Source organism: Microbacterium sp. J1-1, from assembly GCF_024498615.1.
Taxonomy (GTDB): domain Bacteria; phylum Actinomycetota; class Actinomycetes; order Actinomycetales; family Microbacteriaceae; genus Microbacterium; species Microbacterium aurugineum.
On record NZ_CP089590.1, the window covers coordinates 168,772 to 623,076 of the forward strand.

Here is a 454,305-nt window from a genome sequence, read left to right on the forward strand (position 1 = left end):
ACGCTGCACATGTTCGAGAACGTCGACCGCGAGATGGCGACCGCCTACTTCCACTGGTTCTTTCTCGCGCGCGCTGACGGGCTGCCCGAAGCGCTCATCTCCGCCGACCGCGAGACCTGGCTGCGCAGCCGCTTCACCGGACGCCGACATGACGGTGATCGGCTGCCCGATGCTTACGCGGAGTACCTCCGCTGTTTCGACGTCGACACCGTCCACGCATCCGGCGCCGACTACCGCGCGGCAGCGGGCATCGACCTCGACCACGACCGCGCAGACCGCACGGCAGGGCGCAGAGTGGATGTGCCCGTGCTCGCGCTGTGGGGAGAGCACAGCTACGTGGGGCGCAACTTCGATGTGCGCGCGGCGTGGGCTCCCTACGCGCCCGCAGTAACCGGCGCTCCGATCGACGCGGATCACTACCTCGCCGAAGAGGCGCCGCGGGCCACGGCGGCCGCGCTCCGGGTCTTCCTCGCCGAGGCGGTCGCGGCATGAACGTCCGCACCCAGGCGATCGAACGCCTCGACGCACTCGTGTCCATCGAGACGCCGACCGGGGATGCCGCTGCGCTCGCCGAGGCGCAGGCTCTGGTGCGCTCCTGGATCGAACCCGTGCTGGGGGTGCGCGGCGAGATCGAGAGCGTCGACGGGGTCGAGCATCTGCTGTGGCGAGGGGGGTCCGCGCCGTCGGTGCTGTTGCTCGGGCACCTCGACACCGTGTTCCCCCGGGGCACCATCCGGCACCGGCCGTTCCGGCTCGAGGGCGACCGCGCGACCGGCCCGGGGGTCTTCGACATGAAGGCCGGCATCGTGATCATGGCCGCGGCGCTCGAACGCGTCGCTCATCCCAGTGAGGTCGCGGTGCTGCTCACCAGTGACGAGGAGGTCGGCTCGCTCACCTCGCGCGCCCTCATCGAACGCGAAGCCGCTCGCGCAGGCACCGTGCTGGTGCTGGAGCCGAGCCTCGACGGGGCGCTGAAGATCGCCCGCCGCGGCGGAAGCATCTACCGCGTCGCGCTCACCGGGCGCGCGGCACATGCCGGACTCGAGCCGTGGAAGGGGCGCAGTGCCCTCATCGAGCTGGCGCACCACGTGCTCGCGCTGCCCGAGCTCGCCGACGAGGAGCGCGGCACCACGGTCAGCCCCACGGTCGCCCACGCGGGAACCGCGACGAACGTCATCCCGGAGCACGCGGAGGTGCGCGTCGACGTCCGGGCCTGGACGCTCGACGAGCTCGAGCGGGTGGATGCCGCGATGCAGGGCCTCGACCCGCATACCGAGGGAGTGGGGGTCGAGGTCAGCGGCGGGATCAACCGTCCGCCGATGGAGGAGCGTTCATCGGTCGACCTGCTGGCCTGCGCGCGGCTCGTCGCCGAACGGCTCGGTCATCCGGAGGTCGAGGCGGTGTCGGCCGGCGGTGCTTCCGACGGCAACTTCACGGCAGCCGTCGGTGCTCGCACCCTCGATGGTCTCGGACCCCGCGGTGCCGGGGCGCACGCCGACCACGAGTGGGTCTCGATCGACTCCATGATCGAGCGGATCGACCTGCTCGCCGGCATGCTCGACGAGCTGTCATCCGCTCGCACCCCCGCATCCTGAAGGAGATCTCTCGCTATGAAAGAGACTGCTCGCGCCGAAGGGCTCTCTCATCCTGAAGGAGACTGCTCGCGCCGAAGGAGACTGCTCGCGCCGAAGGAGACTGCTCGCGCCGAAGGGCTCTCTCATCCTGAAGGAGATCTCTCGCTATGAAGGATTCCTAGCCCAGAACGCTCCTTCAGGACGTGTGTTCTCCTTCAGGACGTGTCTTCTCCTTCGGGACGTGTTTTCTCCTTCAGGACGTGTCTTCTCCTTCGGGATGTGTGTTCTCCTTCAGGGCGTGTGTTCTCCTTCAGGGCGTGTGTTCTCCTTCAGGACGTGTTTTCTCCTTCGGGGCGCGTGTCTCCTTCAGGGCGTGTGTCCCTCCAGGCGCGCACACGGGCTCGGGTGTCAGGTCCCGGGAGCGTGCCGTTCGATGCTCTCCAGCAGCAGGTCGAGGGCGGTCTCCCAGGCACGCGGATCGCGCACGGCGGGAAGGGTGTCTCCGGCCCAGGTGATCGCGGGGAACTCTTCCGGGTCGAGCCGGCGGAAGTCCATCTGCCAGGTGAGCTCGTCGGAGTCCTGGACATCGGCGGGAAGAGCGGTCAGGGCGGCCTGGATGCTGGACGCCGAGCGGATCAGCTGCCCGAGCGCGCGAGCGTACAGCGCAGCCTGCTCACGGTCGTACCCGCCGCGGCGGAGAGCCCCGATCGAGAACTCCATCGACGAGAAGTCGGTCGGGCGGCGCAGTGCCATCTGCAACGCGAACTCCGGGTAGCGCATGTAGTGGTCGTGGATCAGGTGCGCCTGCCGTCGCAGGTCGTCGAGCCAGTCGTCGGTCGCCACCAGGCCGCCGCTGTAGGAGCGGGCGCGGAGGGTGTCGATCAGGGCGAGGAGCAGCTCGTCCTTGTCGCGGAAGTGCCGGTAGATCGAGGTCGGGTGGGCGCCGAGCTCCTCGCCGATCGCCTGGAAGGTGAGCCGGTCGAGCCCCTCCCGTTCGACCACCCGGTCGGCGGCGGCGACGATGATGTCGCGGCTCAGGGAATCGCGGGCGCGGCGTGGGCGGGTGGTCGAGCTCGTGGCGCGTGTCGGCGTCTTCGCCGGTTCCGCGGCCTTCCGTGTCGCCATCGGGGCACTCCGTTCGTCGTCGCGTATCGGTCACGCAGAGATCACGGTACCTCACCGTCGTCACGGTGTCTGTCAGTGGCATCGACAAGGTGGCGGGGCACTACCCGTAGCGACTAGCCAGTGTTATAGTCAACGTCATTGACCAGGTGAGAAGGAGCAAGGATGCTGCAGAGCCCGGAAGAGCCGACGACGGATGCGGTCGAGGAGCGCTTCGCCGTGCCGTACCTCATGACCGTGCGCCCCGCCTCGGGCGCGGAAGACCTCGCCCTGGTCATCGAGAATCATCCGGACGGTGCTCGCGGATGCCTCTGGCATGCACCCGACGCCCCGGGGGAGCCGTTGCCCTTCGAAGTCAGCACGGGCGCGATCGTCACGAACGACGGACGGTGGATCGTCGACCTCGACGACGGCGGCGGCTCCGAGGTCGGGACCCTCGTCGCCACCTCGCTCGACGGTCGTGAGCGCGTCGCACTGACCCCCGGCCGCGAGCCCTACGTCCTGCGCGGCCTCACGATGTCGCACGACGGCTCCGCCCTGGTGGCCACCGTCGTCGATGAAGACGGCTTCCACGTGCTGGTGATCCCGGCGGCTCCGTGGGGTGAGCCGAAGGTCGTCTACTCCCACCCCGTCGAGGCCTGGTTCGGTCTGCCGTCGGCCGACGCCTCGCTGGTCTCGATCGACACGACCGCCCACAACCCCGGTATCCGTCGTCCGCTGATCACGGTGGTCGACGCCGTGAGCGGCACGCCCGTCGCCACGCTCGACGACCTGCCGGCCGGGCCGGTCCGTGCCGTCGGCTTCTCCTCGGAGGCCGAGGATGAACGCCTGCTCCTCAACACCGAGCGCAGCGGTTTCTCGCGTCCGGCCATCTGGCATGTCCGCACGGGTGAGCGGCACGACTTCGACCTGCCCCACCTCGCCGGAGAGGTGATCGCCCTCGACTGGAACGCCGCTGCCGGGCGGGTGCTCGCGCTGCACGTCGACGGCGGCATCCATCGGCTGCTGGAGCTCGACGAAGCCGACGGCACGGCACGGACCGTGCTCGAAGGAGGGAGTTTCGCGGAGCCGGACGTCGCGAGCCTGCATCCGTACTACTGGACGTCGTACTACGCACCGGGGGGCACCGTGCGAGCGCTGCGCTCGAGTTGGGACGTGCCGCTGCGAGTGACCGAGGTCTCCGCCGACGGGCACGAGGCGACCCTCATCGCATCCGCGAAGGTCCCTCCCGGGCAGCCGCTCACGTCGACCCTCGTCACGAGCGCCGACGGTACCGCGGTGCAGTTGTGGTCGGGGCGTCCGGCAGGACGTGCACCGATCGGCACCGTTCTCGAGATCCACGGCGGACCCAACTTGGTCGCCGTCGATCACTACAACCCGTCCGCTCAGGCCTGGATGGATGCCGGCTTCGCCTACGCGTCGCTGAACTACCGCGGCTCGGTGACGTTCGGGCGTGCGTTCCGCGAAGGCTTCTGGAATGTCGGGGGCGACCGGGAGATCGAGGATGTCGCTGCGGCGATCGACTGGTTGCGCGGGCAGGGCCTCGCGGACCCGGCTTCCACGTTCATCACCGGGGCGTCCTACGGCGGGCACATGACGCTGCTCAGTGTCGGACGTCTCCCCGAGCTGTTCGCCGGTGGCTTCGCCCACGTGGCGGTCGCCGACTGGTCGGTGACGATCGAGGCCATGAACCCCGCGGTGCGCACGGTGTGGAGTTCATGGGTCCCGCCCGAGCTCGTCGAACGCTTCTCGGCCATCACCTACCTCGACGACGTCACGGCCTCCGTCTGGGTCAATCAGGGCTCCGTCGACACTCGCACCCCGGTCATCGGAGTGCAGGGCTACGTCGATCGCCTGCGCGCCCGCGGCGGTGACGCCGTGCTCGAGATCTTCGAGGGCGGGCATGAGCCCACGGGTCTGAAGGGTGCCGCGCACGACCAGCGTCGCATGCACGAACTCGCCCTGCGGACCCTCGCCGGCGAGCGTTGGGATAACGAATCTCGCCGCTAGTCACGAACATTGACTAAAAGGCTTGCTATCTTTTCCGGTCAGTCCTAGAGTCGGACCAATACCCGCACGACAGCACGTTCGCACTGTCCCTCAGTCGCACGATCACTGGAGATCCGTCCATGTCGAAATCACTGCTTCGCACCGCTGTACCCGCATCCCGCCGCGTGCTCATCGCCGCGCTGACCGTCACCGCGCTGGTCGGTTCCCTCGCCGCCTGCGCACCGTCGTCCGCGACGCCCGAACCCAGCGAGGTCGCCGTCGTCGACGGTGGCGAGCTCGTGATCGGCGCCGAACAGGAGCCCGACTGCACCGACTGGATCGCCACGTGCGCCGGGTCGATCTGGGGAACCTACGTCATGCAGGTGCCGACCATGCCCGCCGTCTTTCAGACCCGCCAGGTCGATGAGGAATGGGTGCCCGTCCCCTCCGACCTCGTCACCGAGGAGCCGGTGGCCGAGGTCGCTGCCGACGGCACGCAGACCATCACCTACTCGATCAACCCCGAAGCGGTGTGGTCGGACGGCGAGCCCATCACCTCGGCAGACTTCGCCTACACCGCGCTGCAGATCCGTGACGGCGACGACATCTTCGACAAGACCGGCTACGACCGCATCACCGCCGTCGACACGAGTGATCCGCAGACCGCGGTCGTCACGCTCGACTCCGCGTATGCCGGATGGCGCACACTGTTCAGCGTCTACGGCATCATGCCGTCGCACCTGCTCGAAGGGCAGGACCGCGCCGCACTCATGACCGACGGCTACGACTTCAGCGGCGGCCCCTGGAAGATCGAGAAGTGGACCCGCGGCACCTCGGTCACCCTCGTGCCGAACGAGAACTACTGGGGTGAGAAGCCGCACCTCGACAGGGTGACCTTCCTGTTCCTGCCCGACACCACCGCGGCGTTCCAGGCGCTCAAGAGCGGTCAGGTCAGCGCGCTCTACCCCTCGCCGCAGCTCGACGCGCTCACCCAGATCGAGGCGGGTCTGCCCGGCATCCGGTCCCAGGTCGATGCGCGCAGCGGCAACCTCGAGGCGATCTGGCTGAACAACGCCGCCGCCCCCTTCGACTCGGTCGCGGTGCGTCAGGCGCTCGCGTACTCGATCGACCGCGACGCGATCGTGAAGCGCCTGTTCGGAAGCCTCGGCATCGAGGAAGCCCAGCAGAGCTTCAACTCCCCGATGGTCGCGCCGTTCGCCGCCGACGACTTCTCGCGGTACACGCTCGACCTCGACAAGGTCGACGAGCTGATGGAAGGCGACGGGTGGTCGAAGAACTCCGACGACGTGTGGGCGAAGGACGGCGAGACGGCCACCTTCGCGGTCAAGACCCTCGCCGGCAACAAGCGCCGCGACCTGACCGTGCAGGTGTTGCAGTCGCAGCTCGCGGATGCCGGGTTCGAGATGACGATCGACCAGGTGACGCCCGCCGACCTGTTCGGCACGACCGCGCCGCAGGGTGACTTCCAGGCCGGCCTGTGGGCTCTCGTGGACACGTTCCCGGACCCCACGCTCAGCTCGACGTTCTCCTCGGTCAACATCCCGAGTGAGGCGAACGGCTACTCCGGCATCAACTTCTACCGCGTCGACATCCCGGGTCTCGATGACCTGCTCGGCCAGGTCGACAGCGAGATCGACACGGATGCCCGCATCGCGGCGTCGCACGAGGGGGACGCGTTGATCGCGGAGAACGTGCCGTCGCTGCCGCTGGACACGGTGCCGAACGTGCTGCTGTGGAGCGAGACGGTCGGCGGCCCCCTGCAGATCAACCCGGTCGAGGGTCCGTTCTGGAACCTCGCCGAATGGGGTCTGGCCGGCTGACGCCGACCGGGTTCGAGAGCCAGGACAGGGACGGGGCGACGACGTGATCACCTTCATCACACGGCGAGTGCTGTACTCGGTGCCGGTGATCCTCGTCGCCTCGTTCATCCTGTTCTGGGCCGTGCGCTCGACGTTCGATCCGCTCGCGAAGCTCCGGCAGGCGCAGGATCCGACGGCGATCGCCCGGGAGATCGAGCGGTTGGGGCTCGACCGTTCCATCCCCGAGCAGTACTTCCTCTGGCTGCGTGCGATGGTGACGGGCGACTGGGGGGTGAGCACCCGCACCGGCACTCCCGTGCTGCCCTTGATCGGCGAAGCGTTGTGGCCGACGCTCCAGCTCGCGTTCTGGGGGCTCGTCGTGGCCGTGCTGATCGCCGGAGGCGTGAGCGTCTATTCGGCCGTGCGGCAGTACTCGCTCGGCGACAACCTGCTCACCGGAGCCTCGTACATCGGTATCGCGATGCCGGCGTTCTGGTTCGGGCTGATCCTCATCCAGACCTTCGCGGTGTGGCCGAAGGAGCAGTTCGGGCTCAGCGAGCCGCCCCTGTTCTTTATCGGGTTGCACTCCCCGGGGCAGACCGGAGCGCTCGACTACATCCGCCATCTGGTGCTGCCGGTCGCCGCGCTGATGATCGCGCTCGTCGCGTCGTGGAGCCGGTTCGGGCGCGCGGCCATGCTCGATGCGCTGTCGAGCGACTACGTGCGCACCGCACGAGCCAAGGGCGTCCCGCGACGACAGGTCATCTGGCGGCATGCGGTGCGCAACTCCCTCGCGCCGTTCGTGACGGTCGTGGCGCTGGATGCCGCGATCCTGATCGGCGGACTCGTCGTGACCGAGCAGATCTTCGCGATCCCCGGCATGGGGCGGCTGTTCCTGCAGTCGCTGGTCGCCGGCGACGTGTTCGTGCTGCTGCCGTGGATGCTCGTGGTCGCGGTCGCGGTGGTCCTCAGCAACCTGATCGCCGACATCGCCTACGCGGTGCTCGACCCGAGAGTGAGGCTGTCATGAGTGGTGCAGGCATCGCCGGAAGCGAGGAGCTGCTCACCGAGCAGGACCCGCAGAAGGCTCCCACCCGCCAGCTGCTGAAGGGCTTCCTGCGGCACCGGCTCGGCGTCGTGAGCCTGGTCGTCCTCGTGGTCCTGGTGATCGCGTGCTTCGGCGCCGGTCTGATCGCGCCGTATGCGCAGGGACAGCAGGACCTGCTCCTCGGACCCACGCCGCCGTCGGCGGAGCACTGGCTCGGAACCGACGAGCTCGGGCGCGACTACTTCAGCGAGATCCTCTTCGCCGGTCAGGTGTCCCTCGCGATCGGGCTTGCGGTGGCGTTGCTCGCCACGCTCGTCGGCACGGCGGTCGGCGCGATCGCCGGCTACGTCGGCGGCTGGATCGGCGAACTGCTCATGCGCATCACCGACCTGTTCCTGATCGTCCCGGCGATCGCGCTGCTCGCCGTGATCCTGCAGGGGCTCGGGCCGTCACCCACGACGATCGTGTTCGCGCTCACGGCGCTGGGGTGGACGTACATCGCCCGCGTCGTCCGCGCGCAGGTGCTCTCGCTGCGGGAGAAGGACTTCATCGACGCGGCCAGGGGCATCGGCGCGTCGGGCCCGCGCATCGTCATCTCGCACCTGCTTCCGAACCTCGCGGGCGTGATCGCCGTCGCGATGAGTCTGGCCGTGGCCTCCTCGATCATCGCCGAGTCGACGCTCAGCTTCCTCGGCTTCGGGGTGCAGCCGCCGCAGACCAGCTGGGGTTCGATGCTGAGCCAGGCCGCCGGCTACGTCGGAACCCCCCAGGTGTACCTGCTGTACTTCCCCGGACTGTTCATCCTCGTGACGGTGCTGTGCGTGAACTTCATCGGCGACGGACTGCGCGATGCGCTCGACCCGCAGGGGAAGAACCTGTGAGCGGGCGGGAGGTGCTCCTCGCGGTCGAGGACGTGTCGATCAGCTTCCCGACCGATGCGGGGCTCGCCAAAGCGGTCGAAGGAGTCTCCTTCGTGCTGCACGAGGGCGAAACGGTCGGCATCGTGGGGGAGTCGGGCTCAGGCAAGTCGATGACCGCGATGGCGATCATGGGCCTGCTGCCGAAGAAGGCCGTCGTCACCGGGTCGATCCGTTTCCGCGGACAGGAGCTCGTCGGGCTCTCGGATGAGGAGTTCAGGGAGATCCGCGGCAACGACATCGCGATCGTGTTCCAGGACGCCCTGACCGCGCTCAACCCCGTCATGCGCGTCGGGGACCAGCTGATCGAGGCCGTGCGCGTGCACCGGCCGGAGTCGACGGCGGCCGAGCGCAGGACCAGGGCGGTCGAGCTGCTCGACCTGGTCGGCATCCCCTCGCCCGACCTGCGCGTCGACCGCTATCCGCACGAGTTCTCCGGCGGCATGCGGCAGCGCGTCATGATCGCGATGAGCATCGCGAACGAACCCGACCTGCTGATCGCGGACGAGCCCACGACCGCGCTCGATGTGACGGTGCAGGCGCAGGTGCTCGAGGTGCTGCGCGAGGTCCAGCGCCGGACCGGCACCACGGTGCTGCTCATCACGCACGACCTCGGGGTCGTCGCCGGCACCGCCGACCGCGTGCTCGTGATGTACGCGGGCGGGCTGGTCGAGACGGCCGACGTCGACCCGCTGTTCTACGAGACCGCGCACCCGTACACCGCGGGACTGCTCGCCTCGCTGCCGCGCATCGACCGGCGGGCGTCGCGGGACGAACGGCTTTATCAGATCGCCGGGCAACCCCCGGTGGCGACGGCCTGGCCGGTCGGATGCCGCTTCGCACCGCGCTGCGCCCACGCCGTGGTCGGCCTCTGCGACGTGGCCGTGCCCGAACCGGTCGCGGTCGGTGAAGAGCACACGGCCGCCTGCGTGCGGGTCGGCGAGTGGCAGAAGGAGATCGTCACATGAGCACTGGCCTGGTCGTTCAGGACCTCGTGAAGGAGTACCGCGTCGGCGGTGGTCTGTTCGGTCGGACCCGTGATGTGGTGCAGGCCGTGTCGGAGGTGAGTCTGTCGATCGCGGGCGGGCAGACGTTCGGCCTCGTGGGCGAGTCCGGATGCGGCAAGTCGTCCCTCGGACGCAGCGTCGCCCGTCTGCAGTCCAGCGACGGCGGGTCGATCCGTCTCGGCGAGGACGACATCACCCGGGTCGAGGGGACGCGCCTGCGGGCTCTGCGTCGCCGCGTGCAGTTCGTGTTCCAAGACCCGTACGCCTCGCTGAACCCGCGCAAGTCGGTGCGGGCGACCCTCACCGAACCGCTCGTGATCCACGGGCTGCACCGTGGGGACCACGACCGCCGCGTCGAAGAACTCCTCGCGCAGGTCGGGCTGGACCCCGCGCACGCCGACCGGTTCCCGCATGAGTTCTCGGGCGGACAACGGCAGCGGATCGGCATCGCCAGGGCGCTCGCCGTGGAACCCGAGGTGATCGTGCTCGACGAGCCGGTCAGTGCGCTCGACGTCAGCGTGCAGGCGGGCGTGCTCAACCTGCTCGACGATCTGCAGCGCGACCTCGGGCTCACGTACCTCTTCATCGCGCACGACCTCTCCGTGGTGCGGCACCTGAGCGACCGGGTCGGGGTCATGTACCTCGGCCGACTCGTCGAGGAAGGACCCGTCGACGAGCTGTACGAGCGGCCGCTGCATCCGTACACCCAGGCATTGCTTTCGGCCATCCCGGTGCCCGATCCCCGAGCCGAGCGGGGGCGAGAGCGCATCGTGCTCACCGGTGACGTGCCGAGCCCGGTGTCGCCCCCGAGCGGATGCCGCTTCCGCACCCGCTGTTGGAAGGCCACCGAGATCTGCGCTGAGGTCGTGCCCGTTCTCGAAGCGCCGACGGTTCTGACCTCCGCCCCCACCCATCGCGTCGCCTGCCACCACCCCGCCGAGCGCGACGTCCTCTGACCCCGCCCCCACCTCTCACCCCCCCTCCCCGTGTGTTCCGGTCGCGATATGTCACCCAAGAAGCCCGAATCAGGTGACATATCGCGCCCGGAGCAGGGGGGATGTCCCGGAAGGAACCACCCATGACGACCACACACCGCATCGCCGTGATCGCCGGAGACGGCATCGGCCCCGAGGTCATGCCCGAGGGGCTGCGGGTGCTGCGAACCGCGGCCGCCCGCTTCGACATCGCCCTCGAGTTCGAGGAGTTCGACTTCGCGAGTGCCGCGTACTGGCAACAGCACGGGCAGATGCTGCCGGACGACTGGTTCGAGACTCTGCGCGGATTCGACGCGATCTTCTTCGGCGCGGTCGGCTGGCCCGATGTGGTGCCCGACCATGTGTCGCTGTGGGGGAGCCTGATCCAGTTCCGCCGGGCGTTCGATCAGTACGTGAACCTGCGCCCGGTCCGGCTCATGCCCGGGGTGGTCTCCCCGCTCGCCGGACGCGCCCCCGGAGACATCGACTTCTACGTCGTGCGCGAGAACACCGAGGGTGAGTACTCCTCGATCGGCGGACGCATGTTCGAGGGCACCGACCGTGAGTTCGTGCTGCAGGAGACCGTGATGACCCGCACCGGCGTCGACCGGGTGCTGCGCTACGCGTACGACCTGGCGCAGCGCCGCGAGGCGAAGCACCTGACCTCGGCGACCAAGAGCAACGGCATCTCGATCTCGATGCCGTACTGGGACGAGCGGGTGGCCGCGGTAGGTGCCGACTACCCCGACGTGCGCCGCGACCAGTTCCACATCGACATCCTCACCGCGAACTTCGTGCTGCACCCCGACTGGTTCGACGTGGTCGTGGCCAGCAACCTGTTCGGCGACATCCTGTCCGACCTCGGACCCGCCTGCACCGGCACGATCGGCATCGCCCCGAGCGCCAACATCAACCCTGAAGGGGTCTTCCCCAGCCTCTTCGAACCGGTGCACGGCTCCGCGCCCGACATCGCGGGCCAGGGCATCGCCAACCCGATCGGCCAGATCTGGTGCGGCGCGATGATGCTCGACCACCTCGGATATCCGGAGGCCGGAGCCGCCGTGCTCGCCGGAATCGAAGACGTGCTGGCTCGTGGCGCGGATGCGGCACCGTTCACGCCGGACCTCGGCGGCACGGCCACGACGACGGAGTTGGGTGCGGCGATCGCGGAGGCCGTCGCCACCGTCTGAGCGGATCGCTGCACGCCGACCGGCCGACACCAGCCGTTCACGAATCGTTCCTTTCGGAGTACGGCGGTCTCGTAATTGCCCGTCACCTTCGGGAGTTGGAATACCGATGTTCTCGGAATTCCGAGGCATCTCCCTCCCGAAAGGTCATCATGCGCCGCTTCACCCTGCCCGTCGTCGGCCTCCTGGGCGTGGCCGCCCTCACCCTCACCGCCTGCCAGGGCTCGACCGCCGAGGCCGCACCCGCCGATCCCGACGCCCCTCTCACGATCGCCACGATCCCGGTCGGAGACGACCCCACCGCCGAGAACCCGATCGAGGTGTTCGCCGAGCTGCTGGAAGAGGCCACCGGTCGCACGGTCGAGATCACCGACGTGCCCGACTACCTCAGCGTCGTCGAGGCCATCCGCGCCGACCACGTCGACATCGGCATCATGAGCGGATTCCCGTCCGCACTCGCCGTGAACACGGGTGAGGTGGATGCGCTGGTCGCGTTCGAGGGCGACGGCAAGCCGGTCTCGACCTGCGTGGTGCGGGAGGACTCGCCCATCCAGACCGTCGAGGACCTCGAGGGTGCGACCGTCGCCTTCGCCGACCAGGCCTCCAGCTCCGGCTACTTCATGCCCGTGTACATGCTGCACGAAGCGGGACTCGAGCAGGGCACCGACTACGCGGCGATCTTCGCGGGCGGACATGAGGGCAGCTTCGCCGCGCTCGAGCAGGGGCAGGTGGATGCCGCGTGCACCGCCATCATGCTCACCGAACTCGGTGCGCCGATGTTCCCCTTCGCGGATGGTGAGTGGCGCGCGGTCGGCGAGAGCCCTGCGATGGACATCCAGGGAGCCGTTCTGGGTCGTCCGTCCCTGGACGCCGAGACGCGCAAGGTCATCCAGGACGGCATCGCCGAGGTGTTCTCGCCCGCCAACGCCGAGCGTCTGGGCGCGTACGGAGCCTTCGCCGCTGCCCCGCAGACCGTCGACCCGAAGGCCTCCGCCTTCACCTCGTTCGCCGAGATCGCCGCGGTTGCGGGTGTCGAGCTCGAGGACCTGAAGTGACGGTGGCCGCCCCGGCCGCGCGGCTGCGCGGCGCAAACGGAGAGGGTTCCGCCGCCGACGGGCGTGTTGCAGATCGACACGCCCAGGCGCGCGCAACTGATCTGCGTTTCGGCACCGACGTCCGCGCCGAAGGGCCCGTGGTCACGGTGCGCGGCCTGCGGGTCGCGTATGACACGACGACGGTGCTCCGCGGAGTCGACCTCGACCTGTTCCCCGGCGAGATGGTCGCCCTGCTCGGTGCGTCGGGTTCGGGCAAGTCGACCCTCATGCGCAGCCTCACCGGGTTCGCCCCGATCTCGGCCGGCACAGTGCGGGTCGCGGGCCATGACGTCACGAACCTCGCTCGCGGCGAACTGCGCACCCTCCGCTCGGGGGTCGGCCAGGTGTTCCAGCAGTTCAACCTGATCCCGCGACTCAGCGTGATGACGAACGTGCTCACGGGGGCACTGCACGGCGCGGGACCGATCAATCTCGCCGGCGGTTTCACCGGGGCCCATCGCCGACGGGCGCTCGAACTCCTCGATCGGGTCGGCATCGCCCACAAGGCGTCCGCTCCCGCGCGCTCGCTCTCAGGCGGGCAACAGCAGCGCGTCGCGATCGCCCGAGCGCTCATGCAGCAGCCCACGGTGATCCTGGCCGATGAACCGGTCGCCTCGCTCGACCCCCGGCTCGCCGGCTCGGTGCTCGACCTGCTGCGGGAGATCGCGACGCAGGACGGCATCCCGGTGCTGGTGAGCCTGCACGTGCTGCCCCTCGCCCTCGCGCACAGCGACCGGATCGTGGGACTGCGCCACGGCGAGATGCTCGTATCCGGGGCGACCTCGGGGCTGCATGCCACGGCGTTGGAGGCCCTGTACGACGACGAGGAGCACGGCGATGACGACGACCACTGAGCCCCGCACGCCCGGTACACCCCGCACCGACCGCACCGACCGTCCGCACCTCGACCCGGCGGAGCGCGCCCGCCTCGAAGCGGCGTTCCGGGTGCCGCGCGCCCGCTTCCTGATCGGGCTGCCGGTCGCCGTCCTGCTGCTGATCTGGTCGTTCAACGGCGCCCAGTTCAACTTCGTGAAACTCGGTGAGGGCGCGGTCAACATGGGCGAGTTCCTGTCGCGCCTGTTCCCGCCCGACTTCTCGAAGATCGGCACCATCCTCGCCCTCCTGCTGGAGACGTTCCAGATGGCCGTGGTCGGCACGGTCCTCGGTGCGGTCCTCTCGCTGATCGTCGCGTTCGGAGCCACGTCGACCCTCGCGCCCAGGTGGCTGTACTACCCCACACGCTGGGTGATGAACATCATCCGCTCGGTCCCCGACCTGGTGTTCGCGCTCATGTTCGTCTCGGCTGTCGGGCTGGGTCCGTTCGCGGGCATCCTGGCCATGACGCTCGGTTCCATCGGGTCGATCGGCAAGATCTTCGCCGAGGCGATGGAGCAGGTCGACCGCGGACCGGTGGTCGCCATGCAAGCGGTCGGCGCCTCGAAGCGGCAGGTCATCCAGTACGGCGTCCTGCCGCAGGCCGCGCCCCTGCTCACCTCCTACACGCTGCTGCTGTTCGAGGGCAACGTGCGCGGCGCGACCATCCTCGGACTCGTCGGCGCCGGAGGCATCGGGCTCGAACTGACCACGGCCATGCGCATGTACGACTACGGCCACCTCAGCGCCATCATCATCTGCATCATCGTGCTCGTCACGGTGATCGACCAGGGCAGCGCCCTCATCCGAAGGAGAATCACATGACCCTCATCGACACCGACCTCGTCCTCAGCGCCCCGGTCAACCTGCGCGATCTCGGAGGCATCGCGATCGACGGCGGTGTGCTCCGTGAGGGGGTCGCCATCCGCGCCGACGACCTCGCCTACGTGACCCCGCAGGCCGCGGACCAGCTCATCGATCGTGGGCTCACCGCGATCATCGATCTGCGCTCGCCGCGGGAGGCTTCCCTCACCGGCCGTGGCCCGCTCGGCGCGCATCCGGTCGCGTACCACCACCTGCCGCTCATCGCGGATGTGGGGGAGACGATGGATCGCGAGCAGCCGGCGCTCACGCACGAGGCGATGGGACTCATGTATCAGCACATGGCCGAGAGCGCGGCGCCTCAGCTGGTGATCGCGCTCAACGTGATCGCGCACACGCCCGGTGCGGTCGCCTTCCACTGCGCCGCCGGCCGAGACCGCACCGGTGTGCTCGCGGCCATGCTGCTGCTCGTGCTCGGCGCGGCCGACGACGACATCGTCGCGGACTACGCGCGCACCGGCGACAACATGGTCGCGATCATGGCGCGCACGGCCCCGGTGATGGGGGCGATGTGGAAGGCACTCGGCTTCGACGCCGATGCCCTCGAGAAGACGTCGTCGTTGTTGGAGGGCTCGATGGACGTGTCGATGCGCAGTCTGCTGGACACCCTCCGCGCGCAGCACGGTGACCCGCTGACGCCGCTGCGCGCCGCGGGACTCTCCGATGCCACGATCGCCCGACTCCGTGCCAAGGCCCTGGCCACGTGACCGTCTTGGAGAGGGAAGCCGGGGCTGCGGTCCGCCGCCGCCCCGGTCGACCGCGTGACGAGGAGATCGATGGGCAGATCGTCACGGCGACGCTCGAGATCATCGATGCGGGCGAGGAGGTCACGGTGTCGCGTGTGGTCGCCCGCAGCGGAGTGAGTCGGGCGGCGCTGTACCGACGCTGGCCCTCTCTGACGCTGCTGATCGCCGCCGCACTCGACGTCGGGCGCGAGGTGCCGCCGGAGTACCCGGTCGATGCCGATCTGCACGAGATCCTGCTCGCGGGGCTCGGGCTCGGGGCCGACGGCGTGGCGCCCTCGGCCCCCGGCTACTCCGAGGCGCGATTCCGGCAGCGCATCCGTCTGGTGATGGCCGATCGTGCGCTGCAGAAGACGTATTGGCAGTCGCATGTCTCGCGGCGCCGGGTACCGCTGCAGAACGCGCTACGGACGGGCATCGCGCGGGGCGAGCTGCGGGCCGACCTCGATGTGGAGGCCTGCTTCGACGCCATCGCCGGTGTCGCGTACTACCAGCTCGTCGTGCGCGGCGACCGGGTCAGCGATCCTGCGGTGGTCGAGCGAATGCGCGCCGCGATCGAGGTGATCTGGCGCGGGATGGTCGCTGCCTGACGTGAGTGCCTCGTTGCGGGATCGAAAACGCGCCTCCGCCGGGGGTTTCCGGTGCGGTTTTGATCCCGCAACGGCCGCGCTCAGCTCTTCGTGAGGTCTTGCGCGAACATCACGAGGATGCCGCTCGGGCCGCGCAGGTACGTGAGCTTGTAGAGGTCCTGATATGTCGCGACGCCGCGGAGCGGGTGGAATCCGTGGCGGGCGGCGATGGCGAGGGACTCGTCGATGTCGTCGACGGAGAACGCGATACGGTGCATCCCGATCTCGTTCGGAAGCGTCGGGTTCGTGTCGATCGCATCGGGGTGGATGTACTCGAACAGCTCGATCTGGCCGCGTCCGTCCGGTGTCTGCAGTACCGCGATCTTGGCGTGGTTGCCGTCGAGCCCGACGGCGGTCGCCGCCCACTCTCCGCTGACTTCGTCGCGGCCGAGCACGGTGAGACCGAGGTCGGTGAAGAAGGAGATGGTGGCTTCCAGGTCGCGGACCGCGATGCCGACGTTCTCGAGGGTGATGGGCATGACGGGATGCTACTCGGGATCGCCGCGCACGTCAGGGCTAACCTCCGAGTTTCTCGGCGCAGGCGACGCAGTACTCGGCGAACGGTCGTGCCTCCAGGCGGCCGGCGGGGATGGGGCGTCCGCAGTTCGCGCAGAGGCCGTAGGTTCCGGCATCCACCCGGGCCAGCGCATCGTCGACCTGCCGGAGTTCGGATGACGCGGCCTCGGCGAGTCCGGTCAGGCGCGACCACTCCGACGACAGGGTGACGCCCTCGGGGTCGTGCTCGTCGTCGTCGTTCGAGCTCTCACGGTCGTGCGTGAGCTCGTCGAGCGTCGCAGCGGTGGCCTGCACGCGCGCCTCGGCCCGAGCGCGCAGTGCGAGCAGGCGATCACGGGCGTCGGCGGTCATGCGACCACTCTAGGCACCGGGGGCTGCCCTCGGCTCGAATCGCGCAACGGGCTCGATACTGCGCCGGGATCGAACCATTCACGCGATTCGAACGGCGGGAGAAGCTACACCGTCGGGGTTCGCGTCGGTACCGAGTCGGTCGTGGTCGGCACGGCCACCGCCTTCATGCCGGGGTGGTCGCGTTCGAGCGCGGCACCTTCCATGTCGACGTTCGGCAGCAGGCGGTCGAGCCAGCGCGGCAGCCACCACGCCGAGCGTCCGAGCAGGTGCATGAGGGCGGGCATGAGCAGCATCCGCACCACGAAGGCGTCGAGCAGCACGCCGAACGCCAACCCGAATCCGATCGAGCGGATGATCGTCGACTCCGAGAAGATGAACCCGCCGAACACCGACACCATGATGAGCGCGGCGGCGATCACGACCGAGCGGCCGGCGCGGAAGCCCTGGGCGACGGCATCCCGCGCCGAGGCCCCGTGCACATACGCCTCGCGCATGCCGGAAGCGAGGAACAGCTGATAGTCCATGGCGAGCCCGAACAGGATGCCGACGAGGATCACGGGCAGGAAGCTCAGGATCGGTCCGGTGCTGTGCAGCCCGATGATCTCGGCGCCCCAGCCGAACTGGAACACGGCCACGATCAGCCCGTAGGTCGCGAACAGGGAGAGGACGAACCCGCCCGTGGCGATGATCGGCACGAGCAGCGACCGGAACACCACGATCATGATGAGCAGGGAGAGCCCGACCACGACCACGAGGTACAGAGGCAGGACTCCCGCCAGGGCTTCCGAGATGTCGATGTTGATCGCGGCCTGACCTGCCACACCGAGGGTGATCCCGTCGTCGATCGCCGGCATCGAGCGCAGGTCCTGCACGAGTGTCTCGGTCGACGCGCTGTTCGGTCCCTCCTCCGGCACGACCTGGAACGCGAGCAGGGTGTTGTCGTCGGAGGTCGCGATCGGTGCGACGGCGACCACGTCATCCTGGTCGGCGATGGCCTGCGCGATCGTGACCTGCGTGGCGAGCAGGTCGTCGTCGCTGACCGCATCGTCCAGGGTCGCGGTGACGAGCAGAGGGCCGTTCGCGCCCGCGCCGAACTGTTCGTCGACGGTCTGGAAGGCGCGGTAGCTGGTGGAGTCGCTCGGCTCGCTCGAACCGTCCGGCAGTCCGAGTCGCATCGACATCGCGGGGATCGCGATGATCAGCAGGGCGACGACACTCACCACGGCCGTGACCACGGCGCGGAGCGTCGACATGCGCTTCACCGGCTTGCCCGCGGCGTGCTCCTCGCCGATCGTGCCGCGCGCGCGGCGGCTGAGCAGGCGCGGACCGACGAGGCCGAGGATGGCGGGGGCGAGGGTGATCGCGACGAGCACGGCCACCGCGACGCACACCGCGCCGACCGTTCCCATGAGGCCGAGGAAGGGGACGCCGGTGACGTTGAGGGCGAGGAGGGCGACGATCACGGTCGTGCCGGCGAAGACGACGGCCGTGCCGGAGGTGCCCGTCGCGAGCCCGATCGACTCGCGCACCGGGACACCGGCGAACAGTTGCTTGCGGTGTCGGTTCACGATGAACAGGGAGTAGTCGATGCCCACCGCGAGGCCGAGCATGACACCGAGGACCGGGGTCACCGAGGCCATGTTCACCACGCCCGAGAACGCGAGGGATGCCGTCACGCCGACGCCCACACCGACGATGGCCGTGACGATCGGGAGGGCGGCGGCGAGGAGCGAGCCCAGCATCACGATGAGGACGATCGCGGCGAACGCGAGACCGACAGCCTCTCCGACGCCGAAGATCTCCGGGACGCCCTGTGCGATGTCGGTGCCGAAGTCGACCTCGACGCCGTCGATCGGTGCGGACTCGAGGTGGTCGATCGCGCCCTGCTTCACCTCTTCGGAGAGCTCGAGACGCGGGTCGACGAAGGAGATGTTGACGATGGCGGTCGATCCGTCTTCGGAGACCACGCCGATGCCGTCCGAGAGGTCGAGGAGGGTCGTGCCCAGCTCGACCTGATCGGAGTTCTCGTCCAGTTCGATTCTCTTCGACGCGAGAGTCGCCTGCTGGGCCTCGAGTTCGGCCACCTGTGCGTTCAGCGCGGCCAGCTGCGCATCGAGGGCGGCCAGCTGCTCGGGGCCGGCTCCGGACTGCTCCGCCTGGGCGCGGGCGGCGGTGAGCTGCGCGATCCCGGCATCGAGCTGAGCCCTGCCGTCATCGAGCTGGGTCTGGGCCGCATCCAGCTGCGTGCGGCCGTCGGTGATCTGCGCCTGACCGTCGGCGAGCTTCTGCGCCTGCTCGTCCTGCTGCTGCTGCGCGTCGAAGGGGTCGATCACCCGGGCGACGCCGTCGAGGTCCTCCGCGCTCACGGCGAGGTCGGAGATCTCCTGCTTCTGCTCGTCGGTGAACGGCGATCCGTCTTCGGTCCGGTAGACGACGGTGCCCGTGCCGCCGGCGGTGTCGGGGAGCTTGTCGGCGAGCTCGTCGGTCACGGCGCCGGAGGCGGTGCCGGGGATGTCGAAGCTGTTGCTCAGCGTGCCGCCGAGGGTGAGGAAGGCACCGACGCCGAGGCCGAGGATCACGACCCACGAGACGATCACCGTCCAGGCCTTGCGCGCAGCGAACGAACCCAGACGGTACAGCAGTGATGCCACAGTGGTCTCCTTCAGACTCAAAGATCATACGGCACGTCTCGTCTAGAGATCTGTGGCTATCCTGAGTCCATGGTCAACGAGCATCGCAGCGGGCCCGTGCGCAGCACCGCGGCGCGCGAAGCGATCCTCGACGCGACCTCCCGCCTGTTCCACGCCCAGGGGTACGACCGGCTCACGATCGAGGGCATCGCCAAGGAAGCCGGGGTGGGCAAGCAGACCATCTACCGCTGGTGGCCGTCGCGGGGTGCGCTGATCGCGGACTGCCTGGTCGACGGGCGCCTCATCCCCGTCGATTTCGTCGTGCCCGACACGGGTGACCTGTTCGCCGACGTCGAGGCCTGGCTGCAGTCGGTCTTCCGAATCCTCGAGACGACGCAGGGCCAGGCGTTGCTGCAGTCGCTGGTCGCCGCCGCCGCGGAGGATGCCGCGGTCGGCGCTCACCTCGGAGGAAGCCTCGGCGTCGAGCAGCATCTCTCCGAGCGTCTGCGCGGCGGGATCCGCGACGGCGAGCTGCCGGAAGACGCGCCCGTCACCCAGATCGGTCGGGCGATCCTCGGGGCGATCATCGTGGAGTCGCTCGGCCGCGAGAGCCACGGACCCGGCGGGATCATCGAGCTGATCCGGTACCTCTTCACGCGCTGAGTCGCGCGCGTGCCGTGCGGATGTGATTGCCGACCACCCTGTGACGACCCGAGCCGAGGATTCGGCCTGTCAAGATCTCACAAACTGACGACCGATTGTCTCCCAAACTGACGACTGATAGCCTCTCAAACTGACGACTCGTTTGCTATCGCATCGTCGATGAAGAGCTGGATGCCGCGCTGTCGCGCGCGGGTGCTGTTCTCATCGAAGGCCCGAAAGCGTGTGGGAAGACAGCTACGGCAAAGCGCCGGGCGAACAGCGTCGTTCATATAGATGCAGACCCCGCCGTCTCCGCACAGATGGCGGTGGATCCCTCGCTGGTTCTCGAAGGCGAAGTTCCTCGTCTCCTGGATGAATGGCAATTGCAACCGAGGCTCTGGGACGCCGTACGGAGAGAAGTCGACGAGAGATCGCGACGAGGACAATTCATCCTGACCGGCTCGACCGCCCCGGCGTCGGACGCACGCAGGCATTCAGGGGCCGGCCGTTTCGCTCGACTGCGGATGAGGACGATGACGCTCGCGGAAAGCGCCGACGGCGACGCTGCTGTGTCCCTCCGTCGTCTTCTTTCTGGGGAGGCCCCGCGGCAGGGTGCGGCACCTCTCGACTTCGACGGTCTTCTGACCCGTATGGCCGTCGGTGGATGGCCGGCTGCGGTCGGCTTGCCGGTCAAGGACGCCCTGGCGAGCAACCGCGACTATGTCGATACCGTGATCGACGTCGACATTGATTCCGCCGGGCGCACCAGAGATCCCCTGAGGGTTCGCAGGCTCATGCAGGCGCTGGCACGATCCACGGGAACAGAAGCGTCGATCTCCACTCTCGCGCGTGATGAGGCGACGTTGTCGCGCGATGCGGTCCGCGAATACATGGATGCGCTGAGCCGGATCTTCGTCGTCGAAGATCAACCTGCGTGGTCCGCTCATCTCCGATCGTCCGCGACTCTTCGAAAGGAGCCGAAGCGGCACTTCTGCGATCCGTCCGTCGCGGTTGCTCTCCTCGGTGCTGACGCCACCGCCCTGCGTAGAGACCTCAGCTTCACGGGACAACTCTTCGAGTCCCAGGTGGTGCATGACCTTCGTATCCTGGCGCAACCTCTCGGGGGAGAGGTCTACCACGCCCGCGACTCGGCGGGCCGCGAAGTGGATGCCGTCATTCAGCTGCCCGATGGGCACTGGGCGGGATTCGAAGTGAAGCTCGGTGCCGCAGCAGAGACCGTGGATGCAGCCGCAGCGTCGCTGCGGGAGTTCGCCGCGAACGTCGACGGAACGCGAGCAGATTCGCCGGTGCTCACGGTCATCACCGGCACAGGTCCGTCCTACCGGCGTGTGGACGGAGTCAACGTCGTAGCTCTGCCATCGCTGGGCATGTGACAGTCGGGCTCGTCCTCAGCCGAGGAGCAGCGTCAGCACCGTCGCGCCGCCACCGGCGAGGATCAGCGCGATGATGACCGTCCACGCGACGATGCGGATGCGCCGGTTGCGCTTCTCGCCGAGGTCGCCGTAATCCTCGCTCAGGTTGTCGCTCATGCGCTGACCTCCGTGACGGTCGGACCGAAGTAGGACGGGAGCGTGGCCTGCGAGCGCTCGCGGAGCTCGGCGACCGAGACGGTGAAGACGCCCTGGACCTCGAGCTTCGCGCCCTCGTCGTCCGTCACGCCGATGCGCATCACCGGGTAGTCGCGTCCCTCGCAGAGGCCGCGGAACTTCACGTCGTCCTCACGGGGCACGGTCACCAGCACGCGGCCGGTCGACTCGGAGAACAGCGCGGATGCGGCATCCACCCCATCGCGCTCGATGATCTCGTTCAGCCAGACGCGGGCGCCGACGCCGAAACGCATGACGCCCTCGGCGAGGGCCTGCGCGAGGCCACCCTCGGAGAGGTCGTGCGCCGAGGAGATCAGCCACTCGTCGCGAGCTGCGGAGAGCAGACCGGCGAGGCGCTTCTCCGCCGCGAGGTCGACCGCAGGCGGCAGACCGCCGAGGTGCTGGTGAACCACGTCCGCCCACGCGGAACCCGAGAGCTCGGTCGAGGTGGTGCCGAGCAGGTAGATGTTCTGGCCCTCGTCCTGCCAGCCGGAGGGGATGCGGCGCGAGACGTCGTCGATGATGCCGAGCACGCCGACCAGCGGGGTCGGGTGGATCGGCACGTCGCCGGTCTGGTTGTAGAACGAGACGTTGCCGCCGGTGACCGGGGTTCCCAGCTCGTAGCATCCGTCGGCCAGGCCGTCGACCGTCTGGCCGAACTGCCACATGACCTCGGGGTTCTCGGGCGAGCCGAAGTTGAGGCAGTCGGTGATCGCGGTCGGCACAGCACCGGTGACGGCGACGTTGCGGTACGCCTCGGCGAGGGCCAACTGCGCTCCTGCGTACGGGTCGAGCTGGCAGTAGCGGCCGTTGGCGTCGGTCGAGACCGCGAAGCCGAGGCCGGACTCCTCGTCGACGCGGATCATGCCGGCGTCGTCGGGGAAGCTCAGTGCGGTGTTGCCGAGCACGTAGTAGTCGTACTGGTTGGTGATCCAGCTCGTGTCGGCGAGGTTCGGCGAGGCGACGATGTCGAGGAACTGCTCGCGCAGCGTCTCCGGGTCGTTCGAGCGGGGGAGGTTCTCGGCGGCGTCCGCCTGGAGGGCGTCGATCCATGTCGGGTACGCGACCGGGCGGTCGTAGACGGGGCCGTCGACCGCGACCGTCGAGGGGTCGACGTCGACGATGCGCTCGCCCTGCCAGTCGATGATGAGGCGTCCGTCACCGGTGACCTCGCCGAGCACGGAGGTTTCGACCTCCCACTTGTTCACGACCTCGAGGAACGCGTCGAGCTTCTCGGGCGCGACGATCGCCATCATGCGCTCCTGCGACTCCGACATGAGGATCTCCTCAGCCGTGAGCGTGGGGTCGCGCAGCAGGACGTTGTCGAGCGAGACCTTCATGCCGCTGTTGCCGTTGGCCGCCAGCTCGCTGGTCGCGCAGGAGATGCCGGCGGCGCCCAGGTCCTGGATCGCCTCGACGAGCTCGCCGCGGTACAGCTCGAGGCAGCACTCGATCAGCACCTTCTCGGCGAAGGGGTCGCCCACCTGCACCGCGGGGCGCTTGGTCGGCCCGGTGGAGTCGAAGGAGTCGGAGGCGAGGATGCTCGCGCCGCCGATGCCGTCGCCACCCGTGCGGGCACCGAACAGGACGACCTTGTTGCCGACGCCGGTCGCGTTGGCGAGCTTGAGGTCCTCGTGACGCAGGACGCCCACCGCGAGCGCGTTCACGAGCGGGTTGGCCTGGTAGACGGCGTCGAAGACCGTCTCGCCGCCGATGTTCGGGAGGCCCAGGCAGTTGCCGTAGAAGCTGATGCCGCTGGTCACACCATGCACGACGCGGGCGGTGTCAGGATGGTCGACCGCACCGAAGCGCAGGGCGTCCATGACCGCGACCGGGCGGGCGCCCATCGAGATGATGTCGCGGACGATGCCGCCGACGCCGGTCGCCGCACCCTGGAAGGGCTCGATGAACGACGGGTGGTTGTGCGACTCGGCCTTGAAGGTGACGGCCCAGCCCTCGCCGACGTCAACGACGCCCGCGTTCTGGCCCATGCCGACCATGAGGCGTTCCTTCATCTCGTCGGAGACCTTCTGGCCGAAGCGGCGCAGGTAGTTCTTCGACGACTTGTAGGAGCAGTGCTCCGACCACATCACGGAGTACATCGCCAGCTCGCCCGAAGTGGGCCGGCGGCCGAGGATCTCCTTGATGCGCTCGTACTCATCGGGCTTGAGTCCGAGGGCCCCGTAGGGCTGCTCCTTCTCGGGCGTCGCGATCGCGTTCTCGACGGAGTCGGGGACGTGCTGGTGGGAAGGTGCAGGGGCGGTGGTCACGCGCACTCCAAGGGAAGGGGCCGGCGGGGCATGTCCAGTCTACCGGCGCGGGTTCGGCGTGCATTGCGGGTGCAATAACGCTCCGGGGAAGGCCGTGTCCGGAGCGTTTTCGATCCCGCCACGGGTCGACGGATCCCCCGCTCGATACCCGACTCAAAACCTAACACCCGAACGGCTTTGCAGCGGTCGCCCGATGCCGCGGTTCACAACTCAGGAAAGGTCGCGCCGATTTAGCCCGCGTGGGTCGATCCGGGCAGGAGGGCGACGCTCTTCCTGAGTTGTGAACGGCTGTCGCGGTGCACAACTCCTCAAATGCGGGGTCGCTTCGGTCTGCAGTCGGCCATCCGGCGTCGAACACGCACGTTTTTGAGGAGTTATGCACGCGGCCGCGCGGAGACCGTCACGCGGGCGGCCACTGCGGATGCCGGGCCACGGCCACGCGTGCGGCGAGGTCCGTGCGGACGGGCGAGGACGCGTCGTCGAACCCGAGGGCATCGGCCCACCCGAGCGCCAGGAGTGCGTGTCCGGCCGCGTTCGGGTGGAACGCGTCGTCGAGCAGCCCCCACGCCATGTCGTCGTTGCCGGGGCCGGTCCCCTCGGAGAAGGCGGTGAACGCGGCGTGCTGGTCGACCAGGATCACCCCTTCGCGCGCGGCCACGTCACGGACCGCCTGCGCGAACTCGCCGATGCGGGCACGGTCGGGTGCGTGATGCAGGTCCACGGTCGGCGGGGTCTGCAGCACGGGGATCCCGCCGTCGTCCCGGACGCGCCGGACGACCTCCGTGATCGCGGCCGCGAACGCCGTCACCTCGATCACGGGGTCGAGCCATTGTGTGGTGCAGTCGTTCGTGCCGATCATGAGCGTGACGACGTCGGGCCGCCAGTGCGTCACACGGCGCGGGAAGTCGCCGAGGATCAGGTCGGCCCGCCATCCCGTGATCGCCGTGTTGAGCACCGTGTCCTGCACCCGACCGGCATCACCGCGGATCAGCTCGTGCAGGTGGTCGACGTAGTTGCGGGCGCCGCGGGTGTGGATGAGGCCGTGCGTGATCGAGTCGCCCGTGAACACCCAGGTGAGCGGTGCTCCGGAGGCGAGCAGCCCCCGGAGCACCGGAAGGTCATCGGTCATCCGGTGACCTTCAGCTGCACGTCGATGAACCGCGGACGGTAGATCGAGGCGTCGTCGTACACGTCGCCGACGTTGTCGAAGGTGTTCACGTTGTACGACACGAGGATGCGGTTGCCGTGTCGCAGGTTCGGGTGCTCGTGCGCGTTGTAGGTGAACACGTCGGGGTCTGCGTAGCTGCCGAGCGCGCCGGTCTCCGGGGTGCGGTACAGCTCGACCGGATCGGTGAACGGCCCGGTCGGCGAGCACGAGGTGCGTGCGACGATGCGGGTGCTGAACAGCTCGGAGGTGTCCTGCGTGACGAGCAGGTAGCCGTCGCGGAACGGCGCCACGCTGAACTCGTTCGCCACATACGGCACCACGGGCACGGCATCGACCTCGGACGCCGACCAGGTCGTGCCGTTCCAGTAGGTCCACGTGCCCTTGAGGCCGTCTCCGCCCTGCACCTTGGCGACGTAGGCCGAGCGCACCCCGCCGGGGTCGGCGATGCCGTAGATGTAGGTCGTGCCGCGTTCCTCGAGCGTCCACGATCCCCAGTTGATGCCGGTCGCCGAGGGCAGATCCACGATGCTGTCGAGCTGCAGCGTCCGCCCGTCGAGCGTCGCGAGCCGGTTCGCGGTCCACGCGAAGTCCCATTGGCCGGTGCCGGTGCGCGCGAACTGCAGCAGCGGAACTTGCACGGTGCCGTGACGGCCGGGCGTCGGGTCGCCGATCCAGTACCACTTGCCGTCGGGCTCGGGCGGGATGATGCCGGCTGGGTCCTCCGGCGTGCCGCCCGTGATGGTCGTGAGGTCGCCGCGGCGGTCCTGCACCACGACGGAGTTGTTCACGAAGGGCGAGTCGGTGGGACGTGATCCGTCGGGGTTCACCGTGCCGAGGAAGGTGTCCGAGAAGAACCAGCCGGTCTTCCCCTTGCCGAGGGGCAGCGAGTAGGTGCTGTCACCGCCGGTCCACTCCCCACCGGTGTTCCCGTAGGTCGTGAACGTCTCGGTCAGATCCTGGTTCACGCTCGCCGTCGCCGTGAGCGTCTTGTCGACCAGCGAGCACTGCCCGTTCCCGGTGCCGTGTCCGTGCCCGTTGCCGTGCCCTCCGCCGGCGGGGACAGCCGCGCTCGCCGGGGCGGCGAACAGGGCTCCCGCGCACAGGGAGGCGACGGCCAGGCCGGCCGCGATCATGCGTCTTCTCATCTCGATCACTCCTTCGTGTTCGTGTGGGTACTGCGTGGTGGTCGGGGCTCAGCCGGCGGTCTCGGTGATACCTCCGGAGGCGTGGATGTCGTAGTGGCGCTCGCCGACGCGCAACCCGCGCAGCACCGCCTGCGGGTCGAGCGCGGCGACGCAGCCCGCGGCGCGCACCGTCCCGTCCGCGGCGACCGAGACGCCGAACAGGGCCTCGATCACGAGCTCGATCCAGGCGCCGGATGAGGAGCACGACCAGTCGATGATGTACGGCAGCTGCGGCGGGGCTTTGCGGGCACCGCCGTTGATCCCGGGCACGGCCTCTTCGACGAAGTGCGCCTGCCCCATCGGGCCCTGATTCGCGGTGCGCGACAAGCCCTCGACCCAGGAGGTGAGCACCTCGGGAGCACCGAGGGCGGCGAGCGCGCGACCGGCATCCGCAGGCCAGGCGGGGTAGGCGCCGTTCCACTGGTGGTCGGGGCGCGGACTGTAGCTGGCATCGGCATCCCACGGGGAGAGGGCGCGCATCCAGTTGTCGGTCTGCAGCTCGCGCTGGAAGAACGAGACCATGTCGTCGCGCACACCGGGGGTCAGGTCGTCGGCGATCGTGGTCCCGACCACGCTGAAGTCGTAGCAGTGCCGGACCGGGAGCTGCGTGCCGTCGGGCTGTCCGGCGGTGAAGATGCCCTCGCCGGGGACGTAGCGCGCGATCACCGCGGGCAGCAGGGCATCGGCCTCGGCGCGCAGGTCGGCCGCGGAGGCGCCATCGCCCTGGAGCTCCGCGAGCGAGGCCGCCGTGCGCATGCTCCACACGTTCGCGGCGTTGAGGCTCGCGACCTCGTGCGTGTACGAACTCACGCACTCGAGCAGGTTGTCGATCTCTCCGTAGTCGGCCAGGGGTGTCCCTCGGCGCAGGTCCTTCCAGGCGGTCGCCCATTCCCGGACGGATTCGGCGACGGTCTGGCCGCCGACGACCTCGTCGAGGAACGCCGTGTCCCCGGTGAAGCGCACATAGTCGTGCACGAGCCGCGTCATCGCGTAGTCGTTGACGGAGTACCACCGGCCGACCGGTCCGCCGGTGAGGGACGAGGTGCCGAAGTGCGAGTGGATGTCGAGGGAGATCCAGTGCCGCAGCTGGGAGCGCATCTCGCCCGGGTCGAGCAGTGCGTGGCTCACGGAGCTCAGGCTGTAGTCCCAGATGAACGTGGTGGTGCCCCAGTAGTTGGGCATCAGGGTGTCGTACGAGCGCCCGAGCACGTTGCCCGCGAAGTCCCGGCGGAACCAGATCACGCCCAGAGCGGCCCACCAGTACAGGCGCCGCAGCGGAGCGGAGGTCGTCTCGAGCACGGGCAGCGCGCCGGTGAACTCTGCGTCGTCGGGGTCGAAAGCGGCGTGCAGCTGGCGATTCCAGAACTCCTCGGCGTCGGTCACCGCGCCGGGGACGTCGGCCGTGACGAGGTCGAAGGTGCGGGTGGCGTCGGCCGCGGAGGTCCCGATCGCCTGCACGTATCCGGTGCGGCTGCTTCCTCCGGCCGGCACGGCGAGCGACACCGTGAGCTCGCCGCCGCGGCCGTTGCCTCCGATGCCGGCGTCGAAGGCATCCGGCAGCTCGGCGACACCGCTCAGGGCAGCGGATCCGCCCACGATCCCCTGCACGCTCCACGCCGTGCCATCCGCCGAGGAGAACACGAGGCGCTCGCCGTCGACGGTCGCGGTGTCGCGCTCCGAGGGGGACTCGGCGTCGAGCCAGGCTGTGTCCGAGCGCGTCGCCCGAGCGGCGGCCGAGAGTCCGAGTCGCACCACCCTGTCCATCGCCCCGGTGTTGTGTACGACGATGTCGATCGCGACCGCCGTCCTCCCCGGCACGCACACGGTGGTGGTCTCGACCTCCAGGTCGCCGACGGTCGCACGCCGCACCACCCGGTCCGGACGCCACTCGTGCGTGACGGGTGCTCCGTAGGAGGCGAACAGTCGCCCGTCCACGAACAGCACCGCCGTCTGGGTGAGTCCCTGCGACACGGGTGGGAACTGCACGGCGCTCACCGCGGTCAGATCGTGGTCCACGCGCACCGTGCCGAGCATGTTGGTGAGGCCGGTCGGCGCGATCATGTCGTCGAAGTGGTGGGTCACCGCATCGGCGGCGAGGTCATCGACGGTGGGGATGAGGGGATGCATGATGCCTTTCGAGGGGCGGGAAGCGTGTGGGGTCAGTACTGCCCGAGTGCGAGGCCCTTGGCGAAGAAGCGCTGCGTGCACAGGAACAGCACCACGGTGGGGAGCGAGACGAGCACGGCCGCGGCGAGCACGACCGACATCTGCGCACCGCCGTAGGTGCTCTGCATGCCGGACAGGGTCGTGATGATGGGGCGGATGTTGTCGGACTGGCTGAGAGTGAGGCCGAGCAGCAGGTCGTTCCACACGAAGGTCGCCTGCAGGATGAAGATCGCCACGAGGGCGCTCGACGCCATCGGCAGGTACATGCGCGTGAAGATGCGCCAGGTGGTGGCACCGTCGAGCACCGCGGCCTCGAACACGTTGTGCGCGACGCCGGTGAAGAAGTTGCGCATCACGAACGCCGAGAACGGGATCGAGATCACGGTGTAGATCATGATCATCCCCAGGCGGGTGTCGAACAGGCCGGTGCGGGAGTACGCGTCGAACAGCGGCAGCAGCACCATCTGCAGCGGGAACACGGTTCCGCCGAAGATCACGACGAACCAGAGGAAGCCGCGCTTGAGCCGCAGGGCCACGATCGCGAACCCGGCGGCGGCACCGACGAGCACCGCGATGGTCGGCGAGACGATCGAGTAGATGAGGGTGCTCACGATGCTGTCGCCGATGCCCGAGAGCTCCAGCGCCTGGCCGAAGTTCTCGAACAGGTGGAAGTCGGTCGGGATCCAGGACTCCTTCGACGTGAAGGTCAGCGGGTCCTTCATCGCATTCACCACGAGGAGGTACGCCGGCAGCAGCCACACGATCCCCAGGAGGACGAGCACGGCCGTTCTGATGATCTTCGACATCACATCTCCTTCTTCGGGGAGAGCTGCTGGCGCAGGTACAGCACCGAGGCGATCAGGGTGATGACCGTCAGGAACACGGCGATCGCGGATCCGAGTCCGTAGTCGCTGTTCACGAAGGTCTCCTTGTACATGGTCAGCGCCAGGGTCTCCGAGACCGTGCCCGGTCCGCCCTTGGTCATGCCCCACACGATGTCGAAGGTCTTCAGGCTCGCGACGATCGAGAGTCCGACGACCACCGCCGTGAGCGGACGCAGCATCGGCCACAGGATGCTGGTGAACAGGCGCGGGCCGCCCGCGCCGTCGATGCGTGCGGCCTCCAACGGCTCCTTCGGGATCGCCTGCAGTCCGATGGTGAACAGCAGTGCGTTCACGCCGACCCCCTGCCACGAGGAGGCGATGATCATGACGATCGTGTTGAGCGGAGCATCCAGCAGCCATCGGGGCGGGTCCGTGATGCCGAACGCCGCGAGCGCCTGGTCGAGCGCGCCGCCCGAGGAGAGGATGAACGACCACACCACGCCGACACCGATTCCGGAGAGGGCGTAGGGGATGAGGAAGGGGAGGCGCAGCCAGATGCCGCCACCGAGGTTCCAGGTGAGCAGAGCGATCGCGAGACCGATGCCGACCGGGATGATCAGGGTGCCGATCACCCAGAGCACGGTGTTCAGGGCCGAGCCCACGAAGTCGCCGTCGGTGAACATCTCGACATAGTTGTCGAGGCCGATCCAGGTCGGGCTGCCGAGCCCGTTGTACTTCGTGAAGCTGAGGAACACCGTCCACAGCAGCGGGAGGTAGAGCAGGACTGCGACCAGGATCACGCCCGGGGCGACGAAGCCCCGGGCGGACCACTGGTACGGCGTCTTCTGGTGCGCCATCCGCTCGCTTACTCCTGCTCTGCCCAGTACTTGTCCGCCGTGGCCTGGATCTTCTCCAGGAACGGCATCGGGTCACCGGGGTTGGCGTTGAAGGCGCCGAACTGCTCGATCGCGGTGGTCACGATCTCGGTGGGCATGGCTTCGAAGAACCGGTCGTAGAGCGAATAGCCGTCGCCGGCGATCTGCTCCCCGATCTCGGCCAGGGCGGGGTCGGACACCGTGGCCTTCGGGTTGAACGCGACGTCGCCGTGCGCATCGTTCCAGGCCGTCTGGGCATCGGGCGACATCCACCACTCGGCGTAGGCGAGACCGAGGTCGCGCTGCTTCGAGTTCTCGGCCGTGCAGATCGGACCGGACTCGACCGCCACCGGAGTGGTGTCGAGGCTGTCGTTGACGGCCGGGATCGCGAACATCCCGTAGTCATCGGTTGTCATGCCGGCGCCCTCGAGGTTGCCTGCGAAGAACGTGCCGAAGTTGATCATGGCGTAGTCGCCCTGCTTGAGGCCGACCGCGGGGTCGGTCGTGCTCCCCGCGTCGCTGAACCAGCCGGCCTTCTGCTCGTCGAGCCACACGTTCATGATGTCGACGATCTCGGGGTCGGTGTACTTGACGTCGCCCGTGGTGAGCCCGGCGTACAGGTCGGGATCGGTGGAGGCGACCAGGTGCTGGAACCACTGGAAGGTGAACAGCACGCTGGTCTGGTAGTACGGGGTGACCCCGCCCTCCTTCAGCGTCTCGGCGGCGGTGTTCAGCTCGTCCCAGGTGGTGGGCACCTCGACGCCGTTGTCGGCGAAGGCGGCCTTGTTGTAGAACATGATCCAGTAGGCGATGTTCATCGGCACGCAGTACTGCTTGCCGTCGAAGGTGTAGCTGTCGCGCAGGTCTTCGCTCACCCAGCCCTCGTCGACGGCCTGGGACCAGATGTCGGTGGTCTCGGCGACCAGTCCCTCGTCGACCAGCTGCTTGAGCGAGTCACCGGTGTGCCAGGTGAACAGGCCGGGCGACTTGTCGGTGCGGAACGACTGCTTGATGAAGGCGTCGTACTGGTTGGCGTCGGAGTACCCGGTGGTCTTCAGCGTGATGTCGACGGCGTCGCCGCTGACCTCGTTGAGCGACTCGAAGTCGGGCTTCCACGCTGCCTTGTCGGTGTAGAAGTTGAGCGTGCCGGTCACCTCTCCGGCCTCTCCGGAACCGGAGTCGCCGGCGCACCCGGCGAGCGCCAGGGTGCCGAGGAGGAGACCGGCCGCGGCTGCGGCGATCGTGCGTCGCGAAATCATTCAGAACTCCCTTGTTCGTTTGGTATCGTTACCAGAAATCTGGATTCACGCTACCAAGGTGATGGATGCGGTGCAAGGGATTCCTGTGGTGGGAGTCCCCGGCGATGGATGCTGCATGGTGCGCGGTGTTCAGTTGTCACTCGTGCGCGAGCCGCGCACGTAGGCCTTGACGGTCGCGAAGCGGGCGCTGCGCGAGTTCTCGGTCCGTTCGATCCGGTACGCCCCCACCGCGGCCGGGACGATGAACGTCTCGGCGTAGTGGATCACGAAGGGCGCGAAGGCGTCGGTCGGGCTCACCACGCGCACCTCGTCCCCCTCGACCAGGTTGAGCACGTTGACCGTGCCCTCGGTGTCGTGGTCGGCGCCCTGTTCGAACCAGTGCCGGCGCACCTCGATGAACTCCAGTTCGTGCAGGCCGGTGCTCTCCTCGATGACGTCACCGTCGGTGCGGATGGTCTCGACCTGGTCGATGAGGTTGTCGCCGACCCACGTCGTGTCGCGGTCCCATTGGATGTTGCGGGCGCCGTGGTCGAGGTGCACGGGACGAGGCACGCCGTCGAGGCCGACACGGCCCCAGTCCCAGAGCTTGAAGGTGAAGATGAACGGCGTCGCCGAGATCTCGAGAACCATCGAGTTCGCGCCCGAGCAGTGGATGGTGCCCGCCGGGATCGCGAAGTGGTCGTGCTTGCGGGCCGGGAACGAGTTGACGTACTTCTCCGCCGGGAAGGGGTGCTCGCCGTCCTGCGCGGTGGCCAGGTCCTGCAGCATCTCGGCGCGGTCGATGCCCTCCTTCGTGCCCAGGTAGACCACGGCGTCGTCGCCAACGTCGAGCATGTAGTAGCTCTCGTCCTGCGTGTAGTGCATGCCGAACGTGTTCTGGATGTAGTCGGTCAGCGGATGCACCTGCAGGCTGAGGTTGCCGCCGTCCATCGTGTCGAGGAAGTCGAAGCGGATCGGGAACTCCGCGCCGAAGCGGGAGAAGGTCTTCGCGCCGAGCAGATCGGCCGGGCGGCTGAACACCAGGTCGAGCGCGGGGATCTCGACCACTCCGCCCTCGCCTTCGAGCAGCAGCGAGTTCTCCTCGGGGACGCAGTCGAAGCACCACGCGTAGTTGTCCTTCGAGGGGTCGAGTCCGATGAGGTTCTTCATCCACTGCCCACCCCAGACGCCGGGGTCGAAGAACGGCACGACGCGGAACGGCCGGGACGCGGCATCCTTCAGCGCCTGCCGGAAGGCGGTGCCCGTGATCATGCCCGCCTCCGGGGAATCCGGATGCGGCTCGGCCGGGGCGATCGCGTTGCCGTCGAGCACGAAGTCGAGTGTCTCGAAGAGGCTGCGCTTGTGACGGTCGGCGACGCGCCACTCCACGAAGAAGCCGCGCTTGTACTTGCGCAGGTTGTCTTCCGCCGCGTTGTCGGCGCGCCAGTTGGTGGCACCCTTGCGCTGGCGCAGCTGGATCTCCCAGCGGGCCATGTCGACGAGCACCGTCGCGGCGGAGCCGTCCAGGCGCGGCGCCAGGAGAGCGGCGCCCCAGCCGATCACGACGGTCGGGGTCTGCGTGATGCCGGCGGCGAGGGCGTCGAGCTGCGCGGCGTCGTAGAAGTCGGCGAGGGTGAAGTGGCTCATGACGCCGAAGACCCGGTCGTCGGTGAGGTTCGGCGCGATCAGCTGCTCGACCTCGGCGACCGGGCGAGCGGCGGTCTCGACATCCTGCACGGTCCACTCCGGCAGGGCGGATCGCACCTGTGCCGTCAGGGTCGGGAGGTCGACGCCCGGGTACGTGTCGACGAGGAGCACGGGAGCGGTGCCGGTCACGCGTGCACAGGCTTCGGCGAGCTCGGCCGCTGCTTCCCAGCCGTCGGCGCCGCGGAGGATGCGCTCGCCCTCCGGCAGGGCCACGGTGGGCTGGGTGTCGTAGCGACCTCGGGTCGTGTGCCCTTCGTGCATGTCGCTGATCGGGGTGGTCACTTTTCCTCCTGCGGTGTTGCGGTGTGGGTGGTCGTCGAACGGGCCAGGACGCTGAGTCCGCGGGCTACCGAGAGCTCGGGCTCCGGCGGGACGACGAAGCGCGGGGGCGTCATCGAGGGCCAGAGGTGTGTGCGGACGTGGGTTTCGATCGGCGCACGGACCGCGTCTCCTGCCCGGAGGATTCCGCCGGAGAGGATCACCACGGCCGGGTCGTAGGAATGCACGAGCGACGTGACGACCGCGCCCCACACGTGCAGGAACCTCGCCCGGAGTGCCGCATGCGCGTCGGCGGTGAAGACCTCGGTCATCGTGACGGCCTCCGGGAGGGCACGTGTGCTCGCGAGGGCTTCTCCGCAGCCGACGTTGCCGCAGGGACAGAGGGGCCCGTCGAGGTCGACCGTGAGGTGTCCGCCGAGGATGCCGGCGTGCCCGGTGCGTCCACGCAGAGGTGTGCCGTCGATCATGGCCGCCGTGCCGATCCCGGTGCCGAGGGTGACGAGCACCGCATCGCGTTCTCCGGGTGCGCTGCCCGACGACGTCTCGCCGATGAGGGCGGCCCTGGCGTCGTTCTCGACCGTGGCGGGGAGCCCGAACTCGGTCAGGGACCAGGCGCTCAGGTCGAAGTCGCGGAGGAAGTCGTATTTCGCGTTGGCGTGCAGCATCCGTCCGGAGTGCGGGTCGACGACGCCGGGGACCGCGATGCCGACGGCCTCTGCGGGGCGGTGCGCGTCGTCGAGGAGACGGTGGGCTTCCGCGGCGGCTACGGAGAGGTCGGCGGTCGTTCCTTCGATGCGGACGCTGCGTGCTGCGACGATACGGCTGCCGTCGATCAGGGCGAGTTTGATCTCGGTGCCCCCGAAGTCGATGCACAGCTCCATCGGTCCTCCTCGTCGATGATTGGTAACGTTATCAATGCGGTGGAGGGGTGTCAACACCTCGGTACCGGTGTTGGTGTCGGTGCGGGGGCGGGTGCGGGTGCGGGTGCGGTGGCGGTGGTGGCGCTGGTGTCGGTGGTTCGGTGCCGGATGCATGACTCGCGGACGCGTGCATGACGCGGTGTGAGCGCACGCTCATGCATCCGGTGCGGGATCATGCATCCGGAAGGGGCGAGGTGCGAGGTGCGAGGCGCGCGGAGGGAGTCAGCGCACGCCGCGGAGTGAGACCGGCAGCTCGATCTCGCGGGTCGAGGCGTCGAGCTTCCCCCCGTCGAGACGGTCGAGCAGCAGACGCGTGGCGGCTCGGCCCAGTTCGCGTGGATCGTGGTCGATCACGCTGATCGGCACCGGAGAGAGCTCGGCGAGCTCGAAGTCATCGAAGCTCACGATCTCCGGCAAGTCGGTGGCACGGCGCGATCCGGCGTTCAACTGGGCGCTGATCTCCTTCAAGGCACCGATCGCGTTGCGGTTGTTGGCGCAGAAGATCGCGGTGGGGGGATGCGCGGCGTCGAGGAGGGCGCGGGTGGCGTCGCGGGCCTGGTCGACGGTCTGCTGGTTCGTGGCGACGATGTCCGGGTCGACGGTCAGACCGTGTTCCGACAGGGCGCGGACGAAGCCGGCGTAGCGGCGCTCACCGGTGAAGATCGAGAGCGCGTTGCCGAGGTAGCCGATGCGGGTGTGGCCGTGCTCGATGAGCGCGCTGGTTCCGCGGTGGGCGCCGTCGTCGTCTGCGAGCACGACGCTGTCGGCGGCGAGCCCCTCGATGCGGCGGGAGGCGAGGACCACGGGGACACCCTGACTCTGGGAATGGGCGAGGTGCGCGGACGAGGTGCCGGCGGGGACCACGATGAGCCCGTCGACGCGGCGACCGAGGAAGTCACCCACAAGGTCGGCCTCGCGTGCGACGTCCTCGGACGTGTTCCCGAGGAGGATGCGACGGCCCGTCAGTGCGGCTTCCTCCTCGACGCCCAGCGCGAAGGTGCTGTAGTACGGGTTGGCGATGTTCGTGATCGCGACGCCGATGAGTCCGCTGCTGTGGCCGGGGCGGATGCTGCGGGCGTTCTCGTTGCGGTGGTAGCCGAGCTCGGCGACGGCCTCCATGACGCGCTGCTGCACGTCGGGCTTCACGTTGAGTCCGCCGGAGAGGGTGCGCGACACGGTCATGGGGCTCACGCCCGCTCGGGTCGCGACTTCCTTGACGGTCGGGCGGCGCGCTCGTTCGCTCATCACTGCCCTCCGAGGTGTGGTGTCGCCGATCAAGGGAACGTTACCAGCGGGGCAGCCGCGGCGCGTCGCGTTCACAACTCAGGAGAAATCTTGCTGATGAGTCCTCCGGACCCGGTTGAGCGCCAGCGGAGCGCAATCTTCCGGAGTTGTGAACGCTGCAGACCCGAGCCCCACGCCCCCGGCGTCGTCACGCACCGAAATCTGACCTGCACCGGCGCGCGGCCGTCCGTAGATTGGTCGGATCCTGCCCGGGAGGAGACCATGCCTGACGACTGTCCGTCGCATCCGTTCGATGCGCGCACTCGAGTGCACCTCGATCGTCCGCAGAGCCGCAAGTGGAGCCTGCATCCCGGTCGGATCGGCGCGTGGGTGGCAGAGATGGACTTCGGGATCGCGCCCGATATCGCCGACGCGCTGCACCGCGCGATCGATGACGAGAACCTCGGCTACCTGTCGCCCCCGCAGGCTGCAGAACTCGGAGAGGCCACCGCCGCGTGGATGCAGGACGAGTACGGCTGGGCGGTCGACCCGGAGCGCGTGCACCCGGTGTCGGATGTGATGGCGGCTCTCGGCGTCGCGGTGCGGGAGTATGCGCCCGCGGGGTCGCCCGTGATCGTGCCCACTCCGGCGTACATGCCCTTCCTGACATATCTTCCGGCGATCGGCCATCCGGTCATCGAGGTCCCGGGTGTCGAGGTCGACGGGCGGTGGCAGCACGACCTGCAGCGCATCGACGAGGCCTTCGCTGCAGGAGCGCGCACGCTCGTGCTGTGCAATCCGCACAATCCCACCGGCACGCTCCTCGGTCGCAAAGAACTCGAGGCGATCGCGGAGGTGGTGGAGCGGCACGGCGGACGGGTCTTCGCGGACGAGATCCACGCCCCGCTCCGCTATGACGGCGCCCCGTTCGTGCCGTATGCCTCGATCTCGGATGCCACCGCCGCGCACACCGTCACGGGGACGAGTGCCTCGAAGGCGTGGAACATCCCCGGACTGAAGTCGGCGCAGCTGATCACCTCGAACGACGCCGACCAGGCGCGGTATCGGCGGTTCGGCTTCGCGGTGCAGCACGGTGCGTCTACCCCGGGGGTTGTGGCCTCGACCGCCGCATACCGTCACGGCGGGCCATGGCTGTCGGAGGTGACCTCGTACCTCGACGGGTCGCGGCATGCGCTCGCGGCGCTGGTGGACGAACACCTGCCGGGTGCGGTGTACCGCATTCCCGAGGCGACATACATCGGCTGGATCGATACCGCTGCCCTGCGGATCCCGGGGCCGCCCGCCGAGTTCTTCCGCGAGCGGGCGGGAGTCGTACTCACCGAGGGGCGGCTGTTGGGTCGCGGTGCGGAGAGCCATGTGCGAGTCGTGTTCGCGACGCCCCGTCCCATCCTCGCGCAGGCTGTCACGGCGATGGGTGCGGCGGTCCGGGAAGCCGGTCTCCTGCGCTGACGGCGTCGGCCTCGAGCTCCTGTCAAGAGGGTGTCAAGGGGCTCTGCCGGTGTCAGTGGTCTGGCGTAGAAAGGAATGCGAGAGAAGGGATTCCGCATGGCCGCCGGCGATATCGAGACGTTCCACCGCAACGGCATCTGGTTCAACCGCATCGAGGGTGAATCGCAGACGTTGGGCAGCAGCTTCGAAGATGAGGCCGAGGCGGTGAAGGTCGGTCGCAGCGCGGCGGTCGCGCGCCAAGTCGCGCACACCGTGCGCACGGAGGAGGGGCCCTCGCCGGAGGCGCACATCTACGATCTCCACCCGCGTGAGCTGATCGGGTGATCGGGGCGCCCTCCGATCCGCCTTCGCGGCAGGGTCCTGAAGAAGGGATGCTGCTGCAGGCATGTGTCAACGGTGCCCGCGATCCGGTCGAGCATCCGTGGTTGAGCGCGGATGCGAGCGTTGTCGCCGAGGATGCGGCGCGGGCTGTGGATGCGGGCGCCCAAGAGGTGCATGTGCACCCGAAGAACGCGCGCGGGCAGGACAGCCTCGCAGCGCCGGACGTCTCGCGGTGGGTCGCAGCCGTCCGCGCGGCGCAGCCCGGTGTCCCGGTGGGGGTCACGACCGGGGCGTGGGCGGAACCCGATGTCGAACGTCGTCTGGCTGCGATCGCGTCTTGGACGGAGGCGCCCGATCATGCCTCCGTGAACTGGCATGAGGTCGGTGCTGACGAGGTGGCGGCTTCGCTGCTGCGCCGTGGCATCGCGGTGGAAGCGGGGCTGTGGGATGCGTCCGGATTCGAGGTGTGGAAGCGTTCGCCCGTCCGGGGCGAGTGCTTGCGGGTGCTGATCGAGTTGCCGGATGAGCGGGCAGAGACCGTGCGCGCGCATGCCGAGGCGATGATCGCGCACGTCCGGCTGGAGGAACCTGGCATGCCGATCCTGCTCCACGGCGAGGAGAGGTCGACATGGCCCGTGTTCGATCTGGCGGTCGAACTCGGCCTGGCCGCACGGATCGGGCTGGAAGACACGCTCCTCCTTCCCGACGGCAGCACGGCGCCCGGCAATGCGGCGCTGGTTCGGGTGGCTATCGAGCGGATGCGGGGAGTCTGACCGACCCGGCAGCGCCTCGGGGGCATCCTGGGGTCATGTTCGGTGAAAACGTGCTTCTCTTCATCCTGTTCTGGGCGGCCGTGTTCCTCAGCGGCATCCTCATCTCGTGGCTGGTGATCTACTCGGCCGTGCGTGCGGCTCTCTCCTCGCATCGGCAGGCGATGGCGCGTGACGGGCGTCCGGGTCAGGTCTGATCTCCGGGCTCCTCGGCTGAACTGCACGGTCGCCACCCGGGCGGACTTGGTCGTGTCTTCCCGGGAGCCCGGCCCGCGTGTGACACGTTCTTCTCTATGACTGAATCGCCCGTCGTCGCTGCCGATCCGATCGAGCGGTCGCGCGCTCTGCCGCTCTTCCTCGGCATCGGTGGTGCTGCGCTGGGCCTCTTGCCGTGGGTGATTGTCGGCACGTTGCCGTTGCAGAACTTGTGGGCGTCGCCGACGATGCCGGAGGACATGCCGTTCGTGCTGCTGCCGCTGAGTCAATATCAGGCGACGCTGCTCTTCTCTCTGGTGCTGCTCGGCGGGGTGTTCGCCGGCATCGCGGTGCACGTGGTCGCGCGGCGCCGCGACGTCGCTGTCTGGCCGGCGGCTCTCGGTATCGCGGTCGTGCATCTGGTCGCGATCATGCAGAGCTTCGGCGTGTTGGCCGGAGGGCTCGGGCTCGGCCGTGGGGGTGACTCGCGCGCGATGCTCTACTTCGCCGGCATCCTGGGCGGCGTGATCGTGGCCGCCCTCCTGGCGCAGCTCAGCGTGTGGATGACGTCGCGCCGCTCGGTCGGTGTCGCTGCGCTCGGTGTCGCGCTTGCGGCCGTTCCGTTCGGAAGCTGGGTCGGCCGATGGTTCCTGGCTTTCACCGGCGAGGTGTTTCCGCCCGTGTTCCTGCCCGAACTGCTGCGGTGGATCCCGGCGATCGTGGTCGGCGCTGCACTCGTCTGGTGCGGGGTGCGGCCGGCGTCGCGGATCGTGGTGTGGGTGGTGGCGCTGCTCTCGCTGTGGCTAGTGCCCGCGCTGTTCACGGCGATCCAGTACGGGCTCGGGATGCGGGTGCTCGACGGTGATGTCGCTGAGATGGCACGGGTCTCGGTGCAATTGTTCCCGATGGTGCTCGCGGAGGTGTGGCTGCCGGTGGTCGTGGCTCTCGTGATCGCGGTGGTCGGGACGGTGGTTCGGATGGTGGTGGAGCGCGACCGTCCGCGTGAGGTCGCCCGCGAGGTGGCGCTCTGACCGGCCCGGGAACTGGTACTCGCCCGGGGTCTGCTAGCGTCGCAGACGTCGCTCGACTCCCTCCCAGAAAGAAGCCATGAACGCTGCTGCTGCCAAGACCGTGTCTGCTCTCGCCCTCCTCGCGCTGCTGGGTGTGGGCGCTGTGGGGTGTGCCGGCGACCCGGCATCGAACGGGACAGCAGGCGACACGAAGTCATCGACCGCGGAGGAGAAGCAAGAGGCTCCTGAGCCCGTCGACCTGACTGGTGAGTGGAAGCAGACCAACTCCAACGACCCGGAGAGCTTCCAGACGGCGACCATCACCGACGACACGATCGAGGTCTTCTGGAACGCGCCGGATACGAAGTCGCTCTACTGGGCGGGCACGGTCGCGGTTCCGGAAGACGGTTCGACGTCTTTCACGTGGGAATCGGCCAATGACAAGAGCAAGACCGATTCGGCGATTCTCGCCTCGGGTGATGACACCAAGACGTTCACGTTCGACAACGGTGAGCTGTCTTACGACGTCACGGCTATGGGGACGACGATGACGGTGCGACTCACGCAGGAGTGACGTCGCGCGAGGGTTCCCATTCGGTCCAGTCGGCGCGGTCGACGATGCAGAAGCGGTTGCCTTCCGGGTCTTCCATGATTATGTAGTCGGCGTCGGCGGGGCGACCATCCCAATGCACCTCACGGGCGCCGAGTCCGGTGAGCAGCTGGACCTCGGCGGACTGGTCGTCGGCGTAGATGTCGAGATGGATACGCGGCGGCAGCGCCCGTTCGGAGTGGTGCGCGTCGAGGGAGATGCACGGAGTCTCGGCATCGCGAGGCTTGAGCACTACCCAGTCATCCTCCGCCGGGTCGCGCTCGATGTAGTCGAGCGCTTCTTTCCAGAAGTGCATCTGTGCGGGGAGGTCTTCGACGCGGATCACGATCGACGTGAGCTTCAGCATGGGTCGAGTGTAGGGCGGGCCTGCCCTGGTCACATCGGCGAAATCGCGCCTCGCCCCCGATAGGGTGCAGGCATGGAAGCGACACAGGGTGATGCGGCGACCGTCTCAGCGGAGGAAGCGCAGCGGACGATCATCCGTCGCTGGTCGTGGACGGTTGCTGTTGGCCTTCCGCTGATCGCGACGATCGTCGGCATCGCGCTCACGAGCACCGGGACGATCGAGCAGTGGAACTCGCTCGGCGATGACGCGTACGACGTCGTGATGCTCGCCGTCTGGCCCGCCGGCCTCGTGCTGCTCAGCGTCGGACTGCTCGGTCTGACCGCAACGGTTCTCACTGCCGCGGTGCTCACGACGAAGCGCTCCTCCTAACCCAGACGCGAAACGCCCCCGCCGTTCGGGTCGGCGGGGGCGTCGGTCTCGCGGGTGCGGCTTACTGCACCGACCATCCGCCGTCCGAGGCGAGGATCGCGCCGTTGATGTTCACGGCGTCGTCCGACAGCAGGAAAGTGATGGATGCCGCGAGGTGCTCGGCCGTCGCCACGGTCGGGATGGCCTGCTGGAACGGGGCGAGGCGGCCGGAGCCGTACTCCGACATGTGCGGCGGCATCGGGATGCCGGTCGCGACTCCGCCCGGGGCCACGGAGTTCACGCGGATGCCCTTCGGCCCGTACATGAAGGCTGCGGACTTGGTGACGCCGATGATGCCGTGCTTGCTGGCCGTGTAGGCGTTGCCCGAGGCGTTGCCGCGCAGGCCGGCCTCGCTCGAGACGTTGAGGATCGCGCCGCGACCGGCCGCCTCCATGACGGGGATGACCGCGCGCATGAGCTTGAATGGAGCGGTCAGGTTGATCGCGATCACGCGGTCCCAGACGGCGTCGGGGGTCTCTCCCGCGGGGGAGAAGTCGTCGTTGATGCCGGCGACGTTGGCGAGGCCGTCGATGCGGTCGCCGGCGGCGGCGAGGACGGCGTCGATCGCGTCCTGTTTCGTGAGGTCGCCCGCGACCGTGACGATGTCGGCCTCCGGAAGTTCGGTCTTGAGGGCGTCGAGCTTCTCGGCGGCGATGTCGCTGGCGATCACGCGTCCGCCTTCGCGGGCGATGCGCGCGGCGGTGGCCTTGCCGATCCCGGAGGCGGCGCCGGTGACGATCACGGTCTTGCCGGCGAAGCGACCGGAGGTGGGCTTCTCGGTCCAGCCCTCGGAGGCGTCGTCTTCGGGGATCTCGCCGCCGTTGGCCGCGCGGACGAGGTCGTCGACGACCGACTGGGGGAGCTGGCCCTGGCTCATTGCGACGAGCTGCTGAAGGGGGAGCCCGAGCACCGGGGTGAGGAGCTCGGGATCGGCGCCCGTCTTCTCGAAGAGTCCGCGGATCAGGGGGCCGCCGGTCGGGTCGTTCATCCAGTCGCCGATGGTGGAGTGTGCGGTGAGGGCCATGCTCGTTCTCCTTGTTCGGGTTACGCAACGGTGCGTCTACTTATGTTCCAGTGTACGCCTGAGTACGCTCGGATGGTGCCTCGTCCTCGTAGTGAGAAAGCCCGCCAGTCAGTGCTGGAGGCGATGCGGCGCGCGCTCGCCGCGGGTGGCTACGACGCCGTGACCATCGAGGGGCTCGCGGAGGCCGCGGAGGTCTCGAAGCAGACGATCTACCGGTGGTGGCCGTCGAAGGCCGCGATCCTTGGTGAGGCGCTGCTCGAGGGCGGATTGCCCGGTGCTGAGGTGTCGGTCCCGATGACGGCCGATCTCGGGGCGGACCTGCGGGCGTGGTTCTCGGCGATGAGTGCCGCGCTGGCGGATCCGGAGGGCGTCGCGGTTGCTCGCGCGTTGATCGTGGTGACCGCGTCGGATCCCGACCTCGGGCTGGCGTTGAACGAGAAACTAGCGGCGCCGATCCGCGAGTGGGTCGCGGCACGGGTCGCACGGGCGGTCGAAGCCGGAGACGTGCGGGCCGACGCGGATGCGGCGGCCATCGCGGATCAGTTCATCGCGATGGCCAGCTATGCCGCTCTGCTGGGGCGACCGCTGAGCGACGGACGGGTGGACGCGACGGTGGCGGTGTTGCTGCGGGGGATCGGCGCGTAAGCGGGACTAGATCTCGTGCCGGTGGAGCAGCAGGAGAGCGGCGGCGGCGACGCGGATGGAGGCGTCGTCGACGTATCTTCCGCTGATGATGGCGAGCAGCAACCCTTCGATGGAGCGGAGGATGGCATCCACCTGGCGCGCGTGTGAGGGGTCGCGGCGGATCCCCTCCCACCGGGGCCGGAACGAGCGGAGCAGTTCCAGGATGAGTCCGATGAACGCGGCGGTCCGGCTGTCGATCCCCAGCTCGGCGGTGGCCGGCCACCATTGCTCGCCCATCGATTCGTCGAGGTTCGCCAGGGCGCGCTCGAGGGTGTCCTGACCGAAGAGGTCTTCGCACGTGCGCATGAGGCTCTCGCGGTCGAAGCTGTCCCAGTGCGGGGCGGGCGGCAGGGCGACGGTGTCGGCGGGGAAGGGCACGGCTTCCGAATACGGAGGTGCCGAGTCGCGCTCGGCCTCGCGGGCATTCAACGAGGTCAGGTCGGACTGGATGAGGGAGAGGCGTTCGCTGATGTCCCCGCCCTGGGTGGTGACGGTGGCTTGCAGATCTTCCAGGCGTGACCGGGTGGCGGTGGTCGTGTCGTCGATGTGGGTGGTCTTGTCACGGGTCTCGGTGACCTTCTCCTCGACCTTCTCGACCAGCTTCTTGAGCGTGACGCCGAACGCGCTGAACTCCGAGAGGTCGGGCCAGAGCAGCAGGAGAACGAAGATCACCGCGGCGAGCACACCCGCGCTCGTCAGATTCGGGCCGGAGCAGGTGCGGGTGATGCCGTCCTTCTCGGAGTCGACGACCTCGCACACCTGGAACCATCCGGTGAGCGACAGGTAGACGGCCAGCCCGACGATGACGAGGACGAGGAGGTAGCGGAGGACCCGTCCGCCGGGGCTCTTCAGCGCGTCGTGGAGCTTCTCCAACCGGCCCGGCGTGGGTTTGGGGTCCTTTTTGCGGGTGTCCGCCGTCATGGGGCTCATGGTGGCAGAACTCCGGGTGCTCCGGAAGGGGTGCTGCGGAAGGGAGCTGCGTCAGGACTCGGCGGCGATGGCAGTGCCCGCGACCGCAGGTCGGTTCCGCTGGCACGGCGAATGCCGAGGTCACAGGAGCAGTAGCCTGCATGCAGATGGACTGCAAGTCCTTCGTCTGCACGAGCTCCGGCTCGTTCGCTCTGTCGTAAGGAGAATGAGTCTTGGAAGCATCGCTTTTCAGCTGGTGGGGGCTCATCATCAGCGTCGCGGTCGTCGTCGCCATCCTCGCGATCGCCTTCCTTCTCGTGCGGGCGGTCGTCCGTTGGTTCAGGCGGCGAACGCGTGGGGGTGCCGCCCGCGGCTCGGGTGGGGCGACGGATTAGCTCCCGACGTTCGCTTGCGGTGTCGTCGTCGTCACCGTGCGTCCGTCCGCGAATCGCGCCTGGGCTCGGTCGTGCCGCTTGCCGACGGGGACCAGCTCCGTGGCCTTCGGCAGGCCCATCGGCTTGGTCGAGACGTACACGCTCTCGGCGGTGTCGACGCGGAAGGTCTCGTGCCAGACACCCACGGCTCCCGGCGCCTTGCGGGCGGCGCGGTTGAAGGCGGTCCAGGCAGGGCGGTGCTCCTGGTTGGGGTTGGACGCGTAAGCGTAGAGCTTGTCGACCGAGGACCAGTACTGCACGACGTAGGGTCCGCCCGAGCCGAGGAGCAGGTGGTAGCCGAGCAGGCCCGAGTCGGGTTCGGTGCTGAGTTCGCGCAGCATCCGAGGCATGGCGACGAAGGCCGGCATCCACAGGTCGGGGCGCCACCAGCGGTTGATCTGCATCCCGATGTGGAACACGACGAGCTCGCCCTCGTGGCGGTGGGTCATGCGACCCGTGATGACTTTCGACATGGATTCTCCTCGATTAGATAGCGTCACTATCCATACTGGATAGCGCTACTATCGATGTCAAGAGGTGGCCATGAGAATTTCCGAACTGTCAGCCGAGGCCGGCGTGACCGTACCGACGATCAAGTACTACCTGCGCGAAGGGCTGCTGCCCGAGGGCGAGCGGACGTCGCCGACGCAGGCCGCCTATGGCGACAGGCACGTGGAGCGGCTGCGGGTGATCCGGGCACTGCTCGACGCCGGGGTGAGTATCGCGGAGACGCGGCGGGTGCTCGGGGCGCTGGACGATCCGCCGGCGAATGCCCATGACCTGCTCGGAACGGCGCACGCGGCGATCACTCTGCCCGTGGATGAGGCGTTGGATCTTGCTGCGGCGGAGGACCTTGTCGCGGGGCTCGGGTGGAAGCCGGGGATGTGCGATCAGGCGGTGCTGCACGCGGTCGCGCGCGCGATGCAGGGGCTGGAGCGTGTCGGGTTCACCGTGCCGGACGCGGTGATGGCGGAGTACCTCGCGAGCATGCGGCGGATTGCGGATGCCGAGATCGCCGGGGTGCCCGAGGAGTCTGCGGAAGCTGCGGTTCGATACGTGGTGCTCGGGTCGGTGCTGGTGGAGCCGTTGTTGTTGGCCCTGCGGCGGGTGGCGCAGCAGGTGAGTTCGGGGGAGCGGTTTGGGGGTTCTTAGAACGCTCCGCCGCCTGGTTCGTGGGCGACGATTCCCCGGCGGGATGCGGCCAGCTGGGCTACCTGCGGAGTCAACTCTCGTCGAAGGTTGCCGAGATAGACCGCGTAGTGGTCGGGGTAGGCGGCGCTGAGTTCGAGATACCGGTTACAGGAGCGAGTCATCTCCGAAAGCGGAGCCTGAAGTGAGTCCAGCTGCCGAACGCGGTCGCGGGTCGCACGGATCTCTGTGCGCATCGACGCTACGCTCGCGTTGGCCCTGGCGAAGTCGGCTGACTGCTCGGCCCCAGGAATCACCGGTTCGGGCCCCTCGGCTATCGCTCGTCGACGATGAAGCTCGCTGATGAGCGACTGAATCGCTCGCTTCTCATCAAGGCGAACCTTCAGCACATACGTGATTAGTGCGATCAACACCGTGAACACTGCGCCGATAATCGCAACCACGACGTCTGGAATAAACGATTCCCACATGACGACACTTTGGCAGGCGATCCGACAGGTTGCAGCTATTGAGTCAGGACGCGGTTCCGGTGGCATCTGGCGACCGAGGGCCTCTATCGTCTGCCCGACGTGCGACCCGTTGCATTCTCTTGCTTGGGGCAGGCCTGACGGTTGATCCGTTCCGCGCCGGTAGAGGTCACCAACTGCTGCTCCCCGCGCGCGATCGAGCAGGTAATCGTCTTCCTGATCCGGCGACAACCGCTAGATAGGATGGACGGACGCGGGCACCGCATCGTTGGAGAGGCGGCAAGGCTGCGTGATGTGCTGGCTCCCAACTTGGCGTGCGTGAGAGTAGGACTTCCATATGGCGAGACTCAGCCTCAAAGCTGTCGAGGAGCGCGTCGCGCCGCTGGCTGGTCGCGACGAGTACGACCGAGAGTTCATCTTCGACCTCCTACTCGCCTACGGAAAGCCCCAGGGCAACGTGACGAGGTTGCGTAACGGGTCGCTGAACGTAGCAATTGATTCGTCGACCGAGGTCGCGCAGAAGAATGTCGTCTACTTCAAAGAGACGACCAGCGACCCGCTGGAGGTCATCGAGGAGCTCAAGTCGACTCCCGCGGTCGTTCGCTTCAGCACGCGGTTTGTCATCGTCACGGACTACGTCGAACTGGTCGCTCACGACATTAAGACGAACGAGACCATCGGCTTCGCGATCCGCGAGATCGACCAGCACTTCACGTTCTTTCTCCCGTGGGCCGGCATGGAGAAGGCGCAGTACGTCGCTGAGTCCCATGCCGACGTCAAGGCTGCCGAGCGCATGGGCAAGCTCTTCGACGAGCTCTTGCAGGCCAACCCGGGGATCTTCGACGACGAGCGAGGCCGCCACTCGCTGAACATCTTCTTCACTCGACTGCTGTTCTGCTTCTTCGCGGAGGACACGGGCATCTTAGGGGACAACCAGTTCACGAACGCGATCGGATCCCAGACGCAGTCCGATGGATCGGACCTCGCTGAGTTCCTGGCCGACTTGTTCAAGGCGCTCGACACAGAGAACGCGGCTGACAAGCCGAAGCATCTCGCCGATTTCCCCTACGTCAATGGCCGGCTGTTCACGGTCAAGGACGATCAGGTCGTGCCGCGCTTCACGAAGCAGGCACGAGAGGAGCTCATCGCCTCAGGCACGCTCATCTGGCGCGACATCAATCCCGACATCTTCGGCTCGATGTTCCAGGCGATCGTCACACCGGGCAAGCGCAGCGACCTGGGGCAGCACTACACCTCGGTGCCGAACATCCTGAAGACGATCGAGCCGCTCTTCCTCGATGCGTTGAGGGATGAGATCAACGATGCGCAGGACAGTGAGCGGCGGCTCATCCGACTGCTTGACCGCATTGCAGAGATCAAGGTGTTCGACCCTGCCTGTGGGTCGGGAAACTTCCTCGTTATCGCGTACAAGGAGCTACGCAAGCTCGAGCACGCGATCCTCGAGCGGCTCGCTGAGCTGAGTTCCTCGCACCAGGTTCTCTGGGCCGACTCGAAGATCAGCATCGAGAACTTCTACGGCATCGAAATCGACGATTTCGCCGTGGAGGTCGCGATCCTCTCCCTCTGGATCGCGAAGCACCAGATGAACCGGGAGTTCCGGGAGAAGTTTCGCGTCGAGATCCCTCTGATCCCGCTGAAGGAGATGGGGCAGATCAAGGCAGGCAACGCGATTCTTGTTGACTGGCAAGATGCTTGTCCGCGGTCGGAGGATACAGAAGTATACGTTTTGGGAAATCCGCCGTACCTCGGGAGTCGTAACCAATCTGCAGCTCAGAAACGCGATCTCGCCACAGTTGCGGACAAATTCCGAAGTTTGGACTATGTTTCTGCCTGGGTGATCAAAGGTGCGGAATACATCCGAGGGTCATCCGCGCGTCTGGCGTTTGTTACAACCAACTCCATAACTCAAGGTGAACAAGTGGGGATTCTCTGGCCTCAGGTACTTGGTTCCGACCTGGAAATTGGCTATGCTTACACATCCTTCAAGTGGTCGAATCATGCGAAGAATGCTGCGGGCGTTACCTGTGTTGTGCTGGGGTTACGCAACATCACTTCGCAAGAAAAATACATCTTCACAGGTGACATTAGGATCAGCGCCGCACGAATCAATCCTTATCTTGCAGATGGGCCCGACATATGGATAGGTCGGCGAAGTTCCCCATTGGCATCTTCGTTGCCAAAGCTTGGGTTCGGTTCCATGCCCAACGACGGCGGCAACCTGATCTTGAGCACCTCAGAGAAGGATGAGCTCCTCGCGACGGCACCATGGGCGAGCAAGTATATTCGCGGGTTCAGTGGCTCTTCGGAATCAAGGGTGTAGCGAGGGTCTGAAACCTCCGGCCTCGAGCAGGCTCCTGGCTGTGTAGTTCGCGAGGTTGCGGAAGCCGAGCGCGGAGCCGCGGAGATGCTCGAGTCGGCCGTTGATCGCCTCTGTCGGACCGTTGCTCGTGCCGGCCAGGTCGAAGAACGCGAGGACGTCCGCGGCGCGCTGCTTCAACGTCCGACCGAGCCGGCGAATCTCGGCCAGCATCGCGGGGACGCCACTGCTGACGGAATCGATCACCGACCGCATCATCTCCTTCGCCTTCTTCTTGTCGGGTTCGCGGTAGGCGGCGACGATGCGCTGGTAGATGCCCCAGGTCGCTTCGACCTCGACGTGCTCCTCGACCGCGAACACCGCGTCCAGCCGTGCAGTCTGCTTCTCGGTGAGGAAGCTCACGCCGGTGTGGAGGGTGCGGCGGACCCCGTAGAGCGGGTCGCCGGCGTGACCGCGGTGCCCGAGAGTGTCCTGCTGAACCCTCTGCCGGGTCCGGTCCAGGGCGTCACCGGCGAGCCGGACGACATGGAACGGATCCATCACCGGGACCGCGTCGGGGAGTTCCTCGGACGCGGCGGTCTTGAACCCACTGAACCCATCCATCGCGACCACTTCGATCTGCTTCGACCACTCCTTGGGCCGGGCGGCGAGCCACTGCTTGAACACCGCCTTCGACCGACCCTCGACCATGTCCAGCAGCCGTGCGGGACCTGTCTTGTTGCGGGCGGGCGTGAGGTCGATGATCACGGTCACGTACTTGTCACCGAACCGGGTGTGACGCCAGACGTGCTCGTCGACGCCGATCGTGGTGACGCCGTCAAACCTGGCCGGATCGTCGATCAGCCGCCGCTTGCCCTCGGCGAGGATCGCGGTGTTCGCGGTGTGCCACGACACCCCCAGGCCTGCCGCGGCGCGGGAGACGGTGAGGTGGTCGACCACGATCGCCTTCAGCGCCCACCCGACCCCGCCGCGGGAGATCTTCGCCCGCGGCGCCGCCGCGTTCGTCGTGTCCTGCCGCCAGGTGCGGCGGCAGTGGCCGCACCGGTAGCGGCGCACCCGCACCAGCAGCGTCGTGGGCCGGTGACCGAACGGCTCGTGCGCGAGCGGACGCGTCACGGTGTCGCGCGGCACGCCCTCGGCGCCACACTTCCGACACCACGGGTCATCGTCAACGACGCGGCACTCGAGTACCGCCCGGTCGGGCTCGATCAACTGGCCGATGGCTTCGAGGCCGAGCTCATCGAGACGGCAGAACGTGGTGAGGTCAGGGGTCGCGAACGTAGGGTGGTGCAAGTCGAGGTCTTCCGGCAGATGGGCAGTGTGAGAACTTCCATCCTGGAAGACCTCGACGTCTATCCGCGAACCAGCCGCCGACCCTCGACTACACCCTCAACTGCGAAGAGCCGGTTCAGTGGTTCGGACGAATTCATCAATGGAAAGACACGATGGTGCTTGGTAGTGCCAGACGAGGACGTGGTTACAGCTTCGCGTAACCCTGAAATCGAACGACGTCTGAACGCCGTGCGTGCGCACCGCTTGAAGAGTAGCGAGAAGTCAACTCGAGAGATGGCGAGCGTGCCAAATCGCTTCTATTTCTGGGCACATCAGGATGTCGAGTCTGTCATTGTTCCTGCCACCTCCTCGGAGCGTCGAGACTATGTACCTATCGGGTACTTGGATCCTTCGACGGTTATTTCCAACTCGGCGAACGCCGCATACGGCGTAGAGCCGTGGACGTTTGCCCTGCTCACTTCTCGAGCCCACATGAGCTGGGTGCGAGCAGTCGGCGGCAAGATGAAGACGGACTACCGCTACTCGGGCACAATCATTTACAACAACTTCCCGGTTCCGCCACTATCGGAAGCGGTGAAGGAGAAACTGACTGTCGCCGCTCTGCGTGTGCTGGACGTCCGTGAATATCACTGCGAGCAGACACTGGCCGAGCTCTACGATCCGGACAAGATGCCGCAGGATCTGCGTGACGCGCACGCGGCGGTCGATGCGCTGGTCGACTCGATCTACTCGAAGAAGCCGTACGAGACGGACGAGCAACGTCTCTCGGACCTGTTTGCGCTGTACGAGCGTATGACTGCTGAGGAGGCCGCGAAGGCCCCGGCGAAGACGACCCGGAGGACTGCGAAGTGAACGCGATCAACAAGCCTGTGAACATCGTCGATGTCACGTATGCGCAGACGAAGGCGTCGGTGAACACGGACGCGCTGGGCATGCGCGAGATGCAGCAGCGCGTGTTCGAGCAGCGCGACGCCCAGCACCTGCTGGTGAAGGCCCCACCGGCGTCGGGCAAGTCCCGCGCGCTGATGTTCGTGGCGCTGGACAAGCTCTACAACCAGGACCGCAAGAAGGTCATCGTCGCCGTGCCGGAGCGGTCCATCGGCGCGTCATTCGCCTCGACAGCGCTGACGAAGCACGGCTTCTGGGCGGACTGGGAGATCAAAGACGAGCACAACCTGTGCGACGCAGGATCATCGGCGGGCAAGGTCGACGCGTTCGTAAAGTTCCTCGAGGGCCCCGATGCCGTGCTCGTGTGCACGCATGCGACCCTGCGGTTCGCGTTCGAGAAGCTGGCCCCGGAATCGTTCAACGGCGCGGTGCTGGCGATCGACGAGTTCCACCACGTCTCCGCCGACACCGAGTCGTCGCGGCTGGGCGCGCTGCTCCGGGACGTGATGAACGGCTCGGACGTCCACATCGTCGCCATGACGGGGTCGTACTTCCGCGGAGACTCCGTGCCGGTGCTCTCGCCCGAGGACGAGGCGAAGTTCACACCGGTCACGTTCAACTACTACGACCAGCTCAATGGCTACGAGCACCTACGGTCGCTGGGCATCGGGCACCACTTCTACCAGGGCCGTTACACGGACGCGATCCATGAGGTGCTCAAACTCGACAAGAAGACGATCGTGCACATCCCGAGCGTGAACTCCGGCGAGTCCACGAAGGACAAAATCGAGGAGGTCGGCCGGATCATCGACGCAATCGGCCAGGTCGAGTCGACGGACCCCGACACGGGGATCATCAGCGTGCGTCGCGAGGACACGGGTGAGGTCGTGCGAGTCGCGGACCTCGTCGACGACACCGATCAGAAAAAGCGCGGCGACACGCTGCACTACCTGTCACATACCGCGTCGAAGGAGCGCGATGGGGTCGACATTATCATCGCGCTGGGCATGGCGAAGGAGGGCTTCGACTGGCCGTTCGCAGAGCATGCGCTGACGGTGGGCTACCGAGCGTCGCTCACCGAAGTCATCCAGATCATCGGTCGAGTCACCCGTGACAGCCCAGGCAAGTCGCACGCGCAGTTTACGAACCTCATCGCGGAGCCGGATGCCTCACAAGGCGAGGTCAAGGTGTCGGTGAACAACATGCTGAAGGCCATCACGGCCTCGCTGCTCATGGAGCAGGTGCTCGCGCCGAACTTCAACTTCAAGACGAAGAAGTTCGACGATGACGAGCCAGCAAAGAAGGGCGAGCTCAAGATCAAGGGCTTCAAGGAGCCTTCCAGCGACCGTGTGAGGCAGATCGTCGCGACGGACCTGAACGACCTGAAGGCGACAATTCTGCAGGATGACACCTTCGCTCGGGCAGCCGCAGGATCGATTGATGCCGAGACGACGAACAAAGTGCTGATCCCGAAGATCATCCGGGAGAAGTACCCCGACCTCACCGAAGATCAGGTCGAAGAGGTGCGTCAACAGGTCATCGTGGACTCGGTGATCAAGAACGGCGAGGTTCGCGAAGTCGGCGACAAGCGCTTCATCAAGATGGCTGAGAAGTTCGTGAACATCGACGAGCTGAACATCAACCTCATCGACTCGGTGAACCCGTTCCAGCGGGCGTTCGAGGTGCTGTCGAAGTCGGTCACGCCCTCGGTGCTGCGTCTGATCCAGGACACGATCACATCGACAAAGATCGAGTTCTCGGAAGAGGAGGCGCTGGCGCTGTACCCGAAGATCAAGACCTGGGTGCAGGTCAACGGCAAGCGCCCCGACCTGCGCTCGGATGACGCCGTGGAAAAGCACATGGCGGCGGCGCTGTTGTTCCTACAGAAGCTGAAGCAGAAGCGCGAGGCCGAGAAGGCGGCGACCGAGACGGGGGAGCCGTCGTGACCCCGATCGATTTCACGTTCAACGAGAACGTGGTCCTCACAATCGACGACATCCTCGACGACGAGCTGCTAAACGCGCCGGAGAAGCCGAAGAAGATCACGTCATCCGACCGCCTGGAGCGCGCTTTCCTCGAGATCGTCGAGTTCCGGCGTAGCGAAGGGCGGGCACCCAGCGCGCAGACGCGTGAGATCGCCGAGCGTAAGCTCGGTGCACGGCTGGATGGCTTTCTCGCCAACGAGGCGAAAGCTGAAGCGGTGAAGCATCTCGACGAGTTCGGTCTGCTCGAAGCGCCTGCAGCGCCAGCGTCGCTCGATGAGTTGCTCGAGAGCGAAGATCTCGACGATCTGCTGGGCGATGACGCCGGGATACTTGATGTGTCTGGCTTGCCTGCAATCAAGCGGCCAGAGTCCGCAGAGTCAGTCGCACAGCGCGTGAAGGCGAAGGACTTCGAACGTTTCGAGCCGCTGTTCAAAGCGAAGCACGCAGAGCTCGCCGACGGCACTTTCACGCTGAAGTCATTCACCGGCATGGACCTGATCCGAGAGGGTGTGTTCTTCGTCCTCAACGGCGTGATGTGTTTCGTGGCGGAGGTCGGTGACGACGTTGACCTCGTCGTAGGTGGCAAGCGCACCCAGAAGCAGCGCCTGCGAGTGGTGTTTGAGAACGGTACCGAGTCAGCAATGTACAAGCAGAGTCTGATGACGCGGATGTATGAGGCACAAGGGCAGGTTCTGGCTCGCACCGGTCACGACGCGGATGAGATCCTGGACGCAGACATCGAAAGCGGCCACATATATGTGCTGCAGTCACTCACTACGGACCCGCTGATCGCGAATCTCAAGCACCTGCACAAGATTGGCTTCTCGACCACGAGTGTCGAACAGCGCGTGAAGGGTGCATCCACGTCCCCGACCTATCTGATGGCTCCCGTCAAGATTGTCGCGGACTACAGGGTCTACAACTTCAAGGCCTCGGCGTTGGAGAGTCTTCTGCACCGCGTCTTCGCGGACGTTCGCCTCGACCTGACGCAGATCGACCGGAAGGGACACGACTACGGTCCGTCCGAGTGGTTCGTCGTTCCGCTCGATGCTATAAACCAGGCCGTGGCGATGATTATGTCCGGAGAAATCGTCGACTACTGCTACGACAAGGTGCAGCAAAAGTTGGTGCGACTTGTCGAGTGAGTCCAGCGCCTCTTCCCCGTCGTTCAGACGAGGTCTTGCCGCGCCATCGCTGTGAATCTCAAACGTGCCTGGTGGGTGGGCGCAGATTGATCGCACCAACCGCCAGGTCTCGGCCCATTTCGCCTTGCCGCATCAACCGCACCACGTCCTCCTGTCGGGGTTGCCCGAGGGTGAGGCGGTACAGGGTCAGGGCGTCGAGCAATCGCTCGCACTTCCCGTGATCCCTGCTCAACGTGAACGAGGCAATTCGCCGCTGGATCCGGGCGTCCCCCTCGTACACCCACCATGGCGCGAACTGGTCCAAATCACTTGGTTTCGGGCGACGCGAGAGCAGCAGCGAACGCCGCGTCTCATACCTCCTCCGAGCCGAGCAGACCGTCCGCATCCGGCGAGAACCGCAGGGTCTCGATCAGCTCCAGCTCGGTCGCATCGGGTTGGCGCGTGCCGCCCTTCACGCGTCACCTCGACTGTGCGGCGTACTGGAAGCACCACGGCACGAACAGCAGATAGCGCACGCGGGTGTGCAGGATTGACGCGCCAGGGAACATGGCGTCGCTGATGCCGTCGCGGAGCTGCCCGATGCCCAGCTCGTTTCGGCTGTCTCGTTGCGTGAACATCGCCGCGAGTTCTCGCATCCGTAGCTGCTCGTCTGCCGACACGTCGAGCCAGGTGATCACGGACGTCATCAGGTCACCGCGTGTCTCTTGGCCTCATGGGCTTCCCGCACGCGGGCTCTGATCTCCTGCGCGTCCTGATCGGCCGCGCGCATCAGCTCCAGCAGGTGCTTGTGGTGCGCCCAGTGCTGCTGCCACAGGTCGGGCCCGACCGCCGCTTCAAAGTCGACACGAGTCGGGGATGCCTGGCGCTCGTACTCCTGTAGGCGAGCGATGCGATCTTCGATGTCAGGAACACCGCGAGATTTCGGAGAGAGCGGGGCCGAGCTGCACATCCAGGTCAGCCAGTCCTTGTTGCCCTTGCTCTGGTTGCACTTGCCGCAGGCGGGTACGAGGTTGTGTATCTCGGAGATGTATCCCGTCGGTCGCTGGTTGCTCACCAGAGGACGAAGGTGGTCCCATTCCGTGCTGGTGTCGCCGCAGTAGCTGCAGCTCACACGATCGAGCATGCCGAGAATCTCGAGGGCTGCCCGGACCTCTGCCTCGGTCGGTACGACCACGGGGATGATGCCGTTCACGAACGAGTTCGTGATGCTCGAACTCCGACCCATGATTCGCACGGGCTTCGGCATCGCGAACAAGCTGAGGTAGATCGGGGACTTCATGCCTCGATCATGGCGGAATCCGCGGCGAGAGCGTCAGAACAAGTGCCTACGGTCGCCGATACAGTGGCGGCATGACCTCGATTCCCGTGCCCTCCTCCGGTTTCGCGACCATCGATTTTGAGACCACGGGTTTCTACGCCGAGGGGACCGATCGGGCGATCGAGATTTCCGTGGTCCACTCTGAGCCGGATGGCACGATCACCGGCCAGTGGGAGACGCTCATTAACCCGGGTAGGGACCTCGGGCGTCAGGACATCCACGGCATCAGCGCTCGGGAGATCTTGCGAGCGCCGCAGTTCCCGGGCATCACTGCCGACCTGGTCGATCTGCTCTCACAGCGCGTAGTCGTGGCGCACAACGCATCCTTCGACATGAGATTCCTCGAAGCTGAGCTCGGGCGCGCGGCCTATTGGGCAGGCGTGCCGTTCGTTAGCCTCTGCACGATGCGACTGGCGCGCACCCACCTCGGTGGAAGCAGCACGCTCGCTGATTGCTGTGCTGCCTTCGACATCGAGCTCAGTGGGGCACACCGCGCAGCGGTTGATGCGCGCGCGACGGCGGAACTCCTTGGCGCTTTCGTGGCGAGCACGGGACAGTCTTCTTGGCGCGACCTGCTCGGACAGGCCGAGCGTCTCGCCCCGTACTCGGGGGAGCGCGGCAAGTGGCTCGCTCGCTCGGGCGTCGAGGAATACTCGCCCAGCTTCCTGGAGAGAATTATTGACCGCGTTCCGGACCTTAGCGACTCCGATGAGCAAGCGGAGTATGTCGCCCTCGTCGAGCGGTGCCTCCTCGATCGCTACCTGTCGGAGCACGAGAAGGATGCTCTTGTCGCGTTCGCGGAGCGAGCCGGCTTGCGACGCACAACGGTCGAGCGGCTGCACCGTGATTACCTCGCGGCCCTCGTCAGAATCGCCTGGGCGGATGGCATGGTCACCGACGATGAGCGCGCCGATCTGATCTCCGTTGCGGAGCTTCTCGAAGTCCCCGTCGAGATCGTGCTGGATGCCGTGGCTCATCCCGTTGAGATCGTGGAACCTCCGTCGATGTCTGCTTTCGTGCTGACCCCTGGAGACATTGTCGTTCTCACGGGGGAGATGACGCGAGCACGCTCCGATTGGGAGCAACGTCTCCGCGAACACGGGATCATTGTGAAGCCCGCCGTGACCAAAGCAGCGCGCCTCGTGATCGCGGCCGATCCCGACTCTCTCTCCGGCAAGGCCCGAAAAGCTCGCGACTACGGCATCCCCATCGTCGGCGAGTCTTGGCTCGCCGAACGCTACGCCTGATCTACCCAGGTAGATCAGGTCACTGACGATGCTTCAGATCTGGGCAGTGCTTCGCGACCCTCGCGCGAGTGGGCCTCGGGATCTCTTCAATCAGCTAGCTCAAGACCGCGGCGAGCTCCGGTCCCTCGCCGTCGCACAGTCGCGTCATCGCGCGCGCCACAGCTTCCGCGCGCAGCTCGATGAAGTTCGCGAAGCCCGGCCCGACCTGCGCCAGAAGCTCGGCGCCGACCACCGCGTCCGGATATGGCCCTGCATCTCGAAGAGCCGTGACGGGGATCACGTGACTCCGCAATCGAGCCTCGACCGACTCCGTGCTGGGTACGGCTTCGGCGCGCGCAGCCAAATAGGCGATCGGGTCGAGTCGACCGATCGTACGATTCGTCCGCCAAGTAATGAGAGCGCAGTTCAGTGCGGATCGATTCCGGCGTCGCTCAGCAGCTTTGCAGGGAAGAGGTGGCGGTACAGATCTGGACAAGAACCACATAGTTGAGTGTTCTGTGCACGGATTGCATCCCCGAAGGAGCTGGATGAGTCGCTCCTGTCGGGTTCACGACGTGAGGAATCCTGTCCTTCGTCTCCATGGATTAGCTCCCGCGCAGCCCGTTCACCACATAGCCGGTCGGATCCCGATCGAGTCGCCCTGATTCGAGTCCGTAGGCAAGCCCAGCTTCGAGGCGTTCCCTGATCGCGGCGGTGAGGCGCTTGCCACCGAACATGCCTAACGCGTCGCGCTTGATTTCTTCGTCGGTCATGCCGCCCGAAAGGTCGGCGCTGACACGCATCGCGTTCGCGATCTCGACCAGCGAAACATGTTCGACATCGCGAGAGGCGCCCGCTTCAACACACTTGACCCCCATCCACGTGTCGGGCTCGATTTGTTCCGGCCAGAGGAAGGGGTGTTCTCCGTTGGCCCGGATCAGCTCGCTCGGTACACAGCGGAGGATGGCGGCCGCACGCACCTGCGCGACTCGGTCGAGCCCGAAGGCGGAAGCGACAAGCTTCACGACACGCGCGCGGTGGACCGGGCCTTCTGACCGGACCACTTCCCGGATCGCGTCACGCACCTGGGTGGCGCTTCGACCGCTCGGGAGTGAGTCGAGGACGGCCACCGTTCCCAGTCGAACAGGAATCCATGGGGAGAAGTCTGCGACGTCAGGGTGTCTACGAGGCGTGAAAGGCGCGGGCTCTGTGGGAGTGATCGGCGCTGCGCGGATCAGCCCCGTCGCGCGGTCGAGCTCGACCCGTGCGCTGCTGAGGTCTTCTTTGGCCGAGATGGCCACACAAGACTCAGTGATCGAAGGCTCGGGCCCGCCCCCAGATACACCCGCGGCAACGGTCGCTTCAGATGCGTGCTCGCGTGCCGTCGCGAGGAAGTCCTTCGCATCTTCGACAGCCTCCGCCAGACGCTTCAGGGAACCCTCGTGATCGTGCAGCCACTCTGGGAGCCATACTCGCACGACGCTTGGCCAGCGCATCAGCCCCTTCAAGACATCTACCGGAAGCCCGTCGCGGTCGGCAACGGTCTGTCGTGCTCGCCAGTTCTCGCCGTCGAGGAGCACCGCGACGAGCGGCTGATCGGGCGCATCAGCATCGGCGATGCTGATGTCGACCCGAAACTCGGAGAGTCCGACATCGGTGAGCACCGCGTATCCAGCGGAGCGGAGCTCGGCGGCGATTTCATCGCGGTGTCGATCGATACGAGGCATCCGACGCGTTTCATCAGTGACCGCTTCGACACCGCGCGCGGCGAGCTCGAGGTAGGCCTTGAGGTGCTTGATACCGACCGACCCGGTCTGTTCCGCCCGAAGTTGGTCGGGGTCGAAGCTTGCGAACAGCACCACCTGACGGCGGGCGCGAGTGATCGCCACGTTGAGTCGACGTTCTCCACCGGCGCGTGACAACGGCCCGAAATTCAGGGGGAGCACCCCTCGATCGTTCACGCTGAACGCGACCGAGAACAGGATGGTGTCCCGCTCGTCGCCCTGCACGTTCTCGAGGTTCTTCACGAAAACGCCGTCGCGGGCATCCAGAGCGGCGAGGATGCGGTCATCTCCGGTGTCGCGCAGCATGTTGTCGACGAGGTCGCGCTGCTGAGCGTTGAAGGTGATGATGCCGAGCGACGGAATCTCGTCAGGTGACGCGGTGAATCGGCGACGCACCTCATCGACGATCGCCTCTGCCTCGACTCGGTTCGTGCGAAGCGCCTTCCCTCGCCCGGACCGTTCAAAGTGCCCGTGCACGCGCGCGAAGGCGATGCCGTGCCCGTCGATGCCGTCGTCTGCGGCAGTCGACATTGGAGCCGGGAATGACGAGAGCCGGTTCTCGTAGTAGTGGTGGTTGCTGAACGCGATCAGTGATTCGTCTTGGCTGCGGTAGTGCCAGGACAGCCACTTCCGGGGGACCTGGGCTTGGACGCTTTCCGAGAGAATGGACTCCTCGTCGACGACAGTCTCCGGCGTGTAGTCGGTGTCATCGTCGATCGAGGTGCCGGCGTCCGCGAACGACGTCGGCGGCATCTGCTTGCTATCGCCGACCACGACGACGGCGCGGCCTCGTCCCATCGCTCCGACGGCGTCGGCCACGCGAATCTGGGACGCCTCGTCGAACACCACGATGTCGAACAGGTCGGCTTGCGCGGGGAAGAATCGAGCGACCGACTCGGGGCTCATCAGCGTGCAAGGCATGACCTCGACGATGAGATCACCGAAGTTCTCGAGCATCGTGCGCACCGACATGCCGCCTCGCTGCCGGTCGAGTTGGCGCCGGAGGGCTCCCATCTTTCCGCCTGCCGCAGATGAGACTCGCCTGTCAGCCAACAGTTCAGCCGGGATGGATCGGGGGAGCTCGGAGCGTACCGCGTGCGTCGCGTTCGTAAACCTGCTGATGGTGCGGTTGTGTGCTTGGAGATCGAATCCGGTGAGCGCAGTCGCGTCCTGTCGTTCGAGCATCGAGGCCTTTGCGACGCCCTTGTCGAATGCGATCGCCGCGTACTCGGCCGGCACCTCACCGATCAAGAGCGCGCGCCGCGCAGATTCGAGGCCCGCCGCCCGGAGCGGTTCGAGTGCTCTGGCGAAGTCGAGCCAACGCGCGAGTCCGATGTGCCCGGTCTCCGTGATGCGACGTTCCCCACGGGTAGTCCACCACTTCGTGAGGAAGTCCGAATCACCGACCCAGTCGAGTGCGGCCTCGGAATCGGTTCGGGCGGCCGCTTGCAACTCTCGCCAGGCGGACTGGAAGCGGTCCAGCTCTCCAGCGGATGCCCCGACCGGTGTGCTCGCGAAGTACGCGCGTAAGGCGCCGACGAACGGGTCATCGCTGTTCCCGAGAGCCGTACAGAGCCACGTGGTCCAGTTGAGCCGGGACAAGACGCCCTCGGCGTCGGCCGGAATGAGCGGGTTGAATGAGGCATCCACGAGTGGGATCGGGACTTTGCCGAGTCGTTCGCGGAGCGTGTCAACTGCGGTCGCCGTCGTATCCATTTCGCCGGTCAACGACGACAGATCCTTCAATCGGATGGTCTTCGGCTCGACCGTGAGTTCGTCGGTGAAGCGGGCCAGAACTTCACGTCTGCGCTTCTTGCGCCCGAAGAAACCCGAAGCGTCAGCAGCGACGGCGTCGCGGTGAATTCCGTGGATGTCACGGGCAAGAACGCTCGCTCCAACCCGTGCGAGCCATGCCGGCTTCGGGAAGTTCGACACTTCAGCGCGAAGGCTCACCAGGAATGCGGTCCACGCCGGGTCTGAGAGGGCGTCGATCGTTGCGAGCGGGTGGCGTGGCGCGCGACTCACTTCGGTCCACGTTGTGATGCCTGCGGGCGAGCCTTTGAGGGCGAGTTGGTTGAGCGGAATCCCACTCTCGACCACAGCACCGAGGGCTGAATCGAACGCTGCTGCCACGGCATGCAGCTGGGAGCTCTCGACACGAGTGCCTGGGCGTTCATCAACGAAGCCCCACGGGTGGTTCAGGCTCGGTCGGGCCAAGTCCGCGGTTTCGGGGAGCTGACGAAGTGCTTGGCGGAGCGAGTCGAGGGTCGGCGTATCGGCATTCGCGACCAGCGACGAGGGAATCGTGAGCGTGGGTGCATCTGGGTCTAAGGCCAAGTCGGTCGTTCGGGCGGAGTAGAGCGAGAGGCCCGCGGCGTTCGGCTCGTGCAACCGATCTGCGTACCTAGCGAGTGAACGCCTGCTCGACTGGGCGGCTTCACTGTCGGCGTGAAGCTTCGTGCTGTCGGCCCGAACGTTGAGGTCGAGCGCGCGTTTGATCTGAGCTCGCACTGCGGCAGGGCGTGCCGACTTATCGTGCAGATCCAACGAGAGATCGCCGAGGCCGACGGATTCGAGTCGGGTCTTCACCACGTCGAGCGCCGCCCGCTTCTCGGCGACGAACAGCACTCGCTTTCCAGCCGCCAGGGAGCGCGCGAGCAGATTGGTGATCGTCTGCGATTTACCCGTGCCTGGAGGGCCTTCAATGACGAAGGTTCGACCGGCGACCGCTTCGGCAACCGCATCGAGCTGGGAGGCGTCGGCGGCCACGGGCACGGATTCGCCGAGCTCGTCGAGGTCCACTCCGGCGGCAGGCGCGATCGGGTCGGAGAAGGGCTCGAGCGGAGTCTGGATGAGGTGCGAGACTAGCGAGTTCTTGGCGAGTACTTCCCAGTTCTCGTCGAGATCTTTCCAGAGACGGAACTTCGCGAACTGCAGGATCGAGAGATCGACAGACTCCTCGACCCGGAAGGGCAGACCGGCCGCCGCGATCGCGGTGCGCGCAGCGTGGAACGCGGCGGGGAGATCGATGCCCGAGGCATCCTCGACTGGGTTCGCAAGCCCGGCAATCTCCAGTCCGAACGAGAGCCGAAGCTTTTCGAGAAGGCAGTAGTTCGGGGTAGAGGTGCCGGCTTCGTCGAGGACGAGGCGGTACTCCTGACCACGATTCGCCGTGGTCAGGTTCACCGGCACCAAGACAAGCGGCGACCGGAGCTCCCGATCGCCGAACTTCCAATGCAGCATCCCGAAGGCGAGGTAGAGGTTGTTCGCGCCGCTCTCTTCAACAACGGTCTTGGCCTTGTATGCGAGGTAGCGAAGCTTGCTCGTGTAGCTGGCGCCTGTGATGTCGATGTACGCGCGGCGCTTCGTGGTGAGTGCTTCCTCGCGATTCGATTCAGGGAGGTCCTTCGCCCAACGAACGCCGCGCACCTTATCGACGGTCGGAATGTCGTCGGACGCGTTGAGGGCAACTGCCTGGCCAGCGTTGATCGTGTCTTCGAGTCGAGCGACCGACGAGGGTGGAACCTCCAGGCGATAGCCGGCACGGTCGGTGTAATTGATCAACTTGTTCCGAAGGCTGAGGTCGAGCAGCGCGTTCTTCCACAACTGCACGCGACGTGGAACCGTCGACCCGCCAGGAGTGGAGCCCGCGGCCCCACTCGGCGCAAAGTACGGCTCGGGAGCCACCGGCTTCGGCGCCTCGTACGCGGTGATGACGACAGTTCCGTCGGTCGCGACTGCGCGACTCGGGAGCGGGAAGATCTGATGCTCGCGGGCCTCGCGCACGTCGGTGACCCCGAGCAACTCGTTCCACTCGGCGTCGGGGCGAAGGTACCTCGCCCGGGGTGCGCGATTCGCGTCGCCGAACGAACGGGACTCAGCGCCGCCAGTGAGCATCGTTGTTTCGATGAGCCCGATATGGCCGAGATCGACGAGATTGGCAAGCTCCATCGCGTCGGTTGTGGCGACGGTACCGAGCGAGTGGTCGGAGCGCCAGTATCCGAGGAAGATGTGCCCGTTTGCGAGCCACATGGTCGAGTTAACTCCGGCGAGCTCGAGCGCCGATGCCATCGTGATCGTGGTGTCGAGGCACGTGCCGAGACGCTCTTCGAGGACCTCGCGCGGGGTTCGAACTCGCTGGCCACGCTGTCCCCAGGTCGCGGGCGGCTCGGCATATCGTATGTCCCGACCTCGAATCGCATCGTAGATCGCAGCTGCGATCGCATCGACCCGCTCGGGACTCTCGGACTGGTATCCGTCGATCTCGGTGTTCCCTGTTGCAACACCGAGAAGATCGCTTGCTTCGACGAGCAGGGACGGAAGTGCGGAGGAATTGGGTTGCACGTGGGCTGCCAGCAGTTCGAGGCCGAGTTGAAGCGGAGTGCCGATCCACTGATCCGCCGCGAGCACCCGGACATCCTTCGATGACAGCGCGAGCACGGTTCCTGCCGCGTCGCGAAGCGTGACGCGCAGCACGCCTTGCTGTTCCACGTCGATCTCAAGCATGCGCTGCGGGTCGAGTTGCAGTCCGATGTCGCGGATGGTCGTCGACTGTCCGACCTCCAAGTCGACAAACTGTACCTTCGGGTCGCCGAGGGAGCCGGTTGCGGAGAGTACATCGATTTCGAGGGATGCCCCGCGGTGATCTTCGAGGACATCGACGATAGTGACCTCGTCGAGCACCGGAATTTGGTTCATCGCCATCGGATAGCTGAGGTACGTGATCGCGTTCGTCTCGATGCGCGCGACGGCTCGCTGAGTGATCGATCCGGGCGTCGCGACGGCACCAGCCGCATCGTTGGGAATCCGGGCGCGAGTGCCAGGGTCGAGCGGAGCAGTCGACTCGGCGGCCGGCTGACCGGAGTTGGCCATCGCGGGAGCAGGAAGTATGGGGGTCTTCAACCTCGCGACTTCGGCGGCCTCGTCGTCGGCGGCAATCAGACGAAGGAGCAGCTCCATCGAATCCATAGCGCGGTATGCCTGGGCGGCAGAGAACGATTGATTGTGTGCCCAGCCATTGCGGACCTGCCGAAGCTCGCTCGCATACAGCTTGCCCTGACGCGACAACGCACGTTCGAACGGGTAGCCGAGCTCGCCGAGATGTTCGGTCATGGCGCGTAGCATCAAGGAGAGGTCACCGCGCGAGTACTGGGTGACGTTGCGACCACCGCGACGGTCCTTCTGCTGAAGGATCGTGGTCCAATCACTGATGTCAGGTGCAGCCTCGGCGAGCACGCGGTCTACGAACGGGCGCAAGCCGTCGATCAGTACTCCGAGCGCATCGCCGACGTCGGAATGATGGTTGCTGTCTCGCACGGGTCTCCTCCTGCTGGACCTTTCGATGCCGAGTCGATCGACGATAGGGGTGACCGACGACATCGCAGGGAGTAAGGCGAGGGTATCGGACGGCTCTCCGTCGACGGAACATGTGCGAACGGCGTCTCATACCCAGTTCCTAGCTCAAGACCGCGGCGAGCTCCGGCCCTTCGCCCTCGCACAGTCGCGTCATTGCGCGAGCCACGGCTTCGGCGCGCAACTCGATGAAGCTCGCGAAGTCCGGCCCGACCTGCGCCAGAAGTTCGGCGCCGACCACCGCGTCCGGATATGGCCCTGCATCTCGAAGAGCCGTGACGGGGATCACGTGACTCCGCAGCCGAGCCTCAACGGAGTCCACGCTCGGAGCAGCCTCGGCGCGCGCTGCCAGGTAGGCGATCGGGTCGAGTCGACCGATCGTGCGATTCGTCCGCCACGTGATGAGGGCGCAGTTCAGTGCCAGGTTCGGATCGATTCCGGCGTCGCTCAGCAGCTTCGCCGGGAAGAGGTGGTGGTACTCGCGTTTCCGGACGTTGGATGCGCTGAGCGGTGAGTCATCCGCGAAATCACGCGCACCGAAGTAGTTGGTCGCGGCGAGTATCGCGCGCGCGAGGCTGCTCCGCCCACTCGGCCACCCCGCGGCCTGGAGCGCCCGAGTACTGGGAAGCGGGTACACCTCGCGGTTGAGGACGGGCACGGTCGAGTCGAGCATCGTGAGCGCACCGGGAGTCGGCGCGGACGCAAAGGTGAGGAGCGGCTTGGCGTCCGCATGCGCACGAGTCGCCGCTGCGCCGTCGTAGCGGCCGGTGAAGAACGAGGTCCACAGGTACTTCCTGCCGATGTGTTCGACGAGCCCTCGGGCATCTCCGAGCTTGGGGGCACGAACGAACATCGCAGCCACGACAGGCACCGCTACGGCCGTGGGCAGTCGCTCGGCATCCCAGATTCGCATCTGTCCCAGAAGCTCGATCGCGTCAAGGAGTCCTTGTAGCGTGAGGTCCCATTCCTTGACGAGTCGATCGGCATCGAGGCTGAAGAAGCCAGACTTGTTCGGCGAGAGATCCTGGTGCAGCGCGATCGTCTGAAGGAGGAGATCGGACACGGAACCGAAAGGGCCGACGTGCGGATGCTGCGCGACGAACGTGTCGATCATCTCCTGCAGCCGAGCTCCGGTCGCGTTCTCCACCTCTGCGACGACGATGTCGAACGGGCGAAGCGGCTTTGCATTGGTGTTCATATTGATGAACACCTCGAGAGCGACCGACTTGGGTGTGCTGGCGGGAAGATTCAAGTACGGGAGTCGATAGTGCTTGACCGTCTCACGGAGTGGAGAAACGACGTCGTCCTTGAGGAACCGTCGCCGCGCGTCGTAGGCCTCCATGGCGGCGAAGATCTGTGTCGCATCGGATTCGGCGTGGAGCGCGGGCTTGAGGTGCGAAGTCGCCTTCTCGATCCACGCGCCTACCTCATCATCCGACGCGGGGTCCAGAAGGTGCACGGGAATCAGGCCTCGCTGTGCGCATTGAGCGGGGTCTTCTGTCCAGCGCGGCATCAACTGCCCGTTCTTGTTCTTCCACGTCGTGTACGACCAGACGTCGACGCCGTCATCATCGTTCTGCGGGTCCTCGTCGAGCAGTGGGTGGTGGACGAAGAACTTGCGATCCTCGTAGTTGCCTTTGAGTGAGCGCCAAAGCGCGGTGAGTCGTTGCTGCCCGTCGAGAAGGTGCTCCGTGACCTTCGCATGCGTCTGCGGAGCGGTCACCAGCGGCCGCGAATGGAACTGCTCTTCCTCGCCGACGTCGAGGACAAGAGTGATCCCCAGCGGAAGATCACGGATGATCGTGCGCAGCATTGATTCGATTCGGCGTCGGTCCCAGGCCTCACCGCGCTGAAAACTTGGAAGGTGAAGCCTGCCGGCAGCGATATCGGAGAGCCACTGGTGGACGGGCCGATCGAGGGCTTTGCTCCCGGTGCTCATTACTCGCCCACCTCGCCCTTCGCGCTGCGGCGTCTGAATGTGCGTCCGGCGAAGTCGGCGAACGATCCAGCGATCTCCTTGGCCTTGTCCACGCCCTCAGCGCCGATGCGTGTCGCCGCCTCGATGCCTTCGGTGCCGAGGCGGAGCGCCGTGTCTACGCCGTCGCTGCCGGCTCGGAGCAAGTCATCGCGGGTGTCCGCAACTGCGGCCGACCAACGCCGGGACTCAAGCTCGTCTGGGGCCGCTTCGACGCCGAGGTGATCGTGGAAAGTTCCGACAGAGTCATTGACTGCGTTCCTCGACCGAACAATCGCCGGAGACTCGAGCGGATTGAAGAGCACCTTCGAGTTCGCAAGCGACGCAGCCACGTCCATGCGATTGAGGAGCTGCCGCGTGGCTTGTGTGATCACCTCCGCGCGGTTGGCGCGAGCCGTCCGGAGCGCGATTCGGTGACGGTCGAGTTCCTCGGGAGATGTCTGGAGGACGCGGTCGAGTTCGATGACCCCTGTCGCCTCCTGCAGGTAGAAGCAGTGTGCGAGCACAGCGAGCCAATCCTGCACGTGACGGTCGACGTTCTTCGACAGGTCGGCGAGTTCATTGACGGACTTGCTTTCTAGCTTTTCCGCAAGGGCATCGATCTGGCGCAAGGCGTATGCCTGGGTGCGCGCGATCGTCATCGCCGATCCCTGCACCTTTGACCAAGTCACGTCTGAAACGCCACCGACTTCCTTTCGGATGGTCAGCGCCTCTTCGAGCATCATGTCCACGCCGATCATGTCCGCGAGCACAGCATCTTTCTGCGCTCGGAGCACGTCATCGACCTTCTCGTCTATGACGGCGAGATAGTCGGTGATCTCTTCCATGGTCTGCTGCATCGCGACCTGGGCCATGATTCCCGCGACGCCCGCCAGCATGGCTGGGTTAGTCAGCATCGATCCCGGTGTCTTGAGAAACTGCAAATTCTTCGCGAACTGCCCATTGGGAGCACGGAGAGTTGCGTGCAGGTTTCCGCTTGAGGAGTTCGTCACTTTGGGCAGCTTCTGAGCAGCAGCCCACGACTCCTCAGTCAGCTTCATCCAGCGCCCGGAGTTCGCTGTGAGCTCGGAGCCTGCCTTGAGAGCAGCGGCGCCACCTCCGAAGGCGCTCCCAAGCCGCGGAAGTTCAAGATCGCGAGACTCGAGGCGATTGGATGTCAAGAACTGTTCCACGCTGGACGCTGGGCCGATCAGGGCGAGCCCATCCCCGTCGGTGATCAGCTCGATCTCGGAGAGATCTACGTCGTCCATACGTGATGCCCTTTCGTGCGAAACCCCATGCGCGCCTATGAAGATCATGGCGTATGCGCACGACAACGCGACACTGCGCACCTCCTGCCGCCCTTCCCCCGCCCCCGGTTCCTCCGACATGATGAAGAGGACCGACCTCGAAGGAGTCCGCCGTGTCACTCATATCGCCCCCGGCGCCGCAGTCCGACACCACTGCCGCCGGGCTCCCCGGAGCTGTGGTGATCATAGGCATCCGACGGCTCCTGATCTGGGCCCTCGTCGCGGGAGTCCTCTACTCCGTCTTCATGAGCGGCAGCAAGGGATTCTGCCCGGGAGGAATCGATGCTGAGGGCGGGTTCATCGACGCGGAGGGCCGATCGGTCGAGCAGGCTCCGATGTGCGTCTCGTTGGCACTCCGTCCCAGCGTGTTCGTCTATGTCGGCATCGCGCTGATCGTCCTGATCGCGATTGGGCGCGTCACCAAGGCATCGGATGAGCGGGCCGCCCTGAGGACACTGGAACGCGCGATCCGAGGAGCCGGTCTGCTCGTCGCCATAGCGCTCGTGGTCTCGCACGTGTGGTTCCAGCTGATTCCGCTCGAGCAGTTCTCATCCAGCTCCTGGTCCGTCTTCAGCCCCTTCCCGCTCGGGGTCATCGACGTCGTGATCGAGCCGATGACGGGGCCCTGACGCCCGGACGGCAGGTGTTCTACCTCTAGATCGGATCTTCGGGCACTCGAAAGCCCGCCATCACGATTGCGGCACGTTCACGCCTCGGGCGCACGCGTCAGGTTAGCGTGCCTTCATGAAACGTCGGCGCGGTATTGCGATCCTGCTCCTTGCGCCGATGCTGGCATTGACGGCGTGCACGCCTGCCGCCACCGGAACCCTGGGCCTACTCCGGCAGCGGGACGGCTCACTCGAAGTCCTCGTGCGCCTGTGCCACGGCTCGGTCGATTTCCTCGAGCTCCGTGCCGTCAACTCCTTCCCTCCCAACCAAGACGGCGATCCCGATGGGTGGACCAACGTCAAGACGAAGGAGTTCACAACCTGTCGGAGCCGATCAGCGGCGAGGGCGAGGTGGCGATGCCGTTCCGCGAGCAGACACTTGGGAAAGACGTCCTCTTCGCAGTGAAGGCGTTCGGCGACAACGGCGAGAACGCGGAGTCCGGCCTCTTCAGCGCGAGCGAGCTGGCGGCCGTGAAACCTGGCGAGGTGCTCACGCCCATCGGGATGTTCGCGTCCGACATCTACGACTCTTCGGATGACCCCGTCGTGAGTCCCGAGGAATTCGAGCGGTTCGCAGAAGACTTCTGCTCGTGATGCTCGGGTGCCGACCTCGCTACCGCACCGCTCGCACCCGCAGTCCGAACGCGATCCCCGCGAGCGCGATCACCACGATCCCGTACCCGACGCACACCGCTTCGAGCCCGAACACCCCGACCAGCGCACCGGCGATCACGGCCGGCACTCCGAAGGCCAGATACGCCAGCACATACAGGACGGCGAAGGTGTCGGCCCGCTGCGTCGCCGGGATCCGCGGAGCCAACGACGCGACGACTCCTGAGAACGCGGTTCCGAAGCCCATGCCGGTGACCGCCGCCGCGACGAGGTAGAACGGCAGCGACCCCACCCCCAGCGCGATCAGCGACAGCAGCGTCCCGACCCCGAGCGCCGACGTGCCGAACAGCACCATCGATCGCGCGGAGATCCGCCGCAGCACGAAGGCCGTCACCGCACCGACACCGGCGAGCAGCACGACGCCGAGCCCCTGCCACACGTGCGCCTCCCCGCCGAGCTCGCCCCGCACGATGTTCGCGCCGAGCGACAGGAAGAGTCCACCCGTCGCCCACCCCGCGATCACGGCCGGAGCTCCACGCCAGAAGTCGGCCCGAATCGCCGGAGGGATCGACAGTCGGAAGCTCAGCGACGCCCACACTCCGGGCGTGCGCGGCGCGGTCTCCGGCACCAGCAGGAACAGCGCCGCCAGCACGAGGTAGACCGAGCTCAAGGGCGCGAACACGTCGAGCAGGGCCTCGCCGCTCACGTCGAGCATCACCCCGGACGCAAGCGCCCCGAGCGCGAGTCCGATCCCGGGGCTCAGTGCGTTCCACAGCGCCGCGACCCCGGCGCGCCCACCCGGTGCGAAGTCGAGCACCGTCGCCGACAGGGCCGAGATCAGCAGACCACTCGCCACGCCCTGCAGGATGCGCGCGAGGAACAGCACCGCGACGGCATCGGCGTGCCAGAAGAGGAACATGCTCCCGGCCAGCAGCAGGAACCCGGCGATCGCGACAGGACGACGACCCACGTGATCCGAGACCGAACCGGCGGTGAGGAGTGTGAGCAGCAGCGCCACCGCGTACACCGCGAACACGGCGCTGATCACCACAGCCGGGAACCCGATGTCCTGCGCGAGCACCGGATAGAACGGCGACGGCGCACTCGCCCCGACCATCATCAGGATCTGCGCCACGATCGCCAGCACGAATCCGAGCCGCGCCCGGGGGACTGCGCCGGGCGAGGTGCTGTCCGCCATCGATGGACGGATGATCGGCGCGGTGCTGGTCATGGCGACTCCTCATAAGGTTCGAGAATCATCGAACTATCGGAGCGTACTCGCCATCCTGTGATTGTTCAACTATTCTCGAACCATGCCTGGCGATCTCCCTCACCCGGAGCGCTCCGAGATCCAGCTCACGGACGTGCTCTTCGCGCTCAGTGACCCCGAGCGCCTCGCCATCGCGCGCCAGCTCGCCGACGGACCCCTCGACATGGCCGCCTGCCACGCCACCGATCCGAACCTCCCGAAGTCGACCAAGTCGCACTTCATGAAGGTGCTGCGCGAAGCCGGAGTCATCCGCAACGAGCCCAACGGGCGCCGGCGGATGCTGACGCTCCGACGCGACGACCTCGACGCGCTCTTCCCGGGGCTGTTGGATTCGGTGCTGCGCGCTCCGTGATCGCCCGCCGGTCGTCGAGCCGGGATTCCTTGCCCACCCGAAAGAGTGAGTGTATAGTCACTCATATGTCCAGCACGCGCAGTTCCATCCTCTCGACAGCCGACGCCCGTCGGCCCCTCGTGGCCGCGGCAGCGCTGGCGGCGTTCGCGCGCGGCGGCTATCACGGCACGACCGTCGCCGACGTGGCTCGCGAGGCCAAGATCTCGCCGGCCTACGTCTTCAAGCTGTACTCCGGCAAGGAGGCGTTGTTCGTCGTGGCGCTCGAAGCTTGCTTCGACGCGATCCTCGCCGCCCTCGAGGAAGGGGCGGATGCCGCCGCCGACACCTCGCCGGAAGGCGTGCTCGACGCGATGGGTGACGCCTACGCGCACCTCATCTCCGACCGGACGCTGTTGATGTTGCAGGTGCACGCGCAATCGGTCGCCGAGATCCCCGCCGTCGGTGGGGCGCTGCGGCAAGGGCTCGAACGCGTCACGACGTTCGCGAAGACCCGTTCTCGGGCGAGCGACGACGACGTGCAGCGCTTCATCGCGTACGGGCAGCTCTGTCACCTGATCGTCACGACGCAGCTCGACGGGCGCCCGGGGGACTGGGTCGCCCTGCTGACCAAGGGGATCACGCACCCCGACTGATGCTTCTGTCGGAGGCGGGTCCTTTTCCGCGTCCTCTAGAGTGAGTGAGCAATCACTCAGCACCTCCTCCACCCACAAGAATCCAGAACGGAGCACGTCATGACCACCCTCACTTCCCTCCCCGCGGTCGCCGCACCGCGCGGCACGCGTCGCTGGCTCGCCCTCAGCGTCCTCGCCCTCGCCCAGTTCCTCGTGGTGCTCGACGCTTCGATCGTGAACATCGCCCTCCCCGTCATCGGGCGGCAGCTGGGCATGGATACCGCCACCCTCTCGTGGGTGATCACCGCCTACGTGCTCGCGTTCGGTGGCCTGCTCCTCCTCGGTGGACGCCTTGCCGACCGATACGGGCACCGCCGGGTGTTCCTCCTCGGAGCCGTCGGGTTCGTGGCAGCATCCGCGCTCGCCGGTTTCTCCTTCTCGAGCGAGATGCTCCTCTCCGCCCGCGCCCTGCAGGGGGTGTCGGCCGCGCTCCTCGCCCCGGCGGCCCTCGCGCTGCTGACCCAGCTGTTCCCGGACGACGCCGAACGCACCAAGGCGCTGGGCGTGTGGGGAGCGGTCGCCGGCGCCGGATCCGCCGCAGGGGTGCTGCTCGGTGGCGTGCTCACGGCGACCCTCGGCTGGCAGTCGGTGTTCTTCGTGAACGTGCCGATCGGTGCGCTCGTGCTCATCGCGATCCCGCTGCTCATCACCCGCGACGGCCTCCGTGTCTCCGGTCGACTGGACGTTGCCGGCGCCGTGACCGTCACTGCCGCACTGGTGTCGCTCGTCGGTGCCCTGAGCGCGGTCGAGCAGGTCGGGTTCGTGCATCCGTTGCCGCTGGGTCTGCTCGCCCTCGCGCTGGTGCTCGGCGGGGTCTTCGTGGCGATCGAGCGCCGCGCCGCCGCTCCTCTCGTCCCGCTCCGCGTGTTCCGGAACCGCAACCTCGCGCTCGGCAACATCGTCATGCTGCTGGGCGGGGCCACCATGGTCGCCCTCTTCTTCGCCCTCTCGGTCTACATGCAGGCCGTGCTCGGCTATGACGCCCTGACCGCAGGCCTCACGCAGCTGCCCCTCGCCGGTGTGCTCGTGCTCGTCGCCGGCGTGGTCCCTGCCGTGATCGCCCGCGTCGGCACACGGCCGGTGCTGATCGGGGCGCTGCTCCTCCTCGCGGCAGGGCTCGTGTGGCTCTCCGCATCTCCGGCGGATGCCGCGTTCCTCACGCACCTGCTCGGTCCGACTCTCCTGATCGGCGTCGGACTCGGCGGCGCGGTCGTCGCGACCACCCAGCTCGCCGTGGACGGCGTCGAGGGCGGAGAGGCCGGACTCGCGGGTGGACTCGTCAACACCAGTCAGCAGTTCGGTGGCGCGATCGGGCTCGCGGTGCTCGGCACGGTCGCCGGGCTCCGCACCGCGGCACTCTCGGCGGAAGGGTCCTCCCACGCCGAGGCCCTCACGGGCGGGTTCTCCTGGCTCTTCCTCGGCGCGGCAGGACTGGCGGTCGTCGGCGCGGCGATCGTCGCGGTCTGGCGCCGCGACTGAGGGTGTCGGAGCGAGCCCGTGGAAGACAGCGCAGAGCACATTCTCCACGGGCTCGTTCGCGTGGGTGGGATCGAAATGACCTTCTGAGATCGCTGAGGTTCACGGTAATGACAAGTGTTCGTTGCGGTGTGTTTGTCATTCTGGCCTCAGATTTGGAACGGATGCCGAGATGGGCGGATACTTCTGGCATCCCGGCCGTCGTGAATCGGCTGGGGGAATCGACATGCAGACCTCCACCGCACTCGCGCCAGGAACGACCATCGCCATCGTCGGCGCCGGTCGTGTCGGACGTGTGCTCGCCGGGGCTCTGCGCGCGGCCGGGTTCGACGTCCTCGGACCCCTCCGGCGCGACCAATCGATGCCGAAAGCGGAGATCGCGCTGCTCTGCGTGCCGGACCGAGCCATCCCGGCGGTCGCGTTCGTCGCACGACCGCATGTGCGGTTCGTCGGACACGTCTCGGGTGCCACCTCGCTCGACGACGTCGACTTCCGTTTCCACCCCCTGCAGACCTTCACGGGGACCGAGCCGCCCGACGTGTTCCACGGCATCGGCGCCGCAGTCGCCGGCCGCACCGACGAAGCCCGCTCTGTCGCCGAGCAGCTGGCCCGCGTGCTCGGGGCTCGTCCGTTCACGGTCGACGACGAGCACCGCGTGAGCTATCACGCGGCCGCATCGTTCGCCTCGAACTTCGTGCTGACGGTGCTCGATGCGGCCGAGCAACTCGCCGTCGCCGCCGGTATCCCCGAGGGTGAGGCCCGCGAACTCCTCACCCCGCTCGTCGGTCGCACCATCGAGAACTGGGCACGCGTCGGAGCGCAGGACGCTCTCACCGGACCGATCGCCCGAGGGGATGAAGCCACGGTCGTGCGTCAGAGGTCGGCTGCGGAGGAACACGAGCTACAGGCACTGTTCGACGCCCTCGCCGTGGCCACGCGAACGATCGCCTCGCGGGAGGCGGGGTCGCCAGGGGTGCTGCCGCGGGAGGCGGTGTCGCGGGAGGGGGTGCGGGAGAACCCGTTGCGAGATGTTGCCGGCGAAGAGAAGGAGTCTTCTGTATGAGGATCCTCCGCACGATCACCGAGGTTCGGGCGGCCGTCCGCGACGCTCGGCGCACAGACGCGTCGGTCGGGCTCGTCCCCACGATGGGGGCGTTCCATGACGGGCACCTCTCGCTCATGCGTGCGGCCCGAGCGGCTTCTGATCTCGTCGTCGTCTCGCTCTTCGTCAACCCGACGCAGTTCGGCGCGAACGAAGACCTCAGCACCTACCCGCGCGACGAGGCGCGAGACGCCGCGCTCGCCGAAGCCGAGGGCGTGGATATCCTCTTCGCCCCCGCGGCATCCGAGATCTACCCCGACGGGTTCGCGACGAACATCCACGTCGCCGGCCTCACCGATGTTCTCGACGGTGCGAGTCGCGGCGCACATCACTTCGACGGCGTCGCCACGGTCGTCACGAAGCTGTTCGGGATCGTCCGCCCTGATGCCGCCTACTTCGGACAGAAGGATGCGCAGCAGGTGCTGGTCGTCCGCCGCGTCGTAAGCGACCTCGACCTGGACGTGCGGATCGTCGCCTGTCCGATCGTGCGCGAGGCCGACGGGCTCGCGATGAGCTCGCGCAACGTCTACCTCGATGCGGACGCCCGTACTCAGGCGACTGCGCTCAACCGTGCCCTCGACGAAGCGACCGCGGTTTTCGACGGCGGTGCCCGTGACGCCGGCAGCATCCTGTCGACCGCTCGTCGCGTGCTGGACGAGGCCGACATCGATCCGGAGTACCTCGAGCTCCGCGATGCCGAGACGCTGCGCCCTCTCGCGCGCGTCGACCGTGACGCCCTCCTCGCCGTGGCTGCGCGCATCGGGGCCGCTCGGCTCATCGACAACCACATCCTCTCCGGGGGCGACGTCGCTGCCGGCCCCACCGCGACGGAGGTCCGCGCATGAGTGCCCAAGCTGCTCCCCACCCCCGTGTCACCCTCGCTGCCCTCGCCGCGAAGAAGGACGCCGGCGAAGCGCTCGTCATGGTCACCGCGTATGACCACCCCAGCGCGCAGATCGTGGAAGCTGCCGGGGTCGACATCGTTCTCGTGGGCGACTCGGCCGCGATGACCGTGCTCGGCTACGACAGCACGGTGCCGGTCACAGTCGACGAGATGCTCATGCTCACCAAGGCTGTTCGCCGCGGATTGACCTCCCCGCTGCTCATCGGCGACCTGCCCTTCGGGTCGTATGAAGCCTCTGACGAACTCGCCCTCGCGACGGCACAGCGCTTCATCAAGGAGGCCGGCTGCGACCTCGTGAAGATCGAGCGCGGCGGCACGACCGTCGACCGCGCTCGGGCCCTGGTGCGAGCCGGCATTCCCGTGGTCGGGCACGTCGGACTCACCCCGCAGACCGCGACGGCTCTCGGCGGCTACCGCGCGCAGGGCCGCACCGCCGAAGCCGCGCTCGCCGTGATCGATGATGCCCTCGCCCTGCAGGATGCGGGGTGCGCGATGCTCGTGATCGAAGCAGTGCCCTCCGAAGTGACCGCAGCCCTCATGCCGCGCCTCGACATCCCCGTGATCGGTATCGGCGCCGGAGCGGGTGCCGACGGGCAGGTGCTCGTCTTCCACGACCTCCTCGGGCTCTATGACGGCGGGGCAGCAAAGTTCGTCAAGCGCTACGCCGATCTGCGCAGTGCAGCCATCGACGGCGTCGAGGCGTACGCGCGGGAGGTGCGCAGCGGTGCGTATCCCTCGGCGGAGCACGGCTACACGATGGCACGCGGTGAGGCGGCGCGCCTGGAGGAGATGCTCGTGACGCGCTGATCCAGCCGGCGCATGGCCGATCGCCGACCCCATCGAGAGCATCGCGGGCGTGCGACTCGGATCCGGGGTCACTGTGTGAGGTCATGCTCGCATAGTACATAGTTTCGAATACCGCTAGCGCGCAATCCCGCACTTGTGGATAGCTTGCATGGAGGCCTGGCAACATTCCGGCATACAATCGAATAAAGATTCGAATGTAGAACCATTTCGGGTTAGGGTGAAGCATGTCCACTTTGACCGGGTTGCACGAGGCGATGGCTCGCCTCGATGACGCGTGGTCGCGCGCTGAGGAGACCGACGATCTGTCTCGAGCGCAGCTGATCGCCGTCAACGATGCGATCGGTCTGTTGCAGCGGCGTCTGGATGCTGTGCACGTGGAGGTGGCGGCTGGTATCTCACGCGAGTCGCGCCCCGAGTTGGGAGCAGAGAGCCTCGCGAAGCAACAGGGCTTTCGGAGTCCGGCGAAGCTGATCGCAGCGACGTCGGGGGTATCGACGGGTGATGCGCAGCGTCTCGTCAAGGTCGGCGAGGCGACGGCGCCGCGTATGGACCTGATCGGAGCGCGCTTGCCGGCGAGGTATCCGCTCGTACGCGAGGCGCTGGCCACCGGGGCTCTCAGTGCGCAGGCGGCGGCGATGATCGTCGGGCTGCTTGATCGGTGTCGAGTGGCTGCCGGCCCGGAACGCATCGCCGAGGGGGAGCGGGTGCTTGCCGAGAAGGCTCAGGGCCTCGCGCTCGACGACGTCCGCAAGCTCGTGGTCCGCGCGGAGGCGTGGCTCGACCCGCACGGGGTCGAGCCGAAGGAGGAAGAGCGCCGCGGAAAGCGTGCGTTGACGCTGTTCGAGCGTGATGGCATGGTGCATCTGAGCGCGGTGCTGGATGCGGAATCGGCGGCTCCGGTCGTGACGGCGATCCGGGGGTATGTCTCAGCGGCGTTCGCGGCGCGGAAGGATGCGCCGGATCCCGATGCAGTCGATGCGGATCGTCGTTCGGTGCCGATGCTGCAGGCGGATGCGCTGGCCGTGTTCGCCGCGCATGTTCTCGGGTGTGCGCAGCGGGTGCCGTTGGCGGGTGCGACGGTCGTGGTGCGGATGCGGCTGGAGGATCTGGAGTCCGGATCGGGAGCCGCAGAGGTCGACGGGATCGAACAGCCGGTCAGTGTCGGTGCGGCGCGGCGGATGGCCGCGGGAGGGGGCGTGATCCCGTGCGTGCTCGGCGGTGCGAGCGAGGTTTTGGACTGGGGGCGGGAGAGACGCCTGTTCACCCGGGCGCAACGGCTGGCTCTGGTGGAGCGGGACGGTGGGTGCGCGATGTGCGGGTTGCCGCCGGAGATGACGAAAGCGCATCACATCCGCTGGTGGAGGCGAGATCGCGGGCCGACGGATCTGTCCAATGGTGTGCTGCTGTGTGAGACCTGTCACCATCGCATTCACGACAACGAGTGGGAGATCCGTATCGATGGGGCTGGCGCGGTAGGACGGGTGTGGTTCATTCCACCCGGATACGTCGACCCCGCCCGCACGCCGCGCCTGGGGGGACGAGCGCGCTTCGACATCGCGGCCTGAGCGCGACACCGTGCGAGGTTCCCGGCTGTCGGCGAGTGGTTGTCAGAGGGCGGTTGTCAGGGAGCGGTTGTCAGAGGGTGGTTGTCAGAGGGTGGTTGTCGGGGAGTGGTTATCAGAGCGAGTGGCTGTCGGCGAGCGGTTGTCAGAGAGCGGCCCTCAGAGAGCGGACATCAGAGGGCGGTTGTCAGAGATCGGCCCTCGGAGGGCGGTGATCAGCGCGGTCTTCGTGCCCTGAACCGGGAGGGGCGGCACCCGAGACCTTGTCGCCGACCGAGAACTCCCACCCAACCCACAGCCTGAACGATATATCGTTGAGTATCGTTCACCACAGCAGGAGGTCATCATGAACAACGCATTCCCCTCCAACCCGTTCGGCGGCAACGGCGGCTCCGGGAACAACGGCGGCTCCGGCGGACCGGGCGGAATCTTCGGCGGCTCCGGGTTCGGATCCGGCTCCGGGTTCGGATCTGGTTCCGGGTTCGGCGCAGGCCCCGGCGGGCCCGCCGCCGCGATCTTCGAAGCAATGGACCAGCTCCGCAAGTCGTTCGAGTCCCGCCCGTCCGGCGGCTCGCGCATGGCCCGCGGCGACGTCCGCGCCGCCGTGCTCTCACTCCTCGCCGAGAAGCCCATGCACGGCTACCAGATCATCAACGAGATCGCCGAGCGCAGCGGCGGCACCTGGAAGCCGAGCGCCGGCTCCGTGTACCCCACTCTGCAGCTGCTCGCCGACGAAGGACTCATCGAGGCCGAGGAGCAGAACGGCCGCAAGACCTACTCGCTCACCGAGGCCGGCCGCGCCGTCGCCGACGAGAGCTCCGAGACCCCGGCCCCGTGGGAGTCGTCGTCCGGCAAGGACGGACACCGCGACAGCGCCCGGTTCAACGCACTCCCGAAGGCGGGCGTCGACCTCGCCGCCGCTGCCGCCCAGGTCGGACGAAGCGGCTCGCCCGAGCAGGTGCAGCAGACGATCGAGGTCCTCGACGAAGCCCGCCGTAGGCTGTACTCGATCCTCGCGCAGGACTGACCGCGCAGTGCGGCGGCATCGAGTGAGGACCTGCGAAAGGGCCACACGATGACGGATGCTGCGGCACGGGGTGCCCACCGCGCCCGGTACCGCCGCATCCTGTCGTTCGCCGGCCGGGAGTTCCTCAAGATCTGGTGGTTCGAGCTCGTCCTCCCGCGCCTCGGCATGAGCAGGGTCGCCGAGCGCACACGCGGGCCACGGATGCAGACGTTCGCGCGCCGCTTCCACACGCTCGCCGTGGAACTCGGCGGACTCATGATCAAGGTCGGACAGTTCATGTCGTCGCGCCTCGACGTGCTCCCTCCGGAGATCACCAAGGAGCTCGAAGGGCTGCAGGACGAAGTCCCCGCCGTCCCCACCCCGGCGATCCGCGCGCTCGCCGAGGCCGAACTCGGCGTCCCGCTCGAACGCGCCTACGCCTGGTTCGACGACATCCCGGTCGCGGCAGCCTCACTCGGCCAGGTGCACCGTGCCCGACTCTCCGCACTCGACGCCGCCGACACCGGCCTCGAAGACGTCGTGGTCAAGGTGCAGCGCCCCGGGATCGACGAGATCGTCGCCGTCGACCTCGCGGCGCTCCGTCGGGTCGCACGCTGGCTGACCCGCGTGCGCCTCGTCGCCGACCGCGTCGACGCGCCCGCGCTCGTCGAGGAGTTCGCCGAGACCAGCCGCGAGGAGATCGACTACCTGCACGAAGCCGCGAGCGCCGAACGGTTCCGCGAGAACTTCGCCGACGACCCCCGGGTCGGCATGCCGGAGATCGTGTGGGAGCGATCGACCCGCCGCGTGCTCACGCTGTCCGACGTCACCGCCATCAAGATCAACGACACGGATGCGCTGCGGGCCGCCGGCATCGACCCCGCCCAGGTCGCCGAGGTGTTCGCCGAGGTCATGTTCGACCAGGTCTTCACGCACAGCTTCGTGCACGCCGATCCGCACCCCGGCAACATCTTCGTCACGCCGACCTCTCCGACCCCGTCGACCACGCCGACGGCGGATACGACAGATGCGACGCCCGGCGGCTTCCGGCTCACGTTCATCGACTTCGGCATGATGGCCGAGATCCCGGCGAGCCTCCGCGACGGCCTGCGCACCCTCCTGATCGCGGTCACCGGCCGCGACAGCCGGGGCCTCGTCGCCGCGGCGCAGGAGATCGGGGTCCTGTTGCCCTCCGCCGACACCCGCGAACTCGAACGCGCCCTCACCGCCCTGTTCGCCCGGTTCGGGGGCATGGGTTTCGCCGAGCTCAGCAAGGTCGACCCCCGCGAGTTCCGTGACTTCGCGGAGGAGTTCGGCGACATGGTGCGCTCGCTCCCGCTGCAACTGCCCGAGAACATGCTGCTGCTGATCCGCGCCGTCTCGCTGACCTCGGGCATGTGCAGCAGCCTCGACCCCGCGTTCAACGTCTGGGACGCCGCCGAACCCTACGCCGGCCGTCTGCTGCGCGACGAGAGCGGCAACATCGTGCAGGCGTTCGCGAGCCAGGCGATGGACACGATGAACACGACCTGGCGCCTGCCGAAGCGCATCGACGACATCATCACCCGCGTCGACGACGGCACCGTCTCGTTCGACACTTCGCGCCTGGAACGCCGCCTCGATCGGCTCGAGGGCATCGCCCGGCGGATCGCCTCGGGCGTGCTCTTCGCGGCGATGCTCATCGGCGGTGCACTGCTCGTGCCGGCGGTGCCCCCGCTGGGCATCACACTGATCTGCGTCTCGGCGCTCCCCCTGCTGCACTCCCTGTTCGCCGGCGTCGGCCGACGGGGCCCGCGGTAGGCGCGGCACGCCCGAGAAACCCGCACCGTCGAGCATGCACTCGCGCCCCCGGAGGCCCGGCGCGCCGGGGATCGGGCGGACGTTCCGGCATATCGCACGATGAGGGGGCGGCGCCACGCGTGACAGGATGGGATGCCATGGAGACCCCTGACGAGAAGCCCGATGAACGCTCCGCAGGAAAGACCCCTCCGAGCACCCGGACAGGCGCCGTCGGCACGGGCGTGAACCGACTGCCGGCCAAAGCCACCGAGACCGCCAAGAAGATCGTCCGCGACATCGCGGCGGTCCCCCCGCGCAGCGTCCATCCGGCGCTCGTCCCGGGCGTCTCGGTCGAGGAGACCGGTCGCACGTACCGCACCGACCCGCTCGTGTTCGGCGTGGCGGCGACCCTGACCCTCGCCTTCATCGCCTGGGGCGTGTTCGCGGGCGACAACCTCGCAGGCACCACCCGCACGGTCCTCGACTGGGTCGTCCAGTACTTCGGATTCTTCTTCACCACCATCGCCACCGTCATCCTGGTGTTCATGCTGTTCATCGGCTTCAGCCGCTACGGACGCATCCCGCTCGGGCGCGACGACGAAGAGCCCGAGTACTCGATGTTCTCCTGGATCTCGATGCTCTTCGCCGCCGGGATGGGCATCGGCCTCGTGTTCTGGGGTGCCGCCGAGCCGCTCACCTTCTTCGAGAGCCCGCCGCCGGGCACGGTCGAGGCGAATACCCTCGACGCCATGCACACCGCGCAGACGCAGGTGCTGTATCACTGGGGCCCGCAGGCCTGGGCGTTCTATGCGCTCGTCGGTGGGGCGATCGCCTACGGTGCCTATCGCCGCGGCCGCACGCCCCTCATCTCCTCGATCTTCGCGCCGCTGCTCGGCGAGGGGCGCACGACCGGTCCGCTCGGCCGCACCATCGACGTCTTCTCGATCATCGTCACGCTGTTCGGCACGGCGGCGTCGCTGGGGCTGGGCGCTCTGCAGATCGGCCACGGCGTCGAGATCGTCAGCGGCGCAGGTCCGCTCGGCAACGGGGTCCTGATCGCCGTGATCGCCGTGCTCACGGCCTGCTTCATTGCGTCGGCCGTCTCGGGAGTCTCAAAAGGCATCCGCGCCCTATCGAACATCAATGCGGTCGTCGCGCTCCTGCTCGCCTTCTTCGTGTTCTTCGTGGGTCCGACGCTGCTCATCCTCAACGTGATCCCGTCGGTCGCCGTGCAGTTCATCGGCGACCTCCCGCAGATGATCGGCCGCTCGGCATCGCAGGGCGAAGCGGCCGAGACGTTCCTGTCGGGCTGGACGATCTTCTACTGGGCGTGGTGGATCTCCTGGTCGCCGTTCGTCGGCATGTTCATCGCCAAGATCTCGCGCGGGCGCAGCCTTCGTCAGTTCGTCTCCGTCGTGATCGTGGTGCCTTCGGCCATCTCTCTCGTCTGGTTCGCGATCTTCGGCACCACGGCGATCCAGCAGCAGATGGACGGCGCGAACCTCACGGTCGACCCGCCGGAGGAAGTCCTGTTCGGCGTGCTTGAGAACCTGCCGTTCTCGCTCATCACGAGCATCATCCTCATCGTGCTGATCGCCATCTTCTTCGTCACGGGAGCGGATTCGGCCTCCCTCGTCATGGGCACGCTGTCTCAGCAGGGCAGGCCGGAGCCGTCGCGCTGGGTCGCCGTCGTGTGGGGTGTGCTGGTCGGAGCGATCGCCGCCGTGCTGCTCGTCATCGGCGAGGAGGGCAGTGGTCTGCGATCGCTGCAGAACGTCACGATCATCGCCGCGCTGCCCTTCGCGATCATCATGGGGTTCATGATGATCGCCTTCATGAAGGATCTCCGACGCGATCCGCTGATCCTTCGTGAGCGTTATGCCCGCGCGGCCGTCCGGCACAGCGTCATGGCCGGTCTCGAGGAGTACGGCGACGACTTCGCGCTCGTGCCGGTCGAGTACGACCACTCCGAGGACGACCTCGACTGGATCGACGAGTCGACCGTCGACGAGACGCTCGCCGAGGTGTACGAGGCCGCGACCGAGGCGATCGACATCATCCCGCCCGCCGAGGTGGATGCGGTCGTCGATGCGTCGATCACGGACCCGCCGACCGCCCCGGACCCGACGGCCGCCCCGGACCAGCCCCGCACGGACTGATCCGCTAGGACGCCTCCTCGGCGGCAGCGGTGATGCGGGCGGCCATCCCGGCGAAGATCAGCCCGTGGAAGGGCAGCACGGCGAGCCAGTACAGGCGTCCGCTCAGTCCGCGGGGGAAGAAGATCGCGCGCTGCTCGTAGCGCGCGCCTTCGCCGTCCGGCACCGCACGCAGCTCGAGCCAGGCCTCGCCGGGCACCTTCATCTCGGCGCGGAGGCGCAGCAGGGATTCGGCCTCGGTCCTCTCGACCGCTTCGACGCGCCAGAAGTCGATCGCGTCGCCGACCCTCGCCGCGGTGCGGCTCCGGCGGCCGCGACGCAGGCCCACGCCACCCACGATCCGGTCCATGAACCCCCGCACGGCCCACAGCAGCGGGGAGGAGTACCAGCCGTTCTCCCCGCCGATGCCCAGGATCACGCGCCACAGCTCTGCCGCGGAGGCGCGGGTGGCGACGGACCGCGAATCCGTGAACACCGTGCGTCCGGCCCAGTCCGGGTCGCTCGGCAGCGGGTCACTGGGCGCGCCCGACACTTCCGAGTCCTGCCAGCTGGTCTCGATGCTGTCACCGCGCACCCGTCCGAGCGCGAGGTCGACCGCACGCCGATACGGGGTCAAGCCGTCTTCGGGCCGCGGGATGAGCTCGTCGACCGCGTGGTCCTTCATGATGCACTCGTTCTGCAGCGATGCCACGAGCGGACGGGCGATCGAGCGCGGCACCGGCGTCACCAGGTTCACCCAGTGCGAAGCGAGCCCCGGCGTGAGCACGGGGAGGGCGGCGATGGCGCGCTGCCGGAGCCCGGCTTCGACGGCGTAGCCGTTCATCATCTGCCCGTAGCGCAGCACGTCCGGCCCGCCGATGTCGACGGCGCGGTTCACATCGGCGTCGACGCGCGCCGCCCCGAGCAGGTAGTGCAGCACATCGCGGACGGCGATCGGCTGGATGCGGTTTCGCACCCACTTCGGCGCCGGCATGTACGGCAGCACATCGGTGAGGTGGCGGATCATCTCGAACGACGCCGACCCCGAGCCGATCACGACGCCCGCCTGCAGTACGAGCGTCGGCACGCCGGACCGCAGGAAGATCTCCCCCACGCGCACACGCGAGCGCAGGTGCGGCGACAGCTTCGCGTCGTCGGGATGCAGTCCGCCGAGGTACACGATCCGTCGCACGCCTGCCCGCGCCGCGGCCTCGGCCACCGTCGTCGCCGCCCGCTCGTCGCTCTCCTCGAAGCCCTTGCCTGCGGACATCGAGTGGATCAGGTAGTACACGACGTCGACGTCGTCCATGGCCGTGGCCACGGCATCCGCATCATCCGCGGAGCCTTCGACGATCTCGCAGTCGCCGCCCCAGGGGAAGGAGGCCGCGCGCGCGGCGTCACGCGCCAGGACCCGCACCCGGTAGCCGGCGTTCAGCAGCCGCGGGGTCAGGCGTCCGCCGATGTATCCGGTCGCCCCGAGCACGAGGGCGCGCGGGGCGGAGCCGTCGTCGCGGGGCGCGGCGCGCAACGCCTCTTCACGGCCGGTGGGGTGGGTGAGTTCGGGCATAGGTCGAGCGTAGGTCGCCCCCGCGTCCGGTGGAACGGGGTTGCGGGGCGTCGTGGCGACCGGTACGGGCACAAGCCCCTATTGCAACGTAATGGTTGCTTTTCCGCCCGCAACGTGCAACTCTGAAGTTGCAGTCGGCCGACCGGTCGACGGAACCTGCAGGAAACGCCGAAAGGAACCATCATGGTGAACATGACCCACAACGAGGCATCCGTCGTCGACGAGGAGACCTTCTCCGTTCGGCGGACCATCCTGATCGCAGCACCCGCCGACAAGGTCTGGCGGGCTGTGGCCGAGCCAGAGCACATCTCCCGGTGGTTCGGGCGCACCGTGCTCGACGGCACCGGGGTCGGCGCGACCGGCACGATGACCTTCCCCGACTACGACGTGATCCCCCTGCGGATCGAGGAGTACGACGAGCCGCGGCGCATCACCTACCGCTGGAACAACGACGACGCCCTCGGTGCATTGCCCGACAGCATCGACGAGACCACCTCGACGGTCTTCACCTTCACGCTCGAAGAGGCCGAGGGTGGCACGCGCCTCACGGTCGTCGAGAGCGGCTTCGAGCGCACGTCCGACCCGCGCGCCAACCTGGAGTCGCACCGCACGGGCTGGGACCTGGAGCTGGACAAGATGGTCACCCTGGTGGAAGGCGAAGCATGACCGCAGCAACCCTCCTGCCCATGCTCTCGGCGCTCGCGGACGAGACGCGCTGGCGCATCCTGACGGAGCTCGGGGAGGCGGAGGCGTCGGCATCCGCTCTCGCCGGGCGCCTTCCGGTGTCCCGTCAGGCGATCGCGAAGCATCTCGCCGTCTTGCAGGAGGTCGGTCTCGTCGAGCCCGTGCGGGTCGGCCGCGAGGTGCGCTTCCGCGTCGTCGGCGCCGAGCTCTCCGCCACCGCTGCGAAGCTCGACGTGATCGGGCGCGAGTGGGACCGCCGCCTCGCCGCGATCAAGGAGATCGCGGAGGGGCTGTAGGCGCTCGGGGTGTCGGGCTGTCGGGCTGTCGGGCTGTCGGGCTGTCGGGCCACCTTCCCCGCGGACGAAACGCCACATGTCGGATGCTTCGGGCAGGCGCGTCCGACATCTGGCGTGTCGGCGGGGTTGGGTGTCGGGCGGGCGGCGACGGCGGGTCAGCGCGCGGGGCCCGTGTCCTTCTCGTCGCGGATGGCGTCGCGCAGCTCCTGGTCGAGGTCGGAGGCCTCTTCGATCGCCGCCGTCATGCCGGCGAGGAACCGCGTGACCACCGCACGTTCGTCGTCGGACAGCTCGTCGACCAGGGCGAGCATGCGTCGATGCATGGCACCGAGGGTCGCGCGGACCTCTTCGTCGCTGCTCACGGTCGGCACCACGACTCCCGCGCGGCGGTCGGTGGGGTGGGGCTCGCGACGGACGTGTCCGCCCTTCTCGAGCCGGTCGATGAGAGTGGTCGTCGACGCCGTGGAGATGTCGAGCATCTTCGCGATGTCGATCGGGCGGACGATGCGCCCCGCCCGCTGCTCCCGGAGCAGGAAGCGCAGTGCCATCAGGTCGGTCTCGTTCATTCCCATCGATGCGCGGGTGCGTGCGCGCATCGCGGTCTCGGCCGCCCGGTAGCGCCGCAGCATGTTCAGCACGTCGACGGTGCTGACGTTCCCGCCGTCGGGGTACCAGTATCCGGAGCGCGTGTACTCCTGGGGCTCGCTCATGACGCCACCACCTCTCCGTCGGCCTCGGGGAGGGACTCCCGTTCGAGCATCTCCACCGCTCCTGCGGCGACGCCGACGGGGACCACGAGCAGGAACCCGCCGGTGATCGCGTCGTTCTCCGCCACGATGATCTGCTCGATCCTGTCGCGAGGAATCCCGGGGAACCGGCTCTGCAGGTGCTCGAGCAGGCTCGCATAGCCGATGAACTTCTCGTCCTCGAGGGTGACCGGGTCGACCATGGGTTCCTTTCGCGCGGTGAGTCAATCCTCTCATCGTGGGAGGGTGCCGGCGACGACCGAATTCCCTAGTTCGTCAGGTAATAAGGCTGTCGAGGTAACATGGGCACCTGGGCCGCGGGGGAGGTGCGTAATGGGGAATGGTCTGGACGTCGTGGCATCGGAGCTCGCCCGCGATGTCGAAGAGTTCCGGCGGGCCGAGGCGCAGCTGCGTCGACGGCTGGCGGCAGCGCGTCAACCCAATGAGACGGATCGCTCTGCCATGCGCATCATCGCGTCGGCTCCGGTCGATACCCCGGTCACGCCCGGCGAGCTGGCCGCTCAGCTCGGGGTGAGCACGGCGGCCGTCACCTCCGTCGTGCGCCGGCTCGCCGAGCGCGGTCAGGTGGTCGTGGCCGTCCATCCGGACGACGCGCGGTCGAAGATCATCCGTCCGTCTCTTCGCGATCTGCACTCTCCTGCCGACGAGATCTCTCGCCGCATCGAGCGGGTGGAGAGGGAGTTCGCACCGGAGCAGCTCGCCGCGATCTCGCTGTTCCTGCGGCGCCTCGCCCGCGAGCTCGAAGGCATCGAATAGGCCCGACTTCCATTTAGCTAGTTAAACTAGTAATCTAATTCCTGTACGAAATACGGGAAGGGGACGTCATGGGTCTGCTCAGCTACGCCGGAGAATCGAAGGTCATCGAGATCGACGACCCGCTGCTCGCGCATCTCCGACTCGTCGCCGTGACGAAGCTCCGCCGGGGCGAGTCCTTCCCGCTCACGCTGCGTACGACGGAATCGACCATCGAGACCCTGTGGATGCACGCGTCGATTCCGGTGCGCTTCGTGGTGGACGACGAGCGTGAGCTCCAGCGGCCGTTGCTGGTGAAGATGATGGCCGCCGCGAGTTCGGCGAACGGGCTGGACCTCACGGATCCCGACTTCGCCGCGTCGTTGCCGTCTGCGGCACCGATGCACGCGGTCGCCTGAAAGCTCGCCTCCGTCGTCTTCGCGCTCCTGGGCAAAGCAGCGCGAAGACCGGACGGAGGTGTGTGGCGGTGTCACCGGGGGGTGACGACATCGCTGCTCTTGGCATCCGGCCGCCCGGAATCGGGTCCTGGCGGCCGGATGCCCTTCGCTCAGAGGGCGGTGTATCCGCCGTCGACGAGGTGGTAGCTGCCGGTGATGAAGCTCGCGGCGTCACTGGCGAGGAATGCGATGAGGTTCGCGACCTCGTCGGCCTGGCCCAGTCGGCCGATCGGGTGCTTGCTCACGAGGAACTCCTTCGCCTCGTCGCCCATGTTCGCGAGCAGCGGGGTGTCGATGAAGCCGGGGCCCACCGAGTTCACGCGCACCCCCTTCGCCGAGTACTCGAGCGCTGCCGACTTGGTCATGCCGACCACGCCGTGCTTGGCGGTGACGTAGGCGGGCGAGCCGGCGAACCCGACGCTTCCCAGGATCGAGGCGATGTTCACGACCGATCCACCGCCGTTCGCGAGGATCGACGGGATCTGCGCCTTCATGTTCCGGAACACGGCGTTGAGGTTGATCGCGATGACCTTGTCCCAGGCGTCGTCCTCGTACTCCGCGGTCGGGGCGGTCGCGCCGCCGATGCCGGCGTTGTTGACCCCGATGCGCAGCGGAGCCAGGGCGTTGGCGGTCTCGATGGAGGAGGCGATCCAGGCGGCGTCCGTCGCATCGCCCACGGAGGCCTCCGCCGTGCCACCGGCCGCGCGGATCTCCTCGACGACCGCGTTCGCGTGCTCGGCATTCAGGTCGTTGACCACGACCGCTGCCCCGTTCTTCGCCAGCAGGAGAGCGGTCGAGCGTCCGATTCCGCTGCCTGCTCCCGTCACGATCGCCGAGCGGTTCGAGACGTCGTACTGAGCCACGAGAGACTCCACTTCCGGGCGGGCACGGTGCCGGGAGATCTTCTCGGACGGTCCGTCCTTCCTTCCACCCTACGCCTTCACGACCGGTGTGGATTCACGTGAATGGAAATTTCTCCCTGCGGAAGGTGCCGGTCAGGCGTCGGCCACGTCGATCCTGCTGAGCGTGGGCGGTGCCAGGATCGCACCCGTCTCCACGGTCTCGACATCGCGCCGGCCCGTGAGGCGCGCGACCGCATCGTCGAACTGCTCGTCGAGCGCGGCCAGCGCGCCCGGTGCGTCGTGGTGCGACAGTGCGTCGATCAACGCCTGATAGGTGGGCGAGACGGAGGCGGGCACCGCATAACCTTCGTCGGCACTGAAGCTCGCGATCCGCGTCTGGAGCGCGAGCGTCATCATCGCGCGGGAGAGTCGAGGGCTCTGCGCGGCGTTCACGAGGGCCTGATGGAACGCGATGTCCGCGTCGCCGATGCCGAGTGCGTCCGCGCGGGTGCTCGCCTCCCTCAGCTCGGCCAGCGCGCTCTCGAGTTGCTCCGCCACGGGAAGCCGGTCCCTCACGATGAGGCGCACGGCTTCGCGCTCCACGGCCCGACGCTCGGTGTAGAGGTCGGCGATGCCGTCGACCGGGATCACGCTCACGCGCAGGCCCCGACCCGGAAGTGCTGTCAGTGCACCCTCCTGCACGAGTCGCTGCGCCGCCTCGCGCAGGGGACCGCGGCTCACGCCGAGCTTCGCGGCGATGTCCACCTCGCCCAGGGGGCTGCCGACGGGCAGCGCGCCGGAGAAGATCGCCGACCGGAGTTCGGCCGTGATCAGGTCGACCGTCGAAGGCCGTGCCATGCGGAAGACCGCGCCGGGCATCCCGTTCGGGGCGGGCGTGAGTGGCATGAGCGCTCCTGAGTCGATCGTCGGTGACTCCATTCTGCATCCGACGCGTGTCGGCGCCCGACACGTGTCCGCACGGGCCGGGCACCCCACCATAACGAGTTTGTATAAATGTAGACAATCCGACAGTCTGAATGTGCACAAACGGTCGATCCGGCATAACGTGGCCGTCGGCCCGGGACCGGAGAACGGTCTCGCCCGCCCAACCGCACGCCCGATATCGAAAGAGGAACCGTATGCCCTCCACCCGAATTCATCTGCGCGCCGGCGCCGTCGCGGCCTCCGCCGCGCTCGTCGTGACTCTGGCCGCCTGCTCGTCGTCCGGCACGGACGAGGAGAGCGGCTCGACGCTCGAGCAGCTGCAGAACGACGGGAAGATCACCGTCGCGATCGCCGACGAGCGTCCGTACTCGTGGGTCGAGGGCGGCGAGCCCACCGGCGCGACCATCGCCATGCACCGCGAGATCTTCTCGAACATGGGGATCGACGACGTCGAGGTGGTCGAGGTCGACTGGAACTCGCTGATCCCCGGACTCAAGGCCGGCCGCTTCGACGCGATCAGCGCCGGGATGTCGATCCTGCCCGAGCGCTGCGAGGAGGCGGCGTTCAGCGATCCCGAGATCATGTACACCACCACGCTGATGGTGCCCGAGGGCAACCCGCGCGGTCTCACCGACCTCGACTCGGTCGTCGACGACCCCGACGTCACGCTCGCCGTGCTCGGTGGAGGGATCGAGAGCGGATACGCCGAGAAGCTCGGCATCTCGAACACGGTGTCGGTGGACAACGCGCAGTCCGGCATGGACCTCGTCGCCAACGGGCGCGCCGACGCCTTCGCGATGACGGCGATCTCGCTGAACTGGATGGCGGACAACAACCCGGACGCCGGCGTCGAGACGACCGAGGCGTTCGTCCAGGAGATCGACGGCGTGCCGCAGATCGGTGCCGGGTCGACCGTGTTCCGCACCGGCGACACGGAGCTCCTCGACGCGTACAACGAGCAGCTCGCCTCCATCACGGGTGATGAGCAGGCCTACCTCGACCTCGTCGGGGAGTACGGCTTCACCGCGGAGAACCTCCCGCCGTCCGACCTGACGACCGCCCAGCTCTGCGCGGGCGAGCTCGGCTGAGGCCACCGGCGAATGGACAATCTGTCCGCGTTGTGGGCGGCTCTGCCCGCGATCGGCGGCGGCGTGCTCGTCACGCTCACGCTGACCGTGGGCGGGGCCCTCCTCGCGCTCATCGTCGCGGTGGTGCTCGGCCTCTCGGTCCGTGCCGAGAACATCGTCATCCGGGGCACCTCGCGGGTGATCATCGAGTTCTTCCGAGGCACTTCCCTGGTCGTGCAGCTGTTCTTCCTCTTCTTCGTGCTGCCCCAGCTCGGCGTCTCGATCTCCCCGATCGCGTGCGGCATCCTCGGCCTCGGTCTCAACTACGGTGCCTACGGTGCGGAGGTCATCCGCGGCTCGATCAACTCCGTCCCGACCGGGCAGTGGGAGGCGACCACCGCCCTCAGCATGACCCCTGCACACCGGATGCGCCGGGTCATCTTCCCGCAGGCCTGGGCCCTCATGATCCCCTCTCTGACGAATCTGCTCATCCAGTTGCTCAAGGGCACCGCGATCGTCGGGTTCATCACGCTCATCGACCTGACCGTGGCGCTGGACCGCCTCCGCATCCAGACCGACACCTTCTTCTACGGCGTCGTCGGCATGGTGCTCTACTTCGTGATCGCCTACGCGCTGACCCTCGTGATGAACGCCCTGGAGGTGCGCGCGAAGCACAAGCTCGGGCGCGGGGAGTCGCTGGCCGAGACCCTGCGCTTCCGCTCGCCCGTCACCCGAGGGGAGACCGCCGCATGAACGGACCCGTCTGGAGCTGGGACACCGCCTGGGCGGCGCTCCCGCACCTGCTCGAGGGCTTCTTCACGGTCACCCTCGTCGTCACCCTGGCCGGGAGCGCGATCGCCGCCGTGCTCGGCCTCGTGATCGCCGTCGTGCGCCGCAGCGCCCCTCGACCCGTCGCTGCGAGCGTCGGCTTCCTGGTGAACTTCATCCGGATGACCCCGATCGTCATCCAGCTGCTCTTCGCGTACTTCGCGCTGGTGACCGTGGATCCGCTGACCATCGGCATCGCGGTGTTCGGCATCCACTACGCGACCTACATGGCCGAGGTCTACCGTGCTGGCATCGAGTCCGTCCCGCGCGGGCAGTGGGAGGCTGCCACCGCCCTGAGCATGTCTCGCCCGCGCACCTGGACCGCCGTGGTGCTCCCGCAGGCGATCAGGGCGACCGTCCCCTCCCTGGGCAACTACGTGATCTCGATGCTGAAGGACACCCCGTTCCTCATCGCCATCACCGTGGCAGACATGGTCAGCAACGCCCTGGAGTTCGGCGGGAACAGCTTCCGCTACCTCGAGCCCATCACGCTCGCCGGTGTGATCTTCTTCCTCGCCAGCTACCCCGCATCCGTCCTCGTCCGCAGATTGGAGAAGCGCCTTGAATACGCCTCCTGAGAACTCCCGTCCCGCCATCCGCTTCGACGCGGTACACAAGCGCTACGGCGACCACGTCGTGCTCGACGGCCTCACCTTCGACGTGCAGCAGGGCGACCGGGTCACGCTCATCGGACCGAGCGGTTCGGGCAAGACCACGATCCTCCGTCTGGTCATGACGCTGGAAGAGGCCGACGGCGGATACATCTTCATCGACGGCGAGCCGCTCACGCACGTCGAACGCGGCGGCAAGCGCGTGCCGTTGCGGGAGAAGCACCGCAACGAGGTGCGCAAGCGCATCGGCATGGTCTTCCAGCAGTTCAACCTGTTCCCGAACATGACCGTGATGGAGAACCTCATCGAGGCCCCCGTGCACGTGCTCGGCATGTCGAAGGCGGCGGCCACCGCGAAGGCCACCGACCTGCTGCAGAAGGTCGGCCTCGCGGACAAGGCCGACGCCCATCCGCTGCAGCTCTCGGGTGGCCAGCAGCAGCGGGTCGCCATCGCCCGTGCGCTCGCGATGGACCCGGAGATCCTGCTGCTGGACGAGGTCACCAGCGCTCTGGATCCCGAGATCGTGGGGGAGGTGCTCGGCGTGCTGCGCGACGTCGCCGAGACGACCGACATCACCATGCTCATCGTCACCCACGAGATGCAGTTCGCCCGGGACGTCTCGAACCGCGTGCTGATGTTCGATCAGGGCAGCATCGTCGAGGAGGCCGACCCCGAGACGATGTTCTCCGCGCCGCGCGAGCAGCGCACGAGGGACTTCCTCTCCGCAGTGCTGAGCGACTGAGCCTCGAGCGCGCTTCCCCCTCCCGCTCCTCGCGTCGTCGACGCGAGGAGCGCTCTCCCGGTGGGTGACGAGGAGGCGGCGATCCGAAGATCCTGTGAGCGCCCCGTGAGGGTCGCCGGGATCGTCGTATGGGTTCCGTAAGTGCGGTCAAAGCAGGGGCACCGAGGGGTGTTGTATCGGGTGTTGCGTCCTCGAGACGCGCGGTCGCCGCCCGGCGATCGCCGCAGCCTGAATGGAGCTCTCTGTGCTTGACCTCGTCTACGTGCTGGGCGTGATCGTCCTGTTCGTGACCGTCGGCCTCGTCGGGAAGGCGGTGGAGAAGCTGTGATCGTGTTCGAGCTTCTCGCGACCGTGCTCGGCGTCGCTGCTGTCGTCTACCTGGTGTTCGCCCTCGTGAAGCCGGAGCGTTTCTGATGGAGTGGGGCTTCCTCATCGCGAGCGTCGCCACCCTCGCCCTCGCCCTCGCCCTCGTCTACAGGCCCGTCGGCGACTACATGGCCTGGACCTTCACGACGACGAAGGACTGGGGTGTCGAGCGCGGCATCTACAAAGTCATCGGCGTCGACCCGAAGCGCGAGCAGTCCTGGCAGGCATATCTGCGTTCGGTTCTCTCCTTCTCGATCGTGGGCGTCCTGCTGCTCTTCGCGCTCCAGCGCACGCAGCAGTGGTTGCCGTACGCCCTCGGCAACGAGAACGTCGAGTCGGGGGTGGCGTTCAACACCGCGATCTCCTTCGTGACCAACACGAACTGGCAGGCCTATTCGGGTGAGGCGTTGTCGTACACCGTGCAGTTCGCCGGTCTCGCAGTGCAGAACTTCGTGTCGGCAGCGACCGGAATCGCCGTCGCGATCGCGCTCGTGCGCGGCTTCGCATACCGTCGATCCGGCGTCATCGGCAACTTCTGGGTCGACCTCGTCCGCGGTACCTTCCGCATCCTGCTCCCGCTGTCGATCGTCGCGGCCATCGTCCTGATCGCCGGCGGCGTCGTGCAGAACTTCAACGGCTACGTCGATGTGAGCACGGTCTCCGGTGGCACGCAGACGATCCCCGGCGGTCCCGTCGCCTCTCAGGAGGCGATCAAGGAGATCGGCACGAACGGCGGCGGCTTCTACAACGCGAACGCATCCCACCCCTTCGAGAACCCCGCGGCGTGGACGAGCCTGCTGCAGTGCTTCCTGATCCTGCTGATCCCCTTCTCCCTGCCGCGGACGTTCGGCAGGATCGTCGGCGACAACCGTCAGGGATACGCGATCCTCTCCGTCATGGGAACGCTGTTCCTCGCGTCGACCTTCGCTCTCGCGGCGTTCGAGTTCGCGGGCCGCGGTTCGGCTCCGGAACTCGCCGGCGCCGCGATGGAAGGCAAGGAGGCGCGGTTCGGGCTCGTGCAGTCGGTGCTCTACGCGTCGACCACCACGCTCACCTCGACGGGGTCCGTGAACTCGATGCACGACTCCTATACGGCTCTCGGCGGGATGATGCCGATGGTCAACATGTTGCTCGGCGAGATCGCGCCCGGTGGTGTGGGCGCCGGCCTGTACGGGATGCTCATCATCGCCGTGATCGCCGTCTTCGTCGCCGGCTTGCTCGTCGGCCGCACACCGGAGTACCTCGGGAAGAAGATCGGGCCGCGCGAGATGAAGCTCGCCAGCATGTACATCCTCGTGATGCCGATCCTCGTGCTCGGGGGCGTCGCCCTCAGCTTCGCGATTCCCGCGCTCCGCGGCAGCATCATCGACGAATCGCTCGCGAACAGCGGTTCGCACGGCCTCTCCGAGGTGATCTACGCGTTCGCCTCCGCAGCGAACAACAACGGATCCGCCTTCGCAGGCCTGACCGCGAGCACTCCGTGGCTGACGGCGGCACTCGGTGTCGCGATGCTCCTCGGACGGTTTCTGCCGATCGCCCTCGTCCTGGCCCTGGCCGGTTCGCTGGCCGCGCAGGACAAGGTCCCCGCCACGGCCGGCACGCTGCCGACGCATCGACCGCTCTTCATCGGTCTCACCGTCGGCACCGCGGTCCTGGTGACCGCACTCGTCTTCTTCCCCGTTCTCACGCTGGGTCCCCTGGCGGAAGGGCTGCTGTAACCATGTCCACCATCACGCACACCCCGTCGCCCGAGACATCGGAGGCGACCCCAGCCGCACCGCGCAAGACGCTCACCTGGGCGCAAGTGCGAGCCGCTCTCCCGGGCGCGCTGCGCAAGGTCGACCCGCGCGCGCAGTGGCGCAATCCCGTCATGTTCATCGTGTGGGTCGGCGCCGCCCTCACCACGCTGCTCGCCGTCGCCGAGCCCTTTCTGGGCGGCCCCGCCACGTCGGGTGGCAGCAGCGTCCCGTGGTCCTTCACCTGGATCATCGCGGTGTGGCTGTGGCTCACGGTCGTCTTCGCCAATCTGGCCGAGTCGATCGCCGAAGGACGCGGCAAGGCGCAGGCTGACACGCTGCGCAAGACCCGTACCAGCACCACCGCCCACCGCGTCGACGACTATGACCCGGCGAACGACGGTTCTGCGGAGGCCGCGCGCATCTCCGACGTCTCCTCCGCGGATCTCCGCCTGGGGGACACGGTCGTCGTGTCCGCCGGTGAGCTGATCCCCGGCGACGGTGACATCGTGTGGGGCATCGCGAGCGTCGACGAGTCCGCGATCACCGGCGAGTCCGCCCCCGTCGTGCGCGAATCCGGGGGAGATCGGTCAGCGGTCACCGGCGGCACGCGCGTGCTCTCGGATCGCATCGTCGTGCGCATCACCTCGAAACCGGGGGAGACGTTCGTCGATCGGATGATCGCTCTCGTCGAGGGGGCCGCGCGCCAGCGCACCCCCAACGAGATCGCGTTGAACATCCTTCTCGCGTCGTTGTCGATCGTGTTCGTGGTGGTCGCGCTCACACTGAACCCGATCGCCTCCTACCCGGCGAGCCCCGCGAGCATCACCGTTCTCATCGCGCTGCTCGTCTGCCTCATCCCGACCACGATCGGTGCCCTCCTGTCCGCCATCGGCATCGCCGGCATGGATCGCCTGGTGCAGCGCAACGTCCTCGCGATGTCCGGTCGCGCGGTCGAGGCAGCGGGCGACGTCACGACACTGCTGCTCGACAAGACGGGCACGATCACGTACGGAAACCGCCGTGCGAGCGCGTTCGTCCGCATCGACGGCGTCCAGGAGCGAGAGCTCATCGAGGCGGCCGCGAAGTCGTCGCTCGCCGACCCGACGCCCGAGGGCAAGTCGATCGTCGACCTGGCACGTGCCGAAGGCGTCGACGTCGAGGCGGATGCCGGCGGTGAGATCGTTCCGTTCACGGCTCAGACCCGCATGTCGGGACTGGACCTCGACGACGGGACGCAGATCCGCAAGGGCGCGGGCAGCGCCATCACCGCCTGGCTGGAGGAGGACGGCGCGCGTCTGCCGAGCAGCGAACTCGCCGAGCTGGACGAGCACGTCCAGCACATTTCGCAGTCCGGTGGGACGCCTCTGGTCGTCGCCGTGAAGGCGGCCGACGGCCGTCGCCGGGTGCTCGGCGTCATCCACCTGAAGGACATCGTCAAGGAGGGGCTGACCGAGCGATTCGCCGAACTCCGCGCGATGGGCATCCGCACCGTCATGGTCACCGGTGACAATCCGCTGACGGCCGCGGCGATCGCCACGGAGGCGGGAGTCGACGACTTCCTCGCCGAGGCGACGCCTGAGCAGAAGCTGGCGTACATCCGCAAGGAGCAGGACGGCGGCAACCTGGTGGCGATGACCGGCGACGGCACCAACGATGCGCCCGCGCTCGCGCAGGCCGACGTGGGTGTGGCGATGAACACGGGAACGTCGGCCGCTAAAGAAGCCGGCAACATGGTCGACCTCGATTCCGACCCGACGAAGCTCATCGACATCGTCGCGATCGGGAAGCAGCTGCTCATCACGCGCGGCGCACTGACCACGTTCTCGATCGCGAACGACATCGCGAAGTACTTCGCCATCATCCCGGCCATCTTCATGGGCGTCTTCCCGCAGCTCGCGGTGCTGAACGTCATGGGGTTGCACTCTCCGGCATCGGCGGTGCTGTCCGCGGTGATCTTCAACGCCATCGTGATCGTCTTCCTCGTGCCGCTCGCCCTGCGAGGAGTGAAGTACCGCCCCCTCAACGCCTCGAAGATCCTCGGACGCAACCTCGCCGTATACGGACTCGGCGGCATCATCACACCCTTCATCGGCATCTGGCTCATCGACCTGTTCGTGCGCCTGATCCCCGGCTTCTGAACTGACAAGGAGATCGCACACTCATGAACGCTGGAACACGCAGCGGCGGCCGCACACTGTGGGTCGCGGTTCGCGCGATGCTCATGTTCACCGTGGTCCTCGGCATCGGCTACACCCTGCTCATCACCGGCATCGGGCAGCTCGCATTCCCCGCACAGGCGAACGGCTCAGCCCTCGTCTCGAAGGGCGGGGACGTCGTCGGATCCTCGCTGCTCGGTCAGTCGTTCACCGACGAGGAGGGCAACCCGCTTCCGGAGTACTTCCAGAGCAGGCCGTCGGCGGCCGGCGACGGCTATGACGGCACGGCGTCGTCCGGCACCAACCAGGGGCCGGAGAACGAGGACCTCGTCGCGGCGATCGCCGAACGCAAGGTGCAGATCGCCGAGTTCAACGGGGTCGACGAGTCCGCGGTACCCGCAGACGCGGTGACCTCGTCGAGTTCCGGCCTCGACCCCCACATCAGCCCGGCCTACGCGCAGATCCAGATCGCCCGTGTCGCCGACGCGCGCGGGATATCGGAGGACGAGGTCGCCGCGGCGGTGGAGGCCGCCACGAGCGCTCCCAACCTCGGGTACCTCGGGGAGTCGGTCGTCAACGTCGCCGAGCTCAACCTCGCACTCGACGAGTCGGCAGGCTGAGCATGACTCGGGGGCGGCTTCGTGTGCTGCTCGGCGCCGCCCCCGGCGTCGGCAAAACCTACACCATGCTCGAAGAGGGGCGCCGGCTCCTCGCTGAGGGCAAGGACGTCGTCATCGGCATCGTCGAGACGCACGGCCGTGCGGCCACCGCGACCATGACCGACGGGCTCCCGGCGATCCCTCGGATGAACGTGGGTCACCGTGGCGTCGAACTCGAGGAGATGGATCTCGCTGCGCTCTTGACCCGAGCGCCCTCCGTCGCGCTCGTCGATGAGCTCGCGCACACCAACGCACCCGGCTCCCGCAACGAGAAACGCTGGGAGGACGTCGAGGAACTCCTCGCCGCGGGGATCGACGTGATCTCCACGCTCAACATCCAGCACATCGAATCCCTCAACGACGTCGTCGAACAGATCACCGGCGTGCCGCAACGCGAAACCGTACCCGACAACGTGCTGCGCAGCGCCGATCAGATAGAGGTCATCGACCTCGCCCCGCAGGCGCTTCGCGACCGTCTCTCCGGCGGATTCGTCTACCCGGCCGAACGCATCGACGCCGCGCTGTCGAACTACTTCCGCCTGGGCAACCTCACCGCGCTTCGCGAGCTCGCCCTCATCTGGCTGGCCGATGAGGTCGACCAGGCGCTCAAGGGGTATCGCGCTGAGCACGGCATCGACAGCACCTGGGAGGCGCGGGAGCGCGTCGTCGTCGCCCTCACCGGAGGAGCGGAGGGGGAGACCCTTCTGCGGCGCGGGTCCCGGATCGCGGCGCGGTCGGCCGGCGGCGAGCTGATGGCCGTGCACATCACCAGCCAAGACGGCCTGCGCGCGGCGAACCCGGTCGTGCTGACGGAGCAGCGCGCCCTCGTCGAGAAGCTCAACGGCACCTACCATCAGGTCGTCGGCGAGGACATCCCGACCGCCCTGGTCGAGTTCGCACGATCCGTCAACGCCACCCAACTCGTGCTCGGTGCCAGTCGGCGCGGACGCTTCACGGCGGCGTTCACCGGCCCGGGCATCGGCGCGACCGTCGTGCGCGAGTCCGGTGACATCGACGTGCACATGGTCAATCACTCCGCCGCAGGTCGTCGCTTCGCGCTGCCGCCGCTCACCGGGGCGCTGACCCGCAAGCGCCGCGTACTCGGCTTCCTCGTCGCGCTCCTCGGCGGCCCGCTGCTGACGTTCTTCCTCAGCTTCTTCCGCAGCCCCGAATCGATCACGACCGATGTGCTGAGCTACCAGCTGCTCGTCGTGATCGTCGCGCTGGTCGGCGGTATCTGGCCGGCGCTGTTCGCCGCGGTCCTGTCCGGGCTCACCCTGGATTTCCTCTTCGTCGAGCCCCTCTACACGATCCACATCCACGAGCCGCACCACCTGCTGGCGCTCGTCCTGTACGTCATCATCGCGAGCATGGTCAGCTTCATCGTCGATCGCGCCGCCCGATACACGCGCGCCGCGCGGCGGTCTGCCGCAGAGTCCGAGCTGATCCAGACGATCGCCGGGAGCGTGCTCCGCGGCGAGAACGCGATACAGGCGCTCATCGACCGCACGCGGGAGGCGTTCCACCTCGCGGGAGTCCGTCTGATGCGTGGCGACGAGGTCATCGCGCGCGCCGGGGAACCCCTGGCGGACAACCGCCACACCGACATCCGCATCGGTGACCACGCTGTGCTCGAACTCCACGGGGGCGATGTGGCAGCGTCCGAGCGTCGACTGCTGGCGGTCATGACCGCTCAGCTCGCCGCGGCGCTCGAGCACCAGCGCCTCGAGAGAACCGCGAAGGAGATCGAGCCGATCGCGGCCTCGGACCGTGTGCGCGGAGCTCTGCTCTCGGCGCTGAGCCATGACCTGCGTCGCCCGCTCGCCGCTGCTGCCGCCGCCGTCGGCGGCTTGCGCGCTGCGGGACCCGATCTGGACCGGCGCGACAAGCAGGAGCTGCTCGACACCGCGGACGAGAGCCTCACCGCGCTCGCGACGCTGGTGACGGATCTGCTCGATGTCAGCCGCCTCCAGACCGGGGTGCTCGCGATCGCCGACATCCCGACCGATCCGGCCGAGGTGATCGCCCCCGCTCTCGACGAACTCCAGCTCGGTCCCACCGACGTCACGCTCGCGCTCCATCACGGGGACGCGCTGGCGCAGGCGGATCCGGTGCTGCTGCAGCGTGTGGTCGTCAACCTGCTCACCAACGCCCACCGGTACTCCCCTCCGGACGTGCCCGTGCACGTCAGCACCAGCACCTTCGGTGATCACCTCGAGATCCGCATCATCGACCGCGGGCCCGGTGTCCCGGCCGAGAAGCGCGACGACATTTTCGTCCCGTTCCAGCGCCTCGGTGACACCGACAACTCGTCCGGTCTCGGGCTCGGCCTCGCGCTCTCCCGCGGCTTCGTCGAAGCCATGCACGGGACGCTCACCCCGGAGGACACCCCCGGCGGCGGACTGACCATGGTCATCGCGCTGCCCGCCACCATTCCCGCACCCGGCACATCGGAGGAGACCGAGTGAAGATCCTCATCGCAGACGACGACCCGCAGATCCTGCGCGCGCTCCGCATCACCCTCACGGCCAAGGGATACGACGTGGTCACGGCATCGGATGGCGCCGCGGCCATCGCCGCGGCCATCGATCACCACGCAGACCTGTTCCTCCTCGATCTGGGTATGCCGAAGCTCGACGGGATCGAGGTGATCCACGGAATTCGCGGATGGTCCGCGGCACCGATCCTCGTCGTCTCGGGGCGGGCGGGTGCCTCCGACAAGGTCGAGGCGCTCGACGCCGGCGCCGACGACTACATCACCAAGCCTTTCGCCGTCGACGAGCTCCTCGCCCGGATCAGAGCCCTGACCCGCCGGGTGCCCCAGGAAGAAGCACTTCCCCTCGTCCGGCTCGGCGACATCACCATCGATCTCGCCGCACGCAGCGTCTCCCGCGAGTCGTCCGACGGCAACCGGCAGATCCGGCTCACCCCGACGGAGTGGCAGATGATCGACATCCTCATCCGCAACGCCGGCAAGCTCGTCACCCGGCAGACACTCCTCACGGCCATCTGGGGCAACGAGCACATCGAAGACACCGGGTACCTGCGTCTGTACGTGTCGCAGCTCCGCAAGAAGCTCGAGGACACGCCGTCGGAGCCGGTGCACATCATCACCGAGCCGGGGATGGGGTACCGCCTGCTGGGTCTGACGGTCGACTGACCCTTGACATGGTCTTCGCGCAGGTCTAACGTACAACCAAATGGTTGCACAAACGGAGTTGAGCGAAGCGGAGGTCGACCGTGTGTTCCACGCACTGGCGACGTCGACCCGGCGCGACATCCTGCGTCGGACGATCGAGCGGGAGCAGTCCGTCTCGACTCTCGCCACTGAATACGAGATGTCGTTCGCTGCGGTGCAGAAGCACGTCGCCGTGCTCGAGGCCGCGAACCTCATCGTCAAGCGCGCCGAGGGACGCGAGCGGCTCGTCCGCGCGAACCCCGAGATGATCGCCCGCGCCAGGGCGCTCCTCGCCCGATACGAAGAGCTGTGGCGATCGCGCATCGCCCGACTCGACGACCTGCTGGCCGAGACGCCTCGGTCAGGCCCCGCCGACACCACCGCCACCACGAACCCGCAACAAGGAGACTGAAATGCCCGTCACCGATGTCACCACCGACACCGAGAACCTCACGATGACCGTCGTCGCCGACTTCGCCGCCCCCATCGAGCGGGTGTGGAGCGCATACTCCGACCCGCGTCAGCTCGAGCGCTTCTGGGGCCCTCCCGGGTGGCCGGCCACGTTCACCGCCTGGGACCACACCGTCGGCGGCCGTGCCGTCTACTCGATGAACGGCCCGCGCGGCGAGAAGTCTTCCGGATCGTGGGAGTTCGTATCGATCGACGAGCCCCACGGCTTCGAGGTCATCGACTCCTTCGTCGATGAAGACGGCACACCGCTCGACGGGTTCCCGGCGCAGCGCATGTCGTTCGCCTTCGAGTCCACCGCCGACGGCACACGCATGGTCACGACGAGTCACTTCGACTCGGTCGATGCGCTCGAGCAGGTCGTCGAGATGGGCCAGGTCGAGGGCATCACAATGGCGATGGCGCAGCTCGACGCCGTTCTGCAGGACCTCCGCGCCTACGCGCAGGGCAAGGGCACCCGTGTGGAGCTGCTCGACGACACGCACGTGCGCATCACCCGCCTCGTCGAGGGGCCGCGCGAGCTCGTCTGGCGCGCGCACTTCGAGCCCGAGCTCATCCGCCAGTGGATGCTCGGCCCCGATGGCTGGGAGATGACGGAGTGCGTCGCCGCCACCGAGGTGGGCCAGTCGTACCGGAACTCCTGGGCACCGGTGGGCGACACCGAGGGGCAGCCGTTCGGCTTCGAGGGCGAGGCGCTGCTGATCGACGCCCCCCCGCCGCGCGGTCAGCACCGAGCGGATGCAGGGCATGCCGACCGAGACCCTCAACGACCTGAACCTGTACGAGGAGGACGGCGCGACCCTCGTCACGCTCCTCATCGAGTATCCGGACAAGGAGACGCGCGACATGATCCTCGCCACCGGCATGGCCGACGGCATGGAGCAGTCGTTCGCCCGCCTGGAGCGCGAGCTGCTCGCCGTCTGAGCGTTCACAACTCAGGAAGAACCGGCCGGATCCGACAAGATCCGGCCGGTTTCCGCGTCGGCGGGCGCGCTTTTCCTGAATTGTGCGCACCCGGCCGGCGGGCGTCGACGGACAGAACCCACCCGCGCGGGATAAAGTGGCGACACGATGAGGATCACGCGCCGCACTCTGCTCCTCGGCGCCGGAGCCGGCGTCGCCTCGGTGCTTCTCGCATCCTGCACCCCGGAACCCGCGCCGACCCCCACGCCCACCCGGACGCGCGAGCCTGAGCCGCCGCCCGGTGTCCCCGCGCCGGCCGGCAGCATCCGCAGCACCTGGACGAGTGACCCGTTCTCGCTCGGCGCCGCCAGCTTCACGCCCGTCGGCGTCCTCGCCGGCACCCGTCTCGCGCTGGCGAAGCCCGTCGACGATCGGCTGTTCTTCGCCGGCGAGGCGACCGACGAAGACGCCCCGGGAACGGTGCGTGGTGCCATCGCCTCGGGCACGCGTGCCGCGGAGGAACTCCTGATCCCGGCGACATCGGGCGAACGCGTCGCCGTGGTCGGTGCAGGCCTCGCCGGAGCGACCGCTGCCGCCCTGCTCGCGGGCGGCGGGATGCAGGTGACGGTCTTCGAGGCGAGGGACCGCGTCGGTGGACGGGTGTCCTCCCGCGTCGACGACTCCTGGCCGGTGCCCGTGCAGCTCGGTGCCTGGCTGTTCGGCGCGGACGACGCCGAGGTGCTCGACCGGCTGAGCGGCGGTGAGGTCGGCATCGTCGATCTGGCCGGTGATCTCTGGCGCACCCCCGACGGCGACATCGACCCGGTCGACCCGGCGCCGTTCGAGGCCGCCATGGCGGCGTCGCAGGCTGCTCCGGAGGACTCGTCGGTGGCCGATGCCCTGACCGCGGCGGGCATCGACCCCGCCGATCCTGGCACCGCCGCTCTCCTCGCGCTCCTCGCCTCGCGCAGTGGTGCCGGTGCCGATGAGCTCTCCAGCTGGTTCGCCCCGCCGCTGCCCACCGGGGATCTGACCGCGGCGCGCGACGACCTCACCCCGTTCGTCGAACAGGCGCTCGACGGCGTGCGGGTGGGGCTCAACTCCCCGGTCGCCCGCCTCGCCTACGACGACACGGGCGTGAGCGTGCGCCTCGGAACGGGGGAGGCGCTGTCCTTCGACCGGGTGCTCGTGACGGTGCCGCTCGGGGTGCTGCAGGACCGCAGCATCGAGTTCGATCCCCCGCTGCCGTTCTCCAACCGAGGCGCGGTCTCCGCCCTCGGCATGGGGGCGATCGAGACCGTGTGGCTGCGATGGGACGAGCCCTTCTGGGACAACGACGAGGCGATCTGGCACGCCGTGGGCGCTGACGTCGCGATCCCGACCTGGATCAATCTGCGTGCGGCGACCGGCGAGAACGTGCTCGTCGGGATCGTCGGAGGTCCGGCCGCCGTGGAGTTCGCGGAGCTCGACGAAGACGCCGCCCTCGACGCGGCTCTCGCCTCGCTCGCGCTCTACACCTGAGCGACCTTCTCGCCGGCGGGTTCCGGCTCGGACAGCGGTGCGGCGGAGGCGTCCTCCTCGCCCGCGCGCAGCCGGTGGGGCAGAGGCATGCGGCTGATCAGCACGAGCACGGTGGCGACTGCCGCGAACGAACCCAGCGCGATCGCCGAGGAGATCACGAACTCGGCCGGTCCGCTCACCTGTCGCGGGTCGAGGAAGTAATACGGATACCACCCGATCAGCGGTCCGCGGATCAATGTCGCGACGCCCCACACCACCGGATAGGCGAGTGACACCGGGATGACCCGCCACGGCACGGTCCGGTGTCCGGGAGCCAGCGCCCAGGCCGCCACGGTCACCGCCGGAAGCCAGAAGTGCAGCACCTGATCGGACCACGGCACATCAATGCGGATCCCGCGGACGCCCGCCTGCCACACGAGGATCGCGAACACCAGCCCCGCCGTGATCGTCCAGGTCAGTACGAGGGCGAGCGCGACCGTGAGCCACCGGGGGTCCTTCGCACGGCGCAACGCGAGGATGCCGGCGACGGTGAGCAGCACCACGAACGCGATGTTCGACTGGTTGGTCAGGTACGCGAAGAAGTTCTGGCTCGCGACGGTGTTCGACGCCAACCCCCAGCTCAGCCGGTGGATGAGCGCCACGAGGCAGATGGCGGCGGCACTGAGGCGGAGCAGCCCGAAGGCGGTACGCGCCTTCACCGCTGCGTCACCCGCCATTCCTTCATCCGCTGAGTCTACGGACCGGCTCACCGGATCATCGAGAGGAGGAGCCTTCCTGCCTCCTCGCGCGGGAGCGTGGCGAACATCGGCAGCTCCAGCACGTACCGTCCGAAGAGGAAGCCGACGATCGCCACGGCCATCCGCCGTGCGTGCTCGCGCCCGAAGTCGGCCACGAGAGGTTCGAACACCGCCACCTGGATGTAGCCGCTGATCGACGCGGCGGAATCATCCGCGGCGGCGAGACGCCGTGCGAGACCGACGAGCTGCACCCCGTGCTCCGGATGCTCCCAGACCGCGAGGATGCCGTGCGCCAGGCGCGAGAGGTCGACGGGACCGTGACCGTCTCGTCCGCGGGCGAGCGCGATCACATCATGCGGTGCTGCGCGCAGGGCGATCGCCGCGGCGACGAGGCCGTCCCGCGATCCGAAATGATAATTGACCAGGGTGTGGCTGACGCCGACTTCCGCGGCCAGTCGACGGGACGAGATGGCCGCCAGATCACCTCGAAGAACGTGCTTCTGCGCTGCCTCGAGCAGCCGAGCCCGTGCCGTCGACGATCCGCGCGGACGGCCCGGCGATTTATTGACCATTCTCGCATCGTCGCACGCGGAGCGGGACGCTGTCTGCATGGACACGAGAACCGACACCGATACCGACACCGTCATCGTCGGAGGTGGGCCCGCCGGGCTCATGCTCGGACTGCTGCTCGCGCGTCGCGGGCTCCGGGTCACCGTGATCGAGAAGCATGCCGACTTCCTCCGCGACTTCCGGGGCGACACGATCCACCCCTCCACCCAGGAGCTGTTGGGCGAGCTCGGACTGCTCGACGACTTCCTCGCGCGCCCCCACGCCGATATGTCGGAGGTCACGCTCAGCTGGCACGGCACCGAACTGACCCTGGCCGACTTCTCGCACCTGCCGACGGTGAGGAAGGTGATGACGTTCATGCCGCAGTGGGACTTCCTCGACCTGCTGGCCTCGTCGGCGGAAGAGTTCCCGGGGTTCCGCCTGCTGCGTTCGACCCGCATCCAGGACGTCGTGCGCGAGGAGGGGCGGATCGTCGGGGTCACCGGAACCGGGCCGGACGGACCGGTCGAGATCCGTGCACACCTCGTCGTCGATGCGTCGGGACGTGACTCCGAGCTCCGTGCCGCCGCCGGGCTCTCACCGGTCGGGGTGGCCGCGTCGATGGATGTCCTGTGGTTCCGGCTGCCGAAGGACGGCGACGAGATGTACCCGTTCATCCAGGCCGGCGCGGGCATGGTCATCACGATCGACCGCAGGGACTTCTTCCAGATCGCGCACGTGATCCCCGCCGGTGCCTGGACGGGCTCCGAAGACGACCTGCATCGGATGAACGAGCGTCTGCGCCGCATCTCGCCTCGCCTCGGCGCCGCGGCCGCGCACCTCCGTCCGGCCGACGTGCACCTTCTGCGTGTGCGCCTGGAGCGGCTGCGTCGGTGGCACGTCGACGGGCTCCTGTGCATCGGCGACTCTGCGCACGCCATGTCTCCCGCGGGAGGCGTGGGGATCAACCTGGCCATCCAGGACGCGGTGGCCGCCGATCGCATCCTCGGGCCGGTGCTGGGTACGCGTGCGCCGCAGCGTGCGGACCTCCGCCGGGTCGAGCGTCGTCGCGTCTGGCCGGTGATCGTGACCCAGGCGATCCAGCGACGGCTGCAGGGGCCTCTCCTCGCGTCGGGCGCCGCGGACGCACCTCTGCCCTTCCCGTTGCGGATGCTGCGGGATCACCCTCGCCTGTCTCGGATCACCGGGCGCTTCGTCGGGATCGGAGCCCGCCCCGAATACCTCCGGTGACGCCGGCGGCGCGCGTCAGATCAGCCGACGGAGAGCCTCTTCGAGCGAGACGCCCTGCGCGTCCGCGCGGTCGCGCAACCGGGCGTGCTCGTCCGAGGTGAGCGGGATGCGCAGTTCGATCGGGTCGTCCTCGGGCGCGTTCGTGGAGCCCGGATCGTCGAGTCCGTCGAGCAGGTCCGAGGTCTCGGCCCACAACGGCTCCGCGAGCGTGGTCGATGGCGCGGCGGCCACCGGGGCGGAGCCCGTCGCAGGAACGGAGGCCGCCACAGGAGCGGATGCGGCCACGGCGGCACCGGCACCGGTGGCCCGCGTGAAGCCCGGACCTCGACGCGGCTCCTCTCCGGCCTGGTACGCCTTCGCGGCCGCGTTCGCACGCTCGTCGGCTGCCTCGTTCAGAGGGTGTCCGGCGTGGCCTTTGACCCAGGAGAACTCGACGTCACGCCCACGGATCGCCTCGTCGATGCCCTCCAGGAGGTCGCGGTTGAGCACGGGCCCGCCGTCGGACTTCCGCCAGCCCTTGCGCTTCCACCCCGGCATCCACTTGGTCACGGAGTCGATCACGTAGCGGCTGTCGCATTCGATCATCAGCTTCTCGTCGGTGCCGGCCGTCGCACGCAGCAGCTCCAGCACCGCCCGCAGCTCGCCCTGGTTGTTGGTGCCGTGCGGGGAGCCGCCCGCCGCCCAGTTCGCGTCGTCGATGTACCAGGCCCAGCCGTTGGGGCCGGGGTTGCCCAGGGCGGAGCCGTCTGCGGCGGCGGTGATCGTCATCCCTCCACCGTAATGCGGTCACCGGGTGCGCGATCGACGCGCACTCGCGTCCTCCGTGCGCGCCGCCTAGGGTGGACGGATGTCTTCCGGCACCGAATGGGAATCCTTGGTCGGCACGGCCGTGGTGATCGCGATCGCGGTCCTCGCCACCGTCGCCGTTCTCGTACTGCTGCGTCTGGTGGCCGCGCTCGTGAGCCGTCGTCTGCCGTGGGTGCGTGATTTCGCGCGCAGGGTGCGCAACGCCACGACGGCCACGGCGCTGGTCGTCGCGGTGTGGATCGCGATGTCGCTCACGGCGCCGGCCGAGCAGGGATGGTGGCCGGCGGTCTCGCGACTGTTCCTGATCTCCACCATCCTGTTCGGGTCGTGGTTGTTCGCCGCGGCGATCTCCTTCGGTTTCGAACGGCTCATCGAGCGCGAGGAGACCGTCCTGGTCGGTCCGGAGGCACGACGTCGACGCACGCAGCTGCTCGTCATCCATCGGCTCGTGCTGGTGTCGATCGCCGTCCTGGCCCTGGGTACCGTGCTGTTCACCTTCCCCGAGATGCGGGCCGTGGGCACGAGCCTCCTCGCGTCGGCGGGTATCGCGAGCATCATCGCCGGCCTCGCGGCGCAGTCGATCCTCGGCAACCTCATCGCCGGGATACAGGTGGCCTTCACGGACGCGATCCGCGTGGGCGACGTCGTCGTGGTCGAAGGCGAGTGGGGACGGGTCGGCGAGATCAACCTGTCGTACGTGGTCGTCTACATCTGGGATGAGCGACGCCTCGTCGTGCCGTGCAGCTACTTCACCTCGACGCCGATCGAGACGTGGACGCGCAGGTCGGACAAGATCCTCGGCACCGTCTACCTGGATCTGGACTGGCGCGTGCCGATGGACGCACTGCGCGCGGAGTTCACCCGCATCGTCGAAGCCTCGCCCGCCTGGGACGGGCGCTCGTCGAGCGCACTGGTGACGGACGCACAGGGCGGGTACGTCACCGTCCGGTTGGTGATGTCGGCGAAGGACTCCGACGACCAGTGGACGATCCGCTGCGAGGTGCGGGAGAAGATGATGAGCTGGTTGCAGCGGGAGTACCCGGACGCCCTCCCGCGCACCCGGGTGGAGTTCGGACCTCAGTCGGACTCGGCGTCCGCGTCGTCGACGGGCTCCTCCGCCTCGTAGTCGCCCACGGTCTCCGCCGCCGGCTCCGCGATCGGGAAGACGATCGAGCTGACCTCGGTCGTCGCCCCGAAGCCGAGGCCGAGCGAGAGGGGGTCGACGGCGGGTTCTTCGCCGAGCACCTCGGCCTCGGAGCGCTTCACGGGCTCGGAGGGCAGTGCCCAGGGGCTCTGTTCTTCTTCCGGCTTCTGCTGGAACATTCCCATGGGTCCATTGTGAACCCGCGCCTCGACGCAGAGGCCGGATTCACATGGAATTGATCGGACGCCGGGGCCGGTGCGCCGGGACTGGTTCGCCGGGGGTCAGCCCTTCGCGGCCGCCGCCTGCCGGACCGCCTCGACGAGCGCGCGCCAGGGTCCGTCGAGCGCGGAGTCGGGCAGCTCACGCTCGCGGCGTTCGACCGGAGTCCGGGCGCGGATGCTCCATACGAAGCGGTCGGCACCGGTGTCGGTCGGCGCCTCCTGATCCCAGGGGCATCGATCGATCAGGTCGATCCATTCGCCGGCGTCGTCGGGTCCTGCTTCCACCTGCCACCGGCGACGGATGCCGGCGATGCCGCCCGTGCGCACGACGGCGATCACGATCGGTGCGTCAGTCGCGGGAGGAGGCTCGCTCATCTGCATAGACTCCCACGACGGTCCACGCGCGTCGAGCCGCCGTGGCGGTGGCCTCGTCGATCGCGGTGGCCGCGGCGACCGTCGCATCGGCGAACTCGAGGAACGACGCCGTGCTCGACAGGCCGCCGGTGAGGGCCCGATACCAGACGGTCCCTGCGCGCTCCCAGGCCTTGCCGCCGAGGTCGAGCGCGAACAGGGCGAACGCGCGGTTGGGGATGCCCGAGTTGATGTGCACCCCGCCGTTGTCCTCGGTGGTGCGCACGAAGCCGCTCATGTGATCGGGCTGCGGATCCTTGCCGAGCTCGTCGTCGTCGTAGGCGGTGCCCGGGGCGATCATCGACCGCAGGGCCGCGCCCTCGACGGCATCCGTGAAGATCTCGGCACCGATGAGCCACGTGGTGCTGTCGGCCGTCTGCCCGAGTGCATACTGCTCGGTCAGGGCACCGAAGACGTCGGCGATCGACTCGTTCAGCGCGCCCGGCTGGCCCTGGTATTCGAGGTTCGCGGTGTGCTGCACGACGCCGTGCGCGAGCTCGTGGCCGATCACCGTGAGCGAGCCGGTGAAGTGCTGGAACACCTCGCCGTCGCCGTCGCCGAACACCATGCGCTCACCGTCCCAGAACGCGTTGTCGTAGTCGACGCCGTAGTGCACGGTGGCGTCCAGTGGGGCTCCGGCGTCATCGAGGGAATTGCGCCCGAAGGCGGACAGCAGCATCTCGAAGGTCGCTCCGAGGCCGTCGAAGGCTTCGTTCACGGCGGTGTCGGCCACGGGGGCGTCGTCTTCGCCGCGCACCACCGCGCCGGGGAGGCGCTGGGTGTTGCCGGCGTCGCTGATGGTGCGGTTCGGAGCATCCGACAGCTGGGCGACCAGGTCGCCGTTCTCGTCGATCGACAGGTCGATGCGGGCGCGGAACGGCGGTCGTCCGGCCGTCAGCGTCTGCCGCGCCGCAGCCGCGGCCTTCGGGAAGCGCCCCGATTCGGCCAGGCGTGCGAGCAGGTACGACGGGACGACTCCAGGACACTGTGTCGATGGTGTGCTGCTCATGGATCGACCCTACGCCGGGTGTCCGACGTCCGCGGGAACGGGCCGGGCAACCGCGCGGATCGTGAAGGAGATCTCACGGTGTGAAGGAGGGGTTCGCGCGGACTCCCCTTCGGAACGCGAGATCTCCTTCACAACATGCGTGCCCGCCGGATACGTCTCACTCGTGCTCGATGCTCAACACAGTCGTGCGGATGCCGTCCGACTCGTACTGCACCGGCATCCCGGGGTGTGCGGACGAGAACCAGAAGATCCCGTCGGCGGTGTCGTATCGACGGCAGGTGAGCTCGCCCAGAGGGGAGGACAGCGGCACGGTCGACATGCTCGTCGTCTCGGCGTCGAACGCCGCGTGGCCCTGGAGCTCGGTCCAGGTCACCCGGCTCGAGACGACGGCGTTCGGGTCGGCTGCGGCCCACCGATCGAGGGTCGCGCCCTCCTCATCCGTGTGGTGGAAGCGGTTGACGTGTTCGCCCAGCGGCCCGTCCGGGCCTTCGAGGAGGAGGCGGATGCGTTTCCCCCTGCCGGTGGCGTCTCTGATCTCTTCGGCGGTGAACGGCGTCGGCAGGAGGCCAGGGCCGAGCAGGTGCGGGTCGGGATCGGTCATGCACCCAGTCTGCGTCACCGGTGACCGGTACGTCACGGGATGGTCTCGATGTCCGTCACCCGAGGGAAATCCTTGACAGAATTGCGTTCTGTATACAGAATACGAGTGCGCCGGAAAGGCGCTCCCGACACGATCTTCCAATGATGAAAGAGGTAGCGAGATGGCACGTGCGAACGTGACGCGGTATCTGGCATTGGGTGCCGCCGGCGCTCTGGCCCTGGGGCTCGCCGCGTGCAGCGGCGGCGGAGGAGGCGGTGGCGTCGACGCCGACGGCAACGCGACGGTCATCTGGTCCACCTGGGGCACGGCGGACGAGCTGACCCGCTACGAGGAGTTCAACAAGGACTTCATGAAGCGCCACCCCGACATCACCGTCAAGCTCCAGCCCGTCGCCGGGTACGGTGACTACCACTCCAAGCTGCTCGCACAGCTCACCAGCAACACGGCTCCCGATGTCTTCTACGTCGGTGACGACATGATCGGCCAGTTCGTCGATTCCGACAGGCTGATGCCGCTCAGCGACCTGATGGAATCGGACGCGAGCAAGACCACGAAGGACGACTTCTTCCCCGGCCTCTTCGGCGCGGCGGAGGAGGACGGCGAGGTCTACGCGGCCCCGAACGACTCCAACCCCGACGTCTTCTGGTATGACAAGCAGGCGCTGGAAGCCGCCGGGATCACCGAGGACCCCGCGACGCTGGCCGAGAACGGCGAGTGGACGACCGACAAGTTCCTCGAGATGAACGCCAAGCTCCACGACGCGGGGCTCACGGGGACGATGTACTGGAACTACTGGGCCACCCACTGGAGTTGGCTGTCGTCCCAGGGCCTTCCCGCGCCGTACGACGAGACGGGAGCGTTCGTCGCGAACCAGGACGACGCCACCGTCGCTTCCGTGCAGGAGCTCGGCGACCTCTTCCAGGACGGCACCTTCGTCGTCGCCGACACGCTTCCCGACGGCGCCGGAGCCGACAGCATCTTCGTCACGCACAAGGCCGGTTTCTTCGTGCAGGGCCGCTACACGATCGGCACGGTCAAGGCCACGGGCGAAGAGGACAGCTACGACATCGTCCGCTGGCCGACGCCCGACGGTGAGGCCGCTCCCACCGGCGTCGCGACCAGTTTCCTCGCGATCAACGGCAAGACCAAGGTGAAGGACGCCGCGTTCACGTTCTGGACGGAGTTCCTCTCCGCCGAGGGGCAGACCTTCCGCCTCGAAGGGGGCGGGAACGCGGTCCCGTCGATCAAGGGTGCCGACGACGTGGTGCTCGAGGGGGACTACCCCGTGCACGCGCAGACGTTCCTCGACATGCGCGACATCGGGTTCACGAACTACCCCGCTGAGGCCAGGGTCCCGGGGCTGCCGGTCGCCATCTCCGAGGAGTTCCAGAAGCTCTACGAAGGCAAGACCGACGCGCAGGAGACGCTCGACACGATCGCCGGCGTGGTCGAGGATCGGTCGGAGAAGTAGGAGTGACCACGCTCACCGAGAACGGACGGATGCCGCAGGCCACGCCTGCGGCATCCGTCCCGCCCCTGCGTCGGGAGGCCGCCTGGCGTCGGCGGGATCGGGCCTGGGGCTACGTCTTCGTCGCTCCGCAGCTGCTCGGCATGGCGCTGTTCGTCGTGCTGCCGTTCGCCGCCAGCCTGGTGCTGGCCTTCGCCGAGTGGGACGGCCTGGGCGAGCTCACCTGGGTGGGGCTGGCCAACTTCGCCGATCAGCTGCAGGATCCGCTGCTCGCCCGTGCGATCATCAACACCCTGCTGATCGCGATCATCACCGTGCCGATCGGCCTCACGCTCGCGGTCATCGTCGCCGTCGCACTCGAGAAGCTCAAGACCCGCACGCTCTACCTGATCCTGTTCTTCGCCCCGGTGGTCACCTCGACCGTCGCCGTCGCCATGATCTGGCAGCAGATGTTCCGTGCGGACGGCCTGCTCTCGACCACGATCTCGAAGGTGTTCGGAATCACGCCCCCGGATTGGCTGCAGGATCCGAAGCTCGCGCTCCTCGCCGTCTGCATCGTGACGATCTGGTCGTCGATGGGCCTGAACGTCGTGATCTTCCTGGCCGGTCTGCAGAACATCTCGCCGTCGGTGATCGAGGCCGCCCGCATCGACGGCGCCGGTGCCGTGCGCCTGTTCACCAGCATCCGGCTCCCGCTGCTCTCGCCGATCGTGTTCTTCTCCTCGGTGATCGCGTTCATCTCGTCGCTGCAGACCTTCGACACGGTCTACGTGCTGGTCTCCGGCGGCGGACCCGACAACGCGACCCGCACCATCGTCTACCACATCTTCGACCTCGGCTTCGGGCGATTCGAGTTCGGGCTGTCCAGTGCGGCCAGCATCATCCTGCTCGTGCTCACCCTCGTCATCACGGCGATCCAGTTCGGTGCGCAGAAGAAGTTCGTCCACTACGAGGATGACCCGGCATGACCCTCCAGACCACATCCCTCAGCGACCCCGCCGCCCCCGCGACCGATTCGACCGTCGCCCTCACCGCTCCCGGATACCGTCAGCGGGGCCGAGGGGGACCAGGGGCCGGACGCGCCCGCCGACGTCTCGGCTCCACCGTGCTGCACGTGCTCCTCGTGGTCGGCGGCATCTCGATGGTGTTCCCGTTCATCTGGATGCTGCTGACGTCGTTCAAGACCCTCCCGCAGTTGTTGAAGAACCCGCTGGAGTTCCTGCCGAACCCCTGGACCGTCGACAACTACGTGAACGCGTGGAACGCCGTTCCGTTCGGGCAGGCCTACCTGAACAGTGCGTACATCGCCGTGCTGGTGGTGGTCGGCACCCTGATCACCGCGTCGATGGCCGGGTACGCGTTCGCCCGTATCCGGTTCCGGGGCAGCAAGGTGATCTTCATCGTGTTCCTCGCAACGCAGATGATCCCGGCGCAGGTCACCCTCATCCCCTTCTACCTCCTGATGTCGCAGCTCGGCTGGGTGGATTCGCATCTCGCGCTGATCGTGCCCGGGATGATCGCGAACCCCTTCGCCGTGTTCCTGATGCGGCAGTTCGTCCTCGCTCTGCCGCGCGAGCTGGAGGAAGCCGCGCTGGTGGACGGCGCCGGGCGCTGGCGCATCTTCTGGAGCATCGTGCTGCCGAACCTGAAGCCCGGCCTCGCTGCGCTCAGCATCATCACCGCCCTCAGCGTCTGGAACGCGTTCCTGTTCCCGTTGGTGCTGTTGAACACGCCGGACCTGTTCACGGTCCCGCTGCTGCTGACCTCGTTCCAGGGACAGTTCGGCTCCATCAACTATGGGCTCGTGATGGCGGCGTCCGCGATCGCCACGGTGCCGATGCTCATCGTGTTCGTGATCGGTCAGCGCAAGATCCTCAACAGCATGGCCGCATCGGGACTCGGAGGACGTTGATGACGGATCTCGCCGCCCTCGCCGGGCGTCACCTCGACCTGGTGTCCGCTCCCTTCACGCTCCCGCGCTCGCGCGTGCTCGTGTTCCGTTCCGACGACGGGGAGGGCGTGCGCGTGCACACCTCGGAGTACGAGCGGCGGCTGTCGGAGTGCCGGGTGCTCGATGCGCTGATCGTGATCGGTGCCGGGGGCGAGGTGCTCCCGGTGACCGGCGTGCATCCCGCGCGGGTGAGCTTCGGCGGCGGTGCGGTGACCCTGACCTTCGCCGATCCCTCCACACTTAGCCTCGGCGGCGCTTCGGGATCGCGGGTGCGGCTCCGGCGTCCGGACGGCGGCCTCGAGGAGCATCCGCTCGATCGGGGCCTCGGGCTGCACGTCGCCGCAGATCGCACCGTCGCGGTCGTGCACGGCGACCACTCGGCTGCCCTGGCCGCGACCGCGGCGATCTGGACCGAGTGGTTCGCGAAGTGCCCGCGCGTGCGCGACGATCTGCAGGAGATGGCCGCCTTGTGCTGGTGGGTGCTCGGAGCGAACATCGTCGAGCTGCCGTCGCTGGGCGATGCCAGGGCCATCGTGCCGTCGAAGATCGGCTACGTCGGTCTCTGGCAATGGGATGCGTACTTCATCGCGGTCGGTCTGCGCCACGGCGACCCCGAGCTCGCTCGCGAGCAGCTCGACATCGCCTTCCGGTTCCCGCAGCCCGACGGGCAGCTGCCCGACGTCGTGCACGAGCTCGGGGTGCTGGCGACCAGCGACGATCTGCCCGAGAGCGACCGCGCCAACCTGCGCCGTGCCGGGTCGCAGATCGCCGACCCGAGCGCACCCGTGCCGCTGACGAAGCCTCCGCTCGCCGCCTGGGCGCTGCGCAAGGTGCTCGACGTCGAGGATGCGCCCGACTACGCGCGCCGGCAACTGGCCCGGATCGTCCGCTCGCAGGACTGGTGGTTCGCCGGCAGCGACCTCGACCACGACGGGATGCCGGAGTACGGGCATCCCTACTCCTCCGGCCTCGATGACAGCCCGATCTTCGATGGGCCGTTGCCGACTGCCGCGCCCGACCTCGGGGCGTATCTGGTGCGGCAGGATCGGGAGATCGCCGACCTCCTGCGCCGGTACGAGCCCGGGGCCGACGTGTCGCGATTCGAGCAGCGGGCCGAGACCACACAGGGGCTGCTGCTGCGCATGTGGGATCCCGAGCGGGGACGCTTCCTCGCGTTCGGCGGTGGGGAGCCGCAGCTCAGCGACACAGTCGTGGGGCTGATGCCGCTGCTCACGGGCACGTTGCCGCCTCCCGTCGCCGAGGCACTGCGAGCGGCCATCGACGACCCCGAACGCTTCGCCCTGCCGTGGGGGCTGCCCACGGTCGCGGCCTCCGACCCCGACTTCTCGGACGAGCGCATGTGGCGCGGACCGGTCTGGGTGAACACGAGCATGCTCGTCGCCGAGGGGCTGGAGGCATCCGGGTACCCGGAGAGAGCGCGGGAACTGCGGGAGCAGACCGTGGCGCTGGTGATCCACGGCGGGGGCCCGCACGAGTACTTCAATCCGCACACGGGCAAGAAGGCCCGCACGGCCACGACCGCCTTCGGCTGGTCGGCCGCGCTGTTCGTCGACCTCGCGGTGCGGCTCTCGCGGTGAGCACGCGCAGCATCCGTTCGGGTCGCACTTTCTCCCGCTATTCGGCCCTCTTGCCGGCAGAAAGTGCGACCGGAGCGGGTTCAGGCGGTGAAGTACGAGCTCGTGGCGTTGTCGAGGATGCGCTGCATGCCGTGCATCCAGTTGAGCTTGAGGGCGTCGACGGCGCCGGAGATGTCGCCGTCGGCGAGGTGGCGGGCGATCTCGGCGTGCTCGGCGGCGACGCGTTCGACCTTGACGTCTTCGGGGACCAGCAGGGACTCGTAGCGGTGGAACGAACTGCGCACGTTGTCGATCACGGCCAGGAGCCGGGTGTTCGGGCAGGCGGACAGCATCACGCTATGCCACTCGTCGTCCTTGGTGATGACCAGCTGGTGCTCCACGAGCTCGTCGGCGAAGGCTTCGGCCATCTCCTTGAGTCGGATCCCGATCACGCGCAGTTCCTCGGGCGGGCTCAGCTCGAGCGCCAGGCTCTCGAGTGCAGCCATGACCGGCGCGAGGTCGCGGAACTCGGACGCGCTGAGCGGGACGAAGCGGAAGCCCTTGCCGTTCTCGCTCTCGATCTGGCCCTCGGACTCGAGGGCGATGAGCGCTTCACGCAGGGGGGTGCGGCTCACGCCGAGTTCGGTGGCGAGCTGGACCTCGTTGATGCCTTCGCCGGGCTGCACGAGTCCGGCGCGCATGCGGGTCAGCAACTCCTGCCGAACCTGCGAGCGCAGGTTCTTGCGTTCGATCGCCATGCGTCCCCTCTTCTGCCGCCTGCCCGTCAGCCTATGGGTTGACGGGCCTCGGGCGACGTCCTAGTGTGTTGTATACAGAATACAGCTGATCGCGGATTCGCACCAGTGCACCGCCGGATCAGCCGGTCATGACTCAGAGAGGAGGCTTCGTGCCCGCACCCGGTGGCGACCAGCCCGCCCGACGCGTCCGCCTCGACGCCCTCGCGTACGGCGGCGACTACAACCCCGACCAGTGGTCGGAGGAGACGTGGCACGAAGACATCCGCCTCATGCGCGAGGCCGGCGTGAACATGGTGAGCCTGCCGATCTTCAGTTGGCCCCAGCTCGAACCCGAGCCCGGCGTCTACGACTGGGCGTGGCTCGACCGCATCCTCGATCTGCTGTGGGACGCCGGCATCGCGATCGACCTCGCCACCGCCACCGCGACCCCGCCGTCCTGGCTGCTGCGGGCCCACCCCGAGATGGTGCCGTGGGATTCCGACGGGCACCGGCTCGAGTTCGGCTCCCGTCAGACCTACTGCCCCTCGTCGCCGATCTGGCGTGAGAACGTCGCCCGCATGGCCCGCGCGATGGCGGAGCGCTACGGGGAGCACCCCGGCCTCGCGATGTGGCACATCTCGAACGAGTACGGCGATCACACCTCACGCTGCTGGTGCCCCGAGTCGGCCAGGCATTTCCGCCGCTGGCTGCAGGATCGCTATGGAGACCTCGACGGGCTGAACGAGGCCTGGGGCGTGAACGTCTGGGGTCAGCGCTACACCTCCTGGGAGCACATCGAGACGCCGAAGAAGGCGCCGGGCCCGATCAACCCGACCCAGCTGTTGGACTTCGAGCGGTTCTCGTCCGACGCCCTGCGGGAGCTGTTCCAGGTGGAGATCGACGTGCTGCGGGAGGTCACGCCCGACATCGCGGTCACCACGAACTTCATGAGCATGTTCCGCGACCTCGACTACTGGGACTTCGCCGCGATCGAAGATGTCGTGACCGACGACGCCTATCCGGAACCCGCCGACCCGACCTCGCATGTCGGAGCCGCCCTCAACTACGGCCTCATGCGCTCGCTCAAGGGCGGACAGCCCTGGCTGCTGCTGGAATCCTCGGCGAGCGCGACCAGCTGGCGCGACGTGAACGTGCCCAAGGCGCCGGGCAAGATCCGCATCGAGAGCCTGCAGGCGGTCGCCCACGGCTCGGACGCCGTCATGTTCTTCCAGTGGCGCCAGGCCAAGTACGGCCAGGAGAAGTTCCACTCCTCGATGCTCGGTCACCGGGGGGAGCGCTCGCGCAGCTTCCGGGAGACCAAGGAGCTGGGCAACGAGCTGAAGAGGCTCGAGCAGGTGCGCGGCACCCGGGTGCGCTCGCGCGTGGCGCTGGTCGTGGACTGGGACTCGTGGTGGGGGACCAGCGCCGTGGAGTCGCTGCCCTCGCAGAGACTGCAGTGGGCGCAGCAGGCCCGGGCCTGGCACCGCGCGCTGTACACCCTCGGCCAGCCGGTGGATGCGGTTCGCGCCACGGGGCCGTTCGACGCGTACGACGTGATCGTGGTGCCGAACCTCTACATCGTCGAACAGCCGCAGGCCGACGCGTTGCGCTCCTTCGTGGAGCGCGGAGGACACCTCGTCGTCGGACCGTTCTCGGGAGTGGTGGATGCGACCGAGAAGGTGCACGACGGCGGAGCACCCGGGCCGCTGCGCGATCTTCTGGGCATCGAGGTCGACGAGCAGTGGCCGATCGCCGACGGGCTGACCGAGAGCATCGACTATGCCGGCGAGATCCTGACGGTTCCGTCGTGGAGCGAGTGGCTCGAAACGGCGGACGACGTGGAGGTGCGCGGCCGCTATGCCGGTGGCGAGCTCGACGGTCTGCCCGCCGTGACCCGTCGCGCGGAAGGCCGGGGATCCGCCTGGTACGTCAGCGCGATGTTCGACGCCGCAGGTCTGCTCCCGGTGTTCCGCGACGTGCTGCGCACGGCCGGCGTCCCCGCCAGGGAGCACACCGATGTCGAGGTCGAAGCGGTCACCCGTGCCGACGACACCACCGACTACACCTTCTACCTCAACCACGGACGCGCACCCGTGACGTTCGAGATCCCGACCCCGGGAGTCGACCTGCTCACCGGTCTGCGCCATACGGACCGACTGGAGCTCGATCGGTACGGCGTCGCCGTGCTCGCCGCGCCCCGCGCCGAATCCATCCCCTTTGCCACCCTGATCCCTATGAAGGAGGACGCATGACCGCCCCGTTCGTGCATCCGTACATCCCCAACACCGCGCCCGAGTCCCGTGCGGCGATGCTCGCCGCCGTGGGCGCCGCGTCGGTCGACGAGTTCTACGCCGACATCCCGGCCGACCTCCGGCTCGGGCGGCCGCTCGATCTGCCCGCCCCGTTCGTCGCGGAACAGGACCTCGCGCGGCACGTGCGCGCACTGCTCGCCAGGAACCGCTCGACGCAGGAGCGGCTGAGCTTTCTCGGTGCCGGCACCTACCACCACTACGTACCGGCGGTCGTCGACGAGGTCATCGGACGCAGCGAGTTCCTGACCGCCTACGCGGGCGAGCCCTATGAGGACCACGGCCGCTTCCAGGCGCTGTTCCAGTACCAATCGCTGATGGCCGAGCTGCTCGAGATGGACGTCGTGAACGTGCCGACCTACGACGGCTACCAGGCGACCGCGACCGGCCTCACGATGTCAGGACGCCTGACCGGCCGCGGTCGGGTGCTGATCGCGAGCGATGTGCTCCCCGCGAAGCTCGCGAAGGTGCACGACTACGTCCGCGCCCACCTCACGCTCGAGCACCTGCCGACCGTCGGCGGCACCGCCGACGTCGATGCGATCCGCGCCGCGCTGGGCGATGACGTGGCCGCGGTCTGGGTCGAGACCCCCAGCGCCACCGGTGCCGTGGAAGCCGCGCTGCAGGACATCGCGGATGCCGCCCACGCGGTGGGGGCCGTGCTCGTGGTCGGCACCGACCCCATCGGCTACGGCGTCCTCACCCCGCCCGCTGTCTCGGGAGCGGACATCGTCACCGGCGACATCCAGTCCCTCGGCCTGCACCAGTGGTTCGGCGGCGCCCACGGCGGCTTCATCGCCGTCCACGACGATCCGCGGTTCGTGATGGAGATGCCGTCGCGACTGTTCGGGCTCGCGACCACCGACGTTCCCGGCGAGTACGGCTTCGGTGACGTCGCCTACGACCGCACCTCCTTCGCGCACCGCGAGGAGGGGAAGGAATGGGTCGGCACGGCCGCGGCCCTCTGGGGCATCGCCGCCGGGGTCTACCTGGCGCTGATGGGTCCCGCCGGCATGGCGGAGCTCGGCGAGGTGCTGCTCGCCCGCACCCGCTACGCCCAGCAGGCGCTCGCCGCGGTGCAGGGCGTCTCGCTCGACGACGATGCCGTGCACCTCCGTGAATTCACCGTGACGTTCAGCGAGGTCAGGGCGGACGCGGTCGTCGCGACGCTCCGCGCCCGCGGCATCGAACCCGGCGTGGTCGTGGGCGAGCACCGCCTGCTCGTCTGCGTCACCGAACTCACCTCCCAGGCCGACATCGACACTCTGGCGGGCGCGCTCGCTGAGGTCACGGCCTCCGATCTCGCTGCGAAGGAGCAGAACCGATGAGCCTCCCCGTCGCCCCGAAGCCCGCGCTGCGCCGCTTCCAACAGGCTCGCTGGGACGAGCCGATCATCTTCGAACTGACCACTCCCGGCGAACGCGGTGTGCTGGTCTCGCAGGTCGAGCCCGGCGTGCGCGCGGCGGTGGGGGATGTGGTAGCCGCGCTGCCGTCCTCCCTGCGTCGGGCCGCGAAGCCGAAGCTCCCCGAGATGGGCCAGATGCGTGTGCTCAAGCACTACCTGCGCCTGTCGCAGGAGAACCTCGGCGCCGACTTCAACGTCGACATCGGCCAGGGGACGTGCACCATGAAGTACGCGCCGAAGATCAACGACCTACTTGCGAACACGCCGCAGCTCACCGCGATGCACCCTCATCAGGACCCGGCAGACGCGCAGGGCGTGCTCGAGATCGTCTGGCAGCTGGAGCGGATGCTCGCCGAGATCTCCGGCATGGACGAGGTCTCCCTCCACACGCAGGGCGGATCGGCGGCGATCTGGGCGAACATCGCGATGATCCGCGCTTTCCACGAGGCGAACGGAGAGGGCGAGCAGCGCCGCGAAGTCATCACCACGATCTTCAGCCACCCCTCGAACGCGGCCGCAGCGAAGGCCGCCGGGTACGAGGTCATCACCGTGTACCCCGACGCCGAGGGATACCCCTCGCTCGATGCGCTGAAGGCAGCGCTCTCGCCGCGCACCGCGGCCATCATGGTCACCAACCCCGAAGACACCGGCATCTACAACCCGGCGATCCGCGAGTGGGTGGATGCCGCGCACGCCGTGGGCGCCCTCGCCTCTTACGACCAGGCCAACGCCAACGGGATCCTCGGCATCACACGTGCCCGCGACGCCGGGTTCGACGTGTGCCATTTCAACCTGCACAAGACGTTCGGCACTCCGCACGGCAGCGGGGGCCCCGGCTCGGGCGCGAACGCCGTGAGCGCGGCGCTCGCCCCGTTCCTCCCGGGGCCGCGGGTGGTGCGTGCGGATGACGGGACCTTCGCGGTGGCCGAGGCGGGTGAGCTGTCGATCGGCGCGGTCGGCCCCTTCTTCGGGGTGATCCCCGCGCTCGTGAAGGCCTACTCGTGGATCATGGCGCTCGGAGCCGAAGGTCTACTGGCCGCCGCCGAGACCGCCGTGCTGAACAACAACTACCTGATGGCGAAGGTGCTCGCGATCCCCGGAGCCTCGGCCCCCTACGCGACCGGGCGTCGGCGGATCGAGCAGGTGCGCTACTCGTGGGAGGAGCTCTCCCGGGAGACCGGGATCTCATCCGAGGAGATCGGTGTGCGCATGACCGACTTCGGCATGCACTACTGGACCAGCCACCACCCCTACGTGGTGCCCCAGCCGTTCACGCTCGAACCCACGGAGTCATACTCCCTCGCCGAGCTCGACGAGTATGCGGCGACCCTCGCCGAGGTCGCACGCGAAGCACGGGAGACCCCCGAGGTGGTGCGCACCGCCCCGCACAACCAGACCGTGCACCACACGCACCACGACGATCTGGACGACCCCGAGCGCTGGGCGGTCACGTGGCGCGCGTATCAGCGGAAGTACTTCCCCGCGGAGTCCGACGCGTCGTGATCGGACTCGTCGTCAATCCTGTCGCCGGAGTCGGCGGGCCCGCGGGCCTCGCCGGCTCCGACGGTGCGGACGTGCAGCACCTCGCCCTCGCGCGCGGTGCCCGCTCCCGCGTGCAGGAGCGGGCGGTCCTGGCTCTGACGGAACTCGCCGCACGGCATCCGGGACTCGTGGTCGCGACCGCAGACGGAGCGATGGGAGCCGATGCCGTCCGTGCGGCGGGGCTCGTGCCCCGGGCGGTGTGGGCTCCCGGTCGCGCGACCGCCGGTGCCGACACGACCGCCGCGGTGGGTGCGCTCGCCGCCGCCGGTGCTGACCTGATCCTCGTGGTCGGTGGAGACGGGACCCTGCGGGATGCGTGCGCCGGGCTCGATGCGGTCGCCTCCTTCGACCCGATGCATGACGACACGCCAGATGCAGGACGATCCGCCGGTGAAGGCTCCGACATCTGGCGTGTCGTCCTGCAAGTGGAGTCGGCCGCGGCTGCGGCTGCGGCTGCGGCTGCGGCTGCGGCGGCGGCGGAGTCGGCCGCGGGGGAGGCGGGTGCGGTGGTGCCCGCCGTGCTCGGGGTTCCGGCGGGCGTGAAGATGTACTCGCCCGTGTTCGCGGTCAGCCCGCGGGCGGCCGGGGCGATCGCGGCCGACTGGATCGACCGGGCCGGACTCCCCACCGATGGCCGCGAGGTGCTCGACATCGACGAGGCTGCGATGCGGCGGGCTCGTGTCGACCCGACGCTGTACGGGATGCTCCGGGTGCCCTACCGCGCCGGACGGACGCAAGCGCGCAAGGCCGCGACGCCGGTCACCGAGGCCGCCGCCGTCGAAGCGGCCGCGCGGGGAGCCGTCGCGCGCATGCTCCCAGGTGTCCGCTATCTGCTCGGTCCCGGCGGCACGACGGCCGAGATCGCGAGGCAGCTCGGCGTCGAAGGATCCCCTCTCGGCGTCGACGTCGTCCTCGACGGTGCCGTGCGCGTGCGGGGAGCCAGCGAACAGGAGCTCCTCGCCCAGATCGCGCAGGGCCCCGCCCAGGCCGTGATCACCGTGATCGGCGGCCAAGGATTCCTGCTCGGGCGGGGCAACCAGCAGCTCTCGGCCGCGGTCCTGCGCGCCATCGGCCCCGATCCGCTCCTGGTCGTCGCACCGGAGCAGAAGCTCATCGACCTGCACGGCAGGCCCCTTCTCGTCGACACCGGCGACCCTGATCTGGATGCGAGACTCGCCGGACACGTCCGCATCATCACCGGTGTCGGCACCCGCAGCCTCTACGCCGTGACCGCCCCCGAACTGACCCCCGCCTGACCGATTCGGCGGAACGAACCCGAAAGGACACCCCATGCGTCTCGAGAACAAGAAGGCCATCGTCACCGGCGGCGCCGGAGGCATCGGTCGTGCCACGTCGCTCGCGCTCGCTGCGGAGGGCGCTGCCGTCGCCGTCGTCGACCTGAACGCGGAGGCGGCCGAAGGCGTCGCCGCGGAGATCCGTGCGGCGGGTGGCTCGGCCATCGCGATCGCCGCCGACGTCGCGAGCGAGGCCGATATCGAGCGGGTCATCGCGACCGCGGTGGCCGAGCTGGGCGGCGTGAACGTCGTCTTCAACAATGCGGGCATCATCCGCCGCACCACGGCCGTGGAGACGACCGTCGAGGAGTGGGACCGGGTGTTCGGCGTGAACGTGCGGTCGATCTTCCTGATGTGCAAGCACATCGTGCCGATCATGGAAGCGGCCGGCGGCGGCTCGATCATCAACACGGGATCGGGGTGGGGCCTCAAGGGCGGAGGTCAGGCGATCTCGTACTGCGCGTCGAAGGGCGCCGTGGTGAACATGACCCGCGCGCTCGCGATCGACCACGGGCCCGCCGGCATCCGCGTGAACTCCATCAACCCCGGAGACGTGAACACCGGGATGCTGCGCGACGAGGCGCGTCAGCTCGCGCAGGACACGAACGCCTTCCTCGCCGAGGCCGCCGACCGTCCGCTGCGCCGGATGGGAGAGCCGAGCGAGGTCGCACAGGCCGTGGTGTGGCTCGCGAGCGACGACTCCTCGTACGTGACCGGCTCGGCCCTGGTGGTGGACGGCGGCGGCATCGCGTAGTCGCGGTCATGCCTCCTTCATCTGGACGACCTGGATGAGGTTGCCGCAGGTGTCGTCGAGCACGGCGACGAGAGCGCTGCCGATGTCGGTCGGTGGTTGCGTGAAGACGACGCCGAGCCCGGTCAGGCGCGCGTGCTCGGCGGCGAGGTCGTCGACGGCGAACTGGGCGAGGGGGATGCCGTCTTCGACGAGGGCGTCGCGATAGGGCTTGACCGCGGGGTGTCCCGAGGGCTCGAGCAGGAGCTCCGGTCCTTCCGGGGTTTCGGGTGACCTCACCGTGAGCCAGGCGGCATCGCCGAGGGGGATGTCGTGGTGTTTCGTGAAGCCGAGCACGTCGGTGTAGAAGGCCAGGGCCGCGCGCTGGTCATCGACGAAGATGCTGGTCAGTTCGATTCTCATGGGGTGCTCCGTGTGTCTGGCCAGCGCTCGGCGATACGGGCGATGGGCTCCGGGTGGAAGTAGTGGAACTTTGAGCGGCCGCGCCGTTCTGTGGAGACGAGCTCGGCCGACTCAAGCACGGCGAGGTGCTGGGAGACGGCCTGCCGGGTCAGCGTCACACCATGGCGCATCGCCAGCGTCGTGCAGATCTCGAAGAGCGTCTGTCCGTCCCGCCTCGACAGCTCGTCGAGGATGCGTCGCCTCGTCTCGTCGTCGAGGGCGTGGAACAGATCGGCCATGTCGCCCATAATAGGCAAGTGAAACCTTGCCTATCAAGTGAACCCCAGGACACTGGCGTAAAATCGGCACAATGACCGACGCCCCCTCCGACGCTGCACCCGACCTCGGACCGGGCATCGACCCCGACGACCTCGCCACGACGTTGCGCGTGCTCGCCGAACTGCACACGATCGACAACGAGCACCCGGACTTCGTCGCGGTGCGCCACGCGACCGCGGCCATGTTCAAGGCCGTCAAGCGCGTGCGTCGCAAGGAGATCCGCGACGCGATCGCCGAGGCCGACAAGGCCGTGGTCGCCCGCACCGCCACCGGTGCCCCCGACCGCATCGACGACGAGACCCGGGGCCACGACCTCGCCACCAGCGTCGTGGACGCCCCGATCGCGGGCGAGCTCCTCAAGCCGCGCAACTGCTACATCTGCAAGCAGCCGTACACGCAGGTCGACGCGTTCTACCACCAGCTGTGCCCCGACTGCGCCCGCTTCAGCCACGGAAAGCGCAACGCCCGCACCGACCTCACCGGCAAGCGCGCCCTGCTCACGGGCGGCCGCGCCAAGATCGGCATGCACATCGCGCTGCGCCTGCTCCGAGACGGGGCGCACACCACGATCACGACGCGTTTCCCGCGCGATGCTGTGCGCCGGTTCTCCGCGCTGCCCGATTCCGCCGACTGGCTGCACCGTCTGAGGGTGGTGGGCATCGACCTGCGTGACCCGGCACAGGTCATCGGGCTCGCGGACTCGGTCGCCGCTCAGGGGCCGCTCGACATCCTGATCAACAACGCCGCCCAGACCGTACGGCGCTCGCCGGGGGCGTACTCGCTGCTCGCGGATGCCGAGCTGCAGCCGCTCCCCGACGGACCGCTGCCCGAGATGGAGACGTTCGGGCACACGGTCGATCCGCATCCGCAGGCGCTGCAGGCCTCGGTCGACTCGCATCCGCTGCTGTCGGTGGCGGCGCTCGGCGGCACCGTCGCGGAGCAGGGCGGGCAGGCGTTCACGGCCGAAGACCTGGCTCGCCTCGCGATGGCCCCCGGGTCCTCCTCCCTCGAGAAGCACGCGGACGGCACCGCGATCGACGCCGGCGGGCTCGTGCCCGATGTGAACCGCGTCAACAGCTGGGTGCAGTCGATCGAGCAGGTCGACCCGCTCGAGATGCTCGAGGTGCAGCTCGCGAACACGACCGCCCCGTTCCTGCTGATCAGCCGGCTGCGGGCCTCCATGGCCGCGTCCGAGGCGCGCCGCACCTACGTCGTGAACGTCTCGGCGATGGAGGGGCAGTTCTCCCGCCGCTACAAGGGGCCGGGCCACCCGCACACGAACATGGCGAAGGCCGCGCTCAACATGCTCACCCGCACCAGCGCCGGCGAGATGCTCGAGAAGGACGGCATCCTGATGACCGCGGTCGACACGGGCTGGATCACCGACGAGCGCCCGCACTACACGAAGGTCCGGCTGGCGGAAGAGGGCTTCCACGCGCCGCTCGATCTGGTCGACGGTGCCGCCCGTGTGTACGACCCGATCGTGCGCGGCGAGGCCGGGGAGGACATCCACGGCGTGTTCCTGAAGGACTACGAGCCCAGCCCCTGGTGAAGCCGCGGGTCAGAGCGCGTCGAGAGCGGCACGCGCCGTCCCTTCATCGGTGATCAGGGTGGTGACGAGTCCGGATCGCAGGGCGGCGAGCACGGCGCGCTGCTTGCCCGCACCCCCGCCGAGGGCGATGCGCGTCGGGGTGCGCTCCAGCTGCGCGGTGGTGATCCCGATCAGGCGTCGGTGGAGGCCGTCGACCTCGTTGCCGTCGATGTCGAGCAGGGTCGTGCCCAGTTCGGCGACCACCCCTCGGCGCAGGAGGGGAGCGAGTTCGTCGAGTTCGTCGAGCTGGGAAGCCAGCAGTGAGCTGCCCGGCCAACCACCGACCGTGAGCGCTGCCATGTCGATGTGGTCGATGCGCGCCAGGGCCTGTTGCACGGCGGGCTCCCGGGTCACCGCGTCCCACGAGTGGGCACTCCGGGTGACGAACGAGGCGGGGAGGGCGAACATCCTCCCCTTGGCGACGCCGCTGAGCTGACTGATCGCTTCGAGGTGCGTCCCCGCGTCGACCGAGGCGAAGCCGGTGAGCTGGACCACGTCGCAGGTGGCCACCTCCCGGATGCGGCCGCACGTGTCGAGGATCGTCCGCCCGGGGCCGAGACCCACGATGGCGTCTTCGCCGATGGTCTCGCTCAGGAAGCGTGCACCGATGCTCGCGATCGTCGTGCGGGTGCGTGTCTCGTCCTTCGAGGGGGTGAGGGCCACGAGTGCCGATTCGAGACCGTAGGCGCGGCTGAGTGCTTTCGAGAGCTCGGGAGCGATGGGCTCCGGCAAACGGGTGCGGACCTCGATGAGACCGTCCTCGCGCGCTCGCCGGATCATCCGCCCCACGAGGAATCGCGAGATGCCGAGTTCTTCGGCGATCTCGATGGTCGATCGTCCGTGCTGGAGATTCTGGACGGCAGCGTACGCATACTGCACAGATTCGGTTGTTGAAAGAGTTGTGCACATATGAGCACTCTAGTGACTCACATGAGGACAGTCCCTGTACTCTCGAACGCAAGTCACACGGAACCCGTCGCAGTTCGAAGGAGTATCGATGAACAACAGCCGAAAGCGTGCGCGCGCCCACAGCATCACCGCCGCCGTCGTCGTCCTCACCACCGCCGGCCTCCTGGCCGGCTGCGCGCCGAGCGACAGCACGACGTCCTCGACCGACGTCTCGTCGTTCGACTGGACGAACTACAGCGGCGAGAAGCTGAGCATCCTCATGAGCGAGCATCCCCTCTCCGACGCCGTCCTTGACCACGTGTCCGACTTCGAGGAGAAGACCGGCATCGACGTCGACATCGAGACGCTGACCGAGTCCGACTACATGGTGAAGATCCTCACCGAGCTCCAGTCCGGCGCGGCCGGCTACGACGTCTTCATGACGTCCCAGCCGATGAACTACCAGTACGCCGCGGCCGGCTGGATGGAAGACCTGCAGCCGTGGGTCGACGACGACACGCAGACAGCTCCGGACTACGACTTCGACGACTTCTTCCCGTCGCTCATCGAAGCGGAGCGGTGGGACACCACGGAGTTCGACGGTGCGGGCGAAGGAGGTCTCTGGGCGATTCCCGCGAACGAGGAAGGCTACGCCCTCTTCTATCGAAAGGACATCCTCGAGGCAAACGGCGTCGCGGTGCCACAGAGGATCGACGAGCTCATCGCCGCCGCGCAGAAGCTCGACGGCACCGAGTTCGACGGCAAGACCATCTCCGGGTTCGTCAGTCGTGGCGACAAGACCTACCCCACCCTGAACCCGTTCTCCACGTTCGCCGGGGCCTACGGCGTCCAGGACATCACCGACGGCAAAGCCACCGTGAACTCGAAGGCGGGCAACGAGGCCGTCACCAAGTGGATCGAACTCATGCGCACCGCGCCGGAAGCGGCGAGCACGTACACGTGGTACGAGGCGCAGCAGGACTTCCTCGCCGGGAACTCCGCGTTCTACATTGACGCCGACCACATGGCCCCCGACTTCGAGAAGGAGGGCAGTGGGATCGCGGGCAAGGTCGGCTACGCGCTGCCGCCCGAGGGGCCGAAGGGGCGCGCGTCGAGCATGTGGGTCTGGTCGCTCGGCATGAACGCGGCGTCCACGCACAAGGGTGCTGCCTGGCAGTTCATCCAGTGGGCGACGTCGAAGGAGCTGCTGACGGATTCCATCGCGAACGGCAACCTCAACCCGACGCGCGTCTCCGTCGCCGAGAGCCCTGAACTCTCGGCCGCGACCGAAGGCTGGGGGGACTACAACGAGGTCTGGAAGAAGACCCTGACCGACTATGCGGAGTGGCCGTACGCGCCGTCTGCGAGCTGGACGACGGTCGGCGACATCTGGGCGACCGCGATCCAGTCGGCGCTGCTCGACAAGGCATCCGTCAAGGACGCTCTGGATGACGCGGCAACGAAGATCGACGCGGCGATCGAGTGACCTCGGCGGACCGGAGATGACGATCGGAGTGGACAGAGAGTCATGAAGCCCAAACCTCATTTGCCGTACCTGCTCGTCCTGCCGGCACTCGCTGTTCTCGTGGCGGTGCTCTACCCCTTCCTCACCGGCGTCTGGTGGTCGTTCACGTCCTACCGACTGAACCGGGGTGCGCCGACATTCAACGGTGGCGCGAACTACCTCAATCTGTTCGTCACCGGGGAGGGGCTGCACGCGATCGGCATCACGCTGCTGTACGCCGTCGTCGTCGTGAGCGTGGAGTGCGTTCTCGGCATCGGACTCGCGATGCTGCTGAACTACGGTTCGTACGGCAGCACGTTCCGCCTGCTGATCGTCCTGCCGCTCCTGCTGCCCCCGGTGATCGCCGCGCTGATGTGGAAGGTGATGCTGACCGAGAACGGTGTCGTGAACTGGATTCTCGAAGCCGTCGGCCAGCCCGGGCTGCTCTGGCTCAACGGCCTCGACAGCGCCCTGTGGTCGGTGATGATCATCGACATCTGGATCTTCACCCCGTTCGTCGTGCTCCTCGCACAGGCCGGCCTCCGCAGCGTTCCGCAGGAGCTTCGCGAGGCCTCAGCGGTCGACGGTGCGGGTCCGGTCCGGAACTTCTTCTCCATCACGCTGCCGATGCTGGTGCCCGTGCTCATCGTGATCATCGCGTTCCGCGGCATCGACTCCTTGAAGATGTTCGACATCATCTACACGACGACCAAGGGCGGGCCCGTGGACGCGACGACCAACCTCCATGTGCTCGCCTACCTGGACGGCATCCGCAACATGAACTTCGGCGCGGCGATGGCGGCCCTCGTGGTGCTGTGGGTGCTGTGCAACCTGCTGTCGTCCGTGCTGCTCCGGGCGCGTCGGGCGGAGGCGGGAGCATGAACGTCTCTCCGAGCGGTTCCGTCGCCCGGTCCCGTCGTCGCAAGAAGCTCCTGCGGCACGGTGCGGTGATCGCGTCGCTGAGCGTGTGGAGCGTCTTCGCGCTCGCGCCCCTCGTGTGGATCGTGATGATGTCGTTCAAGAAGGCCGAAGACATCGTCGCCTACCCGCCCACCTTCGTCTTCACTCCGACGTTGACGAACTACGTCGAGGTGCTGAGCAGTGCGAAGTTCATGGCCCCGTTCGTGAACTCGCTCATCGTGACGGTGGGGTCGCTGCTCGTGACGGTCGTGATCGGCCTTCCGACCGCGTACGCACTCGCGCGCTTCTCGTTCCGGGGACGCGAGAACATCGCGTTCGGGATCCTGTCCCTGCGATTCGCTCCCGAATTGCTGATCATCCTGCCGCTGTATCTGCTGTTCCAGAAGACGGGCCTGTACGACTCTCATCTGGGGTTGATCCTGGCGTATCAACTCGTCACGCTGCCCATGCTGGTGTGGATGCTCCGCTCCTTCATCGAAGATCTGCCCGGCGAGCTGGAGGAAGCGGTGGCCATGGATGGGGGCACGCGCTGGACTGCTTTCCGTCACGTGCTCCTGCGACTGATCGCACCGGGCCTCGGCGCGAGTCTGATGCTCTCCTTCGTCTGGGCGTGGAACAGCTACACGCTGCCGCTGGTGCTGGCGGGGAAGAACACGCAGGTCATCACGACCGGGATCCAGCAGTACATCTCCGCGCAATCCATCGACTGGGGACCCATGGCAGCGGCCACGGTCGTCTCCCTCATCCCCGGGATTCTCTTCGCGGTGTTCTCACTGCGCTGGATCGTCGGCGGTCTCACCGCCGGCACTGTCAAAGGCTGAAAGCCCGCACGACCGAAAGGTGCCACCCATGTCCGTTCCTTCCACCATGTACGCCAGCGTGCTCACCGGGCCGAAGCGCGTAGAGCTCGAGAGTCGCCCGGTCCCCTCCCCGGGTGCGGGCGGCGTCCTCATCAAGGTCACCGCGGTCGGCGTCTGCGGCTCGGACACCCACTTCTTCGAATCGGGTGCCGTCGGAGACATCGTCGTCCGGGACCATGTCGTGCTCGGGCACGAGACCGCGGGGGAGATCGTCGCCGTGGGTGCGGGCGTCGATGCGAGCCGCGTGGGGACGCGGGTCGCTGTGGAGCCGCAGACGCCGTGTCGCGCCTGCCGCTTCTGCAAGCGCGGCGCCTATCACCTGTGCCCGAGCATCCGCTTCTTCGGTGCCTGGCCGGTCGACGGCTCCTTCGCGGAGTTCGTGATCGTCGACGCCGACTTCGCGCACGAGATCCCCTCGGCCATGACCGACGAGCAGGCCGCGCTCGCCGAACCCGTCTCGGTGGCCATCCACGCAGCCCGTCGTGCAGGTGTCACGGCGGGCGCGAGGGTGCTCATCACCGGCGCCGGCCCGATCGGCGTCCTGACCGCGCAGGTCGCGAAGTCGTTCGGTGCCGTCGAGGTCGTCATCAGTGATCCGATTGCGAAACGGCGGGATTTCGCCCGCGCGCGAGGGGCGGACGAGGTCATCGATTCCGCAGGCGACGGCCTCGCTCGCTTCGACCAGTACTTCGACATCTACATCGATGCATCGGGCAGCGCCCAGGCGATCCGTGCCGCGCTGCCGACGATCGTCCGTGGAGGCATCGCGGTCCTCGTCGGCATGGGTGGCAATCAGCTCGACGTTCCTGTCGCGATGCTGCAGCACCGAGAGATCACGCTCACCGGTACCTTCCGGTACGTCAACACATGGCCGACGGCGATCGACCTGATCTCCCGTGGCATCGTCGACACCTCGGGGATCGTGACCGGACGATACGGCTTGGACGGCGTCGAGGATGCACTGATGAAGGCGAAGACGGATCCGGAAGCGATCAAGACCATGATCATCCCCGCTCTCACTGCCGCGTGAGCCGAGGCGCCTTTCGAATCGCGCATATGGCTCGATCCGACGGCGGGATGCGACCATATGCGCGATTCGAAAGCGGCAGTGTCGTCAGTGAGTGGGCGGATACGGATGCGGCAGCCACACCGTCACGATCAGGCCGCCGTCCGTGCGAGGCGTGAGCACCAGAGTTCCGCCGTGGGCCTGCGTGATGCGGTCGACGATCGCGAGGCCGAGCCCGGCACCGGCATGGTCCTCTCCGCGGGTGCGGTCGGCGCCGCGCTGGAACGGCTCGACGAGGGTGGCCACGCGATCGGGGGGCAGCAACGCTCCGGTGTTCTCGACGACGAGTGCAACGGCGTGGGGCATCGCGTGCGTGCGCACGGCGACGGATCCGCCGGACGGCAGATTGTGCACGATCGCGTTCAGCACGAGGTTCGTCACCAGTTGCGGCAGCAGCGCGGCGGAACCCAGCACCGGCGCGGGCGCCCCGCCCACCTCCACCGCGACCCCGCGGCGGTCGGCGAGCGGCAGCAGCGCCTCCACCGCCTCTTCCGCGAGGAGCGAGAGGTCGACGATCTCACGGGGGAACGTCCGCTGATCCGCGCGGCTGAGCAGCAGGAGCGCCTCGGTCAGGTCGATCGCGCGGGTGTTCACCTCGCGCAGACGGGTGATCAGCGCATCGACATCCCGGTCGGGATCGTCTCTGGCGACCTCGAGCAGGGTCTGCGATATCGCGAGGGGCGTCCGCAGTTCGTGCGAGGCGTTCGCCGCGAACCGCTGCTGTTCCGCGACATGCGCCTCGAGCTGCTCGAGCATCGAGTCGAAGACATCGGCGAGGTCGCGGAACTCGTCGCGCGGGCCGGGCAGCGCGATCCGATGGGAGAGTGAGCCCTGCGCCGCCAGCCGGGCAGCGTCGCCGATCCGGGTGAGCGGCGCCAGCATCCGTCCCGCGAGCAGCCACCCTCCGCCCAGTCCCAGCGCCAGCAGGACGACCATGACGATCGACGCGACCGGGACGAACGCCCGGATCAGGTCGGAGCGGTTCGGCACGAAGAACTCGATATACGGGATCTGCACATCCGGCACGTACCGCAGCAGGTACAGCGCCACCGCGGCGAGCAGCAGACCTCCCGACACGACCACGACGGCGGCATAACTCAGCGTGAGCTTGAGCCGGGCACTCATCCCGCGCCGCCTAGGCATCGGCGTCCGTCCCGATCCGGTATCCGACGCCGGGCACCGTCAAGATCAGCCACGGCTCACCCAAACGCTTGCGCAGCGAGGACACGGTGATGCGCACGGCGTTGGTGAACGGGTCGGCGTTCTCGTCCCAGGCCCGCTCCAGCAGCTGCTCGGCGCTGACCACCCCTCCCTCGGCGTCGACGAGCACCTCCAGCACGGCGAACTGCTTGCGGGTGAGGGCGACGTAGCGGTCGTCGCGGTACACCTCGCGACGGAACGGATCCAGGCGCAGCCCCGCGACCTCGAGCACGGGCGGCCGGGATCGTTGTCTGCGTCGGTCCAGGGCACGCAGACGCAGCACGAGCTCGCGCAGCTCGAAGGGCTTGGTCAGGTAGTCGTCGGCACCGATCTCGAATCCGGTGGCCTTGTCGTCGAGACGGTCGGCCGCCGTGAGCATCAGGATCGGGATGCCGGTGCCGGAGGCCACGATCCACCGCGCGATGTCGTCGCCGGACGGGCCCGGAACGTCGCGATCGAGCACGGCGATGTCGTAGGAGTTGATGCTCAGAAGCTCCAGCGCGGTGTCGCCGTCGTTCGCGATGTCGGCCGCGATCGCTTCCAGGCGCAGCCCATCCCGCACCGCCTCGGCGAGGTAGGGCTCGTCCTCGACGATCAGTACACGCATGGCTGCGATCCTACGCAGTGGGGCATATCGGGAGCATATGGAAAAGCGCATACGTCCTCGCAACGCGCGTCCTCCTTCACTGGGAGCATGAACACCCGCACCACTTCTCTCACACCGCGAGCGCGCCGCCGCCGGAGCGCTTCGGTCCTCATCGGCCTCGCGCTGGCCGTGATCGTCGCCTTCGTCGTCCAGCAGTCGCTGTCCGCGGCCTTCGCCGATGCCGAGCTCACCGGTCCGCTGCCCTCTTCCACGCCCCGGCCGAGTGGGCAGAGCGAAGGGTCGGTCATCGCCCCGAGCGAGGCCGACGGGGTGATCCGCGACGGCGACCAGCCGACCGTCTTCGACGTCGATCGGGCCGCCGTGGGCAACCTCGACGCGTCGCTGCTCGCGGCGCTGCAGCGTGCCGCATCGGATGCGGAGGCCGACGGGGTCACGTTCCGGGTGAACAGTGGATGGCGCACCCCCGCGCTGCAGGAACGGATGCTGCAGGACGCGATCGCGCAGTACGGCTCCGAGGCGGAAGCGCGGCGATGGGTGGCGACGCCGGAGACATCGGAGCATGTGACCGGCGACGCCGTCGACCTCGGTCCGCTGCCCGCCTTGGACTGGCTCGTCCAGCGGGGATGGCGCTACGGGCTCTGCCAGATCTACGCCAATGAGTCGTGGCACTACGAGCTGCGCCCGGAGGCGGTCGACCAGGGCTGCCCCGAGATGCTGCCCGACCCCACCGCCGACCCGAGGACGAAGCGATGACCACCCTCCTGCCCGCCCCGCGGGTGACTCTCTCCCGCCTTCATGCCCCGACGCTGCAGACCATCCCGGAGGCCGTCGCCGAGAACGTACGGCGGGTGCGGGCCACGTGCTCCGCGCGCATCATGGCCGTGGTGAAGGCCGACGGCTACGGGCACGGCGCCGTCACGGTCGCCAAGGCCGCGGTCGCCGCCGGCGCCGAATGGCTCGGGGTCACCGATGTCGCCGACGCCGTCGCCCTGCGCGATGCCGGGTTCACCGTGCCGATCCTCTCGTGGCTGAACCCCTCGGGGGCCGATGCGGAGACGGCCGCGGCGCTTCGCATCGACGTCGCGGTCGGCTCTGTGGAGGAGCTGCGCCAGTTGATCGCCGACGCCGTGGATCCGGTCCGCGTGCACCTGCACCTCGATACGGGGATGGCCCGGGGCGGGTGTCCGCTCGACGACTGGGAGGAGCTGTTCCGCACCGCACGCGCCGGGCGGGGCAGGGTCGAGGTGGTGGGTGTGATGGGACATCTGCCTCGCGCCGACGAAGCCGACCCCCGGGCGAACGCGGCGGCCGTGCTGCGCTTTCGGCAGGGCAGGGACGCCGTGCTCCGGGCCGGCTTCGGGCCGGTGCTCGTGCATCTCGCGGCGACGTCCGGCGCGCTCACCGATCCGGGGACGCACTTCGACATGGTGCGCATCGGTGCGGGGCTGGTGGGTATCGACCCCTCCGGGGCGACGACGCTGGCCGGTGCCGCGCGGTGGACCGCCCCGGTCGTGCACAGCGCGCTCGTCCCGGCCGGGACGGCGGTCGGCTACGGGGGCGCGCACATCACGGAACGGGAGACGCACCTGAGCGTCGTGGGCGTCGGATACGCGGACGGGATCCCGCGGGAGCTCGCGGCGGAGGCGGCCGTGGCGATCGACGGGGCGCGGTATCCGGTCGTGGGGAGGGTGTCGATGGATCAGATCGTGATCGATACCGGCGCCGTGCCGGTTCCGCGCGGCGCGGTCGCAACGGTGTTCGGACCCGAGGGGGGCGTCGTGCCGTCGGTGCAGGAGTGGGCGCGGTGGGCGGGCAGCATCCCGCACACCGTCGTCACCGGCATCGGAGCACGAGTGCAGAGGAGTGTGGCATGACCACGAGGGTCCTGGTCATCGGTGGAGGGCAGAACGCCGAGCACGAGGTGTCGTTGGCCTCCGCGGCTGCGGTCGCCGCCGCGCTGCGCATGGGCGATCACGAGGTCACGAGTGCGACGATCGATCGCGAGGGGGTGTGGAGGGCTGACGGCATCCCGACCGGGGTCTCGGCGGCGGAGTCGCTGGCGCTCGCGCTTCCCCTGCTCGCCCGCACCGACGTGGTCTTCCCGGCGGTGCACGGCGCGCTCGGGGAGGATGGCGCGCTCGCGGCCCTGTGCGGACTCGCCGGAGTGCGCGTGGTCGGGTCGGGCCTGCGGGCGGGCGCGATCGGCATGGACAAGTGGACCACCAAGCTGGTCGCGGAAGCAGTGGGCCTCGGTACCGCCCGCGGTCGTCTGGTCGCCGCCGAGGATATCGGGGACGTGGAGTTCGAGGGGGAGGTCGTCGTCAAGCCGGTGTCGGCCGGATCCAGCCACGGCGTGAGTCTGGTGAGCGAGGAGGGTGGGCTGCTCGCGGCGCTGCGGGAGGCGGCGCGCTTCGACCGGCGGATCCTGGTCGAGGAGGTCGTTCGGGCCCGCGAGATCGACGTGGCGGTGCTGCGCGAGAAGGGTGGCATCCGTTGGGCGGCCCCGCCCCTCGAGATCCACGCGACCGGGCTGTTCGACACCGCCACGAAGTACGACGGCAGCGCGCGGTTCACGGTCCCGGCTCAGCTCGACGCGGCCGAGGTGGCGGCGCTCAAGCGGGCGGCGATCGCGGTCTTCGACGCCCTCGGCTGTGACGGGGTCGCGCGGATGGACTTCTTCCTCACCGATCGGGGTCCGCTGCTGAACGAGGTCAACACCATGCCGGGGCTGACGGCCGCCTCGCAGGTGCCGCGGATGTTCGCGGCGGCGGGCGTGACCTACGTCGACCTGGTGGCGCGGCTCGTGCGTGCGGCGTCGTGACCGGCGCGCGTGCGCCGCGGGTCGGTTGGCCGGATGTCGCGAAGGGCATCTGCATCATCCTCGTGGTGCTGTGGCACGTGGTGACGAAGGTCGCGGTCGAGATGCCCGGCGCGGGACCCGTGACAGACGTCTGGGTGATGCTGAACGCGCAGCTGCTCCCGCTGCGGATCCCGCTGTTCTTCCTGGTATCCGGAGTGTTCGCCGCGCGGGCAGTGCTCGACGTGGGCGCACGCTCCTGGCGTCGTCGAGCGGGGCGCCTCGCCCTGCTCTACGTCGTGTGGGTGCTCATCCAGACGTTCGTGCTCGCCCTGACGCCCGACTTCGACACGGCACGGGCGAACGACGGATGGGAATTGCTCGCGCAGCTGACCCTCAGCCCGACGAACCTCTGGTACCTGCTCGCGCTCGCGGTCTACCTGACGATCGGTCGACTCACGCGCGGCCTCCCGACGGCTGTCGTGCTGTCGGTGGCCTTCGTGATCGCGGCGGTCGCCGGTGCCGGGGTCATCCCCGACCTCGGCAACCTCTGGCAGTTGGTGCAGAATCTGTTCTTCTTCCTCCTCGGGCTTCGAGGGCGTGCGGTCGTCGAGCGGTTCGCGCAGAGCGTCGGGGTGTGGCGCACGCTCGCGCTCGCCGCCGTCTACGTCGCGGCGCTGGCGCTCGTGGCAGGCCTGACCCTCCGTCTGCTGCCAGGGGCGTGGCCCGCGCTCGCCCTGATCGCCGTGGCGTGCGGGGTGTCGCTCAGCGTGCTCCTGGACCGGCACCTCGAGGTGGTCGCCCGAGCGCTGCGCTGGATCGGCCGGCGGACCCTGCCCATCTACGTGCTGCACATGATGCCCCTCGCCCTGATCGATGCGGGGCTGGATGCTGCGGACTGGAGGACGACGCCGGTGCTCGAAGCCATCGGCCCTCCCGTGCTGACGGCGTCGGTGATCGCGATCTGTCTGGGAGTACATGCGCTGCTCGTGCGCGGCGGACTCGGCGCGCTGTTCGACCCCCTGCAGGCGATCGACCGCCTGGTGCCGCACCCGCGGCGATGAAGGCCTCGACAATCGGCGGCGGACGGCGGATCCTGGAGTCATGGCGGCCTTCACAGCGGACAACGCGTTCAGCGGATTCAGCGTCGACGACATCGATGCGGCGAAAGAGTTCTACGGCACGACCCTCGGCCTCGACGTCGAGGTCAACGCGATGGGGTTCCTCGACCTGCGGCTGCCGAGCGGCGGGTCGATCCTCGTGTACGCGAAGCCGAACCACACACCGGCGAGCTTCACGATCCTGAACTTCCCGGTGGCGGATGTCGACGCCGCCGTGGACGAGCTCATCGCGCGCGGGGTGCAGACCAAGATCTACAGCGACGAGGAGTTCCCCTCCGATTCGCGCGGCATCGTGCGTGGCAACGGTCAGGGCCCGGACATCGCGTGGTTCCGCGACCCTGCGGGCAACGTGCTCGCCGTCCTGCAGGCCTGACGACCGGACGCCGCTACAGCCGGTCGACTCCGGTCACCGTGACCACGGCCTGACCGGCGTCGTCGGACTCGGCGAGGTCGATCGTCGCGGTGATGCCCCAGTCGTGGTCGCCGGCGGGATCGTCGAGGATCTGCCGCGCGGTCCAGGTGGTCGGCCCTTCGGTGAGGATCAGCAGCTTCGAACTACGGGCGTCCGCGCCGGTCAGGATCTCGTCGTGGTCGGCGAAGTACCCGTCGAGGGCGTCGGACCAGGCGTCGGCTCCGAAACCGGGGTCGAGCTCGGCGAGCCCGTCGACGTCGTCCCGCGCGGCGAGCTGCACACGGCGGAACAGCTCGTTCCGGACCAGGATGCGGAAAGCGCGGATGTTGCTCGTGAGGCGCTTCGGGGCGGGTGGGACGATCGGTTCGTCGGGCGCGTGAGGATCGAAGCGCCCGTTGTCGACGCCCGCGACCAGTTCCTCCCACTCATCGAGCAGGCTCGAGTCGACCTGGCGGACCAACTCGCCCAGCCACTCGATGAGGTCGCGCAGATCCTCATCCTTGAACTCCTCGGGGATGGTCTGCGAGGCCGCACGGTAGGCATCGGAGAGGTAGCGCAGCACCACGCCCTCGGACCGCGCGATCTTGTAGTACGCGACATATTCCCCGAACGACATGGCTCGCTCGTACATGTCGCGCACCACGGACTTGGGGTGCAGTTCGAAGTCGCGGATCCACGGCTGCGCCGCGCTGAACGTCTCGAACGCGGCTGACAGCAGCTCATCGAGCGGCTTCGGGTAGGTGATCTGCTCGAGCAGCTCCATCCGCTCGTCGTACTCGATGCCCTCGGACTTCATCGCGGCGACCGCCTCGCCGCGGGCCAGGAACTCCTGCTGGCTCAGCACGGCGCGCGGATCGTCGAGCGTCGACTCCACGATCGAGATCATGTCGAGAGCGTAGGAGCCGGTGCCCGTGCCCGCGGTCGGGTCGGGGTCCAGCAGCTCGAACGCGGCGAGGGCGAAGGGTGACAGCGGCTGGTTGAGCGCGAAGTTCGGCTGCAGGTCGACCGTGAGCCGGATGTCGCCGTCAGGGGTCTTCTCGACGATGCCCGATTCGCGGAGGGTGCGGTAGATGCCGATGGCCCGGAGCGCCAACTCGCGCTGGCGCTTCCGCGGCTCGTGGTTGTCATATACCAGCGCGCGCATATTGGCGAAGACGTCGCCGCCACGGGCGATCACGTTGAGCATCATCGCGCTCGTGATCTGCATGTGCGAGGTCAGTGTCTCCGGCACCGCGTCGATGAGCTTGCGGAACGACGGCTCACCCCACGACACGAAACCGTCCGGGGCCTTCTTGCGGACGATCTTGCGCTTCTTCTTCGGGTCGTCGCCGGCCTTCTTCACGGCCGCGACGTTCTCGCTCTCGTGCTCGGGGGCCTGCGCGACGACCGTGCCCGCGGTGTCGTAGCCCGCACGGCCCGCGCGGCCGGCGATCTGGTGGAACTCGCGGGCGTTGAGCTGCCGCATCCGGGAGCCGTCGAACTTCGTGAGCGCAGTGAGCAGCACGGTCCGGATCGGGACGTTGATGCCGACGCCGAGCGTGTCGGTGCCGCAGATCACGCGCAGCAGTCCGCGCTGGGCGAGCTGTTCGACCAGGCGGCGGTACTTCGGCAGCATCCCCGCGTGATGCACCCCGATCCCTGCGCGCAGGAAGCGGGAGAGGGTCTTGCCGAACGCGGTCGTGAAACGGAACTGGGCGATCAGCGCCGCGATCTCGTCGCGCTGCTCGCGGGTGGCAACCTTGGTGCTCGACAGCGCCTGGGCCCGCTCCATCGCGGCCGCCTGCGAGAAGTGCACGATGTAGATCGGCGCCTGCCCGGTGCTCAGCAGATCGTCGATCGTCTCGTGGATCGGGGTCGTCTCGTAGAAGAAGTGCAGGGGCACAGGGCGCTCGACGCCGGTGACCGTCGCCGTCTCGCGGCCCGTGCGGCGGGTGAGGTCCGCCGCGAGTTCGGTGACATCGCCGAGGGTCGCCGACATCAGGACGAACTGCGCCTGCGGCAGCTCGAGCAGCGGCACCTGCCACGCCCACCCGCGGTCGGGGTCGGCGTAGAAGTGGAACTCGTCCATCACGACCTGGCCGACGTCGGCATCGGCGCCCTGGCGCAGCGAGAGGTTCGCGAGGATCTCGGCCGTGCAGCAGATGATGGGCGCGTCGGCGTTGACCGCGGAGTCGCCCGTGACCATCCCGACGTTCTCGGCCCCGAACACGTCGACCAGCGCGAAGAACTTCTCGCTCACGAGTGCCTTGATCGGTGCCGTGTAGTAGCTGCGCCGTCCGGCGACCAGTGCGCTGAAGTGCGCGCCGATCGCGACGAGCGACTTCCCGGTGCCGGTGGGGGTGGACAGGATCAGGTTGTTGCCGGAGACGATCTCGATGACCGCCTCGTCCTGCGCGGGATACAGCCGGATGCCGGTCGACTCCGCCCATTCGACGAATGCGAGGTAGACGGCGTCCGGGTCCGCGGCGTCCGGAACGATGGCGGGGTCGAGCCGCGGCGAGGAAGTCATGGTCCCTCGATCATCCCATCCGTTCGTCCCGTCCGTTCGTCCCGCCGCTCTGCCGCCCTGCCGCCCTGCCGCCCTGCCGCCTGTTGTGTAGGAGATCTCGCGATTCGAAGGGCTCGTCCGGGGAATCGCTCCTTCGAATCGCGAGTTCTCCTTCGTAGCGTGGGGTCTCCGTCGCTGCGTGGTGGTCAGACCGTGGTCGCTGCGCGCAGCGCGATGCGGATCATGTCTCCGAAGGTCTGCTCGCGCTCCTGCGCGGTCGTCTGCTCGCCGGTGACGATGTGGTCGCTCACGGTGCAGATCGCGAGGGCACGCCGACCGTAGTACGCCGCGAGCGTGTAGAGACCGGCGGCCTCCATCTCGACGCCGAGGATGCCGTGCCGCACGAAGGGTTCCGTGAGCTCGGGTCGGGTGCTGTAGAACTGGTCGCTCGAGAAGAGCTGCCCCACGTGCACGGTCGACTCGAGGGTCTCGGCCTCACTCGCCTCGACCGCGGCGCGCAGCAGGGAGAAGTCGGCCACGGGCGCGTAGTCGAGTCCGTGGAAGCGCACCCGGTTGATGCCGGAGTCCGTGCTGGCACCGTTGGCGATGATGATGTCGCGGATCCGCACATCCTCGGTCAGCGCTCCGCACGAGCCGACCCGCACGATCGTCTGCACGTCGTAGGAGTCGAACAGTTCGTTCGCATAGATCGCCATCGAGGGCTGACCCATCCCCGAACCCTGGACCGAGACGCGGTGCCCTTCCCAGGTGCCCGTGAAGCCCAGCATTCCGCGCGTCTCGGAGTACAGTTCTGCATCCTCGAGGAACGTCTCGGCGATCCACTTCGCCCGCAGCGGATCGCCGGGGAACAGGACGATGGGGGCGATCTGACCGGGCTCTGCCGCGATGTGGGTGCTCATGACCTCAGCGTATCCAGCGCCCACACGTATCCGTCCGGACGAACGCGGCTCGTGAAGGAGAACTCACGGAATGAAGGAGCGGATCCCGGATGCGGACCTTCAGGCTGTGAGTTCTCCTTCAGGAAGTGAGTTCTCCTTCACAACGGGAGTTCTCCTTCAGGGTGTGGGTTCTCCTTCACGATGTGAGCGCCTCAGCCCTCGCGGCGTCGGACGAGTTCGTCGATCCAGAGTGGGGCGAAGGGCGAGGTGCAGCCCGGGGCGGTCGGGTAGTCGGCGAGGACCTGCAGACGCTCACCGATGTCCCGAGCCCTCGCGCGGTGCTCCGGATGGAAGATGCCGATGTTGGCGAGGGCCTCGTTCATGGCCCACTGCAGCCGTGGCGGTGCATCCTTCAGGTCGCGCTCGATCAGGTCCAGCAGGTGCGGCAGGTCGAGTCCGTCCGCGTCCTTCATCACCCGCACGGTCATGAGCGACCAGGCGGCGGCGGCCACGGTCGGGTCGGCGTCGTCGAACCAGCGCAGCCGCAGTTCCTCGGCCAGCGGTGTCTTCTTGGCGACGTAGTTCACGAACCAGTCGTTGACCTTCGGCGGGCGGGTCTCGCGCAGCATGGCGTCGAGCTCATCGGCGGTGAAGTCGCGCGGGCGGCAGATCAGCAGGGCCAGCAGCCGTGCCGAGGTCTCGCCGGTCGCCCACAGCTCCTGCGCGAGGGGCTGGTCCGTCTTGATCTTCTTGGCCAACGCGCGCATCCGGCTGAGGTTGATCCCGTGGTCGTCGCCGCGCTTCTCGTTGGCGGCGCGCATCTTCGGATCCTCGAGCGCGGCGAGTTCGTCGAGGGCTTCGGCAACGGTGACGTCGGACATGCCTCCAGGGTAAGCGGCTTTCGAATCGCGTGAATGGTCCGAAATCGGCGTCGGATGCAGCACTTTGCGCGATTCGAAAGGCCGACGGGTCAGTCCTCGTCGAGCAGCTCTCCCCTGATCCGGCGCAGATCCTCCATGAGTGAGCCGATCAGGATCCAGTGCTGGGAGGACGGCGGGCGCAGCACGAGCGGGGCGGTGAGCGCGGGGATCGTGGAGGTCAACGTCTCGGGTTCCGGCGACGCCTCGGCGACCTGCACCGCGAGGCGGACGTCGTGGCCGGCCCGCCGCAGCTGCTCGGCGATCGCGACCACGGCCGGCTCCTCGCCGATCGTGTCGTCGTAGTGGTCGAAGTAGGCCCGGGTCATGCCGATCGTCTGGGTCACGATCGGGGACAGCCGCTCGAGGAGCTCCCGCATCTCCCGCAGCTCCGCGCGGTGGGTGGAGCGCCGCGGGTTCAGCGTGAGCGACTCCTCTCCGGCGGCGATCGAGGCGTCTGCAGCGTCCTTCATCGGCCGCAGCAGGCGTACTTCGAGCATCAGTTCCTGCAGCTGTGCGGGCGTCTGCGGTTCCGGGAGCGCGACGGCGAGTCGGTCGAGGCTCGCGGCGAGTTCGCGCCCGAGGAGACTGACATCCCGCAGAGCCGGGGCGACCAGCACGGGAGGGACGATGAGGGCGTTCACCACGATGCCGATGGCCACGCCGATCAGCGTCTCCACGATGCGTGCGAACGCGTACTCAGGACTCGACGAGCCCAGCGCCAGCACCAGCATCGCCGAGATCGCGACCTGGTTGCCCGTTCCCGGTGAGGCCCGGAAGACCCACGCGACCAGCATCGCCACGACGATCGCGAGCAGCACGATCCAGGTCGGCGATCCGAACAGCAGACCCAGGGCGACGGCGATCACGACTCCCGCGATCACCCCGATGCTGCGTTCGAGCGCCTTTGACAGCGACTGGTTCACGCTGGGCTGCACGACCAGGAGGGCGGCGATCGCGGCGAAGACGGGCAGCTGCGCGGGGAAGACCCATCCGGCGATGAGCCACGCGGCGATCGTCGCTGCGGCCGACTTCACGACCTGCAGCAGCGGAGAACGCTGGGAGGCGCGGATCGCGGCGGGGATGCGCATGCCTCCACGGTAGTCGTGCCGCCCTGTGCGCCGGGGAGCGCCGCTGCGGAGGATCGTGTTGCGGCTGGATATCGGGAAGCCTGCAGCAGATGTCAACCCCGTCGCCGAACCTCGCGGTGTGCGGCTGAATGGGATGACGCGAACGAAGAACAGTGAGGAGCATCACATGGTGCAGATCATCGAGACCATGGACGTCGACGTTCCTGTCCGCACGGCATACAACCAGTGGACGCAGTTCGAGAGCTTCCCGAAGTTCCTCCAAGAGGTGGAGTCGATCACGCAGATCGACGACACGCACACGCACTGGAAGGTGAAGGTGGGCGGTGCCGTACGCGAGTTCGACGCCGAGATCACCGAGCAGCATCCCGACGAGCGTGTCGCCTGGAACAGCACGGGTGGCGAGACCGAGCACGCGGGCGCGGTGACTTTCCACAAGCTCACCGACAACTCGACCCGTGTGACGGTGCAGTTGGATTGGGCCCCCGAGGGTCTGCTCGAGAAGGTGGGCTCGCTGGTCGGCGTGGGGGGTCATGCCGTGAAGAAGGACCTCGAGAACTTCAAGGAGTTCATCGAGGGCCGCGAGGTCGAGACCGGCTCGTGGCGCGGTGACGTGGAAGCCTGACCGGAGATCAGATGCAGAGAAGGCCCGACGGTTCCACCGTCGGGCCTTCTCCATGCCGGCGTCTGACGAGGTGGGCCTTGCGAACAGCGGAGATGCGGGGTTACGCTCTGCCTAACTAATAGTCGTTAGGTAAATGATGACCAGAGCAACGATCCTCACGGAGGCCCGCACGATCTTCGCGCGCCAGGGGTACGCCGAGACGAGCCTGCGCGAGATCGCCGAGGCCGTCGGGATCAAGACGCCCTCCCTCTACGCACACTTCCCCAGCAAGGAAGCGCTGTACGCCGAGGTCTACGCCGGGGTCTCGGTCGATCACACCGCGTTCTTCGACGAGCTCCTCCAGCGCAGCTCGGCGTTGGAGCCGCTCGCACGCCTGCACCACATCCTCGGCGGTATCGAGGCGTACTACCGCGACCGACCCGACCTCGCGGAGTTCAGCCTCAGGGCGGCGGTCACCGAGTACGGACCCGCTGGCGAGCAGCTGCGACAGATCTTCCTCGACTCGGAGTCGACCCTCGCGGCTGCCGTGCGCCAGACCTATGACGACGGTGTCGCGGCAGGAACCTTCGCCGCCGGCGACGCCGAGGGCTTCACGGCGCTGGTGTTCGTGGTCATGGACGGCCTCTTCCTCCAGCTCACCCACTACTCGCCTGAGATCTACCGCGAGCGCTTCGATCAAGCCTGGCGACACCTCTCCACGATCCTGTCCCGATGAACCCCGCCGCAGCGATGCGGCTGACACCACCACCCCTCGCCGGCGCGGAGCCACGAACTCCGACCCGGCATCGCACGACCCGGCCGCACAGACAGGCCGCCCCCGACCCGCCCTGCGAGTCGTCCGCATTCCGGGAACCCGAATCCCCGCCGACGGACTCGCAGGGCCACTTCTCAAGGAAAAGATGATGACCACCACCGACTATGAGCACGGTGTCGTGCCGCAGGACCAGCGCAAGAGCTGGCTGTCGATCGCCATCGTGTGGATCGCGATCGGCATCGACCTCTCCGGGGCGTTCCTCGGCGTCTCTCTCGCTTCCGGTATGGCCTTCTGGCCGGCGATCGGTGCCACGATGCTCGGATCCCTCCTGCTCGGACTGCTCGCGATGGCCTGCGCCTACGTCGGCGCCGCCACCGGGCTCTCCACCGCGATGATCTCCCGAGCCGTGTTCGGCCGCATCGGCGGCGCGATCCTCGCCCTGGCGATCGCCGTGAGTCTGGTCGGCTGGTATGCCGTGCAGGCCGGATTCTTCGGTGCGAACGCGCAGATCGCGTTCGCCGAGTTCACCGGCGTCGACGTGCCGGTGCAGGTGTTCACCGCGATCGGCGGCGTGCTGATGGCGATCACCGCGTTCTGGGGGTACCGCTCCATCAACCGACTCAGCACCCTTGCGGTGCCGCTGCTGCTTCTGCTGCTGGTCGTCGGCGTCATCGTCGCATTCACGGTGAACGGGGCGGCGGGTCTCCGGGCTCCGGTCGAGGCGACCTTCACCTTCGGCGGGGCGGTGTCGCTCGTCATGGGCATCTTCATCCTCGGCGTCGTGCTCGCCCCCGACATGGCGCGGTGGGCGAAGACCCCGAAGCAGGCCATGATCGCCGGCTTCGTGGGGTTCTTCTTCGGCAACTCGATCATCCTGGTCGTCGCGATCCTGCTCGCCCGCATCATGGACGGCACCGAGCTGATGGCGATCTTCTTCGCGCTCGGCCTCGGCGGTGTCGCCGTGATCGTGCTGATCCTGGCGCAGTGGACCACGAACACCACCAACCTCTACTCGGCCGGACTCTCGTTCGCGTCGATCAGCGAGCGGCTGAGTCGTCGCACCGTCACGATCGTGCTCGGCGCCATCGGCATCGTCGTCGGCGTGATCGGCGCTGCCGACTACTTCGTGCAGTTCATCCTCGTCATCGGCACGATCATCGCCCCCTACGGCGGTGTGTACCTGGCGTCGTTCTTCACGGGCCGCAAGACGGCGCGCTGGGCGCACGGCGCCACCGTGCCGCTGGTCGACGGCTGGTCGATCGCAGCCTGGGTGGTCGGGATCTTCGTCGCCGTCGCGACGACGAATCCGGCGGACGGCCCGGGCTTCGGCTGGTTCACCCTCACGTCTATCTCGGCTCTCGACGGTCTCCTCGTGGGTTTCGTCGCGTATCTCGTGCTGCTGCCGCTGCGCCGCCGCGTGACGTCGGCGTCGGCCCCCGTCGCGGACGAGGTGAGCGCATGAGCGCTGTCGTCACGACGCCCGTGATCACGGAGGCCGACATCGACGAGATCGCCCTCGGTGCCGCCGTGCTCGGCACCGGAGGGGGTGGCGACCCGCACGTCGGCTCGCTGATCGCCAAGCGCCTCATCCGCCTCCACGGGCCGGTCCCGCTGATCGCCGTCGAAGACCTGAGCGATGACGACTTCGTCATCCCGATCGGAGGGATCGGCGCGCCCTCCGTGAGCGTGGAGCGCATCCAGGCCGAGTCCGAGCTGCTCGCGGCCCTGCACGCGATCGAGCGCGCCGTGGGTCGCAAGGCGACAGCGGTGATGCCGATCGAAGTCGGTGGCGGCAACTCGATGATCCCGATCGCGGCCGCAGCCCTCGCTGACCTCCCGGTGGTCGACGGCGATGCGATGGGTCGGGCGTTCCCCGAAGCGCAGATGGTCACCTTCCACCTGGCCGGCTACGGACCCGGCACGACCGTGCTGGTCGACCATCACGGCAATGAAGTGGTGAGCCGCCCGATCGATGGCGGATGGTCGGAGCGCATCGCTCGGGCGGTCACCGTCGAGATGGGCGGAGGGGCGACCATGATCGACTACGCGTACGGCGGCGACGTCGTGCGCGAGTGCGCGATCCCCGGCACTCTCGGACTCGCTCAGCGCATCGGGCGCATCCTGCGGGGGAGGGATGCTGCCGGACGCGAGCTTCGAGACGACGAGCGCATCGACGCGCTGTGCGCCGACCTCGACGCCGTGCGCCTGTTCGACGGCAAGGTGGCAGACCTGCAGCGTGCCGTGGACGGTGGATTCACGCGCGGCGCGGCCGAGCTGGTCGGTGTCGGCGCCGACCGGGGGAGTGCGTTCCGGCTCGATTTCCAGAACGAGATGCTGCTCGGACGCCGCGATGGCGTGCTCGCGGCCGTGACCCCCGATCTGATCGCCGTGCTCGATCTGGCGACGGGCATGCCGATCACGACGGAGTCCCTCCGGTACGGCGCGCGGGTCGCGGTGGTCGCGATCCCCTGCCACGACAAGTGGCGTACGCCCATCGGTCTGGAGACCGCCGGACCCGCCCACTTCGGGTACGACGTGGAGTGGGTCCCGGTCGAAGACATCGCGCAGCGCTCCGGTGCGCGCACGGCGGACGAGGACGCCGCGTGATGGCCGGCACGTATCGCCTCGGCATCGACGTCGGCGGCACGAACACCGACGCCGTCATCCTCGACGAGCGGCTCGACGTCGTCGCGTCGGTCAAGCGGCCGACCACGGCCGACACCGGCGACGGCGTGGCCGCGGCCATCGACGCGGTGCTCGCGGCCTCCGGCGTCGATGCCGCGCTGATCGGGCACGCCATGCTCGGCACCACCCACTGCACCAACGCGATCGTGGAGCGCCGCGGGCTCGGCCGTGTGGGCATCCTCCGACTCGGTGCACCGGCCACCACCGCGGTTCCTCCGCTGGAGGGGTGGCCGGACGATCTGCGGGCGTCGATCGGTGAGCACGCGCACCTGCTGGCCGGCGGTTTCGAGGTCGACGGCCGAGTGCTCTCCCCGATCGATGAAGATGCCGTGCGCGAGGCCTGTGCACGGATGCGCGGCGAGGTCGACGCGGTCGCCGTCGTGGGAGTGTTCGCCCCGATCGACGAAAGCCAGGAGGAGCGGGTCGCCACCATCGTGACGGAGGAGCTGGGTGTTCCCGTGTCGCGGTCGGCGCGCATCGGCTCGCTCGGACTGCTCGAGCGCGAGAACGCGACCGTGCTGAACGCGGCGCTGATGCAGACACTCCGGCAGATGGCCGCAGGCTTCGTGGCGGCCCTGCGCGAGCGCGGCATCCCCGCCACGCCCTACTTCGGCCAGAACGACGGCACCCTCATGCAGCTCGAGTACGCGCTCGAGTTCCCGGTGCTGACGATCGGGTGCGGACCCACGAACTCCATCCGCGGCGCCGCGCACCTCTCCGGGGCGACGGATGCCCTGGTGGTCGACATCGGTGGCACCACGACCGACATCGGCGTGCTGGTCGACGGGTTCCCCCGCCAATCGGCCCACGCGGTCGAGATCGGCGGCATCCGCACCAACTTCCGCATGCCCGACGTGCTGTCGGTCGGACTCGGCGGCGGCACGATCATCCGCGAGACCGAGGCGGGCACGACGGTCGGCCCCGACAGCGTCGGCTATCGGCTTCCTCAGGAGGGCCTGGCCTTCGGAGGGGACACCCTCACGGCCACCGACATCGCGCTCGCGGTCGGAGGGGCCGGGATCGACGGACTCGAGGCGCCCGCTGTTCCTGAGGCGGTCGGCGCCGCGGCCTGGAGTGCGATGCGCGAGATCCTCGAGGACTCGATCGACCGGATGAAGCCGAACGCCGCACCGGTCCCGGTCATCCTGGTCGGGGGTGGCGGCATCATCGCGCCGACCGAGCTCGACGGCGTCACCGAACTGATCCGCCCCGACCATTTCGGCGCGGCGAACGCGGTGGGCGCGGCCCTCGGCGAGGTCGCCGGGCAGGTCGAGAAGATCTACCGGGTAGACCCGTCCGACCGACGGGCCTCCCGTGCGGACGCCGCCGCAGAGGCGACCGAGCGTGCGCGGCTCGCGGGCGCGGACCCGGCGACGATCGAGGTCGTCGCGGTGGAGGAGCTGCCGGTGGCGTACTCCGACGGCACCGCCGTGCTCATCCGCGCCAGAGCGGTCGGTCGTCTGGCGGCCTGAGACGCTGTCGACGGAACGACCTCGAAAGAGCGGGGGTTCCGTCCGTCATAGGTGCGTGCTTGCATGGGCGCATGGATCAGGACGCGAGGCTGCGCGGCGAGACCACTGCGGTCTGGGCGACCGTGATCTGCTTCGTCGTCGGCACGATCGCGGGCATCCTGATCCTGGGTCCCGCCGCGCGCCCGCTCACGGGTACGGAAGCCCTCGCGATGCCGGCCGCGGTGATCGCGGGGGTGATCGCCGCGGCGGCCTTCCTCACGAGCACGCTGATGCACCGGCGTGGGGAGACGGCGCCCATGCCGCGCTGGCAGGCGGTGGTGTCCGACCTCTCGTCGATCGCCCTGACTGTCGCGTTCGGAGCCGTCACGATGATGGGCGTGCTGCTGACCGCCGAGGTTCTGGCGGCGGGCCTTCAGGGGTTGCAGCTCGCCGCGATCGGGGGTGGGCTCCTGACCGGCGTGGCCTCGGCCGTCGGCGGGCGCTTCGCGTTCGGGGCCGGTATCGGACTGCGCACCGCCGACCTGTCCGCGCTCCTGTTCGGGTTCCTCGTGATCGGCACGCTCTTCGCCATGGTCACGGCGGCCGATCCGCGATGGTGGGAGGAGAATTTCTCGCAGCTGGGCTCCGGGTCGTGGGCTTTCAACGGAACCCTCCTGGTCGCCGGCCTCCTCGTCGCGACCGTGGGGTCGTACATCGGCCGCGACCTGCACCGCCTCCTCGGCGATGCCGCCCTCCCTCGGCTCGCCGTCGTGGTCGGGGCATGGGCGGCGACGGGCGTCGCGCTCGCTGCGGTCGGGCTGCTGCCGCTGCACCGGGTGCCGTTCCCGCACGACATCGCCGCCTTCGCGACTCTCGTGCTGTTCGCCGTGGCGGCGGCGACCACCGTGGCATCGATCCCCGGGCGACCACGCGCTCTGCTGATCACGTCGATCGGGGTGGGCCTCCTCCTCGCGGTCGCGATCGTGCTGTGGATCCCGTTCGGGCTGTACTCGACCACCGCTGTCGAAGCCATCGTCGTCGGGCTCGGACTGCTGTGGATGGCGACCCTCGTGCGCGTCCTCGCGATCCTCGCGCCGGGTACCTCCCGCCCCTCGGCGCGCACCTCCCTGATGCGCCCCCGACACGCGTAGTGCCGGCATCCCTAGACACCGGAATCCGAAAGATAGGGCATCTGCCCGATGTCCAGGTGCCCCCTCAGAGCGGACTCTAGGGATACGCAGAACCATCGAGGAGACCCCATGTACGAGCACCCGTATCTCAGCGAACAGCTGACCCGGCACGACCAGGAGCAGATGGAGCGTGCCGCCGCCCGACGCCTCTTCCTCATCGAGCACGCCGACCAGATCCGGCCGCGTCCGGAGGGAGCCGTCCGACGCATCCTGCGCCGCGCGTTCGGCAGCGCCCGGCGGCGGTCGGCGACGCCACCCACGTCCGCTCGGTGCGACGCTGCGGCAGCTCCCGCGCAGTGAGCGGCGTCCTCGCGAAGCGCGCGTTGCAGGCCGTGCCGAATGTCGGTCCGGGGTGGGACGATGAATCCATGCCCCTTTCCCCGTCGAGCGCTGCGATGGTCGGCCGCGAGGCCGAGCTGACCGAGGTGCGCCGGTCGTTCGCCGGTGTGCGCGACGGCGTGCCTGCGGCCCTGCTCGTCGAGGGAGAAGCCGGGATCGGCAAGTCGCGTCTGCTGCGCGAGTTCGCCGCCGAGATCGAGCAGACGGCCGACGTGCACGTGGGCTGGTGTCTCGACCTCGGTGCCTCGCGCACGCCGTACGGACCGTTGACCGGCATCCTGCGCTCGATCGTCACGCGCATGGGCGTCGACCGGGTGCGCGACTCGGTGGGAGTGGGGGCGGAGGCCCTCGGCATGCTGCTCCCCGAACTCGTCGACACGCCGACCGATCGTGACCGCACCAGTCCCGAGCGGCTGAGAGACGCGATCGCCTCCCTCATCGAGGCGGCGGCCGAGCGCGCTCCTCAGGTGCTCGTGGTCGAAGACCTGCACTGGGCGGATGAGTCGACGCTCGCCATCCTCTCCTTCCTGCTGCGGGCGTTGGGTCGCGGCCGCATCCTGTTGCTCCTCAGCTGCCGCAGCGACGACGTGCGGCGCGGCGATGCGGTGAGTCGGTTCATCGGAGAGGCGACGCGCGCACGGCTGCTCGACCGCGTGACCCTTGCCCGGCTCGACGCCGCCGCCGTCCGCGAGCTGGCGGAGCAGATCACCGGCCGCGCGCTCACCGAGAGCGCGCTCGACCGCATGCAGGAGAGGGCGGAGGGCGTCCCTTTCTTCATCGAGGAGATCGCCGGATGCACGAACGGCCCGCTCCCCGATGGGCTCCGTGACCTGCTGCTCGCCCGCTTCGACAGGCTGAGCGACGATGCGCGACACGTCGTGCAGGTCGTCTCCGGGGCCGAGCGTCCGTTGTCGCACCCGCTCATCACGAGTCTCGTCGGCTTGCCGGAGCAGCGGCTCGATGACGCGATCCGCGAGGCGACCCGCAGCGGAATCCTGGTCGTGGGCGACGACGACTATCGCTTCCGCCACGCGCTGCTGCGCGAGGCCGTGCACGACGACCTGCTCCCCGGTGAACGGGCGCGGCTGCACCGTGCCTACGCCGAGGCGCTCGAGGCGCAGTGCGCGGAGTCGGACACCAGCGATGCCGCCGCGCTCGCCTATCACTGGCAGCTCGCACAAGACGACCGGAAGGCTCTCATCGCCGCCGCCGATGCCATGCGGCAGGCGAAGGCACAGTATGCGTTCGCGAGCGCGGCCCGCTTCGGTGAGCTGGCGCTGGAGCTGTGGCCGCTCGTGCCTGACGCGGCCGACGCAGCGCGCATCGAGCGCCTGGACCTGCTCCTGGTGCTCGGCTCCATCCTGCGCAACGCCGGTGACGGAGACCGGGCCCTCGCCGTCGCGAACGTCGCCCTCGCCGAGGTCGACCCGAAGACGGTCGACCCGCGGCTGCACGCGCGGCTGCTGCGCAACAAGGCGCTGTACCTGGTCAACCTCGGGCGCCTGGGAGCGATACCTCTCCTGCAGCAGGCTCTGGCCCTCGCCGACGAGCGCGTGCATGACGACGTCTTCCGCGCCGAACTCCTCAACCAGCTCGCGAGCAGACGCATGATCGCGGGCGACCGTGAGGAGGCGATCCGACTCGCGGACGAGGCCGAGCGCAGTGCTGCCGGCGCCGAATCCACGGATCAGCTGTCGATCGCCGCGAACGTGCGCGGTGGGTCCCTTGCCCATCTGGGACACATCGAGGAGGGGGTGCGCGAGTACGAGCGTGCACGTGTGCTCGCGACGGGGACGACCGCCGAGATGCGTTACCGCGTGAACTACTCCGACCTGCTCACGTTGCTGGGCCGCTACCGCGAGGCGGTCGAGGTCGCAGAAGAGGGCCTGCAGCGTGCGCGTGAGCTCCGGGTCGAGCGCACCTCGGGGTCGATCATGGCGCAGAACATGGTCGTTCCCCTGCTCGAACTCGGAGAGATCGAACGGGTCGAGGAGATGCTGGCGCGTGACTTCGTGCAGGGGACCCTGCGCGTGTTCCGCATGTACATGAGCATGACGCGCGTGCGGGTGCTGGCCTGGCGCGGAAGATCGGCCGAGGCCGCAGAGCTGTTGCAGGCGTGGCTGCCCGCCTTCGAGGAAACCGGTGGCTCGGAACGTCAGATCTGGTACGACCGGGTCATGATGACGGTCGCGGTCGCCGAGAGCGAGGGCAACCTCCGCGGAGCCCTCGACGCGATCCTCGAGATGCTGCGTGACGGCCGGCCCGCGTTGCTGCACCAGCGTCGGCTGCTGCTGGAGGGCGGGGCGATCATCGCCGAGCTGCGCGCCGAGGGGGCCGATGTCACGGAGGAGTCCGACGCCATCCGCGCCGCCTGGCTCGCGCAACCCGTGCCGCTGCAGAACGATGCGTGGTCGACGATCCTCGATGCCCTCCTCGACCCGCGCGGCGATGCGCTCGACGCCGCCCTGCGCAGCGCCGAGGGAGAAGACGTCCCGGTCATCTTCCGAGCGGTCCTCCGCCTCGAGAGCGCGCGCCTGCGGGTGCACGAGGGGGATCGCGCATCTGCAGCGTCGGTGCTCGGTGAGGCCGCCGCGTTGGCGGAGTCCCTGGGCAATGCGCAGCTCCAGGCGGCGGTCTCGCGGTTCAGCGCCAACGCCGGTCTTCGCGCCCCCGATGCGCCGCTGAGCGACGACCTGCTCACCGCTCGTGAAAGGCAGGTGCTCGAGCTCATCGCCGAGGGCCTGAGCAACCGACAGATCGGCGACCGTCTGTTCATCAGCGTGAAGACGGTGAGCGTCCACGTCTCCGCGGTTCTGCGCAAGCTCGGGGTGAACACGCGCACCGAAGCGGCTCTCGTGCAGAAGAATCCGCCGTTCCGTGCTGCTGCTCAGTCTGCCGTGGTAGCGTGACAAAGCGCGCGTGTCGGATGTTCCGACTCGGCGTAGGCCGTGTAAACGGCTAAGTCAACAGAAAGTAGAAACACATGGCCACTGGCACTGTGAAATGGTTCAACGCGGAAAAGGGCTTCGGCTTCATCGCTCCCGATGACGGCTCGGACGACCTCTTCGCCCACTACTCGGCTATCGCCGGCTCCGGTTTCAAGGAGCTCCGCGAGAACCAGAAGGTCGAATTCGACGCTGAGCGTGGCCCCAAGGGCATGCAGGCGGCGAACATCCGCGCTCTCTGAGCGCGCGCTGACTTCCTGAAGCCGGTCGGATCCTCACGGATCCGGCCGGTTTTTTCGTACCCACGGCGCCTTCGAAATCGCGCGAATGGCTCTATCCGGGCCCAAAGAGACGATCAGTTGCGCCATTCGAAATCCGGAGCGGAGGTGAGGTCACCCTAACCTCCGTGTTAGATTAGGCGAGGCTTACCAATGCCGGGCGCGGTCTGCGCCACACTCCCACCCCGAATCGAAGGGAACGCCTGTGCGCACCTCCCGTCTCCTCGCCCTCGGCGCAGCCGCCGCGCTCGCCGTCGGTCTCTCCGCCTGCGCCTCGTCCGCGCCGGAGTCGACGTCGTCCGCCGGGGGCAACCCCGCCTCCGACGACGCCTTCCCCGTCACGATCGAGCACGTCTACGGCGAGACCACGATCACCGAGAAGCCGGAGCGGGTCGCGACCGTCGCCTGGGCGAACCACGAGGTGCCGCTGGCCCTCGGCATCGTGCCGGTCGGGATGAGCAAGGTCACGTGGGGGGACGACGACGACAACGGCGTGCTGCCGTGGGTCGAGGAGATGCTCGAAGAGATGGGGGCCGAGACACCGGTCCTGTTCGACGAGACCGACGGCATCGACTACGAAGCAGTGGCCGACACCGAGCCCGACGTGATCCTCGCCTCGTACTCCGGCATGACGCAGGAGGAGTACGACACCCTCTCCAAGATCGCGCCGGTCGTCGCCTACCCGGACGTCGCCTGGGGCACCTCGGTGGATGAGATGGTCGAGATGAATTCGAAAGCTCTCGGGCTCGAGGACGAAGGCAAGGCCCTGATCGAAGAGCTGCATGCCGAGTCCGAAGCCGCCCTCGACGAGCACAGCGTCCTGAAGGACAAGAAGGTCCTCTTCGCGTACTTCGACCCGAGCGACCTCAGCACGATCGGCTTCTACACCGCGGCGGACACGCGACCCGGATTCCTGCACAGCCTCGGTCTCCCCTTCCCGTCGATCGTCGAGGAGAACAAGGACACCGAGCTGTTCAACCTCGAGGTGAGCGCCGAGGAGGCGCAGAAGTTCGACGATGTGGATCTGTTCGTGACCTACGGTGACGACTCGACCGTCGCTGCTCTGCAGGCCGATCCGCTGCTGTCGAAGATCCCGGCCATCGCCGAGGGGCGCATCGCGATCCTGCCCAACGCCACGCCGATCGCGGCCTCCGCCAACCCGTCGCCGCTGTCGATCCCGTGGGGACTCGGCGACTACTTCGCGATCCTGGCCGGCCCGCTGGCGTCGTAGTCGTTCGATCCGCTCCCGCGGAATGAGCATTCAGTGACCTCAGCGACCGTCCTCGCGCCGGGTGCCGCAGACCTGCGGCGCCCGGCGCTGGCGCGAACCCTGTGGCTCCTCCTCGGGGTGGTCGTGCTCCTGGTGCTCAGCGTCATGTCGATCGCCTTCGGCGTGCGCGCGGTCTCGTTCGACGACATCGTTGCCGCCCTCGCCGGTCACACCGACACGATCGCCGAGGCCGCGATCGTCAAGCGCATCCCCCGCACGGTCCTCGCGCTCCTCGTCGGCGCGGCACTCGCGCTCTCCGGAGCCACCATGCAGGCGGTCACGCGGAACCCCATCGCCGACCCCGGCATCCTCGGTGTCTCGAACGGCGCCTCGCTCGCCGTGGTGTGCGGCATCGCGTTCTTCGGTCTCGCCGACCCCTACGGGCAGATGACCTTCGCGATCGTGGGCGCCGGTGCCGCCGCCGTCTTCGTGTACACCGTCGGATCCCTCGGGCGCGGAGGCGCGACGCCGCTCAAGCTCGCGCTCGCCGGGGCCGCCACCTCGGCCGCCTTCGCCTCGCTGATCAGCGCGATCATGCTGCCGCGCGTCGACCTGCTGCAGACGTTCCAGTCGTGGCAGATCGGCGGTGTCGGTGGGGCGGAGTGGCCGCGGATCGCGATCACCGCTCCCGTCCTCGCGCTCGGCGCCCTCATCTGCTTCCTGAGCGCGCGCGGCATGAACTCGCTCGCCCTCGGCGACGACATGGCGAAGGGACTCGGCGAACATGTGCTCCGCACCCGCATGATCTCGGCGCTGGGTGCGGTGATCCTCGCGGGTGCCGCGACCGCGATCGCCGGACCCATCGGGTTCGTCGGCCTCGTGATCCCGCACATGTGCCGGCTCCTGGTCGGCACCGACCACCGGTGGCTGCTCCCGTTCTCGGCCATCGCCGGTGCCGCACTCCTGACGGCGAGCGACATCGTCGGTCGCGTGATCGCTCCCTCCTCCGAGGAGATCCAGGTGGGCATCATCACCGCCATCATCGGCGCCCCGTTCTTCATCTGGATCGTCCGTCGGCAGAAGGTGCGTGAGCTGTGACCACGACCGAGCACACGGAACACACCCTCGCCCGCGACGAGGAGTCCGCATCCGCGCGGATCGCCCGGATCGTCGCAGGGCGTCGCTCGCGCCACCGTCGCCACGCGACGGCCACGATCGTCCTCGGAGTCCTGGTCTTCGCCCTCTTCGCGATCGCTCTGATGGTGGGCAACACGTTCTACACACCGGACGAGGTGATCCGCGTGATCCTCGGTGAGAGCGTGCCCGGCGCCTCCTTCACCGTCGGCGACCTGCGACTGCCGCGGGCGGTGCTCGCCGTCCTCACCGGGATCGCGTTCGGCATGGCGGGCGTCTGCTTCCAGACGATGCTGCGCAATCCGCTCGCCTCGCCCGACATCATCGGCATCTCGAACGGTGCCGGCGCCGCGGCCGTGTTCGGCATCATCGTGCTGTCGGTCAACGGCCCGGTCGTCTCCGCGCTCGCGCTCGCCGGCGCGGTGCTCACGGCCCTGGCGATCTATCTGCTCTCGATCAAGGGCGGCTTCGCCGGCACCCGCTTGATCCTGATCGGCATCGGTGTCGCGGCGATGCTGCAGAGCGTCATCTCGTACCTGCTCTCCCGTGCGGCGAACTGGGACATCCAGACCGCGATGCAGTGGCTGACGGGAAGCCTCAACAACGCGTCCTGGGAGCGGGTGCTGCCGATGGCGATCGCCGCGGTGATCATCGTGCCGCTGATGCTGTCGCAGGGTCGCGCGCTGGGGACTCTCCGGCTCGGTGACGACTCCGCTGCCGGACTCGGTGTCCGCGTCGACGCCACACGCCTGCTGCTCATCCTCGGCGCGGTCGCGCTGCTCGCGTTCGCGACCGCGGCCACCGGCCCCATCGCCTTCGTCGCGTTCATGGCGGGACCCATCGCCGCCCGCATCACCGGGCCCGGGGCGAACCTGCTCCTGCCGTCGGCCTTCGTCGGCGCCGTGCTCGTGCTCGCCGGCGACCTGATCGGCCAGTTCGCCTTCGGCACCCGCTATCCCGTCGGCGTCATCACCGGCGTGGTCGGCGCGCCGTACCTGATCTATCTGCTCATCCGCACCAACCGCTCTGGGGGTTCGCTATGACCGTCTCGCACAGCCTGTCGGCCGAGGGGGTGACGCTCGCGTACGGCGACCGCACCGTCATCGACGGCCTCGACCTGCAGATCGCTCCCGGACGCATCACCGCGATCGTGGGCGCGAACGGTTGCGGCAAGTCGACGCTGCTGCGCTCGCTGGCCCGCCTGCTCTCGCCGACCGAGGGGCAGATCGTGCTCGACGGCGCCTCGGTGCACTCCCGTCCGACCAAGGAGGTCGCGCGGATCCTCGGTCTGCTGCCGCAATCCCCCATCGCGCCCGAGGGGATCGCGGTCGCCGACCTGGTCGGCCGAGGGCGACACCCGCACCAGAAGATGCTCGCGCGGTGGAGCGCGCACGATTACGAGGTCGTGGCGGACGCGCTCGATGCGACCGGCATCTCCGATCTCGCCGACCGCAGCGTGGACGAGCTCTCGGGCGGACAGCGGCAGCGCGTCTGGATCGCGATGGCTCTCGCGCAGGAGACGGACATCCTGCTGCTCGACGAGCCGACCACGTTCCTGGACGTCGCGCACCAGGTCGAGGTGCTGGACCTGCTGACCGACCTGAGCGTGTCACGCGGCACGACCATCGTCATGGTGCTGCACGACCTCAACCTCGCCGCCCGCTACGCCGACGAACTGGTCGCCATGAAGGACGGCAGGGTGCATGCAGCGGGAGCCCCGCAGGAGGTCGTCACCGCCGACCTCGTCGAAGAGGTCTTCGGCCTCGCCAATCAGATCACCATCGACCCGGTCTCCGGTACGCCGATGGTCACACCCATCGGGAGGCATCATGTCCGCTGAGACGACCACGACCGAGCGTCCGACCTACATCCTCACCCGCGCCGAGGTGCGCGCCGTGGTCCGGGTCTCGCCCTCGTTCGTGCGGGTGACCTTCGGCGGGGACGACCTGTTCGAGTTCGGGACTCCGGGCGAGGTGTTCGACAGCCGCATCAAGCTGGTCTTCCCGCCGGCATCCGGGATGCTGCCCGAGCTCGACCGCGCATCGGACAACTGGTGGCAGGCGTTCCTGGCGGTGCCGGAAGAGGAGCGCGGCTCGATGCGCACCTACTCCGTGCGGGACCTCCGGGTCGACGACGAGACCGGGACCGAGGTCGACGTCGACTTCGTGCTGCACCTCGAGCCGGGTCTGACCGGCCCCGCGTCGCTGTGGGCGGACCAGGCCGCGGTCGGGCAGGAGCTGTACCTCGTCGGACCGCGTCGCGGCCTCGGCGTCGATACGCACGGCGGCGCCGAGTTCCACCCCGGACGCGCTCCTTCGGTCGTGCTCGCGGGGGATGAGACGGCGGCCCCGGCGATCGCCCGCATCCTGGAGGACGCGCCTCGCGGGCTGCGCGGTGTCGCCTTCATCGAGGTGCCGACTCCGGCCGACGTGCTGCGCATCGATGCGCCGACCGGTGTCGAGGTGCACTGGCTGCCACGCGACGCCGGTGAGCCGCACGGCCTGCACCTGATCCCTGCGGTCCTCGGCTACCTCGGCGACGCCGACGCCTCGGACGAGATCCGCGTGAAGGACATCGACGGCGAGGACCTGCTGTGGGAGACGCCGGCGTACTCCGGCCTCGGTGAGGAGATCGCCGCCGCCGATGCCCCGGCTGAGCGCTACTTCTGGATCGCGGGGGAGAGCGGCGTGGTCACCACCCTGCGCCGACACCTCGTGAAGGACCTCGGCATCGACCGCGGGCAGGTGGCCTTCATGGGCTACTGGCGCCGCGGTGTCGCGATGCGGGGCTGACATGACGACGCAGACCCACGCCCTGCAGGGCGAATCCCTCGTGCTCGGATACGGCCGTGCCCGGGTGGTGCACGATGTCTCGCTGCGCCTCGCCCCCGGAAGGGTGACGGCTCTCATCGGCCCCAACGGCAGCGGCAAGTCGACCGTCCTGCGGGCGCTCGCCCGCCTGCACCGCATCGAGGCGGGGAGTGTGCGCATCGCCGGTGACGAGACGCGCGACGCCGCCGCCCTCTCGGCGAAGGAGTTCGCGAAGACCGTCGCGATGCTCTCGCAATCGCGGCCGCATCCCTCCGGCATCGAGGTCTCCGACGTCGTGGCGTACGGCCGTCACCCGCACCGGGGTCGCTTCTCCGGTGTCAGCGACGCCGACCGCACCGCCGTCGCGCGGGCGCTCGAGCTGACCGGACTCACCGCCATGGCTGCCCGCCCCGTCGACCAGCTCTCGGGCGGCGAACTGCAGCGCGTGTGGCTGGCGACCGCGCTGGCGCAGGAGACCGGCGTGCTGCTGCTCGACGAGCCGACGAACCACCTCGACCTGCGCTATCAGGTGGAGACGCTCGACCTGGTGCGCGAGCTCGCCGACGACCACGGCACCGCCCTCGGTGTCGTGCTGCACGACCTCGACCACGCGGCATCCGTCGCCGACGACGTCGTGCTGCTGCACGCGGGGCGAGTGCACGCGGCCGGCACTCCCGCCGAGGTGCTGACCGGTGAGAACCTCTCCGCCGTCTACGGCCTGCGCATCGACACCGAGATCGATGAGGAGACCGGCCTCGTGCGGGTGCTCCCGCGAGGTCGGCACCACCGCCGGCACCGCACCCCCGCGGCATCCTGAACCCCCTCACCCCTCCCGGAGGAAGAACCGAATGAAGAAGAAGCCCCTCGCCCTGATCGCCCTCGGTGGCGCGCTCGTGATGGCCCTCGCCGGCTGCGGAACGACCCAGGCCCCCGCCGCCTCCGACTCCGACGCCTCGGCCTCGACGAGCGCGGGTTGCGGCGACGACACCACCGCGACCTCGACCGGCGCCGTCTCCGTCACGGACGACCTCGGTCGCACGGTCGAGCTCGACAAGCCCGCCGAGCGGATCGCGGTGCTGGAGTGGCAGCAGATCGAGGATGCGCTGTCGCTGTGCATCACGCCGGTCGCGGTCGCCGACGCCGAGGGATACAGCACGTGGGTCACCGCGGAAGAGCTCCCGGAGGGCGTGACCGACGTCGGCACCCGGCAGGAGCCGAACCTGGAGACGCTGTTCGGCACCGAGCCCGACCTCGTGATCGTCGAGGTCAGCGCCGCGGACGACCCCATCGTCTCCCAGCTCGAGGCCTACGACGTGCCGGTGCTCGCGACCGTCGGTGCGGATGCCGCCGACCCCATCGCGAAGATGCTCGGAACGCTCGACCTCATCGCCCAGGTGACCGGACGCGAAGAGCGCGCTGCGGTGGTCGCCGACGAGTTCCAGGAGCACCTCGACGCGGCCTCGGCCGAACTCGCCGATCTGGATCTGCCCACGAAGGAGTTCGTGTTCTTCGACGGCTGGGTCGACGGCGGCAACGTCGCTCTGCGCCCGTTCGGCCAGGGCTCGCTGGTGGGTGAGATCGGCGAGAAGCTCGGTCTCGAGAACGCGTGGACCGGCGAGGTCGACCCCACCTACGGCCTCGGACAGACCGATGTCGAAGGCATGACCACGGTCGGCGACGCCAGCCTGTTCTACACGGGCACGGAGGACCCCGAGTCGGAGAGCTTCATCGACGCTCTGCAGGGCAACCCGGCCTGGACCTCGCTGCCCGCCGTCGCCGATGACCGCCTCACCGCGTTCCCCGCCGGGATCTGGACGTTCGGCGGACCGCGCTCGACCCAGCAGATCATCGACGGCTACGTCGAGGTGCTCTCGAAGTGACGGGAGCCCTTCGCCTCGACGACGCGGCGGCGACGACGAAGACGGCGCATCCGGTGCCCGTCGTCGCGCCCGACGAGGCGGAGGGACGCCGACCGCACGCTCTGCTCACGGGCATCGGGGCTCTCGCGGCCCTCGCCGTGGTGCTCTTCGCGGTGGCCTGCTGGCATCTCACCCAGGGCACGAGCGGTGCCGTCTTCGCCGACCCGGACGTGCTGTGGGGGTCGCGGGTTCCGCGTCTCGCTGCGGGCATCGCCGTGGGCGTGGCGCTGGGCGTGGCGGGCATCCTCCTCCAGTCGCTCGCTCGCAACGCCCTGGCCTCGCCGGACACCCTGGGCGTGACAGCCGGCTCGTACCTCGCGGTCACGGCGCTCGCGGCTTTCGGCATCGCGGTGCCGGTGTGGGCGTCGGGCGCCGTCGCGTTCGCCGGCGGCCTCTTCGCCGCGGGGATCGTGCTCGGACTCGCAGGCGGTGCGGGCTCGTCCACCACGCGGCTGATCCTCGCGGGGACGGCCCTCGCCCTCGCGTTCCAGGCCTGCACCTCGACCCTGCTCATCCTGTTCGACGAGGAGACGAAGGGTCTGCTCGCGTGGGGAAGCGGCAGCCTGTCCCAGCTCGGCCTGACCGCGTTCCTCCAGGCGGCCCCGGTCGTGGTCGTGGTGACCGGGGCGGCGCTGTTGCTGGCACGGCGGCTCGACATCCTGGCGCTCGGCGACGACACGGCATCGTCTTTGGGCGTGCCGATCCGCTCGACGCGGGCCATAGGCATCCTGCTCGCCGTCACGCTCACCGCGGTGTCGGTGACGCTCGCGGGGCCGATGGGTTTCGTCGGACTGTGCGCGCCCGTGCTCGCCCGCCTGCTGTCGCGCGTCGTGCCGAGCCTGAACCGCCATCTGCTCTTGATCCCCGCGGCCGGGTTGCTCGGCTCGATCGTCGTGATCCTCTCGGATGCTCTGCTGCGAGCGATCATCGGGGCCGAGGCGGCGATCCTCATCCCGACCGGAGTCGCGACGACACTCCTTGGAGCGATCGTGCTGGTGCTCATGGCACGGCGTCTGCGCGACGCCGGTCCCACACGGCAGCCTCCGCGGGTGCGGTTCGGAGTGCGTAGTCGACTGCGGTTCCGCATCGCCCTGGCCGTCGTGGTGCTCGGGGTGGTCGGGGTGCTGCTCCTCGGCCTGCTCGCCGGGCACACGTGGCTGCTGACCGGCGACATCGCGCTGTGGCTACAGGGCGAGGCGCCGCCGGCGATCGCCTTCGCGTTGGACGAACGCGCGCCGCGCATCGTGGCGGCGGTCGTCGCCGGTGGGGCGCTCGCGCTGTCCGGCACCATCATCCAGGGAGTGAGTCGGAACCCGCTGGCCGACCCGAGCATCCTCGGTGTCACGGGCGGCGCCGGACTCGGTGCCGTGCTCGTGATCACGAGCGCCGTCTCGTCCACTGCGGGCATGATCGCGGGTGCCATCACCGGGGCGCTGCTCGCCTTCGCCCTCGTCTATCTGCTGTCGTGGCGCGGCGGGTTGAACGCCGACCGGTTCCTGCTGATCGGCATCGGTGTCTCGTACTTCTCGGTGTCGCTCACGACGTTCTTCCTGCTGCGGTCGAACCCCTGGGACACCCCGAAGATCTACACCTGGCTTTCGGGCACGACGTACGGCCGGGTGTGGGATCAGGTGCTGCCCCTCGCGATCGTGCTGGCGATCGCGCTGCCGTTCGTGGTGATGAGCCGTCGCGAGCTCGACGTGCTGGCCCTCGATGAGGACACCCCGAGACTCGTCGGCATCCGCCTCGAGCCCGTGCGTCTGACGCTGCTGGTCGTGGCGGCGGTGCTCGCAGCGCTCAGCGTGACCGCGATCGGCGTGATCGGCTTCGTGGGACTCGTCGCCCCGCACGCGGCACGAGCGCTCGTCGGGGCCACGCACGCCAGGGTGATTCCCGTCGCCGTGCTGCTCGGAGGTCTGTTGGTGGGGGTCGCGGACACGATCGGGCGCACCGTCATCGCCCCCGCGCAACTTCCCGCTGGACTCGTGGTGGCGCTGATCGGAGCCCCGTACTTCGTCTGGCTGCTCTGGCGCTCGCGCGACGCGTAGGCCCGGCTTCGAATCGCGCAAATGGCCCCATTCCCTGACGGGATGAGGCCATTCGCGCGATTCGAACGGGGGTTACTTCTGGAGGAAGTCCTTCAGTGCCGCGTTGACCTCGTCGGCGTGGGTCCAGAGCAGACCGTGCGGGGCTCCCTCGACCTCGACGTAGTCGGCATCCGGCACCGCCTGGTGGAAACGGCGCGCGGTCGCGTCGATCGGGAGGATGTTGTCCTTCGTGCCGTGCAGGATCAGGGTGGGCTTGGCGGCGGCGCGCACGGCCTCGACGTCCCCACGGAAGTCCTCGATCCAGGACGAGACGACCGCGTAGGCGGCGACGGGGGCGCTGCCGATCGCGACGTTCCAGCTCCCGGTGACGGCCTGCTCGCTGATGCGCGAGCCCAGGTTCTCGTCGAGGTTGTAGAAGTTCTCGTAGAAGTCGGTGAACCACGCGAAGCGGTCGCCCTTGGCGGCGGCCTCGATGCCGTCGAAGACCTCCTGCGGCACGCCCTCGGGGTTGTCGTCGCGCTGCACGAGGAAGGGCTCGAGCGAGGCGAGGAAGGCGAGCTTCGCGACGCGGTCGTGGCCGTACGTGGCGACGTAGCGGGCGAGCTCTCCGGTGCCCATCGAGAAGCCGACGAGCACGACGTCACGCAGATCGAGGGTCTCGAGCACGGTGTTGAGGTCGGCGGCGAACGTGTCGTAGTCGTAGCCGACGTTGACCTTGGAGGATCCGCCGAAGCCGCGCCGATCGTAGGTGATGACCCGGTAGCCCTGGGCGAGCAGCTCGCGGGTCTGACGCTCCCAGCTGTGTCCGTCGAGCGGATACCCGTGGATCAGGACGACGGGCTGACCCGATCCCTGGTCTTCGTAGTAGAGCTCGATCGGGGTGCTGTTCTCGTTTCCGACGGTGATGTAGCCCATGATCCGGGTCCTTTCGGTTGAGAGGAGAACGGTCGTTCTCGCTCGATGTGTTCAATCTAGAGAACGTTCGTTCTCGTGTCAAGTAGACTTCTGGACATGACCGAAGACGAGGCCCGTGAACGCATCCTCACCGCGGCGGAGGAGCTCTACTACCGCAAGGGATACGCGGCGGTGGGCATGGATGAACTGCGTGCCGCGGCCGGAGTGTCGCTGCGCCGCCTCTATGCGCTGTTCCCCGCGAAGACCGACATCGTCGCCGCTGTCCTCGCCCGCAAGCACGCCCAGTGGGAGTCCGGCCTCTCGGGGGCCGTGACGGATGCCGGCGACGACCCGCGCGCGCGTCTCCTCGCGGTCTATGAATACCTCGAGAACTGGTTCTGCGCCGACGACTTCCGCGGCTGCGCGTTCATCAACGCGTTCGGCGAGCTCGGGGGCACGAACCCCGAGGTTGCGGAGATCGTGCGCACGCACAAGGCATCGTTCCAGGAGTACATGGCGGGCCTGGTCGCCGACACGGGTGCGCCTGCGGAGCTCGCTGCACAGCTGTCGATCCTCGCCGAGGGTGCGCAGAGCACGGCGGCGATCTCGAAGGATCCGTCGGTGGCGATGCAGGCGCGCGGCGCCGCGGAGGTCCTGATCGATGCGGCATTCGCCCGGGCCTGAGTGAGTGTTTCCCTAACCTGGTTAGCGAAACGCCGCCTCGGTGTCAACCCCGATGCGTGTCGGCTCACCGCGCCGTAGCGTCGTGACCATGGACTCACGTACGAAGGGCATCGGCCGGCAGACCCTGGTCATCGCGTCGGCGACGTTCATGCTGATCGCCGCCACCATCGGAGCGGGGGCGTTCGGCGGGGCATCCGTCGACGACCTGCAGGACGGAGCCCTCTCGGCACAGGGCTCCTACCTCGCTCCGGCAGGACCGGCGTTCTCGATCTGGTCGCTCATCTACCTCGGACTCATCGCCTACACGGTGTGGCAGGCGCTCCCGGCGCAGCGGCAGGATCCCCGTCAGCGGGCGGTCGGTGGATGGATCGCGGTGTCGATGGTGCTGAACGGGCTCTGGCTGGTGACCGCGAGGTACCTGACGCTGTGGCTCACGGTCGTCGTGATCGCGCTGCTGCTCGTCGTGCTCGCCCGCGTGATCGTGGTGCTCGGCCGCTTCCCGGCGCGCACCGTCGCGGATCGCATCCTCACCGACGGCGCGAACGGACTGCACTTCGGCTGGGTCACGATCGCCACCGTCGCGAACACCGCTGCCTGGCTCACCCAACTCGCTCCGGAGAGCTGGGCCGACGCCGCGGACGCCTGGGCCATCGCCGTGCTCGTGGTCGTCTTGGCGATCGGTGCCGCGGCGGCGTGGGCCACCGGCCGGATCGCTCCCGCCCTCGCGACGGCGTGGGGACTGGCCTGGCTCGCGGTCGGACGACTGACCGGGGAGCCGGAGAGCACCCCGACCGCCATCGCCGCGATCATCGTGGCCGTGCTGCTCGTGGTCACCGGTGTCGTCGCGGTGCTGCGCCGGGCACGCGCTGCGCACAACTCCTCAGAATCGTCGCGCTGAGCGCAGCGTGGGCCGATTTCCGGGTCGGTTCCGGCAGTTCCTGCTGAGTTGTGAACGACGCGCACAACTCAGGAAGGCCGCGCCGCATCGCCCCCGACGACGCCGACACCGTCCCCGGTCGCAGGTTCTTCCTGAGTCACGAACGGCGAGCCGGCGCACCCCGGCGCGGGCGACGGCTCAGAGCACGAGTCGGTAGCCCATCCCCGCCTCGGTGAGCAGATGCACCGGGGCGCCCGGCTCCCGTTCGAGCTTCTTGCGCAGTTGTGACATGTACAGCCGCAGATAACCGGAGTCGGAGACCTGCTCGCTGCCCCAGATCTCCTTCAACAGGTCCTGCCGGGTGACCAGGGCTCCCGGATGCCGCGACAGGTGCTCCAGCATCCGCCACTCGGTCGGGGTCAGGTGCACGCGTGTTCCGGCGCGGGTGACGGTCTTCGTGGCCAGGTCGACGACGACCTCACCGAAGGCCACGACGGATTCGCCGTTCGCGGGGGCCGATCGGCGGGACAGTGCGCGCAACCGGGCGAGGAGTTCATCGACCTGGAACGGCTTCGTGACGAAGTCGTCGGCGCCGGCGTCCAGCGCGTCGACCTTGTCGGCTGAACCGGTGCGTCCGGACACCACGACGATCGGCACGTTCGTCCACCCGCGCAGCGCCTGGATCACCTCGATGCCGTCGAGTCGGGGCATGCCGAGGTCGAGCATGATCAGGTCGGGGTGCGATTGCGCGGCGGCGGCGATCGCGGCGGCACCGTCGGCGGCCACGACGACTTCGTATCCGTGGGCGGCCAGTGTGATCCGCAGCGCCCGCACCATCTGCGGGTCGTCGTCGGCGATGAGGAGCTTCACTCCGTCCCCTCCGTGTCGGGAAGCCCTGCGCCGAGCGGCAGGGAGATGACCATGGTGAGGCCTCCACCAGGGGTGTCCTCCGGTGTCAGGGTACCGCCCATGCCCTCGGTGAACCCGCGGGAGAGGGCGAGTCCGAGTCCGAGTCCCGTCGTGTTGTCGGTGTCACCGAAGCGCTGGAACGGCTGGAAGATGCGGTCGCGCCGCTCGGGAGCGATACCTGCCCCGCGGTCGATCACGCGGATCTCGGCGCGGTCGCCGATCGTGCTGGTGGAGATGATCACGCGGCTGCCGTCCGGGGCATGACGGTGCGCGTTCGCGAGCACGTTCACCAGTACGCGCTGCAGCAGCACGGGATCGGCGAACACCGGCGGCAGGTCCGGGTCGAGGGCGAGCTCGACGTCTGCCGGTCCCAACCCGAGCTCGTCGACGGCGGCGAGCACGGTGCCGGCGGCATCCATCCGGGACGAGGAGACCGCGAGCACGCCGGCCTGCACGCGACTCACATCGAGCAGGTCGGTGACCAGCGCCGACAGCGTCGCGAGGCTCTCGTCGGCGGTGGCGAGCAGTTCTTCGCGATCGGTCGCCGACAGCCCGTGCGCACCGCGCAGGCCGCCGATCGCCGCGACCGCCGAGGCCAGCGGTCGCCGCAGGTCATGGCTCACGGCCGACAGCAGAGCGCTGCGCACCTGGTCGGTCTCGGCCAGGGCTTCGGCTTCGCTGGCGGTGGCGCGCAGGTCGGTGTGCTCGATCGCGGCGGAGAGTTGCGCGATGATCGCATCGAGCAGGCGTCGTTCCGGTCCGGCCAGAGGTTCGCCGTTCAACTCCAGCAGCGCCCGGGGGCCACCGCCTGGTCCGACGCCGATCGGCAGGGTCGTGGCGCGGCCGTCGGCCACCGGTTCGCCGTCGCTCGCCAGCACCTCGCCATCGGGGGAGAGCACCCGCACCCCGCTGAGTCCGAACGCCTCGCGGGTGCGGCTGACCAGCGCCAGCACCGCGTTGTCGCCCCGGAGCACATTGCCGGCGACCGCGGCGAGCAGCTCGGCCTCGGCGGCGGCGCGCTGAGCCGTGCGGGCTCGTCGTGCGGCCTGGTCGACGATGATGCTGACAAGGATCGCGATGACGACGTAGAGGGACAGCGCGAGCGCGTGCAGCGGGTGCGCGATCGTGATCGTGAACAGTGGTGCGACGAAGAGGAAGTCGAGCGTGATCCCGGAGAGCACCGCGGCGAACACGGCGGGACGGATGCCGCCGATCAGGGCGACCACGACGACGAGGAGCTGATAGGCGAGCACCTCGGCGGTGATCGATTCGGGGCTGCGGACCGTGAACATGACCCATGACAGGATCGGTCCGAAGACGAGCGCGATCGCGAAGCCCAGGAGCTGTCGGCGCCAGCCGAGCGCCCCGCCGGTGATACGCGGCAGAGCCTGGCGACCACCGGCAGCCGCGTGCGTCACGATGTGCACGTCGATGTCGCCGGATCGGCGGATGACCTCCGATCCGATGCCGGGGCCGGTGAGCGCGGCGGTGAGTCGACTGCGTCGGCTGACCCCGATCACCAGCTGTGTAGCGTCGGCCGCCTGCGCGAACTCGACCAGTGTGGACGGGATGTCGTCGCCGACCACCTGGTGATAGCTGCCGCCGAGCGACTCCACGAGAAGGCGCTGGGAGGCGAGCGCTCCGGGCGTCTCGTTGCGCAGACCGTCCTGTGCCGAGACATGTACGGCGAGCAGCTCGCCGCCGGCCGAGCGTGCTGCGATCCGTGCCCCGCGCCGGAGCAGGGTCTCGCCCTCCGGCCCGCCGGTGAGGGCGACCACGACACGCTCCCTGGCCTGCCAGTTGCCCTCGATCCCCTGTTCGGCGCGGTAGGTGCGCAGCGCGCTGTCGACCTCGTCGGCGAGCCAGAGCAACGCCAGCTCGCGCAGCGCGGTCAGGTTCCCCAACCGGAAGTAGTTCGACAGGGCGGCGTCGATCCGCTCGGCCGGATAGACCAGCCCGGCGGAGAGCCGATCGCGCAGCGATTGCGGCGCGAGGTCGACGACCTCGATCTCATCCGCGGCCCGGACGACGGCATCCGGGATCGTCTCCCGCTGCGCGATGCCGGTGATCTTCTCGACCACGGCGTTGAGCGACTCGATGTGCTGCACATTGACGGTGGTGACCACGTCGATGCCGGCGTCCAGCAGGTCGTCGACGTCCTGCCAGCGCTTCGGGTGCCGCGAGCCCGGGATGTTCGTGTGGGCGAGTTCATCGACCAGGGCGATCTCCGGGGCGCGCGCGAGAACGGCCTCGAGGTCGAGTTCGGTCAGGGCGACGCCTCGGTGCTCATCGACCCGGCGCGGTATTTCCGGCAGCCCGACGGTCTGCGCCTGGGTAGCGGCGCGATCGTGGGTTTCGACGATCGCGATGACGACGTCGTGACCCTCCTCGCGGAGGCGGCGGCCTTCGGCGAGCATCTCGAACGTCTTGCCGACGCCCGGGGCAGCGCCCAGGAGCACGCGGAGGCGTCCGCGTCGCGACTGCTCCGGAGCCGGACGCTGCGTCCGCTCTGCGCCCACTCGCCCTCCCGGTCGTCCGACGCGGATTCAGGTCGGCGACGTCGATGTGCTCCTCGCCGATGAATCCCCGATCCCGTCCTTGAATCCTAGACTGCACGAGGCGGCGCACCGGGTGCTCCCCTTCGCGCTGAAGTGCCCCTATGCTCACCAGGTGGGCACCAGAGAGTGGCGTATCGGCGCAGGGACGTGGGTCGTCGGCGGGCTCGTCGTCCTCGCCCTCGTCCTCGTGCTGACCGAATACCTCCCGCAGTCGGACGCCGATGCTCTCGGGCAGCGGATCGCACCGGTGCTGGGGTTCGTCGTCGCGATCACCGTCGTCGCCGAGCTCGCCCGTGACGCGGCGGTCTTCGATGTCGTCTCGCAGCGGCTCGCGCGCTGGGGGCGCGGGCGTGTGCTCCTCCTCTGGGCGCTCGTCGTGGTGCTCGCGGTGGTGAGCACGGTGTTCCTGTCCCTCGACACGACCGCCGTGATCGTCACGCCGGTCGTCATCGTGCTCGCGCAGAGCGTCGGCGTCTCCCCGCTCCCCTTCGCCCTGGCGACCGTGTGGCTGGCGAACACGGCTTCCCTCGCCCTGCCGGTGTCGAACCTGACCAACCTGCTCGCCGCACCCGCGATCGGCGACGGTCCCGCGGCGTTCATCGCCCTGAGCTGGGCGCCGACTCTGGTCGGCATCCTGGTGCCCGTCGTGATCCTGACCGTGGTGCACCGGCGCACCGTGTTCGCGGCGTACGAGACGCCGCCGCCCCGGCGCCCCGCCGACCCGATGCTGTTCTGGAGCGCTACCGGGATCCTCGTCGTGCTGATGCCGCTGCTGGTCGTCACGCACGACGTGTGGATCCCTGCCACGGCCGCGGCGCTCGCGCTCATCGTGCTGTTCGCGGTGCGGCGGCGCCGGGCGCTGCGGCTCGCGCTCGTGCCGTGGCAGGCGATCGCGCTCGCCGCAGCGCTGTTCGTGCTGGTCGAGGCCGCGCACGCGCAGGGCCTCCTCGACTTCCTGACGGCGCAGACCGCGAACGGCGACTCCCCCGGCGATCTGTTCCGGTTGGCCGCGCTCGGGGCCGTGAGCGCCAACGCGATCAACAACCTCCCTGCCTATCTCGTGCTCGAGCCCGTCGCCGCGGATCCGGTCGCCCTGATGGCCCTTCTGATCGGCGTCAACCTCGGCCCGCTGATCACGCCGTGGGCCTCGCTCGCGACGCTGCTGTGGCATCACCGCATCACGGCGCTCGGAGTCACGATCCGCTGGCGCGGGTACATGCTGTGGGGCGTGGTCGCCGCCGTGCCGACCGTGCTGGTGGCCGTTCTCGTCCTGTTCCTCGTCTCGGGCTAGACGCCCCGCTCCGGCGGCCACTCCTCGGCGAGCAGTCCGTAGTTCATGCCGTCGAACCACTCGCCCGAGCGGTGCAGCGCCGTCTTCCGGCTGAACTCCTCGCGGCGCATCCCCAGGCGTTCCATCACGCGCCAGGAGGGCTCGTTGTCGGCGAAGCACCCGGCGTGCACGCGGCGCAGCCCCAGTGCGCCGAAGCACACATCGATCACCGCCCGGATCGCCTCGGTCGCATAGCCGTGGCCGGTGTACGCGGGGTCGAGCACCCAGCCGAGCTCCGCCTCGACGCCCTTCGCCTCGGCCTCGACTTCGGCCTGGGCCCAGCCATCGCCGAGTTGCACCATGATGTCGCCGATCGGCGTCGGGGCGGCGCCTTCGTGCGCGGGCAGCAGCTCCACGAGGTACAGCGATGCCAGGCGCTCCGGAGCGAGATACCGTTCACGGAACGCATCCCGCGTGTCGGGCGCGGCCCCGAGCCACCGGTTCACCTCGGGGAGCCGCCGCCACTGCCACATCACATCGACGTCGGCGGGCGTGCAGGGGCGCACCTGAAGTCGGTCTGTCCGTGCAGGCCACGGCTCGGGGGTTCGCGTCTCGGTCATCGCTCCACCCTAGGGTCGACCGGCGACACGCTCAGGACGCCTCCCCGCCGACCCGGCGCATCTCCGTCGCGAGCGCGCTGTTGGTTGCGGCGAAGTGCGCGGTGATGTTCTCGCGCACCTCGGGCGACTTGTTCTGGCTGAGCTTGGCGCGGGCATCGAAGCGGGTGACCCGCATCCTCAGGCCGACGGTCCCTCTGGCGGCTCGGCGGGTGCCCTCCTCGTCCTCCGACAGATGCCGACCGTGCTGCTGGTGGTTCTCGAAGTGGTCGGTCAGGCGGCTGAGCATGGCGTAGTTCTCCTCTTCGTCGAGGATCTCGGGAACGCCGTAGAGGTGCGCCGTGACATGGTTCCACGTGGGCACGAGGTCGCCCGGTGTGTACAGGCTCGGCGACACGTAGTCGTGCGGACCCTGGATGATCACGAGCACTTCGTGTTGGCCGAGTTCGTGGAGGCGCTCGTCCGGCCGTCCGGAATGGCTGGCGAACACGATGTCATCCTCGTTCTCCACCAGCAGCACGGGATAGTGCGAGGCCACGAGACCGCCGCCGGCGGGGGAGACGAACGTCGCCCACGGGTTGCCGCGGATCAAGCGCTTGACCTCGTCGGGATCGGTCATCAGGTACCGGGGTGTGTGACGCATCAGGAGTCCTTTCCTTGGGGCGCGCTCGGTCGGTGGGTGATCAGTCGCGTACGCACGGCGAGGGCGGCGCAGGCGATCACCGCGAGCCCGCCGATGGCGGTGGCCCAGCCGATCTGCTCGTGCAGCAGGAGCGCCGCCCAGGCGATGCCCATCACGGGTTGGACGAGCTGGATCTGGCTCACCTGTGCCATCGGACCGATCGCGAGCCCGCGGTACCAGGCGAAGAAGCCGAGGAACATGCTCACCGCGGCGAGGTAGGCGAAGGCGAGCCAGTGCACCGGTGTCGCGGCCGGAGGCTGCTGAAGGGCCGACACCACCGTCAGCGCCGCCATCAGCGGAGCGGCGACGATCAGCGCCCACGACACGGTCTGCCAGGAGCCGAGTTCACGGGCGAGCAGGCCGCCCTCCGCATAGCCGATCGCGGCGGCGATGACAGCCCCGAACAGCAGGAGGTCGGCAGCGCTGAGGGAGTCGAGCCCGTCGTTCTGCAATGCGGCGAACACGATCGCGGCGACGGCGCCGAGGCTCGCGAAGATCCAGAAGGATCGGGTGGGTCGTTCGCGGGTGCGGAGCACGACAGCGACAGCGGTCGCCGCGGGGAGCACGCCGATCACGACCGCACCGTGGCTGGCGGGGGTCGTGGTCATCGCGAACGAGGTCAGGACGGGGAACCCGGCAACAACCCCACCGGCGACGATCGCGAGGCGGCCCCACTGCGTCGTCGTGGGACGTCGCTGGCGCGTCACGGCCAGGGCGATTCCGGCGAGGAGGGCGGCGACGACCGCGCGCCCGGCGCCGACGAACAGCGGTGAGAGCCCGTCGATCGCGATGCGCGTGAGCGGAAGGGTGAAGGAGAAGGCGAGGACGCCGAGAAGACCCCACCGGACGCCGGCAGGAATTGATAGCACTGTCTCTCGCGGAGCGATAACGCTACTGTCTACTTTCATGAATCAGGATAGCAGTGACCGCATCGTCGCCGGGGTGCGCGCGTGGATCTCCTCCGCATCTCCGGGTGCACAGGTGCCGTCGAACCGTGCGCTCATGGCCGAGTACGGGGCCGGCCCGGTGACCGTGCAGAAGGCGATGCAGCAACTCGCGCGGCTCGGTCTGGTCGAGTCTCGCCCGGGCGCGGGGACGTTCGTCCGCGCCGCGCCCACCGTTCGCACGGTCGACTACAGCTGGCAGACTGCCGCCCTCGGCGCCACGCCGGCCGGACTCGCGGGCCTCTCGTCGACGCAACGCACGGTCGCGCCCGATGCGATCGGACTGCACTCGGGATACCCCGCGGTCGACCTGCTGCCGCAGCGGCTCGTGCGACAGGCGCTGATCCGTGCCGCCCGATCGGACGCGGCGCTGACCCGTTCACCCGCAGCGGGCCTCCCCGAGCTGCAGGCGTGGTTCGCCGGTGAACTCGCGTCCGCCGCCCCGGTGGGGATCACACCCGCCTCGGCGCGGGACGCCCTGATCATCTCGGGCAGCCAGAGCGGGTTGAGCTCGATCTTCCGTGCCGTCGTGGGGGTCGGGCAGCCGCTGCTGATCGAGTCGCCGACGTACTGGGGTGCGATGCTCGCCGCCGCGCAGGCCGGCGTGGTCCTGGTGCCGATCCCGTCCGGTCCGCATGGGCCCGATCCGGACGACGTCGAGCGGGCGTTCGCGCAGACCGGCGCGCGGGCGTTCTACGCGCAGCCGACGTTCGCGAACCCGACCGGAGCGCAGTGGCCTGTCGCGACGGGAGAGGCCGTGCTCGACACGGTCCGCCGTCACCGGGCGTTCCTGATCGAGGACGACTGGGCGCACGACCTGGGGATCGACGCCGCTCCGAGGCCGATCGCCGCGTCGGATGAGGACGGTCACGTGGTCTATCTGCGCTCGCTCACGAAGAGCGCCTCACCGGCCCTGCGCGTCGCGGCCGCGATCGTCCGAGGGCCTGCGCGTGATCGGATCCTCGCGGACCGCGCCGCCGAGTCGATGTACGTGAGCGGTGTGCTCCAGACCGCGGCCCTCGATGTGGTGAGCCAGCCCGCCTGGCGCACGCACCTGCGCGGATTCCGCGAGCACCTGCGCGCGCGGCGCGATCTGCTCGTCTCGAGTCTCGCCGCGCACGCGCCTTCCGCGCAGGTCGAGGGCGTTCCGGCCGGTGGGCTCAACCTGTGGGTGCGACTGCCCGAGGGGACGGATGTCGGGCAGGTCGTCCGCGAGTGCGAGGTGCGCGGAGTCATCATCGCGCCGGGATCCGAGTGGTTCCCGGCCGAGCCCTCGGGGTCCTACGTGCGCCTCAACTACGCGAACGCCGATCCAGCGCGCTTCGCCGAGGCCGCCGGCGTCCTGGGTGCCGTGCTCGAGGGGATCTGACTCGAAGGCCCCGTCGCCGCCCGCGACTACTCCTGCGGCGGGCCGGCGGGCCGGTGTGCGCGCCGACCGTTGACGACCACGGGGCGCCCCGCGCGCTCCTGACCCGGCAGCGGGCGGGAGCGGCGGCCGTAGATGAGCTCCGACGAGTCGAGCAGCCAGGGCACGAGCGTGATCGACACGCCGTGCACGAGCATCAGCTGGTTGGCGAGGCGGCGGGCCCGACGGTTGTGCAGGAACGACTCCCACCAGTGTCCGACGATGTACTGCGGCAGGTACACGGTCACCACCGAGGAGCCGTGCTTCTCCCGGTACTGCTTGATGAACTGGGTCACCGGCTGCGCGAACGACCGGTACGGCGACTCGACGATCACGAGCGGGATCGGCACGAGATGGTCGGCCCACTCCTGCTGGAGCTGGGCCGCGTCGTCGGACGCCACGGCCACGTGCACCGCCAGGGTCTTGCCGTGCTTGGCCGCGATCGCGTAGTCGATGGCCTTCACGACGGGCTTCTGCAGCCGGTTGACGAGGACGATCGCGAGGTCGCCGGTCGCCCCGAACTTGGTCGTGTCGTCGATCGCGATCTCGTGCTCGACGTCGCGGTAGTACCGCTTCACGCCCAGCATCAGGAAGGCCAGGACCGGGATCGCGAAGAACACCAGGTACGCGCCGTGCGTGAACTTGGTGATCGTCACGATGACCAGCACGAGCACGGTCATCGCGGCGCCGGTCGAGTTGATGATGAGTCCGACCTTGGCCGAGCGGCGATCCGATGCCGAGGCCCCGTCGATCCCGGAACCGGCCCTGTTCTCCACCGGCCCCCGGAGCACGCGTCGCCAGTGCCTGACCATGCCGATCTGTCCGAGCGAGAACGAGACGAACACCCCGATGATGTAGAGCTGGATGAGGGTCGTCAGCCGCGCCTGGAACACCACGAGAACGGCGATCGCGGCGATGCCGAGCAGGATCATGCCGTTCGAGAACACCAGGCGGTCACCGCGGGTGTTGAGCGATTTGGGGGCGTATCCGTCACGGGCCAGCACCGCGCCCAGCAGGGGGAAGCCGTTGAACGCGGTGTTCGCGGCGAGCAGCAGCACGCACGCGGTCGCCGCCTGCACGATGAAGAACGCGATGCTGCCGCCGCCGAACGTCGCCGCGGCGATCTGCGCCATCAGGCTCGGCTGGGGGGTCGAGCAGTCGAAGCCGATCAGGTCGCAGGGGTTCTCGGCATAGTGCACCCCGGCGATCAGGGCGAGAGCGGTCAGGCCGGCGAACAGGCAGATGGCGATCGACCCCATCAGCACGAGGGTCGACTGGGCGTTGCGCACCTTGGGAGCCCGGAACGCCGGGACACCGTTCGACACCGCCTCGACGCCGGTGAGGGCGGAGCATCCGCTGGAGAACGCACGGAGGATCAGCAGGATCACCGCGGCCTGACCGAGGTTCTCGGCCTGCACGGAGAAGTCGTGGCTCGAGGCCACCGGCGCATCGCCCAGGAACGTCCGGATCAGCCCGGTCGCGATCATGATGCCGACCGAGCCGATGAACACGTACGTGGGGATGGCGAACACGAGCGACGCCTCACGCACGCCGCGCAGGTTCACGATGATGATGAGGATCACGAAGCCGACCGCGAGCTCGACGCGGAGCGGGTCGAGGCCGGGCGCGGCGGAGATGATGTTGTCGACACCGGAGGCGACCGACACGGCCACGGTCAGCACGTAGTCGACCAGGAGGGCCGCGGCGACGATCACACCGGGGATCTCGCCGAGGTTCTTCGACGCGACCTCGTAGTCGCCGCCGCCAGAGGGGTAGGCCTTGATCAACTGTCGGTAGCTCAGGACGACGACGACCAGCAGCACCACGACCGCGATCGCGACCAGCGGCGTGAAGGAGAGGAACGTCAGTCCACCGATCAGCAGGATCATCACGAGTTCCTGCGGTGCGTAGGCCACCGAGCTCAACGCGTCGGACGCGAAGATCGGCAGTGCCATCCGCTTCGGGAGCAGTTGATCATCGACCTGCTGGCTCGTCAGCGGTTCGCCGATGAGGATGCGCTTGGCGAGCGGCGGAGTGTCCGCGCCCTCCCTGTTTTCGTCTGACACGTCGGGCGACACTACGCCTGCCGATGTCATCCTCCTGCGATCCTCACGGAATCCCTACGGCCGGACGTGCTGTCCTCACGGAATCCTTACGGCCGCGGTTACACTGGCACGCGGTGGAAGATCAGGTGCGGCTCGGAGTCATCGCGATCGCGATCGGGCTGGCGTTCGGCGTCGTCCTGTTCGTGCCCTTCGTCGCGGTCAGCTACCGTCGTCGCGGGCGGCTCGGTGTCGGGCGCGCGCTGCTCTGGCTCTCGGCCCTGATCTACTTCTGGGCGATCTGGACGTACACGCTTCTCCCGCTGCCCGACCCCGACACGATCCGCTGCGTGGGGGCGATCACGGATCCGATGTCTGTCGTGCGCGATGTGCAGAAGGCGTTCGCGGCACCGGGCAATCCGCTGCGGCAGCCCGCCCTTCTGCAGCTGGTCTTCAACGTGCTGCTGTTCTTGCCGCTCGGTTTCTTCGTGCGGGTGATCGCCGGTCGTGGTGTGCTCGCGGCGTTCGCCGCCGGATTCGGTCTGTCCTTGCTGGTCGAGACCACCCAACTCACCGGTGTATGGGGCATATACCCCTGCGCATACCGCTTCTTCGACGTCGGTGACCTCATGACGAACACCCTCGGCGCGGTCGTGGGCTGCATGCTGGCGCTCGTCGTGCCGCGGAATCTGCGGGGCGCGAAAGCGAGTCCGGACGCCGACCTTCCGCGTCCGGTCACCCGTGGTCGACGGGCCCTCGCGATGCTGTGCGATGCCCTCGCGTACAGCTTCCTGAGCACCGCCATCGGCGTGACGGTGCAGGTGTGGCTGGAGTACGTCGTGCGTGACAGGGCGGCCGTGATCGACGGGTCGATCTCCTCCGCCGCCGGAGCCGTCGTCCCCGCCGGCCTGTTCCTGGTGCTGATCCTGTCGACCGGACGCTCGGTCGGCGACTTCGCCGTGCAGCTGCGCTACACGGGCTCGCGGCTGCCCGCGCCGATCGCCCGCCTCCTGCGCTGGGCTGGAGGTATCGCCGGCCTCAGTGCGCTCGCCCTGGGCGGCAACCTTTTCGACCTCGCCTCCTCGATCCTGATCCTCGTCGCGATCGTGCTGCTGTTCACCACACGCCTCGGGCGCGGGCTCCCCGGTGTGCTCTCCGGCCAGCGCCTCGTCGACGCCCGCGCGGACATCGAGGATCCACAGCCGTTTCCGATCACGAACGCGTAACGTCGGGAGCATGACGACCGTTCACGTCACCGAGGACACGATCAACCAGGCTCGCGAGCTGCGCGACGAGCTGCAGCGTTTCCTGCGCGAGTACGAGTTCGGGATGCGTGAGGTCGAGACGAAGATCTCCATCCTCCGTGACGAGTTCACGCACGACCATGCGTACAACCCGATCGAGCACGTGAAGAGCCGTCTCAAGTCGCCCGACAGCATCGTCGAGAAGCTCGCCCGCAAGGGGATCGACGAGCCGGACTTCGACCGGATCCGCGCGGAGATCACCGACATCGCGGGTGTGCGGGTCACCTGCAGCTTCGTCGCCGACGTGTACCGCCTGTTCGACCTGCTCACCGCGCAGGACGACATCACCGTGCGCACGGTCAAGGACTACATCGCGCAGCCGAAGGCCAACGGCTACAAGAGTCTGCACGCGATCATCGAGGTGCCGGTGTTCCTGTCGACCGGCGCGTTGTCGGTTCCGGTCGAGGTGCAGTTCCGCACGATAGCGATGGACTTCTGGGCGAGCCTCGAGCACAAGATCTACTACAAGTTCTCGAACCAGGTGCCCTCGCACCTCGTCGACAGCCTGTCCGATGCCGCCGATGCCGCCGCCGAGCTCGACAGCCGGATGGAGCGTCTGCACCGGGAGGCGCACGGGGTGCCGCAGCGCCGGCTCGCTCCGCCGCCCCCGCCCGTCGTCCCCGTCTGACCTCCGCCCGGTCTGACCTCCTCCCGGGGACGTTCACAACTCCGGAAGATCGGAGTGCCAGGTGAACGGCTCGCCCGTCATACCGCGCCTGACGCGTTCCTCTCCTGCCGTTTTTGCGGAGTTATGAACGGGTCCGCGCGACGTCTTCCGCAGATCGTCAGATCCGATCGCGCCTCCGCTCCGAACAACGGGGGATGACGCCGGCGACCGGTGGAACAGGAGACGATCATGGTGCAACGCCGCAGCGGCAAGAGGTTCTTCGTCTGGGCCGCCCTCGCGGGCGTGATCGGGGGTGGCGTCTTCCTCGCCACGGCGGAGGTGTTCGCGCTTCTGTTCGCGCGCACCGCCAGCCCGATCCTCGCGGTCGGCGGCTTCGTGATCGACATCGTGCCCCAGCCCTTCAAGGAGTTCGCGATCGCCACCTTCGGCGAGTACGACAAGATCGCCCTGCTGGCGGGGCTCGGTCTGGCCGTCCTCATCGCCTCGGCGATCGCCGGGATCTTGCAGTTCGTGCGTCCGCCGCTCGGCGTGATCGCGCTGGTGATCGCGGGCGTGCTCTCGACCGCGGCGATCGTCACCCGCGCGGGCGTCGCGCCCCTCGCGTTCCTGCCCCCGGTCCTCGGCACCGTCGCGGGATCGATCATCCTCGTGCTCCTGTGCCGCCGTCTGCGCGGGTGGAGAGACTCATTCGCAGGCGCCAGCGAGGACGACCGGGCTATGGCGACCACGGATGATCCCCCGACCGATCTCGCCGAAGGAGAGTCCGCCCGGCCCGGGATCGACCGTCGTCGGTTCTTCCTCCTCGCTGCCGTCGCCGGTGCGTCCGCGCTCGTCGTGGGAATCACCGCCCGCACGGTGAGCATGGCCGTGTCCTCGGTCGAAGCCGTCCGCAGTGCGCTCAAGCTCCCCTCTCCGAAGACCACGGTCACGGTGCCGCAGGGCGCGGAGCTGGACATCCCCGGACTCAGCAAGCTGTTCACCCCGAACAAGGACTTCTACCGGGTCGACACGGCCCTCACGGTTCCCTCGATCGACCCGGACACCTGGCGCCTGGTGATCGACGGCATGGTCGACCAGCGTGTGGAGATGAGCTTCCAGGACATCCTCGACATGGGTCTCGACGAGTATGCGATCACGCTCACGTGCGTGTCGAACGAGGTCGGCGGCGAACTCGTCGGCAACGCGAAGTGGCTGGGCGTGCCGTTGCGCGACGTGCTCAAGAAGGCGGGCGTCAAGTCCGGTGCCGACATGGTGCTCTCGCGCAGCGTCGACGGTTACACGGCGAGCACGCCGCTGTCGGCACTCACCGATGATGACCTCGACGCGATCCTGGCGGTCGGGATGAACGGCGAGCCGCTGCCGCTCGAACACGGTTTCCCCGTGCGGATGGTCGTGCCGGGACTCTACGGCTACGTGTCGGCGACCAAGTGGCTCACCGAACTCAAGGTCACGACGTTCGCCGAGGACGAGGCGTACTGGACACCGCGCGGTTACAGCGCCGAGGCGCCGATCAAGTTCTCCTCCCGCGTCGACACCCCCAAGATCGGCGAGGCGGTGGATGCGGGGAAGATCCCGATCGCAGGCGTCGCCTGGGCGCAGTCGGTCGGCATCGAGCGCGTGGAGGTGAGCATCGACGACGGCGACTGGGTTGCGGCCACGCTGTCGACGCCGATCAACGATGACACCTGGGTGCAGTGGTTCATGGAATGGGATGCCACCCCGGGGACGCACTACGTCGCCGTGCGCGCCGTGAACAAGAACGGTGACCTGCAGATCCAGGAGCGCGCACCCATCGCGCCGAACGGATCGTCGGGCTGGCAGCGTTCGCTCGTCCGCGTCACCTGATACCGGTGCACGGTCATCGGCGCGGGCCTAGGGTGGGAACCATGGGCCCGTACCCCGCACTCGTCATCACCGTCTCGGATCGATCGGCCTCCGGAGAGCGCGAGGATCGGGGCGGCCCGATCGCCGTGGGGTTGCTTCGTGACGCCGGGTGGCACTGCCCCGATGCCGAGGTCATCGCCGACGGAGCGGGTTCTGTGGCGGATGCCCTGCGCCGGGCGGTTGCGCGCGGCATCCGGTTGGTCGTGACCACCGGTGGGACGGGCGTCGGACCCCGTGACCTGACGCCGGAGGGGACGCGCCGGGTGATCACCCGTGAGATCCCCGGGATCGCGGAGGAGCTGCGCCGCAGCGGACTCGCCGACACCCCGCTCTCGGTGCTTTCGCGCGGGCTCGCGGGCATCGTGGACCCCGACGGCATGCTCGTCGTCAACCTCCCCGGTTCGCCCCGAGCCGTCGCCTCCGGTGTGCCCGTGGTGCTCGGCGTCGCCGCGCACATCCTGGATCAAGTCGAAGGCGGAGACCACTCATGAACGACGTACGCATCGCAGCCGTGTCGGAAGAACTCCTCGATCTCGACGTCCACCTCGCCGCGGTCGAAGATCCGCGCCTGGGAGCGGTGACGACGTTCGTCGGCCGGGTGCGCGACAACGACCCGGATGCGCAGACGCCCGTGGTCGGACTGGAGTACAGCGCGCACCCCGATGCGGAAGCCACGTTGCGGCGGATCGCGGAGGAGGCCGGTGCCGGTGCCGATGCTCCCACTGTGGTGGCTGTGAGTCATCGCGTCGGACGCCTCGATGTGGGTGATGCCGCGGTGGTGATCGCGGTGGCCTCCGAGCACCGTGCCGAGGCGTTCGAGGTGTGCCGTGCGGTCATCGAGGCGATCAAGAGCGACCTCCCCGTGTGGAAGCGTCAGCTCGAGGTCGACGGCACCACGTCGTGGAAGGGCATCGGCGGCTGAGTCCTGCGCGCCATCGCCGTTCTCGACGCGTCACCTGCGTTCTCGACGTGTCATCGCCGTTCTCGACGCGTCACCGCCGTTCTCGACGCGTCACCTGCATGAGGTTCTGCCGTATGCAGGAGGAAACACCGGCAGACCGTCATGCGGGTGGCGGGAGGTCATGCAGGTGGCGCGTGGTCAGCCGCCCGCGAAGGGCGGGAGCACGTCGATGAGCTCGGCGTCGTCGAGGGAGAGGTCGCCGTCGGTGCGGACGCCGTCGACGAGCACCGCGCAGCGCGGCAGGATGTCGGCCAGTGCCGGGTGCTCGGCGACGACGGCGGTGCGCAGCTCCAGGAGAGAGTGCTCGGCGCGCTCCTCCGCGTCGGTGCCTGCGGCCTCGGCGGCCGCGGCGAAGTAGCGTACGCGTGTCATCGGTCGGCTCCGGGGGCGGGCTCGCCGGGACGCACCCAGTCGCCGGAGCGGCCGCCGGACTTCGCCACGATGCGCACGTCCTCGATCGTGACCGCGCGGTCGACGCCCTTGATCATGTCGACGATCGCCAGCGCGGTGACCGAGACGGCAGTGAGCGCCTCCATCTCGACCCCGGTGCGGTCGGCGGTGCCCACGGTCGCCTCGATGCGTACGCCGTCGTCGACGACGTCCAGCTCGATGCTCGCCCGATGCACCCCGATCACGTGCGCGAGCGGCAGCAGGGAGGGCGTGGACTTGGCCGCCTGGATGCCGGCGATGCGCGCCACCGCGAGCACGTCGCCCTTCGGCACGGTGCCGTCGCGGAGCGCGGTGATCACGTCGGCGCTGCAGCGCACGAAACCGCGGGCGGTCGCGGTGCGCACGGTCGGCTGCTTCGCGGTCACATCGACCATGTGTGCACGGCCGCCGGCGTCAAGGTGGGGGAAGGTCATCCGACCAGCATGACATCGATCACATCGCCCACGGCCACGGACTCGACCTCCGCCGGGACGATCGCGAACGCGTGGGCACGCGCGAGTCCGCCCGCGAGATGCGATCCCGACCCGCCGGCGGTCGCCGGACGCACGGTGCGCGTCGCGAGGTCGACGACGGCCGGAAGGTACTGGCGGCGGCCGGGCGGGGGTGTCCAGGACGCATCGGCGGTGAAGGGCGAACGCGGGCGGTGGATGAGGGTGCGGCCCTGCATCGCGAGCAGGGCGGGGCGCACGAACACCTCGAACGACACCGCCACGCTGACGGGGTTCCCCGGGAGTCCGAACACCACGCATCCGTCATCGAGCACCCCGAAGGCCTGCGGCTTGCCCGGCTGCATGGCCACCGCGCTGAACTCGACCTGTCCGCCGCCGTCGAACGCCCCCCGCACCGGCTCGTAGGCTCCCGCGCTCACGCCGCCGGTGAAGACGATCACGTCGGCGCCGAGGGCTGTGGCTTCGGCGGTCACGGTCCTGACGGCGTCGGCCGCATCCGGAACGCGTGCGACCAGCACCACCTCGGCGTCGGCCTCGGCGACCAGTTGCGCGAGCAGGGGGCCGTTCGAGTCGGGGATGCGGCCGCGAGTGGGGGTCTCGCCCGGCGCGAGCAGCTCGCTCCCGGTCGACACCACGGCCACGCGCGGAGCCCGCGTCACCCACACCTCGGCGACACCGGCAGCGACCGCGGCCGCGAGTTGGAAGGGCCCCAAACGTTCCCCGGCGGGCACGACCTCGTCGCCGGCGTGCAGGTCGGCCCCGCGTCGGCGCACGAACACACCGGGCTTCGACGGGGCACGCAGCACCGTCACCCCGTCGAGGGAGTCGGCGAGCCCGCCGGCCGTGTCCTCGAAGGGCACGATCACGTCGGCGTCGGTGGGGGTGGGGGATCCGGTCATGATGCGGGCGGCTTCGCCGGACCCGAGCGGAGGATCGAGGGCCACTCCGGCGGGAAGGTCGGCCACCACGCGCAGGGTGATCGGATTCTCCTCGGAGGCCTCCGCGACGTCGGCACCGCGCACCGCGAACCCGTCCATCGCGGAGTTGTCGAAGAGGGGGATGTCGTGGGCGGCGACCGCGGGCGCGGCGAGCGTGCGTCCTGCGGCATCCGTCACCGGGAGAGCCTCCTTGCCGACCACGCGGATGGCGCCGAGCACGCGGTCGAGCTGCTCCTCGACCGTACGACGGCCGGTCATGCGTGCACCGCCGTCGAGGTCGTGGACGCGGGGCGGATCGCGATCTCGTGTTGGCGGGAGGTGAGTGCATCGATCATGGCGAGTCGTCCGAGCAGCGGTTCGCCGGCCCCGGTCACGAGCTTGATCACCTCACCCGCCAGCATCCCGCCGACCTGCACGCACAGCGCTCCGAGCACGCCGACCTGGGCGCAGCTGGGTGGTTCCCCCTCGGTGCCGGGCGGGAAGAGGTCGGCGAGCACGACCGGCTCGCCCACCGGTGGGTCCGACCAGAACACGGTCGCCTGCGCATGCCACTCCTGCACCGCGCCCCAGACCAGGGGAATTCCGAGCTCCTCGGTCGCCGCGGCCACATCACGACGGGTCGCGAAGGAATCGCTCGTGTCGACCACCACGTCGGCTCCCGCGAGCAGGCGGGCGGCGTTGGCCGTGTCGAGGCGTTCCGGCACCGCGGTCACGACGGTCTGCGGGGCGAGAGCCGTGATGGCTCGGGCGGCGGAGGCGGTCTTGGGCGTGCCGATGTCCTCCACGCGGTGCGCGAGCTGGCGCTGCAGGTTGGTCAGCTCCACGACGTCGTCGTCGATCAACGTGAGGCTGCCGATCCCTGCGGCGGCCAGGGCGAGGAGGGCAGGGGAGCCGAGCCCGCCCGCGCCGACGACCGTGACACGAGCGGCGTTGAGTCGGCGCTGACCTTCTTCGCCGATGCCGGAGAGCACCGCGTGCCGGGCCGTACGGACGAGTTCTTCCGGGGCGAGCGCGGCGGCCGGGGCGACGAGGGGCTGCATGGATTCAGCGTATGCCCCTCCTCCCGGAAGAGGACGATGACCGCGAAAGCGGATGTAGCCTCCGGAAAACTCCGCATCTGCGGTAGATTCTTCGCATGCAGACCTACCGGATCGCCCGTGCCGCGCAGTTGCTCGGCGTGAGCGACGACACCGTCCGTCGCTGGATCGATCAGGAACTGCTTCCGGTGACGGATGCGACACCGGCCGAGATTCCCGGTGATGCCCTCGCGGCGCGCGCGGTCGAGCTCGCGGAGGAGGCGAGGAACGCCGGAGATGTGCTCTCCAGTGCGCGCAACCGCTTCGTCGGCATCGTCACGCGCGTGCAGGTCGAAGGCCTCATGGCCCAGGTCGACATCCAGTCCGGACCGCATCGTGTGGTGTCGCTGATGTCGTCCGAGGCGGCGCGGGATCTGCGGCTCGAGGTCGGCTCCCTCGCCACCGCTTCCGTCAAGGCGACCCAGGTCGTCGTCGAGATCCCGAACGGCTGACATGAACCGCCGGTTGCGCCGCTCCACGCTCGCTCTCCTCGCCGCTGCCTGCCTCGTGCTCACGGGCTGTGCGGGCACAGCTGAGGACACGTCCTCACCGTCGGGGGCCACGGATGGCGTGCGCGGCGAGCTCACGGTCTACGCCGCGGCGTCCCTCGCCGGAGCCTTCGATGCGATCGGTGAGGCCTTCATGACCGAGAACCCGGACGTGCGGTTCCGTCCGGTGTACGACGGTTCTTCGACGCTCGTCACGCAGATCCTCGAAGGCGCTCCCGCCGACGTGTTCGCTTCGGCCGACGAGGCGAACATGGACAAAGCGGCGGGCGTCGTCGCTGAGTCCGCGCTGTTCGCATCCAACACCCTGGTGATCGTGGTTCCGTCCGGAAACCCGGGCGACGTCGAGGTGCTGGCGGATCTCGCCGATGTCACCACCGTGCTGTGTGCGCCGGAGGTGCCGTGCGGTGCGGCTTCCGCGACGCTGCTGTCCGCGGCCGAGGTCGCGGTCGACCCGGCGAGCCTCGAGCAGAACGTGACGGCCGTGCTCACGAAGGTCGCCGCGTCCGAAGCCGACGCCGGACTCGTGTACGCCACCGATGTGATCGGCCGCGACGACGTCGAGGTGATCGTGCCGGACGGCGCCGACGAGGTCGTCAACCACTACCCGATCGCCGTGCTCTCCGATGCTCCGAACGCCACGGCGGCTGAGGCGTTCGTGGCGTTCGTGCGGTCGGATGCGGGGCGCAGCATCTTGGCCGACTTCGGCTTCGGAGCACCATGAGCGGGCGAGGTGACCGAGGGTACGCGCCCCGTGCACTCGCCGTACCCGCCCTGGTCGGCCTGGCGTTCCTGATCCTGCCGCTCACCGCGCTCGTCGCGCGCGTGCAGTGGTCGACGTTCCTCGCGGACGTGACCTCGGAAGCTGCGCTCTCCGCGCTCGCGCTCTCGCTCGGTACCGGCCTGGTGGCCACGGTGCTGTGCATCCTGATCGGCGTACCGCTCGCGCTGTGGATCGCCCGATCCGGGCCGCGGCTGGCTGCCGTACTCCGCGCCGTCGTCACGGTGCCGCTGGTGCTGCCGCCGATGGTGGGCGGTGTCGCGCTGCTGTACCTGTTCGGACGTGCGGGCTGGCTCGGTGGGCTCGGCCTCTCCTTCAGCACGCCGGCCGTCATCCTGGCGCAGACGTTCGTCGCGCTGCCGTTCCTCGTGCTGGCCGTGGAGGGTGCGGTGCGCACCTCGGGCGTGGACTACGAGCGCACGGCGGCGGCCCTCGGCGCCGGACGATGGACGATCCTGCGACGGATCACCCTGCCGTTGGCCGCGCCGGGCATCGTCGCGGGTGTCGTGCTGTGCTTCGCGCGGGCCATCGGCGAGTTCGGTGCGACGGCCCTGTTCGCAGGGAACCGGCCCGGCGTCACCCAGACCATGCCGCTCGCGATCTACACCGCGTTCAACGGGGCGGGAGTATCGCAGGGCACGGCGGTCGCCCTCGCCCTGCTGCTGCTCGCCACGGCGATCGTCGTGCTGCTGCTCGTGCGCGGCTGGCGGCCGGGGGCGACGCGATGACCTCCTCGACGGGCCGGACTGTCGGCGGCGGAGGCCTGCGTGCGCACGTCGTGGTCGACCGTGAGCACTTCGCCGTCGACGTCTCGGTGCAGGTCGCGGCCAGAGAGACCGTCGCCATCATGGGGCCCAGCGGCGCGGGCAAGTCGACCCTGCTGCAGGCGCTCGCGGGGCTTGAGCCGCTGACCGCCGGGGAGATCGAGGTCGCGGGACGCGTGGTCGACCGCGTGGGCACACCTCGTGTGCGGACAGCCCCCATGAACCGCGGCATCGTGCTGCTCGGGCAGGAGGCGCGGCTGTTCCCCCACCTGTCCGTGCGCGAGAACGTCGCCTTCGGTCCTCGTGCCGCTGGGCAGGACCTTCGCGTGGCACGCGACTCGGCCGATGAATGGCTCGCACGCGTCGGACTTCCGGGGGCGGGGGACCGGATGCCGCGCGAGCTCTCCGGGGGCGAGGGGCAGCGCGTCGCGGTCGCCCGAGCGCTCGCCGCATCTCCGCGCGCCGTGCTGCTCGACGAACCGCTGGTCGCGCTCGATCCGGCGACGGCCGGCGACATCCGACAGATGCTGCGTGATCAGCTGGCGGGGATCACCACGATCGCGGTCACGCACGATGCGGCGGATGCTGTCGCCCTCGCCGATCGGCTCCTGGTGATCGAGGCGGGGCGGGTCACGCAGCACGGGCCCGTCCGCGAGGTGCTGTCGGCACCCGCGTCGGGCTTCATCGCTGCGATCGCAGGTGTCAACCGGCTGGTGGGCGTCGCCGCGGACGGGGGCTGGCGCGGGGGACAGCTGTGTCTTGGAAGCACGGATGCCGAGTCCCTCGCGCTCGCCGCGGTCGACGGCTCACCGCTCGCCGCGGTGTTCCATCCTGCCGCGGTGCGCATCGCGCGACCCGACGACCCGCACGCGTGGTCCAGCCGGATCCTCCGACTCGAGCCCATCCTCACGGGAGTCCGCCTGCACACCGAGCACTGTCAGGTCGACACCTCGCTGGCGGACGCCGTCGACCTCGCGGTGGGCGACGAGGTGCACTTGCGCGTCGATCCTGCCCAGGTGCGGTTCGTCCCCGCGTCCGTCGCGTCCGTCGCCTCCGTCGCGATATGACAGCCCTCACGCGCATATGGGCTGCCATATCGCGACGGGAACCAGGGCATTTCGGCCCCGAGGGGGGAAGCGGCGGGTTAGTCTCGAACGATGACGGGGAGTGGCGGAGCACGATGACGGCCGTGCCGGTGGTGATCGGTGTGCGCCCGCCGCACGCCGGTCCGACGGCGCAGAGACCTGGCCACTCTGCCGTCGAAGCAGGTCTCGTCGACGCCCACGGCCGGGTGCACCGGGATCTTCGCATCTCGCTCACCGATCGCTGCTCGCTGCGCTGCACGTACTGCATGCCGGAGCAGGGGAACGAGTGGCTCGCCCGCACGAGCATCCTCTCCACGGATGAGATCGTCGAGGTCGCCGAGGTGGCCGCCGCGCTCGGCATCCGCACGTTCCGCCTCACCGGTGGCGAACCGCTCCTGAGGGCCGACATCGTCGAGGTCGTGCGACGCGTCTCCCGCATCCAAGGCGAGGACGGACCCGTCGAGGTCGCCATGACGACCAACGGCATCAGCCTCGCCCAGAAACTCCCGGCGCTGATCGAGGCCGGACTCACGCGCCTCAACATCAGCATCGACACGGTGAACCGTCAGCGCTTCGCCGACCTGACCCGCCGTGACCGCCTCGACGACGTGTTCGAGGGCATCGCCGCGGCCGCGGCCTCAGAGCTCCGTCCGCTCAAGCTCAACGCGGTCGCGATGCGCGGCGTCAACGACGACGAGCTGGTCGACCTCGTGGAGTTCGCGATGGGTGTGGGTGCGCAGCTGCGCTTCATCGAACAGATGCCCCTCGACGCCGGACACACCTGGGACCGGGCGTCGATGGTCACGCGCGAGGAGATCCTCGCGTCGCTGGGGGAGCGCTGGCATCTCGATCCGGTCGAGGGGCGTGGGGGAGCACCTGCAGAGAAGTGGCGGATCGACGGCGGACCGCACGAGGTCGGGGTGATCGCCTCGGTCACCGCCCCGTTCTGCGGTGCGTGCGACCGTCTGCGCTTGACCGCCGACGGTCAGCTGCGCAACTGCCTGTTCTCGAACGTCGAGTACGACCTCATCGAGGTGCTGCGCGGGGAGTCGGCCTCTGCGCCGGGTGCCCGCCCCGACGGGATCGCCGAGATGCTGCGCTCCTGTGTGCACGGCAAGCTCCCGGGGCACGCGATCAACGACCCCTCATTCCTGCAACCGGCGCGCGGCATGAACGCGATCGGCGGCTGAGTCGACTGCGCTGCGGAGCAGCGGTGTGCGCAACTCCTCAGAGAACGCTCGTTCCGCGGGGTGAACGGGCCACACGAGCTGAGGCCGAACGATTCTGAGGAGTTGTGAACGCGCTCAGTCCAAGAACTCCCGGGCCGCGGCCGACAGGGCGGTCACGCCGACCTCGATCGTCGGGTGGATCTCGGGCGCGAAGAACGGCGAGTGGTTCGTCGGGATGTCCTGCTCGAGTCGACCCGCGGCGACCGCCTCGGCGAACCGTGCGGGGTCGACGCCGCCCCAGAACCAGAACACGAGAGGCACGCCGGCGTCGCGCGCGAACCAGGACACGTCCTCGCTGCCGGTGAACATGCCGGGGTCGATGACGGACGTCTCGCCGAGGGCCCGCTGGATCGCGGTCGTGACGCGGGCCGTGGCATCCTCATCGTTGATCGTGGCGGGCAGGGTGTGGTCGGTGCGGATCTCCGGCTCGCGCTCGGCCCCGGATGCGGTGGCCTCGGCCCGCACGATGCGCTCCACGCTCGCGAGCACCTTCTCGCGTGCTTCCTCGTTCGGGTAGCGCAGGCTGAGCTCGAGCTTCGCCTCGGCCGGGATGATGTTGTTCTTGAGCCCGGCGTGGATCGAGCCGACGGTCACGACCGCGACGCCCTGCGGATCGATCTCGCGCGAGGCGATGGTCTGCAGGCGCATCACGGTCGCCGCGGCCATCACCACCGGGTCGATCGTGGCGTGCGGGCGCGAGCCGTGTCCGCCGCGGCCGTGCAGGGTCACCGTGAGCCCGTCGGAGGCGGCCATCTGCGTCCCGCTGCGCACCCCGACGATGCCGGCGGGGAGCGGGGTCACGTGCTGGCCGAGCACGATGTCGGGACGGGGGTAGCGGTCCAGGATGCCGTCGTCCAGCATGGCGCGCGCCCCGGCCCCGTACTCCTCGGCGGGCTGGATCACTACGACGAGGGTTCCCGACCAGTCGGAGCGCTCCGCGACGAGCCTCTCCACGGCGCCGATCATGGCGGTGACGTGCATGTCGTGGCCACAGGCGTGCATGACGGGGACGGTGGTGCCCGCCGGGTCGACGCCCTTCGCGGTGCTCGCATACGAGAGGCCGGTCTGCTCCTCGACCGGGAGCGCGTCCATGTCGGCGCGCACCCACACGACGGGGCCGTCGCCGTTGCGGAGAAGGCCCACGACCCCGGTGACCCCGACGCCCTCCTCCACCTCGAGGCCGAGATCGCGCAGATGCCGGGCGGCGATGCCCGCGGTGCGTGTCTCCTGGAACGAGAGCTCGGGGTGCTGGTGCAGGTCGATGTAGAGCGCTTCGAGGTCGATCGTCATGGCCCGAGCCTAGTCGGGCGTGTCGGGGCCGTCAGCCGTCCGTGTCGTGCGCGTAGGTCTCCAACTCCGGTCCAGGATGCAGCACGGCGTTGACGATGGCGCGGATCGCGAACTCGCTCGTCTCGCCGAGCTCCACGACCTCCGGATGCAGGAGCCATTGCAACTGCAGGCCGTCCATCACGGCCAGGATCGCGGCGGCCGCGTCGGCGATGCTGCGCGGATCGCTCACGCCCTCCTGGGCGCACAGCTCGTGGAAGGCGTCCGTCACCTCGCGGCGAAGCGTCGTGTAGCGCTCTTCGAAGAACGGGCGCGACGGATGGTCGTCGGTCACGGACTCGGCGGAGAGCACGGTGTAGGCCTGCACGATGCCGGGGCGCTTCGCGTTCGTGAACGCGGTGCGCACGAGGTGCAGGAACAGCTCCGGTCCGCCGGGGATGTGCTTCTGCGCGAGCCCCGCCACGTCGTCCTGGTCACGGTAGGCGAGCACCTCGAGCAGCAGCTTCTGCTTCGACCCGAAGTGGTGGAGCACGCCGGCGTGCGTGATGCCGACCTGTTCCGCGACGTCGGCCAGTGTGCCGTTCGTCGATCCCTTGTTCCCGAAGATCTCGATGGCCGCCTTGAGGATCTGCTCGCGTTTCGCGAGCGTCGCCGGGCGCACACGCACCGTCTGGTCGCTGTCTGCCATCGCCGTTCCTCCATCACCGAGCCGTGCTTGCGATCCAACTTACTACTCGGTAACCTCACTGAGACTTACTTTCTCGACAGTAAGTGAATCACACAGGACCGGCGCAGCATCCTCCGCCGGTGCCGCAGCACAAAGACCGTGCCCAAGGAGAAGCAATGAAGCTCAGGAAATCTCTGATCGCGGCGACCGCGATCACCGCCCTCGGTATCTCGGCCCTCGCCGGATGCTCCGCAGGAGGAGGGGACGGCGATTCCGGCAGTGGCGCCGGTACCGCCGCCCTCACGATCGCGAAGCCCGACGGCGCGATCACCACCGAGTCCAACAACCCGTACGTCGGCGACTCGTCCGCCTCGAAGTACGGCTACGGCAAGGTGATCTTCGAGACCCTCGCGCTCGTGAATCAGACCGGCGACCGCGGCGTCACGCCATGGCTCGCCGAGAGCATCGAGTGGAACGAGGACTACACGCAGCTCACCGTCGTCCCGCGCAAGGATGTGACCTGGAGCGATGGGGAGCCCTTCACCGCCGACGACATCGTCTACACCTATGAGCTCGTCTCGACGCCGGCGCTCGACACCGCCGGGCTCAAGTTCGAGGGTGCGGAGGTCGACGGCGATGCCGTCGTGCTGACGTTCGGCGAGTCGAAATACGTCAACCAGGCGCGGGTGCTGCATGTGCCGATCGTCCCCAAGCACATCTGGGAGAACCTCGGCGATCCGGCGACGGATCCGGTCAAGGGGGACGACCTCGTCGGCACCGGTCCCTACGTCCTGTCGAACTGGTCGACCGAGTCGGTCACGCTCGAGGCGCGCGACGACTACTGGGGCGGCGACCTGGCCGTGCCCGAGCTGCACTACGTGTCCTACGGCGACAACACCGCGCTGACCACCGCGCTCGCGCAGGGCGAGGCCGACTGGGCCCAGGCGTTCATCCCGCAGATCGAGGAGCAGTTCCTCTCGGTCGACCCCGAGCACAACAAGTTCTGGGCGGCGCCCACCACGGGCTCCGCCACGCTGTTCATGAACCTTCACCAGAAGCCGTTCGACGACCCGGCGTTCCGTCAGGCGCTCGCCTGGGTGATCGACCGCGACGCGTACGTCGACATCGCCCGTGAGGGGGCGAGTGAGCCCGTCTGGTCGGTCACCGGTCTCTCCTCGATCCTCGAGGACGAGATCCAGCCCGAGTTCCAGGGCGAGGACTACGCGGTCGACGCCGAGAAGGCGCGCGACCTCCTGACCACTGCGGGCTACACCTGGGACGGCGACGCGCTGATCGATCCCGACGGCGCTCCCGTCTCGTTCACCATCTCGGTTCCCTCCGGCTGGAGCGACTGGAACACGGCCCAGGAGCTCATTGCCGAGGACGTCTCCGAATCCATCGGCGCCGAGGTGAAGATCGACATGCCGGACTGGGGCGGCTGGCAGGTTCCCCGTGACGAGGGCACCTTCTCCTCGATCATCCACTGGCTGGAGGACAGCGGCACCGCCTACGGCCTGTACACCTCGACCATGGACCCGCGGTGGATCTCGCCGGAGGGCATCGCCGGGTTCAACTTCGGCCGCTTCGAGGATCCGGAGGCGACCGAGGCTCTGAACACCTACGCGAACGCATCGTCCGATGAAGAGCGCACCGCCGCGCTCGACACGATGCAGAACATCTTCGTCGAGCAAGTGCCGGCCATCCCGTTGGGCGCGCACCCGCTGCTGGGCCAGTACAACACCCGCAACTACGTCGGCTGGCCTTCGGAGGATGACCCCTACGCCTCCGCGGACCCGACACAGCAGAACATCGTGATGATCCTCACGAAGCTGCAGCCCGCCGAGTAAGCACCGGGTGGGGAGCCCGGGTGAACGACCCCGGGCTCCCCTTCTCCGCCGACGAAAGACATCACCATGCCAGACCCTCTCCTCAGCGTGCGCGACTTCTCGGTCGTGTACGACGTCGATCCGCCCGTCGAGGCGGTGAAGAACGTGAACCTCGAACTGCAGCGCGGCGAGATCCTCGGTCTCGCCGGTGAGAGCGGGTGCGGCAAGACCACGCTCGCCTACGGAGTCCAGCGTCTGTTGCGAGCGCCGGCTGTGATCACCAGCGGCAGCGTGACCTTCCACGATGCGACCGGTGTCGACATCGACATCGACGCGCTCGACGTGGACGCGATGCAGCGGTTCCGCTGGGACAAGGTCTCGATGGTGTTCCAGGGGGCGATGAACGCCCTGAACCCGGTTGCGACGATCGGCTCGCAGCTGGAAGACGTCTTCGAGATCCATCGCCCCGACATGAACCGCCGGCAGCGGCATGCCGAGGCCGAGGAGCTGCTCGAGATCGTCAAGGTCGGGCGCCAGCGCATCCGCTCCTTCCCCCATGAGCTCTCCGGCGGCATGCGCCAGCGCGTCATGATCGCGATGGCCCTCGCGCTGCGCCCGCAGCTGATGGTCATGGACGAGCCGACCACCGCCCTCGATGTGCTGGTGCAGCGCGAGATCCTCAGCCAGATCTCGCAGCTGCGGCACGAGTTCGGCTTCTCGGTGATCTTCATCACCCACGACCTCCCCCTCCTCCTGGAGATCAGCGACCGGATCGCGATCATGCGCGAGGGCGAGATCATCGAGCTCGCCACCGCCGAGCACATCTGGACCCGGCCCGAGCACGACTACACGAAGACACTGCTGTCGTCGTTCCCCCGGTTGACCGGGGAGAGAGGGGTGCTGGTGCGATGACCACCCTCGAATTCCGGAACATCACGAAGACGTACAACGTCCGCGGCGCCGGGCAGCTCAAGGCGCTCGACGAGGTGAGCTTCACCCTGACCTCCGGGCAGACGATCGGCCTGGTCGGTCAGTCCGGCAGCGGCAAGTCCACGATCGCGAAGATCCTCACGCAGCTCGAGACCCCGACCAGTGGACAGGTGCTGCTCGACGGCGTGCCGATCCCGCGCCGCGGCAGGGGGCTGCGGAAGTACCGGCAGCAGTTGCGCATGGTGTTCCAGGACCCGTTCGCCTCCCTCAACCCGTACCACTCGATCCGGTACCACCTGGAGCGGCCGATCCGCCTCGATGACGTGGTGCCGAAGGCGGAGACCGAGGCCGAGGTGCGCCGTCTGCTCGGCAGGGTCCGGCTCGACCCGGACACCGTGATCGATCGCCGTCCGCACGAGCTCTCCGGCGGACAGCGGCAGCGGGTGGCCATCGCCCGTGCCCTCGCGTCCCGCCCTTCGCTCCTCGTCGCCGACGAGCCCGTGTCGATGCTCGACGTCTCGATCCGCCTCGGTGTGCTGAACCTGCTCGCCGACCTGCAACGCGAGGAGGGCCTCGGCGTGCTCTACATCACCCATGACCTCGCCACCGCCCGTCACTTCAGCGACGAGATCATGGTCCTCAACCAGGGTCGTGTCGTGGAGTACGGCGCCGCCGATGAGGTGATCCTCAACCCGCAGGATCCGTACACGCGGGAGCTGCGCGCCGCGTCGCCCGACCCGGACAAGCACTTCGCGACCTCGATGGGAGGTGCGCTGTGAGCGCCGCTCTGCCCCAGCTCGACGACGACCTGGCGTCCCGCGACGCCCTCGAGGTCGGCACCACGGCGACCGTCGCAGAACGCGGACGCCGGAAGGTCCCGTGGCGCTTCTTCGCCGGGCGTGCCGGTTTCTACCTGTTCACGCTGTGGGCGGCCATCACGATCAACTTCTTCCTGCCCCGTCTCATGAAGGGCGACGCGGTCAGCTCCTACCTCGCGCGCAACCGCAACGTGAGCCCGGAGGCCGCGGACGCGCTGCGCATCCTGCTCGGCATCGACACCGACAAGTCCGTCTGGCAGCAGTACCTCGAGTACTGGGGGATGCTGCTGCGCGGTGACCTCGGCATCTCGACGTTGCACGGGCTGCGGCCGGTCGCCGAGGTCCTCGTGTCGGCACTGCCGTGGACGCTCGGCCTGGTCGGCATCGCGACGATCATCTCCTTCACGATCGGCACGATCGCCGGTGCCGTCGTCGGATGGAAGCGCGGCAGCAGGCTCGACGCGATCATCCCCGTGACGACCTTCTTCAACACGATCCCCTACTTCTGGCTCGGGCTCATCGCGATCGCGATCTTCTCGTCGACCCTCAAGTGGTTCCCCTCCTCGCACGCCTACGACAAGGGGCAATCCCCGGAGTGGAGCTTCGACTTCATCGGTCAGGTCATCATGCACGGCACACTGCCCGCCCTGACCATCGTGGTCGCCTCGCTCGGCGGATGGGTGCTCGGCATGCGCAACATGATGCTGACCGTGCTCGACGACGACTACATCACGGTGGCTCAGGCCAAGGGCATGCCCAACAAGCGCGTGCTGTGGGGCTATGCCGCCCGCAACGCGGTGCTGCCGCAGATCCAGAGCTTCGCGCTGTCGATCGGCTTCATCGTCGGCGGCACGATCGTGATGGAGATGGTCTTCAGCTATCCGGGCGTGGGCAAGCTCCTGCTCGACGCGACCAATGCCAAGGACTTCGCCCTGATGCAGGGCGTGTTCCTCGTGATCACCCTGTCGGTGCTCGTGGCCAACATCCTCGCGGATGTCGTCTACGCCTACCTCGATCCGCGCACCCGCCAGATGGAGTCCTGACATGACCGTTCCCACCACCACCGAGAGCACCGCACCCGACGGGTCGGCCGTGGTCTCCGGCATGCCCGAGACCGCCACGCTGCGCACGCCGCCGGCCGCCGCGCCGCCACGCAAGACCTTCTGGTCGCAGCTGGGTCAGGCGTTCGCGATGTTCCGCAATCCGAAGTCGATCGCCGGGCTGATCATCCTCGGTGTGTTCGTGCTCGTCGCGATCCTCGCTCCGTGGATCGCCCCGTACGGACCGACTCAGAAGGATCGCACGGCGCTCCGGCAGCCCCCTTCGTGGGAGCACTGGCTGGGGACGACGCACATGGGCGAGGACGTGCTGAGTCAGATCATCTACGGCACGCGCGGCGTCATCGTCGTCGGGTTCCTCGCAGCCTTCATCGCCACGATCATCGCGATCACGATCGGGGTGATCGCCGGTTACGTGCGCGGCTGGAAGAGCGAATCGCTGTCGGCGCTGACCAACGTGTTCTTGGTGATCCCCGGTATCCCGCTCATCATCATCATCGCCTCGCAGTTCGACAACCCGCCGCTGATCGTGATCGCCGCCGTGCTCGGCATCACGGGCTGGGCATGGGGGGCGCGCGTGCTCCGTGCCCAGACGATGTCGCTGCGCAACCGTGACTTCATCCAGGCCGCCCGTGCCAACGGCGAGCCTCTGCGCCGGATCATCACGGTCGAGATGCTGCCCAACCTCATGGCCCTGATCGCCTCGAGCTTCGTCGGTACCGTGACCGCCGCGATCCTCGGTCTCACCACGCTGGCCTTCATCGGGGTGATCCCGGTGAGCAACCTGAACTGGGGCACCATCCTGTTCTGGGCCCAGCAGAACGGCGCCTTCCCGCGCCTGTGGTGGTGGTACGTGCCGGCCGGACTCTGCATCGCCATCATCGGCGTCGCCCTCTCGCTCATCAACTTCGGCATCGACGAGTACGTCAATCCGCGCCTGCGTTCGGCGGGCGAGCGGGCCAGGGCCATGAAGAAGAAGGGGCTGAACGTGAACGACCCCGTCACGGCCGTCCGCAGCGTGCCCCTGCCGCAGAAGACCTCCGATCCCTCGCCGACTTCGACCCGGAACACCCCGTGATGACCTCTCAGACTCTGACCACCCAGCTCCCGTACCAGGACCCCGCGCTCTCGATCCCCGAACGTGTGGCCGACCTCCTCGGCCGCATGACGCTCGAGGAGAAGGTCGGGCAGATGCTGCAGCTCGACGCCCGCGACGACCTCGACGATCACGTCGCACGCCGCCACGCGGGCTCGATCCTGCACACCTCGCCCGAGCGGATCCTGCGCGCGAACCAGCTCACGGCACAGACTCGCCTCCGCATCCCGCTGCTGGTGGGCGAGGACTGCATCCACGGGCACTCGTTCTGGCCCGGGGCGACGATCTACCCCACTCAGCTCGGCATGGCCGCGACGTGGGACCCCGACCTGCTCGAACGCGTGGCCCGTGCCACAGCCGAGGAGGTCGCGATCACCGGCATCCACTGGACGTTCTCGCCGGTGCTGTGCATCGCCCGCGACCTGCGGTGGGGCCGCATCAGCGAGACCTTCGGTGAGGATCCGTTCCTGATCGGGGAACTCGCCTCCGCGATGGTGCGCGGATACCAGGGGGAGGGGCTCGACGACCCCACGGCGATCCTCGCGACGGCCAAGCACTTCGCCGGATACTCCGAGACCCAGGGCGGACGCGATGCGAGCGAGGCCGACATCTCGCGGCGCAAGCTCCGCTCCTGGTTCCTGCCTCCGTTCGAACGCGTCGCCCGCGAAGGCTGCCGCACGTTCATGCTCGGCTACCAGACCACCGACGGGGTGCCGATCACCACCAACGACTGGCTGCTCAGCGACGTCCTGCGCGGGGAATGGGGGTACACCGGCACCCTCATCACGGACTGGGACAACGTCGGTCGGATGGTGTGGGAGCAGCGGATCCAGCCCGACATCACGCATGCGGCCGCTGCAGCCGTGCGCGCCGGGAACGACATGATCATGACCACGCCGGGGTTCTACGAGGGTGCTCTGAATGCGGTCGCTACGGGCATGCTCCCGGAGGACGCGTTCGATGCGGCGGCCGCGCGCATCCTCACCCTCAAGTTCGAGCTCGGCCTCTTCGAGAACCCGCGCCTCCCCGGTGCGGGGCTCGACGAGGTGGTCGGCAGCGCCGCGCACGCGGAGCTGAACCTGGAGACGGCACGCCGGTCGATCGTGCTGCTCGAGAACGACGGCCTCCTGCCGCTCGACGCCGCCGCCCCGGTGCGGGTGGCCGTGGTCGGTCCTCTGGCGGACGACGCGCAGACGCAGCTCGGCGACTGGGCCGGGGGATCGGGGCAAGCCGGGTGGCTCGACGGTCAGCCCCGCGAGATGATCACGACCGTGCTCGACGGACTGCGCGCGGTCGACGGCTGGACAGTCACGCACGCCCGGGGCGCGGACATCCTCACCCTGCAGGAAGACCCGCAGGGACCGTTCTTCCCCGACAAGCAGCCTCGTCCACCGGTCGTGCAGCCCTGCGCCCCGGATGCCGAGCTGATCGCCGAGGCCGTCGCCGCGGCAGCCGATGCGGACGTCGTCGTGGCCGTGGTGGGGGACCGGATCGAGCTCGTCGGCGAGGGTCGTTCCACCGCGACGCTGGAGCTCATCGGCGGGCAGAACGCCTTGATCGATGCACTCATCGCGACGGGGAAGCCCGTCGTCGTGGTGCTGCTGGCCTCCAAGCCGCTCGTACTCCCGGCATCCGCGTCGAAGGCTGCCGCCGTGATCTGGGCAGCGAACCCCGGAATGCAGGGCGGGTGTGCGCTCGCCGAGATCATCTCGGGCGCGGTCGAACCGTCGGGCCGTCTGCCGATCTCGTTCGCCCGGCACGTGGGCCAGCAGCCGACCTACTACAACCAGATCCGCGGACAGCACGGCGACCGGTACGCCGACCTCACCCAGTCGCCGGCGTGGGTGTTCGGTGAGGGGTTGTCGTACACGACGGTCGAGTACTCCGACCTGGAGCTCGAGGCGACCTCGCTGGAGCGGTCGGACTCGATCGTCGGTCATGTCACGGTGGCGAACACGGGCACACGGCCGGCGCGCGAGACCGTGCAGGTGTATGTGCGCGATGCGGTGACCAGCGTGAGTTGGAGCGACAAGGAGCTCAAGGCCTACCGTCAGGTCGAGCTCGCGCCCGGGGAGTCCGCGCGCGTCCGTGTGGAGTTGCCGGTCGCCGACTGCACGATCGTGGATGCCGCGGGCACACGTCTGGTCGAGGCCGGCGCGTTCGAGCTGTTGGTCGGCCCCAGCTCGCGCGACGACGTGCTCCTCGCCGCGGACTTCGAGGTCGTGTAGTTCCTGGTTCCTGGTTCCTGGTTCCTGGTTCCTTCTCGCCGAGACCCCCGCTGGTTGTCCGCACCCCCTCCCGCAGACGTGTGTGCACGGGGGTGTCGACGACCAGCGGGGGTCTCGACCTGGGGGAGAGGGGGAGTGGGGGCTAGGCGTCGAGGCGGCGGGGGCCTGAGCCCTGGGTGCCGAGCGCGTCGTCGGGGTTGAGCAGGCCGCAGGCCTTCATCGACAGGCAGCCGCAGCCGATGCATCCGGTGAGTTCGCGTTCGAGGCGCTCGATGCCCTCGCGGCGCTTCTCGAGTTCGCGCTTCCAACGTCGGGATGCCCGCTGCCAGTCGGCGTGGCTCGGGGTCTCGGTCAGCGGCACGTCGGCGAAGGCCGCCTGCACGTCGGACAGCGGGATGCCGAGGCGCTTGGCGACCGTGATCAGGGAGACGCGGCGCAGCATGTGCCGGGCGTAGCGGCGCTGGTTGCCGGGGGTGCGGGTGGACGCGATGAGCCCGAGCGTCTCGTAGAAGTGCAGCGCGGACGCGGCGACTCCGGTGCGCCGGGTCATCTCGCCGATCGTCAGCGGTTCGTCGGGTGCGTGCGGGCTCATCCGGGCCTCCTCGATTTGACCTCAAGTGTACTTGAGGTTTTACGGTGGACAGCGTGACCCGAGAGAAGAACCCCCGATGACCTACGTCATCGCCCTGCCGTGCGTCGATGTGAAGGACAAGGCCTGCATCGACGAGTGTCCCGTCGACTGCATCTACGAGGGTGAGCGCTCGCTCTACATCCACCCGGACGAGTGCGTCGACTGCGGTGCCTGCGAGCCGGTGTGCCCGGTCGAGGCGATCTTCTACGAAGACGATCTCCCCGAGGAGTGGCAGGACTACTACAAGGCCAACGTCGAGTTCTTCGACGAGATCGGCTCCCCCGGTGGCGCCGCGAAGACGGGCATGCTCGCGTTCGACCACCCGGTCATCGCCGCGCTGGCTCCCCAAGGGGAACACGCATGACGGTAGCCGAACCCCGCATCGCCATCGTCGGAGCGGGCCCCGCGGGCATCTACGCCGCCGACATCCTGCTCGATCGTGTGCCGACCGCGTCGATCGACCTCTTCGAGAAGCTCCCGGCACCGTACGGTCTCGTCCGCTACGGGGTCGCCCCCGATCACCCGCGGATCCGCAAGATCACGGATGCGCTGCACGAGGTGCTCGTCCACCCGCGCATCCGCCTGCGCTGCAACGTCGACGTCGGGGGTGACATCGGGATCGATGAGCTGCGTGCGGCATACGACGGGGTGATCGTGGCGACGGGGGCCGACCTCGACGTCCGCCTCGACATCCCCGGTATCGACCTTCCCGGCTCTTTCGGTGCCGCGGACTTCGTCGCGTGGTACGACGGGCACCCCGATGCCCCGCGCACCTGGCCGCTCGCCGCCGAGTCGGTGGCGGTGCTCGGTGCGGGCAACGTCGCGCTCGACGTGACGCGGATCCTCGCCAAGCACGCCTCCGCGCTGACGCACACCGACACTCCGGATGCCGTGCTCGACCAGCTCGGCGCCAGCCCCCTGCGGGATGTGCACCTGTTCGCGCGGCGGGGGCCGGCTGACGTGCGCTTCTCTGCGCTGGAGCTGCGCGAGCTCGCCGAGCAGGATGACGTCGATGTGATCGTCGATCCGGACGAACTCGCACTCGACGCGCATGCCGAGCGGATGATCGCGCAGTTCTCGCAGCGCCGCATCATCGTGCGCACCCTGACCGAGTGGGCCGCGCTCGATCCGGCCGGCCGCACCGCCGCTCGCCGCATCCATCTGCACCTGCGGCAGCGACCCGTCCGTCTGCTGGGCACCGGACGAGTCACCGGCATCGAGATGGAGCGGACCGCGTCGGATGAGCTGGGCCGCATGGTGGGCACCGGCGAACTGCGGCGGTATGACGTCGGGGCGGTCTACCGCGCTGTGGGCTACCGCTCGACGCCCGTGGCCGGGGCGCCCTTCGACGACGAGCTCGGGGTCGTGCCGCACGCCGAGGGGCGCGTCCTGGACGCAGCCGGCGTGCCGATCCCGCGCCTGTACGCGACGGGGTGGATCAAGCGCGGGCCGGTCGGGCTCATCGGCTCGACGAAATCGGATGCCGCGCAGACCGTGCGGCACCTCGTCGAGGATCTCGAGGCCGCCGAGGAGGTCGTGCGCGGGGATGACCCGATCGCCCACCTCGGGCACGCCGTCGACTTCGACGGGTGGCTGCGCATCGACGCGGCGGAGCGCAGCGCCGGAGCCGATCGCGGTCGCGAGCGGACCAAACTCGTCGAGCGCGAGGAGATGCTGAGGCACGCGAAGCAGGAACAGATGACGGAGGCCGGACGATGACCGCGACACCCGTCCCCACACCGGTCGGCGACCGGCTCAAGGACGCCTTCCGCACGCACCCGGCGGGCGTCGCGATCATCACGGCGTCCACGCCGACCGGTCCGGTCGGGCTCACGGCGTCGAGCGTCGCCTCGGTGGCGGTCGACCCTGCGGCGATCGTGTTCTCCGTCACCAGGGCGACCGGGTCGGCGGGGGCGATCCTCGGCGCGGACACGTTCGTCGTGCATCTCATCGATGACGAGCACTCCGCCCTCGCGCAGAGCTTCGCCGTCAGTGGCTCCGAGCGTTTCACCGCCGAACAGGGCTGGTCGGAGCTCGAAACTGGGGAACCGTACCTCGCCTCCGCGCGCGCCGCCCTGCGCTGCCGTGCACTGCAGACCGTGGCCGTCGGCTCGTCGACGGTGGTGATCGCCGAGGTGCTCGACGTCATCGCCGGACCGCAGGGGCGTCCGCTCGTATACCTCGACCGTCGCTTCCACGCCCTCCCGCACGACCCCCACCACTGAAAGGAAGACGCCATGTCCGCTCTCTACACGCTCCCCGAGCTGCCCTACGACTACGCAGCGCTCGAGCCCCACATCTCGGGCAAGATCATGGAGCTGCACCACTCCAAGCACCACCAGGCGTACGTCACGGGTGCGAACACCGCCCTCGAGCAGCTCGCCGCCGCCCGCGACGCGGGTGACCTCGCGAACGTGAACAAGCTCGAGAAGGACCTCGCGTTCAACCTCGGCGGCCACATCAACCACTCGGTGTTCTGGCAGAACATGTCGCCCGAGGGCGGCGGCGCTCCGGAAGGCGAGCTGGAGGCGGCGCTCGTGGATGCGTTCGGGTCGATCGACGCGTTCCGCGCGCACTTCACGGCGACGGCACTCGGGGTGCAGGGCTCGGGGTGGGCGGTGCTCGCGTGGGACAGCGTGGGTGCGCGTCCTGTCATCTTCCAGCTGTTCGACCAGCAGGGCAACGCGCCGCTCGGTGTGACCCCGCTGCTGCAGCTCGACGTGTGGGAGCACGCCTACTACCTCGACTACCTCAACGTGCGCGCGGACTACGTGAAGGCGTTCTGGAACCTCGTGAACTGGCCCGACGTGCAGCGCCGCTTCGAAGCCGCCCGCAGCGCGACCGCGGTCCTCGTCGTCCCGCGCTGACCGTCGTCAGCCGCGGTTCACGCGAGGGAGAGGAAGAGCTTCTCCAGTTCGGCCATCGACACCCCCTCGGTGTCGGTGGCCGAATCCGTCTCCGATGCCGGGTCGGTCAGGCAGTCCTGCATGGCGGAGGCGATGATCTGGAATCCGGCCTTGTCGAGCGCCGAGGTGACGGCGGCGAGCTGGGTGACGACCGCGCGGCAGTCGCTCCCGCGTTCGACGGCGGCGATCACGGCGCCGAGCTGTCCTTGGGCGCGCTTGAGGCGGTTGGCGATCTTGCGCTGGGTCTCGGCATCTGCGGATGACATCGGTCGCTCCCTGAGTGTCGGCTGGACTTGCCACTATACCCCCTGGGGTATGCTTGGACCTAAAGATACCCACGGGGGTATCGGTGAGGAGTCGAGAACCATGTGCCGAGCAGTCCGATGCAAGACCTGCGGGAAGACGACCTGGGCGGGGTGCGGCGAGCACGTCGCCGATGTGCGGCGAACGGTTCCCGCAGCGCAGTGGTGCTCCGGGCACCCGAAGGAGCAGACGCAGGGCGGCTTCTTCTCGCGGATGTTCCAGCGATGACCGCGACCGAAGCGCGCACCGTCGTGGTCGTGGGTGGAGTCGCCGGAGGGATGTCCGCCGCCGCACGTCTGCGCCGACTCGACGAGCACGCGCAGATCGTGGTGTTCGAACGCGGACCCGAGGTCTCGTATGCGAACTGCGGGCTGCCCTACTACGTCGGCGGCGTGATCGCGGAGCGGGAGTCGCTGCTCCTGCAGACGCCCACCTCGCTGCGCAGCCGCTTCGGGCTCGACGTCCGGGTGCGTCATGACGTCGTGCGCATCGACACCGCGCAGAAGCTCGTCGAGGTCGAAGAGCTCGACTCGGGACGACTCTTCACGCAGAGCTACGACAGCCTGATCCTCGCCACGGGGGCACGCCCGCGCCGGGACGAACCGGTCTCCGACATCCCCGTCCGCTCCCTGCGGACGGTCGACGACGCCGATGCGATCGATGCCGCACTCGTGCGACCCGGGCTTCCGGTGGTCGTCGTCGGCGGTGGATACACGGGCCTGGAAGCGGTCGAGAACCTCGTGGCGCGGGGTGCATCCGTGACCCTCGTGCAGCGTGGATCACAGCTGCTCTCCCCCCTCGATGCGGAGATGGCCGCCCCGATCGCCGCGGAGGTCCGTGCACACGGCGTCGATGTGCGCCTCGGGGTCGAGGTCGTTCGCGCCGATTCCGGATACGTCACGCTCAGTGACGGCACGTCCATCGCCGCGGAACTCATGATCGACGCGTCCGGGGTGGTGCCGGAGACGACGTTGGCGGAGCGCGCGGGCATCCGGATCGGCGAGACCGGCGGCATCGAGGTCGACGCGCAGTGCCGCACGAGCGCGCCCGACGTGTTCGCCGTGGGAGACGGCGTCGAGAAGGCCGAGCTCGTGGGCGGGGGCACGGCTCTCGTCACGATGGCCGGGCTCGCGAACCGTCACGGGCGCATGGTGGCCGACCTCCTGGCGGGAAGGTCAGAGACGGCGCGACCCGCGCTCGGCACCGGGATCGTCCGCGTGTTCGGGGTCGCCGCAGGGAAGACGGGCTGGAGCGAACGGCAGCTCCGAGCGGCGGGGCGCGAGTTCTACGCCGTGCACGTGCATCCCGGATCGCACGCCGGGTACTACCCCGGTGCGGAGACCCTGTCGATGAAGATGCTCGCCGACCCGCGGTCCGACGCCATCCTCGGTGTGCAGGTCGTCGGCCGGGACGGCGTCGACAAGCGGATCGACGTGATCGCGACCGCCATGCATGCAGGGATGCCGGCCGCAGAACTCGCGCAGCTCGAACTCGCCTACGCACCTCAGTTCGGCTCGGCGAAGGATGCGGTGAACATCCTCGGCTACGTCGCGGAGAACACCCGGACCGGTACGACGCCGACGATCCAGTGGCATGAGCTCGACGCCGCGCAGCGCGCGGGGGCGGCACTGATCGACGTCCGCACGCCGACGGAGTTCGCCGCCGGTGCGATCCCCGGCGCCGTCAACGTGCCGCTCGATGAAATGCGGGATCGGCTCGATGAGCTGCCCGACGGAGAGATCGTGGTGCACTGTCAGGTCGGACTGCGCGGACACATCGCCACGCGGATCCTCCGGCAGCACGGTATGGACGCCCGCAACCTCGACGGCGGCTACCGCACCTGGCGCGACGCCGCCCTGCTCCGCGGCTAGAGCAGGCGGGCGGTGGTCCCGCGTACGTTCAGCTCGTAGGGCAGCGCGGACGGGATGCGGACCTCGTCCGGGGTGGTGAGCTTCGCCAGCACGGCATCCGCGGCGCGTTCCCCCTGCCCCAGCGGGAACTGGTCGACCGTCGTCAGGCGGAAGAACTCGCCGAGCTCGTGTCCGTCGATGCCGACGATGGACAGCTCCTCCGGCACGCTGAAGCCCAGGTCCCGCGCTGCGAGCAGTGCGCCGATCGCCATCTCGTCCGAGGCGGCGAACACGGCGGTCGGACGCGGGCCGGGGCGTCCGAGCAGTTGCTTCGCGGCGCGATAGCCACCCTCGACTGTGAAGTCCGCCGGCTCGAGGAATGCGTGGTTCAGGGGGATCCCGGCCTTCGCCAGGGCCTTCTCGAATCCCAGTCGACGGTTGGTCGGGATGTGGAAGTCGATGTCGAACTCGGGGTTGGCCCCGATGTGCGCGATGTCGGTGTGCCCCAGACCGATCAGGTGCTCGGTCGCCAGCTGCGCCACCGCGACGTCGTCGACCGTGAGGGTGTCGAGCTTCGGGTTCGGACCGCCGATCGCGATCACGGGGAGCCCCAGGTCCAGGAGGAGCTGCGTCTCCTCCTCGTCGAGCTCGATCGACACGGCGATGACGGCATCCACGCGCTGCCGTCGGAGGAAGGTGTCGAACACGTGCCGACGCACGTCCTTGTCGGCGGTGATGTTGTAGAGCGTGATGTCGTAGCCGGCGCGCATCAGGGCGGCTGAGACGCCGGAGAGCACGGTGCTGAAGAACCACCGGTCGAGGAACGGCACCACGACGCCGACGTTCCTGGTGCGGCCGGAAGCGAGGCTCGACGCCCGTGAAGAGACGACGTAGCCGAGTGACTGCGCCGCCGCCTGCACGCGCTCCCGGGCGGACTCCGACACGTGACCGCGTCCGCTCAGCGCGCGCGAGACGGTCGCGGTCGACACTCCGGCGAGCCGGGCGACCTCATCGATGCTGGCCATGTGTTCCTCGAATGTGCTCCGGTCGCGATATGACATCCCCTGCGGTGCAGAGAGCTGTCATATCGCGACCGGAAGGGGCTCTCAGGCCTGGACGGCCGTGGTGTACCAGACGGCCGTGTCGACCGGGATGGCCGCTCCGTCGAACGGCTGGCTCTGCAGGATCACGACCGCGTTCGCCGGCAGCTCGATCGGTGCGGTGCCGAGGTTCGCGACCACGTGCACATCGCCACGGCGGAAAGCCACGGCGTCGGCCCCGGCCTCCTCCCAGACCAGCGATCCGGTGCCGAAGCCGTGCTCACGACGCCCGGCCAGCAGTCGCTTGTAGAGCGCGAGGGTCGACGCGGGATCGGTCTCCTCCACATCGCGCGCGTAGGTCGCCCACTCGTCCGGCTGCGGGAGCCACGACAGGCCGGTGTCGTTGAAGCCGAAGGCCGGCGCCTCCGCTTCCCACGGCAGCGGCACGCGGCATCCGTCGCGGCCGTAGCGCTCGCCGTGGGTCCGGAACCAGGTCGGGTCCTGACGGAACTCGTCCGGGATCTCCATGGCTTCGGGCAGTCCGAGCTCTTCGCCCTGGTACAGGTACGACGATCCGGGGAGCGCGAGCATCAGGGTGGTCGCAGCGCGGGCGCGCGCGAGACCGATCGCCGTGTCGGGCTTGTTCGGGGTGTTCGGTCCGATGCCCTCGCCCTGCGGGTTCTCGGCCGTGAGCGCCAGGCGGGAGGCGTGCCGCACGACATCGTGGTTCGAGAGCACCCACGTGCTGGGAGCGCCGACCCCGCCGAACTCGTCGAGCGACTCGCGGATGACGTCGCGCAGAGCCTTCGCATCCCACGGCGTCATCAGGTAAGGGAAGTTGAACGTCTGGTGCATCTCATCCGGACGCACCCAGAGCGCGGTCTGCGTGAGCGTCGGCATCCAGGCCTCGCCGCACAGGGCGCGATCGCCGTCGTACTCGGCGAGCACCGTGTGCCAGTCGCGGTAGATGTCGTGCACGCCGTCCTGGCCCCAGTACGGCACGTTCGACTCGCCGCCGCCCATCGAGTCGGCATCGCTCGGGGGCGTGTAGTCGGGCAGGCCGTCGGCCTTGATCATGCCGTGGGCCACGTCGACACGGAAGCCGTCGACGCCGCGGTCGAGCCAGAAGCGCAGGATGGAGCGGAACTCCTCGCGCACCTCTTCGTTCGTCCAGTCGAAGTCGGGCTGCGTGGCGTCGAAGATGTGCAGGTACCACTGGCCGGGGGTGCCGTCGGCCTCGACGACGCGCTCCCACATGCCACCGCCGAACACGGACTCCCAGTTGTTCGGCGGGAGTTCGCCGTTCTCGCCCTTGCCGTCGCGGAAGATGTAGCGCGCACGCTCCGGGCTGCCGGGTGCCGCCTTGAGCGCTTCCTGGAACCAGACGTGCTGGTCGGAGGAGTGGTTGGGGACCAGATCCACGATCACGCGGATGCCACGGGCGTGCGCTTCTTCGAGCATCAGGTCGAAGTCGGCGAGGGTGCCGAAGAGCGGGTCGACGTCGCGGTAGTCGGCGACGTCATAGCCGGCATCGCGCTGCGGGCTGGTCATGAACGGGCTCAGCCAGATCGCGTCGACGCCCAGTTCCTGCAGTGCATCGAGGCGGCTGGTGATGCCCGGCAGGTCGCCGATGCCGTCGCCCGAGGCATCCGCGAAGGAGCGGGGGTAGATCTGGTAGATGACGGCGCTGCGCCACCACTCGGAACCGGGGGCTGCGATCTGCTCAAGCTGTGCCATGCGCAACAGGCTACTGCAAACGCTTACATTCTTGCCAGGGCGGGAGTCGAATCGGTTCGGAGGCGTGCGTTGCGCGGAGTGCGTGTGGGCGTTTTGCATGAGGCCGTTCCGGATGCATGAGCTCCTCTCCCGCCGGGGTCATGCATCCGTGGCGGGATCATGCAGGTGTCGGGGACCGGGGGCGCGATGTCGGGAGTAGGGTGGCGGCATCCGAGGAGTGGAGGCTGTCATGGTTCCGGAGATCAACTATTGGGCGGTCCTGCTGGCCACCGCGTCGAGCATGCTCGTCGGCTCGATCTGGTACGCCAGAGGCGTGTTCGGCACGCGTTGGTCGAAGCTCGCGAACGTGGACCTCGACAATCCCTCGGGCAACCCCGCGCTGGCGATCATCACCACGGTCATCGTGAGCTTCATCACGGCCTGGGTGCTCGCCGGAGCCGCCGTCATCGCCTGGCACTTCTACGGCGGATCGTACTTCTGGGGTGCGATCGTCACCGCGGTCACGCTATGGGCGGGCTTCACGGCCGCCCGCTTCATCACGCACGATGCGTTCGAGGGGCGCTCGACGAAGCTGACCACGCTGAACATCGCGCACGAGCTGGTGACCGTCGTGGTGATGGCCGTGATCATCGGCGTCTGGCCACCCGCGCTCGGCTAGCACTCGCCGATATGGCAACGGCGAAATGGCAATATATAGACTTTCGCCGCTTCTCGAGTGTCGACGGAACTGTCAGGCTCATGCCGTGACCTTCAGGTCGCTCGCGCGTCATCCCCCGCGCGCGGTTCTGACCGAGGGGTCTCCATGTCCGGTTCTTCGCGTCGCTCGGCGCCGTGGATCGTCGTCGCCGCGCTCGTCGCCGCAGCCGTTCTCGCCGGCGCGGCCCCTGCCGCTCTGGGCGCCGGAAGGACCGTAGACGGTTCGGCGCCCGGCGGAGGAGCACCGGATGCCGCACAGTCGGTGGCACTGGCCTATGAGTTCCTCGATGCCAGGGTCGATGAGTTCTGCGACGGTGCGGGGCGTTGCCTCCCGCGCAGCTACCAGGGTGGCTTCTTCACCACGCCCACCTGGGACTTCACGCCGTCGTTCGTGTACGACGACGCGCTGGTCGTGATCGCCTACACCGCGCGGGGGCTTCCGGACGATCTCCGTCGCGCGCGGGCGATCGGCGACACGCTCCTGTTCGTGCAGGAGAACGACCCGATCGGCGACGGACGCACCCGTGCGTCGTACGAGCCGCACGGCATCCGCCAAGGACGGGTGGAGATCACCGGTCCCGGCAGCTTCACCGGGAACCAGGCGTGGGTCGGGTTGGCGCTCGCGCGGCTCGCGCACGCGACCGGGGATCCGAAGTATCTCGACGGGGCGCTGCGCGTGGGGCAGTGGATCCAGGACAACACCGCGGACATGGTCCGGGCTCCGTACGGCTACACCGGCGGTCAGCTCGAGGACGGTACGTCGCTGACCTGGAAGTCGACCGAGCACAACAGTGACATCGCCGGGTTCTTCACTCAGCTCGCGCAGCTCACCGGGGACGCGGTGTGGGCGGATCGGGCAGCCGTCGCGGCCGACTTCGTCGCGGCGATGCAGAGCGCGGACGGCCACGTGAACACCGGCACCGGCCTCGACGGCTCGACCATCAACACGCGGCCCATCCCCCTGGACGGCCAGACCTGGAGCGCACTCGCCACCGGAGACCCGCGGTACGGCGCCGCTCTGGACTGGACGCTCGCGAACCTGATGGCCACCGATGGCCCCTACACGGGTCCGTCCATCAGCGAGGTCGACGTGTCGAAGGCGTGGTTCGAGGGGAGCGGACACCTCGCGCTGGCTCTGCGTCTGCGCGACGGAGCGGGCGACGCGGATCGTGCGGAGGCCCTGCTGAGCAGCATCCGGCTGGCGCAGCGCGATGCCCCGAACGGAGACGGCAAGGGCATCGTCGCGACCTCGAACGACGGCCTCGACTCCGGATTCGGCGACCTCTACTACGCGAGTCTGCACACGGGCGCGACGGCCTGGTACCTGCTCGCGGCAGCAGGGAGCAACCCCTTCACGCTTCCGGGCGACTGAGCGGGGCTGCTGAAGCGCAGGGGCTGCGGAAGCGCCGGGCCTACGCGGCGACGCGGGCGACCGCGGCGATGGCGCTCGTGAAGAAGTCGAGTCCGTCGACACCGCTGCGCATGGCGGCGGAGGTGTCGGGGCCGAAGCCCGCCTCGGTCGCGTGCTCGGGGTGCGGCATGAGGCCGACCACGTTGCCCGCCTCGTTCGTGAGGCCGGCGATGTCGCGCAGGGAACCGTTCGGGTTGACCCCGGCATAGCGGAAGGCGACGAGCCCCTCGCCCTCGATGCGGTCGAGCGTCTGCTCGTCGGCGATGTAGCCGCCGTCGGCGTTCTTGAGCGGGATCACGATCTCCTGGCCGGCGCGGAACGCGTTCGTCCAGGCGGTGTCGGAGTTCTCGACCGTGAGCTTCTGGTCACGGCGCACGAAGTGCTGGTGGTTGTTGCGGATCAGACCGCCGGGAAGCAGGTGCGCTTCGACGAGCATCTGGAACCCGTTGCAGATGCCGAGCACGGGCATGCCCTGGGCAGCGGCATCCTTCACCTCGGACATGATCGGCGAGAGCGCGGCGATGGCGCCCGCGCGCAGGTAGTCGCCGTAGCTGAAGCCGCCGGGGAGGACGAGGGCGTCGACGCCCTCGAGGTCGTGCGAACCGTGCCACAGGGCGACGGGTTCGGCGCCGGCGATGCGCACCGCGCGCTGGGCGTCGCGGTCATCGAGCGACCCGGGGAAGGTGATGACGCCGATGCGGACGGTCACTCGGCGACCTCGATGCCGACGACATCCTCGATCACGGAGTTGGAGAGCACCTCGTCGGCGATGCGCCGGGCTTCGGCGAGGACCTCTTCGGTGACCTCGCCCTCGACGGTGAGCTCGAAGCGCTTGCCGATGCGGACGTCGGAGAAGCCCTCCACACCGAGGCGGGCGAAGGCGCCGGAGACGGCCTTCCCCTGCGGGTCGAGCAGTTCGGGCTTGGGCATGACGTCGACGACGATGGTGGGCATGAACGGCTCCGGGAGTCGCGGGCGGACGGGCGCACTCAGTCTACTGCCCCGGGCGCGGACTACTCCGCGGAGTGGAAGACCGTGTGCAGGTCGCCGATGGCCTCGCGGCCGCCGAGGCCATCGATCTCGAACAGCACCGAGATGCCGATGACGTGGCTGCCGAGCTGTTCGACGAGTTCCCGTCCCGCGGCGAGGGTACCGCCGGTGGCGAGCACGTCGTCGATCAGCAGTACGCGGGATCCGGCGGGCAGATCGTCGTGCATCTCGATCGTGGCGGTGCCGTACTCGAGGGCGTAGTCCACGGAGGCCGCGGGGCGCGGCAGCTTTCCGGCCTTGCGGATCGGGATGAGTCCCACACCGGCCGCGATCGCCGCGGCGCTGGCCAGGATGAATCCACGAGCCTCGATGCCCGCGATCACGTCGAACTCCCCGGCGAAGGGCTCGATGATCGCCTCGGTCGTCACACGGAGGGCCTCGGCGTCGGCGAGGAGCGGCGTGATGTCGCGGAAGATGATCCCCGGCTGCGGGTAGTCCGGAACGTTGCGGATCAGGGCTTCGGCGCGGACGAGGGCAGGGGAGAGCGTGGCATCGGGCACCGGACAAGGGTACGCCGCGCTCACAACTCAGGAGAAAACGGCCCGACTACCGCGTTTGCTGCTCCGTACCGGCCGCGCCGCCATGTTCTTCCTGAGTTGTGAACAGGACCGGGTTCGCACGGGTCGGGTTGACACCGTGGGAGCGCTCCCATAGAGTGGCTGCTCAACCCGTGGGAGCGCTCCCACGGCGTTCCTACGCACCAACACCGCACGACCACCACAAAGGAGTGAACTGTGAACACACGTGCCCGCCACCGGATCCTCGCGATCGCAGCTGTGGCATCCGTCTCCGCCCTGGCCCTGGCCGGCTGCTCCGGCAGCTCGGGCGACACCTCGGAGGGAAGCGCCGACGAGGAGGTCACCCTGACCGTCACCACGTTCGGCACTTTCGGTTACGAAGACCTCTACAAGGAGTATGAGGAGGCGCACCCGAACGTCAAGATCGAGGCGACCAACATCGACACGGGTGGCAACGCCCGCACCGATGCCTTCACGAAGATCGCCGCCGGTTCCGGCCTCAGCGACATCGTCGCGATCGAGGAGGGCTGGCTCGGCGCGATCATGGACGTGTCCGACACCTTCGTCGACCTGCGCGACTACGGCATCGAGGACCGCAAGGACGACTGGGTCGACTGGAAGTACGGTCAGGCGACTGACGCCGACGGCCGTGTGATCGGCTACGGCACGGACATCGGCCCCAGCGGCATCTGCTACAACGGCGCTGCGTTCGAGGCTGCAGGCCTCCCGAGCGACCGCGAGTCGGTCGCCGAGCTCCTGAACGGCGACTGGGAGAACTACTTCGCGGTCGGCGCGGACTACACCGCCAAGACCGGCAAGGCCTGGTATGACCACTCCGGCTTCGTGTGGAACGCCATGGTCAACCAGCTCGACGAGGGCTACTACACGGCCGACGGCGAGCTGAACGTCGAGGGCAACGACGAGCTCAAAAAGCGTTTCGAGGAACTCGGCGCAGCCACCGAGGGCGGTCAGTCCGCCGCGCAGACGGCCTGGGACTGGAACGGCGGCAAGTCGTTCGTCGACGGCACCTTCGCGACCTTCGTGTGCCCGGGCTGGATGCTCGGCGTCGTGCAGGGTCAGGTCGAGGCCGGCGGCGGAGACGCGTCGACCGGATGGGACTTCGCCGACGTGTTCCCCGGCGGCGCGGCCAACTGGGGTGGGGCGTTCCTCTCGATCCCGGAGTCCTCGGAGCACAAGGAGGCGGCAGCCGAGCTCGCCGACTGGCTGACGCAGCCCGACCAGCAGGTGAAGCAGTCCGCAGCCGCGGGCAACTTCCCGTCCACGATCAAGGCGCAGGAGACGCTCGCCGCGGACGCGACACCGAACGCCTTCTTCAACGACGCTCCGACCGGGGCGATCCTCGCCGAGCGTGCCAAGGGCGTGGTCGCGCAGTTCAAGGGCGCGGATGACTCCGTCATCCAGGAGAACGTCTTCGGTCCGGCTCTCAGCAGCCTCGACCGTGGCGAGACCGACACGCAGGGTGCCTGGGACCAGGCGATCGGTCTGCTGAACGACCTCGTCGGCTGACCTCAGCGGACATCCCCCCTTCCGGTCGCAGTTTCGCTCGGTATCGCCCGTGCATTCCGAGCGAAACTGCGACCGGAACCCCTCGGACCTCCGGGACAAGGACACCCCATGACTCTCACCGCCCCGCCCGCGGAGCACCGCGAGACGGCGCCTCCGGCGAAGGATGCCGTGTCGAAGCGCTCCTGGCGTCATCGCGTCTCGCGGTTCGACCAGAACGCATCGCCCTACTTCTACATCTCGCCGTTCTTCCTGCTGTTCGGGCTGGTCGGCCTGTTCCCCCTGCTCTACACCGTGTGGGTCGCCGTGCACGACTGGGATCTGCTCAAGGGGGAGGGGGACTTCGTCGGATTCGGCAACTTCTCCGAGATCCTCGGCGACGCGATGTTCTGGAACTCGATCGGCAACACCCTGAGCATCTTCCTGCTCTCGGCCATCCCGCAGCTCGCCGTCGCCCTCGTGATCGCGTACCTCCTGGACCGCGGACTCCGTGCCCCGACGTTCTGGCGGATGAGTGTGCTCATCCCGTTCGTGGTCACGCCGGTCGCGGTCGCCATCATCTTCTCGAGCATCTTCAACGAGGCCGACGGTCTGGCCAACAACCTGCTCAATCTCGTCGGGATCGCCGATCAGGAGTGGAAGCACAACACGGCCCTGTCGCACATCGCGATCGCGGTCATGGTGAACTTCCGCTGGACGGGCTACAACGCCCTCATCCTGCTCGCGGCGATGCAGGCCGTGCCGCGCGACCTGTACGAGTCCGCCGCTCTCGACGGCGCCGGTGCCGCACGGCGGTTCTTCTCGATCACGATCCCCACGATCCGTCCGACCCTGATCTTCGTGATCATCACCGCGACGATCGGCGGCCTGCAGATCTTCGCCGAGCCCCGCCTGTTCGACGTGTCGACGGCCGGCGGCATCGGTGGCAGCGATCGGCAGTTCCAGACCACGGTCCTGTTCCTGTGGGAACTCGCCTTCTTCCGCCGCAACCTCGGCGAGGCCTCGGCGGTCGCCATCCTGCTCTTCCTGTTGATCGTGGCCATCGGCGTCATCAACTTCCTGATCTCCCGGCGCATCTCCACCGGTGACGCCCCGAAGAATCGCGCGGCCCGTCGCCGTGCGCGCACGAGCACCGAGGAGGGGACCCGATGACCGCCACGCAGGCTCTCAGCGTTCCGGAGAAGATCCGGCGTCGTCAGGCCGGGACCGGGGGCAACGCCGGCATCGGCAGCCGACCCGGTTTCCTCACCTACGGACTCCTGGCCGCGTTCATCATCGGCAGCGTGTATCCGCTGTGGTGGTCGGTCGTGGTCGCCAGCGGCACGAACGCCACCCGAGGTGAGACGCTGCCGTTGATCCCCGGCGGGAACTTCCTCACCAACGCGGCTCAGGTGTTCGATGCGATCCCGTTCTGGCTCGCGCTCGGCAACTCGTTCGTGATCTCGGGCATCATCACGCTCTCGGTCGTCACGTTCTCGACGCTCGCCGGGTACGCCTTCGCGAAACTGCGCTTCAAGGGTCGCGACGGGCTGATGATCTTCGTGATCGCGACCATGGCGATCCCGACACAGCTCGGCATCATCCCGCTGTTCATGCTGATGCGCGAACTCGGCTGGACCGGGACGATCGGCGCGGTGATCGTGCCGACCCTGGTCACCGCGTTCGGCGTCTTCTTCATGCGCCAGTATCTGGTCGACGTGATCCCGGACGAGTTGATCGAGGCCGCGCGGATGGACGGGGCGAACCAGTTCCGGACGTTCCTGACGGTGGGCCTCCCGGCGGCGCGACCGGCCATGGCGATCCTCGGACTCTTCACCTTCATGACCGCGTGGACCGACTACCTGTGGCCGTTGATCGTGCTCTCCCCCCAGAACCCGACGCTGCAGACGGCCCTCAGCCAGCTGCAGTCGGGGTACTACATCGACTACTCGATCGTGCTCGCCGGCGCGGTGCTCGCGACCCTTCCGCTGCTCGTGCTCTTCGTGGTCGCGGGTCGCCAGCTGGTCAGTGGCATCATGGCGGGCGCGGTGAAAGGATGACCCGTATGACCCGCTCCTTCCCCGAGAACTTCCTCTTCGGTGCCGCGACGGCGGCGTACCAGATCGAGGGGGCCGCGTTCGAGGACGGGCGCACCGCGTCGATCTGGGATGCGTTCGCCCGTGTGCCCGGTGCCGTGATCGGCGCGGAGAACGGCGACGTGGCCTGCGACCACTACCACCGCTACCCGCAGGACGTCGCGCTCATGAAGGAGCTCGGCCTGCAGACGTACCGGTTCTCGACGTCGTGGTCGCGGGTGCGTCCGGACGGCGGTGCGGTGAACCCCGCCGGGGTCGACTTCTACGAACGGCTGGTCGACGAACTCCTCGGCGCCGACATCCTGCCCTGGTTGACGCTGTATCACTGGGACATGCCGCAGGCGCTGCAGGAGGGCGGGGGATGGACGAACCGTGACACGGTCGATCGGTTCCTCGACTACGCGGGAACGATGCACGATGCGCTGGGCGACCGGGTGAACGTGTGGACGACGCTGAACGAGCCGTGGTGCTCGTCGTTCCTCTCCTACACGGCGGGCGAGCACGCGCCGGGTCACACCAGCGTCGCGGAGGGGCTGCTCGCCGCGCACCATCTGCTGCTCGCGCACGGCAGCACCGTGCAGGAGCTGCGCGGTCGCGATGCGTCGCTCAACCTCGGCATCACGCTGAACCACACGGTCGCCGATCCCGCCGATCCGCAGAACCCGGCCGACCTCGATGCCGCCCGCCGGGTGGACGGGCAGTTCAACCGCTGGTTCCTCGATCCGATCTACCGCGGCAGTTACCCGGCCGACATCGTCGAGGACATCCGTGCGGTCGATGCCGAGGCGGTCGCGCGGTTCGAGGCGGCCGTCCACGACGGTGACCTCGAGACCATCGCGCAGCGCATCGACACCCAGGGCGTGAACTACTACCACGGCGACTTCGTGTCCGGCACGGCACCGGCCCAGGGGCCGGTCTCCGCGGAGCCGGACACCGATCGCGTCCGGCGCAGCCCGTATCCGTCCAGCGAGGGCATCCACGCGGTCGAGCGGGGTCTGCCGCGCACCGCGCAGAACTGGGAGGTGCAGCCCGAGGGCCTCACCCGCGTGCTGCAGCGGATCTGGACCGAATACGCCGAGCCTGCGGGCACCGTGCTCTACATGACTGAGAACGGCGCTGCCTATGACGACGTCGTGGTGATCGAGGGCGACGAGAAGCGTGTGCACGATGCCGACCGCACCGAATTCCTGCGTCTGCACCTCGCCGCGGTGCTCGATGCGGCGGATGCAGGTGTCGACGTGCGCGGCTACTTCTACTGGTCGCTCTTCGACAACTTCGAGTGGGCGTGGGGCTACGACAAGCGCTTCGGCATCGTCCGTGTCGACTACGACACCCAGGAGCGCACGCTCAAGGACTCCGGTCGCGAGTACGCCCGGATCATCACCGCTCGCGCTCTGTAGGGCGGCCTCCTCCCCGTTCGAATCGCGTGAATGGCTCGATCCGTGGTCGGGATGCGACCATTTGCGTGATTCGAAGGGAGATGGTCAGCGACAATAGGGCGATGGAAGAGTGCGTACGCTGATGTCGCCCCGAGCGACCATCGAAGAGGTGGCATCCACCGCCGGAGTATCCCGGTCCACCGTGTCGCGGGTGGTGAACGGATCGACGTCCGTGAGCCCGGAGGCCCTGGCCGCCGTGCGGGCCGCGATCGACGAGCTGAACTACGTGCCCAATCGCGCGGCACGCTCGCTGGCGTCGAGGCAGACGCACGCGATCGCCTTGATCATCCCCGAGGACACGACCCGCTTCTTCGGCGACCCGTTCTTCGCAGCGATCGTCGCCGGCATCACGGGGGCGCTCGGCAGCTCGGACTACCTGCTCAACCTGCTGATCGCGAGCGACGATCCCGGTGACAAGATGACCAGTTTCGTGCGCAACGGCGGAGTCGACGGCGCGCTGATCGTCTCGCATCACACGAGCGACGCCTTCGTCGATCGGATCGCGGATGCCGTCCCCGTCGTCTTCGGCGGTCGGCCGGTGCGACGCCATGAGGGCGACTACGTGGTCGACGTCGACAACGTCACCGGAGCGCGCAACGCCACTCAGCGCCTGATCGACATCGGCCGTACGCGCATCGCGACGATCTCCGGGCCGCTGACGATGGTCGCGTCGGTCGACCGCGTGCAGGGTTTCCGCGAGGCGCTGAAGGATGCCGGTCTCTCCCCGTATGCGGAGGAGGAGGGGGACTACAGCGAGGCGAGCGGGGCGGACGCCGCTCGACGGCTTCTCGCGGGCGGGCGCCCCGACGCCATCTTCGTCGCGAGCGACCTGATGGCCCGTGGTGCCTTGACGGCGCTGCGTGCGTCGGGCCTGCGGGTTCCGGAGGACATCGCCCTGGTGGGCTTCGACGATTCGTCGGTCGCGGTCAGCACGGATCCGCAGCTGACCACGATGCGTCAGCCGATGTACGCGCAGGGCGAGGCCATGGCCCGGGTCCTGCTGTCGCGTCTCGCGGGCGAGGACCCGCCCACCACGACGATCCTGTCCACCGAACTCGTGGTGCGCGCCTCGGCCTGAGTCGGGCGGCACGTGCTCAGAGGCAGGGACACCGCGGAACACGGGAGAGGAAGCCGCATGGCACGTTCCGACGAGCAGTATCGGCAGGCGCGCGAACGTACCAGGGAGAGCATCCTGCAGGCGGCGATCGCGGCCTTCTCCGAGCGCGGAGTCGCCGGGGCCAGCATCGCGGAGATCACGACGCGTGCAGGTGTGGCCCAGGGGCTCGTCAACTATCACTTCGGCGGCAAGGACCAGCTCATCGCGGCCGTCATCGATCGCTGGTTCGAGACCGTGCTCGGCTTCGCCCGGGTCGAAGGCACGCCGGACGAGATGCTCGCTGCCGTGATCGACGGGGCGCTCGGGGCGACGGGCTACGCGACACCGCTGGAGCGGGCGGTGCTCGCGATGCAGCAGCAGCCGTCGACGCACCGGCTGTTCGCCGAGTCGGAGGTCCGACACGAGGTACGCGTGACGGCAGCGGAGGATGCCATGCGTGAGCTGTTCCGCGCGCGGGGCGCCGAGGATCCGGAGCTCGAGGAGATCATGTTCCGCAGCACCCTCGAAGGCGTCTTCGTGAAGTTCGCGGTGTTCGGTGACACGTATCCACTCGAAGACGCGCGACGCTGGGTCTACCGCCGATATGGACTGCCCGCACCCGCCGCGCCCCTTGTCCCGCCCGTGCGGCTGCGGGACGGCGAACGGCGTCCGCGAGCGACCGGAGCGCTCGAGTCCGGTCCGCACCCGCCCGGGGGCACCGCCTGAGGCGCGGTGCGAGGTCGCTCACTCCAGGCGCATGCGGGCGAAGGCGCCGAGCACCACGCGTTCCGACTGCACGAGGTAGCGCTCGAGCTCGGTGGCTCCGGCCTGCGGGCCGCGCGCGAGGAATGCGTCGAGCACGGCGCGGTTCTTGCGGACGAAGGGTTCGTGCAGCGAACGCGGGTCGTCGATCTTGAGGAAGACCAGGCGGAGCTCGGCTGCCAGATCGCGGTACGTGCGGGCCAGTCGGGGGCTGTCGGCGAGATCGACCAGTGCGACGTGGAAGGCCATGTTGGCGCTTCCGACCCGGCGCCAGGCCCGAGGGTCGTCCGCCGCCTCGGCCCGGGCCGCTTCCGCGGACTCGACCGCGTCCTTCATCCGCTGGACGGCCGGGTGCTCGGGTTCCGACTGCAGCAGCGCGGAGCATTCGATCACGCGACGGGCCCGATAGATGTCGATGACGTCGGCGATCGACGGGGAGGCGACGGAGACGCCACGGTGCGGGATGTGCTCCAGCAGCCCCTGTTCAGCGAGTGCGCGGAAGGCTTCGCGGAGGGTGTTGCGTGAGACCTCGAACTGCTCGGCGAGGGCCGACTCGGACAGACGCGATCCCGGAGCGAAGTCGCCGTCGATGATGCGCTGACGGAGCACATCGGGAAGCATGCCCTGCTGGTTCATGCCTTCATCGTAGGTGGCGAAGGAATCGATCGTTCGAGGATCCTCCCCAGAAAACACACGCGGGCAACGTCTTCGTAGCACAGCCGAAACAATATTGTTGAACAATCAGTGTCTATCCGTTCTACACTGGGGGTCACCCGACACCCACCAACGACGATGGGAATCCCCCTCCATGTCCGAGCAGTCCACCGCCTCCCTCTCCCCGGAAGACGAAGTCCGCCTGGCCGCCGTCAAGAAGCGCGCCGGCCGCAGTGCCGTCCTCGGTGCGATCTTCCTCATGGCCACCAGTGCCATCGGCCCCGGCTTCATCACCCAGACGGCGACGTTCACCGCGACGATGGGGGCGGCGTTCGCCTTCGCCATCCTCGTCTCGATCCTGGTCGACATCGCCGTGCAACTGAACGTGTGGCGCATGATCACCTCGTCGGGCAAGCGCGCCGGCGAACTCGCCAACAGCGCCATCCCCTTCTCCGGACACGTGATCGCCGTCCTCGTCGTGATCGGCGGACTCGCGTTCAACATCGGCAACATCGCCGGTGGCGGGCTCGGCATGAACGCGCTCCTCGGCATCGATCCGAAGCTCGGAGGCGCACTCACCGCAGCGCTGGCGATCATCATCTTCCTGATCAAGAAGGCGGGGCGGGTGATGGATGTCGTCCTGATCGTGCTCGGCCTCGGCATGATCGTGATGACCCTGATCGTGGCTTTCATCGCGCAGCCGCCGCTCGGCGAAGCGCTCTCCCAGACCTTCCTCCCGGACGAGCTGAACTTCGCCACCATCACCACGATCGTCGGTGGAACGGTCGGCGGCTACATCACCTACTCCGGTGCACACCGCTACCTCGACTCCGGGCATACCGGACCCGAGCGCGCCGGTCCGGTGATGCGCGCCGCCGCCAACGGCATCCTCGTCACGGGCATCATGCGCTACGTCCTGTTCCTCGCGATCCTCGGCGTCGTGGCCTCCGGTGTCACTCTCGACCTGTCGAGTCAGGCCGCGAACCCCGCGGGGCAGGCATTCGGCGCGGTGCTCGGCGACGCCGGACTGCGCATCTTCGGCGCGATCTTCTGGGCCGCCGCGATCAGCTCTGTCATCGGTGCGGCGTACACGTCGGCCACTTTCCTCTCCACCTTCACGAAGAAGCTCAGGGGCGGCTGGCCCTTGCAGCTCGCGACCGTCGCGTTCATCGTGGTGTCGCTGGCCGTGTACCTGTCGATCGGCACGGCACCCGCGGCGATCCTCGTCTTCGTGGGCGGTTTCAACGGTCTGATCCTGCCGATCGGCCTCACGGTGTTCATGTACATCGGCTGGTTCCGTCGCGATCTGCTCGGCTCGAAGAAGTACCCGATGTGGCTGCTGATCGCCGGTACGCTCGTGACGCTGCTGACCTGGTACATGGGGATCGTCTCGGTCGGCCCCATCTTCGCCTTCCTCGGAATCGGAGCGTGATCGCATGACCTCGATCGACCTGAACTCGGACCTCGGCGAGAACGTCGCCGACCGGATCGTCAGCGACGACGCGAGCATGCTCCGCCTCGTCACGAGTGCGAACGTGTCGTGCGGCTTCCACGCCGGCAATCCGGAGGGTATCCGGCAGACGCTCACGGCCGCGGTCCAGGGCGGGGTCGTGATCGGTGCGCACCCCGGCTACCGCGACTACGAGAACTTCGGACGCACGAAGGTCGACATCGACTCGGCCACGCTCCAGGCGCACGTCGAGTATCAGCTCGGCGCACTGATGGGGGTCGCCGCCGCGGTCGGCGGACGGGTCGCCTACGTCAAGCCGCACGGTGCGCTGTACAACACGATCGCGCGGGACGAGCGTCAGTCGAAGGACGTCGTGGCCGCGATCCGTGCGATCGACCCGAGCCTGGTGCTTCTCGGCCTGTCCGGAGGCGTCGTGCTCGACGTCGCCGAGCGGGCAGGGCTCGCCGTTGCGGCGGAGGCGTTCGCCGACCGCGCCTATCAGCCGGACGGGCAGCTGGTGTCGCGCACCGAGGAGGGGGCCGTGCTGCACGACCCGGCCGCGGTCGCCGAGCGCATGGTGCGCCTGGCCGCCGACGGTGTGATCCGGGCGATCGACGGCACCGATGTGCCCGTGGCCGCGCAGTCGATCTGCGTGCACGGCGACAGCCCCGGCTCGGTGGCGATGGCCGCCGAGACGAAGCGGATGCTGCAGGACGCCGGCATCACGATCGCCCCGTTCACGGGCGCCTGACATGACCGTCCTCGCCACCGCCGATCAGCTCGCCGATGCGCGTGCGGCTCGCGCCGCCATCCGGGCGGGGCACGCCGAGCCGACCAGCGGCGTCGCGGTGGGGCTGACCCAGGCGAACCTCATCGCGGTGCCGGCCGACTGGGCCTTCGAGACGTTGCTCTTCGCGCAGCGGAACCCGAAGCCGTGCCCGGTGCTCGAGGTCATCGAACAGGGGCAAGTGGCGTCCCGGCTCGCGCCCGGCAGCGACATCCGCACGGATATCGGCCGCTATCGCGTCTGGCGCGACGGAGAGCTGGCGGAGGAGGTCTCCGACGCGACCGAGGCCTGGGCGGAGCATCCGGACCTCGTGTCGTTCCTGATCGGATGCAGCTTCACGTTCGAATCCGGTCTCGTGCAAGCGGGGATTCCGATCCGCCACCAGGAGCTCGGCCGCAACGTGCCGATGTACCGGACAGCGGTGCCGTGCACGCCGGCGGGACGGCTGAGCGGCGAGATGGTCGTGTCGATGCGGCCGATCGCTGCGGATCGGGTGGCGGATGCCGTGCAGATCTCCGGCCGTACTCCGGCGGTGCACGGCGCTCCGGTGCACATCGGGGATCCGGCGTCGCTCGGGATCGACGATCTGGCATGCCCCGACTTCGGTGACCCCCCGGAGATCCGTGCCGGCGAGGTGCCGGTGTTCTGGGCCTGCGGGGTCACCCCGCAGGCCGCGATCATGGCCTCGAAGCCGCCGTTCGCGATCACGCACGCGCCGGGGTACATGTTCATCACCGACGTTCCGGATGCGGAGTACCTCGTCTGATGCGCATCCTCACGGCATCCGATCATGCTCTGCTCGTCGAGGCGGCCGACCTCGACGAGGCGATGCGCCTGAACCTCGCGTGGGAGGGAGTGCCCGGGGTGGTCGAGCGCATTCCCGGTGCCCGGACCGTGCTCGTGCGCTTCGATCCGCTGCGGGTCTCCGCCGTCGAGCTGGCGACCGCGCTCGCGGCCGTGGAGATCGACACCGCGCAACTCCCGGACGCGGGCGAGGTCGTCGTGCCGGTGCGGTACGACGGCGAAGACCTCGACGAAGCGGCGACCCTGCTCGGGGTCTCGACGGAGGAACTGGTGAACCGGCACCTCGCTGCCGATTGGCGGGTCGCGTTCTCGGGCTTCGCCCCCGGATTCGGCTACGTCGTCAGCAGCGATCCCCTGTTCGACGTGCCGCGCCGATCTTCACCGCGCACGCGCGTGCCCGCCGGGTCCGTGGCACTCGCGGGCGCGTTCACTGGGGTGTATCCGCGCGAGAGCCCCGGAGGATGGCAGCTGATCGGCCGCACGGACGCCGTGATGTGGGACATCGACCGTGACCCTCCCGCACTCCTGGCCCCCGGCACCTCCGTGCGGTTCGAGCACGTGCGCGAAGTGGCTCGGCCGGGTGTGGCGGGGTCGGACGAATCGGGTCGAAACGGAGACGACGCGGTGCGCCCGGGGCGTGTCGTGGAGCAACACGCCGAGACGGATGCGGATGCTCTGGGTTTCCGCACACAGGCTGCGGTCGAAGTGGTCCGCCCGTCGCTGCAGCTGCTGGTGCAGGATGCCGGGCGCCCGGGTTTCGCGGCGCTCGGGGTCTCGGCATCCGGGGCGGCCGACCGCCGGGCCCTGCACGATGCGAACCGTGCGGTGGGCAACGCGACCGCGGCCGCGGTGCTGGAGAGCGTCGGCGGTGCGGTGCTGCGATTCCGGGGAGCGGGCGTCGCCGCGGTCACCGGAGCGGTCGGTGCGCTCAGCCTGACCGACGTCGAGGGCGCTGTCCGTTCCGTGGCCCACGGTGTGCCCTTCGCCACGGTCGACGGCGACGAGCTGACCCTCGGCCATCCCGCGCGCGGACTGCGCTATGTCATCGCCGTCCGCGGTGGACTGGAGGCGGCTGCTGCACTGGGCAGCCGCGCCGCCGACACCCTGGCCGGACTCGGACCCGAGGTGCTGACCGCGGGCGCGGTCGTCCCGGTGGGCGGCGTCGCCTCGCACCCGGTCGAACCCGACGCCCTGCCCCGTGAGCTGCCGGCCGTGGGCGACCTCGTCGAGCTCGAGATCACGCTCGGTCCCCGCGACGACTGGTTCACGGCCGACGCGCTCGCGACCCTCACCGCTCAGGAGTGGACCGTGACGCCGCGCTCCGACCGGGTCGGCATCCGGCTCCACGGCGAGGTGCCCCTGGAACGCGCACGCGGCGGGGAGCTGCCGAGCGAGGGCGCCGTCACCGGTGCGATCCAGGTGCCGCCCGACGGGCAGCCGGTGCTGTTCCTCCCCGACCACCCCCTCACCGGGGGATACCCGATCATCGGTGCACTCACGGACCGCAGCCTCGACCTCGCAGGTCAGCTGCCACCGGGCGTGCGCCTTCGCTTCATCGTCAAGGAGACCTCATGACCGCCGCGCCGACCACGCAGAGGATCCTGATCGCCAATCGCGGAGAGATCGCCGTGCGCGTCATCCGTGCCTGTGCCGAAGCCGGCTACGCATCGATCGCGGTGTACGCCGACCAGGACGTCGATGCCCTGCACGTGCGCCTCGCCGACGAGGCCGTGGGTCTCGTCGGCATTACGGCCGCCGACACCTACCTCTCCATCGACGCGCTGCTCGCCGCCGCACGGCAGTCGGGGGCGACCGCCGTGCATCCCGGATACGGATTCCTGTCGGAGAGCGCCGCGTTCGCGCGAGCGGTGGAAGAGGCCGGGCTGGTCTGGATCGGTCCGACGCCCGCGAGCATCGACGCGCTCGGAGACAAGATGACCGCGCGTCGCATCGCTCAGCAGGTCGGTGCCCCTCTGGCGGCCGGAACCGATGAGCCGTTGGCCGGCGCGGAGGAGGCGGTGGCTTTCGCGGAGGAACACGGTCTCCCGATCGCGATCAAGGCGGCCTTCGGCGGCGGCGGGCGTGGACTCAAGGTCGTGCGCGAGCTGTCCGCGGTGGCGGAGGCGTTCGATGCGGCCACCCGCGAGGCCATCGCGGCGTTCGGTCGAGGCGAGTGCTTCGTGGAGCGGTTCCTGGAGAGCCCGCGTCATATCGAGGTCCAGGTGCTCGGCGACGGACGCGGCGGTGTCGTCATCGTCGGCGATCGTGACTGCTCGATGCAGCGTCGCAACCAGAAGCTCATCGAGGAAGCCCCCGCGCCCGGACTGTCCGTCGCACAGCGGACCCGGTTCCACGACGCCGCACGCTCGATCTGCGCCGAGGTCTCCTACCGCGGGGCCGGCACGGTGGAGTTCCTGCTCGCCGCCGACGGCACCATCTCCTTCCTCGAGGTGAACACCCGGCTCCAGGTGGAGCATCCGGTCACCGAAGCGGTCGCCGGGATCGATCTGGTGCGCGAGCAGTTCCGGATCGCGTTCGGGGAAGGTCCGTCCTTCACCGAGACGCCCGACCCCGTCGGCCACGCGTTCGAGTTCCGGATCAATGCCGAGGACCCCGGTCGCGGATTCCTGCCCAGCCCCGGCCGCGTCGAGCGGTTGCGGATCCCCGGTGGTCCTGGCGTGCGGTGGGACAGCGGCATCGATGAGGGCGACGTCGTCCAGCCGGCCTTCGACTCGATGATCGCCAAGCTCATCGTGCACGCGGAGTCGCGCGACGCGGCCATCGTGCGGGCGCGCCGGGCACTGCGTGAGCTCGTGGTGGAGGGTCCGGCGACGGTCATCCCGTTCGACCTGCTCGCCCTCGACGATGCGGCGTTCGCCACCGAGACCTTCGCGGTGCACACGCAGTGGATCGAGAGCGCGCTGCTGCCGAAGCTGGAGATGCATCCCCGCCCGTCAGCGCTGCCGGACGCTGTGCTGCAGCGCTTCCCGGTCGAGATCGACGGACGGCGGGTGATGCTCGGGCTCCCGGCGGCTCTGCTCGCAGGACTCGGGCCGCCGACGGGCGCTGCCGTGCCCACGCCCGCCGCCGATCCGACCGAACTGTGCTCCCCCGTGCCGGGCACACTCGTGCGCTGGCTCGTCGAGGAGGGCGCGGAGGTCGCACAGGGCGATCCGGTCGCCGTCATCGACGCCATGAAGATGGAGACGACGGTCGAAGCCCATCGCGCCGGCACGCTTTCACAGCGTGTTGCGCTCTCCGCGACGGTCTCGGCCGACGGCGTGCTCGCGGTCATCGACTAAGTCGCGTTCACAACTCCGCAGAAACGTAGCCGTTCCGGGCCGAACCGGCCGCATGAAGCGGGATTCGGGCTACTTCTGCGGAGTTGTGAACCGCGACGGCGGGAGAGCCGGCGGGAGAGCCGGCGGGAGAAGCCGGTTACTCGGGGTCGCCGCCGAGCGGGCCGACGGCTGCGAGCGGACGGGGGTCGTCGGCACCGGTCTTGCGCAGGCGGGCGATCAGGTTCCCCAGGTGGTAGATCAGGATTGCCGCGACCGTGGCGATGACGATTCCGCCGAGTTCGAAGCCGGAGGCCTCGTCTTTGATCATGAACCCGCCGACGGCCATGATCAGGGCGACGGCGGCCGTGTACTGGTTGACGGGCCGGGAGAAGTCGACGCGGTTGTCGACCCAGATCTTGATGCCGATCACCCCGATGAGGCCGTACAGTGCGGTGGTCACGCCACCGAGCACTCCGGCGGGCACGGAGTTGATGACCTCACCGAACTTGGGCGAGAGGCTGAGCAGGATCGCGGCGGCTCCGGCCACCCAGTACGCAGCGGTGGAGTAGACGCGGGTGGAAGCCATCACACCGATGTTCTCCCCGTAGGTCGTGGTTCCCGATCCGCCGAAGAAGCCGGCCAGGGTGGTCGAGACACCATCGGCGATCAGGGCCTTGCCGGTCTGCTGGTTCACGCTCGCATCACCGGTCATGGTCGCGACGCCGCGCACGTGGCCGACGTTCTCCGCGATCAGCACCAGGACGACGGGGAGGAACATCGCCAACGCCGTCAGCGTGCCGGGCTCGGTGAAGTTCGGGAAGGTGAAGGTGGGCAGCCCGATCCAGTCCGCCTTCTCGACGGCTGTGAAGTCCAGTTCCCCGCGGAAACCCGCGAAGATGTAGCCCGCGATCACGCCGAGGAAGATCGAGATGCGTCCGAGGAAACCGCGGAAGACGACGGCGAAGAGGATCGTGATCGCGAGGGTGAAGGTCGCGGTCACGGGCGCTGCGGCGTAGTTGTTGTGCGCTGCGCCGGCGAGGTTGAACCCGATGAGGGCGACGATGGTCCCCGCCAGGACCGGCGGCAAGAAGCGATCGACCCACTTCACGCCGACCGTGTGCACCACGACGCCGATGATCGCCAGGAGTACGCCGACCGCCACGATGCCGGCCAGGGCGGTGCCCATGTTCGCGGAGGCGGTCGCGGCCGTGACCGGTGCGATGAAGGCGAAGGAAGAGCCGAGGTAGCTGGGCAGCTTGTTGCGGGTGATCAGCAGGAACAGGATCGTGCCGACACCGCTGAACAGCAGGGTGGTGGCGACCGGGAAGCCGGTGATGATCGGCACCAGGAACGTGGCGCCGAACATCGCGACGACATGCTGGAGTCCGATCGCGATCGTCGCCGGCCAGTTCAGGCGCTCATCGGGACGGACGACGGCGTCGGGTTCGACCGTGCGGCCGTTTCCGTGCAGCTTCCACAGGGCCATGCGGGCTCCTCAGAGGTTCGGGGGATGGCAGGAGTGCTGGAGCAACACTATCGATTCCTGAGGGTTCCCTGAGTGCGGACGCCCCTCTCCGTCGGTCGCCGTGCAGGTTCAGATGCAGGTGTGCACGACGGATGCAGGAGCGGCTCGCGGCCGATCGTCATGCATCCGTCGGATCGTCATGCATCCGAGCCGCACACGCGGGCGTGCGAGCAGCGCACAGCGGGAGGGGTCAGGCTCCGAGACGCTCGATCAGCTCGCGGTAGCGGTCGGCGGTGCGTGCGACCACATCGTCCGGAAGCAGCGGCGGCTCGCCCTGCTGGTCCCAGTTCGCGGACAGCCAGTCGCGCACGATCTGCTTGTCGAAGCTCGCCATCCGTGCGCTCGGCGTGCTGCCGGTGCGCCAGGCCTCGGCGTCCCAGTAGCGAGAGGAATCGCTCGTGAGCACCTCGTCGGCCAGGCGCAGGGTGCCGTCGGCATCCGTCCCGAACTCGAACTTGGTGTCGGCGAGGATCAGGCCCTTCTCCTCGGCGATGGCGGCCGCAGCCGTGTAGATCGCGAGGGAGGTGTCGCGCAGTTCGGCCGCACGGTCGGCGCCGACCAGCTCGACGGCTCGGTCGAACGTGATGTTCTCGTCATGCTCGCCCATCGGCGCCTTGTAGGCGGGGGTGAACAGGGGCTCCGGCAGTCGGTCGCCGTTGTGCAGGCCCGCGGGCAGCGGGATGCCGCACACGGTGCCGCTCTCCTGGTACTCGGCCCAGCCCGACCCCGTGATGTAGCCGCGCACGACGCACTCGATCGGCAGCATCTCGAGCGACTGTGCGAGCATGGCGCGATCGACGACGGCCTCGGGCAGCTCACCCGCGGCGATGTGGTTGGGGAAGTCGGAGAGCTGGGCGAACCACCAGCGGCTCAGACGCGTCAGCAGGGCGCCCTTGTCGGTGATGCCGGGAGAGAGCACGAAGTCGAAGGCGCTCACGCGGTCGGAGGCGACGACGAGGATGCGGGTGTCCGCCGGGTCTTCCGAGGCGTACAGGTCGCGGACCTTGCCCGAGTAGATGTGCCGCCAGTCGGGGATGCTCTGTGCCGTGCCTTCTGAAGGAATGCTCACCCGCTCATTATCCCGGTTCCCTCGGGCGGGTCCCACCGAGACCCCCGTTCGGCGCCGAGACCCCGCCGTACCGCCGTAACTGCGACGGGGTCTCGGCGCCAGGACGGGGTGTCGGCGACAGGACGGGGTCTCGGCGACAGGACGGGGTCTCGCCGCGGTCGAAATGGGCGTATAGTCCACATGGACTATTTGAGGGGACGCATGAAGAAGGATGCCGTCGATCGCCTCACCCCGATGGGGGTGATGGTGCTCGCGCTGCTGCGCGAGGGCGACATGCACCCCTACGAGATGGTGCGTCTCATGCGGGCCCGCCACGACGACCGGCTCCTCACGATCACGAACGGGACGCTGTACCACACGGTCTCCCGGCTGCATCGTGCAGGGTTGATCGATGAACTCGGCATCGACCGCGATGGCAACCGTCCGGAGCGCACGACCTACTCCCTGACGGATGCCGGACGCGAAGCGGTCGTCACGTGGGTGCAGCGCGAGCTGCCCCGCATCGACCGCCCCGCCGAGTTCCGGATCGCGCTCGCCGAGGCGCACAACCTCGAGCGTCCGGAGGTCATCGAGCTTCTGGGCGCGCACCGGGTCGCCCTGGTCGACGACCACATCCGACATCGCGACGGCCTGGCGAACGCCCGGAATCACGCGGTTCCCGAACAGGTCCTCGTCGAGATCGAGCGTCAGGAGGCGCTGCTGGCGGCGGAGCTCCGCTGGCTCGACTCCCTCCTCGAACGCCTCGAGGCCGACGCCCTGCCGTGGGGTCCCACGGCATTCCAGAACTCAGACCGCTACCGCGCTCAGCGAAAGGCTGCACAGCAATGACCGATGCTCCTCGTGCCGGAGACCGCCCACCGGTGTCCGTGCCCTCGTCCTCCGGTCCGTCGACCGGCACCTACTCCCTCGGGCACAAGCCCACGAGTCCCTGGCCTGCGCTCTGGGCGCTCGTCATCGGCTTCTTCATGATCCTGGTCGACACCACGATCGTGTCGGTCGCGAACCCGGCCATCAAGGCGGCGCTCGACCCGAACACGAACAACCTCGACAACGTGGTGTGGGTCACGAGCGCCTACCTGCTCGCCTACGCCGTGCCGCTGCTGATCACCGGACGCCTCGGCGACCGCTTCGGCCCGAAGAACATCTACCTGATCGGTCTCGCGATCTTCACGCTCGCCTCGCTCTGGTGCGGACTCTCCACCACACTCGAGGGGCTCATCGTCGCCCGCGCGGTGCAGGGGCTCGGTGCGGCGTTCATGACCCCGCAGACGATGGCCGTGATCACCCGCACGTTCCCGCCCGAGCGTCGCGGTGCCGCGATGGGACTGTGGGGCGCGACCGCCGGTGTCGCCACCCTGGTCGGCCCGCTCGTCGGAGGCCTGCTGGTCGACGGCTTCGGCTGGGAGTGGATCTTCTTCGTGAACGTCCCGGTCGGCATCGTCGCGTTCGTGCTCGCGTGGCGCCTGGTCCCGAAGCTCGCGACGCACCCGCACCGCTTCGACATCGTGGGCGTGGTGCTGAGCGCCGTGGCCCTCTTCCTCCTCGTGTTCGGACTCCAGGAGGGCGAGAAGTACGACTGGGGCGTCATCTGGGGACCCATCTCGGTGTGGAGCCTGATCATCGCCGGGCTGGTGGTCCTCGGCCTCTTCATCCTGCAGCAGGCCAAGACCCGGAGTGAGCCGCTGGTCCCGCTCGAGCTGTTCCGCGACCGCAACTTCTCGGGGGCGAACGTGGCGATCGCCGCGGTCGGCTTCACGGTGACGAGCATGTCGCTGCCGATGATGTTCTTCCTGCAGACGGCGCGCGGGCTCACGCCCACCGAAGCGGCGCTGCTCCTGATCCCGATGGCCGTGCTCTCGGGTGTGCTCGCTCCGGCCGCGGGCAAGCTGCTCGACCGGGTCGATCCGCGCATCATCCTCATCCCGGGGTTGCTCTGCGTGGCCGGCGCGCTGGTCTGGTACTCGGCCCTGATCAACATGGACACCCCGATCTGGATGTTCCTGCTGCCGTCCGCCCTGATGGGCATCGGCAACGCGGGCATGTGGGGCCCGCTCGCCACCACGGCGACGCGCAAGCTCCCTCCGCGCCAGGCCGGTGCGGGTGCGGGCATCTACAACACGACCAGGACGATCGGATCGGTCATCGGCTCGGCATCCATCGCGGCTTTCATGCAGTCGCGCCTGGAGGCGAACCTCCCGGGTCTCGCCGATGCGCCGTCCGGCATCTCGACGGGCGGGACGCTTCCGCCGCAGGTGGCCGACGGGTTCGCCGCCGGTATGGCGCAGTCGATCCTGCTGCCGGCGTGTGTCATGGGGATCGCCCTCATCGCCTCGCTGTTCCTCGGCCGCTACGACAAGACCACGGCTCCCTGAGTCCGGCCCCGGCTTTCGAATCGCGTGAATGGTCGCATCCGTGGCTCGGATCGGGCCGTTTGCGCGATTCGAAGGCCCGGAGTGAGTTGCACCGGCGACCACCGTCTGGTGTGCTGAGGCGATGACGATCGCGCTCTCCCGACCGACCACCGACCTGTTCGAGTCCTGGGCCGCCGCGGTGGCCGAGTTCCAGGGCGGACACGTCGACGGTGCCGGTATCGAGAAGGGGCTGGTGCCCGACCGTGCCGCGTGCGAGGCCTTCGTCGAGATGGCGGCGCTGTTCGCGACCCCCGGTGCCGCGCTGCCGGAGGGGCGGGTTCCGTGCGACCACTTCTGGATCACCGAGGGTGACGAGGTCGTCGGGTTCATCGCGTTCCGCCGCGAGCTCAACGAGTGGCTTCGTCGCTTCGGCGGCCACATCGGATACTCGGTGATCCCCTCCCGACGCCGGGAGGGGATCGTGCGCGAGGCGCTCCGCCTGATGCTGCGCCTGGCGAAGGCCGAGGGCTACGAGCGGGTCATGCTCACCTGCGATGACGACAACGTGGGGTCGATCCGGACGATCGAGGGTGCAGGTGGCGAGCTCGAAGACGTGATCGACGCCCCCGAGCCCGGGCAGCCCCGCGTACGGCGGTACTGGATCGACATCTCGGGGACCAGCCTCACCGCGAGCTAGCCTCACCGCGAGCGTCTGCGGTCCGGAGGCGGAGCAGGACTACTCCGCGACCCGGGCGGCGATGTCCGTGCGGTGGTGCGAGCCCTCGAGGGAGATGCGGGAGATCGCCTCGTACGCGCGGTCGCGCGCCGTGCGGAAGTCGGAGGCGACGGCCACGACGTTCAGCACGCGGCCGCCCGTCGCGATGAGCGATCCTCCCGGTGCATCGGGGCTCGCGGTCGCCGCATGCACGAGTCGCACACCCTCGACCGACGCAGCGTCCGCGAGGCCCTCGATCGGGCGACCGGTCTGCGGCGCCTCGGGGTAGCCTTCGCTGGCGAGCACGACGGTGATCGCCACGTCGTCGCTGAACTCGGGCTCGGGCTGATCTTCGAGCGTGCCGGAGGCAGCGGCGAACAGCAGGTCCGACAACGGGGTCACCAGTCGGGGCAGCACGATCTGCGTCTCGGGGTCGCCGAAGCGGGCGTTGAACTCGATCACGCGCACACCGGCCGGGGTGAGGATCAGCCCCGCATAGAGCAGCCCGATGAACGGGGTGCCCTCGGCGTCGAGCTGCCGCACCACGGGGAGAGCCACGTCACGGGTGACCTCTTCGACGAAAGCCCGCTCGCTGCCGAACTGCTCGGCGAGCCACGGCAGCGGCGAATACGCGCCCATGCCACCGGTGTTGGGTCCGGCGTCACCGTCGAGTGCGCGCTTGAAGTCCTGAGCGGGGCTGAGCGCGCGCACCGTGTCGCCGTCGCTGAGGAAGAACAGCGAGACCTCGGGGCCGGAGAGGAACTCCTCGATGAGGACGGGCCCGGCAGGAAGGTACTGCTCGGCGTGCGCGAGGGCGTCGGCACGGTCGGACGTCACGATGACACCCTTGCCCGCGGCGAGGCCATCGGCCTTGACCACGTACGGTGCGCCGAGCTCGTCGAACGCGGACTCGACCTCGGCTGTGGTGGATGCACGGACTGCACGACCGGTCGGCACGCCAGCCGCGTCCATGACCCGCTTGGCGAAGGACTTCGAGCCCTCCAGCTGAGCGGCGGCCTTGCCCGGGCCGAACACCGGGATGCCACGCACCCGCAGCGCATCCGCGACACCGGCGACCAGCGGGGCCTCGGGGCCGACGACGACCAGGTCGATGGCGTGCTCATGCGCGAAGGCCGTCACCGCGGCACCGTCGAGGGGATCGACCGTGACGGGGGTCGCATCCTGCGCGATGCCGGCATTGCCCGGAGCGACGAAGATCTCGTGCTCCGTCTGCTCTGCCCGCAGGGCGAGGATGATCGCGTGCTCACGGGCACCGGAACCGAGGACGAAAATCTTCACCCGTCCAGACTACCGAGGCTCACGGTCCGGGTTTCAGGTGGTCGGTGTTCGGGTGTTCGGTGTTCACAACTCCGCAGAAGCCCGCCGAATCGGTGCATACCCGCGGTGTGTCGGTCGTTCGCCCAACATTCTTGAGGAGTTGTGACCGAGGTCGAAGGGACTCCAGACTCCGAGAACGACCGGGCTCCGGGGTCGACCGGGCTCAGAGGTCGACGGTCCGTTCCACGGAGGCATCCCAGGGCACGGTCCAGCCGGCGGCGTCGAACAGGGCATCGAGCACCATCGCGGTGAAGCCCCACACGATCGTGCCGTCGACGTCGAAGGCGGGGCCGCGGAAGGTGTGGCCCATCCGTGTGAGGGTCGAGGTGAACCGGGTGGCCGGGTCGAGGAGCTGGGCGACAGGGACGCGGAACACCTCGACGGTCTCGGCGTGGTCGACGGCCACGACCCGCGACGGCGACTGCCACCAGGCCAGCACCGGGGTCACCAGGTGGTTGCTGGCGGCGAGCGGAATCACGGGGAGCGTGGCCAGGATCTCCACTCCGTCCGGATCGAGCCCGGTCTCCTCCTCGGCTTCGCGCAGGGCTGTGGCCACGGCATCGGCGTCATCCGGCTCGACACGGCCGCCCGGGAAGGAGACCTGACCGGGGTGGGAGGAGAGGGTGGGTGCGCGGCGCTGCAGAAGCACGTCGAGATCGCGGGCGACGGCGGGTCCGGCCGTGGGGGCGGGGATGCGGTCGAGCACGCCGAACAGGATGAGCACGGCCGCGTCATGAGCGCTCTGCGGATCGGCGAGCTGCGGGATGCGCACGCCCCAGGAATGGTCGGCGACAGCCGCGAGCAGCTCGGCGCGGGCGCCCTGGGGATGCATGCTCATGCGTTCGAGCTTAGGACTCGTCCCGCGACGTCGGACGTAGTCTGGAGAGATGGCCAGGAAGATCGACATCACGGACGGACGCGTCGCGCTCGATGCCGTCCGTGCCGCCGATGCCTCGGGGGCGAAGCCGCAGCGCTCCGACCTCGCCACCGCCGTGCGCTACCTGCTGCAGCTGCTGGACGAGAAGGCGCCGGGTAACAGCGTCGAGGTTCGGGTGCCCCCGTTCGGTGCGGTGCAGGTCATCCAAGGACCCCGTCACACCCGGGGCACGCCGCCCAACGTCGTCGAGATGGATGCCGCGACCTGGATCGCCGTGTCGACCGGGACCGAGCGATGGGCGGAGGCCGCGGCCGCCGGGCGCATCCACGCCTCCGGGACCCGCGCCGATCTGAGCGACGTCCTCCCGTTGCGGCCCTAGCGCGGAGGCCCACACGCAGAACCGCCCCGGGGTTCACGCGGATCGGGGCGGTTCGCAGGTCGCAGTGGTCGCGGTTCAGGCGAGCTGTGATCGGAACGCCTTCGCGGCGACCATGAGCTCCTCGACCCTCGTGCGGTCGGCGCGGTTCTCGAACTTGCCGTCCTGCTTGAAGTACGTGCCGACGACAGCGCCATCGGCGACGGCGAGCTGATCGGCGACGTTGGAGGCCCGGACGCCGGTGTTGACGAAGACGGGGACATCTCCGGCGTTCTCCTTCACGATGGCCAGCGACTGCGTGTCTGTGGGCGCGCCCGCGGTGAGCCCGGAGACACAGAGAGCGTCGGGCTTGGTCGCGAACACCGTGGTGCGGGCGATCGAGCCCAGGTCGCGTTCGGCGAGGTAGGTGGCCGACTCCGGCACGATGTTGAAGAGCAGTTTCACGTTCCCCGCGCCGATGCGGTGGCGGTGGCGGGCGACTTCACCGACGTTCGTGTTCCACAGACCGAAGTCGCTGGCGTAGACGCCCGTGAAGATCTCGCGGACGAAGGCGGCGTCGGTTGCGGTGGCGAGGTCGATGGAGGCCCGGCCGTCCCACAGCACGTTCACGCCGAAAGGGACGGAGAGATCGCGCTGGAGCTCGCCGAGGACGCGGGCCATGGTGATCGCGGTGATCGGCTCCGTCTTCGTCAGGTACGGAAGGCTGAACTCGTTCGAGATCATCACGGCGTCGACGCCGCCGCTCTGCAGGGCGTCGAGCTCGCCACGGGCGCGGTCCACGATCGCGGCGACACCGCCGACGGTGTCGTAGCCGGGGTCGCCGGGGAGCGGAGCCAGGTGCAGCATCGCCACGATCGGCTTCTGTGTGCCGAACACCTCGGGGAGCCAGTTGGGCATGTCTTTCCTCGTTTCTTCGGAATGGATCACAGTTGCTGTGAAAGATTCACGACGAGCAAAGCACAAGTAATTCATTCACACAAGCTTGTCGCCTAAGGTGGGATCTGCCACACGAGGAGGTAGGGATGGAAGCCCACGAGCGCCGCGCGCTGATAGAGCAGCGTGTTCTCTCTGACGGGGAGGCCGAGTTCAAGGCTCTCGCCCTGGAGTTCGACGTCTCCGAGATGACCATCCGTCGCGACCTGGAGCTCCTCGAAGAGCGCGGCAGCGTGCGTCGGGTGACCGGCGGTGTGATCGCCGCGCACGGAACGGCGGTGGAGCCCGGGTTCAATTCGCGAGCGTTGATGGGCGCGCGCGAGAAGATCAACATCGCTGCCGCTGCCGTCGCTCATCTCAACCATGGTGAGACCGTCGTGCTCGACAGCGGCAGCACTGCGCTTGCCGTGGCTCGGGCGATCGTCGGCAAGGGGCTCGGGCTCACGGTTGTCACGCCGAGCATCCTCGTCGCGCTCGAGCTCCACGACGAGCCCAACACCACGATCCTCGTCACCGGTGGGCGGGTGCGGCCGGGCGAGCTCAGCCTGGTCGGTGCCGAGTCGATCGAGGCATTCAAGCGCTACAACTGCGACGTGTACGTCATGGGGGTCTCCGGGGTAGACGGCAAGCGCGGTCTCTCCGACTACTCCAATGAGGAGGGGGCGGTGAAGCGCGCGGCGATCGAAGCCTGCGATCGCGTCATCGTCGTCGCCGACGCGTCGAAGCTCGGCCGCGTGCATCTGACGAATGTCGCCGGCCCGGGTGAGGTCGATCTTCTGGTGACGGATGGTGCGGTGGATCACCCCGCGCTCGTCGGGTTGCGCGCGGCTGGCGTGCAGATCGAAGCCGTTCCTGCGCTCTAGCGAACCGCGCTCCGCGTCCGGCCCTCTTGCGCAACGGTTGAGCAACAGGTGTGAGATTTCGCATTGACAAGCGAAGGGATCACGTTTTACTGTTCCACAGCGATGAGATTTCTTCCCATTCCTCCCTGGGGGTGGTCGAAACTAACACTGGCTCAACACGAAGGAGTGGAACATGCGTAAGACGAAGTTGCTTGCAGGGATCGGATTCGGCGCGGTGGCCATGCTTGCCCTGGCCGGCTGCGGTCAGGTCGGCGGAACCACCGGTGGTGGCGAGGCCGGTGGAGGTGCCGAAGACGGCGCGATGGTCACCGTGGTCAAGATCTCGGGTGTCGGCTGGTTCGACCGCATGGAGGTCGGCGTCAAGGAGTTCGCCGAGGAGACAGGGATCGACGCGCGCCAGGAGGGTGCCGACGACGCGAGCCCCGAGAAGCAGATCCAGATCATCCAGGACCTGATCGCGCAGTCACCGGCCGCGATCACCGTCGTCCCCAACTCGCCCGAGGCGCTCGAGTCCGTGCTCAAGCAGGCACGGGACCAGGGGATCGTCGTCGTCGCCCACGAAGCAGCCGGTATCGAGAACGCCGACATCGATATCGAGGCGTTCGACAACCGGGCCTACGGGGCGAAGATCATGGACAACCTCGCCGAGTGCATGGGCGACTCCGGGCAGTACGTCTCCTTCGTCGGCGGGCTCACGGCCAAGACCCACATGGACTGGGTCGGCGGCGCGTACGACCAGCAGCAGGCCGAGTACCCCGAGCTGACCCGTGTCGAAGAGCCTGTGGAGAGCAAGGAAGACGAGAGCGTCGCCTACCAGCGCGCAAAGGAGCTGCTCGCGAAGTATCCCGACATCAAGGGCTTCCAGGGCTCGGCCGGTACCGACGTCGCCGGCATCGCTCGCGCGGTGCAGGAAGCGGGCCTGGAGGACCAAGTCTGTGTGATGGGCACGAGCATCCCGTCGGTGGCGAAGAAGTACATCGTCGACGGCTCGATCGACAAGATCTTCTTCTGGGATCCCGCCATGGCGGGCAAGGCCCAGCTCAAGATCGCGCAGCTGCTCGTCGACGGCGAGGAGATCGCAGACGGCACCGACCTCGGTATCGAGGGGTACAACTCCCTGAAGAAGCTCGACGGCTTCGACAACGTGTACGTGGGCGACGCCGCGGTCATCGTCGACAAGGACAACGTCGACGACTACGACTTCTGATCCCGACGTCCCTCACGACTCAGGGCGGGGTCGCCAGCGCGCGGCCCCGCCCCGGAGGAAGAACATGAACGCAGAACAGGCGCAGCCGACGCCCGGAACGGGGCCCGCTTCTCCTCAGGTCGACTCCGTTCGCGGGACCAGGCCCGTTCTCGAGGTCAGGGGGGTGCGGAAGGTCTTCGGCGGGGTCGTCGCCCTCGACGACGTCGCCATCACCCTCCACCCCGGACGGGTGCACTGCCTGGCGGGCGAGAACGGGTGCGGCAAGTCCACGCTGATCAAGATCATCAGCGGTGTCGAGAATCCGGAGGCGGGCGAGATCCTGCTGGATGGCGAACCGCTCGCACACCTCTCGCCGACGCAGGCCCTCCGTGCGGGCATCCAGGTCATCTACCAGGACTTCTCGCTCTTCCCCAACTTGACCGTGGCCGAGAACATCGTGCTCCCGGCCGCGATCGCCGCGCGACGCAAGCTCTACAGCGCGAAGAAGCGCCGGCCCGAGGCGCAGCGCATCGTCGAGGAACTGGGGCTGAGTCTCGACCTCGATTCCGACGTCGAACGACTCTCCGTCGCCGACCGTCAGCTCACCGCGATCTGCCGCGCGCTCGTGCAGGACGCCAGAGTCATCTTCATGGACGAGCCCACGACGGCGCTCACGCACTCCGAGGTCGAGCGGTTGTTCGCCCTCGTGCGGAGATTGCAGCAGCGCGGTGTCGCCCTGGTGTTCGTCAGCCACAAGCTCGACGAAGTCCTGCAGGTGTCTCAGGACATCACGGTGCTGCGCTCCGGGCGCCTGGTCGCGAGCGGCCCGGCCGACGAGTTCGACGTCGCCTCCCTCACTCACGCCATGACAGGTCGTGAGGTCGACGACTCCCGGGTCGTCGTCGAGGTCGATGACGACGTCGAACCGTTGCTGCGCGTCGAGCACCTCGATCTTCCGGGCGCCTTCACGGATGTCTCGTTCGACCTGCAGCCGGGCGAGATACTCGGTCTCACCGGGCTTCTCGGATCAGGTCGCGGCGAGATCGCCGACGCACTGTTCGGGCTGTTGACCCCCCGATCCGGCACCGTCACCGTCGGCGGGCGTACCGTGCGGCCGGGGAGCATCCGGGCTTCCGTCGACGCTGGTATCGGTTACGTGCCCGAGGACCGGCTCACACAGGGCCTGTTCCTCGACAAGTCGATCTCCGACAACATCATCGCGGGCTCCCTGAGCGAGCACGCGGTCGGCAAGGTGCTTCTCAGCCGCAAGCGCACGGCTGAGACCATCTCGCGTCTCTTCTCCCGCCTGCGTATCAAGGCCTCCAGCGTCGAAGCGCCCGTGCGGTCGTTGTCCGGCGGCAACGCGCAGCGCGTCGTGCTGGCCAAGTGGCTCGCGACCAAACCGCGAGTGCTGATCCTGAACGGACCGACGGTCGGCGTCGACGTGGGTTCAAAGGAGGAGATCCTGCAGATCCTCCGCGAGGCCGCGCGTGACGGGATGGGTGTGCTCATGATCTCCGACGATGTTCCCGAACTCGTCTCCCTCTGCAACCGCGTGCTCGTGGTCCGCCGCGGCGAGATCGTGTCGCGGCTGGCGGGCGACGAGATCGCCGCACCCCGAATCCAGGAGGTGATGGCCGCGTGAGCGCCACCGACACCCGCATCCGCCTTCCCCGCATCGGGCGCATGTCGAACGAGCTGGTGCTGGCGAGCATCATCGTGGTCCTGGTGATCGTGATGTGCGCCGTGAACCCCGCCTTCCTCAGTGTGCACACGCTCTTCTCGATCCTGCGCTCTGCTCTGGTGCCGATGGTCTTCGCGCTTGCGGTGCTCCTCGTGATCATCTCCGGCGGTATCGACGTCTCGTTCGCAGCCATCGGCATCTTCGCGGCCTACACGACCGTGTCTCTCGCGCAGGGCGAGAGGCTCGACTTCGGGCTGATCGGCATCCTCGCCTTCGCAATTGTGATCGGCGGAGCTCTCGGCTTCGTCAACGGCATCGTGATCGCGAGGTTCCGGCTGCCGACCCTGATCGTCACGCTCGCGACGCAGGGCATCTTCAAGGGTGTGCTGCTCGCCTACATCGGCTCACGATACATAGCTGAGCTGCCGAACGGCATCTCCTGGCTGTCGACCGCGAACCTCATCTCGATCGAGTCGACTCGCGCCTACCTGCCGATGCTCATCGTGCCGGTCGTGCTGCTGGTGATCGGTGCCGCATTCCTGTTGCGGCGCACGATGTTCGGCCGCGGCATCTACGCGATGGGCGGCGACCTGGAAGGGGCTCGCCGCGCGGGCTTCCCCGTGGTGCGCCTGCAGATCCTGCTCTACGTGCTCGTCGGGGCGGTCGCCGCGATCGGCGGACTCATCCACGTCGTGCTCGGGCGCAGCGCCAACCCGCAGGACCTCGTCGGCACGGAGCTCGACGTGATCGCGGCCGTCGTGCTCGGCGGCGCCTCGATCTTCGGTGGACGCGGCACCGTCACCGGCACTGTGCTCGGCGTGCTGCTGGTGCAGATCATCAACAACAGTCTCATCCTGATGGGCGTGCCGACGGCGTGGCAGCGTGCCGCCGTCGGCTTCCTCCTGGTGATCGGCGTCGGGATCCAGGCCGTCATGGCTCGCCGCGCTTCCCGCCGGACGTTCGTCCTCGACACGGTGAAGGAGTGACCATGCCACAGACGCCCCCTCCCGGGCAGCTCGCCCGGATGAACGACCAGGTCGATCGCTCGGTGCGTTCGCTGCTCGGTCGCATCCACGTGGATCGTGGCATCGGTCGGATGCTGGTGCTCTTCGTGCTTGCGTTCGGACTCTTCGCGATCCTCAACCCGAGGGTCTTCCTCAATCCGATCAATCTTCAGAACATGATGGTCGCCTCACCCGAGGTCGGAATCCTCGCGATCGCGATGGCCCTTGCGATGCTCACCGGCGGGATCGACCTGTCGCTGGTAGCCATCGCGAACCTGTCGGCTATCACGGTCAGCACCATGTTCACGGCCATCGCGAGCAGTGATCCGGCGACCGCCGAGTCGTTGGGTGGGTTCATCGCTCTCATCGGCATCCTGGTCGGCGCTCTCGCCGGTGCGGTCAACGGCTTCCTGATCGCGACGGTCGGCATCACGCCGATCCTCGCGACCCTCGCCACGATGCAGATCTTCAACGGGATCGCGATCGTGTGGACAGGCGGGAAGACGCTCTACGGTGCCCCGGCCGTGCTCTCATCGGTCGGGCAAGCGACTGTCGGCGGCATCCCGATCCTGTTCCTCGAGTTCCTCGTGGTGGCGGTGCTGATCGGGGTGCTGATCTCCCGCACCCCGTTCGGGCGACGCACTCAGCTGCAGGGGGCGAACCCCACGGCGGCGATGTACTCCGGCATCCGCAGCACGAGCGTGCTCTACGGCACGTATGTGACGACGGGGCTGCTCGGCGGCATCGCCGGGTTGGTGTTCCTGTCCCGCAACCCGACCGCGAGCGCCGACTACGGCACGTCCTATGTGCTGCTCGTGATCGTGATCGCGGTGCTCGGCGGGACGAACCCGACCGGCGGATTCGCCACCATCACGGGCGTGGTCCTCGCGACGCTCGTGCTGCAGGTTGTGCAGTCCGGCTTCACGGCCATCCGACTCTCGGCATATGAGTATGCGATCGCGCAAGGGGTGATCCTGATCGCGGTGATGGTGTTCGATCAGGTGAGGGTCCGGCGAAGGCCGCGTCGCGCGCCGAGCAGTCAGACCGAGACGATCGCGCTCGCCGAGATTCCCCGGGCCTGACTCCCGCATCCGAAAGGCACTCTGATGGACCTGTTCCTCGGCATCGATGTCGGAACGTACGAGACCAAGGGCGTGCTGGTCGATGCCACCGGGCGGGTGCACGCCGAGGCACGCACAAGGCACGGCATCAGCACGCCCGCACCTGGAATAGTCGAGCAGGACGCGGATGCGGTGTGGTGGCACGACCTCGTCGAGGTCGCCACGACGCTGCGGAGCGCAGTACCGGATGCCGTGATCGCCGCGGTGGCGTGCAGCGCGATCGGCCCGTGTGTGCTCCCCGTGGACTCCGAGCTGCGTGCGCTCCGCCCCGCCATCCTCTACGGGATCGACACCAGGGCGACCGAGGAGATCGGCATCCTCGAGACGCGACTCGGACGGGACGAGATCTACCGCCGGGCGGGCAATGCGTTGACCAGCCAGTCCGCGGGGCCGAAGATGCTCTGGGTCGAGCGCAACGAGCCCGAAGTCGCCGGGCGCACCCGGTGGTACCTCACGAGTCAGAGTTACCTCGTCGCGCGTCTGACCGGTGAGGTCGTGATCGACCATGCAACGGCCGGCTACTTCCATCCCTGCTACGACCTGGCCCGGCTGGACTGGGACCTCGGCGGGATCGACGACCTCATCCGCCGGGAGACCCTGCCCCGTCTCGGATGGTCGACCGACGTCGCCGGCACGGTCACCGCCGCGGCTGCTGCAGTGACCGGCATCCCCGAGGGCACACCGGTGCTCGTCGGCACGACGGACGCCGTCGCCGAAGCGGTCGGGGCCTCGGTGGTCGCGGCCGACGATCTGATGCTCATGTATGGGTCGAGCGGCTACTTCATACGCGTGACTGACCAGCCGCACGCGGATCCGCGTCTGTGGGCCGCACCCTTCGCACTGCCGGGTCGCTTCGTCCTCGCCGCGGGCACATCGACGGCCGGCACCGCGACACGATGGGTCGCCGACCTGCTCGGACTCGACCACGGAGATGGCGACGCCGCGATGTTCGGGCGCCTGATGGAACTCGTCCGCTCCGCGCCGCCGGGCGCGAACGGAGTGCTGCACCTGCCGCACTTCAGCGGCGAGCGCACACCGCTGCACGACCCCGCTGCCCGTGCCGCGTTCAGCGGTCTCACGCTCTCGACCGGTCGGGCCGAGATCGCCCGTGCTGTCGTCGAAGGAGTCGGACAGTCGATCGTGCTCGCCGTGTCTGCACTGCTCGAAGGCGGCGATGTCGAGCCACGCGTGGTCGCGATCGGCGGCGGAACACACAACGAGGTGCTGATGCAGACGGTCAGCGACCTCACGGGCCTGCGCCAACGGACGGCGGCGACCTTGGGAGCCGCCTACGGGGACGCGATGCTCGCGGCGATCGGCCTCGACGTCGTCACGGAGGAGCAGGCGGCGGATTGGGTCGCCTTCGCAGAGGAGGTCGCGCCTCAAGAGAGCCTCGCCTCCCGGTTGCAGACTGCCTACGAGAGTTTTCCGCACACGTACCGCGCCCTGCGCGCGCTGAGAGAGGTGGACTGATGAGCAGGTGGCAAGAACTCGCGGAGCACCTGGCCGCGGTGAACGAGGTCGGCGAGGGGACGAAGGTCTCGGTGTTCGCCACGACGTCGTCGGTGCTCGACGCGGTGGATGCCTTCGTGGAGGAGGTGTATCGCCGCGGCGGGATGCCGCAGGTGCTGCTCGTCGAGGAGAAATACGACCGGTTCGCGCTCGAACACGCGAGTGCGTCGCTGCTGCGCGAGGCCGCACCGCTCGAACTGGCTTCGATGCAGTGGGCCGACGTGCACGTGTCCTTCCGGGGCATGGAACCGCCCGCCGACGATATCGACGGCACCAGGCTCAGCCTGCAGCGCGAGGGCAAGGGGGTCGTCTCGACCGCGCGTTGGCAGGGCACCCGGTGGACGCTCGTTCGTATCCCCACTCCTGAGTGGGCGGCGCTCATCGGTGTGCCGCGCGCGCAGCTGGAGGAGGAGTTCTTCGCCGGTACCCTCGCGGACTGGACCGTCCATCGAGCCCACCTCGATCGTCTTTGCGCCGAGCTGAACAACGCGTCGCTCGTGCACATCCTCGACGAGGACACCGACCTGCGGCTGAACTGCAGGGGGCGCACCTGGGTGCCGTTCGCAGGCGAGGCGAACCTTCCGGACGGCGAGGTCGCGACCGCTCCGGTGGAAGACGGCGTCGACGGGCACATCACCTTCCCCGGCTCGTTCTGGTTCGGCGGGGCGACGATCACCGACCTCCGGCTCGAGTTCGTCGAGGGGCAGGTGGAGAGGGTATCGGCGGCGCGGGGTCTCGACCTCGTGGAGCGCATCCTCGACGCCGACGGGGCTCGCCGCGTGGGCGAGCTCGGCATCGGTACGAACCCGCACGTGCGGACGATGACCGGCGATCTGCTGATCGACGAGAAGATCCTCGGTACCGTTCACATCGCGCTCGGCCGCTCCTATCCGCAGTGCGGCGGTAGGAACGAGTCAGCCATTCACTGGGACATCGTGAAGGACCTCCGCTCGTCGGGGCGGCTGGAGGCGGATGGGCGGGTGCTCATCGAGCACACGACATACGATCCGATCCTCACCGGACAGGAGTTCTGACATGCGCAAGATCATCAACGACCCTCAGACGTTCGTCGACGAGACGCTGGAGGGCATCCTCCTCGCCCACCCCGATGAGCTGCGGGCCGTCACCGCAGATCGGCGGGCGTTGGCGCGTACGGATGCGCCGGCGCCGGGCCGGGTCGGCATCGTCACCGGCGGCGGGTCAGGACACCTGCCGTTCTTCCTCGGCTACGTCGGGCGCGGGCTGTGCTCGGCGGTCGCCGTGGGGAACGTCTTTTCCTCGCCGAGCTCCTCCCAGATCCACGCGGCTTCGGTGGCCGTGCACTCCGACGCCGGGCTCCTTTACCTGTATGGCAACTACGGTGGCGATGTGCTGAACTTCGACACCGCGGCCGAGCGCTGCCGCGCTGAGGGCATCGAGGTGCGCACGGTGCTCGGGGCGGACGACATCCAGTCCGCGCCGCGTGAACGCGCGGAGTCTCGCCGCGGTGTCGCGGGACTCGTGCTCGTCTACAAGGTCGCCGGGGCGATGGCCGACCGCGGTGCGTCCCTCGACGAGGTCGAGCGCGTCACTCGTAAGGCGTCGGATGCGACCCGGACGATGGGCGTCGGCCTGTCGCCGACCGTGCTTCCTGCAGCGGGTGAGGAGACGTTCACGCTCGACGAGGGGGAGATGGAGATCGGCGTGGGTATTCACGGAGAGCGCGGCAGCCATCGCGGCCCTCTTGAGCCGGCGGATGCGATCACCGACCGGTTCCTCACCGAGATCGGCACCGAACTCGACCTCACCGAGGGGCGGCGCGTGGCCGTGCTCGTGAACGGCCTTGGCTCGACGCCGCTCGAGGAGCTGTACGTGATGTACCGCCGAGTGCACCGCACGCTGACGGATGCCGGGGTGGCCATCGGCTACCGACTGGTCGGCGAGTACGTCACGAGTCTGGAGATGGCCGGAGCCTCGCTGTCGATCATGCAGCTCGATGACGAGCTGGAAGAGCTGTTGCAGGACCCTGCCGGGTCACCGTTCTTCCGACAGGGGGCAGCGCCGGTGGGGGACGTCCTCACGACCGCGACCGCCGTCGGCGAAGAAGCGGCCACTGTCGATGTGACCCTGGCCGGATCCCGCAGCGCTCTTCGCGATCTGCTGCTCGCTGCACTGCCGCAGATGGAGCGGCACCGCGAAGAGCTCCGCGCCCTGGATGCCGCTCTCGGCGACGGAGACCTCGGCGTCACGGTCGCCGTCGGTGGTGCAGCAGTGGCGGATGCCTTGCGCAGCCTCCCGGGTGATCTCGACGCACGCAGCATCCTGCGCGTGGCGGGTGATGCTTTCGCCACAGCGAACCCCTCGACGTTCGCTGCTCTGATCGGAAGCGGCCTGATCGCGGCGGGGGAGCACGTCCCGCCGGGGGCTCACCTCGACCGTGCGGGTCTCGTCGATGTCGTGCAGACGGCAGCGACGAGGATCGGCGCGCAGGGCGGTGCTGTGCGCGGCGACAAGACCGTGATCGATGTGCTCCTCCCCATCGCCGAGGCGCTCGAGGCCGGAGCGGGGGCCGCCGAAGTATCGGCGGCGGCACTCGCCGCGGTCGCCGAGAGCGCGGGCTGGCAGTCGCGACGTGGTCGCGCGGGGTGGCAGCAGGAGCGCTCAGTGGGTCATGCGGATCCCGGCTCTGTCGCGGTCGCGCGCTTCGTCGAGGAAGTCGTGCGCGCCACCAGCTGAGGGCCGGAAGGAGAACTCCGTGGAGCCGTGCAGCACCGAGGTCGTCGAGGTCCGTTTCCTGCAGTCCCGCGGGCTTCGGCGCCGCCTATTCGACCGGTAGGTGCGGTGGGTGCGCGAGGATTCCACCCCGCATGGTGGCCGGACGCTTCACGGTGACCCCTGCTTCTTCGGCGATCAGAGCTCCCGCTGCCCAGTCGAACTCGTACAGGTCGGTCTCGATGAAGGCGTCGACACTGCCTTCCGCGACCAGACACAGTCCGAGCGCGGCAGAGCCGACACTGCGCAGATCCGTGAACGCCGCCATGCGCGCCGGGAGCTCGGCGAGCTGCCGTATCCGCTGCTCGGGGTCGTAGGAGAATCCGACCGCGAGAAGCACCGGTGTCGCGCCGGCGGCTGGTCCGTGGAGCCGCCGACGGGTGTCGCCCGATGTCCGGTATGCCCCCAGCCCCACCCCCGCGGAGTAGATGAGGTCGAGCTCCGGAGCATGCACCACACCGGCGAGCCAGGCGCCGGAGCGCACATCCTGTACGGCGACGGAGGACCCGTAGTGCGGCAGCCCGCGCACGAAGTTCGAGGTGCCGTCGAGGGGATCGATCGACCAGCGGAGCGCGGAGCCGGAGCCGGTGGTCGCGTACTCCTCGCCGGACACCTCGTCGTCGGGGCGTTGTGCGGCGAGGGCCGCGCGGATCGCGCGTTCGGCACGCAGGTCGATCTCGGTGACCACGTCGCCCGAGGCCCCCTTCGTGCGGAGTCCGAGGTGATCGGACGACGCATCGCGTTCACGGGCGGCCTCGGCGAGCACATCGGCTCCAGCTGCGGCGGCCGCGAGGGCGACGTCGAGCAGGTCGGATGCAGACGGCATGGCGATATTGATCCTCCCGTGGGCGATCCTCCAGCGTAGCGTCGGCGACCCCAGGAGTCGGCTCAGGCGCGATCGTGGAGCGTGATCCGGTACCCGTCGGGGCCGGCGAAGGTGAGAGTCCGCTCGAAGGGACCGCCGATCGGGCCCTAGCCGCGCCCGGATCAGCGCCGCGCGACGACCAGCGGAACCCCGGTCGCGGGGTGGGGGAACACATCGACGGCCTGGCCGTAGACCTGCTCGATCCGCTCGGCGCTCAGCACCTCGGACGCCGTGCCGGTCGCGGCGACCCGCCCGTCGGCGAGGAGCGTCACGCGGTCGGCGTGCGCGAGCGCGGCATTGAGATCGTGCAGCACGATGGCCACCGCGATCCCGGCGTCCGCACGCGTCCGGATCAGCCGCATGACGTCTTCGTGGTGCTTCAGGTCGAGCGCCGCGGTCGGCTCGTCGAGCAACAGGATGCCGGTGCTCTGGGCGATCACGCGGGCGAGGGCGACCCGGGCGCGCTCACCTCCCGACAGCGACGGCACCGCGCGCGCACGGAGTGTCGTCACCTCGGTCTGCGCCATCGCGGAGGACACCAGATCGTCGTCTTCCTCGGCCGCGGGCGTGCGCGCCCAGGGGGTCCGGCCCATCCGCACGACCTGCTCTGCGCTGAAGGGGAACGTGACGGTGTTCTCCTGCAGGAGCACGGCACGCTGCCGGGCGAGCATGCGCGGTGCGACCCGGTCGAGGGGCCGGCCATCGAGCTCCACCGTGCCCGCGTGCGCGGTGACGTCTCCGGCGAGGACTCCGAACAGCGTGGACTTGCCCGCACCGTTCGGTCCGACGAGGGCGTGGATCTCCCCGCTGTGAACGTCGATGGACGCATCGTCGAGGATCGTCCGCCCTTCGCCGACGCGCACCGTGAGCCCCGCCCCGCGGAGCCGGACGGTCACGCCCATCCTCCCGAGCGACGGCGCGTGCGCACGAGCAGCCACAGGAAGAACGGCCCGCCCACGAGCGAGGTGATCATGCCGATGGGGAGATCCGCGAGCGGCACCGCGGTGCGGGCGACCAGGTCGGCGACCGCGATGAGCAGCGCGCCGCCGAGTGCCGAGGCGACCACGAGCGGGAGGTGGGCGGGGCCGATCATCATGCGCATCAGGTGCGGCACCACGAGCCCGGCGAAGCCGATGATCCCGGCGAACGCGACCGCCGCGCACACCAGCAGCGCGACGGTCACGATGACCACCACCCGCAGCAGCTCGACGTTCACGCCGAGGTGTCGTGCGGTGCGCTCGCCGAGGGCGAAGAGGTCCAGGCCGGGCGCCACGATCAGGGCGACGACCACGCCGATCAGGACGAGTGGCGCCACGAGCTGGATGTTCGACCACAGCGCGCCGTTCAGCGAGCCGAGCTGCCAGAACACGACCTGCTCGCGGGCCGACGTCGTGCCGAGGAACGTGAAGAACGCCATGCCCGCGCCGGCGATCGCATTGATCGCGATACCGGTGAGCAGGAGGGTCACGACCTCGGTGCGTCCGCCGGAGCGGCTGATGAAGTACACCGAGAACACCGCGACCAGGCCCCCGAGGAACGCGAAGGCGGGCGTCGTCCACATCCCGAACGTCGCCAGCCCGAAGGTGATGCTCGCGGCTGCACCGAGAGCCGCGCCCGAGGAGACCCCGACCACCCCGGCGTCCGCGAGCGGGTTGCCGAAGATCGCCTGCATGAGCACACCCGAGACGGCGAGGGCGGCACCGACCAGCAGGCCGAGCACGATGCGCGGCATCCGCAGGGTGAAGATCACGCCGTAGTCGGTGGATGCCGCCGGAGCCCACGCCGAGTCGATCCCGATGCCGCGCAGCAGCACCCCGACCAGAGAGGTGGGGGACAGGTCGTACTGCCCGCTCGTGATCGACACGATGCACGTGATCGCGAGCGCGACGACCAGGCCGACCGTCACCAGGGTGAAGCGCAGGCCCCGATGCCTGGTCGGAGTCGGGGTGACGACCTCGCCGGTCACTTCGCGGGCTCGGGGGCGTACAGGGCGCGGGCCAGGGCGCCGATCACGTCGGCGGTGCGCGGACCGAAGCTGAGGATCTCGCTGTCGGCCATGTCGATCACGCGACGGTGTGCTCCGGCGGGGGTCTGAGCCACGGCGGGGATTCGCTCGATCAGCCCGTCGATGCCACCGACGGATTCGAGCCCGTCGGTCATCATCACCAGCACGTCGGGCTGCGCGGCGACGAGGGCTTCGGCCGTCAGGGGCTTCATGCCCTCCCATCCGATCTCGGCGGCGACGTCGACTCCGCCGACCGCGTCGATCAGCGAGTCGGCCCCGGAGTCCTCGCCGAAGATGTAGTACACGTTCGCGCTGCCGCGGACGTAGAGGAAGAGCATGCGGGCGCGATCCGCTTCGTCGGCGGGCACCACCTCGGAGATCTCGGCCAGCGTCTCATCGACCGCGGCATCGAGCCGCGCGATGAGCGCCTCGCCCCGGCTCGGGACCCCGAGGGCTGCCGCGATCTCGGTGACCAGCTCGTCGGTGGTGTCGAGCCGCCGGTCGCTGGAGATGACCACGACCGCGATACCCGCGTCGCGCAACTGCTGGCGCACCTCCTTCGGGCCGATCGTCGTGTCGGTGAGGATGACGGTCGGGGACAGTTCGAGGATCGCCTCGGCATTGAGCGTGTGGCCGGTCTTCGTGACGACCGGAAGGTCTTCCGTGCCCACGAAGTCGGTCGACGCGTCGCGCCCGACGACCTGATCGCCGAGACCGAGAGCGAACACGGTCGACGCGATCGTGCCCGAGATGTCGATCGGCAGGATGCGGTCGACGTCGGTGATCTCGACCTCCCGGCCTTCGCTGTCGGTCACCGTCACCGGCAGGTCCGGCGCGGTGCCATCATCGACGGCGTCGATCGCGTGGCTGGAGAGGCACGCGGTGGAGGGGCCTTCATGTCCGCGCACGTCGTCGATCAGGCCGAGGGACGCGAGGGGCGTTGATGCCTGCGGGCACGTGTCCTCCACGGCGAGAGGGGGTGCGGCGGTGGCTCCCGGCTCGGCGCACGCGGTGAGCCCGACGGCGAGGGCGGCGACGAAGAAGACGGCGATGACGCGGCGCATTAGGCAAGGCTATCCTAAAACTTGACGAGCCTCGATCGGCACCTCTACGCTCAGGATCAGTGCTTACTTAGCTAAGCCTAACCAAAACCCATCCGTCGCCCGACCGCATTGCGGCACCGTCGGCACACGTGATCTTCTGCGTGCCCGGAGCCGTGGAGAATCGTGAACGCCATAGCCACCGCATCCTCAAGGAGCACTCGCCTACGCGTGCTGCTCGCCGCTTTCGTCTCCTTCCTTCTCGTCGCGGCCGGTGCGGTGATCGTCCCGCCCGCGCACGCCGCCGGCGCCACGGTCACGGCGTCGGTCTCTTCCGCCGACACGTCGGGGGTGCGCGTGCAGGTGCAGGCCGACGGGCTGCCCGATGTCGCGGGCGCCTACGCGGCCCTGATCGTCACCGGCACGGAAGGTGGGCTCAGCGGTGGGGGCGGATATGCCGCGTTCGTGATGCCCGTCGTCGCCGGAGGGGCGAGCACGTTCACGCTCGAGGCACCGGCAGGCTCGCTCGACCGGACGAAGTCCTACGAGGTGCTCGTGTGGCAGAAGCACTCGAACCCGGACGCGACGACGATCTACGGACGCGGTGAGGTCGCGATCTCCGCGGGGCAGTGGGATGCCGTGTTCGGCCCCGTGCCCACCGACCCGGGCACGGATCCGGGGACTGATCCCGGTACCGATCCCGGTACCGATCCCGGTACCGATCCGGGGACTGACCCTGGTACGGATCCGGGGACTGATCCCGGTGCCGATCCGGGGACCGACCCTGGTACGGACCCGGGGACCGACCCCGGTACGGACCCGGGCACGACCCCGCCGACCGACGCGTCGCTCGAGGTGTTCCTTGCCGACGGCACCACTCCGGCGGGGAATGCCGCCCTCGAGGCCGGCGACAAGATCGTCGTGAAGGGCTCGGGCTACGACCCGGCGGCCAACGTCGGCGGGCGCGGCGTACCGATCCCCAAGGACCTTCCGCAGGGCACCTACGTCGTGTTCGGCAACTTTGCCTCGACATGGCAGCCGTCCACCGGTGCCGCGTCCTCGACACGCTCCGTGGGGGCGCAGGTCTGGGCGCTCTCCGAGGACGTGCTGAACCAGGTGCCGTCTCCGTATCAGGGTGCGATCCGCGCGCAGTGGGTCGACATCGCCGACGACGGCACGTTCCAGGCGACCTTGACGCTGAAGGACGCGTCCGCGACTCCGGGCTCGTACGGCGTGTACACCTACGCGGCCGGAGGCGTGGTCAACGTCGATCAGGAGCGCAGCGTCGCACTGAACTACACCGAGGCCGCCACTCTCACCGCCACGGTGAAGAGCGCGACCGCGAAGGATGGGCTCGCGGTCGAGGCGAAGGCATCGAAGCTCGGCGCCATCACGGGTGCCTACGTTGCGCTGATCGAGGCGGGAACCGAGGCGGAGGTCACCACCGGTGGCGGATTCCTCGCGATGCAGTACGTGCGCGGCATCTCCGGCGGCGTGTTCACCGTCGACCTCACAGCCGCTGCCTCCACGCTCGACCGCACGAAGTCCTACGAGGTGATCGTCTGGAAGCAGCACACGATGCCGAACGCCGACACCCTGTACGCCCGCGACGCGGTCACGATCAGCGACGCCGAGTGGGATGCGCTCACCGCCCCGACGTTCACCCCGTCGCTCGAGGTCTTCCTTGCCGACGGCACCACCCCGGCCGGGAGTGCCGCCCTCGAGGCTGGCGACAAGATCGTCGTGAAGGGCTCGGGCTACGACCCGGCGGCCAACGTCGGTGGCCGTGGGGTGCCGATCCCGAAGGATCTTCCGCAGGGCACCTACGTGGTCTTCGGCAACTTCGCCGCGGACTGGAAGCCGTCGGAGGGCGCTTCCTCCGCGAACCGCTCGGTCGCGGCGCAGGTGTGGGCGCTCGCCGAGGGCGTACTGAACCAGGTCCCGTCGCAGTACCAGGGTGCGATCCGTGCGCAGTGGGTCGACATCGCCGACGACGGCACTTTCGAGGCGACGCTGACGCTGAAGGATGCCGCCGCCACCCCCGGCTCCTACGGCGTCTTCACCTACGGCGCGGGTGGGGTCACCAATGCCGCGCAGGAACGCAGCGTGGCACTGAACTACGGCGACGCCGCGGCTCTCGAGACCTCGGTGACCTCGGCGACCGCGAAGGACGGGCTGACCGTCACGGCCGCGGCCACGAACCTCGGCGACATCCCCGGCGCGTACGCCGCTCTGATCGAGACCGGCACGGAGGCGGATGTCACCGCCTCCGGAGGATTCCTCGCGATGACGTACGTGAGGGAGATCACGTACGGGGCGTTCGCGGTCGACCTCACGACGGCAGCGAAGAACCTCGATCGCACGAAGTCGTACGAGGTGATCGTGTGGAAGCAGCACTCCATGCCCACGGCCGACACGATCTACGCGCGTTCGACGGTGGAGATCACCCCCGCGCAGTGGGATGCCCTGTTCGCGACGGTCGTCCCCCCGAAGCCCACGAAGCCCACGAAGCCGACGACCCCGCAGGCGAGCGTCCCCGGTGGGTCGCTCCGCTGGGCCATCTCGTCGTCGTTCGTGAACTACGTCACGAGTGACATCGCGCAGGGATCGATCACGGTCTCCGACGGGGCGACCCGATCGGGTGGTCAGTTCCAGTTCGGACAGTCGGTCGGCGGCGACTACGACCGTGGGACCGGTCTGGGGGGCGTCGTCTACCGCGGATCGGTGCGGTTCACCGGTCACCACGGTGTGCTCGACGTCACGGTCTCGAACCCGCAGATCCGCATCACTTCGGCGGGGGCGGCGACTCTCTCCGTGACGAGCGGCGGTGCGCAGGTGCCGTTCGCGACCCTCGACCTCTCCCGTGCCGCACGCACCACGGTCGACGGTGCCGTGACGTACACCGCGGCCCCCGCCGCACTGACGGCCGCCGGACGGGACAGGGTCCTGGCGGGGTACTCGACCACGCTCAACCCGGTCACGTTCACGATCGGCTCGGTGGCCGCTGCTCCGTCCGGGACGACGGGCACCGTGGCTGCGGCTGCCGTGAAGGCCAAGACGACCCTGCCCGCCGCCCCACCGGCATCGGACGGCATCGACGTCGACGCGGAGAACCTCGCCGCCCTCGAATCCGGGCAGCCGGCGACCATCTCGGCCTCCGGCTTCCAGCCGAACGAAGAGGGCATCAAGGTCGTCGTCTACTCGAGCCCCGTGCTGCTCGACACCGTGACCGCCGACTCCGCGGGTGTCGCGACCTGGTCGGGGTCGGTGCCCGCGGGCCTGGAGGACGGTGCCCACACCCTGACCCTCCAGGGATCGGTCGACCGCGGTCTGACGTTCACGCTGACCCGCGCCACGACCGTGCTCGGATCCTGCACGGTGGAGGGCGCCACGCTCAAGTGGGGCTACAAGGAATCGTTCCGCACGTACATCGAGGGCATCGCGAAGGGCGGCTGGACGCTGACCGACGTGGCGTACCAGTACCCGGACTTCGTGTGGCAGAACGGCACCGGATCGTTCGACGACGAGGCCCTGACCGGTCTCGTCTCCTTCGGGGGGAGCATCACGTTCACGGGACACGACGGCGCACTGAACACGACCCTCGCGAATGCCGGCATCGAGCTCGCCGGGGACAAGGGTTACCTCGTCTTCGACGTGACCGGCACCACGCAGGGCGGCGAGAGCATCGACCAGCAAGGCGTCCGCCTCGCGGAGTTCGCCCGCGGTGACGCGACGATCGTCGACGGTGTGCTGACCCTCGATGCGATCCCGACGACGCTCACCGAGGCCGGGGCTGCCGCGTTCGGCACCTACGCCGCGGGCGAGGCGCTGGATCCGGTGACCGCGGTCATCCCGGTGAACGCCGACTGCGGTGTCACGCCGGAGGAGGAAGTCGACTCCGAGGCCGCGGCGTCCGTCACGACGGTGACCGAGCCCGCGACCTCCGAAGGCGCACCCGTGTGGCCGTGGATCGTCGGCGGCCTGGTCGTCGTGGTGCTCGCCGCGACCGGCGGTGTGCTGATCGCCCGCCGCAACCGCAAGGACGAGACCGCCGAGACGACGACCGAGGTCTGATCCCCTCCCGAGGACAGGACGGCCCTCCCCACGGCGCACGCGGGGAGGGCCGCCCTCCGTCTCCTGTCGCTTACGGATGTCGGAGGACCGCACGGATGCAGGAGGGAATCGCTCGGCCGGCTCCTGCATCCGTGCAATCGTCCGACCGATGCGCACCCGAGACCGAGGGCCGGAAGCCCCGGTTCCCGGCATCCGTAGACGGTGGGACAATGGAGTCATGGCCCCCACCGATTCCCACCAGACCGTCGAAGCGACCGTGCGCCGCGTGCCGCGGTACGGCGTGTTCATGGGCATCGGCGTGGTGGTCGGCATCATCGCCGCCGGCATCCTCACCTGGGCGGGCAGCTTCGAGCCTTCGCAGGCGCTCGATGTCGTCTATCCGCCCGGACAGGTCTTCGGGTTCCTCCTGCTGTGGACGGTGCCGATCGGCATCGCGCTGGGCGGAGTCGTCGCCCTCATCCTGGAGCGGGTGGCGCGCCGACACGACCGCGTCGTGCGGGTCGACCACGAGACCGTCGTCGACGACTGAGGCTACGCCAGCTCGGCGATCACCGGACGGATGGCGGCGTCGAACGCCACGACGTCGCGCCGCAGGCCGTCGGTCACCGCGACGGTGAGCGCTCCGATCCACCAGATGCCGCGCTGCGAGAACGGCAGCACCTGCACATTGAGCTCGAACGAGTGCGCCCGACGCCCGACCTCGCGCTCGAACTCCGCGATCGCGCTCGCATAGGCGCGGTAGGCATCGCCACCGGTATGGCTCTTCATCGAGCTCACATATCGGTCGTGCGCGGCGCGCGCGTAGCGGAGTGCGGACTCCGCCTGCGGAGCGATCGCGGCGGTCAGCTCTTCGGCGCCCGAGGCCGGCAGCGCGACCAGGGTGTCGAACCCGTCGATGAGCTCGAGCGGCACGTCGGAGGGGTGCGCGCGCGGCTCGACCGTCATGTCCCAGTACTCGCGCCATTGCGCCTCGACCGCGGGGGAGGCGTCGACCGCATCCGGTGCGCGGACGGCGAGCTCACGGAGCGTCGGGAGGCCCTCCGGCTCGCGGATCCCGAGGCTCTGCCGCAACGCGAGCGCGACGAGCACCGGAACGCTCGCGTCTTCGCGGATGAGCCACTGCGGCTTGTCGGCCATGGCCCCATCGTAGGCGGGTCGAGGGCCCGGATCCGAGAGTGATCCTGGCGGAGAGTCGAACCCCTCGCGGGCGGTAGGCTGGAAGCGTGGCTGCCTCCCCCACCAATCCCTATTCCGAAGCCGGCGTCGACACCGCTGCAGGTGATCTCGCCGTCGAGCTGATGAAGTCGTCCGTGCGCGCGACGCACGGCCCCGAAGTTCTCGGCGGTGTCGGCGGATTCGCCGGACTGTTCGATGCCAGCGCGCTGCGCGATTTCCGTCGCCCCCTGCTCGCGACCAGTACCGACGGCGTCGGCACGAAGGTCGCGATCGCGCAGGCGATCGACAAGCACGACACGATCGGCCAGGACCTGGTCGGGATGGTCGTCGATGACATCGTCGTGGTGGGCGCGAGGCCGCTCTTCATGACCGACTACATCGCGTGCGGCAAGGTCGTCCCGGAGCGCATCGCCGACATCGTCCGGGGCATCGCCGAGGCGTGCTCGGCCACCGGCACGGCACTCGTCGGCGGCGAGACCGCGGAGCACCCCGGGCTTCTCGGGCCCCGCGACTACGACGTGGCGGGTGCGGCGACCGGTGTGGTCGAGGCCGATGCGATCCTCGGGGCCGAGCTCGTGCAGGACGGCGATGCGGTGATCGCGGTCGCCTCCAGCGGACTGCACTCCAACGGCTACTCCCTCGTGCGCCACATCGTGACCCGCGCGGGGATCGGGTACGGCGACAACGCCGCCGACTTCGGCACCACTTGGGGCGAGGCGCTCCTCGAGCCGACCCGCCTCTACACGCTTCCCCTTCTGCGTCTGATCGAGCAGCTGGACGGCGGAGTCCACTCTCTCAGCCACGTCACCGGCGGCGGCATCGCGGCGAACCTCGCCCGTGTGCTCCCGCAGGGCAGCTGGGTGGAGGTCGACCGCAGCAGCTGGTCGCCGAGCCCCGTCTTCCGCGTGCTCAGTGACATAGCCGGCTCCACGCTGGAGTCGGCAGAGGGAACCTGGAACCTCGGCATCGGCTTCCTCGCCGTGGTCGCCGCGGAGAAGAAGGATGCCGCGATCGCGGCGCTGAACGCCGAGGGCATGCTCTCGTGGCAGGTCGGGACGGTGGGCTTCGGTCCGCGTCCGGCCGGTGAATTCGAACAGGGCGCCAAGGGCGTCGACGGTGGAGCGGTGCGCCTGGTCGGCGCCTACGCGGACGGAGCGAAGTAAGAGCCCATGTGCGGCATCGTCGGAATGGTGGGCTCTGCCCCGGTCAATCAGGACATCTACGACGCACTCCTGCTGCTGCAGCACCGCGGCCAGGATGCGACGGGCATCGCCACCGCCGAAGCGAACGGCGTGATGCACAACGCCAAGGCGCAGGGCATGGTCCGTGAGGCGTTCCGCACCCGTGACATGCGCGCGCTGCTCGGCAACGTGGGCCTCGGCCACGTGCGCTACGCGACCAAGGGCACGGCTTCGAACGAAGAGGAGATGCAGCCGTTCTACGTGAACGCGCCGTACGGCATCATCCTCATCCACAACGGCAACCTCACCAACACCCGCGAGCTCACGGCCGACATGGCCAAGCGCGACCGCCGCCACCTGAACTCGTCCAGCGACACCGAGCTGCTGCTCAATGTGCTCGCCGGCGAACTGCAGAACACGACCTCGGCCGTCGACCTCGACCCCGAGCGCGTCTTCGAAGCCGTCGCCCGCACGCACGAGCGGATCGAGGGCGCGTACGCCGTGATCGCCGTGATCGCCGGCTACGGTCTGCTCGCCTTCCGCGATCCGTTCGGTATCCGCCCGCTGATCCTCGGTCGTCGCCCGTCGACGGTCCCCGGTGCCGAGGGCAAGGATGAGTGGGTCGTCGCGAGCGAGTCGCTCGTGCTCGAGAACGGCGACTACGACGTCGTCCGTGAGGTCGAGCCCGGTGAGGCGGTCTTCATCACCAACGACGGGGAGCTGTTCTCGAAGCAGTGCGCCCCGGCCGCGACGCTCGCGCCGTGCGCCTTCGAGTACGTCTACCTCGCGCGCCCCGACTCGGTCATGAACGGCATCTCGGTGTACGAGTCGCGTCTGCGCATGGGCGACCGTCTGGCCGACACCATCGCCAAGCACGTGCCGATGGACAAGATCGACGTGGTCATGCCGATCCCCGACTCCTCTCGTCCCGCCGCCATGGAGGTCGCCCGCAAGCTCGGCATCGAGTACCGCGAGGGCTTCTACAAGAACCGCTACGTCGGCCGGACCTTCATCATGCCCGGGCAGGCGGTGCGCAAGAAGAGCGTGCGTCAGAAGCTCAACGCCATGTCCACCGAGTTCCAGGGCAAGAACGTGCTGCTGATCGACGACTCGATCGTGCGCGGGACCACATCCAAGGAGATCATCCAGATGGCGCGGGATGCCGGTGCCGCTTCGGTCACCTTCGCCTCCGCGGCGCCTCCCGTGCGGCACCCGCACGTGTACGGCATCAACATGCCCTCACGCCACGAGCTCATCGCCCACGGGCGGACGATCCCCGAGATCGCCGAGGAACTCGGTTGCGATCACCTCGTGTACCAGGAGGTCGACGACCTCAAAGCGGCGATCATCGAAGGGTCGGCCCTCACGGACCTCGACCTGAGCTGCTTCGACGGCCGGTACGTGACCGGCACGGTCTCCGACGAATACCTGGCCTGGGTGGAGGGGTCGCAGACCTCATGACGATGCCGGGCGCTCGACCGCTGTGGCAGGGTCGGGCTCTCGCACTCGTGGGGATCGTCCTGGTGGCGTTCTCGCTGCGCTCGGCGGTCGCCTCCCTGTCTCCGGTGATCGACCATGTCGCCGAGGACTTTCCCGTCTCGCCGGTGATCATCGGGTTGATCGGCGCCGCCCCTCCGGTCTGCTTCGCCATCTTCGGGCTGCTCACGCCGTTGTTCGAGCGGCGCTTCGGCCTGGAGCGGATGGCGATCGCCGCGATCACCCTGATGGCTCTGGGGCTGCTGCTGCGCGGTCTCGCCATCGACTCCACCACCTTGCTCGCGGCGACCGCGGTCGTGTTCGCGGGGGTCGGTTCGGGCAACGTGCTGCTTCCCCCGCTGGTGAAGAAGTACTTCCCCGACCGCCTCGGGATCATGATGACGATCTACTCGACCACGATGGCGGTGTCGACTTTCCTGCCGCCGCTCGTCGCGGTTCCGGTCGCCGATTCGCTCGGCTGGCGGGTGTCGCTCGGCATGTGGGGCATCGTCGCCGGAATCGCACTGGTGCCCTGGGTCGCGCTGCTGTTGGGGAATCGGGCTCGCGCGGACGCGCCGATGAAGACGGAGCTCCTCGTCCCCGATCCCACGGACGGTGTCAACGACGTGCAGGATGCGGTGGCCGTCGCGACCGGTCCGATCTCGACCACTCCGGCGAACCGCAGACACTTCGCCCGCCTGTGGCGACTGCCGCTCGCCTGGGCACTCGCGCTCGTGTTCGGGGCTTCTTCCACCATGGCGTACGTCTCGTTCGCGTGGATGCCGACCATGCTCGTCGACATCGGCGGGGTCAGCCCGGCGACAGCGGGCTTCCTGTTGTCGCTGTTCGCGCTGATCGGTCTTCCCTGTTCACTGCTGGTGCCGATCCTGGTGGTCCGGTTCCAGGCGACACGTCCCCTCTTCTTCGTGGCCGTCGCCGGAGGACTGGTCGGGCTCGCCGGCCTCCTGCTCATCCCGACCGTGGCCCTGCCGCTGTGGGTGAGCATCTTCGGTCTCACGGCCATCATGTTCCCGCTGAGCCTGGTCCTGCTCAGCATCCGTGCCCGTACGCCGGAGAGCGCCGTCGCGTTGAGCGGGTTCGTGCAGAGCATCGGCTACGCGATCGCCGCGGTGTTCCCGCTGCTGATCGGGCTGCTCCACGAGACCACCGACGGCTGGCAGATCCCGCTCCTCGTCATCGCAGGTGTGCTCGTCGTCGTGATCCCCGCGGGCGTCGTCGCAGGGCGTCGCCGCACCGTCGAGGACGAGTGGGAGCGCCGGCACGGCCGCTGGTGAGCGTACGGAGCGGGCTGCGGCGCGGAGGTGCGGTGGCTGCGGTGGCTGCGCCGGTGGTGGCGGTGGTGGCGGTGGATGCTGGCACACGTTTCGAAGGAGATCTCACGGAACGAAGGAGGCTTTGCTCAGTACGCTCCTTCTTTCCGTGAGATCTCCTTCAGGTTGTGCGGGCCTGGAACAGGCTGCGGCCCTGGAACGTGCGCCTCGTGCGCCTAGTGCGCCTCGTGCGCCTCGTGCGCCTAGCGCGCCGAGCGCGCCGAGCGGGGCGGGGCCGTCGACGAGCGCACGATGAGCTGCGGCTCGGTGGAGGGCATCTCGCCGACCGCCTCATGTCCCTCGATCTGAGCGATGACCCGGAGAGCGGCCGCACGGCCCATCGCCTCGAAGGGCTGGCGGACGGTCGTGAGCGCGGGGGAGGCGTACGCGGCGAGAGCGATGTCGTCCACGCTGACCACCGAGACGTCCTCCGGCACACTGCGACCGGCCTCGTGCAGGGCGCGGATCAGACCGAACGCCATCTCATCACTGCTGACGAAGACGGCGGTAGCCTCCGGGATGGCGGCGATCGTGCGCCCGGCGCGGTAACCGGATTCGGGTGTCCAGTCAGCGGGGATCAACGGCGGCGGCACGATGCCCCGATCGCGGAGCGTCTGCTCCCAGGCCTCGCTGCGCTGCTGTGTCTCGGTCCAGTAGTCGTCGCCCGAGACGTGCCACACGGTCTCGTGCCCGAGGTCGAGGAGGTGCTCGACGGCGAGGCGGGCGATGGCGCGCTGGTCGACCGCGAGGGGGGCGTCCTCGTCCAGGGAGGTGCGTTCGCTGCGGGTCGCGGGCGTGCGCTCGGTGCGCGTCCGCATCGCCGGACTCTCGAGTTCGACCGGGACACCGAGGATGATGCCTTCCGCGCCCTGACGCTCCAGTCGGTCGAAGGCCTCCAGGAACGCTTCAGCCGAGGCATGGTCCGCGACGGCCGCCGTCGACACGGTGTATCCATTGGCCGCGGCCGCCTGCTGGATGCCGACACCGAGCGCCGCCGACGAGTACCGGTCCGTCGAGACCACGATCACGCCCAATACGCGAGTGCGACCGGAGGCGAGCGAGGCGGCGGCGGCGTGCACGCGGTAGCCGAGCTCCTCGACTGCCGCCAGGACACGGCGGGCGGTGTCGGGGCGCACGTTGTCCTGCCCGGACATGACGCGGGAGACGGTCTGCGTGGAGACTCCGGCGAGCTGGGCGACATCGACCTGGCTCGGGGCGCGGTCGTCTCTCGGGCGGCGAGGGGACATGTGCTCAATGGTAGCGATCAATCGGCGTAAATCCAGGAGGCGGCGAGTCGGGCGATGCGATAATGTGAACGCAAACACTCGTGCTTGGAGCGCTATGCCTGACCTTCTCGCCTCGGCTCTCGACGGCTCTTCCGTTGCCGTCGACGCCTCGGCCACCGCGACGCCGATCGGCGCGCCCACCCTGTCCTGGCGCGACGGGGAGATCCTCCGCGACGGTGTCACGCACCGCATCCTCGCGGGCTCGATCCACTACTTCCGGGTGCATCCCGACCTGTGGGAGGACCGTCTCCGCCGACTCGCGGCGATGGGCGCGAACACGGTCGACACCTATGTCGCGTGGAACTTCCACGAGCGCGTCGAGGGCGACGTCCGCTTCGACGGATGGCGTGACATCGAGCGCTTCATCCGTCTGGCCGGAGAGGTGGGTCTGGATGTCTTCCTCCGCCCCAGTCCCTACATCTGCGCCGAGTGGTCCAACGGCGGCATCCCGTCCTGGTTGTCCGGGCGCGTCGCGGCGCTGCGCACCAGCGATGACGGCTTCCTCGCCGCGGTGGACGCCTGGTACGACCGCTTGATCCCCCGGCTCGTTCCGCTCCAGGCCTCGCACGGCGGACCGATCGTCGCGATCCAGATCGAGAACGAGTACGGGTCGTTCGGCAGTGACGCCGACTACCTCGCACACCTGCGGGACGGGCTCCGCCGCCGCGGGATGGTCGAGATGCTCACCACCGCCGACGGCATCACGGGCGACATGATCGAGCACGGCAGTGTCGCCGGTGCCCTGGCGACCTTCACATTCGGCACCGGGGTGGCGAGGGCCGTGGAACTGCGCCGCGAGGGTGATGCGCTCATGTGCAGCGAGTTGTGGGGTGGCTGGTTCGACCACTGGGGGGAGCGGCACCACGTGCGGTCCGCCGCGAGCGCCGGGGGCACGATCGAGGAGCTGTTGACCGCCGGCGGATCGGTGAGCCTGTACATGGCGCACGGTGGCACCAACTTCGGCCTCTGGAACGGGGCCAACCACGACCAGGTCCTGCAGCCGACCGTCACCAGCTACGACTCGGACGCACCGATCGGCGAAGACGGAACGCTCACCGAGAAGTTCCACGCGCTCCGTGCGCTGTTCGCGCCGTTCCATGCGGGTGAGCTCCCCCCGGTTCCCGGTGCGCCGCGGCGGCAGGGCGCGGCGACCACGCCGCTCGAGCCGCGCGCATCCCTGCTCGGGCTGATCGCTTCGCTCCCCGTGGCCGGTGACGTCTCGCCGCGACCGCGTACGTTCGAGGAGCTCGGTGCCGAAGACGGCCTCGTCGCGTATGAAGCGGACGTGTCCTTCCCCGCCGACGCGACGCTCACGGTCGACGGACTGCACGACCGTGCCGTGGTGTTCCTCGACGAGCGGCGTCTCGGCGTGCTGGAGCGCGACGGTGAGACCTCTCTCGCTCTGCCCGCCGACGGGGGGATGGGACGACTCACGATCCTCGTCGAGAGCCTCGGACGGATCAACTACGGGCCGTACACGGGCGAGGGCAAGGGCATCATGCGCGGCGTGATGATCGGCCGTCGGCTGGTGAACGGCTGGACGCATCGCCTGGTTCCCCAGGAGGCGCCGGCTCTCCCCCCCGACGCGACCGACGCGACCGACGCAACGGATGGTGTCGCCGTCGCCTCCCTCGACGTCGCCGAGCCGCTCGATGCCTGGCTCGCCTTCCCCGGTGGTGCGAAGGGGATGGTCTGGCTGAACGGCTTCCTCCTCGGCAGGTACTGGAAGGTCGGTCCGCAGGAGACGCTCTACGCGCCGGCGCCGCTGTGGAAGGCCGGCCGCAACGAGATCGTCGTGCTCGACACCGATGTCCTCGGGGTGGCCGTCGAGATCCGTGAAGAACCGTCGTTCGGGGAGACCGAGGAGTTCATCGGTTCCTGATCCGGGAGCCGCGAGAGCCGTCCTGCACCGAGGGTGTGGGGCGGCTCTTCTCGTCTGTTCTTCTCATCTATGCACGGCACTTCTCACCAATGTTTGCGCTTCTCCTCGCTCGATGCTTGATATTAAGGCATCCACGCGTCTAGTGTGATAGCGCAAACATCGATGAGGGTCGTCGATGATCATCTGCGGCGCACCGGGGCGTCTGTGCTCCCGGCCGCCGCTCGACCGAGAGGCAAGACGTGTCGAAACCTTCCCGACCGCCCCGCGCTACCGTCGCCCTCAGCTCGCTGCTGGCGACGGCACTCGCCTTCGGCGGCGTGCTCACCCAGGCGCCGTCCGCGCAGGCCGCCGAGCTGATCCCGGTCCCGAAAGCCGACTACCGCCTGCACGCGGTGTCGAGCGAATCGGACCCGTACCCGGCGCCGCCCTCGCTCGACGGCACCGCTCTCGGCGCCTTCGACGGCGATTTCGCGACGCAGTGGACCTCGCGCTACACCGCGAACGCGCCGTTCCCGCACTGGATCGTCGTCGACCTGCAGCGCTCCCTCTCGGTGAAGGCCCTCGACTACTCGGTCAAGCGGGGCCAGGCCGTGGCTGCGAAGACGGTCGAGGTCTACGTGACGGACGATCCCGATGTCGCCCGCAACTCGCCGGCCGACGGCGGATGGGGTGCGGCCTCGGGCACGGCGGTGCTGCACGCTCCGACCGCGAATGACGAGAAGCAGCGCATCACGCTGGATGCTGCCAAGGACGGCCGCTACGTGGCGCTGCTCGTGATCGACGCGCAGGGAACCACCGGCGGCGGGGCCGGCGAGATCGAGGTGCTCTCCGACGAGGAGCTGCCCCCGATCGTCACCGAGCCGGAGGAGCCGGACGCGGATGAGACCGTCGAGATCGCCGCCGGCGGCACCACGGCGGTCGTCTCGACCGAGTTCCCTCGCATCACGCAGTATCGCGTGGGGAGTGAGAGCATCGCCGGCCAGCGCACCTCGGCCAAGACCTGGTCGGTGAACGGCACGACCTACGCGTCGGAGACCACGTCGACGCCGTCCGCCACCGGGATCGACTATGTGTCGACACTGACGGGCATCGACGTCACCGTGCGCAGTAGCATCCGCGTCGCGGAGGACGGAACCGTCGGCTTCGAGGTCACCGCGGTCGAGGGGACGGCAGCCGTGACCACTCTGGGGCTTCCGGACAATGCCTTCCTCTCGGCGACCGCCGCCGATGCCGGGTCGGTGCTCGATCGCACGGTGATCAGCCCCGACAGCACCAAGAACGCCGACGAGCACATCGCGGTGAGCGCTTCGACGGCGACCGGCCAGAAGGGGGCGGCCTTCGCCTTCCTCGGCAACGGCGCGCTCATCGGCAGCGTGATCACCAACGCGACGACCCAGGCCTCCGGCGGCACGGCGTCGTGGAACACGCGCCTGACCACACGCATCACCGAGGCGGCGGGGCGCACGGCCGAGATCGGTTCTAGCGCCTGGCTGATCCACCCGACCACGGCGGTGGACAGCCGGGTGACCACCTACGCCCTTCCGAAGGTCACGGTCCTCCTCGCGGCGGACCGCAACGGCGACGCGAAGGTCGACTGGCAGGACGGCGCGATCCGCTACCGCGAGGTCGACACCCCTCGTCTCGGCGCCGATCGGGTCGCCGAGCGCGTGGTCAGTCGCATCCCCTTCAACTTCGCCTCCAGTGCGACGAACTACTTCGACCTGGTCCTCGACAACACCAAGCGCATCGCGAACCAGACCGACGGTCTCGGCCAGTGGGTGCTCAACAAGGGCTACGGCAGTGAAGGCCACGACTCGGCGAACACCGACTACGGCGGAAACTACAACGAGCGGGCGGGCGGCCTCTCCGACCTGAACACCCTCGTCGACGAGGGCGCGAAGCTCAACGCCGACATGAGCGTGCACGTCAACGCCACCGAGATCTATCCGCAGGCGAACGCCTTCGACTCCGCGATCCTCGACGGCGCCGCCCCGTACAAGCCGGGCTGGAACTGGCTCGACCAGTCGTACTACATCAACCAGCAGACCGACCTCGGCACCGGACGGGTGCTCGACCGCTTCCAGCAGCTGCGGGACGAGGTCCCCGGCCTCAGCGGCGTCTACATCGACGTGTACTACTCGAACGGGTGGGTCGCCGAAGAGCTCGCCGACGAGCTCAACAGCATGGACCTCGAGGTCGCCACCGAGTGGGGTGACAAGTTCGTCGACAGCACGGTCTGGTCGCACTGGCCGAACGACCTCAGCTACGGCGGGGTGACGAACAAGGGCATCAACTCCACGATGGTGCGCTTCATCCAGAACGGCCAGGCCGACGTCTGGAACGACGATGCGCTGCTCGGACAGCAGCGACTCGTCGACGCCGAGGGCTGGGTCGGAAACCGCAACTGGGACGGCTTCGTCGACAACATCTGGACCCAGAGCCTGCCGACCAAGTTCCTCCAGCACTTCGACCTGCTCACGTACGAGGCAGGTGCCGAGGCGACGCTGACCGACGACGTCGCCGTCCGCATCGACGGCAGTACCCGGGTCATCACGATGGACGGCGCCACGGTGCTGCGAGGTGACTCCTACCTGCTCCCCTGGCAGTCGCTGTCCTCCAACGAGGAGGCCGGTTCCCCGGTCGACGCCGACAAGATGTACTTCTATTCGGCGTCGGGAGGCGAGGAGACGTTCGGGCTCACCGAGGCGTTCCGAGGCAACACCGCCTTCGACGTGTTCGAGCTGGGAGACCAGGGACGCGTCAAGGTCGGCACCGTGAATGCGGCAGGCGGCGAGCTCACGCTCAGCGGAGACGAGGGCACGGCCTACGTCGTGGTGCCGCAGGGCGGCGCCCAGCGCGCGGCGGTCGAGTACCACGACGCCGGTCTCGACGACCCGGGCTTCAACTCCGGTTCGCTCGACGTCTGGAATCCCCAGGGCGATGTGTCGATCGAGCGCACCGACCTCGGCAGCGCGAAGAACGAGTCCCGGGGTGACAACGTCGCCGTGCTCGGTGCGGCCGCCTCGTCGATCTCGCAGACCGTGACCGGGCTCACCCCCGGGCAGCGGTACGCGTTCTCGGCGCAGGTGCAGATCGATCCGACTGCGACCCGCGATGTGAGCGTCTCGGTCGACACCGGTTCCGGTGCGGTGACCCGCACCTGGAACCTCTCGCCGACGTACAACTACATGCGCGCCGACTCCAAGGCGGGTCAGTACTACCAGCGTGGGTCGACGTCGTTCCTGGCCCCGGCATCCGGTGAGGTCACCGTGTCTGTCGGTGCCGTCGCGGGTGACGCGAAGGTCCGGATCGACAACGCCCGCGTCTCGCGCGACACGACCGCACCGTTCGCGGCCGGCACGGTGTACTCGAACGACTTCGAGGGCAACGAGGCCGGGTGGGGTCCGTTCGTGAAGGGGAACGCCAACGGCATCGACGACCCGCGCACGAGCATCTCGCGCCGACACGATCCGTACACGAGCAGCGAGTGGCGCAACACCGCCAAGCCGTTCGACGCGGGTGCACTCGCGGGGCTCGCGGTGGATACGACGCTCACCGGCGACCACTCGCTCATGTCGCACTCCGAGAACAGCGGGGTCGTCTATCGCACCGATCCCACACTCGTTCCGCTGCAGGCGGGGCACTCGTACCGGATCGGATTCGACTACCAGGTCGGCGCGAGCGGCGCCTACCGCTGGCTCACCGGCACGGATGCGGTGGCGGGCGGCACGGTCACCTCGACCACGCTCAGTCGCACCGGGATCACGCAGGCGCTGGAGACGGCGGAGTTCTCGCAGGATGTGATCGTCGGATGCGGCGACTACACCTGGGTCGGACTCGAACGCGTCGGGGGACCGGACGTGGACTTCGTGCTGGACGACTTCACGGTCACAGACCTCGGCCCGACGACCGGCGGCACCCCGTGTGCGACGGTGTCTGCGGAGGCGGGCGTCCTGAGCCCCGGCGCGCAGACCGCGTTCACGACCACCTTCACCAACAGCGAGTCCCTCGCCGTCGAGAACATCGGCGTGCAGCTCGAGGTGCCGGAGGGGTACGCGGTCGAGGTCGCCGACGACTCGTCGAACCTGTTCGAGAAGGTCGAGCCCGGGGACAGCGTGGACACCACGTGGCTGGTCACCGCGCCGGCGGAGGCCGCGGGCACGACGGTCGGCATCGGGATCGCGGCGACATATCTCGCGGACTGCGATGTGCGCACGGTCGTGACGACGCAGGAGGTGTCGGTGTCCTCACGGGCTCGCATCCCCAACGCGCAGATCTCCGTGACGGCGAGCTCCGAGGAGACGTCCGGGGAGAACGGTGCGGCCGTGAACATGCTCGACGGGAACGCGGGCACGTTCTGGCACAGTCGGTGGAGTTCGGCGGCGACGTCGTACCCGCACGTGCTGACCTTCGACCTGGGCGCCGCCGAGCAGGTGGACGGCATCTCGTACCTGCGCCGCGGCACCAACCAGAACGGTCCGATCAAGGGCTACGAGGTCGCGGTGTCGACCGACGGGCAGACGTACACGCCCGTCGTCTCGGGCGAGTGGCAGAACATCGCCGAATGGCAGGACGTGGACTTCGCGGAGACCACGGCGCGCTACATCCGCGTGACCGCCACGTCGTCCATCTCGGGCACGCAGTTCGCGGCCGTCGCCGAGCTGGCCGTGTACGGTTCGCCGACCCCGCAGAGCGGTCATGCTCCCGCGACGCGGCCGGACGACGATCTGAGCGGCTGCACCCCGGTGACCGATCCGAAGCTCGGTCTCGACGCCGACTCGGTGCGGGCGGGAGAGACGGTGGGCATCGCGCTCACGGGCTTCGCTCCGGAGTCCACCGTGTCGGTCTGGCTCGACGACGCCCGGCTGACCGGTGCCACGGTCGATGCGGAGGGGGCGCTGACGACGCGACTGCTGATCCCGACGAACGCCTCGGTGGGCACGCACCGGGTGATCGTGCAGGACGCGGCCGGCGCGGAACTCGCCAGCGCTCCGTTGAAGGTCAAGAAGGCGAAGCCGGGGAAGAAGGCGACCATCACCGCGTCCATCGGATCGGTCGTCGCCGGCGCGAGCCTGACCGTGCAACTGAGCGGGTTCGACCCCGACACGCTGGTGCAGCTGTGGCTGCATTCCGAGCCGGTCCGCATCGGTGAGGTGACGATCTCGGCCGACGGTGATGCCGCCGCCACCGTCACGATCCCCGCGGCGACGCCGGCCGGCGCGCACGCGCTCGTCGCGACCGATGCGCAGGGCGTCGAGCTGGCGCGGGGCGACCTCGCGGTGACCGCGGCGGCCGGCAGCGGCGGTGACCTCGCCTCCACCGGTGCGGAGGGGGCGATCTGGGCGGGCGCGGCGTTCACGGCCCTCGCGGCGATCGGCCTGGGGCTGGCCCTGTGGCTGCGGAGACGCCGGCACAGCTGACCGACCCGCGGACACACGACCGGCCCGGAGGATTCCCCTCCGGGCCGGTCGTCTGTGTGCACGAAGAAGCGTCCTGCACGCCGGCGGGCGATATCGGGTTTTGCCGATTCCCCGGCCGCCGCCCTCTGGCGCCGCGCGGCGAGCGCACCCTGGGGGTCAGGATGGTCTGAGCTGGCGCTCATCGTGTCCCGCCCCACTGTGCCGGAACTCCTGGCCGCGCTCGAGGCTGCGGCCGTCGACCTCGCGCGGCTCCGCGTCGACCTGCACCCCACGCTGCCGCTCATCCCGCACGTGCTGGCGCTGCGCCGGAACGTGACGGCCTATGACGCGGCCTCTGTCGCGCTCGCGAGCGTGTTCGGGTGCACGCTGCTCACGCATGACCGGAGGCTGGCGCGCGCAGCCTCCGGTCACTGCACCGTCGAGGTGCCTGTCACGTCCGACTGACCAAGATCAGCCCTTCACGGCGCCGGCGGCGAGCCCGGAACGCCAGTACTTCTGCAGGGCGAAGAACAGCAGCACGAGCGGGATGACACCGAGCAGGGCGCCGAGCATGACGGCCCCCTTGTCGGGGGCGAAGTAGCTCACCATGCCGTACAGGCCGAGCGTCACGGGCTTCAGATCCTGGCTGGAGATCATCATCAGTGGCAGCAGGAAGTTGTTCCACGTGGCCACGAAGATGAACAGGAAGATCGTCACCATCGCGGGCCCCAGCAGGCGCATCACGATCGTGAAGAAGATGCGGGCCTCTCCGGCGCCGTCGATGCGGGCCGCCTCCAGGAGTTCGGTCGGCACCGACGACTGCGCGTAGACCATCCCGAGGAAGACACCGAACGGCGACACCGCCGAGGGGATGATGATCGCCCACACGGTGTTGGTCAGGCCGAGGGCCTGGAACTCGATGTACAGCGGCACGGTCAGCAGCGCGACCGGCAGCAGGAGCCCGGCCATGATGACCCCGACGGCGAGGCGTTTGCCGGGGAACGCGAACTTCGCGATCGCGTAGCCGGCCATCACGGCGAACAGTGTGCCGATGACGCCGGCGCTCACGGAGTACAGCATCGAGTTGCCGACCCAGCGCCAGAACAGGCCCTGGGTCCAGTCCATCAGGCTGCTGTAGTTGGCGGCGAGGTTGCCGTCGGCGAACCAGAAGCCGAAGGTCGAGGTGAGGTCGGTGTTGTTCTTCGTCGACGCGACGATGAGCCAGTACACCGGGACGAGGAAGTACAGCGTCGCGACGACGAGGGCGGTGATGCCGAATGCGCGTGCGACGGGGGTGGGAGCGATCGACGGAGGTGGTGCGTCCGCGTCGCGCGGCCGGCGGGGGCGTCGTCGTGATGACGTCGCGGTGGTGAGGAGGCGCGTGGTGGTCATGCGTCGCCCTTCCGGCGCTGGAGCAGCGCGTACACGATCGCGAGCACACCCGCGATCAGAGCCATGAGCAGGGAGTAGGCGGAGGCCGGACCGCTGCCTGACGGCGAGATCTCGCCCATCATCGTGTTGTAGGTGAGCATCATCGGTGTGAAGTCCTTGCCCATCCACGAGTTCGCGGCCTGCAGCACGACCGGCTCGTTGAACAGCTGGATGGTGCCGATGATCGACAGCAGCACGGCGAGGAGGGCGGCCCCGCGCACGAGCGGCACCTTGATGCGCATCGAGATCTGGAAGCCGGAGGCCCCGTCGAGACGAGCCGCTTCGTAGAGGTCGCGCGGAACGGCCTGCAGCGCCGACAGGAAGATCAGCATGTTGTAGCCCGTATAGGTCCAGGTCGTCATGTTCGCCATCGAGAACAGGATCGTGCCCGGGGCCATGAAGTCGGTGCCCTCCGGGAGGAAGGGCAGGAAGGGCGAGACCTCGGGTGTGTAGAGGTAGAGCCACATCATGGCGGCGATGATGCCGGGAACCGCGTAGGGGAGGAAGAACGAGAGCCGGAAGAGCGTGGGGCGGCGCACGATGAAGGAGTCCAGCAGCAGGGCGAGACCGAGTGCCAACAGGATCATCACGGGGATCTGCAGGGCGGCGTAGAGGACCACACGCCCCATCCCCGTCCAGAAGGCGCCGTTGGTCGCCGCGGTGACGAAGTTCTCGAGGCCGACGAACGTGTCGACGAGTTCGCCGCCGCCGTAGAGGCCGCCTCCCGCCGGCACCTGTGCGAAGAACGACGACCGGATCGACACGATGATCGGCACCAGGAAGACCAGCACGAAGAGCACGGCGAACGGCGTCATGAACAGCCATCCCGTGAGACCCTCGCGTCGGGTCCCGAACCGCCGTCGGCGGGTGGGGTCCGCGGGGATGCGCGGCGCCGGTGCCGAAGTCGCGCCTCGTGTTTCGGCCACTGTGACCATGGTGTCGCCTCTCGACCTCAAGACGACGGCGGAGTGCACGATTGCGCGTGCACTCCGCCGTCGATCATCCGATGATGCCTTCTCGCCGACTCACTCCGCGACCGGGAGCCCGAGATCCTTCAGCGAGGCCACGGCGGTGTCCTGCGCAGTGGTGAAGATGTCGGCGACCGTCGCCGTGCCGGCGACCGCGGCCGCGGCGGTCTCGTTCATCTTCGACAGCGTCGAGAAGCCCGGGGCGTACGGGAAGTCGGGGTTCAGGTTCTCGGTCGCCGTGCCGAGCTCGGCGAGCACATCCTGACCGCCGAACTGACGGAGCATCTTCTCGGGGGTCTCCACGTCGCCCTTGGCGGCGACGACGAGGCCCTGGGAGGCGAGGTCGTCGACCTGCGTGTTGAACCAGGCGTTGAACTCCATGGCCTCGGCGGGGTGCTCGCATCCCTTCATCACGGAGACGCCGGAGCCGCCGTCGGGGCCGCTCATCGCGCCGGCGCCGAAGTCGGGGAGCTGAGCCACACGCCACTGTCCTTCGGCCGGGGTGCCGTCGAGCGAGTCGAGGAGGAACCCGGCCTCCCATGCGGCTCCGACATGGCCGATGAGGCTGCCGTCGTTGAGCGCGGCGGTGAAGCCTTCGCCCCAGCGCTCGGTCGCGAGCGTCTGCTTGCTGTCGAGCAGCCCCTGCCAGAACGCGGCCACACGCTCGGAGCCGTCGCCCTCGGCGTCGACCTTCCACTCGTCGCCGGCGGTGGTGAACCAGGTGTCCCCGGCCGCGGCCGACTGGGCGGAGAGCCAGTTCTGCGCCTCGTCGGGCGTGAAGGCGGTGACGTACTTTCCGGCGGCCGACGCTGTGGCGGAGTCGGCGGTGAGGTCGTCCAGCGTCTTCGGGGCGTCGAGGCCCAGCGCCGTGAACTCGGCCTCGTTGTAGAAGTACACGAGGGGGCCGGTGTCCTGCGGGAGGCCCACGATCGCGTCGCCGACCTTCATGCCGCTGAAGGCCCCGGCCGAGAAGTCGTCTTCGTACTTCTTGGCCTCGTCCGCGACGTCCTGCAGCAGTCCCTTGACGAACAGCTGCGGCACCTCGGAGTACCCGGTCTGCGCGAGGCAGGGACCGTTGCCGGCCTTCACGTCGGTCTCGAGCTTGAGGATCATGTCGCTCGACTTGCCGTCGAACTTCGTCGCCGTGACCTGGATGTCGGGGTGATCGGCGTTCCAACGCTCGACGATCTCCGAGGTGGGGGTCATCCCTTCGCCATCGGGGAGGCGGTGCAGGTACTCGATGGTGACGGGGTCGCCGCCGGCGCTGCTGTCACCGGAATCGCCGGATGAGCACGCGGCGAGGCCGAAGGCCGACACCGCACCCACTGCGACGATTGCGGCGGTACGGGTGAAGCGAGGGGTGATTGCCATGCTGTTCTCCTCTTCGAGGTCAGGTTCATGCGGACCGCCCTGGGCCGGGGCTGACGCCGGGGCGTCGTCGATCACAAGCACATCAAATCAGAAAATGTTTGCGCTCACAAGCCTGGGATGACAAGAACTCGGCGCAAGACGGCCTCGCCAAAGGGAGCGCTGACATCACGACGGCATGCGGTCGCGGATCCTGCTCACCCCGCGCGGACCTCGTCGCCGACGCGGATCACGCCGCCCGCGTGAGGCCGGCCGTGATCCGACGGTGTCCAGCCGGGGAGGAGCAGGCGTCCGAGGGTCGGCTCCGGCTGCGCGAAGGAGCCCGTGAGGGTCGTGAGCACCGTGGCATCCCGCACGCCGGTGTCCGGGTTCGCATGGGTCGCGAGGCACCGCACGATGGGCCCGGCCGCCTGGAAGACGACGCCGCCGACGCGGACCTCCCCGGTCCAGTCGAGCTCACTCCAGGGCGCAGCGTCATCGATCACCACGTTGGAGCGGAAGCGTCGGTCGTCGACGCTCATCCCGAGGGCTTCACCCAGTGCGTGCACGCTGCCCCGGCCATGCACCGAGACATAGCCGCGCGGACGATCCTGGAAGCGCGAGGTCTCCCCATCGCCGACGAGCACGAGCGGGAGTCGACCTGGTCGCCGGAGGCGACGGCCTTCGGGGCTCGCCAGGACGAACTCAGTCACGGCTGCGGTCAGCTCACGCCGACCGTCGTCGTCGAGTCCTGCCTCGACGAGCACCGTGCCGGAGTGTTCGATCCGCATGCGCCGTGTCTCGTCGTCATATCCGGTGCGCAGGGCGGCGAGAGCGGGGAAGTCCTGAAGTGCGAGTCCCTTGGATTTGGGCCAATAGTCCAGGCCGTCCCGGTCTTCTGGCACGGCGGCATCCGCGAACCGGAACGCCAGAACGCGGTCTCCGGCGATCCGGCCGTCGGCTTGCACGGTCAGGGCGTCGCGGCGCTCGGGGGTGAGCCCCTTGATCGGGTGACGGTAGAGGGCGACGACGCGGGCCATGAGGAGATCTTCTCAGGTGCCGACACCCGCGCATGACGGACAGCGCTCCGTCGCCGAGGATCACCTCATAGGCGGCGGGCATGACGAAACACCCGCATGGCCTGCGGGTGTTCGAAACAGATCAGGCGGTCAGGCCTTCTCTAGTTCGTCCTCGTCTTCGTCGGCATAGTCATCCGCCCACTTGTCGACATATGCGTCTTCGTCGGTCGGGTGACCCAGCTCGCGCTCGAGAGCGGAGTAGTTCACCGACGGACTGTACGCCTTGAGTTCGCGGGCGATCTTGGTGTGTTTCGCCTTCTGACGGCCACGGCCCATGCGCGAGACCCCCTCACGAGTTAAGCGGCGGGATTCGAGGCCCGCGGCATTTTTCACGACACCGGCCTGAAGCCGGTAAGAGTAGCATTCAGAATAGCACGCGGGTAAGACGCTCTGGCCTAAGCCAGACCGGTGAAGGGAACGATCTTCATGACCGACGACACCTCCACTCCGTCCGACGAGGCCGCACAGAACGCGGCATTGCAGAAAGCAGTCATCGTCGGCATGCAACCGGGCCAGGACCGACACGTGATCGATGAGGCCGTGAGATACGCGCGTCTGCTGAGTGCGCCGCTCGTCGTCGCCCACGTCGACGTCACACGTTTCGTGACCTACGAGGACCCGGACGGGTACGTGCACTCGGCGCCGATCGACATCAACTTCGATGCGGGTGCCGCGGAGTTCGAGGCGGTCGAGGCCGAGGCTGCGAGGTTGCTCGCCGGCACGGACATCACCTGGACCGCCCGCCAGCTCGTCGGGGATCCGGCCCTGGCGATCAAGCAACTCGCCAACAAGCTGGATGCGCAGTTGATCGTCGTCGGCACGCGCAAGCGCGGCATCGGCGAATCGATCAGGGAGTTCTTCACCGGCTCGGTCGCAGCGCGCCTCGCCCACCGGCAGCATCGCTCGATCCTGGTCGTGCCCCTCGGTGAGATGGTGCCCGATGACCAGAAGGAGATCTGGCCGGAGTGACGCGGCGACACCCCTCCTGACCGTCGACGCCCCCTCGCATTCCCGGGAATGCGAGGGGGCGTCGATGATCAGAGGGGGTGTCGAGCATCGGCGGGGGTGCGATGCGGGGGTGCGATGCGGGGGTCAGGATCCGCGGACGCTGAGGGCTGCCGTCACGTTGCGGGCGGCCTCGTCGAGCGCCGTCTCGAGCTCGGTGACGACGGATGACGACAGGGTGCCGCCCTTGGCGAGGTGGGTGCGCAGATCGGTCCGCACCCGGGCACGGAAAGCGTTGACCACGGCATCCGCTCGGTGCATCTCCTCGCGACTGAGGAGTCGGGAGTCGTCGCTCTCCGTGCGCGGACGGCTCTTCGCGGCCGAGCGTTCACCCTTCTCGGCAGCGGCAAGGTCGGCGCGGAGGCTCTTCATCGCGTCCTGGACGCTCTGGCGCACTTCACTGGCGATCAGGCGCACAGAGTCCGTGATCCCGGCCTCGATCCCGGCGAGGTCGCCCTCCCGTGAGGCGAGCTCCGCGCGGCCGGCCTCGGTGATCGAGTAGATCGTGGTGCGGCCGTCGACGGTCTTCGTGACCAGGCCCTCCTCCTCGAGCTTCGCCAGGCGCGGGTAGATGGTCCCGGCGCTGGGCGTGTAGGTGCCGCCGGTGCGGTCGGTGAGCGACTGGATGATGCCGTAGCCGTGCTGCGGCGCCTCGGCGAGGAGCGACAGCAGGTACAGACGGAGGTCGCCGTGCGAGAAGACGGCCGGGGTCATGCTTCCCACTCCTCGTCGTCGGTGATGGAGGCCGGGGTGCGGCGGAGGACGGTGACGCCACCGGAGACGGAGTTCGCGCGCAGGTCGACGAAGCGCCCGGCGAGCTCCCCGGCGGTGCCGGTGTAGTTGCTGGGGCCCGAGGTGCTGCGCTCGATCCCGTCGATGAGCAGTCGACCGCTCAGGGACCGGATGACGTAGTTCGCGGCGAGTGACTCGTCGAGGCGCACCGTGGTGCCGCCGGAGACCGAGTTGACGTTGATGGTGTTCACGTCGCCGGCCGCATCCACGAGCGTCGAGCCCGAGACGATGTCGACCGTCGCCTTGCGCACGGCCCCGGTGACGGCGACATCGCCGGAGACGCTGTTGGCGCTGATCGAACCGGTGAGTCCGCGCACCTGCACATCGCCGGAGACGGAGTTGACCGTGAGGTCGCCGATCAGGGTGTCGACGATGATGTCGCCGGACACGGTGTTCAGGCGTGCGTCGTTGCGGATGCCCGAGACCAGGGCACCGGCACTGACCACGCCGAGGGTCAAGGCGATCGAGCGGGGGACCGCCACGCTCACCTCGGCGCGGGGGCCACCGGAGCCGAAGTTGCGGAACACCTCGAGGAAGTTGTCCCAGCCCAACTGCGGGTGGTCGATCTCGACCTCGCCGTCGTGGGACTCGATACGGAGGTCTTTGGTGGTGACACCGTGCACCTCGATGCGGATGCCGGGTTCGTCGTGGGCGATGACATCCACCTGTCCGCCGACCAGGCCCACCTTGAGGCGGGTGACGGACTCGATGTCGATGACGCGTTCCTCGCCCGGGGCGATGAGCCACTTCTCGGTCATGTGCTTCTCCTGTGTGAGTGTTCGAGATATATCGTGTGTTGCCACAGTAACACGATATATCTCGACATTGTCAACCCCCGCGCGTCCGTCGGAGGGTCGATGGGCCGAGCGGTAGTCTTCGACGGAAGGACTTCGAGGGGAGAAGATGTGGCCGGGCGATCGACGAAGCAGCCCATCGCCGACCGAATGTACGAGGTGCTGCTGCACCAGTTCATGTCGGGGGAGCGGGCAGCGGGGCAGAGCCTGAACATCGGCGCCCTGTCGCGCGAGCTGGATGTCAGTCAGACGCCCCTGCGTGAGGCCCTGGCACGGCTGGAGCACACCGGACTCGTCCAGCGCGAGGCGCTGCGGGGCTACCGCGTGGCCCCGGTCATGACGCGAGAAGAGGTGGAGCAGCTCGGCGAGGCCCGCGTGCTGCTGGAGCCCCGTCTCGCCTACGAAGCCGCGCAGCGGACGACCCCCGAATTCCTGGAGGGTCTGCGCGAGGCGGTGGAGGACTTCCGGCGCTCGGCCGAGGTCGCCGACACCGAGACCGAAGGCTTCGACCTCTATTGGCGCAGCGATGCGCGCTTCCACATGATGATCGCCGCGCAGTCCGGCAACGCCTTCCTGGAGCTGTCCTACGCGGCACTCGGCGGGCAGATCCAGCGGTTCCGCCTGTTCTCGAAGTTCGGGCGCACGGGAGCGGTGAGTGCGGCGCCGGAGCACGATGCGGTCTACCAGGCGATCGTGGCCGGTGATGCCGAGGGCGCGGCCGACGCGATGCGCCACCACATCATCGGTGCCACCGAGCGGCTTCTGAACGCCTGAACGGCGAGCGGTTCCGCGAAGGAGGCGACCTGTCGCTCTTGGAGGGATTGCGCTATACTATTTTTTGTGAGCGCGCAGAGTGAGGGCACCATGTCGACGTCGACGACCGGATCAGCCGGACCGTCCGGATACGTCGCACGTCCGCTCGTCGAGGGCTTCCCCGGTAAGTCGAGTTCGCACGGCGCATTCGGATGGAGCAGCCTGTGGCTGCTCGATGACGGCGTGCGACGCGTGCTGGTCGATGCCGGACAGCCCGCGTACATCCCCCTCATCCATGCCGGCCTCGAGCGATACGGTCTGACCACGGACGACGTGACCGACGTGCTGCTGACGCACATGCACTGGGATCACGTCTCGAACTTCCCCATGTTCGCCAACGCCACGACCTGGGTGGGGGAGCGCGAGCTGCGCTGGGCGGCCGAGCAGCCGTCCGGGACGCCCTTCCTTCCCGACCTCCACGTGCAGGAGCTACTTCGCCGCACGGATCGGGTCGGACGCATGGCAGCGGGCCAGGAAGTGCTCCCCGGCATCCATGCCGTCGACAGCGCAGGGCATACCCCGCACCACCTCGCCTTCTATCTCGAGCGTGCGGACGAGAAGCGCGTCTTCGCCGGGGATGCGGTCAAGAATCTGTACGAACTCGCCTCGGGGCGGGTCGACTCGACGCTCGACGCGGACGCCAGCGCGGCCACGATCGTCGCGATGCGCTCACTGCTGACCGACACCGGAGCCAGCCTCGTACCCGGACACGACGTCGAACTGCGATGGGAGGCCGGCGAGGCACACCGCCGACGCCCCTCGGGAGCCGCGATCGGGTTCTTCGCCGACGCCTCCACGGGTGAAGAGGACCGCAGCATCGGCTGACCGCCGAGCGCGCACGAGAGGACGATGATGACGACAGTGCTGTACACCGGCGGGACCGGGCGCATGGGACGAGTGATCCGCGAGGGGCTCGCCTCCCGCTACGACCGCGTCGTGCTGTTCGCGCGGACCGACAGCGATGAGTCGCTCTTCCCCGGCGAAGAGGTCGTGATCGGTGACCTCGGCGACCTCGACGCGCTCACGGCGGCGGCGGAGGGCGTGGACGTGATCGTGCACCTCGGCGGGATCGCGGACGAAGCGCCGTTCGAGGAGATCCGCCGCGTGAACATCGACGGCACCTACCACGTCTACGAAGCGGCGCGACGGGCCGGTGTGCGACGTGTCGTCTACGCCAGCTCCAACCACGTCGTCGGCTTCCATCCCGCGGAGGAGGTGCTGGACGAGAGCGCATCGCTGCGTCCGGACACCTTCTACGGGGTCTCGAAGGCATTCGGTGAGGCCCTCGCCAGCCTCTACCACGACAAGTGGGGGGTCGAGTCGGTGCTCGTCCGCATCGGCACCTTCCGTCCGGAGCCCGAGGACAGGCGCCAGCTCGCGCTCTGGCTCAGCTGGCGCGACGGGGTCGAGCTCTTCCGCTGCGCGATCGAGAGCGCCCCGGTGGGCTGCGCGGTCGTCTACGGCTGCTCGGCCAACACCGGCCGCTGGTGGAACGGTGACGCGGGATGGGCCGCGATCGGTTACGTGCCCCGCGACGATGCCGCCGACCACACCGACGGCGTGGACTTCTCCGCTCCGGCGCCCACTCTGCACGGCGGTGCTTTCGCCGCCCCCGACTACGAAGGAGGGATCTGGTGACATCGCCCGATTCCCAGGATGTGCTGATCACCACCGCGTTCCTCGAACCCGGTGACGAGGTCGACCGGATGCTGCGCAGCGCAGGACTCACGACTCGGCATGTGCCGGAGCTCGAACGCCTGTCCGCCGAGGAACGGGCCCGGGCGCTCTCGGGAGTCCGCGCGATCATCGCCGGCACCCGCCCCCTGGGTGAGGAGGAGTTCGCGCAGGCCCCCGCGCTGCGCATGATCGTGCGCACGGGCGTCGGCTACGACAGCGTCGACGTGAGTGCGGCGACGGCACGCCGAGTTCCCGTGTGCGTCACCCCCGGCGCCAACCGTCAGGCGGTCGCGGAGCACGTCTTCGCCCTGGCCCTCGCCTGTGCCCGGCGCATCCCCGAGAACATCAGCAACCTCGCCGCGGGCACCTGGCAGCAGCTCACCGGACGGGAGCTGCGGGGAGCGACTCTCGGAATCCTCGGGCTGGGCTCGATCGGAAAGGCGGTCGCGACGATCGCCGCGGGCTTCGGGATGAAGGTCGTCGCGTACGATCCGTCCTTCGACGAGGGCTTCGCCGCGGCCAACGGCATCCGTCGGCTCGAACTCGAGGATCTGCTCCGAGAAGCCGACTTCGTCACGCTGCACCTGTTCCTCGATGAGACGACCCGGAACCTCCTCGACGCCTCTCGCCTGGCCCTGATGAAGTCCGACGCGGTCCTCATCAACACCGCGCGCGGAGGCATCATCGAGGAGGACGCCCTGGTCGCCGCCGTCCGCGACGGGCGTATCGGCGCCGCCGCTCTCGACGTCTTCGCGGACGAGCCACTGGGGGCATCGAGCCCACTCCTGCACACCCCCGGCATCCTCGCCACGACGCACGTCGCGGGCGCGACCCGCGAGGCCCGTGGCGAGTCCGGTCGCATGGCCGCGCGCAACGTGATCGCGACTCTGCGCGGTCAGGCTCCCGAGTTCGTGGTGAACCCCGACTACGACGCGGTGACCGCATGATCGTCGAAACCTCCTCGGGGCCGGTGCGCCTCGCCGCCAACCTCAAGTGGATGTTCACCGAGGTCCCCTTCGTCGAGCGGTTCGACGCGGCCGCGGAGGCGGGCTTCACCGCGGTGGAGTTCGCCTCGCCCTACGAGCTCGCGCCCGCGGACGTGCGTCGGCTGCTCGACGACGCGGGCCTGGCGCAGATCCTCATCAACACGCCCGCCGGACCCGCGGGGACGCCCACAGCGTCGGGGGCGGCCTTCGTGCCCGGTGCCGAGCAGGAGTTCCGCGACGGGGTGCTGCGGGCGCTGGAGTACGCGACGGTTCTCGGTGCACGAGTGGTCCACGCCATGGCCGGCATCAGGCCGGCCGGAGTCGACGCCGACACGGCCTTCGCGACCTATGTGTCGAACATCTCCTGGGCGGCCGAGCAGGCACGTGGTACGGGGGTCCGGCTGGCACTGGAAGCGATCAACAAGCGTGATCAGCCCGGCTACGGTCTCGCCTCGATGGAGACCGCGGCGGCGGTGGCGCAGGTGGTGGATCCCGACATCGTCGGCGTGCTCTTCGACGTCTACCACGCGCAGGTCGACCGCGGGAACGTCATCGAGCGTTTCGAGCAGCTCCGGCCGATGGTCGCGCATGTGCAGATCGCCGACAACCCCGGTCGCGGCGAACCCGGAACCGGCGAGATCGCCTACGAGCGCGTGCTCGCCCGGATCGCGCAGAGCGGATACCCCGGGTGGGTCGGCTGCGAGTATGCCCCCGTCGCGGGCACCCGCGACGGGCTCACCTGGATCGAGAGGACCCTCCGGTGACCGACCCGAGAATCGCGCTCATCAGCGCGACACCCCTGGCGATCGCCCCGGCGGCCGCCGCCCTCACCGCCGCCCTTCCCACGGCGACGGTGTGGAACCTGCTCGATGATCGTCTCCTGGCCGATGCGCAGACCGAGGGCGGCATCACCGCACCGCTGGCTGCGCGCATGGACAGCCTCATCGAGCTCGCTCTGGCCGGGGGAGCGGATGGCGTGCTGCTCACGTGCTCCCAGTTCGGAGAGCGTGCCGACCGGCGGGAGAGCGACGCCGACGGTGTCACCGTGCTCTCGGCCGACGGTCCCCTCTTCGCCGAAGCCGTCGCCGCCGCCCCCGAACGGGTTCTGCTCGTCGCCTCGTTGGCCTCCGCCGCGAGCGACAGCGGAGCACGCCTGGAGCAGGCGTTCGCGGCTGCCGGGTCGGCTGCGCGCGTGCATCCGCTGGTGATCCCGGACGCGGCCGCGCCCCTGTCCGCGCCGGAGCTCGTCGAGACACTGGCTGCAGGGATCGCCGGCGTCGACGAGGCCTACGACCTGGTGGTTCTCGCCCAGTACTCGCTCGCGGGGGCCGCGTCGTCCCTCGCGGATCGCTTCGGCGTCACGGTCCTGGACGGGCCGGCTGCAGCCGCGCGACGGTTGACCGCGGCACTCCGGGAGGATCGAGGATGATCGGCGTGATCGCCGACGACATGACGGGGGCGACGGATGTTGCGGCGGCCCTGCGCCGGGCGGGACTGCGCACGCTCCTCGTTCTCGGCACCGAGCTCGACGAGCACGCTGGCCCCGCCGACGGCATCGTCATCGGGCTGAAGACCCGGTCCCTTCCCGTCGAGGAGGCCGTCGCCCAGAGTCTCGCCGCACTCACGGTGCTACGGCGTCAGGGAGCGGATCGCATCTACGTCAAGTACTGCTCGACGTTCGACTCCACGGACGAGGGCAACATCGGTCCGATCACCGAGGCGATCGCCGACGCCCTTCGCGCGGATCTCGTGGTGACGACGCCGGCCGCACCCCTGCACGGGCGCACCGTCTACCGCGGTCACCTCTTCGTCGGCGACGTGCTGTTGGCCGAGACGCACATGCGCGACCATCCGGTGACCCCGATGCGCGACTCCTCGGTGCCGCGGCTGCTCGCGGCGCAGTGCACGGCGCCCGTCGGGCTCCTGCCCCTCGACGTGGTGCAGCGGGATGCCGACTCCGTGCGCGAGGTCATGCGTCGGTCGCGTGCGGAGGGGATCCGTCACCTCGTCGCCGACGCCGTGACCGATGCCGACCTCGCCGTCCTCGCCGACGCCGTCGACGGGGAGGTCCTCGTGGCCGGATCCGCCGGGCTCGTCGGAGCGATGGCTCTGCGGGAGACGGCGGGCGGCACGATGGCGCCCACGCCCCCATCGGGTCGCACCGCGATCATCGCGGGCAGCTGTTCCCGACGCACGCTCGAGCAGATCGACCGCTTCGTCGGTTCGGGCGGCCCCGCTCATCGCGTCGTGGCCGAGCCCGGCGACACCGCCGAGGAGCTGGCCGCGCGCGCCGTGGAGTGGTGGGAGCACCTGCCCTCCGACGCGGATGCCCTCCTCTACTCCTCCACCCCGGCAGCGGAGCGCCGCCAGGATGTGCCGGGTGCCGGCGAGCTCTACGAAAGGGCGGCGGGCCTCATCGCCTCGCAGCTGTCGGATCGAGGTGTGAAGCGTCTGCTCGTCGCCGGAGGGGAGACCTCCGGCGAGGTCGTCCGGGCCCTCGGCACGACCGTCGCGGTGGTGGGGGAGGAAGTCGCACCGGGCGCCCCCTGGATCCACGACGAGGAGCGCGACGTGCATCTGGTCCTCAAGTCCGGGAACTTCGGCGAGGAGGACCTCTTCGTCGAGGTCGCGGCACAGGGGCGCACAGCATGAGCGCCGATGCCCGCCGCGCGATCGAACGCGTCGCCCACTCGATCCACCGCCGCGGCCTCACGCATGGCCGCACCGGGAACCTCGCCGTGCGCGACGGGGACCGCGTGCTGCTCACGCCGACCGGGGTCAGCCTGGCCGACGTCGACGCGGACCGGCTGTCGGTGGTCGCCCTCGACGGATCGCACCTCGACGGTCCGAAGCCGACGAAGGAAGCCTTCCTCCATGTCGCGCTGCTGCGTGTGCGGCCGGAGGCGAATGCGGTGGTGCACACGCACTCGGTCCATGCCGCCGCGGTGTCGTGCCTGTCCGACGTCGATCCCGAGAATCCGATCCCGCCCCTGACCGCGTACTACGGCATGCGCGTGGGGAAACTGCGGATGCTGCCCTACTTCGCCCCGGGAGACCCGGCAGCGACCGGTGCCGTCGAGGAGGCCGCGCGGGTGACCCATGCCCTGCTCCTGCGCAACCACGGCCCCGTCGTCGCCGGAGCCGATCTGGACACCGCCCTCGACGCGGTGGAGGAGCTCGAGCACACCGCGCAGCTGTTCCTCCTCACGCGCGGCCTCGCCACGTCGCCCCTCACCTCGGCGCAGCTGCACGCGTTCGCCACGCCCTCCGGAAGGACCTCCTCGTGATCACCCTGTACAGCGGGCTCGTCGTCAAGAACCCCCTCGTCGAGCACGTCATCCCCGCGTTCGAGCGTGAGACCGGCACGCACATCGAGGCGACGTTCGAGCCCACCACCGTGCTCCTGGAGCGCATCTCCGCGGGGGCACGGCCGGACCTGGTGCTCGGCGTCTCGTCCTCCGTCACCGATCTCGCGGCGCGGGGTCTGGTGGACCCCGAGGTCGTCGCGGAGATCGCGGTCTCTTCCGTCGGCTTCGCTCGGTTGGACGACGCGGCAGGACCGGCCGACGACTCGGCGACGACGTTCCTCGACTATCTGCTCGCCGCCCGTGCCGTCGCCTACACGCTCAGCGGGGCGAGCGGTGTGCATTTCATGAAGATGCTTCGCGAGCGCGGCCTCCTCGAGCGCATCGATGAGCGCGCGGTGCGATGCGAGAGCGGACTCACGGCTGAGGCGCTGCTCGACGGACGTGCCGACGTCGCGATCCAGCAGGTGAGCGAGCTGCGCTCGGTCCCCGGTGCGCACGTCGTCGAACCGATTCCCCACGAACTGCAGTCCTACGGGCGGTTCGCCGTCGGTGCCCGTCCCGGCGCCGGCGACGACGCGTCCCGATTCGTCACCCTCTTGACCGAGAAGCCGGCACAGGACGCATTCGCCGCGTTCGGGCTGTCGCGTCCCTGAAACCCGAACGAGGAGAGCACCCATGAGAAGAGTCATCGTCGACACCGACACCGGGGTGGATGACGCCCTGGCGCTGATGCTTCTGGCCGCCGATCCGGAGGTCGAGATCCTGGCGGTGGTCAGCGTCTTCGGCAACACCACCGGAGAGCGGGCCGCCGACAACGCACGGTACGTGCTGGACACCTGCGGACGCACCGACGTTCCGGTCTACCGCGGGGCGGACGAGCCGCTGGTGCAGGAGCTGCGGATGAACCCGGGCATCCACGGCGAGGACGGCTTCGGCAACACGGGACTCCGGCCCGCCGAGTCGGTCGACCCCGAGCCGGTCGGTGTCTCCGTCGTGCTCGACCTCGTCGACCGATATGACGGCGAGATCGACTATCTCGCGCTCGGTCCGCAGACGAACCTCGCCGCTGCTGTCGAGGCCCTGCCCGACCTGCTGCAGCGACTTCGCTCGACCACCATCGTCGGGACGCTCGGCCCGGCGCTGTACCACGACACCGCGCCGTGGGAGGATCGTCGGTTCCGGGTCTCGCGTGACCCCAACGTGTCGTTCGACATCGACGCCGCGCGTGTCGTCGCAGCCCACGAGGGCGACGTCACCTGGTGCGGGCCGTACGTCACCCGTCAGGCCCTCGTCCCTGAGGACTTCTTCCTCGACATCGCCTCGTCGACCGGCTTCGCGCCCGCGCAGCTGATCACCGCGATCAGTCGTGACTATGCCGGCTTCTACTCGCGTTCCTACCCGCAGCCGGAGGGGCGCCGGGTCATGGGCATCAACGACAGCATGGCGGTGGCGAGCCTGCTGTATCCGGAACTCGTGACCGGTGCGGTCATGCGGCCGCTCGAGACCTTCCGCGACCCCGAGACCGGAGACCGCTACCTCGCCGGCGTGCATCCGGTGAAGAACGAGACGCGACCGATCCACCGCGTCGTCTTCGACATGGACTTCGACGGCGTGCTGGATCGGATCGGCGAGGTGCTGCGGCGTCCGCTGCCCTGGCGCTGACCTCCGCGAACGGCTCAGTCGTACGTGCGCGCGCGAACCCACGGCATCGGCAGCAGATCGGCGGCGGTCACCCACACCGGGTGGCCGCCGCCGTCTGCGAGCGTGCGGATGCCCGGTGCGACCGCGGGCACGACTTCCCGGCAGACGCCGCAGGGGTTGAGGATCGCGGTCGTGCCGTCGTCGCGCAGGCCGACCGAGACGATGGCTTCGATCTCCTGCTCGCCTCCGATCCGGGCGTTGGCGAGGGCGGTGCTCTCCGCGCAGACGCTCTCTCGTGGGGTGCGCAGGCTGAGGCCGAGGTAGATGGCTCCGGAGGCTCCGCGCGCGGCGGCGGCGACGCGGTGGAGGTTCGCATCGTGCGCACGGATGATCAGGTCGGATGCGGCGGCGAGGAGCCGTCGGTCGTCGTCGTCGAGTGAGGAATTCACGATGAACTCTTTCCGTCACGGAGGGGGCTATTGCTATACTATAGTCGTACTCGGATCTGCTTCCCGAAGATGAGCACTCCTCGCCGCCGTGCAGGAACTGTGTCATGACCAGGGGATATCCGCATTCAAGGGTCGATCAACTCCCTCTCGGGGGCAGAGCAAAGGAGCTCCATGAGCACTGAAGAAGTAGTGGCCACCGCACCGCAGCAGCTGAGGGGCAAGGCGAGCCGCACCGAGCGCAAGAACCTCCGTGCCTTGAGCTGGGGGCACGCGCTCGAATGGTACGACTGGGCGATCTTCGGACTGCTGTCGGTCTACCTCGGCGCGGCGTTCTTCCCCTCCGACAGTCCACTCGCCTCGACCTTGAACGCACTCGCCGTCTTCGCGGTCGGGTTCGTCGCACGTCCGCTCGGCGGGGTCGTCTTCGGCTTCGTGGCCGACCGCTTCGGGCGCAGGAAGATCATGATCTTCGCCGTCGGCGCGGTCGCGCTGGGCAGCTTCATCATCGGCGTGCTCCCCGACTACCAGACCATCGGAGCCCTCGCGCCGATCGTCGTCGTCCTCGCGCGCCTCCTGCAGGGACTCTCCGCCGGTGTGGAGGCGCCGCTCGGCACGGCGTACGCGCTCGAGCTGGTTCCGAACCGCCCCGGTTACGTCGCCGGCTTCTTCGCGTTCTTCAACAACCTGGGCAACCTGCTCGCACCCACGTCGATCTTCCTGATCAGCCTGCTGCTGGGCCCCGAAGCCCTCGCCGCGTACGGCTGGCGCATCCCGTTCATCGTGGGTGGTCTGTTCGGTCTGATCGTGCTGTGGCTGCGTCGGACGCTGCCCGAGACCCTCGACACCGCGGCGATCCGCACGGTGGGTGCGGTCCCCACCAAGGACAACTCGGTGTGGCGCGACGTCCGCAAGTACTGGCTGAGCGTCCTCGCGACCGTCTTCATCGTCGGTGCGATCCAGGCGTACAACTACACGTGGATCGCCGGACTCCCGAACCTCGCCAACGGCACGTTCGGAGAAGACCCCACCGCCGTGTTCGCCATCACCACGGGAATGGGCGTCTTCCTGACGGTCGGAGCCTTCGCGCTGAGCCGCATCCTCGATCGGTTCCCGATGTCCAAGTGGTTCGTGGTGGCGCGTCTCGCGGCAATCCCGACGATCTTCCTGGCGCTGCTGTACTCGCAGCCCGGGGTCGGCACGCTCGCCGGCGTGATGTTCGGTGGGGCGATCGTGCTGCTCCTGAACATGACCATCTTCGTCGTCGTGTCCAACTCCCTGCTGCCGCAGCACATCCGTGGCACCGGGCTCGGTCTCGGCTACGGTCTGGGCGTCGCCATCTTCGGTGGCACCGCCTCGTACCTGCTCCTCTGGCTGCAGAGCCAGGGCATGATGTGGATCTTCCCGATCTACATCGCGGCCCTCTGCGCGATCAGCGTGGTGCTCTACGTCCTCGCGAAGCGCCGCAACGGCCTCTTCGTGGGCAAGTGACCTCCTGATGGATCTGTGGCGCGAGATCGTCGGCTGGGCCGGCAGCGCTCTCTTGATCGTCTCGCTCTTGCAGCCGACGATCTCGCGCCTGCGCTGGTTGAACCTCGGAGCCTCCTCGCTGCTGATGGGATACAACCTGATGCTCGGCAGCGCGCCCATGGTCGCCCTCAACATCACGCTGATCGCGATCAACTGCTGGTACCTCTTCGTCTACACGCGTTCCGCCCGCGCCGCACGGCTGAGGGCGGCGACCGTGGACGGGCTCAGTGAAGCGTCCGATCGGCAGACCAGCCGCTAGGACATGAAAGAAAGCATGGATATGGAACGACTGATCATTGACACCGACCCCGGGATCGACGACGCGGGGGCGCTGTTCTGGGCGCTCTCCTCCGACGCCTTCCAGATCGAGGCGCTGACCACGGTGTTCGGCAACGTCGATGTCGACACGGCGACGGCCAACGCCCGCAAGATCGCCGCTGTCGCCGGTCGTTCCGACCTGCCGATCTGGAAGGGTTCGAGCCGGCCGCTGGTCGGCGAACCCCACTTCGCGGAGCACATCCACCGTCCCGGCGGGGTGGGCTTCTGGGAGTACCCGGACCCGGACCCCCAGGCCGAGGTCGCGCCGGATGCCGTGCGCCGGATGATCGACACGGTCATGTCGGCTCCGGGGGAGGTGACGATCATGGCCCTCGCGCCCCTGACGAACGTGGCTCTGGCCATCAAGCTGGAGCCGGAGTTCGCGCGCTCGGTGCGCCGCATCATCTACATGGGCGGCGCGGCACTCACATGGGGCAATGTCACGCCCGTCGCGAGCGCGAACATCTTCAACGATCCCGAAGCCGCGGAGATCGTCATCCAGTCCGGGGCACCCCTCACGCAGGTCGGCCTGGACGTGTCCCGGAGCTTCGCCCTCACGCCGGACCACGTCCGCACCCTCTGGGAGTCGCGCTCGCCGATGGGCCTGGCGCTCTGCGAGATGATCGGATACCCGGATCGTCAGGACGACCCCGACGAGATGCCCGAGTGGAAGACCGAGGGCATGCACCTCAACGACGTGCCCTGCGTCGCCTATGCCCTCAACCCCGACTGGTTCACGGTGCGCAACCTCCGTGTGGACGTCGAGCTGAACGGGACGCACACCCGCGGACAGACCGTCGTGCAGATGATCGACCGCTGGCAGGGCGTGCCGAACGTCGACGTGCTGTTCGACATCGACGCGCAGGCGGTCGCCGACGCGCTCACGGCCTCGCTCACCGCGTTCGGAACCGCCACCGACTGACCTCTTCACCCTGAACGGCCTCACCCTCGAAACCGGGGGTGGGGCCGTTCGTGTGTGTGGCCGGTGTTGACCTTGACGTTACGTCAACTCCTAGAGTCGAGTCATCGAACGGAAGGAGGCGTAGGCATGGACACGGACGACTGGTCGATCCAGGAGATCGCGCGGCTGGCCGGCACGACGAGTCGCACGCTGCGGCACTACGACCACATCGGTCTGCTGCCGCCCACGCGCATCGCGCACAACGGCTACCGGCACTACGACGCGCAGGCGCTCGTGCGACTCCAGCGCATCCTCCTGTTGCGGGAGCTCGGACTCGGGCTGCCGCAGATCGCGGAGGTCCTCGGCGCATCCACCGACCGGATGCCCTCGCAGACCGAAGCCGCCGCGCTGGAAACCCATCTCGCGCTTCTGCGCGAGGAGCAGACCCGGCTGGCGCGACAGATCGCGTCGGTCGAATCCACCATCACGGCATTGAGAGGAGGTGAACGACTCATGGCAGAGAACATGTTCGACGGCTTCGACCACACGCAGTACAAGGACGAGGTCGAGGAGCGTTGGGGCAAGAACGCCTACGCCGACAGCGACCGCTGGTGGCGCGGGATGACGGATGCCGAACGCGCCGACTGGCAGCAGCGCGTGTCCGACCTCGGGCGCGACTGGATCGCCGCCGCGGAGAGCGGTATCGATCCGGCATCCTCCGAGGCTCAGGAGATCGCGCGGCGCCACGTCGAGTGGCTCACGGGCATCCCCGGCACACCCGGCGCCGTCCCCGGAGGCGACGTCAAGGCGTACGTGATCGGGCTCGGCGAGATGTACGTCGCGGATCCGCGTTTCGGCGCGAACTACGCGACATCGTCCGGCGGAACGCACGGTGCGGAATTCGTCCGCGACACGCTGCGCATCTACGCGGAGGGCAACCTCTAGCCCAGACCCTCCCTCCGGTCGCGATATGTCACCCCGAATCACCGTTTCGGCTGCCATATCGCGACCGGAACCCGCTGTGGGGCGACCGGAACGACGCGGGGGGCGTACCGAAGGGGCGGGCGGGATGCAAGGGGGCGCTCGCGGGGCGGTCCCGGGCGTAGGGTCGGGGCATGGCTCACGGATCCCGGCGCAGGAACACGGCGTCGCTGTTCGTCGCCGCGGCAGGGGTCTATGCCGCGAACTGCGTGCTCGGCGCGTCGGTCGCGGCGCGGATCGTCGACACCCGGAACTTCCGGTGGCTGCACCACCTGCTCTACATCGCCACGTGCACGTCCGTCGGTGCCGCGGTCGTCTCGGGATCCGCAGGCCGGTCCCGCCAGGGCCGTCGTGCCGCACTCGCGGTGCTCCCGGCCGCAGTCCCCCTCGCCGCGATCCCCTACCTCGGCACGCACACCCGGCGGCATCCGCTGGTCGCGCTCACCGCCGCCCCCTTCATCGTCGCGGGGCTGGTGCTCTCGCGATCCGCCGCCGACCGGAAGTGACACGCATGGAACTGCTCGACGCCATCCGCCGCCGCAAGACCACGAACGGGGCTTTCCTGCCCGACCCCGTCTCCGAGGAGCATCAGCGCATCCTCCTGGAAGCCGCGGGGCGTGCGCCGTCGCAGTTGAACAGTCAGCCCTGGCGGTTCGTCGTGATCGAGAGCCGCGACACCATCGAGCAGATCGCACGCATCTCGGGCGAGAGCATGACCGAGGCGATGTCGAACGGCACGTTCTTCGAGCGCTACAAGCCGTACTTCCGCTTCAGCGAGGCCGAGATGGAGGAGAAGCGCAGCGGCATGCTCTTCGACAAGCTGCCCGCCGCACTGCGCCCCTTCACGAGTCAGGTCTTCACGAAGCGCGGGCAGACCCTCATGAACACCTTCGGGGTTCCGAAGACCCTCGGTGCCGAGAACCGCAAGCTGGTGGCCGGATCACCGCTCCTGCTCGGGGTCATGCTCGACCGGAGCGAGTATCGGCCGGGGCAGCTCTCGTCGTTCTACTCCGTGTTCAGCATGGGAGCCGCGATGGAGAACGTCTGGCTCACCACGGTCGAGCTCGGGATGGGGATCCAGTTCATCTCCTTCCCGATGGAGGTTCCTGGTCGCTGGGACGAGATCGTGCAGCTGCTTCGTGTGCCCGACGACCTGGAGCTCATGGCCGTCTACCGACTCGGCTACCTGCCGCCGGAACAGCGTCGTCCCGCGATCGACTGGTCGAGCAGTCAGCGCAAGCTCGTCTCGCAGTACGTGTTCCGCGAGAACGGCGAGACGCCGCAGGAGGGATGGGATGGCGCGCCGCCCCGGGGCGAGATCATTCCCGGTCCTCGCCCGACAGAGGCGTGAGATCGCGCAGCGCCGGTCCCTCGATCCGGGTGCCGTCGGCGCGGAAGCGTGAGGCGTGCAGGGGGCAGTCCCACGAGCACTCGGCGTCGTTCCACGTGAGCACTCCGCCCAGATGAGGGCACACCGCGCTCACTGCGCGGGTGACGCCGTCGACCGTCGATACCGCGACCGGCCGACCCGCGCGGTTCGCCACCGTGCCCTGGCCCTCGGCGGGCCGCGGGACGGGGGTGGGGTGGCGTTCCGCCTCCGTCCACCCGGCCGCGAGGGCCGCAGCCACCTTCCCGCCCTCCTTCGCACCGCGCCCCAGATCGGCGGGGACCGTGAGCCGTGTGCCGATCGTGGTCATCCAGGCCGCGCGCTCGCGGCGAGGGGTGCCGAGGACCTCGGCCGTGAGGCGCAGCGCAGCGGCCGGACCGTTCGAGAGGCCCCACTTGCCGTAGCCGGTCGCGAAGCGGACGCGACCGAGACCGCGTGGCATCGCCCCCACGAACGGGATGAGGTCGTGCGACTCGTAGTCCTGCGCCGACCATCGATGTGTCTCCTCGGCGCCGGGGAAGTGCAGCTGTGTCCAGGCGATGAGGTCGTCCACCGCTGCAGCCTCACCGTCTCCGCGACCGACCGGATGACCGTTGCCGCCGACGACGAGCTGGGCTTCTCCGCCCGGACCGTCGTCCGCGCTCACCGGACGGATCGAGCGGGTGGGGCCGTCGACCGAGAGGAAGGTGCCGTCCGGGAGGCCGCCCGGCACGCGGAAGGAGACGCAGTACGACCGCAGTCCTCGCGTCTTGGCGAAGTACAGGCCGCGATCCGTGATCGGTGTGCCGGTCGCGAGCACGATGTGGTCGCCGAAGAGCGGTCCGTCCACGGTGTCGACCCGGCCGGCGAAGGCACGTGTCCCCGTCGCCCGGACTCCGGTGTGCACCGTGCCGCCCGACGCGAGCAGCTCGGTGACGAGGGCCTGGGCCACCGCGACCGGATCGATCGTCACCTGATCGTCGAGCGCGACCGCCGCGGCCACCGGGAACGTCGTCTTCGGTCGGGTCGTCGCCATCAGCAGCCTCGTCGGCAGCCCGGCTTCCCGTGCGGCGGTGTGCTGGTCCCGGACGATCCCGGCACCGGCCGGACCCTGCGCGTAGGAATGATCGGTGCGGCGGGTGTAGGTCACGCCTGCCATGTCGGCGAACGCGGTCAGCCACTCCATCCCCGCGCGATTGGCGTCGACGTAGGCCCGCACGAGAGAGGCCGGATGGTGCCGTCGGAGCGCTTCCAGGTGCGCGCCGTGCAGGATCGAGAGCTTGCCCGTGTTCGCACCCGTCGCGAGCTCGGCGATCCCGCCCGCATCGATCACCGCGACGTCTAGTCCGGCGCGGGTGAGCATCACGGCGGTCGAGAGTCCGGTGATGCCCGCCCCGACGACGACCACGTCGTGATGCGCGCCCGCCTCGAAGGGGGAGCCCACGGGCAGGTTCTTCTCGAGCTTCCACAGTGGTCTCATTCCGACAGTCAACGTCGCGAGGAGCGAGGGAGCCACGCCCTTGACATCGACTCGGCGCGCTGGCACGCGCGACTAAGGTGGCGAGCATGACCTTCCGCCGCATCCTGCTCGTCGCCGTGGGCGGCATGGTCGGCACGGCGGCGAGGCTGGGACTCGGACTGGTGTTGCCCGACGCGGGTGGCTTTCCGGTGGCCGTGCTGCTCGCCAACGTCCTCGGAGCCGTGCTGATCGGAGTGCTGGCCGCGCGCCTCCCCTCCTCCACGGACCTCCGTCTGGCTCTCGGCACCGGAGCGCTCGGCGGATTCACGACGTACAGCGCGTTCATGACCGGCACGGTGGAGCTGTGGGCGGCCGCGCCGGTGCTCGCGGTCGCGTACGCCATCGGCAGCCTGGTGCTCGGACTGGCCGGAGCGGCGCTCGGCCTGCGCTTCGGCAGACCCCGCCACGGAGCACCCGCGTGACCCCGCTGCTCTTCCTCGGTGCCGCGCTCGCCGGCGGAGTCGGTGCGGTGCTGCGCTATCTCGTGGACCTCGGTGTCGCGCGGCTCGCCGGCCGCCGCTTCCCGTGGGGCATCCTCCTCGTGAACATATCCGGCTCCTTCGCGCTCGGGGTGGTCACTGCGGCTCTCCCTGACGCGGCGTTCGTGCTCGGCGCGGGGCTGCTGGGCGGATACACGACATTCAGCACCGCGATGCTCGACACCGTCGCACTGTGGCGAGACGGCGAGCGCGGGTCCGCGGTGTTCAACGCGGTCGGGATGCTCCTGCTCGGCGTCCTCGCCGCCGCCCTCGGCCTGGCCCTCGGCACCGCCCTCTGACCCCCGGACCGCCCCCGGTCCCGTCCCCGTCTCGCGGTCCCGTCCCCGTCTCGCGGTCCCGTCCTCGTGTCGCGGTCCCGTCCCCGTCGTGCGGTCCGTCGCGAAGGTCGACACCCCCTCTGCTCGCCGAGGCCCCCTCTGGATCGCACCAATCAGAGGGGGCGTCGACGGTGAACGGGGGTCTCGGCGGAGGGGACGGACGGGACGGGACGGGACCGCGAGACGGGGACGGGGCGCGACGGACGGGGGTGAAGCAGGGGTTGCGGGGGTGGGAAGGGGCGGGGTACTCTCCTTGCTAATCGATTAACGCTAAACGATTAACACCCGTTCCTGCACTCGTGCACTGTCGAAGGAGACACCGATGCCCCGTACGACCCGCCGCGCTCTGGGCGCCCTCGCCGCGTCCGCGGCCGCCGTCCTCGCCCTCAGCGCCTGCTCCTCCGCGACCGCGGGGGAGAGCTCCGACGGCGACGTCACCCTCAGCTACGCCATCTGGGACGAGAACCAGAAGCCCGCGATGGAGGACATCGCCGCGGCGTTCACGAAGGAGCACCCGAACGTCACGATCGACATCCAGGTCACCCCCTACAAGGAGTACTTCACCAAGCTGCAGACCGCCGCGACGGGTGGCTCGGCAGCCGACGTCTTCTGGATGAACGGCCCGAACTTCCAGCTCTACGCCTCGAACGGCCAGCTCGCCCCTCTCGACGACGGGGGGATCGACGCCGCGGACTACCCCGAGGGCCTGATCGACCTGTACACCTACGACGGCAAGCTCTACGGCGCCCCGAAGGACTTCGACACGGTCGCCCTCTGGTACAACAAGGCGCTGTTCGACGCTGCCGGGGTGGAGTACCCCTCGGCGGGGTGGACGTGGGATGACTTCACCGCGGCTGCCGCGAAGCTCACCGATCCCGCGAAGGGGCAGTTCGGCGTCGCGGCGAGCCAGTACGGTCAGGAGAACTTCTACAACTCGATCGCCCAGGCCGGGGGAGAGGTCATCTCCGCCGACGGCACGAAGAGCGGATACGGATCGCCCGAAGCGCTCGCCGGCATCGAGCTGTGGACCGACCTGATCGCCGCCGGCTCTTCGCCCACGGCACAGCAGATGACGGACACGAACCCCGAGGACTTCTTCCTCTCGGGCAAGGTCGCCATGTTCCAGAACGGATCGTGGGCGGCCATCGCCTACGCGGACAACGCCGACATCGGCGGTGACGTCGACGTGGCACCGCTGCCCGCCGGCGCCGAAGGCAACCAGAGCGTGATCCACGGTGTCGGAAACGTCGCCAACGCGAAGAGCGCCCACCTCGCCGAGGCCAAGATGTTCGCCGAGTTCGCCTCCGGTGAGCAGGCCGCGAAGATCCAGGCCGAGACCGGCACCGTGATCCCGGCGTTCGACGGCACGCAGCAGGCGTGGGTCGACGCGCTTCCCCAGTACGACCTGCAGGTCTACATCGACGCGCTCGAGAACGCCGTCCCGTACCCGGTGTCCAAGAACACCTCCGCCTGGACGAGCATCGAGAGCGAGGTGCTCTCCCAGGTGTGGTCGGGTGCGGTGACCCCGAAGGACGGCCTCCAGGATCTCGCCGCCCAGATGCAGGCGGCACTGGACGCCGAGCAGGACTGATCGTATGACCGTCCTCGCGCCGCGCGCGGTCGAGACGGCGGAGCGGATGCCGGAGCCGCAGGGCTCCGGCATCCGTCGCCGCCGTCGGAGTCCCGGAGCCTCGCCCTGGTGGGCGCTGGTCTTCCTCGGGCCGACCGCACTGGGCATCGCCGTGTTCTACCTGTGGCCGACCGTCCGGACCCTCATCATCTCGTTCACGAAGTCAGGGCCGTTCGGCGGGTCCGAGTGGGTGGGCATCGAGAACTACACGCGTCTGTTCCAGGATCCCGAGCTCATCGGGGCCCTCCGCAACACCGCGGTCTACACGGTCATCGCGCTCATCGGGATCCCTCTCGCGGTCGGGATCGCCGCCCTGCTGAACACCGCCGGGCTCAAGGGCCGCAGCGCCTACCGCACGCTGTACTTCATCCCCGTCGTCACGATGCCGGCCGCCATCGCGCTGGTCTGGCGCATGATCTACAACGGCGACTACGGGGTGCTCAACGCCGCTCTGGGTGCCGTCGGCATCGAGGGGCGCAGCTGGCTCACCGACCCGAACACCGCGTTGATCGCGATCGCCGTCGTCGGGATCTGGGCGGGGCTGGGCACCAACATCGTGATCTTCCTCGCCGGTCTTCAGGGCATCCCCGACACGATCATGGAGGCGGCCGACCTCGACGGCGCGGGTCCTGTGCGCAAGTTCTTCTCGATCACGATCCCGCTGCTGTCGCCGTCGATCTTCTTCGTCAGCGTGATCAGCGTGATCGGGGCGCTGCAGGTGTTCGACCTGATCTACATGATGCTCGGACGCAGCAACCCCGCGATGCCGAACACCCGCACCGTCGTCTATCTCTTCTACGAAGCGGGCTTCCTCGACAACGACCGCGGCTATGCGGCCGCCGTCGCGTTCCTCCTGCTCGTGATCATCCTGATCCTCACGATCGTGCAGTTCCGTCTGCAGAAGAAGTGGGTGCACTATGAGTGACGTCTCGCTCGACACGCGCGCCGTGGTCGGCGCTCCCGCCGGACGCTCGGGCACGCGCGCCGGGAAGCCGAGGAATCGCGGCCTCTGGATCGTGCACCTCGTGCTCCTCCTCGGCGCCGTGCTGATGGTCTTCCCGTTCGTCTGGCAGCTGCTGACCTCGTTCAAGACGCTGTCGGACTCCGTGCAGGTGCCGCCGTCGTTCCTGCCGCGTGAATGGGTGTTCACGAACTTCGCCGAGGTCTTCGACTCGATGCCGTTCGGGCAGATGTTCCTGAACTCCGTGCTCCTCACGGTAGGGCGCACGGTCGGACAGGTGGTGCTGTGCACGATGGCGGGCTACGCGTTCGCACGTATCCCGTTCCCCGGCCGCAACGCCCTGTTCGTGGTGTTCCTCTCGGTGCTGATGGTGCCGTCGCAGCTCTACCTGCTGCCGCAGTACGAGATCATCCAGTCGCTGGGGTGGCTCAACACCCTGCAGGCGCTCATCGTGCCCGGCATCTTCAGCGCGTTCGGCACCTTCCTGATGCGGCAGTTCTTCATGTCCATGCCCGCCGAGCTCGAGGAGGCCGCGCGCATCGACGGCGCGAATCCGTGGCAGACCTTCTGGCGGATCATGGTTCCGCTCGCGAAGCCTGGCATCATCGCACTTGTGGTGTTCACCGTGCTGTGGTCCTGGAACGATCTGCTCTGGCCGTTGATCGTGACGACCGACCCCGCGAAGATGCCGCTGTCGGTCGGGCTCTCGCAGCTGGTCGGCATCCACGGCACGGACTACCCGGTGCTGATGGCGGGTGCGCTGCTGGCGACGCTCCCGATGCTGGTGACCTTCATGATCCTGCAGCGGCAGTTCATCCAGGGCATCGCGTTCAGCGGATCGAAGGGCTGAGACATGGCGAAGAGCGAGCACCAGGCGCCTCGGCGACCGACCCTGCGCATGGTGGCCGAACGGGCCGGAGTGTCGACCGCGACCGTGTCGTATGTGTTCTCCGGGCGGGCGGGGGCGGCGTCAGGGGCCGGTGTCGCCGAGGCCACGGCCGCACGGGTGCTGGCCGCGGCCGACGAGCTCAACTACCGGCCGAACAGCGCGGCGCGGGCGATCCGCACGGGACGCAGCGGCATGGTGCAGCTCTCGCTGCACATGCTCAGCGACCCGTGGTCCCTGGCGGTGGCCGGCGCGGTGAACGCCGAGGCGAACAAGCACGGACTCACCACGCTGATCCTCGCCGACGGCGACTGGCATGCCGCGCTCGACCGCGTCGAGAGCGACGTGGCTTATCTGGACGGCGTGGGACTCGACGAGCCGGCGCGGCAGAACCTCGCCGACCTCGTCCGGCGCGGGCAGCGTCTGGTGGTGTTCTCCGAGCACCTCGAACCCGAGGGATTCGACGTGATCCGCTCCGACGCGATCCCGGGATGCGAGATCGCGATGGATCATCTGCTGGAGCGGCACACCGCGATCGGATGCATCGCCGCCGAGGGTGCGGTGCGCCTCGCCGGCGAGCAGGTCACGCGCTACACGCCCTACGTCGAGAAGCTGGCGGCCGCCGGCATCGAGCCGGAGCCGAACTGGACCGTGACGTACGCCGACACCCAGGCGAGCGCGTTCACGGCGGCGGTCGAGTTGCTGTCGGGCGAGAACCGGCCGCGGGCGGTGTACGCCACGACCGACTTCGCCGCGATCGCCACGATCAACGCCGCGCACATGCTCGGTCTGCGGGTGCCGCACGACGTCGCGGTGGTGGGCGTCGGCAACACCCCGGACGCCCGCCTGATCGCGCCCACCCTGACGACCGTCGGCCCGACCGACTTCTACGAGAGGCAGGCGCGCATCATCGTCGACCGTGCCCTCGAGACCGAACCCACCCCCGGGCGCCTGCACGACTTCGCATGGACGCTCTTCCCCGGCGGATCCACCGACCTCGACGCCCCCGCACCGCGGGCCCGTTGACCTCGGCATCTCGCACAGACTCATCACACAGAAGGACCATCGTGGATCTCCAGATCGGCATCATCGGCTTCGGCGCGCGCTCGACCCTCCAGGAAGAGGTGCATCGCCCCGGGCACGGATCACGCATCAGCGCCGTGTGCGACCTCGCTCTGCGCGCTCGCGAGGACGCCCGCGCCCTCGTCCCGGATGCGCTCATCACCGATTCGCTCGATGAGCTGCTGGCCTCGGGCGTCGACGCCGTCATGGTGCTCACCCCGGACGACACGCACGCCGCCCTCAGCATCCGGGCACTCGAAGCCGGAGTGCCGGTGTTCTGCGAGAAGCCCCTCGCGATCGACCTCGCCGACGCCGACCGGATGCTCGAGACCGCGCGCCGCACCGGCACCGGCCTCTACATCGGCCACAACATGCGGCACATGCCCGTGATCACGCTCATGCGCGGACTGATCCAGAGCGGGCGCATCGGACAGGTCAAGGCCGTGTGGGTGCGGCACTTCGTCGGCCACGGCGGCGACTTCTACTTCAAGGACTGGCACGCCGACCGCCGCCGCACCACGGGACTGCTCCTGCAGAAGGGCGCGCACGACATCGACATCATCCACTGGCTCGCCGGCGCGTACAGCGAGAGGGTCGCCGCGATGGGGGCGCTGAGCGTGTACGGCGACATCGCCGACCGGCGAGACCGGACGGGGGAGCGGATGCCGGACTGGTTCAGCATGGACAACTGGCCGCCGACCGCGCTCACCGGCCTGCACCCCGTGGTCGACGTCGAGGACATCTCGATGGTGAACATGCAGCTGGAGGGCGGGATCTTCGCGTCGTACCAGCAGTGCCACTTCACGCCCGACTACTGGCGCAACTACACCGTGATCGGCACCGAGGGGCGCATCGAGAACTTCGGCGACGTGGCCGGCAGCGAGGTCAAGCTGTGGAATCGGAGGCATGCGGGCGCGGCCGACGCCGACGAGACCTTCATCGTTCCCGAGGTCCCGGACGCGGGGCACGACGGTGCCGATGCGCTGCTCGTCGCCGAGTTCCTGCGGTTCGTGCGGCACGGTGGACTGACGGCGACGTCACCGATCGCGGCGCGCGAGGCGGTGGCGGCCGGTATCCTCGCCACCGCGTCGCTGCGGGGTGACGGCTCCGCGATCGAGATCCCGCCGCTCGACCCCGAGCTCGTCGCGTACTTCGAGCGCGGGCAGGTCGAGGCCGCACTGGTATGAGCGCAGCATCCGATGTTGCGGGATCAGAAAGGGGCCGGAACACGCGACGCCCGGTCCGTTCTTGATCCCGCACGGCCCGCTCCCAGCGCCCTCACATCCGGAAAATGTACAAAAGTACATGTACGGATGTCCAAGGGGGCGGGATGAAGCATGGTGCGCGTCGTCGACGAGACCCGGAAGCGCGCCGTCGGGAGATCGTGACCGCCGCGGCGGAACTGATCGTCGAGGTGGGCGCCGAGGCCGTCACGCACCGCATGGTGGCCGCCCGCGCCGGTGTGCCCCTCGGTGCGACGACCCAGTACTTCGACACCCTCGACGACCTCCGTGCCGCGGCCTTCCGCGCGCTTGCCGAAGAGGTTGACGCGCGCCTCGACGGTGTCCGTCAGACCCTCGCCGAGCGCGGCGTCTCTCCGCACACGATCGCCACCCTGATCGCCGACAGCATGGAGGACGCGCACGCCGTCCAGGCCGACCGCGCGGTGGTGACCGCTGCCGTGCACGATCCGCGGCTGCGCGAACTCGCTCGTCACCTCTCCGACCGGCTCGTGGAACTCCTCGAACCGACCTATGGTGAAGACCGGGCCCGTGCCGCGATGATCTTCATCGACGGCGTCATGTGGAACATGCAGATCCGCGACGACCGCCTGGCACAGTCCTTCATCGAGACCGCACTGGCGCGGATCCTCGGAGATTTCGCCTCCACTCCGACCGCAACGACAGCCACACCCTGACACCGAGGAAAACGCCTTGTCGAAACTCGCCATCCTGAGCCTCAAGAACCGTGCGCTCATCGCCCTGATCACCATCGTCGCGGCGGTGTTCGGCGGGCTCGCGCTCACGAACCTCAAGCAGGAGCTCATCCCTTCGCTCGAGCTGCCGGCGCTCGTCGTCATGACGACCTACCCCGGGGCCTCGCCCGAGGTGGTCGAGAATGACGTGTCGACGCCGGTCGAGTCGGCGATCCAGGGTGTCCCCGGGCTCGAGTCGACCACCGCGACCAGCACCACGAACGCCTCGATCGTCCAGGCGATGTTCGCCTACGGCACGAACCTCGCCACAGCCGAGCAGAAGATCCAGCAGGCGATCAACCGGATCTCGTCGCAACTGCCCGAAGACGTCAGCCCGCAGGTGCTGTCGGTGTCGATCGATGACTTCCCCGTGATCCAGGTCGCCGTCACCGGATTCGAGGATGCCGACAACGCCCAGGCCGAACTCGAATCCGTCGCGATCCCCGACCTCGAAGACGTCGACGGGGTCAACGCCGCGGAGATCGTCGGTGGCGTCGGACAGCGCATCAGCATCACCCCCGACACGGCGAAGCTCGCCGCCGCCGGTCAGAGTACACAGGCCATCAGCTCGGCGCTGCAGCAGAACGGCACCCTCTTCCCGGGCGGGGACATCACCGCCGACGGACAGACGCTCACGGTGCAGACCGGAGCCAAGATCACCTCGGTCGACGAGATCGCGGCGCTGCCGCTGGTGGGCACCGATCTCACCATCGGCGAGGTGGCCAGCGTGGTGCAGGAGTCCGACCCGGTCACCTCGATCTCGCGGGTCGACGGCAAGGATGCGCTGTCGATCTCGATCACGAAGCTGCCCGCCGCCAACACCGTCGAGGTGTCCAACGGCGTGATCGCGGCCCTCGACGAGATCGGCAAGGCGTTCCCCGATGCCGAGTTCACCGTGATCTTCGACCAGGCGCCGTTCATCGTCCAGTCGATCGAGACGCTCGCCACCGAGGGTCTGCTCGGCCTCGTCTTCGCCGTGATCGTGATCCTGGTCTTCCTGCTCTCGATCCGCTCGACCCTCGTGACGGCGATCTCGATCCCGACCAGCGTGCTCATCACGTTCATCGGATTGCAGGCGTTCGGCTACTCGCTGAACGTGCTGACGCTCGGAGCGCTCACGATCGCGATCGGTCGAGTGGTCGACGACTCCATCGTGGTGATCGAGAACATCAAACGTCACTACGTGGGCGATGCCGACAAGGGCGATGCGATCCGTCTCGCCGTGCGCGAGGTCGCGATGGCGATCACCGCCTCGACGATCACGACCGTTGCGGTGTTCCTGCCGATCGTCTTCGTCGGCGACATGGTCGGCGAGCTGTTCCGACCGTTCGCGATGACGGTGACGATCGCGATGGTGGCCTCGCTCCTGGTCGCGCTCACCATCGTGCCCGTGCTCGCCTACTGGTTCCTGAAGCCCGGCAAGCCGCTGCTCGACGAGCATGGAACGCCGATCGACCCCGAGCACCCCGATGCTCCGCCGACGCAGCTCCAGCGCGTGTACCGGCCGATCCTCGCCTGGACGCTGAAGCACTCGGGCGTCACGGTCATCCTGGCTGTCGTGGTGCTCGGCGCCACGCTCGCCGCGGCACCGCTGATGAAGGTCAACTTCCTCGGAGACTCCGGGCAGAACACCATGACCATCACGCAGGACCTCGGTCCGTCGGCGAGCCTGCAGGCGAAGTCGGATGCGGCCGTCGCGGTCGAGGACGCCCTGCTCGACATCGACGGCATCGAGCACGTGCAGGCCTCGATCGGCACCAGCGGCTCGGCGCTCAGCGATGCCTTCTCGGGCGGAGCGGGTGTCACGTACTCGGTGCTGACCGACTCCGACGCGGACCAGGAGAAGCTCCGCGCCGATGTGCAGGACGCGATCGACGGACTCGGTGACGAGGTCGGCGATGTGGCCGTGTCCGCCTCCGCGGGATTCGGCTCGAGCGACATCGAGATCACGGTCAGCGCACCGAACTCCGATGACCTGCAGACCGCGACCACGGCACTCGTCGACGAGCTCGACGGCCGGGACGGAGTCGGTCAGGTCACCGACAACCTCGCCGCATCGCTGCCGTACATCGCGGTCGTGGTCGATCGCGAAGCGGCCGCCCAGCGCGGGCTCTCCGAGGTCGCGGTCGGCTCGATCGTGTCGAACACCATGCGCCCGCAGCAGGCCGGTTCCGTCGAGATCGACGACACCGCGCTGACCGTCTACATCGTCACGCCCGAGCCGCCGACCACGGTCGAGGCGCTCAAGGAGCTGGCGATCCCGACGCCGCTCGGCGTGGTGCAGCTGCAGGACATCGCGACCGTCGAGCAGCGCAACGGCCCGACGTCGATCACGACCGAGCAGGGGCGTCGCACCTCGACGATCACAGTGCCGCCGGCATCCGACAACCTCGCCACCGCCACACAGTCGGTGAACGAGGCGCTCGCCGCGGTCGACCTGCCCGACGGCGCATCCGCCGAGGTCGGTGGCGTGGCGTCGCAGCAGGCGGACTCGTTCTCGCAGCTGGGCCTCGCGATGCTCGCGGCGATCCTGATCGTCTACGTGGTGATGGTCGCGACCTTCAAGTCGCTGCGCCAGCCGCTGCTGCTGCTCGTCTCGGTGCCGTTCGCGGCGACGGGGGCGATCCTGCTGCAGATCGTCACGGGAGTGCCGCTCGGAGTCGCCTCGCTGATCGGTGTGCTGATGCTGATCGGCATCGTGGTGACGAATGCGATCGTGCTCGTCGACCTGGTGAACCAGTACCGGGAGAAGGGACTGTCGACCGTCGAGGCGGTCAAGGCCGGTGGGGAGAAGCGTCTGCGTCCGATCCTCATGACCGCGCTCGCGACGATCCTCGCCCTCACCCCGATGGCGCTCGGCATCACCGGGCACGGCGGGTTCATCTCCCAGCCGCTGGCGATCGTCGTGATCGGTGGACTCCTGTCCTCGACCGTGCTGACACTGATCGTGCTGCCGACGCTCTACAACCTCGTCGAGGGTGCCAAGGAGCGGCGGGCGGCGCGCAAGGCGGGCGGGTCGGATGCCGGCGGGGCGCCCGAGCCGGATGCTCCGGTCGATCCCGATGCGTCGGGCGCTGCGGCAGCTCCGGCCGGTTCGGTGCTGATCGACGCGTCTGGTCTGCCGCACGCACGGCAGCTCACCCGGCGCGAACTGCGCGACCGGGAGTAGCGGGTCCGTCCGGCGGGGGTTCCGGCGGACGGTCACAACTCACGCGCGTTCACAACTCCGCAGAAAGGCCCCGGATCCGCAGGCAGATGCGTGATCCGGGGCCTTTCGAGTCGATCCTTGAGGAGTTGTCAACGGCCCGACGCTGCGACGGGTCGGAACAGGTCAGCTGAACGTGATGCCCCAGTGCAGGGTCCAGGTCTCTTCCGGGGCGAGGCGGCGGATGCCGAGGCCGCTGTTGAGCGCATCGGCGGGCGCGGTCATCGGCTCGATCGCGACCGCGAGGCTCTGTCCGGGATAAGCGGGTGTGGTGTACACCTGCACGTAGTCGAAGCCCTCACCCTGCCACAGAGTCACGCGACGGCCGTCCGGTGCGGTGAGCGAGTGGCGTACCCGCCCGTCCGGGTCGCGCGTGAGATCGGTGAAGCCGGTGTCGAGGCTCACGTCTCCCAGGCGGACGCCATCCCGCAGCGCGGTATCCGCCGGACGCGTCCCGGTCGGCAGCATCCGCTCATCGGTCTCGAACGCGGTCTTCGCGGGGATCCTCAGCGTGAGGTCGTGCGGGTCGACATCGCCGATCGTGACGAACGGATGCGTGCCCAGCGCGACCGGCGCCGGGGCGTCCGAGCGGTTGGTGAGGTCGTGCGCGACCTGGATGCCGTCGGAGGCGAGGGTGTAGGTCACGGCGGTCTCGATCAGATACGGATAGCCGGTCTGCGGCACGATGGTCGCTCGCAGCACGGCTTCGGTGTCGGTCTGCGACACCTCGTAGGAGGTGAAGCGCAGCAGTCCGTGGCTCGCATTGTTCAACTTCGGCTCGGTGATCGCGAGCGCTCGCGCGGTGCCGTCGTCATCCCATCGTCCGTCGCGCACCCGGTTCGGCCACGGCACGAGCACCACACCGGAACACGCGGGAGTCGGCAGGCCGAGGGGATACGGCGGCACGAGATCGACACCGCCGATGCGCAGCGAGCGCAGGGACGCGCCGACCTGGGCGATCTGCGCATCCACCTCGCCGCGTCGGAGGGTGATCTGGGTGCCGGTGGGGGAAGCGGTACTCACCTCGACATCGTACGGCCACGCCTGCGGCAGCACTCTCTCAGGTGCGTCCGGTAGTATCGGACGGTCGGCTTCGGACACCCGCGCGTTGGCGCGGACGTTTTCTGTGTATGAAGTGTGAGTCCAGGGGCCGATGGTGAGCGTCGCTCGACGCTAATCAACCATCACATGAATGGCCCCGGCCGCTGACAGTCCGGAACCCCGCTGATCGAGCCCGATCAGGCGCAGGGTGCTCGCGCGTGCGCGCGGCGCTGTTCTCGTGCGAGAACACAGGAAGACACCGCAATGCCGAAGAACAAGAAGCCCAAGGGCGGACGCCCGTCCGCGAACTTCGAGCCGCGCTACGGCGCGAAGAAGACCTCCTTCCACGATCGCCACAGCGGTGGCCCCGCCCGTGACGGGGCGCGCACCGAGCGTGGTGGACGATCGGATGCCGGGGAGCGTCGCTCCGCGCCCGCCGCCGGTGGCTACGACCGGCGTCCCGGCAGCCGCAGCGCCGGCCACCGCGGCTACCGTCCGGCCGAAGCTGAGGCGGGTGCGCCCAAGCAGCGCTGGAGCGCATCCGAGCGCGCGGGCCGCGATGAAGCCCGTGGCATCCGCAACCGCGCCGAGTCCGGGCGTCGCGAGGCCCCGCACCACCGCAACGAGCGCCCCCGCTTCGACGAGCGCTCCGACCGTCCGCGGTACAACGACCGGCCCAGCTCCGGCGGACGGTTCGACGACCGTCCGAGGCGTGACGACCGTGGCGGACAGCGCCCCACCGGTCCCGGAACCTACCGCGATGACCGCGGCGGTGACCGTCCGCGCCGCGACGACCGCGCAGGCACTCAGCGTCAGGGCTTCCGTGACAACGACCACCGCGACGGTGGGCGCCCTGGCCGCGACGACCGCCGCGGTGCCGAGCGTCCCCGGTACAACAGCGACCGTGGGGCCGAGCGTCCCCGGTACGACCGTGACGAGCGTCCGCGCCGTGACGACCGTGGTGCCGAGCGTTCCTATGACGCCGACCGCGCACGCCGTGCCTTCGACCGCGACCGCACGCAGCGTTCGTACGAGGGCGGCCGCGATGAGCGGTCGCGTCCGTCGACCGGTGGGGCCTACCGCACCGAGCGTCCGCGCCCGCTGACCTCGGACACGCGGGGGCGTCCGGCGCGCAACGAGCGTCCGAGCCGCAACGACTGGAACGCCACCGGCCGCCCGGCCTCCACCGGAGCCAAGTTCGCGCCGGGTGACGACGTGGTGCATGAGCGCCTCGAGGCGAAGTCCGTCGCTGCGGTCGAGGTCGACGGCGTGACCTTCGGTGACCTCGGTCTCGGCTCGAACATCGTCGAGACCCTCGCCGGCATGGGGGCGGCCACGCCGTTCCCGATCCAGGCGGCCAGCATCCCGGCCGTGCTCGGCGGTCGCGACGTGCTCGCTCGCGGGCGCACCGGTTCGGGCAAGACCATCGCCTTCGGCGCCCCGCTCGTCGAGCGCGTGCTGCAGTCGCAGGCCGGCAAGCGCCGTGAGTTCGGACGGTCGCCGCGCGCGATCATCCTCGCGCCGACGCGTGAGCTCGCGCTGCAGATCGACCGTACGATCCAGCCCATCGCCCGCAGCGTCGGCCTGTACACCACGCAGATCTACGGTGGTGTGCCGCAGGGCCGCCAGGTGGGCGCGCTCAAGAAGGGCGTCGACATCGTCATCGGCACGCCCGGTCGTATCGAAGACCTCATCAACCAGGGCAAGCTCGACCTCTCGGACTGCCGCATCGCGGTGCTCGACGAGGCCGACCACATGTGCGAGCTCGGATTCGTCGAGCCCGTGCAGCGCATCCTGCGTCACACTGCGGACGGCAGCCAGAAGCTCCTGTTCTCGGCCACGCTCGACCGTGAGGTCGCGGCGCTCGTCGACGAGTTCCTCGTGGACCCCGCCGTGTACGAGGTCGCCGGGGAGGGCCAGGACTCCAGCACGATCGAGCACCGGGTGCTGGTGATCGAGCACCGCGACAAGGCGGACATCCTCACGTCGCTCGTCGACCGCGCGGGCAAGACCCTCGTCTTCGCTCGCACCCGTGCCTACGCCGACATGCTGGCTGAGCAGTTCGACGACGCCGGCATCCCCGCGGTCTCGCTGCACGGTGACCTGAACCAGGCGAAGCGCACGCGCAACCTGGAGCGTCTGACCTCGGGCCGCGTGAACGTGCTCGTCGCGACGGACGTCGCCGCCCGCGGCATCCACGTCGACGACATCGACCTGGTCGTGCAGGCCGATGCCCCGGACGAGTACAAGACGTATCTGCACCGTTCGGGTCGTACCGGGCGAGCGGGTCGTTCGGGCCGCGTCGTGACGCTGATCACGCGTCAGCGCCAGCGTCGCATGACCGAGCTGCTCGACCGTGCCGAGATCGACGCGCCGTTCGAGAACGCGCGCCTCGACGACGACATCATCGAGGAGATCGCCGGCCGCGTGCCGACAGCGGCCGACCTGACTGCCTGAGCCGGGGCGGTTGCGAGCTGCGGCCGTTCACAACTCCGCAAAAATCTGCCGAAAGGCCCCGGGAACACGGTTTCCGGGGCCTTTCGGCGTCATTCTTCCTGAGTTGTGAACGGCCGAGCGGCGAGAGCGACGGCGGAGTCAGGCCAGCTCGTGCACGTGCACGGTCGAGGTGAGGTTCGTGCCGTTGAGGTCGAGGTAGAGGACGCCCTCGGTCACGGTCAGGGTCATCGTGTTCCGGCGCTCGATCAGGGTGGCGGCGGTGTCGATGAAGCCGGGGTCGAAGCTGTGGACGCGGAGGTCTTCTCGGCGGTGGATGCGCTTGTCCGCCCACGGTGCCATCACTTTGGCGGGGTCACGGTGGGTGTACACGACGGTGCGCTCGGCGAGTCTGCTGCCGTAGTGAAGTCGTTCGGCGTCGGGCGCACCGATCTCGATCCACGTGGTGATGAGGCCGGTGAGGTCGCGCACGAGAACGGCAGGCTCCTCGGTCGATGAGATGCTGCCGCCGAACGCGATGCCCTCCGCGAACTCGAGCCCGTAGGCGAGCACGCGGGTGAGCATGTACGCGTCGGTCTCGGACGGATGCCGCGCCACGCGCAGGGAGCAGTCCTCGTAGACGCCGCGATCGGTGTCAGCGAGCTGCACCTCGAATGTGTGGACTGTGGAACCGATCGCCATGATCACCGAGCCTACGCGGGTGGGAGCGGGCACCCGACCGCGACCCCCGGCGAAGGCGATCAGCGCGAGGCGTCGACTTTCTCGGGAAGCCCGGCCCGCTGCGCGTCGCGGTCGCGGAGCAGCACGATGCCGATGAGTACCAACGATGCCCCGAACGCCGCGGCTCCCAGCAGCGACAGAGTGGTGCCTCCGCCGAGCGGGAGGACAGTTCCGACGACCGCGGCTGCGAGACCGCCGAGGAACAACAGGGCCACGAATCCACGGAACATGCGTCCACCGTAGCGCGAGTGCCTCCCTCAGAAGAGCATCGGCTGCGGCGCGGGTGCGGCTGTCCTGGCCGGTGACGGTGTGAACGTCGGGCGGTCGCGCCGGGGATAGTCGTCTTCATGACGGCCATCGAGCCCGTGCATCCGGATGAGTGGACGCGCGCGTTTGGCGAGCCACTGCCGGTACGGCTTCGGAGCCTCGACGGAGGCCCCCGGGTAGAGGCCGCGATACGAGGAGACCAGGTCGGGCCGGTGAGTGTCGAGCCACTGGAAGAACCACGGCTTCACGCCCGGTCGCAGGTGCAGGGCGCCGTAGACGACCCTGCGAGCCCCGGCCTCCTTGATGCGCAGGAGCGCGTTGTCGATCGCCTCGAGTGAGTCGGTCATATGCGGCATGATCGGCATCAGGAAGACGGTGACGTGGAAACCGGCCTCCGTCAGTGCACGCACCGTGTCGAGACGGGCCTGCGTGGTCGGGGTGCCGGGTTCGATCGCCTTCTGCAACTCATCGTCGTACATCGCGATGGACATCTGCACGTCGACGGGCACCCGCTCAGCGGCCTTCACGAGCAGGGGGATGTCGCGGCGGATCAACGTGCCTTTGGTGAGGATCGACATCGGCGTACCCGAGGCGGCGAGCGTCTCGATGATGCCCGGCATGAGCTTGTATCGCCCTTCGGCGCGCTGATACGGATCGGTGTTGGTGCCCAGGGCGACGGTCTCGTGCTCCCAGCTCCCCCTGCGCAACTCCTTCTCGAGAACCTCCACCACGTTGACCTTGACGACGATCTGCGAGTCGAAGTCGGAGCCGCCGTCCAGGTCGAGATACTCGTGCGTGCCGCGGGCGAAGCAGTAGACGCAGGCATGACTGCATCCGCGGTAGGGGTTGATCGTCCAGGCGAAGGGCATTCGGGAGGCACCGGGCACGTGGTTCAGGGCCGACTTCGACAGAACCTCGTGAAACGTCATGCCCGCGAACTCGGGAGTCGTCACCGTGCGCAGCACGTTGCTGCGATCTTCCATCCCCGGCAGCGCTGAGGCATCCACCTCTCCGAGTCTCTGTCCCTGCCACCGCATTCCCCTATTCGAACAGAAGAACGAATGCAATGCAAGGGACTCTGCGACTTATCTTCGAATGAGATAATGGGGCAATGCCTGTTCTGCCGCACGCTCAGCATGCGGCGCCGCGGTCCCCGATCCGGGGTCCTGCACTGCCGATCGGGGTGGCGGTGACCGCGATCGGCGTGCTGCTCTCCATCGGGTCCCTGCCGTCGGCGTCGTCGGACGCCGTCCCGATGCCGGAGCCGGTCGCGGTGCTGCAGGTGCCGACCGTGCAGGTGGGGGCGACGACGGCCGCGGACCCGTGTGCGGAACCGACCGTGCAACAGGCGGTCGCCGACGGTGACGATGTGGCCACGATCGCGGGCTTCGGGGGTGGACGGGCCTTTCGCGATGCGGTCGTCGCGGGCAACGCCCCCTGCGTCTCGCTCACCGACCCGGCACGTCTCTGGGTCGTGGTGAACAAGTCGCTTCCGCTGGATCCACCCGAGTACGAGCCCTCGGATCTCGCCTCCGTGCCGCTGCAGATGACGACGCCGTCCGGGCGGGTGCGCACCGAGGTGGCCGCTGCCGTCGGCGCGATGGCGGAGGCGGCGGTCGAGGCTGGGGTCGGCCGCATCGGCGCGAACAACGGCTACCGCTCCTACGGACTGCAGGTGTCGACGTACGACTCGCACGTGCGGGCGCAGGGTCAGCAGGGCGCGGATGCGGGGTCGGCCCGCCCCGGGCACAGCGAGCATCAGACGGGTCTGGCCATCGACGTGGTGGCCTGCGGTTCCGGCTGCGGGGGCCTGGACGGGTTCGGCGGGACGGCGCAGAGCGACTGGGTGGCCGCGCATGCCTGGGAGTACGGGTTCATCGTCCGCTACGAACAGGTCGGCACGCCGGTGACCGGTTATGCGCCGGAGCCCTGGCATCTCCGCTACGTCGGCGTCGACCTCGCGGCGGCGTATCACGACGGCGGATATCACACGCTGGAGGAGTTCTTCGGGCTCCCGGCGGCCCCCGATTACGGGCACTGAATCACGGCCATCCGCGGTCGTTGCGGCATCCGACAACCGCGGTACCCAGTGTCACGATATATGGGATGCATTCTCACAACGTGCTGTCTCACCCGCCTGCGGGGACGTAGAATCTCCGGAGCAACGATGCATGAGACGTTCAGGAGGACGGCATGGAACGCGACATCTACGACGAGGATCACGAGGCATTCCGAGACCTGGTCAAGGACTTCGTCAAGCGCCACGTGACGGGCGAAGCGATCGAGCGGTGGGATGCCGCGGGGGAGATCGACCGGGCCACGATGCTGGCTGCCGGCGAGGCGGGTCTGATCGGATTGTCGGTCCCCGAGGAGTTCGGCGGCGCCGGGATGCTGCAGGACTACCGTTTCCGCACGATCGTCATGGAAGAGGTCATCGCCGCCGGTGCGGGTTCACTGGCAGGGGCCTTCGGCATCCAGGACGACCTGGCCGTGCCCTACCTCGTGCACATGGGGACCCAGGAGCAGAAGGAGAAGTGGCTGCCGCGCATGGCCACGGGTGAAGTGCTCGGTGCGCTCGCCATGACCGATCCCGGCGCGGGTTCGGATCTGCGCGGCATCAAGACCAACGCCAAGAAGGTCGACGGCGGCTACATCCTCAACGGCGCGAAGACGTTCATCTCCTCGGGCACCACGGCCGACGTCGTCGTGACCTTCGTGAAGACCGGCGAGGGCAACCGTCCCGACGCGTTCAGTCTGCTGCTCGTGGAGAAGGGCATGGAGGGCTTCGACCAGGGGAAGAAGCTCAGCAAGATGGGCTTCCACGGCTGGGACACGGCCGAGCTCAGCTTCACCGACGTGTTCATCCCCGAAGAGAACCTCATCAGCGGCAAGGAGGGTCAGGGCTTCATCCAGTTGATGCTCAACCTGCCGCTCGAGCGTCTCTCGATCGGTGTCGCCGCCGCCGCCGCCGCGCAGGCCGCCCTCGACTGGACCGTCGCCTACACGAAGGACCGCGAGGCGTTCGGCGAGCGCATCGCCGACTTCCAGAACACCCGCTTCCGCCTCGCCGACATGTCGGCGACCACCGATGCGATGTGGGCGTACATCGACCGCGCGCTGCTCGCCTACAAGGACGGCAGGCTCACCGCCGAGGACGCCGCCAAGGTCAAGTTCTGGGCGACCGAGCGCGAGTGGGAGGTGCTCGACACGGGCGTGCAGCTGCACGGTGGGTACGGCTACATCATGGAGTACCCGATCGCCCGCGCCTTCACCGATGCTCGGGTGCACCGCATCTACGGCGGCACGAACGAGATCATGCGCGATCTCGTCGGCCGCCAGATCGCCGGCAAGCGCTGACACTTCCTCGCGCGGGATCAAAAACGCACCTCCGGAATGCTCCGGGGGTGCGTTTTTGATCCCGCACGCGCGGTCGGACCGTGCGAAGAGGGGTGACTTGTATCGACGGTCGGCCGAGGATGGGCGATAGCGTGCGCCGCATCCGGCGTGGGGGCGCGGCAGGAGTCGGCGTTAATCCCTGATCAGAGCGCATATCTTCGCAGCGATGAAGCGCGTGGATCATTCTCTTGACTTGTCTCTTCATGGGATACATGTCCTGCACCATGATCGATACATGTCGGATACGAGATGTCCGACTCGGGGAACGACGAAGTCCCCGTACCCGCTCATCGAAGAGGCCGGAATGTCCACGCTCACCATGCCGCTGCTCGACCGTACGTCGACCGCCCCGATCTGGTTCCAGATCATGCGCGCCATCGAGGGCGAGATCGCGCAGGGGACCTGGGCGCCGGGTGACCGGCTGCCGAGCGAGAGCGCGTTGCGCGACCACTTCTCCGCATCTCGCACGTCCGTTCGCGATGCCCTGTCCCGGCTCGAGAGCGCAGGCATCATCTCCCGTCAGCAGGGCAAGGGTGCATTCGTCGAGCGGGCGCAAGGTCCCTCGGCGTGGACCCTGCCCTCGGCGCCGAGCCTCCTCGGCGAGTACAGCGAGGATGGACGCAGCGCACTGAGCTCCGAGATCCTCCGCGCCGGCATCGAACCCCTCCCGTCCTGGGCAGCGGCGGTCGTCGGCCGTGACTCGCCCGATGGTATGGGATTCGTGCTCGAACGCGTGCGCGCCGTGGGCGCCCGGACCGCCGTGCACGTGATCAACTACCTGCCGTCGCGCTTCGCCGGAGTGCTGCCCGATCTCCGCGACCCGCGCGCGAGCCTCTACGCCGCGATCCGGAACGTGGCAGGGGTCCGCATCGCTCGCATGCACCGCACGATCGAAGCCGTCGCCGCGGACCGAGCGTTGGCGAGTCTGCTCGAGGTCGAGCCCGGGCATCCGATCGTCGTGGTCGAAGCCGTCGCCTACGACCAGGCCGGACAGCCCATCGACTTCTCCCGCGCTTCGGTGCGGACCGACCGCCTGCGCGTCAGCGTCGACACCGGGTTCGACGCCGCAGGCATCTCCACCGAGACCGCATCCGGCCGCTATCCGACCGTCCTGCGCTGACCCCGCACACCCATCGAATTCCCCCGGGAGCCCTGCACATGAGCGAACACCGCATCCTCGTCATCGGCGACAGCTACATGACCGCCGAGATCTTCACCCGCGCGTTCGCGCAGCGGGGCATCGACGTCGACGAGGCGACGATGGCGATCACGACGCCGACGTGGGACACGTCTTCGATCCGGGAGTACGAGGGCGACCCGGCGGAGGTCGCACGCCTCGGACGCGGCTACGACATCATCGCCTTCCATGCGGCACCGGTCACCGCTGAGGTGCTCGCTGCACTCCCTGACCTGCGTCTGATCGGCTGCGCTCGCGGAGGACCCGTCAACGTCGATGTCGATGCCGCGCGTGAGCGAGGGGTGCGGGTCACCACGACGCCGGGGAAGAACGCGGATGCCGTGGCCGACCTCACCATCGGCTTCCTGATCTCCCTGGTGCGCAACGTGCCGGCGTCATTGCGTGACGTCGACGAGCGGGTGGCCGATGGACGCCCGCTCGCCGAGTCGACCTTCGAGGGTGCGCGGTGGTTCGGCCGCGAGGTCAAGGGCCTCCGGCTGGGACTGATCGGCTACGGGAACGTCGCGCGGCTCGTCGCCGCCCGCGCCCGGGCCCTCGGGGCGACCATCACCGCCTACGATCCCTTCGTCGATCCGGATTCGGTGACGGATGCCACGATCGTCTCCGATCTCGACGCGCTGCTCGCTTCCAGCGACGTCGTCAGTGTGCACGCCCGGGCCACGGCCGAGAACCGCCACATGATCGGTGCTGCGCAGCTCGCCCGGATGCCCGAAGGATCGTTCCTCATCAACACGGCCCGGGAGTCCCTCGTCGATGAGGGGGCTCTCCTCGACGCCTTGCGCAGCGGCCGACTCTCCGGTGCCGCGCTCGACGTCAACGAGCCGGACGGGCCCTGGCGTGAGCTCGTCGCCGAGCCCTCTCTCATCCTCACCCCGCACCTCGCCGGGGCCACGAACGAGACCCTCGCCCGCGGCGCCGACATGCTCGCCGCCGAGGTCGAGAGCTTCCTGACAGACGGGAGCCTCCGATGGGAACGATGACCGATGTCTTCCTCGCGATCGATGCGGGCACGGGTTCGGCGCGGGCGCTCGCCTTCGACATCGAAGGGCGCCTCGTCGCGCGCGCCGCTCGTGAATGGACGCACACGGCCGTGCCCGGCCACCCCGGCGGCACCGTCTTCGACACGGAAGGCGGATGGAACGCCATCGCGGACGCCGTCACCGAGGTGGTCGCGCGGCTCGGCGATCGACGCGTCGCCGCCGTCGCTGCGTCGAGCATGCGGGAGGGGTTCGTGCTCTACGACGCCGAGGGACGCGAGCTCTGGGCCTGCCCGAACACCGACGGTCGGGCACGGATCGAGGCCGATGAACTGGTCGCCGAAGGCGTCGCCGACGAGGTGTATCGCACCGCAGGCGACTGGGTGTCGATCACCGCGCCCGCCCGGTTGCGCTGGATCGCCCGGCATCAGCCCGACCTGTTCGCGCAGGCCCAGCATCTCGGCATGCTGAGCGACTGGGTCACGACGCGCCTGACGGGAGAGTTCGTGACGGAGCCGACCAGCGGCTCGAGCTCGGCGCTGTTCGATCTCCGCGCGCGGAACTGGTCCGACGAGTTGGCAGGCCTGGTCGGGGTGAACCGTCGCATCCTCCCTCCCGTCGTCGAGTGCGGAGACGTCGTCGGTGCGGTCACGCCCGCCTCCGCTGCCGCGACCGGACTCGCCGTCGGGACCCCGGTCGTCGCGGGAGGCGCTGACACCCAGCTCGCCCTGCACGGCATCGCCGCCAGGGAGGGGGTGCCGACCATCGTCGCTGGAACCTTCTGGCAGACGACCGCCGTCGTCTCCGAACCGCTCATCGATCCGGAGCGTCGACTGCGCACGCTCTGCCATGTCGAGCGCGGCAGCTGGATGGTCGAGGGCATCGGCTTCCTCTCCGGGCTCGCCATGCGGTGGTTCCGCGATGCGATGTGCCCCGATGCCGCAGATCTCGGTCGTGCGGCCGGTACGTCGGCGTTCGCGGTGATGGAGGGCTGGGCCGCCGAGGTGCCCGCGGGCTCGAACGGTGTGGTCGCGACCATGGCGAACGTCATGCAGGCGGATGCCTGGCATCATGCGGCGCCCGCCTTCGTGGGCTTCGACATCAACGACGCCGCGCACTCGTCACGGGGCGCGTTCATCCGGGCGATCGAGGAATCGGCAGCCATCGTCGCGAACGCCCACCTCGGCATCCTCGCCTCACTCACCGGCGGTCGAGCCCTCGCCGAGGGAACCGTGACCTTCACCGGTGGTTCGAGCGCCGGTGCGCTCTGGCCGCGTGTGATCGCGGGGGTCACCGGACTCGACACCCGGGTGACCCCGGCGCCGGAGGCCACCTCCTACGGGGCGGCACGTCTGGCGGCGCGCGGAGTGGGTGCGGACCTGCCCCCGATGGGTGACCCCGATCGTGTCGAGCACGTCGACCCGCAGGAGCACGAGCGGTATCGCGCCGTGACCGAGCGCTGGCATCGCGTCTACCGGGATGTGCTCTCGATCTCGGGGCCCGACCTGCATCCGCTCTTCACCCCTCCCGGGGCCGCCCGCGCCCCTCACGACCTTCCTCCCACCCGACTCTCGCACGCCGGCCACGCCGGCTGACGACCACCAGAAGGAGACACCATGGCAGACCTCGAAGGCAACGCCGCAGCGAAGAAGTTCCACGTCGAGACGCCGGCCGCCCGGTTCACCCAGAACATCCGCGGCGCGGCGAACCTCGACTGGGGCATGCAGAACCGCCTCTCACGCATCCTCGACCCCCAGACCGGACGCACGGTCATGCTGGCGTTCGATCACGGGTACTTCCAAGGGCCGACATCCGGCCTCGAGCGCATCGACCTCAACATCGCACCGCTCGCCGAACACGCCGATGCCGTCATGTGCACCCGCGGCGCCCTGCGCACCTCCGTGCCGCCCGCGACCCGGGCCGGGCTCGTGCTGCGAGCCTCGGGCGGGCCGTCGATCCTCAAGGACCTCTCCGATGAGTACACGGCGATGGCGATGGCGGATGCCGTGCGCATCAACGCCGATGCCGTGGCCGTGCAGGTCTTCGTCGGAGGCGAGCACGAGAGCCGGAGCATCCGCAACCTGACCACGCTCGTCGACGACGGATACGTGGCCGGTGTACCCGTGCTCGGTGTGACCGCGGTCGGCAAGGAGCTGGTGCGCGACGCCCGCTACCTGGGCCTCGCCACCCGCATCATCGCCGAGCTGGGAGCGCAGCTCGTCAAGACCTACTACTGCGAGGAGGGGTTCGAGGACGTCGTCGCCGGTTGCCCGGTCCCGGTGATCATGGCGGGCGGGAAGAAGCTGCCCGAGCTCGAAGCCCTCACGATGGCCTCGAACGCGGTGCGTGCGGGGGCCGCCGGTGTCGACATGGGGCGCAACATCTTCCAGAGCGCCGACCCCGCGGCCATGATGCTCGCCGTCCGTGCCGTCGTCCATGACAACGTCGATCCCGTGGATGCCCACGAGCTGTTCCGCGAGGCGACCGAGACACGGGTGCCCGCATGAGCGCCGAGGTGCTGCGGGCCGCGGAGGCCGACCTGCGTTTCGGCGACTGGGGGCCCGGCTACCTGGCACAGGACGAGGACGCCGCCTTCGGCGTGGTCGTGCTCCGTCCGGGAGACGTGTTCGCCAACCATCTTCACGAACACCACACCGAGTCGTTCGTGGTTCTCGAAGGACGTGCGGAGATCTGGCTCGACCGCCGCACCCGTCGCGTCGTCGAAGCCGGAGACGTGCTGCGGGCCGCACCGCACGAGGAGCACCTCGTGCGGAACCCGTTCGACGAGGTCTTCCGCGCCGTGTTCGTGAAGACGCCGTGGGTCGACGGCGACAAGGTCGATCGACCCTGGACCCCTGCCGCACCACCGACCGTCTGACTTTTCCTCCCCCACCCGAAGAACATCGAAAGGACAGCACCATGAGTGTGCAAAGACGCTCCTCATCATCCGCTCGCCTCACTCGGCGCGCTCTGCCCGTCATCGCTCTGGCATCCACGCTGGGTCTCGTGCTCGCCGGATGCGCCGGCGACTCCGGCGGCTCCTCCGGCGACGGCGGCGACAAGACCCTCAAGGTCCTGATCGCCGCCCCGCAGGAAGGCGCGGGCAAGATCCTCGAGGCCGACTTCGAGGCCGAGACCGGCGTCGAGATCGAGGTCGAGGTCGTGCCCTACGACCAGATCCAGACCAAGGCGATCCTGGACGCCCAGTCCGGGACGAACAACTACGACGTCATCCAGTACTGGTACACGTCGGTCGGCGCGCTCGCCGATGCCGGTGCGCTCGCCGACATCACCGACTGGGTCGATTCCGACGAGGACATCGATTCCTCCGACTTCATCGAGGCGATCTTCGGGCCGTACACGCAGTACGAGGGCGCGACCTATGGGCTGCCGATCGACGGCGACACGCACGTGCTGTTCTACAACAAGGCGATCTTCGAACGGAACGGCGTCGAGGTCCCGACCACTTGGGACGAGTACGTCGAGGTCTCGAAGAAGATCACGGATGCCGAGAAGGCGAACGGCGTGTACGGCAATGCGCTGCTCGGCTCCAAGAGCGCCTTCAACATCGGCTCGACGTTCTTCAACCGTCTCGCCACGATGTCGCCCGATCCGATCGACCCGCAGATGCCGCAGCTCGACACGGAGTACGCGGTCGCGGCCGCACAGTCGATGCTCGATGCGGCGCCGTCGGCGTTGCCCAGTCCGCTGGAGATCGGCTTCGAGCAGGCCCTCCCGCAGTTCCTCTCCGGCTCCGTCGGCATGATCGAGTTCTGGACCGATCTGGGCGTCTTCGCGCAGGACCCCGAGCAGTCGAAGATCGTCGACGGCTGGGGCGTCGCGCCCCTTCCCGTCGGACCGGAGGGCAAGGTCTCCGGAGCCCTGAACGCGGGGTGGGCGATGGGCATCAGCCCCAACGCCGCCGACGAGGACCTGGCCAAGCAGTTCGTGGCTTTCGCGTCGTCGAAGGAGACCAACGAGAAGCTCATCACCACGACGGGCTCCGGCGTCGACCCGACCCGCACCTCCACTCTGGAGAGCGCGAAGTACATCGAGTTCGCCCCTGAAGTGTCGGCCGTCGCGGCGCAGGTGCTTCCCAACGCGCAGTCGTGGCCGACCTCGCCGCAGGCGCCGGAGATGATCCAGTCGTTGAGCGACAACCTGGCGCTCATGCTGCAGGGCGGCCTGACCGCCGAACAGGCGATGCAGCAGACCTGGGACTCCTGGCAGTCCTTGGCCGACTGACCCCTCGTCGAACCCGGAAAGGACCGCTCATGTCGCAGCCCGTCGCAAGCCGTCGCGTCGCCCGACGCGGGTCGTGGACGGGGCGCGCCCTGCTCGCGCCCGCCGTCATCGCGATCGTGATCATCGCGATCTACCCGCTCGCGTACATCATCGCTGCCTCCTTCTCGGAGTCGTCGCTGGGGCGGCCGTTCTCGGAATGGGTCGGGTTCGACAACTTCGCCGCGATGCTGGGGGACGGGGTCGCCATCCCGTCCCTCGGCAGGTCGCTCCTGTTCGCCATCCCGTCCGCGGTCATCGCGCTCGTCGCGGGTCTCGCGGTGGCACTCTCGCTCGATGCGGCCGTCAAGGGCGGTCGAATCATCCGGGTGCTCCTGCTGCTCCCGCTGATGACACCGCCCGTCATGGCGGGCGTCATCTGGAAGCTCATGCTCGCGCCCACCGGTGGCCTGCTGAACAACATCGGGCAGTCGTTCGCACCCGGGTCGGATCCGTTCCTGTTTCTCGGGTCGAGCCCTGCCGCGATGATCTCCGTCATCTTCGTGGATGCGTGGCAGTGGACGCCGTTCTGCGTCCTCCTGGTCTTCGCGGCGCTGCAGACGCTCCCGACGGAGGTCTACGAGGCATCGCAGGTCGACGGCGCCGGTGTGTGGCAGACGTTCTGGCGCATCACCTTCCCCCTGGTGCTTCCGAGCCTGATCACGGTGCTGCTGCTGAAGCTCGTGGTCTCCTTCAAGGTGTTCGACCTCGTCTTCATCATGACCAGCGGCGGACCGGGCTTCGACACCACCGTCAGCAGCTTCGAGATCTACCGCACCGGCCTGCAGACGTTCGACGTGGGAGCGGCCGCGGCTCAGACCATCGCCTTCCTCGTGCTCGTCACCATCGTCATCCTGCCGCTCAACGCCGTGCGGCAGCGCCTGCACAAGGAGAGCTGATCATGTCCCTCACGCTCCGCGTCCCCGCCCGCACCGAGGAGAGCGCGACGCAAACCCTCGTCGTCCCCGACGCGCGTCGTCGTCGTCGCCCGAAGGTCCGCACCTCGAGCACGTCGCGTCCGGGGCGTCCGTCCGTCGTGGTCACCGCCGTCAAGTGGGTCGTGATCGTCGTCTCGATCGCTCTGGCCCTGCTGCCCGTGCTCTACATGGTCGGAATGTCCTTCAAGAGCCCGGACGACATCCTGTCGACGCGAATCCTCCCCTCTCGCCTCGCGGTCGAGAACTGGGTCGCCGCGTTCGAGAACTGGCCGATCCTGACGTACCTCCGGAACTCGTTCGGCGCCGCGATCGTGGCGGTCCTGGTGGCGCTCCTGGTCTCGATCCCCGCGAACTACGCGATGGCTCGACTCCGCGTCGGAGGGAAGCAGGCTCTCGGGCTCATCGTCTCGGCCTACGTCGCTCCGCCGGTCGTGGCGATCATCCCGCTCTTCGTGCTGGTGCGCTCTGCGGGACTGATGGACTCCGTGCTGGGCCTCGGCATCGTCGAGGGACTGTTGCTCACGCCGGTGGCCGTCTGGTTGCTCGACGGTTTCTTCCGCGCCATCCCCTTCGAGGTCGACGAGGCGGCTCAGATCGACGGCTGTGGCCCGCTCCGCGCACTCTGGTCCGTCATCCTGCCGCTCACCGCACCGGGGATCGTCGCCGTCTCGATCATCGTCTTCATCCTCGCGTACAACGACTTCCTGATCCCGCTGCTGCTGACCCAGAGCATCGACTCCCAGACGCTTCCGGTCGGCATCGCCCTGATGCAGGGCGGCCGTGAGGTGATGTTCGGGCAGATGGCCGCGGCGAGCCTGTCCGGCCTGATCCCGATCTACTTGTTGGCGCTGTTCCTGCAGAAGTGGCTCGTGGGCGGTCTCACTCAGGGCAGCGTGAAGTAACTCGCCCCATCGCCGCGTCGCCGCGTCGCCGCGTGCGCGGGATCAAAAACGCACCTCCGGGATGCTCCGGGGGTGCGTTTTTGATCCCGCACACACCACACACACGGGCGGGCCGTGGACAAGGCCGCCGTCGCCGGGTTGAATCGAGGGCATGACGACCTCGATTCTGGAGACCCTGGATGAGCACGTCGCGCGCGGCACGGCACCGGGGATCATCGGCGTGCTCGGCGCCCCCGACGGGTCTACCGAGATCGTCACGGCCGGTGATCTCCCGGCGGATGCGATCGTGCGTATCCAGTCCATGACGAAGCCGATCCTCGCGGTCGCGGCACTGCGTCTCGTGCAGGGCGGGCGCCTCCGACTCGACGATCCCGTGGAGCGCTGGCTGCCGGAGCTCGCCGACCGCCGGGTGCTGCGCACGCCGGACGCGCCGATCGACGATGTCCGTCCGGCGACGACACCGATCACGCTGCGCCATCTGCTCACCAACACCTCCGGGTACGGCGTGCAGGTCGTGCCGTCTCCGCTGGCGATGGCGATGATCGGGAACAGGACGGCCGCGGGGCAGGAGCCGGTGGCGATGGGCGCTCCGGAGTGGCTCGACGCGCTGGCCGCACTTCCGCTGGCGTTCGAACCCGGCTCCGGGTGGCGCTACCACCACTCCTTCGGCATCCTCGGGGTGCTCCTCTCCCGCGTGGTCGACGGGTCGCTGGAGGAGCACCTACGGCGCGACCTCTTCGAGCCTTTGGACATGGTCGACACCGGGTACACGGTTCCGCTCGAGCAGGCGCACCGGCTGCCCGCTGCGAACCGGCACACGGAGGGCGGACTGGTCGAGGTCGAGCCTGCGGGTGAGGGTTTCCCGGTCGCGCCGGCGCCCTTCGACCTCAGCCACTCCGAACTCGTGTCGACCGCTGCCGACTATGCGGCCTTCGCGCGGATGCTGTCGACCGGCGGACGGCATGACGGAAAGGTCATTCTCGACCCCGAAATGCTGGCGGAGATGCGCACGGACCAGGTGCCTGCGAGCGCGAAGACCGACGACAGCTTCTTCCCGGGATTCTGGGACGGCACGGGGTGGGGGTTCGGCGTCGCGATGCAGACCTCCGGGGCGAACGCCGGTCGCTACGGATGGTCAGGCGGGCAGGGGACGGACTTCTGGATCGACCCCGACGGTTCGTTCGGCATCGTGCTGAGCCAGGTCGAGATGGGCCCGGAGGTCATGGGCTTGTTCCGAGACGTCCAGCGGGTCGCTGGCCCCGCGTGCGGGATCGAAAACGCCCCTGCGGGAAGCACTTGAGGCGCGTTTTCGATCCCGCACGCGGGCCGCGCAGCGGGACTTCAGCGCTTCCAGTAGCCGCAGAAGCTGACCGCGTTCTTGTCGACCCCGCGTTCGCCGACGAGGTGCTTGCGGACCCCGGAGGCCAGCGCCTGCTCTCCCGCCGCATACGCGTGGAACGGAGCGGTGGGTAGCGCCGTACGGCCGAGCGTCTCGAGAGCAAGAACCCCGGGAGCAGTGTCGTGCGGACGCACGAGCCAGACGATCTCGATCCCCGGAGGATGCGGGAACGGCAGGGCGTCCTCGTCGGACGGCACTTCGACGATCACGGTGCCGACGGCGTCCTCCGCCAGCGATGCGCTGATCGAGGCGATCGCGGGGAGGGCGGTCTCATCGCCGACGAGGAGGACGCGTTCGGTGCCGCGCTGCGGGTTGAAGGTGAGCCCCTCATCGATGATGAGCACGTGTTCGCCGGGCTGGCAGGTCTCGGCCCAGTGCGATGCCGGGCCGGCCGTGCCCTCTGCCGCCGATCCGTGCAGCACGAAGTCCACATCGATCTCCGCACCGCTGTCCGCCGTGGCCGCGCGGTAGGCGCGCACGCTGTAGTTCCGCATCACGGGGCGCTCGTCGTCGGGGATGCGCAGGAACTTCAGGTAGCCGAACATCTTGTTCGCCTTCGCGGGCACGCGGTCGAGTCCCGCGTCGCCGCCGATCGGCAGGAACAGCCGGAACCACTGATCGAACCCCATCGGGCGGAACTTCTCGATCTCACCACCGCCGAGCGTCACCCGGGACCAGTGCGCCGAGAGCCGTTGCGTGCGCAGCACCGTGAGGTGGAGGAGCTCGGCGCTCTCGGGCTTGACCATCTTGCTGTATGCCATGGGCGCCTTTCAGGGAAGCTGCCAGGGGAAGAACACCACGAAGAGCGCGGCGGAGACCAGCAGCATCGCCGCGGTGAAAACCGTGTCCCGGGTGCGGAACGGCACCAGGTGTCGCTCCGTGCGCGTGGGGTGCGCGCCGAAGGCCCGCGAGTCCATCGCCAGGGCCACGCGTTCGGCATGGCGGATCGCGCCCGCGAGCAGCGGCACGATGTAGCCCCAGCCGCGGGCGATCCGTGCGAACGGCCCCCGTCCGCCGTGGTAGCCGCGCACCCGATGGGCCGCACGGATGACGGCGAGCTCGTGTCCGAACCGTGGCACGAAGCGGAAGGCTGCGAGCGCCGTATACCCGATCCGGTACGGGACCCTCAGCTGCTGCACGCCGGCACGGACGAGGTCGGGGCCGCTGGTGGTGAGACCGCCGACGAGGGCGAGGGAGACGATGGCGCCCAGACGCAGGGCCGTGGCGAAGCCGAGCAGCAGGGCACCGCTGTAGAGCGTCCAGTCGCCGATCCGCACGACGGGTGTGGTGTCGGAGACGAGCGCGGTGTCGACCCAGACCGAGAAGCCGACGCCGATCAGCAGCATCCCGGCGGGGAGGGCGAGCAGCAGGAGGGCCAGGAGGCGTGCGGTCAGCCGCGCGCCGAGCAGGATCAGGGCATATGCGAGCAGGAGGAACGCAGTCGGGGTGGCGAGGTCGCGGACGAACACGAGCAGCAGCATCGCGGGCGCGAACCCGGCCACCTTGGCGAGCGGGTTCAGGGCGTAGAGGAACTGCCGCGGGGAGGACGCCGTCATCCGGGCGTAGGGGTCGAAACCCGGACCGGTGGCGGCCGCGGTGCCGGGGACCACGCGGTCCGTGGCTTCGGCGCTCACGGGTGCACCCCGAGCCCGGCAGACGAAAGGACACGCTGCAGAGCGGGCAGGCGGAGCCCCGCCTCGGCGAGCAGCCGCTCGTCTCGGAACAGTGTCGATGTCGGGCCGCTCGCTCGCACCCGCCCGCCCGCGAGCACCACGACGTGGGAGGCGTGTTCCGCCACGAGCTGCAGATCGTGCGTGACGATCACGATGGTGGTGCCCTCGGTGCGCAGCTCCTGCAGCAGTTCGAGGAGCTCGGCCGCCCTGGCGCGGTCCTGGCCGAAGGTGGGCTCGTCCAGAGCGAGGACCCGCGGCCGGGTGATCAGTGCGGTGCCTACCGACAGGCGCCGCTTCTCACCGCCGGAGAGCAGGAACGGATGCACCTCCGCCTTGTGCGCGAGCCCGAAGCGCGTGAGCATGTCGTCGACGCGCACGGTGATCTCGGCGTCCGGAACCTGGCGCAGTCGCAGGCCGTGAGCCAGCTCGTCGAACACCGTGTGCGCGATGAACTGGTGCTCCGGGTTCTGGAACACGAATCCGACGCGTGCGGCGAGGTCGCGTGGTGAGGCGACGCCCGGGTCGATGCCGTCGACCGTGACCTGGCCTCGGGGCGGCGGCACGACGCCGGCGAGCGCCTGAATCAGCGTGGTCTTGCCCGCCCCGTTCGCCCCGACGATCGCCGTGAGGCTCCCCGCCTCCAGAGCGAGATCGATCCCGTGCAGGATCTCGGTGCGCCGCCTCTTGACGGAGAGTCCGCGGGCGCGGATGATCGCCTGGCCGGTGTGTGCGCGTGCATCGCGGTCCTCTTCACGCGGTGCGGGGATGGCCGCCGCCGTCGCGGGGGAGTGCGGTACCTCCCGTGTGAGTGCGTCCGCGAGTTCGTGCGGTGTGAGGGGGAGAGGATCGAGTCTCCGACCCTCGTCCCGCAGCCGGAGTGCGGCGAGAGTCGCGCCCGGAAGCCACACGCCCATCGACACGAGTTCGTCGGCATGCTCGCGGATGGTCTCCGCCGCAGGGCCGTCGAAGACGACCGTCCCTTCGCGATCGAGCACGAGGGTGCGGGTGACGAAGTCCATCGCCGCGTCCAGGTTGTGCTCGACGAGGAGGATCGCCCGGTCACCGGCGGCGACGACGTCCGCCAGTGCCGCGTACACGTCGTCGATGCCCTGCGGATCGAGGTTGGCGGTCGGCTCGTCGAGCACGATCAGTGGGGAACCCATCGCGAGGGCGCAGGCGATCGCGAGTCGCTGCCTCCCTCCACCCGAGAGATGGTCGGGGTTCTCGTCGCGGCGATCCCAAAGCCCGACGCGCCGCAGAGCCGCTTCGACCCTGTCGTGGACGACGTCGACGTCGAGGAGCAGGTTCTCGGGGCCGAACGCGACCTCGTCGTAGACCGTGCCCGTGACGATCTGCGTGTCCGGATCCTGGAACACCATCGCCACCTGCGTGCTGAGTGTCGCGGTCTCTGCGCTCGCCGAGTCGATGCCACCGGCCTCGACCGTGCCGACCATGCTCGCGGGCAGCGCATGAGGGATCAGACCGTTGAGCGCGAGGGTCAGTGTCGACTTGCCGGATCCGGACGGTCCGAGCAGCAGGACCACTTCGCCGGGGCGGATGTCGAACGTGACGTCACGGGGGGAGGGGTGCGCGGCATCGGCGTGGGTGAGGGAGAGGTCACGCACGCGGAGCAGAGGCGCGGATGGGCGCACGGCGGGTCCCGGGTCGTCGGATCGTGGACTTCTAACTTAGCTGAGCCTTACCTGATCCGCCATCGAGCGGGGGTGACGCAGTGCGCCGGATCGAGCCCGGTCAGCGTCGGGCGACTCCGGCGCGGCGCAGCGCCGAACCGATGGCGAGCCCGATCGCGGTCCAGGCGACCGGGCCGAGCACCGAGATCGCGAGGTACAGGATCTGCGCCCACAGCGGCATGACCGAGAGATGGGCGGCGAAGAACACGACGACCGCCACGAAGATCCCGATGATCGCGGCCGAGAGGAAGAAGCGCCACGGACCCCAGGAGCGGTAGCGCGTGAGCGCAGCCACTCCTTCCTGGATCAGGCCGAACAGCAGGGCCGTGCCGATGAACCGCAGGGCCCAGGCCGGGTTGAAGGCGCTCGCGATCAGCGCTGCGAACACATGCGTGATCAGGGCGACGAGGGGGAGGCGCAGCACCTCCTGGGCGATGATCCCCGGGAGCACGTGCGAGCCGAGCACGAGGCCGTAGAGAAACAGCAGCGGGCTCGCCAGCAGGACCGGCGTCACCCATCCGGCGATGCCCGCGAGGATGCCCGTCGCGACGCCGATCGCTGCGCAGACGAGCAGGACGCGAGTCGTCAGGACGGAGGTGCGGGCCACGTCTCCAGCTTACTGTCGACCTATCGGGAGCCCTGCCGTGCAAAATCCTGGCGTATCGGCGAAGCCGGATTCGACCATCGACCAGTTCTGTCTCCGGAGGTGAGGAGCGGGGCTATGTTGGCCGCGGTGCAGCAACGCGGCTGCATCGTGATCATCGGGAGCACCACATGGGTCGAACACCCCTCCGGATGGCAGCAGCCACCACCCTGGCGACGCTGTTCATCGCATCCACGGCAACCACCGGTTTCGCGGCGACCGAGGAGGTGACGCACCCCGTTCCGGTCGCCGGCACCCCAGGGCACTACATCGTGGTCATGAAAGCAGACCCCCTCGCCACCTACGAGGGCGACGTCAAGGGCCTGAAGGCGACGAAACCCGCCGAGGGTGAGCAGCTCGAGACCCAATCGCAGGACTCGCAGCGGTACGTCAAGCACCTCGAATCCGAGCAGACCGACCTCGTCAGCGACATCGGCGTCACCCCGGACACGACCTACCAGGTCGTGCTCAACGGGTTCAGCGCCGACCTCAGCGGCGAACAGGTCGATGCGCTCCGTGCGTCGAAGGACGTGCTGGGCGTGTACCCCGATGAGATCCGTCACCCGGATGCGCAGACGTCGACCGACTTCCTCGGTCTCGGCGACGACCGCAAGGGCCGTGGCGGCGTGTGGCAGCAGACCGGAGGAGTCGACAAGGCCGGAGAAGGCGTCGTGGTGGGTGTGATCGACACCGGCATCGCCCCGGAGCACCCCTCGTTCGACGGCAAGAAGCTCAAGAAGCAGAAGAAGCAGCACGACCGGCACAAGGGCAAGCAGCCCTACACCGACGGCAAGTACGTCTACTTCGACAAGTCCGACGGCGGCCAGTTCCAGTCCGCGATGGTCGAAGCCCAGGACTGGGACAAGCGCGACTACTCCTCGAAGCTGATCGGCGGCCAGTATTTCTACGCCGGAGCCGAGGCCGCCGGCTTCGACTTCCAGTACGACTACCTCTCGCCGCGTGACGGCGACGGTCACGGGTCCCACACCGCGAGCACCGCGGCCGGCAACTTCAAGGTCAAGGCCTCCATCGAGGATGTCGACTTCGGCACGGTGTCCGGCGTCGCCCCGTCCGCGAAGGTCGCCGCCTACAAGGCCTGCTACGTCGGTCCCGACCCTGCGGTCACCACGGATGACATCTGCGCCCTCAGCGACCTCGTCGCGGCGATCGACCAGGCCGTCGCCGACGGTGTCGACGTGATCAACTACTCGATCGGCGGCGGTGCCGCCAGCACGGTGATGGCTCCGGAGGACCTCGCGTTCTTCAACGCCGCGGCCGCGGGTGTCTTCGTCGCGACCAGCGCCGGCAACGACGGTCCGGACCCGGTCACCGCCGACCACGCCTCGCCCTGGTACACGACGGTCGCCGCCTCCACCATCCCCACCTGGGAGGGCACCGTGCAGTTCGACGGGTTCGAGCAGGCCGGAGCGTCGGTGAGCGTGCCGTTCGGCGAGAGTGTCACCGGCCCGTCCATCGCAGCGGTCGACGCCGGGGCGGCGGGAGCGGTCGACGCGCAGCTCTGCCTGCCCGGCACCCTCGACCCGGCCAAGGTCGCCGGACACATCGTCGTGTGCGACCGCGGCAGCAACGCGCGTGCCGAGAAGTCGCAGGTCGTGAAGGATGCCGGCGGCATCGGCATGGTTCTCGTGAACGTGCCCGGTGGAGCGGACTCGCTCGACAACGACTTCCACGCCGTGCCGACCGTCCACCTCAACGCCGAGTACCGCGAAGCCGTGCTCGCGTACGTGCAGGGCGGCGTCGATCGGCCGATCACGCTGGTCGGTGAGAACACGACGGGCGTGACCACCCCCACGCCGCAGATCGCGGGCTTCTCGAGCCGCGGACCGATGCTCGCCGACGGCAGCGATGTGCTGAAGCCGGACGTGGCAGCCCCCGGTGTCGCGATCCTCGCGGCGACGAACAACGCCCCCGGAGAGAAGCCGACCTTCGGCATCCTCTCCGGCACGTCGATGGCCTCACCGCACGTCGCCGGTCTCGGAGCGCTCTACCTCGGTGAGCACCCGAAGGCGACGCCGGCGGAGATCCGTTCGGCGATGATGACGACCGCTTACGACACCGTCCTGCCCGACGGATCGAAGAACACGAACCCGTTCGAACAGGGCGCGGGACAGGTCGACGCGACGCGGTACCTGAACCCGGGTCTGCTCTACCTCAACGGAGTGAAGGACTGGGCGGCATTCCTCGACGGGAAGGGCCTGTCGGACTTCCCCGGCATCGATCCCATCGACGGCAGCGACCTGAACCAGGCATCGATCTCGATCGGCTCGCTGGCCAGCGCGCAGACCGTCACCCGGTCGGTCACATCGACCCAGAAGGGGACGTTCACCGCGAAGGCCTCGGTCCCCGGAGTGCACGTCAAGGTCACGCCCTCGCAGTTGACCTTCGACAAGCCGGGGCAGACGAAGACCTTCACGGTCACGTTCGACAACACCGATGCTCCGGTGGAGCAGTGGGCCACCGGCACGCTGACCTGGACGAGCAAGAAGAACACGGTGCGCTCCCCGATCGCGGTGTTCCCGGTGACGGCGGATGCTCCGGCCGAGGTCACGGGTACCGGAGCGGACGGCAGCACGGCGGTTGAGATCACCCCCGGTCTCGACGGCGACCTGGCGCTCGACCTCTCGGGACTCACCGCCTTCGACCTGCTCAGCGACCCGGACAACCCGGTCGAGGGGCACTCGGGCGACGAGAACTCCGGTGACGCGAACAAGGACGTGGCGTGGATCGTCGATGTACCGGAGGGGACCACCCTCTCGCGGTTCGACCTCGATTCCTCGGACGACGACGGCAGCGACCTGGACCTCACCGTGTACCGCGTGGTGAGCCCGGACGACCTGCGGTACTACGAGCGGTGGCAGTCGGCGACCGGTTCGGCGGACGAGCAGGTCACGCTCCCCGCACCGACCGCCGGGACCTACCTCGTGGTCGCGAACATGTACTCGACGACGGGTCCGATGACGTGGGACATGACCTACGCCAACGTGCAGCCCGGCGGAGAGGGCGCGTTCGCCGCGACCCCGAACCCGATCGCCGCCGTCCGCGGCGAGAAGACGAGCTATGAGCTCAGCTGGACGGGCCTCACGGCCGGTACCCGGTACCTGGGACTGGTCCGCTACGGCGACTCCGAGGTCCGCACCGTGGTGACGGTCACCGTCCCGGCGGGTGAAGCGCCCGACGCCGAGGTCCCGCCGACCGAAGCGCCCGAGACGGACGCTCCGGAGACGGAGGCTCCGCCGACGGAGGCGCCCGAGACGGAGGCTCCGCCGACAGCCAAGCCGGAGTAGCCCCCACAGCACAGCGCCCCGCGGTCTCCCTTCCGCGGGGCGCTGTGTGCGTCCGAGCCTCCGTCCGGAAGATCAGGCGTCGACGAGTTCGGCTCGGAGCACGTGTTTCATGATCTTGCCGGAGGGCGTGCGCGGCAGCGCCTCGCGGACGATCAGCTCGCGGGGGATCTTGTAGCGGGCGAGGCGGTCGGCGAGGAACTCCCGGACGTCGTCGAGGAGCACGTCGTCCGCCGCCTCCAGGACGGCGACGACCGTCTCTCCCCATTCCGGATGCGGGCGTCCGATCACGGCGGAGTCGGTGATCGACGGGTGGGCGCGCAGCGCATCCTCGACCTCGGGAGAGTAGACGTTCTCTCCTCCGGAGATCACCACATCCTTGAGCCGGTCGACGATGTAGAGGTAGCCGTCCTCATCGAGACGTGCGAGGTCGCCGGTGCGGTACCAGTCGCCGACGAACGCGGCCTCCGTGGCTTCCGGAGCGTCGAGATAGCCGATCATGCGGGTGGCGGAGCGCATCCACAGCTCGCCGACCTCACCTCCTGCGACGTCGGACGCGTCCGCACCCACGACCCTGATGTCGACGCCCGGCATGCCGCCTGCGCCGATGGAGCCGGCCCGCACCCGCTGCTCCGAGGGGTAGAGGGCGGCGCCCACGGGGCCCATCTCGCTCATCCCGTAGACCTGGTAGAAGCAGTCGGATCCGTAGGCGGATTCGAGCAGGCTCACGGTCTCGGCTCCCAGCGGCGCACCCCCGTAGGCCCACAAGCGGACCGACGAGAGATCGAAGTCCGCCAGGCTCGCGCCGACCGTCGGCAACACCTTGAGTGGGGCCAGGTAGGCGATGGGCGCGCCGAAGAACGCGGTCACCCCGTGCTTCTGGATGGTCTCGAGAAAGCCGACGGGGTGATATTCCTTGAGGAGGACCACGGTCCCGCCGAGGTAGATCATCGACAGGAACCAGTTGTTGAGCGGTGAAGCGTGCCAGATGGGCATGGCGATGAGGAACCGGTCGTCCCGTCGGAGTCCTACGGCCGCCGTGGTGTAGGCCGGGACGTTCGCGAGTCCTGCGTGGGAGTGCAGACACCCCTTGGGGCTGCTGGTGGTGCCGGAGGTGTAGAGCACCTGGGCGATCGCGTCGGGCTCGACCTCGACTCCGTCCCACTCCTCACTCGTCGCCACGAGCTGATCGAACTCTCCGGAGGCGTCGTCGGTCGTCGTGAGGATACGGGCGGACGGGGCGCCCTCCCTTGCCCGGGGCACGAGATCCTCGTCCGTGACGATCAACCGGAGTCCTGCGTGCGCGGCGACGTATCCCACCTCGTGCGCCGTGAACTTGTGGTTGATCGGGACGAGCGTGGCCCCGGCGCGCCAGAGGCCGAACGCCGCGATCGCGAAGGCGGGGGTGTTGTAGGTCATGACCCCGACGCGGTCGCCTGCGGAGACCCCTGCTGCCTGGAAGACCGCGGCGGCGCGGCGAGAGGCCGACAGCAGCTGCGAGTAGTCCAGCGTGCCGAGATCGGACACGATCGCCTGCGTGTGCGGAAAGGTTCGGGCGGAGCGTTCGAGCATCCAGGTCAGATTCATGGAGTGGTTCCTCACGTCGTCGTGGTGTGTCCGGCGGCGCCTTGCAGCGCCGACTGAATCGTGATTCAATGCGGCTATTGAATCATGATTCAGTCGACTCGAACAGTCGCATCCGGTGGGGAGACGAGATGGCGGAGCAGAGACGCCGACGAGTGAACGTGGTGGCCGGAGATCGTCGTCGCGAACTGTGTGAGGCCGCGAGCGGCATCGTGCGCGAGGAGGGCTTCGGCGCGGCGACCGTGAAGGCCATCACCGCTCGTGCGGGAATGAGCGCGGGCCTGCTCTACACCTACGTGGACAGCGTCGACGATCTGCTCGCCGATGTCTTCCGACAGTGCGCCGGGGCCGAGCTGACGGCGGTGGACGACGCGGTGCACGCCGCGCCCGATGATGCTCGTGCGCGTCTAGTCGCTCTGATCGAGACCTTCGCGGCGCGCGCACTCCGCGGACGGCGACTGGCCTGGGCGCTCCTCGCCGAGCCCGTCGGCCGCGCTGTCGACGAGGAGCGCCTCGCCTACCGCCGCGGCTACGCTGCCCTGCTCGAGGAGATCGTCCGACAGGGGATCGCTTCTGAGGTTTTCGCTCGGCAGGATCCGGCGATCACGGCGGCGGGACTCGTCGGCGCGATCGGTGAGGCGCTCACCGGACCGCTCTCCCCGGTCTCCGGCGTCGAGGACGCACCCGACCCCGAGTCCGTCGTGGCGACGATCACGGCCCTGTGTCTGCGCGCTGTGGGGGAGAGATGAGCACGCACCACGTCACGAATCAGGCGCCGGAGCGCGTCGGCGTGGACGAGTACGGCACGAACACGGCGCTCGTCGAGGGGGTCGAGCGCTATGACGCCGCATGGGCGCACCCGGGACTGCACGAGATCGGCGTCCGTGTGGGCGGCGAGCAGTTCCAGGAGGATGCGCGACGGGCCAACAGGAACAAGCCGGTCCTGCGCAGCCACGACCGCTGGGGGCACCGCATCGACGAGGTCGAGTACGACCCGTCGTACCACCGCGTGCTCGGCGCGGCCGTCGCGGCGGGGGCGCACACCTCGGCTTTCGCCGACCCGCGGCCCGGTGCGAACGTCGCTCGTGCCGCATCGTTCATGCTGTTCGCCCAGGTCGAGCCCGGGCACGCCTGCCCGGTGTCGATGACGCATTCCGTCGTGCCGGTCGTCGCCGCGCAGCCGGAACTGGCCGCGCAATGGATGCCGCGACTCCTGTCGACCCGATACGACCCCTCCCTCTCCCCGGGAAAGCCGGGCGCGTTGTTCGGCATGGCCATGACCGAGAAGCAGGGCGGTTCGGACGTGCGCTCGAACACGACCGTCGCCGCGCCGCTCGGGGGCGGACGCTACGCGTTGACGGGGCACAAATGGTTCTGCTCCGCGCCGATGTCGGACGCCTTCCTCGTTCTCGCTCAGGCGCCGGGCGGCCTCTCCTGCTTCCTGCTCCCGCGCCTGCGCGAAGACGGAACGCGAAACGAGATCCGGATCATGCGCCTGAAGGACAAGCTCGGTAACGTCTCCAACGCGTCGAGCGAGGTGGAGTACGAAGGCGCCGTCGCCCACCTCGTCGGGGAGGAGGGGCGCGGTGTGCGCACGATCATCGAGATGGTCACCCACACCCGGCTGGACTGCATCCTGGGCTCGCTGGCAGGCATGCGTCAGGCGACCGCCGAAGCAGCCTGGCACGTGCGTCATCGCTCCGCCTTCGGTCGTACGCTGATCGACCAGCCGGCGATGACCGCCGTGCTCGCCGACCTGCAGCTCGAGACCGAGGGGGCCACCGCTGCGGCGCTCAGACTCGCGCGCGCCTACGACGCCGATGCCGACGAGCAGGAGACCGCTTTTCGTCGTCTCGGCACCGCGGTCATGAAGTACTGGGTCTGCAAGCGCGGACCCGCGCATGCGGCCGAAGCGCTCGAATGCCTCGGCGGCAACGGGATCACCGAAGACTTCCCGCTCGCTCAGCGCTATCGCGAGCAGCCGGTCATGGCGGTGTGGGAGGGGTCGGGCAACGTCATCGCCCTCGACGTCCTGCGTGCGCTGGCTCGCGAGCCGCAATCCTTCGAGGCGTTCGACGCCGAAGTGGCGCTCGCCGCCGGGCAGGATCCCCGGCTCGACGTGCACATTGCCCGCACACGGGATCTCGTCCGCAGCATCACGGAGGATCCCGCGGCCGAGGCGCGGGCACGGAGGCTGGTCGCCGATCTCGCGCTGTCGCTGGAGGCATCGCTCCTGATCCGTACCGCCCCTTCCGCCGTCGCGGAGGGGTTCCTCGCGGCGCGCCTCGGCGAGGGGATGGGGCGACTGTTCGGCGAACTCCCCGAAGGGGTCGAGGCCGCCGCCATCGCCGCCCGGGCGTGACGATCTCCGTGTCGCGTCAGATCTTGCGGCTGCGCGGCATGAGCCGCACGGGTGGCAGCGGCGGAGCGGGGATGCGCACGTCGTGTCCGGCGACGACACCGAAGCGGTCGGATGCCGCTTCCCAGGCCTCGCGCGCGTCGACGATCTCGTCGTGCGAACGGCCGGCGAAGTTCCACCACATCACGATGTCGGCCTCGAAGGGTTCGCCGCCGAGGAGGAAAAGCAGTGCCCCCTCGCCGCTCGACACCTCGACGCTCTCGCGGGAGTCGCCGAGGTAGAGCAGGCCGTTGCGGTCGAGGGGATGCTCCGCCACGACCGCATCGCCCTCGACGAGCATCAGCGCGTGCTCCCAGCCGGCCCGCAGGGGGAGACGCACGCGGGAGCCGGGGGAGAGGACGATCTCCGCGCCCACGATCGGCGTGTGGACGGTCGCGGGCGAGCGCACGCCGGCGAAGTCACCGAGCACGACGGTGGCTTCGGCTGCTGCCCCTTCGTCGGCGGGGAGTGTGAGCGCGGGCAGTTCGGTGTGCCGCTCGAAGCCGGGGGAACCGTGGCGGGCGGATTCGGGCAGCACCACCCAGAGCTGCAGCGCGTCGAGCGGCACGGGTCCCTCGCCGATCGAGTACTCCGAATGCGAGATGCCGTTCCCGGCCGTCATCAGGTTCAGCTGCCCGCGCCGCAGGTCCGCATCGCTGCCCAGTGAGTCGCGGTGGCGGATCTCCCCGACGAGCGGCCAGGTCACGGTCTGCAGTCCGATGTGCGGATGTGGCTCGACCCGCATCTTCGTGTCGGCGGGACCGAACCGGTCGAGGAAGCACCAGGCACCGATCGTCGGCAGGTTCCGGTGCGGCAGGGCTCGCAGCACGTTCATCCCGCGCACACCGCCGAGCGGAACCTCCCGCGGCTCCAGGATCAGGCGGTGCTGCCCGATCATTCCGCCCGCCCGGTCGGGTCCTCGCCCGCGGATCCGGCGTGACCAGCGGGAGCCTTCGGCCAGCGGATCTCGGCACCGGGGATCTCATGCGTCTCGAGGTATTTCGCGATGTACGGGCACAGCGGCACGATCGCCTCGCCGCGCCCGGCCGCATCCGTCAGCGCTTCGGCGGCCAGCTTCCCGGCCAATCCCTGTCCCTGGAACGCCGGGTCGATCTCGGTGTGGAGGAAGCGGATGGATCCGGCACGGAGGTCGAAGGCCGCGAAGCCCGCGAGCACGTCGCCCGAGTGGAGTTCGTAGCGCGATTCGCCCTCGTTGCGGGTCACGGTGATGTCGGTCATCGGAGCTCCTTCGAACGGGTTGCCTCCAACCTACGCCCGTGCGGGTGGGGTGGGCCGAAACCCAGACGACCCGAGCCGCGGACGGCGTGTCGAAGCGCGCCACGCCCAGTGAGTTACGGATGGTCTGGGTTTTCGCCCGCCCCGCCCCTGGCCTGTGGAGAGGGGGGCTCCCGCGTCGGCGGGGGTGGTTACGCTGGAGGAATGCCGCAGACTCCCCGTGACCCGTACGCGGACCTGCCGTACGCCGACGAGCCCTACGACGATGGCTGGGAGCAGTCCGCCCCGCCGGAGCCGATGGATTGGGAGCCGCAGGGAGCAGGATTCGAGCCGCCTCTCGACTGGGGATCCGGGCCCGTCACGCCCGTCGCATCGGCGACCTTGACGCCTGTGTCGGTGGCGCGGCGGGCGACCCCGAGTCGGTTCGCGACCGCTCTCGATGCGCTGCACACGGTCTTCGGCTACGACGAGTTCCGTGGCGACCAGGCCGAGATCGTCGAGCAGGTCATCGCGGGCGGCGACGCCGTGGTCCTCATGCCGACCGGCGGGGGCAAGAGCATCACGTACCAGGTGCCGGCACTCGTGCGCGAGGGCACGGGGCTCGTGGTCAGCCCGCTCATCGCGCTCATGCACGACCAGGTCGATGCGCTCCGGGCCAACGGCGTCAATGCCGCGTACCTCAACTCGACGCAGGCGATCGACGAGCGCCGAGAGGTCGAGCGGGCCTACGTCGCCGGTGAGCTCGACCTCCTCTACGTCGCCCCCGAGCGGCTCTCCCACGCTCAGACCACGGCGCTGCTGCAACGCGGGACGCTGAGCGTGATCGCGATCGACGAGGCCCACTGCGTGTCTCAGTGGGGTCATGACTTCCGGCCCGACTACCTCGCGCTGGGTGACCTCGGCGAGCGGTTCCCCGGGGTCCCTCGCACGGCTCTCACCGCGACGGCGACCGCGGCCACGCACAAGGAGATCACCGAGCGTCTGCGACTCGACGGTCAGGACGGACGAGAGGCCGCCACACACTTCGTCGCGAGCTTCGATCGCCCCAACATCCAGTACCGGATCGTGCCCAAGGTCGACCCGCGCAAGCAACTGGTCGCCTTCATCCGGTCGCAACCGGAAGGTGCGGCGGGTATCGTCTACGCCCTCAGCCGCAAGTCGGTCGAGCAGACGGCGACCTCCCTCGCCGCTCAGGGGATCGACGCGCTCCCGTATCACGCGGGCCTTCCCGCGGAGGTGCGTGCAGCCCATCAGGCCCGCTTCCTCCGGGAAGACGGCGTGGTCATGGTCGCGACCATCGCGTTCGGCATGGGGATCGACAAGCCCGATGTGCGTTTCGTCGCGCACATCGACCTGCCGAAGTCCGTCGAGGGGTACTACCAGGAGACCGGTCGCGCCGGTCGTGACGGCGAGCCGGCGGTGGCGTGGATGGCGTACGGACTCGGCGACGTGGTGCAGCAGCGCCGCCTCATCGATCAGAGCCCCGGGGACCGCACTTTCAAGATGCGGTTGGGGCAGCACCTCGATGCGATGCTCGCGCTCTGCGAGACCGTGGAGTGCCGTCGGCAGAACCTGCTCGGCTACTTCGGTCAGCAGTCGCAGCCCTGTGGCAACTGCGACACATGCCTCGACGACACTGAGACGTTCGACGGCCTCGTTCCGGCGCAGAAGCTGCTGTCGACCATCGTGCGACTCCAACGCGAGCGCAACCAGTCCTTCGGCGCCGGACACCTGATCGACATCCTCCGCGGCGCGTCGACCGAGCGCATCCGGCAGCAGGGCCACGACAAGCTCGCGACCTACGGCATCGGCAGCGACCTGTCCGACCAGGACTGGCGCAGCGTGGTCCGGCAACTCCTGGCCCGCGGCATCCTCGTGGCCCAGGGCGATTACGGCACGCTGGCCCCCGGCGAGCAGGCGGCCGGGGTGCTGCGCGGAGAGACCGCCGTGCCTCTTCGCAAGGACACGATCGGTCGTCCCGTCTCGTCCGGTCGTGCCCGCAAGGCGAGTGCCGCGGATGCGCTGGACGCCGGGGACCGCGGGCTCTTCGAGTCGCTGCGGGCCTGGCGCGCCGAGACCGCACGGGAGCAGGGTGTTCCTGCGTACATCGTCTTCGGTGATGCCACCCTGCGCGCTCTCGCCGAGCATCGCCCGGCGTCGCTCGCAGACCTCGACGGCATCACCGGCATCGGCGCGAAGAAGCGCGAGGCATACGGCGAGAGCGTGCTCGCGGTCATCGCCGCGGCCTGAACGCCGCGTCCTGTCCGTCAGCGTGCGGGCAGCACGTCGGCGAGGTGAGCCCGCAGCTGCTCCGCGATGTCGACCGCATTCCGGTCGTAGAGCCACTGATACTGGAGGCCGTCCCACATCGCGATGAGCCAGGTGGCCTCGTGTGCGGGGTCGCGGTGTGCTGGGAGGTCGCCGTCTTCCTGAGCCATGCGGAAGAGCTCGGTGAAGTGGTCCAGGGCGTTCGTGAACCGCGAGGCGAAGTAGTCGTGTGCCGGATGGGTCGCGGGGACGGCTTCGCAGGACAGGACCGCGTACACCTCGATCAGGCCGGGTTCGTTGCGTGCGTTGACCCTCGCGCCGTCCGGGATGCCTCGCAGCAGCGCGCCGGCCGAAACGACTTCGGAGAGTTCCGTGGTCGCGCTGATCGCCTTGTCGCGTTCGGCGAGGACGGCGCTGAGGAGCAGCTCTTTCGAGGGGTAGTGGTGCAGCAGCGTCGATTTGGAGACGCCGACGGCGGTGGCGATGTCCTGCAGGCTAGTGTCGCCGTAGCCGTCGCGCGAGAACAGGCGCATCGCGTCGGCGACGATCTGCGCCCGGCGGCGGCGGCCGACCGCGTATCCCGGGTCGGCGTTCGCCAGCGTGCCGGTGCGGAGTTCGGGGAGGGTGCGGGAAGTTCCGGTGCCGGACCCGGGCGCGTCGTCGGGGTCGCGCCAGCCGACCGGCAAGGCCCACAGGTTCTCCCGCTCCTCGAGCTCCTCGACCACGTCGACGCGGTCGGGCAGGTACTGCGAGAGCAGCTGCAAGCCGTCCCAGCCGGCGGTGTGCCGCACGATCTCACCGTCGACATCGCGGTCGGCGGCGACCACGCCGAGGTGCTTGGCGTCCTCCAGGACGTCGACGCTGAGTTCGCGCAACCGCGCATAGCGCTCCCGCATCCGCTCGTGCGCCGGGTGCCCAGGCGATGATGCCTCGCCGGTGAGCGCGGCGAAGAGCTCGAGGTATCCCTCGGTGTGGGCGTTCCGCTCGGCGAGTCGGGTGAAGACGAGGTCGCCGGGTTCGGATGCGGCGGCGATCTCCGCGAAGACCGTCTCGTTGTCGGCCTCGAGTGCGCCGACGACCTCGGCGAGGAGGTCGTCCTTCGAGCCGAAGTGCCCGAGCAGCCCGGGGTGGCTGACCGAGGCGGCGGCGGCGATGTCTCGCAGGGAGGTCGACCGATAGCCGCGGGAGATGAACAGATCGTGGGCGGCAGCGAGGATGCGCTCCCGTGTGGCGGCGGCACGGGCGTGCCGCGAGCCCGTCGGTGCGGTCGTGGTCATCGCATCCTCCTTTCCGCTCTCTATCCTCGCTCATTACCACTCGGTCGGTATTCACTTACCAATCGGTCTGGATTCGTGTATCTTCTTCGGAGAGCCGCATCGCCCGAAGACGTGCGGAGATTCGAAAGGACTGTCATGACAGAGTTGTCATCCGCCGCGAACGCGGCTGCGGTCGGCACCACCGGGTTCAAAGCGCCCGGAACGACGCCGTCGAAGACGCCGCGCGGCTACGCGCCTGGTCTCGCCGCCGTGAACTTCGGCGTGTACCTCGCGCTTCTCACGCCGGTCATGGTGTCGATGGCGTTCAAGATCCAGCACATCGATCCGGTCAGCACGGAGGCGAGCCTGGGGCTGGTGATGAGCATCGGCGCAGCATTCGCGCTCGTGGCGAACCCGCTGGTGGGTCGGCTCTCCGACCGGACCACGTCGCGTTGGGGCATGCGTCGCCCGTGGATCCTCGGTGGCGCGATCGTCGGCCTCGGCGGATTCCTGATCATCGGCGTCGCCACCTCCGTGTGGATGGTCCTGCTCGCCTGGTGCCTCGTGCAGGCGTCGATGAACGCGGTGCTCGCCGCAGCCAACGCCACCTTGCCCGATCAGGTGCCCGTCTCGAGCCGCGGCAAGGTGTCCGGCATCATCGGTATCACCACCCCCATCGGCATCCTCGCCGGGAGCTTCATCGTCAACTTCCTCCCCGGTGACTTCGAGCGCTTCGTCGTGCCCGCCGTAATCGCGCTGATCCTGGTGATCGTGTTCGTCCTCGTCCTCCAGGACCGTCGACTCACAGAGAAGCCGGCGGAGCGCTTCACGGTCGGCACCTTCTTCGGTTCCTTCGTCTTCAATCCGCGCAAGCACCCGGACTTCGGCTGGACGTGGCTGACGAAGTTCTTCGTGATGTTCGGCTACGCGGGCATCGCCACCTACCTTCCGCTGTACCTGATCACCAAGTTCGGCCTCGACGAGCAGGGCGCGGTCGGAACGATCCTCTTGGCCAACCTCGCCTCGATGGCGGCGATGGCGATCTCCTCGCCGCTCGGTGGCTTCCTCTCCGACAAGATCGGCAAGCGGCGTCCGTTCGTCGCGGTCGCCGGTGTGATCATGGTGGTCGGTCTCGTCATCCTGGCCGTTGCTCCGGACGTCACCACGGTCGTCGTCGCGCAGGCGATCATCGGGCTCGGTGCGGGCTCGTTCCTCTCGGTCGACCTCGCCCTCGCCACCGAGGTGCTGCCCAACCCCGCCGACACCGCAAAGGACCTCGGGGTGCTCAACATCGCCAACGCGCTGCCGCAGTCGATCGCGCCGGCCATCGCCCCGGCCATCATCGCGCTCGGCGCCGCCACGCCACTCGGCGGCTACACGGCCTGGTATCTGTTCGGTGCGCTCGTCGCGCTGGCCGGTGCCCTCCTCGTCTACCGCATCAAGGGAGTTAAGTGACCATGACCGATACCGCCACCACCGTCCGTCCCTGGCTCGATGCCGCTCTCCCGGTCGACGAGCGCGTACAGCTGCTGCTGGATGCCATGTCGATCGAGGAGAAGGCCGGCCTCCTCTTCCACACGATGATCGCGATCGGCGATCTCGAGGAGTCCGACCCCACGTTCGCGACGCCCTCGGCCCGTGAGTTCCTCGAGGGCAAGCGGATGACCCACTTCAACCTGCTGGGGGCCGCACCGACCGGCCGCGAGATCGCGGCCTGGCACAACTCCCTGCAGCGTCTCGCGGCATCCACGGGTCTCGGTATCCCGGTCACCCTGTCGACCGACCCCCGCCACTCGTTCAGTGAGAACCCCGGGGCGTCGATCCTCGCAGGGCCCTTCTCGCAGTGGCCCGAGACGCTCGGGCTCGCCGCGACGCGGGACGAGGCGCTCGTGGAGCGATTCGCCGACATCGCCCGACAGGAGTACACCGCGGTCGGCCTCCGCGTGGCGCTGCACCCTCAGGTCGACCTCGCGACCGAACCGCGCTGGGCCCGGCAGACCGCGACCTTCGGAGAGGATGCGGAACTCTCCGGCAGGCTCGGGGCCGCGTACATCCGCGGCTTCCAGGGCGCCTCGTTCGGACCCGGATCCGTGTCGACCATGACGAAGCACTTCCCGGGCGGCGGTCCGCAGAAGGACGGCGAGGACCCGCACTTCTCCTACGGGCGCGAGCAGGTGTACCCCGGCGGAGAGTTCGAGCTGCACCTGAAGCCCTTCGAGGATGCGCTCGCCGCCGGCACGCGCCAGATGATGCCGTACTACGGCATGCCCGTCGGCACTGAATATGAAGAGGTCGGCTTCGGCTTCAACAAGTCGGTCATCACCGGGTTGCTGCGGGAGCGCTACGGGTTCGACGGGGTGGTCTGCACCGACTGGGGGCTGATCAGCGACTCCGAGATCTTCGGACAGCCCTTCTCCGCCCGCGCCTGGGGAGTCGAACACCTCACGCCTCGCGAGCGCATGAAGAAGGTGCTGGATGCCGGTGCCGACCAGTTCGGCGGCGAGGCGAACCCGGAGCTGCTGCTCGAGCTCGTCGCCGACGGCGAGATCACGGAAGAGCGACTCGACGTCTCGGCGCGGCGGATCCTGCGGGAGAAGTTCGAGCTCGGTCTCTTCGAGAACCCCTTCGTGGATGAGGACGCCGCCGACGAGATCGTCGGACGCGCGGACTTCCGCGCCGCGGGGGAGGACGCGCAACGCGCCTCGATCACCGTCCTGTCCAACGACGGTCCGCTGCCGTTCGCGAGCGGAACGAAGCTCTACCTCGAGGGCATCGATGCGGACGTGGCGGCCACCTTCGGCGAGGTCGTGGACACTCCTGCCGAGGCCGACCTCGCGATCATCCGCCTGCAGGCACCGTTCGAAGAGCGCGCGACGATGTTCGAGAACTTCTTCCACGCGGGATCCCTGGAGTTCCCCGCCGAGCTCGTCGCCCACGCCCGTGAGGTTGCACACGCGGTCCCGACCGTCGTCGACGTGCTGGCCGACCGTCCGCCGATCCTGACCCCCATCGCCGAGGTGGCTGCTGCGGTGACCGTCAACTGGGGCGCGTCCGGCGCCGCATTGCTCGACGTGCTGAGCGGTGCGGTCGAGGCGCACGGCAGACTGCCGTTCGATCTGCCGAGGTCGATGGCCGCTGTCGAAGCCTCCCGCCCCGATGTCCCGTTCGACACCGCGGATCCCCTCTTCCGCTTCGGCCACGGTCTCTCGCTGTAGTCGCTCTCGAGCCGTCCTCCCGCCGGCGACCCTCTCGGAGTCGTGGGTAGGAGGGCGGCTCGGCCGTTCCTGTCGCGAGGCGACAACCGGCGGCGGGGGCATCCCGGCGACGCGTTGGAGGATGCTTACAGAGGAGTTCCTCGACGTTTGTCGCAGACCTACCATGGTGTTCTCCCTACTTTCCTGGAGGAACCCCATGGTCGACGCTGCCGTCCGTCCTTCGACGACACCCGATGAATCACACGAGATCGCGGCCCCGCCGCAGATCGACGTCGCCCGAGTGAACGATGCCCTGATGGGCACGTGGGGTGACGTCCGCCGCCAGGCGCGCGAGATGATCAAGGATTCAGCGTTCTGGCGCAAGGATGAGCTCGGCAAAGACGAGCACCGCGAGCGCGTGCTCAGCCAGCTGCACCTGCTGGTCGAGAACAAGGCGGTGCACCGTGCGTTCCCCAAGTCGCTCGGCGGTGAGGAGAACAACGGCGCCAACATCGCCGGCTTCGAGGAGCTCGTGGTCGCCGACCCGAGTCTGCAGATCAAGTCCGGTGTGCAGTGGGGACTCTTCGGCTCCGCGATCCTCCAGCTGGGCACGAAGGAGCACCACGAGAAGTGGCTCCCCGGCGTGATGGACCTGTCGATCCCCGGTGCCTTCGCGATGACGGAGATCGGACACGGCTCCGACGTCGCCGCCGTCGGCACGACCGCGACGTACGACCCGGAGACCGAGGAGTTCGTCATCAACACCCCCTTCCGGGGCGCGACGAAGGAGTACCTGGGCAACGCCGCACTGCATGGCGTCGCGGCGACCGTGTTCGCTCAGCTCATCACGAACGGTGTCAACCACGGTGTGCACTGCTTCTACGTGCCGCTGCGCGGGGAGGACGGCAACGATCTCCCCGGTATCGGTCGCGAGGACGACGGACTCAAGGGGGGACTCAACGGCATCGACAACGGACGACTGTCGTTCGACCACGTGCGCATCCCGCGCACCAACCTCTTGAACCGCTATGGCGACGTCGCCGCCGACGGGACGTACTCCAGCGCGATCGACAGTCCCGGCCGCCGCTTCTTCACGATGCTCGGCACGCTCGTCCAGGGGCGCGTGTCCCTCGACGGCGCGGCCTCCTGGGCATCGGCGCTCGGCCTGCACATCGCGATCACCTACGCCACGCAGCGTCGTCAGTTCGACGGAGCAGACGGCCAGGAAGTCGTGCTGATGGACTACGGCAAGCACCAGCGCCGTCTGCTCCCGCGCCTGGCGACCACCTACGCGCAGATCTTCGCGCACGACGAGTTCCTGCAGAAGTTCGACGGCGTGTTCTCCGGCCGCACCGACACCCCGGCCGACCGGGAGGACCTCGAGACGCTCGCGGCCGCCCTCAAGCCGCTCTCGACCTGGCATGCGCTCGACACCTTGCAGGAGGCGCGCGAAGCCACCGGTGGGGCCGGCTTCATGTTCGAGAACCGTCTGGTCGGCCTTCGCCAGGACCTCGACATCTACGTCACGTTCGAGGGCGACAACAACGTCCTCCTGCAGCTGGTCGGCAAGCGCCTGCTCACCGATTACGCCAAGCAGTTCCAGGGCAAGGACGCGGCGGCGCTGGCGAAGTTCGCCGTCGGAATGACCGCGGGCAAGGTGTTCCACGGCGCGGGGCTCCGTCAGCTCGGACAGGCCGTCTCCGACTTCGGTCAGGTGAGTCGCTCGGTCGAGCGGGGGCTGCGCGAGGAGCAGCAGCACGACCTGCTCGCCGGGCGCGTGCAGCAGATGGTCGCCGACATCGCGGCTCGGCTGCGTCCGGGGGCGAAGGACAAGGTGCTCGGCGCGCGCCTCTTCAACGAGAACCAGGCGGAACTCATCGAAGCCGCTCGTGCGCACGGAGAGCTGTTGCAGTGGGAGGCGTTCACCGACGCCGTGCATCAGATGGACGACCCCGACACGAAGAAGGTCCTCACGTGGCTGCGTGACCTCTTCGGACTGCAGCTCATCGAGAAGCACCTCGCCTGGCACCTGATCAACGGACGCTTGTCGACCCAGCGCGCAGCGGCCGTGTCGAGCTACATCGACCGTCTGTGCGCGCGGCTGCGCCCGTACGCCCTCGACCTGGTCAACGCGTTCGGCTATGAGCCCGAGCATGTGCGTGCACCGATCGCGAGCGGCATCGAGAAGCAGCGTCAGGACGAGGCGCGTGCGTACTACGCCGACCTCGCGGCGACCGGGCAGGCTCCCATCCAGGAGAAGGCCCTGAAGAAGAAGCGCTGACCCCGCTCGCCCCCGCCCCCCTCGCCTCGTCGAGGCCCCGCTCCGTGTCGGGACCCCCGCTCCGTGTCGGGACCCCCTCTGAGACACGCGAGTGAGAGGGGGTGTCGACGTTGGACGGGGGCGTCGGCGGTGGATAGGTATGTGTGCGGCCGACGGTCCGCTCGCCTCGTCAGGCCTCTTGCCGTCGAGACCCCCTCTCCGTGTCGAGGCCCCCTCTCCGTGTCGAGGCCCCCTCTCCGTGTCGAGACCCCCTCTCCGTGTCGAGACCCCCTCTGAGACACGCGAGTGAGAGGGGGTGCCGACGGTGGGCGGGGGTGCCGACGGTGGGCGGGGGTGTCGACGGTGGACGGGGGCGTGGGCGGTGGACGGGGGCGTTGGCGGAAGCGGGGGGCCGGAGCGGCAGGCGGCAGGCGGCAGGCGCCCGTGGCGGTGTCGGTCCTGGCGGATAGCCTGAGCGGATGAGCTCTCTCCTCACCGGACCCGACGCCCGTGACCGCTGCGCCTGGGTGGGTGACGACGCCGAGTACCGCCGCTACCACGACGAGGAGTGGGGCACGCCCCTGCACGGCGACCGCGCGCTGTTCGAGAAGATGGCGCTCGAGGGCTTCCAGGCCGGACTGTCGTGGATCACGATCCTGCGCAAGCGGCCGCGGTTCCGTGAGGTCTTCGCGGGGTTCGAGCCCGAGATCGTCGCGGAGTTCGGTGAAGACGACGTCGAGCGCCTGATGGGAGACGCCGGAATCATCCGGAATCGCGCGAAGATCGAGGCGACCATCGGCAACGCCCAGCTGGTCCGCTCGATGGGAACAGGCGAGCTCGACGAGCTGATGTGGTCGTTCGCGCCGCCGGCATCCGGTACCCGACCGGCGTCGTTCAGCGACGTCCCCGCTGTCACGCCGGAGTCGACGGCGCTGAGCAAGGAGCTGCGACGACGAGGCTTCCGTTTCGTCGGTCCGACGACGATGTATGCGCTGATGCAGTCGGCGGGCATGGTCGACGACCACATCGCGGGGTGCTGGCGCGCCTGATCATCGGAACCGCGAGGTTCAGCGTTCGCCGGTCTCCCGCGTGAGTGCGGAGCGCGCGTCGGAGGTGTTCTCGACCGCGAAACTGGCCATCGTCGGCAGGTAGCGGTCATCGGCGACCTCGACGAGGGAGCCGTCCTCGGCCCACGCCGTTCGCCGCACCCGCAGCAGCGGAGTCGACACCGAGACCGCGAGCGCCGCGGCATCGAGGTCATCCGTGGGGACGGCGTCGAAGACATGGCGTGCGCGGACGGGTGCGCATCCGTGATCCTGCATCGTCTGGTAGATGCTCCCCGTATCGAGGTCGGCCGCCAACAGCAGCTTTCCGACGGCGAACGGGAATGCCGACCTCTCGAGCATCGCCGGCTCGTCGTCCAGCAGCCGCAACCGCACGATCTCCACGATCGCCGCCCCCGGTTCCACGCCGAGATCGTCGGCGACGGTTTCCGATGCCGGACGCCGGGCGGCCTCGATGACCCGCTGTCCGGGGCGGCGTCCGATCGACCGCGCCCAGTCGGTGAATGAGACGAACGATTGGAAGGACTGCGTCGGCACGAGTCGCCGTACGCGCGGCGGTGCGCCCCGTCCGCCGTCGACGGCGCCCTCTGCGCGCAGGGTCGCCAGCGCCTGCCTGATCGGCCCCCGCGAGGTACCGAACTCGGCGATCAGGGAGTGCTCGCTCGGCACCCGTTCGCCCTCGGGCCACTCACCGCTCCTGATGCGATCGCGCATCTGTTCGTACAGCTGCTCGTGCAGCGGTCTGCGCATTCGCGTCCTCGCTTCCGTTGTCATGACTTCTCGCTCCTCGACGCTGCCAGTCAGGCCCACTCTGCCTCATGTCGGTGAACACTTTGAGAATACTGCGGCAAAAAATTGTCATGACTACTTTCGCTCCGCATGCTCAGAAGAGACCCGGAGATTCTCCACCCTGCCTCGGCCGAGATGTGCGGTCGACCAACTCCAAGGAAGAGACATGAGAACCAGACGCGGAATCGGTGCCCTTGCGGTGACGTGCGCCCTCACCCTGCTCGGCGGGATCGCGGCGACACCCGCGCTCGCCGCGGCCCCGCCGCTCGACGAAGGCTTCACCGATGCCACTGCGACGCAGCCGCCGGCGGGATGGTCGGTCGACAACACCAATGTCGACGGCACGCGCACCGAGTGGCAGGGCTGGTCGTTCCACACGCCGGCCGAGGTCGTGTCCGTGTGGGGGAACAGCGGAGACCGCGGTTCCTTCTCCCGCGCGGAGGGGATGACCGCGGTCGTGCACTCCGACGCGAACCGGCCGACGCAGGGGCGTTTCAGCTCGGTCCTGTGGGCTCCCGAGGTCGACCTCCAGAGCGGCGACGGGGCGGTGCGGGTGGTCTTCGACAGCCACTACAAGCAGGGACAGGCACCGCAGACCGCTCAGCTGGTGGCTCGGTTCGACGACGAAGCGCCCGTCGTGGTCGAGTCGTTCGCGCGGAACCGGCTCGACGAGCAGGTGGATGTCTCGATCCCGGTGCCGGCGGGAGTCGACGCTGTCACGGTGGGCTGGTCGTATGCCGAGAGCAGCAACAACTGGTTCTGGATGATCGACGACGTGCAGATCAGCGAGGCGCCACCGGCCGATTCGACACCGCGCATCCTCTCCGCGGCCAAGCCCGTCACGACGGCGGGTGCGACAGTGCCGGTCACGATCGGCGGCCTCCGCCCCGGCCAGCAGCTGACCGCGACCTTGGGAGAGTCGGCCACTCCGATCCCGGGTATCCCCGTGGCCGACGCCGCCGGGGAGACCTCGTTCTCCGTCACCCTGCCCGAAGACCTCGCCCCCGGCTACGTGGCGCTGTCGCTCGGAGGCGCCGGCATCGTCTCGACGTCGCTCGAGATCACGGTACTCGCGGCAGGCGATCCGGACTCGGCGACCACCGAACCGCTGCTCTGGTTCGACGGCTTCGAGAAGGACACCTGGACCACGACGGGTGCGTGGTCGCTGTCGACTCTCGACAGCGTGGTCGGGCAGTACGGAACCGACCGCCGACACGCGTTCACCCGGGCCTCGGGACGGATCGCGGTGGCGGAAGCGACGGAGGGGGCGTTCTCGGGCACCCTGACATCGGCACCGATCGCTGTCACGGCGGGGGACACGCTCGAGGTGCGCCTCGACAGCCACTACCGCAAGCGCGGCGGACCACAGCAGGGATCGGTGAGGGCCCTCTTCGACGACGGGACCGAGGCCGTGCTGCGCGAGCTCTCCGAGGCGGATGAGGAGTCGGCGCGACTCCGTCTGCCGGTCGCGGTGCCCGCGGGCGCGACGTCGATGAGCATCCGATTCGGGTTCGAGGCCGCGAGCGCCGCGGGGTCGTGGATGCTCGACGACGTGCAGGTGCTGCGCCCGCTCGCCCCGCTCGCCGAGGGGGTCGAGGCTGACGCGGTCGTCGACATCTTCAGCGACGTGCAGGGAGCGACGACCCGGCTGAGCCAGAACGTGCTTCCCGGCTTCCGTGCGATGCCGCAGGCGGCGGATGTGCTGGTGTCGAACGGCGATCTCGTCAGCACGGGGTCGACCGCCAACTACACCTCCTATCTCTCGGCGCTCGCCGCGGGGGGCGGGGGCGACTACGGCACGGTCGTCTCGACGATCGGCAACCACGAGTACTACGGCAGCGAAGGATCGGCGGTGTATCAGAAGCGCTTCCTCGACTCGACCGGTATGCGTGAGGTCGGCGGGCAGGGCGGTCTGTGGGGAGAGGTCCTCGTCGACGGGCAGCTTCCCCTGATCTGGATCGGGAGCGAGTTCTACGACTACGCGGCGAAGACCGGTTCGGGCCCGTTCATCGACTTCAGCCAGGAGCAGTTCACCTGGATGCGCGACCGGCTCGCGCACTGGCGTGCCCAGGACAAGCCGGTGCTGCTGTTCTCGCACCACCTGCTGCCCTACTCGGTCTCGGGGTCGTACGCGCGGTTCTACAAGAACGACTACGGCCAGGAAGAGGCTCGCTTCGCCGCGCTCCTCGCGCAGAACCCGAACGTCATCATGTTCAACGGCCACACGCACTGGTCGCCGACGCTGAACGACTGGAGCGCCGAGCTGCGGACGGATCCGAGCCTCGCCCATGCCCCGACGGTCGTGAACACCGGAGCGGTGACCACGATGTACGGCCCGAGCGGCGACTGGGAGGAGAAGGCCGTCGGCGGTGCCGATCCGGTCGGACTGCGCGCCGCGCTGTACGACGACCGCGTGCGGGTCACGGTGTACTCCTTCTCAACCACCGGCGCGACGGAGATCAAGCACATCGACGTCCCACGGCCGACGGCGGCGCCGGTCGATCCGGTCGATCCCGTCGATCCCGTCGATCCCGCCCTGGAACTCAGCACGCAGAGCGTCGCAGCGGGCGGCCGGGTCACGATCGCGGCCACCGGATTCCCTGCCGACGCCGAGGTCGAGATCGAACTGCGCTCCGCACCGGTGCGGGTGGGCGTGGCGACCGCCGATGCCGACGGGGCGTTCCGCACGGTCGTCACGATCCCCTCGACGACGCCGGCCGGTGCTCACACGCTGGCGGCGATCCTTCCGGACGGGACCGAGGCGACCGCCCCGATCACCGTCACAGGCGCGGGTGAGGGGCCGGGTGGCGTCGCGCCGGGCTCCGGCGGTGGGGCGGATGCACCGTCGACTGGCGGGGGGCTCGCGGCCACCGGCGGTGAGCCCGGCTGGTTCCTCCTCGGCGGCGGCCTGCTGCTCGTGGCGCTCGGCGGGTTCCTCCTCGCCCGGAGGCGCCGCGCGGGCAGCTGAGAGCGTTCCGTTCCCCCTATCGCCGGGGCGGCGCCGAGGTCGACTCGACGCCGCTCCGGCGATGGGTACTACTCCCCATCGAGCGGTTCTCCGACACGCGGTTAGGATGAACGGGTGCGTCGTCGGCCAGATGGGCCCGCGCACGAGTGATCACAGAGTGTCACCCTGGGGGGGAAAACCGGGAATGAAGGCGTTGTCATGGATGCGTGCGCGACCGAAGACGCTGGCGTCCGCGGCGGGTGTCACGGTCGGGGTCATCGCCCTCACGACGATGGCGTTCACGTATGAAGGGTTCCCGACCACCAAGGTCGACCTGAACGACGGCGGCGTCTGGATCACCAAGACCTCGAGCCTGCTCGTCGGGCACTTCAACAACGAGTCCACGGTCCTCGACGGCGGTCTGCGCACCACGAGCGAGAACTACGACATCCTCCAGGCCGCGGCGAACGTGCTCGTCGTCGACGAGAGTGCATCGACCGTGACGGCGATCGACCCGGCACGGGTCTCGCTCGGAGACTCGGCGATCATCCCCTCCACCGCCAAGGTCGCGATGGGGGCGAACACGGCCGCGATCCTGGATGAGAAGTCCGGAGATCTCTGGGTCGTCCCGGTGAAGGGCATCGCGTCGTTCGAGATCGAGGCGGCGGAACCAGTCGCCGAGCTGGGCGAGAACGCCGACGTCACCGTCGCCGACGACGGCACGGTGTTCGCACTCTCCGCCGAGCGCGGCGAGGTCGTGACCGTTCCCGTCGACAACGAAGGTGCGCCGCGGGACACCTCCACGGCTTCGGTCGGCGAGGTCGATGCGGCCGCGAAGCCGACGATCACCGCCGTGGGTCGCACACCCGTGGTGTTCGACGAGGCGGCGGGCGTCGTCACGACCCCGGGCGGCTTCCGCACAGAGGTCCCGGGCGCCAAGGACGCCGTGCTGCAACAGGCGTCCGCCGCGAACGACGCGGTCGCGATCGCCACCCCGTCCGCTCTGGTGCGTGTGCCGCTCGACGGCAGCGACCCCGAAGAGACCTCGGCCGGTAGCGCGGGTACCGCTGCCGCACCGGTCTGGCTCCGCGGCTGCACCTACGGTGCCTGGGCGGGTTCGGCGACCTTCATCCGGGAATGCCCCGGCGATTCCAACGACGTGAACTCCCCGATCGAGGGAGCAGAGGATTCCGCGAACCTGACCTTCCGCGTGAACCGGGACGTGATCATCCTCAACGATGCCGTCGGCGGTGCCGCCTGGATGGCCAACGAGAGCCTGCAGCGCGTCGACAACTGGAACGACCTGACTCCGCCCGAGGGCGAGACGGAGAACGAGGAGGACTCGACCGAGGAGACCGTCGAGACCACCCTTCCGGAGCGCAGCGAGCAGAACACCCCGCCGATCGCGGAGGACGACTCCTACGGTGTGCGGCCGGGTGCCACGACGCTGCTCCCCGTGCTCGACAACGACAACGACCCCGACGGGGATGTGCTCGTCGCGGCCCTCGCCGAGGCGCAGCCCGCGATCGGCACCGTCCAGCCGATCAACAACGGCGGCTCGCTCCAGATCGCCGTCGAAGAGAAGGCCTCCGGTACCGCGAGTTTCACCTATGAGGTCGACGACGGACGCGGGGGCAAGGACACGGCCGTCGTGTCGCTCGCCGTGCACGACTGGAACGAGAACGGCGCTCCGACGCCCAAGCGCAAGACCGCGCTCGCCGTGGAGACCGGTGGCACGATCTCGTACAACATCCTCCCCGACTGGATCGATCCCGACGGCGACGACATCTATCTGAAGGAGGTGGTCGCGGCTCCCGGCGACGAGGTCGACTTCAGCAAGGACGGTCAGATCACCTACAAGGCCACCGCCAGCTTGCAAGGACGCAAAGACGTGCAGGTGACCGTGGCGGACGCCTTCGGGAAGCTGGGCACGTCGACGATCGCGCTCGATGTCCGGCCGCAGGGCTCGACCAACCCGAAGACCAACGCCGACCACGTCATCACCAAGGTGGGCGAGCAGGTCACCATCGCGCCGACGGCGAACGACACGAGCACCTCCCGCGAGCCGCTGCGCCTCAGCCGGGTTCTCGACACCCCGGGCGCGACGATCATCCCGAACACCCCGAACAAGACCTTCTCCTTCATGGCCGAGAAGGCCGGGGTCTACTACGTGCAGTACCAGGTCACCACCGGGCCCAAGAACGGCGAGGGTCTCGTCCGCGTCGACGTGATGCCCGAATCGGAGACCGACCTCCCACCGGTCGCCGTTCGTGACGTCGCGCTCCTGCCTACCGGCGGCGATGTGCTGCTCGGCGTGCTCAACAACGACACCGATCCCGGCGGGGGGATCCTGGTGGTGCAGTCGGTGTCGCTGGAGCCGAACAGCGGCATCTCGGTCTCGGTGCTCAACCACGAGACGCTGCGCATCACCGATCAGGGAGCGCTCGAGGAGCAGGTGCGGATCAAGTACCGGATCTCGAACGGCTCGAAGTCGGCCGAGGGTGAGGTCGTGGTGATCCCCATCCCCGCGCCGGACGAACTCCTCCAGCCGATCGCCAACCCGGATACGGCGACCGTCCGCGCCGGAGATGTGGTCACGATCCCGGTGCTCGACAACGACACGCATCCCAGCGACGACGTCATGCACCTCGAGCCGGAGCTCATCGAGCCCTTCGTCGACCCGGAAGACGGCGAGGCGTTCGTCTCGCAGGACGCGGTGCGCTTCAAAGCCGGCCCAGAGGCCAAGACGGTGTACCTCACCTATGAGGTCGTCGACTCGCGCCAGCAGAAGGCCGCCGGCTACGTCACCATCCAGATTCTGCCGATCGACGAGGAGAAGAACGCCGCTCCGCGTCCTCAAGACCTCGTGGCGCGCACGCTCGCCGGCACCGAGGTGAACATCGCGGTGCCGCTGGACGGCATCGACACCGACGGCGACTCCGTGGAGCTGGTCGGCCTCGATTCGAGCCCGAGCAAGGGACGGGTGCTCAACGGGCCGAACTACTTCACGTACGAGGCGTTCGACGGGGCGTCCGGCGTCGACGTGTTCAAGTACCGCGTGCGCGATCGACTCGGCAAGGAGGGCGTCGCCACGATCCGCGTCGGCATCGCCCCCGCGGAGGAGATCAACCAGCCGCCGTATGCGGTGAAGGATGCCGTGGTCGTGCGACCGGGGCGTGAGATCGCCGTCCCCGTCCTCGCGAACGACTCCGATCCCGAGGGCGACAAGGTCTCCCTCGTCAAGGACGGGCTCGAGCTTCCGGAGGGGTTGGATGCGCGGGTCTCCGGTGACCGCGTGCTCGTTCAGGCACCCGACGCGCCCACCGAGACCTCGCTGCAGTACACCGTGTCGGATTCCCGCGGGGCGACGGCGATGGCGACCCTGCAGATCACGGTCGATGAAGACGTTCCCCTGCAAGCTCCCGTCGCGCGCGACGACCGACTGCAGCCCGCGGATCTGAAGGACGGCGGACTGACCGCGGACCTTGACATCCTGGCCAACGACGAAGACCCGGACGGCACGACCGACCGGCTCACGGTCGACGTCGGCGAAGGCGGCACACGGCTCGAGAACGGAAAGGTGCGCGTCACCGTCACGGACGAGCTGCAGTTGATCCGGTACACCCTCACCGACCGCGACGACCTGCAGGCGTCGGCGTTCATCTTCGTCCCCTCGCGGGCAGACCTTCGCCCGACGCTCACGTCGACGAAGCCGCTCGAAGTGGTCAGCGGCGAGACCGAGATCCTGCCGCTGTCGAAGTACGTGACGGTGGCGGGCGGCGGCGACGTCGTCATCACCGAGAAGGCGAAGATCAGCGCGAGCCACGCCGACGGCGCAGATCTCCTCCAAGATGCGAAGACGCTGGTCTACACGTCGGCCGACGGCTACTTCGGGCCCGACGCGCTCACGTTCGAGGTCACGGACGGCGATGGGCCCGACGACCCGGAGGGGCGCAAGGCCACGCTCAGCATCCCGATCAACGTGCTGCCCCCGGAGAACCAGCAGCCCACGTTCGTCCAGGGACAGGTCAACGTGGCACCCGGTGAATCGGCGGTCGCACTGGACCTCGCCGCGCTGACCGACGACCCCGACCCCGAAGACAAGGGGAAGCACGACTACGCACTCGTCGGCGGCGAGGGCAAGGGTGTCTCCGCGCGGGTCGACGGCGACGAACTCCGCGTGGAAGCGTCGTCGAACGCCAAGAAGGGGACGACGGTCACGCTGGAGCTCCGCGTGTCCGACGGCACGACCGAGCCGGTGGAGGGCACCGTCACCGTCCTCGTCACGGCATCGACCCGTCCCATGCCCGCGGCCAACACCGACACCATCTCCGAAGCGGATGCGGGCGAGACCATCACGGTCCCCGCTCTCGCCAACGACTTCAACCCGTTCCCCGAGACCCCGCTGAAGATCGTGTCCGCGGTGACCGAGTCCGGCGGCGGCGAGGTCGGCTTCACCGACGACCAGGTGACCATCACCCCGTCGAAGTCGTTCGTGGGCACGCTCGTCGTCCGCTATCGCATCCAGGACGCGACGGAGGACCCCGATCGGGAGGTCAACGGACAGATCGTCGTCACGGTGCAGGACGTTCCGGACGCGCCCGGGGTTCCGGTCATCGCGAGCGTGCAGGACCGCACGGTCGTGGTGTCGTTCTCCGCGCCGTCGAACAACGGCGCCGAGATCACGAAGTACACCGTGAGGTCCGTGGGCGGGAACCCGTACACCAAGGAGTGCCAGTCCACGACGTGCACGCTCGACGGCCTCACCAACAACGTGGAATACACGTTCCAGGTGACCGCGACCAACCGTGTGGGCGAGTCGCAGCCCTCCGCGGCCTCCGCCCCGGCGCGGCCCGATGCGCGTCCCGACACACCGAACCCGCCCACCCTCGTGTTCGGGGACAAGTCCCTCAAGGTGGCCTGGAAGACGCCGAGCACCCCGGGCTCACCGGTCGAGCGGTACACGCTCGAGATCTCGCCCGCGCCGCCGTCCGGCGTCACGCAGAAGGAGGTCACGGGCAACTCCACCACGTGGGAGGGGCTCGAGAACGGCTCGGACTACCAGGTGCGGGTCCAGGCGCACAACAGGGCGCCCGACCCCTCCAGCTGGAGCGGCTGGTCTGCGTCCGAGATCCCGGCCGGCCCGCCGAAGGCTCCCGCCGCGCCCACGACGACTGAACTCTCCCCGGTCGGCGACCAGGCGCAGATGCAGGTGAACTGGGTCGCGCCTGACAACAACGGTGACGCCATCCGCGGGTACCGTCTCGAGGTCCTTCAAGGCGGCCAGGTCGTGAGCACGCTGACGCCCGGTCCGGAGGCGCGGAGCCAGGCCATCCAGGTCCAGCCCTCCCAGACCCCGTACACGTACCGCATCCAGGCCTACAACAAGGCCGAGTGGGGCGAGATGAGTGCGCCGTCGGCCCCGCGCCGCGGGGTCATCCCGCCGGGAGCGCCGACGGGCCTGAAGGTCACTGACGGGGATCGCAGTCTCACCCTCGCCTTCAACGCCGGTTCCAGCGGTGGGGCGGCGAGCAACGAGATCAGCTACCAGTACCGTCTGAACGGCGGCGGATGGTCGGGCCTCCCCGGCAACCAGAAGATCGGTGGACTGACCAACGGAACCTCCTACAGTGTCGAGGTGCGCGCCGTCGCGAGCGTCAGCGGCTCCACGTATGCGGGAGCCGCATCGAAGTCGGCGAGCGGCAAGCCGTACGGCAAGCCGCACGCCCCGTCGGTGAGTGCCAACGGGCTGACGACCCAGGTGCGTCTGAACTGGAACGCCAACGGTTCCGACAACGGACGACCCATCGAGAACGTGCAGATCAGCATCGATGGCGGCGGCTGGCAGAACGTGAGCAAGACCGGCTCGACCGACGTCGGGAACGGGCACAGCCAGACGCACTCGATCCGCGCCCGCGCGCAGGACTCGACGGGCGCGTGGTCCGATCCCAGCGGGACCGCATCCGCGACCTCCTCGGCGCCGCCGCAGCCGCGTGCCTGGGTGACGCGAGGCACGGCCGGGAACTGGCCAGGGCAGTGCACCGACGGCACGTGCGCGAAGTTCGTCATCAACACCTCGGACTTCCCAGCCGGGAAGTACCAGGTGTGGTGCAACAGCAACGCGCCGACCGCAGGACCGAGGTTCGCAGGCGGCTCGAGTTGGAACATCCCCGCCAACGGTTCCATCGAGATCGGCTGCTTCCACGGCGCGGGTGGCCGTGGCTACGAGGTGTGGGTCACGATCGGCAACACCGACTACGAACGCCGTGCCTGGTAGCGGCGCCCCTTCCATCCGAGAGGAAGCAGTACTCCCATGACAATGACCCCTGAGCAGGCCGCCTGGTTCCAGGGCACCTTCCAGCGCCTCGTCGCGAACATCGACAAGGCGGTGCAGGGCAAGCAGGAGATCGTCGGCCTCGTGCTCGCGTCGATGCTCGCCGAGGGGCATGTGCTCCTCGAGGACGCACCCGGCACCGGCAAGACGAGCCTCGCGAAAGCCCTCGCGGCGACCGTGCAGGGCACCAGCGCGCGCATCCAGTTCACGCCGGACCTGCTGCCCTCCGACGTCACGGGTGTGACCATCTACGACCAGCAGTCCCACCGGTTCGAGTTCCACAAGGGACCGATCTTCGCGTCGATCGTGCTGGCGGATGAGATCAACCGCGCCTCGCCGAAGACCCAGTCGGCGCTCCTGGAGGTCATGGAGGAGTCCCGCGTCACGGTCGACGGCGTCACGCACGAGACCGGTCGACCGTTCCTCGTGATCGCCACGCAGAACCCCATCGAGCAGGCGGGAACCTACAAGCTTCCCGAGGCGCAGCTGGACCGCTTCCTGATCAAGACCTCGATCGGCTACCCCGACCTCGCGGTCACCGAGAGCATCCTCGCCGGAGCCTCCGACCGCAACCCCTCCGCCGGACTCTCCGCGATCATCACGACCAGTGCGGTCGCCGACATGGCCGACCTCGCCTCCACCGTGCATGTGGAGCCCGCTGTGCTCCGCTACGTGGCCGAGCTCACCGAAGCCACCCGTGAGGACGACGCGATCCGGCTCGGCGTCTCGGTGCGCGGCGCGATCGCGATGGTCCGCATCGCCAAGGTGTGGGCCGCCGCCCAGGGTCGTCACTTCGTGCTCCCCGACGACATCAAGGCGCTCGCGCGGCCCGTGTGGCAGCACCGTCTGCTGCTCGACGCCGAGGCGGAGTTCGCCGGCACGAGCAGTGACACCGTGATCGCCCGCGTGCTCGACGGCGTCGCGGCTCCCCAGGCACGAGCGGCGGCCTGATGACCGCGGAGGCCCTTCAGGCGTCGACACCGCCGACGGAACGCGACGCCGGATGGCGTGACATCGCGGCCGTCCTCGGTGCCCGTGCCCTGACGCGCCTCCGGAAGATCACCGCGGCGATCCGTCCGCTCGCGTGGGTACTGATGTCCCTCGCCATCGTGTTCTGGGTGCTCGGACAGATCGCCGGCTGGGCGGAGTTCACGGTCGCCGCCGTCGTGATCGCGATCGCCGTCATCCTGTGCGCGCTGTTCCTCATCGGCCGCACCGCCTACGACGTGTCGCTCGACCTCGCCCGCACCCGTGTGGTGGTGGGGGAGCGCGCGGTCGGCGCACTCACCCTCGCCAACCGTGGCAACAGGGCGATCCTGCCCTCGCGCGTGGTGCTCCCGGTGGGTGCCGGTCGTGGGGAGTTCGGGATCCAGCGCCTGGCCCCCGGGGAGGAGGCGGAGGAACTCTTCGCCATCCCGACCCAGAAGCGCGGCGTCGTCAAGGTCGGACCCGTGAGCGTCGTGCGCGGAGACCCCCTCGGTCTCTTCGAACGGGCGCACCGCCGGGACGACCCGGTGGACCTGTTCGTGCATCCGCGCACCGTGCTGTTCGACGGACAGTCCCTCGGCTACCTGCGCGACCTGGAGGGGCTTCCGGCCACGGACCTCTCGCGCGACGACGTCTCCTTCCACGCGCTTCTGGAGTATCAGCCGGGCGACGACCTGCGTCATGTGCACTGGCGTTCGACCGCCCGCACCGGCACGATGATGGTCCGCCAGTACGAGGAGACGCGGCGTTCCCACTTCGTGATCGGCCTGTCGCGCTCGCTGTCCGACTACGCCACCCCCGAGGACTTCGAGCTCGGTATCTCGGCCGCGGGCTCGATCGGCCTCCGCGCGCTCCGCGACTCGCAGCGCGTCGACGTGCGCGTGCAGGGGCGTGAGCTCCCGGCCGGCACCGGAAAGCAGCTGTTGGACTCCCTCTCCGCCGTCGAGGGCAGCAAGCCGCGCGAGGGCGGCATCGCCGACCTCGCCGGGATCGTGTCGGTCACGATGCCTCTCGCCAGTGTGGTGGTGCTCGTGTGCGGCTCGCGGGTGCGCTCCGACGATCTGCGCCTCGCGTGCTCGCGGCTGCCCTTCGGCGCGAAGGCGCTGGCCGTCGTCGCCGACACCACCGTGTCCGCTCCGACGCTTCGGCGGATCGGTGACGCGGACGTGGTCACCGTCGGCGCGCTCGAACAGATTCCGCTCGCTCTGCAGAAGGTTCTCGCATGACCGTGCCTGCCGCCGGCCCCGGGGGTCTCGCCGTGCGCCGATGGATCCTCGATCTGGGAGCGACCGCACTCCTCGTGACGACCGCGCTGATCGGCTTCTGGCCGACGTTCGCCGGTCCGTCCTTCCTCCCGGCCGCCGTCGGCGGCATTCTGATCGGGCTGGCGATCGCGGCCGTCGCGACGTGGCGACGATGGGGCATCCTGATCACGACGGGGCTCACGGTCGCCGCCTACTTCGTCTTCGGCGGGGCCCTTGCGCTCCCGCAGACCTCCATCCTCGGCTTCATCCCGACGATCGAGACGCTGCAGAAGCTCGCGGTGGGGACCGTCACCGCCTGGAAGCAGATGCTCACCACCGTCGCCCCCGTGGCCGCGGTCGACGGACACCTCGTGGTCCCGTTCCTGCTGGCGCTCGTCGTCACCACGCTCACCGCGTCTCTCGCGCTCCGGCTGCCACAGGTCGCCTGGGCACTGCTCCCGGCCGGGGTACTGCTGATGCTCGTCATCGCCCTCGGCACACCGGAGCCCGCCTTCCCTCTGGTGCAGGGGCTCGTCTTCGCCGTGGTGAGCATGTCGTGGCTCGCTCTGCGGCAACTGTGGGCACCACAGAACATGGCCGTCTCCGTCAGCGAGGTCGACCCCTCGCGTGCGACCCAGATGCGCACACGACGGCTGCTCGCCGGCGTCGCCGTGCTGGCGGTCGCCGCAGGCACCGGCGTCGCCGCGAGCGCCGTCGCGAACCCGGCACAGCCGCGGCACGTGTTCCGCGACGTGATCATCCCGCCGTTCGACATCCGCGACTACCCGAGCCCGTTGCAGGCGTTCCGCAAGAACGTGCGCGACGAGGCCTCCGAGACCCTCTTCACGGTTCAGGGCCTCCCCCAGGGCGCACGCATCCGCACCGCGGTCATGGATCAGTTCGACGGCATGGTCTACAACGTCACGGACGGCGGCCCGACGTCGTCGAGTGCGTTCGCACCGCTACGTTCCAACATGGCACCGGATGCCGAGGGAGTCCCGGTCACGCTGAAGTTCGCGATCGACGGCTACCGCGGTGTCTGGATGCCGACCGCCGGAGAGCTGTCCGAGATCCGGTTCGAGGGAGCGCGCGCCGAAGACCTGCGTCGTGGCACGTACGTCAACACCGTGACCGGTACCGCGGTGGCGACGCCGAAGCTCACCCAGGGTGACGAGTACGTCGTCGATGCCGTCGTGCCCGCCGTCCCCGATGACGAACAGCTCGCTGCGGTGCCGTTCGGCAAGGTGGCGCTGCCGACCTCGAGCAACGTGCCGGAAGAGCTCACCTCGCTCGCGGCGGAGACCGTGTCGGGTGCGGAGACGCCGATCGAGCAGGTGCGGGCGTTGGAGAACTTCCTCTCCGAGGGCGGCTTCTTCAGCCACGGGCTCGAGGGGGAGGTGCTGTCCCGTGCGGGCCACACCGCCGAGCGCATCTCGACGCTGGTCGGTGCCGACCAGATGATCGGTGACGACGAGCAGTATGCCGTGGCGATGGCGCTGCTCGCGGGGCAACTCGACATCCCGGCGCGCGTCGTCATGGGGTACTACCCCGACGAGGAGCAGGCGGAGGAAGCGGTGTTCACCGCGACCGGCGACAACGTCCACGCCTGGGTCGAGGTGAACTTCGAGGGCATCGGTTGGGTGACCTTCAACCCGACTCCGCCCGAAGACCAGGTGCCGAACGACCAGAACACCAAGCCCCGCGTCGACCCGAAGCCGCAGGTGCTGCAGCCGCCACCCCCGCCGCAGGAACCCGTCGATCTGCCGCCCACCCTTCCCGACGACCGGGAGTCCGAGGACGAGAGCCTGAACCTCGCCGGCATCATCGGTGCGATCCTCGTGATCGGCGGCATCTCGCTCGCGGTGATCGCGCTCCTCGCGTCGCCGTTCATCGTGATCGGCGCGTGGAAGGCCGCGAAGCGTCGGTCGCGCCGCGCCGCCGCGCGCACCGCCGACCGCATCAGTGGTGGGTGGGACGAGCTGACCGATCGCGCGATCGACTACGGTGCGCGGCTCACGCCCGGAGGTACCCGGACCGAGGAAGCCGAGGTCGTGGCCACCGCGCTGACGGTTCCGCAGGTCACCGCGCTCGCCGAGCGGGCCGACGCCGAGGTGTTCGGTCCCACGGAGCCGAGCCCACAAGACGTGGAGTCCTTCTGGCACGAGGTCGACGGCATCGTCGGCGGTCTCGGCAAGGACGCCGGTTTCTGGAAGCGCGTGAAGGCGCGCTTGAGCGTTCGCTCGCTCGTCGGCGGCACCGCGATCTCGAACGGCCTGCAGAACCTCAAGGACGCCGCGACCGCGCGCGTACGCCGCGAACCTGGCACCATCAAGAACAGCACGACGCCCCCGTCCTCCGAGAGTGAGACCCCATGACGCAGCCTGCGCTCGATCAGATCGCGCCCCTCTCCCGTCGCGCGGTCGCCTATGTCATCGATGCCCTGATCGCCGGGGGCCTCGCGATCGTGCTCGGCGGGGGACTCCTGGTCGCCGCGTCGCTCACCGGCAGTGTCGAGGGGATGGTCGGAGTCCTCCTCGTCGGCGGACCGGTGGTGAGCCTGGTGCTGCTCGGCTGGTTCGTGGTCTACACCGTCATGCAGGCAGGGGCCGGCTCGATCGGCATGCGCGCCCAGGGCGTGCGGCTCGTCGCCGCTGCGGACGGCGGCCCGCTCGGCTTCGGGCGTGCGCTGCTGCGCAACGTGATCTTCGGCCTCGCCGCGGCCGTCGTGGTGGGGTACTTCACTCCGCTCTTCGACGGGTCGGGGCGCTTCCAGGGGTGGCACGACAAGGTCGCAGGCTCTCTGATCCTGGATGCGCGGAAGACGGGTCCCGTCGGATCGGCGTCCGAGGCCACCTCCTCGTCCGCCTCTGCGCCGGGCCTCGCCACACCGACGACCGGTCCCGCGATCCCTGGACTCCCGCAGTCTCCTTCCGCTGCTCCGACCCCGGCTGCTCCGGCTCAGGCCGCTCCCGCTGCTCCGGCCCCGGCTGCTCCGGCCCCGGCCGCTCCGGCATCCTCATCCCTCCCGCCGCGGCCGGCCGCGCCCCCTGCGCCGGAGGCCGAGAGCGGATCCCTCATCGCCTTCGTCCCGGGCATCACCCAGGATGCGCCGCCGCGGTCGGAGCCTCCCGCACAGCTCGAGCCCGAACTCGATGCGACCGTCCAGCAGCACCCCGTGGCTCCCGTGCCGCCGCCCGCACCTCCGGCGCCGGTCGCTGCTCCGCCGGTCCCGCCGCTCCCGGTGGCACCCGCGCCGGCAGCGCCGGAGGTCGTCGAACAGGACGACGATCTCGAAGAGACCCGGATCAGCGTCCCCGGCCATCGTCTGGTCTTCACGTGGGATGACGGCACACGGGTCTCCGTCTCGCGGCGCACCATCTTCGGCCGCAACCCCGCCCCGGAGGAGGGCGCGACGCTCGTGCCCGTGCGCGACGAGACGCTGTCGCTCTCCAAGACGCATTTCGAGGCCGCCGCCGAGACCTCCGGCGGATGGGTGCAGGATCGCCACTCGACCAACGGGATGACCATCGTCCGCGACGGCCAGCGCATCGCGTGCCCGGCCGGGCAGCGGGTGCCGGTGCGTCTAGGCGACGCGATCGAGATCGGCGACCGCATCGTGACGATCGGCGGATACGCATGAGGCCGGGACTCATCGTCTCCACCGGGTCGGCGACGCATCCGGGGCTCCGGCGCGCGCTGAACGAAGACGCGCACCTGGCTTCGGCCCCGGTGTTCCTGGTCGCCGACGGGATGGGCGGGCACGAGGCCGGTGAGCGCGCGAGTGCTGCCGTCATCGCCGAGTTCGCCCGGTACATCGGTCGACCGGCGCTCGAGCTCGATGACGTCCGGCACGCCCTCTCCGTCTCGCGGACGAGCGTCGAGGATCTGTCGACCTCGGGCAACGGTCGCGCCGGGACGACCCTCAGCGGAGTCGTCATCGCCTCGGTCGACGGCATGGGGTACTGGCTCGCGGTCAACATCGGAGACTCCCGGACCTATCGTCTCGCCGACGGCGAGCTGGAGCAGATCAGTGTCGATCACTCCGTGGTTCAGGAGCTGATCGAGTCCGGTGAGCTCTCCATCGAAGACGCCGTCTCCGATCGCCGCCGGAACATCATCACCCGCGCCATCGGTGCAAGCAGCACGGGCGACGCCGATTACTGGATGTTCCCCGCCGAACTCGGCGATCGCATCCTCGTCTGCTCGGACGGTCTCACCTCCGAAGTGCCGGACACGCGTATCCGCGAGGTGCTGGCCTCGGAATCCGATCCGCAGAAGGCCGCCGACGCCTTGACGGCCGATGCGGTGAGCGCCGGGGGCAGAGACAACATCACCGTCATCGTCGTGGACGCGGTCTCGGTCGCGTCGCGGCCGGGAACGCTGACGGCCACCGACGACGACGACATCGACGCCGACACGCGTCCACGAGAAGCCACAGCAGGAGGGGTTCGCTGATGCAGACCATCTACCGACCGGGACAGTGGTACCTGATCGTCATCCCCGGCGCGCTCGTCGCGCTCCCGCCGGATGTCCCCGGCGATGTCGTCGCCCGGCTGTGGGAACGGCTGCCGGAGGCGAAGACGCTCGCAACGGTCGTCGATCTCCTGACGACGCAGGCAGGTCGGTCCTTCACGTCGTTGCCGTCGTTCGTCGCCGCCGTCGCCGAGGGAGGAGACGTGCGCATCGCCCTCCGAGGTGACGTCTCGGCACACGTGACGACCGCGACGGAATCCCTCGAGCTGTCCGGGGCGGACGTCACCACCTGGAACGAGCGGTTCCTCGGTGGCGCGACGACGATCGACATCACGGTCGAGACGACGACCGAGGCCGAGGGCCTCCCCGTGCAGAGCGGGATCGTGCGAGCTGCCGCGGTGAGCGCCGAACTCGAACCGAGCGACGCCGATCCGCTGACCAGTACGCTCGGCCCGGCCCCCGTGCTCGCCGAACCCGCTGCGGCCGTGGAGCCCGAGCCGGCGCCGGAGCCCGAGCCGACTCCTGAGCCCGAGCCGACTCCTGCCCCGGAGCCCGAGCCGACTCCTGCGCCCGAACCCGAGCCGACTCCTGCGCCGGTCATCGAGGATGCGTTCCTCCCACCGACCGAGGTGACGCTCGCACCGCCCGTCGACGACGACTTCGATCAGCTCTGGGGCGCGACGGTGCACTCCGTCGGTGCCGCAGCCGCGGCGCCCGCCCCCGTCCCGGTCGAAGGCGATCATGACGGGGCGACCGTCTCCGCGGCCGAGCTGCGTGCACTCCGCCAGCAGCCCCCGGTCGCCGATGATGTCGCGACGGACGTGCTCGACGTGACCCCGGTGCCGTCCACCGCTTCGACGGGGCGCGTGCGTCTCTCCACGGGGCAGGTGGCGGCGCTCGATCGCACGGTCATCATCGGCCGACGCCCGCGATCGACCCGTGCGAGCGGTGCGAACCTCCCGCACCTGATCGCCGTCGAGAGCCCGCAGCAGGACATCTCGCGCAGCCACCTCGAAGTGCGGCCGGAAGGCGACACCGTCGTGGTCATCGACCTGCACACCACGAACGGCTCCACTCTGCTTCGCCCCGGTGCCGACCCGGTGCGGCTGCATCCCGGGGAGCAGACGCTCGTGCTGTCCGGTGATGTCGTGGATCTCGGTGACGGAGTGACCGTCGCGTTCGAGGAGCTGCCGTGACGCGTCGCCCCTCCCCGCCGCCGGATCTGCCGGGCTTCACCTATGTGGAGCCGCTGGGCACCGGCGGTTTCGCCGATGTCTTCCTGTACGAGCAGGAGATGCCGCGTCGCCGTGTCGCGGTGAAGGTGCTGGTCGCCGACCGCATCTCGAGTGGCGCGGCGCAGGAGTTCGCCGACGAGGCCAACGTGATGGCGATGCTCTCGACGCATCCGGCCATCGTCACGATCTACCAGGCGGGTGTCGCCGGCGATGGTCGCCCCTACTTGGTGATGGAGTACTGCCCGCGGCCGAACCTCCAGATCCGCTCCCGCAAGGAGCCGTTCTCGGTCGCCGAGGCTCTGCGCGTCGGGATCCAGGTCGCCGGAGCCGTCGAGACCGCGCACCGGGCGGGCGTGCTGCATCGCGACATCAAGCCGGCCAACATCCTCGTCACGGAGTACAACCGGCCCGCCCTCACCGATTTCGGCATCGCATCGACGACCGGAGCGACGGGTGAGGCCTCCGGCATGTCCATCCCCTGGTCTCCGCCGGAGTCGTTCGCGGAGCCTCCGCAGAGTGGTCCGCGCACCGACGTCTGGGCGCTCGGTGCCACGCTGTACACGCTGCTGGCGGGTCGTTCGCCCTTCGAGCGGACCGGCGAACGCAACTCGAGCGCCGATCTGATCGAGCGCATCGAGCGCGCCGCTCTCCCCTCACTGAAGAGGCCGGATTCGCCGGAGAGTCTGCAGAGGCTCCTCGAACGGTCGATGGCGAAGAACCCCGCCGATCGCTTCCCGAGCGCGGTGGCATTCGCGCGGGCACTGCAGAAGGTGCAGATCGAGCTCTCCCACTCGGTGACCCCGATCGACATCGTCGATGACCATCCGCCGGCAGAAGACCTGGAGGACGACGGCGACGGTCTGACCCGGGTGCGGGAGATCGTCAGCATCGACCCCGAACTGGCATCGTTCACCCGCCCCTCGGCCCAGACGCAGCGGAAGGAGCCGCCGGTTCCGCTGTCGGGCATTCCGCGATTCGACGCCCCGACGCCCGAGGAACCGCTCGTCGAGCAGACCCAGTTGCGCCCGCCGACTCCGACGGCCGCGGCTCCACTCGCCCCCTCCGCCGACGACCGCACCATCGCGCGAGCGCCGATGGTGGTCGCCCCGGAAGAGGCGACGCCGCCTCCGGCCGTGTCGGCTGCTCCTGTCGCGGCTCCGGGAGAGCCGCCGGCGCCGCGCAGTCGCAAGGGCCTCTGGATCGTGCTCGCTGCCGCCGCGGTCGTACTCGTGGTCGGCGGGATCGTCGGGATGAACCTCCTGGTGGCGGGGGTCACCCCCGAAGCGCAGGAGACCGAGCAGGCCGTCGAGCCGAAGGACGTCGGCACGGACGTCGTGCCGAAGGTCACCGAGATCTCCGGGACTCGCGAGGGCGATCGGATCGTGTTCACCTGGACCAATCCGAGTCCGCTCGAGGGCGACTCCTTCATCTGGACACCGGTCGCGGTGTCGGGAGAGGTCGATCCGCACCAGACGCCGGATGCGACCGCGACGGTCCCCGCAGCGGCGGGCACCGTCTGCATCGACGTGATGCTGCGGCGCGACGACGGTCGTGCCTCGGAAACCGTTCGGGGGTGTGTGGAGTGACGAGTGCAGGAGGGGTGACCGTCGAGTTCGCGGGGGAGTACTTCCGCGTGAGCCGTGGCGATCGATTCATCGTGGGACGCGAGGGCGATCTCGAGCTCGACGACAATCTGTTCCTGCATCGGCACTTCCTGGAGATCACCGACTCCGACGGGCTGTGGTGGCTGTCGAACGTCGGTACCCGGCTCACCGCGACGGTGACCGACTCGGCGGGTGGCGTGCAGGCGTGGCTGGCGCCGGGTGCTCGGCTCCCACTCGTCTTCGAGAAGACGACGATCGTCTTCAGCGCGGGGCCGACCACCTACGAGCTCACCTTGCATGCAGCGGAGCCGACGTTTCGCGCGACCAGGCGCGAGCACGACGACGACGGGGCGTCCACGATCGGCGACGTTCCGCTGACCCTCAGCCAGAAGCTGCTCATCCTGGCGCTCGCCGAACCCCAGTTGCGCAGGGACGGCACCGGGATGAGTGAGATCCCGACCTCGGCGAAGGCGGCGGAGCGGTTGGGCTGGACGGTCACCCGGTTCAACCGCAAGCTCGACAACGTCTGCGACAAGTTCGACCGGATCGGTGTGCCCGGCATGCGCGGCGGGCAACGCAGCTTCGCGACCAACAGGCGCGCACGCCTGGTCGAGCATGTGATCGCCTCGCGTCTGGTCGGCAAGAGCGACCTGCCGCTGCTCGACACCGAGCATTCCATCGACGACGTCGAGGGAGAGCAGGAGTGATCTGGGAGATCGACGACCGCGCGCCCGAGGTCGAAGGACTCGACGCGCACGGACGCCCGGACCCCGCGTACGCGGAGGCTCTCGGCCTGCGCCCCGCCGGACGGGGTGCGCGTGCGCTCGCTGCCCTGATCGAGTGGACGGTGGCGGTCGTCATCGCCCTCCCGGCCGTCATCGCTCTGACGCCGGTGCTCGCGCAGGCGGCGTCAGGACGGTTCGACGCGGAGGAGTTCTTCGCGCGGGAGGATCTGGTGTGGCTCATCGTGGCCGCTGCGGTGTCCCAAGGGCTCATGATCGCCTACCTCGTCGTCCAGCTCGTCCTGCATGGCCGCAAGGGGGTGACGCTCGGCAAGGCGATCTGCGGTATCCGCTCCGTGAACGTCCGGACTCTTGAGCGTCCCGGCTTCTGGCGCGGCGCGGTCGTGCGCTACCTCGTCGCGTATGCCTCGCTCCTCGTTCCGCTCATCGGGCCGGTACTGGTGATCATGCTCTCCCCGCTCTTCGACATCGAGCGGCGAGGACGCGGATGGCTCGACCTCGCCGCCGCGACCTGGTTCGTGGACGTGCGCGGCGGACTGAACCCCTATGACCAGAAGCGGATGCGTATCGCGCGCAAGCGCGTGAAGACGCCCGAGCACGAGGAGAAGGCACCCCTCCCGTCGCTCGCCACCCCGGTGCACCGGGATGCTCCGGCCGAGTACGTCCCGAGCGCGCGCCTCTCCGGCGGCGTCATCGGCGCGCACCGGTCCGCCGCGGGCCCTGCCCCTGAGCGGCCGGAGACCTCGGCCCCGGGCTCCCTCGTGTCGTCGACACCGCCCTCCCTGGCCACCGGCACCGCGCCCCCGGCTTCGTTCGCACCGCCGGCTCCCGCGCCGGCTCCCGCGGCGTCGCCCGCGCCCGTGATGCCACCCGCGCCCGCACCCGCAGCACAGCCGGGTCCTGCCCCCGAGCCGCCGGTCCCTGCTCCCGCCGCCGTTCCCGCCGTCCCCGCCGTTCCCGCCGTTCCCGCCGATGTGCCGGTGGTACCCGCCGGAGTGCGGGCGATCCTCGTGCTCGACACCGGTGAGCGCGTCGAGGTGCGCGGCACCACGTTGTTCGGGAGGTCGCCGAGCGCGGCAGCCGGCGAGGGCGAAGCGCTCCTGGTCCCGGTCGTCGACGACACGCGTTCGGTGTCCAAGACCCACATCGCGGTGATGCCGGCTCGACGGGGCGTGTTCATCGTCGATCGCGCGTCGACCAACGGCAGCGCGATCGTCCGAGACGGTGTCGAGACCGCGCTGGCCGCCGGACACCCGGCAGAGCTGCGGACCGGGGACACGGTGCGCTTCGGCGATCGGTTCCTGCAGGTGGAGTGGGTATGACCCGGAGAAGTGAGATGCGCCCCCGGCGCGGTGAGGACGAGCGATGAGAGTCAAGCTGACCCTGCGTCGACCCGCAGCACCCCTGACCGACGTCGTCGTGATGGCGGACTCGACGGCGACCATCGCCGATGTCGCGCGCCAGATCGCCACCACCGACCCGGCGCGCAGCATCGTCGCGACGCCGACCGACGTGCTCACGCTCTCCGTCGCCCCTCCGACCAGCGAGCAGCTCACGATGCTCAATCCCGACCTGCTCGTCGGCGACGCCCCGCTCGGCTCCGGCTTCCTCGCAGAGGTGGTCAACGTCGGCCCGAACCGTGCCGCCACAGGCACCGTGGGTGCGCGCCCCGCCGCCGTCCTCCGGGTGGTCTCCGGCCCCGCGGTCGGGCAGGAGTTCCCGCTGCCGATCGGTCACTTCCTGATCGGTCGCGACGCCGCGAACGATGTCACGATCGCTGATCCGCTCGTCTCGAAGCGGCACGCCAGGATCGAGGTCGCCGCGACGTTCGTCGAGCTGGTCGACTTGAACTCGGCGAACGGAATCCTCGTCGACGGCGGGCTCGTGCAGCGTCTCCGTGTGATCCCCGGGCAGAGCTTCGTGCTCGGGGACTGCGAGTTCGTCGTGCACATGGTGAGTGACTTCGACGGCTCAGCCACGGGTGACCCGGTGCTCGAGCGCGGGGGAGCGCTCATGTTCAACCGCAGCCCCCGTGTCGAGGAGCGGTACACCGGGGAGGATCTCGATGAGCCGCGCTATCCCCGCGACCAGCCGTCGCGGCTGTTCCCCTGGCCCATGCTCGTCGCGCCGATCCTGCTGGCCGTGACGATGTTCAGCATCACGCAGCGTCCGGCGTCGCTGCTCATCGCGGCTGCGTCGCCGATGATGATGTTCGGCAACTTCATCTCGCAGAAGACCAACATCGGTCAGCGGCTTCGCAAGGAGGCCGAGTCGTTCGAGGAGCAGTTCGAGCGGCTGGAGGAGACGCTGTACCACTCGCGTCCGAAGGAGCGCGAGGTACGGCAGAACGAGGTCCCCGCCGTCGCCGTGGTCTTCGATGAGGCCATGCGTCTCGGTCCCCTGCTGTGGACCCGGCGACCGGAGCACTGGAACTTCCTCGCGATGCGTCTCGGGGTCTGCGAGACCGAAGCGCGCACGCGCATCAAGCGCACCGAGACTCCGGAGGCGCTCGTCGAATACGTCGAACGCGTCGATCGCCTGGAGGAGCGGTACCGGATGATCGACGACGTCCCGATCCTGGAATCGCTCCAGAGCGTGGGGTCTGTCGGTGTCGCCGGTCCCACGTCGCTGGCCAGCGATGCGCTGCGGGGGATCGCCGTCCAACTGTTCGGCACGCACTCCCCGAACGAGCTCGTCACCGTGGCGCTGACCGAACCGGGCTGGGCGAACGAGCTCGACTGGCTCAAGTGGCTCCCCCACACCTCCAGCGAGCGGAACCCGTTCAAGGAGATGCCGCTCGCGGATTCCGCCTCGACCGGGACGGCCCTGCTCAGCGGTCTCGAGGAGATCGTCCTGCGCCGCTCGCGGGAGTCGAAGTCTGCACGGCCCCCGTACGGAGCCGACTGGGACCCGATGCGGTACGGCACCGACGTCAAGCGCGCGGCCGAGGAGGCGACCTTCCCCGGCCAGACGGCCATCCTGGTGATCATCACGAACGACGCCCCCGTCGATCGGGCCAGACTGACCCAGATCCTGGAACGCGGCGCCGACGTCGGCGTCTACGCCCTGTTCGTCGCTCCGGTCGTCGAGGCACTGCCCGCGGCGTGCCGCACGTTCGTCGACGTGAGCGCCGGGCTCTCCGATGCCGTGGTCGGCACCGTCCGCAGCGGCGTGGACTACCGCGGGGTGCAGGTCGAGGGTGTCTCGCACGCCTACATGACGATGTTCGCCAAGCGCCTGGCGCCGGTCGTCGATTCCAGTACGGTGATCGAGGACTCCTCCGACATCCCGAACTCGGTCAGCTTCCTTTCGCTCGTGGGTACTGAGGTCGCCGAGGATGCCAGCGCGGTGATCGATCGCTGGCGGCAGAACAACACCATCATCGACCGTTCCGGCGCTCCGCAGGCCCGGCTGAAGAAGGCCGGCAACCTGCGCGCCATCATCGGACAGTCGCAGACGGACGCGATGACCCTCGACCTGCGCACCCAGGGGCCGCATGCCCTGGTCGGCGGGACGACCGGTGCCGGCAAGAGTGAGTTCCTGCAGGCCTGGGTGCTCGGCATGGCAGCCGCCCACAGCCCGGATCGCGTCACCTTCCTCTTCGTCGACTACAAGGGCGGCTCCGCGTTCGCCGACTGCGTCGACCTGCCACACACGGTAGGCCTGGTCACCGACCTGAGCCCGCACCTGGTGCGTCGCGCCCTCACCAGCCTGCGCGCCGAGCTGCACCACCGCGAGCACCTCTTCAACCGCAAGAAGGCCAAAGACCTCCTCGAGCTCGAGAAGCGACGCGACCCCGAGACGCCGCCCGCGCTGGTGCTGGTGATCGACGAGTTCGCCGCGCTCGCCGGAGAGGTGCCGGAGTTCGTCGACGGCGTCGTAGACATCGCCCAGCGCGGTCGCTCCCTCGGCATCCACCTGATCATGGCGACGCAGCGTCCCGCCGGCGTCATCAAGGACAACCTCCGCGCGAACACGAACCTGCGCGTCGCGCTGCGGATGGCTGACGAGTCCGACTCCAAGGACGTCGTCGACGACCCGGTGGCGGCGACCTTCCCGCCCTCGCTGCCGGGACGAGGCATCGCGAAGACCGGTCCGGGGCGACTCGTGCCGTTCCAGTCCGCGTACGCCGGCGGATGGACCAAGGACGAGGCCCAGGTCGCCGAGGTCAAGGTCGCCGAGCTCCGTTTCGGGTCCATCCAGACCTGGGAGGCCGAGCAGGCGCCGGAGTCCGATTCGCACGACGAGGATCTCGGACCCAACGACCAGAAGCGCATCGTGGCGACGCTCGTGAATGCGGCGCGCGAGGCCCGCATCCCCGCGCCCCGACGGCCGTGGCTCGACGACCTCGAGGGCGCGGTCGACCTGCGCGACCTCCCGGTGCTCGGCGACGGGCAGGTGCTGCTCGGCAAGATGGATGTCCCGGAACGGCAGCTTCAGGAGCCGGCCTACTTCCACCCCGACAAGGACGGTTCGCTGCTCGTCTACGGGACGAGCGGTTCGGGCAAGTCGACGGTGCTGCGCACGATCGCGATCGCGGCGGGTTTCGATCCCGCTCGTTCGAACGTCGAGGTGTACGGGCTCGACTTCGGGTCCGGTTCGCTCAAGAGCCTGGAGATGCTGCCGCACGTCGGCTCGATCATCTCGGGCGACGACTCCGAGCGCGTGCAGCGTGTGCTGCGTTCGCTGGCCGCGGTGCTCGACGACCGTGGCAAGCGTTTCAGTGCCGCCAACGCTTCCAGCCTCACGGAGTACCGAGAGCTCACCGGGCAGGACGAGGCACGCATCGTCCTGCTCATCGACGGCTTCCCGCAGTTCCGAGGGGAGTGGGAGTCGACGACGGCGCGGATGCCCTTCTATCAGATCTTCATGCGCATACTCGGCGAGGGCCGCCCGCTCGGCGTGCACGTCGTCGCGAGCGCCGACCGCTCGGGCTCGGTTCCGACGGCGGTGAGCGCCAACGTGTCGCGGCGCGTGGTCCTGCGTCTCTCGGACGAGTCCGGGTACGCGATGCTGAACGCGCCGAAAGACGTGCTCGACGAGCGGTCGGCCCCGGGACGCGCCATCATCGACGGCCGCGAGACGCAGATCGCGACGCTGGGCGGGACTCCGAATGTGGCGGAGCAGACCAAGCTGCTCGAGGGTCTCGCCGAGAGGCTCCGTGCGGCCGGAGCGAGGGAGGTGCCGGAGATCGGCGCGCTGCCCACCCGTCTGTCTGTGCGCGATCTGCCCGATCGCCTCGGCGAGTTCCCGGCACTCGGGGTCGCGGAGGACACCCTGGCGGCGCGCGACTTCGACCCGGTGGGCACGTTCGTCGTCGCGGGACCGCCGTCTTCGGGCAAGACCAACGCCCTGAAGTCGCTCATCACGTCGATGCGCAGGCTCGATCCGTCCACCGTGCTGTTCCACTTCGGCGGACGCCGCGCCCAGCTGAAGGACTACGCGAGCTGGACACGCAGCGCCGTGACGCCGGACGATGCGAAGGAGCTCGCCAAGGAGATCACCGAGCTGATCGCCGACGACTCCCTCCCGACGAGGGTGCTGATCGTGGTCGAGGACGTGCCGCAGTTCGCCGACAGCCCGGCCGAGCGCGAGATGAAGGCCCTCTTCCAGGCGATCAACCGCAGCGACCACCTGCTCATCGGCGACGCCGACGTCACGCAGGTCACGAGCGGCTTCGGATTCATCGGCGACTTCAAGGCCGGGCGCAAGGGCATCATCCTCAAGCCCGATTCCTTCGACGGCGACGCGGTGTTCAAGGTGCCGTTCCCGAAGGTGAAGCGCACCGACTTCCCCGAGGGACGAGGCATCTTCGTGCAGGCCGGACGCCAGGTCACGGTGCAGCTGCCGCTCGTCGAGGGGTAGGCGACGGCCGCGGTCGTCGATGGGGAGTTGTCCCCATCGACGGGGGCGCGGATATTTCCATAGGGTGGTGTTATTCGGGCCGGAGGGGTCCGGTTCTTTCGATTTGCGGAGGTGTGGACGATGGCCGATTTCGGTGCGTCTTATGCAGAGATGGAGCAGGTGGCGTCGTCGCTGTCGCAGGCTCGTGATGACATTCAGGGTCAGTTGGACACGTTGAAGGGTCAGGTGGACACTCTTCTGGGTGAGGACTTCAAGACGCAGCATGCGTCGGGGAAGTTCGGTGAGGGGTACACGGAGTTGACGACGGGTCTGAAGACCGCGGTCGACGGTATCAATGACATGTCGGAGTCGCTGCTGGGCATGATGCGGGCGATCCAGGATCTGGATCAGCAGCTCGCCGGTAGCTGACACACGGTCTCGGGAAGGGGTCGACGGGATCCGTCGGCTCCTTCTCACCACCCCCGCTGGAGAGGACGTTCGCGATGGACATCATGCTCGATCTGGACCGGCTCCGACTGACGAAGACCGGCCTGACATCCTCGGTCGATGCCTTCGAATCGGCGGCTCAGACCAACGATGCGCTGGAGAGCGCCGTCGGAAAGCCGGACGGACGTTCCGAGCTGCGGCAGAAGGTCTCCGACTTCGAGGACGACTGGAAGTCGAACCGCGGCAAGCTGCAGAAGAACCTCGACGAGATCCTCAAGCAGCTGACCGGGATCATCGATGGTTGGGAGCAATGGGACTCCGAGACCGCGAACGGATTCGAGAACCCGACGAGCACCGCAGACGTCTCGGTAGGAAAGGCCACTCCACGATGAGGTCTCCGTTCACGCAGCACGAACTGCGACCGCTCGAGGGGAACCCGACCGTGATCTGGGATGACGGCGACGGATTCGTGAAGCTCGCCGCCACGATGTCCGAGACCGCGGTGCTGCTCACCGAGATCGGTGACTCCAGCGTGCACAAGAGCAAAGGCACGGACAAACTCGGCGACATGGCGCGGGAGTCGTCGAGTGACCTGTCGGATGCTGCGGTGCGCTACGAGGGGACGGGCACGGCGCTGCGCACCTATGCGGATGCGTTGAGGACCGCGCAGAACTGGCTCGACCTTCACCTCGACGAGGTCGAGCGCGCGGAGAGGGACTATCAGAGCGCGCTCGATGAGAAGGAAGCCGCCGACCGGAACCAGGCCTCGATCGATCATCAGTGGCCGTGGGAGGACGAGCCGACACAGGCCGACAAGGAAGCAGCGTCCGGTGCTGTCGACGCGGCGAACACCTCGCTCACCGGAGCGAAGGCGGATCGTGACGCCCAGTGGCGTAGTTTCGACCATGTCTTCGGGGCGTGGTCCGATGCGTATGACGATGCCGTGGAGGGCGTGCAGAAGGCCATGGACACGGCCGACAACGGCGACGGATTCTGGGGATTCGTCGACGACCTCCTCACCGTCATCTCCGTCGTCCTGATCGTTCTCACGATCGTCGCGCTGATCATCGGCGCCCCGTTCACTGGCCTGCTGGCGGGGGTACTCCTCGGACTCACCCTCCTCAGCCTCGGCCTCACGGCGCTCAAGTACCTCGACGGTCGTGCAACGCTGGGCGATGTCGGGCTCGCCGCGCTCGGCCTGCTGCCGTTCGGGATCGGGAGGGTGCTCTCGAAGGGCGTTCCTGCGCTCGGTGCCGTCCTCAGCGGCGGACGGGGTGTCGTCACCTCGGTGATCCGCGCGGGCCTGCCGCGCGTACGGCTCTTTCATCCGTCCACCTGGGCGACGCCGTTCCAGTGGCTCGCAGCCCCTATCCGTTCGATGTCGAACCTGCCCAGACCGGGCCTCTTCGTCAACCCGTTGCGGACGATCGTCAACGGCGGCCCCGAGGTGCAGCAGATGCAGCGATTCCTCACGACGATGCACAACTCGCAGTGGGGGACGAATCCGGCCGTGCAGCAGTTCATCGCGGCGACTGCGTCGCACTTTCCCTCCAGCCTGGTATCACGGCTCAACACGGTGAACTGGCTCGGATCGACGAGCCTGAACGTCTACGGGTCGATCACGGCACCCTGGTAAAGGCCTACGCTTGACTCTCATGACCTCCCCTCGGGCTTCCGTGCACAAGCGGATGACGACGATATACCTCCTGCTGCGGATGATGCAGGCGGCGGCGCTGATCGCCTATCTGGTCGGGTCTCTGCTTCTCGCCGGAGGACAGATCGCCGCAGGTCGCGCGCCGATGTGGGGTGTTGCTATCGACTACCCCGTGTTCTCTTTTCCAGGGCTGTTGTCTCTCGCTGTGTCCGTCATCGGTCTCATCCTGGCCGTCGCTGTTCTCGCCACCGCGCGTGTGAAGGATTCCGGTCGAGTGGGTGGAGCGTTCGCGGCGACGGGTGCGGCCACCGCGTCCTCGGCGATGTTCGCGTGGATGCTGCCTTCGGATGAGGCGACCGAGGCGACGCTGCGGTGGGCAGCGGCCGGAGTCGACGTGGCCGCGACATTGCTTCTGATGGTCGCAGCGCTGATCTTCGCCGTCCGGGATGACCGTGCTCGTAAGAGTGAAGGACGCCCGATCTGGACCCCCGGGCAGGAAAGCTGATGGCCGAAGACGAGCCCGGCGGATTCAGCATCCTGTTCCCGCCGGGGTGGACACGGTACTTCATCGATGATGAGGGGCGAAAAGCCCTGACCATGCGGATGTCGTCGCAGATTCGAGCGCTCGGTCGCCCCGATCTCGATGTCGAGGCGCGCATGCTGATCAGCCAGCAATGGAAGCAGATGCAGGCGCGGAGTGTCGGTGCGGTCTACCTTCCGGACGCGATGGGGGACGACTCGACACCTCTGCCGATGTCATTCGCGCTGATCCAATACGTCGCTCGTCCCGGAGCCGACTTCGACTCGGCGTTCCGCGACATGGCGAAGGGGGCCGTCGAAGCTTTCGACACGTCGATCGGTCGGATTCTGCGAACCGAGAGCGAGCGCCGCGGCACAGACGAGCTCGCGGAGGTGATCGGGCGGCAGATCGACTACGGCATCGCGCTTCCGAACCCGCGTGACCGTCGCGGCATGATCGTCTCGACCTCCATCACCACGCTCGAGGACACGGCACCTGATCTGGTGCAGGGTCTGATCGAGCTCAGCGACACGATCGTCGAGACGTTCCGGTGGCGTGCGTGACCGGCTACCGGGTGCTGCCAGACCAAGCCGCCTGGCTGACACTTCCGCTCGAGTTTCCGTGGAAAGACTTCGTCGATGACGTCTCCTGGGCCGCCGAGGTCGCAGATGACAGAGCAGTTGCCGACGCGCCTGCGGCCGTCCGCACGGCGATCGCCGAGAGCGCGCTCACTCTCGTGCGCGCCGAGCCGCCGCTTCCCGGCGTGCGGGAGCGTTTCTGGTGGCTCCCCTCGATCGGCGGATCGGTCGTGGTCGCGCATCTGACGGCCGTCGAACTCGACGAGTCGCTCCACGAGCAGCCCCTCGATTCCTTCGTCTTCCTCGGCGCGGGAGGAATGGTCCAGAACATCACCGAGGTCGAGGGAACCGCGTTCGACACGGCCCTGGACTGTGTGCTGCTCGTCCCGGTCGACGACACGACCATCGCGCTGAGGCGCCTTCTCGGACGAACGGCGCGGATGCTGCTCATGCTCGATGTGTTCGTCGATGACGGCGGTGCGCTCCACGAGGCGCGGCACGATATCTCGACGCTCTTCACTTCGATCGAAGTGGTGCACTGATCGTGCTCGGTGAGGGGGAGTTGTCCCCATCGACGGTGTTCGTGGGGGCCGCGTAGGGTGGTGGCATTCGGGCCGGAGGGGTCCGGTTCATTCGATTTGCGGAGGTGTGGACGATGGCCGATTTCGGTGCGTCTTATGCAGAGATGGAGCAGGTGGCGTCGTCGCTGTCGCAGGCTCGTGATGACATTCAGGGTCAGTTGGACACGTTGAAGGGTCAGGTGGACACTCTTCTGGGTGAGGACTTCAAGACGCAGCATGCGTCGGGGAAGTTCGGTGAGGGGTACACGGAGTTGACGACGGGTCTGAAGACCGCGGTCGACGGTATCAATGACATGTCGGAGTCGCTGCTGGGCATGATGCGTGCGATCCAGGATCTGGATCAGCAGCTCGCGGGCAGCTGACGAACGGCACGGTTTCACGGAGAGGGTCGACCAGGTGGTCGGCCCTCTTCGTCGTCACCCCGCCGACGGCGGCCCGTGTGAGATGGCGGCCCGCCAAGTGGCAGTGAGCCCCTCCGATCCCATAAGGTGGCCAAGTGAATCAGACGGACAGGTCCCGCATCTCGGGCCGCCGTTGCGACTGCGGCTACCTCGCCACCGGCACGCCGCCTGCGAGGCTCTGCTTCGACTGTGGAGATCGAGCGCTGGCCGATTGGGTCGCTGAGGAGAAGAGCGTGCTCGGGCCCCTGCCGGGCTACGCGGTCGAGGTGGCGGAGATCATCCGCGACGCGGCGAAGAACCAGGCTGCGGCGATCAAGAAGCGCTCGAACGAACCCTTCGCCGAAGCCGCACGCGAGCGAAGCCAGGCGGCCCGGCGTCTTTCGCGGGTCCGCCGTGCCCACCGCCGTGAGTTGGAGGGGGTCTCTCTGGACCGCTGGCAGGCGGCTGCCGCCCTGCTCGGGAGCGACCCCCGGGAGTTGTTCCGCAAGGAGTCCAAGCGCTTCGTGAAACGTGGCCTCGGAGCGGCGCAGCTGACGGCCTTGGGCGTCGATGCGATGCAGATCGTCGTCAAGACCGCGCAGGAGAAAAGACGCTGATCGATTGTGGGGACTTCTCCCCATCGCCTGAGCGGCATGGTGACCGCTATCGTCGAATCCGGCGAAGGAGGACCACTGATGGCGGGCAACGACGGGATGCTGCTCCCGATGAGCGAACTGCAGGAGATGTCACAGCAGATCACTTCGATCATCACCGAGTTCGAGTCGGCCAGCGCGCGACAGGGAGATGTCCAGGAAGCGGTCGGTCGGCCGGCCGGCGATGGGCGACTGCGCGACCGCTGCCACTCCTTCGAGGGCAGCTGGAACGACAGCCGGGACAAACTCCTCAGCAAGCTCCGCACGGTGAGCGAGCGCGTGCAGGGAACGATCGACGAGACGCAGCAGGCCGACGTCGACCTCGCGAGCCAGATGGAGCCGTCTTCCCCGTCGAGTCAGCCGGCGGGGCGGGGCCCCGGCGCTGCCCAGGCAGTCTAGGAGAACAACATGCAGACGACCAGAGGGCGCACGGTCGAGGTCATCGCCGGGAACCCCGGCGACATCGACGCCAGAGCCACGCAGATCTCCGATCTCGCTGACGACATGTTGTCCGCTGCGGCGACACTGCGCGGCATCGGCGATGGCAGCATCCGCGGCAAGGGCTACGCCATGGACAAGATCCGCGAGGTCGTGGACGACTCGCACAAGGACCTCAAGGAGGCGGGCGAGCGCTATCGCCCGGCGGGGACCGTTCTCAGTCGCTACGCGACCGCGCTGTCGACGGCGCAGCAGCAGATGGCCACGATCGTCTCGGACTGCGAGACCTCCTTGAGTGCGGTTCAGTCGGCCCAAGGTGATGCTTCGGATGCACAGGGTGCGTTCAGCAGCTTCCGCACCGAGGTCGCCGCTGCCCCTCCCGCTCCCGAGGAGCAGGATGCGAGCGCGCAGCAGAGCGACCGACTCGAGCAGGCGGCTGCGAGTGCGGCGCTCGCGCTCTCGCAGGCGAGGGAGACGCACGCCGAGAACCTCCGTGCCTACGACGGCGTCTTCGAGACGTGGGAGGGCGCCTACGAGACGGCGGTGAGTGACCTCGAGGATGCCAACAAGATCGGGGAGGACTCCACCTGGGAGAACATCGCCGGCGTCCTCGCCGTCGTCGCTGAAGTGCTCAGCTGGGTCGGACTCGGTCTCGCTGTCCTTGGCCTGATCATCGGCGGTCCGTTCATCGCCGCGCTCGCCGTGATCGTCGCCGTCGCGTCGCTGCTCGTCACGGTCGCTCTCATGTTCGACGGTCGCAAAGGCATCGGCGACCTGTTGTGGTCGGTGGTGGGTATCCTCCCGATCGGCAAGCTCGGCCTGTTGTTCAAGAAGGGCGGACAGCTGAAATTCCTCGGGGAGATCGGCAAAGGCATCGCGAAGCCGTTCCAGCAGGTCAGGGGCCTCCGGGGGCTCCAGTTCGCCCCGCGCAGCGGATGGCGGGCCGACTGGCTGCCGAAGTTCGATGCTTTCGCCGGTCGGGTGTCCGGCGTCAAGATGACCGGCCCTTTCTCGTTGAAGGGGATGCTCGACCGATTCGTCGGCGGTACCGGGCGCTCCTTCACGATCGCGTTCACGGACGCTGTCGGGTCGGCGCCGAAGCAGGCCATGGGAACCCAGCTGTTCAGCCAGCTGCCGACGGCGCTGCAGAATGTCGTCGGCGGAGCACCGACGACGTTCGAGCAGGTGTTCAACGTCTACAAGTGGATCGACCGAGGTGTGTCGGCGACGGGAGGACGCCCTTCCGGCGCCCTCTCGCCCGCGGGTGCCATCAATGGGCTGTTCTGAGATGGGCGAGTCACTGTCGGAATCCGGGTGGGATCTGAACTATGACGCCGCGTTGTTCATCCCCCTTCCCTCGGTGGAGGAGCTCTCCGCCGATCCGGAGCGCGGGCCGATGTGGGTCGGCGAGGTTCTCGAGCACTACGCGGCGTCGGCACCGCTGACCGAAGGCGACCGCCAGGGTCTGACGGTGACCGCCGAGGCGCTCCTGAGCATGGCCGAGCCGTTCGTGATGCGCCTGTGGTTCGCTCCGCCCGGGTTCTACAGCGATGTGCTGGTGAGCCTTGTGGTGACCGACGCCGAAGGGGACTCGGCGAGGGAGATCGTCCAGCGTGTGACCGAGAATCCGGGAGCGACCGCGCCCGACGGGATCGCCATCGAGTCGGATACGCATGGCTCAGGAGTTCTGATCCGCCGCACCGCCGGAGTGCAGGCTCAAGACTCGAGTGCACTGCTGGTCGCCCAGTGGGATCTGCTGCTCCACGTGCACGGTGTGCTCATCGCCGCCAACGTCATGGCCACCACGCTTCCGGTGCTCGCCCAGCTCGAGGGTGAGCTGCTGGCCCTCGTCGAAGGCATCGTGCTCCCCGACGCCGTCATCGCATGATGCCGTCTCGGGGGCTTTTCCTGTGAGGATGGGGAGATGAACGATCTTCGTGTGGAGCTGCGGTACGGCATCCCTCCGTTCCGAATCGCGCTGCCGCCGGGGTGGCATCGAAGGGCTGCGTCGACGGCGACCGAGAAGGCCGACCTCGCGCGCGCATCGGAGCTGTTCCGCCAAGCCGGACGCCCCGATCTCGAGGCACAGTATCGGGCGATGATGGCCCGTGTGCGTCAGGGCATGACGCGGGCGAAGGTGTTCGCGATCTACCGGCAGGAGGATGTCGAAGCCGACGAACTCCTGCCGATGTCGATCACGGCGTCGGCGGTCGATGGCGAGGGTGGCCGCAATCTCGACGCCTGGATCACGGATGCGTTCCGGCTGCGTGGAGCGAGCTTCCTCGAGGATGCCAAGCATGTCGTGCGGTGGGAGGGCCCGGCGGCCCCGGCGCCCCGTGGCGCGGAGCTCGAACAGGTGACCGGACGAACGATCACGTATGCCCTGCCGGTGCCGGAAACCGACCGCACGCGCGCGCTGGTGTTCACGACGACCATCCTCACGCCAGACGGTGGCGGGATCTCCGACGAAGCGATTCAGGGCATGACACTGCTCAGCGATCTGATGATCTCCACCGTTGCGTGGGAGCAGGCGATGCCGGAGACGGTTCCGGGCTCGGTGTGAGCGAGTGCGGCTTTGTTCCGCCATCCGGTGGTGCGCGCCGTGCTCGGTGATGGGGAGTTGTCCCCATCGACGGTGTTCGTGGGGGCCGCGTAGGGTGGTGGTATTCGGGCCGGAGGGGTCCGGTTCTTTCGATTTGCGGAGGTGTGGACGATGGCCGATTTCGGTGCGTCTTATGCAGAGATGGAGCAGGTGGCGTCGTCGCTGTCGCAGGCTCGTGATGACATTCAGGGTCAGTTGGACACGTTGAAGGGTCAGGTGGACACTCTTCTGGGTGAGGACTTCAAGACGCAGCATGCGTCGGGGAAGTTCGGTGAGGGGTACACGGAGTTGACGACGGGTCTGAAGACCGCGGTCGACGGTATCAATGACATGTCGGAGTCGCTGCTGGGCATGATGCGTGCGATCCAGGATCTGGATCAGCAGCTCGCGGGCAGCTGACGAACGGCACGGTTTCACGGAGAGGGTCGACCAGGTGGTCGGCCCTCTTCGTCGTCACCCCGCCGACGGCGGCCAGAGTCCTTGCTCCTCCAGTGGCAGCCACCGGTTGGTATTGTCACGGCCAATGGCCAGGCGTGGAACTGAGCCGTGGGAGCAGGGGCAGCAAGGGGCGGGCGGATGGCGATGCGCTGGCAGATGACCGCGGTGATGGCGGTGCTCGCGCTCGTCCTCACCGGGTGCACGAACGAAGGAGAAGGCATGGCGACCCCGACCGGCGATGAGCTCTTCGCCCAGGCGAAGCAGCACTACCTCGACTACCGCGACGTCACGAACAGCGTCCAGGGGCTGATCTTCGACGGTCCGTGGGAGGCTCCGGGCGGCTCATTCGGCATGGAGCCTTCGGGGGCGGGCTGCCCGGACGGTTCCTACAAGTTCTCTCTCGCCCGATCGACGGAAGTGGATCCGGAGCAGCACGCCGAGCAAAGCGCCGCTGTGCAGAAGTACCTCACGGACGCGGGCTATGAGCTCGCTGGCATGGACCTGGGGTCGGGCGAGGTGCAGTCGAGCGATGTGATCGTGCGCGAGCAGGGCGAATTCTCGTTGTTGACGGTGACCTTCATCACGAACGGCAACGTGCTCGTGACGGCGACGACCAAGTGCCGGCCCGGTGACCGCTACGAGCTCGGCGACCTGATGTTCGGTGACGCGAACCTTTCGGAGGGATATCTGCCGCGCGAGGAGTCGCCGAGCGATCCGCTGTTCTTCGGAGTGACTCCGGGAGAGCCGGCCTTCGGCCCGACACCGAAGCCCACCGCGACGCCGTAGCGTCTGCGCGCGCAGTGGTGTCAGCGTGCGGCGTCCGCGAGGTGCCGGGCGTCGTGGCCCAGGACCTTCACGATGATCCCGTGGCGGCGCAGTTCTGAGACGGTGCGGGCGCCCTCTTCGGCGTCGCGGCCGAGAGCCTTGATGTTCACGACGACCAGCACATCGCCGTGTGTCAGAGTCGCGATGAGACGCGCGAGACGGTCGTTCCAGCTCTCCAGGATGTCGGGTGCCGGGTGACGGAACCCCTCGATCGGCACGCCGAAGCGGGTGAGGTCTTCGCGCTGCTTGACGACCGAGGGCATGCCCTCCCGAGCGACGACGAGACCGACCAGGCGCGAGCCGTCAGGGCGTGCGGTCCAGAAGTTGCGGTTCTGCTGCAACTCGGTGAAGCACTTCGGGCAAGCCGCGGCATCATGAGGCAGGTGCAGCGGGCTCGTCAGCGCCTCATCGACGGCAGTCGCCTTCATGGGATCGATCGTCTCGCTCATCGCGCACCTCCGGCATCCATTCTGCCCTGTCGGACGGCGCCGCGGCGACCGGATTCACAACAGACCGAGGGCTTGCACCGTCTCTCGCTCCTGGAGCAGTTCTGCGACGGACGCGTCGATCCGCGCGCGTGCCCACTCACTCAGCTCCAGCCCTTCGACGATCTGCCATTCACCGTCGACGGAGCGCACCGGGAAGGACGAGACGAGACCCTCCGGGACGCCGTACTCGCCGTGCGAGACGACGCCGGCCGAGGTCCAGTCGTCGGTGCCCCGGACCCAGTCGCGCACGTGCTCGATGGTCGCGTTCGCGGCCGACGCCACCGACGACGAACCGCGCACCGCGATGATCTCCGCTCCGCGCTTCGCCACCCGCGGGATGAACGTTTCGTCGAGCCACGCCGGCACGTCACCGACGATCTGTTCCAGAGCCGGCGCCACCGGACGGCCGGCGACCGTGGCGTGCGAGATGTCGGGGAACTGCGTCGCGGAGTGGTTGCCCCAGATCGGCACGCGGCGCACGGTGTGCACCGGGGTGCCGAGGGTCTGCGCGAGCTGGGCCCGCGCGCGGTTCTCGTCGAGTCGCGTCAGGGCGGTGAAGCGCTCGGCGGGTACGCCGTCCGCCGACGCGGCCGCGATCAGGGCGTTGGTGTTGGCGGGGTTCCCGACCACCGTGACACGCACTCCCGCCGCCGCGTTCGCCGCGATGGCCGCGCCCTGCGGGCCGAAGATGCCGGCATTGGCGGCGAGCAGGTCGGCGCGCTCCATCCCGGGCCCGCGGGGGCGGGCCCCCACGAGCAGGGCGAGGTCGCACCCGTCGAAGCCCACCGCGGCGTCATCGGTCACCTCGACGTGTTCGAGCAAGCCGAACGCGCCGTCCTGCAGCTCCAGTGCGGCGCCCTCCGCGGCACCGAGTCCCTGCGGGATCTCCAACAGGCGGAGCCGTACCTTCTCGTCCGGTCCGAGCAGGTCGCCCGCCGCGATGCGGAACAGCAGTGCGTAGCCGATCTGGCCGCCGGCGCCGGTGAGGGTGATCGTGGTCGTCATGCCCCGAGCATACGTCCGATCACGCCGGTCGTCCCTCGGAGTACCCTCGTCGCATGACCTTCAATCCCGACGCCGACATTTCGGGCAACACGACCCGTCGACGCGGTCGCACCGCAGCCATCGCCGGGGGTGCGGGAGTGGGCGTGCTCGGCATCATCGCGCTCATCGCGGGCCCCCTCCTCGGCATCGACCTGACCGGGCTGCTCGGGGGTGGGGCGCCGAGCGGGAGCGGCGAGCCCGTCGGGGGATCGGTCATCGAGAACTGCGACACCGGCGCGGATGCGAACGCGGACATCGACTGCCGGATGGCCGGCGCGCAGCTCGCGCTCGATGACTTCTGGGCGGAGAACGTCGACGGGTATCGCGCCCCGCAGATGATCGTGGTCGACGGCTCCACTCCCACGCAGTGCGGAACCGCGTCCAATGCCGTCGGACCGTTCTACTGCCCGCCCGAGGAGGGGGTCTACGTGGACCCCACGTTCTTCCAGCTCATGCAGCAGCAGTTCGGGGCGTCCGCCGGTGACCTTGCTCAGCTCTACATCGTCGGGCACGAGTGGGGCCACCACATCCAGAACATCACGGGCGACATGGACCGCTACCCGAACAACGGGACGGGCCCGGGCAGCAACGGGGTGCGGATGGAACTGCAGGCGGATTGCTACGCCGGGGCCTGGATCGGCCGGATCTCGGAGGAGACCGACAGCAAGGGTGTCCCGTACCTGAAGCCGACCACCGAGGCGCAACGGGTCGACGCCCTGAACGCGGCGGCAGCGGTCGGTGACGACAACATCCAGGCGCAGTCCGGTTTCGTGAACCCGGAGAGCTGGACGCACGGCTCCAGTGATCAGCGTCAGCGCTGGTTCGCCGAGGGGTACCAGAACGGGCTGGGCGCCTGCGGCCAGGTGTTCACCCTCGCCGAAGGTGACCTCTAGCAAAGGGGCACGCGCGAGGCAGGTCCGTTACGGTGGAAGAGGCAGTACTGCACGACCGGCTGGGGGGGCCGATGATGACGAAGACAGACGCACTGTATCCACCGATCGAACCGTACGACACGGGGGAGATGCTCGTCGGAGACGGTCACCGCGTGTACTGGGAGGTCAGCGGCAACCCCGACGGTAAACCGGTGGTCTTCCTGCACGGCGGCCCTGGAAGTGGAACCTCGCCCTGGCAGCGGCGGTTCTTCGACCCTGAGGCCTATCGCATCGTGCTGTTCGATCAGCGGGGGTGCGGGCGCAGCACACCGCACGCGAGTGCTCCCGATGCCGACTTCCGTCACATCACCACCGCCCACCTGATCGCCGACATCGAGCTGCTGCGCAAGAACCTCGGCATCGACAAGTGGCAGGTGTTCGGCGGGTCGTGGGGGAGCGCCCTCGCACTCGCCTACGCGCAGGCACATCCGTCTGCGGTGACCGAACTCGTGCTCCGCGGGATCTTCACACTGCGTCGCGAGGAGCTCGAGTGGTTCTACGAGGGCGGGGCAGCGGCCCTCTTCCCGGACCTCTGGGAGAGCTTCCTCGCGCAGATCCCGATCCTGGAGCGCTCGCACCTGATCGAGGCATACCACCGCCGACTCTTCGACCCCGACCCGGCGGTGCACGTGCCCGCCGCGATCGCCTGGTCGACCTGGGAGGCGGCGACCGTGACGCTCACACCGGATCCCGCGCAGATCGCCGCCCTGTCCGATCCGCAGAAGGCCACCGCGTTCGCCCGCATCGAGAACCACTTCTTCGTCCATCGCGGGTGGTGGGACGAGGGGCAGCTGATCGATGGCGTCGACGCCATCCGCCACATCCCCGCGGTCATCGTGCAGGGTCGACACGACGTCGCGACCCCGATGATGACGGCGTGGGATCTGCACCGGGCGTGGCCCGAGGCGGAGTTCATCGTGGTCGACGATGCCGGTCATGCGGCGACCGAGCCCGGCACGCAGAGGGCACTGCGTGCGGCGACCGACCGATTCGCCCGAGCGAGCCGCACGACGTGAAGGAGATCTCATGGAACGAAGGAGTGGATGCGCGACCGGCTCCTTCATTCCATGATTTCTCCTTCGCTTCGCGCTGACCGTCAGGCTCGTTGCGGCTGGCCGTCAGGCTCGGAGAGCCTTCGTCAAGGTCTTCACGAGCCCTAGGAGACTGCCGTCGACCCGGTAGCGGGTCAGCCCTTCACTGACGGCCGCACCGGTGCGCGCGGAGACGAACCACGGCGGTTTCGGCAGGATCGTGAACCGTCCACCGCCGTTCGCGATCGGCAGTGAGCGCGGGAGGGGACGGAACGGTCCGCGGAGCACGGAGCGCTCGACCCCGTCGAGCAGGAGCGCGTTGTGCACGACCCCCAGGCCGCTGCCGACGTCGTCGATCGTGCCGCCCGGGAACGCGCCCCAGGTGAGCGTCGGGGTGATGAACGCGAATGCGGTCCAGCTGTTGATGGCGATGGAGCCGTAGTGGAGCGCGGCGATGGACCGTTCGAATCCGGCACCGAGCGACTTCTCCGTTGCAGGGTCGATCAGCAGGTTCGCGCCGAGGGTGCCCTCCAGCCTGTCGTTCGCATGGGCGACAGCGGCATCCAGGAAGTCCTGGCCGGTGCCCGGCACAGTCACGACTCCCAGCACCGGGGCGAAGTACTCGGTGGTCTCCAGCGCGGTCGCGTCGTCGTCGGCGTCGATCTCGACGAGCAGCCGGTCGCCCAGCACGAGGGCGTCGGGGTAGGCGTCGGATGCGAGCTCCATCCGCGAGGCGGAGCCCGGGTACCAGGTCGGACGTTCGGGGGCGTTGGCGTATGCACGGCGCAGCGCGGCTCGGAACGCATCGGCTTGATCCCACTCCGACGACATGATCACCACTTGGCCCGCGATGCAGTTGTGTCCGCAGTTCTGCAGGCGCATGGTCGCGATGTGCTCGGCGTGGTAGGTGAGGTCGGCCTCCGTCCACGCGCCGGGCACCACGATGATCGGAGAGACGCCGCCGAGCTCGGCCGTGATCGGCTTCTTCAAGCGCGGGCGGTTCTCGCGGCGACGGCGCTTCGTGGCCGCGGCGCCCTCGCCCTTCGACGGCCCCCACACGATGGTGTCGAACGTCGCGGCGGACCCGGTGATGTGCACGTGCGCGAATCCGGGGTGGTCGGTGAGGAAGGCGCCGACCGCCGGGCCGCCTCGCACGATGCGCAGGAATCCCGGCTCGATGAGGGGCGCGAGCGCACGCTTGTACACCGGCACGAGAGCGTCCTGAGTGGGGTTCACCTTCAGCAGCGCCGTGCGGTTGTGGGCGAGCAGTTCGTAGAACACGTCGAGGACAGGGATCGAGGTGATGTTGCCGGCACCGAGCACGAGTCCGACCCCACCCGACGCGGTCGGAGTGAGCTGCGCGAGGCCGGCGGATGCGCGCACGGCGTTCGGGGTGATCCCGGGCTCCAGCCAGACCTCGCCCGTGAAGCCGGACAGCAGGAACCTGTCGATCCCGGTCAGGGGGAAGGCGTGCACCCGGGTACGCCCACCCGGGGCGCGGTCGATCGTGATGCCGTCGAGCGGGTTGGTGCCTTCCGCAAGGCGGGAGAGGGTCGCGATGTAGGCGTCGAGCGCGCCGATCACGCTGTAGGGGCCGCTGAGCCACTCTTCGCCCCGCAGTGGATGCACCCCGTCGAGGCCCTTGGAGGCGGAGGCCGTGTTCGCCCAGTCCTCGGCGGTGGCGGCGACGCTCGTGCGCACCGCGCGCAGCAGGGTCACGCGTTGAGCGATCGTGAGGGCTGACCACGTGCGTGCACCGGCGTGCAGGTCGTCGACGGCGGCGTCGAGCCGTTCACGCTCGCCCGCGCTCATCCCGGGAGCCTCGGCCTTCGGCGCGAGCTTCGGAGCGGGCGTGGCGGCGGTGGAGGTGCTCGCAGAAGTCATCGATGTCTCCTTCGGACGGGATCCCAGCTTAGGCGTCGAGGCTCGCCGCGGCGTCGATGTCTTCCCTGCGCAGGCGATAGCGGCGGAGGGTCAGCAGGCTCGCCGCCATCAGCGCAGCGGGGAGGATGCTGAAGCTCAGGACGATGCCCGTGATCGCGGCCGCCGGTTGCTCGACGGTGGCGCCGGCGACGGTGGAGATGTAGCCGGTGGTGGCGAGGGTCAGTGACACCGCGGTCGCACCGAGAGCGAAGCCCACGGTCTCGCCTGCGGTCCAGATGCCGGTGAACGTCCCCGCCTGTCCCGGCCCGCTGGTGCGCTCGTCGTGCGAGATGACATCGGGCAGCATCGCCATCGGCAGGGATTGGAGCCCGGCATAGGCGATGCCGGCGACGGCGACGGACGCGTAGATCCACGTGCCGGGCGTCCACACCGCGACGACGAGGGTTGCCGCTGCGGCGGTGAACAGGCCGCTGGCGATGGCGAATGCGCGTTCCTTCCCGGTGCGCCGGGCGAGCGCGGTCCACGCCGGCGTCGCAAGCAGCGCAGGTCCGACGAGGGCGACGAACACGAGCGTCACCGCGTCTTCGGATCGCAAGACCCAGGTCGCGACGTACTGGGCGCCGGCGAGCATCGTCCCCGTCGCGAGCGCCTGCAGGACGAAGGTCCCCAGCAGGGCGCGGAACGGTTGGCTGCGTCCGAGTGCCCGGAAGCCGGACATGTACTGGTCGCGCCACGTGGAGGACACGATCGGTGCGCCGGGGGTGTGCGCGGTGCGCCGCGCCGCGATGTCCGCCGTGCGGGCGGCGATCAGCATGCCGATGCCGATCGCCAGGCCGGAGGCGATCCCCATCAGGAGGTATCCCAGGACGGGATCGGAGCCGGCGTTGCGCAGCGCCGGACCGCCGGCGCCGAAGAGCAGGATCGCCGCGGTGAGTACGACGACGCGCCAACCCAGCAGGCGGGTGCGCTCGTCGTAGTTGCCGGTCAGCTCTGCGGGGAGCGCGACGTAGGGCACCTGGAACAGGCTGAAGGCCGTCGCGGTCGCGAGGAACGCCAGCAGCACGCTGATGGCGCCCGTCACCGGTCCCCAGGAAGGGGGGACGGCGAAGGTGAGTGCGAAGAACAGCGGGAGCGCGAGGGCGCCCGTGACCATGAACCCGCGACGGGACCCCGTGCGTGCGAGCTGTCGATCGGAGGCCGCGCCGATCAGGGGATCGATCAGGACGTCCCAGATCTTCGCCGCGGTGACGATGAGTCCCGCGGCCAGCGCGGCCACGCCGAGGTTGTCGGTCAGGAAGTACGTCAGCACCAGCCCGGGCAGGGTGGCGTAACCGCCGGTCCCCAGCGACCCGATCGCGTACAGCACGATCGTGCGCGGGGAGAGGCGGACGGATGCTCGTTCGGGCCGAGCCTCAGTGCTCATCGCGCCAGTGTAGCGGCGCCACGGCGACCGTTCAGATCAGTGCGAGCTCGCGCAGCTTCGACTCGACATCGGCGTTCGACGGCTCGACGTGGTGCGAGGCGTCGGGGTACACGACGACCGGGATGTTCGTGCGCCCCGAGATGTCCTTCGCGATGTCCGCGGCAGCGGGCTCCGCGACGAGGTCGACATAGGTGTACTCGACGCCGAGCGCATCGAGCTGCTTCTTGGTGCGGATGCAGTCGCGGCACCAGTCGGCGCCGAACATCGTGATGGTGTCGGAGGCAGGAGAAGTCATGCCTCCAGCCTACGGCGGCGTGGATGGGGTGGCGCTGAGAAGCCTCTTGATAGGTAAGGCTACCCTTATCTAAGCTGGTGGCATGAGCAACGCGTGCGAGCACCTGGATGACCCTGACTGGGACAGCATCGAGGGGGCCGTGCTCATCGCCGGCGATGCGGCCGATGCCGGTACCATCGCGGGCATCGCGGCGCGGCTGCCCTGGGACGCCCAGGGGGTCATCCTCCTCGAGGTCGCGGCGCGCATCCAGTTCCGCCACATCGATGTTCCCGACGGCGTCTCGGTGCGGTGGCTCGTGCGTGGCGACGGCATCCGTGCACACGCTCGCGGTGAGAGACTCGCGAACGCCGTCCACGCCTGGTGCGTGGAATGGGCATGCGGCGAACCGTGGTCCCCGTGGACCGTCTGGCTGGGCCCGCACACCCCTCCACACGTGGCGCGGATGGCGCGCAGCCTTCTCGGCGTCGCGAATTGAGCGACGCCCGAAGGTCAGCGGGTCGCGGCGACGGCCGGGGCGTTCGCGCCGGCCGTGATCGCGTCGAGCGCTCGGCGCAACGATGAGCTCGAGGTGTGCGCCGTGTACGGGAAGTACACGACCTCGACGCCGACCTCGGCGAACTCGCGCTCGAGGCGCAGGCCCTTGTCGGTTCCGCGCCAGTCGTCGCCCTTGAAGAAGTGCGTGAAGTGCACGTCGCGCCAGGAGTCCATCTTCGATGGTGTGGTCTCCACATAGACGTCGTCGACGAAGGAGATGTGCTTCACGATCTCCGCGCGCTCGGACGTCGGGATGACGGGCTCGATGCCCTTCACCTGGCGCAGCATCTCGTCGCTGACGACACCCGCGATCAGGATGTCGCAGTGCTGCTTGGCGTGACGAAGTAGATTCAGATGCCCGACGTGAAAAAGGTCGAAAGCACCAACGGCATAGCCGATACGCGTCCCCATGATCTCCCCAGATCAGTAGTCCCCAGTAAGCGGATCCCCACCCGCTCAGCGACTCCCACAGCCGCAAGTCGAGAGTCTAGCAGGTTCGGGTTTCTTTCCCCACAGGAACACATGGAACGATGGAGGCCGCAGGCATTGCGCGTGCGGAAGAGGGGGCTGACGTGGGGACACCGGTCACGGTCATCGTGCCGACGTTCAACGAACGCGACAACGTCGCGGAACTCGTCGCCCGCATCGCCGCTGCGCTCCCCGAGGGGGATGCCGAGATCCTCTTCGTCGACGACAGCACCGACGACACCGCTGCCGAAGTGGCGCGCGTCGCCGCCGATGCCCCGGTCCCGGTGCGCGTCATCCATCGCGCCGAGAACCACGGCGGTCTGGGCGGGGCCGTGGTCGTCGGGATCGAAGCCGCGTCCTTCGACGTCTGCATCGTCATGGATGGCGATCTCCAGCATCCGCCGGAGCTCCTGCCCGCCCTGCTCGACCGCTACGACGCGGGGGATGCCGATCTCGTCGCCGCGTCCCGCTACGTCGGCGGAGGGGACACCCGTGGCCTCGGGACGGCCGTGCGGTTCGGCGTCTCGCGCGCTGCGACCTGGCTGACCAGGGCGATGTTCCCGATCCGGCTCGCTCGCAGCACCGACCCGATGACGGGCTTCTTCCTGGTGGACCGGAAGCGCCTCGACGTCGCGAATCTCCAGCCTCAGGGCTTCAAGATCCTCCTCGAGATCCTGGCCCGCAACGACCTTCGCATCGCCGAAGTGCCGATGGAGTTCGCCGAGCGCAGGCACGGGACGTCGAAGGCGAGTCTGCGTCAGGGAGCGACCTTCATCGCGCACCTCGCACGTCTGCGATTCGGGAAGATGTCCTTGTTCGCACTGATCGGCGCGATCGGCGCTGCCGCGAACCTCGGGATCATGTGGGCGCTGACCGCCGCCGGCGTCCCCTACATCTGGGCGGCCATCATCGGCGCCGAGGTCACGATCATCGGGAACTTCCTGCTGCAGGAGCGCTTCGTCTTCGCCGACATGCGCACCGACGCCCGTGGCCTCGGGGTCCGCTTCGCCAGTTCCTTCGCCTTCAACAACGTCGAGGCGGCGCTGCGGATCCCCGTGATGGCATTGATGGTCGAGTCCTGGCACATCTCGAGCGTGCTCGCGACGGCCCTCTCCCTCATCGTGGCCTTCTTCGCGCGGTTCCTGTTCCACTCGCTCGTCGTCTACGCCCCGAAGCGGCGCCGGAACGACGACGCGGCGGCATCCGAGCCGAAGCCGGATACCGCCGCGCTGCGTGTGATTCGGGCCATCGACGCCGAAGCGATGAAGCCTGGCGAACTCTAGGGCGCGGAGACTCCGAGGCCCGACCACGGAGCCGTGAGCGCCTCCGGTGCGGTACACGGTCGCGTGTCGTCGGAGCGGGAAACGAGCTGATGGATCCGGTTCAAGCCGCTGCCCTACTCCGCGTATGCCCAGTGCTTCACATAGTCGATGAGGACATCGTTGATGGCGCCCGTGGTGGGGCCGGTGCGGGCGCCCCAGCTCTCTCCGATGAACTGGGAGAAACGGATGTCGAGCTGACCGCTGAATCCGGCGAGGATCTTCGGGTCAGACGTGCGGAACGTTTCGACCCCATCCACGGAAAGTGCGATGAACTGAGGAGTCTGCTCCAGCGTGTAGGTATGCCACTGATCGCTCGGCGTCGTCAGAGTGAAGTTGCGTTGGGTGTACTCCCCCTTGGTCTTCACGCCCGTCTGTTTGTAGATGGTCTGCTGGATGCCGGTGCCGTCGTTCGGATAGTAGCCCGGCTGCAGGTTCGGCGTCCCGATAGCCTCGAAGAGGTCGATTTCGCCACCGAGGTTCACATCGCGGAACCAGATCGCTGACCACAGCCCCGTGGATGATCCCGGAGTCAGCATCTTCGCCCGGATCTCGGTCTTGCCGTACCCGATGTGGTGCCTGCCCCGCGACCAGACGTAACCGCCGCTGTAGGTGATGGTCTTGCCATTGAACTGCTGAGGCGCGGCCAGCTTCTGCATACGCAACTGGAGGTTGCCGTCCACAACGCTCACGTTCTCAGGGAAGTTCGCCCCATCGAGCGTGTTTGCGTCCATGAATCGGCGGGCCTCCCACGAAGAGGTATCCAGAGCGCCCTCGAAGTCGTCCTCCCAGGTCGGGGCCGCGGGTGCCTCCGTGACGTTCGCGTCGTTCACCTTCACCGTGAGGCCGGGGGACGATCTGGCTCCGAAGAACGCGATGTCCGCGCCGCCGCCGGCAGTCAGTCTGTCATCACCCGTGTCGGCCGCTGTGAAGTCCTGTGTCTTGCCCTCGCCCACGCCGGCCTCGGCGCTCAGGTGGACCTCCGCCCCAGCATCCGCGGTCGTCAACGACAGCTGGATGCTCTCACCGAGCCCGGCGACGTCTGCGAGCTTGGATTCGGCCAGCACGACTTCGACCGGAGCCAACACGCCGTACTTGTGCGCGGCGAGACGGTCGATACCGACGAAGACCTCACCGGTGGGCGCCACTCTCGACCACAGCATGTAACTGCCGGACTGCGTGGCTCGGCTCTGCACCCCGATGATGTGCCCCGGCCCGGCGTCAGGCAGCGTCGAAGGAGTGAAGGTCACGCTGGTGACGGAGTTCTGCGGCGCATCTTCGGTGAGGCTCAGCATGCGCGACTCACCGGAGGCGACGTTCACCTCGACATCACTGATGAGGGTGTTGGTTGCGCCCGCCGCGGGTACGACCAGAGAACCTAGGGCCAGTGTCGAAAGAACGCTTCCCGCCATCGCGATTCGCGTGATGCGCTTCATATGTCTGGGCATGCTGGCTGTCTCCTTGGTCGATGGTGGCGCACTCAGTGCCCTGCGACGGTCGCAGACCGGACCTCGCGGCTATTCGTCGAGCGCCGCTGTACGTCGGTGATCGAGAGACTCTAGCGGTGGTCGCTTGCAGCCCGTCGAAGTTATCCACAATCGAGCCTTCGATGCGAACCCCGAAGCACGGGCGTGCGACACAGGGAGGCCCGGGGGGAGCCGTCAGCCTGAGACGAGCCCGGTGTCGGAGTGACGGTCCTCGCCTCGCTCAGCCGTTCACAACGTGTCGGGGAACAACGCCTAGCATGGAGAGGATCGGCGCGAGCCGGAGCTTGTGGGGAGCGGTGAAAAGAGAGATCTTCGACGCCAAGACGCGTCTGCTCATGCGGGGTGATCGCCAAGCGTTCGAGACGATGGTCGAAAATGAACGACTCAGCGTCCGAGAGTTTGAGGCGCTCTCCGCGACCGCGGCGGCGCGGATGGCTCTCCACGCGTACGACTCATCTCCCTTCTACCTGGACCTGTATTCCGGCGCGGGGTTCTCGCGGGAAGACGTCGCCGAACCGCGAAACTTCGAGAGGCTTCCGATCGTGACGAAGGCCGCGCTCCGGGAAGCGGGGGACAGCGTGCTCTCGACCGCGATCCCATCGAAGCGCGCGCTGGTGTCGCAGACCGGTGGCAGCACGGGAGCGCCGCTGCGGGTGCGGAACGATGCCGCAGCACCGACAGCCCCCATGTGGTGGCGGATCTATCGGTGGTGGGACGTGCATCCGGGCGACGACATGGCTTTCATCTATCGGCGGCTGAGGCAGGGGCGGGAAGCGCTGAAGTACGCGGCCCAGTGGTGGCCGAGCAGGCACATCCACCTCGACGCTCGGGCGATCACGGATGAAGCGATCGAGGACTTCACGAACCGATGGTCCCGTGTTCGACCCCGTCTCCTTGTGGCTTATGTAGAAGGTGCGACAGCGGTTGCCACCCACCTGGCGAAGTCAGGGCGCACTCTGCCGACGACAGCGGTGTCCGTCACGGCGGCGATGCTGCAACCCGGACAACGCGCACTCCTCGAATCGGTGTTCTGTGCGCCGGTGTATGACACCTACCGCTCTGCCGAGATCCCATGGATCGCTGCCGAATGTCCGCAGCATGAGGGACTGCATGTCGCGGGAGACCAGCGCATGGTCGAAATCGTCGACGATGCCGGCCGCCGCGTCGAGCCAGACGTAGAAGGGTCGGTCGTCGTCACCGACTTCAGTAACGAGGTGTATCCCCTCGTGCGATACGAAATGGGTGATCGCTCCCGGCTTCTGAACGGCGCGTGCGGCTGCGGGCGGGTGTTCCCTCGCCTCGCCCCCGTGCAGGGGCGACTCGCCGACGTGATTCGTACGCCTTCGGGCCGCCGCATCACGGGCGGTCTCAGCGGGCTCTTCCTCGGGGATCCCGAAGCGATTCGGCAGATGCAGATAGTGCAGGCCTCGGACTACTCGATCGTCATTCGCTATGTCGCTACGCGGAAGGGGGAGGCCACGGATGCAGCCGCCCGAGCCGCCCGCGCGCTCACCGCACTTGTCGGGGAGAACGTCGACGTGACGACGATCGAGGTGTCGCGCATCGAGAGCCAAGCGGGAAAGGCGCGCCTGGTCGTCTCGGAAGCTCCGGATCCGCACTGACCACGCGACCTCTCACGGCGGGCAGCCAGCAGCAACTTGTAGGATGACGGGGGTTTGCGTCCGACGACCGTGTCGAACGCGCGGATGGGGGAGCGCACCTTGGCGACACACTGGACACTCGAAGACCTGTACCGAGGGGTCATGCAGTCGTGGCTCGTACTCGTGGGGACGATCGTCGCGTTCGCGCTCGTCGGCCTCGGCATCTTCGCGATCTATCCGCAGAAGTACACCGCGGAGGCGCAGCACACCGTCGAGCCGATCAGCGTACTCTCGACGGGATCGAGCTTCAACACCGTCAACATGGAGACCGAGAAGGTCGTCGCGACGTCGACCGCGGTGCTGGAGCGTGCCGTGGAGAATCTCGACGACACGTCGATCGAGGCTCTGCGAGCGAACACCGTGGTCGAGGTGCCCCGCAACTCCCAGGTTCTCATGTTCCAGGTGACGGCCAATACTCCGAAGCTCGCGGCCGAGCGAGCGAACGCGCTGGCGGCCGCGTACGGCGAGCAACGGACCGACAACGCTCGGGCCGTCGTGGAGAAGACCACCGCTGAGCTCGGGACTTCGATTACACAGCTCCAAACGGTGCTCGACTCCCAGCCCGTCGGGAGTAGCGAGCGTGCGGCCACGCAACTGCAGCTGCAGGCGCTGTTGGACCAGCAGGCTCGGATCACGGCGACGCCGTTCTACTCCGGAATGCTGGTGACTCCCGCAGATCCTCCGCAGCAGTCCAATCGCCCGTCGGTACTCGTGTTCGTTGCCGCAGGACTCTTCCTGGGGATCCTCGTCGGTGCGATCGCCGCGCTGATCGTGTCGCGAGTGCGAAACGGCCCCGGATCCTCCTACAAGCGCAGCCTTCTGGAAGAGGAGACCGACGACGACGCGATCGACGACGACGTGATCGACGACGAGGACACTTTCTATGTCGAGGGCGAGGAGGTCGAGCTCGATGACGATGATTCACTCATCGAGCCCGACGACTCCCATGCTGCCGTGGCGCAGCCGATGGTAGCGCCACAACGCGGCCACACCAAGAAGCGGCGTCGCTAGCCTTCGTATCTCCATACCCGGACGTAGTCGACCTGGAAATCGAGATTCTGGGTAGCGGCCTTATTGTTCGGATTCGGAAGACCCCAGTAAGTCGAAGACGGACCGACATGCAGGTTGAGACGCATGTGGAGCGGTGAACCGAAGTAGTTCGGGTTCCAGAGGTTCGGATGCGTCGATGGGGTCGCTCGCAGGATTTCCACACCGTCCACGATCACTGCGGCGTACGTCGGCGTGAACTCGAACGCGTAGGTGTGGAAGTCCTTCCACACCGGCGTCGCGGCGCCGTAGTCTGCGTGATGCCAGATGTAGCGTTGGTTCAGCGACGGGGTCGACGTGTGAGTGTGGACCGTCGTCGTTGCCGTGTCGATGCGCTGGTCGCGTACCGCTGCGTCGTCATACCCCCAGGCCTCCATGATGTCGATCTCACCGGACTGGTTGTTGCGGAGCCAGAACGCGGCGAGTGACCCGAACGTGTTCGGGCCGCTGGGTGTCTTGGCTCGGATCTCCCATCGGCCGTACTGCTGCGACATACTCACATCGTCGGAGCTGAGTCGTCGTTGGTCGAGATAGCCGGTCTTGTGCCAGAGTTCCCGCGGGCCCGTCTGGGTGGACGGGCGGATCGCTGGAGTGTCGAGCCAGTCGGCGCGAATGTGCAGAACGCCGGCGTCATCGACCGAGACCTGCTTGCGGTCGACCACGGCCGCGTCGAAGAGAAGACCGAGATCGTCTTGGCCGCGTACGTTCCACTTGGCGGGATCGACGGAGGGTCTTCCTGAGTCGTCCCTGTAGGTGAACTCGTCGCTCCATGACGGCGTGCCCCAGCCGGGGACGCTCGTGTCACCCACGGGAGGAACCGTCGGGTCCGTTGGAGGAACCGTCGGCTTCGTGGGAGGCGTTACAGGCGGAGCCGGGGTCGGATTCACCGGAGGCGTTACGGGTGGAGCAGGCTTCTGCGTGCGGTCCTCGCGGACGAGATGCGCGTCGAAACTGAGATTGCGAGTTTGACGCCAGTTCGACAGCACTTGCACAGCCATCGTGTTCTCCCCCGCCGTGAGGATGCCCGCAGGAACCGAGAACGAGACGGGGTTCTTTCTCGCAGCGGTGGAAGTCGGCGCCGCGGTCGCGTAGCTCCCGGCCGTGATCTTCCCCGAGGGAGCGTTCTTGCGGCCGATTTCCACGCCGTTGATCCAGATCACGATCCCGTCATCTGCCCAGGTGTTCACCCACGACCATTCAGGGAGGTCAGTAGTGAGCGTGAAGCTCTTCGTGAAGTAGGTGGCGAGAGGCTGGCGACCTGCAACGCGGGGAAGCAGCGTGTTCACCGCCCCGGGGCTCGAGCCGATGCCGAACGGTGCCGTCCCCGTCGCCCAGGACTTCGTGGAGGTCTGCCAGCCCGCGGCGGGAGCCTCTGCTCCCCGGTAGTAGGACCAGTCGGTCGACCCACGGGGGATCACCGACGTGATGGTGCTCGAGGACTCAGCCGCGACGGCCGGTCTCCCGACCACGAGCGAGGCGCCCACCACTGCCAGGGCAGCGAGCGACGCGAACAGGAATCGAAAGGATGAGTGTCGTATGTGATGTGTCAGCTTCATATCGAGGGGGTGCGAAGTCGAGTTGCACGCGCAACGCGGTTCGCCGGAGCCTTATCCGGGTTGTGGATGCGGGACGAGCTTTCCCCCTCGATGCATCCTGTTGACGTGTTTCGGCCTAGTGTACGGGTTCCTTTCCCCAAAGGTCCCTGACAATTTCGGTCGTGCTCGTGATCGACGCCCGCGACGATGCCCCGAAAACGATCGCCTCGACGTTCGCGTGATCATGGATCCACTCGAGGGCGCGGCGCGGCGGGATCGCTCCCGAAGCGAACACCGACATGGCGACCGGGCGGAAGGGCCGCTCGCGCAGGGCAGCCTCGTACGCCTCGATGCCCCCGGACATGCGGAACCCGATCTCGTTGATGTTCGCGCACACGATCGGGTTCTCGATACCGACACGATCGAGTGTGTCGAGCAGCATCGGCAGATTCATGGTGATGTAGGCCGGCTCGGCGCCGTAACGTTCGCGGACGTGCCGGTCGAAGATGACGAAGGCCTCGTCGAACCCGAGTCCGAGCATGAGGTCGACGACGACGTTCTGGAGGAAGATCACAGGGGTGTTGAGCCCCTGGAACATCTTCATCTCGGCATCCACGAGCAGAGTGATGATGCCTTCGATATCTTTCTTGACGAAAGATTTGCCTCCTCGCAGAGCCGCGTTCAGTAGTCCTTCGTCGGGGAGGAACTGCTTCAGCGCGCCCAACATCCCGTGATCGGTGACGGCGTTGGCGTACTTGTGCGCGTAAGGCATGCACGGGTAGAACCGATAGTCGGCGTAGCGGTCGGGATTCGCGCGCACGTGGTCGCAGACCTCTGCGATGCGCTCGTGCGTGGTGCACATGAGCGTCCGGATGCCGTTGTCGTACGCGATGTCGATGACATCGATGATCGCCTGGGTGTCCTGGAATCGGATCGCCTGCGCGCGCGCCTTTTCTTCGGACATGTGATTGATGCCGAAGAACTGGTTGTCGCCGAGCAGGAGACGATCCATGCCCGTGGTCGTGATCTCGCTCATGCCCTCTTCCCCCGTCCGAACAACCCGCGTTTCGGCGCAGGTGCTGTGGTGATCGCGATCGGTGCCGCCCCGGTCGCGGTTCCTGTCGCGGCATCCTGCAGGATCCACTCGATCACTCGATCGGTCTCGGAGGCACTGGCGAAGCTGTTCTGCCGGGCTTCCTTCTCTCCTGCAGCGATCGCCGCGACGAAGGCCTCGAGTTGAGCGCTGTACTCCTCACCACGGAGATAGAAAGAGACCTGCTCGGTCAGGTCGGTCGTGTACAGGATGTTCCACCCGGCCCGATAGCCCTCCGGGATAGCCGCACCGTCGCGCAGGTACACGCGGATCTCTTGCCGGTCGGCGACGATGCGTCCCTGCGAGCCGGTGACCGTCATGGACGTGGACATCTTCCGATACGACTCATCGGACCAGTTGACCGAGAGCTGCACGCTGAGTCCGTCCGCGTAGTCGAGCGTGGAATAGACCTCATCATCGGTGTCTGCAGAGAAGATGCTGTTCAGCACGGAGCCGCGCACTCCTTGCGGCGTCCCCAGGTACCAGTGCACGAGGTCGAGAGGATGGGCGGCGTAGTCGTACAGACACCCGCCGCCTGTCGTGCGCTTGCTCCGCCAGGTCGAGCCCTTGGGCTTGAGCACCACGGGACCGTACGCCTCCGCGAGCACATGAGTGACGTTGCCGATCGCATTCAGATCGAGAAGGCGCTTGACCTCTTGGAACGTCGCGATGAAGCGGTTGTGATAGCCGACCTGAGCGACGAGCCCCTTCGTGGCGGCGAGAGCGGTGAGTTCCGCCGACTCGACAGCGGTGAGGGTCAGCGGCTTCTCGCAGAAGACATGCACACCCTGCTCGAGGGCGCTGCGGACCAGGGCCGCGTGTGAACCGGTCGGTGTCGCGATCAAGATCGCTTCCGGCTTCGCCTCGTCGAGCATCTTGTCGAGCGACGAGTACGTTGCCGCTCCCGTGTACTTGTTCAAGATGTCGAGGAGGTAGTCCGTTGCGTCAACGACCCCCACGAGCTCGATGTTCTTCAGTGCGCGAACGATCGCGAGATGAGACAAGCCCATCTTGCCGACTCCCACGACTCCGACGCGAATGCGTCGTGTGACAGCTTCTTCTGGCACGACAAAATCCCCTTCCCCAGATTTTCCCCTCGAATGGAGCCCCTTCCCACGGGCGCTCCATTCGATATACTAACCCGAAGGCCGCGCTGATGTCAGTGGGGACTTCTCGGCGGGATGGGGCCTGCCGAACATCTGGGGATTCCGATCACGTCCGACGTGGGTCGGATGCGTCACATAAGGGGAGTGCGCATGCTGCGTGAAGTTTCTGTCGTCGTGCCGACACACAATAGACCCGAGCTGATGAAGCTCGCCGTCGAGAGCGTGCTGGCGCAGAAGACCTCGGTAGGCGGGGAAGTCATCATCGTCTTCGACGCCTGCCCCATCGAGGTTCCGGAACTCGAGATCCCGGAAGGCTGGATCGTCCGGGGAATCGCCAACTCACGCAGCCGAGGCCTGGCTGGTGCTCGAAACTCGGGCATCGACGCGGCCGAGGGTCGCCTCGTGGCTTTCCTCGATGATGACGACGAGTGGTTGTCGGGAAAGCTCGACGCCCAACTCCGCCGCTTCGAGGAGGAACCGGAGGCGATCGTCGTCGGGACGGCCATGATCATCGACGACGGGGAGAGCACTCACGTGCGTCTCGTTCCCGATGAAGAGCTCTCGCATGAGGCTTTCCTGCGCAATCGCAACCCGGGTCTGCATTCCTCGAGTCTGATGTTCCGCCGAGAACTGCTCCTGGGTGAGCTCGGTCTCATCGATGAGGACCTCCCGCGCAGCTACGGGGAAGACTACGACATCCTCCTGCGCGCGTCCTCGCTCGGCCTCGTGAGCGTGGTCAACGAACCGCTCGTGCGCGTTCTGTGGAAGGGGCAGTCGTACTACTTCGGGCAGTGGGCCTCATACGCGGAGGCGTTGCAATACCTGTTGCGCAAGCATCCGGATTTCGCCTCGATCCCCGCCGCGCTCGGCCGGATAGAGGCGCAGGTCGCGTTTGCGCTCGCGGCGAGCGGAGACGCACGCGGTGCCAGGGCGTGGGCGCGCAAGGCGCTCCGCCACAACCCCAAGCAGGTGAAGGCGATGCTCGCGGTCGCGATCTCCTGGAAGCTCGTCACACCTCAAGCGATCACGAAGATCGTCCAAAAGCTCGGACGAGGGATCTGATCGCATGAAGGTCCTCATCGCCTGTTCGTCGGGTGGGCATCTCACTCAGGCTCTCGCGCTGCGCGAGTGGTGGGGAGAGCACGAGAGGTCGTGGGCGACGTTCCCCGTCGAGGACGCGCGCTCACGGCTCGCCGAGGAGAAGGTGTACGAGATCCACTACCCGACGGTCCGCAATCTGCCGAACCTGTTGAAGAACTTCGCGCTGGCGCGTCGGGTCCTGGCGGCAGAACGCCCCGACATCGTCTTCTCCACAGGCGCCGCGATCGCGCTTCCGTTCTTCACGCAGGCTCGGCTCTTCGGCGCCAGGACGGTGTATCTCGAACCCGTGGACCGAATCACGTCGCCGGGATTGAGCGGTCGGCTCGTATACCCGTTCGCCGATGAGTTCCTCGTGCAGTGGGAGCAGATGCGCCAGTTCTACCCTGGCTCACGAAACGTGGGGGTCGTGCTGTGAGCGCCGCGCTGATCGTCGTCTCCGCAGGCACCTACCATCTGCCGTTCGACCGTTTGTCTGCCTGGGTGGAGGAGTGGCTTCGAAAGAACCCAGATGCGCGCGTCGTCATGCAGCACGGACCGTCAGTGCCCGTCGCGGGTGCGGAGAACGTCGAGATCCTTCCGTACTCGGAGCTGTTGGACCTATGCCGCCACGCGGACGCCGTCGTGCTCCAAGGGGGTGCAGGCGGCGTGATGGACATGCGGGCACTCGGTATCGTTCCGATCGTCGTGCCCCGCGTACCCGGAGGAGGCGAGGTGGTCGATGACCATCAGCTTGTCTTCAGCGCTGAGATGGCTGACCTAGGCATCATCCGTCGGGCGCTCACGGCGTCCGAGCTCGCGACCCTCCTCGACCAGTCTCTGTCTGGCGAGATCCCCGCGTCAGGGACCATCGCGACCCCCGGCGCCGATGCGGTGCGCACGTTGCTCGAGCGCCCGATCCGACGAGCGCCCTGGTACGCGTTCATCCCGCGATCCTTGCGCAGCGGTGCCGCCATCCTCTCGGCGAAGCTTCGCGGCTGATCGAGTCCGTCTCGAGCATCACGCCCAGCGGCCGACGAATGGTATTCGGCGCCAGAGCGACTCGATGTGCAGGAGGCGTCGAAGAAGCCAGAGAACCACGCCATAGATCAGGCAGAGTACGACGCCGGCAAGTAGCAGGATGAGAAGACTCGAGCCGCCCCACCAGGTGAAGAGCAGGCCGCCGCCGCCGAAGATGACGACGGGCGGGATCATGGCTCCGACGAGCTTCCTCGGCTGAAGGTCGACATGCATTCCACGGTGCACCTGTACGGCGGCGATCATGTTGTCCGCGACGACCACCAACACCCACGTCACTGCCGCACCCCAGATGCCCATCAGGGGGACGAGCGCCAGGTTTCCTGTGATGCTCAATGCCAGGGCGATGCTCTTGTTGTACATCTGCCATGTGCTCTTCCCGCCTTGGAGCAGGATGCTCTGCAGCATCCCGCACGCGGTCTGGAACATCATCGCGAGTGATAGCAGGATCATCGGTCCCCAGCCCGAGCGGAACTCGTCACCGAAGATGTCGAGCACGGCGGGTCCCATGGCGATGAGGAGCATGTAGAACGGCCAGTTCATCAGGATCATCGCGCGCACGACCGAGGTGTGCAGTCGCGTCGACTCACTGTAGTTCTCGCGAGCGAGCAGCGCCGAGATCGTGGGAGACACGGCAACACGCATTGCCTTGTCCACGACGCCGCCCGCTCGCACCGCCCGAGTGATGACGGCGTAGACGCCGGCTGCGGCCGGAGAAGCCACCGCCGCGATGATCAGCACATCCGACCACTCCAGGGCCGTCTCGAGCCCCGAACTCACCGAGCGCGGCGCGTTGAAGCGCCAGAAGGACGCGAGTGACGGCCGCCCCGTCGGCGGACTCTCCGCTCGCCGGCGGAAATCACGGATCAACGGCGTCGCCACGACGATCACGGTGATGACGAGCCAGACCGGCAAGGGCCACAGCCACGCCTCGAACGCACCCCATGCCGCCACTCCGGCGAGGGAGACGGCGAGCAGCACTGTGAGCAGGCGGCTCGCCGGAAGGAGGACACTCTGCAGCAGAGTGAAGGCGGTGACGCCGCGGAGCATACGTGCGGCGATCTGAAGGACACCGATGAGTGCACCCATGACGATGTACGGAACCATCGCACGAAGGAGATCGGCGAGCGTATCGGCCTCCGTCGGCGCAGCAAGCCAGGCGCCGAGCGCGTCGGCGAAGAACCAAACCGCCAGGGAGACGAGGCCGGAAACGATCGCGACGGGAACGGCTGCGAAGAGGACGATCCGCCATTCGGCGCCGACACGGTCGAAGGCTCGCTGCTCCGAGATGAACCGGACGATGCCGCTGTTCGTGCCGAGCCTCAGAACCTGGGTGAGAATCGTGAAGATACCCATCGCCTGGAAGAACAGGCCGGTACCGCTGGCGCCGAGCGTGTTTCCTACGATTGCCGTGAGGAGAAGCGCGGCGAGCGCCGCGAAGGCGGAACCGAAGAGACTGATCACTCCGCTCCGCGCGAGACCCTCACTCCTCATTCTTGGCTCTAGCGAACGGAGTCGGCTGAGGCGTCCAGTACGACGAGTTGCCCAAGTACTTCTCTCGCAGAAGCACCGCGAGCGCGATCCCGACGAAGACGAGCTGACGGTCGAGTCCATAGAAGATCGACAAGAAGACGGTGACGACGACGCTCGCATGGATCCAGACGGCGGAGAGATTGGGGGCGTCGAACGTACGAACCGCACCCAGGACGATCATGCCGAGGAACAGGAAGAGGCCCACGAGGCCGAAGCAGAACATGGCGTTCCAGATCGCCCCCTGAGTGCCCACGTAGATCTCGCTCCACGTGCTGGGCCTTGGTGCACCCCACCCGATCACAGGGGATTGGAGAGTCCTCTCCCACGTCTCCGCATAGAGATTGCCGCGACCTTCGGTCGTGTCGACCGTCTCCTGCCGTGCGACGATGCCGTCGAGGAAGCCGGAGAGGAAGAGGATGACGGCACCGGCGAGGCCCAGCATGGTGACCCAGAAGAACGCGAGCAGGCGACCCCGGATCAGGAGGCAGAAGAGCACGTAGGCGACGGCGCCGGCGATACCGAGGAAGAGCCCACGGTTCGTGGTGGCGATCGCGGGGGGGATCGCAGCGACCAACGCGATGACGAGCACCCACATCGCGCGGGCGGTGCGGTGTCCGATCGCCGTCCCGATGGCGATCGGCGTGAGCACCGCCATGGCAGCGCCCCAGCCGTTGGTGTAGGAGAACGGTGCGGAAGGACGGACGAACGGTTCTTCGGCACCCCACGGCGTCTGGATCTCGGCCAGCGTGGGGAACACCAGCTCCGACACGTAGTCGTTGCTCGAGATCGCGTCGGGCAGCAATCGTCCGATCGTCATCGTGAGCTGCACCTCGGGGAAGAACATCCCCAGGTAGCCGCCGACGATCACGAACATCCAGATGAACGTGAGCCCGTTGAAGATCCGCTTCGGAGACAGCGACGTCCGAGCGTTGACGATGTAGACCATGATGATGGCCAGCGCGAGGAACTGACTGAACCGCACGCCGAGTCCGACGCCTCGTCCGAGTTGGTCGATCATCAGGGCGGACGGGATCATCCACAGCACGAAGCCGATCCAGGGGAGGATTCCCGGCACGATCAGGATGCGCCTTCGCATGATCAGCAGTGCGAGCATCGGGATCGCCATGATGACGGAGGCGAAGGGGAGCATCCCCACCAACCAGAACAGCGGGTAGCCCCAGAGGACCGTGAGGACGGGCCAGGCGGGCAGGACCCTCGGCTCGACTTCGAGGCTCGCGTCTTGGCCGGTCGCCGCGATGAGCGATCGACTCGGGGAGGCGATGAGTGAAGCCATGCGAGGTTCGTCCGGGGTCAGAGTGCGGTGAGCTGTGAGTACTTGCGGCGGAGTGAGCCCGCGAAGATCAGTATGTGCCAGGCGAACAACGCCGCATAGAGCACGGCGAAGACGATCGGCAGTCCGACGAATGCCACGACCACATACGTCGTGGAGGGATCCTGCGGCTGCTTGATGAAGGATTCCAGGATGCCACGGCGGCCGTCGTCGGAGGAAGGCACCGGTTTCGGGAGGAGCTTCTCGGCGAGGAGTTGAGAGAGGAACCACCCGGACACGAGGACGGAGAAGAGCCCGGCGCAGAGGATGAGCCAAGGGGCGGCATCCGTCCGCAGCAGGTGGATCGCGACGGAGATGTGCACCAGGGGTGCGCGTACGCCGTCCACGACATGGTCCAGCCATTCACCTGCGGGGCCGCCACGCCCTTGGATGCGCGCGAGCTGACCGTCTGCGGAGTCGAGAACGTATCCGACGAGAAGAAGCACAGCGGCGAGGGGGCCGGCCCACCAATCTGTGACCGCGGCCAGCACCCCCACGCCCGCCAGCCCGATCACGGCGGAGAGTGCGGTGACGCCGTTCGGGGTGGCACCCCACGTCGCTCCCACGACCGCTGCTTTTCCGCCCAGAGGGCGATTGACCCATCGGAGGTACGCGGGAACGCCCGCCCCCGCTTTCTGGGCGGAGGCGAGCGCTCGGCGTGCTTCGGTGTAGGAGAGCCGGCTCATCCGCGAAGCATACTCAATGCGAGGTCGAAGCTCAGATCGGGTGTCGCGCGGTAGTTCGCGTGGACCGAGGCCGCGATCACGTTGTCTCCCTCGACGAGCAGGTTCGCCGGCACCGAGAAGGTGACCGGGTTGGCCGCGGCAGTACTCGCTCGCGGCACAGCGGTCGCGTACGAGTTCTGCGTGAGCGTTCCGGCTCCGAGGTTCGCGCGCCCCAGCTCGACGCCATTGAGGTAGACGACCACCCCGTCATCCGCCGTCACGGTAATGGTGCCGTCTTGCACCGTTGACGGATCCGTCACAGTGAAGGCGTGGCGGAACTGGGCGCTGAGCGGCTTGGTGGAGAGGTTCGTCGGATCGATGTTCGTCGCTGCGCTGGCAACGCCCCGTGCAAGGACAGCCGCGCCCGAGTTCCAGGCGGACGCGTCGAAGCCGGTGGCGTTCCAATCGGCAGCCAGAGGATCCGTTGAGTAGCGCCACGACCAGGTGGAGCCGCTCGAGATCGTGACCGGCACCTCGTCGTCCGCCGGCGGTGCGGCGGTCGTCACCTGCGTGACAGCCGGTGCGGAGGTGAGGTCGCCGACTCCGACGGCGACGACGCTGTACTCGTACTCGGTAGATGCGGCCAAACCGCTCTCCGTGAACGTCGTCGTGGCCGCGTCCGTCGTACCCACCTGCTCGCCGTCCCGGCTGATCACATAGGACAGCGGGGTCGTCCCGCTCGTGGGAGCGGTCCAGGTGAGGCTGGCCGAGTCGAACGTGCTCGTGCCCGAGAGCCCGGTCACAGTGTTCGGAGCCGTCGGCGCTTCCCCACGCTCTGCGGTGAAGGCGAGATCGAAGCTGATGTCAGCAGTCGATCGGTAGTTGGCGTGCACGGAGGCAGCGAGGACGTTGGTGCCGTCCACGAGGATGCCCTGTGGCACGTCGAAGGTGACGCGGTTCGCCGCCGCCCCGGTGTGCGAGATCACGCCCGTCGCGTAAGAGTTCTGCGTGAGAGTGCCTGCAGGCATCCGCTCCCGGCCCAGTTCGACGCCGTTGAGATACAGCACGACTCCGTCGTTCGCGATCACCGAGATCTTGCCGTCGACGACGCTCAGTGCGTTCGTGACCTGGAACTCGTTGCGGAACTGTGCGCTGAGAGGTTTCGGCGCGAGGTTGGTCGGGTCGATGTCCGTGGTCGCCGAGGCCACGCCGCGGGCGAAGAAGCCGTCGCCGACATTCCAGGCCGTGTCGTCGAAGTCCGTGCTGTTCCAATCGGTAGGCAACGCGTCCGTGGTGTATCGCCAGGACCAGGTCGCGCCGTTCTCGATGAACGTGAGTGCGCTCTCCGGAGCGGGCTCGGCGACGAAGGCTGCGGTGCTCGCAGAACGGTTTCCACCGCCGTCCCGAGCCCGGACGAAGTAGTTCGTCGGAGTCTCGGTGATCGGCACCGTGTACGTCGTCGTGGTGGTCGTTGCGATCACCCGGCTGTCGCGGAGAACCTCATACGAGACGCCACCCGCGTCGGTGGACGCCGCCCAGGTCAGCGTCGCCTCGCTGCCGCCGTTCCCGGGAGTCGCGGTGATCGGCCCTGGCGTCGTCGGCGCGGTCGTGTCCTTGGGAGCAAACCGGATGTACCCGCCGGACCATTGGTTGACTTCGCCGGCCCTGACGGATCGCCTGAAGTCGCCTCCGGCCCAAAGGACGCCGGTGCTGTCGAAGAAGGTGCCCCACGCGCCGTATCCTGCACGCGCCTGCACGACGGGCGACCACTCCTTGACGAACTTGCCGGTCTGCGCGTCCCACGCGCCCATGAGGTTCATCTTGTCGGCCTGCGTCCACCCCTTGCCGACGTTGCTCCACTCGTAGGCGTCCTGGTAGACCCAGTGGCCGCAGTGGCATCCGCCGATGACGAGCGAAGCGTTGTGCTCGACCGTCTGGAAGTCGCCGCCGGCCTTGGTGATCGAGCCACCGACGCGCTCGAAGGTGTTTCGATCGTAGGAGAAGAGCGAGTGCTCAGAACCGCCGAGCCACACCTTGCCGCCGGCCTCTGTCACGCCGAGCTGCCAGATGTTGCCGGAGTAGTTGCCCGAGGCGTCGATCGAAGCCTTGCTGAACTTGGGAACCCAGAGCGGGTCGACCAGCGGTGCGCCGGCTCCTGTCTGGATGGCGGCCGCGCTGGGCGTCGAGGTCGTCTGCTTCATCTTGAAATAGCCGGAGAAGTACGTACGGTCTCCCTGGTCGGAGGCATCCACAGCGATCGAGGTGCCGTTGAGGAAGGCGTTCCAGTTCGTGTCGGGGCGCCCGGTGGTCAGGCTGATCCGGCCACCGTTCCAGGTGCTCGCGCTCGTGGTGGATCCGACCGCACTCAGATGAGTGAGCGATCCGGCGACGTAGAGGAAGTCGTCCTGAACATCGAGGTCGCGGATGTACGGCACGCTTCCGGTCGCCCGGTGTTCTGCCGCTACCTGCCATCCGGAGAGTTGCCCTGTGCTCGGGTCGAGGATCGCGATTCCGGCCTGCGGAGTGCCGTTGACTGTGGAGAACTGACCTCCGATGGCGACGCGTCCGTCGGGCAGACCGACGATCGCCTTCACCTGTCCGTTGAGCTGCGGTCGGAAGGACGAGACCCACTCGCCGGTGTTGACATCGAATGCGGCGATGTAAGGCTGCTCGACTTGCCCGGAGCCGCCTTCGTTCCGCTGAACGTAGCGGAAGTTGCCGCCGACGAAGACCTTGCCGTCAACCTCGCCGAACTCGGCCACCTCGGTGTTGAGCTCGCCGCTACTCCCGTTGGCGAAGCCGGAGACGCCCCACACGGTGGTCATCGCGTCGCTCTCAGGAATCGCAGCCACCGTGGTCGCAGGGCTTCCCGTTGCCGGAATGGTGCCGAAGTCGAGATCGGCGACCTTGAGCTGCGGCCGCAGGAAGACCTGGGTGAAGGGACGCGCGTACGACTGTCCCGACGGAGCCCAGAGGTAGGAAGTCTCCGACGTGCTTCCGCCCTGGCTGGATCCGTATGCCCAGCCGTTGAGGTAGCTGTGCGACGACTGCTCACTGAAGACGACGCGGCGCAGTTGGTTGTTGTTGCCGAAGTTGTTGGTCTGCCCCCCGGTGCCGTTCGATCCGTCGAAGTTGTAGTTCTTCACGCGGTGTTCAGCGCCGAAGGTCCACACCCAGCGGTCGCGCTGCGTGAACGTGAACCGCGCCTCTTGCCAGGTGGTGCCCGCGGTGTTGGTGGCTCGACGCAGGCGGATTCCGTCGCTCAACGCGTCGACGCGACCACCGTCGAGGAGGCCGTCCACGGTCGCTGCCGGGAGCTGCGCGGGCTGGAAAGCGTCGGTTCCTGTGGGGGTGTTGCGGATCTGTGCGGCGGTGCGCAGCCCGTTGTATCCCTCTTTCCACCCTTCGCGACCGCGCCCGATGAGCACCCATCCGCCACCGGACGTCGTCTGGTCGCAGTAGAACTCCTCCGGGGCGACGAGGGTGGGCGTGACCAGCCAGTACACGCCGTCGGTGGATTGGGGATAGTTCTGCTTGATCTCCCAGCACGAGGCGGCGGCAGTCTCCTGTGACAGGCCGTCGGGGAGCGGAGCAGTTGCCGATGCGGCGGCGAGCGGCGTGAGCAACGAACCCACGAGGGCGGCCGCGGCGACGATCGCGCCTGCGGCTACCCGGGCGGGGTTCGTCCCGCGCGCCTTTGCTTTGATGTTCATCGGGAATCCTTCTTCGAGTGTCGGGTCCAACGGGTCAGGCTGCGTCGCAGTCCTGGACATCCGGGATTTCATGGGACGAGATCTTCCAGGTTTTGTCTTCGAAGACAGCCCCATAGAGGTGGGCCACGGGCCGGCCCGGGTTGTACAGCGAGTCCTTGAGAGAGTTTCCTGCCGCATCGGTCACGTCGATATCCGAGACGTCGACGCAGACCTTCAACATGATGGTGGCGGGGCTGGCAGCCAGATCGACCGCAGTCGGTGTGACCGAGGTCACTCTGGCGTCGCCGGTCTGTTTGTAGCCGAGATCGAATTGTTCACGAGCGTGCGATTGCACCTCGCCGAGGACCCAACCGGTGGCGACCGCTTCGACTCCGACGGCGGAACCGTCACCGCGCTGAGCGACTTCGTCCAGCGCGGCGACAACGGCGTCCGCTGCGGCTGTGGCGCGATCGACTTCGGCTTTCTCATCGTCACTCAGCGGCCCGGTAACGATTGCGGGGATCGTGGTGAGCGGCTCTTCGGACGCATCATCGTCAGCGTCGCCGTCGTCAACGGGGGTGTACGTCGAGGCGGCCTGTGGAGTCGCCCCGTTGTTCACGACGAGAGCCACTCCGACGCCGCCGGCCACGAGAGCGAGAGCTGAAGCAACCGCGACCGCGATCCAGCGCGTGCGTCGACGTGGTGACGTCTCTGTCGTCTCGACCTGTTCGGTGGTGTCCATCAGTATGCTCCGTTCGGCTGGACCATGACCTTGGCAGTGCGCCACATGATCTGCAGGTCATTCATGACCGACCAGTTCTCGACGTAGTGCAGGTCGAGGCGCACGCTCTCGTCCCAGGACAGATCGCTGCGTCCGGACACCTGCCACAGGCCGGTGATGCCGGGTTTGATGTAGAGGCGACGGAACACGGTTCCGTCGTAGGCCGTGACTTCGCTCTGCAGCGGCGGACGCGGCCCGACGACGCTCATGTCGCCGGTCAGGACATTCCAGAACTGGGGCAGCTCGTCGAGCGACAGCTTGCGCAGAACCTTGCCCACTCGAGTGACACGCGGGTCGTCCTTCATCTTGAAGAGGAGGCCGGCGCCGTCGTTCTGCTCCTTGAGAGCGGCGAGCTGCTGCTCGGCGTCGGTCTTCATCGAACGGAACTTGACCATCTTGAACGTGCGTCCGTCGCGACCGACGCGCTCCTGGAAGAAGAACACCGGGCCAGGTGAGTCCAGCTTGACGAGCAGAGCCAGTAGCGGCGTGATCACGGCGATCGGGATCAACGCGACCGTCGCGACGGCGATGTCGAGAGCTCGCTTGAGCACGTGGACGCCGCCTTCATAGGTCGGGATCTTCACCTGGATCAGCGGCAGGCCATCGACCTGGCGAAGCGAGACACGGGGCCCCGCGACGTCCGTCAGGCGGCTCGAGAGCACCAACTCGGCAGCGGTTCCCTCGAGTTCCCAGCTGAGCTGCTTGATGAAGTCGGGCTCACCCTCGGGGCGGCTCGCCACGATGATGGTGTCCGCCCCGAGTTGCGTCGCCGCTGCGGCGACGGTGTTGAGATTGCCCACGACCGGGTAGATGCTCTCCCCGACGGCGAGCGCGCCGGCGTTGCGATCCAGCAGCGTCGTCCCCACGACGTGGTAGCCGTTCTCTTCACCCTTCTGAAGAGACTTGATCACGTACTCGACGTCTCCGGTGGCACCGACGACCAGGGTCCTCGACGCGTACTGTCCCCTCAAGCGCTGCTGCTGCAGCCAGCGGCGCCAGGTCCAGCGTGCGACGAGAAGCCCGAGCATCCCGACCGGGAGCGCGGCGAAGAACAGCGGCTGCAGTCCTTCCCACTCCAGGAGGATGCCCGCGATCGCGGCGATACCGAAGGCGAGACCGCCGGCGTGTGCCACGCGGCGGTACTCGATGGCCCCGGATCCGAAGATGGCGGCCGCCCGGGTATTGAGGGCCGACAGCATCAAATACCAGGCCAGACCGAGAAACGCCGCGTTGCGCAGCGCTTCGGCGGCCCAGACGTCGGTGACCAGTTGGACCGCCGCCGTCAGACCGACCGCGAACAGGATGACAGCCGCATCCGTGATCCGCAGGCGCATCCGATAGCCGCGCTCCCACTGCCGACGTCGTTCCAAGGTCGCCGATGCGCGCGGTGTGACCACCGTGCGCGTCACCGACTTGGTGGCTCGCGGAGCCGCCACCGGCACGAAGCCCGTGCGAGTGATGCTCAGGGCATCCTCGACGGAAGTCATGCCGAGGCCCCATGAGCCGTGAATGTACGCAACATTCCCCAGTGCGTCATTTGATTCCCCAGATTCCCCAAACCGTAAACCCCACGTTCACGGCATCTATCTGCGTCCCGACCCCTCGGGTCCTGCTGGTTCACCGTGATCCCACATCACGGAGCGCATCTCGCCATCCCTAAACGGCGGTTGCATACAGCAGGCACTGCAGACGTTGATCACTGTAGCGGATCGAGCCCTTGAGGGGAAGACGCTCATTGCGATGGATTGTATTGAGTGTCGCCGCGGGGATGAACCCTGGCGCTATCCTGTCGCCGTGACCGCGAACCCGAGCACTGCGCGCTTCCACCTCCGCCCGATGCTGCCGCGCGATCCTGCCCAGCCGCACCGCACCGCCAGCACGCTCGAGCTGTTCTTCGACCTCGTGTTCGTCGTCGCGGTGAGTATCGCATCTGCGCAGCTGCACCACGCGCTGAGCCATGGCGACTTCCTGCACGGCATCACTTCGTACGCGATGCTGTTCTTCGCGATCTGGTGGGCCTGGATGAACTTCACGTGGTTCGCGACGTCCTTCGACACCGACGACTGGCTCTATCGCGTGACGACGTTCGTTCAGATGGGTGGTGTCCTCGTGGTGGCAGCGGGTATCCCACGGGCGTTCACCGACGGCGATTTCACGATCACGGTCCTCGGATACGTCGTCATGCGCATCGCGATGGTGGCGCAGTGGCTGCGGGCATCACGCTCGGCCGGTCCCTTGCGTTCGGCGACACGGCGATACGCGTTCGGCATCGCCGCGGTCCAGGTGCTGTGGATCCTCTTCCTCGTGATTCCGAGCGGACCCTGGCAGATCGCCGCGTTCATCGTCTTCGCCCTCATCGAGATCGGCATCCCGGTGTTCGCCGAGTACCGGAAGCAGACGCCCTGGCATCCTCACCACATCACGGAACGCTACGGCCTCTTCACCCTGATCGTGTTGGGGGAGAGTCTGCTCGCGTCCGCGAACGCCATCATCGAAGCGATCGAGGAGGTCGAGAGCCTTGGTCCGCTGATCGCGATCTCGGTGCTCACGCTCGTCGTCACGGCGTCACTGTGGTGGATCTACTTTTGGCCACCGCACCACCGGGCCATCACCAGCTTCCAGCGCTCACTGCGATACGGCTACACGCATTACTTCGTGTTCGCAGCGGCCGCCGCCTTCTCGTCCGGGATCGAGGTCGAACTCGACGTGTTGACGGGGAAGAGCCATCTGGCCAACGTCGCGGCCTCCTTCACCGTCACCATCCCGATCGCGATCTTCCTGTTCGGCATCTGGTGGATCGCGATCCGGGAGAACGCCGACCGCGTGGTGAACACCGTCGTCCCGATCGCTGCTCTTCTCGTGCTGCTGGACCCGGTGCTTCCGGTCCCCGTGACATTGACGGCTCTGATCCTCGTCGGCGTCGTCGTGGTGCTGGTCCTTCGCCCGCCGGTGGCGTCGGCAGACATAGGCGAGGCATAACGCGGGCAAAGGTCGCTGATCGGATGCTCCTGGACCATGGGTGAACCACACCGGTCGCTCGACAGGAGACAGATGATGAGCATTCCCGAACCCACCCACACACCGGACGGTCCTACGTACGAAGGGCGGCTTCTCGATCGCGCCGACGAAGAGGTCGTCGATCAAGGGGCGGCTTTCGACATCCGGACCCTGATGAGCAGGAGGGGCGTGCTCGGCCTCGCCGGTGTCGGTATCGGTGCCGTTGTCTTGGCGGCCTGCGCGCCCGGATCGTCGTCCGGATCGCCGACGCCTGCGTCGACGGCGACCTCCGGGGCAACGGGGGCGATCACGGGCGTGGACGAGATCCCCGATGAGACAGCCGGACCGTATCCGGGTGACGGTTCCAATGGCCCCGATGTGCTCGAAGACTCCGGGATCGTCCGCCGCGATATCCGCTCGTCGATCGACGGAGCGGCGATCGCCGACGGTGTGCCCCTCACCTTCGAGCTGCAGATCCTCGACCTGGCGAACGGCGGCGTCCCCTTCGCGGGGGTCGCGGTCTACGCCTGGCACTGCACCGCACAGGGCGAATACTCGATGTACTCCTCCGGTCTGGAAGACGTCACGTACCTTCGGGGCGTTCAGGTTGCGGATGCCGACGGCAAGGTGTCGTTCACTTCTGTCTTCCCCGGCTGCTACTCCGGCCGTTGGCCGCACATCCATTTCGAGGTCTATCCCGATGTCGACTCGATCACCGCCTCGACCAACGCCATCGCCACCTCACAGCTGGCGCTGCCGGAAGACGCGTGCACGGCGGTGTACGCCGTGTCGACGTACGACGGCTCCGCACGGAACCTGTCGCAGATCTCCCTCGCGAGCGACAACGTGTTCGGCGAGGATTCTGGGGCTCTGCAGGTCGCGACGGTGACCGGAGGTGTCGCGGCGGGATACAAGGCCGCTCTTGTGGTGGGCGTCGACACGGCGACGGAGCCCACGGCAGGGTCCGCGCCCGGAGGTGGCCAAGGCGGACCGGGGAGCGGTGGCACACCACCCTCGAACTGACGACGAAGAGGCTGTCTCGTCTGTCGCTGCGGCGGTCTGCTATGCTGATCGTGCAACGTGTGTGCATCGCCCCCTATCGGCCGCCACGTCGCCACTGATCAGGGCCATCACGGACCGCGCACATCGATGCGTGCGGAATCCGCCCTCGATCTCACATCTTGCGGAGCGCCACGCGTGTCCGCCACACAGCAATGAGCATGACCATGAGCACGACCACTTTTCCTCCATCCGATCCGTTGACCTGGAAGCAGGCTGACGACGATGTCCACGTCGCGACCCGCGCCGGCGAGTTCGCCGGTTTCGTCGAGTTCGACGGCAACGCCCATCTCGTGCGTGACAACCACGGCGCCGAGCTCGGCGCATTTGGCTCACTCGACGAGGCCTTCCGTGCGCTCGAAGACGCACACGAGCCGACCCCGCAGGGTCCTGCCTTCCTCCCGCGAGCCTGGCGGCGCCGCGCTCGCCGCGCCGCCGCCTGACCGAGCGGCGAGACGCCGGAACTGACCGCGCCTGGGCGCTCGTCGTGAGGTTCCGATGTATTCCCTGACGCGTATGCGGTGGGGGCTACTGTGAGGTAAGCGTTGGGCGGCTGCCTTGGGCTTTCACAGCTCAAGGGCTCCGAACGTCAGGAGAAGATCATCTCCATCACACAGATCGAACCGACCGCGGCAACGCTGGGCCCGATTCGTCAGACCTACTCCGGCAATGCGGATTTCCCGCCGATGGCCAAGGCGTACAAGCAGGTGTCGCAGGTGGTCAAGGAGACCGGGCTGCTCGGCCGGACGCAGTGGTTCTACGTCTTGGTGTCCGTCGGCATCGCCGTCGCTCTCGGCGGCCTCATCACCGGCTTCATCCTGCTCGGCGACAGCTGGTTCCAGCTGCTCATCGCGGCGGGCCTCGGCATCGTCCTCACGCAGATCGCGTTCCTCGGACACGAGGCCGCGCACCGCCAGATCCTCACGACGGGTCCCGCGAACTTCAAGCTCGCACGCATCGTGATCGCCAGCATCGGCATGAGCTACTCGTGGTGGGACTCGAAGCACACCAAACACCACGGCAACCCGAACCAGGTCGGCAAGGACCCCGACATCGAGGTCGACACCATCTCGTTCCTCGAGGAGGACGCGGCGAAGGCGAAGGGCTTGATCAAGCTGATCACCCGCAAGCAGGGGTGGCTCTTCTTCCCTCTTCTCACGCTCGAGGGATTGAACCTCCACTTCCTCGGACTGAAGTACCTCCTGACGACCAAGAACGTCAAGGGACGCTGGACCGAGCTGAGCATCATCGCACTGCGGTTCGCCCTGATCCTCGTGCCCGTGTTCATGATGCTCCCGCTCGGGATGGCGTTCGCGTTCATGGGCGTGCAGTTCGCGGTGTTCGGTGTCTACATGGGGGCCGCCTTCGCGCCGAACCACAAGGGCATGCCGATCGTCGATCCCGCCGCCCGTCTCGACTTCTTCACCAAGCAGGTCCGCACCTCCCGCAACATCAGTGGCGGATGGTGGACGACCTGGCTCATGGGCGGACTCAACTACCAGGTGGAGCACCACCTCTTCCCGAGCATGCCGCGACCGCATCTGGCGAAGGCGCGAGAGATCGTGCGCGACTACTGTGCCGCGAACAACGTGCCGTACACGGAGACCAGCCTCGGACGCTCGTACCTGATCGTGATCGAGTACCTCAACCGGGTCGGCCTCGCTGCCGGCGCCGACCCGTTCGACTGCCCTGCGGTGGCGCAGTTCGGTCGGGCGTAGCCCGCAGACACCATCCGGGCGCTGATCAGTCCGGGAACGAGAGAGGCGCGAGCAGGGAATCCCTGCTCGCGCCTCTCTCGTCTGCGTGACTACTTGGAGGACTTCTTCTTCGTCTCCACCACGTCGATCGTGATCTTCTCGAGCGGGCTCTCGTCGAGCTCGTCCTCGAGGACCTCATCGCCGAGGAAGGTCTCTTCCGGGGCCTCGTCCGCGACGGCCTCTGCGGGGGCTGCGCCGGGTGCGTCCGCTCCGGTGATCTCCGTCGGCAGCGCGTCGTCGGAGAAGATGCCGTCAGGACGGATCAGCTCGCGCACCTCGGCCATGAAGCTCGAAAGCTGCTGCTGCTGCCAGCGCAACTGACGCGTGCGGTCCTCCGCATCGTGCAGCACTGCCGTCGTGTGACCGGTGACCGAGTCGACGATCTTCTGCGCCTTCGCGCGAGCGCGTTCGAGGGTCTCGCGAGCACGGACCTGCGCGTCGGCTTCGATGGCCTGCGCCTGTGAACGGGTCAGGCGCTCGTAGTCCTCCGCTCGCGCCGAGATGCGCTGAGCGTGTTCGAGTGACGCCGAGACCTGCTCGTTGGCGTCGTTGGTGATGCGCTCGGCGTGCGCCACGGCCTGGTTGTGCAGAACGAGGAACTCCTGCTGCGCGTCGTCCTGACGACGGGTGAGGGTCTCCTCGAACTCCAGCACTCGGGCGTTCATGTCGCGGACGTCGCGTTCGGCGTCGGCACGCAGCTGGGTCGTCTCGCGCGTGACGAGGGAACGCAACGCGGCGGCGCCCTTCTCCGCCTCGGTGCGGATCGCCGTCGCCTCCTGTGCGGCCTGGTTCACCTTCTCCGCAGCATGCGCGGCTTCGCGTTCGATGCGGGCCTCGTGCGCCGTGTACTCGGTGTCCATCTTCAGGCGCACCTGATCTGCGTCGCGCTGTGCCTGGTCCTTGATGCGCTCGGCGTCGGCTTCGGCCTCGGCGCGCTGCGCGGTCACCTCCTCGCGGGCAGAAGTCATCAGGCGGTCGGCCTGCACAGCCGCGTTCTGGATGAGGACGTTCGCCTGCTCCTCGGCGACGCGGAGGATCGCCTCGAACTGCTGACGCGACGGAGCCTCTTCGCCGTCGGGCTGCGGGGTGTCGACGAGCTCGGAGGTGAGCGTGGCGACCTGCTGCTCGGCGTCGGAGGCCTTGGCGTTCGCGGCCGCCAACTCGCTCTCAAGGGCTTCGCGGGCCTTGCGCTCCTCTTCGCGCACCGTCTCGACGGCCTCTTCCTCGCGGGCCTGTGCCTCGGCGACGTCGGCGGCAGCCTGCTTGAGCTGATTGCGGAGGGCCGCGAGCGCAGAGTCGACCTCGGCCTTGTCGTAGCCGCGGAACCCGACCGTGAAGGCACCCTGCTGGTCGCGCGGCGTGGTCTCGATCAGCTGGTCGAAGAAGTCCGGCGAGCGCTCGTCGTCGCGGCCGGCGTTTCCGGGAGAATCGCTCATGAGGTTCTTGCCTTTCTGGCGTGGACACACGGCGGGCTGCGGCTCCATCCCGGAGTGCGGGACCGTGCGACCGGAGGAGGAGGTCGTCTGGGCTCACGCCGCCATGACCGGGAAGGTCGGGACGGGCGAGGCGCTCGTCCCAGCCTAGTTGCGACGGCGCGAAGTTGTGAGCCTGTTTTGCCGGTCTCGGAGGGAGGGCACAGCCCCGGCCGACGGCATATCGATGACCCCCTGCCTCCTCCCGGCCTGCGGCGCAACCCCTTTTCGACGAAGAGCCGAGTCGCATAGCGTCAGCAGCGAACCGGAAGAAGATGACGACGACCGGAGGCGAGATGTACACGATCATGCGCACGCGGATCGCGCTCAACGAGGCGGAGTACTTCCTGGCGGAGGGCCAGGATGTCGCAGACCTCAGACGGAGGATCGAAGAGGCCATGCGCTCGGGCGGCGGATTCGTCGAGTTCGACGTCGCAGGGGAGCGGTCGGTGAGCGTCCTGATCAGCTCCACCACACAGGTCGTGATCTCGACCTCGACGGCCGATGAGGGCGGGCACGACGACGGCGACGGCGGGACGCCCTACGGCGGGGAGTACGACCTGGTCTGATCAGGACGGCGCCGGTGGCAGTGGATCCATCGGTTCCTCGGTGGTGCTCGCGGGAGACCTCCGCCGCACTGGTACGGTGACGGCGGAGGGCATCACGTCCCTGGGGCCGCCGAACAAGAGAGAACTTCGAGATGAAGCGACCATCCCGCGTGCGTCTCGGTCGCATCGGGATCGCGACCGTGCTCGCGCTCGTGATCGGTGCGTCGGCACCATCGCTGTCCTCGAATCTGACCGCGACGGCGGCCAGCGACCCCCAGATGGTCTATCCGGCCTCGGGCAACATCCAGTCGAAGGTGGGCGACGGCTGTCGGGGCAATTACCGCGCACACGACGGCATCGACATTTCCGGAGCTGGAGGCACGCCCATCGTCGCCTCCTACGACGGCGTCATCAAGTCGCGCACCGCGAACAGCGGCTACGGCAACTACACCGACGTCGAGCACGCCGGCGGCTACGTCACGAGGTATGCGCACATGGCCTCGCCGGGGATTTATGCCCCGGGCACCCGGGTGGTCCGCGGCCAGCAGATCGGCGTCGTCGGCAACACGGGCAACTCCCCGGCTTACCACCTGCATTTCGAGGTGCGGCTCAGAGGTGCGGTGTACACCGCGGTCAACAACGGGTTCGTCTGCCTCTCGAACGTCGTGCGCGGTGCCTCGCTTCCCCTGTACTTCCCCGGCCTCGGAGACGGACAGGCCCCCGGTGTCGGATCGGCCGATTACACCGGTGACAAGAAGGCCGATCTTCTCGAGATCTCCGGGAACGGTGACCTCCGTCTCCGGCCCGGCACGGGCGCGGGGCGCTTCTCCGCGGGCACGACCCTGTTCGCGGGGTGGGGCGATACCCGTAGGCATCTCACCCATACCGACTTCAACAGCGATGGCAAGGCCGACATCCTCGTGGCGCGGTCCGACGCCGCCCTCGAATTCTATGCGGGCAACGGCGCCGGCGGATTCGCTTCAGCCGTCTCCGTGGGCAACGGCTGGTACAGCATGCTGCATGTGGTCTCCGGAGCCGACTACACGGGTGACGGGAAGCAGGATGTCCTCGGTGTCTCCACGTCCGGCATCCTGACCATCTATCGTGGCAACGGATCCGGCAGGTTCGGTTCCCCGCACATCACCGTCGGCGGCGGGTGGCAGTCCTACCACTTCCTCATCGGCGGCGACTTCGACAACGACGGGCGTGGCGATCTGATGGCGGTCGACGGTCTTGGAACGCTCTACTTCTATCCCGGGTTGCCGGGGAGGTTCGGGACGCCCCGTGCGGTCGGCTCGGGGTGGGTGGAGTTCACCGCCCTGACCGGAGGCGTCGACTACAACGGCGATGGTCTCGCTGATCTGGTCGCTCGCACCCCCGCCGGTCAGCTCTATTTCTACCCGGGACTCGGCAACGGCAATGTCGGCACCAGATCGTTGATCAGTGCGGACTGGGCCGACCAGCTGGCGATCGAGTAGTCCAGGTCGAGCCGCGAACCGACGCTGGAGAAGGTGTGCGGCGTATCGTGGGCGCATGGCCGACCCCACCTTCGAGGAGATCGCGGCCGCTCTGTACGCGGGCTCCCCGGAAGCCTTCGTCGCGTCACGGAAGGACCGGGCCTCCGAGGTCGACGACGCGGAACTCGCATCCCGCATCCTCGCACTCCGCAAACCCTCGAACGCGGCCTGGGTCGTGAACGTGTTCGCGCAGCAGCGGGCCGGCCAGCTGGGGGAGGCGCTGCGGCTGGCGGCCGAGCTTCGTGAGGCGCAGGACGAACTGGATGCGCCTGCGCTGGCGAAGCTCGGCAGAGAACGTCGCGCCCTCACACGACGGCTCGCGGAGACGGCGGCCGAGCTCGCGGGTTCTCTCGGCGAACGCATCACCCCCGCGACGCGGGAAGCCGTCGAGCGCAGCATCTCGGCGGCGTTCTTCGATCCCCTGGCTGCGAGCGCGGTCGCCTCCGGGCGGCTGTTGCGGGCGCTCGAACCCACGGCGTCGGCCACCGACATCCGGGACGCTGTGGCCGGCGACATCGATTCGCGGGAAGCCGCCCCGCAGCGGCCGACCGACGAGTTGCAGGAGCGGCGCGCGCGGAGAGAAGCCGAACGTCGCCTCGCCGCGGCCGAGAAGGACCAGGTGGCCGCGGAGCGGGAGCTCGCGACGCAGGATAGGGAACTACAGGCGCTCCGAGACCGGGCGGCCGAGCTGGCCGAGAGAGCGGAAGAGCTCGAGGCGGAACTCACCCGGACCCGCGTGGCGGCGAGCCACGTCGAACGGGACATCCCCGAGGTGCAGGAGCGCCGGGCGGTCGCGGCAGAGCGGGTGGATGACGCCGCGGAGGCAGCAGCGCTCGCGCGGAAGGCCCTGGACGCCCTGTAGCGTGCAGTTTCCGCAGAGCTGATTCGAGTCGAGTCAAGCGGGACGGAGACGACCACGCAGGAAGGGCAGCACCGGGGCGCGGTACTCCCAGATCGCGTCATCCTCGGGAGTGAGGGAGGCTTCCGCGCGACCGAAGCGCCAGAGGCGATTGAAGAGGAACACTTCGATGACGACGGGACGGTCGGTCGGGATCTGCCAGGTGCCCCGACCCCACTGCGTCGGCTGCCCGCGTTCGCCGATGACGAGCGTGGGCCTGACCCCTGCGTAGAGCGAAAAACGGGGGCGCCGCATCGTGAGTTCGATCCGGCGGACGCTCGCTCCGGGACCCCGCGCCGACCTCTCGTCATCCATGATGTCCGAAGCCTACTGGGCCCTCATGCCTCGCGGAGAGTTCGGATCCCGGCGGTGAACGAGTCTTCGAAGCGCGCGAGTTGCGGGGGCGGCACGTTGTTCCCGATCGCGACATCGCGCCACGCGGCGAGCGCGTCAGCCACGTCGGCGAGGAGGGCTCGTGCCTCAGTCGGGGACAGTCGACAGGCCCGGGCAAGTTCGATGAGCCCGTCCGCTTCGTCGGCGGGGACGTCGGCGCCGGCAATCGTGGTCTGGCGCAGCTCTGGGCCGGGGTTCGGGTTCACGTCGAAGGCCGGGCTCAGAGTCCAGCCTCCTCGAGTGCGGAGGAAGCCGTGGTTGCGGAGGTGGTCGTCGGTGTTGTTCAGCCCTACGCTGACGGCGACCCTGCGGAAGAGTTGATGCGCGTCATCCGTCGCCCGGGCGCTGATCTCTGAGAGTCGCTCGGCGATGTCGACGTAGTCGGCGTGTTCTCCATCGCGGTGCTCGAGCATCGTCATCGCGCTCACATAGCCGATGCGATGGTCCTGCTCGTCACGGTCGAACCGGTCGAGCAGGAGCGCATGTCGGTGATCGACGGGTACGAGACGATGCCGCGCGACCTGAACCCCAGCGGCGGCCGCGAGGTCGAGCGCCGTCGCCTCCCATGCCATGACGTCCCAAGCGTCTTCGTGGTGTGGGAACTTTGCGATCAATTGACGATCGTTCTCGTCGAGGACGGTCGCCTTCGGCCTGGCTCCGCCGAGCGAGCCGGTTCCCGCGGCGAGCAGCACCTTCACCGCCTCATAGTCGTCCTCGTCGTCACTTGCCGCTGCGTCCGCCGCGCGCAGGAGTTCGGGCAGTCGGATCACGCGCGGCACCTCGTGGCCGGGGTCGAGGAACGGGGCTGTCGGGTCGTCAGCGGACCGATATCTGATCGCCCCCTGGCGAGTGATGTCGCTGACGCTGGCGAGGTAATCCGCATCGTCGAAGCCTCTTGGTCTTCGTGACTCTTGGCGGGCGAGGGTGCGCTCGCGTTTCTTGACGAGATTGCGCCCCCAGCGGTCCGGCGCCGAGTCTGCGAATGCGCCCGGCAGTCCAGGCGTCTGCTGCGTGCCGGAGACCAGTGAGAGCGCGGGATCGAGCGGGTACGCCTTCGTGTGCTCAAGGTATGCTCGGTCGTACTGGAACGTCGTGGAGCTGAGGCCGCCGCGGCTGCGATGGAATTGCGCGCGTCCGGCACGCACGTTTGCTCCGTCGAGTTCGACGTGGACTTCGAGATCGTCGTAGAGCGTCATCGGATGCGCTTTCGCTCGAGTTGGCCCGCTCGGGCTCGGCCGAGGTCGGTATCGAGCGGGTCAAGTGCGGCAGTCAGAGTGTCCAGGATGCCGAGGGCGCGGGCCACTCGTAGTACGACGTGGAAGCTCACGCTGGGATCGCCATGTTCGAGCTTGCGAAGCGTGTCTCGAGAGACGTCGGCGCGATCCGCGACCTGGGCGGCGGTTAGGCCCAGGACTTTTCGCCAGCCGACGAAGTCCTGTCCGATCTCGTTGGCAGACCTGCGAACCATCGCGGGGAGTTCGGAAACCATGAGAACCTCCTCTCATAAAGACGAGAAACGTAGCCATTATACTGCCTAATGACTATTTTCCTCGGCTTTATTTGGGGTGAGTGAATCGGACCGGCGTCGTGCGAGGCTCGGCCACTCGGAGTCCACCCGAACCCGGTTGCGCTCGCGCAACGGCCGGGAGTTCCACTCGCTCGCCGCTCGGGCCGGAACAGCCCAGGGGAGCGGCGCAGAACCGTGCCTCACCGGGGCAAAGCAAAACCCCCGCCATGTAGAAGCTAGGCGAGGGTTTCTGGAGTGATTGTAACGATCACTCGTGTGGCTCCGACCGGCATCGATCCGGTGACCTTTCGATTTTCAGTCGAACGCTCTACCAACTGAGCTACAGAGCCGCGCGACCGGCGAGCCTGTCGCGTCCTAGACGAAGAGCCCTCTCCGAAGAAAGAGCTCATCGCACGGAGCGACCCTGACGGGACTTGAACCCGCGACCTCCGCCGTGACAGGGCGGCACGCTAACCAACTGCGCTACAGGGCCATACTTGTTTTCAATTGTATCGGAAGGTGTGACCCCAACGGGATTCGAACCCGTGCTACCGCCGTGAAAGGGCGGCGTCCTAGGCCGCTAAACGATGGGGCCGAGTCAGTCCCGGAGGACTTCCTTGCCGACGCTCAAGCATAAGGGATGATCCGGGCAAATCGCGAATCGAGGGCGAGGCGGCTACCCCCGGGCGTGTTTCAGGAGGACGATGGGAGGGTCAGGCGTGCGATGACCGTCGTCGGATCGACCCTGGTGCGGATGTGAAAGTTGTTGTTAGTGTGGCATTTGTGAAACCGGCGGAAGGGGCCGCGTGAACGACGACCAGACAACTCTGGATGCTGCGGTTGCCGCGGCTTCAGATGATTGCGGCTGCGCGCCCAGTCCTGCCGAGCGCCGAGCGTTCGGCAAAGACGGCCTCAGCCGCCGAGGCGCTCTCGGCCTCGGCGTGCTCAGTGTCGTCGCGCTCAGCGCTTTCGGCATCTCCCAAGGCGTATCCGCCGCCTACGCGGCGACGTACCCGAGTTGGGACGATGTGCAGCGGGCGAAGCAGAGCGAGGCCGCCAAGGCCGCTGAGGTCACCCGCATCGAGGGCCTCATCCAGTCCCTGACCCAGAAGGTCGCCGAGACCCAGGCGGCCGCGAAGGTCGCCGCGGACGAGTTCTACGAGGCACAGCAGAAGTTCTTCGCCGCGTCCACCGAGGCCGACTCTCTGCAGGCCAAGGCCGACGAGCAGTCCGCGAAGGCCGACGCGTCCGCGAAGAAGGCGGGCCAGGTCGCCGCGCAGCTGTATCGCAACGGTGGCGATGACACCTCTCTCGAGCTGCTCTTCACCGGATCCGCCGACAATGCCGACGAGCTGCTCGCGCGCCTCGGCACGATGGACAAGCTGTTCGAGTACAACCAGTCGGTGTACGACGATGCGGTCGCCGCCCGGAACTCCGCGCAGTCCATGAGCGACCAGGCGGTGGTCGCTCGTGATGAGCGCGACCGCCTGCAGAAGATCGCCGAAGAGAAGATGGTCGTCGCTCAGCAGGCCGCCGACGCCGCTCAGGCTGCGCTCGACGAGCAGTCCGCGAACCTCGCCACCATGCAGGCGCAGCTCGCCGCTCTCAAGGACGCGACGACCAAGACGGTCGCGGGCTACAAGGCCGGTGTCGCGGCCGAGGAGAAGAAGCGCAGAGAGCGCGAAGCTGCGGAAGCTGCGGCCAACGCCGGCGGCAACAGCGGCGGCGGCTCTCAGGGCAGCGGTGGCTGGTGCCGTCCTCACGGCGGCGGCAAGAGCTCCGGCTACGGACCCCGGTCGCAGCAGTGCGGCCCGCAAGGCTGCTCCTCGAGCTTCCACTACGGCACGGACTTCGCGAACGGCTGCGGCGCGGCGATCTACGCCGCCCAGTCCGGCACGGTCGACTATGCGGGCTACAACGGCGGCTACGGAAACTACATCCGCATCCAGCACGGCGGGGGAATCGGCACCGGCTACGCGCACATCCGCGACGGAGGCATCGTCGTGCGGTCGGGCCAGTGGGTCAGGTCCGGTCAGGTCATCGCCTACGCGGGCAACACCGGGCGCTCGTTCGGCTGCCACCTGCACTTCGAGGTCTACCGGTATGGCAGCGCCATTAACCCGGTGCAGTTCCTCGCCCAACACGGCGTCTCCGCCTGATCAGCACCTCATCTTCGACGAGAAGACCCCCGGCCGCAGTTGCGGAACCGGGGGTCTTCTCGTCGAAGGCGCGGGGATCAGTGGCCCTGCTCTCCGAAACGCACGATGGCTTCGTCGAGGATGCGCTGAGCCTCGGCGGCGTTCCCCCACTCGTCGACCTTGACCCACTTGTTGGGCTCGAGGTCCTTGTAGTGCTCGAAGAAGTGCGCGATCTCCTTCTTCGTGTACTCGGCGATGTCGTCGATGTCCTGGATATGCGCCCAGCGAGGATCCTTCGAGAGCACGGCGACCAGCTTGTCGTCTCCGCCGGCCTCGTCGCTCATCTTCAGCACGGCCACAGGACGGACCTCGACGACGACGCCCGGGTAGATCGCGTGGTCCAGCAGCACGAGCACGTCGAGCGGGTCCCCGTCCTCGCCCAGCGTGTTGTCGAAGTAGCCGTAGTCGGCGGGGTAGCCGAAGGTCGTGTAGAGAACGCGGTCGAGGTGCACTCGTCCGGTCTCGTGGTCGACCTCGTACTTCACGCGGCTGCCGCGCGGGATCTCGATGACGGCGTCGTGTGCGCCCATGCGTGTACTCCTCAGGAAAAGTTCGGTTGGATACCGCGGACTAGCCTACCCGCGGCTCCTCGGCGTCCGACCTCCGCCCGCGACGGTGTGCGATGCGGTTGAGCAGGCGCGAGAGCGGGCCGTTCAGCAGGAGGAGGAGCAGGGCGAAATAGCCGTTGGGCACGGTGAGCACGGCGATCACCAAGGAGACGGCGAACAGGATGATCGCGGCGAGGTCGCCGACGATCCCCGCTCTCAGCACCTCCGTCGGTGCCGTCGTGAGATCGGAGTGGCGACGCAGGTACATCCACCCTGCCAAGGTCGTGACCTGTGTCATGATCAACGTCCCGATGTAGACCACGGCCTGGAGGGCGTCGGAGTCCAGCTGCCCGAGCATCGCGGTGGGCACGGGCAGCCAGACGATGGTCGCCATCCAGGCGACGTTGATCCACAGGAGCGGCGTGGTGATCAGCTCCACATCGCGATATTGGCTGTGGTGCCCCATCCAGAACGTGGCGATGAGGACGAAGCTCAGCCCGAAGCTCACCAGCTGAGGCGAGTGCTCGGAGAAGAACTCCGCCGTCGTCAGCCTCCCGGACGCCGCGTCGGAGACGGACTCCAACAACGGCAGGATGAGCAGCGTCATCGCGATCGCCACGACGGCATCGACGAACGCCTTGAAGCGTTCGGTGCGGAACTGCTGCGTGCGGGGCTGAGCGGTCACGGCGCCAGGATAGCCCCGAGGGTGCACCGGCGCACGGACCGGGCCGTGCCCTACCGTGGAACCGTGCCTTCCTTGTCTCCCGCCATCGCCGAGATCCGCCTGGCCGTGCGCACCGCGCTCGCCGACATGCCCGAGGGGTCCACGGTGATCGTCGCCCTCTCCGGGGGAGCGGATTCCCTCGCGCTCGCTGCCGCCACGGCCTTCGAAGCTCCCAAGCTCGGGCTCCGCGCGGCGTCGCTCACCGTCGATCACGGTCTGCAGGAAGGATCGGACGCGGTGGCTTCGCAGGCGGCGCGGGCGGCGGCGGCGCTCGGTCTCGACCCGCTGATCGTGCGTGTCGACGTCGCCGGGGAGGGTGGGCCGGAGGCCGCGGCGCGTGAGGCGCGCTACGGGGTGCTGCGGGATGCGGCGGCGGACGTCCGCGCCGCTGCGGTCCTGCTCGGGCACACCCTCGATGACCAGGCCGAGACGGTGCTGCTCGGTCTCGCCCGCGGATCCGGGGCCACGAGCCTGCAGGGCATGGCGCCGGTCCGCGAAGACGCCGACGGTGTGCGGTGGGTACGCCCGTTGCTCGGCGTCCGGCGGGAGACGACCCGGGCCTTCTGCGTCGCCTCGGCGCTCACGCCGTGGGACGACCCGCACAACCGTGACGAGCGCTACGCCAGGGTTCGAGTGCGCGAGCGCGTGCTCCCGGTGCTCGAGACGGAACTCGGCCCAGGGATCGCCGATGCGCTCGTGCGCACCGCCGAGCAGCTGCGGGAGGATGCGGAAGCCTTCGACGAGATGATCCACGAGACGATCGAAGACATCGTCGAGCACGCCGAGGCCGGCATCTCCGTCAGCGTCGCGGCGCTCGCCGCGAACCCGGCGGCGCTGCGCAACCGGATCATCCGCCTGGTCGTCGACAGTGAGTTCGGTGTCAGTCTGACGAGGACGCAGACCATCGAGGTCGCGCGGCTGGTGACCGACTGGAACGGTCAGGGGCCGATCGACCTGCCCGAGTGCTCGGCCGTGCGCCGCGGTGGGCGCATCGTCTTCACCGCGTCCGGTCGCTGAGCGAGGGGGAAGCCCTACTTCTTACCGCCGAAGAGACCGCCCAGAATTCCGCCGAGGTCGATGCCGCCGCCCGATCCGCTGCCGTTTCCGCCGCCGAGCAGTCCGCCGATCACGTCGCCGATCCCGCCTCCGCCGGAACCGCTGCTGCCGCCTCCGCCGAGAAGGCCGCCGATGAGGTCGCCGATCCCGCCAGAGCTCTCGGCCCCGGTATCCGTCTTGGCGGTCTTGTCCTTGTTCGCATTGGCGATGAGGCCCATCACGATCGGCGCCAGGATGGGGAGCAGCTTGCCGAAGTCGATGCCGGGAGTCGCCTTCGACTCCGTGAGCTCCTTCGTGACCTCCTTCTCCTTCGAGCCGAGGATGTGCGCGACGATCTTGCCGCCGTCGGCCTGATCGATGTCATCGACCTTCGAGGCGCCGGCGGTGCCCTCGTGCTTCTTGAGCGCGTTCTGGATCGCTGCGGAGCCCTCGTCGGTCTCCGCGTTCTTCGCGAGGCCGCCCAGGAGCACGGCACCACCCTGTTCGACGGCGACCTTGGCCTCGTCTCGCGAGACCCCCAGCTTCTCCGCGATGTCATCGATCGGTACCTGCGCGAGGATGTCGTAAAGAGCCATGGTGAGTCCTTCCCTCAGGGGCGTCCGCCCGCGTCACCGCTCACAGTAGTGCGGATACCGGAGCATGGGGTGGCGTCGCCTAAAATCGATCCATGCGCGCCGCGGAGATCCAGGACGACCTTGCACAGATCCTCGTCACAGAGGAGGAGATCCTCGCCAAACTCGAGGACCTGGCGGCGCAGGTCGCCCGGGACTACGAGGGCAAGGACCTCGTCCTCGTCGGCGTCCTCAAAGGCGCCGTGATGGTGATGGCCGACTTCGCGCGGGCACTGCCCTTCCACGCACCGATGGATTGGATGGCGGTCTCGAGCTACGGCGCGAGCACCAAATCGAGCGGCGTCGTGCAGATCCGCAAAGACCTCGACACCGACCTCAACGGCAAGCACGTCCTGATCGTCGAGGACATCATCGACTCCGGTCTCACGCTCAGCTGGCTGCTCGAGAACTTCGGCTCGCGTGGAGCGGAGTCGATCGAGGTGCTGGCACTTCTGCGCAAGCCCGAGGCCGCGAAAGTCGTCATCGACTGCAAGTACGTCGGCTTCGACATCCCCACGGACTTCGTCGTCGGATACGGCCTCGACTACGACGAGCGGTACCGCAACCTGCGCGACGTCGCCGTGCTCGCGCCGCACGTCTACTCCTGACGCGCGACGACGGGTGTGCTGCCGGGGTACGCCATGGGTGAACGCACAGCGACCCCCTAGGGCGCGCGCGATACGCTGATCCGATCATGGATGTGAAGAAGCTCACCCGGAATCCGCTGATCTACGTCGCGCTGATCGGCGTGCTGCTCTTCGGCGGATTCCTGCTGATCTCGAATCTGGGTGCGCCCAAGCAGATCACGACGCAGGAGGGGCTCAAGCTCCTCTCCGGCACCACCGTCACCGAGGTGGTCACCACCGACGGCGATCAGCGCGTGGACATGACACTCTCCAAGCCGTTCGAGGGCTCCGAGAACGTGCAGTTCTACTACGTCGACGCACGCGCCGACGAGGTCGTCTCGGCGATCAACGAGGCCGCTCCCAAGGACGGCTTCAACGACGCGGTGCCGCGGGCGACCTGGTTCGACGGCTTCCTCTCCCTCCTCCTCCCGCTGGTGCTGCTGGGCCTCCTGTTCTGGTGGCTCCTGTCGTCGATGCAGGGCGGTGGCGGCAAGGTCATGCAGTTCGGCAAGTCCAAGGCCAAGCTGGTGAGCAAGGAGACCCCGACCGTCACCTTCGCCGATGTCGCCGGTGCCGACGAGGCCATCGAGGAACTCCACGAGATCAAGGAGTTCCTGCAGGATCCCGCCAAGTTCCAGGCGATCGGTGCCCGCATCCCGAAGGGCGTCCTGCTGTACGGCCCCCCAGGAACGGGCAAGACGCTGCTCGCCCGTGCGGTGGCCGGGGAAGCAGGAGCCCCCTTCTACTCGATCTCCGGATCGGACTTCGTCGAGATGTTCGTCGGCGTCGGAGCCTCGCGTGTGCGCGACCTCTTCGGCCAGGCCAAGGAGAACGCCCCGGCGATCATCTTCATCGACGAGATCGATGCCGTCGGCCGTCACCGCGGCGCCGGCATGGGCGGCGGAAACGATGAGCGAGAGCAGACCCTCAACCAGATGCTGGTCGAGATGGACGGCTTCGATCCGAACGCGAACGTCATCGTGATCGCGGCGACCAACCGTCCGGACATCCTCGACCCCGCGCTGCTGCGCCCCGGTCGTTTCGACCGCCAGATCGGCGTGGACGCCCCCGACCTCAAGGGACGTCAGAAGATTCTCGAGGTGCACAGCAAGGGCAAGCCGCTCTCCAAGAACGTCGACCTCGAGGTCGTCGCACGCAAGACCCCCGGTTTCACGGGTGCCGACCTCGCCAACGTGCTCAATGAGGCGGCGCTGCTGACCGCGCGCTCGAACGCGCAGCTGGTCGACAACCGCGCCCTCGACGAGGCCATCGATCGTGTGATCGCCGGTCCGCAGCGCCGCACCCGGGTGATGCGCGACAAGGAGAAGCTCATCACCGCGTATCACGAGGGCGGACACGCACTCGCCGCCGCCGCGATGAACTACACCGACCCGGTGACCAAGATCACGATCCTGCCCCGCGGCAAGGCTCTCGGCTACACGATGGTGCTGCCGCTCGACGACAAGTACTCCGTCACCCGCAACGAGCTCCAGGACCAGCTGACCTACGCCATGGGCGGCCGCGTCGCCGAGGAACTCGTCTTCCACGATCCGACCACCGGTGCCTCGAACGACATCGAGAAGGCGACCTCGATCGCTCGCAAGATGGTCATCGAGTACGGCATGACGACCGAACTCGGTCCGGTCAAGCTGGGCACCGAGGGCGGCGAGCCTTTCGCCGGCCGCGACATGGGCCGCGGACGTGAGTACTCCGAGACGATCGCCGAGCGGGTCGACACCCAGGTCCGCGCGCTCATCGAACAGGCGCACAACGAGGCCTACGAGGTTCTCAGCGCGAACCGCGACATCCTCGACAAGCTCGCTCTGGCCCTGCTCGAGGAAGAGACCCTCGACCACAACCAGATCGCCGAGATCTTCACCGAGATCAAGAAGCTTCCGGAGCGCCCGTTGTGGCTCTCGAGCGAAGGCCGTCCGGTGTCCGAGCGTCCTCCGATCGAAGTACCGAAGAAGGACGTCTCGCTCGCGGCATCCGTCGAAGCCCCGGCCGGTGCCCCGCGCACGCAGCAGGGTTCGGCGGGAGCCGGGCACCCGCGGCCCGCGACGGCGTGACGTGACCGTCGACAGACACCGTGTCGAGCGGCTCACCCGCGAGCTTCTCGAGGCGATCGGTGAGGATCCGGATCGACCGGGATTGAAACAGACCCCGTCGCGGATGGGGGAGTTGTACTCCGAGTTCTTCTCCGGGGTGGGGGAGGACCCGGCGGAGCCGCTCGCCCGCACGATCAGCGTCTCCCGCGGCCCGGCGCCCGACACCCTGCCCTCCGGCGCTGTGCTGCTGCGTGACATCCGCTTCCGCTCGGTCTGCGAGCATCACCTGCTGCCGTTCGCCGGGCACGCCCACATCGCGTATCTTCCGGGGGAGCAGGTCGTGGGGCTCGGGGCGCTCGTTCGCGTGGTCGAGATCCTCGCCGCGCGCCCTCAAGTGCAGGAGCGACTCGGAGAGCAGATCGCGGACACGATCGCCGAACACCTCGACACCCGCGGCGTGCTGGTGGTGCTCGACGCCGCCCACGGCTGTGTGACGATGCGGGGCGGTCGGCAGACCGAGACCTCCACGCTCACGATCGCCGCCCGGGGCGAGTACACGGACGCCGTCGCCCGGACCGAGCTCATCACGTTGATCGGGGCGGCAGGGTCCGGAGCAGCACGCTGATGACGGGCATCTGGGGCATCGTCAACGTCACGCCCGACTCCTTCAGCGACGGCGGGCGCTACCTCGATGTCGATCATGCGGTCGCGCACGGTTTGCGACTGCGTGCCGAGGGGGCGACCGTGCTGGACGTCGGCGGTGAATCCACCAGGCCGGGTGCGGAGCGGGTCGGCGAGCACATCGAGCAGCAGCGCGTCATCCCCGTGATCGAGCGACTCGCCGCTGCCGGTGTGCCCGTGAGCATCGATACGCTCAGTGCGGCCACCGCTGCCGCGGCCGTGCGTGCGGGCGCCCGCATCGTGAACGACGTCTCCGGCGGGCTCGCCGACCCGGAGATGCGTGCGGCCGTCGCCGAGTCGGGCGCGGACTTCGTCATCGGCCACTGGCGCGGCTTCTCCGCGGACATGTACGCGAACGCCGAGTACCGCCGCGTCGCCCGCGAGGTCGCCGGCGAACTCCACGAGCGCATGGGGGAGGCGGCCGTGGCCGGGATCGCTCCGTCGCGGGTGATCGTCGATCCGGGTATCGGCTTCGCGAAGACCGGGCCGCAGAACTGGGACGTGCTGCGCGGACTCGAGGAGATCGTCGCGCTCGGGCCCCGGGTCCTGATCGGCACGTCGCGCAAGCGCTTCCTGGCGGAGACACTGCGCCAGGAGACCGGCACCGACGACGAGGTGTCGGAGTCGCGGCGCGACCTCGCGACAGCTGTCACGAGCGCGCTCGCCGCGCAGGCCGGAGCGTGGGCCGTGCGGGTCCACGATGTGGCCGCGACCCGCGATGCGCTCGCGATAACGCATGCCTGGACGGGCTGAACGTCCGCTCAGCCGCCGGAGGGCGTCCCCCGTACGCTAGAGGCATGGATTTCCTCGATGAGATCGTCCTCACCGGCCTGACCGTCTTCGGCCGCCACGGCGTCTATGCGCACGAGCGGGAGGACGGGCAGGAGTTCTCGATCGATCTGCGTCTGCGGATGTCGCTGGACCAGGCGGCGGCGTCGGATGACGTGGCCGACACCGTGCACTACGGAGAACTGGCCGAGAAGGTGGCAGCGGTGGTGGGGGGCGAGCCGGTGAACCTGATCGAGACGCTCGCCGAACGGATCGCCGCCGTGGCGCTGGAAGACGTGCGCGTGCAGAACGTCACCGTCACCGTGCACAAGCCGCACGCCCCGATTCCGCTCAGCTTCGCCGATGTGGCCGTCACGGTGCACCGCAGCCGTACGCCCGAGGCGATGGAAGACATCACGATATGAGCCGCAACCTCGCGAACCCGCTCGATCTGCCGGACCGCCGCGCCGGCCGCCCCGAAACCGTGGCGGTCGTCGCGCTCGGCGCGAACCTCGGGGATCGTCACGAGACCATCCGCGCGGCGGCCGAGCGGATCGCCCGGCTGCCGTTGGTGAGCGACGTCCGGCTCTCTCGCTTGTTCGAGACCGTCGCGCTCCGCCTGGACGGTCCGGATCCCGACGCGCCCGGCTACGTCAACGCGGTCGCCCTGGTCGCCACCCGGCTCGCGCCCGAGATCCTTCTCGGGATGCTCCACGCCATCGAGGACGAGAACGGCAGGGAGCGCCGGGAACGGTGGGGCGACCGCACCCTCGATCTCGACCTGATCGCGTACGGCGACATCGTGTCGGACGACCCTCGCCTGCAACTGCCGCATCCCCGGGCGGGCGAGCGGCTGTTCGTCCTCGATCCGTGGCTCGATGTCGACCCCGAGGCCGAACTGCTCGGCAAGGGAAAGGTGTCGGACCTCGTCGCGGGGCTTCGAGCACGGGGCGAGGGATGAGGCGCACGTCCCTCGGCGTCCTCGTCGTCCTCGCGCTGCTCGCCGGCGGCGCCGGATTCCTGCTCGATCACATCCTCACCGCGTCGGGGCGCATCACATTCACGCCGTCGCTGCTGCTGCCCGTGCTGCTCCTCCTGATCGCCGCCGCCTCGGCGGGGGTCGCCTGGCCGGTCCGGCGCAGCGTGCGGTCGGGGATCCGCATCGATCCGTTCCGCGCCCTCCGTGCGGCGACGCTCGCCCGTGCCTCGAGCCTGCTCGGGGCGATCATGGCTGGCTTCGGGGCAGGCCTGCTGGCGTTCCTCCTGTCCCGTCCCGTCGTTCCGCAGGTAGGGTCGACTGTGGCCATGCTGGCCCTGATCGGAAGTGCGATCATCCTCGTGATCGCCGCTCTCGTCGCCGAACAGTTCTGCACCCTGCCGAAGGATCCTGATGACTCAGAACCCAGAGACCACGCCCCTCAACCCGGCGGAGGGCACTGATCTCGCCGCCCTCGACCAGGGCACCTACTCGAAGCTGCGCACCGCGCGCAACGAGGCCCGGCTGGAGCTCGACGGCACCTGGCACCAGATCTCGCCCCGCTACGTCGTGTCCCAGATCGTGCAGAACGTGATCTTCATCGTCCTGGTGGCCGTCGCGGCCGTCGTGCTGAACCTGGTGCTGCATCAGCAGTGGGTGTGGATCCCCGCCGGCGTGATCCTGCTGATCACCGTTTTCGCTCTCATCATCCTGCCGCGCCAGGCCAGGGCGATCGGATACATGCTGCGTGCCGATGACATCGTCTTCCGCAAGGGAATCCTCTGGCAGCGCATGATCGCGGTTCCCTATGGACGCATGCAGCTGGTGGACATCACGCAAGGACCGCTCGATCGCGCTTTCGGTATCGCCCAGTTGAAGATGGTCACCGCGGCGGCGACGACCGGCGTGCAGATCCCCGGACTCACCCAGGAGGCCGCGGAGGCACTGCGCGACACGCTCATCCACGTTGCCGAGACCCGCCGGACCGGCCTGTGAGCGAGCCGCAGCTCCCGCCGTCTCCGAGTGCGCAGGCGACGGCCTCGGAGCCGTCCACGAGCCTCGCCAACGGCGAGTGGCACCGCATGCATCCGCTCACCCCGCTCTTCAAGGGCGGGCTGGTGCTCATCATCGTCGCCGGCATCACGATCGCGAACATGCGCGATCGCCTCATCGCATGGGCCGTGGCCCTGTTCGCGCCGGAGGAAGCGCGTTACGGTGACTACGCCGGGGCCGACCCCGTCGAGTGGGTACTCGCGAACAACCTAATCCTGGTCGTGCTGCTCAGCGTGCTCGGTCTCGCGATCGTGCTGATATTGATCTTCTGGTTCGTCTGGCGCTTCCAGCAGTTCCGCATCACCGGTGACCACGTCGAAGTGCGCAAGGGCATCATCTTCCGCTCGCACCGTCGGGCACCGCTCGATCGGGTGCAGGGCGTCAACCTCACCCGCCCCTTCCCCGCTCGCATCATCGGCCTCGCCAAGCTCGAGGTCGTCGGCGCGGGCAACGACGCGAACGTGGAGCTGGAGTATCTCGCAACGGCTCGCGCGGAGTCCGTCCGGTCGGACATCCTCCGCCTGGCTTCCGGAGCGAGGGCGGCACGCGCTGCGGCCCAGAACCCTGATCCCACTGCCGCGGCGGACGCGCCCACCTCTGCTCGCGCGCAGCTGGTCGGCTCGATGAACGAGGGCGTCAACGGACTCCTCGCGGGGGTGGACCTCGCCGATGTCGTCCCCGAGAGCGTCGTCAAGATCCCGACGGGCCGTCTGGTCGGCTCGCAGCTGATCTCGGGCCTGCTCTGGTTCGTGTTCTTCGGCGCGATCTTCGCGATCGCTTTCGGCAGCGCGCTGATCGGCATGTTCGTCGACGGCGACACGGGCGGCGGGATCGTGCTGCTCGGCCTGGGCCTCGGCATGGGTGTGCCGATGGTCATCGCGGTCGTCGGTATCACCTGGGCGCAGATCTCGAAGTCGTTGCGCTATTCGATCGCCCCGACGCCCGACGGCGTACGCATCACCTACGGTCTCCTCACCACGGTGACCGAGACGCTTCCGCCCGGACGCATCTTCGCGGTCGAGGTGTCGCAGTCCCTGCTGTGGCGTCCGTTCGGCTGGTGGACGATCCGGATCAACCGGATGAGCGGCAAGAGCGCCGCGCAGCAGTCCTCCGGAAGCGGGCAGCAGTTCAACGTGGTGCTCCCGGTCGGCAAGCGGGCCGACGTCGAGCGTGTCCTCGGGCTGGTTCTGCCGGACGTTCCGGCGGCGAACATCCCGGAACTCTGGGAGCACGGCATCGTGGGTCCGGCGGAGGACGATGCCTACCGGACGATGCCTCGTCGAGCGCGGTGGCGGCGTCCGTTCTCGTGGAAGCGGCACGGTTATCTCGTGACCGATTTCGGGCTGCTGCTTCGTCGCGGGATCGTGTGGCGCAAGCTCGCCGTGTTCCCGCTCGCGCGTCTGCAGGGCGTGTCGCTCAGCCAGGGGCCGATCGATCGAGCACAGCGGGTGTCGGGGGCACAGGTTCACACCGTTCCCGGTCCGATCACGGGTTACCTCTCCGGACTCGAGCGTGCCGATGCCCTGGCGCTGCTCGACGGTGTCGTGGTCGCCGCCGCTGAGGCCGCGTCGCGCGACAGGAGCCACCGATGGAGCGAGCATTCGCCTACCGCACCTGAGCCGACTCCTCCGGCGCCCCCGGCCTACACGGGGCCGCCGCCCGTTTCCCCTCCGCCTCCGTACACCGGGATGTCTCCGGTCGCGCCTCCGCCTCCGTACTCCGGGTCCCCCGCTGCGCCGCCGCCTCCACCAGCGACGCCGCCGCAGCCGCGGTCGGAGCAGTGACAGTGCCGCGGGATGGGCGACTCGGCGTCGGGATCATCGGCGCCGGGCGCGTCGGTCCCGTGATCGGAGCCGCGCTCGGTGGGGCAGGGCATGCCGTGGTCGGGATCACGAGCGGCTCCGACGACGAGCGTGCCTCTGCGGTCCTTCCCGATGTGCCGGTGCTCGACGCGCTCGACGTCGTGCGTCGCGCCGAACTCGTGATCATCGCGGTCCCCTCGGAGCAGCTGCCCTCGCTCGTCGCGGGTATCGCCGAGGTGGGCGGTTGGCAGGTCGGACAGCTCGTGCTGCACACGGATCCGGCGTTCGGCATCGAGGTTCTGAGTCCTGCCGCCGCACGCGGTGCGATCCCCCTCGCCGTGCACCCGGCGATCACCTTCACCGGGACGTCGATCGACCTCCGCCAGCTGCAGGCCGGCTTCGCCGCGGTGACCGCGCCCGCCGCTGTGCTGCCCATCGCTCAGGCGCTCGCCGTGGAGATGGGCTGCGAACCGGTCGTGATCGCCGAGGCCGACCGTCCCGCGTACGCCGACGCGATCGCCACCGCGACCGAGTTCTCCCGGTCGATCATCGGGCAGTCGACCGCACGGCTGCGTGAGATCGGCGTGGAGAACCCCGGCGGATACCTGTCGGCGTTGGTGCAGTCGACCGTCGAACGCGCCCTTCGCGAGGCCTCGGATCCTTCTCCGCTGATCTGACCGTGTTGTGTGCACGGGCCGCGGGAGCGAGTGCTTGTACCCGGTAGGCGCCGGGTCTATCTTGAGGGCATCGGAGCGCCTGAGAGGAGGTGGCCCCATGGTCATCGGTCGAGAGCGTCCGCTGGCCGCCGCCATGGATCTCCTGATGGCAGGCGTCAGCGTCGACATCGTGGGCGGGCGGGGGAGCGGTCGGAGCACATTCCTCCGTGCCCTGGCCTCCCGCCTCGAGGATCGGGAATGGACCGTCGTCCGGGCACGAGGCATCGCGTCGTTGCGGCAGCACAGTTTGGGCGCGCTGCACCTCGCCGGGTTCGGTACCGCGACGGGTGCTCGACCAGCGACTCTTAATGAGACGGCACGCGCGCTGGCCGAGCGGCTCCGTGCGCGAACAGGGGTGCTGCTCGTGGACGACTGGGATGATCTCGACGAGTCATCCTGGGGAGTTGTCGAGTACGTCCGCCGAGACGCCGGCGTGCCGGTCGTGATATCGCGCCTCCAGGGCCTTCGTGCACGCCACACCCCGACGGGTTTGCCCGCGTCGACGCTCGAGCCTGCGTACGTGATCGACATCGAGCCCCTCCGGTTCGACGAGATGGAGTCGGTGCTCAGGGAACACCTCGACGCACCGGTCGAAGCGGGAACGATGAGCCGCCTCTTCGCGAAGTCCGGAGGAAATGTCGGACTTCTCCTCACTCTGGTCGACGCCTCGATTCGGGAACAGCGCATGTCTCGTCGGAGTACCGGGGAGTGGGAGGCATCGCGGGACCTCTGGAGCGGAGCTCTCCGTGCGGTGCTCGAAGCGCATCTCGAGGGGTTCGAGGATCACACGCGGGATGCGTTGGAGATCATCGCGGTCGTCGGCGTCGCAGACCTCGAGACGGTGCGGAAACTCGTGCCGTGGGAGATCCTCGAATTGCTCGAGGAACGGGGGACGATCGCGATCGTCCCGAGCGCAGGACGAAGACTCGTGACGGTCGTTCCTCCCCTCCTCGTCGAGTACTTCCGGCATGAGCCACTGGCGACGAGAAGGACTCGCCTCATCGAACTCGTCGAGGACAAGCTCGGGGCAGGGCTCGGGGAGCACGAGTCGGAGCCTGACGAGTCGCGGCGCAGCATCAGCAGCGTGGACGATGCTCTCTTCGTGCGTCTCCTTCAGGAACGCGCGCGGACGTTGCGCCTGGTCACGGCTGCGGAATGGGCGGCGAATCCGTCACCGGCTGCAGCGGTCCGATACGCCACAGCGCTGATGCACGCGAGTAGCGAGACGGTGCGATCCACGGTGGAAGGAATCATCGACACCGTCGATCCGAGCCTGGGGGACGGCGCGAGTCTGGCCGAGTTCGTGGTCCTGCGAGCACAGTGGCGCGCGTACGTGGCGGGGGAACTCGACGAGGCGATCGCGCAACTCCGGCGGGATGCCGCTGATCTCTCCCTGGGGCCTTATCGACGCCTCCTCGATGCGGCTCAGGTGCGGTTGCTCGTCAACCTCCGTGAAGTTCCCCAGGACTTCACCTCGAAGCTCGAGGTCGAGGATGATCTGCCCGACGCTGTGAAGATCACGCTGTGGGAGACACAGATGCTCGTGCTCGTCTGCCTCGGTCGATTCGACGATGCGAGGCGGGTCTTCGCGGAGGTGTCGACGCTCGACGACGGACATGCTTCCCACCTTTCGCGGGCGCTCATGGGGCTCGCCCTGCTCGGAGCCGGCCGGCATCGGGAGGGGATGGACTTCCTCGGCCGCGGGTTCGACGAAGCGCACGGGTATCTCGATGTGGATGCGTTGCGCACGTTCGGTGCAGCCCTCGCCCTGGGACACATGCTCGCAGGAGACTACACCGCCGCCGATGACGTCTTGGAGACCCTGCATTCCGCGGGTGATCCGGCCGTCTATCCGCCGGGCATCCCGCTCGCCTTGCTGTCGATCAGTGCGGTGATCAACATCCGACGAGGCAAGGTCTCGGCGGGGGAGCGGTTCGCCGCGGAGATAGAGAAGCTCGAATACCCCGACGGCCCCTTGCCCGGGCAGTCGCGAGCCTGGCCGAGGGCGCAACTCCTGGCCTTCGAGGGCGACCTCACTCGGGCGGGGGAGGTCCTGTGGAATTCCGGCACGGATCTGTGGAATCGCAATGCACGATACGCAGGGGTGACGGAGCTCCTGTCCTCGCTCGAGCTGGTGCCGTCTCCCGAACGCCTGGCTGACGTTCGACAGAAACTGCGAGACCTCCCCGATGCTCGCTCGCTCGCCGCATATGCGGACTTCGTCGCGGCGGGCGTGGCCGGAAACCCCGCGGCGATGCTCGCGTCCGTCGACGTTCTGGAGGACCGAGGTCTGACCGGTCTGGCTCTCTCTGCGTGCAAGCTCGCCGCAGCGGCGTTTGCGAAGGCCGCGGATCCGGAGCGGGAAGCCGCGGCACGGGCACGAGAAGAGCGTTTCCGGAGCGATCTTGCCGGGCGACAGATAGACACCGCTCGGTTCGCCGCAACGGCCACTGCGCTCACCGAAAGGGAGAAGGAGGTCGGTCGGCTGGCGGCCGAGGGCCTGACGAATCCGGAGATCGCGATTCGACTCGTTCTCAGTGTCAGGACGGTGGAGAGCCATATCCATCGACTTCTCCGCAAGCTCGATCTGCAAGGGCGACAGGGCCTGAGCAACCACCTGGAGGCCCTTCGCTGAGTCGCTCCGACTGGGCGTCGTGTCGGGTGACTCGGAGACAGTGCTCCGCCACTTCGACGGTCAGAGCTCAGGAGCTCAGGTGGGAGCCGCGCGCTACTGGCCGTTGGACATGATCGTGTTGAGCGCGAGCACGATGATCAGCCCGTTGAAGAAGAAGCTGCACACGGAGTGCCAGATGACCGTCCATCGCATGCGAGTGGAGAGCACGGTGACATCGGAAGCGGCGAAACTGGTTCCGACCGTGAACGAGAAGTAGACGAAGTCCACCATTCGTGGGTGCGGGGTCTTGGGGAAGTCGAACGGTGGCTCATCGTCCCGGAGGTTGCGCTGGAAGTAGATCTGCGCGAAGCCCCAGTGGAGGAAGCCCCAGGCGAGGACCATCACCCACACGCCGATGACGGTCGTCCTCAGCCCGACCTGCCAATCCGGGGCGAGGGTGAGGACACGCACGGCGGCGGTGAGGCCGGTCATACTCGCCAGAACCGTCGTCGACGTCGCCACGAGGCGTGCAAGCCTGCTCGCGACGAATCGATGCGGGCGAACGTGGGCGGTTGATCGAGCGGAGATTCCGAGCACGAGCAGCGTCGCGGACGCGTAGAAAGTGCCGAGGAGAGCCCAGGCGCCGAGCCAGTCGAGCTGCGCGGCTCCTCCATCGAAGACGAAGTTGATGACGATGCCGAGGACGATCATCGCAACCTGACCGACCAGTGCCGCTCCATAGCCGGCCGCTCCCCACCACTGCCTCGCCCGCCGAGTCGGCCGCTCTCTCGACAGAGGAGCCGGCTTCCACAGCCGTCGCGAGCGATCACGCAGATCCGAGCGGCGCTCGTCTGTCGCTGATTCGCACGTGGACATGAAGACCTTTCCGCAGGATCGAAGGACTTCATTTCAGCAGCCGTCTTCGTCTCGGCTGCGCGGAACCTCTCCGGGTGAGAGGAAGTCGACCGGAATTCGGTGAGTGACGAGGCAGAGCTCCGTGTGCATCGGGCAGCAGCACCGTGCATCGTCCACCACTACGCTCCTCGAAGACGCCGGCTGTTCGCATGCGTTTGCGCGAGGTGACACTGATACCGCTTTCGCGGCTACTGAATCGCGATCGCTCACCACCCAAGCGCCGAATCCGACCCATAGCGTGGGCATGGTCGGGCGTCGGAGGCTGAGTGAGTGCGCTCGTCCGATCTATCACGATTTGTGATCGATCACGCGAGAACGAAGCTCGCCGTCTCGAGTCGTGGTATCTTGCGGGTCACCGCGGGGAGATCAGATTACGACTCGCTGACGCGGGTCTTAGGTGCATCGGAGGATCAAGATGGACGTGAAGATCAGTACCCGCGCGAAAGTGCTGGCAGCGATCGGGATAATCGCCGTGGCAGCCGTGGGCGCGACCCTCGCGGCGTTCACCGACACAGGCAACGTGGAGACCACGTTCACCTCGGGGACGCTGGACCTCAAGTTCGACGACGACCAGGACGGGAACCCGGACAACTACCTCGTCGACTTCAGCGCCGGGTTCGACAACCTCGCGCCAGGGGACTCCGTCGATCTGGACCTGCTCGTCTACAACTCCGGCACGATCGATGCGCTGCTCGGTCTCGGCGCCCCGATTCTGACGAACTCCGAGGGCACGCCGGCGACGGCTCTGGAGGACTACCTGACCGTCGTGATCACCGACACCGGCACGTCCACCGAGCTGTTCAACGGCACCCTGGCTTCGGCGTCGTTCACGGGGCTTGACATCTCGTCGGGCGGAGCGGCCAATGGGACCACTCTGAACATCGTCGTCACCTTTGACCCTGCGGCCCCGGTGGGCGCGGCTGGACAGGGCGTGACGGTCGTGTTCCCGTTCGAAGCGACGCAGGCATAGAGCGCTGTCCGTCATGAGTGACATGGTCGGGGTCCCCTCAGAGCTCGTCTGGGTTCCGCCCGTCGTCACGGTAGAGAACATCAAGCCCGGCGACCCGCAGGTCCGGACGCTCACGCTCACCAACAGCAACGATGTGCCTGTCGAGCTGTCCTCAGAGCTGATGCAGTCCGGTGTCTTGTTCGGCGGAGACACTCCGCTCGACGTCAGCTTCTCGCTGTCGGAGGAAGGCCGGTGCTCGGACAACCCAGAGGCGATCCCGGCGCAGGGGACGGTCACGGTGACGATGGTCGCGGAGTTGCCCATCACCGCCGGAAACGAGTATCAGGGTCAGTCCGGGGTGGCGAACTACATCGTCACCGCGACGGAAGCGGACGTCTGCGTGCTCTCGAGTCCACCGGAGAATCCACCGGACGCGCTGCCTCCGACAGGGGTGGCGGTCGGTGGGACCTTGCTTCTCGCACTGGCATGCCTGGCCGTAGGAGCAGCGCTCCGCTTCGGGATGCGACGACGGCGGGAACGGCGGGGATCATGATCGACACCACATCGACGCCTGCCTCGACGTCTACCTCGTCGTCAGGGAAGGGGTGGCGGGTGTTTTTGAACACCGCTGCGATCATCGGGGCCGCAGCGGTGGTGATCGCTCTCTTCGCTGCCATCATCGGAGCGCGAGTCCTCATCTTCTCCTCTGGCTCGATGGCTCCTGCGATCCCGGAGGGCTCCGCGGCGATGACGATTCCTCGTGACACCGACGATCTCCAGATCGGCGACGTCATCAGCGTCGCCCGTGCCGGGGACGGGAAGCTGGTGACCCACCGCATCGTCGATCTGACCGTTCATGACGGGCTCACTCTCGCGACACTGAAGGGCGATGCGAACCCTGCGGCCGACGCCGCACCGTATGCGCTCGGTTCCCAGACGCAGCGTGTGGCGTTCGCGATTCCCCACGCCGGCGCGGCCCTGGCCGTGATGAAGTCGCCGTGGTTCCTCGGCGCGGTCATCGCTCTGGTCGTGCTGGCGGCGATACCGACACGTCCCCATTCGCGCAAGAAGCCAGAGCATGCGAAGACCGAGAGCCCGAAGACCGAGCAAGGACGAGAAGCATGACGACCCGACGCCGCCGCCGCCTCGCCGCCTTCACTGCCGCCGTTGTGGTGGCGGTGGCGGGATCGGTGCTGGGAGCCAGCCAGGGGTCCGTCGCTCAGTTCGTTGACACGGGCCGCGTGCAGTCGAGCTTGTCGGCTGTGGATTCCGTTCCGCTGAGCTTCGTCGGTATCGATGCCGGAGAGAACTACTCGATGGGCTGGACAGCTGCCGGTGAGATCTTCACCTGGGGCGGGAACGGAGCAGGACAGCTCGGTAATGGAACCTCTGGCGGTTCGCGTCTCGTCCCTGAGCAGGTCATGTTGCCCTCGGGGGTACAGATCGTGAAGGCTGATGGTGGGCTGGACACCGTCATCGCGCTCGCGTCGGACGGCGGCGTGTACACCTGGGGGAACGCAACTGTCAGCGGGACGAGTCATACGCCTACACGCAGTGCGTTCTTCGACGCGCTCGGGGATCCGGTCGTCGGCGTCTCCAGTGGCGGATATTACTACTTGGCGTGGACGGAGAGCGGAGCCCTGTATTCATGGGGCACGGCAGGCGGCGGACGGCTCGGTCGGTCAGCGACAGGACAGAGTCCGCCCGCACGGGTGACAGCACAGGGACTGAACCTCGTGGCCGTCGAAAGCGCAGCCGCGGGGCGGTTCGCAGGCATCGCTCAGGTCGAAGGTGGCGCAGAGACCATTGCGTGGGGCACCGGGTTCGGCGCCGCTGCGGGGGTGACGCTCACAGGGATCACCTCCACGGTCGATGGGGTCGCGGCGGGCACCAACGTCGTCCTGGCCTGGGGCCAGGACGGGTCCCTTTTCTCGGCGACCTCGGCGACGGCGTCCGCGGTCGTCGGCGCGACCGATATCGTCGGAGTGGACGCCTCCTTCCCTGCTGCAGGTTCCTCCTCCTTCTACGCGTGGCGCGCAGACGGAGCCCTCTTCGCCTGGGGAGACAACAGCCAGGGACAGCTGGGTTTGGGAACCACCGGCGGGTCTGTGCCCTCACCGACGCCGGTGACGCTCGCCCCGGGGTCGGTCGCACTCCAAACCGGGGCAGGCGCGGACCATGCTCTGTATCTCGGGCAGGACGGCACGTTCAGCTCGGCGGGGAGCAACGCGTTCGGACAGCTGGGAACGGGCGACACCACCCCGCGGAACACCTTCGGCAGCGCGATCACGATCCTCCGGTGGCCGTGATGCCCTACGGCCGCGGGTGAAAGGGGAAACTCATGGGCACGACGACCTTGGCTGATCCGCTCTACGGTGCTTCCTTGGGGCAAGCGATAACGAGGTTCTTTCGCAAGTACGCGACGTTCTCCGGCCGTGCGAGTCGCTCGGAGTACTGGTGGTGGCAACTCGCCACCACCGTCGTCTATCTGGTTCTGGCGGGCTCGACTGTTGCCATCGGCGTCGCGAGCGGCGAGCTGGACACCGGAGGTGAGGTGTTCTACCTGGGTCCCGCTTTCAACGTCGGGATTGCGCTCCTGGCGGTCTGGGCCCTGGCCACGCTTGTGCCGCAAATCGCGCTGGCCGTGCGACGCCTGCACGACACGAACCTCTCGGGGTGGTTCGTCCTGCTGCGGCTCATTCCGTCCGTCGGGGACATCGTGCTGTTGGTGCTGACGATACAGCCGTCCAATCCCGCGGGCGCACGATACGACAAGCGCTGAGCCGAGGTCTCCTCCGGGCCCGGGGTCAGCGCCCGCCGGAGAACCCGCCTCCGCCTCCGCCCCCGGAGAACCCGCCGCCGAACGATCCGCCGGCGCTCGATGAGGTGCTCGTCGACGGTGCGGTATAGGTCGCGGCGGAGCGGGACGATGCCACGAACGCCGCGAGCTGCATCCGGAGGGCGAACGAGGTCGGATCGCCCATCCAGGTCGCCCCGCGATGCTCGCCCGCGTACGCACGCTCGAGGACGTCGCCCCATTCGCTCTCCATGCCGAACAGGATCGCGTAGGGGAGGAGACGTTCGTACAGGTGGATGACGTCGGCGGTGCCGTCCGGTCGGCGTTCGGCACCGCTGTAGGACTGGAGCATGCGCAGACGGTCGGCCTCGGCGACCCGGATGAACTCCTGCACGCCTTGCAGGTACTCGTAGGTACGGGCGCCCTCGGCGGTGAGCACGGTGTGCTTCGAGAACGCGTACAGGCTCGACAGCAGAACGAGGAACGCGACGAAGGAGATCACGACCACACCGGGGATGGCGGAGAGGCGGCCGGTCGTGGCGGCCCAGATGCCGAGGGCCAGGCCGATCGCTGCGATGCCGATCGCGCACCACTGCAGGATGACGGCCGCGCGACTGCGGACCTTCTCGGTCAGGCCACGCGATGCCGCGGCAACCTTCCCACTCTGCTCCAGAGTGGACATCCGCGCGGCGAACGCCTCGTCTGTGGCAGGAACGTCGACGACACCGTCGGGGTCGGCGTCTGCGAAGAGCGCCTCGAACGCGGCCTCGTCCAGCTCGTCGGCCCCGGTCGTCGCCCGCAGACGCCGCAACCGGGGTTCCTCCGCCTGCGCGCCCTCTTCGATGCGCAGGCTGCCGCGCACGGCGAGGTGGACGATCTCGGCGGGGATCACGTCTTTCGCGCCGGGGATGATGGCGCCGGCGAGCAGCGGCGGAAGCGAATCCGGCACGTCGTACTGGGCGATGACGATCCCGGTCGCTCTCCGGCGTCGGCGCGTGAACCCTGCGACGGCCACCCAGCTGCCGACGGAGACGCCGACCGCACCGACGGCGGCGATCAGCGGGGCGATGTCGCCTACCGGATCCGGCGTCCGCGCGAGGGGCTGTGCGACGGTGTCCGCGTCGAAGCCGATTGCCACGGTCACTCCGTGACCGGCGGGGAGCTGGGCGGACTCGACCCGGAACGTCGCGGCCCCACCGTCGGTGGTCGGGCCCTGAAGGTCGCACTCGTCCCTCGAGCCCGAAGCACCGGTGTAGCAGCGGGCGGAGCCGGTGAGCGCCGCCGACATCTCGCTGTCGAACGTGATGTCGGCACGGAAGCGTTCAATGGGCTGTGTGCTGTCGAGGGGGAGCAGGTCCCAATAGAACTCGTCCACCGACGGCGTCGACGACCCATCGGTCGGACTCGTCGCCAGCACCACGTCGCGCATCTCGTACTCGATCACGTACGTGGTGAGGCCCTGCACGTAGTCGTCGGTGCCGATGCTCACGAAGGTGAGTCCGTCTTCCTCGTCGGTCTCGTAGGGGACGGCAGTACCGTCTTCATCCGTGACCGCGATGATCCGCGTCTCGGTGCTGGCGCCCTGGTATGAGGTCGGCAGTCCCCGGACGATTCCGCGATTCTGATCGGTCTCGGGGAAGCGGGCGACCAGCGTCTCGGTCACCCGCATCAGCGCGCGGCCCTCCTGATCGAGTCCGACCTCGTAGTCGGCATCCCAGGAGGCATACGAGAAGTCGTCCACGTCCGCCGCGGAGACAGGTGCCGCTTCCGCGGTGACCGGCGCGGCGATCCCGGCAAGAGCGAGGGAGAGGGCAGCGAACGCGCGGAGGATCCGTGTGTGGGCCATTCTTCGAGGCTACCCAGCCTGTGCCGAGGGAAGAGACGCCGCCTCGGTAAACTGGGAACGACTTTCAAGGAGCCCCGCACATGACTGACGCGTCCGCCGCGCCCGAACCGGCCTCGAACGACCTCCCCGCCGAGGAAGACGTCCACGAACAGAAGGCCGTGCGACTCGCCAAGCGCGAGCGTCTGATCGAGAAGCGGACGGATGCCGGTGGGGGAGCTTTCCCGGTGGGCGTGCCGATCACGCACACCATTCCCGCGCTGCGCGCCGAGTACGGCGACCTCGAAGCCGGCGATGAGACCGGCGTCGTGGTCGGGGTCGCAGGCCGCGTGGTGTTCAGCCGGAACACCGGCAAGCTCTGCTTTGCGACGCTGCAGGCCGGTGACGGCGCACGCATCCAGGCGATGATCTCGCTCGCGAACGTCGGCGAGGAGTCGCTGGCGGACTGGAAGGAGTACGTCGACCTCGGCGATCACGTCTTCGTGCACGGAGAAGTGATCTCCAGCCGTCGCGGAGAGCTGTCGATCATGGCCGATGGGTGGGAGATCGCGTCGAAGGCAGTCCTGCCTCTCCCCAACGCCTACTCCGAGCTCAGCGAGGAAGGGCGCGTGCGCAGCCGCTACCTCGATCTCATCGTCCGTGAGCAGGCACGCACCACGGTCCGTGCGCGTGCGGCCGTGAACGCGAGCCTGCGTGCCACCTTCACCAGTCACGACTACCTCGAGGTCGAGACCCCGATGCTGCAGGTGCAGCACGGAGGGGCATCCGCACGCCCGTTCATCACCCACTCGAACGCCTTCGACACCGAGCTGTACCTGCGCATCGCGCCGGAGCTGTATCTGAAGCGCGCGGTCGTCGGGGGCATCGAGCGTGTCTACGAGATCAACCGCAACTTCCGGAACGAGGGTGCCGATTCCACGCACAGCCCCGAGTTCGCGATGCTCGAGGCCTATCAGGCCTACGGCGACTACAACCAGATGGCCGCGTTGACGCAGGAACTCGTGCAGAAGGCGGCGATCGCGGTCGCGGGGTCGACGACCGTGACCTGGGCCGATGGTACCGAGTACGACCTCGGCGGCGAGTGGGACCGCATCTCGATGTACGAGTCGCTGTCCGCAGCATCGGGCCGCACGGTCACCCCGCAGGACTCCGTCGAAGACCTCATCGCCTTCGCCGAGCAGACCGGTGTCGATCTTCCGCCTCAGGCCACCCACGGCAAGCTCGTCGAAGAGCTGTGGGAGCACTTCGTGAAGGGCGACCTGGTGCGCCCGACGTTCGTGATGGACTTCCCCGTCGACACCTCGCCCCTCGTGCGTGAACACCGCTCGATCGACGGCGTCGTGGAGAAGTGGGACCTGTACATCCGTGGGTTCGAGCTGGCGACCGGATACTCCGAGCTCGTCGACCCCGTGATCCAGCGCGAGCGCTTCGTGGAGCAGGCGAAGCTCGCCGCACGCGGTGACGTCGAGGCGATGCCTGTCGACGAGGAGTTCCTGCGAGCACTCGAGCACGGCATGCCGCCATCCGGGGGGATGGGCATGGGGATCGACCGTCTGCTGATGGCGATCACCGGCCTGGGGATCCGCGAGACCATCCTCTTCCCGCTGGTGAAGTAGTCCGCGGGGCCCGGCGTTCATCGTGCCGGGCTCCGACGGAACGCCCATTCCGGCAACAGGGCGCTGCCGATCATGGTCTCCAGCAACGCTGCGAGAGAGTAGCCGGGATCGATCTCGCGCACCAGGTCGAGGTAGTGACCCGCATGCGTGGCGCGGCCGAGGGCCCAGGACAACCACGCCGCCGCCGTCAGCGGTGCCGGTCGTGAAGCCCGCGGTGCCCGTGCGGCCGCCGCGCGGACGGCCGAGAGGGCGACGCGAAGCCGTTCCGTGTCCGGGCCGGGCCCCTGCCCCAGAAACAACCGCCCCAGTTCGTCCGGGACCATCTCGCCGCTGGTCGCGAAGGCCATCTGTGCGCTGTAGGCGCGCTTGCCGCCGAGGAGATCGGTGGCCCACTGTGCGATCGCCACATCTCGCAGAAGCGGGCGCTCGAGACACCACAGCAACGTCGCGGTCGCGAACGGCGGGAGCGTATCGGGAGTCGCGAGCACGGACTCGAAGAGCGCCGGGATGTCTTCCAATAGCACGAGCGCAGCGATCAGCTGGGGGTTCTCGCGTCCGGTCACACGCGCGCTGCGTCCCGTCTCCTCCTGATCGAGCAGTGCCGTCAGCTCCTGCATCGCTCGCCCGACCCTTTCCTTCTCTGCGAGGTCGACCTCGGGAAGCTCCGCTCCGGCCCACTGATCCCCGGAGACATCGCCCACCGATGGCACCTCCGCGGGCGGGAGGACCTCCGCGAGAGGGTGGAGACGCGGCGCCGGGTCGAGATAGCTCGACCACCCCGACGGTGTCACACAGAGCGCGTCGACCACTCGGAGACCAGCATCCTCCGCGGACCCCAGCACCTCGTCGACGGCAACGGCGTACGGCAGCACGAGCCCGTCGCGGGTGGCCTGGGACTCCTCATCGGTGTAGACCACGAGCGCCACGGCATCGGTGCCGGTGACACGGGACGCCAGGCCGACCGCAGCGTGGGCATAGTGCTCGAGATCGGTCTGGTCGTGGGGGAGGTCGAGCCGCATGGCTCCCTCGGTGCGGGCGCCGCAGAAAGGGAGCAGGACGATGCTCCGACGAGGTGTGAACCCGGCGAGAGGGGGGACCAGGGCGAGGAATGCGGCGGAATCGGTGGCACGAAGAACTGTTGTCATGCCGAGAGTGTCGCGGAACGCGTGGTCACGCAGGGCGGAAGAGGCGGGCTGTGGACGCGGATCCAGAAAGAGCGGGAATGTGTACGAAGAGTGGCTCGCGTACCATGGGGTGATGGACAACTTCTGGCTCGCCGCGGCATGGTCTCTCCTGCCGACCGTCGGAGTGAGCATCGTGTTCGTCTTCGTGCTCCGCGGCATCCTCCGCTTCGATCGCAAAGAGCGCAAGGTCCACGCGCAGATCGAGGCCGAAGAGCGCGCGGCGCGCGGCCTCCCGCCGCGCGTCTGAGTCCGACCCATCCGCTACTGTGAAGCCAGCACACCGGCTCCGGTGTGAGTCCGAGGTGATCGTCACCACGGTGTGAGGGGACACGATGACCGCGGAGACCTGGGGCTGGTGGATAGCCGCCTTCCTCGTGGCCCTCGACATCGTCATCCGCGTGACGGCGATCATCGTCATCCCGCGCAATCGCCGACCGACGGCCGCGATGGCCTGGCTCCTCGCGGTCTTCTTCATCCCGTTCGTCGGCGTGTTCCTCTTCCTGCTGATCGGAAACCCACGGCTCCCGCGTGCCCGGCGGCGCAAGCAGGACCAGATCAACGAATACATCGCCCAGACGAGTGAGCACCTGCACTTCGGGACTCTGCGTCCGAACGCCCCCGAGTGGTTGGGGCCCATCGTCCAGATGAATCAGAAGCTCGGCGCGCTGCCGCTCTCGGGTGACAACGGCGCCCACCTGATCTCGGACTACCAGGAGTCCCTCGACGAGATGGCCGAGGCCATCCGCACCGCTCAGGAGTACGTGCACGTCGAGTTCTACATCCTGCAAGCGGATGCGTCGACGGACAATTTCTTCCGAGCGCTCGAAGAGGTCTCGGCGCGTGGCGTCGAGGTGAGAGTCCTCCTCGATCACTGGGCCAACCGCGGCAAGCCCCGGTACAAGCAGACCATCGCCCGTCTCGACGCCATGGGCGCCGACTGGCATCTGATGCTCCCCGTGCAGCCGTTCAAGGGCAAGATGCAGCGTCCTGACCTGCGCAATCACCGCAAGCTCCTGGTCGTCGACGGCAACATCGCGTTCCTTGGCTCGCAGAACATCACGGACTCGACGTACAACCTGCCGAAGAACATCAAGCGCGGTCTGCACTGGGTCGACCTCATGGTCCGTCTGGACGGTCCCGTGGTGCTGAGTGTCAACGCGATCTTCGTGGCCGACTGGTACAGCGAGACCGATACGGTCCTCGAGGGGATCGACATCGCCCATGCGAACATCGGCTCGGGCGACCTCGACTGCCAGGTCGTGCCGTCGGGACCGGGGTTCGAGGTCGAGAACAACCTCCGGCTCTTCCTCGGGCTGCTGTACGCGGCCAAGAAGAAGATCATGATCGTCAGCCCCTACTTCGTCCCCGACGAAGCGCTCCTGCTGGCGGTGACCGCAGCCGTCGACCGAGGCGTCCACGTGGAGCTCTTCGTGTCGGAGGAGGGCGATCAGGCGATGGTGTACCACGCCCAACGCAGCTACTACGAGGTGCTGCTCAAGGCCGGCGTGCGGATCTGGATGTATCGCAAGCCGTACATCCTGCACACCAAGACGCTCACGATCGACGACGGGGTCGCGGTCATCGGGTCCAGCAACATGGACATGCGCTCCTTCGGTCTGAACCTCGAAGTGTCGATGCTGGTGCGGGGCGAGGAGTTCGTCGCCGAGATGCGCGAAGTCGAGGACAAGTACCGCTCGCTCAGTCGCGAGCTGACCCTCGAGGAGTGGATGCAGCAGCCGCTGCGCTCCACCGTGCTCGACAACCTGGCGCGTCTCACCTCCGCCCTGCAGTAGCACGCGAGTGCCTTCCGGGTGATCGTGGCGCGGGATACTCTGTGTGCATGACCTCCGCGCTTCGTCCCCTCGCCGTCGTGGTCGGCCTCGTCGCCGCCGCGTTCCTCGTCGCAGGGTGCACCGCCGGGCCGGGTGCGGACACCCCGACGAGTTCACCGGCTCCGAGCGCCGGAAACGTCGACGATCAGAACGACATGGAGGGCGCCCTGCTCGATGACGGCCGCATGTTCGCGGTCGTCACGTGGGGATCCTCGACCTGCGTGCCGCAGGTGGACCAGGTCACGGGCGAGGGCCAGACGGTGACCGTGACCCTGGCGGATCCGGCCGCGGAAGCGGAGAAGCCGTGCACGGCCGATCTCGCTCCGCGGGCGAGCCTCGGCGCCCTGCCCGAAGGCGTGGACCCGACGAAGGACATCACCCTGAACGTCACTTACGGCGATCTCACCGACGACATCGACCTCGACGGCGACCCCGCTGCCGCAGGAACGCCTGGAAGCTCGACCGAGTACCTGCCGACCGCCGGCTGGTTCGACGACGGTGCTCTCGTGCTGCTCACCTGGGGATCCTCGAGCTGCGTCCCGGTCGTGGAGTCCCTCGAGGGTTCCGGTACCTCCGGCACCGCCACCTTCGTCACCGATGACGACCAGGTCTGCACGATGGACATGGGGCCGCGGGCGACCATGCTCGCGTTCGGTGACGACACCGTCGAGGACGACGGCACCTTCACGCTGACCCTGGTCGGCGGCGGTCTCGACGGAACGGTCGAGGTCCGGTAGCGTCGCCGTGGGTCTCAGAGCATGTGCACCGGGTGGCCGGACGGAAGCGCCAGCAGGAGCGCTCCCGGGTCGGCCCAGCAGGTGATCCGCACGGCTTCACCGAATTCATCCCCGTCGAGTTCGATCGGGATCGGTCCGGGCACAGCTGCTTCGGCGGCTGCCCCGTGGAAGTAGTGCACCGAGGCGTTCTTGCCGCGACGTTCGAGCACGCGACGCCCGGCACGGAAGCGCCGCAGCACCGAGTTGTCCCACCAGATCTTGCGCCAGACGGCGAACCATCCGAGGACCCCGGTGGGCTTGATGACGGCGATGTCGAGGGATGCGTCGGTGATCGACCCGTCAGGGATCAGAGCGATGCCGGCGGGAAGGGTCCCGCAGTTCGCGAAGAGCAGGCTGTACGCGCGATGCGAATGCAGGCGGCCGTCATCGACCTGGTAGACCGCACGGAAGGGCTTCGCGCGGGGCAGTGACCGCGCGGCGCCGTCGACGTACGCGATCCATCCGACCGACCTCTTCAGGTTCGAGCGGGTGTTCGCGATCATGTCCGCATCCAGGCCCATGCCGGCGAGCACCACGAAGGCGTGTTCCTGCTCCTCGCCGTCGGCTCTGGTCAGGCGCGCCCAGCCGATGTCGATCGGGTGCCGGAAGCCGCCGAGAGCGGCTCGGATCATCTCCGTCGGGTCGGCGAGCGGAAGTCCGAGGTTGCGGGCGAGGAGATTCCCGGTGCCGCTGGGCAGGATCGCCAACGGGACTCCGGTGTTCGCGATCGCTTCGGACACGGCGCGGACCGTGCCGTCGCCGCCCGCCACCAGGACGACGTCGACGCCGCGTTCGAGGGCCTGCGCAGTGGCCTGCTGTCCGGCATCCTCCACCGTCGTCGGGTAGAAGGCCGGGTGTTCCCACCCCGCTTCGCGGGACAGGTCCCTCACGGCTTCACGGAGGTGCTTCCCGTCGACCTTGATCGGGTTGTAGACGAGTGCCGCCTGTCGTCGGACGAGGGCGGGCGTGGTCATGGCGCTACTCTAATCCGCGATGCCGCGTCTCGCGGACTGCGCGCATCCGTGCGGCCGAGGGGTGGCGTCCGCCGCACCGTAGACTTGGAAGATGATCGACCTCGCACTCCTCCGCGAAGAACCGGAGACCGTCCGCCGTTCGCAGGCTGCTCGTGGAAACGACCAGAGCACCGTCGACGTCGCACTCGAGGCCGATCGATCGCGGAGGGCTGCGCTGTCCGCCTTCGAGGAGTTGCGTGCGGAGCAGAACGCTTTCGGCAAGCAGGTCGCGAAAGCCCCGAAGGAAGAGAAGGCGGCGCTCGTCGCGCAGGCCAAGGACTTGGCGGAGCGCGTCAAGCAGGCCCAGCACGCGGCGAACGACGCAGCCGACGCGGCATCCGCTGCGCTCGCCCGGATCGAGAACGTCGTGATCGACGGGGTGCCGGCCGGCGGTGAGGCCGACTTCGTCGAGCTGCGCCGGGTCGGAGACGTACCCGCCTTCGACTTCGAGCCGCGCGACCACCTCGAGCTCGGCGAGCTTCTCGGCGCCATCGACATGGAGCGCGGCGCGAAGGTCTCCGGCGCGCGGTTCTACTTCCTGCGCGGCATCGGCGCGCGCCTCGAGATCGCGCTCATGAACCTCGCGCTCGACAAGGCGCTGCAGAACGGTTTCGTGCCGTTGATCACGCCGACCCTCGTGCGCCCCGAGATCATGCAGGGGACCGGCTTCCTCGGCGAGCACGCCGACGAGGTCTATCACCTCGACAAGGACGACGATCTCTATCTGGTCGGCACCAGTGAGGTCGCGCTCGCCGGGTACCACAAGGACGAGATCGTCGACCTCGCCGACGGCGCCCTCCGCTATGCGGGTTGGTCGACCTGCTACCGGCGTGAGGCCGGCTCCCACGGCAAGGACACCCGCGGCATCATCCGCGTGCACCAGTTCAACAAGCTCGAGATGTTCGTCTACACGACCGCGGAGGACGCCGAGGCCGAGCACCTTCGCCTCGTCGCCCTGCAGGAGGAGATGCTGACCTCTCTCGGTCTCGCCTATCGAGTCATCGACGTCGCGGCGGGAGACCTCGGGTCGAGCGCCGCACGCAAGTACGACATCGAAGCGTGGGTACCCACTCAGGGGGCGTTCCGTGAACTCACGTCGACGTCGAACTGCACGACGTTCCAGGCCCGCCGCCTCGACGTGCGCCACCGGCCGGCGGTCGACGCGTCGGAGGGCGCGGCGAAGACGCAGCACGTCGCCACGCTCAACGGCACGCTGGCCACCACCCGCTGGATCGTCGCACTGCTCGAGACGCATCAGCAGGCCGACGGCTCGGTGCGGGTGCCCGAGGTTCTGCGCCCGTACCTCGGCGGCCTCGACGTGATCCGGCCGCTCGACGAGGGGCGGGCAGCTCGGTGACGGCATCCTGGCTCGTCGGCCTCGACGTCGACGGAACGATCCTGCTGCAGGACGAGACCATGAGTCCCGGAGTTCCCGAAGCGATCGCGCGGGTTCGCGATGCCGGACACGTGGTCACGATCGCGACTGGGCGCAGCTGGATGGCGACGCGGCGCTACGTCCAGGAGCTCGGCCTCACCGCGGATTATGTCGTGTGCTCCAACGGCGCGGTCACGATGCGTCGCGACGGAGACGACTGGGAGCGCTGGAGCGTCGAGACGTTCGACCCGACCCCCGTTCTCGGACTGCTGCGCGACCGCCTGCCCGAGGCCCGATACATGGTCGAGCTCGCCTCCGGGCAGCGGCTGTACACCGAGCAGCTCGACGACTGGACGCTCGACGGCGGTCGCCAGGTCGACTTCGAGGAGCTCGGCCGACTCCCGGTGTCGCGCATCGTGGTCGTCTCGCCCGGGCACGACGAGGACGACTTCCATCGGCTCGTCTCGGATGCCGGTCTCAACGAGGTCTCGTACGCGATCGGTTGGACGGCCTGGCTGGACATCGCCCCGCAGGGCGTCGACAAGGGGACCGCACTGGAGCAGGTGCGCACCGAACTGGGACTCGACGGAGGGCGCATCCTCGTCGCCGGCGACGGTCGCAACGACATCGGTATGTTCGGCTGGGCGCGTGCTCTCGACGGACGGGCCGTGGCGATGGGTCAGGCCCCCGCGGAAGTGAAGGATGCCGCGAGCGAGGTCACCGCAGACGTACAGGACGGCGGACTGGCGCAGGCCCTCGACACGCTTCCAGCACCCGCCCAGGTCAGCACGGGAGAATAGAACTCGGCTAGACTCACGCCTTGTCGACAGATGTGTCTGTCGAGGAGGGTTGTCCGAGCGGCCGATGGAGCTGGTCTTGAAAACCAGTGGGCAGAGATGTCTCGTGGGTTCGAATCCCACACCCTCCGCAGCTGAGCACGGTGGCCCCTCACCGGCGCTGAATCCGAAAGGCCCCGAGTGAGCGAGAACCACCGCCGCCGCCGCACGGTCGCGCGACACGGTCAGCTGGCGACCCCCGGTCCCGTCAACCAGCTGTTGAAGCTCATCGCGATCGGTCTGGCGGTGGTGCTCGTCAGTGGGTTCGGCGTCGCGGCTTACATCGCGTACGACTTCTCCAGTACGGTCGCCGCGAACGCCGTCGACCTCGAGGGCCAGGAGGCGGTCCCGCCGGACATCGGCGAGTACGAGGAGGGGTTCAACCTCGTCCTGACCGGCGTCGACACCTGCGAAGAGAAGTACGCGGGTCTGTTCGGCGAACGGTGCACAGGAAGTGACTCCGAGGGCACCCTCAACGACGTGAATCTCCTGGTGCACGTCTCTCAGGAGCCCCGTCGTATCACTGTCGTGAGCTTCCCCCGCGATCTGATGATCCCGATCCCGGAGTGCCTGGACGACGAGGGCAACGTCCGCTCGGCGATGAGTAAGCAGCCGCTCAACACCGCGTACACCGACGGTGGCCTCAACTGCGTCGTCAAGACGATCTCGGAACTGACCGATCAAGAGATCCAGTTCGCGGCCTCCGTCACCTTCGGCGGCGTGATCGAGATCACCAACGCGATCGGCGGCGTCGACGTATGCCTCGCCAACCCGATCAAGGACCGCTACACCGGCCTCGACATGGCCGCGGGCACGCACACTGTCGAAGGCCTGCAGGCCCTCCAGTTCCTGCGGACGCGCCACGGTGTCGGTGACGGTAGCGACCTCGGCCGCATCGGCAACCAGCAGCAGTACATGTCGAGCCTCGCCCGCAAGATGATCAGTGGTGAGGTGCTCGGTAACGTCCCGGTCATGCTCAAGCTCGCCAACACCGCGCTCAGCAATCTGGAAGCCAGCACCTCGTTGGCGAACAACCCGATGACGCTCGTGCAGATCGCGCTCGCGGTGAAGTCGGTGCCGTTCGAGGACATCGTCTTCGTGCAGTACCCGACCGGGGCGGACTACGCCGACCCGAACAAGGTCGTCCCGAACCAGGAGGCCGCCGCAGCCCTCTGGGATGCGATCGAGGCGAACGCGCAGCTGCAGATCACGCACCAGAACACCAGCAACGACGGCGTGATCGTGCAGGAGCCCACCGAGCCCGTCACCGAGGCCACGCCGGATCCCACGGCCACCCCGGACACCGTGGTGGCGTTGCCCGACTCGATCAAGGGCAACTCGGCCGCGCAGACGACCTGCTCCAACGGCAACGTCCGCTGAGACGCCTGCGCTCCGTGCAATTCGCTTGCGCAGTCTTGCAAGGATTTGCGTAAGCTGACCCCATGTCGAAGCGACTCGCCGAGGTGGCGCGCAAGGTCGGAGTGAGCGAAGCCACGGTCAGCCGTGTGCTCAACGACAAGCCGGGGGTCTCCGATGCCACGCGGCAGGCGGTTCTGACCGCGCTCGACGTGCTCGGATACGAACGGCCGACGAAGCTTCGCGGCGAGCGGGCGCGTCTGGTGGGTCTGGTGCTCCCCGAGTTGCAGAATCCGATCTTCCCCGCCTTCGCCGAGATCGTCGGTGGCGCGCTCACTCAGAACGGCTACACGCCTCTGTTGTGCACGCAGAACGCGGGCGGCGTGACGGAGTCGGACTACGTCGACCTGCTTCTCGCGCAGCAGGTCTCGGGAGTGATCTTCCTCGGCGGAAACTACACACAGGCGGATGCCGCGCACGCGCACTATGAGCGGCTGCGCCAGGTGAACCTGCCGACGGTTCTCGTGAACGCCCGCGTGCCCGAGCTGCAGTTCGCGACAGTCTCGACCGACGACGCGGCGGCGGCCGAACAGGCGGTGCTCCACGTGCATCAGCTCGGGCATCGACGCATCGGTCTCCTCCTGGGGCCCGACGATCACGTCCCGTCGCAGCGCAAGCTCGAGTCTGCGCGTCGTCTGCTGGAGAAGCTCGGTGAGCCGCTGTCCGAAGAACTCGTGGTGCGCGGCATGTACTCGCTCGAATCGGGGCAGGCCGGCGCGGCGCGGCTCTTCGCCGCCGGGGCCACGGCGATCGTCTGTGCGAGTGATCCGATGGCCCTCGGCGCGGTGCGCGCCGCGCGGCGGGCGGGGCTCGCGGTTCCCCGTGACGTGAGCATCGTCGGCTTCGACGACTCGGCGCTGATGAGCTGCACCGAGCCACCGCTGACGACCGTGCGGCAACCGATCGAGTCGATGGGGCGCGCCGTGATCGCGCTGCTGCTCTCACAGATCGCCGGAACCTCGCGGCCGAGCGACGAGCTGCTGTTCGAGCCCGAGTTGGTCCTGCGGTCTTCGACGGGTCCGCTGGCCTGACCGGGAGGCGCACCGGCGTCGCGACGAACGGCTTCGTGCGCCCGTAGCGCATCGCAAATTTCCAACATCTCGTTTACTTCTTGCGTTAAGAGCATGGAAAAGCTACATTCAACTCATCGCCCCCCGACGACGAGGAGTTCCGTGGACACTGATGTTCTGCGCAGCGCGGCACCTACCCGCACCCTGACGATGCCCGCGGGTGAGGGGTGGTGGCGCACGGCCGTCATCTATCAGGTGTACGTGCGCAGCTTCGCGGACGGCAACGGCGACGGCATCGGCGATCTCGCCGGCGTGCGCTCCCGCCTCGGATACCTCAAGAGCCTCGGGGTCGATGCGCTCTGGTTCACGCCGTGGTACCAGAGTCCGCTCGCCGATGGCGGCTATGACGTGCAGGACTACCGGCGCATCGACCCCCGTTTCGGCACCCTCGAAGAGGCCGAGCAGCTCATCGCGGAGGCGCTCGAACTCGGCATCCGCACGATCGTCGACATCGTGCCGAACCACATCTCGAACCAGCACGAGTGGTTCCAGCAGGCACTGGCCGCAGGGCCGGGCAGTGTCGAGCGCGAGCGCTTCTGGTTCCACCCCGGTCGGGGCGCCGACGGCTCCGGCATCCCCACCAATTGGGTCTCCAGCTTCCAGGGCGAGACGTGGACGCGCACGTACAATCCCGACGGAACCCCCGGCGAGTGGTACCTGCACCTGTTCACTCCCGAGCAGCCCGATCTCAACTGGAACCACATCGACGTGCGCCGCGAGCACGAGGACGTCCTGCGTTTCTGGTTCGACCGAGGCGTCGCGGGCGTCCGCATCGACTCCGCCGCCCTTCCGGTCAAGGACCCGGCTCTGCCCGACCTCCCCGCCGGCGGCACTCCGACGGCGGGGCACCCGCACATCGATCGTGACGAGTTGCACGACATCTACCGTGACTGGCGTGCCGTCGCTGACGAGTACGACGGCGAGCGGGTGCTCGTCGGCGAAGTCTGGCTCGACGATGCAGAGCGATTCGCTCGCTATCTGCGTCCGGGGGAGATGCATACGGCCTTCAACTTCGGGTTCATGACGCAGCCGTGGAGCGCGCGGGCGATGCGCGACTCCATCATCCGCACCCTTGCCGAGCACGAGCCGGTCGGAGCTCCGGCCACGTGGGTGCTCTCCAACCATGACGTGACGCGTCCGGTGACGCGCTACGGGCAGGCGGACTCCTCGTTCGCCTTCGAGCGCAAGCGGCGCGGCACCGCGACCGACGTGGAGCGGGGAGCGCGCCGAGCGCGGGCCGCGGCGCTGCTGGTCGCCGCCCTCCCCGGGAGCCTCTACATCTATCAAGGGGACGAGCTCGGCCTCCCGGAGGTGGAGCTTCCGCTCGACGTGATCGAGGATCCGATGCACTTCCGCTCCGGCGGTGTCGACCCCGGACGGGACGGTTGCCGCGTGCCGCTGCCGTGGGCGGGCGCGTCGAGCCCCTACGGGTTCGGCGGAGCGCCGTGGCTCCCGCAACCTGCCGATTGGGCGGGGCTCTCGGTCGAGGCCCAGGACGCCGACCCGGGCTCGACGTTGAACCTCTACCGTGCGGCGATCGCGGTGCGCCGACGCATCGACGACTTCGCCGGAAGCGAACTGGAGTGGCTCGAGCTCGGCGCCGATGTCCTCGCGTTCCGTCGCGGCGACGGCACGGTCAGCATCACCAACCTCGGCGCGGTGCCGGTTCCGCTGCCCGCGCACCATGAGGTGCTGCTCGCCAGCACGCTCCTCGACGGTGGCGCACTGCCCCCCGACTCCACTGCCTGGCTCGCTCTTCGAGCCGTTCCCGGGCGCTCCCCGCGAGCGCACAAGTAGCCCTGCACTACCCGATCCGCATCACATGGAAGGACCGACAATGAAGTCACCAACGAAAGCCCTGGTCGCCGGCGTCGCCGTGCTCGCCACGGTCGGCGCACTCGCCGGCTGCACGTCAAGCGGCGATGACGGTACCGATGGCAAGACCGAGCTGCGCGTCGCCACGTTCCCCCCGGGAGCCGACGCCGCGGCCTATGAGGCGTTCGCCGCCCAGGAGAAGCAGTTCGAGGAGGAGCACCCCGACATCGACATCATCGGCGTCGAGTACGAGTGGGAGGGCCCGACCTTCGCGGTGCAACTCGCCGGTGGCAGCCTGCCCGACGTGTTCACCGTGCCGTTCACCGACTCCAAGACACTGCTCGAGAACGGGCAGCTGATGGACGTGACCGACGCGATCGAGGAGCTCGGCTACACAGACAAGTTCAATCCGATCGTCCTTGACGGGGTCACCGGCTCCGATGGGAAGATCTATGGTTTCCCGCGCCAGGCCTACGCAGCAGCGCTGCACTACAACCGGGACCTGTTCGAGGCGGCGGGGCTCGATCCCGACAACCCGCCTCAGACGTGGGACGAGATCCGCACGGCCGCGAAGGCGATCACCGACGCGACGGGCAAAGCCGGCTACGCGCAGATGGCGATCAACAACACGGGCGGCTGGCAGCTCACCTCGCAGACCGTGGCGCGCGGGGGTCGCACGCAGACCGACAACAGCGACGGCACGGCGGAGTCGACGATCGACAACGACGCCACCACGGCCGCGCTGCAGTTCCTGCACGATGTGAAGTGGGAGGACGGCTCGTTCGGTTCCAAGGTCGACCTCGACTGGGGCACGATCAACCAGGAGTTCGCTGCCGGCAACATCGGCATGTACACGTCGGGTTCCGACATCTACACCGCTCTCGTCCGCGACTTCGGCATGGAGCCGTCGATCTACGGCATGACCGTCGTGCCGATGGAGGGCGACGACCCCGGGACCCTCGGCGGCGGTGACATCGCGGTGATCAGCCCCACGGTCGACGACGCGACGAAGGCGGCGGCGGTGACGTGGATCGACTGGTACTACATGCAGAAGTTGATGGATGAGGACGCCGCCGTCCTCGACGCCAAGACCCTGAACGAGTCGGGCCAGGCCGTCGGCACCCCGCTCCTGCCTGTACTCAGCCGCGAACTGTACGACGAGTCGCAGGAGTGGATCGCCGACTACATCAACGTGCCCGTCGAACAGATGGCGCCGTTCAGTGACCGTATCTGGGATCAGACGCCGGTCGGTGAGCCGAAGGTGAAGACCCAGGAGGTCTACGCGCTCCTCGACACCGTCGTGCAGAAGGTGCTCACCGATCAGAACGCCGACATCGACGCGTTGCTCGCTCAGGCGCAGACCGATGCGCAGGCGAAGCTCGACGAGTAACGCTTCATGACGATGACGCTCTCCGAGCAGCGGGCGGCGATGGAGGATTCTCCGCCGCCCGCTGTGCGCACCTCCCGTCGCCGCTCGCCGCTCACGTGGTTCCGAGGCGGCGGGCTCGCGAACCTCCTGTTCGTGCTCCCGATGCTCTTCGTGTTCGTCTTCTTCTCATGGTCGCCCATCGTGCAGTCCGTGATCATGAGTTTGCAGAAGACGAACCTGATCGTCTCCGAATGGGTCGGGTTCGATAACTACGTCGCGGTGATCGGTGATCCGGAACTCGGTCGAGCAGTGATCAACACGCTGTGGTTCGCTGTGCTCGCTCTGCTCTTCGGTTTTCCGCTGCCGCTCCTGATGGCCGTGCTGATGAGCGAGGTGCGCCGCGGCAAAGGCATCTACTCGGCCCTCGCCTACCTCCCGGTCGTGATCCCGCCCGTGGTCGCCGTACTGCTGTGGAAGTTCTTCTACAGTGCCGACCCTTCCGGCGTGTTCAACACCGTGCTCGGATATGTCGGCATCCCCCCGCAACCGTGGATCCAGGATGCCGTGCAGGCGATGCCGTCCCTCGTGCTGGAAGCCACCTGGGCCGGAGCGGGCGGCTCGATCATCATCTACCTCGCCGCGCTCCTGGGGGTGCCGCCCGAGCTCTACGACGCCGCCGAGGTGGACGGTGCCGGAATCTGGAAGAAGATCTGGCACGTCACGCTGCCGCAGCTGCGCGGCATCCTCTTCATCATGCTGATCCTGCAGATCATCGCGACCGCTCAGGTCTTCCTCGAACCGTTCCTGTTCACCGGGGGCGGCCCTGCCGGGGCGACCAAGACCGTGCTGCTGTACATCTACGACAAGGCCTTCCGCAACAGTCTGGGCGGCGACTACGGAGAGGCGACGGCCGTCTCGGTCCTGCTCGCGATCGTCCTCGCCCTGCTCTCCTGGCTGTACTTCAGGCTGACCGACCGTTGGAGCACGACATGAGTCTCACCACCCGCCTCTCGACCCGTGCGGCGGAGAAGGCAGCGGAGAAGGCCGCCGATCGCGTCGGGGACCGCACCGTCGTCTCGGACTCGGAGCGGCGGCGGCGTGGCATCCGCGTCGGCATGTCGCTCACGCATGTGTTCCTCACCGTCGGGCTGGTGATCGCCGGACTCGGGCCGATTCTGTGGCTGGCGAAGTCGGCCGTCACGCCGACGCAGGACACGCTGCAGCAGCCGTTCGCGCTCTGGCCGAACGGGACCGATTGGGAGAACCTGTCGACTGCGTGGAACGACATACACATCGATCAGTACTTCTTCAACACGGTGATCATCGCGCTCGGCGCCTGGTTCGTCCAGCTGCTCATCGCGACCACCGGCGGTTATGCGCTCTCGGTGCTGAGGCCGCGGTACGCCCCGATCCTGAACGCGCTGGTGCTGGCGACGCTGTTCATCCCGGGCATCGTGCTGCTCGTGCCGCTGTACTTGACGATCGTCCACCCACCACTCCTCGGGGATGTGAGCCTGCTCAACAACTACCTCGCGGTCTGGCTGCCTATGGGCGCGAACGCGTTCAACATCCTGCTGGTGAAGCGGTTCTTCGACAGCCTGCCCCGCGAAGTGTTCGAGGCGGCGCGGACCGATGGTGCCGGCCCCTTCCGCCTGTTCTGGTCGATCGTGCTGCCCATGTCGAAGCCCATCCTCGGCGTGGTCTCCGTGTTCGCGATCATCGCGGCCTGGAAGGACTACCTCTGGCCGATGCTGGTGCTGCCCGATCCCGCCGTGCAGCCGCTGTCGGTCCGTCTTCCGGCCGTGCAGTCGCAGACCGAGCTCGACGTGTTCCTGGCAGCGTTGGCGATCGCGACGCTGATCCCGATCGGCATGTTCCTGCTGTTCCAATCCGTGTTCCTGCGCTCGGCGGGGTTGGGGGGTGCCGTCAAGGGCTAGCCGAGACCCCCTCTCCCGCCGAGACCCCCGGCCGTTGTCGCCCCCAGGGCGGGGTCTCGACGAGAAGGCGGGGTCTCGGCGTCACGGGTGGGGAGCGGGGCGGGGGGCGAGAGTGTCGATCAGCGCGGTCATGATGCCGGGCATGTCGACCGAGGGGTCGATCATCCACTGCAGCTGGAGGCCGTCCGACGCGGCCTGGATGATCCGCGCCAGCGTCTCGGGGTCGAGCGCCGGACGCTGCTCCTCGGTGGCGAAGCTCTCCGCGATCGTCCCGCGCAAGCGCTCGCTGCGCTCGAGGAAGTAGGCGTGGGCCGGATGCTCGGGATCGGCGGCATCCACGGACAACCGGGAGAAGAGGGCGACGAGCCCCGGCACCTGCGTGTTGTGGCGGATGACCTCGAGGAAGCCGTCGCGGGTTCCGGCGGCCCCGGCGACGGAGGGATCCAGGCCGTCGTGCTCGTCGCGCTTGCGGAGAACCTCGGTGAAGAGCTCCTCCTTCGAGCCGAAGTAGTGCAGCAGTGCGGCGGGGGTCACACCGACCACCTCGGCGATCTCCTTGAGCGAGGCGTTCTGATACCCCTTGCGCCCGATCACGTCGAGGGCGCTCTCGAGGATCTCCTCGCGTCGCGCGACGCCCTTCGCGTATGAACCTCGTCGAACCATGATCACGAGCGTAATCCTGAATGTTGTTTGAAATCTAATACTGAATCGCGTAAGGTTTTCGCAAGACATCGCTGTCCCCGCGAAAGGAAGACCATGACCGAGATCTCGGCATCCGACCTCACCCTCGAGGAGAAGGCGTCGCTCACCAGCGGCGCGGACTTCTGGACCACGAAAGCCGTCGATCGGGTCGGCATCCCCTCGGTGATGATGACCGACGGTCCTCATGGGATTCGCAAGCAGGCGGGCAGCACCGACCACCTCGGACTCGCCGGCAGCGTTCCGGCCACGTGCTTCCCGCCCGCTGTCGGCATCGGCTCCTCCTTCGACCCCGAACTCATCGAGCGGGTCGGTGCGGCGATCGGTGTGGAGGCCGCGATCGAGGACGTCGCCGTCGTGCTCGGGCCCGGCATCAACATCAAGCGCTCGCCGCTGTGCGGACGAAACTTCGAGTACTTCTCCGAGGACCCGATCGTCTCCGGAATACTCGGGGCCGCCTCGGTCCGAGGCATCCAGTCGCAAGGGGTCGGCACCTCGCTCAAGCACTTCGCGGCGAACAACCAGGAGTTCGACCGCATGCGGGCGAGCTCCGACGTCGACCCCCGTCCGCTTCGCGAGATCTACCTGCGCGGATTCGAGCGTGTCGTGAAGGACGCGTCGCCCTGGACCGTCATGTGCTCGTACAACAAGCTCAACGGGGTCTGGACCTCGGAGGATCCCTGGCTGCTCACCAGCGTGCTCCGCGATGACTGGGGCTTCGACGGTCTCGTCGTCTCGGACTGGGGCGCCGTGAATGATCGCGTCGTCGGTGTCGCTGCCGGCCTCGACCTGGAGATGCCCGCCTCCGGCGGACGCACGGACGCGCAGCTCGTCGCCGCGGTGCGCGCGGGAACCCTGGACGAGAGTGTGCTCGACACCGCAGCCGACCGCGCGATCGACCTCGTTCGCAAGGCGGGCGCGCGCCCGGTCGCGGAAGGCCCCCTCGATGTCGACGCGCACCATGCACTCGCCCGCGAAGCCGCAGGACGGTCGATCGTTCTACTGAAGAACGATGACGCACTGCTGCCTCTGCAGAAAGACCAGAAGGTCGCCGTGATCGGTGCCTTCGCGACCGAACCCCGTTTCCAAGGGGCGGGTTCATCGCTGATCAATCCCACCCGGATCGACAAGGCGCTGGACGAGATACGGGCCTTCGGCGGGGAGCAGGTCACGTACGCGCCCGGTTTTGCGGTCGAGGGCGGCGCCATCGCGGCAGAGGGACGGTCGGCTGATGACCTCCGCGCCGAGGCTGTCGACGCGGCGGGCTCCGCCGACGTCGCCGTGCTCTTCCTCGGTCTGCCTGCCGCGGAGGAGTCGGAGGGTTTCGATCGCGAGCACATCGACCTTCCTGCGGCGCAACTCGCGGTGCTCGATGCCGTGCTCGAGGTGAACCCTCGCGTGGTGGTGGTGCTGTCCAACGGCGGAGTGGTGGCGCTTCCCTTCGCGGACCGTGTGCCGACCATCGTCGAGAGCTGGCTGCTGGGGCAGGCCGGAGGTGGCGCTGTGGCCGACGTGCTCTACGGTGTCGTCAACCCCTCCGGCAAGCTCACCGAGACCGTGCCCGTGCGGCTGGAGGACAACCCCTCCTACGGCAACTTCCCGGGAGAGTTCGGGCATGTGCGCTACGGCGAAGGGCTGCTCGTCGGCTACCGCTGGTACGACGCGAAGCGCCTGGATGTCACCTACCCGTTCGGCCACGGGCTCTCTTACACGACGTTCGAGTACGGCCCTGCGACGGCCGAGGTCGGCACGGACGGCGACATCACCGTGAGGGTCGAGATCACGAACTCCGGCGACCGCGACGGCCGTGAGGTCGTGCAGGTCTACGTCGCCCCTGCGCAGTCCATCGTGCAGCGGGCTCCTCGTGAGCTCAAGGCGTTCGCGTCCGTCGCCCTCGGCGCAGGGGAGGCGCGCGTCGTCGAGCTCATCGTCCGGCGCGAGGACCTGGCCTACTGGGACGTGCGCGTCGATGGCTGGATCGTCGAGAGCGGCACCTACACGGTCGAGGTCGCTGCGTCGAGCCGCGACCTCCGCTCGACCGTCTCGGTCGAGATCGTTGGCGACCCGGTGTATCAGGAGCTGACCATGAACTCCTCGGTCGGCGATCTGATGTCCCACCCGGTCGCCGGGCCGATCGTGCAGCAGGCCCTCGGTGGCTTGATGGGTGGTGGCGATGCGGCTGCTGCGTCGATGATGCCGAACGACGACGCGATGCAGAAGATGATGGCGTCGTTCCCGATCGGCCGCCTCGCCGGATTCCCCGGGCTGCCCGTCACGTTCGAGCAGATCGAGCAGCTGGTGGCTGCGGCGAACGCCGGGGAGTGAGCCGCGGGACGGTCCACGGCGAAGTGGCCGCCTTCGTCAGCCGCTCGAACCCGTCCGTCGTCGTACCGCCACCTCGGTGGGTATGCCACGCGAGAAGAAGAGCGATCCCAGGCTGATCAGGATGAGCCCGAAGAAGGCGATGCGCAGCGACGACAACTGCGAGTCGCGGTAGACCGTCGCGAGCGTGTCGGCGTCGGCATCGCTCAGTCCGGCCCGCTCGGCGATGCCGGCCACGTCGGCCGCCGGCACGATCGTGACCCCATGGTCTGTCGCCGTCGTCACGGTCGACTTCGTGGTGTCGGGCAGGTCGCTCGCTGCGACGCCGGAAGCGAATGAGGTCGAGAGGGCACCGATCAGGATCGAGCCGATGAGAGCCGTTCCGAGCGACGAGCCGAGGTTCTGGAACACGCCCTGGAGTCCGCCGACCTCGCTCGTCTCCTTCTCGGTCACGCTCGACATGTTCACGTTCCCGAGTTGTGAGGCGAGCAGTCCGAGCGCCGCGCCGGACAGGAACATCCCGGTGGCGAAGAGTCCACTGCGCAGATCGCTGGTCGCCGAGCCGAGCAAGATCACTGCACTGATGACGAGGATGAGCTGCCCGATCCGCACGATCGTCCGCGGAGAGAGCACACGCGAGATCCGGGTTCCCACGATCGAGAGCACGACGAGCGCGATCGAGAGCGGGAAGATCCGGATCCCCGTCTCCAGTGCGTCGAGGCCGAGCGTCATCTGCAAGTACACGGGGATCATGAAGAACAGTCCGGCGGTCACCGTGTATTGAGCTCCGAGCACGAACAATCCGCTGCGGAGCGAGGTGATCGAGAACATCTTCACGTGCACGAGCGGTCCCGGGCCGGTGCGTTCGAGGATGCGCTGCCGCGCGAGGAACAGGGCAAGGACGGCGACGCCGAACACGATGGACCACGCAGCGGGGGAGATGCCGAGAGGTGCGATGGTTACCCCGCCGATCGAAGGTGGGTGCAGCGGCAGGATCCAACCCCAGGTCTTGCTCTGCAACATCCCGAACACCACGGACACGAGCCCCACCGAGGAGAGCACGATGCTGAGGGCGTCGATGCGGCCGCTCCGCTTCGGGGCCGGATCCGTGACGATCCGGGCGCAGAGCACCACGCCGATCATGATGAGCACTTCGGCGGCGAACACGTATCGCCAGTCGAAGTAGGTCGTCACGAATCCGCCGATCAGAGGTCCGGCGGCGACCGCGACACCGGACACGGCGCCGATGATGGCGAAGGCGGCGATCCGGTCGTTCCCCTGATAGTTGTCCGCGACGAGTGCCGCAATAGCCGGTATGACCAGCACGGCGCCGAGTCCCTCGACGACCGACCACCCGAGGAACAGGAGGCCCACGTTCGGACTGAGTGCCGTGATCAGCGAGCCCGCCGCGTAGACGCACGACCCGATCACGAACGCTCGCCGGCGTCCCCACACATCGCCCAGCTTCGCGCCGAGCAGCATGAACGCCGCCATCGTGAGCGTGTAGAAGGTGATCGCGCTCTGCATCGCGGCGACAGTGGTGTCGAGGTCGGCGACCACCGTCGAGATCGAGACGTTCATCACGGTGCCGTCGAGCACCATCACGAATTGCGCGGAGCCGAGGACGGCGATGACGCCCGCTCGCTTCATGGTGACTCCTTGGATGGGGCGGCGACTGCCGCGCGAGCGCCTGCGCCGCGCATGATGCGCGCGACCGCCGTGATGAGGAACAGCTGTCCCGTGATCGCTTCTGCGACGGCGACCGCCTGCGACGTCGCGGTGGAGGGGACGAGGTTGCCGTAACCGGTGGTCGTGAGCGTCGTGAACGAGAAGAAGAGCTGGTTGGCGAGCGAGTCGTCGTCCGTGCCGTCGAAGATCGAGGCGGGGGAGACGAGGGAGAGCAGGTTGAAGGCGAACGTGAAGAAGAGGCCGACGAAGACGTAGGCCGTGATGGCTGCCAGGAGCGCTTCGAGGTTGAGCCCACGCCGCTTCACCTGGTGACCGATGATCGCGACCGGCGCCACGAGGAGCGCGACCATGGTCGCGGTCGAGAACACGATGTCGAGTACGTGCCCGCCCGCGCTGCTGAGCGCCGTGATGATCGTCGCGAGCCCGGCCGCCGAGAGGATCACCCAGGCCACGTGCTGGATCATCGGCGGTGTCCCGGTCACGCGGAACACGACGGCGACCGTCACGAGGATGACCAGGAACGCCCACGGGCTCGGATCCGTGGCGCGTTGTGCCGCGCACAAGGCGTAGGAGACGACGAGCAGCGCGAAGATGATCACGTATCCCGACACCCCGTCGAAGACGGTGCCGGACGTCGGTGTCGCACCCGTCTGGAACTCTCGCATCCCCGTCATATCGCACCTCGCCCCCGTCTGTCGACGGCGCGGGAGCCGGAGGGCCGGAGGAGAGTCTCCGGGGCGGGTGCGGGCGTCGTCGCACGCTCATCGTGGCATCCGTGCGGACCGAGCGGTCGGCGAGTGTCACCCTTTCCGGGCGATGCGGGCGCCGGTTCGTGACAGCTCGCCATTCCGGTTATGATGGTGAGGTGCATCCGTGCTTTCGGGTCGGATGCCTGGAGACGTCGCATAGTCCGGCCGAGTGCACCACCCTGCTAAGGTGGAGTCCCCTCACGGGGACCAGGGGTTCAAATCCCCTCGTCTCCGCACTTTTCCCAGGGATGGCATCCGCCCCAGCCACGCGTCAGGTCGTGTGCTGTGGGGCGATCCACGACTAACCTTCGGGAATGCGTACCTGGTTCCTTCGCGCTC

409 protein-coding genes, 5 tRNA genes and 1 pseudogene (2 of these 415 cut by a window edge) are annotated in these 454,305 nt (G+C 68.3%); 278 read left to right on the top strand and 137 right to left on the bottom strand.

Translation table 11 applies throughout. From position 1 onward, the window contains the following. Both LRQ07_RS00810 and LRQ07_RS00815 read left to right on the top strand, forming a co-directional pair. A protein-coding gene (locus tag LRQ07_RS00810) for an alpha/beta fold hydrolase (RefSeq protein WP_256535538.1) crosses the window boundary here: on the top strand, nucleotides 1-492 show its 3' portion. It extends 384 nt beyond the left edge of the window; the window shows 492 of its 876 coding nt (coding positions 385-876); its start codon lies beyond the left edge, outside the window; the stop codon is at nucleotides 490-492. Further along, complete coding sequence (locus LRQ07_RS00815) at nucleotides 489-1,595, top strand: M20 family metallopeptidase (protein WP_256535539.1); 1,107 nt, start codon at nucleotides 489-491, stop codon at nucleotides 1,593-1,595. The genes LRQ07_RS00810 and LRQ07_RS00815 overlap by 4 nt, the downstream gene beginning before the upstream one ends. A 387-nt stretch (nucleotides 1,596-1,982) precedes the next feature. On the opposite strand, the gene LRQ07_RS00820 is transcribed toward LRQ07_RS00815, so the two are convergent. Then, a complete protein-coding gene (locus LRQ07_RS00820) occupies nucleotides 1,983-2,699 on the bottom strand; it encodes a TetR/AcrR family transcriptional regulator (protein WP_131492748.1) in 717 nt (238 codons plus the stop codon). Nucleotides 2,700-2,861: 162 nt separating this feature from the next. Here LRQ07_RS00820 and LRQ07_RS00825 point away from each other — a divergent pair, with 162 nt between their 5' ends. The 12 genes from LRQ07_RS00825 to LRQ07_RS00880 all read left to right on the top strand — a co-directional run bounded on the left by LRQ07_RS00825 (nucleotide 2,862) and on the right by LRQ07_RS00880 (nucleotide 15,820). Next, a complete protein-coding gene (locus tag LRQ07_RS00825) occupies nucleotides 2,862-4,706 on the top strand; it encodes an alpha/beta hydrolase family protein (RefSeq protein WP_256535540.1) in 1,845 nt (614 codons plus the stop codon). 119 nt (nucleotides 4,707-4,825) lie between these two features. Next, nucleotides 4,826-6,526, top strand: a complete 1,701-nt coding sequence (locus LRQ07_RS00830; RefSeq protein WP_134352688.1) for an ABC transporter substrate-binding protein — start codon at nucleotides 4,826-4,828, stop codon at nucleotides 6,524-6,526. Between the two features lie 43 nt (nucleotides 6,527-6,569). After that, entirely contained in the window at nucleotides 6,570-7,535 is a 966-nt protein-coding gene (locus LRQ07_RS00835) for an ABC transporter permease (protein WP_047523704.1), read from the top strand. Further along, nucleotides 7,532-8,434 carry an ABC transporter permease gene (locus tag LRQ07_RS00840; protein ID WP_131492742.1) on the top strand — a complete coding sequence of 301 codons (903 nt, stop codon included), beginning with the start codon at nucleotides 7,532-7,534 and terminating at the stop codon, nucleotides 8,432-8,434. Before LRQ07_RS00835 ends, LRQ07_RS00840 begins: the two co-directional genes overlap by 4 nt. Beyond that, complete coding sequence (locus LRQ07_RS00845) at nucleotides 8,431-9,438, top strand: ABC transporter ATP-binding protein (protein ID WP_256535541.1); 1,008 nt, start codon at nucleotides 8,431-8,433, stop codon at nucleotides 9,436-9,438. Before LRQ07_RS00840 ends, LRQ07_RS00845 begins: the two co-directional genes overlap by 4 nt. After that, on the top strand, nucleotides 9,435-10,433 hold the full coding sequence (locus tag LRQ07_RS00850; RefSeq protein WP_256535542.1) for an ABC transporter ATP-binding protein: 999 nt from the start codon (nucleotides 9,435-9,437) through the stop codon (nucleotides 10,431-10,433). Before LRQ07_RS00845 ends, LRQ07_RS00850 begins: the two co-directional genes overlap by 4 nt. Nucleotides 10,434-10,555: 122 nt before the next feature. Continuing rightward, a complete protein-coding gene (locus LRQ07_RS00855; protein ID WP_256535543.1) occupies nucleotides 10,556-11,641 on the top strand; it encodes a tartrate dehydrogenase in 1,086 nt (361 codons plus the stop codon). Nucleotides 11,642-11,790: 149 nt separating this feature from the next. Further along, nucleotides 11,791-12,693, top strand: coding sequence for a phosphate/phosphite/phosphonate ABC transporter substrate-binding protein (phnD, locus tag LRQ07_RS00860; protein ID WP_256535544.1), 903 nt, complete (start codon nucleotides 11,791-11,793; stop codon nucleotides 12,691-12,693). Further along, on the top strand, nucleotides 12,690-13,586 hold the full coding sequence (locus LRQ07_RS00865; protein WP_256535545.1) for a phosphonate ABC transporter ATP-binding protein: 897 nt from the start codon (nucleotides 12,690-12,692) through the stop codon (nucleotides 13,584-13,586). The genes phnD and LRQ07_RS00865 overlap by 4 nt, the downstream gene beginning before the upstream one ends. Then, on the top strand, nucleotides 13,570-14,430 hold the full coding sequence (gene phnE / locus LRQ07_RS00870) for a phosphonate ABC transporter, permease protein PhnE (protein ID WP_256535546.1): 861 nt from the start codon (nucleotides 13,570-13,572) through the stop codon (nucleotides 14,428-14,430). Before LRQ07_RS00865 ends, phnE begins: the two co-directional genes overlap by 17 nt. Beyond that, nucleotides 14,427-15,194 carry a tyrosine-protein phosphatase gene (locus tag LRQ07_RS00875; RefSeq protein ID WP_256535547.1) on the top strand — a complete coding sequence of 256 codons (768 nt, stop codon included), beginning with the start codon at nucleotides 14,427-14,429 and terminating at the stop codon, nucleotides 15,192-15,194. The genes phnE and LRQ07_RS00875 overlap by 4 nt, the downstream gene beginning before the upstream one ends. Continuing rightward, entirely contained in the window at nucleotides 15,191-15,820 is a 630-nt protein-coding gene (locus LRQ07_RS00880; RefSeq protein WP_256535548.1) for a TetR/AcrR family transcriptional regulator, read from the top strand. The genes LRQ07_RS00875 and LRQ07_RS00880 overlap by 4 nt, the downstream gene beginning before the upstream one ends. A gap of 80 nt (nucleotides 15,821-15,900) precedes the next feature. Here LRQ07_RS00880 and LRQ07_RS00885 read toward each other — a convergent pair whose 3' ends face one another. The 3 genes from LRQ07_RS00885 to LRQ07_RS00895 all read right to left on the bottom strand — a co-directional run bounded on the left by LRQ07_RS00885 (nucleotide 15,901) and on the right by LRQ07_RS00895 (nucleotide 19,377). Further along, complete coding sequence (locus LRQ07_RS00885) at nucleotides 15,901-16,338, bottom strand: VOC family protein (RefSeq protein WP_232762904.1); 438 nt, start codon at nucleotides 16,336-16,338, stop codon at nucleotides 15,901-15,903. Nucleotides 16,339-16,375: 37 nt separating this feature from the next. Next, nucleotides 16,376-16,726, bottom strand: coding sequence for a TraR/DksA family transcriptional regulator (locus LRQ07_RS00890; protein ID WP_256535549.1), 351 nt, complete (start codon nucleotides 16,724-16,726; stop codon nucleotides 16,376-16,378). A gap of 104 nt (nucleotides 16,727-16,830) precedes the next feature. After that, on the bottom strand, nucleotides 16,831-19,377 hold the full coding sequence (locus LRQ07_RS00895; RefSeq protein WP_256535550.1) for an MMPL family transporter: 2,547 nt from the start codon (nucleotides 19,375-19,377) through the stop codon (nucleotides 16,831-16,833). A 69-nt stretch (nucleotides 19,378-19,446) separates the two neighbouring features. On the opposite strand from LRQ07_RS00895, the gene LRQ07_RS00900 reads away from it, so the two are divergent. Together LRQ07_RS00900 and LRQ07_RS00905 are read left to right on the top strand one after the other, a co-directional pair. After that, nucleotides 19,447-20,019 (top strand): TetR/AcrR family transcriptional regulator, encoded by a 573-nt coding sequence (locus LRQ07_RS00900; RefSeq protein WP_131493047.1) that lies wholly within the window; start codon nucleotides 19,447-19,449, stop codon nucleotides 20,017-20,019. Between the two features lie 203 nt (nucleotides 20,020-20,222). Next, a complete protein-coding gene (locus LRQ07_RS00905; RefSeq protein WP_256536456.1) occupies nucleotides 20,223-21,392 on the top strand; it encodes an ATP-binding protein in 1,170 nt (389 codons plus the stop codon). Nucleotides 21,393-21,407: 15 nt separating this feature from the next. Here the strand turns inward: LRQ07_RS00905 and LRQ07_RS00910 are convergent, their stop codons facing one another. From LRQ07_RS00910 to LRQ07_RS00960, 11 genes are all read right to left on the bottom strand, one after another. After that, entirely contained in the window at nucleotides 21,408-21,548 is a 141-nt protein-coding gene (locus LRQ07_RS00910; RefSeq protein ID WP_165875457.1) for a hypothetical protein, read from the bottom strand. After that, nucleotides 21,545-23,875, bottom strand: coding sequence for a phosphoribosylformylglycinamidine synthase subunit PurL (purL, locus tag LRQ07_RS00915; RefSeq protein WP_256535551.1), 2,331 nt, complete (start codon nucleotides 23,873-23,875; stop codon nucleotides 21,545-21,547). The genes LRQ07_RS00910 and purL overlap by 4 nt, the downstream gene beginning before the upstream one ends. A 400-nt stretch (nucleotides 23,876-24,275) precedes the next feature. Continuing rightward, the gene (locus LRQ07_RS00920) at nucleotides 24,276-25,004 is read right to left on the bottom strand and encodes an SGNH/GDSL hydrolase family protein (protein WP_256535552.1); all 729 of its coding nucleotides are present in this window, start codon (nucleotides 25,002-25,004) and stop codon (nucleotides 24,276-24,278) included. Further along, nucleotides 25,001-26,188 (bottom strand): DUF4185 domain-containing protein, encoded by a 1,188-nt coding sequence (locus LRQ07_RS00925; RefSeq protein ID WP_256535553.1) that lies wholly within the window; start codon nucleotides 26,186-26,188, stop codon nucleotides 25,001-25,003. Before LRQ07_RS00925 ends, LRQ07_RS00920 begins: the two co-directional genes overlap by 4 nt. 48 nt (nucleotides 26,189-26,236) lie before the next feature. Continuing rightward, a complete protein-coding gene (locus tag LRQ07_RS00930) occupies nucleotides 26,237-28,354 on the bottom strand; it encodes a hypothetical protein (RefSeq protein WP_256535554.1) in 2,118 nt (705 codons plus the stop codon). A gap of 32 nt (nucleotides 28,355-28,386) precedes the next feature. Next, on the bottom strand, nucleotides 28,387-29,199 hold the full coding sequence (locus LRQ07_RS00935; RefSeq protein WP_256535555.1) for a carbohydrate ABC transporter permease: 813 nt from the start codon (nucleotides 29,197-29,199) through the stop codon (nucleotides 28,387-28,389). Then, nucleotides 29,199-30,074, bottom strand: coding sequence for a carbohydrate ABC transporter permease (locus tag LRQ07_RS00940; protein ID WP_047523679.1), 876 nt, complete (start codon nucleotides 30,072-30,074; stop codon nucleotides 29,199-29,201). The genes LRQ07_RS00935 and LRQ07_RS00940 overlap by 1 nt, the downstream gene beginning before the upstream one ends. 8 nt (nucleotides 30,075-30,082) lie before the next feature. Beyond that, nucleotides 30,083-31,351 carry an ABC transporter substrate-binding protein gene (locus LRQ07_RS00945; RefSeq protein ID WP_256535556.1) on the bottom strand — a complete coding sequence of 423 codons (1,269 nt, stop codon included), beginning with the start codon at nucleotides 31,349-31,351 and terminating at the stop codon, nucleotides 30,083-30,085. A gap of 129 nt (nucleotides 31,352-31,480) precedes the next feature. After that, a complete protein-coding gene (locus tag LRQ07_RS00950; protein WP_256535557.1) occupies nucleotides 31,481-33,319 on the bottom strand; it encodes a class I mannose-6-phosphate isomerase in 1,839 nt (612 codons plus the stop codon). Then, nucleotides 33,316-34,197 carry an ROK family protein gene (locus LRQ07_RS00955; protein ID WP_256535558.1) on the bottom strand — a complete coding sequence of 294 codons (882 nt, stop codon included), beginning with the start codon at nucleotides 34,195-34,197 and terminating at the stop codon, nucleotides 33,316-33,318. The genes LRQ07_RS00950 and LRQ07_RS00955 overlap by 4 nt, the downstream gene beginning before the upstream one ends. Before the next feature lie 261 nt (nucleotides 34,198-34,458). Further along, on the bottom strand, nucleotides 34,459-35,481 hold the full coding sequence (locus LRQ07_RS00960) for a LacI family DNA-binding transcriptional regulator (protein WP_256535559.1): 1,023 nt from the start codon (nucleotides 35,479-35,481) through the stop codon (nucleotides 34,459-34,461). Between the two features lie 261 nt (nucleotides 35,482-35,742). On the opposite strand from LRQ07_RS00960, the gene LRQ07_RS00965 reads away from it, so the two are divergent. The 6 genes from LRQ07_RS00965 to LRQ07_RS00990 all read left to right on the top strand — a co-directional run bounded on the left by LRQ07_RS00965 (nucleotide 35,743) and on the right by LRQ07_RS00990 (nucleotide 39,800). Further along, nucleotides 35,743-36,930, top strand: a complete 1,188-nt coding sequence (locus LRQ07_RS00965) for a MalY/PatB family protein (RefSeq protein ID WP_256535560.1) — start codon at nucleotides 35,743-35,745, stop codon at nucleotides 36,928-36,930. Nucleotides 36,931-37,026: 96 nt separating this feature from the next. Further along, nucleotides 37,027-37,254 carry a hypothetical protein gene (locus LRQ07_RS00970; RefSeq protein WP_047523674.1) on the top strand — a complete coding sequence of 76 codons (228 nt, stop codon included), beginning with the start codon at nucleotides 37,027-37,029 and terminating at the stop codon, nucleotides 37,252-37,254. 47 nt (nucleotides 37,255-37,301) lie between these two features. Continuing rightward, nucleotides 37,302-38,024 carry a 3-keto-5-aminohexanoate cleavage protein gene (locus tag LRQ07_RS00975; protein WP_256535561.1) on the top strand — a complete coding sequence of 241 codons (723 nt, stop codon included), beginning with the start codon at nucleotides 37,302-37,304 and terminating at the stop codon, nucleotides 38,022-38,024. A gap of 35 nt (nucleotides 38,025-38,059) precedes the next feature. After that, the gene (locus LRQ07_RS00980) at nucleotides 38,060-38,218 is read left to right on the top strand and encodes a hypothetical protein (protein ID WP_153243347.1); all 159 of its coding nucleotides are present in this window, start codon (nucleotides 38,060-38,062) and stop codon (nucleotides 38,216-38,218) included. A 96-nt stretch (nucleotides 38,219-38,314) separates the two neighbouring features. Then, nucleotides 38,315-39,247 (top strand): hypothetical protein, encoded by a 933-nt coding sequence (locus LRQ07_RS00985; RefSeq protein WP_256535562.1) that lies wholly within the window; start codon nucleotides 38,315-38,317, stop codon nucleotides 39,245-39,247. A gap of 76 nt (nucleotides 39,248-39,323) precedes the next feature. Beyond that, a complete protein-coding gene (locus LRQ07_RS00990) occupies nucleotides 39,324-39,800 on the top strand; it encodes a hypothetical protein (RefSeq protein ID WP_256535563.1) in 477 nt (158 codons plus the stop codon). On the opposite strand, the gene LRQ07_RS00995 is transcribed toward LRQ07_RS00990, so the two are convergent. Continuing rightward, on the bottom strand, nucleotides 39,787-40,182 hold the full coding sequence (locus LRQ07_RS00995; protein ID WP_256535564.1) for a VOC family protein: 396 nt from the start codon (nucleotides 40,180-40,182) through the stop codon (nucleotides 39,787-39,789). The two genes, LRQ07_RS00990 and LRQ07_RS00995, sit on opposite strands and share 14 nt — an antisense overlap. A 72-nt stretch (nucleotides 40,183-40,254) precedes the next feature. On the opposite strand from LRQ07_RS00995, the gene LRQ07_RS01000 reads away from it, so the two are divergent. After that, on the top strand, nucleotides 40,255-40,551 hold the full coding sequence (locus tag LRQ07_RS01000; RefSeq protein WP_256535565.1) for a hypothetical protein: 297 nt from the start codon (nucleotides 40,255-40,257) through the stop codon (nucleotides 40,549-40,551). Nucleotides 40,552-40,612: 61 nt separating this feature from the next. On the opposite strand, the gene LRQ07_RS01005 is transcribed toward LRQ07_RS01000, so the two are convergent. Continuing rightward, a complete protein-coding gene (locus LRQ07_RS01005) occupies nucleotides 40,613-41,614 on the bottom strand; it encodes an SDR family NAD(P)-dependent oxidoreductase (RefSeq protein ID WP_256535566.1) in 1,002 nt (333 codons plus the stop codon). 75 nt (nucleotides 41,615-41,689) lie between these two features. Between LRQ07_RS01005 and LRQ07_RS01010 the strand changes: the two genes are divergently transcribed. Further along, a complete protein-coding gene (locus LRQ07_RS01010) occupies nucleotides 41,690-42,259 on the top strand; it encodes a TetR/AcrR family transcriptional regulator (RefSeq protein ID WP_256535567.1) in 570 nt (189 codons plus the stop codon). Nucleotides 42,260-42,265: 6 nt separating this feature from the next. On the opposite strand, the gene LRQ07_RS01015 is transcribed toward LRQ07_RS01010, so the two are convergent. Beyond that, complete coding sequence (locus LRQ07_RS01015; protein ID WP_256535568.1) at nucleotides 42,266-43,219, bottom strand: hypothetical protein; 954 nt, start codon at nucleotides 43,217-43,219, stop codon at nucleotides 42,266-42,268. Nucleotides 43,220-43,440: 221 nt separating this feature from the next. Here LRQ07_RS01015 and LRQ07_RS01020 point away from each other — a divergent pair, with 221 nt between their 5' ends. Next, the gene (locus LRQ07_RS01020) at nucleotides 43,441-43,602 is read left to right on the top strand and encodes a hypothetical protein (protein WP_256535569.1); all 162 of its coding nucleotides are present in this window, start codon (nucleotides 43,441-43,443) and stop codon (nucleotides 43,600-43,602) included. Here the strand turns inward: LRQ07_RS01020 and LRQ07_RS01025 are convergent. Beyond that, nucleotides 43,599-44,114: a DUF4188 domain-containing protein gene (locus tag LRQ07_RS01025; RefSeq protein WP_256535570.1), complete on the bottom strand. Its 516-nt coding sequence runs from the start codon at nucleotides 44,112-44,114 to the stop codon at nucleotides 43,599-43,601. The genes LRQ07_RS01020 and LRQ07_RS01025 overlap by 4 nt on opposite strands. 70 nt (nucleotides 44,115-44,184) lie before the next feature. Here LRQ07_RS01025 and LRQ07_RS01030 point away from each other — a divergent pair, with 70 nt between their 5' ends. Further along, the gene (locus LRQ07_RS01030; RefSeq protein ID WP_256535571.1) at nucleotides 44,185-44,793 is read left to right on the top strand and encodes a MerR family transcriptional regulator; all 609 of its coding nucleotides are present in this window, start codon (nucleotides 44,185-44,187) and stop codon (nucleotides 44,791-44,793) included. On the opposite strand, the gene LRQ07_RS01035 is transcribed toward LRQ07_RS01030, so the two are convergent. Beyond that, entirely contained in the window at nucleotides 44,790-45,260 is a 471-nt protein-coding gene (locus tag LRQ07_RS01035) for a hypothetical protein (protein ID WP_134352721.1), read from the bottom strand. The genes LRQ07_RS01030 and LRQ07_RS01035 overlap by 4 nt on opposite strands. A 334-nt stretch (nucleotides 45,261-45,594) precedes the next feature. Here LRQ07_RS01035 and LRQ07_RS01040 point away from each other — a divergent pair, with 334 nt between their 5' ends. After that, nucleotides 45,595-47,598 carry a DNA methyltransferase gene (locus LRQ07_RS01040; protein WP_256535572.1) on the top strand — a complete coding sequence of 668 codons (2,004 nt, stop codon included), beginning with the start codon at nucleotides 45,595-45,597 and terminating at the stop codon, nucleotides 47,596-47,598. Here LRQ07_RS01040 and LRQ07_RS01045 read toward each other — a convergent pair. Further along, nucleotides 47,587-48,888 (bottom strand): ISL3 family transposase, encoded by a 1,302-nt coding sequence (locus tag LRQ07_RS01045; protein WP_256535573.1) that lies wholly within the window; start codon nucleotides 48,886-48,888, stop codon nucleotides 47,587-47,589. The genes LRQ07_RS01040 and LRQ07_RS01045 overlap by 12 nt on opposite strands. An 18-nt stretch (nucleotides 48,889-48,906) precedes the next feature. On the opposite strand from LRQ07_RS01045, the gene LRQ07_RS01050 reads away from it, so the two are divergent. The 3 genes from LRQ07_RS01050 to LRQ07_RS01060 are packed head-to-tail and all read left to right on the top strand — an operon-like array spanning nucleotide 48,907 to nucleotide 52,906. After that, nucleotides 48,907-49,740, top strand: coding sequence for a type IIL restriction-modification enzyme MmeI (locus LRQ07_RS01050; protein ID WP_319944144.1), 834 nt, complete (start codon nucleotides 48,907-48,909; stop codon nucleotides 49,738-49,740). Then, nucleotides 49,737-51,722: a DEAD/DEAH box helicase gene (locus LRQ07_RS01055; RefSeq protein WP_256535575.1), complete on the top strand. Its 1,986-nt coding sequence runs from the start codon at nucleotides 49,737-49,739 to the stop codon at nucleotides 51,720-51,722. The genes LRQ07_RS01050 and LRQ07_RS01055 overlap by 4 nt, the downstream gene beginning before the upstream one ends. Next, a complete protein-coding gene (locus tag LRQ07_RS01060) occupies nucleotides 51,719-52,906 on the top strand; it encodes a GIY-YIG nuclease family protein (protein ID WP_256535576.1) in 1,188 nt (395 codons plus the stop codon). The genes LRQ07_RS01055 and LRQ07_RS01060 overlap by 4 nt, the downstream gene beginning before the upstream one ends. 458 nt (nucleotides 52,907-53,364) lie before the next feature. Here the strand turns inward: LRQ07_RS01060 and LRQ07_RS01065 are convergent, their stop codons facing one another. Further along, on the bottom strand, nucleotides 53,365-53,592 hold the full coding sequence (locus LRQ07_RS01065; RefSeq protein ID WP_256535577.1) for a DUF6361 family protein: 228 nt from the start codon (nucleotides 53,590-53,592) through the stop codon (nucleotides 53,365-53,367). Continuing rightward, nucleotides 53,592-54,185 carry an HNH endonuclease gene (locus LRQ07_RS01070; RefSeq protein ID WP_256535578.1) on the bottom strand — a complete coding sequence of 198 codons (594 nt, stop codon included), beginning with the start codon at nucleotides 54,183-54,185 and terminating at the stop codon, nucleotides 53,592-53,594. The genes LRQ07_RS01065 and LRQ07_RS01070 overlap by 1 nt, the downstream gene beginning before the upstream one ends. A 71-nt stretch (nucleotides 54,186-54,256) precedes the next feature. On the opposite strand from LRQ07_RS01070, the gene LRQ07_RS01075 reads away from it, so the two are divergent. Next, nucleotides 54,257-55,471: an exonuclease domain-containing protein gene (locus LRQ07_RS01075; protein ID WP_256535579.1), complete on the top strand. Its 1,215-nt coding sequence runs from the start codon at nucleotides 54,257-54,259 to the stop codon at nucleotides 55,469-55,471. A gap of 94 nt (nucleotides 55,472-55,565) precedes the next feature. Here the strand turns inward: LRQ07_RS01075 and LRQ07_RS01080 are convergent, their stop codons facing one another. From LRQ07_RS01080 to LRQ07_RS01095, 4 genes are all read right to left on the bottom strand, one after another. Further along, nucleotides 55,566-55,751, bottom strand: a complete 186-nt coding sequence (locus tag LRQ07_RS01080; protein WP_256535580.1) for a hypothetical protein — start codon at nucleotides 55,749-55,751, stop codon at nucleotides 55,566-55,568. Between the two features lie 304 nt (nucleotides 55,752-56,055). After that, complete coding sequence (locus LRQ07_RS01085; RefSeq protein ID WP_256535581.1) at nucleotides 56,056-62,550, bottom strand: DUF3320 domain-containing protein; 6,495 nt, start codon at nucleotides 62,548-62,550, stop codon at nucleotides 56,056-56,058. 139 nt (nucleotides 62,551-62,689) lie between these two features. Then, nucleotides 62,690-64,525: a DUF262 domain-containing protein gene (locus tag LRQ07_RS01090; protein ID WP_256535582.1), complete on the bottom strand. Its 1,836-nt coding sequence runs from the start codon at nucleotides 64,523-64,525 to the stop codon at nucleotides 62,690-62,692. After that, on the bottom strand, nucleotides 64,525-65,811 hold the full coding sequence (locus LRQ07_RS01095; RefSeq protein ID WP_256535583.1) for a hypothetical protein: 1,287 nt from the start codon (nucleotides 65,809-65,811) through the stop codon (nucleotides 64,525-64,527). The genes LRQ07_RS01090 and LRQ07_RS01095 overlap by 1 nt, the downstream gene beginning before the upstream one ends. A gap of 152 nt (nucleotides 65,812-65,963) precedes the next feature. Between LRQ07_RS01095 and LRQ07_RS01100 the strand changes: the two genes are divergently transcribed. Next, on the top strand, nucleotides 65,964-66,479 hold the full coding sequence (locus tag LRQ07_RS01100; RefSeq protein WP_256535584.1) for a hypothetical protein: 516 nt from the start codon (nucleotides 65,964-65,966) through the stop codon (nucleotides 66,477-66,479). Between the two features lie 327 nt (nucleotides 66,480-66,806). After that, nucleotides 66,807-67,112: a hypothetical protein gene (locus LRQ07_RS01105; RefSeq protein ID WP_256535585.1), complete on the top strand. Its 306-nt coding sequence runs from the start codon at nucleotides 66,807-66,809 to the stop codon at nucleotides 67,110-67,112. Between the two features lie 19 nt (nucleotides 67,113-67,131). Here LRQ07_RS01105 and LRQ07_RS01110 read toward each other — a convergent pair whose 3' ends face one another. Continuing rightward, complete coding sequence (locus LRQ07_RS01110; RefSeq protein WP_256535586.1) at nucleotides 67,132-68,361, bottom strand: MFS transporter; 1,230 nt, start codon at nucleotides 68,359-68,361, stop codon at nucleotides 67,132-67,134. A gap of 82 nt (nucleotides 68,362-68,443) precedes the next feature. Between LRQ07_RS01110 and LRQ07_RS01115 the strand changes: the two genes are divergently transcribed. The 10 genes from LRQ07_RS01115 to LRQ07_RS01160 all read left to right on the top strand — a co-directional run bounded on the left by LRQ07_RS01115 (nucleotide 68,444) and on the right by LRQ07_RS01160 (nucleotide 80,218). Next, a complete protein-coding gene (locus tag LRQ07_RS01115) occupies nucleotides 68,444-68,752 on the top strand; it encodes an ArsR/SmtB family transcription factor (RefSeq protein ID WP_232762871.1) in 309 nt (102 codons plus the stop codon). Nucleotides 68,753-68,817: 65 nt separating this feature from the next. Then, the gene (locus LRQ07_RS01120) at nucleotides 68,818-69,384 is read left to right on the top strand and encodes a TetR/AcrR family transcriptional regulator (RefSeq protein WP_131493087.1); all 567 of its coding nucleotides are present in this window, start codon (nucleotides 68,818-68,820) and stop codon (nucleotides 69,382-69,384) included. A gap of 99 nt (nucleotides 69,385-69,483) precedes the next feature. Further along, nucleotides 69,484-70,902, top strand: coding sequence for an MFS transporter (locus LRQ07_RS01125; RefSeq protein ID WP_256535587.1), 1,419 nt, complete (start codon nucleotides 69,484-69,486; stop codon nucleotides 70,900-70,902). 223 nt (nucleotides 70,903-71,125) lie between these two features. Beyond that, nucleotides 71,126-71,962, top strand: a complete 837-nt coding sequence (locus LRQ07_RS01130; RefSeq protein WP_256535588.1) for a Rossmann-like and DUF2520 domain-containing protein — start codon at nucleotides 71,126-71,128, stop codon at nucleotides 71,960-71,962. After that, nucleotides 71,959-72,846 (top strand): pantoate--beta-alanine ligase, encoded by an 888-nt coding sequence (gene panC, locus LRQ07_RS01135; RefSeq protein ID WP_256535589.1) that lies wholly within the window; start codon nucleotides 71,959-71,961, stop codon nucleotides 72,844-72,846. Before LRQ07_RS01130 ends, panC begins: the two co-directional genes overlap by 4 nt. Next, nucleotides 72,843-73,712, top strand: a complete 870-nt coding sequence (gene panB, locus LRQ07_RS01140) for a 3-methyl-2-oxobutanoate hydroxymethyltransferase (protein WP_256535590.1) — start codon at nucleotides 72,843-72,845, stop codon at nucleotides 73,710-73,712. The genes panC and panB overlap by 4 nt, the downstream gene beginning before the upstream one ends. 224 nt (nucleotides 73,713-73,936) lie before the next feature. Then, complete coding sequence (locus LRQ07_RS01145) at nucleotides 73,937-75,277, top strand: HNH endonuclease (RefSeq protein ID WP_256535591.1); 1,341 nt, start codon at nucleotides 73,937-73,939, stop codon at nucleotides 75,275-75,277. A gap of 343 nt (nucleotides 75,278-75,620) precedes the next feature. Beyond that, nucleotides 75,621-76,301 carry a PadR family transcriptional regulator gene (locus LRQ07_RS01150; RefSeq protein WP_256535592.1) on the top strand — a complete coding sequence of 227 codons (681 nt, stop codon included), beginning with the start codon at nucleotides 75,621-75,623 and terminating at the stop codon, nucleotides 76,299-76,301. A gap of 48 nt (nucleotides 76,302-76,349) precedes the next feature. After that, nucleotides 76,350-78,080 (top strand): ABC1 kinase family protein, encoded by a 1,731-nt coding sequence (locus tag LRQ07_RS01155; RefSeq protein WP_256535593.1) that lies wholly within the window; start codon nucleotides 76,350-76,352, stop codon nucleotides 78,078-78,080. A gap of 137 nt (nucleotides 78,081-78,217) precedes the next feature. Further along, nucleotides 78,218-80,218, top strand: a complete 2,001-nt coding sequence (locus LRQ07_RS01160; RefSeq protein ID WP_256535594.1) for a BCCT family transporter — start codon at nucleotides 78,218-78,220, stop codon at nucleotides 80,216-80,218. 4 nt (nucleotides 80,219-80,222) lie between these two features. On the opposite strand, the gene LRQ07_RS01165 is transcribed toward LRQ07_RS01160, so the two are convergent. Continuing rightward, nucleotides 80,223-81,761, bottom strand: coding sequence for an SDR family oxidoreductase (locus LRQ07_RS01165; protein ID WP_248569874.1), 1,539 nt, complete (start codon nucleotides 81,759-81,761; stop codon nucleotides 80,223-80,225). Between the two features lie 183 nt (nucleotides 81,762-81,944). Between LRQ07_RS01165 and LRQ07_RS01170 the strand changes: the two genes are divergently transcribed. Further along, entirely contained in the window at nucleotides 81,945-82,427 is a 483-nt protein-coding gene (locus LRQ07_RS01170; RefSeq protein ID WP_232762853.1) for an SRPBCC domain-containing protein, read from the top strand. Then, a complete protein-coding gene (locus LRQ07_RS01175) occupies nucleotides 82,424-82,741 on the top strand; it encodes an ArsR/SmtB family transcription factor (RefSeq protein ID WP_232762852.1) in 318 nt (105 codons plus the stop codon). Before LRQ07_RS01170 ends, LRQ07_RS01175 begins: the two co-directional genes overlap by 4 nt. A gap of 155 nt (nucleotides 82,742-82,896) precedes the next feature. Here LRQ07_RS01175 and LRQ07_RS01180 read toward each other — a convergent pair whose 3' ends face one another. Together LRQ07_RS01180 and LRQ07_RS01185 are read right to left on the bottom strand one after the other, a co-directional pair. Next, complete coding sequence (locus tag LRQ07_RS01180) at nucleotides 82,897-83,451, bottom strand: MarR family winged helix-turn-helix transcriptional regulator (protein ID WP_131493102.1); 555 nt, start codon at nucleotides 83,449-83,451, stop codon at nucleotides 82,897-82,899. Further along, nucleotides 83,448-83,690: a hypothetical protein gene (locus LRQ07_RS01185; protein WP_131493104.1), complete on the bottom strand. Its 243-nt coding sequence runs from the start codon at nucleotides 83,688-83,690 to the stop codon at nucleotides 83,448-83,450. Before LRQ07_RS01185 ends, LRQ07_RS01180 begins: the two co-directional genes overlap by 4 nt. A 130-nt stretch (nucleotides 83,691-83,820) precedes the next feature. On the opposite strand from LRQ07_RS01185, the gene LRQ07_RS01190 reads away from it, so the two are divergent. Together LRQ07_RS01190 and LRQ07_RS01195 are read left to right on the top strand one after the other, a co-directional pair. Beyond that, nucleotides 83,821-84,264, top strand: coding sequence for a MarR family winged helix-turn-helix transcriptional regulator (locus tag LRQ07_RS01190; protein WP_134352739.1), 444 nt, complete (start codon nucleotides 83,821-83,823; stop codon nucleotides 84,262-84,264). Nucleotides 84,265-84,332: 68 nt separating this feature from the next. Then, complete coding sequence (locus LRQ07_RS01195; protein ID WP_131493108.1) at nucleotides 84,333-84,659, top strand: hypothetical protein; 327 nt, start codon at nucleotides 84,333-84,335, stop codon at nucleotides 84,657-84,659. 149 nt (nucleotides 84,660-84,808) lie between these two features. On the opposite strand, the gene LRQ07_RS01200 is transcribed toward LRQ07_RS01195, so the two are convergent. Together LRQ07_RS01200 and LRQ07_RS01205 are read right to left on the bottom strand one after the other, a co-directional pair. Beyond that, nucleotides 84,809-85,561, bottom strand: a complete 753-nt coding sequence (locus LRQ07_RS01200; RefSeq protein WP_256535595.1) for an SDR family NAD(P)-dependent oxidoreductase — start codon at nucleotides 85,559-85,561, stop codon at nucleotides 84,809-84,811. Between the two features lie 132 nt (nucleotides 85,562-85,693). After that, on the bottom strand, nucleotides 85,694-86,446 hold the full coding sequence (locus LRQ07_RS01205; RefSeq protein WP_256535596.1) for a GntR family transcriptional regulator: 753 nt from the start codon (nucleotides 86,444-86,446) through the stop codon (nucleotides 85,694-85,696). 233 nt (nucleotides 86,447-86,679) lie between these two features. Between LRQ07_RS01205 and ehuB the strand changes: the two genes are divergently transcribed. The 13 genes and pseudogenes from ehuB (at nucleotide 86,680) to LRQ07_RS01270 (ending at nucleotide 100,723) form a co-directional block, all read left to right on the top strand. After that, nucleotides 86,680-87,573, top strand: coding sequence for an ectoine/hydroxyectoine ABC transporter substrate-binding protein EhuB (gene ehuB, locus LRQ07_RS01210; protein ID WP_232762849.1), 894 nt, complete (start codon nucleotides 86,680-86,682; stop codon nucleotides 87,571-87,573). Between the two features lie 12 nt (nucleotides 87,574-87,585). Continuing rightward, nucleotides 87,586-88,305, top strand: coding sequence for an amino acid ABC transporter permease (locus LRQ07_RS01215; RefSeq protein ID WP_153243373.1), 720 nt, complete (start codon nucleotides 87,586-87,588; stop codon nucleotides 88,303-88,305). Beyond that, complete coding sequence (gene ehuD, locus LRQ07_RS01220; RefSeq protein ID WP_047522808.1) at nucleotides 88,302-88,958, top strand: ectoine/hydroxyectoine ABC transporter permease subunit EhuD; 657 nt, start codon at nucleotides 88,302-88,304, stop codon at nucleotides 88,956-88,958. Before LRQ07_RS01215 ends, ehuD begins: the two co-directional genes overlap by 4 nt. Further along, nucleotides 88,942-89,733: an ectoine/hydroxyectoine ABC transporter ATP-binding protein EhuA gene (gene ehuA, locus LRQ07_RS01225; RefSeq protein ID WP_081996992.1), complete on the top strand. Its 792-nt coding sequence runs from the start codon at nucleotides 88,942-88,944 to the stop codon at nucleotides 89,731-89,733. Before ehuD ends, ehuA begins: the two co-directional genes overlap by 17 nt. 324 nt (nucleotides 89,734-90,057) lie before the next feature. Then, nucleotides 90,058-90,147 carry a potassium-transporting ATPase subunit F gene (locus LRQ07_RS01230; RefSeq protein WP_081996993.1) on the top strand — a complete coding sequence of 30 codons (90 nt, stop codon included), beginning with the start codon at nucleotides 90,058-90,060 and terminating at the stop codon, nucleotides 90,145-90,147. Further along, nucleotides 90,147-91,817 carry a potassium-transporting ATPase subunit KdpA gene (gene kdpA, locus LRQ07_RS01235; protein ID WP_232762848.1) on the top strand — a complete coding sequence of 557 codons (1,671 nt, stop codon included), beginning with the start codon at nucleotides 90,147-90,149 and terminating at the stop codon, nucleotides 91,815-91,817. Before LRQ07_RS01230 ends, kdpA begins: the two co-directional genes overlap by 1 nt. A gap of 2 nt (nucleotides 91,818-91,819) precedes the next feature. After that, nucleotides 91,820-93,976, top strand: coding sequence for a potassium-transporting ATPase subunit KdpB (gene kdpB, locus LRQ07_RS01240; protein WP_256535597.1), 2,157 nt, complete (start codon nucleotides 91,820-91,822; stop codon nucleotides 93,974-93,976). Between the two features lie 23 nt (nucleotides 93,977-93,999). Beyond that, nucleotides 94,000-94,614 (top strand): potassium-transporting ATPase subunit KdpC, encoded by a 615-nt coding sequence (gene kdpC / locus LRQ07_RS01245; protein ID WP_232762846.1) that lies wholly within the window; start codon nucleotides 94,000-94,002, stop codon nucleotides 94,612-94,614. A gap of 2 nt (nucleotides 94,615-94,616) precedes the next feature. Then, complete coding sequence (locus LRQ07_RS01250) at nucleotides 94,617-97,121, top strand: ATP-binding protein (RefSeq protein WP_256535598.1); 2,505 nt, start codon at nucleotides 94,617-94,619, stop codon at nucleotides 97,119-97,121. After that, nucleotides 97,118-97,813, top strand: a complete 696-nt coding sequence (locus LRQ07_RS01255) for a response regulator (RefSeq protein ID WP_256535599.1) — start codon at nucleotides 97,118-97,120, stop codon at nucleotides 97,811-97,813. Before LRQ07_RS01250 ends, LRQ07_RS01255 begins: the two co-directional genes overlap by 4 nt. Nucleotides 97,814-97,853: 40 nt before the next feature. Beyond that, a complete protein-coding gene (locus tag LRQ07_RS01260; RefSeq protein WP_256535600.1) occupies nucleotides 97,854-98,243 on the top strand; it encodes an ArsR/SmtB family transcription factor in 390 nt (129 codons plus the stop codon). Nucleotide 98,244: 1 nt separating this feature from the next. Further along, nucleotides 98,245-99,223: pseudogene (locus LRQ07_RS01265) on the top strand (SRPBCC family protein). Nucleotides 99,224-99,370: 147 nt separating this feature from the next. After that, nucleotides 99,371-100,723 carry a flavin monoamine oxidase family protein gene (locus LRQ07_RS01270; RefSeq protein ID WP_256535601.1) on the top strand — a complete coding sequence of 451 codons (1,353 nt, stop codon included), beginning with the start codon at nucleotides 99,371-99,373 and terminating at the stop codon, nucleotides 100,721-100,723. Here LRQ07_RS01270 and LRQ07_RS01275 read toward each other — a convergent pair. Both LRQ07_RS01275 and LRQ07_RS01280 read right to left on the bottom strand, forming a co-directional pair. Further along, nucleotides 100,714-101,439, bottom strand: a complete 726-nt coding sequence (locus LRQ07_RS01275) for a Pr6Pr family membrane protein (RefSeq protein ID WP_131493129.1) — start codon at nucleotides 101,437-101,439, stop codon at nucleotides 100,714-100,716. The two genes, LRQ07_RS01270 and LRQ07_RS01275, sit on opposite strands and share 10 nt — an antisense overlap. 29 nt (nucleotides 101,440-101,468) lie before the next feature. Beyond that, nucleotides 101,469-102,032 (bottom strand): TetR/AcrR family transcriptional regulator, encoded by a 564-nt coding sequence (locus LRQ07_RS01280; RefSeq protein ID WP_256535602.1) that lies wholly within the window; start codon nucleotides 102,030-102,032, stop codon nucleotides 101,469-101,471. A 37-nt stretch (nucleotides 102,033-102,069) separates the two neighbouring features. Between LRQ07_RS01280 and LRQ07_RS01285 the strand changes: the two genes are divergently transcribed. Then, nucleotides 102,070-103,260, top strand: coding sequence for an FAD-dependent monooxygenase (locus LRQ07_RS01285; RefSeq protein ID WP_256535603.1), 1,191 nt, complete (start codon nucleotides 102,070-102,072; stop codon nucleotides 103,258-103,260). A 15-nt stretch (nucleotides 103,261-103,275) separates the two neighbouring features. On the opposite strand, the gene LRQ07_RS01290 is transcribed toward LRQ07_RS01285, so the two are convergent. After that, the gene (locus LRQ07_RS01290; RefSeq protein WP_232762840.1) at nucleotides 103,276-104,028 is read right to left on the bottom strand and encodes a ribonuclease H family protein; all 753 of its coding nucleotides are present in this window, start codon (nucleotides 104,026-104,028) and stop codon (nucleotides 103,276-103,278) included. A 79-nt stretch (nucleotides 104,029-104,107) separates the two neighbouring features. Between LRQ07_RS01290 and LRQ07_RS01295 the strand changes: the two genes are divergently transcribed. Next, entirely contained in the window at nucleotides 104,108-105,193 is a 1,086-nt protein-coding gene (locus LRQ07_RS01295) for a mechanosensitive ion channel family protein (RefSeq protein WP_153243382.1), read from the top strand. Here the strand turns inward: LRQ07_RS01295 and LRQ07_RS01300 are convergent. The 4 genes from LRQ07_RS01300 to LRQ07_RS01315 form a co-directional block, all read right to left on the bottom strand. Next, the gene (locus tag LRQ07_RS01300) at nucleotides 105,145-105,396 is read right to left on the bottom strand and encodes a hypothetical protein (RefSeq protein ID WP_194239324.1); all 252 of its coding nucleotides are present in this window, start codon (nucleotides 105,394-105,396) and stop codon (nucleotides 105,145-105,147) included. The two genes, LRQ07_RS01295 and LRQ07_RS01300, sit on opposite strands and share 49 nt — an antisense overlap. A 96-nt stretch (nucleotides 105,397-105,492) precedes the next feature. Next, nucleotides 105,493-105,807 carry a protealysin inhibitor emfourin gene (locus tag LRQ07_RS01305; RefSeq protein WP_232762837.1) on the bottom strand — a complete coding sequence of 105 codons (315 nt, stop codon included), beginning with the start codon at nucleotides 105,805-105,807 and terminating at the stop codon, nucleotides 105,493-105,495. Next, complete coding sequence (locus LRQ07_RS01310) at nucleotides 105,782-106,852, bottom strand: M4 family metallopeptidase (RefSeq protein ID WP_256535604.1); 1,071 nt, start codon at nucleotides 106,850-106,852, stop codon at nucleotides 105,782-105,784. Before LRQ07_RS01310 ends, LRQ07_RS01305 begins: the two co-directional genes overlap by 26 nt. Nucleotides 106,853-107,009: 157 nt before the next feature. Beyond that, nucleotides 107,010-107,453, bottom strand: coding sequence for a hypothetical protein (locus tag LRQ07_RS01315; protein ID WP_131493141.1), 444 nt, complete (start codon nucleotides 107,451-107,453; stop codon nucleotides 107,010-107,012). 160 nt (nucleotides 107,454-107,613) lie between these two features. Here LRQ07_RS01315 and LRQ07_RS01320 point away from each other — a divergent pair, with 160 nt between their 5' ends. The 4 genes from LRQ07_RS01320 to LRQ07_RS01335 are packed head-to-tail and all read left to right on the top strand — an operon-like array spanning nucleotide 107,614 to nucleotide 112,470. Next, nucleotides 107,614-108,924 carry an ABC transporter substrate-binding protein gene (locus tag LRQ07_RS01320; RefSeq protein WP_256535605.1) on the top strand — a complete coding sequence of 437 codons (1,311 nt, stop codon included), beginning with the start codon at nucleotides 107,614-107,616 and terminating at the stop codon, nucleotides 108,922-108,924. Nucleotides 108,925-108,926: 2 nt separating this feature from the next. Continuing rightward, entirely contained in the window at nucleotides 108,927-109,889 is a 963-nt protein-coding gene (locus LRQ07_RS01325; protein ID WP_047522834.1) for a carbohydrate ABC transporter permease, read from the top strand. Beyond that, a complete protein-coding gene (locus LRQ07_RS01330; protein ID WP_232762833.1) occupies nucleotides 109,886-110,833 on the top strand; it encodes a carbohydrate ABC transporter permease in 948 nt (315 codons plus the stop codon). The genes LRQ07_RS01325 and LRQ07_RS01330 overlap by 4 nt, the downstream gene beginning before the upstream one ends. After that, a complete protein-coding gene (locus LRQ07_RS01335; RefSeq protein ID WP_256535606.1) occupies nucleotides 110,833-112,470 on the top strand; it encodes an amylo-alpha-1,6-glucosidase in 1,638 nt (545 codons plus the stop codon). Before LRQ07_RS01330 ends, LRQ07_RS01335 begins: the two co-directional genes overlap by 1 nt. An 80-nt stretch (nucleotides 112,471-112,550) precedes the next feature. Here the strand turns inward: LRQ07_RS01335 and LRQ07_RS01340 are convergent, their stop codons facing one another. Further along, nucleotides 112,551-113,207: a GntR family transcriptional regulator gene (locus LRQ07_RS01340; protein ID WP_256535607.1), complete on the bottom strand. Its 657-nt coding sequence runs from the start codon at nucleotides 113,205-113,207 to the stop codon at nucleotides 112,551-112,553. Nucleotides 113,208-113,335: 128 nt separating this feature from the next. On the opposite strand from LRQ07_RS01340, the gene LRQ07_RS01345 reads away from it, so the two are divergent. The 5 genes from LRQ07_RS01345 to LRQ07_RS01365 are packed head-to-tail and all read left to right on the top strand — an operon-like array spanning nucleotide 113,336 to nucleotide 120,491. After that, nucleotides 113,336-115,438, top strand: coding sequence for a beta-galactosidase (locus LRQ07_RS01345; RefSeq protein WP_256535608.1), 2,103 nt, complete (start codon nucleotides 113,336-113,338; stop codon nucleotides 115,436-115,438). Beyond that, complete coding sequence (gene gcvPA / locus LRQ07_RS01350; RefSeq protein ID WP_256535609.1) at nucleotides 115,435-116,823, top strand: aminomethyl-transferring glycine dehydrogenase subunit GcvPA; 1,389 nt, start codon at nucleotides 115,435-115,437, stop codon at nucleotides 116,821-116,823. Before LRQ07_RS01345 ends, gcvPA begins: the two co-directional genes overlap by 4 nt. Continuing rightward, complete coding sequence (gene gcvPB, locus LRQ07_RS01355; RefSeq protein WP_256535610.1) at nucleotides 116,820-118,403, top strand: aminomethyl-transferring glycine dehydrogenase subunit GcvPB; 1,584 nt, start codon at nucleotides 116,820-116,822, stop codon at nucleotides 118,401-118,403. Before gcvPA ends, gcvPB begins: the two co-directional genes overlap by 4 nt. After that, nucleotides 118,400-119,698, top strand: a complete 1,299-nt coding sequence (locus LRQ07_RS01360; protein ID WP_256535611.1) for an ATP-NAD kinase family protein — start codon at nucleotides 118,400-118,402, stop codon at nucleotides 119,696-119,698. The genes gcvPB and LRQ07_RS01360 overlap by 4 nt, the downstream gene beginning before the upstream one ends. 34 nt (nucleotides 119,699-119,732) lie before the next feature. After that, complete coding sequence (locus LRQ07_RS01365; RefSeq protein WP_256535612.1) at nucleotides 119,733-120,491, top strand: SDR family NAD(P)-dependent oxidoreductase; 759 nt, start codon at nucleotides 119,733-119,735, stop codon at nucleotides 120,489-120,491. Nucleotides 120,492-120,497: 6 nt separating this feature from the next. Here LRQ07_RS01365 and LRQ07_RS01370 read toward each other — a convergent pair whose 3' ends face one another. Together LRQ07_RS01370 and LRQ07_RS01375 are read right to left on the bottom strand one after the other, a co-directional pair. Beyond that, nucleotides 120,498-120,890, bottom strand: a complete 393-nt coding sequence (locus tag LRQ07_RS01370; RefSeq protein ID WP_256535613.1) for a VOC family protein — start codon at nucleotides 120,888-120,890, stop codon at nucleotides 120,498-120,500. Next, nucleotides 120,887-121,168, bottom strand: a complete 282-nt coding sequence (locus tag LRQ07_RS01375) for an ArsR/SmtB family transcription factor (protein ID WP_232762825.1) — start codon at nucleotides 121,166-121,168, stop codon at nucleotides 120,887-120,889. Before LRQ07_RS01375 ends, LRQ07_RS01370 begins: the two co-directional genes overlap by 4 nt. Nucleotides 121,169-121,239: 71 nt before the next feature. Here LRQ07_RS01375 and LRQ07_RS01380 point away from each other — a divergent pair, with 71 nt between their 5' ends. Next, the gene (locus tag LRQ07_RS01380) at nucleotides 121,240-122,760 is read left to right on the top strand and encodes an SDR family NAD(P)-dependent oxidoreductase (RefSeq protein ID WP_256535614.1); all 1,521 of its coding nucleotides are present in this window, start codon (nucleotides 121,240-121,242) and stop codon (nucleotides 122,758-122,760) included. Between the two features lie 9 nt (nucleotides 122,761-122,769). Here LRQ07_RS01380 and LRQ07_RS01385 read toward each other — a convergent pair whose 3' ends face one another. Beyond that, the gene (locus LRQ07_RS01385; protein ID WP_256535615.1) at nucleotides 122,770-123,678 is read right to left on the bottom strand and encodes a sugar-binding transcriptional regulator; all 909 of its coding nucleotides are present in this window, start codon (nucleotides 123,676-123,678) and stop codon (nucleotides 122,770-122,772) included. Between the two features lie 118 nt (nucleotides 123,679-123,796). On the opposite strand from LRQ07_RS01385, the gene LRQ07_RS01390 reads away from it, so the two are divergent. From LRQ07_RS01390 to LRQ07_RS01405, 4 genes are read left to right on the top strand one after another with little or no spacing between them, the layout of a single operon-like run. Continuing rightward, the gene (locus LRQ07_RS01390) at nucleotides 123,797-125,173 is read left to right on the top strand and encodes an ABC transporter substrate-binding protein (protein WP_256535616.1); all 1,377 of its coding nucleotides are present in this window, start codon (nucleotides 123,797-123,799) and stop codon (nucleotides 125,171-125,173) included. Between the two features lie 42 nt (nucleotides 125,174-125,215). Next, on the top strand, nucleotides 125,216-126,073 hold the full coding sequence (locus LRQ07_RS01395) for a carbohydrate ABC transporter permease (protein ID WP_256535617.1): 858 nt from the start codon (nucleotides 125,216-125,218) through the stop codon (nucleotides 126,071-126,073). Further along, nucleotides 126,070-126,933 carry a carbohydrate ABC transporter permease gene (locus tag LRQ07_RS01400; RefSeq protein WP_153243396.1) on the top strand — a complete coding sequence of 288 codons (864 nt, stop codon included), beginning with the start codon at nucleotides 126,070-126,072 and terminating at the stop codon, nucleotides 126,931-126,933. The genes LRQ07_RS01395 and LRQ07_RS01400 overlap by 4 nt, the downstream gene beginning before the upstream one ends. A 28-nt stretch (nucleotides 126,934-126,961) precedes the next feature. Further along, nucleotides 126,962-128,002, top strand: a complete 1,041-nt coding sequence (locus tag LRQ07_RS01405) for an NAD(P)-dependent alcohol dehydrogenase (protein ID WP_256535618.1) — start codon at nucleotides 126,962-126,964, stop codon at nucleotides 128,000-128,002. Nucleotides 128,003-128,086: 84 nt separating this feature from the next. On the opposite strand, the gene LRQ07_RS01410 is transcribed toward LRQ07_RS01405, so the two are convergent. Together LRQ07_RS01410 and LRQ07_RS01415 are read right to left on the bottom strand one after the other, a co-directional pair. Continuing rightward, nucleotides 128,087-129,163, bottom strand: coding sequence for a HAMP domain-containing sensor histidine kinase (locus LRQ07_RS01410; protein WP_319944136.1), 1,077 nt, complete (start codon nucleotides 129,161-129,163; stop codon nucleotides 128,087-128,089). Between the two features lie 10 nt (nucleotides 129,164-129,173). After that, on the bottom strand, nucleotides 129,174-129,845 hold the full coding sequence (locus LRQ07_RS01415; RefSeq protein ID WP_134352770.1) for a response regulator transcription factor: 672 nt from the start codon (nucleotides 129,843-129,845) through the stop codon (nucleotides 129,174-129,176). A gap of 87 nt (nucleotides 129,846-129,932) precedes the next feature. On the opposite strand from LRQ07_RS01415, the gene LRQ07_RS01420 reads away from it, so the two are divergent. Genes LRQ07_RS01420 through LRQ07_RS01440 form a run of 5 tightly spaced genes read left to right on the top strand, consistent with a single transcriptional unit; the run spans nucleotide 129,933 to nucleotide 134,136 of the window. Then, nucleotides 129,933-130,598: a M15 family metallopeptidase gene (locus LRQ07_RS01420; RefSeq protein ID WP_256535620.1), complete on the top strand. Its 666-nt coding sequence runs from the start codon at nucleotides 129,933-129,935 to the stop codon at nucleotides 130,596-130,598. Further along, complete coding sequence (gene alr, locus LRQ07_RS01425; protein ID WP_256535621.1) at nucleotides 130,595-131,719, top strand: alanine racemase; 1,125 nt, start codon at nucleotides 130,595-130,597, stop codon at nucleotides 131,717-131,719. The genes LRQ07_RS01420 and alr overlap by 4 nt, the downstream gene beginning before the upstream one ends. Continuing rightward, a complete protein-coding gene (locus tag LRQ07_RS01430) occupies nucleotides 131,716-132,666 on the top strand; it encodes a D-alanine--D-alanine ligase (protein WP_131492006.1) in 951 nt (316 codons plus the stop codon). Before alr ends, LRQ07_RS01430 begins: the two co-directional genes overlap by 4 nt. After that, a complete protein-coding gene (locus LRQ07_RS01435) occupies nucleotides 132,663-133,706 on the top strand; it encodes an acyltransferase family protein (RefSeq protein ID WP_256535622.1) in 1,044 nt (347 codons plus the stop codon). Before LRQ07_RS01430 ends, LRQ07_RS01435 begins: the two co-directional genes overlap by 4 nt. 40 nt (nucleotides 133,707-133,746) lie before the next feature. After that, nucleotides 133,747-134,136, top strand: a complete 390-nt coding sequence (locus tag LRQ07_RS01440; RefSeq protein ID WP_232762815.1) for a VOC family protein — start codon at nucleotides 133,747-133,749, stop codon at nucleotides 134,134-134,136. 13 nt (nucleotides 134,137-134,149) lie between these two features. Here LRQ07_RS01440 and LRQ07_RS01445 read toward each other — a convergent pair whose 3' ends face one another. The 4 genes from LRQ07_RS01445 to LRQ07_RS01460 form a co-directional block, all read right to left on the bottom strand. Beyond that, entirely contained in the window at nucleotides 134,150-136,684 is a 2,535-nt protein-coding gene (locus LRQ07_RS01445) for a DEAD/DEAH box helicase (RefSeq protein ID WP_248539507.1), read from the bottom strand. Nucleotides 136,685-136,869: 185 nt separating this feature from the next. Further along, nucleotides 136,870-137,583, bottom strand: a complete 714-nt coding sequence (deoD, locus tag LRQ07_RS01450; protein WP_131492010.1) for a purine-nucleoside phosphorylase — start codon at nucleotides 137,581-137,583, stop codon at nucleotides 136,870-136,872. Nucleotides 137,584-137,774: 191 nt separating this feature from the next. Beyond that, a complete protein-coding gene (locus LRQ07_RS01455) occupies nucleotides 137,775-138,443 on the bottom strand; it encodes a DNA alkylation repair protein (RefSeq protein WP_256535623.1) in 669 nt (222 codons plus the stop codon). A gap of 89 nt (nucleotides 138,444-138,532) precedes the next feature. After that, a complete protein-coding gene (locus tag LRQ07_RS01460) occupies nucleotides 138,533-139,570 on the bottom strand; it encodes an FUSC family protein (protein WP_047523288.1) in 1,038 nt (345 codons plus the stop codon). 166 nt (nucleotides 139,571-139,736) lie between these two features. Between LRQ07_RS01460 and LRQ07_RS01465 the strand changes: the two genes are divergently transcribed. From LRQ07_RS01465 to LRQ07_RS01545, 17 genes are all read left to right on the top strand, one after another. Continuing rightward, nucleotides 139,737-140,192, top strand: a complete 456-nt coding sequence (locus tag LRQ07_RS01465) for an SRPBCC family protein (RefSeq protein ID WP_256535624.1) — start codon at nucleotides 139,737-139,739, stop codon at nucleotides 140,190-140,192. Nucleotides 140,193-140,328: 136 nt separating this feature from the next. After that, nucleotides 140,329-140,907, top strand: a complete 579-nt coding sequence (locus LRQ07_RS01470; protein WP_256535625.1) for a TetR/AcrR family transcriptional regulator — start codon at nucleotides 140,329-140,331, stop codon at nucleotides 140,905-140,907. 187 nt (nucleotides 140,908-141,094) lie between these two features. Next, complete coding sequence (locus LRQ07_RS01475) at nucleotides 141,095-142,408, top strand: cytosine permease (protein ID WP_232762809.1); 1,314 nt, start codon at nucleotides 141,095-141,097, stop codon at nucleotides 142,406-142,408. After that, the gene (locus tag LRQ07_RS01480; protein ID WP_256535626.1) at nucleotides 142,405-143,553 is read left to right on the top strand and encodes a DUF917 domain-containing protein; all 1,149 of its coding nucleotides are present in this window, start codon (nucleotides 142,405-142,407) and stop codon (nucleotides 143,551-143,553) included. The genes LRQ07_RS01475 and LRQ07_RS01480 overlap by 4 nt, the downstream gene beginning before the upstream one ends. Further along, entirely contained in the window at nucleotides 143,553-145,103 is a 1,551-nt protein-coding gene (locus LRQ07_RS01485) for a hydantoinase/oxoprolinase family protein (RefSeq protein ID WP_256535627.1), read from the top strand. Before LRQ07_RS01480 ends, LRQ07_RS01485 begins: the two co-directional genes overlap by 1 nt. Nucleotides 145,104-145,174: 71 nt before the next feature. Next, nucleotides 145,175-146,233: a DUF998 domain-containing protein gene (locus tag LRQ07_RS01490; protein WP_256535628.1), complete on the top strand. Its 1,059-nt coding sequence runs from the start codon at nucleotides 145,175-145,177 to the stop codon at nucleotides 146,231-146,233. Nucleotides 146,234-146,341: 108 nt separating this feature from the next. Further along, nucleotides 146,342-146,572 (top strand): hypothetical protein, encoded by a 231-nt coding sequence (locus tag LRQ07_RS01495; RefSeq protein WP_232762805.1) that lies wholly within the window; start codon nucleotides 146,342-146,344, stop codon nucleotides 146,570-146,572. 68 nt (nucleotides 146,573-146,640) lie between these two features. Continuing rightward, entirely contained in the window at nucleotides 146,641-149,520 is a 2,880-nt protein-coding gene (locus tag LRQ07_RS01500; RefSeq protein ID WP_256535629.1) for a helix-turn-helix transcriptional regulator, read from the top strand. Between the two features lie 74 nt (nucleotides 149,521-149,594). Then, nucleotides 149,595-149,798 (top strand): cold-shock protein, encoded by a 204-nt coding sequence (locus tag LRQ07_RS01505; protein ID WP_017831237.1) that lies wholly within the window; start codon nucleotides 149,595-149,597, stop codon nucleotides 149,796-149,798. 241 nt (nucleotides 149,799-150,039) lie between these two features. Then, complete coding sequence (locus LRQ07_RS01510; RefSeq protein ID WP_256535630.1) at nucleotides 150,040-151,065, top strand: iron-siderophore ABC transporter substrate-binding protein; 1,026 nt, start codon at nucleotides 150,040-150,042, stop codon at nucleotides 151,063-151,065. A gap of 33 nt (nucleotides 151,066-151,098) precedes the next feature. Next, nucleotides 151,099-152,142 (top strand): FecCD family ABC transporter permease, encoded by a 1,044-nt coding sequence (locus tag LRQ07_RS01515; RefSeq protein WP_256535631.1) that lies wholly within the window; start codon nucleotides 151,099-151,101, stop codon nucleotides 152,140-152,142. Further along, on the top strand, nucleotides 152,139-153,221 hold the full coding sequence (locus LRQ07_RS01520) for a FecCD family ABC transporter permease (protein WP_052193652.1): 1,083 nt from the start codon (nucleotides 152,139-152,141) through the stop codon (nucleotides 153,219-153,221). The genes LRQ07_RS01515 and LRQ07_RS01520 overlap by 4 nt, the downstream gene beginning before the upstream one ends. Continuing rightward, the gene (locus tag LRQ07_RS01525) at nucleotides 153,218-154,018 is read left to right on the top strand and encodes an ABC transporter ATP-binding protein (protein ID WP_131492015.1); all 801 of its coding nucleotides are present in this window, start codon (nucleotides 153,218-153,220) and stop codon (nucleotides 154,016-154,018) included. The genes LRQ07_RS01520 and LRQ07_RS01525 overlap by 4 nt, the downstream gene beginning before the upstream one ends. Further along, nucleotides 154,008-154,970: a siderophore-interacting protein gene (locus LRQ07_RS01530; protein WP_256535632.1), complete on the top strand. Its 963-nt coding sequence runs from the start codon at nucleotides 154,008-154,010 to the stop codon at nucleotides 154,968-154,970. Before LRQ07_RS01525 ends, LRQ07_RS01530 begins: the two co-directional genes overlap by 11 nt. Nucleotide 154,971: 1 nt before the next feature. Then, a complete protein-coding gene (locus LRQ07_RS01535; RefSeq protein WP_256535633.1) occupies nucleotides 154,972-155,805 on the top strand; it encodes an ABC transporter ATP-binding protein in 834 nt (277 codons plus the stop codon). A gap of 31 nt (nucleotides 155,806-155,836) precedes the next feature. Then, nucleotides 155,837-156,868: an iron-siderophore ABC transporter substrate-binding protein gene (locus LRQ07_RS01540; RefSeq protein WP_256535634.1), complete on the top strand. Its 1,032-nt coding sequence runs from the start codon at nucleotides 155,837-155,839 to the stop codon at nucleotides 156,866-156,868. After that, nucleotides 156,865-158,955: an iron ABC transporter permease gene (locus tag LRQ07_RS01545; RefSeq protein WP_256535635.1), complete on the top strand. Its 2,091-nt coding sequence runs from the start codon at nucleotides 156,865-156,867 to the stop codon at nucleotides 158,953-158,955. The genes LRQ07_RS01540 and LRQ07_RS01545 overlap by 4 nt, the downstream gene beginning before the upstream one ends. 72 nt (nucleotides 158,956-159,027) lie before the next feature. Here LRQ07_RS01545 and LRQ07_RS01550 read toward each other — a convergent pair whose 3' ends face one another. Beyond that, complete coding sequence (locus tag LRQ07_RS01550; RefSeq protein WP_134352788.1) at nucleotides 159,028-159,870, bottom strand: alpha/beta fold hydrolase; 843 nt, start codon at nucleotides 159,868-159,870, stop codon at nucleotides 159,028-159,030. A 96-nt stretch (nucleotides 159,871-159,966) separates the two neighbouring features. Here LRQ07_RS01550 and LRQ07_RS01555 point away from each other — a divergent pair, with 96 nt between their 5' ends. Further along, a complete protein-coding gene (locus LRQ07_RS01555; RefSeq protein ID WP_256535636.1) occupies nucleotides 159,967-160,533 on the top strand; it encodes a TetR/AcrR family transcriptional regulator in 567 nt (188 codons plus the stop codon). 88 nt (nucleotides 160,534-160,621) lie between these two features. Next, nucleotides 160,622-161,431, top strand: coding sequence for a tryptophan-rich sensory protein (locus tag LRQ07_RS01560; RefSeq protein ID WP_256535637.1), 810 nt, complete (start codon nucleotides 160,622-160,624; stop codon nucleotides 161,429-161,431). Nucleotides 161,432-161,608: 177 nt separating this feature from the next. Here the strand turns inward: LRQ07_RS01560 and LRQ07_RS01565 are convergent, their stop codons facing one another. Both LRQ07_RS01565 and LRQ07_RS01570 read right to left on the bottom strand, forming a co-directional pair. Then, nucleotides 161,609-162,280 (bottom strand): response regulator, encoded by a 672-nt coding sequence (locus LRQ07_RS01565; RefSeq protein WP_256535638.1) that lies wholly within the window; start codon nucleotides 162,278-162,280, stop codon nucleotides 161,609-161,611. Further along, nucleotides 162,277-164,736 carry an ATP-binding protein gene (locus tag LRQ07_RS01570; RefSeq protein ID WP_413775542.1) on the bottom strand — a complete coding sequence of 820 codons (2,460 nt, stop codon included), beginning with the start codon at nucleotides 164,734-164,736 and terminating at the stop codon, nucleotides 162,277-162,279. Before LRQ07_RS01570 ends, LRQ07_RS01565 begins: the two co-directional genes overlap by 4 nt. Before the next feature lie 253 nt (nucleotides 164,737-164,989). On the opposite strand from LRQ07_RS01570, the gene LRQ07_RS01575 reads away from it, so the two are divergent. Further along, a complete protein-coding gene (locus LRQ07_RS01575; protein ID WP_256535640.1) occupies nucleotides 164,990-166,168 on the top strand; it encodes an SLC13 family permease in 1,179 nt (392 codons plus the stop codon). Here the strand turns inward: LRQ07_RS01575 and LRQ07_RS01580 are convergent. The 3 genes from LRQ07_RS01580 to LRQ07_RS01590 are packed head-to-tail and all read right to left on the bottom strand — an operon-like array spanning nucleotide 166,165 to nucleotide 168,354. Next, a complete protein-coding gene (locus LRQ07_RS01580; protein ID WP_256535641.1) occupies nucleotides 166,165-166,767 on the bottom strand; it encodes a GNAT family N-acetyltransferase in 603 nt (200 codons plus the stop codon). The two genes, LRQ07_RS01575 and LRQ07_RS01580, sit on opposite strands and share 4 nt — an antisense overlap. 31 nt (nucleotides 166,768-166,798) lie before the next feature. Then, nucleotides 166,799-167,407: an FMN-binding negative transcriptional regulator gene (locus LRQ07_RS01585; RefSeq protein WP_256535642.1), complete on the bottom strand. Its 609-nt coding sequence runs from the start codon at nucleotides 167,405-167,407 to the stop codon at nucleotides 166,799-166,801. Next, complete coding sequence (locus LRQ07_RS01590; protein ID WP_153243416.1) at nucleotides 167,407-168,354, bottom strand: DMT family transporter; 948 nt, start codon at nucleotides 168,352-168,354, stop codon at nucleotides 167,407-167,409. The genes LRQ07_RS01585 and LRQ07_RS01590 overlap by 1 nt, the downstream gene beginning before the upstream one ends. Between LRQ07_RS01590 and LRQ07_RS01595 the strand changes: the two genes are divergently transcribed. Continuing rightward, nucleotides 168,353-169,759 carry a PLP-dependent aminotransferase family protein gene (locus tag LRQ07_RS01595; protein ID WP_256535643.1) on the top strand — a complete coding sequence of 469 codons (1,407 nt, stop codon included), beginning with the start codon at nucleotides 168,353-168,355 and terminating at the stop codon, nucleotides 169,757-169,759. The genes LRQ07_RS01590 and LRQ07_RS01595 overlap by 2 nt on opposite strands. 26 nt (nucleotides 169,760-169,785) lie before the next feature. Here LRQ07_RS01595 and LRQ07_RS01600 read toward each other — a convergent pair whose 3' ends face one another. Beyond that, nucleotides 169,786-171,873 carry an APC family permease gene (locus LRQ07_RS01600; protein ID WP_134353935.1) on the bottom strand — a complete coding sequence of 696 codons (2,088 nt, stop codon included), beginning with the start codon at nucleotides 171,871-171,873 and terminating at the stop codon, nucleotides 169,786-169,788. A 101-nt stretch (nucleotides 171,874-171,974) separates the two neighbouring features. On the opposite strand from LRQ07_RS01600, the gene LRQ07_RS01605 reads away from it, so the two are divergent. From LRQ07_RS01605 to LRQ07_RS01625, 5 genes are all read left to right on the top strand, one after another. Beyond that, nucleotides 171,975-173,063: a VanZ family protein gene (locus LRQ07_RS01605; RefSeq protein ID WP_256535644.1), complete on the top strand. Its 1,089-nt coding sequence runs from the start codon at nucleotides 171,975-171,977 to the stop codon at nucleotides 173,061-173,063. Between the two features lie 10 nt (nucleotides 173,064-173,073). Then, nucleotides 173,074-173,769, top strand: a complete 696-nt coding sequence (locus tag LRQ07_RS01610) for a GTP pyrophosphokinase family protein (protein ID WP_047522937.1) — start codon at nucleotides 173,074-173,076, stop codon at nucleotides 173,767-173,769. 228 nt (nucleotides 173,770-173,997) lie between these two features. Next, nucleotides 173,998-175,614, top strand: a complete 1,617-nt coding sequence (locus LRQ07_RS01615; protein WP_232762792.1) for a molybdopterin-dependent oxidoreductase — start codon at nucleotides 173,998-174,000, stop codon at nucleotides 175,612-175,614. A 41-nt stretch (nucleotides 175,615-175,655) separates the two neighbouring features. Beyond that, nucleotides 175,656-176,144 carry a molybdenum cofactor biosynthesis protein B gene (locus tag LRQ07_RS01620; RefSeq protein ID WP_232762791.1) on the top strand — a complete coding sequence of 163 codons (489 nt, stop codon included), beginning with the start codon at nucleotides 175,656-175,658 and terminating at the stop codon, nucleotides 176,142-176,144. Further along, nucleotides 176,141-176,575: a molybdenum cofactor biosynthesis protein MoaE gene (locus tag LRQ07_RS01625; RefSeq protein ID WP_232762790.1), complete on the top strand. Its 435-nt coding sequence runs from the start codon at nucleotides 176,141-176,143 to the stop codon at nucleotides 176,573-176,575. The genes LRQ07_RS01620 and LRQ07_RS01625 overlap by 4 nt, the downstream gene beginning before the upstream one ends. Nucleotides 176,576-176,752: 177 nt before the next feature. On the opposite strand, the gene LRQ07_RS01630 is transcribed toward LRQ07_RS01625, so the two are convergent. From LRQ07_RS01630 to LRQ07_RS01645, 4 genes are read right to left on the bottom strand one after another with little or no spacing between them, the layout of a single operon-like run. Then, on the bottom strand, nucleotides 176,753-176,986 hold the full coding sequence (locus tag LRQ07_RS01630; protein ID WP_047522933.1) for a MoaD/ThiS family protein: 234 nt from the start codon (nucleotides 176,984-176,986) through the stop codon (nucleotides 176,753-176,755). Continuing rightward, entirely contained in the window at nucleotides 176,983-177,477 is a 495-nt protein-coding gene (gene moaC, locus LRQ07_RS01635) for a cyclic pyranopterin monophosphate synthase MoaC (protein ID WP_256535645.1), read from the bottom strand. Before moaC ends, LRQ07_RS01630 begins: the two co-directional genes overlap by 4 nt. Continuing rightward, nucleotides 177,474-178,709: a gephyrin-like molybdotransferase Glp gene (gene glp, locus LRQ07_RS01640; RefSeq protein ID WP_256535646.1), complete on the bottom strand. Its 1,236-nt coding sequence runs from the start codon at nucleotides 178,707-178,709 to the stop codon at nucleotides 177,474-177,476. Before glp ends, moaC begins: the two co-directional genes overlap by 4 nt. After that, on the bottom strand, nucleotides 178,706-179,491 hold the full coding sequence (locus LRQ07_RS01645) for a HesA/MoeB/ThiF family protein (RefSeq protein WP_256535647.1): 786 nt from the start codon (nucleotides 179,489-179,491) through the stop codon (nucleotides 178,706-178,708). Before LRQ07_RS01645 ends, glp begins: the two co-directional genes overlap by 4 nt. A 95-nt stretch (nucleotides 179,492-179,586) precedes the next feature. Here LRQ07_RS01645 and LRQ07_RS01650 point away from each other — a divergent pair, with 95 nt between their 5' ends. The 5 genes from LRQ07_RS01650 (at nucleotide 179,587) to moaA (ending at nucleotide 183,853) form a co-directional block, all read left to right on the top strand. Continuing rightward, a complete protein-coding gene (locus tag LRQ07_RS01650) occupies nucleotides 179,587-179,979 on the top strand; it encodes a TOBE domain-containing protein (RefSeq protein ID WP_256535648.1) in 393 nt (130 codons plus the stop codon). A 1-nt stretch (nucleotide 179,980) separates the two neighbouring features. Next, nucleotides 179,981-180,757, top strand: coding sequence for a molybdate ABC transporter substrate-binding protein (modA, locus tag LRQ07_RS01655; RefSeq protein ID WP_256535649.1), 777 nt, complete (start codon nucleotides 179,981-179,983; stop codon nucleotides 180,755-180,757). Continuing rightward, nucleotides 180,754-181,542: a molybdate ABC transporter permease subunit gene (gene modB / locus LRQ07_RS01660; RefSeq protein WP_256535650.1), complete on the top strand. Its 789-nt coding sequence runs from the start codon at nucleotides 180,754-180,756 to the stop codon at nucleotides 181,540-181,542. The genes modA and modB overlap by 4 nt, the downstream gene beginning before the upstream one ends. Then, nucleotides 181,539-182,645: an ABC transporter ATP-binding protein gene (locus LRQ07_RS01665; RefSeq protein ID WP_256535651.1), complete on the top strand. Its 1,107-nt coding sequence runs from the start codon at nucleotides 181,539-181,541 to the stop codon at nucleotides 182,643-182,645. The genes modB and LRQ07_RS01665 overlap by 4 nt, the downstream gene beginning before the upstream one ends. A gap of 113 nt (nucleotides 182,646-182,758) precedes the next feature. Next, complete coding sequence (moaA, locus tag LRQ07_RS01670) at nucleotides 182,759-183,853, top strand: GTP 3',8-cyclase MoaA (protein ID WP_256535652.1); 1,095 nt, start codon at nucleotides 182,759-182,761, stop codon at nucleotides 183,851-183,853. Nucleotides 183,854-183,967: 114 nt separating this feature from the next. Here moaA and LRQ07_RS01675 read toward each other — a convergent pair whose 3' ends face one another. Together LRQ07_RS01675 and LRQ07_RS01680 are read right to left on the bottom strand one after the other, a co-directional pair. Continuing rightward, nucleotides 183,968-185,182, bottom strand: coding sequence for an amidohydrolase (locus LRQ07_RS01675; RefSeq protein ID WP_256535653.1), 1,215 nt, complete (start codon nucleotides 185,180-185,182; stop codon nucleotides 183,968-183,970). Nucleotides 185,183-185,213: 31 nt separating this feature from the next. Next, complete coding sequence (locus LRQ07_RS01680) at nucleotides 185,214-185,867, bottom strand: TetR/AcrR family transcriptional regulator (RefSeq protein ID WP_134352802.1); 654 nt, start codon at nucleotides 185,865-185,867, stop codon at nucleotides 185,214-185,216. Nucleotides 185,868-186,022: 155 nt separating this feature from the next. On the opposite strand from LRQ07_RS01680, the gene LRQ07_RS01685 reads away from it, so the two are divergent. The 6 genes from LRQ07_RS01685 to LRQ07_RS01710 all read left to right on the top strand — a co-directional run bounded on the left by LRQ07_RS01685 (nucleotide 186,023) and on the right by LRQ07_RS01710 (nucleotide 193,802). After that, nucleotides 186,023-187,693, top strand: a complete 1,671-nt coding sequence (locus tag LRQ07_RS01685) for an ABC transporter substrate-binding protein (RefSeq protein WP_256535654.1) — start codon at nucleotides 186,023-186,025, stop codon at nucleotides 187,691-187,693. A gap of 66 nt (nucleotides 187,694-187,759) precedes the next feature. After that, nucleotides 187,760-188,584, top strand: coding sequence for an ABC transporter ATP-binding protein (locus LRQ07_RS01690; RefSeq protein ID WP_256535655.1), 825 nt, complete (start codon nucleotides 187,760-187,762; stop codon nucleotides 188,582-188,584). Further along, nucleotides 188,581-189,381 carry an ABC transporter ATP-binding protein gene (locus tag LRQ07_RS01695; protein WP_256535656.1) on the top strand — a complete coding sequence of 267 codons (801 nt, stop codon included), beginning with the start codon at nucleotides 188,581-188,583 and terminating at the stop codon, nucleotides 189,379-189,381. Before LRQ07_RS01690 ends, LRQ07_RS01695 begins: the two co-directional genes overlap by 4 nt. Continuing rightward, nucleotides 189,378-190,463: an ABC transporter permease gene (locus LRQ07_RS01700; RefSeq protein ID WP_256535657.1), complete on the top strand. Its 1,086-nt coding sequence runs from the start codon at nucleotides 189,378-189,380 to the stop codon at nucleotides 190,461-190,463. The genes LRQ07_RS01695 and LRQ07_RS01700 overlap by 4 nt, the downstream gene beginning before the upstream one ends. Before the next feature lies 1 nt (nucleotide 190,464). Beyond that, on the top strand, nucleotides 190,465-191,556 hold the full coding sequence (locus tag LRQ07_RS01705) for an ABC transporter permease (RefSeq protein WP_256535658.1): 1,092 nt from the start codon (nucleotides 190,465-190,467) through the stop codon (nucleotides 191,554-191,556). Next, complete coding sequence (locus tag LRQ07_RS01710; RefSeq protein ID WP_256535659.1) at nucleotides 191,556-193,802, top strand: glycoside hydrolase family 3 N-terminal domain-containing protein; 2,247 nt, start codon at nucleotides 191,556-191,558, stop codon at nucleotides 193,800-193,802. The genes LRQ07_RS01705 and LRQ07_RS01710 overlap by 1 nt, the downstream gene beginning before the upstream one ends. A 142-nt stretch (nucleotides 193,803-193,944) precedes the next feature. On the opposite strand, the gene soxR is transcribed toward LRQ07_RS01710, so the two are convergent. Further along, nucleotides 193,945-194,394, bottom strand: a complete 450-nt coding sequence (soxR, locus tag LRQ07_RS01715) for a redox-sensitive transcriptional activator SoxR (RefSeq protein ID WP_047524863.1) — start codon at nucleotides 194,392-194,394, stop codon at nucleotides 193,945-193,947. 76 nt (nucleotides 194,395-194,470) lie between these two features. Between soxR and fdxA the strand changes: the two genes are divergently transcribed. From fdxA to LRQ07_RS01735, 4 genes are read left to right on the top strand one after another with little or no spacing between them, the layout of a single operon-like run. Beyond that, nucleotides 194,471-194,797, top strand: coding sequence for a ferredoxin (gene fdxA / locus LRQ07_RS01720; RefSeq protein WP_047524864.1), 327 nt, complete (start codon nucleotides 194,471-194,473; stop codon nucleotides 194,795-194,797). Then, nucleotides 194,794-196,152, top strand: a complete 1,359-nt coding sequence (locus LRQ07_RS01725; RefSeq protein WP_256535660.1) for an FAD-dependent oxidoreductase — start codon at nucleotides 194,794-194,796, stop codon at nucleotides 196,150-196,152. Before fdxA ends, LRQ07_RS01725 begins: the two co-directional genes overlap by 4 nt. Beyond that, nucleotides 196,149-196,658 (top strand): flavin reductase family protein, encoded by a 510-nt coding sequence (locus tag LRQ07_RS01730; RefSeq protein ID WP_256535661.1) that lies wholly within the window; start codon nucleotides 196,149-196,151, stop codon nucleotides 196,656-196,658. Before LRQ07_RS01725 ends, LRQ07_RS01730 begins: the two co-directional genes overlap by 4 nt. A 12-nt stretch (nucleotides 196,659-196,670) precedes the next feature. Beyond that, nucleotides 196,671-197,300: a superoxide dismutase gene (locus LRQ07_RS01735; protein ID WP_256535662.1), complete on the top strand. Its 630-nt coding sequence runs from the start codon at nucleotides 196,671-196,673 to the stop codon at nucleotides 197,298-197,300. A gap of 17 nt (nucleotides 197,301-197,317) precedes the next feature. Here the strand turns inward: LRQ07_RS01735 and LRQ07_RS01740 are convergent, their stop codons facing one another. Next, nucleotides 197,318-197,605: a metal-sensitive transcriptional regulator gene (locus tag LRQ07_RS01740; RefSeq protein ID WP_256535663.1), complete on the bottom strand. Its 288-nt coding sequence runs from the start codon at nucleotides 197,603-197,605 to the stop codon at nucleotides 197,318-197,320. Nucleotides 197,606-197,866: 261 nt separating this feature from the next. Here LRQ07_RS01740 and LRQ07_RS01745 point away from each other — a divergent pair, with 261 nt between their 5' ends. Beyond that, entirely contained in the window at nucleotides 197,867-199,513 is a 1,647-nt protein-coding gene (locus LRQ07_RS01745) for an FAD-dependent oxidoreductase (RefSeq protein ID WP_256535664.1), read from the top strand. On the opposite strand, the gene LRQ07_RS01750 is transcribed toward LRQ07_RS01745, so the two are convergent. Beyond that, complete coding sequence (locus tag LRQ07_RS01750; RefSeq protein ID WP_047524873.1) at nucleotides 199,510-200,517, bottom strand: LacI family DNA-binding transcriptional regulator; 1,008 nt, start codon at nucleotides 200,515-200,517, stop codon at nucleotides 199,510-199,512. The two genes, LRQ07_RS01745 and LRQ07_RS01750, sit on opposite strands and share 4 nt — an antisense overlap. 81 nt (nucleotides 200,518-200,598) lie before the next feature. Then, nucleotides 200,599-202,269, bottom strand: coding sequence for a glycoside hydrolase family 13 protein (locus LRQ07_RS01755; protein WP_153243426.1), 1,671 nt, complete (start codon nucleotides 202,267-202,269; stop codon nucleotides 200,599-200,601). Nucleotides 202,270-202,498: 229 nt separating this feature from the next. On the opposite strand from LRQ07_RS01755, the gene LRQ07_RS01760 reads away from it, so the two are divergent. Continuing rightward, a complete protein-coding gene (locus LRQ07_RS01760; RefSeq protein ID WP_256535665.1) occupies nucleotides 202,499-202,927 on the top strand; it encodes a DUF1761 domain-containing protein in 429 nt (142 codons plus the stop codon). Between the two features lie 144 nt (nucleotides 202,928-203,071). Then, on the top strand, nucleotides 203,072-204,337 hold the full coding sequence (locus tag LRQ07_RS01765; RefSeq protein ID WP_256535666.1) for a glycoside hydrolase family 76 protein: 1,266 nt from the start codon (nucleotides 203,072-203,074) through the stop codon (nucleotides 204,335-204,337). A gap of 40 nt (nucleotides 204,338-204,377) precedes the next feature. Here the strand turns inward: LRQ07_RS01765 and purQ are convergent, their stop codons facing one another. The 3 genes from purQ to LRQ07_RS01780 are packed head-to-tail and all read right to left on the bottom strand — an operon-like array spanning nucleotide 204,378 to nucleotide 205,926. Further along, the gene (gene purQ / locus LRQ07_RS01770) at nucleotides 204,378-205,085 is read right to left on the bottom strand and encodes a phosphoribosylformylglycinamidine synthase subunit PurQ (protein WP_047524394.1); all 708 of its coding nucleotides are present in this window, start codon (nucleotides 205,083-205,085) and stop codon (nucleotides 204,378-204,380) included. After that, nucleotides 205,082-205,330, bottom strand: coding sequence for a phosphoribosylformylglycinamidine synthase subunit PurS (gene purS, locus LRQ07_RS01775; protein ID WP_131492056.1), 249 nt, complete (start codon nucleotides 205,328-205,330; stop codon nucleotides 205,082-205,084). The genes purQ and purS overlap by 4 nt, the downstream gene beginning before the upstream one ends. Nucleotides 205,331-205,389: 59 nt before the next feature. Continuing rightward, entirely contained in the window at nucleotides 205,390-205,926 is a 537-nt protein-coding gene (locus LRQ07_RS01780) for an adenine phosphoribosyltransferase (RefSeq protein ID WP_256535667.1), read from the bottom strand. Nucleotides 205,927-206,160: 234 nt separating this feature from the next. On the opposite strand from LRQ07_RS01780, the gene LRQ07_RS01785 reads away from it, so the two are divergent. The 6 genes from LRQ07_RS01785 to LRQ07_RS01810 all read left to right on the top strand — a co-directional run bounded on the left by LRQ07_RS01785 (nucleotide 206,161) and on the right by LRQ07_RS01810 (nucleotide 212,804). After that, the gene (locus LRQ07_RS01785; RefSeq protein WP_131492058.1) at nucleotides 206,161-207,471 is read left to right on the top strand and encodes an ABC transporter substrate-binding protein; all 1,311 of its coding nucleotides are present in this window, start codon (nucleotides 206,161-206,163) and stop codon (nucleotides 207,469-207,471) included. A 108-nt stretch (nucleotides 207,472-207,579) separates the two neighbouring features. Further along, a complete protein-coding gene (locus tag LRQ07_RS01790) occupies nucleotides 207,580-208,620 on the top strand; it encodes a carbohydrate ABC transporter permease (protein WP_256535668.1) in 1,041 nt (346 codons plus the stop codon). Beyond that, the gene (locus tag LRQ07_RS01795) at nucleotides 208,617-209,507 is read left to right on the top strand and encodes a carbohydrate ABC transporter permease (protein WP_256535669.1); all 891 of its coding nucleotides are present in this window, start codon (nucleotides 208,617-208,619) and stop codon (nucleotides 209,505-209,507) included. The genes LRQ07_RS01790 and LRQ07_RS01795 overlap by 4 nt, the downstream gene beginning before the upstream one ends. 5 nt (nucleotides 209,508-209,512) lie before the next feature. Further along, nucleotides 209,513-210,943: a GH1 family beta-glucosidase gene (locus LRQ07_RS01800; protein ID WP_256535670.1), complete on the top strand. Its 1,431-nt coding sequence runs from the start codon at nucleotides 209,513-209,515 to the stop codon at nucleotides 210,941-210,943. Nucleotides 210,944-211,064: 121 nt separating this feature from the next. Further along, nucleotides 211,065-212,060, top strand: coding sequence for a LacI family DNA-binding transcriptional regulator (locus tag LRQ07_RS01805; protein ID WP_131492061.1), 996 nt, complete (start codon nucleotides 211,065-211,067; stop codon nucleotides 212,058-212,060). A 57-nt stretch (nucleotides 212,061-212,117) separates the two neighbouring features. Next, nucleotides 212,118-212,804 carry a TetR/AcrR family transcriptional regulator gene (locus LRQ07_RS01810; RefSeq protein WP_131492062.1) on the top strand — a complete coding sequence of 229 codons (687 nt, stop codon included), beginning with the start codon at nucleotides 212,118-212,120 and terminating at the stop codon, nucleotides 212,802-212,804. 18 nt (nucleotides 212,805-212,822) lie between these two features. Here LRQ07_RS01810 and LRQ07_RS01815 read toward each other — a convergent pair whose 3' ends face one another. Next, entirely contained in the window at nucleotides 212,823-213,476 is a 654-nt protein-coding gene (locus LRQ07_RS01815) for a GntR family transcriptional regulator (protein WP_131492063.1), read from the bottom strand. Nucleotides 213,477-213,648: 172 nt separating this feature from the next. On the opposite strand from LRQ07_RS01815, the gene LRQ07_RS01820 reads away from it, so the two are divergent. Genes LRQ07_RS01820 through LRQ07_RS01840 form a run of 5 tightly spaced genes read left to right on the top strand, consistent with a single transcriptional unit; the run spans nucleotide 213,649 to nucleotide 219,837 of the window. Next, on the top strand, nucleotides 213,649-214,926 hold the full coding sequence (locus tag LRQ07_RS01820; protein WP_047522189.1) for an NRAMP family divalent metal transporter: 1,278 nt from the start codon (nucleotides 213,649-213,651) through the stop codon (nucleotides 214,924-214,926). A gap of 4 nt (nucleotides 214,927-214,930) precedes the next feature. Further along, complete coding sequence (locus LRQ07_RS01825) at nucleotides 214,931-215,695, top strand: LamB/YcsF family protein (RefSeq protein WP_131492064.1); 765 nt, start codon at nucleotides 214,931-214,933, stop codon at nucleotides 215,693-215,695. A 1-nt stretch (nucleotide 215,696) separates the two neighbouring features. Then, the gene (locus LRQ07_RS01830) at nucleotides 215,697-216,497 is read left to right on the top strand and encodes a putative hydro-lyase (protein ID WP_131492065.1); all 801 of its coding nucleotides are present in this window, start codon (nucleotides 215,697-215,699) and stop codon (nucleotides 216,495-216,497) included. Beyond that, nucleotides 216,497-218,110 (top strand): urea amidolyase family protein, encoded by a 1,614-nt coding sequence (locus LRQ07_RS01835; RefSeq protein ID WP_131492066.1) that lies wholly within the window; start codon nucleotides 216,497-216,499, stop codon nucleotides 218,108-218,110. Before LRQ07_RS01830 ends, LRQ07_RS01835 begins: the two co-directional genes overlap by 1 nt. Next, on the top strand, nucleotides 218,107-219,837 hold the full coding sequence (locus LRQ07_RS01840; protein ID WP_131492067.1) for an acetyl/propionyl/methylcrotonyl-CoA carboxylase subunit alpha: 1,731 nt from the start codon (nucleotides 218,107-218,109) through the stop codon (nucleotides 219,835-219,837). Before LRQ07_RS01835 ends, LRQ07_RS01840 begins: the two co-directional genes overlap by 4 nt. A 136-nt stretch (nucleotides 219,838-219,973) precedes the next feature. Here LRQ07_RS01840 and LRQ07_RS01845 read toward each other — a convergent pair whose 3' ends face one another. Both LRQ07_RS01845 and LRQ07_RS01850 read right to left on the bottom strand, forming a co-directional pair. Beyond that, nucleotides 219,974-221,302 (bottom strand): uracil-xanthine permease family protein, encoded by a 1,329-nt coding sequence (locus LRQ07_RS01845; RefSeq protein WP_047522199.1) that lies wholly within the window; start codon nucleotides 221,300-221,302, stop codon nucleotides 219,974-219,976. Nucleotides 221,303-221,531: 229 nt separating this feature from the next. Then, the gene (locus LRQ07_RS01850) at nucleotides 221,532-222,410 is read right to left on the bottom strand and encodes a phosphoribosylaminoimidazolesuccinocarboxamide synthase (RefSeq protein WP_256535671.1); all 879 of its coding nucleotides are present in this window, start codon (nucleotides 222,408-222,410) and stop codon (nucleotides 221,532-221,534) included. Nucleotides 222,411-222,611: 201 nt separating this feature from the next. Here LRQ07_RS01850 and LRQ07_RS01855 point away from each other — a divergent pair, with 201 nt between their 5' ends. The 3 genes from LRQ07_RS01855 to LRQ07_RS01865 all read left to right on the top strand — a co-directional run bounded on the left by LRQ07_RS01855 (nucleotide 222,612) and on the right by LRQ07_RS01865 (nucleotide 225,458). Further along, complete coding sequence (locus tag LRQ07_RS01855; protein WP_256535672.1) at nucleotides 222,612-223,238, top strand: PadR family transcriptional regulator; 627 nt, start codon at nucleotides 222,612-222,614, stop codon at nucleotides 223,236-223,238. Next, the gene (locus LRQ07_RS01860; protein ID WP_413775526.1) at nucleotides 223,235-224,782 is read left to right on the top strand and encodes a DHA2 family efflux MFS transporter permease subunit; all 1,548 of its coding nucleotides are present in this window, start codon (nucleotides 223,235-223,237) and stop codon (nucleotides 224,780-224,782) included. The genes LRQ07_RS01855 and LRQ07_RS01860 overlap by 4 nt, the downstream gene beginning before the upstream one ends. Before the next feature lie 121 nt (nucleotides 224,783-224,903). Further along, nucleotides 224,904-225,458, top strand: coding sequence for a GNAT family N-acetyltransferase (locus LRQ07_RS01865; RefSeq protein ID WP_256535673.1), 555 nt, complete (start codon nucleotides 224,904-224,906; stop codon nucleotides 225,456-225,458). A 39-nt stretch (nucleotides 225,459-225,497) separates the two neighbouring features. Here the strand turns inward: LRQ07_RS01865 and purD are convergent, their stop codons facing one another. Further along, the gene (gene purD, locus LRQ07_RS01870) at nucleotides 225,498-226,775 is read right to left on the bottom strand and encodes a phosphoribosylamine--glycine ligase (RefSeq protein ID WP_131492071.1); all 1,278 of its coding nucleotides are present in this window, start codon (nucleotides 226,773-226,775) and stop codon (nucleotides 225,498-225,500) included. Between the two features lie 202 nt (nucleotides 226,776-226,977). Further along, nucleotides 226,978-227,652 (bottom strand): NUDIX hydrolase, encoded by a 675-nt coding sequence (locus tag LRQ07_RS01875; protein ID WP_131492072.1) that lies wholly within the window; start codon nucleotides 227,650-227,652, stop codon nucleotides 226,978-226,980. Nucleotides 227,653-227,701: 49 nt separating this feature from the next. Here LRQ07_RS01875 and LRQ07_RS01880 point away from each other — a divergent pair, with 49 nt between their 5' ends. Further along, complete coding sequence (locus LRQ07_RS01880) at nucleotides 227,702-228,070, top strand: sterol carrier family protein (RefSeq protein WP_131492073.1); 369 nt, start codon at nucleotides 227,702-227,704, stop codon at nucleotides 228,068-228,070. A gap of 75 nt (nucleotides 228,071-228,145) precedes the next feature. Here the strand turns inward: LRQ07_RS01880 and LRQ07_RS01885 are convergent, their stop codons facing one another. Continuing rightward, nucleotides 228,146-228,964 (bottom strand): BtpA/SgcQ family protein, encoded by an 819-nt coding sequence (locus LRQ07_RS01885; protein WP_047522214.1) that lies wholly within the window; start codon nucleotides 228,962-228,964, stop codon nucleotides 228,146-228,148. Nucleotides 228,965-229,089: 125 nt separating this feature from the next. Between LRQ07_RS01885 and LRQ07_RS01890 the strand changes: the two genes are divergently transcribed. The 8 genes from LRQ07_RS01890 to LRQ07_RS01925 all read left to right on the top strand — a co-directional run bounded on the left by LRQ07_RS01890 (nucleotide 229,090) and on the right by LRQ07_RS01925 (nucleotide 239,085). After that, nucleotides 229,090-229,863, top strand: coding sequence for a DeoR/GlpR family DNA-binding transcription regulator (locus LRQ07_RS01890; RefSeq protein WP_021199208.1), 774 nt, complete (start codon nucleotides 229,090-229,092; stop codon nucleotides 229,861-229,863). Nucleotides 229,864-230,035: 172 nt separating this feature from the next. Continuing rightward, a complete protein-coding gene (locus tag LRQ07_RS01895) occupies nucleotides 230,036-231,070 on the top strand; it encodes an autoinducer 2 ABC transporter substrate-binding protein (RefSeq protein ID WP_131492074.1) in 1,035 nt (344 codons plus the stop codon). Between the two features lie 64 nt (nucleotides 231,071-231,134). Continuing rightward, nucleotides 231,135-232,694 (top strand): sugar ABC transporter ATP-binding protein, encoded by a 1,560-nt coding sequence (locus LRQ07_RS01900; protein WP_131492075.1) that lies wholly within the window; start codon nucleotides 231,135-231,137, stop codon nucleotides 232,692-232,694. Further along, nucleotides 232,691-233,719, top strand: a complete 1,029-nt coding sequence (locus LRQ07_RS01905) for an ABC transporter permease (RefSeq protein ID WP_227991948.1) — start codon at nucleotides 232,691-232,693, stop codon at nucleotides 233,717-233,719. The genes LRQ07_RS01900 and LRQ07_RS01905 overlap by 4 nt, the downstream gene beginning before the upstream one ends. Nucleotides 233,720-233,721: 2 nt before the next feature. Continuing rightward, a complete protein-coding gene (locus tag LRQ07_RS01910) occupies nucleotides 233,722-234,819 on the top strand; it encodes an ABC transporter permease (RefSeq protein WP_240740482.1) in 1,098 nt (365 codons plus the stop codon). A gap of 24 nt (nucleotides 234,820-234,843) precedes the next feature. Further along, nucleotides 234,844-236,331 carry an FGGY-family carbohydrate kinase gene (locus LRQ07_RS01915; protein WP_131492076.1) on the top strand — a complete coding sequence of 496 codons (1,488 nt, stop codon included), beginning with the start codon at nucleotides 234,844-234,846 and terminating at the stop codon, nucleotides 236,329-236,331. Continuing rightward, the gene (locus LRQ07_RS01920; protein WP_256535674.1) at nucleotides 236,331-237,404 is read left to right on the top strand and encodes an aminopeptidase; all 1,074 of its coding nucleotides are present in this window, start codon (nucleotides 236,331-236,333) and stop codon (nucleotides 237,402-237,404) included. The genes LRQ07_RS01915 and LRQ07_RS01920 overlap by 1 nt, the downstream gene beginning before the upstream one ends. 1 nt (nucleotide 237,405) lies before the next feature. Beyond that, on the top strand, nucleotides 237,406-239,085 hold the full coding sequence (locus tag LRQ07_RS01925) for a dihydroxyacetone kinase family protein (RefSeq protein ID WP_256535675.1): 1,680 nt from the start codon (nucleotides 237,406-237,408) through the stop codon (nucleotides 239,083-239,085). 85 nt (nucleotides 239,086-239,170) lie between these two features. Here LRQ07_RS01925 and LRQ07_RS01930 read toward each other — a convergent pair whose 3' ends face one another. From LRQ07_RS01930 to LRQ07_RS01950, 4 genes are all read right to left on the bottom strand, one after another. Next, nucleotides 239,171-239,947 (bottom strand): inositol monophosphatase family protein, encoded by a 777-nt coding sequence (locus LRQ07_RS01930; RefSeq protein WP_256535676.1) that lies wholly within the window; start codon nucleotides 239,945-239,947, stop codon nucleotides 239,171-239,173. A gap of 161 nt (nucleotides 239,948-240,108) precedes the next feature. Next, the gene (locus LRQ07_RS01940; RefSeq protein ID WP_413775527.1) at nucleotides 240,109-240,888 is read right to left on the bottom strand and encodes a heme ABC transporter ATP-binding protein; all 780 of its coding nucleotides are present in this window, start codon (nucleotides 240,886-240,888) and stop codon (nucleotides 240,109-240,111) included. Continuing rightward, nucleotides 240,879-241,952 carry a FecCD family ABC transporter permease gene (locus tag LRQ07_RS01945; RefSeq protein WP_256535678.1) on the bottom strand — a complete coding sequence of 358 codons (1,074 nt, stop codon included), beginning with the start codon at nucleotides 241,950-241,952 and terminating at the stop codon, nucleotides 240,879-240,881. Before LRQ07_RS01945 ends, LRQ07_RS01940 begins: the two co-directional genes overlap by 10 nt. Further along, nucleotides 241,949-243,055: a heme/hemin ABC transporter substrate-binding protein gene (locus LRQ07_RS01950; protein ID WP_256535679.1), complete on the bottom strand. Its 1,107-nt coding sequence runs from the start codon at nucleotides 243,053-243,055 to the stop codon at nucleotides 241,949-241,951. Before LRQ07_RS01950 ends, LRQ07_RS01945 begins: the two co-directional genes overlap by 4 nt. A 207-nt stretch (nucleotides 243,056-243,262) precedes the next feature. Here LRQ07_RS01950 and LRQ07_RS01955 point away from each other — a divergent pair, with 207 nt between their 5' ends. Both LRQ07_RS01955 and LRQ07_RS01960 read left to right on the top strand, forming a co-directional pair. Further along, on the top strand, nucleotides 243,263-247,105 hold the full coding sequence (locus tag LRQ07_RS01955; protein WP_256535680.1) for an HtaA domain-containing protein: 3,843 nt from the start codon (nucleotides 243,263-243,265) through the stop codon (nucleotides 247,103-247,105). 217 nt (nucleotides 247,106-247,322) lie between these two features. Next, nucleotides 247,323-247,634: a hypothetical protein gene (locus LRQ07_RS01960; RefSeq protein WP_047522953.1), complete on the top strand. Its 312-nt coding sequence runs from the start codon at nucleotides 247,323-247,325 to the stop codon at nucleotides 247,632-247,634. 2 nt (nucleotides 247,635-247,636) lie between these two features. Here the strand turns inward: LRQ07_RS01960 and LRQ07_RS01965 are convergent, their stop codons facing one another. Continuing rightward, nucleotides 247,637-248,242, bottom strand: coding sequence for a zinc-binding alcohol dehydrogenase (locus LRQ07_RS01965; protein ID WP_131492084.1), 606 nt, complete (start codon nucleotides 248,240-248,242; stop codon nucleotides 247,637-247,639). A gap of 86 nt (nucleotides 248,243-248,328) precedes the next feature. Here LRQ07_RS01965 and purM point away from each other — a divergent pair, with 86 nt between their 5' ends. The 3 genes from purM to LRQ07_RS01980 are packed head-to-tail and all read left to right on the top strand — an operon-like array spanning nucleotide 248,329 to nucleotide 252,233. After that, nucleotides 248,329-249,444, top strand: coding sequence for a phosphoribosylformylglycinamidine cyclo-ligase (gene purM, locus LRQ07_RS01970; RefSeq protein ID WP_131492085.1), 1,116 nt, complete (start codon nucleotides 248,329-248,331; stop codon nucleotides 249,442-249,444). 6 nt (nucleotides 249,445-249,450) lie between these two features. After that, entirely contained in the window at nucleotides 249,451-250,923 is a 1,473-nt protein-coding gene (gene purF, locus LRQ07_RS01975; RefSeq protein WP_047522956.1) for an amidophosphoribosyltransferase, read from the top strand. After that, complete coding sequence (locus tag LRQ07_RS01980) at nucleotides 250,920-252,233, top strand: CynX/NimT family MFS transporter (RefSeq protein WP_131492086.1); 1,314 nt, start codon at nucleotides 250,920-250,922, stop codon at nucleotides 252,231-252,233. The genes purF and LRQ07_RS01980 overlap by 4 nt, the downstream gene beginning before the upstream one ends. A 239-nt stretch (nucleotides 252,234-252,472) precedes the next feature. Here LRQ07_RS01980 and LRQ07_RS01985 read toward each other — a convergent pair whose 3' ends face one another. Beyond that, entirely contained in the window at nucleotides 252,473-253,516 is a 1,044-nt protein-coding gene (locus LRQ07_RS01985) for a LacI family DNA-binding transcriptional regulator (protein WP_131492087.1), read from the bottom strand. A 94-nt stretch (nucleotides 253,517-253,610) separates the two neighbouring features. On the opposite strand from LRQ07_RS01985, the gene LRQ07_RS01990 reads away from it, so the two are divergent. The 3 genes from LRQ07_RS01990 to LRQ07_RS02000 all read left to right on the top strand — a co-directional run bounded on the left by LRQ07_RS01990 (nucleotide 253,611) and on the right by LRQ07_RS02000 (nucleotide 261,301). Next, a complete protein-coding gene (locus tag LRQ07_RS01990; protein WP_256535681.1) occupies nucleotides 253,611-255,437 on the top strand; it encodes a glycoside hydrolase family 35 protein in 1,827 nt (608 codons plus the stop codon). A 239-nt stretch (nucleotides 255,438-255,676) separates the two neighbouring features. Then, nucleotides 255,677-260,857 carry an endo-alpha-N-acetylgalactosaminidase family protein gene (locus tag LRQ07_RS01995; protein WP_256535682.1) on the top strand — a complete coding sequence of 1,727 codons (5,181 nt, stop codon included), beginning with the start codon at nucleotides 255,677-255,679 and terminating at the stop codon, nucleotides 260,855-260,857. 54 nt (nucleotides 260,858-260,911) lie between these two features. Continuing rightward, a complete protein-coding gene (locus LRQ07_RS02000; RefSeq protein ID WP_413775528.1) occupies nucleotides 260,912-261,301 on the top strand; it encodes a type II toxin-antitoxin system VapC family toxin in 390 nt (129 codons plus the stop codon). Nucleotides 261,302-261,307: 6 nt separating this feature from the next. Here the strand turns inward: LRQ07_RS02000 and LRQ07_RS02005 are convergent, their stop codons facing one another. The 5 genes from LRQ07_RS02005 to LRQ07_RS02025 form a co-directional block, all read right to left on the bottom strand. After that, nucleotides 261,308-262,228, bottom strand: coding sequence for a carbohydrate ABC transporter permease (locus tag LRQ07_RS02005; protein ID WP_047522959.1), 921 nt, complete (start codon nucleotides 262,226-262,228; stop codon nucleotides 261,308-261,310). Further along, nucleotides 262,225-263,202, bottom strand: coding sequence for a carbohydrate ABC transporter permease (locus LRQ07_RS02010; protein ID WP_256535684.1), 978 nt, complete (start codon nucleotides 263,200-263,202; stop codon nucleotides 262,225-262,227). Before LRQ07_RS02010 ends, LRQ07_RS02005 begins: the two co-directional genes overlap by 4 nt. Before the next feature lie 90 nt (nucleotides 263,203-263,292). Then, on the bottom strand, nucleotides 263,293-264,606 hold the full coding sequence (locus tag LRQ07_RS02015) for an ABC transporter substrate-binding protein (protein ID WP_256535685.1): 1,314 nt from the start codon (nucleotides 264,604-264,606) through the stop codon (nucleotides 263,293-263,295). Between the two features lie 194 nt (nucleotides 264,607-264,800). Continuing rightward, nucleotides 264,801-265,622, bottom strand: coding sequence for an MOSC domain-containing protein (locus LRQ07_RS02020; protein ID WP_256535686.1), 822 nt, complete (start codon nucleotides 265,620-265,622; stop codon nucleotides 264,801-264,803). 129 nt (nucleotides 265,623-265,751) lie between these two features. Continuing rightward, nucleotides 265,752-265,937 (bottom strand): DUF3073 domain-containing protein, encoded by a 186-nt coding sequence (locus LRQ07_RS02025; protein ID WP_029259537.1) that lies wholly within the window; start codon nucleotides 265,935-265,937, stop codon nucleotides 265,752-265,754. A gap of 150 nt (nucleotides 265,938-266,087) precedes the next feature. Between LRQ07_RS02025 and LRQ07_RS02030 the strand changes: the two genes are divergently transcribed. Next, complete coding sequence (locus tag LRQ07_RS02030) at nucleotides 266,088-266,630, top strand: universal stress protein (RefSeq protein WP_232762739.1); 543 nt, start codon at nucleotides 266,088-266,090, stop codon at nucleotides 266,628-266,630. A gap of 123 nt (nucleotides 266,631-266,753) precedes the next feature. On the opposite strand, the gene LRQ07_RS02035 is transcribed toward LRQ07_RS02030, so the two are convergent. Next, nucleotides 266,754-267,380, bottom strand: a complete 627-nt coding sequence (locus LRQ07_RS02035; RefSeq protein ID WP_047522962.1) for a PadR family transcriptional regulator — start codon at nucleotides 267,378-267,380, stop codon at nucleotides 266,754-266,756. After that, nucleotides 267,377-268,216, bottom strand: a complete 840-nt coding sequence (locus LRQ07_RS02040; protein ID WP_256535687.1) for a DUF4097 family beta strand repeat-containing protein — start codon at nucleotides 268,214-268,216, stop codon at nucleotides 267,377-267,379. Before LRQ07_RS02040 ends, LRQ07_RS02035 begins: the two co-directional genes overlap by 4 nt. Before the next feature lie 147 nt (nucleotides 268,217-268,363). Here LRQ07_RS02040 and LRQ07_RS02045 point away from each other — a divergent pair, with 147 nt between their 5' ends. The 10 genes from LRQ07_RS02045 to LRQ07_RS02090 all read left to right on the top strand — a co-directional run bounded on the left by LRQ07_RS02045 (nucleotide 268,364) and on the right by LRQ07_RS02090 (nucleotide 276,698). After that, nucleotides 268,364-269,026: a GntR family transcriptional regulator gene (locus LRQ07_RS02045; RefSeq protein ID WP_047522964.1), complete on the top strand. Its 663-nt coding sequence runs from the start codon at nucleotides 268,364-268,366 to the stop codon at nucleotides 269,024-269,026. A 66-nt stretch (nucleotides 269,027-269,092) separates the two neighbouring features. After that, complete coding sequence (locus tag LRQ07_RS02050) at nucleotides 269,093-269,890, top strand: MBL fold metallo-hydrolase (RefSeq protein ID WP_231555038.1); 798 nt, start codon at nucleotides 269,093-269,095, stop codon at nucleotides 269,888-269,890. Nucleotides 269,891-269,917: 27 nt separating this feature from the next. Further along, nucleotides 269,918-270,703: an NAD-dependent epimerase/dehydratase family protein gene (locus LRQ07_RS02055; RefSeq protein ID WP_256535688.1), complete on the top strand. Its 786-nt coding sequence runs from the start codon at nucleotides 269,918-269,920 to the stop codon at nucleotides 270,701-270,703. Continuing rightward, nucleotides 270,700-271,689, top strand: a complete 990-nt coding sequence (locus LRQ07_RS02060; protein ID WP_256535689.1) for a phosphoglycerate dehydrogenase — start codon at nucleotides 270,700-270,702, stop codon at nucleotides 271,687-271,689. Before LRQ07_RS02055 ends, LRQ07_RS02060 begins: the two co-directional genes overlap by 4 nt. Then, entirely contained in the window at nucleotides 271,686-272,492 is an 807-nt protein-coding gene (locus LRQ07_RS02065) for a hydroxypyruvate isomerase family protein (RefSeq protein WP_256535690.1), read from the top strand. Before LRQ07_RS02060 ends, LRQ07_RS02065 begins: the two co-directional genes overlap by 4 nt. Then, the gene (locus tag LRQ07_RS02070) at nucleotides 272,489-273,157 is read left to right on the top strand and encodes a hypothetical protein (RefSeq protein ID WP_256535691.1); all 669 of its coding nucleotides are present in this window, start codon (nucleotides 272,489-272,491) and stop codon (nucleotides 273,155-273,157) included. Before LRQ07_RS02065 ends, LRQ07_RS02070 begins: the two co-directional genes overlap by 4 nt. Further along, on the top strand, nucleotides 273,154-274,380 hold the full coding sequence (gene otnK / locus LRQ07_RS02075) for a 3-oxo-tetronate kinase (RefSeq protein WP_256535692.1): 1,227 nt from the start codon (nucleotides 273,154-273,156) through the stop codon (nucleotides 274,378-274,380). The genes LRQ07_RS02070 and otnK overlap by 4 nt, the downstream gene beginning before the upstream one ends. Next, a complete protein-coding gene (locus LRQ07_RS02080) occupies nucleotides 274,377-275,015 on the top strand; it encodes a class II aldolase/adducin family protein (protein WP_256535693.1) in 639 nt (212 codons plus the stop codon). Before otnK ends, LRQ07_RS02080 begins: the two co-directional genes overlap by 4 nt. Next, nucleotides 275,012-275,689, top strand: coding sequence for a substrate-binding domain-containing protein (locus LRQ07_RS02085; RefSeq protein WP_256535694.1), 678 nt, complete (start codon nucleotides 275,012-275,014; stop codon nucleotides 275,687-275,689). The genes LRQ07_RS02080 and LRQ07_RS02085 overlap by 4 nt, the downstream gene beginning before the upstream one ends. A gap of 22 nt (nucleotides 275,690-275,711) precedes the next feature. Further along, complete coding sequence (locus LRQ07_RS02090) at nucleotides 275,712-276,698, top strand: nucleoside hydrolase (RefSeq protein ID WP_256535695.1); 987 nt, start codon at nucleotides 275,712-275,714, stop codon at nucleotides 276,696-276,698. Nucleotides 276,699-276,712: 14 nt separating this feature from the next. Here LRQ07_RS02090 and LRQ07_RS02095 read toward each other — a convergent pair whose 3' ends face one another. Further along, on the bottom strand, nucleotides 276,713-277,126 hold the full coding sequence (locus LRQ07_RS02095; RefSeq protein ID WP_256535696.1) for a hypothetical protein: 414 nt from the start codon (nucleotides 277,124-277,126) through the stop codon (nucleotides 276,713-276,715). 171 nt (nucleotides 277,127-277,297) lie between these two features. Here LRQ07_RS02095 and LRQ07_RS02100 point away from each other — a divergent pair, with 171 nt between their 5' ends. From LRQ07_RS02100 to LRQ07_RS02125, 6 genes are all read left to right on the top strand, one after another. Then, the gene (locus LRQ07_RS02100; RefSeq protein ID WP_232762728.1) at nucleotides 277,298-278,614 is read left to right on the top strand and encodes an MFS transporter; all 1,317 of its coding nucleotides are present in this window, start codon (nucleotides 277,298-277,300) and stop codon (nucleotides 278,612-278,614) included. A gap of 7 nt (nucleotides 278,615-278,621) precedes the next feature. Continuing rightward, nucleotides 278,622-278,912, top strand: a complete 291-nt coding sequence (locus LRQ07_RS02105; RefSeq protein WP_131492104.1) for a hypothetical protein — start codon at nucleotides 278,622-278,624, stop codon at nucleotides 278,910-278,912. A 21-nt stretch (nucleotides 278,913-278,933) separates the two neighbouring features. Further along, nucleotides 278,934-279,893: a nucleoside hydrolase gene (locus tag LRQ07_RS02110; RefSeq protein WP_256535697.1), complete on the top strand. Its 960-nt coding sequence runs from the start codon at nucleotides 278,934-278,936 to the stop codon at nucleotides 279,891-279,893. A 126-nt stretch (nucleotides 279,894-280,019) separates the two neighbouring features. Further along, the gene (locus tag LRQ07_RS02115) at nucleotides 280,020-280,817 is read left to right on the top strand and encodes a MerR family transcriptional regulator (RefSeq protein ID WP_256535698.1); all 798 of its coding nucleotides are present in this window, start codon (nucleotides 280,020-280,022) and stop codon (nucleotides 280,815-280,817) included. A gap of 170 nt (nucleotides 280,818-280,987) precedes the next feature. Beyond that, the gene (locus tag LRQ07_RS02120; protein ID WP_256535699.1) at nucleotides 280,988-281,359 is read left to right on the top strand and encodes a hypothetical protein; all 372 of its coding nucleotides are present in this window, start codon (nucleotides 280,988-280,990) and stop codon (nucleotides 281,357-281,359) included. 5 nt (nucleotides 281,360-281,364) lie between these two features. Further along, on the top strand, nucleotides 281,365-282,204 hold the full coding sequence (locus LRQ07_RS02125; RefSeq protein WP_047522975.1) for a nitroreductase family protein: 840 nt from the start codon (nucleotides 281,365-281,367) through the stop codon (nucleotides 282,202-282,204). Here the strand turns inward: LRQ07_RS02125 and LRQ07_RS02130 are convergent. After that, complete coding sequence (locus LRQ07_RS02130) at nucleotides 282,173-283,699, bottom strand: FAD-dependent oxidoreductase (protein WP_256535700.1); 1,527 nt, start codon at nucleotides 283,697-283,699, stop codon at nucleotides 282,173-282,175. The genes LRQ07_RS02125 and LRQ07_RS02130 overlap by 32 nt on opposite strands. Before the next feature lie 86 nt (nucleotides 283,700-283,785). Here LRQ07_RS02130 and LRQ07_RS02135 point away from each other — a divergent pair, with 86 nt between their 5' ends. From LRQ07_RS02135 to LRQ07_RS02175, 9 genes are all read left to right on the top strand, one after another. Beyond that, nucleotides 283,786-284,160 (top strand): fluoride efflux transporter FluC, encoded by a 375-nt coding sequence (locus LRQ07_RS02135; protein WP_256535701.1) that lies wholly within the window; start codon nucleotides 283,786-283,788, stop codon nucleotides 284,158-284,160. Further along, entirely contained in the window at nucleotides 284,157-284,516 is a 360-nt protein-coding gene (locus LRQ07_RS02140; RefSeq protein ID WP_131494545.1) for a fluoride efflux transporter FluC, read from the top strand. Before LRQ07_RS02135 ends, LRQ07_RS02140 begins: the two co-directional genes overlap by 4 nt. Nucleotides 284,517-284,877: 361 nt before the next feature. Continuing rightward, entirely contained in the window at nucleotides 284,878-286,146 is a 1,269-nt protein-coding gene (locus LRQ07_RS02145; protein ID WP_134352853.1) for an ABC transporter substrate-binding protein, read from the top strand. A 4-nt stretch (nucleotides 286,147-286,150) separates the two neighbouring features. Continuing rightward, on the top strand, nucleotides 286,151-287,110 hold the full coding sequence (locus LRQ07_RS02150; RefSeq protein ID WP_232762720.1) for a carbohydrate ABC transporter permease: 960 nt from the start codon (nucleotides 286,151-286,153) through the stop codon (nucleotides 287,108-287,110). Beyond that, nucleotides 287,103-287,996 (top strand): carbohydrate ABC transporter permease, encoded by an 894-nt coding sequence (locus LRQ07_RS02155; RefSeq protein WP_194239336.1) that lies wholly within the window; start codon nucleotides 287,103-287,105, stop codon nucleotides 287,994-287,996. Before LRQ07_RS02150 ends, LRQ07_RS02155 begins: the two co-directional genes overlap by 8 nt. A gap of 3 nt (nucleotides 287,997-287,999) precedes the next feature. Then, a complete protein-coding gene (locus tag LRQ07_RS02160) occupies nucleotides 288,000-289,058 on the top strand; it encodes a LacI family DNA-binding transcriptional regulator (RefSeq protein WP_256535702.1) in 1,059 nt (352 codons plus the stop codon). 41 nt (nucleotides 289,059-289,099) lie between these two features. Then, nucleotides 289,100-290,281: a Gfo/Idh/MocA family protein gene (locus LRQ07_RS02165; protein ID WP_232762718.1), complete on the top strand. Its 1,182-nt coding sequence runs from the start codon at nucleotides 289,100-289,102 to the stop codon at nucleotides 290,279-290,281. A gap of 143 nt (nucleotides 290,282-290,424) precedes the next feature. Next, on the top strand, nucleotides 290,425-291,012 hold the full coding sequence (locus LRQ07_RS02170) for a TetR/AcrR family transcriptional regulator (RefSeq protein ID WP_256535703.1): 588 nt from the start codon (nucleotides 290,425-290,427) through the stop codon (nucleotides 291,010-291,012). A gap of 16 nt (nucleotides 291,013-291,028) precedes the next feature. Next, on the top strand, nucleotides 291,029-294,238 hold the full coding sequence (locus LRQ07_RS02175; RefSeq protein WP_256535704.1) for an efflux RND transporter permease subunit: 3,210 nt from the start codon (nucleotides 291,029-291,031) through the stop codon (nucleotides 294,236-294,238). A gap of 162 nt (nucleotides 294,239-294,400) precedes the next feature. On the opposite strand, the gene LRQ07_RS02180 is transcribed toward LRQ07_RS02175, so the two are convergent. Further along, nucleotides 294,401-295,297, bottom strand: coding sequence for an aldose 1-epimerase family protein (locus LRQ07_RS02180; RefSeq protein ID WP_256535705.1), 897 nt, complete (start codon nucleotides 295,295-295,297; stop codon nucleotides 294,401-294,403). A gap of 282 nt (nucleotides 295,298-295,579) precedes the next feature. Between LRQ07_RS02180 and LRQ07_RS02185 the strand changes: the two genes are divergently transcribed. Beyond that, nucleotides 295,580-297,772 carry a DEAD/DEAH box helicase gene (locus tag LRQ07_RS02185; protein WP_256535706.1) on the top strand — a complete coding sequence of 731 codons (2,193 nt, stop codon included), beginning with the start codon at nucleotides 295,580-295,582 and terminating at the stop codon, nucleotides 297,770-297,772. 138 nt (nucleotides 297,773-297,910) lie between these two features. Here the strand turns inward: LRQ07_RS02185 and LRQ07_RS02190 are convergent, their stop codons facing one another. From LRQ07_RS02190 to LRQ07_RS02200, 3 genes are read right to left on the bottom strand one after another with little or no spacing between them, the layout of a single operon-like run. Then, nucleotides 297,911-298,450 carry a YaeQ family protein gene (locus LRQ07_RS02190; RefSeq protein ID WP_256535707.1) on the bottom strand — a complete coding sequence of 180 codons (540 nt, stop codon included), beginning with the start codon at nucleotides 298,448-298,450 and terminating at the stop codon, nucleotides 297,911-297,913. Nucleotides 298,451-298,509: 59 nt separating this feature from the next. Continuing rightward, nucleotides 298,510-298,719, bottom strand: coding sequence for a hypothetical protein (locus LRQ07_RS02195; RefSeq protein WP_256535708.1), 210 nt, complete (start codon nucleotides 298,717-298,719; stop codon nucleotides 298,510-298,512). A gap of 27 nt (nucleotides 298,720-298,746) precedes the next feature. Continuing rightward, nucleotides 298,747-299,793, bottom strand: a complete 1,047-nt coding sequence (locus tag LRQ07_RS02200) for an Rv2578c family radical SAM protein (protein ID WP_256535709.1) — start codon at nucleotides 299,791-299,793, stop codon at nucleotides 298,747-298,749. 74 nt (nucleotides 299,794-299,867) lie between these two features. Here LRQ07_RS02200 and LRQ07_RS02205 point away from each other — a divergent pair, with 74 nt between their 5' ends. From LRQ07_RS02205 to LRQ07_RS02255, 11 genes are all read left to right on the top strand, one after another. Then, nucleotides 299,868-300,797 carry a M15 family metallopeptidase gene (locus LRQ07_RS02205; protein ID WP_256535710.1) on the top strand — a complete coding sequence of 310 codons (930 nt, stop codon included), beginning with the start codon at nucleotides 299,868-299,870 and terminating at the stop codon, nucleotides 300,795-300,797. Nucleotides 300,798-300,949: 152 nt separating this feature from the next. Next, entirely contained in the window at nucleotides 300,950-302,113 is a 1,164-nt protein-coding gene (locus LRQ07_RS02210) for an acyl-CoA dehydrogenase family protein (protein WP_232762710.1), read from the top strand. Nucleotides 302,114-302,456: 343 nt separating this feature from the next. After that, complete coding sequence (locus LRQ07_RS02215) at nucleotides 302,457-303,272, top strand: GntR family transcriptional regulator (protein ID WP_047522400.1); 816 nt, start codon at nucleotides 302,457-302,459, stop codon at nucleotides 303,270-303,272. Nucleotides 303,273-303,310: 38 nt separating this feature from the next. Beyond that, entirely contained in the window at nucleotides 303,311-304,330 is a 1,020-nt protein-coding gene (locus tag LRQ07_RS02220) for an NAD(P)-dependent oxidoreductase (protein WP_131494025.1), read from the top strand. After that, nucleotides 304,327-305,922 carry an FGGY family carbohydrate kinase gene (locus LRQ07_RS02225; RefSeq protein ID WP_256535711.1) on the top strand — a complete coding sequence of 532 codons (1,596 nt, stop codon included), beginning with the start codon at nucleotides 304,327-304,329 and terminating at the stop codon, nucleotides 305,920-305,922. Before LRQ07_RS02220 ends, LRQ07_RS02225 begins: the two co-directional genes overlap by 4 nt. Nucleotides 305,923-305,943: 21 nt before the next feature. Further along, nucleotides 305,944-306,834, top strand: coding sequence for a 3-hydroxy-5-phosphonooxypentane-2,4-dione thiolase (gene lsrF, locus LRQ07_RS02230; protein WP_256535712.1), 891 nt, complete (start codon nucleotides 305,944-305,946; stop codon nucleotides 306,832-306,834). Then, complete coding sequence (locus LRQ07_RS02235; protein WP_131494031.1) at nucleotides 306,831-307,205, top strand: cupin domain-containing protein; 375 nt, start codon at nucleotides 306,831-306,833, stop codon at nucleotides 307,203-307,205. Before lsrF ends, LRQ07_RS02235 begins: the two co-directional genes overlap by 4 nt. A gap of 41 nt (nucleotides 307,206-307,246) precedes the next feature. Then, the gene (locus LRQ07_RS02240; RefSeq protein ID WP_131494032.1) at nucleotides 307,247-308,572 is read left to right on the top strand and encodes an ABC transporter substrate-binding protein; all 1,326 of its coding nucleotides are present in this window, start codon (nucleotides 307,247-307,249) and stop codon (nucleotides 308,570-308,572) included. A gap of 29 nt (nucleotides 308,573-308,601) precedes the next feature. Continuing rightward, on the top strand, nucleotides 308,602-309,507 hold the full coding sequence (locus LRQ07_RS02245) for a carbohydrate ABC transporter permease (RefSeq protein ID WP_256535713.1): 906 nt from the start codon (nucleotides 308,602-308,604) through the stop codon (nucleotides 309,505-309,507). A 2-nt stretch (nucleotides 309,508-309,509) separates the two neighbouring features. Continuing rightward, nucleotides 309,510-310,448: a carbohydrate ABC transporter permease gene (locus LRQ07_RS02250; protein WP_134352868.1), complete on the top strand. Its 939-nt coding sequence runs from the start codon at nucleotides 309,510-309,512 to the stop codon at nucleotides 310,446-310,448. Between the two features lie 151 nt (nucleotides 310,449-310,599). Next, nucleotides 310,600-311,748 (top strand): serine hydrolase domain-containing protein, encoded by a 1,149-nt coding sequence (locus LRQ07_RS02255; protein ID WP_256535714.1) that lies wholly within the window; start codon nucleotides 310,600-310,602, stop codon nucleotides 311,746-311,748. A gap of 41 nt (nucleotides 311,749-311,789) precedes the next feature. On the opposite strand, the gene LRQ07_RS02260 is transcribed toward LRQ07_RS02255, so the two are convergent. The 4 genes from LRQ07_RS02260 to LRQ07_RS02275 all read right to left on the bottom strand — a co-directional run bounded on the left by LRQ07_RS02260 (nucleotide 311,790) and on the right by LRQ07_RS02275 (nucleotide 315,818). Then, nucleotides 311,790-312,608, bottom strand: a complete 819-nt coding sequence (locus LRQ07_RS02260) for a siderophore-interacting protein (RefSeq protein WP_256535715.1) — start codon at nucleotides 312,606-312,608, stop codon at nucleotides 311,790-311,792. Between the two features lie 9 nt (nucleotides 312,609-312,617). Beyond that, nucleotides 312,618-313,403, bottom strand: coding sequence for an energy-coupling factor transporter transmembrane component T (locus LRQ07_RS02265; protein ID WP_256536457.1), 786 nt, complete (start codon nucleotides 313,401-313,403; stop codon nucleotides 312,618-312,620). A gap of 74 nt (nucleotides 313,404-313,477) precedes the next feature. Then, nucleotides 313,478-315,172, bottom strand: coding sequence for an ABC transporter ATP-binding protein (locus tag LRQ07_RS02270; protein WP_256535716.1), 1,695 nt, complete (start codon nucleotides 315,170-315,172; stop codon nucleotides 313,478-313,480). 100 nt (nucleotides 315,173-315,272) lie between these two features. Then, nucleotides 315,273-315,818 (bottom strand): ECF transporter S component, encoded by a 546-nt coding sequence (locus LRQ07_RS02275; protein WP_047522418.1) that lies wholly within the window; start codon nucleotides 315,816-315,818, stop codon nucleotides 315,273-315,275. Between the two features lie 188 nt (nucleotides 315,819-316,006). On the opposite strand from LRQ07_RS02275, the gene LRQ07_RS02280 reads away from it, so the two are divergent. After that, nucleotides 316,007-319,159, top strand: coding sequence for a S8 family peptidase (locus LRQ07_RS02280; RefSeq protein WP_256535717.1), 3,153 nt, complete (start codon nucleotides 316,007-316,009; stop codon nucleotides 319,157-319,159). Nucleotides 319,160-319,231: 72 nt separating this feature from the next. Here the strand turns inward: LRQ07_RS02280 and LRQ07_RS02285 are convergent, their stop codons facing one another. Then, nucleotides 319,232-320,743: a class I adenylate-forming enzyme family protein gene (locus LRQ07_RS02285; RefSeq protein WP_256535718.1), complete on the bottom strand. Its 1,512-nt coding sequence runs from the start codon at nucleotides 320,741-320,743 to the stop codon at nucleotides 319,232-319,234. 128 nt (nucleotides 320,744-320,871) lie between these two features. Here LRQ07_RS02285 and LRQ07_RS02290 point away from each other — a divergent pair, with 128 nt between their 5' ends. After that, complete coding sequence (locus tag LRQ07_RS02290; protein WP_256535719.1) at nucleotides 320,872-321,489, top strand: TetR/AcrR family transcriptional regulator; 618 nt, start codon at nucleotides 320,872-320,874, stop codon at nucleotides 321,487-321,489. Beyond that, nucleotides 321,486-323,102: an acyl-CoA dehydrogenase family protein gene (locus LRQ07_RS02295; protein ID WP_256535720.1), complete on the top strand. Its 1,617-nt coding sequence runs from the start codon at nucleotides 321,486-321,488 to the stop codon at nucleotides 323,100-323,102. The genes LRQ07_RS02290 and LRQ07_RS02295 overlap by 4 nt, the downstream gene beginning before the upstream one ends. A gap of 16 nt (nucleotides 323,103-323,118) precedes the next feature. On the opposite strand, the gene LRQ07_RS02300 is transcribed toward LRQ07_RS02295, so the two are convergent. Next, a complete protein-coding gene (locus tag LRQ07_RS02300) occupies nucleotides 323,119-324,036 on the bottom strand; it encodes a pirin family protein (RefSeq protein WP_256535721.1) in 918 nt (305 codons plus the stop codon). Next, a complete protein-coding gene (locus tag LRQ07_RS02305; RefSeq protein ID WP_256535722.1) occupies nucleotides 324,033-324,377 on the bottom strand; it encodes a GNAT family N-acetyltransferase in 345 nt (114 codons plus the stop codon). Before LRQ07_RS02305 ends, LRQ07_RS02300 begins: the two co-directional genes overlap by 4 nt. A gap of 201 nt (nucleotides 324,378-324,578) precedes the next feature. Between LRQ07_RS02305 and recQ the strand changes: the two genes are divergently transcribed. Then, complete coding sequence (gene recQ, locus LRQ07_RS02310; RefSeq protein ID WP_256535723.1) at nucleotides 324,579-326,624, top strand: DNA helicase RecQ; 2,046 nt, start codon at nucleotides 324,579-324,581, stop codon at nucleotides 326,622-326,624. A 17-nt stretch (nucleotides 326,625-326,641) separates the two neighbouring features. Here the strand turns inward: recQ and LRQ07_RS02315 are convergent, their stop codons facing one another. Beyond that, entirely contained in the window at nucleotides 326,642-327,919 is a 1,278-nt protein-coding gene (locus tag LRQ07_RS02315; protein ID WP_256535724.1) for a TetR/AcrR family transcriptional regulator, read from the bottom strand. 135 nt (nucleotides 327,920-328,054) lie between these two features. Between LRQ07_RS02315 and LRQ07_RS02320 the strand changes: the two genes are divergently transcribed. From LRQ07_RS02320 to LRQ07_RS02335, 4 genes are all read left to right on the top strand, one after another. Further along, on the top strand, nucleotides 328,055-329,353 hold the full coding sequence (locus LRQ07_RS02320) for an MFS transporter (protein ID WP_134352884.1): 1,299 nt from the start codon (nucleotides 328,055-328,057) through the stop codon (nucleotides 329,351-329,353). A 2-nt stretch (nucleotides 329,354-329,355) separates the two neighbouring features. Then, a complete protein-coding gene (locus LRQ07_RS02325; protein WP_256535725.1) occupies nucleotides 329,356-331,113 on the top strand; it encodes a glycoside hydrolase family 3 protein in 1,758 nt (585 codons plus the stop codon). 196 nt (nucleotides 331,114-331,309) lie between these two features. Next, the gene (locus LRQ07_RS02330) at nucleotides 331,310-333,373 is read left to right on the top strand and encodes an acyl-CoA dehydrogenase (protein ID WP_047522435.1); all 2,064 of its coding nucleotides are present in this window, start codon (nucleotides 331,310-331,312) and stop codon (nucleotides 333,371-333,373) included. Between the two features lie 458 nt (nucleotides 333,374-333,831). Further along, nucleotides 333,832-334,401 carry a DNA-3-methyladenine glycosylase I gene (locus LRQ07_RS02335; protein WP_131494493.1) on the top strand — a complete coding sequence of 190 codons (570 nt, stop codon included), beginning with the start codon at nucleotides 333,832-333,834 and terminating at the stop codon, nucleotides 334,399-334,401. 18 nt (nucleotides 334,402-334,419) lie between these two features. On the opposite strand, the gene LRQ07_RS02340 is transcribed toward LRQ07_RS02335, so the two are convergent. Continuing rightward, nucleotides 334,420-335,166: a GntR family transcriptional regulator gene (locus LRQ07_RS02340; RefSeq protein WP_256535726.1), complete on the bottom strand. Its 747-nt coding sequence runs from the start codon at nucleotides 335,164-335,166 to the stop codon at nucleotides 334,420-334,422. A gap of 205 nt (nucleotides 335,167-335,371) precedes the next feature. Between LRQ07_RS02340 and LRQ07_RS02345 the strand changes: the two genes are divergently transcribed. From LRQ07_RS02345 to LRQ07_RS02470, 26 genes are all read left to right on the top strand, one after another. Further along, complete coding sequence (locus LRQ07_RS02345) at nucleotides 335,372-338,173, top strand: metallophosphoesterase family protein (protein WP_256535727.1); 2,802 nt, start codon at nucleotides 335,372-335,374, stop codon at nucleotides 338,171-338,173. A 202-nt stretch (nucleotides 338,174-338,375) separates the two neighbouring features. Beyond that, nucleotides 338,376-344,429: an Ig-like domain-containing protein gene (locus LRQ07_RS02350; protein WP_256535728.1), complete on the top strand. Its 6,054-nt coding sequence runs from the start codon at nucleotides 338,376-338,378 to the stop codon at nucleotides 344,427-344,429. A gap of 36 nt (nucleotides 344,430-344,465) precedes the next feature. After that, nucleotides 344,466-345,437 (top strand): AAA family ATPase, encoded by a 972-nt coding sequence (locus LRQ07_RS02355; protein ID WP_256535729.1) that lies wholly within the window; start codon nucleotides 344,466-344,468, stop codon nucleotides 345,435-345,437. Beyond that, the gene (locus tag LRQ07_RS02360) at nucleotides 345,437-346,699 is read left to right on the top strand and encodes a DUF58 domain-containing protein (protein ID WP_256535730.1); all 1,263 of its coding nucleotides are present in this window, start codon (nucleotides 345,437-345,439) and stop codon (nucleotides 346,697-346,699) included. Before LRQ07_RS02355 ends, LRQ07_RS02360 begins: the two co-directional genes overlap by 1 nt. Further along, nucleotides 346,696-349,092 carry a transglutaminase-like domain-containing protein gene (locus LRQ07_RS02365; protein WP_256535731.1) on the top strand — a complete coding sequence of 799 codons (2,397 nt, stop codon included), beginning with the start codon at nucleotides 346,696-346,698 and terminating at the stop codon, nucleotides 349,090-349,092. Before LRQ07_RS02360 ends, LRQ07_RS02365 begins: the two co-directional genes overlap by 4 nt. Then, nucleotides 349,089-350,357, top strand: coding sequence for an RDD family protein (locus LRQ07_RS02370; RefSeq protein ID WP_256535732.1), 1,269 nt, complete (start codon nucleotides 349,089-349,091; stop codon nucleotides 350,355-350,357). The genes LRQ07_RS02365 and LRQ07_RS02370 overlap by 4 nt, the downstream gene beginning before the upstream one ends. Then, nucleotides 350,354-351,172, top strand: a complete 819-nt coding sequence (locus LRQ07_RS02375; protein WP_256535733.1) for a PP2C family protein-serine/threonine phosphatase — start codon at nucleotides 350,354-350,356, stop codon at nucleotides 351,170-351,172. The genes LRQ07_RS02370 and LRQ07_RS02375 overlap by 4 nt, the downstream gene beginning before the upstream one ends. Beyond that, nucleotides 351,172-352,386, top strand: a complete 1,215-nt coding sequence (locus tag LRQ07_RS02380) for an FHA domain-containing protein (RefSeq protein ID WP_256535734.1) — start codon at nucleotides 351,172-351,174, stop codon at nucleotides 352,384-352,386. The genes LRQ07_RS02375 and LRQ07_RS02380 overlap by 1 nt, the downstream gene beginning before the upstream one ends. Continuing rightward, on the top strand, nucleotides 352,383-354,011 hold the full coding sequence (locus LRQ07_RS02385) for a serine/threonine-protein kinase (RefSeq protein ID WP_256535735.1): 1,629 nt from the start codon (nucleotides 352,383-352,385) through the stop codon (nucleotides 354,009-354,011). Before LRQ07_RS02380 ends, LRQ07_RS02385 begins: the two co-directional genes overlap by 4 nt. Nucleotides 354,012-354,025: 14 nt before the next feature. Beyond that, the gene (locus LRQ07_RS02390; RefSeq protein ID WP_374199055.1) at nucleotides 354,026-354,736 is read left to right on the top strand and encodes a hypothetical protein; all 711 of its coding nucleotides are present in this window, start codon (nucleotides 354,026-354,028) and stop codon (nucleotides 354,734-354,736) included. Next, nucleotides 354,733-356,094 carry an RDD family protein gene (locus LRQ07_RS02395; protein ID WP_256535736.1) on the top strand — a complete coding sequence of 454 codons (1,362 nt, stop codon included), beginning with the start codon at nucleotides 354,733-354,735 and terminating at the stop codon, nucleotides 356,092-356,094. The genes LRQ07_RS02390 and LRQ07_RS02395 overlap by 4 nt, the downstream gene beginning before the upstream one ends. 43 nt (nucleotides 356,095-356,137) lie before the next feature. After that, entirely contained in the window at nucleotides 356,138-360,637 is a 4,500-nt protein-coding gene (locus LRQ07_RS02400) for an FtsK/SpoIIIE domain-containing protein (protein ID WP_256535737.1), read from the top strand. A 120-nt stretch (nucleotides 360,638-360,757) separates the two neighbouring features. Further along, entirely contained in the window at nucleotides 360,758-361,045 is a 288-nt protein-coding gene (locus tag LRQ07_RS02405; RefSeq protein WP_028501988.1) for a WXG100 family type VII secretion target, read from the top strand. A 74-nt stretch (nucleotides 361,046-361,119) separates the two neighbouring features. Further along, nucleotides 361,120-361,455 (top strand): hypothetical protein, encoded by a 336-nt coding sequence (locus LRQ07_RS02410; protein WP_046746675.1) that lies wholly within the window; start codon nucleotides 361,120-361,122, stop codon nucleotides 361,453-361,455. After that, entirely contained in the window at nucleotides 361,452-362,699 is a 1,248-nt protein-coding gene (locus LRQ07_RS02415; protein WP_256535738.1) for a hypothetical protein, read from the top strand. Before LRQ07_RS02410 ends, LRQ07_RS02415 begins: the two co-directional genes overlap by 4 nt. A gap of 52 nt (nucleotides 362,700-362,751) precedes the next feature. Further along, on the top strand, nucleotides 362,752-363,222 hold the full coding sequence (locus LRQ07_RS02420) for a hypothetical protein (protein WP_256535739.1): 471 nt from the start codon (nucleotides 362,752-362,754) through the stop codon (nucleotides 363,220-363,222). After that, nucleotides 363,222-363,800: a hypothetical protein gene (locus LRQ07_RS02425; protein ID WP_232762683.1), complete on the top strand. Its 579-nt coding sequence runs from the start codon at nucleotides 363,222-363,224 to the stop codon at nucleotides 363,798-363,800. Before LRQ07_RS02420 ends, LRQ07_RS02425 begins: the two co-directional genes overlap by 1 nt. Next, a complete protein-coding gene (locus tag LRQ07_RS02430; protein ID WP_232762682.1) occupies nucleotides 363,797-364,357 on the top strand; it encodes a hypothetical protein in 561 nt (186 codons plus the stop codon). Before LRQ07_RS02425 ends, LRQ07_RS02430 begins: the two co-directional genes overlap by 4 nt. Before the next feature lie 113 nt (nucleotides 364,358-364,470). Beyond that, entirely contained in the window at nucleotides 364,471-364,758 is a 288-nt protein-coding gene (locus LRQ07_RS02435) for a WXG100 family type VII secretion target (protein WP_028501988.1), read from the top strand. 272 nt (nucleotides 364,759-365,030) lie between these two features. Beyond that, the gene (locus LRQ07_RS02440; RefSeq protein ID WP_256535740.1) at nucleotides 365,031-365,393 is read left to right on the top strand and encodes a hypothetical protein; all 363 of its coding nucleotides are present in this window, start codon (nucleotides 365,031-365,033) and stop codon (nucleotides 365,391-365,393) included. A 36-nt stretch (nucleotides 365,394-365,429) separates the two neighbouring features. Beyond that, nucleotides 365,430-365,828, top strand: a complete 399-nt coding sequence (locus LRQ07_RS02445) for a hypothetical protein (RefSeq protein WP_047524672.1) — start codon at nucleotides 365,430-365,432, stop codon at nucleotides 365,826-365,828. A gap of 9 nt (nucleotides 365,829-365,837) precedes the next feature. Continuing rightward, complete coding sequence (locus LRQ07_RS02450) at nucleotides 365,838-367,154, top strand: putative T7SS-secreted protein (protein WP_232764071.1); 1,317 nt, start codon at nucleotides 365,838-365,840, stop codon at nucleotides 367,152-367,154. A gap of 1 nt (nucleotide 367,155) precedes the next feature. Further along, nucleotides 367,156-367,755 (top strand): hypothetical protein, encoded by a 600-nt coding sequence (locus tag LRQ07_RS02455; protein WP_232764073.1) that lies wholly within the window; start codon nucleotides 367,156-367,158, stop codon nucleotides 367,753-367,755. A gap of 36 nt (nucleotides 367,756-367,791) precedes the next feature. After that, on the top strand, nucleotides 367,792-368,430 hold the full coding sequence (locus LRQ07_RS02460; RefSeq protein WP_256535741.1) for a hypothetical protein: 639 nt from the start codon (nucleotides 367,792-367,794) through the stop codon (nucleotides 368,428-368,430). Nucleotides 368,431-368,580: 150 nt separating this feature from the next. Next, a complete protein-coding gene (locus tag LRQ07_RS02465) occupies nucleotides 368,581-368,868 on the top strand; it encodes a WXG100 family type VII secretion target (protein WP_028501988.1) in 288 nt (95 codons plus the stop codon). A gap of 177 nt (nucleotides 368,869-369,045) precedes the next feature. Beyond that, the gene (locus LRQ07_RS02470) at nucleotides 369,046-369,693 is read left to right on the top strand and encodes a hypothetical protein (RefSeq protein ID WP_256535742.1); all 648 of its coding nucleotides are present in this window, start codon (nucleotides 369,046-369,048) and stop codon (nucleotides 369,691-369,693) included. 20 nt (nucleotides 369,694-369,713) lie between these two features. On the opposite strand, the gene LRQ07_RS02475 is transcribed toward LRQ07_RS02470, so the two are convergent. Further along, the gene (locus tag LRQ07_RS02475) at nucleotides 369,714-370,181 is read right to left on the bottom strand and encodes a recombinase family protein (protein WP_232762680.1); all 468 of its coding nucleotides are present in this window, start codon (nucleotides 370,179-370,181) and stop codon (nucleotides 369,714-369,716) included. A 54-nt stretch (nucleotides 370,182-370,235) separates the two neighbouring features. Beyond that, nucleotides 370,236-371,225, bottom strand: a complete 990-nt coding sequence (locus LRQ07_RS02480) for a malate dehydrogenase (protein WP_047521342.1) — start codon at nucleotides 371,223-371,225, stop codon at nucleotides 370,236-370,238. A gap of 53 nt (nucleotides 371,226-371,278) precedes the next feature. Here LRQ07_RS02480 and LRQ07_RS02485 point away from each other — a divergent pair, with 53 nt between their 5' ends. Further along, nucleotides 371,279-372,157, top strand: a complete 879-nt coding sequence (locus LRQ07_RS02485) for a neutral zinc metallopeptidase (RefSeq protein WP_047521340.1) — start codon at nucleotides 371,279-371,281, stop codon at nucleotides 372,155-372,157. A gap of 71 nt (nucleotides 372,158-372,228) precedes the next feature. Continuing rightward, nucleotides 372,229-373,212, top strand: a complete 984-nt coding sequence (pip, locus tag LRQ07_RS02490) for a prolyl aminopeptidase (RefSeq protein ID WP_256535743.1) — start codon at nucleotides 372,229-372,231, stop codon at nucleotides 373,210-373,212. A gap of 102 nt (nucleotides 373,213-373,314) precedes the next feature. Here the strand turns inward: pip and LRQ07_RS02495 are convergent, their stop codons facing one another. Genes LRQ07_RS02495 through LRQ07_RS02505 form a run of 3 tightly spaced genes read right to left on the bottom strand, consistent with a single transcriptional unit; the run spans nucleotide 373,315 to nucleotide 376,829 of the window. Next, nucleotides 373,315-375,111 carry an aldehyde dehydrogenase family protein gene (locus LRQ07_RS02495; RefSeq protein ID WP_256535744.1) on the bottom strand — a complete coding sequence of 599 codons (1,797 nt, stop codon included), beginning with the start codon at nucleotides 375,109-375,111 and terminating at the stop codon, nucleotides 373,315-373,317. A gap of 28 nt (nucleotides 375,112-375,139) precedes the next feature. Then, nucleotides 375,140-376,534 (bottom strand): MFS transporter, encoded by a 1,395-nt coding sequence (locus tag LRQ07_RS02500; RefSeq protein ID WP_256535745.1) that lies wholly within the window; start codon nucleotides 376,532-376,534, stop codon nucleotides 375,140-375,142. A 31-nt stretch (nucleotides 376,535-376,565) separates the two neighbouring features. Further along, nucleotides 376,566-376,829, bottom strand: coding sequence for a glutaredoxin domain-containing protein (locus LRQ07_RS02505; protein WP_047521334.1), 264 nt, complete (start codon nucleotides 376,827-376,829; stop codon nucleotides 376,566-376,568). A gap of 82 nt (nucleotides 376,830-376,911) precedes the next feature. Between LRQ07_RS02505 and LRQ07_RS02510 the strand changes: the two genes are divergently transcribed. Next, nucleotides 376,912-377,304 (top strand): SIP domain-containing protein, encoded by a 393-nt coding sequence (locus LRQ07_RS02510; protein ID WP_131492980.1) that lies wholly within the window; start codon nucleotides 376,912-376,914, stop codon nucleotides 377,302-377,304. A gap of 14 nt (nucleotides 377,305-377,318) precedes the next feature. Here the strand turns inward: LRQ07_RS02510 and LRQ07_RS02515 are convergent, their stop codons facing one another. Beyond that, nucleotides 377,319-377,774 carry an adenylyltransferase/cytidyltransferase family protein gene (locus tag LRQ07_RS02515; RefSeq protein WP_131492979.1) on the bottom strand — a complete coding sequence of 152 codons (456 nt, stop codon included), beginning with the start codon at nucleotides 377,772-377,774 and terminating at the stop codon, nucleotides 377,319-377,321. Nucleotides 377,775-377,893: 119 nt separating this feature from the next. Here LRQ07_RS02515 and LRQ07_RS02520 point away from each other — a divergent pair, with 119 nt between their 5' ends. Next, the gene (locus LRQ07_RS02520; RefSeq protein ID WP_256535746.1) at nucleotides 377,894-379,114 is read left to right on the top strand and encodes a glycosyltransferase; all 1,221 of its coding nucleotides are present in this window, start codon (nucleotides 377,894-377,896) and stop codon (nucleotides 379,112-379,114) included. A 113-nt stretch (nucleotides 379,115-379,227) separates the two neighbouring features. On the opposite strand, the gene LRQ07_RS02525 is transcribed toward LRQ07_RS02520, so the two are convergent. Further along, a complete protein-coding gene (locus LRQ07_RS02525; protein WP_256535747.1) occupies nucleotides 379,228-380,598 on the bottom strand; it encodes a family 16 glycosylhydrolase in 1,371 nt (456 codons plus the stop codon). A 116-nt stretch (nucleotides 380,599-380,714) separates the two neighbouring features. Between LRQ07_RS02525 and LRQ07_RS02530 the strand changes: the two genes are divergently transcribed. Next, on the top strand, nucleotides 380,715-382,259 hold the full coding sequence (locus LRQ07_RS02530; RefSeq protein ID WP_256535748.1) for a phenylacetate--CoA ligase family protein: 1,545 nt from the start codon (nucleotides 380,715-380,717) through the stop codon (nucleotides 382,257-382,259). Nucleotides 382,260-382,313: 54 nt separating this feature from the next. After that, entirely contained in the window at nucleotides 382,314-383,309 is a 996-nt protein-coding gene (locus tag LRQ07_RS02535; protein ID WP_248539640.1) for a Wzz/FepE/Etk N-terminal domain-containing protein, read from the top strand. Here the strand turns inward: LRQ07_RS02535 and LRQ07_RS02540 are convergent. The 3 genes from LRQ07_RS02540 to LRQ07_RS02550 all read right to left on the bottom strand — a co-directional run bounded on the left by LRQ07_RS02540 (nucleotide 383,306) and on the right by LRQ07_RS02550 (nucleotide 387,040). Further along, entirely contained in the window at nucleotides 383,306-384,829 is a 1,524-nt protein-coding gene (locus LRQ07_RS02540; protein WP_256535749.1) for a family 16 glycosylhydrolase, read from the bottom strand. The two genes, LRQ07_RS02535 and LRQ07_RS02540, sit on opposite strands and share 4 nt — an antisense overlap. A gap of 187 nt (nucleotides 384,830-385,016) precedes the next feature. Continuing rightward, on the bottom strand, nucleotides 385,017-385,916 hold the full coding sequence (locus tag LRQ07_RS02545; protein WP_256535750.1) for a hypothetical protein: 900 nt from the start codon (nucleotides 385,914-385,916) through the stop codon (nucleotides 385,017-385,019). Beyond that, the gene (locus tag LRQ07_RS02550) at nucleotides 385,913-387,040 is read right to left on the bottom strand and encodes a Gfo/Idh/MocA family protein (RefSeq protein WP_256535751.1); all 1,128 of its coding nucleotides are present in this window, start codon (nucleotides 387,038-387,040) and stop codon (nucleotides 385,913-385,915) included. The genes LRQ07_RS02545 and LRQ07_RS02550 overlap by 4 nt, the downstream gene beginning before the upstream one ends. 189 nt (nucleotides 387,041-387,229) lie before the next feature. Between LRQ07_RS02550 and LRQ07_RS02555 the strand changes: the two genes are divergently transcribed. From LRQ07_RS02555 to LRQ07_RS02565, 3 genes are read left to right on the top strand one after another with little or no spacing between them, the layout of a single operon-like run. After that, nucleotides 387,230-388,141 carry a glycosyltransferase family 2 protein gene (locus LRQ07_RS02555; protein ID WP_256535752.1) on the top strand — a complete coding sequence of 304 codons (912 nt, stop codon included), beginning with the start codon at nucleotides 387,230-387,232 and terminating at the stop codon, nucleotides 388,139-388,141. A gap of 4 nt (nucleotides 388,142-388,145) precedes the next feature. After that, on the top strand, nucleotides 388,146-388,595 hold the full coding sequence (gene pssD, locus LRQ07_RS02560; RefSeq protein WP_153243519.1) for a PssD/Cps14F family polysaccharide biosynthesis glycosyltransferase: 450 nt from the start codon (nucleotides 388,146-388,148) through the stop codon (nucleotides 388,593-388,595). Continuing rightward, the gene (locus LRQ07_RS02565) at nucleotides 388,592-389,158 is read left to right on the top strand and encodes a glycosyltransferase (protein ID WP_153243520.1); all 567 of its coding nucleotides are present in this window, start codon (nucleotides 388,592-388,594) and stop codon (nucleotides 389,156-389,158) included. Before pssD ends, LRQ07_RS02565 begins: the two co-directional genes overlap by 4 nt. Nucleotides 389,159-389,176: 18 nt before the next feature. Here the strand turns inward: LRQ07_RS02565 and LRQ07_RS02570 are convergent, their stop codons facing one another. The 6 genes from LRQ07_RS02570 to LRQ07_RS02595 form a co-directional block, all read right to left on the bottom strand. After that, a complete protein-coding gene (locus LRQ07_RS02570) occupies nucleotides 389,177-390,658 on the bottom strand; it encodes a lipopolysaccharide biosynthesis protein (protein WP_194239341.1) in 1,482 nt (493 codons plus the stop codon). A 19-nt stretch (nucleotides 390,659-390,677) separates the two neighbouring features. Then, the gene (locus LRQ07_RS02575) at nucleotides 390,678-392,021 is read right to left on the bottom strand and encodes an O-antigen ligase family protein (RefSeq protein WP_248569787.1); all 1,344 of its coding nucleotides are present in this window, start codon (nucleotides 392,019-392,021) and stop codon (nucleotides 390,678-390,680) included. 17 nt (nucleotides 392,022-392,038) lie between these two features. Beyond that, the gene (locus LRQ07_RS02580; protein WP_256535753.1) at nucleotides 392,039-392,743 is read right to left on the bottom strand and encodes a CDP-alcohol phosphatidyltransferase family protein; all 705 of its coding nucleotides are present in this window, start codon (nucleotides 392,741-392,743) and stop codon (nucleotides 392,039-392,041) included. After that, complete coding sequence (locus LRQ07_RS02585; protein WP_256535754.1) at nucleotides 392,740-396,435, bottom strand: fibrinogen-like YCDxxxxGGGW domain-containing protein; 3,696 nt, start codon at nucleotides 396,433-396,435, stop codon at nucleotides 392,740-392,742. Before LRQ07_RS02585 ends, LRQ07_RS02580 begins: the two co-directional genes overlap by 4 nt. Before the next feature lie 34 nt (nucleotides 396,436-396,469). Continuing rightward, on the bottom strand, nucleotides 396,470-397,045 hold the full coding sequence (locus tag LRQ07_RS02590; protein WP_153243524.1) for a hypothetical protein: 576 nt from the start codon (nucleotides 397,043-397,045) through the stop codon (nucleotides 396,470-396,472). Between the two features lie 110 nt (nucleotides 397,046-397,155). Beyond that, nucleotides 397,156-398,682, bottom strand: coding sequence for a sugar transferase (locus LRQ07_RS02595; RefSeq protein ID WP_256535755.1), 1,527 nt, complete (start codon nucleotides 398,680-398,682; stop codon nucleotides 397,156-397,158). Nucleotides 398,683-399,031: 349 nt separating this feature from the next. On the opposite strand from LRQ07_RS02595, the gene LRQ07_RS02600 reads away from it, so the two are divergent. The 4 genes from LRQ07_RS02600 (at nucleotide 399,032) to LRQ07_RS02615 (ending at nucleotide 402,969) form a co-directional block, all read left to right on the top strand. Next, entirely contained in the window at nucleotides 399,032-400,174 is a 1,143-nt protein-coding gene (locus LRQ07_RS02600; RefSeq protein ID WP_256536458.1) for a low temperature requirement protein A, read from the top strand. A gap of 72 nt (nucleotides 400,175-400,246) precedes the next feature. Then, on the top strand, nucleotides 400,247-401,215 hold the full coding sequence (locus LRQ07_RS02605; protein ID WP_256535756.1) for an intradiol ring-cleavage dioxygenase: 969 nt from the start codon (nucleotides 400,247-400,249) through the stop codon (nucleotides 401,213-401,215). 203 nt (nucleotides 401,216-401,418) lie between these two features. Beyond that, nucleotides 401,419-401,694: a hypothetical protein gene (locus tag LRQ07_RS02610; RefSeq protein ID WP_256535757.1), complete on the top strand. Its 276-nt coding sequence runs from the start codon at nucleotides 401,419-401,421 to the stop codon at nucleotides 401,692-401,694. Between the two features lie 102 nt (nucleotides 401,695-401,796). Continuing rightward, nucleotides 401,797-402,969: a fatty acid desaturase family protein gene (locus tag LRQ07_RS02615; protein ID WP_205802341.1), complete on the top strand. Its 1,173-nt coding sequence runs from the start codon at nucleotides 401,797-401,799 to the stop codon at nucleotides 402,967-402,969. Nucleotides 402,970-403,058: 89 nt separating this feature from the next. Here LRQ07_RS02615 and LRQ07_RS02620 read toward each other — a convergent pair whose 3' ends face one another. After that, entirely contained in the window at nucleotides 403,059-404,444 is a 1,386-nt protein-coding gene (locus LRQ07_RS02620; protein ID WP_256535758.1) for a cell division initiation protein, read from the bottom strand. Between the two features lie 311 nt (nucleotides 404,445-404,755). On the opposite strand from LRQ07_RS02620, the gene LRQ07_RS02625 reads away from it, so the two are divergent. The 3 genes from LRQ07_RS02625 (at nucleotide 404,756) to LRQ07_RS02635 (ending at nucleotide 407,407) form a co-directional block, all read left to right on the top strand. Continuing rightward, nucleotides 404,756-405,049 carry a hypothetical protein gene (locus LRQ07_RS02625; protein WP_231554993.1) on the top strand — a complete coding sequence of 98 codons (294 nt, stop codon included), beginning with the start codon at nucleotides 404,756-404,758 and terminating at the stop codon, nucleotides 405,047-405,049. A gap of 131 nt (nucleotides 405,050-405,180) precedes the next feature. Further along, nucleotides 405,181-406,506 carry a VCBS repeat domain-containing M23 family metallopeptidase gene (locus LRQ07_RS02630; protein ID WP_256535759.1) on the top strand — a complete coding sequence of 442 codons (1,326 nt, stop codon included), beginning with the start codon at nucleotides 405,181-405,183 and terminating at the stop codon, nucleotides 406,504-406,506. A 55-nt stretch (nucleotides 406,507-406,561) separates the two neighbouring features. Further along, entirely contained in the window at nucleotides 406,562-407,407 is an 846-nt protein-coding gene (locus tag LRQ07_RS02635) for a transposase (protein WP_256535760.1), read from the top strand. 33 nt (nucleotides 407,408-407,440) lie between these two features. Here LRQ07_RS02635 and LRQ07_RS02640 read toward each other — a convergent pair whose 3' ends face one another. The 6 genes from LRQ07_RS02640 to LRQ07_RS02665 all read right to left on the bottom strand — a co-directional run bounded on the left by LRQ07_RS02640 (nucleotide 407,441) and on the right by LRQ07_RS02665 (nucleotide 409,938). Next, nucleotides 407,441-407,758: a hypothetical protein gene (locus LRQ07_RS02640; RefSeq protein WP_256535761.1), complete on the bottom strand. Its 318-nt coding sequence runs from the start codon at nucleotides 407,756-407,758 to the stop codon at nucleotides 407,441-407,443. Nucleotides 407,759-407,781: 23 nt separating this feature from the next. Beyond that, nucleotides 407,782-409,032: a type II toxin-antitoxin system HipA family toxin gene (locus LRQ07_RS02645; protein ID WP_256535762.1), complete on the bottom strand. Its 1,251-nt coding sequence runs from the start codon at nucleotides 409,030-409,032 to the stop codon at nucleotides 407,782-407,784. Further along, complete coding sequence (locus LRQ07_RS02650; protein WP_308195870.1) at nucleotides 409,029-409,325, bottom strand: helix-turn-helix domain-containing protein; 297 nt, start codon at nucleotides 409,323-409,325, stop codon at nucleotides 409,029-409,031. Before LRQ07_RS02650 ends, LRQ07_RS02645 begins: the two co-directional genes overlap by 4 nt. Before the next feature lie 295 nt (nucleotides 409,326-409,620). After that, a tRNA-Phe gene (locus tag LRQ07_RS02655) sits at nucleotides 409,621-409,693 on the bottom strand. 69 nt (nucleotides 409,694-409,762) lie between these two features. Beyond that, nucleotides 409,763-409,836 (bottom strand) — tRNA-Asp (locus tag LRQ07_RS02660). A 29-nt stretch (nucleotides 409,837-409,865) separates the two neighbouring features. Next, nucleotides 409,866-409,938 (bottom strand) — tRNA-Glu (locus LRQ07_RS02665). Between the two features lie 211 nt (nucleotides 409,939-410,149). Here LRQ07_RS02665 and LRQ07_RS02670 point away from each other — a divergent pair. After that, the gene (locus LRQ07_RS02670; protein ID WP_256535763.1) at nucleotides 410,150-411,502 is read left to right on the top strand and encodes a M23 family metallopeptidase; all 1,353 of its coding nucleotides are present in this window, start codon (nucleotides 410,150-410,152) and stop codon (nucleotides 411,500-411,502) included. A 77-nt stretch (nucleotides 411,503-411,579) separates the two neighbouring features. Here the strand turns inward: LRQ07_RS02670 and LRQ07_RS02675 are convergent, their stop codons facing one another. Both LRQ07_RS02675 and LRQ07_RS02680 read right to left on the bottom strand, forming a co-directional pair. Then, nucleotides 411,580-412,071, bottom strand: a complete 492-nt coding sequence (locus tag LRQ07_RS02675) for an inorganic diphosphatase (protein ID WP_017204665.1) — start codon at nucleotides 412,069-412,071, stop codon at nucleotides 411,580-411,582. Between the two features lie 40 nt (nucleotides 412,072-412,111). After that, nucleotides 412,112-412,774, bottom strand: coding sequence for a TMEM175 family protein (locus tag LRQ07_RS02680; protein WP_256535764.1), 663 nt, complete (start codon nucleotides 412,772-412,774; stop codon nucleotides 412,112-412,114). Nucleotides 412,775-412,837: 63 nt separating this feature from the next. Here LRQ07_RS02680 and tilS point away from each other — a divergent pair, with 63 nt between their 5' ends. Then, complete coding sequence (gene tilS, locus LRQ07_RS02685; protein WP_256535765.1) at nucleotides 412,838-413,830, top strand: tRNA lysidine(34) synthetase TilS; 993 nt, start codon at nucleotides 412,838-412,840, stop codon at nucleotides 413,828-413,830. A 14-nt stretch (nucleotides 413,831-413,844) separates the two neighbouring features. Here the strand turns inward: tilS and LRQ07_RS02690 are convergent, their stop codons facing one another. Further along, nucleotides 413,845-414,444, bottom strand: coding sequence for a DUF937 domain-containing protein (locus LRQ07_RS02690; RefSeq protein ID WP_256535766.1), 600 nt, complete (start codon nucleotides 414,442-414,444; stop codon nucleotides 413,845-413,847). Nucleotides 414,445-414,536: 92 nt separating this feature from the next. Between LRQ07_RS02690 and hpt the strand changes: the two genes are divergently transcribed. From hpt to LRQ07_RS02745, 11 genes are all read left to right on the top strand, one after another. After that, nucleotides 414,537-415,088 carry a hypoxanthine phosphoribosyltransferase gene (gene hpt, locus LRQ07_RS02695; RefSeq protein WP_232762651.1) on the top strand — a complete coding sequence of 184 codons (552 nt, stop codon included), beginning with the start codon at nucleotides 414,537-414,539 and terminating at the stop codon, nucleotides 415,086-415,088. 86 nt (nucleotides 415,089-415,174) lie between these two features. After that, nucleotides 415,175-417,175 (top strand): ATP-dependent zinc metalloprotease FtsH, encoded by a 2,001-nt coding sequence (ftsH, locus tag LRQ07_RS02700; protein WP_047521291.1) that lies wholly within the window; start codon nucleotides 415,175-415,177, stop codon nucleotides 417,173-417,175. Between the two features lies 1 nt (nucleotide 417,176). Further along, nucleotides 417,177-417,779, top strand: a complete 603-nt coding sequence (gene folE, locus LRQ07_RS02705) for a GTP cyclohydrolase I (RefSeq protein ID WP_256535767.1) — start codon at nucleotides 417,177-417,179, stop codon at nucleotides 417,777-417,779. After that, nucleotides 417,779-418,588, top strand: a complete 810-nt coding sequence (folP, locus tag LRQ07_RS02710) for a dihydropteroate synthase (RefSeq protein WP_256535768.1) — start codon at nucleotides 417,779-417,781, stop codon at nucleotides 418,586-418,588. The genes folE and folP overlap by 1 nt, the downstream gene beginning before the upstream one ends. Nucleotides 418,589-418,632: 44 nt before the next feature. After that, on the top strand, nucleotides 418,633-419,028 hold the full coding sequence (gene folB, locus LRQ07_RS02715; RefSeq protein ID WP_256535769.1) for a dihydroneopterin aldolase: 396 nt from the start codon (nucleotides 418,633-418,635) through the stop codon (nucleotides 419,026-419,028). Then, entirely contained in the window at nucleotides 419,025-419,564 is a 540-nt protein-coding gene (gene folK / locus LRQ07_RS02720) for a 2-amino-4-hydroxy-6-hydroxymethyldihydropteridine diphosphokinase (RefSeq protein WP_256535770.1), read from the top strand. The genes folB and folK overlap by 4 nt, the downstream gene beginning before the upstream one ends. Continuing rightward, nucleotides 419,561-420,043, top strand: coding sequence for a DUF3180 domain-containing protein (locus LRQ07_RS02725; protein WP_256535771.1), 483 nt, complete (start codon nucleotides 419,561-419,563; stop codon nucleotides 420,041-420,043). Before folK ends, LRQ07_RS02725 begins: the two co-directional genes overlap by 4 nt. Further along, nucleotides 419,994-420,575, top strand: a complete 582-nt coding sequence (locus tag LRQ07_RS02730) for a PH domain-containing protein (RefSeq protein ID WP_047521280.1) — start codon at nucleotides 419,994-419,996, stop codon at nucleotides 420,573-420,575. Before LRQ07_RS02725 ends, LRQ07_RS02730 begins: the two co-directional genes overlap by 50 nt. Then, complete coding sequence (locus LRQ07_RS02735; RefSeq protein WP_256535772.1) at nucleotides 420,572-422,416, top strand: PH domain-containing protein; 1,845 nt, start codon at nucleotides 420,572-420,574, stop codon at nucleotides 422,414-422,416. The genes LRQ07_RS02730 and LRQ07_RS02735 overlap by 4 nt, the downstream gene beginning before the upstream one ends. A gap of 2 nt (nucleotides 422,417-422,418) precedes the next feature. Then, entirely contained in the window at nucleotides 422,419-423,111 is a 693-nt protein-coding gene (locus LRQ07_RS02740; protein ID WP_256536459.1) for a DUF2520 domain-containing protein, read from the top strand. 97 nt (nucleotides 423,112-423,208) lie between these two features. Continuing rightward, a complete protein-coding gene (locus tag LRQ07_RS02745; RefSeq protein WP_256535773.1) occupies nucleotides 423,209-425,785 on the top strand; it encodes a helix-turn-helix transcriptional regulator in 2,577 nt (858 codons plus the stop codon). Between the two features lie 93 nt (nucleotides 425,786-425,878). Here the strand turns inward: LRQ07_RS02745 and LRQ07_RS02750 are convergent, their stop codons facing one another. Beyond that, entirely contained in the window at nucleotides 425,879-426,640 is a 762-nt protein-coding gene (locus LRQ07_RS02750; RefSeq protein WP_232762643.1) for a DUF1345 domain-containing protein, read from the bottom strand. A gap of 454 nt (nucleotides 426,641-427,094) precedes the next feature. Here LRQ07_RS02750 and LRQ07_RS02755 point away from each other — a divergent pair, with 454 nt between their 5' ends. Genes LRQ07_RS02755 through LRQ07_RS02775 form a run of 5 tightly spaced genes read left to right on the top strand, consistent with a single transcriptional unit; the run spans nucleotide 427,095 to nucleotide 430,410 of the window. Then, nucleotides 427,095-427,649 carry a TasA family protein gene (locus LRQ07_RS02755; RefSeq protein ID WP_232762642.1) on the top strand — a complete coding sequence of 185 codons (555 nt, stop codon included), beginning with the start codon at nucleotides 427,095-427,097 and terminating at the stop codon, nucleotides 427,647-427,649. 13 nt (nucleotides 427,650-427,662) lie between these two features. Then, entirely contained in the window at nucleotides 427,663-428,181 is a 519-nt protein-coding gene (locus LRQ07_RS02760) for a hypothetical protein (protein ID WP_256535774.1), read from the top strand. Beyond that, on the top strand, nucleotides 428,178-428,753 hold the full coding sequence (locus LRQ07_RS02765; RefSeq protein ID WP_256535775.1) for a signal peptidase I: 576 nt from the start codon (nucleotides 428,178-428,180) through the stop codon (nucleotides 428,751-428,753). Before LRQ07_RS02760 ends, LRQ07_RS02765 begins: the two co-directional genes overlap by 4 nt. Next, complete coding sequence (locus LRQ07_RS02770; protein ID WP_256535776.1) at nucleotides 428,750-429,937, top strand: RCC1 domain-containing protein; 1,188 nt, start codon at nucleotides 428,750-428,752, stop codon at nucleotides 429,935-429,937. Before LRQ07_RS02765 ends, LRQ07_RS02770 begins: the two co-directional genes overlap by 4 nt. A 32-nt stretch (nucleotides 429,938-429,969) precedes the next feature. Next, nucleotides 429,970-430,410, top strand: a complete 441-nt coding sequence (locus LRQ07_RS02775; protein WP_256535777.1) for a DUF805 domain-containing protein — start codon at nucleotides 429,970-429,972, stop codon at nucleotides 430,408-430,410. A gap of 25 nt (nucleotides 430,411-430,435) precedes the next feature. On the opposite strand, the gene LRQ07_RS02780 is transcribed toward LRQ07_RS02775, so the two are convergent. Further along, nucleotides 430,436-432,271, bottom strand: a complete 1,836-nt coding sequence (locus tag LRQ07_RS02780; RefSeq protein ID WP_256535778.1) for a DUF2207 domain-containing protein — start codon at nucleotides 432,269-432,271, stop codon at nucleotides 430,436-430,438. Between the two features lie 80 nt (nucleotides 432,272-432,351). Here LRQ07_RS02780 and lysS point away from each other — a divergent pair, with 80 nt between their 5' ends. Further along, nucleotides 432,352-433,884 carry a lysine--tRNA ligase gene (gene lysS / locus LRQ07_RS02785; RefSeq protein ID WP_131492930.1) on the top strand — a complete coding sequence of 511 codons (1,533 nt, stop codon included), beginning with the start codon at nucleotides 432,352-432,354 and terminating at the stop codon, nucleotides 433,882-433,884. Between the two features lie 17 nt (nucleotides 433,885-433,901). On the opposite strand, the gene LRQ07_RS02790 is transcribed toward lysS, so the two are convergent. Further along, a complete protein-coding gene (locus LRQ07_RS02790; RefSeq protein ID WP_256535779.1) occupies nucleotides 433,902-435,029 on the bottom strand; it encodes a DUF4192 family protein in 1,128 nt (375 codons plus the stop codon). Between the two features lie 112 nt (nucleotides 435,030-435,141). On the opposite strand from LRQ07_RS02790, the gene LRQ07_RS02795 reads away from it, so the two are divergent. From LRQ07_RS02795 to LRQ07_RS02805, 3 genes are all read left to right on the top strand, one after another. Then, nucleotides 435,142-435,315, top strand: a complete 174-nt coding sequence (locus tag LRQ07_RS02795) for a hypothetical protein (RefSeq protein ID WP_165875449.1) — start codon at nucleotides 435,142-435,144, stop codon at nucleotides 435,313-435,315. Between the two features lie 85 nt (nucleotides 435,316-435,400). Then, nucleotides 435,401-436,861 carry a cardiolipin synthase gene (cls, locus tag LRQ07_RS02800; protein ID WP_131492927.1) on the top strand — a complete coding sequence of 487 codons (1,461 nt, stop codon included), beginning with the start codon at nucleotides 435,401-435,403 and terminating at the stop codon, nucleotides 436,859-436,861. Nucleotides 436,862-436,908: 47 nt separating this feature from the next. After that, nucleotides 436,909-437,637, top strand: a complete 729-nt coding sequence (locus LRQ07_RS02805; RefSeq protein ID WP_256535780.1) for a hypothetical protein — start codon at nucleotides 436,909-436,911, stop codon at nucleotides 437,635-437,637. A 14-nt stretch (nucleotides 437,638-437,651) separates the two neighbouring features. Here the strand turns inward: LRQ07_RS02805 and LRQ07_RS02810 are convergent, their stop codons facing one another. Next, the gene (locus tag LRQ07_RS02810) at nucleotides 437,652-438,650 is read right to left on the bottom strand and encodes a diacylglycerol/lipid kinase family protein (protein ID WP_256535781.1); all 999 of its coding nucleotides are present in this window, start codon (nucleotides 438,648-438,650) and stop codon (nucleotides 437,652-437,654) included. Nucleotides 438,651-438,741: 91 nt separating this feature from the next. Here LRQ07_RS02810 and serS point away from each other — a divergent pair, with 91 nt between their 5' ends. The 9 genes from serS (at nucleotide 438,742) to LRQ07_RS02855 (ending at nucleotide 448,507) form a co-directional block, all read left to right on the top strand. Continuing rightward, a complete protein-coding gene (gene serS / locus LRQ07_RS02815; RefSeq protein WP_256535782.1) occupies nucleotides 438,742-440,046 on the top strand; it encodes a serine--tRNA ligase in 1,305 nt (434 codons plus the stop codon). Then, nucleotides 440,043-440,864 carry an HAD family hydrolase gene (locus LRQ07_RS02820; RefSeq protein WP_256535783.1) on the top strand — a complete coding sequence of 274 codons (822 nt, stop codon included), beginning with the start codon at nucleotides 440,043-440,045 and terminating at the stop codon, nucleotides 440,862-440,864. Before serS ends, LRQ07_RS02820 begins: the two co-directional genes overlap by 4 nt. A gap of 43 nt (nucleotides 440,865-440,907) precedes the next feature. Next, nucleotides 440,908-440,992 (top strand) — tRNA-Ser (locus tag LRQ07_RS02825). A gap of 49 nt (nucleotides 440,993-441,041) precedes the next feature. Continuing rightward, nucleotides 441,042-442,280, top strand: coding sequence for an LCP family protein (locus LRQ07_RS02830; protein WP_232762631.1), 1,239 nt, complete (start codon nucleotides 441,042-441,044; stop codon nucleotides 442,278-442,280). Between the two features lie 62 nt (nucleotides 442,281-442,342). After that, nucleotides 442,343-443,347 carry a LacI family DNA-binding transcriptional regulator gene (locus LRQ07_RS02835; RefSeq protein WP_256535784.1) on the top strand — a complete coding sequence of 335 codons (1,005 nt, stop codon included), beginning with the start codon at nucleotides 442,343-442,345 and terminating at the stop codon, nucleotides 443,345-443,347. A gap of 189 nt (nucleotides 443,348-443,536) precedes the next feature. Further along, on the top strand, nucleotides 443,537-445,183 hold the full coding sequence (locus tag LRQ07_RS02840; protein ID WP_256536460.1) for a glycoside hydrolase family 13 protein: 1,647 nt from the start codon (nucleotides 443,537-443,539) through the stop codon (nucleotides 445,181-445,183). Between the two features lie 40 nt (nucleotides 445,184-445,223). Then, a complete protein-coding gene (locus tag LRQ07_RS02845; RefSeq protein WP_256535785.1) occupies nucleotides 445,224-446,591 on the top strand; it encodes an ABC transporter substrate-binding protein in 1,368 nt (455 codons plus the stop codon). A 6-nt stretch (nucleotides 446,592-446,597) separates the two neighbouring features. Next, nucleotides 446,598-447,563, top strand: a complete 966-nt coding sequence (locus LRQ07_RS02850; protein ID WP_256535786.1) for a carbohydrate ABC transporter permease — start codon at nucleotides 446,598-446,600, stop codon at nucleotides 447,561-447,563. Further along, nucleotides 447,560-448,507: a carbohydrate ABC transporter permease gene (locus LRQ07_RS02855; protein WP_256535787.1), complete on the top strand. Its 948-nt coding sequence runs from the start codon at nucleotides 447,560-447,562 to the stop codon at nucleotides 448,505-448,507. Before LRQ07_RS02850 ends, LRQ07_RS02855 begins: the two co-directional genes overlap by 4 nt. Nucleotides 448,508-448,588: 81 nt before the next feature. On the opposite strand, the gene LRQ07_RS02860 is transcribed toward LRQ07_RS02855, so the two are convergent. Further along, nucleotides 448,589-449,170: a TetR/AcrR family transcriptional regulator gene (locus LRQ07_RS02860; RefSeq protein ID WP_256535788.1), complete on the bottom strand. Its 582-nt coding sequence runs from the start codon at nucleotides 449,168-449,170 to the stop codon at nucleotides 448,589-448,591. 93 nt (nucleotides 449,171-449,263) lie between these two features. Between LRQ07_RS02860 and LRQ07_RS02865 the strand changes: the two genes are divergently transcribed. Beyond that, on the top strand, nucleotides 449,264-451,531 hold the full coding sequence (locus LRQ07_RS02865; protein ID WP_256535789.1) for a glycoside hydrolase family 3 C-terminal domain-containing protein: 2,268 nt from the start codon (nucleotides 449,264-449,266) through the stop codon (nucleotides 451,529-451,531). Nucleotides 451,532-451,567: 36 nt separating this feature from the next. Here LRQ07_RS02865 and LRQ07_RS02870 read toward each other — a convergent pair whose 3' ends face one another. Beyond that, the gene (locus tag LRQ07_RS02870; protein ID WP_256535790.1) at nucleotides 451,568-453,178 is read right to left on the bottom strand and encodes an MFS transporter; all 1,611 of its coding nucleotides are present in this window, start codon (nucleotides 453,176-453,178) and stop codon (nucleotides 451,568-451,570) included. Continuing rightward, a complete protein-coding gene (locus LRQ07_RS02875; RefSeq protein ID WP_256535791.1) occupies nucleotides 453,175-453,891 on the bottom strand; it encodes an ion channel in 717 nt (238 codons plus the stop codon). Before LRQ07_RS02875 ends, LRQ07_RS02870 begins: the two co-directional genes overlap by 4 nt. A gap of 220 nt (nucleotides 453,892-454,111) precedes the next feature. On the opposite strand from LRQ07_RS02875, the gene LRQ07_RS02880 reads away from it, so the two are divergent. Further along, nucleotides 454,112-454,200 (top strand) — tRNA-Ser (locus LRQ07_RS02880). 80 nt (nucleotides 454,201-454,280) lie between these two features. Then, a protein-coding gene (locus LRQ07_RS02885; protein ID WP_256535792.1) for a DUF2254 domain-containing protein crosses the window boundary here: on the top strand, nucleotides 454,281-454,305 show its start. It continues 1,283 nt past the right edge of the window; 25 of the gene's 1,308 nt are visible here — the first part of the coding sequence; its start codon is at nucleotides 454,281-454,283; its stop codon lies off the right edge, out of view.

Excerpts from the sequence above, each read along its gene's own strand:
- LRQ07_RS02755 (WP_232762642.1), top strand. The coding sequence starts at position 427,095 with ATGGACGTGAAGATCAGTACCCGCGCGAAAGTGCTGGCAGCGATCGGG.
- LRQ07_RS01615 (WP_232762792.1), top strand. The coding sequence starts at position 173,998 with ATGGTGCAACGCCGCAGCGGCAAGAGGTTCTTCGTCTGGGCCGCCCTC.
- LRQ07_RS01130 (WP_256535588.1), top strand. The coding sequence starts at position 71,126 with ATGCAGACCTCCACCGCACTCGCGCCAGGAACGACCATCGCCATCGTC.
- LRQ07_RS02865 (WP_256535789.1), top strand. The coding sequence starts at position 449,264 with ATGACCGAGATCTCGGCATCCGACCTCACCCTCGAGGAGAAGGCGTCG.
- LRQ07_RS01160 (WP_256535594.1), top strand. The coding sequence starts at position 78,218 with ATGGAGACCCCTGACGAGAAGCCCGATGAACGCTCCGCAGGAAAGACC.
- LRQ07_RS01005 (WP_256535566.1), bottom strand. The coding sequence starts at position 41,614 with ATGGCCCTCACCGCACACTCCACCATCGGCGACTGGATGAACGACCCG.
- panC (WP_256535589.1), top strand. The coding sequence starts at position 71,959 with ATGAGGATCCTCCGCACGATCACCGAGGTTCGGGCGGCCGTCCGCGAC.
- LRQ07_RS02025 (WP_029259537.1), bottom strand. The coding sequence starts at position 265,937 with ATGGGCCGTGGCCGTCAGAAGGCGAAACACACCAAGATCGCCCGCGAA.
- LRQ07_RS02015 (WP_256535685.1), bottom strand. The coding sequence starts at position 264,606 with ATGGCAATCACCCCTCGCTTCACCCGTACCGCCGCAATCGTCGCAGTG.
- glp (WP_256535646.1), bottom strand. The coding sequence starts at position 178,709 with ATGACCGGCCGTCGTACGGTCGAGGAGCAGCTCGACCGCGTGCTCGGC.
- LRQ07_RS02280 (WP_256535717.1), top strand. The coding sequence starts at position 316,007 with ATGGCAGCAGCCACCACCCTGGCGACGCTGTTCATCGCATCCACGGCA.
- LRQ07_RS00820 (WP_131492748.1), bottom strand. The coding sequence starts at position 2,699 with ATGGCGACACGGAAGGCCGCGGAACCGGCGAAGACGCCGACACGCGCC.
- LRQ07_RS01400 (WP_153243396.1), top strand. The coding sequence starts at position 126,070 with ATGAACGTCTCTCCGAGCGGTTCCGTCGCCCGGTCCCGTCGTCGCAAG.
- LRQ07_RS01460 (WP_047523288.1), bottom strand. The coding sequence starts at position 139,570 with ATGCGCATCCCCGCCGCGATCCGCGCCTCCCAGCGTTCTCCGCTGCTG.
- LRQ07_RS01725 (WP_256535660.1), top strand. The coding sequence starts at position 194,794 with ATGACGGTAGCCGAACCCCGCATCGCCATCGTCGGAGCGGGCCCCGCG.
- LRQ07_RS00955 (WP_256535558.1), bottom strand. The coding sequence starts at position 34,197 with ATGGAGCTGTGCATCGACTTCGGGGGCACCGAGATCAAACTCGCCCTG.
- LRQ07_RS01345 (WP_256535608.1), top strand. The coding sequence starts at position 113,336 with ATGACTCAGAGAGGAGGCTTCGTGCCCGCACCCGGTGGCGACCAGCCC.
- LRQ07_RS02265 (WP_256536457.1), bottom strand. The coding sequence starts at position 313,403 with ATGACGGCGTCCTCCCCGCGGCAGTTCCTCTACGCCCTGAACCCGCTC.
- LRQ07_RS02835 (WP_256535784.1), top strand. The coding sequence starts at position 442,343 with ATGTCGAAGCGACTCGCCGAGGTGGCGCGCAAGGTCGGAGTGAGCGAA.
- LRQ07_RS01395 (WP_256535617.1), top strand. The coding sequence starts at position 125,216 with ATGAAGCCCAAACCTCATTTGCCGTACCTGCTCGTCCTGCCGGCACTC.
- LRQ07_RS02080 (WP_256535693.1), top strand. The coding sequence starts at position 274,377 with ATGAGCGCCGATGCCCGCCGCGCGATCGAACGCGTCGCCCACTCGATC.
- LRQ07_RS01050 (WP_319944144.1), top strand. The coding sequence starts at position 48,907 with ATGGGCAGTGTGAGAACTTCCATCCTGGAAGACCTCGACGTCTATCCG.
- LRQ07_RS01800 (WP_256535670.1), top strand. The coding sequence starts at position 209,513 with ATGACCCGCTCCTTCCCCGAGAACTTCCTCTTCGGTGCCGCGACGGCG.
- LRQ07_RS02345 (WP_256535727.1), top strand. The coding sequence starts at position 335,372 with ATGAGAACCAGACGCGGAATCGGTGCCCTTGCGGTGACGTGCGCCCTC.
- LRQ07_RS02355 (WP_256535729.1), top strand. The coding sequence starts at position 344,466 with ATGACAATGACCCCTGAGCAGGCCGCCTGGTTCCAGGGCACCTTCCAG.
- phnE (WP_256535546.1), top strand. The coding sequence starts at position 13,570 with ATGACGACGACCACTGAGCCCCGCACGCCCGGTACACCCCGCACCGAC.
- folP (WP_256535768.1), top strand. The coding sequence starts at position 417,779 with ATGACGGGCATCTGGGGCATCGTCAACGTCACGCCCGACTCCTTCAGC.
- LRQ07_RS01440 (WP_232762815.1), top strand. The coding sequence starts at position 133,747 with ATGGCGGCCTTCACAGCGGACAACGCGTTCAGCGGATTCAGCGTCGAC.
- LRQ07_RS01790 (WP_256535668.1), top strand. The coding sequence starts at position 207,580 with ATGACTCTCACCGCCCCGCCCGCGGAGCACCGCGAGACGGCGCCTCCG.
- LRQ07_RS02360 (WP_256535730.1), top strand. The coding sequence starts at position 345,437 with ATGACCGCGGAGGCCCTTCAGGCGTCGACACCGCCGACGGAACGCGAC.
- LRQ07_RS02235 (WP_131494031.1), top strand. The coding sequence starts at position 306,831 with ATGAGCGCCGAGGTGCTGCGGGCCGCGGAGGCCGACCTGCGTTTCGGC.
- lsrF (WP_256535712.1), top strand. The coding sequence starts at position 305,944 with ATGGCAGACCTCGAAGGCAACGCCGCAGCGAAGAAGTTCCACGTCGAG.
- serS (WP_256535782.1), top strand. The coding sequence starts at position 438,742 with ATGATCGACCTCGCACTCCTCCGCGAAGAACCGGAGACCGTCCGCCGT.
- LRQ07_RS00910 (WP_165875457.1), bottom strand. The coding sequence starts at position 21,548 with ATGAGCGACAACCTGAGCGAGGATTACGGCGACCTCGGCGAGAAGCGC.
- LRQ07_RS01900 (WP_131492075.1), top strand. The coding sequence starts at position 231,135 with ATGAACGCAGAACAGGCGCAGCCGACGCCCGGAACGGGGCCCGCTTCT.
- LRQ07_RS02215 (WP_047522400.1), top strand. The coding sequence starts at position 302,457 with ATGTCCACGCTCACCATGCCGCTGCTCGACCGTACGTCGACCGCCCCG.
- LRQ07_RS02750 (WP_232762643.1), bottom strand. The coding sequence starts at position 426,640 with ATGTCCACGTGCGAATCAGCGACAGACGAGCGCCGCTCGGATCTGCGT.
- LRQ07_RS02155 (WP_194239336.1), top strand. The coding sequence starts at position 287,103 with ATGAGTGACGTCTCGCTCGACACGCGCGCCGTGGTCGGCGCTCCCGCC.
- LRQ07_RS00930 (WP_256535554.1), bottom strand. The coding sequence starts at position 28,354 with ATGCATCCCCTCATCCCCACCGTCGATGACCTCGCCGCCGATGCGGTG.
- LRQ07_RS01165 (WP_248569874.1), bottom strand. The coding sequence starts at position 81,761 with ATGCCCGAACTCACCCACCCCACCGGCCGTGAAGAGGCGTTGCGCGCC.
- LRQ07_RS02435 (WP_028501988.1), top strand. The coding sequence starts at position 364,471 with ATGGCCGATTTCGGTGCGTCTTATGCAGAGATGGAGCAGGTGGCGTCG.
- LRQ07_RS02190 (WP_256535707.1), bottom strand. The coding sequence starts at position 298,450 with ATGGCGATCGGTTCCACAGTCCACACATTCGAGGTGCAGCTCGCTGAC.
- LRQ07_RS01490 (WP_256535628.1), top strand. The coding sequence starts at position 145,175 with ATGGATCAGGACGCGAGGCTGCGCGGCGAGACCACTGCGGTCTGGGCG.
- LRQ07_RS01030 (WP_256535571.1), top strand. The coding sequence starts at position 44,185 with ATGAGAATTTCCGAACTGTCAGCCGAGGCCGGCGTGACCGTACCGACG.
- folB (WP_256535769.1), top strand. The coding sequence starts at position 418,633 with ATGGATTTCCTCGATGAGATCGTCCTCACCGGCCTGACCGTCTTCGGC.
- LRQ07_RS01570 (WP_413775542.1), bottom strand. The coding sequence starts at position 164,736 with ATGCTCGCCGAAGGCCGCCGCCTCCGCGAGGAGGGTCACGACGTCGTC.
- LRQ07_RS01480 (WP_256535626.1), top strand. The coding sequence starts at position 142,405 with ATGAGCGCTGTCGTCACGACGCCCGTGATCACGGAGGCCGACATCGAC.
- LRQ07_RS01405 (WP_256535618.1), top strand. The coding sequence starts at position 126,962 with ATGTCCGTTCCTTCCACCATGTACGCCAGCGTGCTCACCGGGCCGAAG.
- LRQ07_RS01930 (WP_256535676.1), bottom strand. The coding sequence starts at position 239,947 with ATGCCGTCTGCATCCGACCTGCTCGACGTCGCCCTCGCGGCCGCCGCA.
- LRQ07_RS02730 (WP_047521280.1), top strand. The coding sequence starts at position 419,994 with ATGACTCAGAACCCAGAGACCACGCCCCTCAACCCGGCGGAGGGCACT.
- LRQ07_RS01740 (WP_256535663.1), bottom strand. The coding sequence starts at position 197,605 with ATGTCATCCGCAGATGCCGAGACCCAGCGCAAGATCGCCAACCGCCTC.
- LRQ07_RS01500 (WP_256535629.1), top strand. The coding sequence starts at position 146,641 with ATGCCCCTTTCCCCGTCGAGCGCTGCGATGGTCGGCCGCGAGGCCGAG.
- LRQ07_RS00935 (WP_256535555.1), bottom strand. The coding sequence starts at position 29,199 with ATGTCGAAGATCATCAGAACGGCCGTGCTCGTCCTCCTGGGGATCGTG.
- LRQ07_RS02725 (WP_256535771.1), top strand. The coding sequence starts at position 419,561 with ATGAGGCGCACGTCCCTCGGCGTCCTCGTCGTCCTCGCGCTGCTCGCC.
- LRQ07_RS02480 (WP_047521342.1), bottom strand. The coding sequence starts at position 371,225 with ATGACGACCACGATCACCCTCACCGGCGCCGGCGGCCAGATCGGCTAC.
- moaA (WP_256535652.1), top strand. The coding sequence starts at position 182,759 with ATGACGGCCGTGCCGGTGGTGATCGGTGTGCGCCCGCCGCACGCCGGT.
- folK (WP_256535770.1), top strand. The coding sequence starts at position 419,025 with ATGAGCCGCAACCTCGCGAACCCGCTCGATCTGCCGGACCGCCGCGCC.
- LRQ07_RS01485 (WP_256535627.1), top strand. The coding sequence starts at position 143,553 with ATGGCCGGCACGTATCGCCTCGGCATCGACGTCGGCGGCACGAACACC.
- LRQ07_RS02410 (WP_046746675.1), top strand. The coding sequence starts at position 361,120 with ATGGACATCATGCTCGATCTGGACCGGCTCCGACTGACGAAGACCGGC.
- gcvPA (WP_256535609.1), top strand. The coding sequence starts at position 115,435 with ATGACCGCCCCGTTCGTGCATCCGTACATCCCCAACACCGCGCCCGAG.
- ehuD (WP_047522808.1), top strand. The coding sequence starts at position 88,302 with ATGAACGGACCCGTCTGGAGCTGGGACACCGCCTGGGCGGCGCTCCCG.
- LRQ07_RS02115 (WP_256535698.1), top strand. The coding sequence starts at position 280,020 with ATGGACACGGACGACTGGTCGATCCAGGAGATCGCGCGGCTGGCCGGC.
- LRQ07_RS01830 (WP_131492065.1), top strand. The coding sequence starts at position 215,697 with ATGACCGTCCTCGCCACCGCCGATCAGCTCGCCGATGCGCGTGCGGCT.
- LRQ07_RS02365 (WP_256535731.1), top strand. The coding sequence starts at position 346,696 with ATGACCGTGCCTGCCGCCGGCCCCGGGGGTCTCGCCGTGCGCCGATGG.
- ftsH (WP_047521291.1), top strand. The coding sequence starts at position 415,175 with ATGGATGTGAAGAAGCTCACCCGGAATCCGCTGATCTACGTCGCGCTG.
- LRQ07_RS02620 (WP_256535758.1), bottom strand. The coding sequence starts at position 404,444 with ATGAGCGATTCTCCCGGAAACGCCGGCCGCGACGACGAGCGCTCGCCG.
- recQ (WP_256535723.1), top strand. The coding sequence starts at position 324,579 with ATGCCGCAGACTCCCCGTGACCCGTACGCGGACCTGCCGTACGCCGAC.
- LRQ07_RS02320 (WP_134352884.1), top strand. The coding sequence starts at position 328,055 with ATGACAGAGTTGTCATCCGCCGCGAACGCGGCTGCGGTCGGCACCACC.
- LRQ07_RS01745 (WP_256535664.1), top strand. The coding sequence starts at position 197,867 with ATGACCGCGACCGAAGCGCGCACCGTCGTGGTCGTGGGTGGAGTCGCC.
- LRQ07_RS00980 (WP_153243347.1), top strand. The coding sequence starts at position 38,060 with ATGTTCGGTGAAAACGTGCTTCTCTTCATCCTGTTCTGGGCGGCCGTG.
- LRQ07_RS02150 (WP_232762720.1), top strand. The coding sequence starts at position 286,151 with ATGACCGTCCTCGCGCCGCGCGCGGTCGAGACGGCGGAGCGGATGCCG.
- LRQ07_RS02745 (WP_256535773.1), top strand. The coding sequence starts at position 423,209 with ATGGTCATCGGTCGAGAGCGTCCGCTGGCCGCCGCCATGGATCTCCTG.
- LRQ07_RS02505 (WP_047521334.1), bottom strand. The coding sequence starts at position 376,829 with ATGACTTCTCCTGCCTCCGACACCATCACGATGTTCGGCGCCGACTGG.
- LRQ07_RS02110 (WP_256535697.1), top strand. The coding sequence starts at position 278,934 with ATGGAACGACTGATCATTGACACCGACCCCGGGATCGACGACGCGGGG.
- LRQ07_RS01415 (WP_134352770.1), bottom strand. The coding sequence starts at position 129,845 with ATGCGTGTACTGATCGTCGAGGACGAGCCCTACCTCGCCGAGGCGGTG.
- LRQ07_RS00985 (WP_256535562.1), top strand. The coding sequence starts at position 38,315 with ATGACTGAATCGCCCGTCGTCGCTGCCGATCCGATCGAGCGGTCGCGC.
- LRQ07_RS02870 (WP_256535790.1), bottom strand. The coding sequence starts at position 453,178 with ATGAAGCGAGCGGGCGTCATCGCCGTCCTCGGCTCCGCGCAATTCGTG.
- LRQ07_RS01845 (WP_047522199.1), bottom strand. The coding sequence starts at position 221,302 with ATGGCCCTGTGGAAGCTGCACGGAAACGGCCGCACGGTCGAACCCGAC.
- LRQ07_RS00900 (WP_131493047.1), top strand. The coding sequence starts at position 19,447 with ATGGTCAACGAGCATCGCAGCGGGCCCGTGCGCAGCACCGCGGCGCGC.
- LRQ07_RS00965 (WP_256535560.1), top strand. The coding sequence starts at position 35,743 with ATGCCTGACGACTGTCCGTCGCATCCGTTCGATGCGCGCACTCGAGTG.
- LRQ07_RS01890 (WP_021199208.1), top strand. The coding sequence starts at position 229,090 with ATGGAAGCCCACGAGCGCCGCGCGCTGATAGAGCAGCGTGTTCTCTCT.
- LRQ07_RS01765 (WP_256535666.1), top strand. The coding sequence starts at position 203,072 with ATGTCCGGTTCTTCGCGTCGCTCGGCGCCGTGGATCGTCGTCGCCGCG.
- LRQ07_RS02350 (WP_256535728.1), top strand. The coding sequence starts at position 338,376 with ATGCGTGCGCGACCGAAGACGCTGGCGTCCGCGGCGGGTGTCACGGTC.
- LRQ07_RS02200 (WP_256535709.1), bottom strand. The coding sequence starts at position 299,793 with ATGCGGTGGCAGGGACAGAGACTCGGAGAGGTGGATGCCTCAGCGCTG.
- LRQ07_RS01155 (WP_256535593.1), top strand. The coding sequence starts at position 76,350 with ATGACGGATGCTGCGGCACGGGGTGCCCACCGCGCCCGGTACCGCCGC.
- LRQ07_RS01495 (WP_232762805.1), top strand. The coding sequence starts at position 146,342 with ATGTACGAGCACCCGTATCTCAGCGAACAGCTGACCCGGCACGACCAG.
- LRQ07_RS01980 (WP_131492086.1), top strand. The coding sequence starts at position 250,920 with ATGACGATGCCGGGCGCTCGACCGCTGTGGCAGGGTCGGGCTCTCGCA.
- LRQ07_RS02520 (WP_256535746.1), top strand. The coding sequence starts at position 377,894 with ATGGAGGCCGCAGGCATTGCGCGTGCGGAAGAGGGGGCTGACGTGGGG.
- LRQ07_RS01530 (WP_256535632.1), top strand. The coding sequence starts at position 154,008 with ATGTCCGCTGAGACGACCACGACCGAGCGTCCGACCTACATCCTCACC.
- LRQ07_RS01310 (WP_256535604.1), bottom strand. The coding sequence starts at position 106,852 with ATGAGCAGCACACCATCGACACAGTGTCCTGGAGTCGTCCCGTCGTAC.
- LRQ07_RS01370 (WP_256535613.1), bottom strand. The coding sequence starts at position 120,890 with ATGAGAATCGAACTGACCAGCATCTTCGTCGATGACCAGCGCGCGGCC.
- LRQ07_RS01120 (WP_131493087.1), top strand. The coding sequence starts at position 68,818 with ATGTCCAGCACGCGCAGTTCCATCCTCTCGACAGCCGACGCCCGTCGG.
- LRQ07_RS02805 (WP_256535780.1), top strand. The coding sequence starts at position 436,909 with ATGACCTCCGCGCTTCGTCCCCTCGCCGTCGTGGTCGGCCTCGTCGCC.
- LRQ07_RS02135 (WP_256535701.1), top strand. The coding sequence starts at position 283,786 with ATGACCTTCCGCCGCATCCTGCTCGTCGCCGTGGGCGGCATGGTCGGC.
- LRQ07_RS01115 (WP_232762871.1), top strand. The coding sequence starts at position 68,444 with ATGCCTGGCGATCTCCCTCACCCGGAGCGCTCCGAGATCCAGCTCACG.
- LRQ07_RS01380 (WP_256535614.1), top strand. The coding sequence starts at position 121,240 with ATGACCGACGCCCCCTCCGACGCTGCACCCGACCTCGGACCGGGCATC.
- lysS (WP_131492930.1), top strand. The coding sequence starts at position 432,352 with ATGACTGACGCGTCCGCCGCGCCCGAACCGGCCTCGAACGACCTCCCC.
- LRQ07_RS01885 (WP_047522214.1), bottom strand. The coding sequence starts at position 228,964 with ATGCCCAACTGGCTCCCCGAGGTGTTCGGCACACAGAAGCCGATCGTG.
- LRQ07_RS02020 (WP_256535686.1), bottom strand. The coding sequence starts at position 265,622 with ATGGCCCGCGTCGTCGCCCTCTACCGTCACCCGATCAAGGGGCTCACC.
- LRQ07_RS02030 (WP_232762739.1), top strand. The coding sequence starts at position 266,088 with ATGACCGACGACACCTCCACTCCGTCCGACGAGGCCGCACAGAACGCG.
- LRQ07_RS01305 (WP_232762837.1), bottom strand. The coding sequence starts at position 105,807 with ATGAGCGAGCCTCCTCCCGCGACTGACGCACCGATCGTGATCGCCGTC.
- LRQ07_RS01180 (WP_131493102.1), bottom strand. The coding sequence starts at position 83,451 with ATGAGCGAGCCCCAGGAGTACACGCGCTCCGGATACTGGTACCCCGAC.
- LRQ07_RS02415 (WP_256535738.1), top strand. The coding sequence starts at position 361,452 with ATGAGGTCTCCGTTCACGCAGCACGAACTGCGACCGCTCGAGGGGAAC.
- LRQ07_RS01880 (WP_131492073.1), top strand. The coding sequence starts at position 227,702 with ATGGCCAGGAAGATCGACATCACGGACGGACGCGTCGCGCTCGATGCC.
- LRQ07_RS01825 (WP_131492064.1), top strand. The coding sequence starts at position 214,931 with ATGACCTCGATCGACCTGAACTCGGACCTCGGCGAGAACGTCGCCGAC.
- LRQ07_RS00840 (WP_131492742.1), top strand. The coding sequence starts at position 7,532 with ATGAGTGGTGCAGGCATCGCCGGAAGCGAGGAGCTGCTCACCGAGCAG.
- LRQ07_RS01650 (WP_256535648.1), top strand. The coding sequence starts at position 179,587 with ATGCAGACCTACCGGATCGCCCGTGCCGCGCAGTTGCTCGGCGTGAGC.
- LRQ07_RS00850 (WP_256535542.1), top strand. The coding sequence starts at position 9,435 with ATGAGCACTGGCCTGGTCGTTCAGGACCTCGTGAAGGAGTACCGCGTC.
- LRQ07_RS02005 (WP_047522959.1), bottom strand. The coding sequence starts at position 262,228 with ATGACCACCACGCGCCTCCTCACCACCGCGACGTCATCACGACGACGC.
- LRQ07_RS01965 (WP_131492084.1), bottom strand. The coding sequence starts at position 248,242 with ATGGCCGACAAGCCGCAGTGGCTCATCCGCGAAGACGCGAGCGTTCCG.
- LRQ07_RS02770 (WP_256535776.1), top strand. The coding sequence starts at position 428,750 with ATGACGACCCGACGCCGCCGCCGCCTCGCCGCCTTCACTGCCGCCGTT.
- LRQ07_RS02305 (WP_256535722.1), bottom strand. The coding sequence starts at position 324,377 with ATGACCGACATCACCGTGACCCGCAACGAGGGCGAATCGCGCTACGAA.
- fdxA (WP_047524864.1), top strand. The coding sequence starts at position 194,471 with ATGACCTACGTCATCGCCCTGCCGTGCGTCGATGTGAAGGACAAGGCC.
- LRQ07_RS01735 (WP_256535662.1), top strand. The coding sequence starts at position 196,671 with ATGTCCGCTCTCTACACGCTCCCCGAGCTGCCCTACGACTACGCAGCG.
- LRQ07_RS02545 (WP_256535750.1), bottom strand. The coding sequence starts at position 385,916 with ATGAGCGAGATCACGACCACGGGCATGGATCGTCTCCTGCTCGGCGAC.
- LRQ07_RS01015 (WP_256535568.1), bottom strand. The coding sequence starts at position 43,219 with ATGACGGCGGACACCCGCAAAAAGGACCCCAAACCCACGCCGGGCCGG.
- LRQ07_RS01680 (WP_134352802.1), bottom strand. The coding sequence starts at position 185,867 with ATGGCAGACAGCGACCAGACGGTGCGTGTGCGCCCGGCGACGCTCGCG.
- LRQ07_RS00825 (WP_256535540.1), top strand. The coding sequence starts at position 2,862 with ATGCTGCAGAGCCCGGAAGAGCCGACGACGGATGCGGTCGAGGAGCGC.
- LRQ07_RS01595 (WP_256535643.1), top strand. The coding sequence starts at position 168,353 with ATGAATCAGGATAGCAGTGACCGCATCGTCGCCGGGGTGCGCGCGTGG.
- LRQ07_RS01535 (WP_256535633.1), top strand. The coding sequence starts at position 154,972 with ATGACGACGCAGACCCACGCCCTGCAGGGCGAATCCCTCGTGCTCGGA.
- LRQ07_RS02160 (WP_256535702.1), top strand. The coding sequence starts at position 288,000 with ATGGCGAAGAGCGAGCACCAGGCGCCTCGGCGACCGACCCTGCGCATG.
- LRQ07_RS02010 (WP_256535684.1), bottom strand. The coding sequence starts at position 263,202 with ATGGTCACAGTGGCCGAAACACGAGGCGCGACTTCGGCACCGGCGCCG.
- LRQ07_RS01590 (WP_153243416.1), bottom strand. The coding sequence starts at position 168,354 with ATGAAAGTAGACAGTAGCGTTATCGCTCCGCGAGAGACAGTGCTATCA.
- LRQ07_RS01730 (WP_256535661.1), top strand. The coding sequence starts at position 196,149 with ATGACCGCGACACCCGTCCCCACACCGGTCGGCGACCGGCTCAAGGAC.
- LRQ07_RS01950 (WP_256535679.1), bottom strand. The coding sequence starts at position 243,055 with ATGCGCCGCGTCATCGCCGTCTTCTTCGTCGCCGCCCTCGCCGTCGGG.
- LRQ07_RS02460 (WP_256535741.1), top strand. The coding sequence starts at position 367,792 with ATGAACGATCTTCGTGTGGAGCTGCGGTACGGCATCCCTCCGTTCCGA.
- LRQ07_RS00990 (WP_256535563.1), top strand. The coding sequence starts at position 39,324 with ATGAACGCTGCTGCTGCCAAGACCGTGTCTGCTCTCGCCCTCCTCGCG.
- LRQ07_RS02255 (WP_256535714.1), top strand. The coding sequence starts at position 310,600 with ATGACGACCTCGATTCTGGAGACCCTGGATGAGCACGTCGCGCGCGGC.
- LRQ07_RS01580 (WP_256535641.1), bottom strand. The coding sequence starts at position 166,767 with ATGACCGAGACGCGAACCCCCGAGCCGTGGCCTGCACGGACAGACCGA.
- LRQ07_RS02130 (WP_256535700.1), bottom strand. The coding sequence starts at position 283,699 with ATGAGACCACTGTGGAAGCTCGAGAAGAACCTGCCCGTGGGCTCCCCC.
- LRQ07_RS02640 (WP_256535761.1), bottom strand. The coding sequence starts at position 407,758 with ATGGATGACGAGAGGTCGGCGCGGGGTCCCGGAGCGAGCGTCCGCCGG.
- purF (WP_047522956.1), top strand. The coding sequence starts at position 249,451 with ATGTGCGGCATCGTCGGAATGGTGGGCTCTGCCCCGGTCAATCAGGAC.
- LRQ07_RS01915 (WP_131492076.1), top strand. The coding sequence starts at position 234,844 with ATGGACCTGTTCCTCGGCATCGATGTCGGAACGTACGAGACCAAGGGC.
- LRQ07_RS01455 (WP_256535623.1), bottom strand. The coding sequence starts at position 138,443 with ATGTCCGACGTCACCGTTGCCGAAGCCCTCGACGAACTCGCCGCGCTC.
- LRQ07_RS02225 (WP_256535711.1), top strand. The coding sequence starts at position 304,327 with ATGACCGATGTCTTCCTCGCGATCGATGCGGGCACGGGTTCGGCGCGG.
- LRQ07_RS00945 (WP_256535556.1), bottom strand. The coding sequence starts at position 31,351 with ATGATTTCGCGACGCACGATCGCCGCAGCCGCGGCCGGTCTCCTCCTC.
- LRQ07_RS01795 (WP_256535669.1), top strand. The coding sequence starts at position 208,617 with ATGACCGCCACGCAGGCTCTCAGCGTTCCGGAGAAGATCCGGCGTCGT.
- LRQ07_RS02285 (WP_256535718.1), bottom strand. The coding sequence starts at position 320,743 with ATGAATCTGACCTGGATGCTCGAACGCTCCGCCCGAACCTTTCCGCAC.
- LRQ07_RS01940 (WP_413775527.1), bottom strand. The coding sequence starts at position 240,888 with ATGGGCGTGACCGTCCGGCTCCGCGGGGCGGGGCTCACGGTGCGCGTC.
- LRQ07_RS02055 (WP_256535688.1), top strand. The coding sequence starts at position 269,918 with ATGACGACAGTGCTGTACACCGGCGGGACCGGGCGCATGGGACGAGTG.
- LRQ07_RS01250 (WP_256535598.1), top strand. The coding sequence starts at position 94,617 with ATGACTCGGGGGCGGCTTCGTGTGCTGCTCGGCGCCGCCCCCGGCGTC.
- modB (WP_256535650.1), top strand. The coding sequence starts at position 180,754 with ATGAGCGGGCGAGGTGACCGAGGGTACGCGCCCCGTGCACTCGCCGTA.
- ehuB (WP_232762849.1), top strand. The coding sequence starts at position 86,680 with ATGCCCTCCACCCGAATTCATCTGCGCGCCGGCGCCGTCGCGGCCTCC.
- LRQ07_RS02445 (WP_047524672.1), top strand. The coding sequence starts at position 365,430 with ATGGTGACCGCTATCGTCGAATCCGGCGAAGGAGGACCACTGATGGCG.
- pip (WP_256535743.1), top strand. The coding sequence starts at position 372,229 with ATGATGACGAAGACAGACGCACTGTATCCACCGATCGAACCGTACGAC.
- LRQ07_RS01555 (WP_256535636.1), top strand. The coding sequence starts at position 159,967 with ATGACCGAAGACGAGGCCCGTGAACGCATCCTCACCGCGGCGGAGGAG.
- cls (WP_131492927.1), top strand. The coding sequence starts at position 435,401 with ATGACCGCGGAGACCTGGGGCTGGTGGATAGCCGCCTTCCTCGTGGCC.
- LRQ07_RS02185 (WP_256535706.1), top strand. The coding sequence starts at position 295,580 with ATGCCGAAGAACAAGAAGCCCAAGGGCGGACGCCCGTCCGCGAACTTC.
- soxR (WP_047524863.1), bottom strand. The coding sequence starts at position 194,394 with ATGAGCCCGCACGCACCCGACGAACCGCTGACGATCGGCGAGATGACC.
- LRQ07_RS02455 (WP_232764073.1), top strand. The coding sequence starts at position 367,156 with ATGGGCGAGTCACTGTCGGAATCCGGGTGGGATCTGAACTATGACGCC.
- purS (WP_131492056.1), bottom strand. The coding sequence starts at position 205,330 with ATGCCCACCATCGTCGTCGACGTCATGCCCAAGCCCGAACTGCTCGAC.
- LRQ07_RS01185 (WP_131493104.1), bottom strand. The coding sequence starts at position 83,690 with ATGGTCGACCCGGTCACCCTCGAGGACGAGAAGTTCATCGGCTATGCG.
- LRQ07_RS02145 (WP_134352853.1), top strand. The coding sequence starts at position 284,878 with ATGCCCCGTACGACCCGCCGCGCTCTGGGCGCCCTCGCCGCGTCCGCG.
- LRQ07_RS01025 (WP_256535570.1), bottom strand. The coding sequence starts at position 44,114 with ATGTCGAAAGTCATCACGGGTCGCATGACCCACCGCCACGAGGGCGAG.
- LRQ07_RS01410 (WP_319944136.1), bottom strand. The coding sequence starts at position 129,163 with ATGAGTGCCCGGCTCAAGCTCACGCTGAGTTATGCCGCCGTCGTGGTC.
- LRQ07_RS01175 (WP_232762852.1), top strand. The coding sequence starts at position 82,424 with ATGACCGCAGCAACCCTCCTGCCCATGCTCTCGGCGCTCGCGGACGAG.
- kdpA (WP_232762848.1), top strand. The coding sequence starts at position 90,147 with ATGGAGTGGGGCTTCCTCATCGCGAGCGTCGCCACCCTCGCCCTCGCC.
- LRQ07_RS02485 (WP_047521340.1), top strand. The coding sequence starts at position 371,279 with ATGACCTTCAATCCCGACGCCGACATTTCGGGCAACACGACCCGTCGA.
- LRQ07_RS01300 (WP_194239324.1), bottom strand. The coding sequence starts at position 105,396 with ATGGGAATGTTCCAGCAGAAGCCGGAAGAAGAACAGAGCCCCTGGGCA.
- kdpB (WP_256535597.1), top strand. The coding sequence starts at position 91,820 with ATGTCCACCATCACGCACACCCCGTCGCCCGAGACATCGGAGGCGACC.
- LRQ07_RS02220 (WP_131494025.1), top strand. The coding sequence starts at position 303,311 with ATGAGCGAACACCGCATCCTCGTCATCGGCGACAGCTACATGACCGCC.
- LRQ07_RS02605 (WP_256535756.1), top strand. The coding sequence starts at position 400,247 with ATGATGAGCATTCCCGAACCCACCCACACACCGGACGGTCCTACGTAC.
- LRQ07_RS02210 (WP_232762710.1), top strand. The coding sequence starts at position 300,950 with ATGGAACGCGACATCTACGACGAGGATCACGAGGCATTCCGAGACCTG.
- LRQ07_RS01465 (WP_256535624.1), top strand. The coding sequence starts at position 139,737 with ATGGTGCAGATCATCGAGACCATGGACGTCGACGTTCCTGTCCGCACG.
- LRQ07_RS02090 (WP_256535695.1), top strand. The coding sequence starts at position 275,712 with ATGAGAAGAGTCATCGTCGACACCGACACCGGGGTGGATGACGCCCTG.
- LRQ07_RS02630 (WP_256535759.1), top strand. The coding sequence starts at position 405,181 with ATGAAGCGACCATCCCGCGTGCGTCTCGGTCGCATCGGGATCGCGACC.
- LRQ07_RS00970 (WP_047523674.1), top strand. The coding sequence starts at position 37,027 with ATGGCCGCCGGCGATATCGAGACGTTCCACCGCAACGGCATCTGGTTC.
- LRQ07_RS02250 (WP_134352868.1), top strand. The coding sequence starts at position 309,510 with ATGTCCCTCACGCTCCGCGTCCCCGCCCGCACCGAGGAGAGCGCGACG.
- LRQ07_RS02795 (WP_165875449.1), top strand. The coding sequence starts at position 435,142 with ATGGACAACTTCTGGCTCGCCGCGGCATGGTCTCTCCTGCCGACCGTC.
- gcvPB (WP_256535610.1), top strand. The coding sequence starts at position 116,820 with ATGAGCCTCCCCGTCGCCCCGAAGCCCGCGCTGCGCCGCTTCCAACAG.
- LRQ07_RS00890 (WP_256535549.1), bottom strand. The coding sequence starts at position 16,726 with ATGACCGCCGACGCCCGTGATCGCCTGCTCGCACTGCGCGCTCGGGCC.
- hpt (WP_232762651.1), top strand. The coding sequence starts at position 414,537 with ATGCGCGCCGCGGAGATCCAGGACGACCTTGCACAGATCCTCGTCACA.
- LRQ07_RS02860 (WP_256535788.1), bottom strand. The coding sequence starts at position 449,170 with ATGGTTCGACGAGGTTCATACGCGAAGGGCGTCGCGCGACGCGAGGAG.
- LRQ07_RS01315 (WP_131493141.1), bottom strand. The coding sequence starts at position 107,453 with ATGACCGATCCCGACCCGCACCTGCTCGGCCCTGGCCTCCTGCCGACG.
- LRQ07_RS02040 (WP_256535687.1), bottom strand. The coding sequence starts at position 268,216 with ATGACCGAGAAGTGGCTCATCGCCCCGGGCGAGGAACGCGTCATCGAC.
- LRQ07_RS01755 (WP_153243426.1), bottom strand. The coding sequence starts at position 202,269 with ATGGCACAGCTTGAGCAGATCGCAGCCCCCGGTTCCGAGTGGTGGCGC.
- LRQ07_RS02595 (WP_256535755.1), bottom strand. The coding sequence starts at position 398,682 with ATGACTTCCGTCGAGGATGCCCTGAGCATCACTCGCACGGGCTTCGTG.
- LRQ07_RS02650 (WP_308195870.1), bottom strand. The coding sequence starts at position 409,325 with ATGGTTTCCGAACTCCCCGCGATGGTTCGCAGGTCTGCCAACGAGATC.
- LRQ07_RS01190 (WP_134352739.1), top strand. The coding sequence starts at position 83,821 with ATGGGGAATGGTCTGGACGTCGTGGCATCGGAGCTCGCCCGCGATGTC.
- LRQ07_RS02105 (WP_131492104.1), top strand. The coding sequence starts at position 278,622 with ATGGATCTGTGGCGCGAGATCGTCGGCTGGGCCGGCAGCGCTCTCTTG.
- LRQ07_RS01040 (WP_256535572.1), top strand. The coding sequence starts at position 45,595 with ATGGCGAGACTCAGCCTCAAAGCTGTCGAGGAGCGCGTCGCGCCGCTG.
- LRQ07_RS01145 (WP_256535591.1), top strand. The coding sequence starts at position 73,937 with ATGTCCACTTTGACCGGGTTGCACGAGGCGATGGCTCGCCTCGATGAC.
- LRQ07_RS01470 (WP_256535625.1), top strand. The coding sequence starts at position 140,329 with ATGACCAGAGCAACGATCCTCACGGAGGCCCGCACGATCTTCGCGCGC.
- LRQ07_RS01815 (WP_131492063.1), bottom strand. The coding sequence starts at position 213,476 with ATGAACCAGCAGGGCATGCTTCCCGATGTGCTCCGTCAGCGCATCATC.
- LRQ07_RS01275 (WP_131493129.1), bottom strand. The coding sequence starts at position 101,439 with ATGGCGGGTGACGCAGCGGTGAAGGCGCGTACCGCCTTCGGGCTGCTC.
- LRQ07_RS01070 (WP_256535578.1), bottom strand. The coding sequence starts at position 54,185 with ATGAAGTCCCCGATCTACCTCAGCTTGTTCGCGATGCCGAAGCCCGTG.
- LRQ07_RS00920 (WP_256535552.1), bottom strand. The coding sequence starts at position 25,004 with ATGACCGATGACCTTCCGGTGCTCCGGGGGCTGCTCGCCTCCGGAGCA.
- LRQ07_RS01090 (WP_256535582.1), bottom strand. The coding sequence starts at position 64,525 with ATGAGCACCGGGAGCAAAGCCCTCGATCGGCCCGTCCACCAGTGGCTC.
- LRQ07_RS01170 (WP_232762853.1), top strand. The coding sequence starts at position 81,945 with ATGGTGAACATGACCCACAACGAGGCATCCGTCGTCGACGAGGAGACC.
- LRQ07_RS01910 (WP_240740482.1), top strand. The coding sequence starts at position 233,722 with ATGCCACAGACGCCCCCTCCCGGGCAGCTCGCCCGGATGAACGACCAG.
- LRQ07_RS00855 (WP_256535543.1), top strand. The coding sequence starts at position 10,556 with ATGACGACCACACACCGCATCGCCGTGATCGCCGGAGACGGCATCGGC.
- LRQ07_RS02855 (WP_256535787.1), top strand. The coding sequence starts at position 447,560 with ATGAGTCTCACCACCCGCCTCTCGACCCGTGCGGCGGAGAAGGCAGCG.
- LRQ07_RS02625 (WP_231554993.1), top strand. The coding sequence starts at position 404,756 with ATGACGACGACCGGAGGCGAGATGTACACGATCATGCGCACGCGGATC.
- LRQ07_RS01875 (WP_131492072.1), bottom strand. The coding sequence starts at position 227,652 with ATGAGCATGCATCCCCAGGGCGCCCGCGCCGAGCTGCTCGCGGCTGTC.
- LRQ07_RS01835 (WP_131492066.1), top strand. The coding sequence starts at position 216,497 with ATGCGCATCCTCACGGCATCCGATCATGCTCTGCTCGTCGAGGCGGCC.
- LRQ07_RS01675 (WP_256535653.1), bottom strand. The coding sequence starts at position 185,182 with ATGACGATCGACCTCGAAGCGCTCTACATCGACCTGCACCAGCACCCC.
- LRQ07_RS01150 (WP_256535592.1), top strand. The coding sequence starts at position 75,621 with ATGAACAACGCATTCCCCTCCAACCCGTTCGGCGGCAACGGCGGCTCC.
- LRQ07_RS02380 (WP_256535734.1), top strand. The coding sequence starts at position 351,172 with ATGCAGACCATCTACCGACCGGGACAGTGGTACCTGATCGTCATCCCC.
- LRQ07_RS01525 (WP_131492015.1), top strand. The coding sequence starts at position 153,218 with ATGACCGTCTCGCACAGCCTGTCGGCCGAGGGGGTGACGCTCGCGTAC.
- moaC (WP_256535645.1), bottom strand. The coding sequence starts at position 177,477 with ATGACCTTCCCCCACCTTGACGCCGGCGGCCGTGCACACATGGTCGAT.
- LRQ07_RS02120 (WP_256535699.1), top strand. The coding sequence starts at position 280,988 with ATGGCTCACGGATCCCGGCGCAGGAACACGGCGTCGCTGTTCGTCGCC.
- LRQ07_RS02760 (WP_256535774.1), top strand. The coding sequence starts at position 427,663 with ATGAGTGACATGGTCGGGGTCCCCTCAGAGCTCGTCTGGGTTCCGCCC.
- LRQ07_RS02170 (WP_256535703.1), top strand. The coding sequence starts at position 290,425 with ATGAAGCATGGTGCGCGTCGTCGACGAGACCCGGAAGCGCGCCGTCGG.
- LRQ07_RS02645 (WP_256535762.1), bottom strand. The coding sequence starts at position 409,032 with ATGACGCTCTACGACGATCTCGAAGTCCACGTCGAACTCGACGGAGCA.
- LRQ07_RS02580 (WP_256535753.1), bottom strand. The coding sequence starts at position 392,743 with ATGAGCCGGCTCTCCTACACCGAAGCACGCCGAGCGCTCGCCTCCGCC.
- LRQ07_RS01690 (WP_256535655.1), top strand. The coding sequence starts at position 187,760 with ATGCCAGACCCTCTCCTCAGCGTGCGCGACTTCTCGGTCGTGTACGAC.
- LRQ07_RS02610 (WP_256535757.1), top strand. The coding sequence starts at position 401,419 with ATGAGCACGACCACTTTTCCTCCATCCGATCCGTTGACCTGGAAGCAG.
- LRQ07_RS02500 (WP_256535745.1), bottom strand. The coding sequence starts at position 376,534 with ATGAGCACTGAGGCTCGGCCCGAACGAGCATCCGTCCGCCTCTCCCCG.
- LRQ07_RS01985 (WP_131492087.1), bottom strand. The coding sequence starts at position 253,516 with ATGTCCCCTCGCCGCCCGAGAGACGACCGCGCCCCGAGCCAGGTCGAT.
- LRQ07_RS02850 (WP_256535786.1), top strand. The coding sequence starts at position 446,598 with ATGACGATGACGCTCTCCGAGCAGCGGGCGGCGATGGAGGATTCTCCG.
- LRQ07_RS00925 (WP_256535553.1), bottom strand. The coding sequence starts at position 26,188 with ATGAGAAGACGCATGATCGCGGCCGGCCTGGCCGTCGCCTCCCTGTGC.
- LRQ07_RS01420 (WP_256535620.1), top strand. The coding sequence starts at position 129,933 with ATGAACACCCGCACCACTTCTCTCACACCGCGAGCGCGCCGCCGCCGG.
- LRQ07_RS01645 (WP_256535647.1), bottom strand. The coding sequence starts at position 179,491 with ATGCAGCCCCTCGTCGCCCCGGCCGCCGCGCTCGCCCCGGAAGAACTC.
- LRQ07_RS02340 (WP_256535726.1), bottom strand. The coding sequence starts at position 335,166 with ATGCGCAGACCGCTGCACGAGCAGCTGTACGAACAGATGCGCGATCGC.
- modA (WP_256535649.1), top strand. The coding sequence starts at position 179,981 with ATGAACCGCCGGTTGCGCCGCTCCACGCTCGCTCTCCTCGCCGCTGCC.
- LRQ07_RS01505 (WP_017831237.1), top strand. The coding sequence starts at position 149,595 with ATGGCCACTGGCACTGTGAAATGGTTCAACGCGGAAAAGGGCTTCGGC.
- LRQ07_RS02295 (WP_256535720.1), top strand. The coding sequence starts at position 321,486 with ATGAGCACGCACCACGTCACGAATCAGGCGCCGGAGCGCGTCGGCGTG.
- LRQ07_RS00885 (WP_232762904.1), bottom strand. The coding sequence starts at position 16,338 with ATGCCCATCACCCTCGAGAACGTCGGCATCGCGGTCCGCGACCTGGAA.
- LRQ07_RS01920 (WP_256535674.1), top strand. The coding sequence starts at position 236,331 with ATGAGCAGGTGGCAAGAACTCGCGGAGCACCTGGCCGCGGTGAACGAG.
- LRQ07_RS02690 (WP_256535766.1), bottom strand. The coding sequence starts at position 414,444 with ATGGCTCTTTACGACATCCTCGCGCAGGTACCGATCGATGACATCGCG.
- LRQ07_RS01865 (WP_256535673.1), top strand. The coding sequence starts at position 224,904 with ATGACGATCGCGCTCTCCCGACCGACCACCGACCTGTTCGAGTCCTGG.
- LRQ07_RS01925 (WP_256535675.1), top strand. The coding sequence starts at position 237,406 with ATGCGCAAGATCATCAACGACCCTCAGACGTTCGTCGACGAGACGCTG.
- LRQ07_RS01820 (WP_047522189.1), top strand. The coding sequence starts at position 213,649 with ATGTCCGAGCAGTCCACCGCCTCCCTCTCCCCGGAAGACGAAGTCCGC.
- LRQ07_RS02035 (WP_047522962.1), bottom strand. The coding sequence starts at position 267,380 with ATGACCCCGGCCGTCTTCTCGCACGGCGACCTCCGTCTGTACCTGCTG.
- LRQ07_RS02300 (WP_256535721.1), bottom strand. The coding sequence starts at position 324,036 with ATGATCGGGCAGCACCGCCTGATCCTGGAGCCGCGGGAGGTTCCGCTC.
- LRQ07_RS02675 (WP_017204665.1), bottom strand. The coding sequence starts at position 412,071 with ATGGGCGCACACGACGCCGTCATCGAGATCCCGCGCGGCAGCCGCGTG.
- LRQ07_RS02195 (WP_256535708.1), bottom strand. The coding sequence starts at position 298,719 with ATGTTCCGTGGATTCGTGGCCCTGTTGTTCCTCGGCGGTCTCGCAGCC.
- LRQ07_RS02475 (WP_232762680.1), bottom strand. The coding sequence starts at position 370,181 with ATGAGCGAGACGATCGATCCCATGAAGGCGACTGCCGTCGATGAGGCG.
- LRQ07_RS02495 (WP_256535744.1), bottom strand. The coding sequence starts at position 375,111 with ATGACTTCTGCGAGCACCTCCACCGCCGCCACGCCCGCTCCGAAGCTC.
- LRQ07_RS01445 (WP_248539507.1), bottom strand. The coding sequence starts at position 136,684 with ATGACTTCCTCGCCGCGGCTCGACCCCGCCATCGTTCCGGACGCCGCG.
- LRQ07_RS01215 (WP_153243373.1), top strand. The coding sequence starts at position 87,586 with ATGGACAATCTGTCCGCGTTGTGGGCGGCTCTGCCCGCGATCGGCGGC.
- LRQ07_RS02450 (WP_232764071.1), top strand. The coding sequence starts at position 365,838 with ATGCAGACGACCAGAGGGCGCACGGTCGAGGTCATCGCCGGGAACCCC.
- LRQ07_RS01895 (WP_131492074.1), top strand. The coding sequence starts at position 230,036 with ATGCGTAAGACGAAGTTGCTTGCAGGGATCGGATTCGGCGCGGTGGCC.
- LRQ07_RS01430 (WP_131492006.1), top strand. The coding sequence starts at position 131,716 with ATGACCACGAGGGTCCTGGTCATCGGTGGAGGGCAGAACGCCGAGCAC.
- alr (WP_256535621.1), top strand. The coding sequence starts at position 130,595 with ATGACCACCCTCCTGCCCGCCCCGCGGGTGACTCTCTCCCGCCTTCAT.
- LRQ07_RS02315 (WP_256535724.1), bottom strand. The coding sequence starts at position 327,919 with ATGACCACGACCGCACCGACGGGCTCGCGGCACGCCCGTGCCGCCGCC.
- LRQ07_RS02845 (WP_256535785.1), top strand. The coding sequence starts at position 445,224 with ATGAAGTCACCAACGAAAGCCCTGGTCGCCGGCGTCGCCGTGCTCGCC.
- LRQ07_RS01390 (WP_256535616.1), top strand. The coding sequence starts at position 123,797 with ATGAACAACAGCCGAAAGCGTGCGCGCGCCCACAGCATCACCGCCGCC.
- LRQ07_RS02875 (WP_256535791.1), bottom strand. The coding sequence starts at position 453,891 with ATGACGGGGATGCGAGAGTTCCAGACGGGTGCGACACCGACGTCCGGC.
- LRQ07_RS01065 (WP_256535577.1), bottom strand. The coding sequence starts at position 53,592 with ATGACGTCCGTGATCACCTGGCTCGACGTGTCGGCAGACGAGCAGCTA.
- kdpC (WP_232762846.1), top strand. The coding sequence starts at position 94,000 with ATGAACGCTGGAACACGCAGCGGCGGCCGCACACTGTGGGTCGCGGTT.
- LRQ07_RS01335 (WP_256535606.1), top strand. The coding sequence starts at position 110,833 with ATGACGGATCTCGCCGCCCTCGCCGGGCGTCACCTCGACCTGGTGTCC.
- LRQ07_RS02420 (WP_256535739.1), top strand. The coding sequence starts at position 362,752 with ATGACGACGATATACCTCCTGCTGCGGATGATGCAGGCGGCGGCGCTG.
- deoD (WP_131492010.1), bottom strand. The coding sequence starts at position 137,583 with ATGAGCACCCACATCGCGGCAGAGCCCGGTCAGATCGCCCCCATCGTC.
- LRQ07_RS02100 (WP_232762728.1), top strand. The coding sequence starts at position 277,298 with ATGAGCACTGAAGAAGTAGTGGCCACCGCACCGCAGCAGCTGAGGGGC.
- LRQ07_RS01625 (WP_232762790.1), top strand. The coding sequence starts at position 176,141 with ATGAACGACGTACGCATCGCAGCCGTGTCGGAAGAACTCCTCGATCTC.
- LRQ07_RS02330 (WP_047522435.1), top strand. The coding sequence starts at position 331,310 with ATGGTCGACGCTGCCGTCCGTCCTTCGACGACACCCGATGAATCACAC.
- LRQ07_RS02325 (WP_256535725.1), top strand. The coding sequence starts at position 329,356 with ATGACCGATACCGCCACCACCGTCCGTCCCTGGCTCGATGCCGCTCTC.
- LRQ07_RS01540 (WP_256535634.1), top strand. The coding sequence starts at position 155,837 with ATGAAGAAGAAGCCCCTCGCCCTGATCGCCCTCGGTGGCGCGCTCGTG.
- LRQ07_RS01000 (WP_256535565.1), top strand. The coding sequence starts at position 40,255 with ATGGAAGCGACACAGGGTGATGCGGCGACCGTCTCAGCGGAGGAAGCG.
- LRQ07_RS02790 (WP_256535779.1), bottom strand. The coding sequence starts at position 435,029 with ATGACAACAGTTCTTCGTGCCACCGATTCCGCCGCATTCCTCGCCCTG.
- LRQ07_RS01320 (WP_256535605.1), top strand. The coding sequence starts at position 107,614 with ATGGCACGTGCGAACGTGACGCGGTATCTGGCATTGGGTGCCGCCGGC.
- LRQ07_RS01110 (WP_256535586.1), bottom strand. The coding sequence starts at position 68,361 with ATGACCAGCACCGCGCCGATCATCCGTCCATCGATGGCGGACAGCACC.
- phnD (WP_256535544.1), top strand. The coding sequence starts at position 11,791 with ATGCGCCGCTTCACCCTGCCCGTCGTCGGCCTCCTGGGCGTGGCCGCC.
- LRQ07_RS02470 (WP_256535742.1), top strand. The coding sequence starts at position 369,046 with ATGGCGATGCGCTGGCAGATGACCGCGGTGATGGCGGTGCTCGCGCTC.
- LRQ07_RS00830 (WP_134352688.1), top strand. The coding sequence starts at position 4,826 with ATGTCGAAATCACTGCTTCGCACCGCTGTACCCGCATCCCGCCGCGTG.
- LRQ07_RS00940 (WP_047523679.1), bottom strand. The coding sequence starts at position 30,074 with ATGGCGCACCAGAAGACGCCGTACCAGTGGTCCGCCCGGGGCTTCGTC.
- LRQ07_RS01750 (WP_047524873.1), bottom strand. The coding sequence starts at position 200,517 with ATGGCCAGCATCGATGAGGTCGCCCGGCTCGCCGGAGTGTCGACCGCG.
- LRQ07_RS00995 (WP_256535564.1), bottom strand. The coding sequence starts at position 40,182 with ATGCTGAAGCTCACGTCGATCGTGATCCGCGTCGAAGACCTCCCCGCA.
- LRQ07_RS02205 (WP_256535710.1), top strand. The coding sequence starts at position 299,868 with ATGCCTGTTCTGCCGCACGCTCAGCATGCGGCGCCGCGGTCCCCGATC.
- LRQ07_RS01705 (WP_256535658.1), top strand. The coding sequence starts at position 190,465 with ATGACCGTTCCCACCACCACCGAGAGCACCGCACCCGACGGGTCGGCC.
- LRQ07_RS01095 (WP_256535583.1), bottom strand. The coding sequence starts at position 65,811 with ATGGACGACGTAGATCTCTCCGAGATCGAGCTGATCACCGACGGGGAT.
- LRQ07_RS02775 (WP_256535777.1), top strand. The coding sequence starts at position 429,970 with ATGGGCACGACGACCTTGGCTGATCCGCTCTACGGTGCTTCCTTGGGG.
- LRQ07_RS01340 (WP_256535607.1), bottom strand. The coding sequence starts at position 113,207 with ATGGCGATCGAACGCAAGAACCTGCGCTCGCAGGTTCGGCAGGAGTTG.
- LRQ07_RS02065 (WP_256535690.1), top strand. The coding sequence starts at position 271,686 with ATGATCGTCGAAACCTCCTCGGGGCCGGTGCGCCTCGCCGCCAACCTC.
- LRQ07_RS01125 (WP_256535587.1), top strand. The coding sequence starts at position 69,484 with ATGACCACCCTCACTTCCCTCCCCGCGGTCGCCGCACCGCGCGGCACG.
- LRQ07_RS02260 (WP_256535715.1), bottom strand. The coding sequence starts at position 312,608 with ATGGCATACAGCAAGATGGTCAAGCCCGAGAGCGCCGAGCTCCTCCAC.
- LRQ07_RS01365 (WP_256535612.1), top strand. The coding sequence starts at position 119,733 with ATGCGTCTCGAGAACAAGAAGGCCATCGTCACCGGCGGCGCCGGAGGC.
- LRQ07_RS01960 (WP_047522953.1), top strand. The coding sequence starts at position 247,323 with ATGGCCCCCACCGATTCCCACCAGACCGTCGAAGCGACCGTGCGCCGC.
- LRQ07_RS01550 (WP_134352788.1), bottom strand. The coding sequence starts at position 159,870 with ATGGGCTACATCACCGTCGGAAACGAGAACAGCACCCCGATCGAGCTC.
- LRQ07_RS01205 (WP_256535596.1), bottom strand. The coding sequence starts at position 86,446 with ATGCCACTCACGCCCGCCCCGAACGGGATGCCCGGCGCGGTCTTCCGC.
- panB (WP_256535590.1), top strand. The coding sequence starts at position 72,843 with ATGAGTGCCCAAGCTGCTCCCCACCCCCGTGTCACCCTCGCTGCCCTC.
- LRQ07_RS02765 (WP_256535775.1), top strand. The coding sequence starts at position 428,178 with ATGATCGACACCACATCGACGCCTGCCTCGACGTCTACCTCGTCGTCA.
- LRQ07_RS01330 (WP_232762833.1), top strand. The coding sequence starts at position 109,886 with ATGACCCTCCAGACCACATCCCTCAGCGACCCCGCCGCCCCCGCGACC.
- LRQ07_RS01840 (WP_131492067.1), top strand. The coding sequence starts at position 218,107 with ATGACCGCCGCGCCGACCACGCAGAGGATCCTGATCGCCAATCGCGGA.
- LRQ07_RS01585 (WP_256535642.1), bottom strand. The coding sequence starts at position 167,407 with ATGCGTCACACACCCCGGTACCTGATGACCGATCCCGACGAGGTCAAG.
- LRQ07_RS00815 (WP_256535539.1), top strand. The coding sequence starts at position 489 with ATGAACGTCCGCACCCAGGCGATCGAACGCCTCGACGCACTCGTGTCC.
- pssD (WP_153243519.1), top strand. The coding sequence starts at position 388,146 with ATGAAGGTCCTCATCGCCTGTTCGTCGGGTGGGCATCTCACTCAGGCT.
- LRQ07_RS02335 (WP_131494493.1), top strand. The coding sequence starts at position 333,832 with ATGAGCTCTCTCCTCACCGGACCCGACGCCCGTGACCGCTGCGCCTGG.
- LRQ07_RS02635 (WP_256535760.1), top strand. The coding sequence starts at position 406,562 with ATGGCCGACCCCACCTTCGAGGAGATCGCGGCCGCTCTGTACGCGGGC.
- LRQ07_RS01075 (WP_256535579.1), top strand. The coding sequence starts at position 54,257 with ATGACCTCGATTCCCGTGCCCTCCTCCGGTTTCGCGACCATCGATTTT.
- LRQ07_RS02600 (WP_256536458.1), top strand. The coding sequence starts at position 399,032 with ATGCTGCCGCGCGATCCTGCCCAGCCGCACCGCACCGCCAGCACGCTC.
- LRQ07_RS02575 (WP_248569787.1), bottom strand. The coding sequence starts at position 392,021 with ATGGCTTCACTCATCGCCTCCCCGAGTCGATCGCTCATCGCGGCGACC.
- LRQ07_RS01280 (WP_256535602.1), bottom strand. The coding sequence starts at position 102,032 with ATGGTCAATAAATCGCCGGGCCGTCCGCGCGGATCGTCGACGGCACGG.
- LRQ07_RS01035 (WP_134352721.1), bottom strand. The coding sequence starts at position 45,260 with ATGTGGGAATCGTTTATTCCAGACGTCGTGGTTGCGATTATCGGCGCA.
- LRQ07_RS02290 (WP_256535719.1), top strand. The coding sequence starts at position 320,872 with ATGGCGGAGCAGAGACGCCGACGAGTGAACGTGGTGGCCGGAGATCGT.
- LRQ07_RS01475 (WP_232762809.1), top strand. The coding sequence starts at position 141,095 with ATGACCACCACCGACTATGAGCACGGTGTCGTGCCGCAGGACCAGCGC.
- LRQ07_RS01295 (WP_153243382.1), top strand. The coding sequence starts at position 104,108 with ATGTCTTCCGGCACCGAATGGGAATCCTTGGTCGGCACGGCCGTGGTG.
- LRQ07_RS02400 (WP_256535737.1), top strand. The coding sequence starts at position 356,138 with ATGAGAGTCAAGCTGACCCTGCGTCGACCCGCAGCACCCCTGACCGAC.
- LRQ07_RS02515 (WP_131492979.1), bottom strand. The coding sequence starts at position 377,774 with ATGGGGACGCGTATCGGCTATGCCGTTGGTGCTTTCGACCTTTTTCAC.
- LRQ07_RS01665 (WP_256535651.1), top strand. The coding sequence starts at position 181,539 with ATGACCTCCTCGACGGGCCGGACTGTCGGCGGCGGAGGCCTGCGTGCG.
- LRQ07_RS02465 (WP_028501988.1), top strand. The coding sequence starts at position 368,581 with ATGGCCGATTTCGGTGCGTCTTATGCAGAGATGGAGCAGGTGGCGTCG.
- LRQ07_RS02240 (WP_131494032.1), top strand. The coding sequence starts at position 307,247 with ATGAGTGTGCAAAGACGCTCCTCATCATCCGCTCGCCTCACTCGGCGC.
- otnK (WP_256535692.1), top strand. The coding sequence starts at position 273,154 with ATGATCGGCGTGATCGCCGACGACATGACGGGGGCGACGGATGTTGCG.
- LRQ07_RS02585 (WP_256535754.1), bottom strand. The coding sequence starts at position 396,435 with ATGAACATCAAAGCAAAGGCGCGCGGGACGAACCCCGCCCGGGTAGCC.
- LRQ07_RS01990 (WP_256535681.1), top strand. The coding sequence starts at position 253,611 with ATGCCTGACCTTCTCGCCTCGGCTCTCGACGGCTCTTCCGTTGCCGTC.
- LRQ07_RS02555 (WP_256535752.1), top strand. The coding sequence starts at position 387,230 with ATGCTGCGTGAAGTTTCTGTCGTCGTGCCGACACACAATAGACCCGAG.
- LRQ07_RS01610 (WP_047522937.1), top strand. The coding sequence starts at position 173,074 with ATGACGACCGTTCACGTCACCGAGGACACGATCAACCAGGCTCGCGAG.
- LRQ07_RS02525 (WP_256535747.1), bottom strand. The coding sequence starts at position 380,598 with ATGCCCAGACATATGAAGCGCATCACGCGAATCGCGATGGCGGGAAGC.
- LRQ07_RS02510 (WP_131492980.1), top strand. The coding sequence starts at position 376,912 with ATGAGCAACGCGTGCGAGCACCTGGATGACCCTGACTGGGACAGCATC.
- LRQ07_RS01620 (WP_232762791.1), top strand. The coding sequence starts at position 175,656 with ATGGGCCCGTACCCCGCACTCGTCATCACCGTCTCGGATCGATCGGCC.
- LRQ07_RS01630 (WP_047522933.1), bottom strand. The coding sequence starts at position 176,986 with ATGACACGCGTACGCTACTTCGCCGCGGCCGCCGAGGCCGCAGGCACC.
- LRQ07_RS01695 (WP_256535656.1), top strand. The coding sequence starts at position 188,581 with ATGACCACCCTCGAATTCCGGAACATCACGAAGACGTACAACGTCCGC.
- LRQ07_RS00875 (WP_256535547.1), top strand. The coding sequence starts at position 14,427 with ATGACCCTCATCGACACCGACCTCGTCCTCAGCGCCCCGGTCAACCTG.
- LRQ07_RS00975 (WP_256535561.1), top strand. The coding sequence starts at position 37,302 with ATGCTGCTGCAGGCATGTGTCAACGGTGCCCGCGATCCGGTCGAGCAT.
- LRQ07_RS01270 (WP_256535601.1), top strand. The coding sequence starts at position 99,371 with ATGAGGATCACGCGCCGCACTCTGCTCCTCGGCGCCGGAGCCGGCGTC.
- LRQ07_RS02125 (WP_047522975.1), top strand. The coding sequence starts at position 281,365 with ATGGAACTGCTCGACGCCATCCGCCGCCGCAAGACCACGAACGGGGCT.
- LRQ07_RS01260 (WP_256535600.1), top strand. The coding sequence starts at position 97,854 with ATGGTTGCACAAACGGAGTTGAGCGAAGCGGAGGTCGACCGTGTGTTC.
- LRQ07_RS01685 (WP_256535654.1), top strand. The coding sequence starts at position 186,023 with ATGAAGCTCAGGAAATCTCTGATCGCGGCGACCGCGATCACCGCCCTC.
- LRQ07_RS01810 (WP_131492062.1), top strand. The coding sequence starts at position 212,118 with ATGGCACGTTCCGACGAGCAGTATCGGCAGGCGCGCGAACGTACCAGG.
- LRQ07_RS01855 (WP_256535672.1), top strand. The coding sequence starts at position 222,612 with ATGAAGAAGGATGCCGTCGATCGCCTCACCCCGATGGGGGTGATGGTG.
- LRQ07_RS02375 (WP_256535733.1), top strand. The coding sequence starts at position 350,354 with ATGAGGCCGGGACTCATCGTCTCCACCGGGTCGGCGACGCATCCGGGG.
- LRQ07_RS01860 (WP_413775526.1), top strand. The coding sequence starts at position 223,235 with ATGACCGATGCTCCTCGTGCCGGAGACCGCCCACCGGTGTCCGTGCCC.
- LRQ07_RS02780 (WP_256535778.1), bottom strand. The coding sequence starts at position 432,271 with ATGGCCCACACACGGATCCTCCGCGCGTTCGCTGCCCTCTCCCTCGCT.
- LRQ07_RS02370 (WP_256535732.1), top strand. The coding sequence starts at position 349,089 with ATGACGCAGCCTGCGCTCGATCAGATCGCGCCCCTCTCCCGTCGCGCG.
- LRQ07_RS01710 (WP_256535659.1), top strand. The coding sequence starts at position 191,556 with ATGACCTCTCAGACTCTGACCACCCAGCTCCCGTACCAGGACCCCGCG.
- LRQ07_RS02425 (WP_232762683.1), top strand. The coding sequence starts at position 363,222 with ATGGCCGAAGACGAGCCCGGCGGATTCAGCATCCTGTTCCCGCCGGGG.
- LRQ07_RS02810 (WP_256535781.1), bottom strand. The coding sequence starts at position 438,650 with ATGACCACGCCCGCCCTCGTCCGACGACAGGCGGCACTCGTCTACAAC.
- LRQ07_RS00960 (WP_256535559.1), bottom strand. The coding sequence starts at position 35,481 with ATGAGCGAACGAGCGCGCCGCCCGACCGTCAAGGAAGTCGCGACCCGA.
- LRQ07_RS01805 (WP_131492061.1), top strand. The coding sequence starts at position 211,065 with ATGTCGCCCCGAGCGACCATCGAAGAGGTGGCATCCACCGCCGGAGTA.
- LRQ07_RS02245 (WP_256535713.1), top strand. The coding sequence starts at position 308,602 with ATGTCGCAGCCCGTCGCAAGCCGTCGCGTCGCCCGACGCGGGTCGTGG.
- LRQ07_RS01285 (WP_256535603.1), top strand. The coding sequence starts at position 102,070 with ATGGACACGAGAACCGACACCGATACCGACACCGTCATCGTCGGAGGT.
- LRQ07_RS01375 (WP_232762825.1), bottom strand. The coding sequence starts at position 121,168 with ATGGCCGATCTGTTCCACGCCCTCGACGACGAGACGAGGCGACGCATC.
- LRQ07_RS01560 (WP_256535637.1), top strand. The coding sequence starts at position 160,622 with ATGGACTCACGTACGAAGGGCATCGGCCGGCAGACCCTGGTCATCGCG.
- LRQ07_RS02840 (WP_256536460.1), top strand. The coding sequence starts at position 443,537 with ATGCCCGCGGGTGAGGGGTGGTGGCGCACGGCCGTCATCTATCAGGTG.
- LRQ07_RS01195 (WP_131493108.1), top strand. The coding sequence starts at position 84,333 with ATGGGTCTGCTCAGCTACGCCGGAGAATCGAAGGTCATCGAGATCGAC.
- LRQ07_RS01290 (WP_232762840.1), bottom strand. The coding sequence starts at position 104,028 with ATGACGATCACCGCCGCCGCAGACGGCTCCGCCCTGGGCAACCCCGGC.
- LRQ07_RS02405 (WP_028501988.1), top strand. The coding sequence starts at position 360,758 with ATGGCCGATTTCGGTGCGTCTTATGCAGAGATGGAGCAGGTGGCGTCG.
- LRQ07_RS01760 (WP_256535665.1), top strand. The coding sequence starts at position 202,499 with ATGGTTCCGGAGATCAACTATTGGGCGGTCCTGCTGGCCACCGCGTCG.